Source organism: Kribbella endophytica (assembly GCF_054781295.1).
Map to the genome: position 1 here is coordinate 55,780 of NZ_BAAGUR010000004.1, position 458,013 is coordinate 513,792.

The 458,013-nt window shown below is 69.2% G+C and carries 411 protein-coding genes and 1 riboswitch (2 of these 412 cut by a window edge); of the genes, 187 read left to right on the forward strand and 224 right to left on the reverse strand.

What is annotated here, in order from left to right; genetic code table 11:
- The 3 genes in view from ACYVIO_RS32125 to ACYVIO_RS32135 are tightly spaced (at most 1 nt apart) and all read left to right on the forward strand, a layout consistent with a single transcriptional unit that may run on beyond the window.
- Window positions 1-280, forward strand: the 3' portion of a protein-coding gene (locus ACYVIO_RS32125) for a hypothetical protein (protein WP_460654685.1). Its footprint begins 167 nt before the window's first position; 280 of the gene's 447 nt are visible here — the last part of the coding sequence; its start codon lies beyond the left edge, outside the window; the stop codon is at window positions 278-280.
- The gene (locus ACYVIO_RS32130; protein ID WP_460654686.1) at window positions 277-1,146 is read left to right on the forward strand and encodes a tetratricopeptide repeat protein; all 870 of its coding nucleotides are present in this window, start codon (window positions 277-279) and stop codon (window positions 1,144-1,146) included. The genes ACYVIO_RS32125 and ACYVIO_RS32130 overlap by 4 nt, the downstream gene beginning before the upstream one ends.
- Before the next feature lies 1 nt (window position 1,147).
- The gene (locus tag ACYVIO_RS32135; protein WP_460654687.1) at window positions 1,148-2,395 is read left to right on the forward strand and encodes a tetratricopeptide repeat protein; all 1,248 of its coding nucleotides are present in this window, start codon (window positions 1,148-1,150) and stop codon (window positions 2,393-2,395) included.
- Here ACYVIO_RS32135 and ACYVIO_RS32140 read toward each other — a convergent pair.
- Both ACYVIO_RS32140 and ACYVIO_RS32145 read right to left on the reverse strand, forming a co-directional pair.
- Window positions 2,392-4,512, reverse strand: coding sequence for an elongation factor G-like protein EF-G2 (locus ACYVIO_RS32140; protein ID WP_460654688.1), 2,121 nt, complete (start codon window positions 4,510-4,512; stop codon window positions 2,392-2,394). The genes ACYVIO_RS32135 and ACYVIO_RS32140 overlap by 4 nt on opposite strands.
- Window positions 4,513-4,577: 65 nt before the next feature.
- Window positions 4,578-5,474, reverse strand: a complete 897-nt coding sequence (locus ACYVIO_RS32145) for a DMT family transporter (protein ID WP_460654689.1) — start codon at window positions 5,472-5,474, stop codon at window positions 4,578-4,580.
- Between ACYVIO_RS32145 and ACYVIO_RS32150 the strand changes: the two genes are divergently transcribed.
- Window positions 5,473-6,921 carry an aminotransferase-like domain-containing protein gene (locus ACYVIO_RS32150; protein WP_460654690.1) on the forward strand — a complete coding sequence of 483 codons (1,449 nt, stop codon included), beginning with the start codon at window positions 5,473-5,475 and terminating at the stop codon, window positions 6,919-6,921. The two genes, ACYVIO_RS32145 and ACYVIO_RS32150, sit on opposite strands and share 2 nt — an antisense overlap.
- 137 nt (window positions 6,922-7,058) lie before the next feature.
- Here ACYVIO_RS32150 and ACYVIO_RS32155 read toward each other — a convergent pair whose 3' ends face one another.
- Complete coding sequence (locus ACYVIO_RS32155) at window positions 7,059-8,099, reverse strand: aldo/keto reductase (protein WP_460654691.1); 1,041 nt, start codon at window positions 8,097-8,099, stop codon at window positions 7,059-7,061.
- Between the two features lie 102 nt (window positions 8,100-8,201).
- Between ACYVIO_RS32155 and ACYVIO_RS32160 the strand changes: the two genes are divergently transcribed.
- Window positions 8,202-8,852 carry a TetR/AcrR family transcriptional regulator gene (locus ACYVIO_RS32160; protein WP_460654692.1) on the forward strand — a complete coding sequence of 217 codons (651 nt, stop codon included), beginning with the start codon at window positions 8,202-8,204 and terminating at the stop codon, window positions 8,850-8,852.
- Between the two features lie 100 nt (window positions 8,853-8,952).
- Here ACYVIO_RS32160 and ACYVIO_RS32165 read toward each other — a convergent pair whose 3' ends face one another.
- Window positions 8,953-10,029 (reverse strand): hypothetical protein, encoded by a 1,077-nt coding sequence (locus ACYVIO_RS32165; protein ID WP_460654693.1) that lies wholly within the window; start codon window positions 10,027-10,029, stop codon window positions 8,953-8,955.
- Window positions 10,030-10,188: 159 nt separating this feature from the next.
- On the opposite strand from ACYVIO_RS32165, the gene ACYVIO_RS32170 reads away from it, so the two are divergent.
- Both ACYVIO_RS32170 and ACYVIO_RS32175 read left to right on the forward strand, forming a co-directional pair.
- Window positions 10,189-11,472 carry a tyrosine-type recombinase/integrase gene (locus ACYVIO_RS32170; RefSeq protein WP_460654694.1) on the forward strand — a complete coding sequence of 428 codons (1,284 nt, stop codon included), beginning with the start codon at window positions 10,189-10,191 and terminating at the stop codon, window positions 11,470-11,472.
- 20 nt (window positions 11,473-11,492) lie between these two features.
- On the forward strand, window positions 11,493-13,385 hold the full coding sequence (locus ACYVIO_RS32175) for a DUF2207 domain-containing protein (RefSeq protein WP_460654695.1): 1,893 nt from the start codon (window positions 11,493-11,495) through the stop codon (window positions 13,383-13,385).
- Window positions 13,386-13,489: 104 nt separating this feature from the next.
- Here ACYVIO_RS32175 and ACYVIO_RS32180 read toward each other — a convergent pair whose 3' ends face one another.
- From ACYVIO_RS32180 to ACYVIO_RS32195, 4 genes are all read right to left on the reverse strand, one after another.
- On the reverse strand, window positions 13,490-14,017 hold the full coding sequence (locus tag ACYVIO_RS32180) for a ferritin (RefSeq protein ID WP_460654696.1): 528 nt from the start codon (window positions 14,015-14,017) through the stop codon (window positions 13,490-13,492).
- Window positions 14,018-14,080: 63 nt separating this feature from the next.
- Window positions 14,081-14,494 carry a hypothetical protein gene (locus ACYVIO_RS32185; RefSeq protein ID WP_460654697.1) on the reverse strand — a complete coding sequence of 138 codons (414 nt, stop codon included), beginning with the start codon at window positions 14,492-14,494 and terminating at the stop codon, window positions 14,081-14,083.
- Window positions 14,495-14,511: 17 nt separating this feature from the next.
- Window positions 14,512-16,515, reverse strand: a complete 2,004-nt coding sequence (locus tag ACYVIO_RS32190; protein WP_460654698.1) for a DUF2264 domain-containing protein — start codon at window positions 16,513-16,515, stop codon at window positions 14,512-14,514.
- Window positions 16,512-17,597: a hydroxyacid dehydrogenase gene (locus ACYVIO_RS32195; protein WP_460654699.1), complete on the reverse strand. Its 1,086-nt coding sequence runs from the start codon at window positions 17,595-17,597 to the stop codon at window positions 16,512-16,514. The genes ACYVIO_RS32190 and ACYVIO_RS32195 overlap by 4 nt, the downstream gene beginning before the upstream one ends.
- 172 nt (window positions 17,598-17,769) lie before the next feature.
- Here ACYVIO_RS32195 and ACYVIO_RS32200 point away from each other — a divergent pair, with 172 nt between their 5' ends.
- Window positions 17,770-18,687: a proteasome assembly chaperone family protein gene (locus tag ACYVIO_RS32200; RefSeq protein WP_460654700.1), complete on the forward strand. Its 918-nt coding sequence runs from the start codon at window positions 17,770-17,772 to the stop codon at window positions 18,685-18,687.
- Between the two features lie 55 nt (window positions 18,688-18,742).
- Here the strand turns inward: ACYVIO_RS32200 and ACYVIO_RS32205 are convergent, their stop codons facing one another.
- Window positions 18,743-19,195, reverse strand: a complete 453-nt coding sequence (locus ACYVIO_RS32205) for a DoxX family protein (RefSeq protein WP_460654701.1) — start codon at window positions 19,193-19,195, stop codon at window positions 18,743-18,745.
- Window positions 19,196-19,338: 143 nt separating this feature from the next.
- Here ACYVIO_RS32205 and ACYVIO_RS32210 point away from each other — a divergent pair, with 143 nt between their 5' ends.
- The 5 genes from ACYVIO_RS32210 (at window position 19,339) to ACYVIO_RS32230 (ending at window position 25,991) form a co-directional block, all read left to right on the forward strand.
- On the forward strand, window positions 19,339-20,181 hold the full coding sequence (locus ACYVIO_RS32210) for an acyl-CoA thioesterase (protein WP_460654702.1): 843 nt from the start codon (window positions 19,339-19,341) through the stop codon (window positions 20,179-20,181).
- Between the two features lie 176 nt (window positions 20,182-20,357).
- Window positions 20,358-21,596: a threonine--tRNA ligase gene (gene thrS / locus ACYVIO_RS32215; protein WP_460654703.1), complete on the forward strand. Its 1,239-nt coding sequence runs from the start codon at window positions 20,358-20,360 to the stop codon at window positions 21,594-21,596.
- 56 nt (window positions 21,597-21,652) lie between these two features.
- The gene (locus ACYVIO_RS32220) at window positions 21,653-22,438 is read left to right on the forward strand and encodes an SGNH/GDSL hydrolase family protein (RefSeq protein ID WP_460654704.1); all 786 of its coding nucleotides are present in this window, start codon (window positions 21,653-21,655) and stop codon (window positions 22,436-22,438) included.
- Between the two features lie 415 nt (window positions 22,439-22,853).
- On the forward strand, window positions 22,854-25,163 hold the full coding sequence (locus ACYVIO_RS32225; protein WP_460654705.1) for a M4 family metallopeptidase: 2,310 nt from the start codon (window positions 22,854-22,856) through the stop codon (window positions 25,161-25,163).
- A gap of 84 nt (window positions 25,164-25,247) precedes the next feature.
- The gene (locus ACYVIO_RS32230) at window positions 25,248-25,991 is read left to right on the forward strand and encodes an SRPBCC family protein (protein WP_460654706.1); all 744 of its coding nucleotides are present in this window, start codon (window positions 25,248-25,250) and stop codon (window positions 25,989-25,991) included.
- Here the strand turns inward: ACYVIO_RS32230 and ACYVIO_RS32235 are convergent.
- Together ACYVIO_RS32235 and ACYVIO_RS32240 are read right to left on the reverse strand one after the other, a co-directional pair.
- Complete coding sequence (locus ACYVIO_RS32235; RefSeq protein WP_460654707.1) at window positions 25,978-27,231, reverse strand: MFS transporter; 1,254 nt, start codon at window positions 27,229-27,231, stop codon at window positions 25,978-25,980. The genes ACYVIO_RS32230 and ACYVIO_RS32235 overlap by 14 nt on opposite strands.
- The gene (locus ACYVIO_RS32240; protein WP_460654708.1) at window positions 27,228-28,454 is read right to left on the reverse strand and encodes an aminotransferase class V-fold PLP-dependent enzyme; all 1,227 of its coding nucleotides are present in this window, start codon (window positions 28,452-28,454) and stop codon (window positions 27,228-27,230) included. The genes ACYVIO_RS32235 and ACYVIO_RS32240 overlap by 4 nt, the downstream gene beginning before the upstream one ends.
- Here ACYVIO_RS32240 and ACYVIO_RS32245 point away from each other — a divergent pair.
- Complete coding sequence (locus tag ACYVIO_RS32245) at window positions 28,453-29,835, forward strand: aminotransferase-like domain-containing protein (protein WP_460654709.1); 1,383 nt, start codon at window positions 28,453-28,455, stop codon at window positions 29,833-29,835. The genes ACYVIO_RS32240 and ACYVIO_RS32245 overlap by 2 nt on opposite strands.
- On the opposite strand, the gene ACYVIO_RS32250 is transcribed toward ACYVIO_RS32245, so the two are convergent.
- Together ACYVIO_RS32250 and ACYVIO_RS32255 are read right to left on the reverse strand one after the other, a co-directional pair.
- On the reverse strand, window positions 29,832-32,090 hold the full coding sequence (locus ACYVIO_RS32250) for an ATP-binding cassette domain-containing protein (protein WP_460654710.1): 2,259 nt from the start codon (window positions 32,088-32,090) through the stop codon (window positions 29,832-29,834). The genes ACYVIO_RS32245 and ACYVIO_RS32250 overlap by 4 nt on opposite strands.
- Window positions 32,091-32,138: 48 nt before the next feature.
- Complete coding sequence (locus tag ACYVIO_RS32255; RefSeq protein WP_460654711.1) at window positions 32,139-32,705, reverse strand: MarR family winged helix-turn-helix transcriptional regulator; 567 nt, start codon at window positions 32,703-32,705, stop codon at window positions 32,139-32,141.
- 55 nt (window positions 32,706-32,760) lie between these two features.
- Here ACYVIO_RS32255 and ACYVIO_RS32260 point away from each other — a divergent pair, with 55 nt between their 5' ends.
- The 5 genes from ACYVIO_RS32260 (at window position 32,761) to ACYVIO_RS32280 (ending at window position 37,790) form a co-directional block, all read left to right on the forward strand.
- Window positions 32,761-33,459, forward strand: coding sequence for an SDR family NAD(P)-dependent oxidoreductase (locus tag ACYVIO_RS32260; RefSeq protein ID WP_460654712.1), 699 nt, complete (start codon window positions 32,761-32,763; stop codon window positions 33,457-33,459).
- A 25-nt stretch (window positions 33,460-33,484) separates the two neighbouring features.
- Entirely contained in the window at window positions 33,485-34,531 is a 1,047-nt protein-coding gene (locus ACYVIO_RS32265) for a LacI family DNA-binding transcriptional regulator (RefSeq protein ID WP_460654713.1), read from the forward strand.
- A 94-nt stretch (window positions 34,532-34,625) separates the two neighbouring features.
- The gene (locus ACYVIO_RS32270; protein WP_460654714.1) at window positions 34,626-35,927 is read left to right on the forward strand and encodes an extracellular solute-binding protein; all 1,302 of its coding nucleotides are present in this window, start codon (window positions 34,626-34,628) and stop codon (window positions 35,925-35,927) included.
- Between the two features lie 19 nt (window positions 35,928-35,946).
- Window positions 35,947-36,891, forward strand: coding sequence for a carbohydrate ABC transporter permease (locus tag ACYVIO_RS32275; RefSeq protein WP_460654715.1), 945 nt, complete (start codon window positions 35,947-35,949; stop codon window positions 36,889-36,891).
- Window positions 36,888-37,790 carry a carbohydrate ABC transporter permease gene (locus ACYVIO_RS32280; protein WP_460654716.1) on the forward strand — a complete coding sequence of 301 codons (903 nt, stop codon included), beginning with the start codon at window positions 36,888-36,890 and terminating at the stop codon, window positions 37,788-37,790. Before ACYVIO_RS32275 ends, ACYVIO_RS32280 begins: the two co-directional genes overlap by 4 nt.
- Window positions 37,791-38,309: 519 nt before the next feature.
- Here the strand turns inward: ACYVIO_RS32280 and ACYVIO_RS32285 are convergent.
- The 7 genes from ACYVIO_RS32285 to ACYVIO_RS32315 form a co-directional block, all read right to left on the reverse strand.
- Window positions 38,310-38,651 carry a YciI family protein gene (locus tag ACYVIO_RS32285; protein ID WP_460655463.1) on the reverse strand — a complete coding sequence of 114 codons (342 nt, stop codon included), beginning with the start codon at window positions 38,649-38,651 and terminating at the stop codon, window positions 38,310-38,312.
- 85 nt (window positions 38,652-38,736) lie between these two features.
- Window positions 38,737-39,519, reverse strand: coding sequence for a sugar phosphate isomerase/epimerase family protein (locus ACYVIO_RS32290; protein WP_460654717.1), 783 nt, complete (start codon window positions 39,517-39,519; stop codon window positions 38,737-38,739).
- A 4-nt stretch (window positions 39,520-39,523) separates the two neighbouring features.
- Window positions 39,524-40,378, reverse strand: a complete 855-nt coding sequence (locus ACYVIO_RS32295; protein WP_460654718.1) for a carbohydrate ABC transporter permease — start codon at window positions 40,376-40,378, stop codon at window positions 39,524-39,526.
- Window positions 40,368-41,306: a carbohydrate ABC transporter permease gene (locus ACYVIO_RS32300; RefSeq protein ID WP_460654719.1), complete on the reverse strand. Its 939-nt coding sequence runs from the start codon at window positions 41,304-41,306 to the stop codon at window positions 40,368-40,370. Before ACYVIO_RS32300 ends, ACYVIO_RS32295 begins: the two co-directional genes overlap by 11 nt.
- A 5-nt stretch (window positions 41,307-41,311) precedes the next feature.
- Complete coding sequence (locus ACYVIO_RS32305) at window positions 41,312-42,619, reverse strand: extracellular solute-binding protein (RefSeq protein ID WP_460654720.1); 1,308 nt, start codon at window positions 42,617-42,619, stop codon at window positions 41,312-41,314.
- Between the two features lie 11 nt (window positions 42,620-42,630).
- On the reverse strand, window positions 42,631-43,773 hold the full coding sequence (locus ACYVIO_RS32310) for a mandelate racemase/muconate lactonizing enzyme family protein (protein WP_460654721.1): 1,143 nt from the start codon (window positions 43,771-43,773) through the stop codon (window positions 42,631-42,633).
- A gap of 16 nt (window positions 43,774-43,789) precedes the next feature.
- Complete coding sequence (locus tag ACYVIO_RS32315) at window positions 43,790-44,773, reverse strand: hydroxyacid dehydrogenase (RefSeq protein ID WP_460654722.1); 984 nt, start codon at window positions 44,771-44,773, stop codon at window positions 43,790-43,792.
- A 93-nt stretch (window positions 44,774-44,866) separates the two neighbouring features.
- On the opposite strand from ACYVIO_RS32315, the gene ACYVIO_RS32320 reads away from it, so the two are divergent.
- The gene (locus tag ACYVIO_RS32320) at window positions 44,867-45,757 is read left to right on the forward strand and encodes a LysR family transcriptional regulator (RefSeq protein ID WP_460654723.1); all 891 of its coding nucleotides are present in this window, start codon (window positions 44,867-44,869) and stop codon (window positions 45,755-45,757) included.
- Between the two features lie 4 nt (window positions 45,758-45,761).
- Window positions 45,762-46,625: a putative protein N(5)-glutamine methyltransferase gene (locus ACYVIO_RS32325; RefSeq protein ID WP_460654724.1), complete on the forward strand. Its 864-nt coding sequence runs from the start codon at window positions 45,762-45,764 to the stop codon at window positions 46,623-46,625.
- Here ACYVIO_RS32325 and ACYVIO_RS32330 read toward each other — a convergent pair.
- Both ACYVIO_RS32330 and ACYVIO_RS32335 read right to left on the reverse strand, forming a co-directional pair.
- Window positions 46,618-47,499 carry an RNA polymerase sigma-70 factor gene (locus tag ACYVIO_RS32330; RefSeq protein WP_460654725.1) on the reverse strand — a complete coding sequence of 294 codons (882 nt, stop codon included), beginning with the start codon at window positions 47,497-47,499 and terminating at the stop codon, window positions 46,618-46,620. The two genes, ACYVIO_RS32325 and ACYVIO_RS32330, sit on opposite strands and share 8 nt — an antisense overlap.
- Window positions 47,496-48,092: a carboxymuconolactone decarboxylase family protein gene (locus ACYVIO_RS32335; RefSeq protein WP_460654726.1), complete on the reverse strand. Its 597-nt coding sequence runs from the start codon at window positions 48,090-48,092 to the stop codon at window positions 47,496-47,498. The genes ACYVIO_RS32330 and ACYVIO_RS32335 overlap by 4 nt, the downstream gene beginning before the upstream one ends.
- 112 nt (window positions 48,093-48,204) lie before the next feature.
- Here ACYVIO_RS32335 and ACYVIO_RS32340 point away from each other — a divergent pair, with 112 nt between their 5' ends.
- Both ACYVIO_RS32340 and ACYVIO_RS32345 read left to right on the forward strand, forming a co-directional pair.
- Entirely contained in the window at window positions 48,205-48,672 is a 468-nt protein-coding gene (locus ACYVIO_RS32340) for a GNAT family N-acetyltransferase (RefSeq protein ID WP_460654727.1), read from the forward strand.
- A gap of 91 nt (window positions 48,673-48,763) precedes the next feature.
- A complete protein-coding gene (locus ACYVIO_RS32345) occupies window positions 48,764-49,168 on the forward strand; it encodes a VOC family protein (protein WP_460654728.1) in 405 nt (134 codons plus the stop codon).
- On the opposite strand, the gene ACYVIO_RS32350 is transcribed toward ACYVIO_RS32345, so the two are convergent.
- The gene (locus ACYVIO_RS32350; RefSeq protein ID WP_460654729.1) at window positions 49,169-50,203 is read right to left on the reverse strand and encodes a helix-turn-helix domain-containing protein; all 1,035 of its coding nucleotides are present in this window, start codon (window positions 50,201-50,203) and stop codon (window positions 49,169-49,171) included. It abuts the gene before it with no gap.
- Between the two features lie 97 nt (window positions 50,204-50,300).
- Between ACYVIO_RS32350 and ACYVIO_RS32355 the strand changes: the two genes are divergently transcribed.
- Window positions 50,301-51,209, forward strand: coding sequence for an alpha/beta hydrolase (locus ACYVIO_RS32355; protein WP_460654730.1), 909 nt, complete (start codon window positions 50,301-50,303; stop codon window positions 51,207-51,209).
- 24 nt (window positions 51,210-51,233) lie between these two features.
- Here the strand turns inward: ACYVIO_RS32355 and ACYVIO_RS32360 are convergent, their stop codons facing one another.
- A complete protein-coding gene (locus tag ACYVIO_RS32360) occupies window positions 51,234-53,234 on the reverse strand; it encodes a GTP-binding protein (RefSeq protein WP_460654731.1) in 2,001 nt (666 codons plus the stop codon).
- A 167-nt stretch (window positions 53,235-53,401) separates the two neighbouring features.
- Between ACYVIO_RS32360 and ACYVIO_RS32365 the strand changes: the two genes are divergently transcribed.
- From ACYVIO_RS32365 to ACYVIO_RS32375, 3 genes are all read left to right on the forward strand, one after another.
- Window positions 53,402-54,100, forward strand: coding sequence for a class I SAM-dependent methyltransferase (locus ACYVIO_RS32365; RefSeq protein ID WP_460654732.1), 699 nt, complete (start codon window positions 53,402-53,404; stop codon window positions 54,098-54,100).
- Window positions 54,093-54,893 (forward strand): phosphotransferase family protein, encoded by an 801-nt coding sequence (locus ACYVIO_RS32370; RefSeq protein ID WP_460654733.1) that lies wholly within the window; start codon window positions 54,093-54,095, stop codon window positions 54,891-54,893. The genes ACYVIO_RS32365 and ACYVIO_RS32370 overlap by 8 nt, the downstream gene beginning before the upstream one ends.
- Before the next feature lie 63 nt (window positions 54,894-54,956).
- Window positions 54,957-55,184, forward strand: coding sequence for a hypothetical protein (locus ACYVIO_RS32375; RefSeq protein ID WP_460654734.1), 228 nt, complete (start codon window positions 54,957-54,959; stop codon window positions 55,182-55,184).
- 16 nt (window positions 55,185-55,200) lie between these two features.
- Here the strand turns inward: ACYVIO_RS32375 and ACYVIO_RS32380 are convergent, their stop codons facing one another.
- The 4 genes from ACYVIO_RS32380 to ACYVIO_RS32395 are packed head-to-tail and all read right to left on the reverse strand — an operon-like array spanning window position 55,201 to window position 57,360.
- A complete protein-coding gene (locus ACYVIO_RS32380) occupies window positions 55,201-55,365 on the reverse strand; it encodes a hypothetical protein (RefSeq protein WP_460654735.1) in 165 nt (54 codons plus the stop codon).
- Window positions 55,362-55,511: a hypothetical protein gene (locus tag ACYVIO_RS32385; protein WP_460654736.1), complete on the reverse strand. Its 150-nt coding sequence runs from the start codon at window positions 55,509-55,511 to the stop codon at window positions 55,362-55,364. The genes ACYVIO_RS32380 and ACYVIO_RS32385 overlap by 4 nt, the downstream gene beginning before the upstream one ends.
- A gap of 50 nt (window positions 55,512-55,561) precedes the next feature.
- Window positions 55,562-56,518, reverse strand: coding sequence for a tyrosine-type recombinase/integrase (locus ACYVIO_RS32390; protein ID WP_460654737.1), 957 nt, complete (start codon window positions 56,516-56,518; stop codon window positions 55,562-55,564).
- 59 nt (window positions 56,519-56,577) lie between these two features.
- Complete coding sequence (locus ACYVIO_RS32395; RefSeq protein ID WP_460654738.1) at window positions 56,578-57,360, reverse strand: maleylpyruvate isomerase family mycothiol-dependent enzyme; 783 nt, start codon at window positions 57,358-57,360, stop codon at window positions 56,578-56,580.
- A gap of 479 nt (window positions 57,361-57,839) precedes the next feature.
- Between ACYVIO_RS32395 and ACYVIO_RS32400 the strand changes: the two genes are divergently transcribed.
- Complete coding sequence (locus tag ACYVIO_RS32400; RefSeq protein ID WP_460654739.1) at window positions 57,840-58,667, forward strand: hypothetical protein; 828 nt, start codon at window positions 57,840-57,842, stop codon at window positions 58,665-58,667.
- Between the two features lie 37 nt (window positions 58,668-58,704).
- On the forward strand, window positions 58,705-59,622 hold the full coding sequence (locus tag ACYVIO_RS32405; RefSeq protein ID WP_460654740.1) for a phosphotransferase family protein: 918 nt from the start codon (window positions 58,705-58,707) through the stop codon (window positions 59,620-59,622).
- Here ACYVIO_RS32405 and ACYVIO_RS32410 read toward each other — a convergent pair.
- Window positions 59,615-60,322, reverse strand: coding sequence for a class I SAM-dependent methyltransferase (locus tag ACYVIO_RS32410; protein ID WP_460654741.1), 708 nt, complete (start codon window positions 60,320-60,322; stop codon window positions 59,615-59,617). The two genes, ACYVIO_RS32405 and ACYVIO_RS32410, sit on opposite strands and share 8 nt — an antisense overlap.
- A 98-nt stretch (window positions 60,323-60,420) precedes the next feature.
- Between ACYVIO_RS32410 and ACYVIO_RS32415 the strand changes: the two genes are divergently transcribed.
- From ACYVIO_RS32415 to ACYVIO_RS32440, 6 genes are read left to right on the forward strand one after another with little or no spacing between them, the layout of a single operon-like run.
- Entirely contained in the window at window positions 60,421-60,969 is a 549-nt protein-coding gene (locus ACYVIO_RS32415) for a GNAT family N-acetyltransferase (protein ID WP_460654742.1), read from the forward strand.
- Window positions 60,970-61,013: 44 nt separating this feature from the next.
- On the forward strand, window positions 61,014-61,697 hold the full coding sequence (locus tag ACYVIO_RS32420) for a Type 1 glutamine amidotransferase-like domain-containing protein (protein WP_460654743.1): 684 nt from the start codon (window positions 61,014-61,016) through the stop codon (window positions 61,695-61,697).
- Window positions 61,698-61,699: 2 nt separating this feature from the next.
- Entirely contained in the window at window positions 61,700-62,863 is a 1,164-nt protein-coding gene (locus tag ACYVIO_RS32425; protein ID WP_460654744.1) for a glycosyltransferase, read from the forward strand.
- Between the two features lie 34 nt (window positions 62,864-62,897).
- On the forward strand, window positions 62,898-63,032 hold the full coding sequence (locus ACYVIO_RS32430; RefSeq protein WP_460654745.1) for a hypothetical protein: 135 nt from the start codon (window positions 62,898-62,900) through the stop codon (window positions 63,030-63,032).
- Between the two features lie 41 nt (window positions 63,033-63,073).
- A complete protein-coding gene (locus tag ACYVIO_RS32435; RefSeq protein WP_460654746.1) occupies window positions 63,074-63,784 on the forward strand; it encodes a VOC family protein in 711 nt (236 codons plus the stop codon).
- Window positions 63,735-65,858, forward strand: a complete 2,124-nt coding sequence (locus tag ACYVIO_RS32440) for a GMC family oxidoreductase (RefSeq protein ID WP_460654747.1) — start codon at window positions 63,735-63,737, stop codon at window positions 65,856-65,858. Before ACYVIO_RS32435 ends, ACYVIO_RS32440 begins: the two co-directional genes overlap by 50 nt.
- 14 nt (window positions 65,859-65,872) lie before the next feature.
- Here the strand turns inward: ACYVIO_RS32440 and ACYVIO_RS32445 are convergent, their stop codons facing one another.
- Genes ACYVIO_RS32445 through ACYVIO_RS32460 form a run of 4 tightly spaced genes read right to left on the reverse strand, consistent with a single transcriptional unit; the run spans window position 65,873 to window position 68,490 of the window.
- A complete protein-coding gene (locus tag ACYVIO_RS32445) occupies window positions 65,873-66,703 on the reverse strand; it encodes a phosphotransferase (protein ID WP_460654748.1) in 831 nt (276 codons plus the stop codon).
- Window positions 66,700-67,242, reverse strand: a complete 543-nt coding sequence (locus tag ACYVIO_RS32450; RefSeq protein ID WP_460654749.1) for a maleylpyruvate isomerase N-terminal domain-containing protein — start codon at window positions 67,240-67,242, stop codon at window positions 66,700-66,702. Before ACYVIO_RS32450 ends, ACYVIO_RS32445 begins: the two co-directional genes overlap by 4 nt.
- Window positions 67,233-68,006, reverse strand: a complete 774-nt coding sequence (locus tag ACYVIO_RS32455) for a MerR family transcriptional regulator (RefSeq protein ID WP_460654750.1) — start codon at window positions 68,004-68,006, stop codon at window positions 67,233-67,235. The genes ACYVIO_RS32450 and ACYVIO_RS32455 overlap by 10 nt, the downstream gene beginning before the upstream one ends.
- Window positions 68,007-68,010: 4 nt before the next feature.
- Window positions 68,011-68,490, reverse strand: a complete 480-nt coding sequence (locus tag ACYVIO_RS32460; RefSeq protein WP_460654751.1) for a VOC family protein — start codon at window positions 68,488-68,490, stop codon at window positions 68,011-68,013.
- 131 nt (window positions 68,491-68,621) lie between these two features.
- Here ACYVIO_RS32460 and ACYVIO_RS32465 point away from each other — a divergent pair, with 131 nt between their 5' ends.
- From ACYVIO_RS32465 to ACYVIO_RS32475, 3 genes are all read left to right on the forward strand, one after another.
- Window positions 68,622-69,692 carry a winged helix DNA-binding domain-containing protein gene (locus ACYVIO_RS32465; RefSeq protein ID WP_460654752.1) on the forward strand — a complete coding sequence of 357 codons (1,071 nt, stop codon included), beginning with the start codon at window positions 68,622-68,624 and terminating at the stop codon, window positions 69,690-69,692.
- A 43-nt stretch (window positions 69,693-69,735) separates the two neighbouring features.
- A complete protein-coding gene (locus ACYVIO_RS32470) occupies window positions 69,736-70,683 on the forward strand; it encodes a helix-turn-helix transcriptional regulator (RefSeq protein WP_460654753.1) in 948 nt (315 codons plus the stop codon).
- A 151-nt stretch (window positions 70,684-70,834) separates the two neighbouring features.
- Window positions 70,835-71,764 carry an LppU/SCO3897 family protein gene (locus ACYVIO_RS32475; protein ID WP_460654754.1) on the forward strand — a complete coding sequence of 310 codons (930 nt, stop codon included), beginning with the start codon at window positions 70,835-70,837 and terminating at the stop codon, window positions 71,762-71,764.
- Between the two features lie 53 nt (window positions 71,765-71,817).
- Here ACYVIO_RS32475 and ACYVIO_RS32480 read toward each other — a convergent pair whose 3' ends face one another.
- Both ACYVIO_RS32480 and ACYVIO_RS32485 read right to left on the reverse strand, forming a co-directional pair.
- A complete protein-coding gene (locus tag ACYVIO_RS32480; protein ID WP_460654755.1) occupies window positions 71,818-72,240 on the reverse strand; it encodes a nucleoside deaminase in 423 nt (140 codons plus the stop codon).
- The gene (locus ACYVIO_RS32485; protein WP_460654756.1) at window positions 72,237-73,079 is read right to left on the reverse strand and encodes an LLM class flavin-dependent oxidoreductase; all 843 of its coding nucleotides are present in this window, start codon (window positions 73,077-73,079) and stop codon (window positions 72,237-72,239) included. The genes ACYVIO_RS32480 and ACYVIO_RS32485 overlap by 4 nt, the downstream gene beginning before the upstream one ends.
- A gap of 94 nt (window positions 73,080-73,173) precedes the next feature.
- On the opposite strand from ACYVIO_RS32485, the gene ACYVIO_RS32490 reads away from it, so the two are divergent.
- The 3 genes from ACYVIO_RS32490 (at window position 73,174) to ACYVIO_RS32500 (ending at window position 74,869) form a co-directional block, all read left to right on the forward strand.
- Window positions 73,174-73,632, forward strand: a complete 459-nt coding sequence (locus ACYVIO_RS32490; protein WP_460654757.1) for an Lrp/AsnC family transcriptional regulator — start codon at window positions 73,174-73,176, stop codon at window positions 73,630-73,632.
- Window positions 73,629-74,480, forward strand: a complete 852-nt coding sequence (locus ACYVIO_RS32495; protein WP_460654758.1) for a hypothetical protein — start codon at window positions 73,629-73,631, stop codon at window positions 74,478-74,480. Before ACYVIO_RS32490 ends, ACYVIO_RS32495 begins: the two co-directional genes overlap by 4 nt.
- Before the next feature lie 77 nt (window positions 74,481-74,557).
- The gene (locus tag ACYVIO_RS32500; RefSeq protein WP_460654759.1) at window positions 74,558-74,869 is read left to right on the forward strand and encodes a MazG nucleotide pyrophosphohydrolase domain-containing protein; all 312 of its coding nucleotides are present in this window, start codon (window positions 74,558-74,560) and stop codon (window positions 74,867-74,869) included.
- On the opposite strand, the gene ACYVIO_RS32505 is transcribed toward ACYVIO_RS32500, so the two are convergent.
- Complete coding sequence (locus ACYVIO_RS32505) at window positions 74,829-75,314, reverse strand: OsmC family protein (RefSeq protein ID WP_460654760.1); 486 nt, start codon at window positions 75,312-75,314, stop codon at window positions 74,829-74,831. The two genes, ACYVIO_RS32500 and ACYVIO_RS32505, sit on opposite strands and share 41 nt — an antisense overlap.
- A gap of 74 nt (window positions 75,315-75,388) precedes the next feature.
- Window positions 75,389-76,039: an SDR family oxidoreductase gene (locus tag ACYVIO_RS32510; RefSeq protein WP_460654761.1), complete on the reverse strand. Its 651-nt coding sequence runs from the start codon at window positions 76,037-76,039 to the stop codon at window positions 75,389-75,391.
- 43 nt (window positions 76,040-76,082) lie between these two features.
- Here ACYVIO_RS32510 and ACYVIO_RS32515 point away from each other — a divergent pair, with 43 nt between their 5' ends.
- A complete protein-coding gene (locus ACYVIO_RS32515; RefSeq protein ID WP_460654762.1) occupies window positions 76,083-76,865 on the forward strand; it encodes an alpha/beta fold hydrolase in 783 nt (260 codons plus the stop codon).
- Here the strand turns inward: ACYVIO_RS32515 and ACYVIO_RS32520 are convergent.
- On the reverse strand, window positions 76,862-77,977 hold the full coding sequence (locus tag ACYVIO_RS32520; protein WP_460654763.1) for a MerR family transcriptional regulator: 1,116 nt from the start codon (window positions 77,975-77,977) through the stop codon (window positions 76,862-76,864). The two genes, ACYVIO_RS32515 and ACYVIO_RS32520, sit on opposite strands and share 4 nt — an antisense overlap.
- A gap of 33 nt (window positions 77,978-78,010) precedes the next feature.
- Window positions 78,011-78,367 carry a MerR family transcriptional regulator gene (locus tag ACYVIO_RS32525; RefSeq protein ID WP_460654764.1) on the reverse strand — a complete coding sequence of 119 codons (357 nt, stop codon included), beginning with the start codon at window positions 78,365-78,367 and terminating at the stop codon, window positions 78,011-78,013.
- 52 nt (window positions 78,368-78,419) lie between these two features.
- Here ACYVIO_RS32525 and ACYVIO_RS32530 point away from each other — a divergent pair, with 52 nt between their 5' ends.
- Window positions 78,420-79,262 (forward strand): aminotransferase class IV family protein, encoded by an 843-nt coding sequence (locus tag ACYVIO_RS32530; RefSeq protein WP_460654765.1) that lies wholly within the window; start codon window positions 78,420-78,422, stop codon window positions 79,260-79,262.
- Here the strand turns inward: ACYVIO_RS32530 and ACYVIO_RS32535 are convergent.
- Window positions 79,249-81,129, reverse strand: a complete 1,881-nt coding sequence (locus ACYVIO_RS32535; RefSeq protein WP_460654766.1) for a propionyl-CoA synthetase — start codon at window positions 81,127-81,129, stop codon at window positions 79,249-79,251. The genes ACYVIO_RS32530 and ACYVIO_RS32535 overlap by 14 nt on opposite strands.
- A gap of 83 nt (window positions 81,130-81,212) precedes the next feature.
- Between ACYVIO_RS32535 and ACYVIO_RS32540 the strand changes: the two genes are divergently transcribed.
- Complete coding sequence (locus tag ACYVIO_RS32540; RefSeq protein ID WP_460654767.1) at window positions 81,213-82,133, forward strand: threonine/serine dehydratase; 921 nt, start codon at window positions 81,213-81,215, stop codon at window positions 82,131-82,133.
- Here ACYVIO_RS32540 and ACYVIO_RS32545 read toward each other — a convergent pair.
- Window positions 82,126-82,731, reverse strand: a complete 606-nt coding sequence (locus tag ACYVIO_RS32545) for a rhomboid family intramembrane serine protease (RefSeq protein WP_460654768.1) — start codon at window positions 82,729-82,731, stop codon at window positions 82,126-82,128. The genes ACYVIO_RS32540 and ACYVIO_RS32545 overlap by 8 nt on opposite strands.
- Window positions 82,732-83,025: 294 nt before the next feature.
- On the opposite strand from ACYVIO_RS32545, the gene ACYVIO_RS32550 reads away from it, so the two are divergent.
- Entirely contained in the window at window positions 83,026-84,219 is a 1,194-nt protein-coding gene (locus tag ACYVIO_RS32550) for a Cmx/CmrA family chloramphenicol efflux MFS transporter (protein ID WP_460654769.1), read from the forward strand.
- Between the two features lie 101 nt (window positions 84,220-84,320).
- On the opposite strand, the gene ACYVIO_RS32555 is transcribed toward ACYVIO_RS32550, so the two are convergent.
- The gene (locus tag ACYVIO_RS32555; protein WP_460654770.1) at window positions 84,321-85,739 is read right to left on the reverse strand and encodes an APC family permease; all 1,419 of its coding nucleotides are present in this window, start codon (window positions 85,737-85,739) and stop codon (window positions 84,321-84,323) included.
- Window positions 85,740-85,851: 112 nt separating this feature from the next.
- On the opposite strand from ACYVIO_RS32555, the gene ACYVIO_RS32560 reads away from it, so the two are divergent.
- Entirely contained in the window at window positions 85,852-86,793 is a 942-nt protein-coding gene (locus tag ACYVIO_RS32560) for a DUF389 domain-containing protein (protein WP_460654771.1), read from the forward strand.
- Window positions 86,794-86,856: 63 nt separating this feature from the next.
- Here ACYVIO_RS32560 and ACYVIO_RS32565 read toward each other — a convergent pair whose 3' ends face one another.
- Window positions 86,857-90,069: a S8 family serine peptidase gene (locus ACYVIO_RS32565; RefSeq protein WP_460654772.1), complete on the reverse strand. Its 3,213-nt coding sequence runs from the start codon at window positions 90,067-90,069 to the stop codon at window positions 86,857-86,859.
- 87 nt (window positions 90,070-90,156) lie between these two features.
- Here ACYVIO_RS32565 and ACYVIO_RS32570 point away from each other — a divergent pair, with 87 nt between their 5' ends.
- Entirely contained in the window at window positions 90,157-91,104 is a 948-nt protein-coding gene (locus tag ACYVIO_RS32570; protein WP_460654773.1) for a transcriptional regulator TrmB, read from the forward strand.
- On the opposite strand, the gene ACYVIO_RS32575 is transcribed toward ACYVIO_RS32570, so the two are convergent.
- From ACYVIO_RS32575 to ACYVIO_RS32585, 3 genes are all read right to left on the reverse strand, one after another.
- Window positions 91,101-91,721: an HNH endonuclease family protein gene (locus tag ACYVIO_RS32575; RefSeq protein ID WP_460654774.1), complete on the reverse strand. Its 621-nt coding sequence runs from the start codon at window positions 91,719-91,721 to the stop codon at window positions 91,101-91,103. The two genes, ACYVIO_RS32570 and ACYVIO_RS32575, sit on opposite strands and share 4 nt — an antisense overlap.
- A 105-nt stretch (window positions 91,722-91,826) precedes the next feature.
- On the reverse strand, window positions 91,827-92,594 hold the full coding sequence (locus tag ACYVIO_RS32580; protein ID WP_460654775.1) for a YaaA family protein: 768 nt from the start codon (window positions 92,592-92,594) through the stop codon (window positions 91,827-91,829).
- The gene (locus ACYVIO_RS32585; RefSeq protein WP_460654776.1) at window positions 92,591-93,535 is read right to left on the reverse strand and encodes an aldo/keto reductase; all 945 of its coding nucleotides are present in this window, start codon (window positions 93,533-93,535) and stop codon (window positions 92,591-92,593) included. Before ACYVIO_RS32585 ends, ACYVIO_RS32580 begins: the two co-directional genes overlap by 4 nt.
- A gap of 66 nt (window positions 93,536-93,601) precedes the next feature.
- Here ACYVIO_RS32585 and pepN point away from each other — a divergent pair, with 66 nt between their 5' ends.
- The 3 genes from pepN (at window position 93,602) to ACYVIO_RS32600 (ending at window position 99,003) form a co-directional block, all read left to right on the forward strand.
- Entirely contained in the window at window positions 93,602-96,067 is a 2,466-nt protein-coding gene (pepN, locus tag ACYVIO_RS32590; protein ID WP_460654777.1) for an aminopeptidase N, read from the forward strand.
- Between the two features lie 174 nt (window positions 96,068-96,241).
- The gene (sepH, locus tag ACYVIO_RS32595; RefSeq protein WP_460654778.1) at window positions 96,242-98,329 is read left to right on the forward strand and encodes a septation protein SepH; all 2,088 of its coding nucleotides are present in this window, start codon (window positions 96,242-96,244) and stop codon (window positions 98,327-98,329) included.
- Window positions 98,330-98,589: 260 nt separating this feature from the next.
- Window positions 98,590-99,003, forward strand: coding sequence for a hypothetical protein (locus tag ACYVIO_RS32600; protein WP_460654779.1), 414 nt, complete (start codon window positions 98,590-98,592; stop codon window positions 99,001-99,003).
- On the opposite strand, the gene ACYVIO_RS32605 is transcribed toward ACYVIO_RS32600, so the two are convergent.
- Complete coding sequence (locus ACYVIO_RS32605; protein ID WP_460654780.1) at window positions 99,000-100,229, reverse strand: erythromycin esterase family protein; 1,230 nt, start codon at window positions 100,227-100,229, stop codon at window positions 99,000-99,002. The genes ACYVIO_RS32600 and ACYVIO_RS32605 overlap by 4 nt on opposite strands.
- Window positions 100,230-100,347: 118 nt before the next feature.
- Here ACYVIO_RS32605 and ACYVIO_RS32610 point away from each other — a divergent pair, with 118 nt between their 5' ends.
- Window positions 100,348-104,214: a discoidin domain-containing protein gene (locus ACYVIO_RS32610; RefSeq protein ID WP_460654781.1), complete on the forward strand. Its 3,867-nt coding sequence runs from the start codon at window positions 100,348-100,350 to the stop codon at window positions 104,212-104,214.
- Between the two features lie 14 nt (window positions 104,215-104,228).
- Window positions 104,229-105,353 carry a Gfo/Idh/MocA family protein gene (locus ACYVIO_RS32615; protein ID WP_460654782.1) on the forward strand — a complete coding sequence of 375 codons (1,125 nt, stop codon included), beginning with the start codon at window positions 104,229-104,231 and terminating at the stop codon, window positions 105,351-105,353.
- 84 nt (window positions 105,354-105,437) lie between these two features.
- Here ACYVIO_RS32615 and ACYVIO_RS32620 read toward each other — a convergent pair whose 3' ends face one another.
- The 10 genes from ACYVIO_RS32620 to ACYVIO_RS32665 form a co-directional block, all read right to left on the reverse strand.
- Window positions 105,438-106,004 (reverse strand): GNAT family N-acetyltransferase, encoded by a 567-nt coding sequence (locus ACYVIO_RS32620; RefSeq protein WP_460654783.1) that lies wholly within the window; start codon window positions 106,002-106,004, stop codon window positions 105,438-105,440.
- Between the two features lie 26 nt (window positions 106,005-106,030).
- A complete protein-coding gene (locus ACYVIO_RS32625) occupies window positions 106,031-107,305 on the reverse strand; it encodes an ROK family transcriptional regulator (RefSeq protein ID WP_460654784.1) in 1,275 nt (424 codons plus the stop codon).
- A 65-nt stretch (window positions 107,306-107,370) separates the two neighbouring features.
- Window positions 107,371-108,231 (reverse strand): sugar phosphate isomerase/epimerase family protein, encoded by an 861-nt coding sequence (locus ACYVIO_RS32630; protein ID WP_460654785.1) that lies wholly within the window; start codon window positions 108,229-108,231, stop codon window positions 107,371-107,373.
- Window positions 108,228-109,493 carry an enolase C-terminal domain-like protein gene (locus ACYVIO_RS32635; RefSeq protein ID WP_460654786.1) on the reverse strand — a complete coding sequence of 422 codons (1,266 nt, stop codon included), beginning with the start codon at window positions 109,491-109,493 and terminating at the stop codon, window positions 108,228-108,230. Before ACYVIO_RS32635 ends, ACYVIO_RS32630 begins: the two co-directional genes overlap by 4 nt.
- A complete protein-coding gene (locus ACYVIO_RS32640) occupies window positions 109,494-110,372 on the reverse strand; it encodes an NAD-dependent epimerase/dehydratase family protein (RefSeq protein ID WP_460654787.1) in 879 nt (292 codons plus the stop codon).
- On the reverse strand, window positions 110,369-111,334 hold the full coding sequence (locus ACYVIO_RS32645; RefSeq protein ID WP_460654788.1) for a carbohydrate ABC transporter permease: 966 nt from the start codon (window positions 111,332-111,334) through the stop codon (window positions 110,369-110,371). The genes ACYVIO_RS32640 and ACYVIO_RS32645 overlap by 4 nt, the downstream gene beginning before the upstream one ends.
- Window positions 111,331-112,152 (reverse strand): carbohydrate ABC transporter permease, encoded by an 822-nt coding sequence (locus tag ACYVIO_RS32650; RefSeq protein WP_460654789.1) that lies wholly within the window; start codon window positions 112,150-112,152, stop codon window positions 111,331-111,333. The genes ACYVIO_RS32645 and ACYVIO_RS32650 overlap by 4 nt, the downstream gene beginning before the upstream one ends.
- Window positions 112,153-112,257: 105 nt before the next feature.
- Window positions 112,258-113,637 carry an ABC transporter substrate-binding protein gene (locus tag ACYVIO_RS32655; RefSeq protein WP_460654790.1) on the reverse strand — a complete coding sequence of 460 codons (1,380 nt, stop codon included), beginning with the start codon at window positions 113,635-113,637 and terminating at the stop codon, window positions 112,258-112,260.
- Between the two features lie 115 nt (window positions 113,638-113,752).
- Window positions 113,753-114,535, reverse strand: a complete 783-nt coding sequence (locus ACYVIO_RS32660; RefSeq protein WP_460654791.1) for an alpha/beta fold hydrolase — start codon at window positions 114,533-114,535, stop codon at window positions 113,753-113,755.
- Between the two features lie 12 nt (window positions 114,536-114,547).
- On the reverse strand, window positions 114,548-115,402 hold the full coding sequence (locus ACYVIO_RS32665; protein ID WP_460654792.1) for a dihydrodipicolinate synthase family protein: 855 nt from the start codon (window positions 115,400-115,402) through the stop codon (window positions 114,548-114,550).
- A gap of 71 nt (window positions 115,403-115,473) precedes the next feature.
- Between ACYVIO_RS32665 and ACYVIO_RS32670 the strand changes: the two genes are divergently transcribed.
- Both ACYVIO_RS32670 and ACYVIO_RS32675 read left to right on the forward strand, forming a co-directional pair.
- Window positions 115,474-116,397 (forward strand): LysR substrate-binding domain-containing protein, encoded by a 924-nt coding sequence (locus ACYVIO_RS32670; protein WP_460654793.1) that lies wholly within the window; start codon window positions 115,474-115,476, stop codon window positions 116,395-116,397.
- 106 nt (window positions 116,398-116,503) lie between these two features.
- On the forward strand, window positions 116,504-117,334 hold the full coding sequence (locus tag ACYVIO_RS32675; RefSeq protein ID WP_460654794.1) for a phytanoyl-CoA dioxygenase family protein: 831 nt from the start codon (window positions 116,504-116,506) through the stop codon (window positions 117,332-117,334).
- A gap of 59 nt (window positions 117,335-117,393) precedes the next feature.
- Here ACYVIO_RS32675 and ACYVIO_RS32680 read toward each other — a convergent pair whose 3' ends face one another.
- The 3 genes from ACYVIO_RS32680 to ACYVIO_RS32690 form a co-directional block, all read right to left on the reverse strand.
- Complete coding sequence (locus ACYVIO_RS32680) at window positions 117,394-118,446, reverse strand: DUF4185 domain-containing protein (RefSeq protein ID WP_460654795.1); 1,053 nt, start codon at window positions 118,444-118,446, stop codon at window positions 117,394-117,396.
- Between the two features lie 125 nt (window positions 118,447-118,571).
- On the reverse strand, window positions 118,572-119,444 hold the full coding sequence (locus tag ACYVIO_RS32685; protein WP_460654796.1) for a sulfurtransferase: 873 nt from the start codon (window positions 119,442-119,444) through the stop codon (window positions 118,572-118,574).
- Window positions 119,441-120,094, reverse strand: coding sequence for a thymidine kinase (locus tag ACYVIO_RS32690; protein WP_460654797.1), 654 nt, complete (start codon window positions 120,092-120,094; stop codon window positions 119,441-119,443). The genes ACYVIO_RS32685 and ACYVIO_RS32690 overlap by 4 nt, the downstream gene beginning before the upstream one ends.
- A 90-nt stretch (window positions 120,095-120,184) precedes the next feature.
- Between ACYVIO_RS32690 and ACYVIO_RS32695 the strand changes: the two genes are divergently transcribed.
- Window positions 120,185-121,834 carry a S8 family peptidase gene (locus tag ACYVIO_RS32695; RefSeq protein ID WP_460654798.1) on the forward strand — a complete coding sequence of 550 codons (1,650 nt, stop codon included), beginning with the start codon at window positions 120,185-120,187 and terminating at the stop codon, window positions 121,832-121,834.
- 55 nt (window positions 121,835-121,889) lie between these two features.
- Here the strand turns inward: ACYVIO_RS32695 and ACYVIO_RS32700 are convergent, their stop codons facing one another.
- The 4 genes from ACYVIO_RS32700 to ACYVIO_RS32715 form a co-directional block, all read right to left on the reverse strand.
- Window positions 121,890-123,011: an alkaline phosphatase family protein gene (locus tag ACYVIO_RS32700; RefSeq protein ID WP_460654799.1), complete on the reverse strand. Its 1,122-nt coding sequence runs from the start codon at window positions 123,009-123,011 to the stop codon at window positions 121,890-121,892.
- A gap of 5 nt (window positions 123,012-123,016) precedes the next feature.
- Complete coding sequence (locus ACYVIO_RS32705) at window positions 123,017-123,631, reverse strand: DUF5998 family protein (RefSeq protein WP_460654800.1); 615 nt, start codon at window positions 123,629-123,631, stop codon at window positions 123,017-123,019.
- A gap of 103 nt (window positions 123,632-123,734) precedes the next feature.
- Entirely contained in the window at window positions 123,735-125,642 is a 1,908-nt protein-coding gene (locus ACYVIO_RS32710) for an FtsX-like permease family protein (RefSeq protein ID WP_460654801.1), read from the reverse strand.
- Window positions 125,639-126,349, reverse strand: coding sequence for an ABC transporter ATP-binding protein (locus ACYVIO_RS32715; RefSeq protein WP_460654802.1), 711 nt, complete (start codon window positions 126,347-126,349; stop codon window positions 125,639-125,641). Before ACYVIO_RS32715 ends, ACYVIO_RS32710 begins: the two co-directional genes overlap by 4 nt.
- Before the next feature lie 143 nt (window positions 126,350-126,492).
- Between ACYVIO_RS32715 and ACYVIO_RS32720 the strand changes: the two genes are divergently transcribed.
- The 3 genes from ACYVIO_RS32720 to ACYVIO_RS32730 all read left to right on the forward strand — a co-directional run bounded on the left by ACYVIO_RS32720 (window position 126,493) and on the right by ACYVIO_RS32730 (window position 128,075).
- A complete protein-coding gene (locus ACYVIO_RS32720) occupies window positions 126,493-127,161 on the forward strand; it encodes a hypothetical protein (RefSeq protein ID WP_460654803.1) in 669 nt (222 codons plus the stop codon).
- Between the two features lie 70 nt (window positions 127,162-127,231).
- Window positions 127,232-127,618 (forward strand): hypothetical protein, encoded by a 387-nt coding sequence (locus tag ACYVIO_RS32725; RefSeq protein WP_460654804.1) that lies wholly within the window; start codon window positions 127,232-127,234, stop codon window positions 127,616-127,618.
- Window positions 127,619-127,796: 178 nt separating this feature from the next.
- The gene (locus ACYVIO_RS32730) at window positions 127,797-128,075 is read left to right on the forward strand and encodes a hypothetical protein (RefSeq protein WP_460654805.1); all 279 of its coding nucleotides are present in this window, start codon (window positions 127,797-127,799) and stop codon (window positions 128,073-128,075) included.
- Window position 128,076: 1 nt separating this feature from the next.
- On the opposite strand, the gene ACYVIO_RS32735 is transcribed toward ACYVIO_RS32730, so the two are convergent.
- Together ACYVIO_RS32735 and ACYVIO_RS32740 are read right to left on the reverse strand one after the other, a co-directional pair.
- Window positions 128,077-129,108, reverse strand: coding sequence for a P1 family peptidase (locus ACYVIO_RS32735; RefSeq protein ID WP_460654806.1), 1,032 nt, complete (start codon window positions 129,106-129,108; stop codon window positions 128,077-128,079).
- 52 nt (window positions 129,109-129,160) lie between these two features.
- Window positions 129,161-129,709, reverse strand: a complete 549-nt coding sequence (locus ACYVIO_RS32740; protein WP_460654807.1) for a TetR/AcrR family transcriptional regulator — start codon at window positions 129,707-129,709, stop codon at window positions 129,161-129,163.
- Window positions 129,710-129,842: 133 nt separating this feature from the next.
- Here ACYVIO_RS32740 and ACYVIO_RS32745 point away from each other — a divergent pair, with 133 nt between their 5' ends.
- Both ACYVIO_RS32745 and ACYVIO_RS32750 read left to right on the forward strand, forming a co-directional pair.
- Window positions 129,843-130,862, forward strand: a complete 1,020-nt coding sequence (locus ACYVIO_RS32745; RefSeq protein ID WP_460654808.1) for an aldo/keto reductase — start codon at window positions 129,843-129,845, stop codon at window positions 130,860-130,862.
- Window positions 130,863-130,900: 38 nt separating this feature from the next.
- On the forward strand, window positions 130,901-131,413 hold the full coding sequence (locus ACYVIO_RS32750; RefSeq protein WP_460654809.1) for a DUF2087 domain-containing protein: 513 nt from the start codon (window positions 130,901-130,903) through the stop codon (window positions 131,411-131,413).
- Here the strand turns inward: ACYVIO_RS32750 and ACYVIO_RS32755 are convergent.
- Window positions 131,395-132,291 carry a phosphotransferase enzyme family protein gene (locus tag ACYVIO_RS32755; protein ID WP_460654810.1) on the reverse strand — a complete coding sequence of 299 codons (897 nt, stop codon included), beginning with the start codon at window positions 132,289-132,291 and terminating at the stop codon, window positions 131,395-131,397. The genes ACYVIO_RS32750 and ACYVIO_RS32755 overlap by 19 nt on opposite strands.
- The gene (locus tag ACYVIO_RS32760; RefSeq protein ID WP_460654811.1) at window positions 132,288-135,038 is read right to left on the reverse strand and encodes a bifunctional acetate--CoA ligase family protein/GNAT family N-acetyltransferase; all 2,751 of its coding nucleotides are present in this window, start codon (window positions 135,036-135,038) and stop codon (window positions 132,288-132,290) included. Before ACYVIO_RS32760 ends, ACYVIO_RS32755 begins: the two co-directional genes overlap by 4 nt.
- A 78-nt stretch (window positions 135,039-135,116) precedes the next feature.
- On the opposite strand from ACYVIO_RS32760, the gene ACYVIO_RS32765 reads away from it, so the two are divergent.
- Entirely contained in the window at window positions 135,117-136,262 is a 1,146-nt protein-coding gene (locus ACYVIO_RS32765; RefSeq protein ID WP_460654812.1) for an ArsB/NhaD family transporter, read from the forward strand.
- On the opposite strand, the gene ACYVIO_RS32770 is transcribed toward ACYVIO_RS32765, so the two are convergent.
- Window positions 136,259-136,843 carry a CGNR zinc finger domain-containing protein gene (locus tag ACYVIO_RS32770; protein WP_460654813.1) on the reverse strand — a complete coding sequence of 195 codons (585 nt, stop codon included), beginning with the start codon at window positions 136,841-136,843 and terminating at the stop codon, window positions 136,259-136,261. The genes ACYVIO_RS32765 and ACYVIO_RS32770 overlap by 4 nt on opposite strands.
- Window positions 136,844-136,929: 86 nt before the next feature.
- Here ACYVIO_RS32770 and ACYVIO_RS32775 point away from each other — a divergent pair, with 86 nt between their 5' ends.
- Genes ACYVIO_RS32775 through ACYVIO_RS32795 form a run of 5 tightly spaced genes read left to right on the forward strand, consistent with a single transcriptional unit; the run spans window position 136,930 to window position 141,719 of the window.
- Window positions 136,930-137,730 (forward strand): MBL fold metallo-hydrolase, encoded by an 801-nt coding sequence (locus tag ACYVIO_RS32775; RefSeq protein ID WP_460654814.1) that lies wholly within the window; start codon window positions 136,930-136,932, stop codon window positions 137,728-137,730.
- A complete protein-coding gene (locus ACYVIO_RS32780; protein WP_460654815.1) occupies window positions 137,727-138,971 on the forward strand; it encodes an MFS transporter in 1,245 nt (414 codons plus the stop codon). Before ACYVIO_RS32775 ends, ACYVIO_RS32780 begins: the two co-directional genes overlap by 4 nt.
- Window positions 138,968-140,677, forward strand: coding sequence for an AMP-binding protein (locus ACYVIO_RS32785; protein WP_460654816.1), 1,710 nt, complete (start codon window positions 138,968-138,970; stop codon window positions 140,675-140,677). Before ACYVIO_RS32780 ends, ACYVIO_RS32785 begins: the two co-directional genes overlap by 4 nt.
- A 29-nt stretch (window positions 140,678-140,706) precedes the next feature.
- Window positions 140,707-141,474, forward strand: coding sequence for an ABC transporter permease (locus tag ACYVIO_RS32790; RefSeq protein ID WP_460654817.1), 768 nt, complete (start codon window positions 140,707-140,709; stop codon window positions 141,472-141,474).
- Entirely contained in the window at window positions 141,471-141,719 is a 249-nt protein-coding gene (locus ACYVIO_RS32795) for a DUF2630 family protein (protein WP_460654818.1), read from the forward strand. Before ACYVIO_RS32790 ends, ACYVIO_RS32795 begins: the two co-directional genes overlap by 4 nt.
- Before the next feature lie 190 nt (window positions 141,720-141,909).
- Here the strand turns inward: ACYVIO_RS32795 and ACYVIO_RS32800 are convergent, their stop codons facing one another.
- The 4 genes from ACYVIO_RS32800 to ACYVIO_RS32815 are packed head-to-tail and all read right to left on the reverse strand — an operon-like array spanning window position 141,910 to window position 144,722.
- The gene (locus ACYVIO_RS32800; protein ID WP_460654819.1) at window positions 141,910-142,332 is read right to left on the reverse strand and encodes a TIGR03667 family PPOX class F420-dependent oxidoreductase; all 423 of its coding nucleotides are present in this window, start codon (window positions 142,330-142,332) and stop codon (window positions 141,910-141,912) included.
- 30 nt (window positions 142,333-142,362) lie between these two features.
- Window positions 142,363-142,779 carry a CoA-binding protein gene (locus ACYVIO_RS32805; RefSeq protein ID WP_460654820.1) on the reverse strand — a complete coding sequence of 139 codons (417 nt, stop codon included), beginning with the start codon at window positions 142,777-142,779 and terminating at the stop codon, window positions 142,363-142,365.
- Window positions 142,780-142,806: 27 nt separating this feature from the next.
- Window positions 142,807-143,466: a response regulator transcription factor gene (locus ACYVIO_RS32810; protein ID WP_344171882.1), complete on the reverse strand. Its 660-nt coding sequence runs from the start codon at window positions 143,464-143,466 to the stop codon at window positions 142,807-142,809.
- Window positions 143,448-144,722, reverse strand: a complete 1,275-nt coding sequence (locus tag ACYVIO_RS32815) for a sensor histidine kinase (protein WP_460654821.1) — start codon at window positions 144,720-144,722, stop codon at window positions 143,448-143,450. Before ACYVIO_RS32815 ends, ACYVIO_RS32810 begins: the two co-directional genes overlap by 19 nt.
- 108 nt (window positions 144,723-144,830) lie before the next feature.
- Here ACYVIO_RS32815 and ACYVIO_RS32820 point away from each other — a divergent pair, with 108 nt between their 5' ends.
- The 8 genes from ACYVIO_RS32820 to ACYVIO_RS32855 all read left to right on the forward strand — a co-directional run bounded on the left by ACYVIO_RS32820 (window position 144,831) and on the right by ACYVIO_RS32855 (window position 154,451).
- On the forward strand, window positions 144,831-145,601 hold the full coding sequence (locus ACYVIO_RS32820; protein ID WP_460654822.1) for an ABC transporter ATP-binding protein: 771 nt from the start codon (window positions 144,831-144,833) through the stop codon (window positions 145,599-145,601).
- Window positions 145,601-147,568 (forward strand): FtsX-like permease family protein, encoded by a 1,968-nt coding sequence (locus ACYVIO_RS32825; protein ID WP_460654823.1) that lies wholly within the window; start codon window positions 145,601-145,603, stop codon window positions 147,566-147,568. Before ACYVIO_RS32820 ends, ACYVIO_RS32825 begins: the two co-directional genes overlap by 1 nt.
- Window positions 147,569-147,712: 144 nt before the next feature.
- On the forward strand, window positions 147,713-147,901 hold the full coding sequence (locus tag ACYVIO_RS32830) for a hypothetical protein (protein WP_460654824.1): 189 nt from the start codon (window positions 147,713-147,715) through the stop codon (window positions 147,899-147,901).
- 232 nt (window positions 147,902-148,133) lie between these two features.
- Complete coding sequence (locus tag ACYVIO_RS32835) at window positions 148,134-150,584, forward strand: DNA gyrase/topoisomerase IV subunit A (protein WP_460654825.1); 2,451 nt, start codon at window positions 148,134-148,136, stop codon at window positions 150,582-150,584.
- Window positions 150,585-150,588: 4 nt separating this feature from the next.
- Complete coding sequence (locus tag ACYVIO_RS32840) at window positions 150,589-151,293, forward strand: LppX_LprAFG lipoprotein (RefSeq protein WP_460654826.1); 705 nt, start codon at window positions 150,589-150,591, stop codon at window positions 151,291-151,293.
- A 14-nt stretch (window positions 151,294-151,307) separates the two neighbouring features.
- Entirely contained in the window at window positions 151,308-152,960 is a 1,653-nt protein-coding gene (locus tag ACYVIO_RS32845) for an MFS transporter (protein WP_460654827.1), read from the forward strand.
- 46 nt (window positions 152,961-153,006) lie between these two features.
- Window positions 153,007-153,942: a sucrase ferredoxin gene (locus ACYVIO_RS32850; RefSeq protein WP_460654828.1), complete on the forward strand. Its 936-nt coding sequence runs from the start codon at window positions 153,007-153,009 to the stop codon at window positions 153,940-153,942.
- Window positions 153,939-154,451, forward strand: coding sequence for a beta-class carbonic anhydrase (locus ACYVIO_RS32855; RefSeq protein ID WP_460654829.1), 513 nt, complete (start codon window positions 153,939-153,941; stop codon window positions 154,449-154,451). Before ACYVIO_RS32850 ends, ACYVIO_RS32855 begins: the two co-directional genes overlap by 4 nt.
- Here the strand turns inward: ACYVIO_RS32855 and ACYVIO_RS32860 are convergent.
- On the reverse strand, window positions 154,448-155,221 hold the full coding sequence (locus ACYVIO_RS32860; protein WP_460654830.1) for a carbonic anhydrase: 774 nt from the start codon (window positions 155,219-155,221) through the stop codon (window positions 154,448-154,450). The genes ACYVIO_RS32855 and ACYVIO_RS32860 overlap by 4 nt on opposite strands.
- A 131-nt stretch (window positions 155,222-155,352) precedes the next feature.
- Here ACYVIO_RS32860 and ACYVIO_RS32865 point away from each other — a divergent pair, with 131 nt between their 5' ends.
- Entirely contained in the window at window positions 155,353-156,672 is a 1,320-nt protein-coding gene (locus tag ACYVIO_RS32865) for a pyroglutamyl-peptidase I (protein ID WP_460654831.1), read from the forward strand.
- 56 nt (window positions 156,673-156,728) lie between these two features.
- Here the strand turns inward: ACYVIO_RS32865 and ACYVIO_RS32870 are convergent, their stop codons facing one another.
- The 3 genes from ACYVIO_RS32870 to ACYVIO_RS32880 all read right to left on the reverse strand — a co-directional run bounded on the left by ACYVIO_RS32870 (window position 156,729) and on the right by ACYVIO_RS32880 (window position 160,998).
- Window positions 156,729-157,196 carry a VOC family protein gene (locus tag ACYVIO_RS32870; protein ID WP_460654832.1) on the reverse strand — a complete coding sequence of 156 codons (468 nt, stop codon included), beginning with the start codon at window positions 157,194-157,196 and terminating at the stop codon, window positions 156,729-156,731.
- A gap of 31 nt (window positions 157,197-157,227) precedes the next feature.
- Complete coding sequence (locus tag ACYVIO_RS32875; RefSeq protein WP_460654833.1) at window positions 157,228-158,424, reverse strand: GNAT family N-acetyltransferase; 1,197 nt, start codon at window positions 158,422-158,424, stop codon at window positions 157,228-157,230.
- A gap of 489 nt (window positions 158,425-158,913) precedes the next feature.
- Window positions 158,914-160,998, reverse strand: a complete 2,085-nt coding sequence (locus ACYVIO_RS32880; RefSeq protein WP_460654834.1) for a DNA gyrase/topoisomerase IV subunit B — start codon at window positions 160,996-160,998, stop codon at window positions 158,914-158,916.
- 469 nt (window positions 160,999-161,467) lie between these two features.
- On the opposite strand from ACYVIO_RS32880, the gene ACYVIO_RS32885 reads away from it, so the two are divergent.
- Entirely contained in the window at window positions 161,468-161,713 is a 246-nt protein-coding gene (locus tag ACYVIO_RS32885) for a DUF7455 domain-containing protein (protein ID WP_425830815.1), read from the forward strand.
- Between the two features lie 139 nt (window positions 161,714-161,852).
- Here the strand turns inward: ACYVIO_RS32885 and ACYVIO_RS32890 are convergent, their stop codons facing one another.
- Window positions 161,853-163,328: an aminotransferase-like domain-containing protein gene (locus ACYVIO_RS32890; RefSeq protein WP_460654835.1), complete on the reverse strand. Its 1,476-nt coding sequence runs from the start codon at window positions 163,326-163,328 to the stop codon at window positions 161,853-161,855.
- A gap of 84 nt (window positions 163,329-163,412) precedes the next feature.
- Between ACYVIO_RS32890 and ACYVIO_RS32895 the strand changes: the two genes are divergently transcribed.
- Complete coding sequence (locus ACYVIO_RS32895; protein WP_460654836.1) at window positions 163,413-164,045, forward strand: LysE family translocator; 633 nt, start codon at window positions 163,413-163,415, stop codon at window positions 164,043-164,045.
- Here ACYVIO_RS32895 and ACYVIO_RS32900 read toward each other — a convergent pair.
- Window positions 164,042-166,057 (reverse strand): amylo-alpha-1,6-glucosidase, encoded by a 2,016-nt coding sequence (locus ACYVIO_RS32900; protein ID WP_460654837.1) that lies wholly within the window; start codon window positions 166,055-166,057, stop codon window positions 164,042-164,044. The genes ACYVIO_RS32895 and ACYVIO_RS32900 overlap by 4 nt on opposite strands.
- A 42-nt stretch (window positions 166,058-166,099) precedes the next feature.
- Here ACYVIO_RS32900 and ACYVIO_RS32905 point away from each other — a divergent pair, with 42 nt between their 5' ends.
- The 4 genes from ACYVIO_RS32905 (at window position 166,100) to ACYVIO_RS32920 (ending at window position 169,661) form a co-directional block, all read left to right on the forward strand.
- A complete protein-coding gene (locus ACYVIO_RS32905) occupies window positions 166,100-166,585 on the forward strand; it encodes a DUF456 domain-containing protein (protein WP_460654838.1) in 486 nt (161 codons plus the stop codon).
- A gap of 111 nt (window positions 166,586-166,696) precedes the next feature.
- The gene (locus ACYVIO_RS32910; protein ID WP_460654839.1) at window positions 166,697-167,251 is read left to right on the forward strand and encodes a hypothetical protein; all 555 of its coding nucleotides are present in this window, start codon (window positions 166,697-166,699) and stop codon (window positions 167,249-167,251) included.
- 68 nt (window positions 167,252-167,319) lie between these two features.
- Window positions 167,320-168,021 carry a response regulator transcription factor gene (locus tag ACYVIO_RS32915; protein WP_460654840.1) on the forward strand — a complete coding sequence of 234 codons (702 nt, stop codon included), beginning with the start codon at window positions 167,320-167,322 and terminating at the stop codon, window positions 168,019-168,021.
- Complete coding sequence (locus ACYVIO_RS32920; protein ID WP_460654841.1) at window positions 168,021-169,661, forward strand: sensor histidine kinase; 1,641 nt, start codon at window positions 168,021-168,023, stop codon at window positions 169,659-169,661. Before ACYVIO_RS32915 ends, ACYVIO_RS32920 begins: the two co-directional genes overlap by 1 nt.
- 33 nt (window positions 169,662-169,694) lie before the next feature.
- Here ACYVIO_RS32920 and ppk2 read toward each other — a convergent pair whose 3' ends face one another.
- The 5 genes from ppk2 to ACYVIO_RS32945 form a co-directional block, all read right to left on the reverse strand.
- Window positions 169,695-170,603, reverse strand: a complete 909-nt coding sequence (ppk2, locus tag ACYVIO_RS32925) for a polyphosphate kinase 2 (protein ID WP_460654842.1) — start codon at window positions 170,601-170,603, stop codon at window positions 169,695-169,697.
- 55 nt (window positions 170,604-170,658) lie between these two features.
- On the reverse strand, window positions 170,659-171,375 hold the full coding sequence (locus tag ACYVIO_RS32930) for an SAM-dependent methyltransferase (protein ID WP_460654843.1): 717 nt from the start codon (window positions 171,373-171,375) through the stop codon (window positions 170,659-170,661).
- A 102-nt stretch (window positions 171,376-171,477) separates the two neighbouring features.
- Window positions 171,478-172,812, reverse strand: a complete 1,335-nt coding sequence (locus tag ACYVIO_RS32935) for an MFS transporter (protein WP_460654844.1) — start codon at window positions 172,810-172,812, stop codon at window positions 171,478-171,480.
- 102 nt (window positions 172,813-172,914) lie between these two features.
- Entirely contained in the window at window positions 172,915-174,996 is a 2,082-nt protein-coding gene (locus ACYVIO_RS32940) for a S9 family peptidase (RefSeq protein ID WP_460654845.1), read from the reverse strand.
- Window positions 174,997-175,022: 26 nt separating this feature from the next.
- Window positions 175,023-176,513, reverse strand: a complete 1,491-nt coding sequence (locus tag ACYVIO_RS32945) for an MFS transporter (protein ID WP_460654846.1) — start codon at window positions 176,511-176,513, stop codon at window positions 175,023-175,025.
- Window positions 176,514-176,652: 139 nt separating this feature from the next.
- On the opposite strand from ACYVIO_RS32945, the gene ACYVIO_RS32950 reads away from it, so the two are divergent.
- Complete coding sequence (locus ACYVIO_RS32950) at window positions 176,653-177,384, forward strand: TetR/AcrR family transcriptional regulator (protein WP_460654847.1); 732 nt, start codon at window positions 176,653-176,655, stop codon at window positions 177,382-177,384.
- 22 nt (window positions 177,385-177,406) lie between these two features.
- Complete coding sequence (locus tag ACYVIO_RS32955) at window positions 177,407-177,949, forward strand: hypothetical protein (RefSeq protein ID WP_460654848.1); 543 nt, start codon at window positions 177,407-177,409, stop codon at window positions 177,947-177,949.
- A gap of 42 nt (window positions 177,950-177,991) precedes the next feature.
- Here ACYVIO_RS32955 and ACYVIO_RS32960 read toward each other — a convergent pair whose 3' ends face one another.
- The 7 genes from ACYVIO_RS32960 to ACYVIO_RS32990 form a co-directional block, all read right to left on the reverse strand.
- On the reverse strand, window positions 177,992-178,669 hold the full coding sequence (locus ACYVIO_RS32960; protein ID WP_460654849.1) for a YidC/Oxa1 family membrane protein insertase: 678 nt from the start codon (window positions 178,667-178,669) through the stop codon (window positions 177,992-177,994).
- A 52-nt stretch (window positions 178,670-178,721) separates the two neighbouring features.
- Window positions 178,722-178,976 carry a DUF6412 domain-containing protein gene (locus tag ACYVIO_RS32965; protein WP_460654850.1) on the reverse strand — a complete coding sequence of 85 codons (255 nt, stop codon included), beginning with the start codon at window positions 178,974-178,976 and terminating at the stop codon, window positions 178,722-178,724.
- Window positions 178,976-180,301: an RNA polymerase sigma factor gene (locus ACYVIO_RS32970; protein WP_460654851.1), complete on the reverse strand. Its 1,326-nt coding sequence runs from the start codon at window positions 180,299-180,301 to the stop codon at window positions 178,976-178,978. The genes ACYVIO_RS32965 and ACYVIO_RS32970 overlap by 1 nt, the downstream gene beginning before the upstream one ends.
- 270 nt (window positions 180,302-180,571) lie before the next feature.
- Window positions 180,572-181,192, reverse strand: a complete 621-nt coding sequence (locus ACYVIO_RS32975; protein WP_460654852.1) for an HhH-GPD-type base excision DNA repair protein — start codon at window positions 181,190-181,192, stop codon at window positions 180,572-180,574.
- Window position 181,193: 1 nt separating this feature from the next.
- A complete protein-coding gene (locus ACYVIO_RS32980) occupies window positions 181,194-181,607 on the reverse strand; it encodes a universal stress protein (protein WP_077016259.1) in 414 nt (137 codons plus the stop codon).
- Between the two features lie 341 nt (window positions 181,608-181,948).
- Window positions 181,949-183,427: a glutamate--cysteine ligase gene (locus tag ACYVIO_RS32985; RefSeq protein WP_460654853.1), complete on the reverse strand. Its 1,479-nt coding sequence runs from the start codon at window positions 183,425-183,427 to the stop codon at window positions 181,949-181,951.
- A gap of 130 nt (window positions 183,428-183,557) precedes the next feature.
- Complete coding sequence (locus ACYVIO_RS32990) at window positions 183,558-184,328, reverse strand: MBL fold metallo-hydrolase (RefSeq protein WP_460654854.1); 771 nt, start codon at window positions 184,326-184,328, stop codon at window positions 183,558-183,560.
- Window positions 184,329-184,448: 120 nt separating this feature from the next.
- Between ACYVIO_RS32990 and ACYVIO_RS32995 the strand changes: the two genes are divergently transcribed.
- The gene (locus ACYVIO_RS32995; RefSeq protein WP_460654855.1) at window positions 184,449-185,795 is read left to right on the forward strand and encodes a DNA polymerase IV; all 1,347 of its coding nucleotides are present in this window, start codon (window positions 184,449-184,451) and stop codon (window positions 185,793-185,795) included.
- Here the strand turns inward: ACYVIO_RS32995 and ddaH are convergent.
- Window positions 185,775-186,542, reverse strand: a complete 768-nt coding sequence (gene ddaH, locus ACYVIO_RS33000) for a dimethylargininase (RefSeq protein WP_460654856.1) — start codon at window positions 186,540-186,542, stop codon at window positions 185,775-185,777. The two genes, ACYVIO_RS32995 and ddaH, sit on opposite strands and share 21 nt — an antisense overlap.
- A 102-nt stretch (window positions 186,543-186,644) precedes the next feature.
- On the opposite strand from ddaH, the gene ACYVIO_RS33005 reads away from it, so the two are divergent.
- Complete coding sequence (locus ACYVIO_RS33005; protein ID WP_460654857.1) at window positions 186,645-187,175, forward strand: hemerythrin domain-containing protein; 531 nt, start codon at window positions 186,645-186,647, stop codon at window positions 187,173-187,175.
- Window positions 187,176-187,359: 184 nt separating this feature from the next.
- On the forward strand, window positions 187,360-188,601 hold the full coding sequence (locus ACYVIO_RS33010; RefSeq protein ID WP_460654858.1) for an MFS transporter: 1,242 nt from the start codon (window positions 187,360-187,362) through the stop codon (window positions 188,599-188,601).
- On the opposite strand, the gene ACYVIO_RS33015 is transcribed toward ACYVIO_RS33010, so the two are convergent.
- From ACYVIO_RS33015 to ACYVIO_RS33035, 5 genes are read right to left on the reverse strand one after another with little or no spacing between them, the layout of a single operon-like run.
- Window positions 188,598-189,329: an MBL fold metallo-hydrolase gene (locus tag ACYVIO_RS33015; protein WP_460654859.1), complete on the reverse strand. Its 732-nt coding sequence runs from the start codon at window positions 189,327-189,329 to the stop codon at window positions 188,598-188,600. The genes ACYVIO_RS33010 and ACYVIO_RS33015 overlap by 4 nt on opposite strands.
- A complete protein-coding gene (locus ACYVIO_RS33020) occupies window positions 189,326-189,718 on the reverse strand; it encodes a YccF domain-containing protein (protein ID WP_460654860.1) in 393 nt (130 codons plus the stop codon). Before ACYVIO_RS33020 ends, ACYVIO_RS33015 begins: the two co-directional genes overlap by 4 nt.
- Window positions 189,715-190,578: an alpha/beta fold hydrolase gene (locus ACYVIO_RS33025; RefSeq protein ID WP_460654861.1), complete on the reverse strand. Its 864-nt coding sequence runs from the start codon at window positions 190,576-190,578 to the stop codon at window positions 189,715-189,717. The genes ACYVIO_RS33020 and ACYVIO_RS33025 overlap by 4 nt, the downstream gene beginning before the upstream one ends.
- A 2-nt stretch (window positions 190,579-190,580) precedes the next feature.
- The gene (locus ACYVIO_RS33030) at window positions 190,581-191,741 is read right to left on the reverse strand and encodes a saccharopine dehydrogenase family protein (protein ID WP_460654862.1); all 1,161 of its coding nucleotides are present in this window, start codon (window positions 191,739-191,741) and stop codon (window positions 190,581-190,583) included.
- Window positions 191,738-192,628 carry an SDR family oxidoreductase gene (locus ACYVIO_RS33035; RefSeq protein WP_460654863.1) on the reverse strand — a complete coding sequence of 297 codons (891 nt, stop codon included), beginning with the start codon at window positions 192,626-192,628 and terminating at the stop codon, window positions 191,738-191,740. Before ACYVIO_RS33035 ends, ACYVIO_RS33030 begins: the two co-directional genes overlap by 4 nt.
- 73 nt (window positions 192,629-192,701) lie before the next feature.
- Between ACYVIO_RS33035 and ACYVIO_RS33040 the strand changes: the two genes are divergently transcribed.
- The 4 genes from ACYVIO_RS33040 to ACYVIO_RS33055 all read left to right on the forward strand — a co-directional run bounded on the left by ACYVIO_RS33040 (window position 192,702) and on the right by ACYVIO_RS33055 (window position 197,477).
- Entirely contained in the window at window positions 192,702-193,295 is a 594-nt protein-coding gene (locus ACYVIO_RS33040) for a TetR/AcrR family transcriptional regulator (protein WP_460654864.1), read from the forward strand.
- A 48-nt stretch (window positions 193,296-193,343) separates the two neighbouring features.
- On the forward strand, window positions 193,344-194,147 hold the full coding sequence (xth, locus tag ACYVIO_RS33045; protein WP_460654865.1) for an exodeoxyribonuclease III: 804 nt from the start codon (window positions 193,344-193,346) through the stop codon (window positions 194,145-194,147).
- 24 nt (window positions 194,148-194,171) lie between these two features.
- Window positions 194,172-196,247: a S9 family peptidase gene (locus ACYVIO_RS33050; protein WP_460654866.1), complete on the forward strand. Its 2,076-nt coding sequence runs from the start codon at window positions 194,172-194,174 to the stop codon at window positions 196,245-196,247.
- Window positions 196,248-196,517: 270 nt separating this feature from the next.
- Window positions 196,518-197,477: a sigma-70 family RNA polymerase sigma factor gene (locus ACYVIO_RS33055; RefSeq protein ID WP_460654867.1), complete on the forward strand. Its 960-nt coding sequence runs from the start codon at window positions 196,518-196,520 to the stop codon at window positions 197,475-197,477.
- A 79-nt stretch (window positions 197,478-197,556) separates the two neighbouring features.
- Here the strand turns inward: ACYVIO_RS33055 and ACYVIO_RS33060 are convergent, their stop codons facing one another.
- The gene (locus ACYVIO_RS33060) at window positions 197,557-198,258 is read right to left on the reverse strand and encodes an HAD family hydrolase (protein ID WP_460654868.1); all 702 of its coding nucleotides are present in this window, start codon (window positions 198,256-198,258) and stop codon (window positions 197,557-197,559) included.
- A 43-nt stretch (window positions 198,259-198,301) separates the two neighbouring features.
- Window positions 198,302-199,555 carry a lysostaphin resistance A-like protein gene (locus ACYVIO_RS33065; RefSeq protein ID WP_460654869.1) on the reverse strand — a complete coding sequence of 418 codons (1,254 nt, stop codon included), beginning with the start codon at window positions 199,553-199,555 and terminating at the stop codon, window positions 198,302-198,304.
- A gap of 85 nt (window positions 199,556-199,640) precedes the next feature.
- Between ACYVIO_RS33065 and ACYVIO_RS33070 the strand changes: the two genes are divergently transcribed.
- The 7 genes from ACYVIO_RS33070 to ACYVIO_RS33100 all read left to right on the forward strand — a co-directional run bounded on the left by ACYVIO_RS33070 (window position 199,641) and on the right by ACYVIO_RS33100 (window position 208,899).
- On the forward strand, window positions 199,641-200,963 hold the full coding sequence (locus ACYVIO_RS33070; RefSeq protein WP_460654870.1) for an MFS transporter: 1,323 nt from the start codon (window positions 199,641-199,643) through the stop codon (window positions 200,961-200,963).
- A complete protein-coding gene (locus tag ACYVIO_RS33075; RefSeq protein ID WP_460654871.1) occupies window positions 200,960-202,372 on the forward strand; it encodes a pyridoxal phosphate-dependent decarboxylase family protein in 1,413 nt (470 codons plus the stop codon). The genes ACYVIO_RS33070 and ACYVIO_RS33075 overlap by 4 nt, the downstream gene beginning before the upstream one ends.
- Window positions 202,373-203,248: 876 nt before the next feature.
- Window positions 203,249-204,217 (forward strand): Dyp-type peroxidase, encoded by a 969-nt coding sequence (locus tag ACYVIO_RS33080; protein WP_460654872.1) that lies wholly within the window; start codon window positions 203,249-203,251, stop codon window positions 204,215-204,217.
- A gap of 49 nt (window positions 204,218-204,266) precedes the next feature.
- Complete coding sequence (locus ACYVIO_RS33085) at window positions 204,267-205,802, forward strand: ATP-dependent DNA ligase (RefSeq protein ID WP_460654873.1); 1,536 nt, start codon at window positions 204,267-204,269, stop codon at window positions 205,800-205,802.
- A complete protein-coding gene (locus ACYVIO_RS33090; protein WP_460654874.1) occupies window positions 205,799-206,638 on the forward strand; it encodes a class I SAM-dependent methyltransferase in 840 nt (279 codons plus the stop codon). Before ACYVIO_RS33085 ends, ACYVIO_RS33090 begins: the two co-directional genes overlap by 4 nt.
- Window positions 206,639-207,443: 805 nt before the next feature.
- A complete protein-coding gene (locus ACYVIO_RS33095; RefSeq protein WP_460654875.1) occupies window positions 207,444-207,944 on the forward strand; it encodes a GNAT family N-acetyltransferase in 501 nt (166 codons plus the stop codon).
- Window positions 207,945-208,017: 73 nt separating this feature from the next.
- The gene (locus ACYVIO_RS33100) at window positions 208,018-208,899 is read left to right on the forward strand and encodes a helix-turn-helix domain-containing protein (protein WP_460654876.1); all 882 of its coding nucleotides are present in this window, start codon (window positions 208,018-208,020) and stop codon (window positions 208,897-208,899) included.
- A 104-nt stretch (window positions 208,900-209,003) separates the two neighbouring features.
- Here ACYVIO_RS33100 and ACYVIO_RS33105 read toward each other — a convergent pair whose 3' ends face one another.
- Complete coding sequence (locus ACYVIO_RS33105; protein WP_460654877.1) at window positions 209,004-209,561, reverse strand: TetR/AcrR family transcriptional regulator; 558 nt, start codon at window positions 209,559-209,561, stop codon at window positions 209,004-209,006.
- A gap of 88 nt (window positions 209,562-209,649) precedes the next feature.
- On the opposite strand from ACYVIO_RS33105, the gene ACYVIO_RS33110 reads away from it, so the two are divergent.
- Complete coding sequence (locus ACYVIO_RS33110; protein WP_460654878.1) at window positions 209,650-210,552, forward strand: SDR family oxidoreductase; 903 nt, start codon at window positions 209,650-209,652, stop codon at window positions 210,550-210,552.
- Here ACYVIO_RS33110 and ACYVIO_RS33115 read toward each other — a convergent pair.
- The 3 genes from ACYVIO_RS33115 to ACYVIO_RS33125 all read right to left on the reverse strand — a co-directional run bounded on the left by ACYVIO_RS33115 (window position 210,549) and on the right by ACYVIO_RS33125 (window position 213,026).
- On the reverse strand, window positions 210,549-211,544 hold the full coding sequence (locus ACYVIO_RS33115; protein ID WP_460654879.1) for a Gfo/Idh/MocA family protein: 996 nt from the start codon (window positions 211,542-211,544) through the stop codon (window positions 210,549-210,551). The two genes, ACYVIO_RS33110 and ACYVIO_RS33115, sit on opposite strands and share 4 nt — an antisense overlap.
- Window position 211,545: 1 nt before the next feature.
- A complete protein-coding gene (locus ACYVIO_RS33120; protein WP_460654880.1) occupies window positions 211,546-212,559 on the reverse strand; it encodes a Gfo/Idh/MocA family protein in 1,014 nt (337 codons plus the stop codon).
- A gap of 137 nt (window positions 212,560-212,696) precedes the next feature.
- Complete coding sequence (locus ACYVIO_RS33125) at window positions 212,697-213,026, reverse strand: YciI family protein (protein WP_460654881.1); 330 nt, start codon at window positions 213,024-213,026, stop codon at window positions 212,697-212,699.
- A 218-nt stretch (window positions 213,027-213,244) separates the two neighbouring features.
- On the opposite strand from ACYVIO_RS33125, the gene ACYVIO_RS33130 reads away from it, so the two are divergent.
- The 7 genes from ACYVIO_RS33130 to ACYVIO_RS33160 all read left to right on the forward strand — a co-directional run bounded on the left by ACYVIO_RS33130 (window position 213,245) and on the right by ACYVIO_RS33160 (window position 225,146).
- The gene (locus ACYVIO_RS33130; RefSeq protein ID WP_460654882.1) at window positions 213,245-213,796 is read left to right on the forward strand and encodes a hypothetical protein; all 552 of its coding nucleotides are present in this window, start codon (window positions 213,245-213,247) and stop codon (window positions 213,794-213,796) included.
- 483 nt (window positions 213,797-214,279) lie between these two features.
- Window positions 214,280-216,679, forward strand: coding sequence for a DEAD/DEAH box helicase (locus ACYVIO_RS33135; protein WP_460654883.1), 2,400 nt, complete (start codon window positions 214,280-214,282; stop codon window positions 216,677-216,679).
- Between the two features lie 529 nt (window positions 216,680-217,208).
- The gene (locus tag ACYVIO_RS33140; protein ID WP_460654884.1) at window positions 217,209-218,510 is read left to right on the forward strand and encodes a globin domain-containing protein; all 1,302 of its coding nucleotides are present in this window, start codon (window positions 217,209-217,211) and stop codon (window positions 218,508-218,510) included.
- Window positions 218,458-218,973, forward strand: a complete 516-nt coding sequence (locus ACYVIO_RS33145) for a DivIVA domain-containing protein (protein ID WP_460654885.1) — start codon at window positions 218,458-218,460, stop codon at window positions 218,971-218,973. The genes ACYVIO_RS33140 and ACYVIO_RS33145 overlap by 53 nt, the downstream gene beginning before the upstream one ends.
- Before the next feature lie 36 nt (window positions 218,974-219,009).
- Window positions 219,010-220,542, forward strand: coding sequence for a nitric oxide synthase oxygenase (locus ACYVIO_RS33150; protein WP_460655464.1), 1,533 nt, complete (start codon window positions 219,010-219,012; stop codon window positions 220,540-220,542).
- Window positions 220,543-221,595: 1,053 nt separating this feature from the next.
- Window positions 221,596-223,788, forward strand: a complete 2,193-nt coding sequence (locus ACYVIO_RS33155; RefSeq protein WP_460654886.1) for an ATP-binding protein — start codon at window positions 221,596-221,598, stop codon at window positions 223,786-223,788.
- Window positions 223,785-225,146: an ATP-binding protein gene (locus ACYVIO_RS33160; RefSeq protein WP_460654887.1), complete on the forward strand. Its 1,362-nt coding sequence runs from the start codon at window positions 223,785-223,787 to the stop codon at window positions 225,144-225,146. Before ACYVIO_RS33155 ends, ACYVIO_RS33160 begins: the two co-directional genes overlap by 4 nt.
- Window positions 225,147-225,381: 235 nt before the next feature.
- On the opposite strand, the gene ACYVIO_RS33165 is transcribed toward ACYVIO_RS33160, so the two are convergent.
- Window positions 225,382-226,713: an acyl-CoA dehydrogenase family protein gene (locus tag ACYVIO_RS33165; RefSeq protein WP_460654888.1), complete on the reverse strand. Its 1,332-nt coding sequence runs from the start codon at window positions 226,711-226,713 to the stop codon at window positions 225,382-225,384.
- Window positions 226,714-226,880: 167 nt separating this feature from the next.
- Here ACYVIO_RS33165 and ACYVIO_RS33170 point away from each other — a divergent pair, with 167 nt between their 5' ends.
- From ACYVIO_RS33170 to ACYVIO_RS33185, 4 genes are read left to right on the forward strand one after another with little or no spacing between them, the layout of a single operon-like run.
- On the forward strand, window positions 226,881-227,828 hold the full coding sequence (locus ACYVIO_RS33170) for a TetR/AcrR family transcriptional regulator (RefSeq protein ID WP_460654889.1): 948 nt from the start codon (window positions 226,881-226,883) through the stop codon (window positions 227,826-227,828).
- Window positions 227,825-229,102: an acetyl-CoA C-acetyltransferase gene (locus tag ACYVIO_RS33175; RefSeq protein WP_460654890.1), complete on the forward strand. Its 1,278-nt coding sequence runs from the start codon at window positions 227,825-227,827 to the stop codon at window positions 229,100-229,102. Before ACYVIO_RS33170 ends, ACYVIO_RS33175 begins: the two co-directional genes overlap by 4 nt.
- 12 nt (window positions 229,103-229,114) lie before the next feature.
- The gene (locus tag ACYVIO_RS33180) at window positions 229,115-230,461 is read left to right on the forward strand and encodes a 3-oxoacyl-ACP reductase (RefSeq protein WP_460654891.1); all 1,347 of its coding nucleotides are present in this window, start codon (window positions 229,115-229,117) and stop codon (window positions 230,459-230,461) included.
- A gap of 1 nt (window position 230,462) precedes the next feature.
- Window positions 230,463-231,320, forward strand: coding sequence for a MaoC/PaaZ C-terminal domain-containing protein (locus tag ACYVIO_RS33185; RefSeq protein WP_460654892.1), 858 nt, complete (start codon window positions 230,463-230,465; stop codon window positions 231,318-231,320).
- Window position 231,321: 1 nt separating this feature from the next.
- Here ACYVIO_RS33185 and ACYVIO_RS33190 read toward each other — a convergent pair whose 3' ends face one another.
- Genes ACYVIO_RS33190 through ACYVIO_RS33205 form a run of 4 tightly spaced genes read right to left on the reverse strand, consistent with a single transcriptional unit; the run spans window position 231,322 to window position 235,301 of the window.
- On the reverse strand, window positions 231,322-232,092 hold the full coding sequence (locus ACYVIO_RS33190) for an energy-coupling factor ABC transporter ATP-binding protein (protein ID WP_460654893.1): 771 nt from the start codon (window positions 232,090-232,092) through the stop codon (window positions 231,322-231,324).
- Window positions 232,089-232,847, reverse strand: a complete 759-nt coding sequence (gene cbiQ, locus ACYVIO_RS33195) for a cobalt ECF transporter T component CbiQ (protein WP_460654894.1) — start codon at window positions 232,845-232,847, stop codon at window positions 232,089-232,091. Before cbiQ ends, ACYVIO_RS33190 begins: the two co-directional genes overlap by 4 nt.
- Before the next feature lie 7 nt (window positions 232,848-232,854).
- Window positions 232,855-233,889 carry an energy-coupling factor ABC transporter permease gene (locus ACYVIO_RS33200; RefSeq protein ID WP_460654895.1) on the reverse strand — a complete coding sequence of 345 codons (1,035 nt, stop codon included), beginning with the start codon at window positions 233,887-233,889 and terminating at the stop codon, window positions 232,855-232,857.
- 56 nt (window positions 233,890-233,945) lie between these two features.
- Window positions 233,946-235,301: a dihydrolipoyl dehydrogenase family protein gene (locus tag ACYVIO_RS33205; protein WP_460654896.1), complete on the reverse strand. Its 1,356-nt coding sequence runs from the start codon at window positions 235,299-235,301 to the stop codon at window positions 233,946-233,948.
- Window positions 235,302-235,434: 133 nt separating this feature from the next.
- Here ACYVIO_RS33205 and ACYVIO_RS33210 point away from each other — a divergent pair, with 133 nt between their 5' ends.
- Genes ACYVIO_RS33210 through tsaA form a run of 3 tightly spaced genes read left to right on the forward strand, consistent with a single transcriptional unit; the run spans window position 235,435 to window position 238,200 of the window.
- Window positions 235,435-236,940: a PstS family phosphate ABC transporter substrate-binding protein gene (locus tag ACYVIO_RS33210; RefSeq protein ID WP_460654897.1), complete on the forward strand. Its 1,506-nt coding sequence runs from the start codon at window positions 235,435-235,437 to the stop codon at window positions 236,938-236,940.
- Between the two features lie 58 nt (window positions 236,941-236,998).
- Window positions 236,999-237,799 (forward strand): metallophosphoesterase, encoded by an 801-nt coding sequence (locus tag ACYVIO_RS33215; protein ID WP_460654898.1) that lies wholly within the window; start codon window positions 236,999-237,001, stop codon window positions 237,797-237,799.
- Window positions 237,796-238,200 (forward strand): tRNA (N6-threonylcarbamoyladenosine(37)-N6)-methyltransferase TrmO, encoded by a 405-nt coding sequence (gene tsaA / locus ACYVIO_RS33220; RefSeq protein WP_460654899.1) that lies wholly within the window; start codon window positions 237,796-237,798, stop codon window positions 238,198-238,200. Before ACYVIO_RS33215 ends, tsaA begins: the two co-directional genes overlap by 4 nt.
- A 13-nt stretch (window positions 238,201-238,213) precedes the next feature.
- Here the strand turns inward: tsaA and ACYVIO_RS33225 are convergent, their stop codons facing one another.
- Complete coding sequence (locus tag ACYVIO_RS33225; RefSeq protein ID WP_460654900.1) at window positions 238,214-238,816, reverse strand: hypothetical protein; 603 nt, start codon at window positions 238,814-238,816, stop codon at window positions 238,214-238,216.
- Window positions 238,817-238,918: 102 nt separating this feature from the next.
- Between ACYVIO_RS33225 and ACYVIO_RS33230 the strand changes: the two genes are divergently transcribed.
- A complete protein-coding gene (locus ACYVIO_RS33230; RefSeq protein WP_460654901.1) occupies window positions 238,919-239,194 on the forward strand; it encodes a YggT family protein in 276 nt (91 codons plus the stop codon).
- Here ACYVIO_RS33230 and ACYVIO_RS33235 read toward each other — a convergent pair.
- The 3 genes from ACYVIO_RS33235 to lpdA form a co-directional block, all read right to left on the reverse strand.
- Window positions 239,184-239,636, reverse strand: a complete 453-nt coding sequence (locus ACYVIO_RS33235) for a group II truncated hemoglobin (protein ID WP_460654902.1) — start codon at window positions 239,634-239,636, stop codon at window positions 239,184-239,186. The genes ACYVIO_RS33230 and ACYVIO_RS33235 overlap by 11 nt on opposite strands.
- 28 nt (window positions 239,637-239,664) lie before the next feature.
- The gene (locus ACYVIO_RS33240; RefSeq protein WP_460654903.1) at window positions 239,665-240,198 is read right to left on the reverse strand and encodes an AAA family ATPase; all 534 of its coding nucleotides are present in this window, start codon (window positions 240,196-240,198) and stop codon (window positions 239,665-239,667) included.
- A gap of 62 nt (window positions 240,199-240,260) precedes the next feature.
- Complete coding sequence (gene lpdA / locus ACYVIO_RS33245) at window positions 240,261-241,658, reverse strand: dihydrolipoyl dehydrogenase (RefSeq protein WP_460654904.1); 1,398 nt, start codon at window positions 241,656-241,658, stop codon at window positions 240,261-240,263.
- Between the two features lie 173 nt (window positions 241,659-241,831).
- Between lpdA and ACYVIO_RS33250 the strand changes: the two genes are divergently transcribed.
- The gene (locus tag ACYVIO_RS33250; protein WP_460654905.1) at window positions 241,832-243,958 is read left to right on the forward strand and encodes a peptidoglycan DD-metalloendopeptidase family protein; all 2,127 of its coding nucleotides are present in this window, start codon (window positions 241,832-241,834) and stop codon (window positions 243,956-243,958) included.
- Window positions 243,959-244,100: 142 nt separating this feature from the next.
- Complete coding sequence (locus ACYVIO_RS33255; protein ID WP_460654906.1) at window positions 244,101-244,559, forward strand: PGPGW domain-containing protein; 459 nt, start codon at window positions 244,101-244,103, stop codon at window positions 244,557-244,559.
- A gap of 1 nt (window position 244,560) precedes the next feature.
- Here ACYVIO_RS33255 and ACYVIO_RS33260 read toward each other — a convergent pair whose 3' ends face one another.
- On the reverse strand, window positions 244,561-245,118 hold the full coding sequence (locus tag ACYVIO_RS33260) for a TetR/AcrR family transcriptional regulator (RefSeq protein ID WP_460654907.1): 558 nt from the start codon (window positions 245,116-245,118) through the stop codon (window positions 244,561-244,563).
- Window positions 245,119-245,214: 96 nt separating this feature from the next.
- On the opposite strand from ACYVIO_RS33260, the gene ACYVIO_RS33265 reads away from it, so the two are divergent.
- A complete protein-coding gene (locus ACYVIO_RS33265; protein ID WP_460654908.1) occupies window positions 245,215-245,838 on the forward strand; it encodes a DUF2867 domain-containing protein in 624 nt (207 codons plus the stop codon).
- Here the strand turns inward: ACYVIO_RS33265 and ACYVIO_RS33270 are convergent.
- Window positions 245,757-246,692 (reverse strand): helix-turn-helix transcriptional regulator, encoded by a 936-nt coding sequence (locus ACYVIO_RS33270; protein ID WP_460654909.1) that lies wholly within the window; start codon window positions 246,690-246,692, stop codon window positions 245,757-245,759. The genes ACYVIO_RS33265 and ACYVIO_RS33270 overlap by 82 nt on opposite strands.
- 124 nt (window positions 246,693-246,816) lie before the next feature.
- Here ACYVIO_RS33270 and ACYVIO_RS33275 point away from each other — a divergent pair, with 124 nt between their 5' ends.
- From ACYVIO_RS33275 to ACYVIO_RS33290, 4 genes are read left to right on the forward strand one after another with little or no spacing between them, the layout of a single operon-like run.
- A complete protein-coding gene (locus ACYVIO_RS33275) occupies window positions 246,817-249,606 on the forward strand; it encodes a family 78 glycoside hydrolase catalytic domain (protein ID WP_460654910.1) in 2,790 nt (929 codons plus the stop codon).
- 23 nt (window positions 249,607-249,629) lie between these two features.
- Window positions 249,630-250,955: an ABC transporter substrate-binding protein gene (locus tag ACYVIO_RS33280; RefSeq protein WP_460654911.1), complete on the forward strand. Its 1,326-nt coding sequence runs from the start codon at window positions 249,630-249,632 to the stop codon at window positions 250,953-250,955.
- 6 nt (window positions 250,956-250,961) lie between these two features.
- Window positions 250,962-251,888 (forward strand): carbohydrate ABC transporter permease, encoded by a 927-nt coding sequence (locus ACYVIO_RS33285; protein ID WP_460654912.1) that lies wholly within the window; start codon window positions 250,962-250,964, stop codon window positions 251,886-251,888.
- Complete coding sequence (locus ACYVIO_RS33290; RefSeq protein ID WP_460654913.1) at window positions 251,885-252,736, forward strand: carbohydrate ABC transporter permease; 852 nt, start codon at window positions 251,885-251,887, stop codon at window positions 252,734-252,736. Before ACYVIO_RS33285 ends, ACYVIO_RS33290 begins: the two co-directional genes overlap by 4 nt.
- On the opposite strand, the gene ACYVIO_RS33295 is transcribed toward ACYVIO_RS33290, so the two are convergent.
- Genes ACYVIO_RS33295 through ACYVIO_RS33335 form a run of 9 tightly spaced genes read right to left on the reverse strand, consistent with a single transcriptional unit; the run spans window position 252,733 to window position 261,217 of the window.
- Entirely contained in the window at window positions 252,733-253,371 is a 639-nt protein-coding gene (locus ACYVIO_RS33295) for a class I SAM-dependent methyltransferase (protein ID WP_460654914.1), read from the reverse strand. The genes ACYVIO_RS33290 and ACYVIO_RS33295 overlap by 4 nt on opposite strands.
- 34 nt (window positions 253,372-253,405) lie before the next feature.
- Entirely contained in the window at window positions 253,406-254,143 is a 738-nt protein-coding gene (locus ACYVIO_RS33300; RefSeq protein ID WP_460654915.1) for an RraA family protein, read from the reverse strand.
- Window positions 254,144-254,159: 16 nt separating this feature from the next.
- Window positions 254,160-255,284: an amidohydrolase family protein gene (locus ACYVIO_RS33305; protein WP_460654916.1), complete on the reverse strand. Its 1,125-nt coding sequence runs from the start codon at window positions 255,282-255,284 to the stop codon at window positions 254,160-254,162.
- Window positions 255,281-256,054 (reverse strand): enoyl-CoA hydratase, encoded by a 774-nt coding sequence (locus ACYVIO_RS33310; RefSeq protein ID WP_460654917.1) that lies wholly within the window; start codon window positions 256,052-256,054, stop codon window positions 255,281-255,283. Before ACYVIO_RS33310 ends, ACYVIO_RS33305 begins: the two co-directional genes overlap by 4 nt.
- Window positions 256,051-257,226, reverse strand: a complete 1,176-nt coding sequence (locus ACYVIO_RS33315; RefSeq protein WP_460654918.1) for a CaiB/BaiF CoA transferase family protein — start codon at window positions 257,224-257,226, stop codon at window positions 256,051-256,053. Before ACYVIO_RS33315 ends, ACYVIO_RS33310 begins: the two co-directional genes overlap by 4 nt.
- Window positions 257,226-258,563 (reverse strand): ABC transporter substrate-binding protein, encoded by a 1,338-nt coding sequence (locus ACYVIO_RS33320; RefSeq protein WP_460654919.1) that lies wholly within the window; start codon window positions 258,561-258,563, stop codon window positions 257,226-257,228. Before ACYVIO_RS33320 ends, ACYVIO_RS33315 begins: the two co-directional genes overlap by 1 nt.
- Window positions 258,564-258,576: 13 nt before the next feature.
- A complete protein-coding gene (locus ACYVIO_RS33325; protein WP_460654920.1) occupies window positions 258,577-259,458 on the reverse strand; it encodes a carbohydrate ABC transporter permease in 882 nt (293 codons plus the stop codon).
- A complete protein-coding gene (locus tag ACYVIO_RS33330; RefSeq protein WP_460654921.1) occupies window positions 259,455-260,351 on the reverse strand; it encodes a carbohydrate ABC transporter permease in 897 nt (298 codons plus the stop codon). The genes ACYVIO_RS33325 and ACYVIO_RS33330 overlap by 4 nt, the downstream gene beginning before the upstream one ends.
- Window positions 260,348-261,217, reverse strand: coding sequence for an NAD(P)-dependent oxidoreductase (locus ACYVIO_RS33335; RefSeq protein ID WP_460654922.1), 870 nt, complete (start codon window positions 261,215-261,217; stop codon window positions 260,348-260,350). Before ACYVIO_RS33335 ends, ACYVIO_RS33330 begins: the two co-directional genes overlap by 4 nt.
- A gap of 72 nt (window positions 261,218-261,289) precedes the next feature.
- On the opposite strand from ACYVIO_RS33335, the gene ACYVIO_RS33340 reads away from it, so the two are divergent.
- On the forward strand, window positions 261,290-261,976 hold the full coding sequence (locus ACYVIO_RS33340; protein ID WP_460654923.1) for a GntR family transcriptional regulator: 687 nt from the start codon (window positions 261,290-261,292) through the stop codon (window positions 261,974-261,976).
- Here the strand turns inward: ACYVIO_RS33340 and ACYVIO_RS33345 are convergent.
- Window positions 261,937-263,067, reverse strand: coding sequence for an aminotransferase class V-fold PLP-dependent enzyme (locus ACYVIO_RS33345; RefSeq protein WP_460655465.1), 1,131 nt, complete (start codon window positions 263,065-263,067; stop codon window positions 261,937-261,939). The two genes, ACYVIO_RS33340 and ACYVIO_RS33345, sit on opposite strands and share 40 nt — an antisense overlap.
- A gap of 29 nt (window positions 263,068-263,096) precedes the next feature.
- Here ACYVIO_RS33345 and ACYVIO_RS33350 point away from each other — a divergent pair, with 29 nt between their 5' ends.
- Both ACYVIO_RS33350 and ACYVIO_RS33355 read left to right on the forward strand, forming a co-directional pair.
- Entirely contained in the window at window positions 263,097-263,849 is a 753-nt protein-coding gene (locus ACYVIO_RS33350) for a glycerophosphodiester phosphodiesterase (RefSeq protein ID WP_460654924.1), read from the forward strand.
- A 64-nt stretch (window positions 263,850-263,913) separates the two neighbouring features.
- On the forward strand, window positions 263,914-265,287 hold the full coding sequence (locus ACYVIO_RS33355) for an MFS transporter (protein ID WP_460654925.1): 1,374 nt from the start codon (window positions 263,914-263,916) through the stop codon (window positions 265,285-265,287).
- Window positions 265,288-265,328: 41 nt separating this feature from the next.
- On the opposite strand, the gene ACYVIO_RS33360 is transcribed toward ACYVIO_RS33355, so the two are convergent.
- The 11 genes from ACYVIO_RS33360 to ACYVIO_RS33410 all read right to left on the reverse strand — a co-directional run bounded on the left by ACYVIO_RS33360 (window position 265,329) and on the right by ACYVIO_RS33410 (window position 277,353).
- The gene (locus ACYVIO_RS33360) at window positions 265,329-266,732 is read right to left on the reverse strand and encodes a polysaccharide lyase 6 family protein (protein WP_460654926.1); all 1,404 of its coding nucleotides are present in this window, start codon (window positions 266,730-266,732) and stop codon (window positions 265,329-265,331) included.
- A 10-nt stretch (window positions 266,733-266,742) separates the two neighbouring features.
- Window positions 266,743-267,633, reverse strand: a complete 891-nt coding sequence (locus tag ACYVIO_RS33365; RefSeq protein ID WP_460654927.1) for an AraC family transcriptional regulator — start codon at window positions 267,631-267,633, stop codon at window positions 266,743-266,745.
- On the reverse strand, window positions 267,630-268,934 hold the full coding sequence (locus ACYVIO_RS33370; RefSeq protein WP_460654928.1) for a polysaccharide lyase 6 family protein: 1,305 nt from the start codon (window positions 268,932-268,934) through the stop codon (window positions 267,630-267,632). The genes ACYVIO_RS33365 and ACYVIO_RS33370 overlap by 4 nt, the downstream gene beginning before the upstream one ends.
- Window positions 268,935-269,048: 114 nt before the next feature.
- On the reverse strand, window positions 269,049-270,275 hold the full coding sequence (locus tag ACYVIO_RS33375; protein ID WP_460654929.1) for an alpha-L-fucosidase: 1,227 nt from the start codon (window positions 270,273-270,275) through the stop codon (window positions 269,049-269,051).
- Between the two features lie 5 nt (window positions 270,276-270,280).
- On the reverse strand, window positions 270,281-271,147 hold the full coding sequence (locus ACYVIO_RS33380) for a carbohydrate ABC transporter permease (protein WP_460654930.1): 867 nt from the start codon (window positions 271,145-271,147) through the stop codon (window positions 270,281-270,283).
- Window positions 271,144-271,929: a carbohydrate ABC transporter permease gene (locus ACYVIO_RS33385; protein WP_460654931.1), complete on the reverse strand. Its 786-nt coding sequence runs from the start codon at window positions 271,927-271,929 to the stop codon at window positions 271,144-271,146. The genes ACYVIO_RS33380 and ACYVIO_RS33385 overlap by 4 nt, the downstream gene beginning before the upstream one ends.
- 134 nt (window positions 271,930-272,063) lie before the next feature.
- A complete protein-coding gene (locus ACYVIO_RS33390; RefSeq protein ID WP_460654932.1) occupies window positions 272,064-273,389 on the reverse strand; it encodes a sugar ABC transporter substrate-binding protein in 1,326 nt (441 codons plus the stop codon).
- Between the two features lie 162 nt (window positions 273,390-273,551).
- The gene (locus tag ACYVIO_RS33395; protein ID WP_460654933.1) at window positions 273,552-274,097 is read right to left on the reverse strand and encodes a hypothetical protein; all 546 of its coding nucleotides are present in this window, start codon (window positions 274,095-274,097) and stop codon (window positions 273,552-273,554) included.
- Between the two features lie 13 nt (window positions 274,098-274,110).
- Window positions 274,111-275,340, reverse strand: a complete 1,230-nt coding sequence (locus ACYVIO_RS33400) for an ABC transporter permease (RefSeq protein ID WP_460654934.1) — start codon at window positions 275,338-275,340, stop codon at window positions 274,111-274,113.
- A complete protein-coding gene (locus tag ACYVIO_RS33405) occupies window positions 275,340-276,032 on the reverse strand; it encodes an ABC transporter ATP-binding protein (RefSeq protein WP_460654935.1) in 693 nt (230 codons plus the stop codon). Before ACYVIO_RS33405 ends, ACYVIO_RS33400 begins: the two co-directional genes overlap by 1 nt.
- A complete protein-coding gene (locus tag ACYVIO_RS33410; RefSeq protein ID WP_460654936.1) occupies window positions 276,022-277,353 on the reverse strand; it encodes an efflux RND transporter periplasmic adaptor subunit in 1,332 nt (443 codons plus the stop codon). The genes ACYVIO_RS33405 and ACYVIO_RS33410 overlap by 11 nt, the downstream gene beginning before the upstream one ends.
- A gap of 238 nt (window positions 277,354-277,591) precedes the next feature.
- On the opposite strand from ACYVIO_RS33410, the gene ACYVIO_RS33415 reads away from it, so the two are divergent.
- Window positions 277,592-277,978: an RNA polymerase-binding protein RbpA gene (locus tag ACYVIO_RS33415; RefSeq protein ID WP_344172121.1), complete on the forward strand. Its 387-nt coding sequence runs from the start codon at window positions 277,592-277,594 to the stop codon at window positions 277,976-277,978.
- An 88-nt stretch (window positions 277,979-278,066) separates the two neighbouring features.
- Here the strand turns inward: ACYVIO_RS33415 and ACYVIO_RS33420 are convergent, their stop codons facing one another.
- From ACYVIO_RS33420 to kdd, 7 genes are all read right to left on the reverse strand, one after another.
- Complete coding sequence (locus ACYVIO_RS33420; protein WP_460654937.1) at window positions 278,067-278,621, reverse strand: FxsA family protein; 555 nt, start codon at window positions 278,619-278,621, stop codon at window positions 278,067-278,069.
- A gap of 31 nt (window positions 278,622-278,652) precedes the next feature.
- Entirely contained in the window at window positions 278,653-280,218 is a 1,566-nt protein-coding gene (lnt, locus tag ACYVIO_RS33425; protein WP_460654938.1) for an apolipoprotein N-acyltransferase, read from the reverse strand.
- Between the two features lie 572 nt (window positions 280,219-280,790).
- Entirely contained in the window at window positions 280,791-281,180 is a 390-nt protein-coding gene (kal, locus tag ACYVIO_RS33430; RefSeq protein WP_460654939.1) for a 3-aminobutyryl-CoA ammonia lyase, read from the reverse strand.
- Window positions 281,177-281,935 carry a lysine 5,6-aminomutase subunit beta gene (kamE, locus tag ACYVIO_RS33435; RefSeq protein WP_460654940.1) on the reverse strand — a complete coding sequence of 253 codons (759 nt, stop codon included), beginning with the start codon at window positions 281,933-281,935 and terminating at the stop codon, window positions 281,177-281,179. The genes kal and kamE overlap by 4 nt, the downstream gene beginning before the upstream one ends.
- On the reverse strand, window positions 281,932-283,500 hold the full coding sequence (kamD, locus tag ACYVIO_RS33440) for a lysine 5,6-aminomutase subunit alpha (RefSeq protein WP_460654941.1): 1,569 nt from the start codon (window positions 283,498-283,500) through the stop codon (window positions 281,932-281,934). Before kamD ends, kamE begins: the two co-directional genes overlap by 4 nt.
- Complete coding sequence (locus ACYVIO_RS33445) at window positions 283,497-285,098, reverse strand: amidohydrolase (RefSeq protein WP_460654942.1); 1,602 nt, start codon at window positions 285,096-285,098, stop codon at window positions 283,497-283,499. Before ACYVIO_RS33445 ends, kamD begins: the two co-directional genes overlap by 4 nt.
- Before the next feature lie 4 nt (window positions 285,099-285,102).
- A complete protein-coding gene (gene kdd, locus ACYVIO_RS33450; RefSeq protein ID WP_460654943.1) occupies window positions 285,103-286,155 on the reverse strand; it encodes an L-erythro-3,5-diaminohexanoate dehydrogenase in 1,053 nt (350 codons plus the stop codon).
- Between the two features lie 159 nt (window positions 286,156-286,314).
- On the opposite strand from kdd, the gene ACYVIO_RS33455 reads away from it, so the two are divergent.
- From ACYVIO_RS33455 to ACYVIO_RS33465, 3 genes are all read left to right on the forward strand, one after another.
- Window positions 286,315-287,769: a KamA family radical SAM protein gene (locus ACYVIO_RS33455; RefSeq protein WP_460654944.1), complete on the forward strand. Its 1,455-nt coding sequence runs from the start codon at window positions 286,315-286,317 to the stop codon at window positions 287,767-287,769.
- Window positions 287,770-287,957: 188 nt separating this feature from the next.
- Window positions 287,958-289,640, forward strand: a complete 1,683-nt coding sequence (locus tag ACYVIO_RS33460) for a hypothetical protein (protein ID WP_460654945.1) — start codon at window positions 287,958-287,960, stop codon at window positions 289,638-289,640.
- 30 nt (window positions 289,641-289,670) lie between these two features.
- Window positions 289,671-290,357: a class I SAM-dependent methyltransferase gene (locus ACYVIO_RS33465; protein WP_460654946.1), complete on the forward strand. Its 687-nt coding sequence runs from the start codon at window positions 289,671-289,673 to the stop codon at window positions 290,355-290,357.
- Here ACYVIO_RS33465 and ACYVIO_RS33470 read toward each other — a convergent pair.
- Window positions 290,354-290,773: a winged helix-turn-helix transcriptional regulator gene (locus tag ACYVIO_RS33470; protein ID WP_460654947.1), complete on the reverse strand. Its 420-nt coding sequence runs from the start codon at window positions 290,771-290,773 to the stop codon at window positions 290,354-290,356. The two genes, ACYVIO_RS33465 and ACYVIO_RS33470, sit on opposite strands and share 4 nt — an antisense overlap.
- Window positions 290,774-290,871: 98 nt before the next feature.
- Between ACYVIO_RS33470 and ACYVIO_RS33475 the strand changes: the two genes are divergently transcribed.
- Together ACYVIO_RS33475 and ACYVIO_RS33480 are read left to right on the forward strand one after the other, a co-directional pair.
- Window positions 290,872-291,561, forward strand: coding sequence for a DsbA family oxidoreductase (locus ACYVIO_RS33475; RefSeq protein ID WP_460654948.1), 690 nt, complete (start codon window positions 290,872-290,874; stop codon window positions 291,559-291,561).
- A gap of 27 nt (window positions 291,562-291,588) precedes the next feature.
- Window positions 291,589-292,248 (forward strand): FMN-dependent NADH-azoreductase, encoded by a 660-nt coding sequence (locus tag ACYVIO_RS33480; protein WP_460654949.1) that lies wholly within the window; start codon window positions 291,589-291,591, stop codon window positions 292,246-292,248.
- Here the strand turns inward: ACYVIO_RS33480 and ACYVIO_RS33485 are convergent.
- Entirely contained in the window at window positions 292,211-292,651 is a 441-nt protein-coding gene (locus tag ACYVIO_RS33485) for an Lrp/AsnC family transcriptional regulator (protein ID WP_460654950.1), read from the reverse strand. The two genes, ACYVIO_RS33480 and ACYVIO_RS33485, sit on opposite strands and share 38 nt — an antisense overlap.
- Window positions 292,652-292,722: 71 nt before the next feature.
- Between ACYVIO_RS33485 and ACYVIO_RS33490 the strand changes: the two genes are divergently transcribed.
- From ACYVIO_RS33490 to ACYVIO_RS33500, 3 genes are read left to right on the forward strand one after another with little or no spacing between them, the layout of a single operon-like run.
- Window positions 292,723-293,649, forward strand: a complete 927-nt coding sequence (locus ACYVIO_RS33490; protein ID WP_460655466.1) for a 5'-3' exonuclease — start codon at window positions 292,723-292,725, stop codon at window positions 293,647-293,649.
- The gene (locus ACYVIO_RS33495) at window positions 293,646-294,035 is read left to right on the forward strand and encodes an ankyrin repeat domain-containing protein (protein WP_460654951.1); all 390 of its coding nucleotides are present in this window, start codon (window positions 293,646-293,648) and stop codon (window positions 294,033-294,035) included. The genes ACYVIO_RS33490 and ACYVIO_RS33495 overlap by 4 nt, the downstream gene beginning before the upstream one ends.
- Complete coding sequence (locus ACYVIO_RS33500; protein ID WP_460654952.1) at window positions 294,032-295,240, forward strand: M20 metallopeptidase family protein; 1,209 nt, start codon at window positions 294,032-294,034, stop codon at window positions 295,238-295,240. Before ACYVIO_RS33495 ends, ACYVIO_RS33500 begins: the two co-directional genes overlap by 4 nt.
- Here the strand turns inward: ACYVIO_RS33500 and ACYVIO_RS33505 are convergent.
- On the reverse strand, window positions 295,237-295,566 hold the full coding sequence (locus ACYVIO_RS33505; protein ID WP_460654953.1) for an ArsR/SmtB family transcription factor: 330 nt from the start codon (window positions 295,564-295,566) through the stop codon (window positions 295,237-295,239). The two genes, ACYVIO_RS33500 and ACYVIO_RS33505, sit on opposite strands and share 4 nt — an antisense overlap.
- A gap of 64 nt (window positions 295,567-295,630) precedes the next feature.
- On the opposite strand from ACYVIO_RS33505, the gene ACYVIO_RS33510 reads away from it, so the two are divergent.
- Entirely contained in the window at window positions 295,631-296,641 is a 1,011-nt protein-coding gene (locus tag ACYVIO_RS33510; protein ID WP_460654954.1) for a zinc-dependent alcohol dehydrogenase family protein, read from the forward strand.
- A gap of 48 nt (window positions 296,642-296,689) precedes the next feature.
- Here the strand turns inward: ACYVIO_RS33510 and ACYVIO_RS33515 are convergent, their stop codons facing one another.
- From ACYVIO_RS33515 to ACYVIO_RS33540, 6 genes are all read right to left on the reverse strand, one after another.
- Complete coding sequence (locus ACYVIO_RS33515) at window positions 296,690-297,679, reverse strand: nucleoside hydrolase (RefSeq protein WP_460654955.1); 990 nt, start codon at window positions 297,677-297,679, stop codon at window positions 296,690-296,692.
- A complete protein-coding gene (locus ACYVIO_RS33520; protein ID WP_460654956.1) occupies window positions 297,606-298,934 on the reverse strand; it encodes a hypothetical protein in 1,329 nt (442 codons plus the stop codon). Before ACYVIO_RS33520 ends, ACYVIO_RS33515 begins: the two co-directional genes overlap by 74 nt.
- Window positions 298,935-299,029: 95 nt before the next feature.
- On the reverse strand, window positions 299,030-301,120 hold the full coding sequence (locus tag ACYVIO_RS33525) for an ABC transporter ATP-binding protein (RefSeq protein ID WP_460654957.1): 2,091 nt from the start codon (window positions 301,118-301,120) through the stop codon (window positions 299,030-299,032).
- The gene (locus ACYVIO_RS33530; RefSeq protein WP_460654958.1) at window positions 301,117-302,850 is read right to left on the reverse strand and encodes an ABC transporter ATP-binding protein; all 1,734 of its coding nucleotides are present in this window, start codon (window positions 302,848-302,850) and stop codon (window positions 301,117-301,119) included. Before ACYVIO_RS33530 ends, ACYVIO_RS33525 begins: the two co-directional genes overlap by 4 nt.
- Window positions 302,850-303,452: a TetR/AcrR family transcriptional regulator gene (locus ACYVIO_RS33535; protein ID WP_460654959.1), complete on the reverse strand. Its 603-nt coding sequence runs from the start codon at window positions 303,450-303,452 to the stop codon at window positions 302,850-302,852. Before ACYVIO_RS33535 ends, ACYVIO_RS33530 begins: the two co-directional genes overlap by 1 nt.
- Window positions 303,453-303,482: 30 nt before the next feature.
- Window positions 303,483-304,244 (reverse strand): TetR/AcrR family transcriptional regulator, encoded by a 762-nt coding sequence (locus ACYVIO_RS33540; protein ID WP_460654960.1) that lies wholly within the window; start codon window positions 304,242-304,244, stop codon window positions 303,483-303,485.
- Window positions 304,245-304,428: 184 nt separating this feature from the next.
- Here ACYVIO_RS33540 and ACYVIO_RS33545 point away from each other — a divergent pair, with 184 nt between their 5' ends.
- The 10 genes from ACYVIO_RS33545 to ACYVIO_RS33590 all read left to right on the forward strand — a co-directional run bounded on the left by ACYVIO_RS33545 (window position 304,429) and on the right by ACYVIO_RS33590 (window position 318,701).
- Window positions 304,429-306,315: an ABC transporter ATP-binding protein gene (locus tag ACYVIO_RS33545; RefSeq protein ID WP_460655467.1), complete on the forward strand. Its 1,887-nt coding sequence runs from the start codon at window positions 304,429-304,431 to the stop codon at window positions 306,313-306,315.
- Window positions 306,316-306,588: 273 nt separating this feature from the next.
- Window positions 306,589-309,225 carry a DEAD/DEAH box helicase gene (locus ACYVIO_RS33550; RefSeq protein WP_460654961.1) on the forward strand — a complete coding sequence of 879 codons (2,637 nt, stop codon included), beginning with the start codon at window positions 306,589-306,591 and terminating at the stop codon, window positions 309,223-309,225.
- 91 nt (window positions 309,226-309,316) lie between these two features.
- Window positions 309,317-310,546, forward strand: a complete 1,230-nt coding sequence (locus ACYVIO_RS33555) for an SWIM zinc finger family protein (protein ID WP_460654962.1) — start codon at window positions 309,317-309,319, stop codon at window positions 310,544-310,546.
- 94 nt (window positions 310,547-310,640) lie between these two features.
- Window positions 310,641-311,144 (forward strand): GNAT family N-acetyltransferase, encoded by a 504-nt coding sequence (locus ACYVIO_RS33560; protein WP_460654963.1) that lies wholly within the window; start codon window positions 310,641-310,643, stop codon window positions 311,142-311,144.
- A gap of 172 nt (window positions 311,145-311,316) precedes the next feature.
- Window positions 311,317-312,990 carry an ABC transporter substrate-binding protein gene (locus tag ACYVIO_RS33565; protein WP_460654964.1) on the forward strand — a complete coding sequence of 558 codons (1,674 nt, stop codon included), beginning with the start codon at window positions 311,317-311,319 and terminating at the stop codon, window positions 312,988-312,990.
- Between the two features lie 9 nt (window positions 312,991-312,999).
- Window positions 313,000-313,953 (forward strand): ABC transporter permease, encoded by a 954-nt coding sequence (locus ACYVIO_RS33570; protein WP_460654965.1) that lies wholly within the window; start codon window positions 313,000-313,002, stop codon window positions 313,951-313,953.
- On the forward strand, window positions 313,953-314,837 hold the full coding sequence (locus ACYVIO_RS33575) for an ABC transporter permease (RefSeq protein ID WP_460654966.1): 885 nt from the start codon (window positions 313,953-313,955) through the stop codon (window positions 314,835-314,837). The genes ACYVIO_RS33570 and ACYVIO_RS33575 overlap by 1 nt, the downstream gene beginning before the upstream one ends.
- 8 nt (window positions 314,838-314,845) lie before the next feature.
- Complete coding sequence (locus ACYVIO_RS33580) at window positions 314,846-315,931, forward strand: ABC transporter ATP-binding protein (protein ID WP_460654967.1); 1,086 nt, start codon at window positions 314,846-314,848, stop codon at window positions 315,929-315,931.
- Window positions 315,928-316,932 carry an ABC transporter ATP-binding protein gene (locus tag ACYVIO_RS33585; protein ID WP_460654968.1) on the forward strand — a complete coding sequence of 335 codons (1,005 nt, stop codon included), beginning with the start codon at window positions 315,928-315,930 and terminating at the stop codon, window positions 316,930-316,932. The genes ACYVIO_RS33580 and ACYVIO_RS33585 overlap by 4 nt, the downstream gene beginning before the upstream one ends.
- Entirely contained in the window at window positions 316,929-318,701 is a 1,773-nt protein-coding gene (locus tag ACYVIO_RS33590) for a gamma-glutamyltransferase family protein (protein WP_460654969.1), read from the forward strand. The genes ACYVIO_RS33585 and ACYVIO_RS33590 overlap by 4 nt, the downstream gene beginning before the upstream one ends.
- Here ACYVIO_RS33590 and ACYVIO_RS33595 read toward each other — a convergent pair.
- Window positions 318,698-319,363 (reverse strand): GntR family transcriptional regulator, encoded by a 666-nt coding sequence (locus tag ACYVIO_RS33595; protein WP_460654970.1) that lies wholly within the window; start codon window positions 319,361-319,363, stop codon window positions 318,698-318,700. The two genes, ACYVIO_RS33590 and ACYVIO_RS33595, sit on opposite strands and share 4 nt — an antisense overlap.
- Window positions 319,364-319,482: 119 nt before the next feature.
- Between ACYVIO_RS33595 and ACYVIO_RS33600 the strand changes: the two genes are divergently transcribed.
- Window positions 319,483-320,340, forward strand: coding sequence for a GNAT family N-acetyltransferase (locus ACYVIO_RS33600; RefSeq protein ID WP_460654971.1), 858 nt, complete (start codon window positions 319,483-319,485; stop codon window positions 320,338-320,340).
- Between the two features lie 32 nt (window positions 320,341-320,372).
- Here the strand turns inward: ACYVIO_RS33600 and ACYVIO_RS33605 are convergent, their stop codons facing one another.
- From ACYVIO_RS33605 to ACYVIO_RS33615, 3 genes are read right to left on the reverse strand one after another with little or no spacing between them, the layout of a single operon-like run.
- The gene (locus tag ACYVIO_RS33605) at window positions 320,373-321,026 is read right to left on the reverse strand and encodes a response regulator (RefSeq protein ID WP_460654972.1); all 654 of its coding nucleotides are present in this window, start codon (window positions 321,024-321,026) and stop codon (window positions 320,373-320,375) included.
- Between the two features lie 39 nt (window positions 321,027-321,065).
- Window positions 321,066-322,283, reverse strand: a complete 1,218-nt coding sequence (locus ACYVIO_RS33610; RefSeq protein WP_460654973.1) for a sensor histidine kinase — start codon at window positions 322,281-322,283, stop codon at window positions 321,066-321,068.
- 10 nt (window positions 322,284-322,293) lie between these two features.
- The gene (locus ACYVIO_RS33615) at window positions 322,294-324,072 is read right to left on the reverse strand and encodes a M1 family metallopeptidase (RefSeq protein WP_460654974.1); all 1,779 of its coding nucleotides are present in this window, start codon (window positions 324,070-324,072) and stop codon (window positions 322,294-322,296) included.
- A gap of 242 nt (window positions 324,073-324,314) precedes the next feature.
- Here ACYVIO_RS33615 and ACYVIO_RS33620 point away from each other — a divergent pair, with 242 nt between their 5' ends.
- Complete coding sequence (locus ACYVIO_RS33620) at window positions 324,315-325,883, forward strand: adenylate/guanylate cyclase domain-containing protein (RefSeq protein WP_460654975.1); 1,569 nt, start codon at window positions 324,315-324,317, stop codon at window positions 325,881-325,883.
- A 56-nt stretch (window positions 325,884-325,939) separates the two neighbouring features.
- Here the strand turns inward: ACYVIO_RS33620 and ACYVIO_RS33625 are convergent, their stop codons facing one another.
- From ACYVIO_RS33625 to ACYVIO_RS33635, 3 genes are all read right to left on the reverse strand, one after another.
- The gene (locus ACYVIO_RS33625) at window positions 325,940-326,683 is read right to left on the reverse strand and encodes an SDR family oxidoreductase (RefSeq protein WP_460654976.1); all 744 of its coding nucleotides are present in this window, start codon (window positions 326,681-326,683) and stop codon (window positions 325,940-325,942) included.
- A 30-nt stretch (window positions 326,684-326,713) separates the two neighbouring features.
- Window positions 326,714-327,502: a GNAT family N-acetyltransferase gene (locus ACYVIO_RS33630; protein WP_460654977.1), complete on the reverse strand. Its 789-nt coding sequence runs from the start codon at window positions 327,500-327,502 to the stop codon at window positions 326,714-326,716.
- 741 nt (window positions 327,503-328,243) lie between these two features.
- A complete protein-coding gene (locus ACYVIO_RS33635; RefSeq protein WP_460654978.1) occupies window positions 328,244-329,728 on the reverse strand; it encodes an SDR family oxidoreductase in 1,485 nt (494 codons plus the stop codon).
- A 134-nt stretch (window positions 329,729-329,862) separates the two neighbouring features.
- Between ACYVIO_RS33635 and ACYVIO_RS33640 the strand changes: the two genes are divergently transcribed.
- Window positions 329,863-330,648: an ArsR/SmtB family transcription factor gene (locus ACYVIO_RS33640; protein WP_460654979.1), complete on the forward strand. Its 786-nt coding sequence runs from the start codon at window positions 329,863-329,865 to the stop codon at window positions 330,646-330,648.
- A 114-nt stretch (window positions 330,649-330,762) separates the two neighbouring features.
- Window positions 330,763-331,770: a hypothetical protein gene (locus tag ACYVIO_RS33645; RefSeq protein ID WP_460654980.1), complete on the forward strand. Its 1,008-nt coding sequence runs from the start codon at window positions 330,763-330,765 to the stop codon at window positions 331,768-331,770.
- 39 nt (window positions 331,771-331,809) lie between these two features.
- Here the strand turns inward: ACYVIO_RS33645 and ACYVIO_RS33650 are convergent, their stop codons facing one another.
- From ACYVIO_RS33650 to ACYVIO_RS33685, 8 genes are all read right to left on the reverse strand, one after another.
- Complete coding sequence (locus ACYVIO_RS33650) at window positions 331,810-333,030, reverse strand: serine hydrolase domain-containing protein (RefSeq protein WP_460654981.1); 1,221 nt, start codon at window positions 333,028-333,030, stop codon at window positions 331,810-331,812.
- A gap of 32 nt (window positions 333,031-333,062) precedes the next feature.
- A complete protein-coding gene (locus ACYVIO_RS33655) occupies window positions 333,063-333,587 on the reverse strand; it encodes a hypothetical protein (protein ID WP_460654982.1) in 525 nt (174 codons plus the stop codon).
- A gap of 117 nt (window positions 333,588-333,704) precedes the next feature.
- Entirely contained in the window at window positions 333,705-336,020 is a 2,316-nt protein-coding gene (locus ACYVIO_RS33660) for a helix-turn-helix domain-containing protein (RefSeq protein WP_460654983.1), read from the reverse strand.
- 22 nt (window positions 336,021-336,042) lie between these two features.
- Window positions 336,043-336,366 (reverse strand): DUF1048 domain-containing protein, encoded by a 324-nt coding sequence (locus ACYVIO_RS33665; RefSeq protein WP_460654984.1) that lies wholly within the window; start codon window positions 336,364-336,366, stop codon window positions 336,043-336,045.
- Window position 336,367: 1 nt separating this feature from the next.
- Complete coding sequence (locus tag ACYVIO_RS33670) at window positions 336,368-336,724, reverse strand: DUF1048 domain-containing protein (protein WP_460654985.1); 357 nt, start codon at window positions 336,722-336,724, stop codon at window positions 336,368-336,370.
- Window positions 336,721-337,047, reverse strand: a complete 327-nt coding sequence (locus tag ACYVIO_RS33675) for a PadR family transcriptional regulator (RefSeq protein WP_460654986.1) — start codon at window positions 337,045-337,047, stop codon at window positions 336,721-336,723. The genes ACYVIO_RS33670 and ACYVIO_RS33675 overlap by 4 nt, the downstream gene beginning before the upstream one ends.
- Window positions 337,048-337,703: 656 nt before the next feature.
- Window positions 337,704-339,821 carry a RecQ family ATP-dependent DNA helicase gene (locus ACYVIO_RS33680; protein WP_460654987.1) on the reverse strand — a complete coding sequence of 706 codons (2,118 nt, stop codon included), beginning with the start codon at window positions 339,819-339,821 and terminating at the stop codon, window positions 337,704-337,706.
- A 207-nt stretch (window positions 339,822-340,028) separates the two neighbouring features.
- Window positions 340,029-341,273, reverse strand: a complete 1,245-nt coding sequence (locus tag ACYVIO_RS33685; protein ID WP_460654988.1) for a DUF6986 family protein — start codon at window positions 341,271-341,273, stop codon at window positions 340,029-340,031.
- A 129-nt stretch (window positions 341,274-341,402) separates the two neighbouring features.
- On the opposite strand from ACYVIO_RS33685, the gene ACYVIO_RS33690 reads away from it, so the two are divergent.
- The gene (locus ACYVIO_RS33690; RefSeq protein WP_460654989.1) at window positions 341,403-342,164 is read left to right on the forward strand and encodes an IclR family transcriptional regulator; all 762 of its coding nucleotides are present in this window, start codon (window positions 341,403-341,405) and stop codon (window positions 342,162-342,164) included.
- Window positions 342,165-342,270: 106 nt separating this feature from the next.
- On the opposite strand, the gene ACYVIO_RS33695 is transcribed toward ACYVIO_RS33690, so the two are convergent.
- Window positions 342,271-343,236: an NmrA/HSCARG family protein gene (locus ACYVIO_RS33695; RefSeq protein WP_460654990.1), complete on the reverse strand. Its 966-nt coding sequence runs from the start codon at window positions 343,234-343,236 to the stop codon at window positions 342,271-342,273.
- A gap of 124 nt (window positions 343,237-343,360) precedes the next feature.
- Here ACYVIO_RS33695 and ACYVIO_RS33700 point away from each other — a divergent pair, with 124 nt between their 5' ends.
- The gene (locus ACYVIO_RS33700; RefSeq protein WP_460654991.1) at window positions 343,361-343,825 is read left to right on the forward strand and encodes a MarR family winged helix-turn-helix transcriptional regulator; all 465 of its coding nucleotides are present in this window, start codon (window positions 343,361-343,363) and stop codon (window positions 343,823-343,825) included.
- A 7-nt stretch (window positions 343,826-343,832) separates the two neighbouring features.
- Here ACYVIO_RS33700 and ACYVIO_RS33705 read toward each other — a convergent pair whose 3' ends face one another.
- Entirely contained in the window at window positions 343,833-345,752 is a 1,920-nt protein-coding gene (locus tag ACYVIO_RS33705) for a potassium transporter Kup (RefSeq protein WP_460654992.1), read from the reverse strand.
- An 87-nt stretch (window positions 345,753-345,839) separates the two neighbouring features.
- Window positions 345,840-346,056, forward strand: a riboswitch (cobalamin riboswitch).
- A 118-nt stretch (window positions 346,057-346,174) separates the two neighbouring features.
- Between ACYVIO_RS33705 and metE the strand changes: the two genes are divergently transcribed.
- A complete protein-coding gene (gene metE, locus ACYVIO_RS33710; protein WP_460654993.1) occupies window positions 346,175-348,478 on the forward strand; it encodes a 5-methyltetrahydropteroyltriglutamate--homocysteine S-methyltransferase in 2,304 nt (767 codons plus the stop codon).
- Between the two features lie 73 nt (window positions 348,479-348,551).
- A complete protein-coding gene (gene rocD, locus ACYVIO_RS33715) occupies window positions 348,552-349,754 on the forward strand; it encodes an ornithine--oxo-acid transaminase (RefSeq protein WP_460654994.1) in 1,203 nt (400 codons plus the stop codon).
- Here the strand turns inward: rocD and ACYVIO_RS33720 are convergent.
- The gene (locus ACYVIO_RS33720) at window positions 349,751-350,107 is read right to left on the reverse strand and encodes a VOC family protein (RefSeq protein WP_460654995.1); all 357 of its coding nucleotides are present in this window, start codon (window positions 350,105-350,107) and stop codon (window positions 349,751-349,753) included. The two genes, rocD and ACYVIO_RS33720, sit on opposite strands and share 4 nt — an antisense overlap.
- 106 nt (window positions 350,108-350,213) lie before the next feature.
- On the opposite strand from ACYVIO_RS33720, the gene ACYVIO_RS33725 reads away from it, so the two are divergent.
- Window positions 350,214-351,038 (forward strand): oxidoreductase, encoded by an 825-nt coding sequence (locus ACYVIO_RS33725; RefSeq protein ID WP_460654996.1) that lies wholly within the window; start codon window positions 350,214-350,216, stop codon window positions 351,036-351,038.
- Here the strand turns inward: ACYVIO_RS33725 and ACYVIO_RS33730 are convergent.
- Entirely contained in the window at window positions 351,035-352,417 is a 1,383-nt protein-coding gene (locus tag ACYVIO_RS33730; RefSeq protein ID WP_460654997.1) for a dihydrolipoyl dehydrogenase family protein, read from the reverse strand. The genes ACYVIO_RS33725 and ACYVIO_RS33730 overlap by 4 nt on opposite strands.
- A gap of 170 nt (window positions 352,418-352,587) precedes the next feature.
- On the opposite strand from ACYVIO_RS33730, the gene ACYVIO_RS33735 reads away from it, so the two are divergent.
- Window positions 352,588-354,081: an MFS transporter gene (locus ACYVIO_RS33735; RefSeq protein ID WP_460654998.1), complete on the forward strand. Its 1,494-nt coding sequence runs from the start codon at window positions 352,588-352,590 to the stop codon at window positions 354,079-354,081.
- 38 nt (window positions 354,082-354,119) lie between these two features.
- Window positions 354,120-354,872: an SDR family oxidoreductase gene (locus ACYVIO_RS33740; protein ID WP_460654999.1), complete on the forward strand. Its 753-nt coding sequence runs from the start codon at window positions 354,120-354,122 to the stop codon at window positions 354,870-354,872.
- A 56-nt stretch (window positions 354,873-354,928) separates the two neighbouring features.
- On the opposite strand, the gene ACYVIO_RS33745 is transcribed toward ACYVIO_RS33740, so the two are convergent.
- Window positions 354,929-357,691, reverse strand: a complete 2,763-nt coding sequence (locus ACYVIO_RS33745) for an ATP-binding protein (protein ID WP_460655000.1) — start codon at window positions 357,689-357,691, stop codon at window positions 354,929-354,931.
- 165 nt (window positions 357,692-357,856) lie between these two features.
- Between ACYVIO_RS33745 and ACYVIO_RS33750 the strand changes: the two genes are divergently transcribed.
- Entirely contained in the window at window positions 357,857-358,996 is a 1,140-nt protein-coding gene (locus ACYVIO_RS33750; RefSeq protein ID WP_460655001.1) for an alkaline phosphatase PhoX, read from the forward strand.
- A 35-nt stretch (window positions 358,997-359,031) separates the two neighbouring features.
- On the opposite strand, the gene ACYVIO_RS33755 is transcribed toward ACYVIO_RS33750, so the two are convergent.
- Genes ACYVIO_RS33755 through ACYVIO_RS33775 form a run of 5 tightly spaced genes read right to left on the reverse strand, consistent with a single transcriptional unit; the run spans window position 359,032 to window position 363,415 of the window.
- Complete coding sequence (locus ACYVIO_RS33755; protein ID WP_460655002.1) at window positions 359,032-359,745, reverse strand: HNH endonuclease family protein; 714 nt, start codon at window positions 359,743-359,745, stop codon at window positions 359,032-359,034.
- 51 nt (window positions 359,746-359,796) lie between these two features.
- On the reverse strand, window positions 359,797-360,303 hold the full coding sequence (locus ACYVIO_RS33760) for a histidine phosphatase family protein (protein ID WP_460655003.1): 507 nt from the start codon (window positions 360,301-360,303) through the stop codon (window positions 359,797-359,799).
- 9 nt (window positions 360,304-360,312) lie between these two features.
- Window positions 360,313-361,500, reverse strand: a complete 1,188-nt coding sequence (locus ACYVIO_RS33765) for a mannosyltransferase family protein (RefSeq protein WP_460655004.1) — start codon at window positions 361,498-361,500, stop codon at window positions 360,313-360,315.
- A gap of 42 nt (window positions 361,501-361,542) precedes the next feature.
- On the reverse strand, window positions 361,543-363,138 hold the full coding sequence (locus tag ACYVIO_RS33770) for a RecQ family ATP-dependent DNA helicase (protein ID WP_460655005.1): 1,596 nt from the start codon (window positions 363,136-363,138) through the stop codon (window positions 361,543-361,545).
- A 4-nt stretch (window positions 363,139-363,142) separates the two neighbouring features.
- A complete protein-coding gene (locus ACYVIO_RS33775) occupies window positions 363,143-363,415 on the reverse strand; it encodes a hypothetical protein (protein ID WP_460655006.1) in 273 nt (90 codons plus the stop codon).
- A gap of 54 nt (window positions 363,416-363,469) precedes the next feature.
- Here ACYVIO_RS33775 and ACYVIO_RS33780 point away from each other — a divergent pair, with 54 nt between their 5' ends.
- Entirely contained in the window at window positions 363,470-363,694 is a 225-nt protein-coding gene (locus ACYVIO_RS33780; RefSeq protein WP_460655007.1) for a hypothetical protein, read from the forward strand.
- Here the strand turns inward: ACYVIO_RS33780 and ACYVIO_RS33785 are convergent.
- The 3 genes from ACYVIO_RS33785 to ACYVIO_RS33795 all read right to left on the reverse strand — a co-directional run bounded on the left by ACYVIO_RS33785 (window position 363,687) and on the right by ACYVIO_RS33795 (window position 367,187).
- Entirely contained in the window at window positions 363,687-363,881 is a 195-nt protein-coding gene (locus ACYVIO_RS33785; protein ID WP_460655008.1) for a hypothetical protein, read from the reverse strand. The genes ACYVIO_RS33780 and ACYVIO_RS33785 overlap by 8 nt on opposite strands.
- The gene (locus ACYVIO_RS33790) at window positions 363,878-364,555 is read right to left on the reverse strand and encodes a hypothetical protein (protein WP_460655009.1); all 678 of its coding nucleotides are present in this window, start codon (window positions 364,553-364,555) and stop codon (window positions 363,878-363,880) included. The genes ACYVIO_RS33785 and ACYVIO_RS33790 overlap by 4 nt, the downstream gene beginning before the upstream one ends.
- Before the next feature lie 97 nt (window positions 364,556-364,652).
- Complete coding sequence (locus ACYVIO_RS33795; protein WP_460655010.1) at window positions 364,653-367,187, reverse strand: LuxR C-terminal-related transcriptional regulator; 2,535 nt, start codon at window positions 367,185-367,187, stop codon at window positions 364,653-364,655.
- A gap of 132 nt (window positions 367,188-367,319) precedes the next feature.
- Here ACYVIO_RS33795 and ACYVIO_RS33800 point away from each other — a divergent pair, with 132 nt between their 5' ends.
- The 5 genes from ACYVIO_RS33800 to ACYVIO_RS33820 all read left to right on the forward strand — a co-directional run bounded on the left by ACYVIO_RS33800 (window position 367,320) and on the right by ACYVIO_RS33820 (window position 371,251).
- The gene (locus tag ACYVIO_RS33800) at window positions 367,320-367,943 is read left to right on the forward strand and encodes a hypothetical protein (RefSeq protein ID WP_460655011.1); all 624 of its coding nucleotides are present in this window, start codon (window positions 367,320-367,322) and stop codon (window positions 367,941-367,943) included.
- A complete protein-coding gene (locus tag ACYVIO_RS33805) occupies window positions 367,940-369,103 on the forward strand; it encodes a PrsW family intramembrane metalloprotease (RefSeq protein WP_460655012.1) in 1,164 nt (387 codons plus the stop codon). Before ACYVIO_RS33800 ends, ACYVIO_RS33805 begins: the two co-directional genes overlap by 4 nt.
- A 125-nt stretch (window positions 369,104-369,228) precedes the next feature.
- A complete protein-coding gene (locus ACYVIO_RS33810; RefSeq protein ID WP_460655013.1) occupies window positions 369,229-369,867 on the forward strand; it encodes a class E sortase in 639 nt (212 codons plus the stop codon).
- An 82-nt stretch (window positions 369,868-369,949) separates the two neighbouring features.
- Window positions 369,950-370,609, forward strand: coding sequence for a ferritin-like domain-containing protein (locus tag ACYVIO_RS33815; protein WP_460655014.1), 660 nt, complete (start codon window positions 369,950-369,952; stop codon window positions 370,607-370,609).
- 12 nt (window positions 370,610-370,621) lie between these two features.
- On the forward strand, window positions 370,622-371,251 hold the full coding sequence (locus ACYVIO_RS33820; protein ID WP_460655015.1) for a ferritin-like domain-containing protein: 630 nt from the start codon (window positions 370,622-370,624) through the stop codon (window positions 371,249-371,251).
- A 49-nt stretch (window positions 371,252-371,300) separates the two neighbouring features.
- Here the strand turns inward: ACYVIO_RS33820 and ACYVIO_RS33825 are convergent, their stop codons facing one another.
- Window positions 371,301-371,876, reverse strand: coding sequence for a TetR/AcrR family transcriptional regulator (locus ACYVIO_RS33825; protein WP_460655016.1), 576 nt, complete (start codon window positions 371,874-371,876; stop codon window positions 371,301-371,303).
- 52 nt (window positions 371,877-371,928) lie between these two features.
- On the opposite strand from ACYVIO_RS33825, the gene ACYVIO_RS33830 reads away from it, so the two are divergent.
- From ACYVIO_RS33830 to ACYVIO_RS33840, 3 genes are all read left to right on the forward strand, one after another.
- Window positions 371,929-372,768 (forward strand): SDR family NAD(P)-dependent oxidoreductase, encoded by an 840-nt coding sequence (locus ACYVIO_RS33830; RefSeq protein WP_460655017.1) that lies wholly within the window; start codon window positions 371,929-371,931, stop codon window positions 372,766-372,768.
- A 75-nt stretch (window positions 372,769-372,843) separates the two neighbouring features.
- A complete protein-coding gene (locus ACYVIO_RS33835; protein WP_460655018.1) occupies window positions 372,844-374,559 on the forward strand; it encodes a cation:proton antiporter in 1,716 nt (571 codons plus the stop codon).
- Window positions 374,560-374,602: 43 nt separating this feature from the next.
- Window positions 374,603-375,685, forward strand: a complete 1,083-nt coding sequence (locus ACYVIO_RS33840; RefSeq protein ID WP_460655019.1) for a zeta toxin family protein — start codon at window positions 374,603-374,605, stop codon at window positions 375,683-375,685.
- 5 nt (window positions 375,686-375,690) lie between these two features.
- Here the strand turns inward: ACYVIO_RS33840 and ACYVIO_RS33845 are convergent, their stop codons facing one another.
- Window positions 375,691-376,179 (reverse strand): hypothetical protein, encoded by a 489-nt coding sequence (locus tag ACYVIO_RS33845; RefSeq protein WP_460655020.1) that lies wholly within the window; start codon window positions 376,177-376,179, stop codon window positions 375,691-375,693.
- Window positions 376,180-376,333: 154 nt separating this feature from the next.
- Here ACYVIO_RS33845 and ACYVIO_RS33850 point away from each other — a divergent pair, with 154 nt between their 5' ends.
- Window positions 376,334-377,218 (forward strand): LysR family transcriptional regulator, encoded by an 885-nt coding sequence (locus tag ACYVIO_RS33850; RefSeq protein WP_460655021.1) that lies wholly within the window; start codon window positions 376,334-376,336, stop codon window positions 377,216-377,218.
- On the opposite strand, the gene ACYVIO_RS33855 is transcribed toward ACYVIO_RS33850, so the two are convergent.
- Together ACYVIO_RS33855 and ACYVIO_RS33860 are read right to left on the reverse strand one after the other, a co-directional pair.
- A complete protein-coding gene (locus tag ACYVIO_RS33855) occupies window positions 377,215-377,400 on the reverse strand; it encodes a hypothetical protein (protein ID WP_460655022.1) in 186 nt (61 codons plus the stop codon). The genes ACYVIO_RS33850 and ACYVIO_RS33855 overlap by 4 nt on opposite strands.
- 34 nt (window positions 377,401-377,434) lie before the next feature.
- A complete protein-coding gene (locus tag ACYVIO_RS33860; protein ID WP_460655023.1) occupies window positions 377,435-378,088 on the reverse strand; it encodes an HD domain-containing protein in 654 nt (217 codons plus the stop codon).
- A 146-nt stretch (window positions 378,089-378,234) separates the two neighbouring features.
- Between ACYVIO_RS33860 and ACYVIO_RS33865 the strand changes: the two genes are divergently transcribed.
- Window positions 378,235-379,143, forward strand: coding sequence for an NADP-dependent oxidoreductase (locus tag ACYVIO_RS33865; RefSeq protein WP_460655024.1), 909 nt, complete (start codon window positions 378,235-378,237; stop codon window positions 379,141-379,143).
- A 3-nt stretch (window positions 379,144-379,146) separates the two neighbouring features.
- Here the strand turns inward: ACYVIO_RS33865 and ACYVIO_RS33870 are convergent, their stop codons facing one another.
- Window positions 379,147-379,512 carry a DoxX family protein gene (locus ACYVIO_RS33870; protein WP_460655025.1) on the reverse strand — a complete coding sequence of 122 codons (366 nt, stop codon included), beginning with the start codon at window positions 379,510-379,512 and terminating at the stop codon, window positions 379,147-379,149.
- Between the two features lie 122 nt (window positions 379,513-379,634).
- Between ACYVIO_RS33870 and ACYVIO_RS33875 the strand changes: the two genes are divergently transcribed.
- Window positions 379,635-380,501 carry a sigma-70 family RNA polymerase sigma factor gene (locus ACYVIO_RS33875; RefSeq protein WP_460655026.1) on the forward strand — a complete coding sequence of 289 codons (867 nt, stop codon included), beginning with the start codon at window positions 379,635-379,637 and terminating at the stop codon, window positions 380,499-380,501.
- Between the two features lie 16 nt (window positions 380,502-380,517).
- On the opposite strand, the gene recD is transcribed toward ACYVIO_RS33875, so the two are convergent.
- From recD to ACYVIO_RS33940, 13 genes are all read right to left on the reverse strand, one after another.
- Entirely contained in the window at window positions 380,518-382,281 is a 1,764-nt protein-coding gene (gene recD, locus ACYVIO_RS33880) for an exodeoxyribonuclease V subunit alpha (protein WP_460655027.1), read from the reverse strand.
- Window positions 382,281-385,556 (reverse strand): UvrD-helicase domain-containing protein, encoded by a 3,276-nt coding sequence (locus ACYVIO_RS33885; protein ID WP_460655028.1) that lies wholly within the window; start codon window positions 385,554-385,556, stop codon window positions 382,281-382,283. The genes recD and ACYVIO_RS33885 overlap by 1 nt, the downstream gene beginning before the upstream one ends.
- Window positions 385,556-388,867 carry an exodeoxyribonuclease V subunit gamma gene (recC, locus tag ACYVIO_RS33890; protein ID WP_460655029.1) on the reverse strand — a complete coding sequence of 1,104 codons (3,312 nt, stop codon included), beginning with the start codon at window positions 388,865-388,867 and terminating at the stop codon, window positions 385,556-385,558. The genes ACYVIO_RS33885 and recC overlap by 1 nt, the downstream gene beginning before the upstream one ends.
- Window positions 388,868-388,915: 48 nt before the next feature.
- Complete coding sequence (gene manD / locus ACYVIO_RS33895; RefSeq protein WP_460655030.1) at window positions 388,916-390,142, reverse strand: D-mannonate dehydratase ManD; 1,227 nt, start codon at window positions 390,140-390,142, stop codon at window positions 388,916-388,918.
- On the reverse strand, window positions 390,139-390,990 hold the full coding sequence (locus ACYVIO_RS33900; RefSeq protein WP_460655031.1) for an ABC transporter permease: 852 nt from the start codon (window positions 390,988-390,990) through the stop codon (window positions 390,139-390,141). The genes manD and ACYVIO_RS33900 overlap by 4 nt, the downstream gene beginning before the upstream one ends.
- Window positions 390,990-391,874, reverse strand: coding sequence for an ABC transporter permease (locus ACYVIO_RS33905; RefSeq protein WP_460655032.1), 885 nt, complete (start codon window positions 391,872-391,874; stop codon window positions 390,990-390,992). The genes ACYVIO_RS33900 and ACYVIO_RS33905 overlap by 1 nt, the downstream gene beginning before the upstream one ends.
- Window positions 391,871-392,941: an ABC transporter ATP-binding protein gene (locus ACYVIO_RS33910; RefSeq protein WP_460655033.1), complete on the reverse strand. Its 1,071-nt coding sequence runs from the start codon at window positions 392,939-392,941 to the stop codon at window positions 391,871-391,873. The genes ACYVIO_RS33905 and ACYVIO_RS33910 overlap by 4 nt, the downstream gene beginning before the upstream one ends.
- Window positions 392,938-394,155, reverse strand: coding sequence for an extracellular solute-binding protein (locus ACYVIO_RS33915; protein WP_460655034.1), 1,218 nt, complete (start codon window positions 394,153-394,155; stop codon window positions 392,938-392,940). The genes ACYVIO_RS33910 and ACYVIO_RS33915 overlap by 4 nt, the downstream gene beginning before the upstream one ends.
- A gap of 17 nt (window positions 394,156-394,172) precedes the next feature.
- Window positions 394,173-395,183: a LacI family DNA-binding transcriptional regulator gene (locus ACYVIO_RS33920; protein WP_460655035.1), complete on the reverse strand. Its 1,011-nt coding sequence runs from the start codon at window positions 395,181-395,183 to the stop codon at window positions 394,173-394,175.
- Between the two features lie 194 nt (window positions 395,184-395,377).
- A complete protein-coding gene (locus tag ACYVIO_RS33925; protein WP_460655036.1) occupies window positions 395,378-396,478 on the reverse strand; it encodes an L-idonate 5-dehydrogenase in 1,101 nt (366 codons plus the stop codon).
- A 28-nt stretch (window positions 396,479-396,506) separates the two neighbouring features.
- Window positions 396,507-397,691: an acetate/propionate family kinase gene (locus ACYVIO_RS33930; RefSeq protein WP_460655037.1), complete on the reverse strand. Its 1,185-nt coding sequence runs from the start codon at window positions 397,689-397,691 to the stop codon at window positions 396,507-396,509.
- Window positions 397,688-399,769 (reverse strand): phosphate acetyltransferase, encoded by a 2,082-nt coding sequence (gene pta, locus ACYVIO_RS33935; protein WP_460655038.1) that lies wholly within the window; start codon window positions 399,767-399,769, stop codon window positions 397,688-397,690. The genes ACYVIO_RS33930 and pta overlap by 4 nt, the downstream gene beginning before the upstream one ends.
- A 9-nt stretch (window positions 399,770-399,778) precedes the next feature.
- On the reverse strand, window positions 399,779-400,717 hold the full coding sequence (locus ACYVIO_RS33940; protein ID WP_460655039.1) for an SDR family NAD(P)-dependent oxidoreductase: 939 nt from the start codon (window positions 400,715-400,717) through the stop codon (window positions 399,779-399,781).
- Window positions 400,718-400,762: 45 nt separating this feature from the next.
- Between ACYVIO_RS33940 and ACYVIO_RS33945 the strand changes: the two genes are divergently transcribed.
- On the forward strand, window positions 400,763-401,302 hold the full coding sequence (locus ACYVIO_RS33945; RefSeq protein WP_460655040.1) for a TetR/AcrR family transcriptional regulator: 540 nt from the start codon (window positions 400,763-400,765) through the stop codon (window positions 401,300-401,302).
- Here ACYVIO_RS33945 and ACYVIO_RS33950 read toward each other — a convergent pair.
- On the reverse strand, window positions 401,286-402,128 hold the full coding sequence (locus ACYVIO_RS33950) for a helix-turn-helix transcriptional regulator (RefSeq protein WP_460655041.1): 843 nt from the start codon (window positions 402,126-402,128) through the stop codon (window positions 401,286-401,288). The two genes, ACYVIO_RS33945 and ACYVIO_RS33950, sit on opposite strands and share 17 nt — an antisense overlap.
- Window positions 402,129-402,214: 86 nt before the next feature.
- Here ACYVIO_RS33950 and ACYVIO_RS33955 point away from each other — a divergent pair, with 86 nt between their 5' ends.
- Window positions 402,215-402,997: an SDR family NAD(P)-dependent oxidoreductase gene (locus ACYVIO_RS33955; RefSeq protein WP_460655042.1), complete on the forward strand. Its 783-nt coding sequence runs from the start codon at window positions 402,215-402,217 to the stop codon at window positions 402,995-402,997.
- A gap of 1 nt (window position 402,998) precedes the next feature.
- Here ACYVIO_RS33955 and ACYVIO_RS33960 read toward each other — a convergent pair whose 3' ends face one another.
- Together ACYVIO_RS33960 and ACYVIO_RS33965 are read right to left on the reverse strand one after the other, a co-directional pair.
- Window positions 402,999-403,829, reverse strand: coding sequence for a hypothetical protein (locus ACYVIO_RS33960; protein ID WP_460655043.1), 831 nt, complete (start codon window positions 403,827-403,829; stop codon window positions 402,999-403,001).
- Window positions 403,830-403,870: 41 nt separating this feature from the next.
- Window positions 403,871-404,392, reverse strand: a complete 522-nt coding sequence (locus tag ACYVIO_RS33965; RefSeq protein ID WP_460655044.1) for a hypothetical protein — start codon at window positions 404,390-404,392, stop codon at window positions 403,871-403,873.
- Window positions 404,393-404,559: 167 nt separating this feature from the next.
- On the opposite strand from ACYVIO_RS33965, the gene ACYVIO_RS33970 reads away from it, so the two are divergent.
- The 3 genes from ACYVIO_RS33970 to ACYVIO_RS33980 all read left to right on the forward strand — a co-directional run bounded on the left by ACYVIO_RS33970 (window position 404,560) and on the right by ACYVIO_RS33980 (window position 411,708).
- Window positions 404,560-408,258, forward strand: a complete 3,699-nt coding sequence (locus tag ACYVIO_RS33970; protein ID WP_460655045.1) for a BTAD domain-containing putative transcriptional regulator — start codon at window positions 404,560-404,562, stop codon at window positions 408,256-408,258.
- Between the two features lie 67 nt (window positions 408,259-408,325).
- Complete coding sequence (ligA, locus tag ACYVIO_RS33975; protein WP_460655046.1) at window positions 408,326-410,320, forward strand: NAD-dependent DNA ligase LigA; 1,995 nt, start codon at window positions 408,326-408,328, stop codon at window positions 410,318-410,320.
- A 122-nt stretch (window positions 410,321-410,442) separates the two neighbouring features.
- Window positions 410,443-411,708 (forward strand): chymotrypsin family serine protease, encoded by a 1,266-nt coding sequence (locus ACYVIO_RS33980; RefSeq protein ID WP_460655047.1) that lies wholly within the window; start codon window positions 410,443-410,445, stop codon window positions 411,706-411,708.
- A 111-nt stretch (window positions 411,709-411,819) separates the two neighbouring features.
- Here the strand turns inward: ACYVIO_RS33980 and ACYVIO_RS33985 are convergent, their stop codons facing one another.
- Entirely contained in the window at window positions 411,820-412,020 is a 201-nt protein-coding gene (locus ACYVIO_RS33985; RefSeq protein ID WP_460655048.1) for a three-helix bundle dimerization domain-containing protein, read from the reverse strand.
- 172 nt (window positions 412,021-412,192) lie between these two features.
- Here ACYVIO_RS33985 and ACYVIO_RS33990 point away from each other — a divergent pair, with 172 nt between their 5' ends.
- On the forward strand, window positions 412,193-414,304 hold the full coding sequence (locus tag ACYVIO_RS33990; RefSeq protein WP_460655049.1) for a hypothetical protein: 2,112 nt from the start codon (window positions 412,193-412,195) through the stop codon (window positions 414,302-414,304).
- Between the two features lie 81 nt (window positions 414,305-414,385).
- On the opposite strand, the gene ACYVIO_RS33995 is transcribed toward ACYVIO_RS33990, so the two are convergent.
- A complete protein-coding gene (locus ACYVIO_RS33995) occupies window positions 414,386-415,000 on the reverse strand; it encodes a TetR/AcrR family transcriptional regulator (RefSeq protein ID WP_460655050.1) in 615 nt (204 codons plus the stop codon).
- Window positions 415,001-415,076: 76 nt separating this feature from the next.
- On the opposite strand from ACYVIO_RS33995, the gene ACYVIO_RS34000 reads away from it, so the two are divergent.
- From ACYVIO_RS34000 to ACYVIO_RS34020, 5 genes are all read left to right on the forward strand, one after another.
- Window positions 415,077-415,877 (forward strand): SDR family NAD(P)-dependent oxidoreductase, encoded by an 801-nt coding sequence (locus tag ACYVIO_RS34000; RefSeq protein ID WP_460655051.1) that lies wholly within the window; start codon window positions 415,077-415,079, stop codon window positions 415,875-415,877.
- A gap of 846 nt (window positions 415,878-416,723) precedes the next feature.
- Complete coding sequence (locus tag ACYVIO_RS34005) at window positions 416,724-417,014, forward strand: hypothetical protein (protein ID WP_460655052.1); 291 nt, start codon at window positions 416,724-416,726, stop codon at window positions 417,012-417,014.
- A 397-nt stretch (window positions 417,015-417,411) separates the two neighbouring features.
- Window positions 417,412-417,978, forward strand: coding sequence for a GAF and ANTAR domain-containing protein (locus ACYVIO_RS34010; RefSeq protein WP_460655053.1), 567 nt, complete (start codon window positions 417,412-417,414; stop codon window positions 417,976-417,978).
- Window positions 417,975-418,673, forward strand: coding sequence for a GAF domain-containing protein (locus ACYVIO_RS34015; protein WP_460655054.1), 699 nt, complete (start codon window positions 417,975-417,977; stop codon window positions 418,671-418,673). Before ACYVIO_RS34010 ends, ACYVIO_RS34015 begins: the two co-directional genes overlap by 4 nt.
- A 99-nt stretch (window positions 418,674-418,772) precedes the next feature.
- The gene (locus ACYVIO_RS34020; protein ID WP_460655055.1) at window positions 418,773-420,062 is read left to right on the forward strand and encodes a cytochrome P450; all 1,290 of its coding nucleotides are present in this window, start codon (window positions 418,773-418,775) and stop codon (window positions 420,060-420,062) included.
- Between the two features lie 4 nt (window positions 420,063-420,066).
- On the opposite strand, the gene ACYVIO_RS34025 is transcribed toward ACYVIO_RS34020, so the two are convergent.
- From ACYVIO_RS34025 to ACYVIO_RS34035, 3 genes are read right to left on the reverse strand one after another with little or no spacing between them, the layout of a single operon-like run.
- On the reverse strand, window positions 420,067-420,450 hold the full coding sequence (locus ACYVIO_RS34025) for a VOC family protein (RefSeq protein WP_460655056.1): 384 nt from the start codon (window positions 420,448-420,450) through the stop codon (window positions 420,067-420,069).
- 58 nt (window positions 420,451-420,508) lie between these two features.
- The gene (locus ACYVIO_RS34030) at window positions 420,509-421,378 is read right to left on the reverse strand and encodes an alpha/beta fold hydrolase (RefSeq protein WP_460655057.1); all 870 of its coding nucleotides are present in this window, start codon (window positions 421,376-421,378) and stop codon (window positions 420,509-420,511) included.
- A gap of 17 nt (window positions 421,379-421,395) precedes the next feature.
- Window positions 421,396-421,548 (reverse strand): hypothetical protein, encoded by a 153-nt coding sequence (locus tag ACYVIO_RS34035; protein WP_460655058.1) that lies wholly within the window; start codon window positions 421,546-421,548, stop codon window positions 421,396-421,398.
- 133 nt (window positions 421,549-421,681) lie between these two features.
- Here ACYVIO_RS34035 and ACYVIO_RS34040 point away from each other — a divergent pair, with 133 nt between their 5' ends.
- From ACYVIO_RS34040 to ACYVIO_RS34070, 7 genes are all read left to right on the forward strand, one after another.
- Window positions 421,682-422,404: a GbsR/MarR family transcriptional regulator gene (locus ACYVIO_RS34040; RefSeq protein ID WP_460655059.1), complete on the forward strand. Its 723-nt coding sequence runs from the start codon at window positions 421,682-421,684 to the stop codon at window positions 422,402-422,404.
- Between the two features lie 168 nt (window positions 422,405-422,572).
- Window positions 422,573-423,532, forward strand: coding sequence for a hydroxyacid dehydrogenase (locus ACYVIO_RS34045; RefSeq protein WP_460655060.1), 960 nt, complete (start codon window positions 422,573-422,575; stop codon window positions 423,530-423,532).
- Between the two features lie 117 nt (window positions 423,533-423,649).
- Complete coding sequence (locus tag ACYVIO_RS34050; RefSeq protein ID WP_460655061.1) at window positions 423,650-424,939, forward strand: extracellular solute-binding protein; 1,290 nt, start codon at window positions 423,650-423,652, stop codon at window positions 424,937-424,939.
- Complete coding sequence (locus tag ACYVIO_RS34055) at window positions 424,936-425,877, forward strand: carbohydrate ABC transporter permease (protein WP_460655062.1); 942 nt, start codon at window positions 424,936-424,938, stop codon at window positions 425,875-425,877. The genes ACYVIO_RS34050 and ACYVIO_RS34055 overlap by 4 nt, the downstream gene beginning before the upstream one ends.
- Complete coding sequence (locus tag ACYVIO_RS34060; RefSeq protein WP_460655063.1) at window positions 425,874-426,791, forward strand: carbohydrate ABC transporter permease; 918 nt, start codon at window positions 425,874-425,876, stop codon at window positions 426,789-426,791. The genes ACYVIO_RS34055 and ACYVIO_RS34060 overlap by 4 nt, the downstream gene beginning before the upstream one ends.
- The gene (locus ACYVIO_RS34065) at window positions 426,788-428,764 is read left to right on the forward strand and encodes a DUF2264 domain-containing protein (RefSeq protein WP_460655064.1); all 1,977 of its coding nucleotides are present in this window, start codon (window positions 426,788-426,790) and stop codon (window positions 428,762-428,764) included. The genes ACYVIO_RS34060 and ACYVIO_RS34065 overlap by 4 nt, the downstream gene beginning before the upstream one ends.
- A 9-nt stretch (window positions 428,765-428,773) precedes the next feature.
- Window positions 428,774-429,841 (forward strand): LacI family DNA-binding transcriptional regulator, encoded by a 1,068-nt coding sequence (locus tag ACYVIO_RS34070; RefSeq protein ID WP_460655065.1) that lies wholly within the window; start codon window positions 428,774-428,776, stop codon window positions 429,839-429,841.
- A gap of 33 nt (window positions 429,842-429,874) precedes the next feature.
- On the opposite strand, the gene zwf is transcribed toward ACYVIO_RS34070, so the two are convergent.
- Window positions 429,875-431,302 carry a glucose-6-phosphate dehydrogenase gene (gene zwf / locus ACYVIO_RS34075; RefSeq protein WP_460655066.1) on the reverse strand — a complete coding sequence of 476 codons (1,428 nt, stop codon included), beginning with the start codon at window positions 431,300-431,302 and terminating at the stop codon, window positions 429,875-429,877.
- A gap of 115 nt (window positions 431,303-431,417) precedes the next feature.
- Entirely contained in the window at window positions 431,418-433,652 is a 2,235-nt protein-coding gene (locus tag ACYVIO_RS34080; RefSeq protein WP_460655067.1) for an Hsp70 family protein, read from the reverse strand.
- A gap of 102 nt (window positions 433,653-433,754) precedes the next feature.
- Here ACYVIO_RS34080 and ACYVIO_RS34085 point away from each other — a divergent pair, with 102 nt between their 5' ends.
- Together ACYVIO_RS34085 and ACYVIO_RS34090 are read left to right on the forward strand one after the other, a co-directional pair.
- Window positions 433,755-435,770 carry an NlpC/P60 family protein gene (locus ACYVIO_RS34085; protein ID WP_460655068.1) on the forward strand — a complete coding sequence of 672 codons (2,016 nt, stop codon included), beginning with the start codon at window positions 433,755-433,757 and terminating at the stop codon, window positions 435,768-435,770.
- A gap of 48 nt (window positions 435,771-435,818) precedes the next feature.
- Window positions 435,819-438,668: an AAA family ATPase gene (locus ACYVIO_RS34090; protein ID WP_460655069.1), complete on the forward strand. Its 2,850-nt coding sequence runs from the start codon at window positions 435,819-435,821 to the stop codon at window positions 438,666-438,668.
- On the opposite strand, the gene ACYVIO_RS34095 is transcribed toward ACYVIO_RS34090, so the two are convergent.
- From ACYVIO_RS34095 to ACYVIO_RS34175, 17 genes are all read right to left on the reverse strand, one after another.
- On the reverse strand, window positions 438,634-439,176 hold the full coding sequence (locus tag ACYVIO_RS34095; protein ID WP_460655070.1) for a phage tail protein: 543 nt from the start codon (window positions 439,174-439,176) through the stop codon (window positions 438,634-438,636). The two genes, ACYVIO_RS34090 and ACYVIO_RS34095, sit on opposite strands and share 35 nt — an antisense overlap.
- A complete protein-coding gene (locus tag ACYVIO_RS34100; RefSeq protein ID WP_460655071.1) occupies window positions 439,176-441,122 on the reverse strand; it encodes a putative baseplate assembly protein in 1,947 nt (648 codons plus the stop codon). The genes ACYVIO_RS34095 and ACYVIO_RS34100 overlap by 1 nt, the downstream gene beginning before the upstream one ends.
- Window position 441,123: 1 nt before the next feature.
- Complete coding sequence (locus ACYVIO_RS34105) at window positions 441,124-441,558, reverse strand: GPW/gp25 family protein (RefSeq protein WP_460655072.1); 435 nt, start codon at window positions 441,556-441,558, stop codon at window positions 441,124-441,126.
- Between the two features lies 1 nt (window position 441,559).
- On the reverse strand, window positions 441,560-441,841 hold the full coding sequence (locus ACYVIO_RS34110; RefSeq protein WP_460655073.1) for a PAAR domain-containing protein: 282 nt from the start codon (window positions 441,839-441,841) through the stop codon (window positions 441,560-441,562).
- Window positions 441,842-441,856: 15 nt separating this feature from the next.
- Entirely contained in the window at window positions 441,857-443,608 is a 1,752-nt protein-coding gene (locus ACYVIO_RS34115) for a VgrG-related protein (RefSeq protein ID WP_460655074.1), read from the reverse strand.
- Window positions 443,608-444,351, reverse strand: a complete 744-nt coding sequence (locus ACYVIO_RS34120; RefSeq protein ID WP_460655075.1) for a CIS tube protein — start codon at window positions 444,349-444,351, stop codon at window positions 443,608-443,610. The genes ACYVIO_RS34115 and ACYVIO_RS34120 overlap by 1 nt, the downstream gene beginning before the upstream one ends.
- Window positions 444,351-444,791 carry a phage tail protein gene (locus ACYVIO_RS34125; protein ID WP_460655076.1) on the reverse strand — a complete coding sequence of 147 codons (441 nt, stop codon included), beginning with the start codon at window positions 444,789-444,791 and terminating at the stop codon, window positions 444,351-444,353. Before ACYVIO_RS34125 ends, ACYVIO_RS34120 begins: the two co-directional genes overlap by 1 nt.
- 13 nt (window positions 444,792-444,804) lie before the next feature.
- On the reverse strand, window positions 444,805-447,315 hold the full coding sequence (locus ACYVIO_RS34130; protein WP_460655077.1) for a hypothetical protein: 2,511 nt from the start codon (window positions 447,313-447,315) through the stop codon (window positions 444,805-444,807).
- A 5-nt stretch (window positions 447,316-447,320) separates the two neighbouring features.
- A complete protein-coding gene (locus ACYVIO_RS34135) occupies window positions 447,321-447,479 on the reverse strand; it encodes a DUF6760 family protein (protein ID WP_460655078.1) in 159 nt (52 codons plus the stop codon).
- Window positions 447,476-447,928, reverse strand: coding sequence for a hypothetical protein (locus ACYVIO_RS34140; RefSeq protein WP_460655079.1), 453 nt, complete (start codon window positions 447,926-447,928; stop codon window positions 447,476-447,478). The genes ACYVIO_RS34135 and ACYVIO_RS34140 overlap by 4 nt, the downstream gene beginning before the upstream one ends.
- Window positions 447,928-448,371, reverse strand: a complete 444-nt coding sequence (locus ACYVIO_RS34145) for a phage tail protein (RefSeq protein ID WP_460655080.1) — start codon at window positions 448,369-448,371, stop codon at window positions 447,928-447,930. Before ACYVIO_RS34145 ends, ACYVIO_RS34140 begins: the two co-directional genes overlap by 1 nt.
- Window positions 448,372-448,400: 29 nt before the next feature.
- Complete coding sequence (locus tag ACYVIO_RS34150) at window positions 448,401-449,954, reverse strand: phage tail sheath family protein (RefSeq protein WP_460655081.1); 1,554 nt, start codon at window positions 449,952-449,954, stop codon at window positions 448,401-448,403.
- A 153-nt stretch (window positions 449,955-450,107) separates the two neighbouring features.
- Window positions 450,108-450,722, reverse strand: a complete 615-nt coding sequence (locus ACYVIO_RS34155) for a hypothetical protein (protein WP_460655082.1) — start codon at window positions 450,720-450,722, stop codon at window positions 450,108-450,110.
- Between the two features lie 43 nt (window positions 450,723-450,765).
- Entirely contained in the window at window positions 450,766-451,539 is a 774-nt protein-coding gene (locus ACYVIO_RS34160; RefSeq protein ID WP_460655083.1) for an eCIS core domain-containing protein, read from the reverse strand.
- Between the two features lie 27 nt (window positions 451,540-451,566).
- Complete coding sequence (locus ACYVIO_RS34165) at window positions 451,567-455,448, reverse strand: phage tail protein (protein WP_460655084.1); 3,882 nt, start codon at window positions 455,446-455,448, stop codon at window positions 451,567-451,569.
- The gene (locus tag ACYVIO_RS34170; RefSeq protein WP_460655468.1) at window positions 455,445-457,520 is read right to left on the reverse strand and encodes an ATP-binding protein; all 2,076 of its coding nucleotides are present in this window, start codon (window positions 457,518-457,520) and stop codon (window positions 455,445-455,447) included. The genes ACYVIO_RS34165 and ACYVIO_RS34170 overlap by 4 nt, the downstream gene beginning before the upstream one ends.
- A gap of 2 nt (window positions 457,521-457,522) precedes the next feature.
- Window positions 457,523-458,013 carry the 3' portion of a Pvc16 family protein gene (locus tag ACYVIO_RS34175; protein ID WP_460655085.1) on the reverse strand. It continues 445 nt past the right edge of the window, so only the last 491 of its 936 coding nucleotides appear in the window; its start codon lies off the right edge, out of view; its stop codon occupies window positions 457,523-457,525.

The window sequence follows — 458,013 nt, forward strand, 5'->3', positions numbered from 1 at the left end:
GCGGCAGATCCTCGCGGTCGGTGTGGTCGCGCTGGTGGTGTCGGCGGCTGTTGTCGTGTTCCTGACCGACGACGACGCGAGCAGCGGTCTGCGGATCGCCACCCGAGTCGTCGCTGTGGTCTGCTGCCTCGTGCAGCTCCGGATCCAGCGGCCGATGGATCGCGCGTTCCAGCTCCGCGGCACCGACTACAAGTCGCTGTGGGGACCGGGGATCGCCGCGGTGATCGGACTCGGGCTGGTGGAGCTCCTGCTGCTCGCCGTACTGGCGGTGACGTTGTGAGCGAACCGACCGAGGCCCGCCTGCAGATGGCCGGCCACTGGCTCCAGATCGGCCACCCGGAACGCGCTCTCGACGAGCTCCAAGGACTCTGGGGCGATTCCGCGATCGACTACCGCGCGTACCTCTTCCGCGGCGCTGCCCTGCACGCGCTCGACCGCAACAGCGAGGCGATCGACGTACTGCGGGACGGCCTCAGCCACCACGGCCCGTTCCTTCCGCTGCTGCAGATCCTCGCCGGGGCGCTCCGCGCGGAAGGCCGTCTCCCCGAGGCCGAGGCCGCGCTCCTCCAGGGACTCAGCCTCGACCCGAACGACCCCGACCTCCTGCTCGGCTACGCGATGGTCTGTCTGTCGGCCGGTCAGGCGGAGAAGGCCAGCGCCCTGGTCGAGCGTGCCGCCGCGCGGGCTCCGGAGAGCCCGCAGATCTCGGCCGCCCGCGCCCAGGTGGCGTTTGCCCTGGGCAAGGATCGCGACATGCACCGGCACTCGCAGAAAGCGCTCTCGCACGATCCCGACGACCCCGGCGCCCGCGCGCTGCACGGCACGTCCGCGATGCTGACCGGCGACGCGAGCACGGGATACCGCTCTCTCGCGTCCGCGGCTGCCTCCGATCCCGGCGACGCCGACCTGCGCGCTGCCGCTCGCGAGGCCCGCCTCGCGAACCACCCGCTGATGCGTCCGCTCCGCCCGTTCCAGCGGTTCAACCCGCTCGTCGTCTGGATCGCGGCCGTCGCGGTCATCTACGGTCTCCGCCTGGCCGGCCTCCGGCCGCTCGCGGCCGTCGCGGCGATCGCGTGGTTCGGCTTCTGCGTCTACTCGTGGGTGGCGCCGCCGTTGCTGCGCCGCTGGCTCAACCGGAACTGGTGACATGACGAACGACCGGATCTCCGCCCTGCGCAAGGCGGTCGAGGCCAACCCCGACGACGTCCTGCTGCGGCTCGTCCTGGCCGAGACCCTGGTCGCCGCCGAGGAGACCGAGGCCGCGCTCGACCAGTACGTCGTACTGATGGAGCAGGGAGGTCTCCCGGAGGACCAACTGGTCGCGGTCGGCGAGCTCGCGGCCGCGAACGGCCGGCTCGCGCTGCTGCGCAACTGCCTCGAAGCCGCGCGCCAGGCGGGCGTCGTCGAGGGCACCGGCCGGCTGCAGCAGCTCGTCGACGAGATGATCGCGACCCGGACCGGCGTGAAGGTGAAGGTCGGCCCGGAGGAGACCGGCGACGACTTCGTCAGCGACACCGCGAAGGAAACGACGACCTTCGACCAGGTCGGCGGCATGGACGAGATCAAGCGGGTGATCCACCGGATGGTGATCCTTCCGCTGAGCCGCCCTGAGCTGTACGAGAAGTACGGCCGGCGCTCCGGTGGCGGCGTGATGCTCTACGGCCCGCCCGGCTGCGGCAAGACGCTGCTCGCGCGGGCGACGGCGGGGGAGTGCGGGCTGCCGTTCGTCAACGTCCGGATCGAGGACGTGATGGACCCCTACCTCGGCGTCTCCGAGCGCAATCTGCACGCGGCCTTCGAGCGCGCCCGGGCGAACTCGCCGTGTGTGCTGTTCCTGGACGAGCTCGACGCGCTGGCGTTCGCGCGGCACAAGCACGGTGGGTCCGAGGCGCGCCGGCTGGTCGACGTACTGCTGCAGGAGCTGGACGCGATCGGTTCGGACAACAGCGGGCTGCTGGTGATGGCGGCGACGAACGCGCCGTGGGACGTCGACGAGGCGATGCTGCGGCCGGGGCGGTTCGATCGGGTGATCTTCGTTCCGCCGCCGGACGAGCCGGCTCGGGGCGACATCCTGTCCGTCGTACTGAAGGACGTGCCGTCGGCGGGGCTGGATCTGAAGTCGCTGGCTGCTCGGACGCCGATGTTCAGCGGCGCGGATCTGCGGGCGCTGGTCGAGCGCGGAGTGGACGCGGTGATCGACGAGGCGCTGGCGACGGGTGGTGAGCCGCCGTTGGCGATGCAGCACCTGGAGAAGGCGCTGCCTGCGGTGAAGCCGTCGACGCTCGATTGGCTGCACCGGGTGCGTTCGTACATCGAGTTCGCGAACCAGTCCGAGCGGTACGACGACGCGGCGGCGTACCTGAAGTCCAAGGACGTCCGGCGCCGGCTCTCCTAGACCTTCACCTTCGAGGCCGCTGAGTCCGGCATTGCTTCGTAGCGAGCGAAGGATCGGGTGAACGACGCCGCGCCGTGCGACAGCGAGCGCAGATCGATCGCGTACCGGGTGATCTCCACCTGCGGGACGTCGGCCTTCACCAGGGTGCGGTCGTCGCCGACCTTGTCGGTTCCGAGCAGCTTGCCGCGCCGGCCGGACAGATCGCTCATCACCGCACCGACCAGCTCGTCCGGCACCAGCACCGACACCAGGTCGACCGGTTCGAGCAGGTTCACCTTCGTCGCGTTCGCTGCCTCGCGCAGCGCCAGCCCGCCGGCCATCTGGAACGCCATGTCGGACGAGTCGACGCTGTGCGCCTTCCCGTCGAGCAGCGTCACGCGGATCCCGACCATCGGGTAGCCGGCGCCGACGCCCTTCTCCATCTGCGCCCGGATCCCCTTCTCCACGCTCGGGATGAACTGCCGCGGTACCGATCCGCCGACGACCTTGTCGATGAACTCGAACTCGGTGCCCTCGGGATGCGGCTCGACCTCGATGTCGCAGACGGCGTACTGGCCGTGCCCGCCGGACTGCTTGACGTGCCGCCCGTGCCCCTTCGCCTTGCCGCCGAACGTCTCCCGCAGCGGGACCCTCAGCTCGACGGTGTCCACCGAAACGCCGTACCGGTTGGCGAGAGCATCGAGTACGACGTCCGAGTGCGCCTCGCCCATGCACCACAGCACGATCTGGTGCGTCTCCGGGTTCTGCTCGATCCGCAGCGTTGGATCCTCGGCCGCGAGCCGTTGCAGCCCGCCCGAGAGCTTGTCCTCGTCGGTCTTCGCGCGGGCCTGTACGGCGATCGGCAGCAGCGGCTCGGGCATGGTCCAGGGCTTCAGCACCAGCGGGTCGCCCTTGTCGGAGAGTGTGTCCCCGGTCTCTGCGCGAGTCAGCCGCCCGATCGCGCACAGGTCACCGGCGACGACGGCCGAGGCCGGGCGCTGCTGCTTGCCGAGCGGGAACGACAGCGTGCCGATCCGCTCGTCCTCGTCGTGGTCGGCGTGACTGTTGGCCTCACCGAAGAAGGACGTGAAATGGCCCGACACGTGAACCGTCGTGTCGGGCCTGATGGTGCCGGAGAACACCCGCACCAGGCTGACCCTGCCGACGTACGGGTCCGAGGTCGTCTTCACCACCTCGGCCAGCAGCGGACCGGCGGGATCGCAGGTCAGTTTGCCCTTCGCGACGCCGTGCGGGGAGAACACCTCAGGCAGCTGGTGCTCCGGCGGCGACGGGAACCCGCTGGTCGCGATCTCCAGCAGCTCGCGCGTGCCGACACCGGTGCCGCTGCAGACCGGGATCGCGGGAAAGAACGAACCCCGGGCGACCGCGCGTTCCAGATCGTCGACCAGCACGTCCTGACCGATCTCCTCGCCGCCGAGGTAGCGCTCCATCAGCGACTCGTCCTCGGACTCCTCGATGATCCCCTCGATCAGCGTGCCGCGGAGCTCCTCGATCAGCTCCTCGTACGACGCCTCCGGCGGATGCGTCGTGCGCTTGCCGTCGGCGTACTCGTAGTGCGTCTTCGACAGCAGTCCGATCACGCCGCGGCCGGCCGGGAGGTAGAGCGGCAGCACCTTGTCGCCGAACGCGCTCTGCGCGGCGGAGAGCGCGTTCTCGTAGTTCGCCCGGGCATGGTCGAGCTTGGTGATCACGACCGCGCGCGGCATGCCGACCTGGTCGCACTCCTGCCACAGCGCCTTGGTCGGTTCGTCGACGCCCTCGTTCGCCGCGATCACGAACAGAGCGCAGTCCGCCGCTCGCAGCCCGGCGCGGAGCTCGCCCACGAAGTCGGCGTACCCGGGGGTGTCGATCAGGTTCAGCTTGATGCCCTCGTGCATCAGCGGCGCGAGGGCCAGTCCGACCGAACGCTGCTGGCGGATCTCGGCGTCGTCGCAGTCGCACACCGTCGTCCCGTCGAGGACGTTGCCGGCTCTGGGCAGTACGCCGGAGGCGACCAGCAACGCCTCGACCAGCGTGGTCTTGCCCGCGCCGGACGGACCGACGAGCACGACGTTGCGAATGGCGGCAGGGGTGTCCGCACCCGGCGCGCCCTGGGAAGTGTTCGCCTTGTCTGCCATGACGTTTCCTCCTGTTCGCCCACCATTCCCCCTAGCCCCCGGTCTGCACAAGACCTCCCCGGCCGTCAGGTCCGGGTGCGTTGGGTGACGGCGATACAGGCCAGTACGACGACCGCCGCGACCGGGGCCAGGACCGGCAGGTGCTCGCCCATCAGCAGGACGGACCAGACCAACGTGATCAGGGGTTGCGCGAGCTGCAGCTGACTGGCTTTCGGTACGCCGATCGCGGCCATCCCGCGGTACCAGACGACGAACGCGCCGAACTGGGAGATCGCCGCGAGGTAGCTCATGCCGACGACCGCTTTGGTCGTCAGGTGGATCGGCTCGTGCGGTATCGCCAGCGCGGTGACGACGGCGGACACCGGGAGGGCGGCGACGACGCCCCAGGCGATGACCTGCCAGCCGGGCATCGCCGAAGCGAGTCGGCCGCCTTGGGCGTAGCCGGCGCCGCAGACGATCAGCGCGCCGAAGAGGTAGAGGTCGGCGAGGGTGGGACGGCCGTGGCTCTGCTGGAGGGTGAACGCGACGACCGTCGCTGCGCCCAGAGTTGCTGCCGTCCAGAACGTTGGCGACGGGCGGCGGCCCGTGAGGACCGACGAGATCACCACGGTCGCCAACGGGAGGATGCCGATGACGACGGCCGAGTGCGCGGTCGTCGAGGTCTGCAACGCGAGGGTGGTGAGCAACGGGAAGCCGATGACGCAGCCGCCTGCGACGGTGAGCAGTCCGGCCCAGTGACGACGGTCGGGCAGTGGCACGCGGGCGGCGTACAGACAGACAGCGGCAAGCACTCCGGCGAGCAGTGCGCGGACGCCGGTCGCTGTCCACGGGCCGAAGCCGTCAAGGGCCCACACGGTGGCCGGGAAGCTGAAGGAGAAAGCCACCACCGCCGCGGCGGCCAGGAAAGTACCGGTGCGAACTGATATCGCGGGGGAGTGGGTAGCGCTATCTTGTGCTGTCATGAACGACGGTAGCAGTGGTGCCCGGCTCGTACTGCGGCTGCGCGCTGAGCTCGATCGCTACTCCGACGGGCAGAGATTGCCGTCGAGCCGGGCGCTGGTGACTGCCTACCAGGTGAGTCCGGTGACGCTGTCCCGGGCGATCTCCACGCTGGTCGCCGAGGGGCTGGTCGTTGCTCGTCCGGGGGCCGGTGTGTTCAAGGCGGCGCAGCGGGCGGCCGTCGTACCGGGGGATGTGTCGTGGCAGGAGGTCGCGCTGAGCGCGGCTCCGCCGGCGGCGACGGTCGACGTCGGTCCACGGGCTGCGGATGCGGCCGGGTTGCTGGCGACGCTGGTACCGCCTCCGGCGGAGGTGATCGATCTCAACGGCGGCTATCTGCACCCGACGCTTCAGCCCGAGCGGGCGTTGGCCGCTGCTCTGGCGAGGGCCGGCCGTCGTCCCGGGACCTGGGCGCGGCCGCCGGTCGAGGGGCTGACCGATTTGCGGGAGTGGTTCGCGCGGGACATCGGTGGGCCGGGCGGATCGCTGGACGCGTCGGACGTGCTGATCACGGCGGGCGGTCAGAGCGCGCTCTCCACAGCCCTGCGGGGACTGGCTGCACCTGGTTCGCCGGTGCTCGTGGAGTCGCCGACGTATCCGGGGATGCTGGCGGTGGCACGGGCTGCCGGGCTGCGTCCTGTTCCGGTGCCGGTCGATGCGGACGGCGTACGGACCGATCTGCTGGCCGATGCGTTCGAGGCGACGCGGGCCCGGCTCTTCGTCTGCCAGCCGCTGTTCCACAACCCGACCGGGAGCTGCCTGAGCGCTGAGCGTCGTACGGCGGTGGTCGAGATCGCGCGGGCCGCGGGGGCCTTTGTCGTCGAGGACGACTTCCCGCGGCGGCTCGTCCATGCCGACTCCTTGGTATTGCCTCCGGCGATGGCTGCCGACGATCCCGATGGCGTGATCGTGCATGTCCGGTCGCTGACCAAGCCCGCGTCGCCGAGCCTGCGCATCGCCGGTCTGACCGCCCGCGGTCCCGCGTTCGAGCGGCTGCGGGCGATCAACGCCGTCGACACCATGTTCGTCCCGCGGCCGCTGCAGGAGACCGCGCTCGAGCTGGTCGGTTCGCCTGCTTGGTCCCGGCACCTGCGCACGCTCGCCGCGGCACTTCGCGACCGCCGTACGACGCTGTTGTCCGCGCTGGCAACGTCCGTGCCCGCGCTTGTCCCGATCAGCCCGCGGCCTGGCGGCTACCACTTGTGGCTCGGTCTTCCCGAGGGAACCGACGAGCGCGCTCTCTCGACTGCCGCTCTGCGTTGTGGGGTCGCGGTCGCGGCCGGCGCCGCGTACTTCACGGCCGAAGCGCCGGCCCCGCACCTTCGGCTCAGCTACGTCGCGGCTTCCGGCCTGGCCCAGCTGGAGGAAGGCGTGCACCGGCTCGGTGCCGCCTTCGACCAGGCTGTCTGATCCCCGCGGGTCGGTGCCGGCCTCGCTGCCTGGTCGGCCGGTGACCTGGGTGCCACTGGCCGCCGCTCGGTGTCGGCCGTCGCCCGGGTCGCGACCTCGAAGGATCTGGCCGAGCCCGGCGTTCGGCCGGCGGAACGTCAGGCCTGGTTGCTCGCCGGGACGCGCACCGGGTTGAACTGGTCCTGGATCCACTTCGGGTACGCCGGAGCCGGGCGGCTCACGTCGTCGAGCTCGGCCAGGTCCTTCTCGGTGAGGGTCAGGTCAGCGGCCTGGATGTTGTCGGTGAGCTGGTCCAGCTTGCGGGCGCCGACGATCACGCTCGTCACCGCGGGCTGGGCGAGCAGCCAGGCCAGCGCGACCCGGGCCGGGCTCACGCCGTGCCGGTCGGCGACGTTCCGCAGGACGTCGACCACGTCGTACCCGTGCTCCTCGTCGAACGGGACGAAGTCGGCACCGGTCTGGGCCCGGCGGGCCTGCGTCTCGGTGGTCGTGCCGCCGCGCTCGTACTTGCCGGTGAGGAAGCCGCCCATCAGGCCCTGCCAGACGGTCAGGCTGACGCCTTCCTCGAGCGCCATCGGCACCAGGTCGCCCTCGGCCTGCCGGGACAGCAGCGAGTAGTTGATCTGGTTGGCGACGAACTTGGACTGGTGGTTCAGCGCCGACAGCCCGAGCGCCTTGCTGATCTGCCAGGCCGCGAGGTTGGACGCGCCGAGGTAGCGGACCTTGCCCTGCCGTACGGCGTCGTCGAGCGCGGCGAGAGTCTCCTCGAGCGGCGTGACGTGGTCCCAGTTGTGGATCTGATACAGGTCGATGTGGTCGGTGCCGAGCCGGCGCAGACTGTCCTCGAGCGACCGCATGATGTGCAGCCGGGTCAGGCCCTGGTCGTTCGGTCCCGGTCCGACCGGCGCCAGCAACTTGGTGCCGAGAATGACGTCGCGGCGGCGCTTGCCCAGCGCGCGGCCGAGCAGCTCCTCGCTCTCGCCGTCGGCGTACACGTCGGCGGTGTCGATGAAGTTGACCCCGGCGTCGAGCGCCGTACCGACCAGACGGTCGGTGTCGGCCTGGCCGAGTCCGCCGATCGCGCTGAAGACCGGGTGGTCCGCGCCACCGAACGACATCGCGCCGAGACCGATCTCCGAGACCCAGACACCGGTCCGGCCGAGCTGACGGTATTTCATCACTTCTCCTTTAATGGACACTCTGTCTAAAAAAAGGCTACAGGCCCGCCCAAGGCGGGTAGGGTGCGGGGGAGCCAGCAACCTCCCGGAGACCCCGTACCAATGCCTTCGAACTCAGCCTCAGCACCCGCCGGACGACCGTCGAGCTCCGCTCCCGCTCCTGTCGGGCGTCCCGCCTCGGCCGAGGCGGACCTGTTCGCCGCGACCGGGCGGCTGCTGGCCGACGGGGCGAAGTTCACCGAGCTCAACGCGCAGCAGATCGCCGCCGAGGCTGGCGTCGCGCGGTCGAGCTTCTACGTTCATTTTCGCGACAAGGTCGACCTGCTGATCCGCCTGGCCGCGCAGCTGACGGCTCCGAACTTCGACACCGCGTCCGCGTGGCGACCGGAAGACGGCGTCGAGGGCCTGACCGAGACGTTCGTGAGAGTAGTGGCGACGTTCCGCGAGAACGCCGCCGTCCGACGAGCGGTGTCGGAGGCAGCGGCGTACGACGACACCGTGCGGGAGTACTGGGTCCGCGAGCTGGACCAGTTCAGCGAGTTCACCGACCGCCTGCTGCGCGTCGAGCAGGACGCCGGCCGCACAGCCACCGACGTCGACGTCCCGAGCGCCACGCAGATCATCGTCCTCGGCGGCGAACGAGCCATCGTCGAACACGTCAACACCCGCGACGCCACCACCGACGCAACCTTCGCCGCCGAACTAGCCCGAATCTGGTGGCACGGCGCCTACCGCCGCCCCCCAGAGCAGTAAGTCAACCCGCTTGACCGCCTCGACCAGGGTCGCGGCGTCGAGCCGGACCCGGGGGCTCTGGGCGGTCATGCCCCCTCCCCCTCTCCGGGGGAGGCTGCCGCTAGGACTTGAGGGCCGCTAGCAGGGTTTGCAGGTCTTCGGGGTGGAGGCGGGTGGTGGTGAGTTGGGCTCTGACTGTCTCCAGCTCGGTGGTTGCTTGGGTGGCCTGTAGTTGGAGTTGCTCTGTGCGGGTGCGGAGGGACTCGAGGTCGGCGCGGGTTTGGTCGTGGGTGCTGGTGAGTTGCTGGAAGGCCTCGGCTTGAGCTGAGTGGGCTGCTTCGGCTTGCTGGGTCTTCTGCTGCTGCTCGGAGAGCGCGTTCTGGAGGGTCTGTAGGTCGGCTCTTGCTGCTTCCACGTCCGTACGGCGTGCTGCTTCGGCCTCGCGGGCGGTGTCCCGTTCTGTGCGGAGGAGCTCGCGGTCGGCGTGGAGAGCGTCGCGAGCAGCGTGGGCGGCGTCGCGTTCGCGGTGGGCTGCGTCGCGTTCGGCGAGCAGGCGTTCGGCGGCGACGGCGATCTCGCGGAGTTGACGGTCGGTGCCGGCGGCGCGTTCTGCTTCCTTGGCGGCTTGGGCCTCGGCGGCTCGCCGGGCGTTGACGGCTTCCTCGGCCTGCTGGCGGGCAGCGCCCAGCGCCTCCGTCGCGTCGAGTGCCTGGCGGGCGGCAGCTGAAGCGCGCTCGACGGCTTCGGTGCGTTCCTTCGCGGCGCGCTCGGCAGCGGCCTGGCTCTGGCGGGTCTTGTTCTCGGCCTGCTCCCGGCCCTGCTCGGCGGTTAACCGGGCCTGCTCAGCCTCGGCAACCTGCGCATTCGCCGTTTCCACGGCAGCAACAGCTGCTGCCTCAACTACATCCAACCGGTCGGTTACCGACTCCAGCGCGGCAGTGAGTGCTTCCACCGGTCCTCGTACGGCGTCGAGCTGGTCGCGCAGGCGTTCGGCGTCCAGTCGGAAGGTGCTGCTGCCGGCGTCCAGGCCGAGTGCGCCGAGGGCCTCCTTCTCCGCGCGGGCCATCTGGGCGCAGGTTCGGCCGCCTTCCCAGCGGGTCTCCCGGCAGAACGTTCTCGGGCGTCCGCCCTGGAGTCCTGGAGCGGGCAGCTCTTCCCGGCACTTGCTGTAGCCGCATCTTCCGGCGTCCACGATCATGCTCCAGACCCTAGATGTTCGAGGTTAGAAAACCTGGAAACTGGTTCGGCGTTTCGAAAACCGAACCTAACCACCACGAAACCAGTGTTTTGTGAGTGTGTTCGTCAGACTGCGGAGTGGGAAGCCGGAGCGGACTGTGCTGGGCGCGAAGATGGCGGCATGGACGGATTACTGGTCGTACTGGAAGCCGCTCAGCGCGCCAGAGAAGAGGCCCGGGAGAACGACCAGATCGTCGCCGCGGAAGGAACCTGGCCCGGGGTCGAGGACCCGGAGACTCTGAGGGAACAGGTCGCCGACTGGCTGAGCCAGTACGCGAACGCGGGGACGAGAAGGACGTACGGCTATGCGCTGGGACTCCCGATCGCCTGGGTGGACCTGGTCGTGGGGGAAGACTTGGGAGGTGAGCGGGCGAAGACCTCGGCGAGCGGAGGGCTGGGCGGCGCCGGGGGGTCGCGGCGGGAAGGGCCGTTGCACGACTTGGCCTGGTTTCGGTGGTGTGCGGGGCGGGGGATGGATCCTCGGGTGGCTACTGGGCGCGAGGTGAAGGCTTGGCTGCATCTGCTGGATGCGGCGGGGGCGGAGAAGCGGACTCGGCAGCGGATGCTGAGTACCTTGTCGGCGTTCTACGGGCATCTGACCGAGACCGGCGTCGTGCCGGCGAACCCGGCGGCACTGAATCGGGCGCGGCTCGGGCTCAACCGGAGCTCGCGGGACGCCTCGCCGACGATCCGGCTGACCGCGGCGCAGCTGCACGCGTTGCTCGACGCGGCGGGGAAGCTGCCGAACAGGACGCGATTCAAGGACCTGTACGCCGCTCGTGCGGTGGCGGTGGTCGCGCTGCTGACGCTGGGGTTGCGGGTGTCGGAGTTGGTCGGGCTCGATCGTCAGCACCTGGTGGTGTCCGGCGGGGAGCCGATGCTGCGGGTGCTGGGGAAGGGCGGCGTGCACCGCGAGGTCTATCTGACGACGCTCGCGGCGGAGGCGCTGGAGAAGTACCTGCGAGAGCGCGACCTCCTGCAAGAGATCAGTACGCCGGCTCTGCGCGGACGGACGAACGGCAAGGCAACGAGCCCGTTGATCGCCACGCGCGACGGCGCCCGGTGTTCGCGGTTCGACGTGAACGCCTTGCTGCGGCGGGTCGCCGTACAGGCTGGTCCGGCGCTGGAGGATGTCGCGGACAAGGTGCATCCGCACGCGCTGCGGCACGCGTACGTGACGATCGCGCTGGAGCAGGACGCGCGGATCCAGCACGTCCAGGCCGACGTCGGTCACGCGAGCATCGCGACGACGCAGTACTACGACAGAGGACGACGGACGCGGGACACCACCGCCGCGGATCTGGTCGAGGCCGCAATCCGCGCGGCGGGGGAGAAGCCTGCGCCGCCAGAGACCGAGGCCCGCGTTCCAGCCGACGTGGCGGCGGGGGAGCGGCCGGTGGACTGAGATCTCGGTACTGTCGCGGCATGCGAAGGGGACTCTGGACCGCCGTGGTCACGCTGCTTGCCGGGTTCGTTCTCACCGGGTGGGCCTTGCCGGCCAACGCGCAACCCAGCGATATCGGTGACGTCGTCAACCGGATGCAGATCGACTACACCGTCAACCAGGACGGCGTGCTCCACGTCAAGGAGACGATCGACTATGGCTTCGGCAGTTCGGGGCGGCACGGGATCTACCGGAACCTGATCACCCGTGAGCCCTGGAAGGACGACGACTCGAAGGACCAGGAGTACCAGGTCTCCGACATCGAGGTCGACAGTCCGACCGGTGCGCCGGACGAGTTCGAGACGACGACCACCAAGAGCAAGACCCAGCGCGACCAGTCGATCCAGATCAAGATCGGCTCGGCCGACAAGACGATCTCCGGCCGCCAGGCGACCTACGTCATCGAGTACGACGTACGCGGCGCTCTGCGGCACTTCGAGGACCACAGCGAGCTCTACTGGGACACGACCGGCACCGGCTGGGACGCCACCTTCCGGCAGATCGCCGTCAACGTCACCGTGCCGCAGGACGTGCAGCAGGTCGACTGTTTCGTCGGCGCCCAGGGCAGCCAGCAGTCGTGCGACAGCAAGACCGTGGCCGGCGGCAAGGGAGTCTTCACCGCTTCCGGTCTGGACCGCGGCGAAGGCTTGACGATCGTGGCCGGCATCAAGCCCGGCGTCGTCGCCAACGATGCCCCGATCGTCGTCGACCCGCCCGCCTGGCTCGAGCGCAACGGCATCAACGTCCCCGGCCTCGTCACTGCCGGCCTCGTCACGCTCGCCGGCCTGGGAGCAGCCGTTCTCTACGGCAAGCGCGGAAACCGCGACCTCCGGTACGCCGGAATGCCGCCCGGCACCTTCCCGCCGAACGGCTCGACCGTTGCCGCGGTCAAGGACACGCTGACCACCGACCAGATCCCGGTCGCGTTCTCCCCGCCGCCGATCCCGGTCGGCGAAGGCGGGCTGCTGATCGACGCGAAGGCGAACACGACCGAGACCGCCGCGACCCTGATCGACCTCGCGGTCCGCGGCGCCCTACGGATCGACAACACCGGCGAGGAGCAGAAGGCCGTCCTGCTCAACCCCGCGCTGGCGACCGCGCCGCACGAGCAGGTCCTGCTGCAGGGCCTCTTCCCGGGCTTGGCGCCTGGCACTACCGTCAAACTGGAGCGCCGCCCGACCGGCGACAACTCGATGCGGCTCGCGCACGACGCGATGATCGACGCGCTGCGCCAGCAGGTGAAGGCGCGCGACTGGTACACGCGGATGCCGTGGGCCGCGCGTGGCAAGCAGCTGTCCGGCGTTTTCCCGTGCGCGTGCATCGCGATGATCGGGATCTGGGTCTTCGGCGCCGGAGTGATCGGTACGGCGATCGGCGCGGCCACCGGCGGTCTGGGCCGCGCGGTCGTGATCGGCCTGCCGGTGCTCGCGGTGATCGTTGCCATCGGCACCGTTGTCTCCCAGCGGGCGAAGGGACAACGCAACGCGGCCGGTCGCGCGGTGACCGACCACCTGATCGGCTTCCGGCTGTACCTGTCCACGGCCGAGGCGGACCAGCTGCGGTTCGAGGAGGGCGAGGACATCTTCAGCAAGTACCTGCCCTGGGCGATCGCGTTCGACCTGGCCGACCGGTGGCAGCGCGTGTGCTCGCAGCTGGTCGCGGCGGGACGGATCCCGGCCGACCCGTTCTGGTACACCGGGCCGTCGTACTACAGCTCAGGATTCGCGGCCGGCAGCATCAGCCAGACCGTGGCGCACACCTTCGATCCGCCGCCGGCACCCGCGGGAAGTGGCGGTGGGGGCGGTAGCTCCTCCGGCTTCAGCGGAGGTTCCTCCGGTGGCGGCGGAGGCGGTGGGGGCGGCGGTTCCTGGTAACGGCCGCGCAGGAGTCAGGCACACAGAGGCCTGACCGGGGAACCGGGCCGCCGTACCAGGTACGGCGGCCCCGAAACTCCCGGGCGGAACAGTACTCCGGTCGGTCAGACCTTGCCGCCGGCCACGGCCGGAGCGGTCGGGTCGGCGCCGGCGTCACCGACGGTCTCGCGGGCCAGGTAGTCCTCGAGGTGGAACAGGTTGTCGCCGGCGCGCTTCGCGACGTTGACCAGCGTCGTCATCGCGGCGACCTCCTCGACCTGCTCCTTGAGGAACCACTGCATGAACTGCTCGCCGAGGTAGTCACCGTCGTCGCGCGCGGTCCGGGCCAGCGTCTCGATCTGCTTGGTGACCGTGATCTCCTGCTGCAGCGCGAGCTCCAGCGGGTCGAGCGCGGTCTTGAAGTCGTTGACGACCTCGCCCACGCCCGGGATCTGCGGCCGGATGTCGAGGTCGAGCAGGTACTTGACCATCATCATCGCGTGGTTGCGCTCTTCCAGGGACTGCTTGTAGAAGTGCGCGGCCAGCTGCGGGAGGTCCTGGTCGTCGTACCAGACAGCCACTGCCGTGTACTGCTGTGACGCCGTGAATTCGTTGCGGATCTGTTCTTGGAGGAGTTTCGCGTACGTGCTCATGTTGACCAAGGTAGTGGGGTTCGTGCGAATTCTCACCGTTGGCGAGGCTCGCCTAACGGCGTGTCAGATCGTGCCGGTGACGTGCGACCGGATCGCGGGAAGGTTGCCCAGCGGGGCGAAGTAGCCGCTGATCCCGTGGTCGAAGGTGATCGCCGCGATGCCCTGCTGCAGCCAGACCGCTGCCTGCGCGACGGCGTCCGCGGGGGTGAGGGCGAGGACCTCGACCTCTGCGTCGGCCGAGGCCAGGCCGTTGGCGACCGCGAAGCCCCGGGCGCGTTCGGCGGTGGTGAAGGCCATCAGGAACGGCTGGTCGTTGTTGACGCCGACGAAGGGCTGCGGGTTGTCCGGCTCGCCACGCTGGACGAACCACCACCGCTCGAGGGAGAAAGTTGCTGACCACAACTTCTCCTGGTTGGTGGTGCTCGGGTCGGCGCCGACGGCTTCGGCGAGGACGTCGGTGGGGGATGGCTCGTGCATCCCCCGACCGTACGTCGTCAGCGGTTCCCGAGCACGACGATTTCGGTGCCGCCGCCGGGGAGTGTGATGGTGATCTCGCGGTCGTCCACCTGGACGTCGATGCCCTCGGCAAGCGCTTGCGGAGCCAGCTCGTCACGGGTCAGCAACACAGCGTGAACCAGCACCGCCGGCTCGCCGGTGTGTTGTGCTGTGAGGTAGGGCGTGGCCGAGTGCGGCCCGAAGGCGTTCACTCCCAGACCTCGGTGAACGCCGGCTGAGGTGTAGCCGTGGAGACCGACGACCGATGACTGAAGGCCCTCCGCTGTCCTGGTGGAAGCCCATACGGCGGGGGCTGAGGAGGCCGACATGCCGGCGGGCACGTCGCCTGTGGCTGAGGTGGCGGCGCCGGCAGAAGTGCTGGCAGGGCCCGAGTTCTCACTCGCTGCGGCGGAGCCAGCGGTTGCTGTGGGCAACGTGTTGGCTGCCACCGCGTAGCCGCCGCTGCGGACCAGGGAATCGGCGGGGCCTTCGACCAGGGAGACTCGGATTTCGAGGCTGCCGTGGACGATGGACGTCGTTTCGATGGGCCAGGGGCCTTCGGAGCCGAGCCAGGCCTTGTGCCACGAGGACGCCGTACGGGCTCCTATGCCCAAGCGGCGGATGCGGCCTCGGGTGCTGGAGCGGCCTTCCTGGTCGACCAGGGCGGTCAGGTTGTCGATGCGCGGCGCGTTGTCGGCGAGCTCGGGGCCGGCGTGGTTGGAGTAGGCGAGGCGGTCGTAGTGCGAGTCGACCGCCGGCTCGACGCCTTCGGGCTCGGCGGGCGGCGCGTGGTCGGCGCCGTGGTTGATCAGGCGGACGAGCTGGTCGTGGCGACTGTTGTGGACGATCCAGCCGGGCGCCGGCATCGAGCGGATCTGGTCCTCGTCGTCCAGCGGGATCGACTCTTCCGGCGCAGACCACACCGGGTGCTCCGGCGGCAGCAGCAACCCGACGAAGCCCTTCGAGGCCCAGTACGGCGAACCAGGACCGGAGTACTGCTGCGTCGTCGGCAGGAACGTGTCGTACCACCCCAGCGTCAGCAGCCCGCGCTCGTCCGGCACCCCGTGCTGGACGAAGTGCCGCGCGATCCCCGAGCACAGCCGCCGCGTCTGACCGGGCGACAGCGGGGTCGAGTCCATCAACGCGCCCATCCAGTACGGCGCAGCGGCGGCCATCCGGTACGTCAGCGACCGTCCCTGGTACACCGGCGCCCCGTCGTTCCCGACGAGATGGACCGCGTCCTCGAGGAACAGCCCGAGCCGCTCGCGGTAGACCTTCAGCCGGTCGTCGTACACGGCACCCGGCGTCGCCGCGGCCATCCGCGTCCACAGCGCCGGGTACAGGTGCATCGCCCAGCCGATGTAGTTGTCGAAGTTCTGCCCGTCGCCGTCGGAGTACCAGCCGTCGCCGACGTACCAGTCCTCGATCCGGTCGAGCCCGCCGTCGATGTCGTCCTGCGAGTACGGCGCACCGACCGACGCGAGGAACTGCTCGCTGACCACCTGGAACAGCCGCCAGTTGTTGTCGTGCGTCGTCGACCCGATGAACCCGCCGAGCCACTCCGCGACGTGCTCCTGCGCCCGTGTGTCGAGCCGGTCCCAGATCCACTCGCGCGACTCGTGCAGCGCGACGGCGATCGCGGCCGCCTCGACCATCTGCTGCGAGCGCGGAGTCAGCCGCAGCCAGGACTCCGGGTGGTCCGGGTTCGCGCCGTTGGCCACACCTCGCGCGTAGCGCTCGATCAGCTGCTCACACCCCTCGCCGCGAACGCCCCCGATCCGGAACGCGGCGAGCATGAACGACCGGGCGAAACCTTCCAGCGCGTCGGACGCCGTACCGGATCTGCTCGGGCGACCCGGCAGCTCGACCAGCGCGGAGCCGGGGGAGAAGTACGGGTCGAGCGAGTCGAGCAGATGGTCGGCCAGCGCCTCCCAGTGACCGCGGACCCACCCGGTCTGACGAGACAGGACACGATCGGTGGCGGGCAATACCAGGCGGCTCATGCGATCCTTCCGAGTTCGGCGGGGCTGATGGCGTGCTGCAGCGGGAGGCCGGCGGCCAGGCGTTCGACTTCGCCGACCGCGAGCTCGCCCAGGCGGGCGACCTCGTTGCCGACGGCGCCGGCCAGGTGCGGCGTCAGGAAGACGTTGGGCAGGTCGAGGAGCCGCGAGTCCGGCAGCAGCGGCTCAGGATCGGTGACATCCAGTACGGCGTCCAGCCGGCCGGCGACGCACTCGGCTTCGAGCGCCGCGGCGTCGACGATCCTGCCGCGGGCGGTGTTGATCAGGACCGAACCGTCGCGCAGCAACCCGAGCAGCCGCGCGTCGACCAGGCCGACCGTCTCGGGCAGCAGCGGCGCGTGCACGCTCAGGACGTCGCTGCGCCGGAACAGGTCGTCGAGCTCGACCAGTTCGGCACCAAGCTCAGCAGCCTCAGCCGCCGACAAGTAGGGGTCGCTGATCAGCACCTCCAGGTCGAAAGCTCGAAGGCGTTCCGCGACCATCCGACCGATCCGCGAGGCGCCGAGCAGGCCGACGGTCGTCCCGTAGTTGCCCGGGATGTTGCTCGGGTCGGGCCGGTGCTTGCTCCGCTTGTACTCCTCGCCGAGCCGGAACGCCCGCTTGCCGCTGAGCACGATCGTCGCGACGGTGAACTCCGCGACCGGCAGCGCGTTGGCGACCACGGCGGAGGTGACCTGGATCCCGCGGTCGAAGGCGACCGGCGTGACGAAGTGCTTCACCGAACCGGCCGCGTGCACGATCGCGCGCAGCCGGGGCGCGGCGTCGAGCACCTCCGGGGTGATCTGCGGGCAGCCCCAGCCGGTCAGCAGGATGTCGACGTCGGCCAGCGCGGCGCGGATCGACGGCTCGTCCAGGAAGGTCCCGTCGGCGCGGATCCGCAGCACGTCGGCGACCTGATCGAGCCGCTCCCGCACGGCAGGGATCAGCACTCGGTCCCGGCTGGACTCGTTCATCGCCAGCAGGACGGTCGGCCGGGTCCGCGGTGAAGCGGCGGACGACGGTTCGGTCGGCGGCTGGACGGCAGCGGACACGGCGGGCGGGGACGGCTCGGATTCGGTGCGCACAGGAGCACGCTAGCAAGCGCTTTCCAAATCCGCAGGTCCGATCCGCGCCGTCCGCGGTGAAAAACTTCTCAACTGCTGGAATTCCTGCCCGGTGAGCGGGCGTTGTGACCAGAGAAGGCAGGATAGAGGGGCCTACCCGCCCTGTTGGCCCGCGATGAAGGAGACGAGTTACATGCTGCGACCGGACGACCTCTACGAGATCGTCGACGAGTCGGTGGCGACCGGCCCGGCGGCGACGCCCAAGGTGCTGGTGCATTCGCTCGACGGATTCATGGACGCGGGCCAGGCCGGCCGGGTGACCGCCGACCACCTCCTCGACGTACTGGACAGCCGCCTGCTGGCGCGCTTCGACGTCGACCTGCTGCACGACTACCGGGCGCGTCGCCCTGAGGTGACGTTCGCGGAGGACCGCTTCATCGACTACACGCCCCCGCAGCTGAACCTGCACCTGCTGACCGACGACGCGGGTGTCGAGTTCCTGCTGCTCGAGGGTGTCGAGCCGGACAACCACTGGAACCGGTTCGCCGGTGCGGTCCGTCAGCTGATCGAGAAGTACAACGTGACGCTCACGGTCGGCGTGCACGGCATCCCGATGGGCGTGCCGCACACCCGCCCGCTCGGCCTGACCGCTCACGCGACGCGGCCCGAGCTGGTCACCCGGTCGAACATCTGGGACGGCGAGATGCGGCTGCCCGCGAGCGCCGGCACGATGCTCCAGGTCCGCCTCGGTGAGGCCGGCAAGGACGCGATGGGCTTCGCGGTCCACGTCCCGCACTACCTGGCCGAGAACCGTTTCCCGGGTGCCGCCCTGGCCCTGGTCCACGCGATCTCCGCCGCGACCGGTCTGCTGCTGCCGAGCAAGGCGCTGCTGGACGAGGCCGCGATCACCGGCCGGATGGTCGACGAGCAGGTCGAGCAGTCCGACGACGCGTCGGCCGTGGTCAACGCGCTGGAGACCCAGTACGACGCGGCCGCCGGCTCGATCAGCCGCGGCAGCCTGCTGGCCGGTTCGACACCGTCGGCCGACGAGCTGGGCGCCGAGGTCGAGCAGTTCCTCGCCGAGCTGAACCGCGACGACGACACCAACTGATCCACCGACGAAAGGGCCCCGGGGAGTTCCCCGGGGCCCTTTCGTTTGCCGTGGTTCAGACCGACAGCGTCGCCCGGTCCGCGGTCGAGCGGGTCAGGATCCGGTCCACGCTGTAGCGACCGGGCCCGACCGCCGCGAGCGTCAGCGCGGCCAGTCCCAGGACGACGACCAGCTCCCAGCCGCCCTCGGCGACGAACACGCCGTTCGACAGGTGCACGAACAGGAACGCGCCGGCCATGTCGAGCGCGAGCAGCACCCCGGCGACCGAGGTCAGCAGTCCGAGGATCAATGCGGCGCCCGCGATCAGTTCGGCACCGGCGGCGTAGTACGCCGAGAGCGTCGGCGCCGGGACGCCCATCTGCTCGAAGCCGTTCGCGGTCGCGGTCAGGCCGTTGGTGCGGAACTTCTGCCAGCCGTGGGCGACGAACACGACGCCGACGCCGACGCGGGCGATCAGCAGGACGAGGTCACGGGCGTGGGTGGTGGCGCCGGAGGGGAGGCGGCTCACGAGGATCTCCTTCGGTCGAAACGAGTGTTTGGTTGCGCGTTCAACATCAGCCTACGGAAGGCGACCGAAAGCTCACCGAAAACGACCGCGTGAGGGCAACCACAGATCCCCGGTCCGGGCCCGCGAACCTGTCAGGATGGGGCATGCCCGAGTCCCTGGAGGATCTGGTCGACCTGCTCGACCTGGAGAAGATCGACGACGACCTGTTCCGCGGCCGCCAGCCGCAGACCGCCGCGCAGCGGGTGTTCGGCGGGCAGGTGCTCGGCCAGGCGCTGGGTGCGGCGACCCGCACGGTCGAGCCGGAACGGATCGTGCACTCGCTGCACGGCTACTTCCTGCGTCCGGGCGACACCGCCGTACCGATCGTGTACCGGGCCGAGACGACTCGCGACGGCAAGACCTTCAGCAGCCGCCGGGTGGTCGCGTCGCAGAACGGCAAGCCGATCTTCTACATGTCGGCGTCGTTCCAGCGCCCCGAGCCCGGGCTCGACCACGGCGACCCGATGCCGGACGACGTCGTACCGCCGGAGGAGGCGCCGACCCTCGCGTCGGTGCTGGAGGCGGCGACCGGTCGCAAGGCCGAGGACTGGAACAAGGAGTGGGCCGCGCTCGACATGCGGCTGGCCGGCGTGAGTGGCCGCCAGTTCTGGATCCGGGCCGCGGGCAAGCTGCCCGACGATCCCGCACTGCACGCGGGCGTCCTCGCGTATGCCAGCGACCTGACGTTGCTCGGGGCAAGCTTGTTGCCGCACGGCCTGGTGATCGGCGACCGCCGGATCCAGCCGGCCTCGATCGACCACGCGTTGTGGTTCCACCGGCCGTTCCGCGCCGACGAGTGGCTGCTCTACGACCAGTCCTCGCCGTCCGCCTCCGGCGCGCGCGGGTTCGCGACCGGTCGGCTCTTCACCCAGGACGGCCGGCTGGCCGCGTCGGTCGCGCAGGAAGGCCTGATCCGCCCGGTCGGTCTGGACCTCGACGAGCAATAACGGTTGACCAACCTGCTACTTTGAAGACGTGAACCAGTACGCCGTACAGACGACGACGCCGGACCCTGTCCCGGCGCGCTGACTCACGCAGTCTTCGAAAGCCCCGGGGCGAGTGCCCCGGGGCTTTCGCATGTCACGGGACACCCGCTCCGCCACCAAGAGCGAAGGAAACCGTCATGTTCGACCACCGCAAGCTCGGCCGCGAACTCGGCCTGTTCGACTCCGACCCGCTGATCGGCGCGGGTCTGCCCTACCTGCTCCCGGCCGGTGCCGCGATCCGGCACGCGCTGGAGAGCTACGTCGCCGAGCTGGAACGCCGCGCCGGCTACCAGCAGGTGTACTCACCCGTGCTCGGCAAGCGCGAGCTCTACGAGATCTCCGGGCACTGGTCGCACTACAGCGACGACATGTACCCACCGATGAAGGTGGGGGAGGAGGAGGTGGTGCTGCGCCCGAGCCTGTGCCCGCACCACGCGCTGATCTACCGATCGCGTTCCCACAGCTATCGCGAGCTCCCGCTGCGGTACGCCGAGCTCGGCGGCATGTACCGCTCCGAGCTGTCCGGCGTACTGGGTGGGCTGACCAGGGTCCGCGCGATCCAGCTGAACGACGGGCACATCTTCTGCACCCTCGACCAGGTCGCCGACGAGGCCCGTGCCTCGCTCGACCTGATCCTGCGCGCGTACGACGACCTCGGGCTGCACCCGTCGCGCTTCCTGCTGTCGCTGCCTGCGAAGGACGCACGGATCGGCGAGGCCGGGAGCAAGTACGTCGGCGAGCAGGAGAGCTGGGACCGGTCGGCCGCGCTGCTCAAGGCCGTGCTGGACGACGCCGGGGTGGCCTACGAGGAGGCGCCGGGGGAGGCCGCGTTCTACGGACCGAAGATCGACATCCAGCTCGAGGACGCCGCGGGGCGCGAGTACACCCTGTCCACCATCCAGGTCGACTTCCACCAGCCGGCCCGGTTCGAGCTCGAGTACATCGGTGCCGATGGCAACAAACATCGGCCGGTGATGGTGCACCGGGCGATCATCGGCAGCCTGGAACGGGTGATCGCGCAACTGATCGAGCAGCACGGTGGCGCGTTCCCGGCCTGGCTCGCGCCGGTGCAGGTCGTCGTCCTGCCGTTGTCGGACTCGGAGGAGAAGTACGCCGCCGAGATCGCCCGCCGGGCGATGGATCGCGGGCTGCGGGCCGAGGTCGCGCACGCCGACGAGGGCACCCTCGGTGCACGGATCCGGGAGAACCGGCACGCGCCGTACCAGCTGGTGATCGGCAAGCGGGAGGTTGCCTCCGGCCACCTGGCGGTCCGTCATCGCGACGGGCACCAGGACGACCCGGCCGGGGCCGCCGATGTTCTCGAGTATTTATCTTTCCATTGCCGTGCAAAGTCTTGCCAGTCACTGCCGGATTGAGAGATGGTGACGGTCAGTCATGCACTCCCTACCCAGTGCAAAGGCGGTCCGCCCCCATGAAACGCCTCACCGGAATCCTCGGCAGCGCGGTGCTCGGTACCGCGCTGCTGGTCAGTCCCACCATCGCGCACGCGGCTCCCTCATACGTCGCACTCGGCGACTCCTACGCCTCGGGCGTCGGCACGCGCTCCTACATCCCTGACAGTGGCGCGTGCCAGCGCTCCACGAAGTCCTACCCGTACGTCGACGCGGCCCGGATCGGCGCGACCCTGACCTCGGTCGCCTGCTCCGGCGCCCGCGTCGCCGACGTCACCGCCAACCAGCTCGGCCCGCTCAACGCGGCCGTCAACTTCGTCACCCTCCAGGTCGGCGGCAACGACGCGGGCTTCTCCTCGGTGATCACCGAGTGCGCGAAGCCGGCCTGGCTGGGCAACTGCGACGGCGCGATCAACACCGCCCAGGCGACGATCAACAACACGATCCCGGGCCGCCTGACCACCTTGTACGCGACGGTGCGCAGCCGCGCGACGACCGCGAAGGTGATCATCGTCGGCTACCCGCGCCTGTTCAACGGTACCGACTGCAATGCCGGGACGTTCTTCAGCGCCGCCGAGATGACCCGGCTGAACCAGACCGCCGATCTGCTGAACAGCAAGATCTCCGCGGCCGCCGGTGCGGCCGGCTACACGTTCGTGAACCCGACGAGCGCGTTCGTCGGGCACTCGGTCTGCGGCAGCCCGGAGTGGATCAACGGGCTGTCCAACCCGATCAGCGAGTCGTACCACCCGAACGTCACCGGGCAGGCGAGTTTCGCGAATCTGGTCCAACCACACCTCAGCTGACACTCACAGGGCTGCGCGGCGCCTCTGATCGTGGTGTGATGAGGGGTGCCGCACCGGTGTGCGAGGCCGGCCCCGGAGGGGTGGCCGGTGTCGTCGCCGGGCCGGTAAGGCGCCGAGCTTCCGAAGTCGCGAATCCCCTTCTGTTGTTGGCCTTCTGGTGCCGCAGACGCAACCGTGCCAGCACTCTCGGTAGTGCCCCCTGAGCGTGAGTCCAGCCGCTCGGAATCACGATGCGTGAGGTCGCCTTTCCGTTGGTGTGAGATGGGTCACGTGCGGTCGCGTTCCGGATTCACCGGATGACAAGGTGCAGCCGTCACCCGCTGACGGCGAAGAAATACGCGCCGTAGCGGCGATTACCGGCCGAGAGCGAGCTTGGGGGCTTCGGGTTCTCGGCAACACGCATTACTGGGAGGAAATGCCTGTGAAAGCTCGCACCTGGCTGGCCGGCCTCGCCGCCGGCGCAGTATCACTCACCCTCGTGGCACCGGGAATCGCCAGCAGCGCCCCGGTCCAGGAGCAGGCGACCGCCAAGAGTCCCGAGGTCCGCACGATCGAGACCCCGAAGGCCGGCGGCGCCGGCCTGGTGACCAAGCGCGACGCGACCGGTCGCGCCCACTCGGTCCGTCCGGCCACCCCGCTGAAGGCCCCGGCCTCGGTCAGCGCGAAGGCCGGCAAGTCCGCGACCAGCAAGCCCGACGCCGCCGCGGTGGCCAAGGCCCAGGTGGCCGCGGTCGCGCCGTACTTCGGAGCGCGCCCGTCCGACCTGGTGGCGCAGACGAGCACCCTGTCCGAGTACGGCTCGCAGACCCGCTTCCAGCAGGTCATCGACGGTGTCCAGGTGTACGGCGGCGAGATCGTCACCAGCCTCGACAAGTCCGGTGCGCTGGAGGCCGCCAACGGCGAGGTCGCGCTGGCGACGTACGGGACTTTCCCGGCTGCCGACAAGGCCGACGCCGCGAAGACGACCGCGCAGAACGCCGCCGTCCAGGCTGTCGCCACCCGCGGCAAGCTCGATGCCGGCAAGCTGACCGCCAAGCTGCAGGGACCCCGCTGGTTCGACCTCGGCCTGGTCACCCGCCAGCCGGGTTCGGTCGCGATCCCGGTCTACCTGTACGACGTGACCGGCGCCGGCGACGTCCGCTGGCAGGCCATCGTGCATGCCTCCGGCCAGACCCTGCTCGCGTGGGACATGTCCGAGCACCTGAACCGCGTGATCTGCGACGCCGACCACGCGATCATCCAGACCGGTAACGAGGACGTCCGCTGCGGCACGGTCTTCCCGTCGACCCGCGCCGAGGGCGAGGCCCCTTCCGCGGTGCAGGACGTCAACCAGGTCTACGAGTACTTCGGTGACACCTCCGACACCTACGCCTCGCTGGGCACCGACCTGACCGAGCTGATCGGCGTCGACTACGGCGACGGCAAGGGCAAGGCGCTGCGCGGCACGGTCCGGATCTGCGTCGACGGCGGCTGCCCGTTCGCCAACGCGTTCTGGAACGGCGAGCAGATGGCCTTCGGTGAAGGCGTCAGCACCGACGACGTGACCGGCCACGAGCTGACCCACGGCGTCACCCAGCACACCTCCGGCCTGGCCTACCTGTGGGAGGCCGGCGCGATCAACGAGTCGTTCTCCGACATCCTCGGCGAGTTCGTCGACCTGACCAACGGCTCCGCGGACGACACCGCGGCCAACCGCTGGCAGATCGGTGAGGGCTCCAGCCTCGGCGTGATCCGCAGCATGTCCGACCCGACCCAGTTCGGCGACCCGGACCGGATGCGCAGCGCGAACTGGTTCGACGACGAGTTCTTCCAGGACAACGGCGGCGTGCACCTCAACTCCGGCGTCGGCAACAAGACGGCGTACCTGATCGCCGACGGCGGTGCCTTCAACGGCCAGAAGATGCTCGGCATCGGTCTGGCCCGCTCCGAGGTGCTGTGGCACGAGACCCAGAAGGTGCTCACCTCGGGTGCCGGCTACGGCGACCTGGCCGAGGGTCTGCGCTCGACCTGCGCCAAGCTGGCCAAGAAGAAGAAGTCGGGGATGACCAAGGCCGACTGCGCCCAGGTCGAGCTGGCGATCAAGGCCACCGAGCTGGACTTCGAGCCGGCTCTCGGCAAGCCGGCGCAGGCGCCGGTCTGTGACACCACCGGCGCGAAGGCCAAGAACCTGTTCAAGACCAGCTTCGCGGAGTACCCGGACGGCAAGGTCGTCCGCGGTGAGGGCTGGGTGCTCGGCAAGGGCGAGGGCCTCGAGGGCTCGCTCGTCGACACGTCGTACTCGCAGGACGGTGACGACTCGATGCTCGGCGTCGTGACGGACCCGGAGGGTTCGATCAGCCTGCAGACCGCGAACGGCACGAAGATCAAGAACGCCAAGACGTACCTGCGCTTCACGCACGCGTACAACTTCTACAACGTGTTCATCATCTTCGGCGTCCGGACCGGTGCGGCCACGATGGAGTACTCCGACAACGGTGGCGCGACCTGGAAGGACACCGCCGGCCTGACCTGGAAGAACGGCCCGACGGTGGACCCGAACTTCGACGACGAGCCGGCCGCCTGGCACGGCAACTCCGGTGGCTGGGAGACCAGCCGGCTGGACCTGTCGGAGTTCACCGGCAAGCAGCTGAAGTTCCGCTGGACCGGGCACGGCAAGGACTTCGCCGACCTGATCCCGGGCAACTGGTGGCTCGACAACGCCACCATCTACAACTGCTCGAAGTAGTGGACTGAGGCGAGGCCCGGCGGACAGCACGTCGCCGGGCCTCGTTCTTGCCCTTTATATGCCTGGAAAGGTATATATGGAGTCATGAGCGAATCACTGACCAGTGTCGACGGCCGGACCGTGCTGCGGATGGAGCGCGAGCTCACCCACCCGCCGGAGAAGGTCTGGCGGGCGCTGACCGACCCGGCCGAGCTCGCGCACTGGTACCCGGCGCTGGTCGAGGCCGACCTGCGCCTCGACGGCACGATCAGCTTCCGCTTCGAGGACGCGGACAGCATCGGGCAGGACCTCGACAACACCGGCGTGATCCGCGCGTACGAGCCGCCGCGGCTGCTGGAGTTCACGTGGGGGAGCGAGGTGCAGCGCTGGGAGGTCGAGCCGACCGCGACCGGGTGCGTGCTCAGGCTGACGTCGACGTACGACGACCGCCCGGGCTCGGCGAGCTACACCAGCGGCTGGATCCTCTGCCTGGACGCCCTCGACCAGTCCCTCGGCGGCAACAGCATCCCGCGCGAGAGCTACCAGGTCCTGCACGAACACTTCGTGAAGGTCTACGGACTCGACACCGGCGAGAAGCAGGCCGACGGATCGATCCGCTTCGAGCGGCAACTGACCGCACCGAAGGAGAAGGTCTGGCCCCGGCTCGCCGAGAAGCTGCAGGTCGCCCCGCCCGACGGCAACGAACTGCGGGTGAACGGCGCGACGCTGACCCTGCGCGACGGCAACGGCGGAGCCCGCCTGGTCCTCACCCAGACGAACCCCGCCGACGCCGAGACCTGGCAGGACCTGATCGAGTCGGTCGCAGCCGAGGCCGTCACCGCCGACTGACAATCTCCACCGGCTCCGGAAACGTCCGGAGCCGGACGACCGGCGACAGCGCAAGAGCCGGTACGACGAGCGCCGACCCGATCGCGGCGACGGTCAGCGCACCGCGCGCACCCAGCGCCGCCGACAACAATCCGGCGCTCAGCCCACCGAGCGCACCGCCGCCGAACAGCAGCGTCCGGAACACCGCCGTCATCCGGCCCATCAACTCCCGCGGGGTCATCGTCTGGCGCAGGCTCACGATGATCACTCCGGCGACGCCGAGGCCCAGGTAGGTCAGGAAGAACGACGCGACCACCGTCGCGAGCAGCACGGTCGGCGGCCCTGCAGCGAGCGGGATCAGAATCGGTCCCAGGAGCAGCACCGACTGCGCGATCAGGTAGACGCGACCGACCGGGAACCGCGCGATGACGCGCCGCGCGACACCCGCGCCGAGCAGCCCGCCGACCGACGCCGCGGCGAACACGAACCCGAGGGTCCGCGCCCCCAGTCCGAGGTCCTGGCTGCCGTAGAGCAGGAACATCGTCCACACGGTCACCATGGAGAAGTTGCAGCAGAACCCGATCAGTGCGAGCGCCCGCAGTACCGGCCGGCCGAACACCCACCGCAGACCGTCGCGCAGTTCGCGTCCCGCGTGCCGTTCGCTCTTGGGTGGGACCGGCTCGGGTGTCCGGATCAGCAGCAGCGTGACCACCGACACGGCGTACGAGCAGGCGTCCACGATCAGCGCCACGGGCGCCGTCAGCCAGCCGACCAGCAGCCCGGCCAGTCCCGGGCCGGCGACGTCGGTCGCCGACGAGGTCATGCTCAGTTTCGCGCCGGCCTCGACGTACTGCTTCGGGTCCTGGACCAGAGCCGGGACGTAGGCCATCCAGCTCACGTCGAACAGCACCGACGCGACGCCGATTGCGGTTGCCATCAGCAACAATCCGGGCAGCGTCAGCAGGTCCAGCCAGTGCAGGACCGGGATCGCCCCGATCAGTACCAGCCGGGCGGCGTTCGCGCCGAGCATCACGTGGCGGCGCCGGGCGCGGTCGACCAGGACGCCGAACACGAGCGCGAGTCCGACGTACGGGAGGAGTTGCAGGAAGCGCAGCAGGCCGACCTCCTGGTCCGAGGCGCCGAAGACCTGTAGTGCCGCCAACGGCAGCGCGAGCGTCGTCACCTGGTTGCCCAGCAGCGACAAGGTCTCGCCGAACCAGAACCTGTTGAAGTCCCGGTTCGCGCGCAGGGTCGTGCTCACCGGGCGGTCAGTTCTTCGACGGCTGCGACCACCTGCTCGACCTCGGCGTCGGTGTTGTAGTAGTGCGGGGACAGGCGCAGGCACCAGTCGACGTTCTTGTCGGTGAAGTCGTACTGGGCGAACTCCAGGAAGCTGAGCGCCGAGTTGATCCGGCGCTCGTCCAGCGCGGCCTTGAACGGCGCCGCTTCCCAGCCGTCGACAGCGATCGTGACGAGCGCGCCGAGGGTCTCACCGCGATCAAGAGCCCGTACGCCGGGCAGCGCGTCCAGCTGATCACGCAGTCGACCAGCCAGAGCGGGGGTGCGGGACCCGATCACGTCCAGCCCGATCCGCTGCGCGTAGCGGATCGCCTCCGCGCTGCCGATCACCGCGGCGTACGGGAACTCCCACTCCTCGAACCGCTGGGCCGTCCTGCTCGGGGCGTACTGCTCCGGCCCGGTCCAGCTCGCGCCGCGCATGTCGATGAACAACGGCTCGAGACCCGCCGCGAGCACGCGGTCGGAGACGAACAGGAACCCGGTCGCGCGCGGGCCACGGAGGAACTTGCGGCAGGTCCCGGTGAGGAAGTCGCAACCGATCCGCTCGACGTCGACCGGCCGCTGGCCGACCGACTGGCACGCGTCGACCAGGTACAGCAGGTCGAGCTCACGGCAGTACCGGCCGATCTCCTCGACCGGCTGCACCAGTCCGGAGTTGGTCGGAATGTGAGTCGCCGCCACCAGTCGGGGCCGGTGGGTCCGCATCAGTGCGGCCATCGCCTCGACGTCGACGCCGCCGGTGGGCAGGTCGGGCGCGTGGACGATCTCGACGCCGAGCCGGCGACGCAGCGAGAGGAACGCGAGCTGGTTGGAGATGAAGTCGTTGCGGGTGGTCAGGATGACGTCGCCGCGCTCGAAAGGAATCGACGACAACGCGGTCGCGTAGGCGTGGGTCGCGCTGCCGGCGAAGGCGAGGTTGCCCGGTCCGCAGTTCAGCAGGCCGCCCAGTTCGGTGTAGAACGCCTGTACCTGCTCAGCTTTCAGTGCGGCCGCCTCGTAACCACCGATCTGCGCCTCCAGCTCGAGGTACTCCAGTACGGCGGTCAGCACCGGAGTCGCGAGCAGACCGCAGCCGGCGTTGTTGAAGTGGACGACGTTCGCGGTCCCCGGGGTCTCGGCCCGCAGGGCCGTCAGGTCCAGTAGTGATTCCGGCGCCGACGCAGTAGCGCTACCATGTGCTTTCATGAACGAGCGTAGCACTACCGACAGCCTCGGAACCGCGCTGCGGGCGCTCGTCACGGACTCGGCGCCGGGGGACAAGCTGCCGAGCAGCCGGGAGTTGGTCGACCGGTACCGGGTAGGTCCTGGCACGGTCGCGAAGGTCATCGCTCAGCTCGCCGCCGAGGGAGTCGTCGAGACCCGGCCGGGCAGTGGGACCTTCGTCGCGTCACCCGGCCGGATCGACACGGTGCGACCGGACTACGGCTGGCAGACCGTCGCGCTGGCCGACCGTTCCGTGGATCCCGGTCGTCCAGTCGACGCGGTTTGGCCGCCGGGAACCATCCGGCTGGACGGCGGCTACCTGCACACCTCGTTGCAGCCGGTCAGCGCACTGAGCGGCGCACTCGCCCGAGCAGCGCGCCGCCCGGGTGCCTGGGACCGCGCACCGGCGAACGGTTTGCAGTCCCTTCGCGCCGTCGTCGCCGCGTGGTGCGGACCGACGGTCGCCGCTGACGACGTACTGATCACCGGTGGCGGCCAGAGTGCGCTGTCGGTTGCGTTCCGCGCGATCGCAGCGCCTGGGAGCCCGGTCCTGGTGGAGTCTCCGACGTACCCGGGTGCGCTGGCCGCCGCCAGGGCCGCGTGTCTCAGCCCGGTGCCGGTCCCGATCGACGCCGACGGGCTGCGGCCTGAGCTCCTGGCCGAAGCGTTCGCGCGCTCCGGAGCCCGGCTGCTCTACTGCCAACCGACGTACCAGAACCCGACCGGGGCAGTGCTGACCGCCGAACGCCGGCAGCAGGTGATCGAGGTCGCGCGAGCTGCCGGCGCGTTCGTGATCGAGGACGACTTCGCCCGGTTCCTCGGCCACGGCGGGCCTACCGGCCGGCACCGACCGCTGATCGCCGACGACCGCGACGGGACTGTCGTGTTCGTGACCTCGCTGACCAAGCCGGCGGCGCCCAGCCTGCGGATCGGCGCGCTGATCGCGCGCGGACCCGTGCTCGAACGGTTGCGCGCGGTCCGCCAGGTCGATGACTTCTTCGTACCGCGGCCGCTGCAGGAAGCGGCCGTCGAACTGATCACCTCGCCGGCCTGGGACCGGCACCTCAACTCGCTCGCCACCGCGCTCCGGCGGCGATGCCACACCCTGGCCACCGCTCTAACAGCAGAGCGACCGGACTGGAGCATCGACCACGTCCCCGCCGGCGGCCTGCACCTGTGGGTGCGGACCGACGGCGACGACCTGGCCGCAGCCGCGGCCGCGCGCGACCTGGGCGTCGCCGTCAGTGCCGGGACCCGCTACTTCGCCACCGAGCGTCCCGGTTCCTGGCTCCGGTTCAACTTCGCCGCCACGGCCACCGAGGACGACCTCACCGACGCGGCCCGCCGGCTCGCGACGCTCTAGAGCCCCGCGGGAGCGGTCGCGCCGACGTACTGACGCAGATGCTCGGCGGTGAGCGAAGCACTCGACTCGACGAGATCTGCGGGCGTGCCTTCGAACACGATCTGGCCGCCGTCGTGACCGGCGCCGGGGCCGAGGTCGATCAGCCAGTCGGCGTGGGCCATCACCGCCTGGTGGTGCTCGATGACGATCACCGTGTTGCCGTCGTCAACGAGCTCGTCGAGCATCTTCAGCAGTTGGTCGACGTCGGCCAGGTGCAGCCCGGTGGTCGGTTCGTCGAGGATGTAGATCGAGCCGCGCTTGCTCATGTTGATCGCCAGCTTCATCCGCTGCCGCTCACCACCGGACAGCGTGGTCAGTGGTTGCCCGAGGCTCAGATACCCGAGGCCGACCGAGCTCAGTCGGTCCAGGATCGTCCGCGACGGTCCCTTGCCGAAGAAGTCCCGCGCCTCGGTCATGGTCATCCGCAGGACCTCGCTGATGTTCTTCCCGCGCAGCTGCAGCGCCAGCACCTCGGGCGTGAAGCGCGCGCCGTTGCACTGCTCGCACACCGACGACACCTCGGCCATCATCCCCAGGTCGGTGTAGACCAGCCCGATGCCCTTGCAGGTCTGGCAGGCGCCGACCGAGTTCGCGCTGAACAGCCCCGGCTTCACCTTGTTCGCCTTCGCGAACTCGGCCCGGATCGGATCCAGCAGACCCGTGTACGTCGCTGGGTTGCTGCGCCGCGACCCGCGGATCGGGTCCTGTCCGGCGACGATCACACCCTCGCGATTCGCCAACGATCCGTGGATCAGCGAACTCTTGCCCGACCCCGCGACGCCGGTCACCACGGTCAGTACGCCGAGCGGAACGTCGACGCTCACGTCCTGCAGGTTGTGCAGGCTCGCACCCTCGATCCGCAGACTGCCGGTCGGCGTACGGACGTCGTCACGCAGACCGACCTTGTGGTCCAGGTACCGCCCGGTCAGCGTGCCGGACTTCAGCAGACCCTTCACATCGCCCGCGTAGCAGAGCTGGCCGCCGGACAGACCCGCGCCGGGGCCGAGGTCGACGACGTGGTCGGCGATCCGGATCGTCTCCGGCTTGTGCTCGACGACGAGCACGGTGTTGCCCTTCGCCTTCAGCTGCAGCAGCAGCTCGTTCATGCGCTGGATGTCGTGCGGGTGCAGGCCGACGGTCGGTTCGTCGAAGACATAGGTGACGTCGGTCAGCGCGGATCCGAGGTGCCGGACCAGCTTCACCCGCTGGGCCTCACCGCCGGACAGCGTCCCGGACTCGCGGTTCAGGCTGAGGTAGCCCAGCCCGATGTCGACCATCGAGTCCAGCGTGTCGCGCAGCCCTTCGAGCATCGGCCCGACCGACGGATCGGCGATTCCGCGGACGAACTGGGCCAGGTCGCTGATCTGCATGGCCGAACACTCGGTGATCCCGACACCATCGATCCGTACGGCGCGAGCAGCCTCGTTCAGCCGCGCGCCGCCGCACTCCTGGCACGGCCCGAGCTTCAGCGCGCGATCGGCGAAGGTCCGCGCCGCGTTCTGCATCGTGTCGCGGTCCTTGCCGAGGTACTGCTTCTTCACCTTCGACACCAGGCCCTCGAACGTCAGGTTGCTCTTGCCCACCTTCACCTTGGTGGCGGGGGAGTAGAGGAACCTCTCCCAGTCCTCAGCTGAGTAGTCGCGCAGCGGCAGGTCCGCGTCGAAGACCTGCGCGAACAGCTGCCAGTACCAGGTGTCGACGCCGTACCCGGGCGCCTTGATCGGGTCCTGGTTCAGCGACCGGTCGCGGTCGACCAGCTCGTCGAGGTCGATCTCGGTGGACTTGCCGAGCCCCTCGCAGACCAGGCACATGCCCTCGGCCCGGTTGAAGCTGAACGCCGACGGCGGTCCGGCGTACGGCGAACCGATCCGGCTGAACAGGATCCGCAGCATGGTGTGGGCGTCGGTCGCGGTGCCGACCGTCGAGCGGGCGTTGGAGCCGATCCGTTCCTGGTCGACGACGATCGCGGCGCTCAGGTTGCGCAGCGAGTCGACGTCGGGGCGGGACAAGCTGGGCATGAAGTTCTGCACGAAAGCGGTGTAGGTCTCGTTGATCAGCCGCTGCGACTCCGCGGCGATCGTCCCGAACACCAGGGAGGACTTCCCGGACCCGGAGACTCCGGTGAAGACGGTCAGGCAGCGTTTGGGGACGTCCAGCGAGACGCCTTTCAGGTTGTTCTCGCGAGCTCCACGAACCTCGATCAGGTCAAAAGACATACATTCAATTCTTACATTGAAGCGCTCGTAAAGACTTTCGCGCTCAGCTCAGGCCGTGGTCTCCGCAGAACCTTCAACTGGGGAGTGAAGCTTGAGGTTCACCGCGTCCAGCAGGTGCTGCAGCTGCCCACCGAGCTGCGCGCGCTCCTCGGTTCCGAGCGACGACACCAGCTCCGCCTCCCGCGTCAGCACCCGGTCCACCGTCGCCTCGATCAGCTCGTGCCCACCAGGGGTCAGCGACACGACCACCCGCCGAGCATCCTCCGTACGACGAGTGACCAGCCCTGACTCCTCGGCCCGCCGAACCCGCTGCGAGATCGCGCCGGCCGTCACCAGCGTCCGAGCGGTCAGCTCCCGAGTACTCAACTCGTACGGCGGCCCGCTGCGCCGCAGCACACTCAGCAGATCGAGCGTCGCGGGATCGACGCCGAGTTCGGCGAGCAACCGCCGACGGTCGTCGGCGAACAACTTCGCCAGCCGCCACAGGGGAGTGACGATCCCGATCGACTCGGTCGGCACTCCGGGCCGCTCCCGCTGCCAGGCGCGCGCGATCTCAGCGGCTGGGTAGGGGCTGGGGGCGTCCAGCGGGTAGGAGTCAGCGAAGTCGTCAGGCACGAGAGCCATGCTACGTTTAGGTCTAAACGTTTAGACCTAAACGAGAGGGGACGGCGTGTCCAGAACGATCGTGGTGACCGGGGGAGCGACCGGGATCGGCCGAGCAGCGGCCGAACTGTTCCGCGCCGACGGCGACCGGGTGGTGATCACCGGCCGTCGGGCCGACCTACTGAAGCAGACTGCCGACGAGTTGGGTGCCGAGGCGGTGGTGTGTGATGCGACCGACCCTGCGCAGGTGGCCGAGTTGGCCTCGGCACTGCCGGAGCGGGTCGACGTACTGGTCAACAACGCCGGCGGCAACACGGAGCTGAACGATGACGGTGACCTTGCCGCGCGGTGGATCGCCAACTACACGACGAACGTGGTGTCGGCAGTCCTCACCACCACGGCGCTGGCACCGAAGCTCACGACGGCCGTGATCAGTCTCGGCTCGATCGCCGGCACCCGCGGAGGCGGCTCGTACGGCGCAGCGAAGGCAGCACTCGCGACCTGGAGCCTGGACCTGGCAGCTGAGCTCGGGCCGCGCGGGATCACCTCCAACGTGGTGGCCCCGGGCTACACCGCGGAGACCGAGTTCTTCCAGGACCGGATGACCGACGAGCGGCGCGAGCGCCTGGTGGGGTCCACGATGACCGGCCGCGCAGGTACGCCGTACGACGTCGCCGCGCTGATCCACTTCCTCGCCTCGCCCGGCGCGCGGCACCTGACCGGGCAGGTCCTGCACGTGAACGGCGGCGCGCTCACCACCAGGTGACGCGGGCGTCGGTGACAATGGCCGCATGCGTGCCACCGTCAAGGACGTCGCCAAGCTGGCCGGGGTGTCGCCGAAGACGGTGTCGAACGTGATCAACGGCGTCGTCTTCGTGCGGCCCGAGACGCGAGCGAAGGTCGAGCAGGCGCTCAGCGAGCTCGACTACGTGCCCAACCTGAGCGCGCGGGGACTGCGCAACGGCCGGTCCGGGATGATCGGCCTCGCGCTGCCCGACCTGCTGCGGCCGTACTCGGCCGAGATCACCCACCTGGTCGTCGAGCTCGCGCACGAGCGCGGCTGGGGAGTGCAGATCGAGCAGACCGCCGCCGAGCCCGACCGCGAGTACGACCTGCTCTCCAAGGCCCGCTCGCACCAGATCGACGGCCTGATCCTGAACCCGGTCAACCTCGACGACAGCGCGGTCATGTCGGCCGGCCCGCTGCCACCCGTCGTACTGATCGGTGACGTCGACCAGGACGTCGTCAGCCAGGTCTGCATCGACAACGTCGGTGCCGCCCGCGACATGACGCAGCACCTGGTCGACCAGGGCTACCGCCGGATCGCCGCGGTCGGCACTCCGGAGATCCCCGGCGGCACGAGCGGTACCGGCCGAATCGGCGGCCGCACGGACTCGGCCGGTACGGCGGCCGCCCGCCTCCGCCTGACCGGCTACCGCGAGGTGCTGACCGCGGCCGGCCTGCACGACCCGAAACTCGAGATCGCCCTCGACCGCTGGAGCCCCGAAGGCGCCGCGACCGTCGTCGGCCGCTACCTCGAGGACCACGAGCCGCCGGACGCGATCTTCTGCTTCACCGACACGATCGCGAGCGGCACCCTGTCGGCGCTCTGGTCGGCCGGCATCTCGGTGCCGGGGGACTGCGCGGTCGCGGGCTTCGACAACATCCTCGAGAGCCGCTACACCGTCCCGCCGCTGAGCACCGTCGACTTCGACCGCCGCAGCTTCGTCCAGGCGGCCCTGGACCTGCTCGGGGAGCGGATGGCCGACCGGGCCGCGACACCGCGCCGGATCGTCGTACCGCACCGCGTGATAGCACGCGCCAGCACCGAACGCTAGTCAACACGTTCCGACAAAAACCATGACGGCTAGGGCTTGTCAGCGCATTGCAACGATGTAATGATCGGTGCCGCCTGCGAAGGAGACAGCCCCCATGACTTCGTTCGATCGTCAGTTCTCGCGGCGCCGCCTGCTCTCCGGAGCGGCCGCGCTGGCCGGTGGAAGCCTGCTGCTCGGCTGTGCGCCGGGCAGCAGCAACGCCGGCACCGAGCTCAACTACTGGCACCTGATGACCGGTGGTGACGGCATCGTGATGGCCGGCTTGGTCGATGCCGTGAACGGCCTGAACGCCGGGTTCCACGCCAAGCAGACCGTGCTCGCGTGGGGTCCGCCGTACTACACGAAGCTGGCGATGGCCTCGGCCGGCGGCCGCGCGCCCGATCTCGCGATCATGCACGCGTCCCGGATCGCGGGCTACGCGCCCGGCGATCTGCTGGAGCCGTGGGACCTCGACCTGCTCGCCGAGTTCGGCGTCAAGGAGAGCGACTTCCCGCCGCTGGTCTGGCAGAAGGGCCTGTACGACGGGAAGCTCTACTCGATCGCGCTCGACACCCACCCGTTCGTGCTCTACTACAACACCGAGCACGCCCAGAAGGCCGGCGTCACCGACGCGATCGCCTCGATGGACAGCCCCGAGGCGTTCACCGAGGTCGCGACCAAGCTGCAGAAGGTCACCGGCAAGCACGGCCTGTCGTACGGGTACCTCGGCGATCCCTCGCAGATGTGGCGGCTGTTCTACACCTTCTACCGCCAGACCGGCGCGGAGATGAAGCTCGTCCCCGGTACCAAGGCCGAGGTCGACGAGGCCGCCGCGGTGAAGTCGCTGGAGTTCGTCCAGTCGCTGCTGAACGACACGATCGCCACCCGCAGCGGTGACGGCGGGACGGCGGTCAGCGAGTTCCTGCACGGTGAGAGCGGCCTGCTCTTCGGCGGCGTCTGGGAGCTGCCGGTGCTGAAGGACTCCAAGATGGCGTTCGACGCGACGCCGATCCCGACCCTGTTCGGGCAGCAGGCGGCGTACGCCGACTCACACACGTTCGTGCTGCCGCGGCAGTCCAAGACCGACCCCGACCGGCGCCGGTACACGTACCAGCTGGTCGCGGAGATCCTGAAGCGCTCGGTGAAGTGGGCCGGGGCCGGCCACATCCCGGCGTACCAGCCGGTGGTGAAGAGCCCGGAGTACCTGGAGCTGAAGCCGCAGTCGAACTACGTCGGCATCCCGGAGTACGTGAACTACGACCCGGACGTCTGGTTCAGCGGCGCCGGCAGCGACTTCACCAGCTACTTCGCGGAGAACGTGCAGAACGTCTACCTCGGCAGCGGGGACCCGGCGGCCGGCTTCGACGGTTTCGTGCAGCGGCTGAACAAGCTGCTCGACCGCCCGCAACCGGTCTGATCGACGAAGGGAGACCGAAATGCCGACAGCAGTCGACAGCCCCGCCGCCGACGTGGTGGTTGCGCAGGGCAACAACAGTACGGGCCTCGCGCGCGCCAAGCGTGGCGAGTCGCTGACCGGGTGGGCCTTCGCGGCGCCGTTCGCGGTGCTCTTCGGGCTGTTCCTGGTGGTCCCGGCCGTCTACGGCCTGTACCTGAGCTTCACCGGTGAGACGCTGACCGGCGCGAACAGCGACCTGATCGGCTTCGCCAACTTCGGCGAGGCGCTCAGCGACCCGGACATGTGGAAGTCGTTCGGCAACACGTTGTGGTTCACGCTGCTCAGCACGATCCCGCTGGTGGTGCTGTCGCTGGCGTTCGCGCTGCTGGTGAACCTCGGGCTGCCCGGCCGCTGGCTGTGGCGGTTGTCGTTCTTCCTGCCGTACCTGCTCGCCTCGACCGTGGTCGTGCTGTTCTGGACCTGGATGTACAACCCGAAGCTCGGGCTGATCAACGGCGTGCTGGCCGAGTTCGGGATCGCGCCGGTGGCCTGGCTGCAGGACCCGAACGTGGCGATGATCTCGGTGGTGATCACCACGCTGTGGTGGACGATCGGGTTCAACTTCCTGCTCTACCTGGCCGCGCTGCAGAACATCCCCGAGCAGCAGTTCGAGGCCGCGGCGATCGACGGCGCCGGCAAGTGGCGGCAGCTGTTCTCGATCGTCATCCCGCAGCTCGCGCCGACCACCGCGCTGATCCTGACGCTGCAGGTGCTGGCCTCGCTGAAGGTGTTCGACCAGATCTACATGCTCACCAACGGCGGCCCGGCCGGCTCCACCCGCTCGATCGTGCAGTACATCTACGAGGCCGGCTTCACCGGCTACCGGTTCGGCTATTCGTCCGCGATCTCGTACCTCTTCTTCGCGATCATCGTGCTGATCTCGATCGCGCAGTACAAGCTGATCAACCGCAGGAGCGCCTCATGAGCAGCTACACGTTGTCCCGGGGCATCCAGCGCAACAAGTCGGCGTACAAGCAAGGGCACAAGCCGGGGGAGAACCCCTGGAGCGTCTCGCGGATGGTCGCGCTGCTGATCCTGGCGTTCCTGGCCGCGACCTGGCTGGTCCCGTTCGCGTGGGCGATCCTGACGTCACTGAAGAGCGAGGCCGACGCGGCCGCGTCGACGGTGAGCCTCTCGCCGGCCGACGGGTTCAGCTTCGACGCCTACCGCAAGGTGCTGTCGGCCGGAGACATCCCGCTGTGGGCCTGGAACAGTCTGTTCACCTCGGTGCTGATCACGTTCGTGACGGTGGCCACCTCGGCACTGGCCGGTTATGCGTTCTCCCGGATCAGTTTCCGCGGCCGACGCGGTCTGTACGCCGCGATCATCGCGGCCATCATCATTCCGCCGCAGTTGCTGATCGTTCCGCTGTTTCGCCAGATGCTGGCCTTCGACCTGGTCGACACCTATTGGGGAATCATTCTCCCGCAAGCGTTTGCGCCCGCGATGGTGCTGATCCTGAAGCGATTCTTCGACCAGATTCCGGTCGAGCTGGAGGACGCCGCCCGGGTCGACGGCGCGAACCGGCTGCGGGTGTTCTGGTCGATCGTGCTGCCGTTGTCGCGGCCAATTCTCGCCGCGGTCGCGATCTTCGTGTTCATCGGTGCGTGGAACAACTTCCTGTGGCCGTTCATCGTCACCACCGACGCCGACCTGATGACACTGCCGGTCGGCCTGCAGACGGTGAAGAGCGCGTACGGCCTGCAGTACGCGCAGAACATGGCCTCGGCGATCCTGGCCGCATTGCCACTGGTGCTGGTGTTCCTTTTCTTCCAGCGCCAGATCATCAAGGGAATCGCGACCACCGGCTTCGGCGGCCAGTAATCCTCACATCCCCTTGAAAACCTCCTCACAGTCAGCAAGGCTGCTGCGATGGCTCTGTCACTGTGAGGAGTGACGGGAGCTGTTGTACAACCCAACTAGTCCCTCGGGGGACCTAATGAGGAGGGGGATCTGTGTCAGCCATGAGGCGGCTCGCCGAGCAGCGCCGTGATGTGAGGAGTCACGGCACGACAACGCTCGGCAGGGCTTCGATCCAACCAGCGGTTTGCACCGGCATCCACGAGGTGAGCTCGTCGATCCACACCGGGCGGCCGCGACGTGTGGCGGTACTGACCTTGAGCAACGGTCTGACCACCACACTGCGTCTCGACGACGGTGCGCACGCACCGGAACCGGGCGCGACGGTGTTCGTCCGGGGTGGCCGCGGGATGGGTGATCAACCCGCCACAGGTGGGGTCACTCTCGCACCGGCGTATCCCAGCTAGAACACCCGGCTGCATCAGTGACTCGCCGGTCTCAGGTCAACGCCGAGCTGAGCCCGGCAAGTCGCTGGAACAGACTTCACTCCTCGAACGGCTGGGTGAGTGCTCGCACCTCAATTGGCGAGTACTTCGCCTCGACCAGCCGTCCGGCCAGCTCTGTCGCCCGTTCGAGATCACACTCGAACAGGTAGTACCCGGCCAGGACTTCCTTGGCCTCGGTGAACGGCCCGTCGGTCACCGCCGGGGCGTTGTCACGGATCTGTACGACGCGCGCCTGCGCGGTCGCGAGTCCGTCGCACGCGAGCAGCTCGCCGCTGGCGCGGGTCTCGGCCATCACGGCCCGGTGGACGTCGAAGACCGACTCCATCCCCTCGGCCTCCAGGGCCTTCCAGGTCTCGTCGTTGCCGTAGATCAGCAGCATGTACTTCACGTGGCCTCCTCGATGGGGTTTCGAGGGTACGTCGGAGCCGGTGCCGACAGCTCGACACCGGCTCCTCGAGACGTAGCTACCGCGCGGCGGTCTGAGCTGCCTTCAAGTCGATCTGCAGGCGGTCGCCGACCGGGACCGACGGGTCGGAGTACTGACCGGTCAGGCAGATCGGGCCGTTCCAGCCCAGGGCCTCCAGCGTCGCGAACGCGCTCGACCAGTTCGCCAGGCCGTCGGCGCCCTGGACGAACCACGGCTTCCACGCGCCGCCGACGTCGGCGGTCGCTTCCGTGGTGATGTAGGTGACGTTCTTCAGGTTCACGATCCCGAGCCGATCCTTGGCCAGCTCGAGCGTGATCTTCGGATCGTCACCGGCCAGTACGTCGTGCGCCGCGTCCCACACGACCTTGAACTGCTCCGGCAGGCCGTCCAGCAGCTGCACGACCCCCAGCGTGGAGGCGACGAACTTGCCGTGATGCGGCTGCACCCCGACCTGTACGCCGTACTGCGCCGCAAAGCCGGCCGCCGCTTCGAGCTGCTCGCGGTTGCGCCGTACAGAAGCCGCGTAGCCGTCCGGACCGAGTTCGGCCATGATCCGGATCATCGGTACGCCGGCCGCGGCCGCCGCCGCGAAGGTGGACTCGTCGAGCCCGCTCGCGATGCTGATCGGCTCGACGCCCGCGTCCCGCAGCTGCTCGGTGAACGCGGGGAGTGCCTTCCCGGCGTTCGCCGGCGTCACGTACGCCGTGTCCCGGACGGGGATCTCCGCGCCGGTGAACCCGAGCCCCGCGACGAGCTTGCCCAGCTCGTCGCCGGGCAGCTCGGCCCACGGTTTGGTGAAGACGGACCAGATGTAGTTCATGAGTTCAGCGGCCTCCGAGTCCACTCATGGTGATGCCCTTGACGAACCAGCGTTGGGTGAGGAAGAACAGCACGATCAGCGGCACGGTCGTGATGGTCGCTGCCATCAGCAACAGGTTCCACTGGGTGCCGTTGGTGTCCTGGAACACCTGCAGACCGACGGCCGCCGTACGGGTCGCGTCGCTGTTGGAGATGACGAGCGGCCAGAGCAGGTTGTTCCACTGGCCGATGAACTTGAACACCGCCAGCGTCGCGATCGCCGGCACCGCCAGCGGCACGATCACCCGGATGAACGCCTGCCACCGGTTGGCGCCGTCCAGCCGCGCGGCCTCCTCGTAGTCGCGCGGGATACCGAGGAAGAACTGCCGCAGCAGGAACACGCCGAGCGCGGTGAACGCGTGCGGCAGGATCATCCCCGGCCAGGTGTCGATGCCGTGCAGCTTCGCGACCAGCACGAACTGCGGGATCAGCGTCACCTGCGACGGGATCATCAGCGTCGCCAGGTAGATGCCGAACAGCCAGGTCCGGCCGGGGAACTGCAACCGGGCGAACGCGTACGCCGCGAGTGCCGCGGTGACGGTCTCCAGCAACGTCGTACCGGCGGCGAAGATGACCGTGTTGACCAGGTACCGACCCAACGGGACGAGGTCGAAGGCACGGGTGAGGTTCTCCGGGTGCCAGCTGCTCGGCCAGAACGACGGCCGTGCGGCCATCGACTCGGCGTCGGACTGGAACGCCACCAGCACCATCATCACGACCGGGACCAGCGTCACGGCGGTGACGACGAAGCAGGCGAAGACAACGAGCTTGCGGGTGGCAACGGGGTTCTTCTGCAGGGGTGCGAGCACGTTAGTTGTCATAGTGGACGAGCCTCCGCTGGAGCAGGAACTGGGCCGCGGTGATCACCACGATGAAGCCGAACAGGACCAGCGACTGCGCCGCGGCGTACCCCTGGTCGTAGTTCTCGAAGCCGGTCCGGTAGATGTACATGACCAGCGTGGTCGTTCTCGATCCCGGACCGCCGTTCGTCATGATCAGCGCCTGGTCGAAGACCTGGAACGACCCGATGATCGACGTCACCACGACGAAGAACAGCGCCGGCGACAGCATCGGCAGCGTCACACTGCGGAACGTCTGCCACGCGTTGCTGCCGTCCACCTTCGCGGCCTCGTACAGCTGCTGCGGGATCGCCTGCAGACCGGCCAGGAAGACGACCATGCCGAACCCGAAGCTCTTCCACACGCTCATCGCGATCAGCGCCGGCATCGCCCAGTTGTCCGAGATCAGCCACTTCGGCCCGTCGATCCCGACCAGTCCGAGCACGGCGTTCACCAGGCCGTCGTGCGGGATGTAGAGCCAGATCCAGACGAACGCGACCGCCACCGTGATCGTTGCGTACGGCAAGAGCAGCAGCGAGCGGAAGACCGCGATCCGGCGGACGCCCTCGTTCAGCAGCAGCGCCAGCGCCAGGCTGACCAGGATCGTGACCGGAACGCTGACGAAGGTGAAGTACGCCGTGTTGCCGAGCGCGGACCAGAACGTCGGGTCCGGGCCGAGCCTGGCGAAGTTCTTCAGGCCTGCCCAGGTCGGCGAGCTGAACAGGTTCCAGTTCAGCAGGCTGATTACCCCAGCCGCGACGACCGGTCCGGCGGTGAAGATCAGGAACCCGATCAGGCTGGGCAGGATGAACAGCCAGGCGGTCAAGGCCTCTTTGTTGCGCGGCTTCTTGGCGGCCCGTTGGTGTTGCCGGGGCGTTGTTGCTGTGGCGGGGAGTGTGTCGACGGCCATGCCGGTCACCCCTTCCTGGCCGAGGCCTGGCGGATGTTGTCCTGGTGCTGCTCCATCAGGACGTCGAGCCGCGGCGTGAGCCCGTCGATCGCTTCCTGGACCGAGACCTGCCCGAGGAACGTCCGCGGCAGATCCTGGCCGAGCAGCTGCTTGACCTGGTTCCAGTTCGTGGTCACGTCGAACGGGTGCCCGCCCGCGACCTTGCCGGCCAGGATGTCCTGCACGATGCCGAGGTTGTCCGGCGGCGGCTTGAACGCGCTGCCCGCCGACAGCCGGGCCGGGTTGTTGCGGCCGGCCTTGGCGTAGATGTCGAGGGCACCGGTGCTGGTCAGCGTCTTCAGCAGTCGCCACGCCAGATCCAGGTCGTCGCCCTTGACCTTGGACGGGATCGCGAAGCTCGAGCCCGAGACGCGCGGCGTACTGCCGGCCGCGCCGGCCGGGAACGGGATGATGTCCCAGTCGAACTTCGCCTTGCGCACGTTGACCACCTGCCACGGCCCGTTCTGCATGAAGGCGACGTTGCCCTCCATGAAGTTCGACAGCGAGCTCTCGGTCACCAGGTTCGCGATCGGCGGCGTGACCTGGTCCTTCACGAACAGGTCGACGACGTACTGGATCGCCTCCATGGCCTCCGGCGCGTTCAGCGCACTCTTCGTCGCGTCCTTGGTCATCACGTTCCCGCCCGCGCAGTAGATCCACGACACCAGGTCGTCGATCGACGGCGCGCAGCTGAACCCGAACTGCTCCGGCGGCTTGGTCAGTTCCTTGGCCAGCTCGCGGAACGTTGCCCAGGACATCGGCTCGGTCGGCGACGGGTTGGCGATGCCTTGCTTGTGCAGCAGCGACTTGTTCACGTACAGGACCGTCGGCGCGACGTCGAAACCGATCGCGTAGGTCTGGTCGTTGAACGTGCTGATGCTCTGGATCGGCTTGTAGAAGTCGTCCAGGTCGAAGTCCGGGTCCTGGGCGATCAGGTCGTCGAGCGGCCGGTGCGCACCACGGGCGGCGTACGTCGGGATCAGGGTGCCGTTCAGCGCGGTCACCAGGCCGGCCGTGCCGCTGACCAGTTGCAGGTCGAGCTTGGTCGGGTAACCGCTGGACGGGGTGAGGGTGGGGACGGACTCGACCTTCAGCTCGCGTTCGACGTACGCGCTGAAGTCGTCCCACACCTTGCGTTCGGCCGGACTGCTGGACCACATGGCCCAGGCCGCGGCGCCACTCGGTGGACCGGAGGAGCAGCCGGCGGCGGCGACTCCCAGTCCGGCCAGGCCGGTCAGCTTGAGCAAGCTGCGGCGGGACAGCTGTGTCTGCATCAGGGGAATCCTCAGGTGAAGAGCAGGTCGATCGACTCGGCGCGGATCCGCTCCTCGTCGACCTCGACGCCCAGGCCAGGGGCGGTGGGGACCGTCGCGACGGCCTTGGTGATCGTCAAGCCCTCGACGTACAGGTCGGACAGCAGCTCCGGCCCGTTCAGCTCGGCGGGCAGTGCCAGTTCCAGCTGGCTGAACACGTGCAGCGCGGCCGCGAAGCCGATCCCGCAGTCGGTCAGGCCGCTGGACAGGATCTCGAGACCGCCGGAGAGCGCGACCTGCGCGGTCTTCAGCGCCTGACGGAGTCCACCGGACTTGCAGATCTTCACCACGACCAGGTCGGCGGCGTCGAGCTGGATCGCCCGGGCCAGGTCCTGCGCGGTGAAGCTGCCCTCGTCGATCGCGACCGGCAGGTCGATCAGGCCGCGCAGTCGGCGCATCGCCAGGAGATCAGTGCTCGGAACGGGCTGCTCGACGCAGTGGATCGTCCGGATGTGCCGGGTGCGGTCGAGCAGCTGCTTGAGCGCGCTCGGGCGGTAGGACTGGTTCGCGTCGAGCCACAGCGGCTTGGTGCCCGCGACCTCGGCGACCGCCTCGATGATCGCGGCGTCCTGGTCGGGATCGCCCCCGATCTTCACCTTGTACGCCGCATAGTCCGACGACTGCTGGGCGTGCTCGCGCACGGTCTCCGGAGCGCCGACGCCGATCGCCGAGCAGAGCGGGATCTCGTCGTGCACCTTGCCGCCGAGCAGCGCGTGCACCGGTACGCCGGCCAGCTTGCCCGCCGCGTCGTGCATCGCGAGATCGACGGCGGCCCGCGCGAACGGGAACCCGTTCGACACCGCCGGACTCAGCCGCTTGGCCGCCTGCTGGTGGAACAGCTCGACGTCGAACGGCGTCAGCTCCAGCAGGATCGGCGTCAGGTGCCGGTTGATCACCACCGCGATCGTCTCGGCCGTCTCGTAGCTCCAAGTGGGCAGCGCTCGCTGCTCGCCCCACCCGACCACGCCGTCCTCGGTGGTCAGCTTCACGAACACGACCGCGCCGGCCTGGTCGGGCCGCTGCTCCGGGCTCCCGACCGCGCCGCTGCCGATCACGAACTGCCGGGCGAACGGCACGGCGACGGCGAAGACCTCCACCGATCTGATCCGCGACATCGGGTCTCTCCTTCCGTCAGGCCTGGATCGACCAGGACGCCGGGTCGACGTAGCTCGGGCCGCGGGTGCCGTGGTCGAGGTACTGCAGGACGTCGGCGATCACGAAACCGGCCAGCGCGAGGTGCCCCTCTTCGGTGTCGCCGGCAACGTGCGGCGTGAGCAGCAGGTTCGGTGCTTCGAGCACCTTCGGCTCCAGCGTCGGCGGCTCCGGGTCGTACACGTCGAGCGCGGCGTAGATCCGCCCGTCGAGGGCGTGCTCCAGGAGTGCCTGCTGATCGATCGCGGGACCACGCGACGAGTTCACGACGACCGCACCGTCGGGCAGCTGCTCGATCAGCTTCCGCGTCACCAGGCCCTTCGTCTCCGGTACGTCGGGCACGTGCAGGCTGACGAAGCGCGACTGCAGCGTCTCCTCGAGCTCTGCCCGCCGTACGCCGAGGTCGGCCGCGCGCTCGTCACTCAGGTACGGGTCGTAGACCACGACGTCGCAACCGAACGGCTTGAGCAACGTGATCAGCGCCCGCGCTGTCGAGCTCGCGCCGAGGATGCCGACCTTCGCGCCGGCCAGCTCGTGCCCGCGGTACGCCGTCTGCTTCCAGCCGCCGCTCCTGATCGCGCTGTCGAAGCGGGGGAGTCGGCGCGCGAGCGTGAGCATCGAGGCGAGGCAGTACTCGCCGACCGACCACGCGATCCGGCTGCCGGCGGTGAAGACCGCGACGCCCTGGTCGAAGATCACCGGGTCGACGAGCTTCTTCACCGAACCGGCCGCGTGCGCGACCGCCTTCGGGCCGGCGCCGTCCGCCCAGATCGACTTGTCCAGGTGCGGCGTACCCCAGCTGGTCAGTACGGCGTCGGCGTCACGGGCCAGCGCGATCACCGTCTCCGGGCTCGTGTCCGGTGCCCACGTCACCTCGAACCGCTGCTCGATCAGCTCCCGGGTCTGCGGGTCGATCACGTCCTCGGCACGTTCCGGCGTCATCACCACGGCCAGCTTGGTCACTTCGGCTCCTCACCTGTCGACTTGATCCGAAGGTAAGGGCTTTCCGTTATGCTCGTCCAAGCCCGATTCCGCATCGATCGATACCGAGGGTGCATGGATCTGTCACTGCAGCAACTCCGCGGCTTCGTCGCGGTCGCCGAGGAGCAGCACTTCGGCCGCGCCGCGCAGAAGCTGAACATGACCCAGCCGCCACTGACCCGGCAGATCCAGGCCCTGGAGCGCTCTCTGGGCGTGAACCTGTTCGACCGGACCGGCAGGGGAGTGCGGCTCACCGCGGCCGGCGGTGTGTTTCTCGAGCACAGCCACCGGGTGCTGGCGCTGCTGGAGGTCGCGCCCGAGGCGACTCGGCGGGCGGCCGAGGGGCAGACCGGGACGCTGCGGCTCGCGTTCACGGCGATCGGCGCGTACGCCGTGCTGGCTGACTTCCTGGCGATGGTGAACCGGCGGATCCCGGCCGTGAGCGTCGAGCTGACGGAGCTGGTGAGCCCGGACCAGTACGAGGCGCTGGCGAACCTGGAGATCGACATCGGCCTGGTCCGGCCGCCGATCCCGGACGGGTTCGAGTCGCTGCTCGTGCACACCGAGGACCTCGTGCTCGCCGTACCGGCCGATCACAAGCTCGCAAGCGGGTCGTCGGCCGTGTCGCTGGCGGACGTCACCGACGAGTACATCGGCTACAGCCCCGAGGGATCGCGCTACCTGCACGACATCTGCGCGGCGATGATCGGGATGAACCGGTACGCCGTCAGCCAGCTCGCGTCCCAGGTGCCGACGATGCTCGCGCTCGTCCGCGCCGGGCTGGGGTGTGCGCTGGTCCCACGTTCGATCATGGCGATGGGCGTCGAAGGCGTCCGCTACCGCGAACTCGACGCGGCCGACGCCCACTCGGTCACCCTGCACGCCTGCTGGAGCCCAGACAGCCCGAACCCGGCCTTGCAACGTCTGGCAGAGTCACTCCGACGCCACCCACAACTGGAGGAGTAGCCCGTTGCCCACCCCGCAAGTCCCGTCCACCCCGCAAGTCCCGTCCACCCCGCAAGTCCCGGCCACCCCGCAAGTCCCGGCCACCGGCGCGACCTCCCAAGTACCCGCCACCGACGCGAGTCCGGTGATTGCAGCGCTCCGTGCTGGCGGCTGCGTGTTCGCCGAGGAGGAAGCCGACCTCATCCTCTCCACCGCAACTGATCCTGCCGAGGTCGAGCGCATGGTCGCCGAGCGTGTCTCCGGCCTGCCGCTCGAACAGGTCGTCGGCTGGGCGTCCTTCCGCGGTGTGCGCGTGCTGATCGACCCCGACGTCTTCGTCCCACGCCGCCGTACCGAGCACCTCGTCGACGAGGCGATCGCGCGATGCAAAGCGGACGCCGTCGTGGTCGACCTGTGCTGCGGATCCGGCGCTCTCGGCCTCGCTGTTCTAGCCGCCAAACCAAGCGTGAGCCTGTACGCCGCCGACCTCCACCCCGCCGCCGTACAGAACGCCCGCCGCAACCTCCCCACAGCCCAAGTGTTCGAAGGCGACCTCTACAACGCCCTCCCCACCGACCTCCGCGGACGCGTCGACATCCTCCTCGCCAACGTCCCCTACGTACCGACCAACGACGTGCAGTTCCTCCCCACCGAGGCCCGCGAGCACGAACCCCGCCTAACCCTCGACGGCGGCCCCGACGGCCTCAGCCTCCTCCGCCGAGTCGCCGCCGAAGCCTCAGAATGGCTCGCCCCCGGCGGCTACCTCTTCACCGAAGCCAGCGCCGACCAAGCTCCCCTCGCGGCAGAAATCCTCGCCGACGCCGGCCTCAAGACCACGATCAGCACCGACGAAGACGACTTCGGCACCACCGTCATCGGCACTACCTGACCAACTCAGCCGCCTCGTCCAGACGAGTGAGCTTGTGCGGATTGGCGATCGCGAAGATCTGGGTGATCCTCCCGTCCACCACCTCGACACTCACCACCGCACTGCGCCGATCCCCGGTCTCGATCCGGAACGCTGGAGCACCGTTCAGCGACAGCGGCGCCGTCGAGATCGCGCTCACCTCGGACACCCGCGCCAGCAACTTCGCCACCACCTCCGCGCCGTGGATCGGCACCCGCGCGGCCGGTACGACGCCGCCGCCGTCGGTGACGAGAACGACGTCCGGCGCCATCACCTCCATCAGCTTCAGCAGTTCGCCGGTCCGCAGCGCCCGCTGAAACCGCTCCACGACGGTCTGCTGCTCGTCCCGGCTCACCGGCACCCGAGGCCGCTTCGCCGCGACGTGCTCGCGCGCCCGCTTCGCGATCTGCCGTACGGCGGGCGCCGACTTCCCGGTCGCCTCCGCGATCTCGCCGTACGAGAGATCGAAGACCTCCCGCAGGACGAAGACCGCCCGCTCGGTCGGCCCAAGCGTCTCCAGCACGGTCAGCATCGCGATCGACACGCTCTCGGCAAGCTCGAGATCGTCGGCGACGTCGGGGCTGGTCAGGAGCGGTTCAGGCAGCCACTCGCCGATGTAGTCCTCGCGGCGGCGAGAGAGTGTCCGCAGTCGGTTGAGCGCTTGCCGGCTGACCGTGCGGACGAGGTAGGCCCGCGGTTCGCTGACCTGTGACTGGTCGACCTCGGACCACCGCAGCCACGACTCCTGCAGCACGTCCTCGGCATCGGCTGCCGAGCCCAGCAGCTCGTACGCCACGGTGAACAGGAGGTTCCGGTGAACGACGAACGGATCGTCCTCAGCCGGAGTCTCGGTCATGCGGCCGATCCCGCCGACACGACGGCACTGTCAGCCGCCGCCGCGGGGCGCGCGGCCAGTGGGATCTCGCAAGCTTCTGAGTAGCCCTGGGAGGTGATGCCCAGGGCGGTGTTGCCGCGGCTCGACAGGTTGGCGAAGCCGATCACGCTGGTGAGCTCGACCAGCGCGGCGGGACCGAGCTCGGCGAGCAGCCGTGCGACCAACTCGTCGGTGACGGTCGGCGGTGTCATCGTCATCGCCTCGGCGTACTCCAGCACGTCCCGTTCCAGCGGCGTGAACACGTCCGACTCCCGCCAGCGCGGCACCTGACTTGCCTTCGCCAGATCGAGTTCCTGGTTGAGCGCCTGGAAGTAGCTGACGTCGAGGCACCAGCTGCAGCCGATCAGCGACGCCACTGCCATGTGCGCGAACGACTTCAGACTCTCGTCAGCGATCGACCAGCCGGCCACCATCTGCCCCCACCCGAACGTGTCCTCCGCGACCTGCGGATTGTGCGACATCACCTCCAGCGGCTCGGGCAGCGTGCCGAACTGCTCCGTCATGGTCTCGACCACCTCGGCCGGAAGCTCGGCCTTGGAAACGCGCAGTGCCATGGTGTTCTCCTCGTACGATTGCGTTGTCGGCATCAAGACACCGACCGGCCCGAAGGCGTGACACCCCGTACGCCGTACGCTCGCCTCCTCACCGTCCGAGGAGGCCGCACCGATGAGCGAAGTGACTGTCCGGACAGCGATCGCGGGGGACCTCGACGGCGTCGTCGCGTCCTGCAGCGCGCTGTTCGCCGAGGACGCGGGAACGCGCGATCCACTCCGGAACAAGAACTGGCCCGCGACGTACGGCGAAGAGTGGGCGAGCGGCCTGCTCGCCGACCCCGAGTCTTTGGTGCTCGTGGCAACAACCGACAGCGTGGTCGGCCATCTGATCGGCAAGTTCATGCCCGCCTCAGAGATGTGGACCGCACCGCGCGCCGAGCTGGTCAGCATGTACGTCCGCCCCGAAGCGCGCGGCGGGGGACTGGCCGGAAAGCTGATCGACGCCTTCGTCGCCTGGGCAGGCGAGCGGGGCGCCGCCCGGCTCGAGGTCAGCGCGTACGCCGCCAACGAAACCGCGGTCCACGTCTACGAGAAGCACGGCTTCCAGCAACACTCGGTGCTACTGACCCGCTCCGAGTAGGCCGCGCCGGATTCTGTCCAGCGGTTCTCGCCGACGCCCACCGATTGAGAGTCGGCGGGAACTGTCCGTCGGCGTTGGTAGCGTCAGGGCAATGGACGGACTGACTCTTCAGGTCACCTCGGTGACCATCATGGCGCCCGACCCGCGGGCGCTGGCGGAGTTCTACGCGCGGCTGCTCGGGCGACCGGTGACGACCAGCGAGGGACCGCGCGAAGGACACCCGGCGGCCGACGGCTGGGCGCAGATCCGCGCGGCCGAAGGCACCGGCGAGGTGACACTGAACTTCGAGTACGAGGAGCAGTGGCGACGCCCCCGCTGGCCGGCCGAGGCCGGCGCGCAGAACGCCAGCCAGCATCTCGACATCGCGGTCGACGACCTGGACAAGGCCACGCAGCATGCCGTTGCCCAGGGCGCCGTTGTCGCGCAGTTCCAGCCGCAGGACTCGGTCCGCGTCCTGCTCGACCCGGCCGGCCACCCGTTCTGCCTGTTCGTCTGATCACTCGTCGAGCAGCCGCCAGGTGGTGAGCGCGAGCTTCGCGCGTGTCAGCCCGTTCGGCTCGGTCAGTTCGATCCCGAGCGTCCTGCCGATCTGTTCGAGGCGGCGCGCGACGCTGCTGTGGTGCAGATGCAGGAGGTCGGCGGCCCGGCGCAGGGAGCCGGTGTCGCAGTAGGCGTCGAGGGTCTTCAGATCCTCACGCGTGCGAGCCACCCGAGCGATCGCGGCGACATCGACGTTGTCCAGGGCAACGGCCTTCGGTACCTCGGCGAGCAGCGCCAGGGCGCCCAGGTCGGCGTAGTGGACGACCGGCTGGTGCGCGGTGGTGAACCTCAACGCCGTACGGGCCTCCTGCCATGAGCGTGCCGGGCTCTCCGCGGCACCGAGGCCCGCACGGACACCGGCCGGGAACAGCGCCGGATCGAGTGTCGTGGCCAAGATGACGCCCGCGTCGGCGAGCTGCGCGGCCTTCACCAACCGGCCCGGGCAGACCAGGCCGCCGACCTGGTCCAGCGGAACCGGCGCCCGTACGGCGGCCACGCGCAGCGGCAGCTCCGGGACGAACCCCAGCAGCCGCAACGCCCGGGCCCGGGCCCCGTCGTCGCTGTCGGAGCTGATCACCAGCTCGACCAGCGCGGGGTCGGCCATCGTCGTACTGGCCGGGCCGTAGCGCTCGACGACCGCCGCGGCCGAGATCGCGAAGCGGTCCAGCAGCACCTCGTCGAGCGGGGTCGGAGCCTCGGCACGCTCCAGCCAGACGGTGCCGATCTCCTCCTCGTCGAGCGTGATCAGCGTCTCGGTCGACCGCACCTGCGCCGGATCGGGCGCCGGCCTGCCGTCGGGTGCCATCCGGACCGCTCGGCCGGTGCCGCGCAACCGGAACCCGGCGACGCACTCGGCCAGACCGGCGGAGGCTCGGGCCAGCGCCGGCAGATCCACCCGGCGCCGGATCAACGTGTCGTAGAACATCACGACGCGCAGCGCACCCTCGACCTCGGTGTCCAGGTGCGACAACCGCTGGATCAATGCCTCCATCTCAGCAGGATAGACGCGCCGAGTGGCGCGGAACCGGCCTCAACCGCGCGACAGCTGTCGGGTGATCCGGGCGGCGGGATCGCCCAGGATGGTCCGCATGGACCCTGAACTCGAAGCGTTCCTCACCCTCTTCCCACCGAACGACCTGGCCGAGCCGGTGGTCGCCCGCGAGAACCTGGCCAGGCTGTCGGCCTCGGTGCCGTCGGCCGACACGTCGGAGATGACAGTCGAGGACCGCCTGGTCCCCGCCGCCTCGCCCGCCGATCCGGATGTGCCGGTGCGGATCTACTCGCCGCGTGGCGCGCGGGGTGCCGTCATCTGGCTGCACGGCGGCGGCTGGGTGATGGGCACCGTCGACACCGAGGACCCGTGGGCCTCCCGGATGGCCGCCGGCTCCGGTGCCGTGGTGATCTCGGTGGGCTACCGCCTCGCACCAGAGAACCCGTTCCCGGCCGCGTTCGACGACGCGTACGCCGTACTGAACTGGACGGCCGAGCACGCCGCCGAGCTGGGCATCGACCCAGGACGGATCGCCGTCGGCGGCCACAGCGCCGGCGCCGGGATCGCGGCCGGGGTCGCGCTCCGGGCCCGCGACGAGCAGGGGCCGGCGATCCGGTTCCAGCTGCTCAACCAGCCGAGCCTCGACGACCGGCAGGAGACCTGGTCGGCCCGGAACTTCACCGACACCCCGTGGTTCAACCGCGCCAGGTGCACCTCGGCCTGGGGCCACTACCTGGGCGGCGCCACCGCGACGCCGTACGCCGCACCTGCGCGAGCCACCGAGCTGTCCGGCCTGCCACCGGCGTACATCGCCTCGGCCGAGTTCTGCCCGAACCGCGACGAGGACCTCACCTACGCAGTGCGCCTGCTGCAGTCGGGGGTCTCCGTCGAGGTTCACCAGTGGCCCGGGACGTTCCACGGATCGCACGCGATCCTTTCCGCCGAGGTGTCGCAGCGGCAGATCGCCGAGCTCGGCGACGTCGTCCGCCGCGCACTGGGCGGCTGAGCTCGATGACCGCCGTGCCCCGGACTAGACGCGTCGGAGTACGTGGAGCAGGTACTCCCTTCGATTCAGCGGGTCGTGATCGGTGCGCTCCCTGCGCGGGACCGCACCGGTCACCGGCTGGTACCTCTCGAACGCCGACTCCAGCACTCCTTCGCCGCGGGTGAGCGCGGGAAGCTGCTGCTCCAACTGGTAGACCGCGGCCGCCGGGATCTCGCCCTCCAGCACCGACGTACCGGTGTCGAGCGCCGGAACCCGTGGGATCGCGCGCAGCTTGGCGAGCACGCCCAGCACCCCACGGACGGTGTCGGTCGGGATCTCCAGCTGGAACCGATGCATCGGCTCGTGCACCGTCGTACCGGCTTGGCGTAGTGCGGTCGTCAGGACGAGCGGCGTCAGTAACCGGAAGTCCCCGGCCGTGCTCGACATGCTCTTGTCGAACACGGCGTGCGCGTGGCTCTGCCGCGCCGAGTAGCCCGAGTGCGTCATCACGACCCGCGCGTCCGGGATCTCCCAGCCGCACAGTCCCTGCTGCAGCGTCTCGCGGACCGTCTCCTCCACGGCCTTGATGAACGCGTACGGCATCGACCCGAGCTCGACCTCCAGCGCGAACGAGACGCCCGCACCGGTTGGCGCCGGCTCGACGCGCAGACCGATGGTCGCCAGGAACGGGTTCGGGTCGACCTTGTTGAACTCGACCGCTGCACCCGGGCCGTCGATCCGCTCGATGTGGATCGTGGTGGTCTCGCGGAAGCTGACGTCCAGGCCGTACTCCGTGGCGAGAGTGGTCTGGATGACCTCCTTCTGCACCTCGCCGTACAGCGACACACTCGTTTCTTGGCGTACGTCGTCCTGCCGGAGGTTGATCAAGGGATCCTGCTCGGCGAGCTGGGAGAGCGCGCTCTGCAGGTTCCCGCGATCGGAGGTTTTGGCCGGCAGCACGACGGTCTCCAGCGTCGGGGGAGCGAAGAACGCGCTCTCCCGACGCTTCTCGCAACCATCCAGAGGGCTGGTGGTGATCTCGTCGCCGATGCGGACCTCGCTGAGACCCCAGAGCTTGCCGATCTGCCCGGCCGCGACGCTCGCGCGGGTGGCCGTCGTACCGGCGTCGAAGACGCTGATCGCCGTCACCTTCGCCTCCTGATCACCGCGGAACCGCAGCCGGTCCCGCGTGCGCAGCTCACCGCTGAACATCCGCACGTACGCGACCTTCTCGCCCGCCGGACCGCGCTCGACCTTGAACACTGACCCCGTCACCGGCGCTTCCTTGTCGCCGACCGGTGCCGGCAGCAGCTCCCGGATCCCCGCGATCAACGGCTCGGTCCCGGCGCCCGTGATCGCCGACCCGAAGTACACCGGATGCACCAGAGCACGCCGAGTCTGCTCGGCCAGGCCGGCACGAAGCGCCTCGTCGGAGAGCGCGTTCTCGTCCTCGACGTACGTCGCCAGCAAGCGATCGTCGTGCTCGGCGAGCAGATCCACCAGGCTCAACGCGAACCCCGCATTGCCCGGCCCGTACGGCGTGAAGCCCGCACGCGCCGTACCGAGTTCATCGGTCGTGCCCATCGCGACGACGTCCGGCGAGAGCTTCGCCGCCAGATCCTCCAGCAGCGAGTCGTACCGCGCACCCGCCCGGTCGATCTTGTTGACGAAGATCAGCGTCGGGATCCGCAGCCGCTGCAGCGTCCGCATCAGGATCCGCGTCTGCGCCTGCACGCCCTCGACCGCCGACACCACCAGCACGGCGCCGTCGAGCACGCCGAGCACCCGTTCCACCTCGGCGATGAAGTCCGGGTGACCGGGAGTGTCGATCAGGTTCACGGTCACGTCGCCGAGCGCGAACGAGACCACGGCCGACTTGATCGTGATCCCGCGCTGCCGCTCGAGCGCGAGCGAGTCGGTCTGGGTACTGCCGTCGTCGACGCTACCGACCGCGTCGATGACCCCGGCGGCGTACAGCAGCCGCTCGGTCAGGCTGGTCTTACCGGCGTCTACATGCGCCAGAATTCCCAAGTTCAGTGTTTTCACGCAGCTTCATGTCCCTTGTGCAGGTGGGGAGGCAGAACGAGGTGGACATGAAACGAGGTCGCATCTCTCGGCGCTCCTTCTCTGCGGGACAGGTCGTCCTGAGTACAGCAAACCTGTGCTCGGGCGGGCAACAGGTTTTGTCGGCGCTCGCCGCTACGGTTCCCGCCATGGACGCCAAGACCGACGAGCTGAGATCCGCCCACGACGCACTGGCCGACTGGTACGCCGAAACACTCGACGGCGCGCTCGAGCGGATGCCGATCGAGCGATCGGTGCTGGACCTCTTCAGTGAGCTGACCGTGTCTTCGGGAATCCGCTCGAAGAGACCCGGCTCGGACCACGCTCGCGGCGGTGATCCGACCGCCGTGGTCGGGGACATCGGCTGCGGGACCGGCCGCCTTGCGCCGTACCTGGCTTCACGTGGACTGACACCCCACGGCGTCGACCTGTCGCCGCGCATGATCGAGCTCGCCCGGCGCGACTACCCGGACTTCACCTTCGAGGTCGGCGACCTCCGGAAACTCCCGTTCGAGGACGCGTCGCTGGCGGGCGTCGTCTGCTGGTTCTCGCTGATCTTCCTCGCGCCGGCCGACCGGGACCCCGCCTTCGCCGAGCTCGCGCGCGTGGTCCGACCGGGCGGATATTTCGTGACAGGTTTCAAGCCCGGCGACGGTAAAGTCCGCCGCGGCGGCCGCGCCGCCGGCCTCGGTGTCGAGTACGACGGCTACTGGCTCCCCGCCGACGAGATGGAAGCGCGGGTCACCGCCGCCGGCTTCACCACGGTCTACCGCGGCGTACGGCCGGCAGACGAGGACGACCCGCACACGTACGTCTACCTACTCGCCCGGAGGCGCCCACTTGATTGACCTGCAACCACACGTCGGAGCCGTCGAGTCCCTCGAGCCCGTCCAGGGCTTCTTCGGCAACGAGACCTTCCGGGTCCGCACGGTCGCGGGGGAGACGTACTACTACAAGTCCGGCCCAGGCATGCCCGCCGAGGCGAAAGCCTGCGCCCTCGCCACCACCGCCGGCGTCCCCGCCCCACAAGTAGTTGCCAGCACCCCGCAGTACTTGATCCAGCGCGCAGTCCCCGGCGCACCCATCGAGCCCTCCAACACCGCCGTGCTCACGAGCCTCGGCCACGCCCTCGCCAAACTCCACCAGGTCCAAGGCAACGGCTTCGGCCTCCTCAGCGCCCCGCTTCTCCCGACCTGGAAAGCCTGGTTGACCAACCAGGTCACTTCCCTGCAAACCCTCGTCGACGCCGGCCTGCTCCCCGAGACCCACCGCGCCCGTCTGGCAGACCTGGTCGCCAACATCGTCCTGGAGCCCAAGCACCCCGCCCTCCTCCACGGCGACCTCCACCCCCGCCACGTCTACGCCGCCAACGACACCCTCACCGCCATCATCGACTGGGGCGACGCCTTGTACGGCGACCCCCTCTTCGACCTCGCCCGCTTCTCCATCGCCGGCCCCGCTCCGACAACCGCCGTACTAACCGCCTACGGCGTTGCTCTGACCCCCGACGTCGACCGAACCTTCGCCCTCTACCGAGCCCTCTGGTCAGCCATCGTCTGCCAAGCAGAACTAGAAGCCGGCGGCGACTGGTTCCAGGCCCACCTCGACCGCATCACCGACGACCTCCACCGCCTCAGCTGAAGGGCAGTCGCTCCGCGGCGTGCTGGAACGACAGGGAGACCTCCGCCGTTCTCACCTCAGGAGGTGGTCGCGATCAACGGAATCTGGATGCTGTTCGCTGCCCTGGCGATCGTTGGCGCGTTCCTCGCACTGCTCGCGTGGGCAGCCGCACGAGCGCGCCGGCACGGGATCAGCGGCTCGATGATGGGCCCCTTCGACGAGATGTGGCGCCCGACCGCGGCCGAGTCCCACCTCGAGATCCAGGTCCAGAACGAGCGCAAGAAGCCACTCCCGTCACCCGAGGACCTCTGACCACCGCCAGGACGGTTCAGCTGACCAACGTCCCGACCCGCTCCCCACGACAGATCGCCGTCGCAGCCCCCGGCGCGTCGATGTCGAACACGTGCAGCGGCAACCGATGATCCCGCGCCAGGATGAACGCCGACTGATCCATCACCCGCAACTCCCGATCGATCACCTCCTGGTAGCTCAACCGACCACCACAGCAACCTGTACGCCGGTCGCATGCGCCGCCAGCACCTCGGTTGCCAGATACGTCAACCGGTCGCTGCTGAACCCGAACTCGGCCTCTCCGGCGATGGCCGCTCCGGACAGCTTGATCAGCAGGCGGTTGTACACGTCGTCTCCCTCGTTCGCGGTCCGTGGTCGCCCTGCATTCTGCCTGCTGTTTACGGGTCGAGGACCTTGTCGAGGGTTTGGTAGGTGCGGTTGCTGGCGGTGGCGGCTCGGCGTTCTCGGCCGGTGGCTTCGATGTAGTTCTGGCTGGTGGCCAGGCTGGCGTGGCCCAGGAGGGCCATGATTTCGGAGGCGGTGGCGCCGTCTTCGGCCAGGCGGGTGGCGAAGGTGTGGCGGAGGGCGTGGAGGTTGGCGCCTACGGGGACTCGGTCGTGGAGGCCGGCCCAGCGGTAGCAGGACTTGACCAGGTACTCCAGGCCGCCCCGACCGATGGGGTCGCCGGTGCGGTCGAGCAGGAGCTTGGTGTTGCGGGTGATGCGGCGGCTCGGGAAGCGGCGTTCGCAGGAGCCGGCGTACGCCTCGATGATGCGTTCCATGATCGGCTCGACCGGGATCGAACGGTCGCGGCTGCCCTTGCCGTGGACGTGCAGGCGCATCTCACCCGGTCGGCCGGCGAGCGAGTCCGTCGTCAGCGTGCGCATCTCGGCCGAGCGGAGTCCGGCGACCAGGCCGAGAGCGATCACCAGCAGGTCGCGCTCCGGCCACGGGTCCCGCGCTCGGCGGTCGCCGTCGGCGGCGGACTTCAGCAGCCTATCGGGAGTGTCCTCACCGCGCAGCGGCTTGGGGGACAGGGGAGGGGTCTTCGGTCGCGCCACCGCGCCCATCGGATTGCCCGCGAGCAGGCCGTCGGACACGCAGAAGGTGAGGAACTGGTTCCACGTCGACCACGCGCGCAGCACCGAGCTCTTCGCGTGGTCGTCGGCGAACGCTCCGAACGCCGTACGCAGTGCAGGTGCCGTCAGCTCGTCGACCTCGAGGTTTTCAGGGTCGTCGGTCAGCAGCGCTGTGATGCCGGCCAGGTCGCGACGGTACGCGTCGGTCGTGTGGGGCGAGTCCTTGCGCGGCCGCCGCGCGGCGAAGAACGCGGCCTGAGCTTCGAGCACCTTCATGGCACCCATTCCTACCGGGCACCACCGACAGTTCTTCCAGCCGTTGCCCAGAGCAACTATTACTCGATCTCGGTGGTCCAGTTCATCTGCTCGATCCAGTGCTCGAACAGCGCCCGATCGCCGTGGATCTCCAGCGTGGGAGTCTCCTCCAGCGGACGCCGCCGGCTCAGCACGAGCATCAGGTCGGTCGCCGGGCCGCGGACGGCGACATCGGCCTTCTCGTGGCCGTGTTCCAGCACGACCTTGTCCGGCTCAAGCCGCGCGACCCACTCGCCAGGCGCGTCGGTCGCGTGGAGGTGCAGCGTCTGACCGGTCCCACTCATCGCCTTGGCATAGCGCGACTTGCTGGCCCAGTACGTCGGGGAGGTCATCGTGGCCAGCCAGTCCTCGATCGCCTCCACCGCATGCTCCGGCGGCAGTTCGTACGACGCGCCGACCGTCGCGGCCGCATCCGCCCGGTGCACGCAGGCTTCACCGAACAATCGACGCGCCCAGTACGGACCACCCGCGACACCGCCGTTCGGATCCCACACGGGGACGTCGTCGCCGGCCGCGTCGTACGCCCGCTTGGCCTCGGCCGCCGTGCCGTTCAGCCACGCACCCCACTGACTCGAGTCGGACGGCGCCGGCACGTAGGCGGCGAACGCCGCGCTCGGGTCGGTCAGCTGTTCGGCGACGAGCATCGTCACCATCCGGTGCGTCCCGCCGACGTGGTCGACGAGGTCGGCCAGCGTCCACTCCGGACAGGTCGGCACGGGCGTTGTCGCGTCCTTGCCGTCCACCCAGTCGGCGAACGTGCCCGTCTGGGCGACGACGGCGTTCAGGTATGCGGACGTGTCCATCGCGGTTCCTCCGAATGCTGCGGCGATTTCTGCTCAACGTACTTCATGCGGGCGGCCAGGCCGTGGGAATCAGGGTAGGGGAGGAGGGCCTTGACAAAGGGCGCCAACGCTCTCGCACGTCGACCAGCAAAGGCGTAGGTCGCGCGGGCGAAGAACCACGGACTCCGCGAGAACGAAGGGCGCCGGTGCAGCCGACGAAGATCTCGGCAGCAGAACTCGCACGCATTCACACAGTTGCTTCCAGCAACTACATTTGCTGCATAATGGTGATTATGCATGACAGAACGCGGTCGGAAGGGGTGGGTTCCACCCCCTGGGGGACCGTCTGAAAATACGAGGCGCTCTCCGGTCCAGCTGTGACAGGATCGCTCGTATGTACAGTTTCTTCCGACTGGGCTAGCTCTCCGCCGGCCAGTTCGAGGCATGCCGCCCGCGGCTAGCGAGGCGGGATTCGGTCATTCGACGCCAAAGAATCCATCGTGAGCGAACCACCAAAACTCGCCGACGACCTGTTTCTGATCGGCGCCAGCGTCAACGATCCAGGGCACACAAAGGCCGCCCTGAATGCGCTGACCAAACAACTCCGGAGGCAGCTCATCGTCCCGTTGCCGCACTGCGAACCGTTCGCCGTCAGCGCGTCGTACGTCGGGAAACGCACCTACAACCGGTACGACGTCGAAGACCTCGTAGGCGCTGTCATCGCCGGACAAACCGGTTCGCGTTATCACTCACGCCGTACGAGCACGCCACCAGAACGCCGGATCGACTGGCGGGTCGTCCTCGACGGCGATTCGGTCCACGTCGGCGTCCGGCCTTTCCCAGCGCCGCTCCACAGACGCCGCTGGCGACAGCACACCGTCCCAGGCAGCCTGCATCCACCAGTCGCCGCTGCTATGGCCCACATGGCCGGCATCGAACCGGGCCAAGTTGTCCTGGATCCATTCTGCGGCGCCGGGACGATTCTCATCGAAGCGCAGCAGCTCGAACCGAGCGCTCAGTACGTCGGTATCGACCATGCCGAGGCTTCTCAGAGAAACGCCCAGAGCATCCAGTGGCAACTCGGCGATGCCCAGTGCCCGCAGATCGCCGCTGACAGAATCCTCACGAATCCGCCGTGGGACGTCCGGCTGACCATCGGCGACCTGACGCCATACCTGAACAACTGGCAGGACGCCGACTCGGTCGTCGCCATCGTCAACCAGCATCAGGTCGCAACACTCACGAACCATCCGGCCTGGAACACCCGAACAGTGCACAATCTGAGCCTGGCAGGCCTCCATCCGAGCATCGTCGTATTGCGCCGATAATGGACATTATGTCAACTAGTAGACTGGAGCAGGCGCTGTGACCCTCTCCCACCTCGGCACCCCGACCGGTCCGATGGTCCGCGTGCACGGCGGCTACGCCAACCGGATGTACCGGCTCGACACCGACCTGGGCTCGTTCGCGGTCAAAGAACTGAATCTCGCCGACCGTCGCTGGACTTACCACGTCGAAAGCGTGTTCGAGTTCGAGCAAGCCGCCTTCGCCGCCGGGATCCCGATGCCCGAGCCGATCTCGTACGACGACCACACGCTCGTCCACCGCTGGGTCGACGCAGACAACGTGCCCGAAGAGCCGGTGTCGCCGGCGTACGCGTTCGAGGTCGGCGAGATCCTCGCGCGCCTCCACGCGCTCGATGTCGCCTGGCCCCACGGATCCACCGACGAGCCGCCGGCACAGGACTGGCCCGAGCTCGCCAAGAAGTCGGCCGGACAACCGTGGGCCGAGGAACTCGCCTCGAACGCCAAGACGTTCCTCGAGATCGCCCACTTCGTCGACACCTGCGAACGCCCCGGTCCCGTCGTACTGACCCACAAAGACATCCAGCCGTGGAACCTGCTCGCTCGCAACGGCCGGCCGGTCGTGCTCGACTGGGAACTGTCGGGGCTGCTCGACCTGTCCGGTGAGCTTGGTTCGACCGCGCTGAGTCTGGCAAAGGGATCTGGCTTCGACCACGTCGAGCCCGCGATCTTCCACCAGGTTCTCGACGGGTACGTCGCCGGCGGCGGAACGCTTCCGCCGCCGGGTCCCAGCTGGTTCGTCTACCTGATCGGCGGCTGGCTGGGCCACACGCGGTGGAACATCCTCCGCTGCCTCGCCGACACCGAGTCGAGCACCGGCCCCGAGCTCGAGCTGTCGCACGAGGCGGTGCGCAACGGCGTACGAGGTCTCCCCGAGCTGTTCGCTCGGCTTCCGGACCTCGAAACGCTGCTCAGCTGACCGGCTTCGCCTCCAGCACGAAGAAGAGGAAGCACAGGAACGACGTCCGCTCCCCCAGGTCCGGCGGCAAAAGCTCGCGCGGTACGTCGGGCGAGAACGGCGGCTCGCTGATCGTCGAGATCGCGAAGCCGGCTTGGCTGAACGCGTCGGACATCGCGTGCAGCGGCCGGTGGTAGAAGGTCAGCGACGCGGCGTGGCCGTCGAAGGTGTACTCCTCCGTGTACGGCGAAGTCACGAAGTAGTCGTCCTGCGGGTAGACCACTTCGCGGATGATCGGGTGGTTCACCGAGAGGATCAGCCGGCCACCCGGCTTCAGCACCCGGTGCAGCTCGGCCAGCGGTCCCGACCAGTCCTCGAGGTAGTGCAGCACCAGCGAGGCCACGACGTCGTCGAACTCCCCCGTGCCGAACGGCAACGGCTCGGCGAGGTCGGCCTGCACCACCTTGGTGTCCGGGCCGAGCCGCTCCTGCGCCAGGGCGACCATCCCCTGGCTCGAGTCGAAGGCGGTGATCCGTGCGCCTCGTTCGCGCAGCGCGGCCGACAGCGCACCGGCGGCACACCCGGCGTCCAGAATGTTGCGTCCGGCAACGTCCCCGGCGAGTTGGACCATCGCGGGTCGGTCGTAGTACGCGTTGAACAGACTGGTCTCGTTCTCCCGCGCGTAGCTCTCGGCGAACGTGTCGTAGTGGTCAGCTTTCACGGCGATCCCCCAGCGTCAGAGTTTGCCGTGCACCTTAGAACACCCAGAGGTCGCGAAAGCCCGTTGCGGCTGGTCCGGTCAGGTGTTTGGGTTGGCCCATGGCACTCCCCTCCCCCACGCTGCACACCGATCGGCTTCGCCTGCGTCCCTTCGACGACAACGACGCGGACGATCTCTTCGCGCTGCACAGCGATGCCTCGGTCCTGCAGTACTGGGACTCACCGCCGTGGGCCGAACCCGCGCGCGCCGAGCGGTTCATCGCCGCGTGCCGGCAGTTGGAGGTCGACGGCACCGGGGCGCGGCTGGCGGTCGAGCGGCTCTCCGACGGCGCGTTCATCGGCTGGTGCAAGGTGAGCGAGTTCAATCCGGACCTCCGCAGCGCGTCGATGGGGTACGTCTACACCGAGGAGTCCTGGGGACACGGGTACGCGACGGAGGCCGGCGGCGCCTTGCTCGGGTGGGCGTTCGACAACCTGGACCTGAACCGCGTCCAGGCGGAGGCCGACACCCGCAACCGCGGGTCCGGCCGGGTGCTGGAGAAGCTCGGGTTCGTGCTCGAGGGGACGCTGCGCGAGGACTGCATCGTGAACGGCGTCGTCTCCGACTCGTGGGTGTACGGGCTGCTCCGACGCGAGTGGAAGGGCTGACCGTGAGAGGCTGCGAACTCGACCAGTCAGTCTGAGGAGCCGGCATGAAACTTCTTCTCACGTCGTCGGGGATCACCAACCCGAGCATCTCCGACGCACTCGTCGAGCTGCTCGGCAAGCCGATCGCGGAGTCGAGCGCGCTGTTCGTACCGACCGGGGTCTATCCGTTCGCAGGCGGCGCCGGGAGCGCGTGGAACGCGATGACCGGGAGCAGGGCCAACCGCGTGGTCGACCTCGGGTGGAAGTCGATGGGCGTCCTGGAACTCACCGCCCTGCCGACCATCCGGGAGGAGAACTGGGTGCCGATGGTCCGCGAGGCCGATGCCCTGCTCGTCTGGGGCGGCGACGTGCTCTACCTGACGTACTGGCTGCGTCAGTCGGGGCTGGCCGATCTCCTGCCGTCGCTGGATTGTGTGTACGTCGGGGTGAGTGCGGGCGCGATCGCGCTGACGCCGTACAACTGTGATGCGGAGTTCGACCTGCAGTTCGTGCCGGACGGGCACGAGATGGCGCTGGCGGCCGAGAAGTCGCTGGGGCTGGTGGACTTCACGCTGTACCCGCACCTGAACCACCCGGACATGGAGGACACCACCTTGGCGAACATCGAGAAGTGGGCGTCCGGGATCCCCGCGCCGACGTACGCGATCGACGACGACACGGCGATCAAGGTGGTCGATGGTGTGGTCGAGGTCGTGTCCGAAGGTCAGTGGAAGCTGTTCAACGGCTGACGATGCGCGCACTCTTCTCCTTCACGGGCGGCAACGGTCACGCCCTTCCGCTCCTGCCGATCGCTCGGGCGCTCGCCGTCCGCGGGCACGAGGTGCTGTTCACGTGTCAGCCGGCGATGCTGGACACGGTTCGTGCAGCTGGATTCGCCGCGGTCGACAGTGGCGGTACGACGCTGAGTTCGGCGTCGTACCGCGGTCCGTTGGTCGCGACGGATCGTGGCGCCGAGAGCAGGGTGATTCGAGACGGTTTTGCGGGGCGGGTCGCTCGGGAGCGGGCGCCGAGGATCGTGAGCGTCGGTGCTGAGTTCGGGCCCGACGTCGTGGTGCATGACGAGGTCGACTTCGGCGCTGGTGTGGCCGCGCAGCGGCTGGGTGTCCCGCATGCGTCGGTGACTGTGCTGGCCGCGGGCGGGATGATCGCGCCGGGGCTGGTGGACGAACCGCTCGACGCGCTGCGCGCTGAGCTCGGTCTGGCGCCGGGGGCCGATGACCTGCTCACCATTGCGCCGGTGATGCCGTCGTTCCGTGGGGTGCCGTTGCCGGCGGGGGCGCTCTGCATCCGGCCCGACGTACTCGAAGACCGCGAACTGCCGGACGAGCCTGCTCTCGACGCGTGGCTCGCTGATCGCGCTGGGCGGCCGCTGGTCTACTTCACGCTGGGCACGGTGTTCCATCAGGAGTCGGGCGATCTGTTCACTCGGGTGCTGGCGGGTCTGGAGAGCCTGGACGCGAACGTGGTCGTGACAGTCGGCCGCGAGGTCGATCCGGCCGAGCTGGGTGAGCGAGCCGACAACGTGCTGGTCGAGCGGTTCGTGCCGCAGCGTGCGCTGCTCCCCCGGGCCGCCGCGGTGGTGTCGCACGCTGGTTCGGGGACGGTGGTGTCCGCGCTCGCTTGCGGCGTTCCGCTCGTGCTGCTGCCGATGGGCGCCGACCAGCCGTGGAACGCGGATCGTTGTGAGGCGCTCGGCGTCGGCCGGGCGCTGGATCCGCTGACGGTCTCCCCCGCCGAAGCTGCCGCAGCAGTCGACGACGTGCTGACGGTGCCGTCCTATCGGTCAGCGGCGCAGGCGTTGCAAGCCGAAGCCGAGTCCCTGCCGCCGGCCGACGCCGCCGCAGACGCACTCGAGCAGCTCACCAAACTGGGACTGAGGGGCGGCTCGAGCTGATGCGGGCGGCCGGGTCGGTTCCTGTAGTCGGGTGATGGGAAAAACGATCATGTACGCCGCGGTGTCGGCTCACGGTTATGTCGGGCTGCCGGACGGTGGGAGCGGGCCGTCGCTGGTCGCTCAAGGCTCCGGGGTGACGCACCTGCTGTACGACGTACCGCGGAACTAATCGCGTTGCGGGTGGGTTCGTGGGCGGCCTAGCGTGGCGGGATGACGACTCGGCTGCGGGCGCTGTGCATCGACGCGAACGATCCTGAGCTGCTCGCGCGATTCTGGGCTGGGGTGCTGCGGCTGGAGGTCGCCGACGATCCGAGTGGCGGCAAGGTGCTGCTGCCGTCGGACGAACTGGGGTTCCCGCTGCGCTTCCTCCCGGTCCCCAACGAGAAGTGGGGACCGAACCAGATGCACTTCGACCTGACCAGCGCGACGGAAGCGGAGCAGCAGGCGACGGTGGCTCGCGCGCTCGAGCTCGGCGCGACGTACCACGATGTCGGCCCGGAGTTCGACGAGCCGCACGTTGTGCTCGACGATCCCGAGGGCAACGAGTTCTGCGTGATCGAGGCGACCAACAACTTCCTGGCGAACACGGCGGCCATCGGCGCGCTGTCGAGCGACGGGTCGCAGGCGGTCGGCTACTTCTGGAGCAAGGCGCTGGACTGGCCGCTGGTCTGGGACCAGGACGAGGAGACCGCGATCCAGTCGCCGCAGGGCGGCTCGAAGATCTCGTGGGGTGGTCCTCCGGTCAACGAGAAGCTCGGCCGGAACCGGCTGCACCTGGACCTCGCTCCCCCGGCCGGCCTGAGCTTCGTCGACGCGGCCGCTCAGCTGATCGCCCTCGGAGCCACTCCGCGCGGCGACGTGGAGGGCGGATATGCGCTCACCGATCCCGACGGCAACGAGTTCCGGGTCGTGGCCGGCTGACGCTCCGATGAACCCCGTCCTGCTGGAAGCAGCGGTCGACACGATCATCCCCGCCGACGACTTCCCTTCCGGGGTCGCCGCGGGTGGCCTGCGGTACCTCGATCGGCTGCTGGCCGAGCGACCTGACTGGGCTTCGCCTGTGCAGGCTGCGCTGGACGCGATCGAGGCCGCCGCGCTCGCGCTCTTTCAGGCGCCGTTCGAGCAGCTCTCCGGTGCGCAGCGGGTCGAGGTGCTCGACACCCTGGCCGGCGACGCGTCGTACGAGTGGTTCGCCAAGGTCGTCAACGCGGGCTTCTACGCGGATCCGGGCAACGGCGGCAACGACGCCGCGGTGTCGTGGTCGATGATCGGCTGGCGGCCGTGGGCGGGTGAGCGGCCTGAGGTCGAGCAGCCGGTCGCGCGCAACGTCGTCGACCCCGGGACGGTGGCCATCCGGTACGACGCGATCGTCGTCGGCTCGGGAGCCGGTGGTGGTGTCGCCGCCGCCGGGCTCGCCGCCGCGGATCGCAACGTGCTGGTGATCGAGGCGGGCGGTTGGCCGGACACGGATGCACTCGCGACGGATCACCTGCGCAGTGCTCGCGCTCCGATCGATCTCGACCCGGTGACCGGTCCGCCCGCGGGTTCGCCGCGGGTTGTGGAGCTCGGCGGGCAGCGGTCGGTTCAGCGGCCGGGTGATCCCGCGTGGAACGGCAACGCGACGACGGCCGGAGGCGGGACGCGCGTGTACGGCGCGCAGGCGTGGCGGTTCGCGCCGGACGACTTCCGGATGGCGAGCAGATACGGCGTACCGGACGGCAGTGCGCTGGCCGATTGGCCGTTCGGGTACGACGAGTTGGAGCCGTACTACGCACGGGCCGAGTGGGAGATCGGCGTCAGCGGTGACGACCACGACGGCAGCTTCGCCGGGCCTCGGTCGCGTCCGTACCCGATGAAGCCGTTGCCGGCCGGGATCGCTGCCGACCGGCTCGCAAATGGCGCTCGCCGGATGGGCATGTCGACGCTGGCCGTGCCGTTGCTGGTGAACTCCACGGCGTACCAAGGTCGGCCGGCGTGTACGCAGTGCGCGATGTGCATCGCGTTCGCGTGCCAGGTGGACGCCAAGAACGGCAGCCACAACACCGTGCTGCAGCGGGCCTTCGCGACCGGTCGCTGCTCGATCATGCTGCACGCGACGGTGGAGCGGTTGCTGGTCGACTCGACCGGCCGCGTCACCGGCGTCGCGGTGGTCGGCGAGCGTGACGGGGTCGTGTGGCGCTGTGAGATCGCCGCTTCCGAGGTGGTCCTGGCGGCGGGGGCGATCGAGACGGCGCGGTTGCTGCTGAACAGCACGTCTTCGCGGGAGCCGGACGGGATCGGCAACAACGCGGATCAGGTCGGCCGGCATCTGCAGGGACATCGGTACGGCGGAGCGCTCGGGATCTTCGGGGACGTGGTCGAGGAGCTGATCGGTCCGGGCGCTTCGATCGCGACCGCGGACTACCGGTTCGGCAACGAGGGGGTGGTGGGTGGCGGGATCATCGCGAACGAGTTCGTGCCGACGCCGTCCAACACGTACGGCTATCTGACCGCGGCTGGGTTGATCCCGCTGCACGGCGCCGCGGCGAAGGCCGGGATGCGCGACCTGCCGGGGCGGATGGTGCGACTGGCGGGTCCGATCCAGGAGATGACGAGCCGCGAGTCACGGGTGACTGTCGATCGGACGATGCGGGATCGGTTCGGCGTACCGGTGGTGAAGCTCGCGGGTGGGGCGCACGCGGAGGACCTGCGAGCCTGGGACTTCCTGACCGCACGAGCGGCCGACTGGCTACGGGCGGCCGGCGCGGAGATCGTCGTACCGGGAGCGCGGGGTGATCGTCATGGGCCGAGCGGTGGACAGCATCAGGCGGGCACCTGCCGCATCGGCGACGATCCGGCGACCTCGGTCACCGATCCGTGGGGGCGGGTGTGGGGCCACGACAACCTGCGCATCTGCGACGCGTCCCTCCACGTGACCAACGGGGGCGTGAATCCAGTCCTCACGGTGTACGCGAACGCCTACCGCATCACCGACCACCTGACGAGCGGCAACTGACCGAGCCCGGCAGGTCAGTCGGTGGTGAGGACCTCCGCGATCATGCGGTGGCCTTGTAATTCGTAGTCTTCGCTGCGAACTCGGTAGGCCCAGCAGGTGGTGCCGATGGCTTCGCGGATGCGGTTGCGGCGCCAGGTGGCGGGGTCGCGGGGGTCGGTGCCGTAGCCGTTGAGGAAGGCTGCTTCGAGCGCGGGGTCTTGGCGGAACTGCTGGGCGGCTAGGCGGCCGAAGTCGCCCCAGGCGGGTCTGAGCTCGGCGCGGCCGAAGTCGATCACGCTGACTGTGCCCTCGTGGATGAGCCAGTTGCGGGGCTGCCAGTCGCCGTGGGTGGGGACCAGGGTGCTGGGCGGCGTTGGCCAGGCGGTGATTTCGTTGCGGAGCCGGGTCACCACGTCCGGCGCGATCCGGTGGGGGCCTGCCAGCCAGGCGAGTGACTTCTGGTTCTCGGTCGCCTCGAAGTCGTTGTCTTCGACGGTGAACTGCTCGTGGAGTTGGGCCAGCAGTACGCCGGCTTGGTGGTAGGTCTCGGGGCTGCGCTCGCGGGGTGTGCCTTCCACCAGGTCGCCCGGGAGGTAGTGCGTGACCAGGAGCTTCGCGTCGGCGTCCGCGAACGCGAGTTGGGGTGCCAGGCCGCGGGACGTCCAGGGGGTGAGCCACTCGCGGTGGGCGCGGAGTTCGCGGGCGATGTTGGTGTCGGCGTCGTCGCCGGCCTTGGCGATGTAGCGGGTGGTGTTGTGCTGCAGGAGGAGGACGGTGGTGCCGACGAGGCCCCAGCTGAGGTCCTTGACGAGTTCGGCTCCCGGGAGCCACTCCCCCAGCAACTCCTGCTGGCGGGTGGTGGTCATGCGCGGCCGTAGGCGTCTAGGAGACGGGCTTCGATCGTCGTGGGGGTGCCAACAGCACCTGCGCCGTACGTGCCCATCTCTCGCATCTCGTCCACGTGGGGTTCGACCAGTGTCCAGAGGCCTTCGGTCAGGGAGGGGTCGAGGGCGCGGCCTTGGTCGGCGCCGACGGTGAGGTCCCAGCCGTGGATGACCAGTTCGCCGAGGCGGAAGCGGACGAAGGTCGGGTAGCCGATGTCGCGGCTCGGGTGGTGCAGCAGACGGGACCGGTCGGCGCCGGCAAAGGCCTCCAGTTGCGAGGCGCACGTCGTACGGACGGCTTCGAGGAGATCGGCCGGTGGGGTGTCGAGGTCGGCGGTCGCTTCCGCGGCGGAGGCTCCGGCCAGGAGGCGGGTGGCGAAGATGTTGCCTGCGACAACGTGATCCAGGACCTCTTCGACGGGGATGCCGCAGGGCGTGTCGTTGGTCCAGGCGGGCAGGGGGACGGCCTCGGCGCGGGTGATGAAGTCGGCGGTGGCTCGGGTGAGCAGGGTCATTTCCATCGGGCGGTCTCCGGGTTGATGCCGTGGGCGGCAGCGTTGGCGTTGACGACGGCTTGGAGGTAGGCGGTCAGGCCCGGGGCGAGGTGGTCGTAGTACTCGGGGGTGAAGGTTCGGGCCATGCAGACCTGCATGGCGTGGGTGCAGTCGAAGTGCTCGGCGATGCTCGCTCGGTGGCGTTCGGCCAGGGTGTTCGCGTCGGGCGAGCCGGGCTCGGTGCCGGCGCGGAAGGCCGTGGCCAGGTCGGTGTTGAACGCTTCGACCTCGGCGGTGAGGTCGCGCCAGTCGGCAGGCGTGCGGGTGGCCGCGCGTTCGGCGTACTGGCTCCACTGTGGCGTGCCCGACCAGCGTTGCTCGGCTTCGTCGACCCACTCGGTGCGCCAGGAGGCGCCGAAGATCTCGGACTGCTGCTCGGGGGTGAGCTGGATTCCCTTGCCACCGGCATCGAGCAGGCGGTCGACCGCCTTCAGCATCCCCTGAAGGCGGTCGAGCTGCTCGGTCAGTTCGGCGCGCTGGCGGCGCAGGTGCTCCTGCGGATCGACCGAGGGGTCGTCGAGGACAGCAGCGATGTCGGAGAGCGCGATCCCGAGTTCCCGGTACACGAGCACGCGGTGGATGCGGGCGACGTCGGCGTCGGAGTAGACGCGGTACCCCGCCGTCGTCCGCCCGCTCGGCACGACCAGGCCGATCGCGTCCCAGTGGTGCAGCGTGCGCACGCTGATCCCGACCAGCGACGCCGCTCCCCCGATGGTGAGGCTGTCCGTCATGGGGTCAGTCTGGTACGCCGATGCCCATCGCGCGCAGATTTTCCAGGCTCTGCTCGTCGTGCGGCCGGGCGGCCGTCATCACGACGCGCGAGTTCTCGGGCGTGATCACGGTCAGCTCGAGCGAGTTCCACAGCTTGATCTCCGGCCCGATCGTGCACCCCGGCACCAGTTCCTCGCAGCGCCCGGCGATCTCGTCGATCTGGCTCAGGACGCACGAGAAGCTCGTCGCGATACCGGGCGCTTCCGCCGGTGCCTCGCCGTGCACGAGCAGCACATCCTGGAACGCCCATCGGCGTAGGTGCGTGACCTGACCGGGCATGCTGAACAAGTCGATGAACCCGAGCCCGCGGATCCAGAAGTCCTTCGAGGCCTCCAGGTCCTCGGTCGGCACGATGGTGAACATCGGCATCGGGTAGATGGTGCGGTAGATCTCCGGCGCGACGGCGTCGGGGCCGGGCATGGGGACTGGGCTGATGTAGTTCATGCCGACCACGGTTCAGCCTGACGTCGCGTCAGGGTCAAGCCGCGACACTCCTCACGGCCCGGCGCTCGTGGTGGAATCTGCGGATGAGGATGACGGCGCGGGCGTTGAACAGGGCGTCCATGGTGCGGCAGATGCTGGTGGAGCGGGAGCCGATCGCGGTGGCCGACGCCGTACGGCGGATGGTGGCGGTCCAGGCGCAGCACCCGGCGTCGCCGTACGTCGGCCTGTTCAACCGCGTCGTCGGCTTCGACCCGCACGAGCTGGACGCGGCGTTCGCGGCCGGGATCGTGGTGAAGGCGACGCTGATGCGCGGCACGCTGCACGCCGTGCACACCGACGAGCACCTCGACTTCCGGGCCGCGATCATGCCGATGATGGCCGGGACCCGGTTCGAGGCGGCGTTCAAGGCCGGCGGGCTGACCAGCGCCGAGGCGCACGCGCTCGCGGTCGAGCTGGCGGAGTACGCGTCGGAGCCTCGCAGCGGCCAGGACTTCGAGGCGTGGCTGGACAAGCGGCTCGGCATGGGCGCGACGGAGTTGTGGTGGGCGATGCGGGCGGTCGCGCCGCTGCTGCACGCGCCGACCGGTGGGCCGTGGTCGTTCGGGCATCGGCCGGCGTTCATCGCGGCGCCCGGCGTACCGGTTGATCCGGAGCGTGGGCTCGAGGTGTTCACCCGGCGGTACCTGGAGGGCTTCGGGCCGGCGTCGATGCCCGACATCGCGCAGTTCGTCAAGATCTCGCGCGGCCGGGTGAAGGCGGCCGTCGCGGCACTCGACCTGGAGGAGCTCGAAGGGCCGGACGGCCAGGTCTTGTACGACGTACCGGGTGGAGCGCGGCCCGACGAGGACCTGCCGGTGCCGCCGCGGCTGATGGCGATGTGGGACAGCGTGCTGCTCGCGTACGACGACCGCGCGCGGGTCGTGCCGGCGGAGTACAAGCAGGTGATCACGCGGACCAACGGCGACCTGCTGCCGACGCTGCTCGTCGACGGGTACGTCGCCGGGGTGTGGCGGCCGGTCGAGGACGGGATCGAGGCGACGGCGTTCCGGAAGCTGCCGGCGGGAGTGTGGAAGGCGCTGAAGGGTGAGGCGCGGGACATGTTCGCGATGGTGGGAGAGCGCGATCCGCGGGTCTACCGGCGCTACGACCACTGGTGGAAGCATCTGCCGGCGGTCGACGTCCGGGTGCTGCCTGCCAAATGAAAGTGCTCACCCGTTGAGCACTTAGCCTGCGACACTGGCAGGTATGCGCGCTGATCGACTGGTGGCGACCCTGTTGCTGATGCAGGCCCGGGGCCGGGTGACGGCTGCCGAGCTGGCTTCGGAGCTGGAGATCTCCGTGGCGACCGCACGCCGCGATCTGGAAGCGCTCTCGACCGCGGGGATCCCGGTCTACCCGGAGCGCGGCCGCAACGGCGGCTGGTCGCTGCTGGGCGGATCGCGCACGGACCTGAGTGGGCTGACCGCGACCGAGGCGCAGGCGTTGTTCCTGCTGGTCGGGCCGGCGGCCGCGATCGCGCCCGATGCGAAGGCCGCGCTGCGGAAGCTGGTGCGCGCTCTCCCGGAGACCTTCCGCGGCGACGCGGAGGCAGCCGCCGAGGCGGTGGTGATCGATCCGGCCGGGTGGGGCGAGAACGACAAGGCCCGGCCGGTGCTGGTCAACGATCTGCAGCATGCCGTCGTACGGCGGCTGAAGGTGCGACTCGTGTACGGCGGACGCAGGGGTGCTGCGCCGTCGGAGCGGCTGGTGTCGCCGCTGGGGCTGATCGACAAGGACGACGTCTGGTACCTGATCGCCGGGACGGACAAGGGGCAGCGGACGTTCCGCGTCGATCGGGTGCTGGAGGCAACGGTCACCGAGGAGCCCGCGGAGCGGCCGGACGACTTCGACCTGTCGGCGGCGTGGGCGAAGGTGGTCGAGGAGATGGAGCTCAACCGGTCGCTGCTCGCGGCGACCGTACTGGTCCAGGAGCGGCACCTGTGGGTGATGCAGGACCGGCTCGGGCGGCACTGCGAGGTGCTCGGCGCCCCTGAGGACGGGTGGGTGCGGACGCGAATCACCGCGCCGACGCCGTTGATGATCGCGCAGCACCTGGCCGGCTGGGGTGGATCGATCGAGGTGCTGGAGCCTGAGTCGGTGCAGGCGGAGCTGGCGCGGCTGGGCGCGGAGCTGGTGAGTCGGTACGACGGCTGAGCGGACACGGTTCGGAGCTGGGCGGTGACCGGTGGTGGAGCTGGGGAAAAGGTTTCGTAACTGATGGAACCGCGGGGGCGGTGTTGACCGTCAGTGGTGAGTAAGGTCCATCTGTCCCAGAACTGTCCCGAGCGAGCAACAGGATGTATTCGTGACCACGACTCCCCCGCAACCGCCCCAGAACCCGTACGCCGGTCAGCCCGGTGGCTACGGTCCCCCGCCGCAGGAGCAGTTCCCGAACTACGCCGGTCAGCCGGGCCAGCCCCAGCCGGGCACGGTCCCGCCGGGCCAGCCGATGCCGGGTCAGTTCACCGGGCAGCCGCACGAGTACCAGGGCCCGCCGCCGCACCAGGCGCCGTACGGGCAGCCGCCGCAGGGCCAGCACTTCGACCAGGGCCAGCAGTTCGACCAGGGGCAGCAGTTCGACCAGGGGCAGCCGCAGTTCCAGCCGAACATGCCGCCGGTGGGTGGGCTGCAGTGCCGCTTCTGCGGATCGGTCCCGGCCGTGCAGGCGACCGTGCGGGGGCACATGGGGCTCATCATCCTGATGCGCTTCCTCAAGCTCGAAGGCCCGTTCTGCAAGACCTGCGGCACCGCGAGCGTGCGCGACATGACCGCGAAGAGCATGTGGCAGGGCTGGTGGGGCATCGGGTCGGCGATCATCAACCCGTTCACGATGCTGTCGAACATCGGCCCGTCGAAGAAGTTCCAGGCGCTGCCCGAGCCGATGCCGGGCGCTCCGGGCCGGCCGATGAACCCGGGCAAGCCGCTGTTCAAGCGGCCGGAGATCCTCGGGCTGCTGCTGCCGATCCTGGTGATCGCCGCGATCGTGATCGGCAACCTGACCACCACGACGTCGTCCGAGGCGAAGGTCGGCGACTGCGTGCAGAACGCGGGCACGGCCAGCGACCCGGACGTGAAGGTCGTCGACTGCAGCTCGGCCGAGGCCGAGTACGAGGTGCTCGGCCGGGTCAGCTCGTCGGTCTCCAGCACCTGCGACCTGTACCAGGACGCGACGGTGACCTACACCGAGAAGCGCGGCTCGAACGGCTACACGCTCTGCCTCGGGCCCACCAAGTGATCTGAGGGACCTTTGGTGGGGCTCAGCTTCGTGCTGGGCCCCACCTTCCGCGTTCAGCTCTTGTAGTACGCCGCCGCAACCGCGCTCGCCTCGTCCGGCAGCGCCGGACCCTCGGCCGGCACCGGCAGGAACCCGCCGCCCGGCTTCAGCGCGTTCACCTGCGCGCCGGTCATCGCGTAGACGACGCGACCGAGCCCGGAGCGTTCGAGCGCGCCGCCGCACATCCCGCACGGCTGGCAGCTCGTGTACATCGTCGTGCTCGCCGCGGCCTCCGGCGTCAGGTTCCGCGACGCCCAGAGCGCGAGCTTCAGCTCGGGGTGGGCGGTGATGTCGTTGTCGGTGACCGAGGTGTTGTGGTCCTCGGCCAGGACGTTGCCGTCAGCATCGGCCAGCAACGATCCGAACGGCGGGTTGCCGCTCTCGATCGCGGCCGCAGAGAGCGCGATCGCGCGCCGGAGCAGTTCGTCGGGGGTCACTGTTTCTCCATTCCTGCCTGCACGGTCGCCAGGGCCTGCCAGGCGATCTCGGGGTGTTCGGTCTCGGCAGGATCGCCGACGAAAGGGTCCAGTACGACGGTGTGCGCGCCGAGCAGCCGCAGCTCGTCGAGATCGCCGAGGATCTGGTCGATCGAGCCCTCACCGGCCAGCCGCGTCTCGTCGGGCCGCGGGGTGCCGGTCAGGTTCAGCACGATCCGCGGCGCGAAGCCGGGGTCGGGCTTGCCGAGCTCGTCGGCCGTCGTACGCAATCTGGCAGCGCCGTCGCGGTACCAGCCCATCGTCTGGCGCAGCGGGTGCCACGAGGCGCCGTACCGGATCGAGCGGCGCAGGCCGGCGTCCGTCGTACCGCCGACCCAGACCGGGATGTCGTTGCTGCCGTAGTCGTCGGTGTCCTGCCAAGCGGTGGTGAGCGCGTCGAGCAGCTCGTCGGTCTCCCGCCCGCGGCGGCGGTAGTCGAGGCCGAGGGCCTCGAACTCCTGGGCCGCCCAGCCGACGCCGACGCCGAGCACGAACCGGCCGCCGCTGAGCTGGTGCAGGTTTGCGGCCATCCGCGCGACCAGGAGCGGATGCCGGTACGGCGCGATCAGCACGGTGGTGCCGAGCTTGATCGAGCCGGTCTGGCCTGCGAGCCAAGACAGCAGGGTGAACGGCTCGTAGAACGGCGCCGGGTACTGCTCGGCGACGTCCGAGGTGATCGCGACGTGGTCGGACGTCAGGAGCAGGTCGTAGCCGAGCCCTTCGACGGTCCGGGCCCAGGCGAGCAGCCGGTCCGGGGTCGCGCCGGGGCCGAAGTTGGGGACGTTCACACCGAGTTGCATGCCCACCAGGCTATCCAGGGCAAGGGGTGCTTCTGAACGGATTCCTCCCGGAAAACCGGCTGCCCGGCCGTGGATCCCCCGGTATGTTGGCGCGATGACCGTGGATCTCGATGCGACCGACTGGGCCATCCTCGGAGAGCTGCAGCGGGACGGCAGGATGCCGCTGACCGAGCTGGGCCGGCGGGTGAATCTCAGTGCCTCGGCGACGACCGAGCGGGTGAAGCGGCTCGAGACGACCGGTGTGATCAGCGGGTACGGCGCGAGGATCGATCTGCCGAAGACCGGGTACGCCGTACTGGCGGTGATCCGGCTGAAGTACCCCGGCAACAAGCACGCGCCGCTGCACCAGCTGCTGAAGGAGCGGAGCGAGATCCTGGAGTGCCTGCGGACCACGGGTGACGACTGCTACCTGCTGAAGGTCACGGCCGGGTCGATGGCGCATCTGGAGCAGCTGGTGAACGAGCTCACCGAGTTCGGGTCGACGACGACGAACCTGGTCTACACCGAGACCCAGCCGTACCGCGGGCCGATGAGTCCGCCGGAGCTGTCGTGACCGACGTCGCCGGGATCGCGCTCTCCGACGAGCTGCTCCAGCGCTGGGTGGACTGGCTGGCGCCGGAGCGTCAGCCGTTCTACGTGACGGCGCGGCAGGCCGCCGAGTGGGAGCTGCCACTGTCGGACGAGGAGCCGGATCGGCAGTTGCGCGACACGTACCTTTCGTACGCCGTGGACGGGCGGCTGCGGTGCTCGTGGTTGTCGGAGAGCGCGTTCTCGGCGTACCCGAAGAAGGTGCGGGCGGGGTTGGTCCGGGCACAGGTTGTGCACGAGCGCGGGGCTGTGCCGACGGTACGGGCGTGGCGTGGAGTGCTCGGGGACGAGATCCGGGAGCAGGCGGACGGCCATCGGTTCGTGTGGTGGAAGTCGTTGCTGCGTCATCCGGTCGACGTGCTGCCGCGGTTGGTGAGCGAGGACATCGGGGTCAGCCGGCATCGCGAGGTGCCGGTGGGCGTGTGGCGTGGGGCCGAGGCGCTGCTCCCCCGGGCTCGCGAGTTGGCGGGGACGTTCCCGGAGGGCAGCGGGCCGAACTGCTTCGGCACGGTGATGGCCGCGGCCGGGATCGAGGGCGCCGAGTCGGAGTGGATGCAGCGCGAGCCGTTCGATCACTGGCTGGATGAGTCCACTACGCACGGCGGGCGGGACGGCGTACCGGGGACCCTGCTGGTGTGGCGAGGAGCCGATCGCGCAGTGCAACACGCCGCGGTGACACTCGGATCAGGCTGGGCGCTCCACAAGCCGTCGCAGTCGTGGATGACGCCACGCAAGGTCCGAACAGTCGCAGAGGTCCTTCGAGCTACTCGCACGGCGGGCTGGCACTTGCAACGCCACACGATGCACCGCTGACCGGGAACGCCTCCTCGCGTAGCGGCGGCCATCGGCGGGCAGGCTCCGCAGGCACTCCTCGGCGGTAGCGTCCGTGGATGGAGTTCTCGGAGCTGGTGACGCGCGCCCGTGAGGTGCGGACCAAGTACGCCGCGATGGAGACCGCGCGCTACGGGCGGGAGTGGACCCGGGAGGAGCTGATGCTCGGGTTCCTCGGCGACGTCGGGGATCTCGCGAAGCTCGTCCAGGGCAAGGAGGGGGTGCGCCCTCGCGACGACCTGGACGAGGCGTTCGCGCACGAACTGGCCGACTGCCTGTGGTCGGTGCTCGTGCTGGCCGACGCGTACGACGTGGATCTGGAGAGTGCGTTCAGTCGGACGATGGATCAGCTGGACGAGCATCTGGGGTGATCGTCAGTTCTCCGTTGTTCAGGTCGACGGCGATCGGGGTGCCTAGCTCGACTGTGCGGCTGACTGTGCAGAGGCGGTCGTGGGACATCTTGACCGCGCGTGGGAGTGCGACGCGGGCCTTGTCGCCGTCTTCGCCGTCGGGGAAGGTGATGGTGAACTCGACCTTGAGGTTCTCGAGGCGGTTGCCCTCCTCGGGGTCGCGGATCTTGTCGCCGCTGACCACCGCGCGGAACTCGCTCGGCTCGGCGCGCCGGCCGGTGACGTAGTCGACGTCGGACGCCGAGCAGGCGCCGATTGCGGCGAGGAGCAGCTCGACCGGGGAGAAGTCGGTGTCGTCCGGGCCGCTCGAGCCGACCGCCAGCGTACCGCCGCGCTGGTTGTGCACGAGGTACTTGCCGGTGGCGGTCCGCTCGAAGTGGATCTGCCGGAGGGTGTCGTCGCCCATCGGGACAGTCGCAATCTGTTGCCAACGGCAACGTCAGAGGTGCGCCGGCGGCGGGGGTACCGCCGGCGACGGGTTCAGAGCTGGTGCAGCGCGTCGGCGACGGAGGTCTCGCCGGCGATCAGCTCGAGGGTCCGGCCGATCGAGGCCGGGGTCTCGCAGAGGCCGGCCAGTACGGCGGCCACGTCGTCGCGGGTGACCTCGCCGTACCCGGTGTGGTCCGCGAGCTGCACGCGATCCGTCCCGGGGTCGTCGGTGAGGTGACCGGGACGCAGGACGGTCCAGTCGAGATCGCGCGCCCGCAGGTCGTCCTCGGCGGCTGCCTTGGCCTTCAGGTAGATCGTGAAACCTTCGTCGGGGTCCATCTCGGCGAACTTGTCCGCGCCCATCGAGCTGACCTGCACGTGCCGCCGTACGCCGGCCCGCTCGGAGGCCTCGGCGAACAGCGCGGCCGCACCGCGGTCGACGGTGTCCTTGCGCGCGTTCCCGCTGCCCGCTCCGGCGCCGGCCGCGAAGATCGCGACGTCCGCGCCGCTCAGCACCTTCGCGACGGCGTCCACGTCGGCCTGCTCGAGATCCAGCAGCGCGATCTCACCGCCGGCCGCGGCGACGTCCGCCTCGTGCGCCGGGTTGCGGACCAGGCCGACGACCTGGTGCCCGCCACCGGCGAGGAGCTTGGTCAAGCGCAACGCGATCTGTCCGTGTCCACCCGCTATGACGACTCGCATACCTCGAGCCTAACCCTTCACCCCAGCGAGGCAGACTGTTGCCATGTTCGCGGAAGCTGTCGACGGGTGCCGGATCGCGTACCAGGTGCAGGAAGGCGCCTCGGGCAACGGACCGGCGCTGCTGCTGCTCGCCGGGCAGTCCAACAACCATCACTGGTGGGACCCGGTCCGCGCCGACTTCGCCCGTACGACGATCACGCTCGACTACCGCGGTACGGGCGAGAGCGACAAGCCGGACGCGGTCTACAGCACGCCGGGTTTCGCGGAGGACACTGTCGCCGTACTGGACGCTCTCGGACTGGATCAGGTCGACGTGTACGGGACGTCGATGGGCGGGCGGGTCGCGCAGTGGCTCGCGATCATGCACCCGGACCGGGTGCATGGGCTGGTTCTGGGCTGTACGTCGCCAGGGCGGTCCCACGGGTTCGAGCGGAGCCAGGAGATCCGGAGAGCGCTCTCGGTCCGGGATCAGGCGGAGCGGGACGCGGTGCTGATCGACCTGATGTACACCCCGGAGTGGGTCGCCCAGAACCCAGGGCCGTACCCGGTCCTCGGTGACCCGACCATGCCGGCGTACGCCAAAGGCCGGCACCTGGTCGCCAGCAACAACCACGACGCCTGGGACGGCCTCGACACGATCCAGGCGCCGACACTGATCCTGCACGGGACCGACGACATCTTCAGTCCCGCGGCCAACGCGCAGGTCCTCGCCGACCGCATCCCGAACGCCCGAGCGGAGCTGCTCCCGGGGGCGAGGCACGCGTACTTCCACGAGTTCCGCCGTACGGCGAGCCCGCTGGTCACCGACTTCCTCGCCTCGCTCTAGGCCACGAGCAGCCGCAGCCCGAGCTCCGCTGCGTCGAGGGCGACCAGTTCGCTGTTGCGCTCAGCCCACCGGCCCGACGACAGGTCAGCACGCAGGCTGCTGACCGTCCGCTGCTCGGCATCCGGTCCGACGCGCGTCCAGACCGACACCGCCCGGCGTACCCGCTCGTCCAAGTAGGCCTCGGGCCGACGCCAGTACGCCTCGAAGAAGCCGTCGGCGCAGTCCCACGGGATCAGCACCGGCTCCATCCGCGCGCCGATCGCGCTCGTCAGCTGATCCACCGAGGGCCGCCCGGCGGTCAGAGCCGCGATCTCCGGCAGGTAGTCGCGCGTGAGCCAGAACCGATGCCGCCACCCGGGGTCACTCGCGTCGTGCGTGAACACCACCACCCGCCGAGCCACCCGCCGCATCTCCCGCAACCCGGCGATCGGGTCGTGCCAGTGATGCAGCGTGCTGACAGCCATCGCGGCGTCGAACGACTGGTCCTCGAACGGCAGCCTCTCTGCACTCGCATCCACGCAGGGCGCCGCACCCGCAGGCCGCTGCGCCCGCATGACCGCGGAAGGCTCGACCGCGGTCACGTCCCGGTCCGTCGGCTCGTACGAGCCCGAGCCGGCCCCGACGTTCAGCACCGTCCGAGCGTCTCCGAGCGCGTCCCAGATCGTCGCGGCGATCCGAGGATCAGTACGCCGGGTCGCCGGGTACGCGGACCCGATCGCCTCGTACAGCTGCGCCCCGAAGACCTTGAGCTGCGCCTCCGGTGTCGCCTTGATCCCCATCGCCCGCTCCTTCAGCTCGGTGTCGATCGCCGTCACCAGCGCCGCCGCCCGGTCCCGCTGCTCCAGCAGCAGGCCGTGCAGCCGCTCGAGGTGAGCGACCGTGTCCATGGCCGGGTCGTTCACCAGGTCCGCGATCTCGCGCAGCCCGATGCCCAGCCGCCGGTAGACGAGCACCTCGCGCAGCCGCTCGACGTCGCTCGCCGAGTAGGCCCGGTAGCCGGCCGCGGTCCGCGCGGACGGCCGGACGAGGCCGATCTCGTCGTAATGGTGCAGCGTGCGGACACTCACGCCCGCCAGCTCGGCCACGCGTCCCACCGTGAGGTGTTCGTCCATGCAGCGACTATGCGGCCTCACGTCACGTGAGGGTCAAGAGGACTGGCCCAGATAGGCGGCCAGGGTGTCGCGGGTGCGCTGCATGCTGTCGAGCCGGCCGTCGAGAGTGGCGAGCTCGTGGTCGAGGAGATCGCGCAGGCTCTGACACCAGTCGAAGACGGTCTCGTTGTCGCGGATCTCGCGGGCGCAGGGCAGGACGTGCTTGATCACCTCGGTGGTCAGGCCGGCGTCGAGCAAGATGCGGATCTTGCGGACGGTCAGTTCGGAGTCGTCGGCGTACCGGCGATAGCCGTTGCCGCCGCGCTCCGCGGTGAGCAGGCCCTGCGCCTCGTAGTACCGGAGCAGGCGCGGGTTCACACCGGTGCGTTGCGCGAGCTCGCCGATCAGCACCTGGCGTTCCTCCCTTGACCTTGCAACCAGTGTCAACGTTTAGCGTCGCGGTATGACTTCGTACGTCGTCCACCGTAACGGCCGACCGGCCGACGATCTCGCGCCGCTCGCCTTCGCCGGGTACGCCCACTTCACCGCCATGCAGGTCCGCGGCCGACGGGCCCGCGGCCTCGACCTCCACCTCGACCGGCTCCGCACAGCGTCGCTGGAGCTGTACGGGAACGCGCTCCCTGACGATCTCGTCCGCGATCAGCTGCGTACGGCGGTTGCGGCCGGGCCGGAGGACGCGTCGCTGATGGCCACGGTCTTCTCCCCCAAAGGTGAGTTCACCGCGGCGAGCGCGAAGCTGGAACTGCTTGTCCGTACCGGTCCGCCGTCATCGGGTCCCGATGGTCCGTTGGCGTTGACGACGTTCGAGCACGAGCGCTTCCTGCCGCGGCTGAAGCACGTCGGCGAGCCTGCGAAGACGTATGCGCTGCGGCAGGCGATCGCGGCGGGGTACGACGACGCCGCCTTCGTCGATCGGCAAGGTCACCTGACCGAGGGCACGATCTGGAACCTCGCGTTCTGGGACGGCACCCACGTCGTGTGGCCTCAGGCCGAGATCCTGACGGGGACGACGATGGCGATCGTCCGCCGGCACTTGGAGGTGCCGCAGCGGACCGCGGAGCTCACCCTCGACACCCTTCGGGGCAAAGCGCCGGGACGCGGCGTCGACAGCGCACCGTCGGCCACCGGGGTGGGCTCGCCTCCGTTCACCGGTGCCGTGGTCATGAACTCCTGGTCCCCGGGGATCTCGGTCAGCAGGATCGGTTCGGTCGAGTTCTCCGAGGCGTCGGAGTTCCTCGACCTGCTGCGTCAGGCGTACAAGGCCGAGCCGCTCACGGCGTTCTGAGAATCGGGCGCAGCGCCTCGATCACCGTGGCGTCCTCGATCGTCGACGGGATCGCGTCCGGTCGCCCGTCGGCGATGTTGCGCATCGTCTTGCGCAGGATCTTGCCCGAGCGGGTCTTCGGCAGCGCCTCGACGATCGACACGTCACGGAAGGCCGCCACCGGACCGATCTCACGCCGTACGGCGGCCACGAGCTCCTCGCGCAGCACCTCCTCGGTGATCTCCGCACCGGACTTGAGCACGACCAACCCGCGCGGGAGCTGACCCTTCACCGCGTCGTACACCCCGATGACCGCGCACTCGGCGACCGCCGGATGCGCAGCGAGGACGGCCTCCATGCTGCCCGTCGACAGGCGATGACCGGCGACGTTGATGACGTCGTCGGTCCGGCCCATCACGAACACGTACCCGTCGGCGTCGATGTAGCCCGAATCGCCGGTGAGGTAGAACCCGTCGAACGTGCTCAGGTAGTTGTCGATGTAGCGATCGTCGTCGCCCCACAGCGTCGGCAACGCACCCGGCGGCAGCGGCAGCTTGATCGCGATCGAGCCCTCCTCACCGGCCGGCAGCCGCGAGCCGTCGGCGTCGAGGATCCGCACGTCCCACCCCGGCAGCGGCACGGTCGCCGAGCCCGGCTTGGCCGGCATCGCTTCGAGGCCGCGCGGGTTCGCGACGATCGGCCAGCCCGTCTCGGTCTGCCACCAGTGGTCGACGACCGGTACGCCGAGCTGGTCGTGCGCCCAGTGGTAGGTCTCCGGATCGAGCCGCTCGCCGGCCAGATAGAGCGCGCGGAAGCTGCCGCGAAGGTCGTACCGGGTCAGCTCCTCGCCGTTCGGGTCGACCTTCTTGATCGCCCGGAGCGCGGTCGGTGCCGTGAAGAGAGCCTTCGCGTGGTGCTGTGAGATGACCCGCCAGAACGCGCCGGCGTCCGGCGTACCGACCGGCTTGCCCTCGTACAGGATCGTGGTCGCGCCGACCAGCAGCGGCGCGTAGACGATGAACGAGTGGCCGACCACCCAGCCGACGTCCGAGGCGGTCCACCAGACGTCGCCCGGCCCGATGTCGTACACGGCGCTCATCGACCAGGCCAGCGCGACCGCGTGCCCGCCGTTGTCCCGGACGACGCCCTTGGGCTTGCCCGTCGTACCGGAGGTGTAGAGCACGTAGAGCGGATCGGTCGCGGCGACCGGCACTGGATCGGCCGGCTCGGCGTCCGCGACCAGCACGTTCCAGTCGAGATCGCGCTCTCCGAGTTTCCCGGGCGCGATCTCGCGCTGGACGACGACTGTCCGCTCCGGCTGATGGGCCGACAGCGCGAGCGCCTCGGAGATGATCGGCAGGTACTCGACGACCCGGTTCGGTTCGATCCCGCAGGACGCGGCGACGATCACCTTCGGCGTCGCGTCGTCGATCCGGGCCGCCAGCTCGCGCGGCGCGAAACCGCCGAACACGACCGAGTGGACCGCGCCGAGCCGCGCGCAGGCGAGCATCGTGATGACAGCCTCGGGGATCATCGGCAGGTACACGATCACCCGGTCGCCCTTGCCGACCCCGAGCGACCGCAGCGCGCCGGCGAAGGTCGCGACCTCGTCGCGCAGTTCGGCGTACGTGTAGGTGCGTTTCGAGTCGGTGACCGGGGAGTCGTAGACCAGCGCGGTGCGTTCACCGTGACCGGCTTCGACGTGCCGGTCGAGAGCGTTGTACGCCGTGTTGAGCTCCCCGTCGGGGAACCAGCGGTAGATCGGTGCGGCCGAGTCGTCGAGCGCGCGGGTCGGCGGTCGGGTCCAGCTGATCGCCTCGGCCGCCTCCAGCCAGAACCCTTCCGGATCCGTCAGGCTGCGGCGGTAGCTCTCGTCGTACGCACCCATCGTGCCTCCTTGCAGTCATCCGCAGTCTTACCCATCGGTGCGGGCGGCAACAGCCCTGTCGGCGTGCGTGGTTAGGTGGAGGCGTGACAGTGACGCGTGAGCAGGTCGAGCAGGCAGCGGTCCGGATCGACGGTCGAGTACGGCGTACGCCGGTGCTGCGGGTGTCGGAGACGGTGACGTTCAAGCTGGAGTTGCTGCAACACGTCGGGTCGTTCAAGCCGCGCGGCATGTTCAACCGGCTGCTCGCGGCGAAGGAGGACGGGTCGCTGACCGGCGTCGGCGCGGTCACGGCCTCGGGCGGCAACGCCGGGCTCGCGGTCGCTTACGCCGCGCGGGAGTTGGGTGTGCCGGCGCGGATCTTCGTGCCGGAGAGCGCTCCCGCCGCAAAGGTTGCACGGCTGAAGACGCTCGACGCGGACGTCGTGCACGTCGGATCGGAGTACGCCGAGGCCTACGCGGCGGCCGTTGTCGCCGCCGAGGAGTCGGGGGCGTTGTTCGCGCACGCCTACGACCAGCCGGAGGTGGTCGCCGGGCAGGGGACGCTCGGGCTGGAGCTGCTCGAGCAGATCGACGGGTTCGACACGGTGTTCGTGGCCGTGGGTGGCGGCGGGCTGATCGCGGGGATCGCGACGGCAATCGGTGATCGGGCGCAGGTCGTCGCGGTCGAGCCGGAGCTGGCGCCGACGCTCTCGCGGGCCCTCGATGCGGGCGGGCCGGTCGACGTACAGGTCGGTGGAGTCGCCGCGGACTCGCTCGGTGCCCGACGCATCGGTGAGATCGCCTACGAGGTCGCGACGCAGCAGAACATCGAGTCGGTCCTCGTCGATGAGTCCGCGATCATCGCGGCAAGGCAGGAGCTCTGGCGCGAGTACCGCCTGGCGACCGAGCACGGCGCGGCGACGGCGTACGCAGCGCTGACCTCAGGCGCCTACAAGCCTGCAGCCGACGAACGCGTTGTCGTTGTCGTCTGTGGCGCCAACACCGACCTCGGGACGCTCAGCTGACCTGACGCCGGTCGTCGGTGAGGAACCAGGCCGCCAGTACGCCGGCCACAGCGCCGAACAGGTGACCCTGCCACGAGATGCCGTCCTGCGGCAGCAGGCCACCCAGCAGCGCACTCCCCCACACGAGTACGACGACCACGCCGATCAGCACCTGACCGATCCGCCGGTTGAAGATGCCCCGGGCGATCAGGTACGCGGCGTACCCGAAGACCACGCCGCTCGCGCCGATCGTCACCGTGTTCGGCGGCGAGATCAGCCACGTCCCGATCCCGCCGATCACCGTCACGATCGCGGTGACCGACAGCAGCCGGATCGCGCCGGAGATCGCGATCAGCGCGCCCAAGGTGATCAGCGGCAGCGTGTTCGAGATCAGGTGGCCGAAACCGAGATGCAGGAACGGCGCCGTCACGATGCCGATCAGACCCTCGGGGTCGCGGGCGACGATGCCGTAGCGGTCCAGTGCGCCGTTCAGCGCGGTGTCGACGATCTCGCTGACCCACATCAGGCCGACGAGCGCGATGAGCAGCTTGATCCCGCCGCCGATCCGGGTGGCGTCCACCGCCGGCTTCGGCCGGCGCGCTGGGCTCGGGTAACTCATGCACCAACCATGCCCGATCCGGCCAAACCCCACCTGCCGGAACCGCGTTTCTGCCGGGGCACCGGACAAGAACTGTCCATGCCGGACGAGAGGATCCCAAACACGACGTAAGCGTTACGTTCGCCACATCGCGGACTGCAGGGCGCGACGGAAGCCGATTCTGTGTAACTATGTGCAACTCGTAGGTCGCTGTGTGCGATTGGGTGGGGGCCTGAAGTCAACCGCACCGCTGTGTGCTGTCCCCCGACCGTTCGCCGGGCCCGTCCGCCCGAACGTCCAGGAGGAGGACTTGCTGTGCCGTTGGCCGTCTACATCATCGGGTTGGCGATCTTCGCCCAGGGCACGTCGGAGCTGATGCTCGCGGGCCTGCTGCCCGAGATGGCCACCGACCTCGAGGTCTCGATCCCCCAGGCCGGCCTGCTGATCTCGGCCTTCGCCGTCGGCATGCTCGTCGGCGCCCCGGTGCTCGCCGTGGTCACCCTGCGCTGGCCACGCCGTACGACGCTGCTGGTCTTCCTCGCGATCTTCGCGCTCGCCCACGTCGCCGGCGCCCTCACCCCGAACTACGGCGTCCTGCTCGCGACCCGCATCGTCGGAGCGTTCGTGTACGCCGGGTTCTGGGCGGTCGCCGCCGTCGCCGCGGTCGGCCTGGTGCCGTCCGGCAGCCGCGCGAAAGCGATGAGCGTGGTCACCGGCGGACTCACCATCGCGACCATCATCGGTCTCCCGGCCGGCACGGTGATCGGTCAGCACCTCGGCTGGCGCGCGGCGTTCTGGGCCGTCGCACTGATGTCGTCGCTGGCCATGATCGGCGTTGTACGGACCATTCCTGCCGGGCGCCCCGAGCCGGACAGCACGCCGCGCCTCGACACCGAGTTCCGCGCGATGGCCAACCCGCGGCTGTGGCTGTCGTACGCGACGACCGCGCTGGTCACGGCCGCGATCCTGGTCGTGTTCAGCTACCTCGCTCCCCTGCTCACCGACGACACCGGGCTGCCAGCCGGGGCGATTCCCGGCGTCCTTGCCCTGTACGGCGTGGGCTCGCTGATCGGGATCACGCTCGGCGGCCGGACCGCTGACGCGACGCCGTTCCGGACGCTGCTGGTCGGGATCACCGGCGTGGTGGCGATGTCGGCGGTGCTCGCGCTGCGGGCCGATCAGCCGGTGGTGGCGATCGTTGCGGTGTTCCTGCTGGGTGGATTCGGGTTCGCGGTGAATCCGGCGCTCAATGCTCGGGTGTTCAGCCTGGCGGAGAAGGCGCCGACGCTGGCGACGGCGGTGAACTTCTCGGCGTTCAACGTGGGGATCACTGTCGGGCCGTGGCTGGGTGGACGGGCGATCGACGCGGGGGCCGGGTATCCGTCGCTGGGGTGGATCGCGGTGGGGCTCGGGGTTGTTGCTCTGGGCACCGTTCTGCTGGCTGCTCTGGTGCCGTTGCGGTCGATGCGGGCCGAGGCCCGGGTGCGGGCTACGCATCTGCCGAACTGAACTCACTGACCTCAGACCGAAGCCCCGCCTCTGGAGAAGAGGACGGGGCTTCGGTGGGGACTACTTGAAAGACTTGGCATGCCTGGTGGTCTGGGGGTGGGTCAGTTGACGGGGCCGCTGGGGTCGATGTGGCTGGGGTCGAAGTCCGCCTTGCGGTGGAAGACGTACTTGTTCAGCAGCCAGGTCAGCGCCCACAGGCCGACACCGACGACCATCAGCCAGCCGGCGATCTTGTAGTCGCCGCTGGCCCGGCCCGACAGCGGGCTGGCCAGGTAGAGGCACAGGACCACACCGAGGATCGGCAGCGCGGTCGGCGCCTTGAAGTGCTTGTGCTCCACCGGGTCCCGCCGCAGCACGAGCACGGCGACGTTGACGACCGCGAACACGCACAGCAGCAGGAGCGCCGTCGTCCCGCCGAGGGCGGTCAGGTCGGCGTACCCGATCAGGAAGAACGCGAGCAGCGAGGTGAACAGGATCGCCACCCACGGCGTACGGCGCTTGTGCAGCACGCGGCCGAGCGGTCCGGGCAGGACCTTCTCGTGCGACATCCCGTACAGCAGGCGGCTGGCCATCAGCATGTTGATCAGCGCCGAGTTGGCGACCGCGAACATCGTGATCCAGGCGAACAGCTGCAACGGGAAGTTCGGCGCGCCGGCCTCGATCACCTTCAGCAGCGGGGTCGAGCCCTTGTTCAGGTCCTCCGGCGAGACCAGCGTGACCGCGGAGATCGCGACCAGAATGTAGATCACGCCGGTCACCGACAGGCCGATCAGCATGATCTTGGGGAAGATCTTGACCGGGTCCTTGGTCTCCTCGGCCATGTTCACCGAGTCCTCGAAGCCGACCATCGCGAAGAACGCCAGCGCGGTCGCCGCCGTCACCGCGCCGAACGCGTTGTCGCCCTCGGGAGTGTGGAACTCGGTCAGCCGCGACGTGTCGCCGTCACCACCGGCGATCGCCCACACGCCGACGCCGATCACGATCAGCAGACCGGTCAGCTCGATCAAGGTCAGTACGACGTTCGCCTTGACGCTCTCGCCGACGCCGCGAAGGTTGACCAGGGCAATCAACGCCATGAACGCCAGCGCGGTGATCATCAGCAGCGACCCACGGTCCGGGTCGAGCTTGACCGCGGAGAAGAAGTTCGCCGCGAACGCCTTCGACGCGCTCGACGCCGAGGTCAGACCCGAGCACATCACCGCGAAGGTGAGCAGGAAGGTGAGGAAGTGGATGCCGAACGCCTTGTGCGTGTAGACCGCCGCACCACCGGCCTTCGGGTACTTGGTCACCAGCTCGAGGTAACTCGTTGCCGTCAGCATCGCGACGATGAACGCGCACAGGAACGGCAGCCAGACCGCGCCACCCACCTCGCCCGCGACCTTGCCGGTCAGCGCGTACACACCGGTGCCGAGGATGTCGCCGACCACGAACAGCAGCAGCAGTCCGGGCCCCATCACCCGCTTCAGTTCCGGACGGTCCGGCGCGGCCTCGGTCGTTGCCGCGCTGGTGCTCTCGCTCATCCTGCCTCCCTGGATCGCTGGACTGCAGTCGACCACAGCCGTGGTGCACCGCGACAGACCTTCGACCTGTCCTGAAGAGGTCAAACCCCGAACAGGCCATGATGGTCCGGTGATGCATCTTCGTCTCATCGTCCCACCGGATCGCACCACGCGCGTCCTGGACACGCTCGTCGCGGATCCGCGCGTGACCAGCATCGTGACGCTGCCCGGCGCCGCGAAGCGGCCGGCCGGTGACGTGGTCGAGTGCGACGTGACGCGGGAGGCGACCTCGGACGTCCTGACCTGGTTGAAGAAGCAAGGACTGTACGACGACGGCTCGGTCGCCGTCACCGAGGTCGGGGCGACACCGTCGCACAACGCGCGCGACACCGAGAAGGCGGCACCGGGTGCGCCGGACGACGCGGTGATCTGGGACGCGGTCGTCGACCAGGCCTACAACGAGGCGTCGGGCTCGTGGGCGTACTACGCGTTCCTCACGCTGGCCACGATGATCGCGGCCGTTGCCGTCGTCACCGATTCCTCCATCCTGGTCGTCGGCGCGATGGTGGTCGGACCCGAGTTCGGAGTCGTCGCCGCCTTGGCGGTCGGGCTCGCGCTGGGCCGCGGCAACCTCGCGCTCGGCTCGCTGCGGATGCTGGCGCAGGGGTTCGTGCTCGCGATCGTGCTGACGATGCTGATGGCGTTGCTCGCCCGCGCGGCCGGATGGATCGACGCCGCCGACGTCGAAGCGGCGCGACCGCTGACCGGGTTCATCTGGCGGCCGGACCGCTGGTCGGCGGTTGTCGCCGTACTGGCTGGATGTGCCGGGGTGCTGTCGCAGACCGCTGGTCGGTCGAACGCGTTGGTCGGGGTGTTCATCTCGGTGACAACTGTTCCGGCCGCCGGCGATCTAGCGTTGTCGACGGCTTTGTGGGCGCCGGGGCAGATCGGTGGCGCCGCGGCGCAGCTCGGGATCAACCTGGCGGGGATGACGGCGGCCGGGGTCGTGACGCTCGTGCTGCAGCGGACGATCTGGCGCCAGTACCTGCGGCGTAAGGCTCTACCTGCCAGGTAAGGAGCCGGGCGCGGGGTTGAGGCTTGACCGGGCGTCCCCTGCCCGGTCCCCCGCGCCCGGCAGTCAGGTGACCGGGATCGCGTTCAGCACGGTCTGGTCGATGCTGCCACCGGCCGCGTCGGTCGCAACAGCTCGAAGCGACAACGTTTTCCCGGGCAGGACGGCCCACGGCGGGACGAGTGCCGTGTACTTCCCGGCGACCGGTACGACGAGCGCCTGCGTCCAGCGCCGGCCGTTGTCGGTCGAGTACCAGAGCTTCGCGCCGGTGACCCGGGAGGCTGTCGAGCCGGTGAGGTGGCCGACGAGCAGGTCGATCGTGAGCGGCCTCCACGCCGGAGCTCGACCGAAGCCGTCGACGCTCGCGTCGTACCCGATCTCCAGAAGAGCGGGCGGTACGCCGGTCGCCTTGGTCGGATCGGGAGCCGCGGAGATGTAGTTCCAGATCGTCGACGCCTGGCCCGCGGTCGGGTAGATCGTGGGGTCGAGGGTCCAGCTCTGCTCGAGGCGGAAGCGGGCCGACTCGCGCGGCACGGGGAAGTACGCCGATCCGGCGGCGGCCTCGCCGACCGGGGTGTCGTTGCGCGAGAGCGCGATCCGGCGTTCCTTGTACGCCGACGCGGGCGGCTTGCTGCGGTGGAAGGCGTCGCCCAGGCCGACGTCGACGAACATCGACGTCTGGGAGTGCGAGGCGACGAACATCGTCGGGTGCAGGGTCAGGCCGAAGCTTCGGTCGACTCGCGCGCTGCTCGGGAACGCGAGGTTCTCGCGGTCGCAGAGGTCGGTGCCGGTGGCTGCGGTCAGGCACTGGTTCCAGAGGGCGCCGGGGTCGGCGGTGAGGAGTTCGACCTGGTGTGAGGGGACTTGGACCGTACGGCGGTTGACCCAGCCGACGCGGGACTCCTTGGTCGCCCAGGCTCTGGTGACGACTTGCTGGCCGACGCCGTTGATCGTGCCGAAGGTGTTGTCGACGCGGGCCATGCGGGCGACGTCCTGACGGGACAGCTTCGAGGCGAGGGGGAAGTGGTCGTTGACCAGGAGCAGTTCGTACGCCGCTGGGTCGGTCGGGCGGGGCTTGGTGGTGGGTTCGAGGCGCCAGCGGTTGGAGGCTTCGAAGGAGCCGCTGCCGGTGAGCTTCGTCGTCGGCTGGATGAAGATGGTGCCGGCGGCGATCTGCTCGGGGGTGAAGAACCAGAAGTCGCTGACGCCACGACTGTCGGAGTGCCGGGAGACGCTGATGGCCGACTCGGCCAGGCGTGTGGCTTGTCCTTCGATGGTTGGTGCGCGGTGGACTTGAGCTTTTCGAGCGTCGATGACGTAGGAGGTGTCAGCGGTGATGGCCAGCTCGGAGGTACCTGCTAGAGAGAAGGTATTGCCCGTGGTGACCGCCGACAGGAGGCTCCAGCGGCCGGGGGCGAGGCGGGCTTTGGCTGTGCCCTGGGCGTCGAGGGTGAGGTTGTTGGAGTTGCCGGTGGCGTAGTCGAAGGCGGTGACCTTGCCGCCGGCGTACGGGGTGCCGGTGCGGTCGAGGACCTTGACGGTGAGGTCGTAGCGGGGCGGTTCGTCGTACAGGCCGATCGCGAGGCGGAGGTCGCCGAGGGAGACGGTGCCTTCCCAGCGGTCGTCGGGGAGCAGGGCCGGGTCGACGGTGATGCGGGTCGAGGCGGTGCCGCCGGCGGGAACGGTCAGCGTCGACGGCTCGGCGGTGACGGCGTCAGCCGGTGCGGTGACCCCGGTCGGCGTGCGCTCGACGTCGCCGATCGGGAGGGTGACGGGCGTCGTACCGGCGTTGGTGACGGTGACGACCTGGCTGCGCAGTTGCTTGTCCGGGTGGCGCAGGTAGGCGAAGTCCAGTGACGCGAGATCCGTGGAGAGCGAGGACTGGTGGGCGAGGTCGAGCTGCCCGTTGCCGAGCGTCCAGCCGACACCGGCGGGAGCGGTCGAGGCGACGACGGCGGTCTTGAGCTGCTGCCAGGTCTTCGACGGGTTCTCCTGCAGCAGCAGCGCGGCCGCGCCGGTGACGAGCGGCGTCGCCTGGGAGGTCCCCGACATCGCGACGTACAGGTCGCCGTCGCGAGCGCCGGCCTTCGCGCCGGGGACGTCGACGCCGGGTGCGGCCAGGTCGGGCTTGAGCCGGTACGTGCCCTTGGTCGGGCCCTCGCTGGAGAAGTTCGCCTGCCGACCGGCCGCGTCGACGGCACCCACGGTCAGCGCCGAGGCGGCGATGCCGGGACTGCCGATCGTGTACGGCGTGGCGCCGAAGTTGCCGCGGTTGCCCGCGGCCGCGACGAACAACGTGCCGTACGACGCGGTCAGCCGATCGAGCGCCGTCGAGACCAGGTCGTCGCCGTCACCAGGGGTCGAGCTGAGGCTGAGGTTGACCAGATCGGCGCCTTGAGCCGCGGCCCATTCCATGCCCGCGATCACCCACGACTCCTGGCCGAAACCGTCGGCGCTGAGCACCTTGCCGGAGATCAGCTCGGCGGCCGGGGCGATGCCCTGGCGAGCGCCGTCGGAGCCTGCGCCGTTGCCGACGACGAGTGAGGCGACGTGCGTGCCGTGGCCGTTGTCGTCCTCCGTGCTCGCGCTCGCGGTGAAGTCCTGCGCGGCGGCGACCTTGCCGGTGAGCGCGGGGTGACCGGAGTCGACGCCGGTGTCGAGGACGGCGACCTTCACGCCACGGCCGTCGAGGCCGCGAGCCCAGGCGGCCGGTGCTTGGACTTGCTCGAGGTACGGATCCGGGGCTGAAGTTGAGGTAGAGGGTGAGGCCACCGAGGTCGCCGCGACCTTGCGGTCGAGCCAGATCTTGCCGGCCCCACGACGAAGAGTTGGTGCGCTGTCCTTGGCGACAGTTCCTGCCACTGCACCGATGCTGGTCAACTGATGGGCCGACCTCAGACCGATGCCCGCGCCCTGCGTGATCACCGGGAGATCGGCGCGGTGCGCGTCGTCGTACTGCATCTCGACCAGGCCGGTGACGTCGAACAACGCCGGGTCGAGCACCGACGGGACCAGGTCGGTCACCGTCGACGGGATCACCGTGACGTGGCCGGCGTCACGGCGTACGGAGAACGCCGTGCCCTGAACTTTCGGTTCGATCCGGACGTCGGACCCATCGACCACCACTGTGTCGCCGGTGATCAGCGTGACCGTCGAGGAAGGTTCCGCCACGGCCGGCGGGACGGCGCCGGCCGGGGGAACAGTCGCCGCACCCGCGGTCCAGGGGAGACCAGTTGCGAGCACAGCGACGACCAGGGAAACGGAGCGGAGACGTGGCACTCCCCTGTGGTATCGAATCCAGAGTGGTCCATGCCACGAGATAGCGTGTCGGATGCCGGACATGTCCACTACTGGTCAGGAGGTCACATGCTCGAGTCCGTCGGAGTTTCCGCCGAGGACGAAGCCGCCTACCGGGCGATCCTGGCCCTGCCCGGCTGCTGCCTGAGCGACCTTGCCCACCGCGTCGGCCGCTCCCCCGACGACCTGCGCGCCACCGTGGACCGGCTCGAGGAGCTGGGCCTGCTCACGCGGACGTCCGACGAGCCGCCGCGGCTGCTGCCGACCCGGCCGGACGTCGCGGTCGACGCGCTGGTCGCCGTACGGCGTGCTGAGCTGGACCGCGTCCGGGCCGAGGCGCGCGAGCTGTTGTCGGAGCTGCGCGCGCAGGAGCAGCACCGGCCGGACAACCTGGTCGAGGTGATCGTCGGGCAGGAAGCGATCGCGGCGCGGTTCGCGCAGCTGCTGAAGCAGACCAAGGACCAGCTGCTCGTGCTCGACCGGCCGCCGTACGCGTCGGGCGTCGAGCAGTCCGACAACACGGTCCGCGGGCTGCTGAGTGCGGGTGTGAGCGTGCGGGGCATCTACTCCCCCGACTCGCTGGAGATCGGCGGGGTCGACGAGGCGTACAGCGCGGCGGACGCCGGGGAGAGCTCTCGGGTGCACCCGCAGGTGCCGATGAAGCTGGCGATCTTCGACTCCACCGCCGCGCTGCTGCCGTTGTCGGTGGACTCACTGGTCGACAGCGCGCTCGTCGTCCACCCGTGTGCGCTGCTCGACGCGCTGATCGAGATGTTCAGGCTCCTGTGGGACCAGGCCGCCCCGATGGCTCCCGCCATCCGCGACCCGCTCGACGCACGCCTGATGACGCTGCTCGCCGCCGGCTTCAAGGACGACGCGATCGCCCGTCAACTCGCGCTGAGCAGCCGCACGGTCGGCCGCCGCGTCGCCGAACTGATGGAGACGCTGGGCGCCCGGACCCGCTTCCAGGCCGGGATCCACGCCCAACGCCGCCAACTACTCGACCCGGACTCCTAGCAGGCGGCGAGCATGCCCTGGAGGGCGGTCTTCTCGGCCGACTGCAGGGACAGGCCGTACGTGTACTTCACCCAGATCCACTCGCGGGCGTAGATGCAGTGGACGGAGGCGTTGGTCGGCTTCCACTCCGACGGGTCCCGGTCGCCCTTCGAGCGGTTGCTCGACGCCGAGACCGCGATCAGTTGCGCGATGCTCCGGTCGTTGGCGAACTGCTGGCGCTTGGCCGTCGTCCAGCCGTTCGCGCCCGACTTCCACGCCTCGGCGAGCGGGACGATGTGGTCGATGTCGATCGCGGAGTCGTCCTCGACGTACGTCGCGTCGTACACGCTGTACCAGCGGCCGGCGGTCGGTTCGCACTGGGCGTCGACGGTCACTCCGGTGCCGTCGCGCTTGAGGACCTCGTCGCGGGTGTCGCAGGTGCCGGAGACGGTGATCCAGTGCGGGAACAGATCCCGGCTGTAACCCGAGGTCGAGCCTTCGGTCTTCACGGTCAGCGAGTTGAGCTGCGTCTGCGCCGTACTGGCCGGCGGCGGGTCGGGCGGGTAGGCCAGGGCGGTTCCGGCCCCGACGATCCAGGTGGTGGCTACCGCGGTGGCGAAGATGGTCTTACGTCGCATCGGTCAGGTCCTCCGAGGGTTGGGCGGATCCCCCCTGACGAGCTGCCTCAAGCCTTCCCCGGGTCCTGCGCGCGGGAAACCACCTGTCGGTGAAGCGTCGGTGAATCAGTCGTGCTCGACGACCGTCAGCGTCCAGCCGGAACCGGTCCGGTCCAGTTCCGCGTTCCACTGCTCACCGATCAGCTTCTGCAGCGCCTTCGGCGTACCAGGATCCTTGCCGGACTCCAGCAGGTACCGCGCGACCAGGCCGCGGGTGTGCTTCGCCATGTGCGACACGACCGAGCGGACGCCGGCCCGCTCGCGCACCACCGACACCGCGACCCACTTGGCCGCCAGCTCGTCGGCCGGGCGCCAGGCAGCGGCGTACGTCGACGAGCGGCAGTCCACGATCACGCTCTTGCCGACGGCCGCGTCGAGACTCGCGCGCAGCGGATCACGCCAGACCGAGGCGAGCGGGCCGAGCCCGGGCAGCGTCGTACTCATCGACAGCCGGTACGGCGGAACGCGGTCGCTCATCCGCAGCGCGCCCCACGCGCCCGAGACGACGAGGAGCCGGCTGTTCGCCCGGCGCTTCGACCCTGGCGACAACGTCGCGTAGCCGAGTGCGTCGTACAGGACGCCGGAGTACAGCTCCGACGCCGGCACCGCGGGCTCGGACCGCCAGTGGATGTTCCGCTCGACCTCGTGCGCGAGCGACGGACCGACACCCAGTACGCCGAACGCGTCGCTGCTCGCCGACACCTTCGCCAACGTGTCGAGCACGGCCTCCCGCGTCGGGTTGAGCTCGGGGAACGACAGCGACTCGAGATCGACCGACCGGCCGCGAGCGCGACCGGTCTTACCCTCCGAGGGCGGGAGGAGAATCAGGGTCACGTCAGCTCGTCCAGGACAGCCAGGTCGTCGAGGGTCGGCTCCCACAGGCCGGCCGCGACGTTCTGCGCGATCTGCTCCGGCCGGGTCGCGCCGGCGATCACCGAGGCGACGGCTGGCTGCGCGGCCAGGCCGCCGATCGCGACGTCGAGCAGCGTCAGGTCACGCTCGGCCGCGAAGGTCTCCAGCGCCTCGATCTTGTCGAAGTCGGCGCGGGCCAGCCGCTCGGGCATCTTGGCCAGGCGGGTGCCGTCGGGGGCGTCGGCGCCGCGCTTGTACTTGCCGGTGAGCAGCCCGGACTCGAGCGGGAAGTACGGCAGGATCCCGATCCCGAGGTGCTCGCAGGCGGGAACCAGCTCGTCCTCGACGTCGCGGTCGAGCAGCGAGTACTTGTTCTGGGCGCTGATGAAGTGCTCGGTGCCGCCGGTCCGCGCGGCCCAGTCGGCGTCGACCACCTGCCAGCCCGCGAACTGCGAGCTGCCGATGTAGCGAACCTTGCCCTCGGCAACCAGTTCGGTGAGCGCGGACAGCGTCTCCTCGATCGGCGTGACCAGGTCCGGCACGTGCAGCTGGTACAGGTCGATCCAGTCCGTGCCGAGCCGGCGCAGGCTCGCCTCGACCGCCTTGCGGATGTAGCGGCGCGAACCGCGCACGCCCCAGTCGGGCCCGTTCTCGCCCTTCATGTCACCGCCGAACTTCGTGGCGATCACCACCTCGTCGCGGCGCGACCCGAGCGCGGCGCCGAGGATCTGCTCGCTGAACCCGAGCTCGCCGCGGTACACGTCGGCGGTGTCGAACAGCGTGATCCCGGCGTCGACCGCCGCGTTCACCACCGTCTCGGCCTGGTCGGCGGCGATCCGTCCGCCGAAGTTGTTGCAGCCCAGTCCGACCACACTCACGGTCAGGCCGGAGTCACCCAGCTGGCGGTACTCCATGTCGGTCATAGCCAAAACTTTGTCATGGCCAAACCCTCTCGATGCCGCTGGGGTCGTCGGCATAGAGTGCCGACCATGCCGAGTCTCACAGTCGACGGCGCCCTCACCCGGGCCGCCGCACTCACCGTTCACAGCTACGACGTCGATCTCGACCTGACCCGCGGCGACCGCGTGTTCGGGTCCGTCACGCGGATCGCCTTCAGCGCGACCGACGAGCAGACCTGGCTGGACGTCCGGCCCGACGAGCTCGTCTCGGTGACCTTGAACGGTACGGCGGTCGACGTCGCGGGGCTGAACGACGGACGGCTCGAGCTGACCGGCCTGACCGCGGACAACGAGCTGGTCGTGGACGCGACGATGCTCTACTCCAACGACGGCGAGGGGCTGCACCGCAGCGTCGACGCGGCCGACGGCCTGGTCTACCTGTACGCGATGTCGTTCCTCGAGGCCGCGCCGCGGATCTTCGCCTGCTTCGACCAGCCCGACCTCAAGGCGCCGTACCGGCTGAAGGTGACCGCTCCGACCGAGTGGATCGTCCTCGGCAACGGTGCCGCCAAGCAGGTCTCCCCCGGTCGCTGGGAGCTCGCCGAGACCAAGCCGCTGTCGACGTACTTCGTCACGCTGGTCGCCGGCCCGTACCACCAGCTCCTCGACGACCACGATGGCATTCCGCTCGGCGTCGTCGCGCGCCAGTCGCTGAAGGACGCGCTCGACCGTGAGGCCGCCGACATCTTCGAGGTGACCAAGCAGGCCTTCGACGAGTTCCACAACCTGTTCGGGTACCGCTACCCGTTCGGCGAGTACCACCAGGCGTTCGTGCCGGAGTTCAACGCCGGCGCGATGGAGAACCCGGGCTGCGTGACCTTCCGCGACTCGATGGTGTTCCGCTCCGCCGCGACCGACTCCGAGCGGTCCAACCGGGCCCGGACGATCGTGCACGAGATGGCCCACCAGTGGTTCGGTGACACCGTCACGATGAAGTGGTGGAACGACCTGTGGCTGAACGAGTCGTTCGCCGAGTACATGGCGCACCGGGTCTCGACCAAGGCCACCAAGTACGCCGACAACTGGATCGACTTCGCGTTCATCCGCCGCTGGTGGGGACTGCAGGCCGACCAGCGCACGTCGACCCACCCGGTCGCGTCCGACCCGGGCAAGGACGCCGCCGCGTCGCTCGACGACTTCGACGGCATCTCGTACGCCAAGGGCGCCGCGGTCCTGAAGCAGCTGGCCGCCTACCTCGGTGACGACGTGTTCCTGGCCGGGGTCAACGCGCACATCGAGGCGAACGAGTTCGGCAACGCGACCTTCGCCGACCTGGTCGCGAAGTGGACCGAGGCCGGCGCGGTCGGGCTCGAGGCGTGGGCGCAGGCCTGGCTGCGGACGCCGGGGCTCGACACGATCAGCGCCGAGCGCACCGCCACCGGCGTACTGCTGCGACGGACCGCTCCCGCGCAGTACCCGGCCGACCGGCCGCACAAGCTCACGATCGGCGCGTACGACGCCAACGGGCAGCTCGTCGCGTCCGCACCGGTGCTGCTGGACGCCGACGAGGTGTCGGTCGAGCTGGATCTCGCCGACGCGGTCGTGATTGTCCCGGACTGCGCCGACGACACCTGGGCGAAGGTCCGGCTCGACGCGGACACGCTCGCGCGGCTGACCGACGTACTGCCGAAGATCGAGGACGGCGTGACCCGGGCGGTCGTGCTGAACAGCCTGCGCGACGCGACCAACGACGGCGAGCTGGACCCGCGGATCGGGTTCGCCGCCGTGCTGGCCGCGCTGCCGACCGAGACGAGCGACATCGCGGTCGGCTCGATGGTCGCGTGGGTGCAGACGCACCTGATCGGCGTCGTGCTGCCGTACGAGGAGTACCGGGCGCAGCTGTCCGCCGTACTGACTGAGCGGGTGTCGACGGTCGAGGTCGGGAGCAGCGTGCAACTGATGGTCGTGCGCGCGGCGATCCGTACGACGGCCGACGCGGACCTGCTGCGCGGCTGGCTGGCCGGGACCGACGTACCGGACGGGATCACCGTCGACGCGGACCTGCGCTGGCTGATCACGCTGCAGCTCGCCCGCCTCGGCGCCATCGACGACGCCGGCATCGACGCCGAGCTGGCCCGCGACACCTCCTCGGAGGGTGTCGTGCACGCGACCCGCTGCCGCGCCGCGCTGCCGACGGCCGAGGCCAAGGAACGCGCCTGGGCGCAGCTCATCACCGACGCCGACCTGTCGAACTACGAGCTGTACGCCGCCGGCGAGGGGTTCTGGCACCCGGCGCAGACCGAGCTGACGGCGCCGTACGTCGAACGGTTCTTCGCCGAGATCGCCGGCACCGAGAAGCTGCGCTCGGGCTGGGTCGTGGCCCGCTCGGCGATGCTCGCGTTCCCGGTCTACGCCGTCGACGCGACGACCGCGCGGCTGGCCGCCGACCTGGTCGCCGACGAGGCCGTTTCGGCCGGGATCCGGCGCTCGGTCGGGGACCGCGCGGACGATCTGAACCGGTCGCTCGCGGTGCGGACGGCGTACCCGGTCGGCTGATCACTACGCGTTGTGACTAATGTGACTGGTGTGACCAGAAGGACCCGGCTGACCAGGCAAGATGTGATTTCGTGACGTAACCTCCACAATGACCGCCCGGCACGGCGCGCCGGTCTTGGTCAGGCAGCACGTCACGGGAGAGACTGTCGAGAACCGCACAGGAGAACATAGGCAATGCGCGAGGCGAGGCTCGTCGGTCTGAGCCAGGACGGCACCAAGCTGGTCCTGGCCGTGGCCGAAACGGGTGAGGAGTTCGCCGTCCCGGTCGACGACCGGTTGCGTGCGGCCCTGCGCGGCGACCGTGCCCGACTCGGCCAGCTGGAGATTCAAATGGAGAGCGCGCTGCGCCCACGAGACATCCAGGCTCGTATCCGCGCGGGCGAAAGTGTTGAAGCGGTCGCGGCGGTCGCCCAGATGCCGATGGAACGGGTGATGGCCTTCGCCGGCCCGGTCCTGGCCGAGCGCGACCACGTGGCCAACCTCGCGCAGCGGGCCTCGGTCCGCCGCCGCGGTGGCGGCGACGCTCCGACGCGCAACCTCGGCGCCTGGGTGACCGAGCGGCTGCGGATCCGCGGAGTCGACCCCGGCGCCGCCGAGTGGGACGCCTGGCGGCGCGAGGACGGCCGCTGGGCGGTTCGCGTGTCGTACCCGGTGGCCGAGGACGACGAGAAGGTCGCCATGTTCGCGTACGACGCTCCGGGACGGTACGCCGTACCGGACGACGACGAAGCACGCTGGCTGGTCGGCGAGCAGGCGCAGGTGCTGCCGCCGCAGCAGCCGGAACGGCGACTGACCGCGGTCGCCGACATCGATCTGTCGCTGGCGCCCGACCACGGGGCGGACAGCTACGAGGCCGCCGGGTTCGAGGACACGGTCAACCTGCAGCGGGCTCGTCAGCAGTACGCGCGGGACAACAATCCCCGCGACTTCGGTCAGGACATCGACCGCGACTTCGGGCGCGACCCGCAGCCGCCGGTGCGCGAGACCAATCATTCGTACCCGCGCGAGGCCCCGGGTCGTGAGGCACCGGCGCGCGAGGCCGGCGGACGCGACTACTCAACCCGCGAGGCGAGCGGGCGGGACTTCTCACGGGACAGTGGACGCGACGTCTCCCGCGACAGTGGACGGGAAGCACCTGGACGCGAGGCGTCGGCGAGCGGGCGGGACGGCTCCCGGGAGAGCGGACGGGACTTCTCGCGGGACTCGGTGCGGGAGAGCTTCACCGGGCGCGACCCCGAGCGCGGTCCGCGCCGGGTGCACTCGGTGCCTAGCCCCGACGAAGAGCCGACCCTCATCAACGTTCCGCTCGAGCCGCCGCCCGCCCTGCGGCCGAGCGTCCGCGCGGTCGAGCGCCCGACGCCTCCCCCGGTGGAACCGACCCCGCCGGAAGAGCGCGCCGCCGCCCCCGAGAACCGCTTCACCGAACGCCGCACGTCCCCGGCTGAGCTTCGCCAGCCCGAGCAGGACCAGCCGGAATCCCGCGAGACCGACCGTCGCGACTCCGATCACCGCCAGCCGGAAGGCCGCGAGCGCGAGCCTCGCGAGTCGGACCAGCGCCAGTCGGAACGCCACCCCGAGCCCCGCCCGGCGGAAGCACGCCAGTCCGAGCGTTCGGCCGAGGCTCGTCAGACGGAGGCATGGCAGCCTGAGCGTTCGGCTGAGGCACGTCAGGCGGAGGCGCGTCAGCCCGAGCGCCAGGCGGAAGCACGCGAGTCCGAGCGTCAGTCCGACCTCGCCCGGAACGAGCAGGCACGTCAGACCGAGCTGGCACCGCACGAGCGGGCCGGCCAGTCCGAGCGTCAGAGCGAGCTGGCTCCGCACGAGCAGGTGCGGCCGACAATCGAAGCGCGTCAGCCCGAGCGACTGAGCGAGATGGCCCTCCAGCGTCAGGCGGAGGAAGCCCGGCGCACCGAGCCGGCTCCGGCGGACCCGCGTCACCCGGAGCTCGAAGCCGAGCCCAAGGCCGCCGACCCCCGGCACCCGGAGCTCCAGCAGCCCGCGCGTCCGACGATCCCCAAGCCCTTCGACCCCCGTCGCGGCAACCAGGAGAGCCGGGTAAACCAGCCCACTCTCCCGACCGCCCCGGCAGCCCAGCCGAAGCCGCCGGCCACGGACGCTCCCAAGCCCGAGGCCCCCGCAGCCAGCGCCGAGACACCGGCCGAGCCCACCCCCGAGCCGAAGAAGAAGCCGGCCCGCCGAGGCTCCAAGCGCGCCAGCGTCCCCAGCTGGGACGAGATCATGTTCGGCAAGAAAGCCGACTGAGCACCAGACACCGGAACGCCCTGCAACCTGAAACAAGGTTGCAGGGCGTTCTGCTGTTCAGCCCTCAGGGACAGTTGTCTCAGATTGCGGGCGGTGTTTGGAGGAGGCGGGAAGCTCTGCCATGATCTTCCGCATGCGTATCTCGCTGTGTTGTTGCTGTTGTTGTCGCTGACGCGCGCCGTCTGAGGCGCGCGAGGCCCTGTCCATCTCCAGGCCCGCCCGCCGACACCAGCACTCACAGGATTCCGGATACCTTCCCGATGAACCTCAGCGCTTTCGCCGACCTGCTCGCGTCCCGTGGACTGCGGCTGCTGCCGGGCTCGCACGCCGTCCCGGTCGACCTGCTCGTTCAGTTGCCTGACGCAACGATCGTCCGGTTCACCGCCCGCGGCCGCACGCTGCGCCTGCGGCAGTACGCCGCCGACGCGCTCACCACGATCGCGATCCCCACCGAGTGCGGCTGCGGCGACCACCACCCGCAGACCGGCCCGAACCGCGTGACACTCAGCGCGTACGCCGTACCGCTCGCCGAGCGCCTCATCGACGGCGAGCTCGTCTTCGGCTGGACCGCCCACGAAGCCGGCCTGCTCCGCCTCGCCGACGCCGCGCCGTACTTCTTCGACCTCCTCGCCGCGCTCCCCCAGGAGCAGCGGACCCTGGTCGGCGTCGCCTAGAGCGGTCGCGACGGGCTGGTCGACACGACGTACGCCAGCCCGTCGAACTCCTCCGCCAGCATCGTCGGCGCGAACTGCAGCTTGTACGTCCACCGCGCGACGAACGCCCCGAAGCTACGGAACATCTGCGGCTCCTCCAGCCAGTTCTGGATCTCGGCCGGCGCCTCCGCCACGGTCCGCAGATCGAGGAAGTGGTCGTGCGGATTCGCCGCCTCGAGCAACCCTTCCAGCGAGCTGAACCCACCACGCTCCAGCTTGTTCACCTCGACCGGCCCACTCCGCGAACCAGCCCAAGGCCCGGGCCACGTCCGCCGAGCGCGGAACGCTCCCGACCCACCCAGCACCGCGATCGCGTAGTACGCCGACCCGTACCGCTCCCGCAGCTCCCGACCCATCGGCCGTACGGCGGCACTCGGCCGGCTCGCCGCGAGATGCCCGTTGTGCGCCCACACCGCGCCCTTGAGGTCGTCGCCGAGCGCAGAATCCACCGCCTCGGCCATCAGCCGATCCCGTACGGCGAACACCGTCCGCGCCGCTTCCTTGTGCTCCTTCACCGCACACACCACGTCGGCGGCCCGGACCAGCTGCTTCCCAGCAACGAGGACCTCGGACGGCGCCGAGTGCTTCTCCAAGAACCCGACCAGCGCCTCGGTTTCCCGGACCAGCGCCCGCTTCGGATCCGGCCTCGCTCCCGGACCGGCGTCGACCTCCGTGGCGATCCCCTCGTCGAACAGCTCGAGCCGCTCCGGCGCGTCCGACTCCAAATAATCCCGGATGACCCGCAAGGCCGCCGAGCACTTCTGCGGATCGATCCCCACGAACCCGACCTGCTCCTCCGCGGGCCGATCCGCGTTGTACTTCCGCATCCACTGGACCATCGCGACGACCTCTTCGGTCGCCCACACCCAGAAGCCCAGGTCACTCACAACGGTCGGCGCATCGCCCGGCCCGCCGCGGACGTACGCGTCGACGGCTACCGCGGCCGACTCGCTCGCCTCCATCAGCAGCACCCGGCACCCGAGCTCGCCGACCAGGAACTCCAGCAGCCGGTGCTTGAGCTGGAAGAACTCCCGCGTCCCGTGCGTGGACTCGCCGAGTCCGACCACCCGCACGTCGGCGAGCACCTTCTTCAGCGGTTCCAGGTCGTCGTACGGCGCTCCGGCCTCGACGCCCGACAGCGCCCACGCCGTCTGCTTCAACCACTGCGGCACCCCAGGCTCGGTCACCCGACGACCCTATCCATCGAGGCCCAGAAACCGCTGGAAGCACCACCTCTTGAATTAGTAACACGCATGGTTTAACTTTCAGGCCTCGCTTCCGGCCCGCCACCTGGAGGACTCCCCCATGTCCGTACGAACACGCCTGCTCGCGGGTCTGTTGCCCGCGACGCTGCTGGCCGGAGTGCTGACCACAGCACCGGCCGCGGCGGCCACGATGTACCCGAGCGGCGTCGGCGCCGACCTCGGCGCCACCCCGACCACGCTCGGCGTCGCACCCGCCGCCGGTGCCGATCCCGCCGGCCTGCAGACCGGGACCGAGCAGGGCCGCACGTACTGGCGCACCAACCAGGCCGCCGGTACCGACTGGTTCTCCTTCGACGTCGACCGCGACTACGTCGACGAGCTGACCACCGACGACGTCGTCGTCACCGTCACCTACCTCGACTCCGGCACCGGGACCCTGCAGCTGAAGTACGACGCAGCGGCCGGTCCGGAGACCAGGGCCGACGACGTCACGCTGAAGAACACGGGCCAGTGGCAGACCGGCACGTTCGCGCTCGCCGACATCGAGTTCGCCGACCGCCTCGGAGGCGCCGACCTGCGGCTGTCCGGCAGCGCCGACATCACCGTCGCAGGACTGCGGATCAGTACGGCGGGAGCCACGGTCTCGCTCGGCGCGTCCCCGCTGGAGAGCGGCATCTCGCCGCGCGCCGGTGACCGGCCGGAGAACCTGAAGACCGGCGTACAGGACGGCCGTCCGTACTGGCAGACCGACCGGACCGCACCCGCGCCGGGCACGAACTTCTTCTACATGAACGTGTCCGACACCTACCTGTACGACAACCGGGGCCTGGTGCTCGTGAGCCTCGACTACTTCGACGAGGGCAACGGTCAGTTCGGCCTGCACTACGACTCCCCTGGTGAGACGATCCCGGAGCGCTTCAAGAACTCCGAGGTCGTCACCTACGGCGACACCAAGACCTGGAAGACCCACACGTTCGCGCTGCCGGACGCCGTGATGACGAACCGCTCGAACGGCGGCGACTTCCGGATCCACATCGGCGACGGCGCGGTCGACCTCAAGCTCGCGGCCGTCCGCGTCGCGAAGGTCGCTGGTGCTCTCGACGTGACCGAGGGTCTGAACGACCTGATCGACGAAGCCGCCCGTGCACATAAGGCCGCCCGGGAAGGCAGCCGCGACGGCCAGTACCCGACCGGCAGCCGCGCGACGCTGCTCGCCGCGATCGACGACGCCCGCGAGGTCGCGGCGACGCCGGACGTCACCGACGTCCAGGTGAAGGCCGCGCTCGTGAACCTGCAGACCAAGCTCGACGCGTTCACCGCGTCCGTGGTCGACACGAACTTCGCCAAGGCCGGTACGGCGTCCGCCAGCGGCGGCACCGGAGCCGCCAACGTCAACGACGGCAACCACGCCACCTCGTGGACCGTCGAGGGCGACGCCTGGCTGCAGCTCGACCTGCGCACGCCGCGCAACGTCAACGACGTCCGCGTCGAGTGGGCGCAGGCGTACTCCCCCGACTACACCGTCCAGGTCTCGAACGACGGCCGGAAGTTCACCACCGTCGGCCGCACCGGCTCGCCCGGCGCGAACCAGTTCAGCAAGACCCGCTTCGCGACGACGAAGGCTCGCTACGTCCGCGTGGTGATGACCGGCTCCCCGACGTACGTGGTGGAGGAGCTGCAGCTGCGCGAGTCGCCGGTCGTGGTCCCGCAGCCGAAGCTCGTGCAGACGGTGAACCCGACCGAGGACGGTGTGGTCGCCGACTTCGACGCCACCCGGTACGGCGCCGACCGCAGCGGTCGGTTCGACTCGACGAAGAGCATCCAGAAAGCGCTCTACGCGTGTCAGGACGCCGGCGGCGGCACGGTCTGGCTGCCGAGCGGGAAGTACCTGGTCAAGGACACCCTCGAGGTGCACTCGTTCTGCACGCTGCGCGGCGACCGCCGCAACCCCGATCAGGGGAAGAACGTCGACTACGGCACTGTCGTCATCGCCGACCTCGCGTCGGGTGACGACGGGCCGAGTCTGTTCCGGGTCGGCGGTTCGGCCGGTGTGATCGGCGTGACCACCTGGTACCCGCGGCAGAGCGCGACCCAGCCGGTTCCGTACAACTACACCTTCGAGATTCCCGGCGGCGCCTGGATCGGCAACGAGAACTACATGATGGCGACCGTCCAGGACGTCACCATGCTGAACTCCTACCGCGGCATCGGCATCAGCACGATGCCCAACGACCGCGGCAACGCGCCGAGCTCCGGCCAGGTGCACGAGTCCAGCACGATCCGGAACATCCGCGGCACCGCGCTCTTCGAAGGCGCCCGCGCCTACAACGGCGCCGACGTTGGCACCTGGGAGAACGTGACCTTCAGCAACACGTACTGGTCGCAGGCCCCGGCCGCCTTCAAGCCGCCGAGCCGGGCCGCGCTCGACACCTGGACCCGCGCCAACGGGACCGGGCTCGTGCTCGGCGACCTCGAGTGGGACCAGTTCCACAAGATCACGCTGTCGGACTACAAGGTCGGCATCCACGTCGTCGCCGGTCAGCGGGCGCAGTTCACCGGGAGCTTCCTGGAGCCGGACATCCGCCGTACCGGCACCGGCGTCCTGGTCGACGTGATCGACGACCGCTGGGGCCTGACGCTGGCCGGCGGTCGCGTCGAAGGCACGCAAGCGATCCAGAACAACGCTCGCGGCTACGTGAAGATCACCGGCACGCAGCTGCAAGGCACGCAGGCCGGCATCATCCACCAGATGGCGGGCGCCGCTCCGACGTACACCCAGAAGCCGCTGCCCGCACCGGCGCGCAAGAGCCTCACGGTCGTCGACGCGCCCCACGGCGTCGGCTACCTTCCGACGGCCGACGCAACCAAGAGCGTCCAGAAGGCGCTCGACAAGGCCGGTCGGTCCGGCGGCGGCATCGTGTACCTGCCCGCGGGCTGGTACCGGATCAGCACCCACCTGACCGTCCCGACCAACGTCGAACTGCGCGGCGCTTCCGCCGTACCGAACCGCGACCAGGGCGGCGCGAGCGGCGGCACGGTCCTGCACGCCTTCGAGGGCCGCGGCACCACCGCACCCGACACGACCACCGCGCTCGTCACGCTCAACGGCACCAAGTCCGGTGTCCGCGGTCTGCGCGTCTTCTACCCCGAGCAGAACCCGGGCGTGACCGAGGGCATCGTCGCCTACCCGTACGCCGTACGCGGCAAGGGCAGCCACACGTACGTGATCAACGCCGGCTTCCCGAACGCCTGGAACGGCATCGACTTCACCACCTACCGCAACGACCAGTTCGTCGTCCGCAAGGTCGCCGGAGCGTTCTTCGACCACGCGATCGCGGTCGGCCGCAGTACCGGCGGCCGGATCGAGGGCGTGCTGTCCAACGGCAACGCGGTCACCCGGATCGGCTACCAGCAGCCGTACTGGATGAACGAGGGCAGCATCTTCGAGCTGGTGATCGACAAGTACATGCGCAAGCAGGCCAAGATCGTCACCGTCGACGGCGCGACCGGGCTGACGCTGTTCAACGTCTTCGCGTACGGGTTCCACGACGGGCTGGTCGTGAACGACGGGCAGGTCGACGCCTACAACCTGGGCACCGACAACCTCGGCGCCGACGGCTACACGGTCAAGGTGGTCAAGGGCGACGTCGAGGCGACCAACCTGGCCCGCTACAACGGCGCCACCAGCACCGGGCCGGTCACTTTGCACAACGTGATGGTGATCAACGTCGTCCAGCGCGCGGTCTCGGTGCAGGCCGACGGCAACGGCACGGTGAAGGTCCTCGGCAACGAGTCCGAACCGGGCTCGTACGAAGTTGGCGCGCAGGTGACCGTGACGGCAGCGGCTGCATCGGATAACGTTTTCCAGAACTGGACCGTGAACGGCGAGGTGGTCTCGACCGACGCGTCGTACACCTTCACCGTGACCGCGGACCAGGTACTGACCGCGCACTTCACCACCGAATAGCAGCAAGGAGCGAGATGGCTGACTCGACGACGCCGCACCAGGTCGCGATCGTGGGCTGCGGCATCATCGGACGCACCCACGCCGACACCGTCAGCGCCCGGCCCGACGCCACGGTCACCGCCCTGGTGGACGTGGACCCGGCCGCGGCGCAGGCGCTGGCGGCCCGGCTGACCGAGGCCGGGCACCCGGAGCCGAAGGTGTACGGCGACCTGGACGCGGCGATCGCCGGGTCGGACGTCTCGCTGGTCGCGGTGTGCGTGCCGAGCGGTACGCACGCCGCGATCGCGGAACAGGCACTGGAACACAAGTTGCACGTTGTGATCGAGAAGCCGCTCGACGTCGACGTCGCGAAGGGCCGGCGCCTCGCGGCGGCGGCCTCCCGCGCGGCGAGCCACGGAGTGGTCTGCTCGGTGATCAGCCAGCACCGGTTCGACCCGGGCAGCATCGTCGTCGCGGAGGCCATCCGCGCCGGGCGTTTCGGGACGCTCACGTCGGCAACCGCCTCTGTGGCCTGGTGGCGCAGTGACGAGTACTACGCCTCCGCAGGCTGGCGTGGGACCTGGGCGCAGGACGGCGGTGGCGCGCTGATGAACCAGGGCGTGCACACCCTCGATCTGCTGCTGTGGTTCATGGGCCGGCCGGTCACCATCCAGGCCCAGGCGATCCGGGCCGCGCACCACGCGATCGAGGTGGAGGACACGCTGGTCGCGACGTTCACCTTCGAGAACGGCGCGGTCGGCACGCTGCACGCGACCACCGCCGCGTTCCCCGGCGGCCGGACCCGGATCTCGGTCCACGGCACCGAGGGTGGCGCCGAGGTCGAGGACGACGTACTGCGCCGGTTCAACGCCGACGGCAACAAGGAGGACCTGCCGATCGAGGAGCAGGCGTCCAAGGAAGCCGGCAGCCAGCAACTGTCGACGAACGGCCACAGCCGCCAGTACGCCGACATCCTGGATGCCGTGAGCAACGGTAAGCAGCCGGGGATCAGCGTGCAGGACGGTATCGAAGCCCTGGCGGCGGTCCGGTCCGTCTACATCGCGTCGACCCTGCAGCGCCCGATCAAGTTCGAAGACGTTCTGGAAGGCAAGTACGACGATGTAGAGGTCTCCCGCGGCGTCGGCCTCCCGCCCGCCTGAGCCGAAGGCGAAAGGCCGGGGGCGGCGCGCGCCTCCTCCCACCGCCCCCGCTCTCCCCGCCCCGCAGGGGCGGGGAGAGCGGGTTCAGGAGAACGGCTGGCCAGGCTCGCGGTCGTTCAGGATGCGGTGGTACAGGTTGCTGTTCTGCCAAGCCCCGTTGATGTGCAAGTAGTTCGCGGCGTACCCGTACTGCTCAAATCCGCACTTTTCCAGCACCCGCTGCGACCGATGATTGTCGTGCGCCGTGCTCGCCGCGACCCGGTGCAACAGCAGCACCTCATCAGCCAGCCGGCACACAGCATCCAGCGCCGCCGTCGCGAGCCCTCTGCCGACCTGCGCCACATCGACCCAGTAGCCGATGTCCCCGTTCCGCCACGCCCCGTGCACGATGTTCGACAGCGTCACCGTACCGATCACCTGGTCATCCTCGACCAGCACCCACGGCACAAGGTTGTCCTTCGTCAGCAACTCCGCGAACCGTCCCGCATGGAGGTCCGCGTCGTACCAGGACTCAGCCCGCCGAGGCTCCCACGGCCCGAGCTGCTCGCGGCTCCGCTGCTGGGCCTCGACGAACGACACGGCATCCTCCGGCCGCACCACCCGGAGCTGAACGGTGTCGGTCAAGGACGCGGTGAGGGCAGAGGGATTCACGACCGCATCCTAGATCGGCCGCCGGTCTACTTCGGCAGCCGCCGGGCCTGGCTCGACCCGCCGACCCGCGGGGTGAACGCGTCGTGGAAGATCGTCGACGCGGCACCGACCGCGGCCGCGTCGGTCTGCAGCATCGACTCCTCCACCGCGACCGTCCGGGTGCCTTTCGCGATCGGGAACGAATTCACCGCGCGGTCGATTTCGGAAATCAGCGTCGCCGCGATTTCCTTTTCGTACGCCGGGCCGCCGAGAACGATCAGGTCGATATCCAGCAGGTCGACCATCCCGACCGCACCCTGCGCAATCACCCGGGCCACCTGGGTGACCGCTTTGCGGGCCGCTTCGTCGCCCTCGGCGGCGGCTTTGCAGACCGCTTTGTAGCGTTTCGCCTCGTCGGTCGCGCTCGCGTCGGTCTCGACATATCCGAACCCGGCCGCGATCACCGGCAGCGAGGCTGTCGGGTTGCACTCGGCCATCATCCGCGGGCCGCCCTCGCCGTCCCACTCCCCCATCCGCAGCGCGGCCAGCTGCCCGAACTCGCCGGCGTTCGCGGTCAGGCCGCGGTAGATCGAGCCGTTCAGGATCAGCCCGGAACCGACCCCGGTGCCGAGGTACAGGTAGGCGAAGTCGCGCGCCCGCGCGGAGCGGCCGATCCAGCGCTCGCCGATCGCGGCCGCCGAACCGTCCTTCTCGACCAGGACCGGATGGTTCAACTTCTGCTGCAGCAACTGCCGGATCTCGAGGCCGCGCCAGGCCGGCTGCAGCGGGAGGTCGAGCAGCGTGCCGTCGGCGTTGATCGGACCCGGTACGGCGACGCCCACGCCCAGCAGCGACGCGGTGTCGACCTGGCTGATGCTGATCGCGGCGGTCACCGTGGCGGCGACCAGGTCGACCAGCCGGTGCGCGTCCAGATCCGCGGCCAGGTCCACGGTCTCGCGCCGTACGATCGTGCCGTCGAGATCGACGACCGCGACCGTCAGCAGTTCGGGGTCGATGTGGATGCCGACCGCGTGGGCGGCGTTCGATCGCAGCCGGACCGGGGTCCGCGGTTTGCCGAGTCGTTCGGCGCGTTCCTGCGCCTCCTCGACCAGCAGTCCCTGCTGCAGCAGCACCCGCAGGATCCGCGACACCGACTGCTGGGTCAGGCCGGTCCGCCGGGAGATCTCGGTCCGGCTGATGATGCCGGCCACCCGGATCGTCTCGATGATCACGGCCTCGTTGAAGGAGCCCAGGTCGTACTGGTTCGCCCCTGATCGGGTCGGTTCGTCCAGTACCGCCGAGTCACTGTCTGGCGTGACCATCGCCCACCTCCCTTGTCACATTCTTCCCCGCTGATGTCGATTTCTTTCCACACCCGCCGAAACGATCAGCGCAGATCGTACCCCGCCGCCCGCGCGACGCCGGTGAGGTAATCGAGATTGTTCCGCGTCCTTTCCGGCAAAGGCAGGACGGTGGAGAAATCCTCGACCGCGACCCACCCGTCGTAACCGACCGCGGCCAGCTGAGCGAACAATTCCGGCAGCGACGCCCGGCCTTCACGCAGCGGAACCCATTTCGGCTCCCAGCGCAGCGTCCCGTCGCTTTCCACCGCCGCCAGGTGCCACGCGCAGTTCTTCACGTGCACGTGGGCCAGGTACTCGCCCAGCAGGTCCAGGCCGTGCTCCTCCCAGCCCTCGATCACCAGGTTCCCGATGTCGTGGATGACGCCGACGTACGCCGGGTCGAGCCCTTCGAGCAGCCGCCGGGCCGCCGACGCGCTCGGCGTCAGCGTCTCGTGGTGCAGTTCGACCAGCGCCTGTACGCCGTACTGCCGCGCCTTCTCCTCGACCCACTCCCAGTGCTCCCGGCAGGCCGCGAACGCCTCCCGGTAGGTCTGGCCCGGCTCGACCTTCAGCCCGGCGATCCGGACCCGGCCGGCGCCGAGCGCGGCCGTTGCCGCGAGCATCCGCTCGGCGTCGGCCCGGCGCGTCGGCGGCACGTAGCCGCCGAGCGCCGAGAACTCCAGCCCCGCGCCGGTCGTTATCGCCGCGATCTCGTCCAGGCTGTCCTCGAGCCCGGTGAGCGGCCAGGTCGCCCGGTTCCCCGACCAGAAGCCGGCGTTGCCCGAAGGCTCAGCCTGGTCGGTGATCCGCCACTCGATCCCGTCCCAGCCCTGCTCGGCCAGGATCTTGGCCGCCTCGGCCGGGGTCCAGTCGGGCGTCGACGCGGTGAACACGGAGAACTTCACGGAGCCTCCAGGGCCCCGTCGATCCGCCGTACGCCGGCCGCCCACTCGTCGTGCCCGGACAACTGCGCCGGGTACCGCGCGGCCGCGGCCTCGTCGATCTCGATGCCCCAGCCGGGCGCCTCGTTCGGGGTCAGCCAGCCGTCCTTGATCCGCAGGGTGCCGGGGAAGACCTCGTACGTCGCGTCGTTGTAGATGTGTCCCTCTTGGATGCCGAAGGCCACCGAACTGACGTCGAGGGCAACGTTCGCCGCGGCACCGATCGGCGAGGTGTCCCCCGGCCCGTGCCACGCCGTCTTCACGCCGCACAGCTCGGCCAGGTCGGCCAGCTTCCGCGCCGGAGTCAGGCCGCCGATGTCGGAGACGTGCGACCGGATGAAGTCGACGCCGCCGTCACGGACCAGCCGTACGGCGTCGCCCATCGACGTGGTCAGCTCGCCGACGGCCAGCGGCACCGGCGACGCCGCCCGGACCTCGGGCAGCCGATCCCAGTGCTCCGGCGCCAGCACGTCCTCGAGGAAGAACAGCCGGTACGGCTCCAGCGCGCGAGCCAGCAGCACGGCCTCCTTCGGCGTGAGCCGCGAGTGGGTGTCGTGCAGCAGTTCGATGTTGTCCGGCAGCGACTGCCGGGCCGCCGCGAACAGGTCCGGCGTGGTCCGCAGGTAGTCCCGGGCCGACCAGCCGTTGTGGTACGGCGAGTCCGGGTACAGCGTGGCCAGCCGCGGCGCGCCGTACCCGCCGCCACCGGGCGTGGAGACCTGGAGCCGGATGTGCCGCCAACCCTGCGCGACGAGTTCCTTGGCGTGTTCCAGGCACTGGTCGATATTGATGCCGCTGGCATGAATGTAGGTGTCGGCCGCGGCGCGGACCTTGCCGCCGAGTAGCTCGTACACCGGCATCCCGGCGCGCTTGCCGGCGATGTCCCACAGCGCCTGGTCGATCCCGGAGATCGCGTTGTTGGTCACCGGGCCACCGCGCCAGTAGCCGGAGAAACCGGCCAACCGGGTCAGATCGCCGATGTCCCCGGGATAGCGCCCGACGAGCAGCCGGGCCAGGTGCTCGTCGACGAACGTCTGCACCGCCTTCCAGCGCTGGGTGAACGTCGCGCAGCCCAGCCCGTACAGGCCGGGCTCGGTGGTGTCGATCCGCACCACCACGAGCGGGATGCCTTGCGGTGCCGTCACGATCGCCTTGACGGCACGGATCCGGATGTCGTCGCGGACCGGCCAGGGCTGGGCGAAGGTGGCGGGCGTCTCCTGCGGCATTCAGGTCTCCAGTCGGTCGATCGGCAGGTCCAGCTCGTGCTGGGCCTGGAAGCCGAGCACGGTCCGGGCGGCGGTCAGGTCCATCGGTACCTCGCGGCCGGTGAACCGGCGCAGCCGGGGCACGCGCGGCGCGAACGCGTCGAGCAGGTCCTCGGTCGCGAACGGCGCGTTCGTCGTACCGGCCGCGACGAACAGCGTGTGCTGCCCGGACAGCGACGCGGTCAGGCCGAGCTCGATCGCGTACGCCGCGTCGCGGGTGTCCAGGTAGCTCCAGCCCTCCCGGACGCCGGCGACCGGGTTCGTCCGGAACCCGTCGGACTGCCGGCGCAGCACGTCCGGGGTGTTGACGTGTGGGAACCGGAGCGAAACGACGTCGATCCCCCAGTGCCGCCACGCCATCCGCGCGGTGTTCTCGTCGTTCTGCTTGGACAGCGAGTACCAGTCGTCCACGTCCGACGGGATCTTCTCGTCCAGCGGGTAGTACGCCGGCAGCACGTCGTGGTGATTCATCGGTACGCCGTACGCGTTGATGCTGCTGGCAACGACGGCCCGCTTGATCCCGAGCGCGCCCGCCTGGGCGAGCACGTTGAAGGTCGAGACCACGTTGCCGGTGTAGACGTCGTACGGCGTACCGGAGTCACGGTGGGCCAGCGCGGCCAGGTGCACGACCAGGTCCACGCCCTCCAGCGCCGTCGCGACGTCGTCCTCCGACCGGGTGTCACCGATGACCACCCGGTCGGCCTTCAGCGCTGGATCCTCGACGATGGTGAGCGCCGTGACCAGCGCGCCCAGCCCGGTCAGGTGCTCGGTGGTGACCGACCCGATCCGGCCGGCCGCACCGGTCACCAGCACCCGTCGTCCACTCAAAGACGAACTCACTCCTTGATCCCTCCCGACATTCCGACTCCTCTGAGGAACTGTTTCTGGAACACCAAGAACAGCACCACCGGGACCAGGACCGCCAGGAACAACGCGCTCATCTGCAACGAGATCTCCGTGGTCTGCGCCACGCGGGGCAGTGCGACCGAGATCGGCTGCAGCTTCGGGTCCGGAAGCACCAGCAGCGGCCAGAGGTAGTCCTTCCACGACCCGATCACCGTGAGCAGCGCGACCACGCCGAGGATCGGCTTGGACAGCGGCAGGATCAGCGACGTGAACAGCCGGACGTTGCCCGCGCCGTCGATCCGCGCGGCCTCGATCAGCTCCCGCGGGATCGCGTCGAAGTAGCGCTTCATCACCAGGATGTTGAACGCGCCCGCCGCCTGCGGCAGCCAGACCGCCCAGAAGGTGTTCTGCAGGTTCACCCCGAGTACCGGCATCTTCAGGATGGTCAGGTAGAGCGGGACCAGCGAGATGACACCGGGCAGGAACAGCGTGGCCAGCACCGCGCCGGTGATGATCGGGCCCCACTTCGGCCGCAGCACGCTGAGCACGAAGGCGCCCGTCGTACAGACGAACAGAGTGGACAGCAACGAGCCGATCGCGATGATCGCCGTGTTGCCGAGGTACGAGCCGATCTGGACCTTCGTCCAGGCGTTCGGCAGGTTCGCCCACTGGATCCCGTTCGGCCACAGCTCCATCGGCCCCTGCAGGATGTCCTGGCTGGTCGACAGCCCGGACTTGAGCAGCCAGAGCAGCGGTCCGACGCCGGCGACCAGTACACCGATGAACAGCAGCACCTGGACGGTCGGCAGGCCGTACCGGATCAGCGGCCGCCGCCGGTCCGCGGTGGAGATGATGCCGCGTTCCTGCGCTTCCGCCGTACGGCGGCTGCTGCGTTTGGCCGGGGCCGCGTCGTCCGGTGCGGTCGCGACCTGCTCGGTGATCGGGAGACTGGTCATGTCGTGCTCCAACGCCGGGTGAGGAAGTGGTACACGACCGACAGCACGCACAGCACCCCGGCCAGCAGCACGCTGAGCGCGGTGGCGGCGCCGAAGTCGCCGTTGATGAACGCGTAGCGGTAGATCAGCAGCAGGATCGTGGTGGTCGCGTTGTCCGGACCGCCACCGGTGAACAGGAACGGCTCGGTGAAGACCTGGAACGTCCCGATCAGCTGCAGCAGCATCATGATCAGGATGATTCCGCGGATCTGCGGCAGCGTGACGTGCCAGACCCGTGACCAGATCCCCGCGCCGTCCAGCTCGGCCGCCTCGTACAGCTCGGTCCGGACGCCGGTCAGCGCGGCCAGGTAGATGATCGCGGTCGCGCCCGCGCCGGCCCAGGTCGCCTCGAGCACGATCGCCGGCATCGCCAGGTTCGGCGAGTTCAGCCACGACAGTGGATCGATGCCGAACCAGCCGAGGATCGTGTTGAAGACGCCGGTCCCGCTCGGGTCGTAGAAGAACTTCCAGAGCAGGATCGCGGCCACCGGCGGAACCACCGCCGGCAGGTAGGACAGCACGTTGTAGAGCCAGCCGGTCGTGCGGAGCTCGCTGATGAAGACCGCGAGGAACAGCGGGACCGGGAAACCGAAGATCAGCGCCAGGACCGCGAAGTACAGGGTGTTCAGCGTGGCCTGCGGCAGCTGCGGATCGGTCAGCACGTAAGTGAAGTTGGACCACCCGACCCACTCGGGGGTGGTGACCAGGTTGTTCTTCTGGAAGCTGAGCACCAGCCCGCGCACGATCGGGCCCCAGGAGAAGTACAGAAAGATCAGCACCAGGGGCAGTGCGAAGAAGATGGCGCTCAGCCCGCCGGAGCGGTACCAGGTGAGCAAACCCCGGCGGGACTGGGCATCGGAACGGAGCGACAGGGCCATGGTGGGTTACCGGGCCAGGCGCGCGTCGATCTTCGAGGCGGCATCGGTGAGCAGTTTGTCGATGTCCGCGTCCTTCTTGGTCAGCACCTGCTGCACGACCGGGTCGAGCAGGGCGTAGACCTCCTGGCCCTTGTTGGACGGCTCGGGCAGGAGCTTCAGCGACTTGGTCGACTCGATGTAGCCGGCGAACTGCGCGACCGGCACGTTGTTGTACGGCTCACGCCACTTGTTGTACTGGTCGTAGGTCTCCTGGCTCAGCGGCGTCACGCCCGGCCGGCCGACGAAGCCCTTGTCCGCGATCGCCGTCTTGGCGTCGTCGACGGCGAGCTGCTCGTTGGTGTACTTGTCGAACTCGGTCGCCTTGATCCACTTCAGCGCGGCCACGATCTCGTTCTTGGACGCCTTCGGGTTGATCATCTTGATCGAGCCACCGGTCAGCGTGCCGTGCGGGCCGCCGTCCTGCGGCAACGCGCCGTGGCCGTAGTCGGCCGGCTTCATGCCGAAGTTCTTCACCGCCATGTCGTAGGCGTCCGAGGCCTGCATGACCATGCCGATCTTGCCGGCCGCGAAGTCCTGCCGGATCTCCTCCTGGTTGTACAGGAAGTTGCTGCCCATCGTGTTGTCGGTCCAGCGCATGTCCTTCAGCAGCTGCAGCGCCTTCTTGGTCGGCGCGTCGTTGAAGGTGCTCTTCTTGCCGTCGTCGGACTGGACCGTGCCGCCCATGCTGTAGGTCATCGTGGTCAGCATCCAGCCGCCGGTGTTGTCCTTGGTCAGCTGCCCGTAGCCGGCCTTGCCGGTCTTCTCGTGGATCTGCTTGGCGTACTGACGAACCTCGTCCCAGGTCGTCGGCGGCTTGTCCGGGTCGAGCCCGGCCTGCTTGAACAGCGCGCGGTTGTAGGCCAGCCCGACCGAGAACGCCTCGAACGGAACACCATAGATCCGGCCCGCGTCGTCCTGCACCAGTTTCAGGGTCTGCGGATTGAGGTCCTTGGTCAGGTCGACCAGCTTCAGCTCGTCGGTGATGTCCGGCAGCTGCTTGTTCGGGATCATGTTCAGCGGCTCGGTGAAGCTGATGCTCATCACGGTCGGGAGCGAGCCACCTGCCACCTGAGCCTGGAAGGTCTGCGCGTCCCACTCGGTCTCGGTGGCCTTGATCGTGATGTTCGGGTTCTTGTCGGTGAACGCCTTGATCTTGCGCTCGAACGACGCGACGTCGGCCGGCTTGTCGGGTTTCGGCTTGTTCCCGACCGTGATCGTCACCGGTGCGCTCTGGTCGATCGCGCCACCAGTGTCCGCGGCGGGCGTCGTCCCGTCCGCACATGCTGCCGCGGTCAGCAGCAGGGCCGCGGACGTCAGCGTCGCGACACACCTAGCCGTTCTCGTCATCGGAACTCCTCAGGGGGTGTGGGCTGGGCCACAGTAGGTCCAAGTTTGAGTAAGTTAAACCATGCGTGTTACTTTATCAACGCCTGGCTCGGTCACGGTTCGGCACAGCGGTGGATCAGGTGTCGAGCGCACCCATCGGCATGAACTTGCGCGCCTGCTCATCGGCCAGGAAGTCGATCAGCAGCTGGTTGACGAGACCGGCCTTCTCCAGCGGCAGCCCGTGCGAGGTCCCTGGTACGACGGCCAGCTGCGCGTCGGGCAGCGCCTTCGCGATCTCCACGCTGTGCTCGATCCGTACGCCGTCGTCGTCGCCCTGCATCACCAGGACCGGCATGGTCAGCCGCTCGCCCAGCTCGCCCAGATCCAGGTCGGGCATCGTGCGCCACATCTCGGCCCACTTCGCGAACACCACGTCGAAGTGCCCCGGCCCGTCCGGTGCGAGCATCTCGTACTGCGCGCGGAACGCCGTCGCGAGTTGCTCGAGGCCCTCGTCGGTCAGCAGTTGCTCGGCCGCGGCCGTCTGACCGGCTCTCGTGAGTTCGGCGCCGATCAGCACGAGCTTGCGGACCAGGTCCGGCCGGGCGAGCGCGAGCCAGGCGCCGAGCTTGCCGCCGTCGCTCCAGCCGATCACGCGCGCTGGCCCGATCTCGAGCCGCTCGACGAACGCGACGAGATCGGCGGTCATCAGGTCCATCGTGACCGGGCCGTCCACGTCCGGCGTACGGCCGTGACCGCGGCGTTCGGGGACGATCACGGTGTAGTGCCGCGCCAGCGCGTCGATCTGGGCGACCCAGGTCTCGCCGTTCACCCCACCGCCGTGCAGGAGGATCACGGGCTCGCCTTCGCCCTCGACCTCGAAGTAGGTCAGCACTCCCCCGGCCTCGACATACTGGCCCACCGCAACCACCTCTCAGCTCACCGGCACGACCTCATCATCTTCGACCAGAGCGGGGAGCAGCCGCACGGCGGCCTCGGTCGTCGAACGGGCGGCCGGCAGCAGCGGCAACCTGACGTCCGGCGTCGGGATCTCCCCTCGGGCGTGCAGTACGGCCTTGATCACCGTCGGGTTCGGCTCGGCGAACAAGGCCCTCGACAGGCTGCCGAGCTCATGTCCCAGCCGGCGACCGGTCGCGAGGTCACCGACCCGCCAGGCCGCGACGAACTCGACGAACTTCGGGGTCTCCAGGTGTGCCGAGGCGAGGATCCCGCCGTGCGCACCCAGCGCGAGCATCGGCGCGATGAACGGATCGTCGCCGCCGAGTACGGCGAAGTCGTCGGGCAGGTCCCCGCTCAGGAACAGCATCGTCTCGTCGTCGATCCCGCCGGCGGCGTACTTGATCCCGGCAATGTTCGGCAGCTCGGCGAGCTTCTGCAAGGTCCCGGCGCTCAAGGCCTGACCGGTCCGGTACGGCACGTGGTAGATCACCAGCGGGACCGGACTCTTCAGCTGCCGGAAGTACTCCAGCACGCCCGCCTCTCCCGGCCGCACGAACGGCGGCACCAGGCTCAGGCGGGCATCACCACCGTTGCCTCCGACAATCAAAGTCGCGCCGTACTCGCGGCACACCCGCGTCGCGACCTCGACCACCGCCTGCTTTTCCGCTGCGGTCAAACTCCCCGGTTCGCCGGTCGTTCCCAACGCGACGAGTCCACTCGCCCCATCCCTCAGCATCCGCTCCGCGAGTGCTTCGAGCGCATCGAGGGCAACTGCGCCTTCCTCGTCGAACGGAGTGATCAGCGGGACGAAGACACCAGTGAGGTTCATGGAAACCAGCCTCACGGCGGTCGACCCTAAGGTCCAGTTCGCATTTCTCGTCTCGTGCTTAAGCTGTCCTTATGCTCGACGTCCGCCGTCTACGGCTCCTCCGCGATCTCGCCCAGCTCGGCACGATCACCGCGGTCGCCGACGCGCACACCTACACGCCGTCCGCGGTCTCCCAGCAACTCACCGTCCTGGAGCGCGAAGCCGGCACCCGCCTGCTCGAACGCACCGGCCGCCGCGTCACGCTCACCCCCGCCGGCGAACGCCTCGTCCAGCACGCCGAGAAGATCCTCACCGCACTCGAGGAAGCCCAGGCCGATCTGGCCACCACCGAACTCATCGGCCCGCTCCGCATCGGCGCGTTCCCCACCGCCGTACGGACGCTGCTGCCGTCGACCCTCGTCCGGCTCGCCCGCGATCACCCCCGTCTCGATCTCACCGTCACCGAGCTCGACCCGGCCGACGCACCCCGCGAGCTCCGCGAACGCCGCCTGGATGTTGCCTTGGTCAACGATTACGACGTGATGCCGGCACCTCGCCTCGACGCGATCGACATCCGCCCGCTCGTCGACGAAACGGTCTACCTGGCGACGCCCTCGACCGGGAAGAACACCAGCGCGCCCGCGCACACGTCGACCCCGTCCGCAGATGGCGCGCCGGTGGGTTCGGTTGCCGATGCCGAAGGAGTCGCCTGGATCGCCGGGACTCCCGGCACGGCCTGTCACGCTGTCACGGTCCACGCCTGTCAGGCCGCCGGGTACACCCCACGCATCCGCCACACCGCCGACGACTTCGACGCCGTCCTCGCCCTGGTCGCCGCCGGCCAGGGCGTCTCCCTCGTCCCACACCTCGCCGCCGGCTCACCACCCAACGGCGTCACCCTCGTCCCCCTCGCGATCCGCCGCCGAACCAGCATCGCCTACCGCAACGGCGCCGCCCGCCACCCGGCGATCGCGGCCTTCGTCGACGCCGTACGAGCTGCCGCTACGCCGTACTGAACGCGCCGATCGCCGTCTTTCCGTAAGTTCGCAACCTTTTGGGCCTCGTCGGCAACGTACTGGGTAGACCGGGCGATCGGTGCCCGGCGGACTTGAAGGGTGGGACATGTCAGCGGTGAACGACGTCGACGTGAACGGATTCTGGGAGAACGGCTGGACGATCGTGCGTGGGGTGTACTCCCCCGACGACGTCAAGCGGCTCCGCGAGGCGGCGCACTGGTCCCGGAAGAGCTTCGGGGGCGACCTGCTCGCCAACCCGCGGCTGCGCGAGGTGCTGACCGACGGCAACTTCGTGAAGATCGCCCGGCAGATTCTCGGTGAGGACAAGATCGTCTACACCGGCGACAGCGCGTTCACGGTCAACGGGGTGCAGCGGGGCTTCCACAAGGACAACGCCGACCGGGTCGACCCGAACGCGCCCGACTGGAACGGCCGGTACACGATCCTGCGGTTCGGCATCTACCTGCAGGACCACTACCGCCACACCGGCGGCCTGAACCTGCGCCACCAGTCGCACAACACCCCCGACCTGAACGTCGGGAACAACGTGTACGTCCGCACCCGCGTCGGCGACGTCGCGGTCTGGAGCCTGCGCACCACCCACAGCGGCAACGGCACGCTGCTGCGCTTCCCGAAGTCGAAGGCGCCGCTCCCGCACGAGCACGACAAGTACCCGAAGTGGCGCGTCGCGAGCAAGGACGGCGACCGCATCGCGCTGTTCGCCGCACTGGGCCTCGACGACGCCCACATGGCCCGGTACGTCGACTACCTGAAGACCCGCAAGTACATGGTCGACATCTGGGGCAAGACCCGCTACGACCAGGCCGCGCTCACCGCCGCCAACGAGGCCGGCCTGATCGTCCGCGACGTCCCCCGCGAGGTCGCCGGCGACGCGACAGCAGGGCAGAACGCCGACTACGTCGCCCTGCCGTACTGATCCGCCGGGAGGCCTGAGCAGGTTGGTGGACCCACTCAGGCCTCCACGGCAACTGCCGACTACCCGAAGCCGCGGACGCGGAACTGCATGACGCGGTACGGCCAGCCGGCGTCGGTCTTCCACTGGCTGACCGCCAGGTGCAGGTCGCTCAAGGTCGAGCCGGGGATGATGTAGCCGCCGTACAGCTGGGCGACGTGGTTGCCGTCCTCCTGACCCCACGCGCCGCCGTAGACGAGGGTCTGACGGTTGGCGGTGTAGAGGTTCGACGTCGGCGTGTCCATGATGATGCCGTCGATCCGGTAGTCGCCGGCGTTGAACCAGGTCAGGATCCACTTCCCGCCCAGCGGCCGCAGGCAGAGCTCACCGAAGCTGCCGTTCAGGATCGGTGTGGCCGGGTTGCCCCAGGCCCACACGCCGTCGCGGAAACCCCAGGGCTCGTACGCCGCAGGGTTGGCGATCTGGTTGCTACGAACGCGCTTGAGGATGATCGGCTTGTTGCGCTGGAACCCGGTCGAGTACACGTAGACGTAGCCGTCGCTGCCCTCACCCCACGTCAGGCACTGGAACAGCCCGCCGTCGAGGTTCGCGTCGAACTTCGCACCGGTGTGGTACCAGCTCGCGCCCGAGTTGTCGCTGCGCCAGATCTCGGTCCACACCACGTTGCCGAGGCCCTTGTTGACCATCGCGTGCAGGTACATCGACCCGCCGATCGTGATCACGTCCGACGGCAGCACGGTCGAGAACGTCGGGTTGTCGTGCGGGTAGTCCCACAGTTGCTGGGCCGCCGCGCCACCGACGGCGCCCGACCACTTCACGCCGCTGTTCAGGTCGGTCGTCGTCGACCACAGCGCGACCGGCGATCGCCACCACCCACCGCCGACGCGGGCCTCCTCGAAGGTGTCGCCGAACATGAACAGCATCCGCCCGTCCGGCGTGCGGACCGGGATCCCGAGGTCGGTCGCCGCCATCCGGAACCGGTCGGTCAACCCGGGGCCGGTGAGGTCGGCGACCTTGTTCGTGGTCACGGCTTGGATCGACGCGTTGGCAACACCCGGTACGGCGGCGAGGGCGCCGGCACCGGCGGCGGCTTTCAGAAAGGTCCTGCGGTCCATGGCGACTCCTCCAGGGGCGGGTGGGAAATCGATTTCTCCCGAGCCTGATGCCACGGAACCGCCAAGTCAAGGACTCAGCCAGGCGTTACCACTGCGGTCGAAAGGTCCGCCGCGGTGCGCCCGCCTCAGTCGCGACCGGTGGCGATCGGGCGGTCCGGGTCGGTGATCCACTCCGACCACGAGCCGACGTACACCGGCGCGTCCACCCCGGCGATCTCCAGCGCGAGCGCCTCGTGCGCCGCGGTCACGCCGGACCCGCAGTACGCGCCCACGGCCTGCGAGCCATCCGCACCGAGCTCCGCAAACCGCTCGCGCAGCTCTTCGGCCGGCAGGAAGTGCCCGTCGGCCGAGACGTTGCCGGTCGTCGGCGCGTTCACAGCACCCGGGATGTGACCGGCGACCTTGTCCATCGGCTCGACCTCACCGGCAAACCGCTCCGGAGCCCGGGCATCCAGCAGTACGCCGGACGCGGCAATCTCCGCCGCACCCTCCGCGTCGAGTACCGGAATGTTTCCGGGGGTGGGGGTGAAGGCGGCGGCGTCCCCGACGGCAGGCTCCGCCGCCGAAACCCCCGCCGCGTCGGCCGTCGAGCTTGCATCCGCCGGCACCACCGTAATGACCTCTCCCCCGGCGGCCTGCCAAGCGGCGAATCCTCCGTCGAGGACTCGCACGTCCGCCACCCCGAAGTACCGCAGGACGAACCGCGCCCGCGCGGCCGCCATCGAGTTGGCTGCGTCGTACACGACGACCGTCGAATCCGCGTCGATCCCGGTACGCCGCAACAGCGCCTCGACAACACTTGCGGAAGGCAACGGATGCCGCCCGCCCTCACCAGGCGGACCGGCCAGCTCGGTGTCCAGGTCGACGAAGTACGCCCCCGGCACGTGCCCAGCGTCGTACGCCTGACGCCCGGGCGGACCCATCAGGTTCCAGGTCGCGTCCAGCACGACCACATTGGAGGCAGCGCGCAGCTCGGCCGCAGTGATCAACGGGCTCATGATGCAGAACCTCCGAACGGGAGAACCTCGGGAGACAGCGTGGCGCGCGCCCGGGCCGTGGTCAGCCGGCGCCGGTGGTGCCGACGGCAGAGTACTTCGTACGCGACCTCGTGGGCGTCCTGCTCGATGTCACCGACGACCAGCTGGTCGCCTTCGGTCACCATCTCGCCGCCGACCGTCCGCGCGTTGTGCGTCGCGCGCTCGCCGCACCAGCACAGCGCCTCGACCTGCAGCAGCTCCATCCGGTCGGCCAGCTCGACCAGCCGCGCCGAGCCGGGGAACATCCGCGCCCGGAAGTCGGTCAGGATGCCGAAGCAGAACACGTCGACCTGCAGCTCGTCGACGAGTCGCGCCAGCTGCTCGACCTGCTCGGGCTGGTAGAACTGCGCCTCGTCGCAGACCGCGTAGTCGATCCGGCCGCCGTGGGTCAGCTCCCCGACGACGTAGTCCCAGAAGTCGAAGTCCGGGCGCACCTCGATCGCCTCGGCCGCCAGACCGAGCCGCGACGACAGCACGTTGTCGCCCGCGCGGTCGTGGCTGGTGAAGATTCGTCCCAGCCGTCCGCGGGCCCGATGGTTGTGATCCATCTGCAGCGCGAGGGTGGACTTGCCACAGTCCATGGTCCCGGTGAAGTAGAGGAGCTCAGCCACGGGCGCCCATCCTGCCAAAGTCGCTTGCGGGTCAGTAACGCCGGGGGGCGTCGGCTTTTGTTCTGGACCCTCGTCAGGTTCTACTGGGTCGTGCGCAAAGCTCTGCTGTCCGCCCTTTCCTTCGCCCTCTTCCTGACGACGACCACCCTGGCCGGGCCGGCCGTCGCCGTACCGGTTCGGGCCGAGGCGGGGCTGCGTGCGTACTTCGTGCTGACCGCCCCGAAGCAGACCGCCGCGGTGACCTCGGCGATCACCGGCAACGGCGGCACCGTCTACGCGGCGTACGACGCGATCGGCGTCCTGGTCGTGCACTCGGCGACAGCGGACTTCGCGGCGAAGCTCCGTGGGGTCAACGGCGTACAGAAGGTCGGAGCGACCCGTACGTCGGACGTCCCGGCCGCGGCCGCGAACCCGCCGATCCCGCCGGCGCCGGTCGAGAACCCGGACGAGTCGCCGGAGATCCCGCGGCCGGACATGCAGCAGATCGGCGCGGACCAGGCCTGGGCGGTCAACCCCGGTTCGAAGTCGATCACCGTCGGCGTGCTGGACACCGGTGTCGACGACCAGCACCCGGACCTGAAGGCGAACTTCGACGCGAGCCGCTCGGCGTCCTGCGCCTACGGCAAGGCCGACACCCGGCCCGGCGCCTGGCGACCGATCGCCGACCACGGCACGCACGTGGCCGGATCGATCGCTGCGGCCAAGGACGGCAAGGGCATGGTCGGCGTCGCACCCGGTGTCCGGGTCTCGTCGATCCGCGTCGCCGAGCCGGACGAGTCGCTGTTCTTCCCGGAGAACACGGTCTGCGCGTTCGTCTTCGCCGCCGACAAGGGCGTCTCGGTCACCAACAACAGCTACTACACCGACCCGTGGCTCTTCACCTGCCCGAGCGACCCGGACCAGGACGCGATCGCCGAGGCCGTACGACGGTCCGTCGCGTACGCCGACAGCAAGGGCGTCGTCAACGTCGCCGCGGCCGGCAACGAGAAGTACAACCTCGCCGCCAAGTCCAGCGACGACACCAGCCCGAACGACTCGGCGCCGGGCCAGCGGACCATCACCGACGAGTGCATCAGCCTGCCGACCGAGCTGCCGAACATGGTCGTGGTCGCCTCCGTCGACGGCGGCAGCACGAAGTCGAGCTTCTCCAACTTCGGCACCGGCAAGATCACCGTCGCCGCGCCCGGCGAGGACGTCTACTCGACCGTCCCGGGCGGCGGCTACCAGGCCATGGACGGTACGTCGATGGCGTCGCCGCACGTCGCCGGGGTCGTGGCGCTGCTGCGCAGCGTGAACCCGAAGCTCAACCCCGAGCAGGTCCGCGAACGCCTCACGGCCCAGGCCAACGACCTCACCTGCCCGGCCGCGTCCGGCGGCGAGTGCACCGGCTCGGAGGCGAACAACTCGTACTACGGCGAAGGGCTGGTCGACGCGGCCGAGGCGGTCGGCGCGTCGACGAAGACGCCGACGTCCGGCGTGACGATCACGAAGCCGAGCGAGCAGCTCGGGATCGGCGGGCTGCCCGCCGTACCGCTGCTGATCAAGGGCCTCAGCAGCAAGGGCGACATCGGCTACACCGCGACCGGCCTGCCGCCGGGCCTGAAGATCGACCCGGAACGCGGCTGGATCACCGGCGTGCTGACCCCGGGCGCGGGACGCTACAAGGTCACCGTCCGAGCGCAGGACGGCGGCGGCCGCGACGCAACGTCGACCTTCTTCTGGAACGTCTGGAGTTTCTGAGCCAGTCCGGCTGATCGGCGCACACCTACCAAGTACCAGCGCGCGCCAAGGTCTCCTACCCCGCGTCGATCAGCAGGGGAATCGCCATCTCGTCCTCGGTCAACGACCCGTGCATGCCGATCAGCCCGGCCTCCTGCGGGAACCGGGTCCCCGCGACCAGCGCGACCTCACCGAGCGACGCGACGACGATGTCGCCGATCCGCGGCGCCACCCGCTCCTCGACCGGCCCGAACCAACCCCGCTCCGACGCCTCCGACCGGGACAGCACCAGCGCCCGATCACCCAGCAGCTCGCGATAGCGCTCGGCGACGTACGGCTCGGCGCCCGGGATGCAGTACAGGTGCCGGAACCGCGACTCCCCACCGATCAACCGCAGTCCCTCGGTCAACGTCGGGTCGGCGTCGAGATCGATCCGGTCCTCCGGTGCGACGTCGACCATCCCGTGGTCGGCCACGACAACCAGTACGGCGTCCCGCGGCAGCGAAGCCCTGACCCGCTGCGCGAACGAGTCCGCCGCGGCCAGCTCCTTGCGCCACTGCCAGGACTCACAGCCTTGCATGTGACCGGTGTAGTCGAGCTGGGAGTCGTACACGTACACCAGCGACGAGCTCCCCTCCCGACTCGCGAACCTCGTCGCGTCCAGCCGGTCCTCGATCGTGTCCGCCCCGCGGTGGGCGCTCCCCCGGAACGCCGCCGCGGTCAGCCCGGACTTGTCGAACCGCGCCTTGCTCACGTTCCGCGTCGCGACGCCCGCGGCCGCGATCCGCTCGAAGACCGTCGGATGCGGCTGCCACCGCCGCGGATCCACGGGAGCGTCCCAGGCCAGGGCGTTCAGCAGAGCGCCGGTCTCCGGCACGATCGACGAGTACCCGACAATCCCGTGCGCACCCGGCGGAAGCCCGGTGCCGAGGCTGGTCAGGCTCGCGGCAGTCGTCGACGGTACGCCGGCTGTCAGCGCGCGAGCGGTCAGCGAACTCAGGTACGGCGCCTGCTCGGGATGGCGGCGCAGCAGGTTCCAGCCGAGGCCGTCGAGCAGCAGTACGGCGTACCGGCTGGCCTCGGGCAGGCCGAGGTGGTTCTGCTCGCCCGGAACCGACAGAGCGCCGGCGACCGAGGGCAGGACGTCGGCGAGCGAGCCGCCGCCGTACGCGGGCAGGATCGGCGTCGGGTCGGGCACGGCAACTACCGCGTCGTCGCGAAGGACAGCGCCGCGGCGAAGTCGAGCACCTGCTGGATCCCTGCCGGGCCGTCGGCGGCCGCGCTGATCCGCAGCGAGATGTCGTCAGCGGCAACGGAACCGGTGTAGCCGTGGTCGGCCTCGCAGTTCGGATCGGCGCAGACGGCCGGCTCGAGGTCGATCCGGTTCACCATGCCCCAGCCGATCGTCAGCACGACCTCACCGCCGGCCGCCGCCGGATCGGCCTTGGTCGAGGCGTAGGCCGACGGGTTCGGGACGACGCGGTTCACCACGACGGCGTTCACCCGGTTGAGCGGGATCGCCTCGGTCGAGGTGGACGCGTACGGCGCCCGGATCAGGTCGTCGGCGGCGTGCTCGTCGGTGTGCCCGACGATCAGCCGGGTCGGGGTGAGCGCCAGGATCGTGATGTGGCGGCGAACCTCGTCGCGGTCGAAGGTCGGTTCGTGCTGGAGGACGAAAGCGCGGATCGGTTCGTTCGCGATGGCGATCGCGAGAGAGTCCGTCACCACGTCGGGGTAGTAGCCGCACCGGTCGATCGCCTCGCGCAGAGCGGCAGAGGCGTCCGTGAGCTCCGGGACCGGCGCATTCAGGTCACGCATGCCCTCATCCTTGCATGCGCCGGATCAGGGTTCTGTCCCAGTCCTCGGGACGACGCCTGCCCACCCGCGTGTTGCGCACGCGGGCGGGCACTGCGGTCCGGGTCTAGCCGACGCTCGCCTTGCGCAGCACCGGCGCTCCGGCCGCTCCGGCGACCGCGACCAGAATCAGTCCGACCGCGACCTGACCGAACAGCAGCAGGACTCCCCAGTTGCCCTCGGTGATCACCTGGCCGCCGCTCAGCAGCAGACCGCAGCACGCCCCGAAACCGACCACCGGCAGGCCGACGCCGATCACCGGTACGACGGCCGCGAGCCGCGACGATCGCTCGATCACCTGGAGGGGCACGCCCGATCGGCGCAGCGCCTTGGCGGGGCCGGCCTGGTCGAGCGCCGTACCGACTGCGCCGGCGGCGGTCGAGGCTGCTCCGGTGACGAAGACCAGTCCGAGCAGCAGGGCGACGCCGAGGCGCATGTCGAGGTACAGGCCTGCTTCGTGCTGGTCGTTCTCGGCGTCGGTGAGCGGGACCTTGCCAGGGACGAGGTCGTAGAGCACGGTCCGGACGCCTTCGCGGTCGTTGCTCGCGACGACGATGTCGACCACCTGGTCGCCGGTGGTGACCTCGCCCTTGAGGCCGGCGCTCGCGAGTCTGCTCTTGGCGTCCTGGGCGACGCTTTGGGTGGTTGCCGGCGTCGTGTAGTACTCGAAGGAGGCGTCCTTGCCGTCGCCGCCGATGCCGTACGGCATGAAGAGCGCGAGGAATCCGGTGACGAAGCCGCTGAGCACCAGCGCTGCGACTGGACGGAACGCTGCCTTCGGATCGTCGACGAGACGCCGGCCGGCAAGCAGCGCGACCGGGCCTTTCGCCGTACTGGCCAGGATCCTGCCGATGATCTGCACCGCGAACGGACCGACGACGCGGACCGCGAGCGCCCCGAAGCCGACGCCGATCACGAGCGGCAGGATCGCGCCACCGCTGCCGATCACGCCGAGGATGATCGGCCCGACGACGAGCAGCGCGAGGCGGAACGGCGTGATGCCCTTGCGGGTCTGGCCGCGGACGACGCCGAGCGGCGTGATGCTGACGCGGCCGAGGCCGATCAGCGCGCTCAGGACCGACAGCAGCGGTACGACGACGAGGACGAGCAGGACGAGCCACCAACTGACGGTGAGGTCCTGGACGTACCAGCGGCCGCCTCCGATCGGGATCCGCGCGATGAGCGGGCTGAGCACGGTGTAGCCGATCAGGCCGGCGACGGCGCCGAAGAAGCCGAGGACGGCTTGCTCGACCGCGCTGAGCAGGAGGACCTGACTGCGTGTCGCACCCGCGAGTCTGAGTGCGGCGAGTCGGTGCTCGCGGCGCTTGGCGGCGACCCCGGCGGCTTGGCCGACGAGGCTGAGCACGGGGAAGAGGACCAGAGCGATGCCGAAGGCAACTAGTGCGAGCAGGGTCGCGATGCGTTCGTCGGTCGACGTACCGTGCCAGGTGTCGAGATAGTTCGGGTGGTTGGTTGCTTGGAGCCCGGGTGCGTTGGGCTGCAGGCCGCGGATCGCGACCAGCTCGTCAGGGGACGACAGCCCGGCGCTGGAGATCGTGCCCGTCGGTTGGGCCGTCTTGTAGCGCTTGGCGAGGTCGGGACCCCACAGCTTGGCGAGTGCGGGCGAGACGAACACCTCGCCCGGCTTCGGTGCGTGGTCGAGGCCCGGTGGTGGTGGCAGTTCGGCGCTGCGCTGGTCGTTGACGACGGCAACGTCGAGGCGCTGGAACGGCTTGCCGTCGACCATGTCGTCGACGTTCTTGGTGACGCCGACCGCCGTACGCGCATCGCCTTCGTCGCTGACCCGCCAGCCGATCCGGTCGTTGCGCTCGGTCAGCCCGAGTGTGCCGGCGATCAGGAACGTGATCAGCAGCGCGACGATCGCGGTCGCGCCGAACGCCGCGAGGTTGGCAGCCCGCCCGCCAGGTCCCGGTCTGCGCACGAAGCGCAGCCCGAGCGAGGTCATCGGATTCATCGGTCGCTCACCCGGCCGTCGACAATCCGTACGACGCGGTGGCAGCGCGCGGCGACCGCGTCGTCATGCGTCACCACAACCACCGCCGCACCCCGGTGCGTCGCCGCGCCCACCAGCAGATCGATCACCTGAGCGCCGGTCGTCGCGTCCAGCGCGCCCGTCGGTTCATCCGCGAACACCGCCTGCGGATCCCCCACCAACGCCCGAGCAATCGCCACCCGCTGAGCCTGTCCGCCAGACAGCTCCCCCGGCCTCCGCGTCGCCTCGTTGGCGAGCCCGACCTGAGCCAACATCGCCCGCGCCCGGGTGACCGCTTCTCGCCTCGACACCCCGTCCACCATCAACGGCAACGCCACATTCTCATCCGCCGGCAACTCCGCCAGCAGCTGATTGTCCTGAAACACGAAGCCCAACCGCCGGCGCCGCAGTACGGTCCGCTGAGCATCACTCAACTGATCCACCCGCTCGCCGCCCAGCCACACCTCCCCCTGATCCGGCGTCAAGATCCCCGCCAGCACGTGCAGCAGCGTCGTCTTCCCATTCCCGCTAGGCCCCATCACCGCCAGCGCCTCCCCCGGCCTGACCGCGACATCCACCCCGGCGAGGCCCACCACCTCTCCGTAGTACTTCACCAACCCCCACCCAGCCAAGGCCGGCTGCTGATTCGAAGGGGGCACCTGCATCATCTGAGGACCGGGTTGCGTCATACCCCAAACCCTGTCGCTCCTCGGCCCCGCTTACGTCGGCCCCAAGACCGGTCTCCCCGTCGCCTTTAGGTCGCTTCCGGACCGTCGCTCGTAGTCCCCAGGTAGTACGCCGCAGTAGCCGTTCGACCGCCTAGCCCGATCCCGTGACGATCGAGGGCACCTACGGCACGAGGGCTGACCACCTCCCCCGCGCGATGGTCACGCTCACCCGCCCCAGGGTGTGGTCGGGCCGCGCCGGAGTCGAACTCGTACCGCTCCTCGAGCACCTCCAGTACGAGAGCCAAAGCCTCGCGCGCTTCCCCCGCAACCGCGACGCGACGATCAACTGGACCGAGGTCCCACCCGGCCAGGTGCTCCGCACGACCGACTCCGGAACCGCCGACCTGCCCCGAGATCTACCGAACGCGACCGAACTGATCATCCTGTGGAGCAGCCTCGCCCTGCCGACGGTGAGACTCTCCCCGGCAGCCGCCGCCACCCACCTTCCGGCCATCGTCGAGACCGATCCCGAGTTCTGGATCTACTCCCCCACCGACCGCCGGCTGATCGAGACCACGTTCGCCGGCCGACTAACCGTGGCAAGCCTCCCTCCGGACACCGAACTGATGGATCTACTCCGGCGCCTGGACGACGCCGAGCGGGTCGAGTCTCCAGCGGGGTTCGACCGCAAGGAGGCCTCAGCGTCGTTCGGCCTGCTGACCGAGCAACTCGACGCGCGCTTCGCGACCTGTCCTTCACCACCACCAGTCCGACGTGGTGGGAACGCTACTTCGCCTACTTCTGACGAGCTGGTCGTACGCCCCTTACCCTGACCTCCGTGACCATCGAGTGCCTTCACCACGCGATGCTGGACCAGTTCCTGCCTCGAGCGAGGCATGCGCGATGAAGGTGGAACTCCTTCAGGTCGAGCCCTCCGGGCACGTGCGCTTCACCTGTGAGATCGGCACCGCCATCGGCCGCTGGATGGGCCCGAACGCAGCGACGGCGGGACAGTTCCACGTCGAGTTCGAGATCCCCGAGGACGTCACCGACTGGGTGCCCGCTTCCCCAGGGCCCGCTGCCCTGGCAGAGGTCCCCGGAGAGGGCCACGCCGCGCTGATCACCGCCGAGGTGCTCGGGCTCACCAAAGGTGACGACGCGGTGGTCGAGCTCCGGTTAGGCTCCGACGTCCTCCTGATCGAGGTACCCCACCGAAGATCGGAGCTGTCCGTGGAGGATCTGATCTCCTTCCGCGTCCCCGAGATCCAGCTCTACCCGTACGAGCTCTGACGCCAACAGAACGAGTCACCATGCCCGTGAACCTGACCGCCTTGCCGCAGATCCGCGAGTGGGCGGCCGGTACGGCGGACTTCAACCCCGCCGCGTTCGTCATGTCCACCATGAGCGTCGCCGAGGCTGCTGTCCTCTCGACGTTGCTGTGGCCCGACTTCGTCGAGTACGAGGCTGCGTGTTGCTCGCCTTCAAGTTCGACGAAACCGGCGTCAACAACTGGCTCGACCACCTCAAGGGCGACCGCCAAGCAGTCGAGGCAGCGGTGAACCACGTTCACCTCTGGGACGTCCTCGCACCGCAGGCACCCGAGGAGTACACGGCCCTCTCCGCGCTGGCCGAACGCATCGCCGCCATGTGGCGAGCAGCCGCGCGGGCCACCTTCCCCGACCGAGAGTTCGACATCTCCGTCACCGATGACTACGGCCCCACCATCACATTCAATTCAGCTAGCTGAATCAGCTTTCGAAGGCTGACGGGTAGGTGTCTCGGTAGCTGGGGTGGTGGCCGGCTGGGGAGGTGACTGACTCTGCGGCTAGTACGCCGTGGACGATGGCTCGGGTGAGGCAGCGGGCTCCGGCGGCGAAGACTGTTTCCAGTTGGAGTAGCGCGGTGGGGTCGGTGACGCTGAGGCGTTGGGCGTCTTTGGGGGCGGTGGAGACGCCGAAGATGGAGTCGCCGTCTACGAGGGTGTGGACCGGGTCGATGGCTCGGGCCAGGCCGTCGTGGGCGATCATCGCCAGGCGTTTGGCGGCTGCTTTGTCGAGGGGGGCGTCGGTGGCGATGACGGCGATGACGGTGTTCATGCCGGGGATGGGACCGGTTGCGGTGGGCTGAGGCTCGGTGGGGGTTTTCAGTACGCCGTACTCGTCGGCCAAGGCGGCGGTCTCGCCGTGCAGGCGGCCTGTGGGGCTGGTGGCTGAGCCTGCTGCGTTGACGATGGCCAGGGCGGCGACGGTGGTGCCGTCGTCCAGGCGGACGCTGGCGGTGCCGGTGCCGCCCTTCAGTCCCCCGACGCGAGCTCCCGCGCCGGCTCCGTGGTTGCCTTGGGCAACTGGATCGCTCGTGGCGGCGGTGATGGCGTCTCGGCCCCACTCGGCGGTGGGGCGGGCGGTGAAGCCGCCGCCTCGGCCGAGGTCGAAGATGACGGCGGTGGGGACGATCGGGACGACGTCGCGCTCACCGGCGCCTACTCGGACGCCTTCGCCGTGTTCCTCGAGCCACGCCATCACACCGGCGGCGGTGTCGAGGCCGTAGGCGCTGCCGCCGGAGAGGACGATCGCATTGACGCCGGGGTTGGCGTTCACCGGGTCGAGTAGGTCCGTCTCCCGCGTGCCGGGCGCGCCGCCGCGGACGTCGACGCCTGCTATCGCCGTACCGGGGAAGTAGACGACCGTCGTACCGGTCAGGTACGGCGGGTCGGTGCGTTCGACCTGGCCGACCAGTACGCCGGGGACGTCGGTGATCGCGTTGTGAGGACCTGGCTGCATGCCACTGTCTTAGCACCCGCCGGCAACGCTCGCCCCAACGACGGCCGCAGGCTCAGTCCCGGCGCGGGCTCAGCAGGCCGTCGAGGGCCGTCTGCAGGATCGGGTCGACGTAGTCGGCGGGGGCGTGGATGGTGGCGAGAGCCACGACCATGTCGAAGATCTGCTCCAGGGTGAGGTCGTCGCGGACCTCGCCGGACTTCTGAGCCGCCTCCAACAGCAGGCGGCCAGCGGCCAGGCCCGCCGCCCGGCCTTCGCCGAAGACGGATTCGTCGGTTCCGAGCTGGGTGAGCAACTCGGTGGCGACGTCGCGCTTGGCGGTGATGAAGGCGGCGAAGTGCAGCAGCCATGTGCGGAGCGCAGCGCCGGGGGTCTCACCTGCGGCGGCCTCAGCGGCGGAGCACAGGGCGGCGACCTCGTCGGCGTACACGGCCTCGAGCAGTTCGCGGCGGCCGGGGAAGTTGCGGTAGAGCGTCGCCATCCCGACACCGGCCCGGCGGGAGACGGCCGCCATGGACGCGTCGCCTCCCTCGCTGAAGGCAGCGCGGGCCGCCGCGAGGATCTTGTCGCGGTTGCGCTGGGCGTCCGCGCGCTTCGCGGGCACGGGCTCGCGCGGCGAGGCAGCCTCCGACGCAGACTCTCCTTGTAAGTGGATAGCCTGTCCGTTACTGTCTAAGTGGATAGCCTCTCCGGTCATGCTTCGGAGACTACCTCAACCCCACGCAAAGGACTTTCAGATGGACTACCGCCCGCTCGGACGCACCGGCATCACCGTCAGCGAGCTCTGCCTCGGCGCGATGATGTTCGGCGGCGCCGGCAATCCCGACCACGACGCCTCGATCCGGATCATCCACCGCGCGCTCGACGCCGGGATCAACTTCGTCGACACCGCCGACGTGTACTCGGCCGGTGAGTCGGAGGAGATCGTCGGCAAGGCCCTCGCAGGTCGCCGCGACGACGTCGTACTGGCGACCAAGGTTGGACTGCCGTTCGACGACGATCCCAACCATCGCGGCGCGTCCCGGCGCTGGATCGTCGAGTCGGTCGAGCGGTCGCTGCGGCGGCTCGGGACCGACTGGATCGACCTCTACCAGATCCACCGGCTCGACCCGGCCGTCGACATCGACGAGACGCTCGGCGCCCTGTCGGACCTGATGGCGCAGGGCAAGATCCGCGCGTTCGGCGCCTCGACCGTGCCCGCGTCGGAGATCGTCGAGGCGCAGTGGACCGCGGAGCGACGTGGCAGAGAGCGCTTCCGGACCGAGCAACCGCCGTACTCCGTGCTCGCCCGTGCGATCGAGTACGACGTACTGCCGACCTGCCTGCGCCACGGGATGGGTGTGCTGACGTACAGCCCGCTCGCGATGGGCTGGCTGTCCGGTCGCTACCGGATCGACGAGGAGGCGCCGGCCTCGGGACGCGCTGGGCGCTTCCCCGCGCGGTTCGATCTCGGCCTGGAGGTCAACCAGCGCAAGCTCGCGGCCGCCGACGCGCTCGCCAAGCTCGCCGAAGACGCCGGGATGACGCTGATCGAGCTGGCGATCGCGTTCGTGACCCGCCACCCCGCGGTCACCTCCGCGATCATCGGGCCGCGCACGATGGAACATCTCGAGTCGCAACTGCCGGCCGCGGAGATCGCGCTCTCCCCCGAGATCCTCGACCGGATCGACGAGATCGTCCCCCCGGGCGTCACCATCAACCAGCTCGATGACATGTCGTTCACCCCGGCGCTGAGCGCGGCGGTGCGCCGCCGCTGACCAGAAATCCGGTTGCCAGCATCCTTAGCGTGGAACGTATGAACGCCGATCAACTGTGTGGATTGCTGGCCGAACCGTCGCGCCTGCGGGTGTACTCCGCGGTGGTGCTCGGGGCGGGGAGTCCTGAGCAGGTCGCGGAGCGGACCGGGCTGGGCCTCGGGGTCGTCGCCAAGGCGCTGCAGCGACTCGGCAAGAGCGAGCTGGTAGTTGCGGAAGGCAACGGACTGCGGGCCGACGAGGGCGCGTTCAAGGACGCCGTGCGGTCGAGCCGGCCGGAGCGGGAGCCGCTGTCGGCCGATCCGGACCGCGACAACGTGCTGCGCGCGTTCGTCCGCGACGGGAAGCTGACGCACTTCCCGACCGTCCCGGCCAAGTTCAAGGTCGTGCTGGAGTATCTGGTCGACTCCTTCGAGCCGAGCAGGCAGTACGCCGAGCGCGAGGTCAACGAGATCCTGCAGCGCTGGCACGACGACTACGCCACGCTGCGACGGCACCTGGTCGACTACGGGCACCTGAACCGGGCAGACGGGATCTACACCCGCGCGAACTGAGCCGCACGTTCCAGTACGCCGGGTGCCGGCACCGACTGGATCAGGCCGGCGAGCTGACTGGCGGCAAACGCCCGGTGCTCGTCGGCGAGGTCGGTATCGAGTGCAGCGCTCGTCTGCCCGTGCAGGAAGTTCAGCATGATCGCCAGCCCGGTCGCGAAGCTGTCCGGGCCGGTGATCTCACCGGGTCCACCGGCGGCACGGTAGGCCGACACCAGGCGCCGTACGGCGTGCTCGTCGGTGAGGTCGTTGATCAGCAGGACACCGAGCTCCCGGGCCGGTGGCAACGGTCCGACGTTGTCCCAGTCCACGAGGTACGGGCCGTCGGCACCGATCAGCACGTTGGACGGCGTCAGGTCACGGTGACACAGGACCAGGTCGTCGAGGCTCGTCGAGTTCACCAAGTCGGTGAGCTCGATGAGCCGCGGGACGGACGCGGTCAGCTCGGGCGCACGCTCCGCCAGAGCCGGCCAGTCGACGTCGACGCGGCGGTACCAGACGTTCGTCTCCATCGGCCCGTCGTTCCACCCTGCCAGGTGGATCGTGGCCATCTGCTCAGCCAGCCAGGCCATCACGTCGAGGTCGTCACGGGGCGGCACGACGCCGTCGATCCACTCGTAGATGCGCCAGCCGTCGGCCACGTACAGACCGGAAGGCGTCGTCAACGGCTCAGGACTGCGAACCCCACAGGCCGCCCGGAAGGCGACCTCCAGCCGGACGTGCTCCTCTTCGGGCGCACGCCAGAAGGCCTCCTTGGCGGCGTACACGCCAGTGCTGGTCTCGAGGCGCCAGACCGCACCCATCGCACCCCGAGCAATCCGCGTGAACGCGACGGCCTCGCCGAGCCCGAACGCACCGGCCAGCAACTCGGCGGCCGTCACGTCAGGCGGCGGGCCGGCATGTCCTGCCGGGGCTTCTCGTTCGGCGCGATCCGGATCGACGTGTCCAGGACCGTCGCGCCGGTTGCGGCAACCAGCACCGACCGAAGGTCCAGCCGGACAACCTCCTCCAGCTCCAGCGTCAACCGCGAGACCCGGTGCAGCAGGTTCTCGATCGCCGCAATGTCCACCGGGTCCGACCCCCGATACCCGTAGAGCAACGGCGCCGCCCGAACCTCACGCACCATCTCAGCCGCGTCGGCCGTCGTCAGCGGCGGCATCCGGTACGACCGGTCCCCCAGCAGATCAGTCGCGACCCCCGACAGACCGAACGACACCACCGGCCCGAAGGCAACATCCTCCTGCGCCGAGATCACCACCGGCACGCCCGGCGGCGCCATCTTCTGTACGACGAACTGCGCCCGCGCCGGGTCCGACGCGACTCCGAAGGTGCTCGTCATCTCCGCCCACGCCTCACGCATGTCGTCCTCGTCGTGGATGTGGCGCCAGATGTCGGCGAGGTCCGGCCGCATCCGCCACTGCTCGGCGGTCGCCTTCAGAATCACCTCGAACCCGAGATCAGCCGCCCGAGCAACAGCCTCGTCGGCCGACAGCACCGGGAACGCCGGCAGCACGCTGATGTCGTAGAAGCTCAGCAACCGCTGCCGGTCCACATCGTCCAGATCCGCACCGGACGGATGCCGCTGCAGGAACTCCGCGACGAAGTCCTCCGCACCCGCCGAGTCCACGTCCGGCAGCGAAGGGATCTGGTCGTCCGCGCGCCGGCGCCACTCGGCGTACTGGGTGGCCTTCGCGAGCGCGCCCACGGCGTACTGCGGTGACAGGAACGACGGGATCGAGCCGCGCGCCGCGCCACCGTGCTCGTCGGCGACACGCAACTGCTCCGGCACGCTGCGCGAAGCGAGGAACGTCGACAGCACCGGCTTGTCCGAGCCCGCGGCCGCGGCGGCGAGCACCTGCGCGACCTCGTCGACGTTCGACTGGACCGGCGGCGTGAAGATCACCACGACCGAGTGCACCTCGTCGTCGGCGATCACGCCCGTGAGCGCATCACAGAAGTCGTCCGCCGAAGCATCCGCGCTCAACGTGTGCGGCTCCCCCGCCACCTCCAGCCCACATCCCGCCATCGTGTCCAGCGCCAGCAACGTCAACGCGTCCGAGTTGCTCACGATCGCGACCCGCCGCCCCTTCGGCAGCGGCTGGTGCGCGACCAGCTGAGCCACGTCGAACAGCTCACCGGTCGTGTCGACGCCGATCAGCCCACTCTGCCGGAACAGCGAATCAACCGTTGCCGCCGGCAAATGACTGCGCCGTACGGTGTGCCCCAACGGAACACCCTGCGTAGCCCGCCCGGACTTCAGCGCGATGACCGGCTTGCGGCGCGCCAGCCGCCGTGCGACCCGGCTGAACTTCCGCGGATTGCCCAGCGACTCCAGGTAGAGCAGTACGACCTCGGTGGACTCGTCGGAGTACCAGTACTGCATCAGGTCATTGCCCGAGACATCGGCCCGGTTCCCCGCCGACACGAAGCTCGACAGGCCCAGCCCGCGACCCACCATGTCGGCAAGGATCGAGACGCCCAGAGCACCGGATTGGCAGAAGAACGCGACCCGCCCACGGCTCGGCATCAGCGGCGACAGCGTCGCGTTGAGCGACACCCCCGCGGCCGTGTTGATCACGCCGAGCGCGTTCGGCCCGATCACGCGCATCCCGTACGAGCGTGCCAGCCCGACCAGCCGCCGCTGCCGGCGACGCCCCTCGGCGCCCACTTCGGCGAACCCACTGGAGACCACAACGAGCCCGCGCACGCCCTTCGCGGCGCAGTCCAGCACCACGTCGACCACAGCCTCGGCCGGAACCGCGACCACGGCCAGATCGACCGTGTCGTCGACGTCCCGGATCGTCCCGTACGCCGCGACGCCGTCGATCTCCTCGGCCTTGGTGTCGGTGTTCACGGCGTACAACCGCCCCGGGAAGCCGCCGTCGCGCAGGTTACGCAGCAGCGCGTTCCCGATCGTGCCCTCGCGCCGCGACGCGCCGATCACCGCGACACTCGTTGGCGTCAGCAGCCGCGCGATCGACAGTGCCTCGGAGCGCTGCTCGCGGGCCTGCATCACCCCGAACGACGTGTCGGTCGGCGCGATGTCGAACTCGACCATGATCACGCCGTCCTCGAACTCCCGCGCGACCGTGTAGCCGGCCTCGGTGAAGACGGTGATCATCTTGCGGTTGTCCGGCAGCACCTCGGCGACGAACCGCGTGATCCCGTTCTCCCGGGCCGCCTGCGCCAGGTGCTCCAGGAACAGTTGCCCCAGCCCACGACCCTGGTGCGCGTCCTCGATCAGGAACGCGACCTCGGCGGTCCGGCGACCGGTCCGCTCGTAGCGGCCGACCCCGATCATCGCGTCGGCGACGGTGACGATCAGCGCCAGCCGGTCGTGGTAGTCGACCTGGGTGAACCTGGCAACGTCTCGGTCCGACAGTTGCGGGTACGGCGCGAAGAACCGGTAGTACTTCGACTGCTCCGAGACCCGCGCGTAGAACTCGACCAGCAGGTCAGCGTCGTCCGGAGTGATCGGCCGCAGGTGCGCGGTGGCGCCGTCCCGCAGTACGACGTCCGCCTCCAGTTCGGCCGGGTACCCGTCGGGGCGCCCGGACAACGGCCGTCCCGCCAGGGGCAGACCAGCCAGGGTCTGCCCGGCGGTTTCAGGCTCCTCCGGCGGCGTCACCCGATCAGCCTACTCACCGGACCGGTGTGCGGACGACGCCATTCCGATCCACGGAAGGGCGCCGCATAGGGTGCGGCTATGTGGTGGCTGAGCGCGCTCGGCGGACTGAGCGTGCTGGTCTCAGGCCTGCTCGGGCTGGACGACGCGGTAGGGGTGCTGGAGCGCATAGCCCCCGTTCTGGTGTTTCTGGTCGCTGTGACGGTCATCGCAGGCCTGGCGGATTCCGCGAAGGTGTTCGACGTCGCAGCGCGGGAGGCGGCTCACCTTGCCCGCGGCAAGGTCTGGCGGCTGTGGCTGCTGGTCGTCGTACTGGCCACTGCGCTGACCATCGTGCTGTCGCTCGACACCTGCGCGGTCCTGCTGACCCCGGTCGTGCTGGCGATGGCCCGGCAGCTCGACATCCCGCCGAAGCTGTTTGCCTTCACCACTGTCTGGCTGGCCGGTACGGCGTCGCTGCTGCTGCCGGTGTCCAATCTCACCAATCTGCTGGCCCTGCACAGGCTCGACCAGCTCGGTCTGGGCCTGTCCGACTACCTCGGACTCAGCTGGCGGCCCGCCGTGGCGGCTGTGCTCATCACGGTGGCAGTGCTGGCCGCCTTGTTCTACCGCGACCTCAGCCGCGAGTACGCCGTACCGGCGACTCCCGCTGTCGACGACAAGGTCCTCTTCTGGAGCTCGGCCGGCGTCTGCCTCGCGCTGGGGCCGGCGTTCGTGTCCGGGGTCGAGGTGGCGATCCCGGCGAGCATCGGTGCGGTCGTCCTGGCCGTGCTGTTCGCCGTACGACGCCGAGCCGCGCTCAGGTGGTCACTGGTCCCCTGGCGACTGGTCGTGACGGTGGTCGGGCTGTTCCTGGTCGTCGGAGCGCTCACGGCGCACGGGCTCGAGCAGCTGCTGGGTGACATCGCCGGCACGGTCTCCAGCGGCGTGGCCTCCGACCTGAGGCTCACCGGTACGGCGGCCGCCGGGGCGAACCTGTTCGACAACCTCCCGGCGTACGTAGCGATGGAGCCGGTCGCGGCCGCAGAGGGCCACCGGATGATGCTCCTGCTGATCGGCGTGAACTGCGGCTGCCTGCTGACCCTGTGGGGCTCGCTGGCCACCCTGCTCTGGCGCGACCGCTGCGTGGCAGCCGGCGTTCACATCTCCTGGTGGTCGTTCCTCTGGCGCGGGCTGGTGCTAACTCCGCTGGTCCTCGCCGGGACAGTCCTCGCGCTGCAGCTCTAGGCGGTACGCCGGGCGTAGGCCCGCGCCGCGCGCACCCGATCGCCGCAGCGAGTTGAGCACCACTGACGACGCCCGTGGCGCAGCAGGTAGCGATTGCAAGGTGGTGAGTCGCAGGCGGCGAGATTCTCCGCGGCCGGCCCGGCGAGCAGGTCGGCCGCATCAGCCGCGATCGTCGCCAGCGCGCGGTCGAGGAGCTCGTTGGGGGGACACGCGGTCTCGCGGTACGGCCCAGACTTCTCGTCCCACAGCAGCAAGGGGGCCGTGGGCACCCGTCGCAGCGCGTCGTTGACGGCGTTCAGCGCCGAGGGCAGTACCGGGATTCCCTCGACGCGGGCCGCGACCAACGCTCTGACGTTCTCGCGCAGCGAGCGCAGCTGCGTCGCGCACATCTCCCGGAGGTTCGCGCCGTCGGGCGCCAAGCCGTGGTCGGTCAGCCAGCGATTCGTCGCGTCGGGCGTGCCGAGCAGGTCCACGAAGTTCCCGTTCGCCAGGGCGTAGCCGCTGTTCACGAAGTCGAGCGCGAGGTACCGCTCGGCGCCGGGCGCGGGCGACAGGACGGACTCGGCAGCGTTCGAACTCATGACTCTCATGCTACATCTTGCCAATATCCGTGAGAACCCTCTACGGTTCTCACGGACAACACATCACTGAACCGTGAGGAAGAGTCATGAGCAACGAGAACTTCGACGTCCGCGTCCTGGGTGGCCCGACCGCCGTCTTCGAGTACGGCGGGCTGCGGTTCCTCACCGACCCCACCTTCGACGAGCCGGGCGAGTACGGCCGCGGCGGGCAGCGCAGCCTGCGCAAAACCGCGCCCGCCGCCGGCCGGCCAGACGAGCTCGGCCGCATCGACGTCGTACTGCTCTCGCACGACGAGCACCCCGACAACCTCGACACCTCCGGGCGCGCCCTGCTCGCCGACGTACCGCTGACGCTCACCACTCCCAGCGGAGCCGAGCGGCTGGGCGGCAAGGCGAAAGGACTGGCCGACTGGGAGTCGGTCCAGCTGGACCGAGGCCGGGACTCAGCCGCTGGGCCAGATGCCGGCGGCGCGATCACGGTGACAGCGGTGCCCGCCATCCACGGTCCCGGCGAGCGCGAGCAGGTCGAGCCGATCTCCGGCCAGGTCGTCGGGTTCGTGCTGACCGGCGAGGGTCTGCCGACCGTGTACGTCAGCGGCGACAACGCCTCCCTCGACGCAGTGCAGGAGGTCGCCGACAAGTTCGCGCCGATCGACACAGCCATCCTGTTCGCCGGTGCTCCGCGCATCCCCATCCTGTTCGACGGCGAGCCGCTCGTCCTCGACAGCGCCCAGGCCGCCGAAGCGGCCCGTCTGCTCGACGCCGCCCGGGTAGTGGCCGTCCACTACAACAGCTGGGCCCACTTCACCGAAGGCCGCGACGAGCTGGTGGCCGCGTTCACCGCCGCCGGACTGGCCGACCGCCTGGACCTCGGCCGCACGCAGTGACGGTTGGGACCCTGCCCACGTCGGCCCAGCGCCGTACGCTCGTCGTCCTGGTCGCCGCACAGGTCCTCAGCGGCGCAGGACTCGCGGCCGGCGTGACCGTAGGGTCCCTGCTCGCGCAGCAGCTGCTCAGCTCCACCAGCCTGGCCGGACTGCCCAGCGCACTCGGCACAGCCGGCTCAGTGCTGGCGGCGGCGGTCGTGGCGCGCATCTCGCAGTCCTACGGCCGCCGCCCCGGCCTGGCCACCGGCTACCTGCTCGGCGCGATCGGCAGCGCCGGCGTGATCGCAGGTGCGGTCGCCAGCAGCCCGGCGCTGTTCTTCGCCGGACTGTTCGTCTACGGCGCCGGTACGTCGACCAACCTGCAAGCCCGGTACGCCGGAGCCGACCTGGCGTCCCCCGCGCACCGCGCCCGGGCAGTCTCCACCGTGCTCGTTGCCACGACTGTGGGCGGCGTGGCCGGCCCCCTCCTGGCCGCGCCCACGGGAGACCTCTCAGCCGGTCTCGGTATCCCCTACCTCGCTGGACCGTTCCTGCTCTCCGGAGCCGCCTACGCGATCGCCGCACTCGTCTTGGCCGTCTGGCTGCGGCCGGACCCGTTGCTGCTGGCCCGCACTCTCGACGACACCACACCTGACGCGCCAAGCGCCCAGCCCGAGCAGCGCCGTACAGGTGTGACCGTCGGCACGCTGATCATGGTCATCACCCAGCTGGTGATGGTCGCGATCATGACGATGACGCCCGTCCACCTGCAGCACCACGGACACGGCACAGCAGCCTCGGGCGTGGTCATCGCGATCCACCTCGCTGCGATGTACCTGCCCTCCCCGCTGACCGGCTGGCTCGTCGACCGCTACAACCCCGTCGCGATCGCCGTCGCCTCCGGCCTGACCCTGCTGGCCGCCGGTCTCGTTGCGGCCACCAGCTACTCCGTTGCCGCACTGGCTGTCGCACTCGCCCTGCTGGGGCTGGGCTGGAACCTTGGCCTGGTCAGCGGCACAGCGATGGTCGCCGGCGCCACAAGAGCCGCCACACGTGCGAGGACGCAGGGACTCGCCGACGTCTGCGTCGCGATCGCCGGTGCCTTCGGCGGCCTGGCCTCCGGCGTGGTCGTCGCCGAAGCCGGGTACCCCCTGCTGGCTGTTGGCGGCGGCGTCCTGGCGCTGGCCGTCGTACCGGTGGTGACGCTCGCCGCGCGGGCAGATTGCCGTCAGCACCGACGTCGGGAAGAGTGCGGTGCATGAGCGAGGAACAGAGCACCTCGGACAACACCCGGGCCTTCCGTGACGCGCGCGACTTCCTGATCGCGCACCGGGAGGACTACGACACGGCGTACCGGGACTTCAGCTGGCCCAGCTTCGACCGGTTCAACTGGGCGCGGGACTGGTTCGACGCGCTGGCGGTCGAGCAACCCGAGGTGGCCGCGCTGACCATCGTCGAGGAGGACGGCGAGGTCAACTCGCTGACGTACGCCGAGATGGCCGCGCGGTCGCGGCAGGTGGCGGGCTGGCTCACGGAGCACGGGCTGCAGCCGGGCGACCGGGTGCTGATCGTGCTCGGCAACACCGTGCCGCTGTGGGAGGTCATGCTCGGCTGCATCCGCGCCGGCGCGGTGATGATCCCGGCCACGACCCTGCTCACCGACGCCGACCTGGCCGACCGGATCACGCGCGGCGGCGTACGGGCTGTGGTGACCGCCAGTGCCGACGCGACCCGGTACGACGGGGTCGCGGACCACTGCCTGCGCGTTGCCATCGGCGAGCCTGCCGACGGCTGGCTCGATTACGAGGAGACCCGGCAGTACGACGGCCCGGTGCCCGAGGTCGACACTGCGGCCGACGACTCGCTGCTGCTCTACTTCACCTCCGGTACGACGAGTGAGCCGAAGCTGGTCGAGCACACCCAGGTCAGCTACCCGGTCGGTCATCTGTCGACGATGTACTGGATCGGTCTGCAGCCTGGCGACGTACATCTCAACGTGTCGTCGCCCGGCTGGGCCAAGCACTCGTGGAGCAACGTGTTCGCGCCGTGGAACGCGGGTGCGACGGTGTTCCTCTACAACTACGTGCGCTTCGACGCCGAGAAGATGCTGCAGGTGCTGCAGACGTACGGCGTGACGACGTTCTGCGCGCCGCCGACGGTCTGGCGGATGCTGATCCAGGCCGACCTGTCCGCGGTCGAGGTCGCGGTCCGGGAGTGCATCTCGGCCGGCGAACCGCTGAACCCAGAGGTGATCGAGCAGGTCCGCCACGCCTGGGACATCACCATCCGCGACGGGTATGGCCAGACCGAGACGACCGCGCAGATCGGGAACCCGCCGGGCCAGCCGGTCAAGCTCGGCTCGATGGGCCGGCCGCTGCCCGGGTACTCGATCGCGCTGGTCGACGCGGCCACGGACGCGATCGGCGACGACGGCGAGATCTGTATCGAGCTCGCTCCCCCGCCGGTTCCGCTGATGCGTGGCTACCGCGACGCCAAGGCGCTCACCGACGAGGTGATGCGCGGCGGTTTCTACCACACCGGCGACGTCGCGAGCCGCGACGAGGACGGCTACATCACGTACGTCGGGCGCTCGGACGACGTGTTCAAGGCCAGCGACTACCGGATCTCGCCGTTCGAGCTCGAGTCGGTCCTGATCGAGCACCCGGCCGTCGCCGAGGCCGCGGTCGTGCCGTCGCCTGATCCCGTGCGGCTGTCGGTGCCGAAGGCGTACGTCGTACTGGCCGCCGGGCGGGAGCCGTCGCGCGAGCTGGCGGCGGAGATCCTCCAGTTCTGCCGCGAGCACCTCGCGCCGTACAAGCGCATCCGCCGCCTGGAGTTCGCCGACCTCCCGAAGACGATCTCCGGCAAGATCCGCCGCGTCGAGCTCCGCACCGACGAAGCCGAAAAGGTCGCCGCAGGCAACACTCCCGAACACGCCTACGACGAGGCCGACTTCAAAGAAGGCTGAGTCAGAGCAGAAAGTGGTGAAATGGCCGGATGTCGACCGACACCGGCCTGGGAGTTGCTGCCTTCGTAGTCCTGCCCCTGCTGGTGGCGATCGCCGTACTGGCCTCGCGGTTCGCGCAGTTGCGGCACGACAAGGGGATCGTCACCGCGGCGATCCGCGCCGTCCTGCAGCTCGCGCTGGTCGGCGCGGTGGTCGGATTCGCGCTGCAGACGATCTGGGGTGCCCTCATCTTCGTCGGCGTCATGCTGACCGTCGCGACGATCACCAGCACCCGACGGCTGCAGTCGACGGCGAAGGTCCCCGGTCAGCTCGCGTTCTGCGCGCTCGCGATCGGCGGCAGCGCGTGCGTCGTACTGCTCCTGCTCATCCTCCCCGGCGTCGTCCCGCGCAACCCCGAGACGATCCTCCCGATGGGCGGCATCATCATCGGCGGCACGATGAACGCGACCACGCTCGCCGGGCGGCGCCTCTTGCACGAGTACGGCGCGCGCTTCGGCGAGTACGAGGCCGGGCTGTCCATCGGGCTGATGTCGCCCGACGCGTTCAAGCTCGTCGCCGGCCCCACCGCGGGCGACGCGCTGCTCCCCGCGCTCGACCAGACCCGCACGGTCGGCCTGGTCACGCTGCCCGGCGCCTTCGTCGGCATGGTGCTCGGCGGAGCGTCACCGACCGCGGCGGCGGCGCTCCAGCTCGTGGTCCTGCTCGGCCTGATCGCGGCCGAGGCGCTCGCCATCCTGGTCACCACGGAGCTCCTTGCCCGCGCCGCGCTGCCCGACGGGCGTACCGTTTCCTCATGACCGACGACAACAGCATCCTCCACCGCATCAACGGCCTGGTGGCCGAGGAGCACGACCTGCGCACCAAGCACGCCGCCGGCCAGGTCGACGACACCGACGAGAAGGCCCGCCTGCGCGCCCTCGAGGTCGAGCTCGACCAGTGCTGGGACCTCCTCCGCCAGCGCCGCGCCAAGCGCGAGTACGGCGACAACCCCGACGAGGCCGCCCCCCGCTCCGCCGACACCGTCGAGGGCTACCTCAACTAGCAGGCCAGCACCTTTCAAGTACCGACCACCGATCGGGGGCTGGTACTTGAGGCACCTCGCCAACACCTCTTTCAAGTACCAACCACCAATCGGCTGGCTGGCACTTGAGGCACCTCGCCAACACCTCTTTCAAGTACCAACCACCAATCAGGTGGTTGGTACTTGAAAGATGCTGGTGTGGTACTTGCGCTCAGAAACCCCGCAGCTTGTCCGGGGTAATCCGGATCAGCACCGAGTAGTCAGCGTGAAAGTCCTCCGGCGTCATGCTCAAGCTCGCCAGCCCCTCGGCGTACTTCGCGTCGTACACCGCCTTCTCCTCCGCCGTCGGACCCGAAGGATCAACGACAGCCGAGCCAGACAGAACCCCGACATCCCCACCCGTGAACGTCGCGTTGAAGTGCAGAGCGACCCGCGGCTGGGCCTCGACATTGTGCACCTTCGCCTTGGCGGGCTGCGAGAACACCAGCACCTCCCGGCCGTTCCAGTGGAACCACACCGGATTCGGCGCCGGCGTCCCCGACTTACCGACGGTGGTCAGCCAGACCACCTGCTCCCCCGCCAGCTGCTTCTCGATCCGCGCGCCGAACTCCGTGGACGTGTCGATCGTGAACATGTGAACCCCTCAAAAAACAGAACGGACCGGTCAGTTCGGGCCCAGGCGTCCCCACTCGATCGCCGGGCAGCGGTTCATCACCATCGTCAGTCCCGCGGCCGTCGTCCGGGTGTAGGCGTCCGGGTCCTCCACATCCAGCTGGAACCAGACCGCCCGCGCGTTGATTCCCACCGCCTCGTCCGCCACCGCGCCGGCCAGGTCCGACCGCACGAACACATCCACACAGTCCACCGCGAACGGCACATCCGCGAGCGTCGCGTACCCCTGCTCACCGTGCACCGTCTCAGCGGACGGATGCACCGGCACGATCCGCTTCCCGTGCTGCTGCAGGAACCGCGCCACGCCGTACGCCGCCCGGCTGGTGTTGTTCGACAGTCCCACCACGGCCCACGTCTGGCAGTCGGCCAGGATCTTCCGGATATCGCTCTCGTCAGCCCAGTTCGCCATGCGGCAATCCTCCCTCGGCCGACAACCTCACGCCTGCCGACGCAGATACGTCAGTACGGCGGACACCCGCCGATCCAGCCCGTCCTCGAGCTGCAGCTTCGCGAAGATGTTCCCCACATGCTTCCGCACCGCCGCCTCACTCACCACCAGTTCAGCGGCGATCGAAGCGTTGACCCGCCCTTCGGCCATCAGCGCGAGCACCTCCAGCTCGCGCGGCGTCAGCGCCGCCAGCGGCCCGTCGTCCCGCCGCCGAGCCAGCAGCTGACGCACCACCTCGGGATCAACAACGGTCCCACCCTCAGCCACCCGATCGAGCGACGCCAAGAACTCCGTCACATGCCCGACCCGGTCCTTCAGCAGATACCCGATCCCGCCAGTCGTTGTCTCCAGCAACGACGACAGGTACGCGTCGGCGACGTACTGCGACAGCACCAGAATCCCGATCGACGGCAGCTCGGCCCGGATCGCCGCGGCCGCGCGCAGCCCCTCGTCGCTGTGCCCAGGCGGCATCCGCACGTCCGTGATCACGACATCCGGCGGCGACTTCCGTACGACGGCCAGCAGCGCGTCCCCGTCCCCCACGGCGTCGCGGACCTCGTGCCCAGCCCGGTCGAGGATGCTGGCCAGCCCCTCGCGCAGCAGCATCGAGTCCTCGGCGAGCACGATGCTCAGTCGTCGAGCCGGCACGGGCACTCCATCCGTAGTCGCGTAGGCCCACCCGGCGGGCTGGACAGGTCGAGTGTGCCGCCCAGAGCGTCGAGCCGTGTCACCAGTCCGGTTAGCCCGGTCCCCTGCGCCGGGTCGGCACCGCCCTGGCCGTCGTCGGTCACCGTCACGACGAGGCGGTCGCGGTTGACCCACGCCTGCACGTGGCAGTTCGTCGCCTCGGCGTGCTTGGCCACGTTGCCCAGCGTCTCGCTGACGAAGAAGTACGCCGCAGCCTCGATCGGCGCGGGCAGCCGGTCTGGCAGTGACACCTGCACGGCCACCGGCAGCGGCATCCGGTCAGCCACCTCCCGTACGGCGGCCTCCAGCCCCAGGTCGACGAGCACCCGCGGGTGGATACCGCGCACTGCCTCCCGCAGGTCAGCCAGCGCAGCCTCGGCCTCACTGTGCGCCTTGACGACCAGCCGCTTGCTCTCACCCTCCGGCAGGTCCAGCTCAGCCAGGCCGAGCGTCATGGTGAGTCCGACCAGGCGCTGCTGCACACCGTCGTGCAGGTGCCGCTCGATCCGGGCCCGCTCGGTCTCGAACGCGTCGACCAGGTCCAGCCGGGACCTGCGCAGCTCAGAGAGGTTGCGACGCAGCTCGTCCTCCCGCGGACCCAGCAACGCCTTGGCCAGGGAGGCCTCGGCCGCAGCCAGTACGCCGAGCAGGTACGACGACACGACGTAGAAGCACGGCCCGAAGGTGAAGAGGAACAGCCAGCCCTCACCGGCCGTGTCCAGCACCCAGGGGCCCATCCCCATGGTTTCGCGGCTCGCGATCAGCGGGGCCGCCAAGGTCAGCACAACAGTGACCGCGCTCAGCCCGCCAATGACCGCGCTGAGCAGCCAGACGAACGTGCCGAGCAGTACGCCGTACCCGAGCGCCCGCAGCGAGGCCTGCTCGCGCCGGCGGAACTTGAGCCGCTCACGCCGACTGATCCCCGCCGGCATCGCCGCGTGCGGGCTGCTGATCCCGTCCGGCAGCACCAGCCGGGCCCGCCACCGCTCGACGACGCCGATGCCGACACCGATCAGCGGGAACCGCGTGAGCAGCAGCACGCCGATCACCACCGGGCTGAGCAACGCACCGAGGCCCACCCCGGCGAACAGCAGTCCGATGGTCACCAGCCCGACAGGCACCGAGCTGAGCAGGTAGGCATAGCTCCGCCAAGGCCACGACGACACGAGATACCGCCGCATCGTCAACGCCGCCCAAGCCGACCCCGGTTCCTGCACACCGCAACCCTAGGTCCCCGCAAGGCCGCCGCACGGTAGCTCAGGCGCTACCTCCGGAGTCCCTCAGAAGCCAGAGTGAAAACAGGTGTACGACGGTTGTCTGGGAACATGACGACGACCGCGCCCCACCATCAGCTGCTTCAGAACCCCACGAATCCTCCCGCACTCCTGCTGGACGGGATCACCAAGACCTACAAGTCCAAGGCCGGCGCGGTCGACGCTCTCCGCGGCGTGACCTACCACTTCCAGCGCGGCTCCTACACCGCCGTCATGGGCCCGTCCGGCTCCGGCAAGTCCACTCTGCTCCAGTGCGCCGCAGGCCTCGACAAGCCCACCACCGGCGCAGTCGTCCTCAACGGCGTCCCGCTGCACGGGCTCAACGAGGTAGCGCTCACCAAGCTGCGCCGCGAGCAGATGGGCTTCGTCTTCCAGGCCTACAACCTGCTCCCCTCGCTGACCGTCTTCGACAACGTCGCCCTCCCGCTCCGCCTCACCGGCAAGCGCCCCCGGCGTACCGACGTACTCAACGTCCTCCAGCAGGTCGGCCTGGAGGACAAGGCCAAGCGCCGCCCCGCCGAGCTCTCCGGCGGCCAGCAGCAGCGCGTCGCGATCGCCCGCGCGCTGATCACCCAGCCGGCTGTCTTCTTCGCCGACGAACCGACCGGCGCCCTCGACAGCAGCACCAGCCGCCAGGTCCTCGACCTGTTGCGCACAGCAACCGATCGCAGCGGCCAGACCGTCGTCATGGTCACCCACGACCCGGTCGCCGCCGCGTACGCCGACCGCGTGCTGTTCCTGTCCGACGGCGTCGTCGCGGGGTCTCTGGATCGCGGTACGCCGCAGCAGATCGCCGCCGCGATGAGCGACCTGGAGCGCTGATGTTCTTCCTCAGCCGCCAGACCGTCAGCCGGCACCGCTCCCTGTACGCCGGTTCGTTCGTCGCGCTCGCCGTCGGCGTCTTTCTGCTCGGCCTCGCCGCGACGGCGACCGCCGCCACCATCGCGTACGACGCACCGCCCGGCAGCACGATCGCCGTCCACCTCCCCGGCGGTGACGGCACCGCCCCGCAGACCGTGCACCTCAACCCGACCGGCGAGGACGTGTCCGGCCTGCAGGTCGTCCTCAGCATGGTCGGCACGATCAGCGGGTTCATCACGATCTTCGTCATCGCCAGCACGTTCGCGTTCGCCGTCGCGTCCCGCCGCCGCGAGATCGGGCTGCTCCGCCTGGTCGGTGCGACGCCGAAGCAGATCCGCCGGATGATCCTCGGCGAGGCGCTGGTCGTCGCACTCGCGGCGTCCATCACCGGCGCCGTACTGGCTCAGCTCGCGACGCCGCTCCTGCTCGCGAAGGCGTCGTACACGGAACCCGCGCCGGTGAAGCTCGAGCCGGCCAGCCCCTGGATCGCGCTGGCAATCGCGATGGCAATCGGGCTCGTCGTCGCGATGCTCGGCGCCCGGTCGGCCGCGCGACGGGCCGGTCGGATCGGCGCGGTCGACGCGCTGCGCGAGGCCGCGCTGGAGCCGCCGCGGATCGGTCCGGTACGCGTGGTGTTCGGCGTACTGGTCCTGGCCGGTTCGATCGTGCTGCTGGCGCTGATCCGGCCGGGAACGGGTGAAGGCGTGGTGCCGCTGGCGATGTTCACGCCGATGCTGCTGGTGGTCGCGCTCACGCTGCTCGCGCCGCTGGTCGTCCCGACGGTCGGTCGCCTGCTCGCCATCCCGCTTGTTGCCTGGACGAACGTGTCCGGCCGGCTCGCCAAGAGCAACGTCGTCGCGGCACCTCGCCGTACGGCGTCGCTCGCGGCCCCGATCCTCGCGATCTCCGCGATCGCCGGCTCGATGGTCCTCACCCTGAGCTTCGCCGCCGACGCGTCCACCGCGAGCATCCGGGACACCCTGATCGCTCCGATCGTCGTCACCAGCCAGGACAACCCCACAGAGCGCATTCTCGACACCTCCGGCGTTTCCGCGGTCGACGCCGCGATCCCTCTCACGCTGATCCGCACGGACGCCGACTCCGCCGACATGGAGAGCGCCGAGGGCATCGACACCACGATCGCCCCTCGGGCTCGCCAACTGGAAGCGCTCTCCGGCGATCTCGCGGGCCTCAGCGGGACCAATACTGTTGCCATCAGCAAGGAACTGGCCGGCTTCGAGGGCTACAAGGTCGGCTCCGACGTCCCCGTCACCTTCCTCGACGGCGCCTCCACCCAGTTGAAGGTCGTCGCGATCATCCGTACGGCGCTCGAGGTGAACGCCTCGATGCTCGTCTCGCAGGAGTTCGCCCACACGCACGCCCCGAAGGCCCAGCCGACCCGCTGGTTCGTGGTGCCCGAGCCCGGCGTCGACACCAACCAGCTGATCGACGCGCTCAACACCATTCCGGGAGCGCACGCCGTACCGGCCACCACCTGGGAAGCCGAACAGGGCCAAGGCGTCCGCGACGGCAACCAACTCGGCCTCGTACTGCTGCTCGGCCCCGCCGCCCTCTACAGCGCGATCGCGATCGTCAACACGCTCCTGATGGGCAGCCTCCAACGCGGCCGGGAGTTCGTCACGTCCCGCCTAATCGGCGCGACGCCCGCGCAGATCCGCCGGATGGTCCTGTGGGAGTCCACGCTCGTCGGCGCCGTCGCTCTCACCCTGGGCACGGTCATCACCGTCACCGTCGGCGCACTCATCCGCCACGCGATGAGCGAAGGCCTCACCGACGTCCCGACGACGGTCCCCTGGGGCACCCTCCTGGGCATCGGCGCGATCTGCCTGGTCCTCACCGCCGGCTCGGCGCTGGCGCCGACCGCTTTCATCCTCCGCAACTCCCACCCGTCGGCCGCCACCGAATAACACCCGGCGACCGCTCGGACAAACTCTTCGAACCTCACGACAACCACCCGGCACCGGCCCCCGGCGTACCGACCATCGAGAGACCGGTCCGGTCCGGTGGATCCCCCACCCGACCTGCAGACCGGCCGAACAGGAAGGACCACCATGCGCACCCGCATCATCGCCGGCGCCCTGCTGACCGCGGGACTGCTCGCCACCCCGGCCACCGCCCTGGCCGACTCCGTCCGGATCACCAGCGACGCCCCGGACTCCGTCCGCATCACGGACGACTCGGTCCGGATCACCGACGACTCGGTCCGGATCACCTCCACCCCGGACGACAAGATCTGGTGATCACCTGATCGCTGGTTCACCACTGGCGCGCCGTACGGCGTCAGTGGTGAACACGGCGTCACCCGACGCAACGGCGGGCGGGCGGCGCGGGTTGTCCGTGGGGCGTCGTAGGGTAAGCGCGATTGGGCCGGGTCGCTGCCGTGGATCACGGGGGTGACCGGGGACAATGGCGCTGCCGCCCGACCGCCGCGGCGCGTAACAGCCGGCACCACCGAGGAGTACACAGACCCGCATGGCACGCCGTACCAGCACGACCGCCGAACCCGAGGACTTCGAGGAGCGCATCCTCGACGTCGACGTCTCCGACGAGATGCGCACCAGCTTCCTGGAGTACGCCTACTCGGTGATCTACTCCCGGGCGCTGCCGGACGCCCGGGACGGCCTCAAGCCGGTGCAGCGGCGGATCCTGTTCTCGATGGCGGAGAACAACATCCGCCCCGACCGCGGCCACGTGAAGAGCGCCCGCGTCGTCGGTGAAGTGATGGGTAAGTACCACCCGCACGGCGACGGCGCGATCTACGACGCCCTGGTCCGTACGGCGCAGCCCTGGTCCATGCGCGTCCCGCTGATCGACGGCCACGGGAACTTCGGCTCCCTCGACGACGGCCCCGCCGCCATGCGGTACACCGAGTGCCGGATGGCGCCGCCCTCGCTGGCGATGACCGACGGCCTGGACGAGAACGTCGTCGACTTCAAGCCGAACTACGACGGCCGCGAGGAAGAGCCGTCGGTGCTGCCGGCCGCCTTCCCGAACCTGCTGGTCAACGGCGCCACCGGCATCGCGGTCGGTATGGCCACCAACATGGCCCCGCACAACCTGATCGAGGTCGTGCAGGCCCTGCGGCACCTGATCAAGACCCCGACCGCCGACCTCGACGACCTGATGCGCTTCATCCCCGGCCCGGACCTGCCGACCGGCGGCAAGATCGTCGGGCTGGAAGGCATCAAGGACGCCTACGCGGCCGGCCGCGGCAGCTTCAAGATGCGGGCCACCGCCCGGATCGAGAACGTCACTCCGCGCCGCAAGGGCATCGTGGTCACCGAGCTGCCGTACACGGTCGGTCCGGAGAAGGTGATCGAGAAGATCAAGACGCTGGTCCAGGCCAAGAAGCTGCAGGGCATCGCCGACGTCAAGGACCTGACCGACCGCAGCCACGGCACCCAGCTGGTGATCGAGGTCAAGAACGGTTTCGTCCCCGAGGCCGTGCTGGAGCAGCTGTACAAGCTCACGCCGCTCGAGGACTCCTTCTCCATCAACGCGGTCTGCCTGGTCGACGGCCAGCCGCGCACCCTCGGCCTGAAGGAACTGCTCGAGGTCTACCTCGAGCACCGCTCCGAGGTGACCCGGCGGCGCAGCGAGTACCGCAAGAAGAAGGCGGAGGACCGCCTGCACATCGTCGACGGTCTGCTGGTCGCGATCCTCGACATCGACGAGGTCATCCAGATCATCCGGACCAGCGACGACGCGGCCGCCGCGCGGACCCGGTTGATGGACATCTACGACCTGTCCGAGGTGCAGACCAACTACATCCTGGACATGCCGCTGCGCCGGCTGACCAAGTTCTCCAAGCTCGAGCTGGACACCGAGAAGGCCGAGCTCGAGGCGACGATCGAGAAGCTGGCCGCGATCCTCGAGAACGAGCCGCTGCTGAAGAAGATCGTCGGCGACGAGCTCGCCGACATCGCGAAGACCTACGGCACCCCACGCCGTACGGTGCTGCTGGAGTCGTCCGGCGCGGCCAAGACCGCCGCCGTACCGCTCGAGGTCACCGACGACCCGTGCTGGGTGCTGATGAGCTCGACCGGCCTGCTGGCGCGAACCAACGGTGTCGAGCCGTTCGGCGAGGGCGACGGCCGGGCCAAGCACGACGCGATCGTGTCCGCGATCAAGAGCACCGCCCGCGGCCAGTACGGCCTGGTCACCAGCACCGGCCGACTGATCCGGATGGAGTCGCTCGACCTCCCGGCCGTCCCGACCACGGCCAGCGCGCCCAACCTGCAAGGCGGCGCGCCGATCCCCGAGTTCGTCGAGCTCGAGCCCGGCGAGCGCGCTCTCGCCCTGACCACGATGGACCCCGAATCCGTCGGCCTGGCCGTCGGTACGGCGACCGGCGTGGTCAAGCGGATCGTGCCCGACCACCTGAGCAACCGCGACTCGTGGGAGGTCATCCGGCTCGCCGACGGCGACGAGGTCGTCGGCGCGGTCGAGCTCACCACTGGTGAAGAGGAGCTCTGCTTCATCGCCAGCGACGCGCAGCTGCTGCACTTCAGCGCCTCGGCGGTCCGCCCGCAAGGCCGTACGGCGGGAGGCATGGCGGGCATCCGCCTGTCGGCCGGCGCCAAGGTCGTCTACTTCGGCGCGGTCGACACCGCCCGCGAGGCGCACGTCGTCACGATCGCCGGCACCTCGTCGGCCCTGCCCGGGACCGAGGTCGGCGCCGTCAAGGTGACGCCGTTCAGCGAGTACCCGGCCAAGGGCCGCGCGACCGGCGGTGTCCGGTGCCAGCGCCTGCTCAAGGGTGAGGACGGACTGCTGTTCGGCTTCATCGGTACGGCGCCGATCAAGGCCAGCGCGACCAGCGGCGCACCGGTGGACCTGCCGCCGATCGACCCGCGGCGCGACGGTTCCGGCGTACCGGTGGCTCAGCCGATCGCCGCCTGCGCCCCGGACCTGGCAGGCTGACCCCATGAAGAGACTGGTCGCGGTCGGTGCGGTGCTTGTGCTCGCACTGACCGGCTGCAGTGACAAGAAGGACGGGGGCGGCGACGGCAAGTCCGGCGACGACCCGGTGGCGCTGCTGACCGACGTCAAGAAGACGATCGACGAAGCGACCAGCGTGCACGTCGTACTGACCGGGCGGGACCTGCCGGACACGGCGCAGACACTGGCCAACGGCGACGGCGTCGCGACCCACGCGCCGGCGTTCAAGGGCAAGCTGACCGTGCGCGCGGCCGGCTCACCGATCGACGCCGAGGTGGTCGCGGTCGGTGGCAAGGTCTACGCCAAGCTGCCGTTCACGCCGAAGTTCATCGAACTGCCGCCGTCGCAGCTGGCCGGGCTCGGTGCGCCCGACCCGGCCATCCTGCTCGACCCGACCAAGGGCGTCACCGCGGTGCTGCCGACGCTGAAGAACCCGGTGATCAAGGGTGAGACGCGGGACGGCGCGAAGGTGCTGACCGAGATCACCGGTGCCGTCCAGGGCAAGACGCTGCAGGGCATCTTCCCGAAGGCGCCCGCGGACCAGGACTTCCCGAGCAGCTTCAAGATCGACAAGGACACCAAGCAGTTGGTGTCGGCAACGATCACCGGCCCGTTCTACGACGGCGCCACCAGCAGCTACGACCTCACCCTCGACCGGTACGGCGAACAGGTGGAGATCACCAAGCCGTGACAGAGGTCGCCGCGGTGGGCAATGCACGAACCAGGCTGACTCTTGCATCCATAGCCGTTGCCTTCGCAGCAGCTGACACCTATGTGGTCGTCCTCGCACTGCCGGACATGATGTCCGGCGTCGGCCTGTCGGCTGATCAACTGCAGCGGGCAGCGCCGATCATCTCCGGCTTCCTGCTCGGCTACATCGCGGTCCTGCCGCTGATCGGCCGGATCACCGACGTGGTCGGCCGGACGCCGGTCCTGGTCGGTGCGCTCCTGCTGTTCGCCGTCGGCTCGCTGATCACCGCCGCGGCGTACGACCTCTCGCTCGTCGTCACCGGCCGCTTCCTGCAAGGCATCGGCGGAGGCGGCCTGGTCCCCGCGACCCTCGCGCTCGTCGCCGACCTCTGGCCACCCGCCAAACGCGGGCTCCCGCTCGGTGTCGTCGGAGCGGTCCAGGAGCTCGGCTCGGTCCTCGGCCCGCTGCTCGGCGCCGCCGTCCTGGCCATCGCCGACTGGCGCTACATCTTCTGGCTCAACCTCGTCGTCGCCGTCGTACTCGCTGTCCTCCTCCGCGGCCGCCAACGCCCACCGATCTCGGCCGCCGTCGGTCTCCTCGCCTGCATCGCACTCGGCCTGACCCTGACCGCGCCCGAACGGCTGGCCACTGGCATCACCCTCGGCCTCCCGTTCGTCCCCTTCAGCGGCGACTCCCGGCTCCTGACCCCGATCGGCGTCGTCACCGCGGTCCTCCTGATCGCCTGGCTCGCGCTGCTCCTCCGCAAGACCGACCTGCGCGCCCTGTCCCAGATCGACCTCGTCGGCGCCCTGCTCCTCGCGCTCGCCCTGGCCGGCGTCGTACTGGCCTTCGCCACCGCAGACCCCGAACGCGAAGTCCTCTCCCCCGCCGGCCCCTGGCTGCTCGTCGCGGCCGCCGTCTTCGCGATCGCCTTCGCCGCCTGGCAACGCCGTACGCCGCGCGCGATCATCCCCGCCGGACTCCTGCGCGACAAAGCAGCCTGGGGATCGCTCCTGGTCAGCTTCCTCGTCGGCGCCGCCCTGATCGCGGCCCTGGTCGACATCCCCGTCTTCGCCCGTACGACGCAAGGCGGCGGCCAACTCGCCGCCGCACTCGTCCTCGTCCGCTTCCTGATCGCCCTCCCGCTCGGCGCCGTCGTCGGCGGCTGGCTCACCCGGCGGTACGGCCTCGGCCTGATCACCGCCGCCGGGCTCGCGCTCGCCGGACTCATGTTGGTGCTGATGGCGTTCTGGGGTCGCGACGCGCTCGACACCGTTCCGGCGACGCTCGTCCTGCTCGGTTGCGGATTCGGCTTCGGTCTCGCGCTGTCGCCCGTCAACACGGCGATGCTCGGCGCGACGCCGTCGGACAGCCACGGCCTGGTCAGCGCGCTGGTCGTCGTCGCCCGCATGGTCGGCATGCTCGTCGGCGTCTCCGCCTTGACCGCGATCGGACTGCGCCGGTACTACGCGCTGGCCGACGACATCCCCTCACCGAACGAGCTCTGCCCGGCCAGTCCCAGCATCTGCCGGCCGTTCGTCGACGCGCTCCGCGAGGCGGCGATCGCCCAGGTGCACACCATCTTCGCCGGAGCCGCGGTCTGCGCGTTCGCGGCCGCCGTACTGGCTGTCGTCCTGCTCGGGCGGCGCCGCGTTGTCCACGGGTGACGACCGTCATGGGGAACCTGCCGCGGCTCGCGTAACGTTGGGGGTTGTGAGTGGACCCTTACTCGGCAGACCCGGGCTCTGCTCGACGATCTGCCGGGACCTGAACGAGCCGATGCCCGGCACGGCCGTCGAGGCCGCCGGGTGGGTCGTCGTCGAACAGCCCGGCCCGTGGGGTGCCAAGGTCGCCACGCAGAGTCATCTCGACGCCGAGTTCGGGGCGCGGATCGACGCGAAGTGCAAGAAGGCCGACCTGCGGTTCGGCACGATCCGGCGTCCGGGCAAGCATGCCGACGGCGCACCGCGTCCGCACCAGGTCTACGTCGCCAGCAGCGCCCCGGGTCGCTGCTGGTTGCTGGGTGGCCGCGTCGACGACCCCACGACGCTCGACGCGCTCGACCTCGACGCGATCGGCCGCGGCGACCTCGACGCCGTACGGGCCTCGCTGCCGGCGTTGTCGCCGCTTGATCAGCCGGTGCTGCTGGTCTGCACCAACGGGAAGCGGGACGAGTGCTGCGCGATCCTCGGCCGGCCGGTCGTGGCCGGGGCGGCCGCGCTGGTACCGGGCCGGGTGTGGGAGTCGTCGCACCTGAGTGGACACCGATTTTCCCCGACGGCGGCCGTGCTGCCGGCGGGGACGTTGCACGGCCAGTTGACCGTGGAGTCCGCGGTCGCCGTGCTCGATGCCGCGGACCGCGGTGAAACAGTTGTGGAAACGCTGCGTGGACGGTCCGCCTGGACCAAGCGCGGCCAAGTCGCCGAGATCGCCGTCCGCAACCTCACTGGCGAGGTTGTCCTGGACGCGCTCAGCGTCGTCGCGGAAGAGCTGGACACCGTCACCGTCGCCCACACCGACGGCCGGACCTGGCAGGTCCAGGTGACCAGCAACCCCGCCGACCCTCCCCGCCCGGAATCCTGTGGAAAGGAGCCTTTCGCCATGTCGATCCTGCGTGCCGGCACCGTAGTTCCGGGTGGTACCCGATGAGCGCCGAGGGGCCGGTCCCCGGCTTCGAGGACCTGCTCGCGGCCAACGCCGACTATGCCAAGCACTTCTCGTACGGCGGCTTCGACGGCATCGCGCATGCCGGCGTCGGCGTCGTCACCTGCATGGACTCCCGCATCCCGCCGCTGGAGCTGCTCGGCCTCAAGCCCGGCGACGCCAAGGTCCTCCGCAGCGCCGGCGGCCGCGTCACCGAACTCACGATGACCGGCCTCGTCCTGGGCGTCCACCTCCTCGGCGTCCGCCGCATCATGGTCATCCCCCACACCCGCTGCGCCATGGCGTCGATGACCGAAGACCAGATGCGCGAAAAGGTCGAGAAGGCCTCGGGCCTCCCCGCGGCGTACCTGACCCTCAACGTCATCCCCGACCAACTGGAAGCCCTCCGCCACGACGTAGCCGCCGTCCGCGAACACCCGTTGATCGGCGAAGACGTCCTGGTAGGCGGCTTCATGTACGACGTAGACACCGGCCACCTCACCCAGGTGGTCTAAAGAACGACGACCTTGCCGGTGTCCAGTTCGTAGTAGGCGCCGACCAGTTTGACCTTGCCGGACTTTTCCATCGGTCCCAGAACCGGCGACTTCCTGAGTTCGGTGAGGACGTGCTGGACGTTGGCTTGTACGGCGTTCTCCAACCTGTCCCCCGGCTCTCCGGCGACCTGCCGGACGGCCGGGGACAGCGTGTCGACCAGGTAGCCGATCTCGCCCGCGTGGTCGCCGGTGCGATGACTGTCCATCGCCTTGATCGTCGCGTCGATCGCCCCGCACCGCTGATGCCCGAGCACCATCAGCAACGGTGTCTTCAACTCCGCCACCCCGAACTCCAGGCTCCCCGTCACCGAGTGGTCCAGCGCCTCTCCAGCACTCCGTACGACGACCAGATCACCGAGCCCCCGATCGAAGACCAACTCGATCGGCACCCGCGAGTCCACGCACCCGATCACCGTCGCGAACGGCTGCTGACCCTTGCTCACGGCAACTCTTCGGTCCAGCCCCTCGTCGATCGCTTCGGTGCGGTTGGCAACAAACCGCGCATTGCCCTCCAGCAACCGCTCCAGCGCCTGATCCCCTGTGGTGACGGGCGATTCGACCACCGGCGCAGCAGTGTTCGGCTGACTCGACGGACCGCTCGACCCAGAGGCCGACGGCGTACCAGTGTCCTGACATGAGCTCAGCACCACCACCCCCAGGCTGGCGCCAAGAGTGGCACCCAACGCATTGGAGAGGAAGCGGCGACGAGACGGCGGAGGCGGAAGGCTCACAGGGTTCTCCTCACGGGCGGCGGAGTTGGGCGACCCCGCCTCCCGAAAGTAGCGCATTGCATACTGTCTGCAATACCCGCGACAGCCCACGAACTCCGGCCGGAGCCGCCAGAACCTGATAGGAACTCCTTATGAGACTCCGCCCAAGCTCTCTTTCCCGATCCCTGATGGTCGGCGCCCTGGCCCTCAGCACCGTCCTGACCGCGACTCCCGCACCCACCGCGATCGCGGTCAGCCGCCCCAGCCAGCCGCTCGACCAGCACGCGTCCTGCTTCGACACCGCCATCACCGGCACCGTCGAGGAGCAGCGCCTCGACAACGGCGTACAGGGCGGCCCGTCGGTCCCCGCCCAGATCCTCGCGCGCTCCGGTTTCGACAAGCAGGTGAAGCTCTTCAGCCACCTGCTCTGCGCCGCCCCGAATAAGCTGGCCGCCAGACTCGTCGTACGCGCTCAAGCCGAAGCACTCTGGCGTACGGCGACCCACCGCGCCCAGCACGCGCAGACCGCACCAGCCCTCCCGGCCACCGACGACCGCGGCCTGTACTGGGCCCGCATCTCGATGGCCCTCGCGCTGCGCCAGTGGAAGCCATCGTTCGGACTCAGTACGGCGGACCGCGCCGAGCTGATCCGCAGCCTGGAGTACTCGTCCCGCGGGATCACCAGCACGCGGTTCTCCCCCGGCGTTCGCAAGATCCTCGTGACCGGGTTCGACCCGTTCACGCTCGACGCGGACATCCGGATCGGCAACCCGTCCGGCGCGAACGCGCTCTCCCTGGACGGTCAGCGCTGGCGGGTGGGCGGTACGACGTACGAGATCCAGACCGTCGTGTTCCCGGTCCGGTACACCGACTTCGACGAGAACATGGTCGAGGACGCGCTCGCCCCGCACTACCGCCGCGGCCCGCAGCACGCGGACCTGGTGATGACCGCGAGCCAGGGCCGGGTCGGCATCTTCGACCTCGAGGTCTTCAACGGCCGCCGCCGTTCGGTCAGCTCGATCGGCGACAACAACAACCTCCTGAGCGGCGGCACGATCAACGCACCGATCGTCTCCCCGAGCATGCCCACCGGCCCCGAGTGGCTCACCACCAGCCTCCCGACCGCCCGGATGGCGCAGGCCGACGTCACCCCGTTCCGAACCCGCGTCAACACGTCGGTCCTGGAGATCCCCGCCGGCCAGACGCTCCCCGTCCGCCAGCCCCTAGGCCCGACCCCCGGCTCGATCGCATCCGAAGGCGCCGGCGGCGGCTACCTCTCCAACGAGGTCGCCTACCGCAACACCCTCCAACGCGACCTCCTCGACCCCCTGATGCCGGCCGGCCACCTCCACGTCCCGGTCCTCCAGTTCGACCTGGCGAACAAGACCGAGATCACCGACCCGACGTACGAAGCCAACCGAGCCGCCATCGTCCAAGGCGCCCACGCCGTACTACGGAAAGCTCTGAGCTGATCGCCCGGTTGGGTGCGCCCCGGGTGCACCCAACCGCATCGCTCACGCCGGCGTCGTCAGTCGCCCGCGAAGTCGGCTCGAGCCGCCTGGAGCTCCTCGTCGCTGACCTGCCGGAGCTGCGTCGCCAGCATCCAGCGCACGCCGAACGGGTCGACGAGCGTGGCCGACCGCGCACCGTGGAACGCGTCCGCCGGGGCGCTCACGACCACAGCTCCGGCCCGCTCGGCCGCGGCAGCTGTGGCGTCGACATCGGGTAGGTAGAGGTTCATCGCGTACGTCGGCAGGCGATCCTTCGCCGGTGCCTCGACACCCGCGTCCGGGTAGGCGTCGGACAGCATGAACACGGCCCCGTCGATCTCCAGCTCGGCATGCCCGACCCGGCCGTCCTCGCCGAGGAACGGATCCCCGGTCAGTCGCGCGCCGAACACCTCGCCGTACCACTCGATCGCCTGCGCGGCGTCCCGGCAGCACAGGTACGGCGTGAGCACCCGGTCTGTCGGTGGGACGTACGACTTGTCGGCCATCTGGCCATCATGACCCTCGGCCCCGGCTAAGTCAGCCGGCGAGGATCACCCGGAACGCTTCCAGCACCGAGTCCAGGTGGTGGTCGGCCTTCGGGCCTTCGTGGTGGTGGCCGATCTGGATCGTGCGCATCCCGGCGTTGATGCCGCCGAGGATGTCGTACGCCGGGTGGTCGCCGACCATCCAGCCGCCTTCGAGGCGCGCGCCGGTCTGCTCGGCGGCGAGCGCGAAGATGCGGCGGTCGGGCTTGCGTACGCCGGCGCTCTCGGAGATGCAGACGTAGTCGACGGCTGCGCCGATGCCGGTGTGGTCGAGCTTCAACTGTTGCTGGACGACGGTCCCGTTGGTGATGACAGCAACCCGCCAGCCGGCTTCGCGCAACCGAGCGATCCCGTCCAGCACCTCCGGCTCCACCGCGGTGAACAGCGGGTGCTCCCGGTCGTACTCGTCGACCAACTCCCCCACCGACCGCTCAACCCCGAAGGCCTTCACACCAGCGAAGAGCTCCTCACGCGGCTTGAACCCACCCTCGTCCTCAGCCAGCAACCACGCGAGCGCGTCGGGCCCCAGTCCTTCCTTTTCAACCCACCACTCAGCCCACACCCGAAACGCGCCGTCCCGATCGATCAACGTGTTGTCGAGATCAAACGCCACCAACCGCGGACGCTTGACCGGCATGAGGTCAAGCCAGTCCGCCGACCTCATCTCGTACTCGACCTCGCCGTACTCCGCCCCCGGCTCGTCGTGCGACGACGGAAAAGCCCGCGCGAAGGTGAACCCCAGCGACGCCATCGTCGCGCGTGACCCCACGTTCACCGTCAGCGTCTGCGCGAAGATCCGCTCCAGCCCCACCTCACCAAACCCGTACCGCAGCAGCTCCCGCGAGCCCTCGCTCGCATACCCCCGCCCCCACCGCTCCCGCAGCAGCCGATACCCGAGCTCAGCCTCCCCCTCGACCTTCGGCTGATCAGGCCCGTACGGCGGCCGCAAGATCCACCACCCCACAAACCCGTCGTCATCGAACCCGACCCAGAACCCCAGCCCAGGATTCCTCCGCGCATCCTCGAGCCGCCTCCGATGCGCCGCCTCAACCTCTCCCCGAGGCCGAGCCCGCCCACCCAGATACCGCATCACCTCCGGATCGGAGTCCAGCAGAACCTCCAACTCCAGATGCTCATCCCCCAACGGCACCAACTCCAGCCGCCCCGTACGCAAGCCCGGTTGCTCCATCCCCCGATCCTTTCACCCACCCCACACCAACCTCAGCCCATTTACCCGCAGCCCCACCAACCACCACTCGGGGGCTGGCACATGCACGGCGAACATCACCCCGAAGCACCCGCCGCGCCTCCCGCCCGACCTGGCTCCACCCCCGGCGCTGGACGCCTCCACCAAGCCGCAGCCCGCTGGCCAATCAAGTACCAACCACCAGTCGAGGGCCGGTACTTGTACGGAGGGTCTCGCCGCGGAGCACCCTTCTCGCTCGACCTGACCTCCACGCTGCGCGGGACGCCCCACCGAGCCGCAGCCTGCCCACCCAATCAAGTACCAGCCACCACTCGGGAGTCGGTACTTGATTGGTGAGCATCGCGATGCTCACGTTGCACCGGCCGCCGGAGAGGCCGCACGTCCTGCGGCGGTTCCGCCGTCTTCGCTCCTCGCCCGGAACAGCAGCGACCCCCGCGTCCTCTTCGGTTCGCGGGGGTCGGGGTGCTTGCCTCAGGCGTCGATGCGGGTCTCGTCCAACTCGTACGCGCCCTGGACGATGAACTCCTTGCGCGGCGCCACGTCGTTGCCCATCAGCAGGTCGAAGACGTTGGCCGCGGCTTCGCCGTCGTCGACCGTGATGCGGCGGAGCGTTCGGTGGCGGGGGTCCATGGTGGTTTCGGCCAGCTGGTCCGCGTCCATTTCACCGAGGCCCTTGTAGCGCTGCGGGGGCTCTTTCCAGCGGACGCCCTTCTTCATCAGCTCGGCCGACTTCCGCTGGTACTCGGCGTCGCTGTAGGTGTACAGGTACTTGTCCTGACCCTTCTTCGGGTTCGTCAGCTCGAAGCGGTGCAGCGGCGGTACGGCGGTGTAGACACGGCCCGCGTCGACCAGCGGCCGCATGTACCGGAAGAAGAGCGTGGCGAGCAGGCAGCGGATGTGGGCGCCGTCGGAGTCGGCGTCGGCCATGAAGATGATCTTGCCGTAGCGCGCCTGCTCCAGGTCGAACGTGCGGCCGGAGCCGGCGCCGACGACCTGGATGATCGACGCGCACTCGGCGTTCTTCAGCATGTCGCCGACCGACGCCTTCTGCACGTTCAGGATCTTGCCCCGGATCGGCAGCAGCGCCTGGAACTCCGAGCTGCGTGCGAGCTTCGCCGTACCGAGCGCCGAATCACCCTCGACGATGAACAGCTCGGAGCGGTCCACGTCGTTGCTGCGGCAGTCGGCCAGCTTCGCCGGCAGGGCCGACGACTCCAGCGCGGTCTTGCGGCGCTGCAGCTCGCGGTGCTGACGGGCCGCGACGCGCGTGCGTGACGCGGCAACGACCTTCTCCAGTACGGCGCGCGCCTGCGCCTTCGCCGCACCCTTGGTCGAGGTGAGGAACGTCTCCAGCTCGGTCTGGACCACCTTCGCGACGATCCGCGACGCGGCCGGAGTGCCGAGCACCTCCTTGGTCTGGCCGTCGAACTGCGGCTCGGCCAGCCGGACGGTCACGACCGAGGTGAGTCCCTCGAGCACGTCGTCCTTGATGATCTCCTCGCCGCTCTTCAGCAGCCGCGTCCCGGTCAGTACGCCGGTGAACGCCTTCGACAGCGCCCGCTCGAAGCCCGCGACGTGCGTGCCGCCCTTGGGCGTGGAGACGATGTTCACGAACGACCGGACCTCGGTCTCGTACCCGTCGCCCCAGCGGACCGCGATGTCGACCTCGAGGTCGCGCTCGACGTCGGTCGGGGTCATGTGCCCGGCGTCGTCGAGCATCGGCACGGTCTCGGTGAAGTGACCGGTCCCGGTCAGCCGGACGACCTCGGTGACCGGCTGGTCGGTGGCCAGGAACTCGCAGAACTCCGAGATCCCGCCCTCGTGCTTGAACGACTCCTCGGTCGCCTCGTCACCGCGCTCGTCGCGGATCACCAGCTCCAGGCCGGGGACCAGGAACGACGTCTGCCGCGCCCGGGTGACCAGCTCGTCGTAGTTGAACGCGGCGTCCTTGGTGAAGACCTGACGGTCGGCCCAGTACCGGATCCGGGTCCCGGTGACGCCCTTCTTGGCTCGCCCGGCCTTGCGCAGACCGACCGCCGCGGTGAAGGACGCCGAAGCGCCGTCGCCGTCGAACTCGCCGGCCACCCCACGCCGGAACGACGTGGTCCAGACCGCGCCACCGCGGTCCACCTCGACGTCGAGGCGCGCGGACAGCGCGTTCACGACCGAGGCGCCGACGCCGTGCAGACCGCCGGAGGCGTTGTACGAGCCGCCGCCGAACTTGCCGCCGGCGTGCAGCTTGGTGAAGACCACCTCGACGCCGCTCAGCTTGGTCTTCGGCTCGATGTCGACCGGGATGCCGCGGGCCTTGTCGCGCACCTCGACCGAGCCGTCCTTGTGCAGGACGACGTCGATCCGGTCGCCGTGACCGGCCAGGGCCTCGTCGACGGCGTTGTCGATGATCTCCCACAGGCAGTGCATCAGGCCGCGGCTGTCGGTCGAGCCGATGTACATCCCCGGGCGCTTCCGGACCGCCTCCAGCCCCTCGAGCACCAGGAGGTTGCGGGCGTTGTACGTCGGGTCGAGCTCGGTACTGCGAGGCGTCGGGGCGGCCACAGGGCTCCTTCACTGGTTCACAAGCAGACATCCGTACGACGACTCTGCCGCCGTACGAGTGACAGCCTACGAGGCCCCACCCCCAAAACCTGGCAGGAGGTCGATGTGGCTGATTTGGGGTTGGTCGGCATCATGGCGGGGTACCGATCCAGCACGACGTCAGTAACAACAGCATCGACAGGGATCCCCGGCCAGACAGTTGTTTCGGAAGATATCGATCCGGACTCGATCACTGAGAATTGCGACACTCCGGATGTGAACGCGCAGTGAGCATCCCGTGGCGCACAGTGAAAGAGGACACGCCCGACACCCGCCGGAAACAACAGATCGCCCGAATCCGAAACGATTCCCCGTCAATATGCGTCATAAGGGAACAGGTGGTTCGTCTCACATTCGGACACGCTGCACCTACCGGGAAGCGATCCGCATGTCAGGATGTTGCTATCTGGTGAGTACGGAACTAGATGAGATGAGGCCTCAAGTGACTACAGCACTCGCCCCGAGTTCGACCCTGTCGGCTGCGGACCGTTGTGACCGCTGCGGTGCGCAGGCCTACGTCCGTGTCACCCTGACCAGCGGTGGGGAGCTTCTGTTCTGCGCCCACCACGGCCGGGAGCACTCGGAGAAGCTGCGCGACATCGCTATCACCATCCACGACGAGACCGGTCGGCTCGAAGCCGTCAGCCCGGTCCCGGCCGCGGACGAGGAGCGGTAACCCCAGGCCTCGTAGGCGCCAACGGCGGCGCAGACCCCACACACACTTAGCGATGGCGGTCACCCTGGACAGGGTGGCCGCCATCAGTCCTGTCCGGCCCGAAAGCTGTCCGGTACCGGCCAATCCTTTGTCGGGTATCTCACACGATCGGTACGCCGGGCTCCGGCCCGTGCCGCCGGAACTCCTGCCACGCACCAGCAAGCCGGTTCACTGCGTCGGCAAGTACCTCCGGCGCATAGGCGAACGGCAGCCGCAGATAGTTGTCATGGTCACCGGTCGGATCCATGGCGTGCCCGGCAACGACCTCGACGCCGTGCCGCAGCGCGATCTGCGCGAACACCCGCGCGTCCGTGTCCGGCAAACGCACCCACAACGCCGATCCGCCGGCCGGTTCCTCCCACGACCACTCGGGCAGCCGATCGCGCAGCAGCTCGCCGATGTGTCCGCGGCGTCCGGTGGCCAGCCGGGCACGTTCGGCGGTCACGTCGGCCAGTCGCGGCAACAGTCGCGCGGTGAGCGCCTGGTCGATCACCGGGCTGCCGAGATCGGCCAGTGCTTTGTGTCGCGCGAGCCGGTCGGCCAATGGTCGCGGCGCGCGGATCCAGCCGATCCGCAAACCGCCCCAGACCGCTTTCGACACCGAGCCGATCGTCAGCACCTCCGCATTTCCCGGCGCGAACGCGGCCAGTGGCGGCGGAATTTCCGGTCCGGCCGGATCTCCGGCGGAATAGGCGTTGTCCTCGACCACCACCACGCCGTACCGCCCGGCGATTTCGGCGACCTGCCGACGGCGTGCCGGTGACATCAGTCGTCCGGTCGGATTGTGGAACGTCGGCATCACGAACAGGAACGCGGGCTGGTGCTCCTTGAGCGCGGCCGTCAGCAGGTCGGGACGGATCCCGGCGTCGTCCAGCGGTACGCCGACCACGCGGCCGCCCGCGGCGCCGAACAGGTCGAAGCAGCCCGGCCAGCTCGGCTGCTCGATCACGACGGCGGCTCCGGTCCGCAGGTACATCTGAGTGACCAGCGCGATCGCCTGGTGCGCGCCGCTGGTGACGACGATCTCGTCCGGGCTCGTCGGCAGGCCGGACTGCTCGAAGTGCTCCGCGATCCGCTGGCGCAGCGGCTCGATGCCGCGCGGGTGGTAGCCGACGTCCTGGAGCAGCGTGGGCAGGTCGGTGCGGGCCAGGTCCTCCACCTCGGCGGAGAGGTCGGGGATGCCGGGATCGACGGCGTACGTCATCGAGATCACGTCGCCCGGGCCGACCGTGATCCGGTGGAACAGCGATTCGCCGTACCCGATCGGCATCCGCTTGTCGGCGGTCGAGCGCCCGCGGCTCGCGGAGCGGGCAACCGTCGTACCGCTGCCGCGTCGGCTCTCGACGAGTCCGCGGGCGCGTAGTTCGTCGTACGCCGCGACGACCGTGCTGCGGCTGACGGCGAGCGCCTCGGCGAGCCGTCGCTCGGCCGGGAGCTTCGCGCCGACCGGCAGCTCGGTCGAGCCCATCAGCGCGGCGAGCGCGTCAGCCAGGCGGCGGTACAGGCCGCCGGTGCGACCGGTCAGCCGGCGCCCGATCAGGTCGGCCAGGACAGCGGGATCTCCGGAACGGTCCACTTCTCCTCGGATTGGCTCGGGTGGACTGGACAGCGAGCCGACAGGCTAGTCGCGGAAGCAGTCCAGTTGAAGAGTGAGGGTGATATGGGGATCGGGCAGCTGCTCGGGTTCGTCGGGGCGACCGTGGTTCTGGTCGGGATGCCGGGGCCGAACAACATCTACATCTCGCTGCGCAGCCTGACCCAGGGCCGGCGCGCGGGAGTGGTGTCGGCGTTCGCGATCGAGACCGGGTCGGTGGTCTACATCCTGGTCACCGCGCTCGGGCTGGTCGCCGTACTGGAGGCTTCGCCGGAGCTGTTCACGGTGATCTCGCTGGCGGGTGCGGCGTACCTGGCGTACCTCGGGGTGAAGACGCTGCGGTCCTCGGGGAGCTCGTCCGGACTCGGGACGCTGCGTGCAGAGCCGCTTGGGCGGGTGTTCCGCGCGGGAGTCCTGGTCAATCTGCTCAACCCGAAGGCCGCGTTGTTCTTCCTTGCCTTCCTCCCCCAGTTCACGACGCGTGACGCGGGGTCGGGGCAGGTGCGGACGGAGATGCTGCTGCTCGGTCTGGCCGTGCTCGTGATCGGGCTGGCGCTCGACCTCTGCTACGCCGTCGGCGCGGCTGCGATCGGCCGGCGCTTCCGCTCGCCACGCAGCGCTCAGATCCAGCGCTACCTGGCGGGCGGAAGCTACCTCGCCGTCGCTCTTGTCGCGGCCCTCACCGTGGTGAACCTCTAGCTCAAGGTAAGACTTCCGTCTGTGTACTCGACGGTCAGAGTTCGCTCACCAACACGCACACCCTCAAGGCGCAGCGACCTCCAGGGGAAGTCGCTCGCGGGCGTGATGTCGAGGGTGCCGGCCGGGCCATTGGGTTCGATGCCCAGCGCCGCCACGATCACCGCAACTGCCGAAGCGGCTGCCCAAGCCTGAGGCCGGCAGGACAGCGGGTACGGCGTGGGGGTGCCTTCTTCCGCCGCCCCCGCTCCCCCGTACAACTCAGGTAGCCGGTAGCCGAACGACTCCGCAGCTTCCAGCAGACCGCGCGTGTACGTCGTCGCGACACTGGATCGGGCGGCGGCGTACAGGCCTTGGACGGTCATCGCGGTGTCGTGCGGCCAGACGCTGCCCGTGTGATAGCCGAGCGGGTTGAAGCCGGTCATCTCGGTCGTCAACGTGCGAAGGCCGAAGCCGGAGTCGAGCTGCTGGTCGCCGAGCAGCGCGGCGACGGTCGCTTCCTCGTCAGCGTCGAGCAAGCCGGTGCCGAGCAGGTGGCCCATGTTGGACGCCGGCCCCGCGACCGGCCGCTTGGCGCCGTCGAGCGCGATCGCCGGATACCCGTCGACCCAGAACTTCTCCCGGAACCTGGTCTTGAGCTCCGCCGCCCAGGCCCGCCACTCGTCACCACCGTCCTCGCCGAACGCATCCAACAGCTCGGCGCCGGCCAATGCGGCTGCGTACGCATAGCCCTGGACCTCGCACAGAGCGATGGGTGCGGTCGCGATCGTGCCATCGGGCCACTGGACGGAATCGCTCGAGTCCTTCCAGCCCTGGTTGGCCAGGCCGTGGCCGGACTCGTCGATGTACTCGAAGAAGCCGTCGCCGTCAGGATCGGCGTACTCGCGCATCCAGGCGAGCGCTCGCTGCAGGTTGGGCAGCAGTGCGCGGACCTCGTCGGCGGGCATGCCCCAGCGCCACGCCTTGTGGAGGGTCGTGATCCAGAGCTGGGTCGCGTCGTGCGTTCCGTAGTACGCCGCCGGCAGCACGAGCCCGTTGCCGTGATCGGCGACCTCGGCGCGCAGTTCGTGCGGGATCTTGCCCGGCTGCTCGGCCGCGTCGGGATCCACCTTGCTGCCCTGCCACGCCGCCAGCGCGCGCAAGGTGCCCGCGGCAAGGGCTGGATCGACCGGGATCAGCATCCCCGAGGAGATCAGGGAGTCGCGCCCGAAGAGCGTCAGATACCAAGGCGGCCCGGCGCCGAGGTAGCGGTCGCTGTCAGCACCCAACTGCAGGGCGGCGAGGTCGTCCAGTGAGCGGCGGAGCCAGCGTTCGACCCTGGTGTCCGAGCAGGAGAGCGCGATCTCGTCGTACGTCGGACGCTCGTCCGGCGGCTTGATCTCGAAGCCGGTCGCCGCGGGGAACTCCGCGGTCACCCGGAGCGCGATCGTCGACTCCTCACCGGGCTTGAGCTGCAGCTGCCACTGCATTCCCCCGTCGCCGAGCACCGGCTCGAGATCGGCGAGAGCGCTCACTCGCGTTCCCGCCTTCTCCCAGGACAGCCCATCGCCCTCCACCACAGGAGTCAGCGCGGGAAGATCCGCAGCCGCCTCACTCCGGACCTCCGCGGTGCCGGCAAGATCGGTGCCGAGAGCAACGTTCAAGGTGCAGTCGACGGTCAGGTGCGAGTTGTTGACCAGCGTCAGCCGCTCGGTCAGCCCCTCGCCGTCGACCGTCCGGGTCCGCCGAAGGCGAACCGTCGGGTCGTGCCCGCCGTCGCCCAGTCCCTCTACTACGGCCCCGAACACAGTCACCCCACCACGGGAGCCCTCGGCGGTGGGGCGGGCGCTCACCGACTCGTCCACATGCACCGCGAGCGGCTCCCGACCGTCGACGGTCACCACCATCCGGGAAAGGATTCGGCGGTCCCGGGCGTAGACGCCTTCGGCGCCGACGCCGGTGAGTTGGCCCGAGCGCGGGGACAGCACCACCCAGGGCGCGGCGAGTGTGGTGACCAGTTCGTGGAGAGCAGCCATGCGTCCACACTAAGCGGAGCGTTTTACGGCACAGTGGTGGGCGTGAACTCCGTTGCGACGTTCCTGGTCGGCGTGGCGATCTTCGTCGGCATCATCGGCATCGTGGTCCCGGTGCTGCCCGGGGCGCTGCTGAGCCTCGCCGCGATCCTGATCTGGGCGCTGGAGGAACAGAGCCCGACCGGCTGGGTCGTACTCGCCGCGGCCGTGGTCCTCATCGGTGCGAGCCAGGTGGTCAAGTACATCGTGCCGGAGCGCCGACTCCGGGAGTCCGGCGTACCACGGCGATCGATGTTCATCGGCGTGCTGCTCGGGATCGTCGGGTTCTTCGTGATCCCGGTGGTCGGCATGTTCGTCGGCTTCCCGCTCGGCGTGTACCTGTCGGAGCGGCAGCGCCTCGGCACGCACCCCGACGCCTGGACGTCGACCAAGCACGCACTGCGAGCGACCGGGCTGTCGATCCTGATCGAGTTCGTCGGTACGGCGCTCGCGGCCGCCGTCTGGCTGATCGCGGTGCTGTTCCTGGTCTGACTGCCAGGGTTTTGCCAGGCAGGCGGGAGGCTCGTCTCAGGTCGGCGTCGCAGGGTGGGACGACCAGTACCAGGTGACGGCCTGGTACGTCGTACCGGGAGGCAGTTGCAGATGGCGTCGTTCGAGAAACTCTCCGACAAACCGTGGCGGATCGTCGGCACCGTCGCGGCGGTGGTCGTGACCACGGCGGCCGGCGGGGTCGCCTGGGCCACCACCAACGCCGACCCGTCCCCCTCACCGTCTCCGTCGGCCAATCCGTCGGCGTCGCCCTCGGCACCCGCCGACCCGGCCAAGCCGGGCGGTCCCGGTGGACCGGGCCGGCACGGCGAGCTCGGGCTCGGGATGGGCGCGTTGCACGGCGAGTTCGTGGTCGAGAAGGAAGGCGGCGGCTACCAGACCGTCTCCACGCAGCGCGGCGAGGTCACCGCGGTCAGCAAGGACAAGCTCACGGTGAAGAGCGCGGACGGCTACAGCCGCGAGTACACGCTGACCGAGGACACCCTGGTGAACGCGGCCCGCGACGGAATCGACGACGTGAAGACCGGCAACCAGGTCACCGTGTCGGCGGTCGTCGCGAACAACGTCGCCACCGCGACCACCGTCAACGACGGGACCACCCGCGACGCGGCCCGCGAGAAGTGGGGCTTCAAGCGCGGTCCGCGCTGACAACACTCACAGGCAACTGCCAGGAAGGTGCCAGGGTTCGCACGGCTCACCGGTGCAGACTGGTGGGCATGAGCCCGCACCTCCTGGTCGTCGACGACGAACCGAACATCGTCGAGCTGCTGTCCGCGAGCCTGCGCTTCGCCGGGTACGACGTGACCACGGCGACGCACGGCGCCGAGGCGCTGAAGAAGGCCCGCGAGGTCGAGCCCGATCTCGTCGTGCTCGACGTGATGATGCCCGGGCTCGACGGTTTCGAGGTGGTCCGGCGGTTGCGGGGAGAGGACCGGCACGTCCCGGTGCTCTTCCTCACCGCGCGGGACGCCGTCGAGGACAAGGTGCTCGGCCTGCACACGGGTGGCGACGACTACGTGACCAAGCCGTTCAGCCTGGACGAGCTGGTCGCGCGGGTGCGCGCTCTCCTGCGCAGGTCCGGGCACCGCGAGCAGGCCGCCACCGAGCCGGCGATCCTCAGGTACGCCGACCTCGAGCTCAACGAGGACAGCTACGAGGTGTTCAAGGCCGGTGATGCGGTGCAGCTGTCGCTGACCGAGTTCAAGCTGCTGCGGTGCCTGCTGGAGAACGCCGAGCGCGTGATGTCGAAGGGCCAGATCCTCTCCGCGGTCTGGAACTACGACTTCGCCGGAGACGCCGGCGTCGTCGAGTCGTACATGTCGTACCTGCGCCGCAAGGTCGACACAGGCGACCAGAAGCTGCTGCACACCGTGCGCGGCGTCGGCTACGTCCTCCGTACGCCGAGAGGCCCCAACTGATGGCCTCGCTGACCAGTTGGCGCGGCCACCGACGCCTGACCGAGCGCTACCCGCTCCGCGTCACGATCGTCCTGGTCCTGCTCACCCTGGTCACCGCCGCCCTGCTGGCGTCCGGCCTGGTCGCGACCACGATCATGCGCGGCTACCTGATCGACCGCGTCGACACCCAACTCACCGACGCCTCCAAGCAGCTGGTGAACCGGCCGCCCGGCAGTCGCCCACGCATCGGCCGCAACGAGCCGCCGCCCCCGCGTCTGCCGAGTGTCTTCGTGGTTCAGCAGTATCTGCCCGACGGCACCGAGATCGAGAACGGCAGGCTGAGCGAGCCGCTGGGGCAATCCGTGACCCAGCCCGTCCTGCCGTCCCTGAACCTGACCCAAGTCGTTGCCAAGGGCAATCAGCCTTTCAACACCAGCTCGACTTCGGGCGGCGAGACCTGGCGGGTGGTTGCGGTCCCGCTGCCCAACGGCGCCGGGTACCTGATGATCGGCCAGAGTCTCAGCGACATGGACCACACCATCGATCAGCTCGTGGGCGTGCAGATCGCCGCCGGGATCATCTTGCTGGTCCTGCTCGCTGGCGTCGGCACGTACGTCGTACGGCGAAGTCTGCGCGGCCTCGAGGACGTCGAGCACACCGCGGTCGCGATCGCCGGCGGCGACCTCAGCCGGCGCGTCCCCCAACGGGACCCGCGCACCGAGGTCGGCCGGTTGTCGCTCGCCCTGAACCAGATGCTCGGCCAGATCGAGACCGCCTTCGCCCAGCGCACCGCCAGCGAGTCAGCGGCCCGCCGCTCCGAGGAGTCTGCGCGCCGCTCCGCCGAGCTCGCCCGCCAGTCCGAAGAAGTCGCACGTCAATCCGAAGAGGTCGCCCGGCAGTCCGAGGAAGCGGCGAAGCAGTCGGAGGAAGTCGCGCGACAGTCCGAGGAGGACGCGCGCAGATCCGAGGAGCACGCGCGCCAGTCCGAGGACCGGATGCGGCGGTTCGTCGCGGACGCGAGTCATGAACTGCGAACGCCCCTGACCTCGATCCGCGGGTTCGCCGAGCTCACTCGGCAGCGCGGCGGCGCGATGGAGCCGGCGACGATGAAGCGGATCGAGGACGAGGCGAAACGGATGGGCCTGCTCGTCGACGACCTGCTGCTGCTCGCCCGGCTCGACCAGCAGCGGCCGTTGCAGTACCAGCCCGTCGACCTGCTCACGCTCGCCGGCGACGCCGTCCACGACGTCGAAGCCGTGCAGCCGGAACGCAAGGTCAGCCTGCGCATCCTCCCGAACTCCGGCGCACCGGTCGTCGAAGGCGACGAAGCGCGCCTGCGGCAGGTTCTCGGCAACCTGGTGAGCAACGCGTTGCACCACACGCCGATCGAGGCGCCGGTCACGGTGTCGGTCGGGACGCGCGACGGGCACGCCGTACTGGAGGTCGCCGACACCGGCGCCGGGTTGAGCGACGAGCAGAAGGCCCGCGTGTTCGAGCGTTTCTACCGAGCAGACTCCGCTCGAACGAGAGTCACCGGCGGCTCCGGCCTCGGACTCTCGATCGTCGCCGCCCTGGTCGCCGCGCACCGAGGAAACGTCACGGTCACTGACACCCCCGAAGGCGGCGCCACCTTCACCGTCACCCTCCCCCTGATGCCCTGACCCGGTGCACACAGTGGAGAAAGAAGAGACGGACTAGAGCGCCGGGAAGCTCCGGTTCGCCGACTCGCCGTGCTCGAGGACCTCGGCGGCCGGCCCGAGGATCTTCGAGTCGACGACGCCGACCAACTCGTGGTCCTTGTCGGAGTAGTCGAACAGCGAGAGCACGTGCCGCATCGCTTCCAGGCGGGCGCGTTTCTTGTCGTTGCTCTTCACCACCGTCCACGGCGCGTACGGCGTGTCGGTGTAGTGGAACATCGCCTCCTTGGCCTCCGTGTAGCCGGCCCACTTGTCGAGCGAGGCGAGGTCGGTCGGCGACAGCTTCCACTGCCGGACCGGATCGATCTGGCGGATCGTGAACCGGGTCTGCTGCTCGGCCTGCGACACCGAGAACCACAGCTTCACCAGCAGGATGTCGGACCGGACCAGCATCCGCTCGAACTCCGGCGCCTGCCGCATGAACTCCAGGTACTCGTCCTCGCCGCAGTACCCCATCACCCGCTCGACGCACGCGCGGTTGTACCAGGAGCGGTCGAACAGCACCAGCTCGCCGGCGGCCGGCAGGTGCTCGACGTACCGCTGGAAGTACCACTGCGTCTGCTCGCGCTCGGTCGGCTTCTCCAGCGCGACGATCCGGGCGCCCCGCGGGTTGAGGTGCTCCATGAACCGCTTGATCGTGCCGCCCTTGCCGGCCGCGTCGCGGCCCTCGAACACGATCACGAGCTTCTTCTTCGAGCGCTTCACCCAGTACTGCAGCTTGAGCAGCTCGATCTGCAGCAGCCGCTTGTCGCGGTCGTAGACCTCGCGGCTCAGGCGTTCGCCGTACGGGTACCCCTCGCGCCAGGTGTCGACCGGCGTCCCGTCGGCACGCAGCAGCACGGGGTCGTCGTCCTCCTCGTCGAGGACGCGGAAGCCGAGCTCTTGCACGAGGTCAGGGGTGGTCATGAGCCCTAGGTTCACCGCGAGCGATGAACCCGGGGGATCCTCATGATGAACACTGTCAGCGGCGACGGACCTTCACCGTGCTGTCGCGGCGGTTGATCGCTACGCCGTCGCGCATCACCTGCGCGCGGTCGTGCACCTCGCTGACCAGAACGTCCCACTCGCCGTCGACCAGCGCCAGGCTGGCGAGCACCTCGTCGGGCGTCGGGAAGTGGACGTCGGGATGCGGGTTGTCCGCCTCGTGCTCGCCTTCCTTGTGTTCGCCGTGCTGGTGTTCGCCGTGCTGGTGTTCGCCCGAAGGGCTGTGCTCACTCGACGGGCTGTGTTCGCTGGAGGGGAAGCCCATGTGCCCCTCGATCAGCAGCACTCCCCCAGGCGCGACGGCGCCGGCGGCGCTGCGCAGGATCGCGTCGCGGTCGAGCTCGGTCTTGGAGTGCAGGAACTGCGCCGACACCAGGTCGAACTCGCCGTCCGGGAACGACTTGCCGAGCTCGTGCTGCTGCCACTCGATCCGGTCGGCGACGCCGGCATCCTTGGCGTGCTCGGCCGCTCGGCCCAGCGCGACCGATGAGATGTCGACGGCCGTGACCGCCCAGCCCTGCTCGGCCAGCCAGATCGCGTCGGCACCCTCACCGCAGCCGAGGTCGAGCGCCCGGCCGGGCTTCAGATCGGAGACTTCTGCAACCAGTACGGCGTTCGGCTTGCCGCTCCAGATCTGGTCGCGCTCGGCGTAGAAGGTGTTCCACCACTCGTCGGGGAGTTGTTCAGTCGTCATGGAACCGATGGTCCACACACTTCGCCACTTGGGCAAACATTCTTGCCGGAACGGCAAAGAAGGGCCGCGCCGCCGGGATCGGGGGCCCGGCGGCGCGGCGGTTCAGACGTCCTGCCGGCGGCGCGGAGCGAGGACCGGGAGCGGTTCGGCCTTGCCGACGACGAAGGCGTAGGTGAGCGCGCCGACCACGGCGACGCCGGCGGCGACCGCGAAGGAGGGCCCGTACGAGCCGTCGTTCAGGTCGAGCAGCAGGCCGAACAGGAACGGGCTGATGATGCCGGCGATGTTCGAGGCGAAGTTCTGGATGCCGCCGATCGAGGCGACGTGCCGCGAGCTCGGCGCGACGTCGCCGGGCAGCGACCAGATCCCGGTCGCCGCGATCGCCAGGCTCGCGTACGAGATCGCCAGGAACAGCAGCGCGACGTACACCGACGACGCCGGTGCCGCGAACACGATCGCCGCGCCGCCGAGCAGCCCGCCGACCATCACCGTCTTGCGGACCCGGGTGACGTCGGCGCCGCGTCGGATCACGCGATCCGCGACCAGACCGGCGATCCAGGCGCCGACGATTGCGGTGATCCCGGGCAGCGTCCCGAGCGTTCCCAGTTCGGCCAGGTCGAGTCCGCGCGCGTCCTTCAGGTACGACGGGAACCAGGTCAGGAAGAAGTAGATGACGAAGTTCAGGCAGAAGAAGCCGAGCATCATGCCGCGCACGGTCCGGTAGCGGAACAGGTCCCGCCAGCGCACCTCGACGGCGTCCTTGTCGTCGTTCTCCTCCAGCCGCGCGCCGTGGGCGGCGATGTACTCGCGCTCCTCGGCGTTCGCGTGCTTGTGCTCCATCGGGTCGCGGTAGTACCAGTACCAGGCGCAGGCCCAGATCAGCCCGACCACCCCCAGTACGACGAACGAGAAGTGCCAGCTCACCAACGCGATCAGCGCAGTCACCACCGGCAGGGCGATGACCGTGCCGACCCGCGATCCGGAGTCGATGACCGCGGTCGAGAACGCTCTCTCGTGCTTCGGGAACCAGCGCGACGACGCTTTGGTCGCGCTCGGGTACGCCGGGGCCTCGCCCGCGCCAAGCGCGAACCGGAACAGGAACAACGACCAGAAGCCGCGGGCCAGCGGCGTGAGCGCGGTGATCACCGACCACCAGACCGCGGCGAACGTGAAGGCCTTGCGGGAGCCGACCTTGTCGGCGAACCAGCCCGCCGCGAGCATCATCCCGTCGTATGCCCAGAAGAAGGCGCCGAGGATCAGGCCCTTCTCGGCGTTGCTCAGGTCGAGGTGCAGGTCATCCTCGATGAACGGCAGCGCGACGCTGAGATTGGCCCGGTCGAGATAGTTCAGCGAGAGCCCGACGAACGCGAGCGCGAGGATCAGGTAGCGGGTGCGGCTGGCTCCGGGTGGTGCCTTCACCACTGGGGCGGTGGTCACTTTCTGCCTCCGATCGATGGCGGATCGTCGGCACGGTACCCACTCGCCCGGATTTGTCACGACATGCGTGCCACGGACCGGAACGGTCCGTGGCACGCATGGTCAGCCCAGCATCTTGGAGATCACCTCGAGGTCGATCGGCGTCACCCTCAGCCGGTAGTCGGGCGGAGTGATCCCGGCCACGTGCTGCAGCAGGTGGTTCCAGCGCCGCCGTACGACGTGGTGCTCGTAGCCCAGCATCACGTGCTCACCCCGCGGCACGATCAGCAGGTCGAAGTCCTTGTCCGCGGCAATCAAACGCTCGACGAACCGCAGCGTGTGGTGCGGCTGCACGTTGTCGTCCAGCCCGCCGTGCACGAGCAGCAGCCGGCCCTCGATCCGCTCGGCCAGGTCGAGCTCCGAGACCTCCGCGTAGTCCTGCTCGCCGGCGGGACCGGCGTACGTCTCACCCCACTGCTGCAGGTACACCCGGTTGTCGAGGTTGCCCGACTCGGCGACGCCGGCCTTGAAGAACTCCGGGAACTCCCCCATCGCGCGGACCGTCGCGAACGCACCACCCGACATGCCGTAGACGCCGACCCGGTCGAGATCCATCCACGGCCTCGACTCGGCCAGTTGCTTGATCGCCGCGACGTGGTCGACGATGCCGGCGGTCTGCAGATTCCGGTACGACGCGTCGTGGAACTGCTTGCTCCGGCCCGGCGTACCGCGGCCTTCGACGGCCACGACGACGAACCCGAGCGCGGCGAACGCCTCAGCGTCCGGACCGAAATGGCCGGGATCGAATCCCGGCGTCGTCCGGTTGACGTGCGGGCCAGGGTAGGGACTGTTGAGAACCGGGTAACTCGCGGCCGGGTCGAAGTCGTGCGGCTTGTGGATCAGCCCGAAGATCTCGGTGACACCGTCGGCCGCGAGCACGCGGAACTCCTCGGGCGGCTGCCATCCCGTCGCGAGCAGCCGAGTGATATCGGCCTGCTCCAGCTCGAGCAGAACCTCACCCGTCCAGGAGCGGACCGTGCTGACCGGCGGCTGGGCGACGGTCGAGGCGGTGTCGACGAAGTACTGGCCGTTAGGTGCGGCGGAGACGTCGTGGTGCAGGCCGTCGTCGGTGACCCGGGTGAAGCCGGTGCCGTCGAGATTCACCCGGCAGACGGTCTGGCGATAGGGGCTATCAGCAACCATCCCGACGGCGAGGAAGTAGACGACACGCTCGGTCTCGTCGACGTGCAGGATCCGCCGTACGCCCCACTCCCCCGACGTCACCTGGTTCAGCAGCTCGCCGGTCCGCAGGTCGTACCGGTAGAGGTGCGGCCAGCCGTCACGCTGCGAGTACCAGAGCAGTTCGTTGCCGACGGCCCAGGTGATCGCGGCCTCCTGCCCGTACTGGTTCGGCTCGAGCCGGGTGTCGCCGGTCTCGGTCAGCACCTCCTCCACCGCGCCGCTCGTCGGATCCAACCGCTTGAGCGTCAGACTGCGCTGGTCACGAGGCTGCTCGAGGAAGTAGACGGCGTCGTCGGACCACCAGGCCCACTTGATCGTGAGTGGCGACAGTACGCCGACCAACTGCGGGTCGCCCTGGGCGCGGACGGGAGAACCGCCGGCGACATCCAGTACGACGTACCGCTGCTCCGGCAGGTGCTCGTCGTCAGGGAACGAGTAGCGCTGCGTCAGCAGCTCCGGCGCACCGTCACCGTCGGGCAGCACGTCGATCAGGTGGGTCTCGCGGACCTTGCGGCGATCGAGCTGGTGGGTCAGGACGCGGGTCGAGTCCGGGGACCACACCACGGCCGGCGGAAGGTGTGGGATGCCGATCTTGCCGAGCAGGACGTCGACCGAGAACGAGTTCGTGCCGTAGTCGTTGTCGGTCTCACCGTCCGTGGTCAGCGGACGTTCGGTGCCGTCGGCCACAGTCCGCAGCCACAGGTCCGGGCCGCGGCGGATCACCTCGTGCTTGCCGTCGGGTGACACGACCGCGAGGAAGTCGCCGGTGCCAGGCTGACTAGGAAGAGCATCGACCTCGGTGCGGGTGCGGGCGATCGGGTCGACGGCGTACAGCTTGTCCTCGCCGGCGCGGGTGACCTGGTAGGCGAAGCCGTCGTCGGTCCACAGCGGGGTGAGCTTGTCGGCGTCGATCAGCTTCGGGCGGTTGTTGCGCAGGAGAGCTTCGGCGGACTGCAGGTTCATGGTGGCGAGCCTTTCGGGCGAGTTGGTCAGTGGGCGAGTTCGACGGTCTGTTGGGTTTCGGTGGCCGGCTTCTTGTCTCGCAGCAGGAAGAAGGCGATGACGGCGGATCCGAGGACTGCGGCAGCACCGGCGACGAAGGTGCTCGACATCGCGTTGGCGAAGGTTGTCTTCGCGACCTCGGCGAGAGCGCTGTCCCCAGTAGCGGCACTGACGCCGAGCGCCTCGCCGATCGAGCCACGCGCCGCTTCCGGCGTACCGGTCGGCATGCCGGCGGTGAACCGGTCGGCCATCGCGCTGCCGAGGATCGCGACGCCCAGCGCGGCACCGGCCTGCTGCATCGTGTCGTTGAGCGCGGAGCCGACCCCGGCGTGCTCGTGCGGTACGGCGCCCATCAGCGCGGCCGTCGCCGCCGGCTGGGCGAACCCGCCGCCCGCCCCGCAGACCAGCAGGGCCAGCATCACCTTGGCGAAGCTGTCGTCCGCGTCGAGCATCGCCATCAGCGCGAAGCCGCCGGACAGCACGACCAGGCCGACGACCGTCATCGGCCGATTGCCGACCTTCTGGCCGAGCGTCGCGCCGAGGCCGTTCACGACGATCACTCCGACCGCCATCGGCACCATCGCCAGGCCCGCCTTGGTGGCGGAGAAACCCAGCACGAACTGCAGGTACTGCATCAGGGCGAGGATCAGACCGCCGTTGCCGACCTGCACGAGCACCAGAGAGAGCGATCCCCCGCTGAAGTTGCGGTCGCGGAACAGCTGCAGCGGGACCATCGGTTCCGGCGTACGGAGCTCCCAGGCGACGAACGCGACCAGGCCGACGACGGCCACGGCGAGTGCGGGCCACGAGATCCCGTGCTCGGGGAGCTCGATGATGAACCACACCAGCGCGACCAGACCGGCCGTCGACAGTACGGCGCCGAGCGGATCGGGCTTGCGCGCCGGACCCTTCGACTCCGGCATCCAGATCACCGCGGCGGCGATGGCCAGGGCCACGACCGGGACGTTGATCAAGAACACCGAGCCCCACCAGAAGTGCGCGATCAGCGCGCCACCGAGCACCGGGCCGCCGATCAGGCCGACCATCAGCACCGAGCTCCAGATCGACATCGCCTTGCGGCGTTCGGAGTCGTCGAAGACCGTGATCATGATCGAGAGCGTGCTCGGCATCACCAGCGCTCCCCCGATGCCCATCAGCACCCGGCCGGCGATCAGCGTCTCCGGGCTTCCGGCGTACGTCGCGACCAGCGAGGCGAGTCCGAAGATCGCCAGGCCGACGATCATCACGCGGCGGCGGCCGTACCGGTCGGACAGGCTGCCGGCGGTCAGCAGCAGGCCGGCGAAGACCAGGATGTAGCTGGCGACGATCCACTGGATGTCCTGCGCGGTCGCGCCGAGATCCTGCGTGAGCGCCGGGATCGCGACGTTCAGCACGCCGTTGTCCAGGACGAGAACGAACGTGCTGAGGCACAGCACGACCAGGATGAGCCAGCGGCGCGGGTGACGCTCGGCAGTCATCGGGACCCCCTCGGGTGGGTTGAATTGAACGGTGTTCAGCTTGCCTGAACAGTGTGCAATTGGAATTGCACAGCGGTCAAGTCCTGCACGGTGTTCAATTCTTGGCGTACGATGGCAGGACCTACAGCGGAGGTGGAACGTGGCGGAGGAGTTCGATTCGGTCTGGACGCGGCCGAAGCGCGGGCGGCGGCGCGAGCAGCCGGCGCTCAGCCAGGAGCAGATCGTCAGTGCCGCGATCAAGCTGCTGGACGCCGACGGGCTGGACGCGCTCAGCATGCGCAAGCTCGGCGCCGAGCTCGGTGCGGTCGCCACCGCCGTCTACTGGCACGTCGCCAACAAGGAAGAGCTGCTCGAGCTCGTCGTCGACCAGGTGTACGGCGAGCTGGAGGTCCCCGACGTCGCCGACGCCTCCGAGTGGCGCCAGGGCGCGATCGCGACCGCGGTCAGCCTGCGCGGCATCCTCCAGCGGCACCCGTGGCTGGCGGCGACGCTGGCCGACGTCGGTGTCACCTACGTCGGCCCGAATCTGATGGCCGTCTCCGACCGGATGCTGGCCGTGTACGAGACCGCCGGCTTCTCGCTGATCGAGGCCGACCAGGCGTCGAAGACCCTGCTCGGCTTCGTCCTCGGCCTGGCCGGCAACGAGGCCGCCACCCAGACCAAGCTGACCCGCACCGGTCAGACCACCGAGGAGTGGCTCGCGAAGGCGTGGCCCGCCGCCGAGCTCGCCGCCCAGAACCACCCACGGATGAAGGCCCTGTACGCCGCCTACACCGCCCGCGACATGGACGTCGAGACCGAGGACGTCTTCACCTACGGTCTGGATCGAATCCTCGACGGTCTCGAGCTGCGCCTCGCCCAGCTGACCTGACGCAGGGGCTATCGTCACGCGCGTGGCAGAACCTGGCGACCGCACCCCGGAGCAGGACGACGCCGCGCGCATCGCGGACACCCGCCGCGCGATGGAACTGGGCATGCCACCTGCTCGGGGCACGACCGCCCCCGGGCACGGACGCGCCGCTGACGACGGTCGGACCGCCGACGGCGTCCGCAATCTCGACGATCAGCGAAGCCTCCGCGGCGAGCAGCCGTTGGAGCACCGCGCCAACGCGGGCCACGACGAGGACCGGTCGTCCGGCGCCGGCGGCGGGGCTGCGGGCGGAGGCGCCGCCGGTGGTGGGGCAGCCGCCGGAGGAGCATCTGCGGGTGCGGCGGCCGCTGGGCCGCCGATCGGAAAGGCGGTCGAGAAGGCCCAAGAGGCTGTCGAGGCAGCTCAGGCTACGAACGACGCCCACACCGCCGAGGAGATCTGGAAAGCCTCGGAGCCGTCCTCCCAAGGAGCCGCGCCCGAGCATCGACGCCGGCCCGGCCAAGGGCGGCCGCCCAACCAGCAGAGCGACCGCTCCGGCCCAGGCAATCGCGGCCCGAGCCGCTGAGCACCGCCGGGCCCGACGTTCGCGGCCCGGCGGCTTCCCGAGTCAGCGCAGCAGGATCGCGCGCTCGACGACCGTCCAGGTTGTCGTCGTGAGCAGGTACAGCCCCGCGGCGAGCGGGATGAACGCCGCGGTGACCAACGTGCCGAACGGCAGCAGCCGCGCCAGGTTCCTGCTCATCGGCGTCGCCGTCTCGTCCAGGCGCGCCAGCTGACGGCGGGCCGAGAAGAACGCGACGACAGCGAGCAGCACCGCCAGTCCGACGTACGCCGGTGTGGTCGCGAAGACCGGCCAGTGCACGCCAATCGGTGCACCGAACAACGTCCCGGCGAGCAGCTCGTTCGACTCACCGCCGACGACCGCGCGCGAGAACAGGCTGTAGAGCACCCAGAAGAACGGCAGCTGCGCGAACATCGGCAGGCACCCGGCGAGCAACGTCGTCCCCGAGTCCGCCTGCAGCTTCGCGATCTCCTGCTGGGCGCGCTCGGGGTTCTTCGAGTGTTTCTTGGTGATTTCCTGGATCTGCGGCATCAGTACGGCGCGGGACTTCTCACCGCGGACCGCCCGCAGGCTGAGCGGCAGCAACAACATCCGGACCGCCAGGGTGCAGACGACGATCGCCAGCGCCGCGGCGTACGGACCGCCGATCGGTTCGAGCAGATCGGCGATCCAGGAGACGAGCTGGTACGCGCCGTTGATCGGCGCATCGAGAAACGAAGACATGACTGAGCTCCACGAGAACAAAGGGATTCGGACCGGTCGCGAGGAAGTGCGACTACAGTCCGGGAGCTCTGGGACGTGGACGTCCCGCGGTGTCAGGATCGCGCAGCGGGACGTACGACGTCCGCGCCGACTGCTCGCGCAGCGTCAGCGCGATCAGCGGCGTCACCACCGGCGTACGGCGGGACGTGCGGTCGGCCAGCAGCAGCGTGAACAGCAAGGCCGCCGCCGTGAACACGGCGGCGGCCAGAGTTGCCGCGTCGAGCGCAGGGATCACCAGCGACAGCGCGCCGGCGATCACCTGGTGCATCAGTCGAGGTAGTCGCGCAGGACCTGGGACCGCGACGGGTGCCGCAGCTTCGACATCGTCTTGGACTCGATCTGGCGGATCCGCTCGCGGGTGACGCCGTAGACCTTGCCGATCTCGTCCAGCGTCTTCGGCTGGCCGTCGGTCAGACCGAAGCGCATCGAGACCACACCGGCCTCGCGCTCGGACAGCGTGTCGAGCACCGCGTGCAGCTGCTCCTGCAGGAGCGTGAACGAGACCGCCTCGGCCGGGACGATGGCCTCGGAGTCCTCGATCAGGTCGCCGAACTCGGAGTCGCCGTCCTCACCGAGCGGGGTGTGCAGGGAGATCGGCTCGCGGCCGTACTTCTGCACCTCGATGACCTTCTCCGGGGTCATGTCGAGCTCCTTGGCGAGCTCTTCCGGAGTGGGTTCGCGACCGAGGTCCTGCAGCATCTGCCGCTGGACCCGGGCCAGCTTGTTGATGACCTCGACCATGTGCACCGGAATCCGGATGGTGCGGGCCTGGTCGGCCATCGCGCGGGTGATCGCCTGCCGGATCCACCAGGTCGCGTACGTCGAGAACTTGTAGCCCTTGGTGTAGTCGAACTTCTCGACCGCGCGGATCAGACCGAGGTTGCCCTCCTGGATCAGGTCCAGGAACAGCATGCCGCGGCCGGTGTAGCGCTTGGCCAGCGAGACGACGAGTCGCAGGTTGGCCTCGAGGAGGTGGTTCTTGGCGCGCCGGCCGTCCTCCGAGATCCACTCGTACTCGTCCTTGACCTTCTCCTTGAGCTTGGTCTCGGCGTCGCCGATCTGCTCCTCGGCGAACAGGCCGGCCTCGATCCGCTTCGCGAGCTCGACCTCCTGCTCGGCGTTCAGCAGGGGGACCTTGCCGATCTGCTTCAGGTAGTCCTTGACCGGGTCGGCGGTCGCACCGGCGACCATGACCTGCTGCTCGGGCTCGTCGGTCTCGTCGGCCTCGGAGACGATGAAGCCCTGGTCCTCGGTGAGCTCCTTCTCCAGCGGCTTCACCGCGTCGGCGGAGAAGTCGGACTCGTCGACCTCGTCCAGCGCGCGCGGCTTCCCGGTCTTCGGGTCGATCGCCAGACCTGCCTCGGACACGGCCTTCTTCGCCGGCGCCTTCTTCGCGGCGGCCTTCTTCGCGGGGATACCGTCCTCCTTGGATGCAGCAGCCTTCTTGGCCGCGGGCACGGCCTTCTTCACGGGGGCCTTCTTGGCAGCAGGGTCAGGCACTCTGGCGCTGGTCCTCGGGGCCGTGCTCCGGGCAGTGGCGGCCACAGCCCGGGCTGACTCGGCGGGGAGATTCTCGGACGAGCTGGACGACACGAATTACCTCTCGTCTGACGCAGGGTTTTCTGTACGGCGGTACTGGTGGAACTGGTGGTACACGAATTCTGCGCTGCGCACCGGCTTCTGTGCTCGTCTGCGATCGTGTTCGCTGGTCAGCAGTTAATCACCGGGGTGCCCGTCAGGCGGCAGCAACACTACATTGTAATCCGCCGAGCAACCCGAACCCACGCGCGGCCCCCGTCCCGGCGTGGCACGCCCGGTGCCCGCACGCCCCCGCGGGCCGGCACCGGTCCTGTCGTCCAGCGCTCAACTGTTCCTGGTCTGCCGCAACGGACGGGCCACGACGCGTTGCTGGGTGACCTGCTGGGCCGCCTTGAACTGGCGGACCTTCACCAGCGACGCCACGTCGATCACGTCCGCGACCGACTTGTACGCACCGTCCTCGCCGTACGGCTCGGACGCCTCGCGCCAGCCGCGCGGGCGGACCTTGAGCTGCTTGCCGAGCAGCGCGACGAAGATCTTCGCCTTCTGCGCGCCGAAGCCGGGCAGCGCCGACAACCTGGCCAGCAGGTCGTCGCCGGACTTCACATCGGCCCACACGCCGGAGGCGTTACCGCCGTACTCCTCGTCCAGGTGCTTGGCCAGCGTCTGGATCCGGGCGGCCATCGCGGTCGGGAACCGGTGCACCGCGGGCGGTCCGGTCACCACCTCGACGAAACCGTCCGGGTCGTAGGCGGCGACCGTGCACGGATCGAACGAACCTTCCATCCGCTTGGCGATCAGGACCGGGCCGGCGAAGGCACGTTCCATCGGGATCTGCTGGTCGAGCAGCATGCCGACCATCAGCGCGAAAGGGTCCCTGCTCAGCATCTCGTCGGCGTCGGGCTGCTGCGCCAGGCACAGTTTCTTGCTGCGTGTCGAAGTCACCTCAGTCCTCCCCTTCCTCGGCCTTGACGGCCAGCACCGGACACGGAGCGTCGAGCAGCACCCGCTGGGCGTTGCTGCCGAGGATGAGCTTGCCGACCGGTGACCGGCGCCTCAGGCCGATCACGATGAACTCCGCGTGGACCTGCTCGGCGACGGCCACCAGGTCCTCCGCCGGGTCGAGTCCACGCACCAGCTGCCGTACCTCGTACGGCACACCGGTCGAGTCGAGCTGCTCCCGTACCTCCGTCAACGCGGCCTCACTGGCCGCCGCCTCGTCGCTGTCGAAGCTGCGTCCGCCACGGTGGGAGTTCACCACCACCAGCTTGGCGTCGCGGAGCGTCGCCTCCTCCGCCGCCCTTCGAAGAGCTGCACGCCCTTCGGCCTTCGGCACATAACCCACGACGATGGTCGTCATCGACTTGCCTCACCTCCGGGTGTCTGTCGACCCGTTCCGAACGATACTGCCCTGAACCGCTACCGGCATCTGTGGAAAAGCACCATCTGTGTCGCGACCGTGACCGTTAGGCAGTTGTGTCCGCAACGAGACCGTGTCCGTCCCGGGCAGGCAGTTCGGTTGGAACCTGCATACCCGCCGTCGTGGCTTCTAACCCTCCCCCACCTCACCTTGGCGGACACCCTTGCAGGGTCCGGGGCCGACGCGCCAGTCCGATGCCGTTGCCCTCGGCAAGCGGCTCGGCCTGGTGTCCTACGTTGTCTACGGCCCGGGCTCTTTTTTCACGCCGTGGGCTAACCGGTTCAGTCGACCGGCCACTCGTGCACGGGGGTGTTGTCGTGCATGTGGTCGCGGTAGCGGCGCAGCATTCCTCGCAGAGCGTCACGGCGGTCGTGCGAGCCCTTGGTGTACAGGCGGTGGAACTCGTCGGCCTGCCAGGACGCACCGTTGCGGTGGGTGAGGCACCGCTGCTCGATGATGCCCAGCAGACGGTCCCGTACGGCGGGCGCAACGCCCCACGCGTCCAGGCCCTGCGATGCCAACGGCAACAGCCGCCGCAGGACGAGCTCGGTCGCCCGGACCGTCCCGACGCCCGGCCAGAACACCTCCGCGTCGATGCCCTGCCGGGCCGCCTCGTGGAAGTTCTCCTCCGCCGCGCTGAACGACATCTGCGACCAGATCGGCCGTTCGTCGTCGGCCAGCGCGCGGACCAGCCCGAAGTAGAAGGCCCCGTTGGCCATCGTGTCGACGACGGTCGGGCCGGCCGGGAGCACCCGGTTCTCCACCCGCAGGTGCGGCTTGTCCCGGACAACGTCGTACACGGGACGGTTCCAGCGGTAGATCGTCCCGTTGTGCAGGCGAAGCTCCGAAAGAGCTGGGGCGTCTCCGCGGTCCAGCACCGCGATCGGATCCTCGTTCGAGGTCACCGGAAGCAGGGCCGGGTAGTAGCGCGAGTTCTCCTCGAACAGGTCGAAGATCGAGGTGATCCATCGTTCACCGAACCAAACCCGCGGCCGGACGCCCTGCGTCTTCAGTTCGTGGGTGCGGGTGTCGGCGGCCTGCTCGAACAAGGCGATCCGCGTCTCGCGCATCAACTCCTTGCCGAACAGGAACGGCGAGTTCGCCCCGACCGCGAGCTGTACGCCGGAGATCGCCTGGGCCGCGTTCCAGTACTTCGGGAACGCCTCGGGCGTCACCTGCAGGTGGAACTGCGTCGACGTACAGGCCGCTTCGGGCACGATGCTGTCGGCGGTGACCGAGAGCCGTTCGACGCCGTCGATCGAGATCTGCACGTCCTCGCCGCGGGCCTGGAAGATCTGGTCGTTCAGCAACGCGTACCGCGGGTTGGTGCTGAGTGCCTCGCGGTGGATGTGCTCGGTCAGCAGCGTCGGCAGGATGCCGACGACGACCATCGACGACCCGGTCCGCTGCGCCTTCTCCTCGGCCGCGTTCAGGCTGGCCCGGATCGAGGCCTCCATCGTGTCCAGCCCGTGGCCGTCGATCTGGCCGGGCGGCACGTTGATCTCGATGTTGAACTGGCCGAGCTCGGTCTGGAACGCGTCGTCCTCGATCGCGCTCAGCACCTCGCCGTTCTTGAACGCCGGGTCGCACTTGTCGTCGACCAGGTTCAGCTCGATCTCGATCCCGGTCATCGGCCGTTCGGCGTCGAACCGTGCCTCCCGCAGCATCCGTGCGAAGGCGTCCAGGTTGCGATGGACCTGGTTGCGGAACGCCGTGCGGTCCGCCCGGGTGAACTCGACCCGGTCGACTTCCTCGCCCATGTGGCCTCCCCTGTCCCGGTACTGCCGTGGGTACGGCGTACTTCTCAGTACCTGGCGACAGTCTGCCTGAACCGCGCCCCAGATGTGACCTGGATCGCGTCGCCGATCATCAGGTGGTCCTCGCCGGTCCTCAGTGCGGGAACACGATGAAGTGGTCGTGGACCAGCCGGCGGGGCTCCGGGCCTGCCGCGGTCAGTGCTTCGTCCAGCTCGGTCAGCGTCTCCGGGGCGAGCTGCAACGGGTGCTCGTCGGGATGCACAGCCGCTCCCATTGGGTAGTCCTCCCCCGGCCGATCGGTCAGCTCGATGTGCGCGCCGAGCACCCACTCCACCGGATTGCCCGCGGCAACGAACCCGGCCAGCCGGCGGATGCTGGTCCGGTACGACGGCCAGTCGGGCACGTACAACCGGCCCGGGTACAACGAGTCGCCGGTCAGCAGCAGGCGCGTCTCCCGGTCGTAGACCGCGAGGTCGCTCCCCTGGTGCCCCGGGATCGGGATCACGTCGAGCACGCGCTCCCCGAGATCGAAGGTGACGATCTCGTCGGGCCAGGACGTGATCCCGAAGAACGCGGCAGTCTCGTCCGCAGACTTGCCGACCACGCTGTCGAACTGGTCGTCGCCGCCGACGTGATCGCCGTGCCCGTGGGTGTGGGCGACCACGAGCTCGAGGTCCCGCCCGGCCAGCAACTCGTCGACCACCGCGCGCAGGTTCGCGTGCCCGGTCCCGGTGTCCAGCAGCAGAGCCCGCTCCGACCCGAGCAACAGATAGAGGAACGGCCCCTCGAAGGTCGTCCGCAGCGCCTGCCGGACGATCACCGTCCGCTCGTCGTACCAGTGGATCTGATGATCGGGTCCGTCGCTCGTCGTACCGTCGTCCCACTGCTCAGGAAAGCTCGCCATGCCCGGAAGAGTAGGCGCACCCGGCAAAGATCGGCCGCGCGGACCCGGCGTTGGCCGGATCCTGTCAGCCGTCCCTCCCCCTACCCGGGAACTGTCGGTGGGGGCAGGGAGACTGTGGGAGTGCGTGCCGATCCGTCGATCCTGCATGTCGACCTGGACGCGTTCTTCGCGGCGGTCGAGCAGCGGGACAAGCCCTCCCTCCGCGGCAAACCTGTCGTCGTCGGCGGGATCGGCCTGCGCGGGGTCGTGTCGACGGCGTCGTACGAGGCCCGCAAGTACGGCGTCCGCTCGGCGATGTCGACAGCGGAAGCGCGGTCGCGCTGCCCGCACGCGGCGTACCTGTGGCCGCGGTTCGAGGTGTACCGGGCGACCAGCCAAACCGTGATGGCGCAGATGCGCGCGTTGTCACCGCTGGTCGAGCCGCTGTCGCTGGACGAGGCGTTCGTCGACCTGTCGGCGGCAGGGCTGCACGACCTCACCGTCGACGACGTCCAAGCAATCGCCGACGACCTCAAGGACGCGATCAGGGAAGCCAGCGGCGGACTGACCGCCTCGGTCGGTGCCGGTACGTCGAAGCTGATCGCGAAGATCGCCAGCGATCTCGACAAGCCGAACGGCGTGGTCGTCGTACCGCCCGGGACGGAGGCCGAGTTCCTCGCGCCGATGCAGGTGACCGTGATCCCCGGCGTCGGTCCGGCGACCGCGCAACGACTCAGCATGGCCGGCGTCCGGACGGTCGCGGATCTGCAACTGCTCGACGAGGACGAGCTGATCCGCCAGGTCGGTTCCGCCCACGGCACGAGCCTGCACCGACTCGCCGTCGCCGCTGACGACCGGCCGGTGGTGAGCGACCGCGAAACGAAGTCGGTCAGTATCGAGGACACCTTCGAGACCGACATCATCGACCGCTCGCTGCTGACCGCGATCAGCGAACGGATGGCCCACCGCGTCGCCGAACGTCTCCGCAAGGCCCAGCTCTCCGGCCGCACCGTGACGGTGAAGACGCGGATGCACGACTTCACCACCCACACCCGCTCGTCCACCCTGGCCGGCCCGACCGACGACCCGCGCGTCGTCGCCCGCGTCGCCCGCCGCCTGCTCGACGACAGCGACATCTCCGGCGGCATCCGCCTGCTCGGCGTCGGCGTCTCCTCCCTGGCCGACTGGATCCAGGACGACCTGTTCACCGAGTCCGAGGCCGACGAAGCCGCCGAGGCCGCGATCGACCTCCCCGAGGTCCCCGTCCGCCCCCGCGAACGCCAGACGGGTTACCAGCCCGGCCAGGACGTCACCCACCCGACGTACGGCGCCGGCTGGGTCTGGGGCGCCGGCCGAGGCCGAGTCACCGTCCGCTTCGAAACCCCCGAAACCCGAGGCCCCATCCGCACCTTCGCCATCGAAGACCCGGAGCTGACCCGCATCGAGCACCGGCCACCCGAGGACGAGTCAGCCGCGGAGGCGGACTGACAAGCAGGTGACGCAGCCTTCCAGTTTTTCGAACTCGGTGATGTCGACGGGGATCGGGGTGTAGCCGAGGTCGGAGAACAATTCGGCCGTGCGGGGTGCCGAGGCGGCCATCAGGAGGTGATGGTCGTCGAGGAGTACGACGTGGGAGCCGGGCTCCTCGGGGACCGCGCGGAAGGTGGGGAAGGCGGTCGGGTCGTCGACGAGGGGTTCGTAGCCGATGACCGTTCCGTCGGGGAGGGCCGTGACGGCGGACTTCAAATGCAGGACCTTGCGGACCGGTACGGCGATGACCTGGGCGCCGAGGGGTTCGAGGTGGGCGCGGAGCTGGTCGAAGCCGGACTGGTTGGTGCGGCCGCCTTGGCCGACGTACACGGTGATGCCGACCTTGAGGATGTCGCCGCCGTCGAAGGTGCCGGGGGCATCGATGTGGGCCAGGCGGTAGCCCTGCGCCTCGACAGCTTCAGCGGCGGCCGCGGCTTCGGGGCGTCGCTCGGTCGCGCCGGCGCGGGCGATCACCGCGAGGTCGCCGTACACGACCATCGTGTCCTCGACGAACACACCGTCCGGGCAGTCGTCGACCGGCGGGACCTCGACGGTCGTCCAGCCGGCGGCGGTCAGCGCGTCGACGTACTGCTCCCACTGCCGTACGGCGAGGTCTGCGTCGACCGGGACCCGCTCGAGGTGCGTGAGCAGTCCCTCGGCGAGACGCGGGCTGGGGCGGCGGACGAGCGCGCGAGTGGTGGCCATGCCCGGAGAGTAACCGGTGGTGTCGTATGCATGCCGTCGCCCGGGGCGGGTACCGGCAGGGCGATCCCGGTGTGGTTGCCGGGCAGTGACTTGGAGGGTTCGATGCCGAAGATTCTGCAGCACACCGGTGGTGACGTGGTCGAGGTGATCCTGGCCGATCACCGCTGGTTCGAGGAGGCGCTGCGCGAACTGCGGGACGTCGAGAGCGACCGGGCCGCCGTACTGGCCGACCTCGCGACGGTTCTGATCGCGCACGCGGAGGCCGAGGAGTCGAAGGTCTACCCCCAGCTGCGGAAGAAGGACGCGATCGACGCCGAGGAGGTCGAGCACTCCGAGCACGAGCACGACGAGGGCAACGAGGCCCTGCTCGAGCTGATGGAGGTCGAGGACACCGCGTCGGAGGAGTTCAGCGACAAGACGCACGAGCTGTCCGAGGCGCTGTCCCACCACCTCGACGAGGAAGAACGCGACGTGCTCAACCCGGCGCGGACCGACGTGTCGCAGGAGGTGCGTGACGACCTCGGTGAGAAGTTCGCGGCCGAGCGGGCCCGGCTGATCGAGTCCGGCACGGGATCGATCGAGAACGTCCGCAAGCTCGTCGAGGCCGCCAAGAAGAAGGAGAAGTCCTCCTGACCCGCCGCACCGTCCCCGCGACCGAGAGCACGGGTCAGTCGCCAGAATCGGCGTGAGCGCGACTGGCCCGTGCCCCAGGTCCCGGGGACGGCCTGCTGCCCGGCGGACGTGCGGCGCACTCCGTACCCACCCGATCGTTGCCCCGGCAACGTTCCCCACGCGGCGCGCTGGATAGGGTCCGGGCATGAATCGCCGGTGGCCGTTGCTCGGGTACCCGGCGTTCGTCCGGTTCTGGGCCGCCGACGCGGTCTCGATGGCCGGTACGTCGATCACCACCGTGGCGCTGCCGGCGATCGCGATCTTCACTCTCGGCGCGTCCGACAGCGAGGTCGGCGTCATCAACGCCGCGCGCTGGTTCCCGTACCTGCTGCTCGGGCTGCTGGCCGGCGTCTTCGTCGACCGGCACCGCCGCAAGCCGATCCTGGTCACCGCCGACCTGGCCCGCGGTTTCGTTCTCGCGCTGATCCCGCTCTTCGCCGCGCTCGACGTGCTCTCGATGCCGCTGCTGATCGCGGTCGTGCTCGTCTTCGGCGCGCTGTCGCTCGGGTACGACGCCGCACACCAGTCCTACCCGCCCGTCCTCGTTCCGACCGCGTTGCTCACCCCGGCCTGGGCGCGCCTGGAACAGACCAGCGCCGTCGCCACCACCGGCGGACCGGCCGTGGCCGGTTTCCTGGTCCAGCTGATCAGCGCACCGCTGGCGATCCTCCTGGACGCGCTGTCCTACCTGATCTCCGGCCTGCTCCTGCTCACCGTCCGGCCGCTCGTCCCGGAAGTTGCCCCCGGCAAGGACATCCCGCGGGACCTGCGCCAGGAGATCCGTGACGGCCTCGCGTGGGTCTACCGCAACCCGACCACCACTCCGCTCGCGGTGACCGGCCACGTCTGGTTCGTCTTCCAGGGCATCATCGTGACGGCGTACACCGTGTTCGCCTACCGGACCCTCGACCTCAGCGTCGCCGCGGTCGGCGTGACCCTTGCGATCGGCGGCGTCGGCTCCGTGATCGGCGCGACGTCCTCGGGATGGTTCGGACGGCGGATGGGCGTCGGGCCGGCGATCATCCTGTGCCGCTGGATCAGCCCGGCCGGCTACCTGCTGATCCCGCTGGCCGGTGACAACACCCTCGGGTTCGTCATGCTGTGCGTGAGCCAGTTCGCCTTCGGGCTCTCGATCGGCATCGACAGCCCGATCGAGATGGGCTACCGCCAGTCCGTCACCCCGACCCGTCTGCTCGGCCGGATGCACGCCACGCTGCGCTCGGTCAACCGGGCTTCCCTCACCGTCGGGCTGGTGCTCGGCGGCGTCCTCGCCGACCATCTCGGCCATCGCGAAGCCCTCTGGATCGGCGTCGCCGGCATGGTCCTGCAGGCCGTCCTGCTGCACCGCTCGGCCTTCCGCCACGCCAGGCTCAGCGACGCCGACTAACTCAGATCAACAACAAGCCCTTCCTCCGCGGCGATCACGTCACCCGCGAAGTTCTCCCGCGCCTGAGCCACCGAGAGAGCGCGATCCGACCCCGGCCAGAAGTGCGTCAGCAGCAATCTCCGAGCGCCTGCGGCCGCAGTCCCGGCCTCCCGAGCCGTCATCAGGAACCGCGGCCCCTCAGCCGGCGGCTCCTGATGCGTCGCGTCGCAGATGAACAGATCCGCACCCTCAGCCAGCAAAGCCAGGTCAGGCGACGGCCCACTGTCCCCCGTGTAGGAAACCGTCAGCCCCGGCGCACTGAGCCGCAGGCCGAGGTTGGTCTTGTAGTGCGGCAAGAGAACGCTCTCCAGCCGGAACGGCCCGATCTCCCGCGCCGTATCCAGCGCGTGCACGTCGAACACCGTCGCCGGATCAGGACGCGGCTCCAGCGCCCGCAGTACGTCCAGCACCCCCGGCGGGCAGTACAGCGGAATCGGCGCAGCCTCAGGCGCCTGGTAGTGCCGCACCCGCGCAAGCGCACTCACGTCGACGCAGTGATCAGGATGCTCGTGCGTCACCACCACAGCATCGACGTCGCCGTCCGGGCAGTGCTCGAGCAACCGCGGCAGCGTCGCGTACCCGAGATCCAGCACGACCTTGAACCCGTCGTACTCGAGCAGGAACCCGGCGCATGCCCGACCAGCCTCAGGCCAGGCACCGCACGACCCGAGCACGGTCAGCGTTCTCATCGGGCGCCGAAGGCCTCGTCGGTGGAGACGATGTCCTTGCCCAGCGGCAGCAGCGAGATCGGGATCAGCTTGAAGTTGGCCAGGCCGAGCGGGATCCCGATGATGCTGATGCACAGCGCGATGCCGGTCACCAGGTGCCCGAGCGCCAGCCACCAGCCGGCCAGGACCACCCAGATGATGTTGCCGAGCACCGAACCGGCGCCCGCACCGCGGCGGTCGACGATGGTCCGGCCGAACGGCCAGAGCGCGTACCCGGCGATCCGGAACGACGCGATGCCGAACGGGATGGTGACGATCAGGATGCAGCAGATCAGACCGGCGATCGCGTAGCCGACCGCCAGCCAGAATCCGGCCAGCACCAGCCAGATCAGGTTCAGGAGCGTTCTCATACCTGCCAGCCTGCCACCCGCCGGGTGTGCTCGAGGGTCAACCGCGCGACAAGTCCGGGATCGTTCCGGGGCAACCAGTGCCCTCCCCTGACCACTTGGACGCTGAGATTGGGGGCCCAGCGCGCGACGTCGGTCTGCAGCGGCGTCGTGACGAACGCGTCGCCGTCCGGAGACACCGCGAGCACCGGTACGTCGGTACGCCGCGGGCGCGGCCGGAGCAGTCGCGGCAGCACGTTCGCGCGGTAGAGCTGCAGACCGTTCACATAGTCCGGGAGAGCGCGTTCTCCCTCCGGCGCGGCTCGCCCTCCAGCACTCAGCTCCATCTTGGCCGTGGCGCGCTGTCCCCACCCGGTGCGCCACCCGAGCTCAGGCACCCAGGGCAGCTGGAAGTAGAAGATGTACCAGGAGTGAGCCAGCTGCGAGAGCTTCTCCCGCCGCGGCCGACGACCACGGAAGAAGTAGCCCGCGTGATCCAGCGAGGGTCCCGAGATCGACACGAACGACGCGATCCGCCCACGCAACCGCTCGCTGGTGACGAAGTGCCAGGACTGGATCGAGCCCCAGTCGTGCGCGAGCAGCTGCACCGGCTGGTCACCGGCGACCGCGTCGAGGACCGCGGTGAAGTCCTCTTCGAGCCGGTCGAGCTCGTACGCCGAACGCCCGCGCGGGTGGTCGGAGCTGCCCGCGCCGCGCACGTCGTACGTGATGACGTGGAAGTGCTCCGCGAGACGCTGCGCGACGGGCTCCCACAGACGGGCGTTGTCCGGGTACCCGTGCACGCAGACGAGCGGCGGCGCGGACGGTTCGCCGTACTCGTAGAGCGCGATCTCCGTCCCGTCGGCCGATCTCACCCGGCGCACGCTCAGTACTCCTCGGTGGAGATCACCCGGAAACTGATGCCCGCGGCAACCAATCGCTCGCGCAGTGCCGGGCCCATCGCCGAGGCGGTCGTCACCTGACCCGACGTCGTCGGCAGCTCGTCGAGCGCCAGCGAGAGCGCGCACTCGCCTAGCATCTTCGCCGTCTCGTCGTACCCGGGATCACCACCGGCGACCTCGGTCACGACGCGCTTGCCACCGCCCGACCCGACGAAGCGCGCCTTGAACCACGACTTCGCCCGCCGCTCCGGCGACGGTCCGTCCCCGGCCTTGATCCGGTCGATCAGCGCCCTGCGCGCGGGCGGGACCTGCGCGGCGGCGACCAGCAAGCCCATTCCGACGATGCCCCCGGCAACCATCGGCAACCGTTTGACGGCCGCGTAGTGCGAGTAGGTGAAGTCCGGCCCGTACGCGTCGAGCAGCAGCGCCGACCGGCGGACGATCTGCGGGTCGACGGTCGGCAGCGGGACCGCCCAGAACCCCTGCAAGCGGCGGATGCGGGCCGGCGACACCTTCACCGAGCGGTCGGTCAGTCGCTCCTCGACGCGACGACGGGCTCGGTGGGCGTCGAGGTTCTGCTTGCCGCGGGAGAACGCGGTGATCGCGGTCTCCCACGTTCCACCCGACGGCTTGCCGCCGGCGCGGATCATGCCGTCGACCTTGATCGGTACGCGCTGCGGCAGCTGCTCGACGGTGAACTGCACGCCCAGGTCGTACGGGATCGAGTCGAAGCCGCAGCAATGAATCAGCCGCGCTCCGGTCTCCACGGCCTTGGCGTGGTACGCGACGTACATCTTGTCGACGAACTCCGACTCACCGGTCAGGTCGAGGTAGTCGGTCCCCGCGGCGGCGCAGGCCGCGACCAGCGGTTCGCCGTACTTGATGTAGGGGCCGACGGTGGTGACGACGATGCGGGTCGCCTCGGCCACCGCTCTCAGCGACTCCGGATCCTCGACGTCCGCGTGCAGGAGGTCGAGGTCGGGAGCCTTCAGATCGGCGCGGAGCTTCTCCAGCTTCGACTTGTTCCGCCCGGCGAGCGCGAGCTTCAGGCCGGATGGCGCGTTCTTCACCAGGTACGCCGCGGTGAGCGCTCCCGTGAAGCCGGTCGCGCCGAGCAGCACGACGTCGTACGGGCGTTCGCTCATCCGCGAGTGCCCTTCGCCTTGGCCGTGTCGGCAAGGCCACCGGCGCCGGACGCGCGGGACGAGACGTCGGCGCCTCGGGCCTCGATGTCGGCCAGGGCGGCGCGGTCGGCCTTGGCGACCGACCCCCGGCTGCCGAGCTCGACGATGTGCGGGATCAGCGCGCGGAAGATCTTCATCGGACCGATCCAACCAGGAACGTGCACGACGCGGGAGCGCTTCCTGATGCCCGCGGTGAACTTCTCGACGGCCAGCTCCAACGGGTAGACCCGGCTCGCGAACGGGATGCCGGTCCGGACCTTGCCGAACACCGGGTGGTCGTCGACGCCGCGCACCATGTCGGTGTCGACGAAGGTCATGTGCGCGACGCCGACCCGGACGCCGAGGTGCCGCAGCTCGGCGCGCAGGCTGTTGCCCATCGCTTCGACCCCGGCCTTGGCCGTGTTGTACGACGCGAGCCCGGGGATGTGGACGACGGCCGCCAGCGACGAGACCAGCAGCAGGTAGCCCTTGCTCTCGATCAGGTGCGGCAGCGTCAGGTGAACGGTCCGCCAGACGCCGTACAGGTCGACATCGAGAACGCGCTCCCAGACCGCAGGGTCCATGCTCCGGGTGAAGCCCGGCGCTGCGATCCCGGCGTTCGCGACGACGACGTCGATCCGGCCGTATCGCTCGTGGACGGCCTCGACCGCGGCCCGCAGCGACTCCAGGTCGGTGACGTCGGCCTCCCACCAGCCGGCGTCGGGACCGCAGTCCTCGGCGACCTTCTTCAGCTCGTCGGGTTCGAGCCCGACCAGCGCCAGGGTGTCGCCCTCGCTCGCCAGCCGGCGCGCCACCGCCGCACCGATCCCCCGGGACGCGCCTGTGATGAGTACGACCTTGCCGGCCATCGCGGACCTCCGTCTGTTGAGTCGATACTCAACAGTAAGTGCTTATTGAGCTGATACTCAATAGACTGTCCGTATGACCCAAGCCTCAGAGCACCGCGCACCCCGGTTGCGGCCGGACGAACGGCGGGCGCAGATCCTCGACGCCGCGCGCCGGGTGCTCGAGGCCGACCCGCACGGCGACCTGAGCGTCGAGCGCGTCGCGGCCGAGGCCCACGTCTCCCCCGCCCTGCTCTTCCACTACTTCGGCTCGAAGAAGAAGTTCCAGTACGCCGTGATTGAGGAAGCCGCTTCGGAGCTGATGCTCCGGACCGCCCCCGACCTCTCCTTGCCGCCCGACCAGCAGCTCAGCTCCGGCATCCGCGCCTTCGTCCGTGCTGTCCTCGAAGCCCCGCAGCTCTACCGCGCGACCCTGCTGATGTCCGCGGCCGGCGACCCCGCCGTACGGGCTCTGCACTCCGAGCTGCGTCAGGTCTTCAGCCGCTGGGTGATCGACGCCCTGGCCAAGCAGGGCGTCGAGACGACGCCGAAGGTCGAGCTGGTCTGCCTGGGCTGGCAGGGGTACGTCGAGCAGATCCTGCTGACCTGGATCGACAACCCGACCGTGGTAGCGGAAGAGGTCGAAGACCTGTGCGAGCGATCGCTGGCTGCCGTTCTCACCACACTCTGACGGTGAGGCGGTACGGCGTACCGCTCGATCGCGGTTAGGGTTGCGGGCGTGCTCAAGGTTGCCACGGTGAATGTGAACGGGGTTCGGGCGGCGTACCGGCGGGGCATGGCTCCGTGGCTGGAGCAGACCGACCCGGATCTCCTGCTGATGCAGGAAGTCCGCGCGACCGACGAGGTCCTGCGCGACCACCTCGGCGGCGACTGGCACCTCGCACACGCCGAACCCGCGATCGAAGGCAGCAAGGGCCGCGCGGGCGTCGCCGTCGCGAGCCGCCGGCCGATCAAGCTGGAGCGGACCGACATCGGCCCGGAGCGGTTCGACGGGGCCGGTCGGTGGGTCGAGGCCGACGTCGTACTGGACGACGGGTCGACGCTGACGGCAGTCAGCACCTACGTGTTCACCGGCGAGTTCGAGACGCCGCCGCGGCAGGAGGAGAAGTACGCGTTCCTCGACGCCATCACCGCCCGGCTGACCGAGCTGCGCGCCGACGGGCGGCACGTGCTGATGTGCGGTGACCTGAACATCGCGCACCGCGAGGAAGACCTGAAGGCCTGGAAGGCGAACCGCAAGAAGAGCGGCTTCCTGCCCGAGGAACGCGCCTGGATGGATCGTTTGTTCGAGGCCGGCTGGGTCGATCTCGGTCGTCGTTTCGGCGGCGACGGACCCGGCCCGTACTCGTGGTGGTCGTGGCGCGGCAAGGCGTTCGACAACGACGCCGGCTGGCGGATCGACTACCAGATCGCCTCGCCGGCCCTGGCCGACGCGGCCACCGGTTGCGAGATCCACCGCGCCCCGACGTACGCGGAACGCTGGAGCGACCACGCGCCCGTCGTGGCGACGTACAGCCTCTGACACGGGCGCGGGTAGTCTCCCCACATGCCTGAGTTGACTCCCCCTGTCGCCGCGAAGAAGCCGATCGAACGTACCCACCACGGCGACGTGTTCGTCGACGACTACGAGTGGTTGCGGGACAAGTCGAACGACGAGGTGCTGGACCACCTGCGCGCCGAGAACAGCTACACCGAGGCCCGCACCGCGCACCTGGATTCGTTGCGTGAGGCAATCTTCGGCGAGATCTCCGAACGCACCCTGCAGACCGACCTGAGCGTGCCCGCGCGGCTCGGCGGCTACTGGTACTACACCCGCACGGTCGAGGGGCAGCAGTACGCGATCAGCTGCCGGGTGCTCGCCGACGGCGACCAGCCCCCGGCCACCGACGGCGACATCCCCGGCGAGGAGGTCATGCTCGACGGCAACGTGCTGGCCGGCGACTCGGAGTTCTTCTCGCTCGGCACCGTCGACGTCTCCCCCGACGGCAACCTGCTGGCGTACTCGATCGACCTCAAGGGCGACGAGCGGTTCACGCTGCGGATCAAGGACCTGCGCACCGGCGAGCTGCTGCCCGACGAGCTGCCCGAGGTGCACTACGGCTCGGCCTGGTCGGCCGACGGCTCGACGATCTTCTACACGAAGGTCGACGACGCCTGGCGTCCGTTCCAGGTCTGGCGGCACGCGCTCGGCGGCTCCGGTGACGACGTACTGGTCAAGGAAGAGGCCGACGAGCGGTACTGGATCGGCGTCGACCTGACCCGCAACGAGCAGGCCATCCAGATCGCGCTCGGCAGCAAGCTGACCAGCGAGGTCTGGCTGCTCGACGCGCAGGACCCGACCGGCGAGCCTGTTGTCGTCCGGCCGCGCGTCGAGGGCGTCGAGTACGACGTCGAGCACGCGGGCGACCAGCTGCTGATCACGCACAACGCCGACGCTGAGAACTTCTCGCTGGCCACCGCCCCGCTGGACAAGCCGGGCGACTGGACCACGCTGCTCGAGGGCGACGAGTCGAGCCGGCTGCTCGGCGTCGACGCGTTCGCCCAGCACGTCATCCTGTACCGGCGCCGGGACGCGCTGACCGAGCTGGCCGTCATGCGCCGCGACGGCGACGGCTTCGCCGCTCCGGACGTGCTCACCTTCGACGAGCCGATCTACACCGTCGCTCCGGGCCGCAACGACGAGTGGGACGACACCCGGTACCGGTTCGGCTACACGTCCCTGGTCACGCCCGGTTCGACGTACGACGTGGACGTCGCGACCGGCGAGCGGCGGCTGCTCAAGCAGCAGCCCGTGCTCGGTGGTGTGGACCTGAGCGCCTACACGCAGTACCGGGAGTGGGCGACAGCCGAGGACGGGACGCAGGTGCCGGTCTCGATCGTCGCCCGCAAGGACGTCGCCAAGGACGGCAACGCGCCGGTCGTGCTCTACGGCTACGGCTCGTACGAGTCCTCGATGGACCCGTGGTTCTCGATCCCGCGGCTGTCGCTGCTGGACCGCGGCGTCGTGTTCGCGATCGCGCACGTGCGCGGCGGCGGCGAGCTCGGGCGGCACTGGTACGACAACGGCAAGATGCTGACCAAGCGGAACACGTTCACCGACTTCGTCGCGGTCGCCGAGCACCTGGCCAAGGACGGCTGGAGCCGGCCGGAGCGGATCGTTGCGCAGGGCGGCAGCGCCGGCGGGCTGCTGATGGGCGCTATCGCGAACCTGGCGCCGCAGGCGTTCGGCGGGATCGTCGCGGAGGTGCCGTTCGTCGACGCGCTGACGACGATCCTCGACCCGTCGCTGCCGCTGACCGTGATCGAGTGGGAGGAGTGGGGCAACCCGCTCGAGGACCCCGAGGTCTACGAGTACATGAAGTCCTACTCGCCGTACGAGAACGTGACGGCGCAGCAGTACCCGCGGATCCTCGCGATCACGAGCCTCAACGACACCCGGGTGTTCTTCGTCGAGCCGGCCAAGTGGGTCGCGAAACTGCGCGAAACGGCCACCGGCGACGTCGACGTCCTGCTGAAGACCGAGATGGAGGCCGGCCACGGCGGCCGCAGCGGCCGGTACGACGCGTGGCGCGAAGTCGCCTTCACGTTGGCCTGGGAGCTCGACACCCTGGGTTTGGCCTAACCCCTTAAGACGCTCGCGCCCGGCCCCCGGTTGTCCCGTTTCCACGGGAATCCGGCGGGTACCGGGCGCGTTGCCATGGACAGCAACGAATGACGATGTGTGGTGTGACACATTCAGTAATCATTTTCAGCAGTTCCCCGCTGTTCGGCGGTTCCTGAAGGCGTGAGTGCCGGGAACTCTCAGGGAACGTTCAGGCTGTTTACACACTCGTCGTGGAATCTTGAACCTCACTCGAGCGTTGCTCTCCATGTAACGACGAAGGGAGTTTCGGTGGCTCGCATGGCTCGTGTCCGGTCAATGGACGAAGGTATCGACGGCAAGGACAGCGTCGGTCTCTACCTGGAGGAGATCGCGCGCACTCCGCTGCTGACGGCGGAGGAGGAAGTCGAGCTCGCTGAGACGGTCGAGGCAGGACTCCTGGCGGAGCAACTGCTGGCCGAGGGGCGGGTTGGACGTAAGAAGGGCGGCGCGCCGAAGTACGCGACGCAGGATGAGCTGGAGTGGCTGGCCGCGGAAGGCCAGAAGGCCCAGCAGCGGTTCGTCACCGCCAACCTGCGGCTCGTGGTCTCGATCGCCCGCCGGTACGGACGTTCCCAGATGCCGCTGCTGGACCTGGTCCAGGAGGGCAACACGGGACTGATCCGCGCGGTGGAGAAGTTCGACTACCGCAAGGGCTTCAAGTTCTCGACGTACGCGACCTGGTGGGTTCGCCAGGCGATCACCCGCGGGATCGCGCAGCAGGCCCGGGTGGTCCGGCTGCCGGTGCACGTGGTCGAGCAGCTGAACCAGATCGGATCGGCCCGGCGGACGCTGGAGCGCAAGCTCGGACGTGAGCCGGAGATCGACGAGATCGCCGGCGAGCTGGACCTGGACCCGGAACGTGTCACGGAGCTGATCCGGATCGGCCGGGACCACATCAGCCTGGACAACCCGATCGACGACGAGGGCGAGACCTCGCTGGGCGACCTGATCGCGGCCGAGACCGCGCCGGGCCCCGACCAGCTGGTCGCGGACGCCTCCGACCGGTCCGGACTGTTCAGCCTGGTCGACCAGCTCGACCCGCGGTCGGCCGACGTGATCCGTCGCCGCTACGGGCTGCACGACGGTCGCCAGGCCAAGCTGGCCGACATCGGCGCGGTGCACGGCATCTCGGCGGAGCGGGTCCGGCAGATCGAGCGCGAGGCACTGGGGCGCCTGCGCCTGATGGCCGACCCGACGCTGGCCGCCTAGGTCTGAGCCACCCAGGCAGCCGTAGCCAACCAAAACCCCACCCAGGACCCCCGGGCCTTTCGAGGCCCGGGGGTCCTGTCTATCTCCAACCGTCCAGTATGCCGGGGAGCTCGGACAGCCGCTGGATGGTGGCGTCCGGTGCACCCTCGGTGTGGCCGACCTGGTTCGTCGGGATGTTGCTGTGCGGGATGTGCACGGCCCGCATGCCGACGTTCTGGGCGCCCCAGACGTCGTCGAACAGCCGGTCGCCGACGAACACGCAACTCTTCGGGTCGCTCGCGCCCGCTGCCCGCATCGCGGCCAGGAACGTCTCCGGGTGCGGCTTCGTCCACGGCACCTCGCTGGTGTAGACCGCGCCGTCGATCAGCTCCAGTACGGCGTCGCGGGCGAAGATGTCCTCGTGCCGCTGCCGCGACCAGATCGTGTTCGACAGGACGCCGATCCGGTAACCGCCATCACGCAGCTCCTTCAGCATGCCGATCGCGTCGGGGTCGAGCTCGGTGTGCGGGTGCCACTGACGCTCGTACTCCGCCAGCGCGGCCGGCGTCATCACCACGTCGGCGGCCAGGCAGACGGCCTCGAGCGTCGTACTGACGTGCTCGTCGCGGGACCGCAGCCAGGCGGCGTCCTCGGCCGCGACCAGCTTCGCCGCGAGCTCGTCGGCTCGGGCCTCGTCGATCAGTACGGCGACCGAGCGCCACACGGCGTACAGGTCGATGTCGTGCCAGGTGGCCAGGGTGCCGCCCCAGTCGAACAGGACGGTGTCGATGTTGTTCGTCACGGCCGACAGGCTGCCAGATCGCACCGACAATCTCTGCTGATTTTCACTGGCTGACGGTGGCGACCTTCTGGCGTTTGGCGAGCCAGACGACGCTCACCGCGTACAGGGCCAGTGACGGGATGTCGGTCAGCAGCAGCGTCCACGGAGCACCGCCCTGGTCGGCCCAGCTGTCCAGCTGACCAGTTGCCGCAGGCAACATGAACGCGAACAGGTTGTTCAGCGCGTGCAGCCCGATCGCGGCCTCGATCCCGCCGGTCCGGACACTCAGCCAGCCGACCGTCATCGCGAACAGGAAGATGTCGGCCATCGCCCAGCCCGTGTAGCCGTGCGCGGAGACGAAGAGCGCGCTGCTGATGACGAGCGCGGGCCACGGCGTACGGAGTGCTCGCCAGATCACCCGGGTGACGGCGTTGCGGGCGTCGCTGCTCGGTGCGTAGGCGCCGATGGCCTGGACCAGCCAGCCGCGAAACACGAACTCCTCGGCTCCGGACTGGAACGGTACGAGGAACAGGATCAGCAGTGCCGGGCCGATGAACGCGGCGAACCCGACCCAGGTGCCGTCGTCGGCGGGAGCCGGGTCGGCGTTCGGGAAGAGGCTGTCGGCGACCGTGCTGAGGGCGTAGGACACGGCGATGTAGCCCAGCGCCGGGAGGCAGGCGAGGAAGAGCCACTTCCAGCGGATCTTGTTCAGGACCGAGGCGACGCTCCACGGTGGGCGGCGCTGGATCGCCCACGCGGTGAAGACGACCGCCGGAGTGAGGATCGCGAGCATCACGAGGGTGCTGGCGAGGTTCTCCAGGTCGTTCGGGAAGAGGTTGTCGCCCTCGGTCTCGGGGAAGTCGCCGGCGATCGCGCTGTGCACGACCATCCAGACCAGGACGACGGCGATCGTGGCGAAGAAGGCGAACGCGGCGAGCGCCAGGGTGCCGACGAGTGGGCGCCACCACTTGTAGCGGGCGTTGCGCGCGAGCTGGTGGAAGGGCGTGCCGGGCGGCGCCGGGATTTGGCGCTGCTCGGGTGGGCGCATGTTGGAGGGCATGGAGCCGTAGGGCTGCTGTCCGTACGGGGGTTGCCCGTACGGCGGTTGGCCGTAGGGCGGTTGCTGCTGGGGTGGGTATTGCTGCTGCGGCTGGCCTGTCCACGGCGGCGGTTGCTGAGGAGACCAGAAGCCCGGACCGTCGCCCGGGAGCGGCTGTCCGCTCGGCACCGGCGGCGTACCGTGCCCCGGCTGCCGCGGCTGATCCTGGACAGGCTCGTGCGGCGGTTGGTTCTGCGGTGGTCCTCCCTGCGACGCCATGCCGTGACTCTATGAGATCAGCTCAAGTCCCGTCCCTGTGGACGAAGCTCGACACGCATCGACGTTCTTTTGGCATGCTTCCGCCATGTCAGTCGAGCAGCAGCGCCGGGTACGGGTCGGCTATGCCCTCGGCTCGGTCGCGACCGGTTCGTTCGGCACGGTGCCGGGTCTGCTCCTGCTCCCCTACCTGACCGACACCCTCGGCATCGCCGCCGGTGCGGCCGGCGCGATCGTGCTGCTGCCGAAGGCGCTCGACGTCGTACTCAATCCTGTGGCCGGTCGGATCAGCGACCATCACCAGTCGCCGCTCGGTCCGCGACGCCCGTTCCTGCTACGCGGCGGCCTCGCGCTGGCGATCTGTTTCGCGCTGCTCTTCGCTGCTCCGGATCTCGGCTCGAAAACGCTGAACGCGACCTGGGTGCTGCTCGCGTTCGTCGCCTGCGCGACGTCGTACGCGTTCTTCCAGGTGCCGTACGTCGCGATGCCGGCCGAGATCACCGACGACTACGCCGAACGCACCCGCCTGATGTCGTGGCGGGTCGCGTTCCTGACGCTCGCGATCCTGGTCAGCGGCGGCGCTTCGCCCGCGATCCGCGACGCCATCGGCGGCCGCGACGGCTATCGCGTGATGGGCCTGACGGTTGCCGTCCTGCTCGCGCTCGGCACGATCGGCGCGTACGTCGGCACGCGGCGCGCCCCGATCGGCCGTCCGCAGGAGACCACCGGCACGCTGCGCGACCAGCTCCGGCTCGTCGCGCGGGTCGCCGACTTCCGCTGGCTGCTGATCACGCTGATGCTGCAGGCGCTGGCGATCGGGTCGATGCTCGCCGGGATCGACTACCTCGCGCGGTACGTGCTGCGCGATCCCGGCGCGGCGACGATCGGGTTCGTCTGCGTGGTCGGTCCGGCGTTGCTGGTCAGTCCGTTGTGGCTGGCCTTCGGTCAACGCTACGGGAAGCGGACCGGGTTCCTGGCCGCGTCCGGCGTACTCGGGCTGGGTGCTCTGGCGTTGACGACCGCGCAGCACGTGCCGACGTGGTGCGTGTACGTCGCGATCGGCATCGTCGGGATCGGGTTCACGGGTGCGCAGGTGTTCCCGCTCGCGATGCTGCCCGATGTGGCCGCGGTCGATTCCGTGCGCAGCGGCGTACGGCGGGCCGGTGTGTTCACGGGTGTCTGGACGGCCGGCGAGACGCTCGGGCTGGCTCTTGGTCCTGGGCTCTACGCGCTGGTGCTCGCGTTGGGTGGGTACGTGTCGTCGACCGACCGGTCCGCCGTGCAGCCGGGGTCTGCCCTGACTGCGATCGTCGTCGGACTGTCGCTGGTGCCCGCCGTACTGATCGCCCTGAGTTTCTTCTCGTTGACCCGCTACCGGCTGACCGCCGACGAAGTCCTGGAGGCCCGATGACCGACGTCCTCGCCCGGCTGCGCGCGTTGCAGGAAGGCGACCTGCCGACCCACGGCGGGAGCACGCTCGCGTACGTCTACGACTCCGGCCTGGCCGAAGCCGACGAGATCGGCCGCGCGGCGCTGGCTCAGTACGGCGCGACGAACGGGCTCGATCCGACGGTCTTCCCGAGTCTCCGTACCCTCGAGAACGACCTCGTCGGCTGGGCAGCCCGGCTCCTGAACGGCGAGACCGCCGTCGGCACAGTCACCTCAGGCGGCACCGAGTCCGTACTGCTGGCAGTCCAGGCAGCCCGCGACGCTGCTCGGTCGCCTTCACCCAACATGGTCATCCCCGCCACAGCGCATGCCGCGTTCCACAAGGCCGCGCACTACTTCGGCGTCCGAGCGATCGTGGTCGACATCGATCCGACCACCTTCACGCCAGATCCCGAGGACCTGGCCGCAGCCGTCGACGACAACACCGTCCTCGTCGTCGCCAGCGCCCCGTCGTACGCCCACGGCGTCGTCGACCCCGTCCGGGAGATCGCCGCACTGGCCGCCGCCCGCGGCATCCGCTGCCACGTCGACGCCTGCATCGGCGGCTGGATCCTCCCCTACCTACGCCTCGACGGGATCGCCGTACCGGACTTCGACTTCGCGGTCCCCGGCGTCACCAGCATCTCGGTAGACCTCCACAAGTACGCATACACCCCCAAGGGCGCCTCGATCCTCCTGCACCGGGACCCCGCCCTGCGCCGCCCACAGTTCTTCGCCAGCGCTGCCTGGCCCGGATACACCATGCTCAACTCGACAATGCAGTCCACCAAGTCCGGCGCGCCGCTCGCCGCCGCGTGGGCCGTCATCAACCACATCGGCAACAAGGGCTACCAGCAACTAGCCCGCGTCGCCTACGACGCAACCCAGGACCTGGCCACGCGCGCATCCGACATCGATGGCCTAACCCTCCTCGCCGCCCCAGCCACCACCCTCATAGCCCTCCGCACCGACCCCCGCTCCGACGTCTTCACCCTCGCCGACGAAATGGCCACCCGAGGCTGGTTCGTCCAACCCCAACTCAGCTTCCGCGACCAGCCCCCATCCCTCCACCTCACCGTCAGCGCAGCCACCGCCCACCGCCTGGACGAACTCGTAGACGCCCTAACCACAGCAACCCATTCCGCCCAAACCTCCGGCCCTGTCCACATCTCCCCCGACCTGGCCGCCGCAGCCACCGCCCTGGACCCGTCCACCCTCGACGACGCAGCCTTCGACGGCCTCCTCTCCATCGCCGGCCTAGCCACCACAGCCGCCACCGGCACCCTCCCCACCCAAATGGCCCCCATCAACGCCCTCCTCGACGTAGCACCCCCGGCTCTCCGAGAAACCCTCCTCATCGCCTTCCTGGACCGCCTGATGCGCCCGGCGTGACCCACCCCCGCAGCACCCCCACTTCACGCCCCCTGCCCTCGCCGCATCCCCCACGTCGCAACAGCCACCCCCGGTGCGGCCGGACGTCACAACACCCGCCCCGCTGCACGCCCTCCGGCTGCCCCACCCCGCAGTGCCAGCCCCGTTGCAGCCCGACGTCGTCTCCACCCGCCACCCGCCAAACCACTACTTCTCCTTCTTCGGCCGCAGCGGCCTAACCCCCGGCAACCTCCCCGGCCGCATCCCCGCCGACCTGCACCCAACGCCGTGGGGCATCGCCCAGCCACACCACAGGCCGCCGCCCCGCGCCAGGTTCCACTGGCCCGGGCACCCCACACTCGCAACAGGCCCACTCGCCACGACCTCACAAACCGCTGCAGACCCGATTCGTCCCCACCGACAGAACACCTCCACCTGCTATTCCTCGGCCGCAGCGGCCTCAACCGCCGGCAACCTCCCCGGCCGCATCCCCGCCGACCTGCACCCAAGCGTCATCTCCGCGGACCAGCACACCGCGTGCCTGGGGCCGGCTCCCAGGCACGCGCCAGCGGATTCCCACGGACACCCGGTAGGCAACGTCAGCCCACAATCCTGGCCGACGCCCACCACTGATCAACGACCCGTGACCGTCAAGTTCCAGCCTCGGCTGAGCCTGAAGATCACCAGAGGGCGCCAGTTGACCAGTGGTGGGCGTCGGCCAGGAGTACAGACCTGCGGCCAGGCAGCTCAAGCTCGCGCGACAGCAGGTCCACAAGCGCCCCCTTCCGGCCGACCGGCAGCCTTCTGCCAAGGCTCGCAGGGACCCCGATGCGTCTCCTCCGCCCACCTTTCCTGCATGCTGACGCCTGTACGTCGTACGAACTGAAGGAGCCCCGAATGGTCACCGACCCGACGCCCGGCCCGACCGCCTCGACGCGCGCCCTGCCGCAGTCGGTGCTGATGCCGTTGACCGGTTCGGCGATCTTCCTCGTGGTCCGCATCGAGCCAGGCGGCGAGGAGACGGCGCGCGACCTGCTGGAGCGGGTCGCCGGCCTGATCCGCTCAGTCGGCTTCCGCGTACCAGCAGGCAACCTGTCCTGCGTGACGAGCATCGGCTCCGACGCCTGGGACCGCCTCTTCAGCGGCCCGAAGCCCCGCGGCCTGCACCCCTTCATCGAGCTGGACGGCGGCAAGCACAAGGCTGTCTCGACACCAGGCGACCTGCTCTTCCACATCCGCGCCGCGCACCTCGACCAGTGCTTCGAGCTGGCCCAGCAGATCATGAAGGTCCTCGACGGCGCCGCCACGGTCGTCGACGAGGTGCACGGCTTCAAGTACTTCGAGATGCGCGACCTGCTCGGCTTCGTCGACGGTACCGAGAACCCGAGCGGCCGCGACGCCGAGGACGCCGTCGTCGTCGGCCCCGAGGACCCGGACTTCGCGGGCGGCAGCTACGTGATCGTCCAGAAGTACCTGCACGACTTGAAGGCCTGGAACGCACTCACGGTCGAGCAGCAGCAACTCGTCATCGGCCGCACCAAGCTCGAGGACATCGAGCTCGACGACGACGCCAAGCCGTCGAACTCCCACATCGCCCTCAACGTCATCGAGGACGAGGACGGCAACGAGCTCAAGATCCTCCGCGACAACATGCCCTTCGGCTCCATCGGCGAGGAGGAGTTCGGCACGTACTTCATCGGCTACGCCAAAGACCCCGCCGTCACCGAACTAATGCTCCGCCGCATGTTCCTAGGCGAACCAGCAGGAAACTACGACCGAATCCTCGACTTCTCCACCGCCTCCACCGGCACCCTCTTCTTCACCCCGTCAGCAGACTTCCTCGACAACCTCCCCAAGCTCCCCTGACGCCTCAGAACTCCCAGAATATGTCGGTGCCATGGGTGAGACTGGGTGCATGTTGCTTGCCGACGTGGTTGCTACCTCCAGCGCTCTCAGCGGGACCCGGTCGCGCCTGGCGAAGGCCGGCTTCATCGCCGAACTGCTGGCGGCCGTGACCAATCCGGTGGAGACCGAGGTCGTCGTCACCTACCTCTCCGGCGAGCTCCGCCAGCGGCGTACAGGCGTCGGCTGGCGCACCCTCACCGACGTCCCCGCACCAGCAACACACCCATCTCTGACGGTCGAAGAGGTCGACCAAGCCTTCGCCGACCTCTCCGAGATCTCCGGCACCGGCTCCCAAGCCCGCAAGCGAGCAGCCGTAGACGCGCTATTCGCAAGAGCCACCGAAGCCGAGCAACAGTTCCTCCGGCTCCTGGTCGCCGGCGAACTACGACAAGGCGCCCTGGACGGCGTAATGGCCGATGCAGTAGCCAAGGCCACCGGCATCCCCCTGGACAAAATCCGAGCGGCGACAATGCTGCGAGGCGCAGCAGCCCCGGTAGCAGTCGCCGTACTGACCGAAGGCGAAGCCGGCCTCGCCCAGTTCGGTCTGGAAGTCGGCCGCGGCGTCCAACCCATGCTCGCCCAATCAGCAACCACCGTCGCCGAAGCAATGACGAAAACCGGCTCCCCAGCAGCACTCGAGTGGAAGCTCGACGGCATCCGCATCCAGGTCCACCGCAACGGCCCGGACGTCGTCGTCTACACCCGCACTCTCGACGACATCACCACCCGCGTCCCCGAAGTCGTCGCCGCAACCCTCGAACTCAAAGCCGACCAGGTAGTCCTCGACGGCGAACTCATCGCCCTCCGCCCAGACGGCCGCCCCGAGGCATTCCAGGTCACAGGCTCCCGTACGGCGACGCGCGCGGCGACCGGCCCCGAGACCGTGCCGCTCACGCCGTACTTCTTCGACATCCTGCACCTCGACGGCCAGGACCTCCTCGGCCTCGGCGGCGCCGAGCGGCACGAGTGGCTGAGCAAACTCGTCCCCGAGCACCGGCGCATCCCCCGCCTCGTCACCGACGACGCCGAAGCCGGCCAGGCGTTCTTCGCCGACGCGGTAAAGCGCGGCCACGAAGGCGTGATGGTGAAGTCGCTCTCGGTTCCGTACGAGGCCGGCCGCCGCGGTTCGGGCTGGGTGAAGGTGAAGCAGACCCACACTCTCGACCTGGTCGTCCTGGCCGCCGAGTGGGGCCACGGCCGGCGCACCGGCTGGCTGTCGAACCTCCACCTCGGCGCGCGCGACGAGAAGACCGGCGAGTTCGTGATGATGGGCAAGACGTTCAAGGGCCTGACCGACGAACTGCTGCGCTGGCAGACCGAACGCTTCCAGGAGATCGAAGCCAGCCGCGACAACTACACGGTGTACCTCCGCCCCGAGATCGTGGTCGAGATCGCCTTCGACGGCGTACAGACCTCCCCGCGCTACCCGGCCGGCATGGCACTGCGCTTCGCCCGCGTCCTGCGCTACCGCGACGACAAGACCCCCGCCGAGGCCGACACTGTGCAGACCCTCCAAGCCATCCACCAACCAGACGAGGCTCCATGACAGACCAGTACGCCGCTCAGGACTCCCCCAACCCCGGGGCGGCGAACCAGGCTCCTGACGTCAACGGCGCGGAGGATCACACTCGCGGCGTGGCCCCTGCGGCGAACTTGGATCCTGACGTCGACGGCACAGCAAAACCGGACGCCGACGTTGTCGGTCCGGCTAGCCAGGACCCTGACGTTGCCTCGCGGCGTTTGGCGCACAAGTCGTTGGAGGCCGACGACCCGACCGGCTGGTTCGAGGAGCTGTACTCCGCTGCCGCGGATGGCAAGGCGGTCGTGCCGTGGGATCGCGGCATGGCGCACCCCCTCCTCGCCGACTGGATCTCGACCGCCCAGCCCGACGGCGCAGGCAAGAGCGCACTGATCGTCGGCGCAGGCACCGGCTGGGACGCGGAGTTCATCGCGGACCTCGGGTACGACACGATCGCCTTCGACATCTCCCCCACCGCAGTCGCGGCCGCCCAACAAGCCCACCCCGATTCCAAGGCCCACTACCAGGTCGCCGACCTCCTCAACCCACCCGCCGACTGGCACCGAGCGTTCGACCTGGTCATCGAGATCTTCACCGTCCAGGCCCTCCCCATCCCGATCCAGCCGGCCGCCACCCACCAGGTAGGCGAACAGGTCCGCGCCGGCGGCACCCTGATCGTCATCGCCGCCGCCCGCGAAGACGACGTCCCCGACGAAACCGTCGAAGGCCCACCCTGGCCCCTCACCCGAGCCTCCATCGACGCCTTTGCCGCAGATGACCTCCGCCTAATCCAACTGGACCGAGCCCCCAGCCCCAGCAACCCAACCAGCTACCGCTGGCGAGCCGAGTACCTCCGCGACTAGCCGGTACGCCGAGGTCGCGCCAGCCAAGCGCAAGCCGAGCCGCAGCAGCACCCACACACCAACCGCGACAGACGCCACCGGCCAAACACCGCCGCATGGATCCAGCTCGCCATTCTGCCCGGTCACCCACCGGAGGTGGGCATGACCGTCCGGAACGTGCACGCGGACGCCGGACGCGGCCTGATCCCACCGCCCCGGCTACCACCCGTCAGCGTCGCAAACTGCCGCCGCACCCGCTCAAGTCGCAGGACGACCCCGGGGCACCGACTCGCCTCGGGCATCCCACCCCCAGCCACCACCGAACCTGCGGCCGCCGGACAACGCCCTCGCGCCCGGCTGCTGCCGGGGGCGCAGGCGCTGGTCGCGGAATCCAGCTCGAGGATCCGGTCGACGTGCTGTTCGGGACGCAGCTCGGTGGAGGCAAGGACATCAATCGGGCGCTCGCGTACTGCGAAAAGCTCGTCGCGCGGCCGGCCGAGACCGTGCTGGTGCAGCCGCCGGCCACACGCCGAGTCGCGGACACGGCTGTAGCTCGGTGGCCGAGCGGTCGCCGCTCGGCGGATCGCCTCGAACACGTCCACCCGCTCGGACGAATGGCCGAACGCACCCCCGTCGCAGGCGGAACCTCTCGGCTTGAAGCACCGGCAGTGCCTTGAGCGCGGTCAGCCAGAGGTTCTGCTCCCCAGCAACTCGGCATCCCGCCCCGCGAACACCTGTCGCAAGCTCGCTCCCGCACCTAAATCGTGCGACTCCCCTCGGCTCCCCGACGTACGCTCGCGGGGTCGCCGAGCTGCTGGGGAGCACCATGACATTCACGATCCGCCCGTTGACCAACTCGGACCCGGCGGAGATCTTTGCGGCGTTCAACGCGGCTGGCTGGGCGAAGCCACTCAGCACGTTCGCGACGTACCTCGAGGACGAGCAGGCCGGACGTCGGAGCACCCTCGTCGCCACGCAGGACGAGCAGATCGCCGGGTACGTGACCGTCAACTGGCGCTCGCCGTACGAGCCCTTCGACGGCATACCGGAGATTCAGGACTTCAATGTCCTCCCGGCCTACCGGCGCCGAGGCATCGGCAGCGGCCTGATGAACGCCGCCGAGGCACTGGTCGCCCAGCGATCCGACGTGGTCGGCCTGGGCGTCGGGCTCTACGCGGACTACGGCACAGCGCAGCGCATGTACGTACGCCGCGGCTACCTGCCGGACGGCCGCGGACTCATCTACGACCACCATCAGGTCCCGCCCGGCGAGCTGGTGCGGCTCGACGACGACGCCGTTCTCATGTTCACGAAATCACTCCTCTGACCTCATTCGTCCCACACGTCACAGATTACCAGGCGATTCGAACATCTGTTCGATCTTCCTGTAAACTGCAGACATGGCCGGGCGGAACGAGCCGGGGCCGACGGCCCTGCGCATCATGCTGGGCGCGCACCTGCGACGACTGCGGGAGCGCGCCGGAGTCAGTCGTGCCGACGCGGGCTGGGCGATCCGCGGTTCGGAGTCGAAGATCAGCCGGCTCGAGCTCGGCCGGGTCGGCTTCAAGGAACGCGACGTCCTCGACCTGCTCAGCTTGTACGACGTACGCGACGAGCCCGAGCGCGACCGGCTCGTCCAGCTGGCCCGCGACGCCAATAACCCGGGCTGGTGGCATCAGTACGGCGACGTGACGCCGGACTGGTTCGACGCCTATCTCGGACTGGAAGCTGCGGCGGAGTTGATCCGTACGTATGAGATCCAGTTCATCCCCGGACTACTGCAGACGCCGGACTACACGCGAGCCGTCGCGCAGCTGACCGCGACCGCCGACCGGTCTGACGAGGAGATCGAGCAACTGGTCGCGCTTCGGCGGACCCGGCAGGTGATGTTCGACCGTGAGCCGCCGCTCAAGTTCTGGGCGATCGTCGAGGAGTCCGCGCTGGTGCGGCCGATCGGCGGACCCGATGTTCTCCGCGCACAGCTCGCCGCGCTGCTCGAAGCGGTCAAGCGCCCGAACATCACGCTCCAGATCGTCCCGACGTCCAGCACTGGTCACGCTGCATCGGGCGGAGCTTTCAGCGTGCTGCGGTTCCCTAAGCCTGATCTGCCCGACGTCGTTTACCTGGAGCACCTCACGAGTGCGCTGTACCTGGACAAGCGCGACGATGTCGACGCTTACACGAAGATTCTCGACACTCTCGCCGCGAGCATTCCGCCGCCGCAGGAGACGCCGACGCTGCTCAAAGCCCTTCTCCGCAAGGTCCGCCGACAGATCAAGTAGCTGATCAGATCGTTGGGCTTGAGGTGGTTGGTGGGTCGCGAAAGGACAGCAGGATCCGGGGAAGACTTGAGAGGCGACGGGCGTCAACCAAAAACCAAGCCCACCTACATCGTCAGTTCGGTCAGTTCCGCCAGCGTCTCGCGAATCACCGTGACCGGATCCTCCTCATCCCCCTCGACCCACCGCTCGAAAGCCACCCGAAACACAGTGATCCCAGTCTCCGCCGCCAGCAACGCGCGCGCCGGCGCAACCCCACGCTCCTGCAACGCCGCACTGAAAGCCGACACCAGCGAAGCCATCTTGATGAACTCCCGCTCCCGCAGCTCCGGCGTCGCCGAGACCACCTGATACCGCTGCCGCGAGAAGTCCCGCCGACCGACAAACGCCGATCCCGCCGCCAGCACCCCCGCGGCGACAGCCGACATCGGCCCAGCCGACGCAGGCGCCGAAACCAGCGCCTCCACCATCACCTGCTCCAACGATTCAGACCCCGCGAACAGCACCTCCCGCTTGTCCGCGAAGTGCCGGAAGAACGTTCGCGCCGTCACCCCCGCCCGGTCGGCGATCTGCGCGACCGTCGTCCCGTCATACCCCTGCTCGGCGTACAGCGCCATCGCCGCTTCGCGCAGCCGCTCCGCCGCACCCGGCTCCCAACGCACCATGGACCCGATCCTATGCGATGTCATCGTGTGACATCAAAGGTGTAGCCTGGGTGATGTCACACGATGACATCACCGAAAGGAACCACCGATGCGCGTCTTCATCACCGGAGCGACCGGCCACCTCGGCTCAGCCCTGGTCCCCGAACTCCTGCAGCACGACCACCAGGTCGTAGGCTTGGCCCGCTCCGACGACTCCGCCGACCGCCTGATCAAGTGGGGCGCCGACGTCGTCCGGGGTGACCTCGACGACCTCGACACGATCAAATCCACCGCCGAAGCAGCAGACGGCGTCGTCCACCTGGCCTTTCGCCACGACGCCATGCAGGTCGGCGACATGACCGGCGCCGCCGACTCCGACCTCGCCGCCATCACAGCGATCGCCGAAGTCCTCAAGGACACCGGCAAACCACTGGTCGGTACGTCGGGCACAGGCCTCCTCGCGTCCGCCGGCCTTGACCGCTCCGGCACCGAGGACGACACCCTCCCCAGCGGCTACCGCATCGACGCCGAGAACTTCGTCGTCGACCTGGCCGGCCAGGGCATCCGCTCGTCGGTCGTCCGGCTGCCGATCGTCCACGGCCCGCTCGACACCGGCTTCCTCACCTCGCTGGTCGAGTTCGCCCGTCGCAACGGCTTCTCGGCGTACATCGGCGACGGCACAAACCGCTGGTCCTCGGTCCACACCGACGACGCGGCCCGCCTCTACCGCCTCGCCCTGGAGAACGCCCCGGCCGGTTCCCGCCTGCACGCCGTCCACGACGGCGGCGTCGAGTTCCGCCAGATCGCCGAGGCGATCGGCCGCGGCCTCGACCTGCCGGCCCGTTCGATCACGGCGGACCAGGCACCCGAGTACGTCGGATACCTGGCCCACTTCGCCGCCATCGACAACCCAACGACCGCGACCCGCACTCGCGAACTGCTCGACTGGCAGCCCACGGAGATCGGTCTCCTGGAAGACCTTGCCCTAGGCCACTACTTCCAGCAGGCCTAACTCAGTACGGGGGCGATCGTCTTCGTACGAGCGCCCTCGTACGCCGCCAGCAGGATCCCGAGGACCGCGATCCCTTCCTCCTCCGTGTGCAGCGGCCGTGTCTTCCCGAGCAGCGAGTCGGCAAAGTGCCCGATCTCCGCAACGAACCCGTCGACCGGCTCGAGCTCGATCGTCTCGACCTCACCCGACCGCGGGCGGATCGTCAGCGAGTTCCCGTCGCTGTGCAGCGCACCCTCCGACCCGACGACCGAGAACCGCTCGGTCACCGCAGCCGGCTGATACGCCCAACTCGTCACCAGCTGCCCGACAACACCGTTGTCGAACCGCACGAGCACCTGCGCCGAGTCCTCGCCCTCCATGAACTTCAGCCGGTGCGTCGACAGCATCGCCGTCGCCTCGACCGGCTTGCCACCCGCCAGATGCAGCAGCAGGTACGTCGGGTGGTAGCCGGTGTCGATCAGCTCACCACCACCACTCGTCGCGGCGCTCGCCCGCCAACCCATCGTCGACGGATCGAAGTCGTTGTAGAAGCTGTCCGTCGTCCGCACCTCGTACACGGTCCCGATCGTGCCGGCGTCCAGCAGTTCCTTGGCCTTGGCAACGGCCGGCAGGAACAACTGGTTGTGCGCACACATCAACGTCACGCCGGCTGCCGACACCGCCGCCCGAACATCGGCGGCCTCGGCAGCCGTCAGGCACAACGGCTTCTCGCACAGGATGTGCTTGCCCGCCTCGGCGGCGGCGACGATCGCGTCCCGGTGCAGATGATGCGGCAGGCAGATGTCGACAGCGTCGAGCTCCTCGACCTCGAGCATCTGCCGATAGTCCGCGTACGGCGTAGCGCCCAGCTCCTCGGCCCGCGCGGCCACGGCCGCCTCGACGACGTCGGCCACCGCGGTGACGCCGATCCGCGCGGCGTGCTCGCGATAGCCCCGGATGTGCGCGCCCGCGATCCCACCGGCGCCGATCAGTCCGACCTTGATCTCCGGCATGTCAGCTCCTCGGTCCGGCGTACTGGACAACCTTGCCCTGCTCCGCGGCTTCGTTGGCCGCGACCACCATCCGGGTCAGCTCGACCGCGCGCGCGATGTTGTCGTCGGCCCGCGTCCCGTTGGTGATGTGATCGACCCACTGACCGAACGGATCGAGACTGTGCTCGGGCACCGGTAGTTGCCGACCGCCACCGAACGCCGGGCCGAAGACCCTCAGCACGTTGCCGTCATCGGTGTACGTCAGGCTGCCCGTCGTACCGAAGAGCTCGATCGTGAAGGGGTTGCCGCTCGCGAACCCGGCCTCGATCACGCCGATCTTCTGGTCGGCGTACCCGACCGTCACCACCGCGTTGTCCTCCAGCCCGAGCCCCGCGACCGACCGGTAGACGGCGCTGACGGTCTCCGGCGTGGACCCGAGGAAGAGTTGCGTCAGGTAGACCGGGTGGCAGCCGAGGTCGGTGAGCGCTCCCCCGATCGCGGTCTTCGGGTCGAAGAAGCGCTCGGGCAACCAACCACCCTTGCCGCCGTCCGACACCGCGCCGTCGTGCGACAGCCGCACCCGGCCGTACGTGATCGTGCCCAGGTCGCCGCTGTCGATCACCTCACGGATCGCGTTGGTGTACCCGTGCGCGAGCCGGGGTAACGACACGACGAGCTTCACACCGTTCGCGTCGGCCGCGGCGACGATCTCCTCCGCCTCCGCGACGGTCGGCGCGAGCACCTTCTCGGTGAAGATGTGCTTCCCGGCGTTCGCGACCTTCACCATCAGATCGCGGTGCACGTCGGTCGACGTCGTCACGGTGACACCGTCGAGGTCGTCCCGGGCCAGCAGCGCATCCAGGTCGTCGGTGTACGGCACGCCGAACTTCTCGGCCCCGGCCTGACCGAGCGCCGGGTCGTCGTCCCACACCGCGACCAGCTCGGTTCCCGGATGCTCTTGAGCTTGCCTCGAGTAGTCCCCGGCATGCACGTGCCAGAATCCCAGGGCCGCGATCTTGAGCGGTTTCGACACCATCTTCTCCTCGCACCAGGTCGATCAGTGGAAAACGATCTCCGACCTACCTAACCAAGGCCCGGACCCCCGCGCGGGCCCTACCGGCGGTTCGTCTCACCATCCGACCCAGAATTTTGGAAACGATTCCGTCCGCCCGCCTAGTACTCGACGATCGGCCGGACCTCGACCGCGCCGTACCGGGCGGTCGGGATCATCGCCGCCCAGACCTCGGCCGCCTCGGCGTCCGCGACGTCGACGAGGTAGTAGCCCGCGAGCACCGGCGTACCGGTCGCTCCGCCCTGCTCGCTCGACGTCTTCCCGTCGCGCACCCGCACGGTCCGGGCCCGCGAGACCGCGTGGAAACCGGCCTCGTGCACGAACACGCCGGCCTTCCGGACGGCGCCGTCGAAGGCCAGCCAGTCGAGCAGTTCCTCCTTCGTCGGACCGGCGACGGCGGGGTCGTAGTAGTACAGCAAAGCGAACTGCATGAGGGTCCTTCCGGCTGCGGCGACTGGCAGCCACCAGTCAACCGGACAACGCTTGCTCGACCACAACCCCTTGACAGCTCGTGGTCACTTGACAACCATGTGTCACGTCACCGCCCATGACAAGGTTGTCAGAGCCGCCTGCCAGGCCGACGACCCGCTCCGCCCCCGGTGTGCTCATGGGCGAATTCCGTGTAAGTGAGGACCGGAAGGAAAGACCCATGAGAAATCTCCAGCGTGTAGCGGTGCTGTTCGCGGCAGTGGCGGCCACCGTTCTCGGCTCAGTGCCGGCGGCTTCGGCGTACGACCTGCCCGAGGCCGCACCGACCACCCAGACCATGACGACCGCGGCCGAGGACGGCCACGGCACCGAGGCTCACGGCGTACAGCTGGTGCCGGGCAAGGCCGCCCCGATGCCGGCCAAGATCCTCGGCTGGGACGTCCCGAGCGCCCGCTCGTACACGATCACCGCCTCCTGCTCGCAGTACGCCGGCGCGATCCGTCAGGGCGCGGCGGCCTGGAACGGCCTGACCGAAGGCGGCGGCACCCCCGTCTCCTGCCAGGACGGCTACATCACCGACTGCGGCGCGGGCACGGTCATCGGCTGCAACTACGGCGCCGGCCAGCGCATCACCCTGGTCGCCAGCGCTGTCGGCGACGTCGCACTGCTCGCGGCCCACGAGTTCGGTCACGACTGGTACGGCCACTCCGGCTCCGGCTGCGCCAACTGGAACAGCCCGGCCGACGTCATGAAGACCAGTATCTGCGGCTGACCGCCCCGAAATCCTGCGGCATCCGTCGGGCGCAGGGTCCCGACGGATGCCGCAGCCGGATGCCCGGATGACGCCGATGTTTCAGCCACTGCCCGTTCCCCGTTACAGGTTGTCCACAACCATCCACAGATTGTGCATCGAGCCTCCCGGTGCCTGTGGACAGAGCCCCGAACCGGCCGTCGCTGACCGGCTCGGCAGATAACCTCTCTATACCGGTGACACACACCGGGGGCGGGGAACTACTATTGAGCGCGTGGGCTTGACGCCCCCGCACCGCTGATCCCGCCGCGACCACTTCGCCCGGGGCTGGAACTCACGGCCGTCTACCCGTCGTCCCGCACGACAGCCAGTTCCGCCGGAGGGTCCTCGGCCGCTCGACGAGTCGATGAACCGTGCTCGCACGCCGGTTCGACGAGTCGTCGACGGCGTACGGCGGTGCTGTTGTGCCGCGGCACCGTGCCGTGGTGGCTCTGAGGAGGATTCTTGGCCAACCGAGGTCGTCGCCAGACCGGAACCGACGCGCAACGCGGCGGTTCGTCCGGTGCTTCGCGTGGTGGTTCGACGAGCGGTGGGTCCCGTGGGGGCTCGGCCGCCGCAGCGCGCGAGGGAGCCGGCAGTTCGGCCGGTGCCCAGCGCGGCAGCTCGAACAGCGGCTCCCGTAGCGGGTCCGGTGCGCGAGGGGGATCTGGCGGCAACTCGCGCGGTGGATCCACCGGCGGATCGCGGGGCAACTCCGCCCGCGGCGGGTCCGCCGGTGCGGGACGCGGCGGATCGAGCGGTGCGTCCGGCGGTACGCCGAGAGGCGGCTCGCGCCGCAAGCGTCGTACCGACGACGCCGACGGGCTGATCCCGGTCCTCGCGCGCGCCGTACGGGAGGTGGAAGCGGCCGTCGAGCGTGGCGCGATCGCGCCCTCGATCCGGACGAAGTTCCAGGTCATCGGCCTGCTGGTCCGCCAGGAGCGGACGCAGGTCAACGCCGACGCCACGGCCACCGACGCCTACCGCGCCGAGCAGCTGCGGCGGCTCGACGGGGTCGCGACGATTCTGGCCAAGACCGCGGCCCGTGAGCCCTCGCTGCTCGCGCTGCTCGCCGAGGACGCGGTGATGTCCGAGGCAGCCGTCGCCCTGCAGCGGGACATGCTGCTCGCCGCGGGTCTCGAAGCGCCTGTGGAAAAGCCCAAGCCGGTCGAGCAGCCCACCGAGGCCGCCCCGCCGCCGCGCCAGGTCGTCCCGCAGTCCGTCGTCTCACGCCAGCTGGCGAACCCGTTCCTCGCTCCGGACTTCTCGGCCGCGCCGCAGAAGGAGGCCAAGCCGCGTCGCCTGGCCGGCTGGGAGCTGATCGGGCCGCTGCTGCGGTCCTTCGAGCAGGCCGGCGCCTCGGCCAGCATGTCGCTGCCCGAGCCGGCGTCGCTGAATGCGGCCGGCGGCCGGGAGCTGATGCTGCACCAGGCGGAGCTGATCGCCTCTGCCGCGGACGGGCACCGGACGTTCCTGCTCGCCGACGAGCCCGGTCTGGGCAAGACGGCGCAGGCGTTGCTCGCGGCCCAAGCGGCGCAGGCCTATCCGCTGCTCGTCGTCGTACCGAACGTCGTGAAGACGAACTGGGCCCGCGAGGCCGACCTGTGGACACCGAAGCGCAAGGCGACCGTGATCCAGGGCGACGGCGACACGATCGACGGCTTCGCCGACATCGTCGTGGTGAACTACGAGGTCCTCGACCGGCACGTCGGCTGGCTGGTCGACTTCGGCTTCCGCGGCATGGTGGTCGACGAGGCGCACTTCATCAAGAACAAGAAGTCGCACCGCTCGCGCAACGTGCTGCACCTGTCCGAGCGGATCCGCTCGCGGACGCCGCGCCCGTTGCTGATGGCCTTGACCGGTACGCCGCTGATCAACGACATCGAGGACTTCACCGCGATCTGGCAGTACCTGGGCTGGATCGAGGAGCGCTCTCCTGGCGCCGTACTGATGGAGAAGCTCGAGGAGACCGACCTGACGCCGGCCGACCCCGCCTTCTACCCGGCGGCCCGGTCGAGCGTGATCGACATGGGCATCGTCCGTCGTCGCAAGGTCGACGTCGCGGCCGACATCCCGGCCCGCCGGATCGCCAACCTGCCGGTCGAGCTCGACGGTTCGGTCGGCCGCTCGATCCGCGAGGCCGAGCGCGAGCTGGCCGAGCGCCTGGTCTCCCGCTACCGGACCGCCCTCGAGATGCGCACCTCCGGTGTCACCGTGGACGGCATCGACCACACCCTGGTCCGTCAGGTCGCCGAGTGGGAACGCACCGAGATGGCATCGGCGAAGACCGGCGAGAACGTCTTCACGCTCGTACGACGGATCGGCAAGGCCAAGGCCGGCCTGGCCGCCGACTACGCGGCCCAGCTGGCGCACAACGTCGGCAAGGTCGTGTACTTCGCCCGCCACATCGAGGCGATGGACACCGCCGAGGAGCTGTTCGCGGATCGCGGGATCAAGTACGCCTCGATCCGGGGCGACCAGTCCCCCACCGCCCGGCAGAAGAACATCGACGCGTTCGTCAACGACCCGGACGTCTCGATCGTCGTCTGCTCGCTGCTGACCGCCGGCGTCGGCCTGAACCTCCAGGTCGCGTCGAACGTCGTACTGGCCGAGCTGTCCTGGACCAACGCCGAGCAGACCCAGGCGATCGACCGGGTCCACCGGATCGGCCAGCAGGAGCCCGTCACGGCCTGGCGCGTCATCGCCGCCCAGACCATCGACACCCGCATCGCTGACCTGATCGACTCGAAGGCCGGACTGGCGGCCGTCGCCCTGGACGGCGCGGACGCCGACGAGCTCGCGACGACCGACATCCAGGTCGAAGCGCTGGCCACCCTGCTCACGAACGCGCTCGAAGCCCGCTGACCTGGCTGACTCCGGGTGACCGGGCCATTACCAAGGCCCGCTCACCCGAGTCAATGGCCGAGGTCACCACTCGCTAATCGAACTTTTTATCGCCGCCGTCCCATCATGTGGAGCAATTCCGGGACAGACCGGTAATTCCCGGCCGGTGTAGACCAATTCTCACCGGAACGTCCATGTCCCCGCCAATCGGCGCCTGACCTGCACAGACACAGATTGTTGCCTATGGCACCTTTCTGCCCTGCCACCACTCCGCCCAGGTCGGCAGCAAACCGCCCAAAAATCAAGGACTTGCGCGGATCCAGAATTTCGAGACTATTGAGTCCTTTCAACGGTTTAGCCCGCCGGACCGCGGGTAGATCGGGAAGGTCGAAGGACGAGACAGACTCGGGGAACTGGAATTGGGAGGGCACCCTTGTCAACGCAACACCTGCCGGCATGCGCCGCCGGCATACGGGAACACGTGCGTCCCAGGAACGAAAAGTTCGCTTTTCTCGAAGTACTGCCGAATCGAGACAGATAGCGATTTCCGATGGATGCACAGGCTCTGCAACGCAGTTGGGACCAGGTCACCGAGCACGGCGAGCAGGTCCCGTTGTACTTCTACTCGCACCTGTTCGTGTCGTACCCCGAGGTGCGGTCGATGTTCCCGCTGTCGATGGCGAACCAGCGCGACAAGTTCGTCGGCGCCCTCGGCCGGATCGTCAGCCACGCCGACCAGATCGAGCACGACGAGGCCTTCCTGCAGCACCTGGGCCGCGACCATCGCAAGTACGCCGTCCTCGCGGAGCACTACAACGCGGTCGGCGCCTCGCTGTGCGCCACCCTGATGCACTTCCTGGGGCCTGACTGGGACGAGGAGCTCGCCGCGCACTGGACGGCGGCGTACCAGGTGGTCGCACGGATCATGGTCGAGGCGGCGGAGTCGGCGTCGGAGTCCACCCCGGACTGGTGGGACGCCGACGTGATCTCGGCCGAGCGACGGACGATGGACCTCACCCTGCTCACGGTCCGGCCTCGGCGTAAGTTCTTGTTCCGCCCCGGCCAGTCGATCTCGATGGAGGTCCCGCAACGCCCCCGGCAGTGGCGGTACTTCAGCCCGGCCAACGCTCCGCGTGCGGACGGCTCGATCGATCTGCACGTCCAGCAGATCGACGGCGGGCAGGTGAGTCCGACCGTCGTACGGTCACTGAAGGCCGGCGACACCGTGAAGCTGGGTGCGCCGGTCGGTGAGCGGCTGACCCTTCGCGACACCGGCGCGCGGGAGTTGCTGCTGGTCGCGGGCGGGACCGGGCTCGCTCCCCTGCTGGCCGTCCTCGAGCAGATCGACGGCGAGTGGCATCGCTCGGGCAACGGGCCGCTGGTCCACCTGCTGCACGGCGTACGGATGCCCTGGCATCTGTACGACCGCCCCCGGCTGCGGCAGCTCGCCGAGACCCGGTCGTGGTTCGAGTACACCGAAGTCGTTTCCGACGACCCGTCGTACCCGGGAACGCGCGGCAAGGTCGGAACAGTCGCAGCCCGGCAGCTCCTGCACGGGCGGACCGCCATGGTGTGCGGCGGCCCGCAGATGGTCGCGCACACCCTCGAGCGCCTCGCCGCCGCCGGCATGCAGCCCGAGCACATCAAGTACGAGCACTTCTACTACGCGGCCGCGGACGACCACACCGTCGGGCCACCGCAACCACGGCAGGAGATCCCCAGTGAGGACCAGCAAACACCGTCACGGCTCCCCACATCAGACGCCTCGGTCGATCCGGGACGAGACCTTCCCGAAGCGGATGCGTGGCCTCGACGCGGGCGAGGTCTACGGGTACCTCGATCGACTCGCTGACCAGATGAACGCCCTGGACCGGGCGCTCACCGAGAGCCGGTCCCAGAACGAGCGGCTCCAGGCCGAGTTGCAGCGTGTCCAGGCAGAGCTCGACCAGTACGAGGAGGCCGGCGACCGCGTCAACGAGCAGGTCGTCCAGATGTTCAGCCAGGCCCAGCTCGTCGTCGAGGAGATGGTCAACGACGTCAGCCGCGACGCGCGCGAGCGCATCGGCCAGGCCCGCGAGCACGAGCGCCGGATCGTCGCTGAGGCGATGGACACGGCCGGCGAGCAGGTGCGGACGTACGCCCAGACGGCGCAGGCGCAGATGCAGTCGATCGTGAGCTCGTTCGCCACCGAGGTCGAGCACCTCGGCGCGGCCGGCACGCCGCCGCCGGTCGAGCCGTCGCCCGGTTCGTTCTTCGACGACACGGACTCGCACACCCGTTTTCGCAACGGGCGCGGTCCGGGCACTCCAGGCTAGGAGCCGACCGTGAGACCCGCACAGCACCGCCCCTTTGTGGTTCTCCTGCTGACAGTTGCCGGCCTCGCCGCCGCTTTTGATTGGACTGGCATCTCTACGACCGTCGTACTCAGCTTTGTCCTGCTTTTCCTCGTCGTACGGACGTACGCGCCGCAGCTCGTCGGTGGTGAGCAGCTCCTCCAGATCGGCGACCGACCATGGCACAAGGCCCCGCGGGGTGGCCGCCGGGCGTCACCCGGTCCCGGCAGGGTTCAGTCCAGGCCCGGTCATCCGGTACGTCGGCCGGATGGCGAACTGCCTCCGCCTCCCGCTCCTGCTTCGGGTGCTGGTCCTGGTGCACCCGCTGGTCATTGCCCGGCCCATGGTTCGCTTAATGGCTCGGCTCCTGGCTCCTCGGCTCATGCTGAAGCCCCGGTCGCCGCGCCGGCTCGGCGTACCTTCGATGCCGACGACGTACGCGCCGCAGCCGAGGAGTTCCTCGAACTCTTCGCCGCCGAGAACCCCCGAGCCGACCGCATCGGCCCGCGGATCGCCGCGGCGATGCGCGAGATCGACCTCACCGGCACCTACTGGCACACCCCCGACGAGCTGGCGTTCGGCGCCCGGGTCGCCTGGCGCAACAACGCCCGCTGCATCGGCCGCCTCTACTGGCGCAGCCTGCAGGTCCGCGACCTACGAACCGTCGGCGACGCAGCCTCAGTCGCCGGCCACTGCTTCGACCACCTCCGCGCCGCCCACAACGGCGGCAAGATCCGCCCGATGATCACCATCTTCGCCCCCGAGTCCCCGGGAAAGCCCGCCCCCCGGATCTGGAACGAACAACTCATCCGCTACGCCGGCTACGACCAACCCGACGGCCGCGTCCTGGGCGACCCCCGCTACCGCCCCTTCACGGCCGAACTAGTACGCCGAGGCTGGCAGCCGCCCGCTGTCCCCGGAGCCTTCGACATCCTCCCCCTGGTCGTAGAAACCGTTGACGAAGGCCCCCAAATGTTCCACCTCCCCTCGCACTCGATCCACGAGGTCCCCCTGGAACACCCCGAACTCCCCTGGTTCGCCGACCTGGGCCTCCGCTGGCACGCCGTACCGGTCATCAGCAACAACCGCCTGGACATCGGCGGCATCTCGTACCCCGCCGCCCCCTTCAACGGCTGGTACATGGGCACAGAAATCGGAGCCCGCAACCTAGGCGACGAAGACCGCTACGCGCTAGTCCCCGAGGTAGCCCAACGCCTAGGCCTGGACACCTCAAACGAGTCCACCCTCTGGCGAGACCGAGCCCTAGTGGAACTGAACCGCGCAGTCCTCCACTCCTTCAAATCCAACGGCATCAGCATCACCGACCACCACACAGAATCCCGCCGCTTCCTCGTCCACCTGGAACGAGAAGAACGAGCCGGCCGCCGCTGCCCCACCGACTGGACCTGGATTGTCCCGCCCATGTCCGGCTCCCAAACCCCCGTCTTCCACCGCCACTACGACGCCACAGCCCAAGTCCCCAACTTCTTCACCGACCCCGAAACAACGTCCCGAGGCCTGCACGGCACGCCCCCGGCCTTCCGCCTCTAACCTCGGACCCATCAGCCGGCGGCGACACTCTCCCCAAATGCCCGAGCGGGTCTCGAAGCGCGCAAGTAGCCCGCCTACGCCGCACCGCCGTACGAGCGTAGCCACTACCCAATCGACGACCCACACCTGACCTTCATCACCCACGGCGAAGACACCACGTTCCGCGTCGACTCCCCCGAAACGGCCGCTACCTGCTCCGACTCCACAGCCCCAACCACCCACAGCCCCACCGTCGACTCCCAGCAAGCAGCCGCCTCAGAACTTGCTTCGGCCTGATCCACGCCGACCTGCGCCTAGAAACACCCCTCTTCCAAGGGCCCGAAGTCTGCCTGATCGTCTTCGACGACTCCGGCCACGCCCACTGGCTCTACGACCTCGCAGGCCCCTCTCGGGATACCGAGACCACGCCAACTACGCGGCCTCCACACAGCCTTCCTAGACGGCTACGCACCCACCTAACCCACCTCAACAACTCCATCTCCACAGGAGACCTGACCTTCGGCCTCTGGTACGCCAGCATGTCCCAGGTAAACCCAGCCTTCGCAGCCAACCTCGACAAGACGATGCACTGGATCCACCAATCCTTCAGCTGCGTGCTGTGACCGCGATCTGCCTAAGTACTTGAGATGAACTTGTCGGCAGTCGTCCGCTTGAACCTGCCAAGCAGCCTTTTAGTACTCCTCGGCAGAGGAACCGCCAAGACGCGCTGGCTGAACACCACGAAGTCGACGCGGTCTAGACCCACCTCTTGACGGCGCGAAACACCGGATTGCAGCAGTGGGTCGTGCCCACTCGACAGTTCTCATGCAAGACCGGCCGTCCTCCGACTTTCGCGAACTCCTCAACCCGCACGGTGCTTGAGCTGTTGTGCTGACCTCGGGGTTGACCAGACTGCACGCCAAGTGCCGATGGAACCGTCAGCGTCATCTGCCGCGCCCATTCGTTCACGCCTATCCCTGACCGAATGTGCAACGAACTCTTCTCGTCGGCGATGTCAACCGTGTACTGTCCGCCAGTATCGGCGTCCGGGGGGATGCTAGAGGTGGGGGAATCGTGGACGCGGCTGAGGTCAGGGTCGTGGAAGTAGGCGACCGGGTTCGCCTACTTCTGCAGGGAGCCAGCGGAAAGTACTCAGTCGAGGCGATCGTGGAGAGCGCCGATTCTGCCGGTGTTACTGTCCGGATGGCAAACAGTAGGACGCTCGCGCTGCCCGCGTCAGTGGTCGCGAGTATCGAAACTTTGAACACATCGACGGCAGGCGACACTTGGTCGTCCGCAACCCTGCCGCGCGATCTTCAATCCGTTCTAGCGCCACTGCGCGAACTGGAGTTCGATACCGAAAACAGGACCGGCGTGTCGCTCGCCGACCAACTGGAGTCCGCTGACAGCGCAATCAGGGCCGCGATCGTCTCCCTGAGTTACCCGGCACACCGATCCATGTTCGCGGAAATGCTAGATATTCTGCAGATGATCGTAAAGCGACTACGTTCCGGCGAGTACCCAGACGCCGACAGGTATCGCAAAGAGTATCTAATCCAAATTGCGGCACTGCAGCGGTCAAATACGCGAGCAACTGCCCGCTCAATGCCCTATCAGATCGCAGCCGAGCTCCTCGACAAGGTGATCACGGCAGAGGATTCAGAGTGGAAAGGTTATCTACGTCGACTCGATCCAAGGCCTAGAATCGTAACCGCTGGGATCGTTACCATTAACGTCGACGCATCCGGCGAATTCCTGGTCCCGGTAAGAGTTACATTGGATGATACGTACCTGGCGGCCGAGCAGATCACTGTAGTTATCGACCGGCATCGTGGGCTTGAAAAAGTGGGCCATCCACAAGTGCTGGCGAGACTTGATCCCGGTACGACTAGCATGCTCCAGGTTAGGATGAGGGATCGTCGGCGGCAGGGAGCTCGCGGCGACCTGAAGATCGAGGCGCATCTCGCATATGCGGGGCTCCAGAACGAATCACGCTCGACCGGCCGGCAAAGTATCGCCATTCGACTGAGATCCGCCGCTTCCTTTGAGTCGATCGATAATCCGTATCGCGACTATGCCGGCGGAATCCCGGTCGACGATCCTGGCATGTTCTTTGGTCGCGACGGCTTGGTGGATGAAATATCGAGCTACCTGATGAATGCTCGATCCGGGCGATGCTACGCGCTGTACGGCCAGAAACGGACCGGAAAGTCGAGCGTCTTGCAGCGGGTTCAAGAGAAGCTCATCGGGGATGGCGTCCTGGTGGCTTCAGTCTCCATGGGGACGGTGGATCGGCATGCCATCACTGCCGGATTCGTCGGACAGGTGGTTGATGCCTACCGCAACCAGGTTGGGGTCCAACTCGGACCCAAAGTCGCGGAGCGTCTGCTCCGCAGATTTCCGGATCAGAACGAGGTCGACAAACAGCCACTTCGCAGCCTCCAGAAGACGGTTTCTGCCTCACGTGCGCTATTGAGAGCCGAAGGATTATCTGAGCCCCGATTCGCAGTTGTGGTGGATGAATTTACCTATCTCTTTGAGATACTACGACGACAGCACGTGCCGCCAGCACAGTCAGACGAACTTCGCGACTTTATGCGCCAATGGAAAGGATTCCTGGAAGCAAAACTTTTCTCAGCCCTAGTGGTTGGACAGGATTCCATGCCCAACTTTCTGCGAGCCTTTCCGAACGAATTCAGTATCATGCACACACGGCGTCTTGATTATCTTTCTATGGAGGAGACAGAGCGCCTGGCCGATGAACCGATCCGCAACGCGGACGGAAGTTCCAGATTTGTCGGGTACGCTTTGAATGTCGTCCCCATGTACACGTCTGGACATCCATTCTTTACTCAGATCGTATGCGATCGAATTGTCTCGATCGTCAACGAGGGAAAACGCCACGAAGTGGCCGAGTCGGATGTCGAGGCGGCTATTGAATCATTGGTAGATGGGCATCGCCAGATCGACTTTCACCGCTTTGACTGCATGCTGTCTGCTGACAACACTGGCACGCTATTGGACGGCATGACTGAGGGCGAGGATGCCTTCGAAGCAGACCGGGCGGCGGAACAGATCTTGCACCGCATAGCCTGCCTGGCCGGTCCACAGAATTCACCGGTTGATATCGGGTCATTGGAGTTGAGTTCGGCCGAAGGTCAAGTGTTTCGTGACCTAGTGATGCGTGAAGTGATCCGAGAACGCGACGGATTAGTCGGTATTCGAGTGCTTCTGTTCGCAGAATATCTTCGAAGGATGGCGTTGTGAGTCAAAGGCAAATCTTAGTGCACAGGATCACAGAACTACTCTCGGACACCTGCAATGTCGCGATTCACGCGGCACCCGGAGCAGGCAAAACCTGGGTTGCTGATCAGGTGATCGTAGGCCTCAAGCAAGCAGAGGTGAAATTTGTTAGGATTGACCTAAGTACTCGAGCGAGCGGCGCTTCAATACTTCGCGATCTGGTGAATCTGGTGGGTTTAACAGAGAACCATAAATCCAAGCATTCGGCAGCCGAAGGCGATACCTACGAGGCCTGGGGAACTCTAACCGCCGCTCTCCTGGCGAGGACCGAGAGCGTCGTTCTGGTACTTGAGCAGTTCGACGCGGTTCTCGACTATCCCGATGGCCTTGACTTCCTCAAACTTATTCGCGAACTTATCCACCGACCGAAGACGACGCACTGCAACGCATTAATCGCATCGCGTCGGTCTTTGGATGCCATCGAGGCGAAGGTTCGCGGAATCTCCACGCTGGCGAGCGTCTGCTATTCGGAGTACCTCGGCGCGGTGACCGAGGAGGACCTCCTAGCGGTCTGGGATCGCGGCGACGATCTCAACGAAAGCGAGCGAGCCGCCTGCCTAGGCTGGTCTGCCGGCCATCCGCAGCTGGTGAAGTACTGGCTGAGCGCAAGGCCGGATCTTTGGCCGTCCGAGTCCAGCGAGATGCAGCAGCTGGAGACCATGCAACGGCTCGTCGCGTATTTCGATCATCTTGGCCTGCTGTCTGCTGCGGCACAATTAGTACTGGGCCCCGTTGTCGATGACTGGCTGCGGGAGAAGCGGCAACTGTCCTCCCTAGGTGTGATTTCCGCCGTAGCTGGCGAGCATATAGGACTCGGTAGCCACGTGGCTTTTCGTGATGTTCTGAGGAGGTCAACTCTCGATCTAAATCCCTGGGGAGTACTTGGGATTGTCGAGGTCCGCCTCCGCGGGTTGGTTGAGACGATGCTGCTGGCGGAGCACGGTGACGCGTGGACGGATGCTCTGATCGCCCGGAGCAAGCCGCTCAAGAAGATGCACCAGGAAGCGAGTGGAAAACTCGACCGCGATATTCGCCAATTCGGGCACCCGGGGTCCTGGCTCGCTTACACTTATCCGAGCGACATTTGGCTTATCATCAACGATTCCTGGGATCTATTCAGGCCGGTCTTCTATATCGGCGACAGGCATTTCTGGCACTCCAGATTCGAGGCCCTCGCCCGCTATCGAAATCCGATGGCACACAATCGGGTCGACGTCCTCACCGCCGACCAGCGCCTGCAATGCCGCATTTACGCAGAAGAAATTCTCAATCGAATCGATCTCTACGAGTCCGCCGCAGCACCCCTAGTGGCCGCTGAGTAGCCCAAGTTTGGAGATCTTATCTTCGCTCAACCAACTCGAAAGGAAATAGCTCGACGGATGAGTTAGCAGTACGGTCAGCGCACCGAAGATCGTGAAACCCACGAGCCTGGCCGCAGAAACGCGCTCACAGCAACCAGGCAACTGCTAATCTATATTGTCTTTTCTATCTTTAGGTTTCTTAGTTTCTATGTTTTGACACTCAGTGTCTTTTGCCTGTCATTCTTCGACGTCTACCTTATCTGATCCGCATGCCCGAGATGGCCCGCGAAATGACCAGACGCTGGATTTCTGAGGTGCCTTCGAAGATGGTGTAGATCTTGGCGTCTCGGTGCATTCTTTCTACTGGGTACTCGCGGGTGTAGCCGTTGCCGCCTAGGATTTGGATGGCTTCTTCGGTGACCTTGACGGCTACTTCGCCGGCTTTGAGTTTGGCCATGGAGCCTTCGCCGTGGGTGTAGTTGGGGGTTTCGCCTCGCATGAGGGCGGACGACATGTTGGCTGCCCGCCAGACGAGCAGGCGGGCAGCGTCGATTTCGAGGGCCATGTCGGCGAGTTTGAAGGCGATGCCCTGGTTGTCGATGATGGGGCGGCCGAACTGTTCGCGGCCCTTGGCGTAGTCGAGGGCGAACTCGTAGGCGGCGCGGGCGATGCCGATGGCTTGGGCGCCGACGATGTGGCGGGTCATTTCGAAGGTGGCCATGGAGGCGTTGCGGGCCTGGGCCGCGGCGGGGTCGCGGGGTTCGCGGGCCTTGGCTAGGCGGGCATCCAGCTTTTCCTTGCCGCCTAGGACGTTGGCTCCGGGGATGCGGACGTTGTCGAAGAAGACGTCTGCGGTGTGAGAGGCGCGGAGGCCGTGTTTTTTGAGTTTGGTGCCTTGGGCGAGGCTGACCACTTCGGATTTGGGGACCACGAAAGCCGCTTGGCCTTTGGTGCCCAGGGCGGGGTCGACGGTGGCTACGACGACGTGGATGTCGGCGATGCCGCCGTTGGTGGCCCAGGCTTTCTGGCCGTTGATGACCCACTCGTCGGTTTTCTCGTCGTACGTCGCGCGGGTGCGGATCGCGGAGACGTCCGAGCCGGCGCCGGGCTCGGAGGAGCAGAAGGCGGCGACCTGTACGTCGTCCGGGGTGCCGTAGCAGCGTGGGAGCCACTGGCTCCACTGCTCGGGGGTGCCGTTGGAGAAGATCGCGGACGACGCGAGGCCGGTGCCCATCAGCGACATGCCGATGCCGGCGTCACCCCAGAACAGTTCTTCCTGGACCAGCGGCATCAGCAGGCCGGACGGGTCGATGAAGAGGTTGATGCTCGCCTCGAGTCCGTACAGGCCGATCTTCGCGGCCTCCTGGATCACCGGCCACGGCGTCTCCTCGCGCTCGTCCCACTCGGACGCGGCGGGGCGGATCACGTCCGCGGCGAAGGTGTGCGCCCAGTCGCGCAGCTCGCGCTGGTCGTCGTTGATCGCCAGCGAGAAGCTGCTCCAGCCCGGCTTGGCCCGCTCGGCGCCGAGCTCACCGGCCAGGGACATGACGTCCGCGGAGACAGTCGGCTTGGGGTCGGTCATGGTCATCGAGTCCTCCGAGGAGCGCGCAGGGGAAGCGCGAAACAGGGGTCCAGCACCGGCAACAACTACACAGCAGTACGACGAACGGACGGCAAACGCCATCCAGAGCGATGTTACCCACGAGTGTAACCGTCGTTTGCACCAGGGGGCACCCCTGCGACTAAGATCGGTGCATGAGCTCCGCGTTGCTCGCGATCGGACGCCGCCGGACCACGGCGGAGCGTCGTCGCGACCGGGAGCGGGACATCATCCGCTGCACCCGGGAGCTGTTCGACGAACGCGGCTCGATCGACGCCCAGATCGACGAGGTCGCCAAGCGGGTCGGCATCAACAAGGCGCTGATCTATCGCCACTTCGCCGGCAAGGAAGAGCTGTTCGCGCTCACCCTGATCGACTACCTCACCGAGCTCGACGCTCGGCTCGAAGCCGTCGACAGCTCCCGCCGTACGCCGATGAACCGGCTCAAGGCGCTCAGCGAGGTCTTCGTCGACTTCTGCCTGGAGTACCCGGCGTTCGCGGACTGCGCGATGAGCCTGCTGCGGCGGACCGGCGACGAGCTGTTCGGGGAGATCACCGAGCCGGTGATGGTGAAGCTCGGTACGGCGATGGGCAGCGCCCTGCAGCGGATCTCCACCATCCTGAAAGCCGGCCAGCGGACCGGGGTGTTCGACGAGGTCGACACCGACTACCTGGCCAACCACCTGTACACCCAGACCCTTGGGTCGCTGCACATGGCGCGGATGGGGCTGATCGTGTCCGCCGCGCAGCCGGGGCACCCGGTGGTGCACCAGGCCGACATCGCGACCGTCCGCGAGACGGCGATCACCGCGACGCTCGCCACGGCCGTCGGACGCCAGGCCCTCGGCGCTCGGACCCCCTCCACCCGGCGAGCCGCCGACGCAGGCGGCAGCGGCAGCAGCAGCAGCAAGGTGCCCAAGGCAACAACCAAGGCAACGGCCGGGGCGCCCAAGGCAACGACCAAGGCATCCGAGGCGAGGGCCAAGGCATCCGAGGCCAGCGCCGAGGCCAGAGCCAGCACCGAGCCAGCCGGCCCAGCCCCCAAAACTTCCGCCAAGTCCACCAGGCGCATCACCCCACGCACAGCAGGAGAGACACCGTGACCGAACCCCGCAAGGTGGCCGTTGTCGCCGGCAACCGCATCCCGTTCGCCCGCCAGGACAAGAACTACCGCCACGCGTCGAACTCGGACATGCTCACCGCCGCGCTGAACGGGCTGGTCGACCGGACCGGCCTCGGCGGTCAGGAGCTCGGTGAGGTGGTCGCCGGTGCCGTTCTCAAGCACGCCCGCGACTGGAACATGGTCCGCGAGGTCGTGCTCGGGTCGAAGCTGGCCGCCACCACCCCGGCGTACGACCTCCAGCAGGCCTGCGGGACCGGGCTCGAGGCGGCGATCCTGGTCGGCAACAAGATCGCCCTCGGCCAGATCGAGGCCGGCGTCGCGGGCGGTGTGGACACCGCGTCGGACGCGCCGATCGCGGTCAACGACAAGCTCCGCCAGATCCTGCTCGACCTCAACCGGGCCAAGACAACACCGGACAGGCTCAAGGTCCTCGCCAGGGTTCGCCCGAAGGACATCGTCCCCGAGATCCCGCGCAACGCCGAGCCGCGGACCCGCAAGTCGATGGGCGAGCACGCCGCGCTGACCGCGCTCGAGTGGGGTGTCACCCGCGAGGCGCAGGACGAGCTCGCGTACCGCTCCCACATCAACCTGGCGGCGTCGTACGACCGTGGTTTCCACGACGACCTGCTCACGCCGTACCTGGGCCTGGACAAGGACCAGAACCTGCGGCCCGATACGACGCTCGAGAAGCTGGCCAAGCTCAAGACCGTGTACGGCAAGGGCGAGACCGCGACGATGACCGCTGGCAACTCGACGCCGCTCACCGACGGCGCGTCGGCGGTGCTGCTGTCGACCGACGAGTGGGCGGCCGAGCACGGCCTGCGCCCGCTGGCCTACCTCACCCACGCGCAGACAGCGGCGGTCGACTACGTGAAGGGCGCCGAGGGGCTGCTGATGGCTCCGGCGTACGCCGTACCGAAGATGCTCGCGCGGGCCGGTCTGACACTGCAGGACTTCGACTACTACGAGATCCACGAGGCGTTCGCGTCGCAGGTGCTGGCGACGCTGAAGGCCTGGGAGGACCCGATCTTCTGCAAGGAACGGCTCGGCCTGGACGCACCGCTCGGCGAGATCGACCGCGCCAAGCTGAACGTGAACGGCAGCTCGCTGGCCGCCGGTCACCCGTTCGCCGCGACCGGTGGGCGGATCGTGGCCGCGCTGGCCAAGCAGCTGGACGAGAACGGCGGCGGTCGCGGCCTGATCTCGATCTGCGCCGCCGGTGGCCAGGGTGTCGTCGCCATCCTCGAGAAGTAGGAGCCTGAAGAGATGACGGATCGCTACCAGACCTTCACGCGGACGCCGCTCGGCCAGGCCCTGGTCAAGAACCTCGGCCTACCCGACCCGACCCCGCTCCCCCGTTGGCGCGACGGCGCGCGGGTGATCGACGGGCCGGTCGTCTTCGGCTCGATCGGCGAGACCGACACCGGCAAGGCCATCCAGGCCCTGCTGCGCGACATCGGCGCCAACTTCAGTACGGCGGCCGAAGGCGTCGCGTCGAGCGAGCTGCGCCCGAAGGCGCTCGTCTTCGACGCGACCGGCGCAGCCAGTACGGCGGAGCTCAGCTCGCTGCAGCGCTTCTTCTCCCCCGTGATCCGCCAGCTGGGCGCGGCCGGCCGCGTGATCGTCGTCGGCCGTACGCCGGAGCTCGCCGCGTCGCCCGAGCAGCAGATCGCGCAGCGCGCGCTCGAGGGCTTCACGCGTTCGCTCGGCAAGGAGGTCAAGCGCGGCGCCACCGTCAATCTCGTGTACGTCGCGCCCGACGCGCACGACCAGCTCGAGTCGACGCTGCGGTTCTTCCTGTCGCCGAAGTCGGCGTACGTCGACGGCCAGGTCGCCCGGATCGGCACCGGGCCGCTGGTGGCGACCGACCCGACGCAGCCGCTCGCGGGCAAGGTCGCGCTCGTGACGGGCGCCGCGCGAGGGATCGGTGCCGCGATTGCTGACACGCTGGCCCGCGACGGCGCGACCGTGATCGGCGTCGACGTACCGCAGAACGCGAACGACCTGCGCAAGGTGATCTCGAAGGTCGGCGGCAGCGAGCTGCTGCTCGACGTCACCGCGATCGACGCACCGCAACGGATCGCGGCCCACGCCGAGGAGCACCACGGCGGGCTCGACATCGTCGTGCACAACGCCGGCATCACCCGCGACAAGCGGCTCGCGAACATGCGGACCGACACGTGGGAGGCCGTGCTCGACGTCAACCTGCGCGCGCCGGAGCGGATCACGGCGCACCTGCTCGAGTCCGGCGCACTGCGCGACGGCGGCTCGGTGATCGGCGTGTCCTCGATCGCCGGCATCGCGGGCAACAACGGGCAGACCAACTACGCGACCTCCAAGGCCGGCGTGATCGGGCTCGTGCAGGCGTACGCGCCGAAGCTGGCCGAGCGGCAGATCCGGATCAACGCGGTCGCGCCGGGCTTCATCGAGACCGAGATGACCGCGCGGGTGCCGTTCGCGATCCGCGAGGTCGGGCGGCGAATCAACTCGCTGCAGCAGGGCGGGCAGCCGGTGGACGTCGCGGAGACGATCGCCTGGTTCGCTGATCCGGCGTCGGCCGGGGTGACCGGGAACGTCGTTCGGGTGTGCGGTCAGAGCATGCTGGGGGCCTGAGATGCCGACGCGGCGGTACGACGATTCGCCCGGTCTGGGGTCGTTGTACGCCCGGACCGTGAAGGCGACGCTGCGGAAGGCCGAGTACGAGCCTGATGTGGACGGGCTCACGCTCGAGTTGCCGGAGGTGGTGGTCGATCAGGACCACCTGGCGTCGTACCGGGAAGTGACGGGATTCGCGGCTGGGCCGGTTTTGCCGGTGACTTATCCGCACGTGCTGGCGTTTCCGCTGCATTTGGATCTGATGTCGGACCCGTCGTTTCCGTACAAGCCGATGGGGATCGTCCATCTGTCGAACACGATCACGCAGTATCGGCCTATTCCTTTGCATGCTGATCTGGCGATCACCGTGCACAGTGGGCCGGAGCGGGCGCATCCGAAGGGGACTGTCTTCGATGTGCTGAGCGAGGTGCGGGTCTTCGGTGAGCTGGTGTGGACGGACTCTACGACGCTGCTGAGTCGGTCTGCGGGTGATGCTTCGGCGCACGCTTCGTTGCTGGCGGATCCTGCGCTGGATGGTTTGGCCTGGTGGGACTTGCGAGGGAATCTCGGGCGCCGGTACGCCGCGGCGTCCGGGGATCGGAACCCGATTCATCTGTTCAAGCTGTCGGCGCAGGCGTTCGGTTTTCCGCGGCAGATCGCGCATGGGATGTGGGCCAAGGCGGCTGCTTTGGCGTCGATCGAGCGGGCTGTTGGATTGCCGGATGCGTTCGAGGTCCGAGTGGATTTCCGGAAGCCTTTGCTGCTGCCTTCGCGAGTTCAGTTCGGGTACTCGTCCAGTGATTCCGTGACCGATTTCGCCTTGTACGACGAGAAGCACGAACTGACGCACCTGGTGGGGCAACTCACCGAACGCTGAGTCAGCTTTCAGGGCCGGGAACCGACAGCGGGTCGAAGCCGTACGGGAGTTCCAGGCGATGGGCTGACATGAGGTCGGGGTCAGCCAGGAGGTCTCGGGTTTTGCCGTCGGCGGCTATGCGGCCGTGGTCCATCAGGAGGCTGCGTTCGCAGAGCTGGAGGGCGTACGGCAGGTCGTGGGTGATCATCAGCAGCGTGACGTCCAGCGCCGACAGGATGTCGGCGAGCTCGCGGCGGCTGGCTGGGTCCAGGTTGCTGGAGGGTTCGTCCAGGACGAGCACCTCGGGGCGCATGGCGAGGACTGTGGCGACGGCGACTCGGCGGCGTTGGCCGTACGACAGGTGGTGGGGGGCGAAATCGGCGTGGTCCTGCATGCCGACCTGGACGAGGGCTTCCTGGACGCGTTCGTCGAGCTCGGCGCCGCGGAGACCGAGGTTGGCGGGGCCGAAGGCCACGTCGTCGCGGACGGTCGGCATGAAGAGCTGGTCGTCGGGGTCCTGGAAGACGAGCCCGACCTTCCGGCGTACCTCGGGCAAATGCTCCCGGTGCAGGTCGCTGCCACCGATCTGGATGCGGCCGCTGCCGGTGCCGCCGGCGACCGAGCCGAGGATGCCGTTGAGGTGCAGCACGAGCGTTGTCTTCCCGGCGCCGTTCGGCCCGAGCAGGGCGACGCGTTCGCCGCGTTCGATGGTGAAGTCGACGCCGAACAGCGCCTGCCGACCGTCGGGGTACGCGAACACCAGACGCTCGACGTGGATCGAAGGGCTGCTCACAAGCCGACCAGCCTAGCCGTCACCGCGACGGCGATCGCCGCCAGGGACACCGTCAGCCCGGTCAACCACTGCGAGCGATCAGCACCGCCGACCGACAGCAGCGGCAGCCGCCCGGTGTACCCGCGCGACTGCATCGCCAGGTGAACCCGCTCTCCGCGTTCGAAGCTCCGGACGAACAGCGCGCCCACTCCCCCGGCAACTGCGCGAAGATGCCCGACGCGTCCCCCGGCGTACCCCCGAGACTCCCGAGCGATCCGCATCCGGTGCAGGTCGTCCGACACCACGCTCAGATACCGGACCATGAACGACAAGATCGCCACCAACGTCGACGGCAGCCGCAACCGCTCGAGCCCGGCCAGCAGATCGCGCGGCCCGGTTGACGCCGACAGCACGATCGCGGCAATCACGCCGAGCGTCCCCTTCGCCAGCACGTTCCACGCACCCAGCACCCCGGACGACGACAGCGACACACCCAGTACGTCGACCCGCGGCCCGGTCGCCACGAACGGCAGCAGCAGCGCGAACACGATGAACGGCGTCTCCACCGCCAGCCGCCGCAACACCGTTGCAGCAGGCAACTGAGCCAGCACGACACAACCAACAATCAGTACGGCGTACAGCCCGAAAGCCCAGAAGATCGCCGCCGGCGTCGACACCACGGCGAGCACGAACAGCAACAGCGCCACGATCTTCACCTGCGCCGGCAACCGGTGCACGAGGCTCCCGGTCGGCACCAGCAGGCCGTCCCCACTCACGAGCGCGTCAGACCGTCGTGTCGGCGTTGGCCCGCGCCGAGCGCAGGGACGCGACCTTCGCGATCAGCAACCCGACGGCGATCGTCACCAGTACGCCGATGATCCCGGCCAGCGCCCCGGAGACGTGACTGTTCCCGATCCCACTCACCCCGTAATCGGCCAGCGGGCTCCCAGCAACCGCCGAATCCCGCGCCGCACTCTCGAACCCGAGCTTCGCCCCCACGAACTCCAGCCCGTCCGGATGCGCACTCGCGAACAGACTCACCACCCCGGCCACCAGCAGCGTCACCGCAACCCCGACACCCAGCGAACGCCCAGCCGGCCGAGCCGCGATCGGACGATCCGGCGAGACCGTCGACGAGTTGCCGTCCGCATCCACCAGCACGAGATCCGCCTGCAGGTGCCGAGCGGCGTAGACCAGATCCGGCCGCGTCGCGACGACCGCGCTCAGCACGGCCGCGGTAATCACCGCCTCACCGAGCCCGACGAGAACATGCCACCCGACCATCGCCGTCGCGAGCTTGCCGAGCGGGATGTCGACCGCGCCGCCCACGGCGTACAGGCCGGTGAAGCAGAGTGCGGCCACCGGCACCGACACCAGAGCACCGACGGTCGTCGCCGGTACGACGCTGCCGACGCGCCGAGGCAGCACCTGGAGCAGCGCCCGGGTGACGAAGTACCCGACCAGGACCGTGATCAGCCCCATCAGCGTGATGTTGGTCCCGAGCGCGGTCAGCCCGCCGTCGGCGAACAGCAGCCCCTGCACCAGCAGGACCGTCGACATCACCAGCACCCCGGTCCACGGCCCGACCAGCGCGGCGGCGAGCGCGCCGCCGAGCAGGTGACCGCTGGTCCCGGCGCCGACCGGGAAGTTCACCATCTGGACGGCGAATACGAAGGCCGCGGTCAGCCCGGCCAGCGCCGGCCCGGTCTCCTTGATCTCCCGGTTGGCGCGCCGGAGGCTGATGCCGACGGCACCGGCCGCGATCAGTCCGGTAGCGATCGAGGTCGGTGCGTCGAAGAATCCGTCAGGGACATGCATGCTCCCATTCTTGATCCAGTTGCGACCGGATCGCAACAAGGAGCGTCCACCGTTCGTCAGAGGTTCTTCAGAGCCTCGCCGTACGCACGGTGGAAGGTCGGGTACGCGAAGATCATCTGCTGCAGTTCCTTGACCGGTACGGCGGCGTGCACGGCGACCGCGAGCCCGCTCAGCACCTCGCCCCCGACCGGCCCGGCGCTGGTCGCCCCGACCAGCACACCACGCGACACGTCCATCACGACCTTGATGAACCCCTCGTTGCCGGCCTTGTGGATCCAGCCGCGGGTCGAGTACGGGATCTGGGTGATCTCGGTCCGGACGTCGAGCCCCTGGTCGCGGGCCTGCTGCTCGGTCAGCCCGACCGCACCGATCTCCGGATCGGTGAAGGTGACCCGTGGCATCGCGTGATAGCGCGCCTGCGGAGCGTCGTCGGCGCCGAGGATGTCGAGCACCGCCACGTTCGCCTGGTACATCGCGTTGTGCGTGAACACGCCGACCCCGGTCACGTCGCCGACCGCCCAGACGTTGCTCGCAGCCCGCAGATGCTCGTCCACGGCAACGAACCGTGCCGACGGATCGAGGCCGAGGGCATCCAGTCCGAGCCCACGGATGTCGGTCCGGCGGCCCGTTGCCACCAGCAACTTCTCGCCCGTGACCTCGGAGCCGTCGCCCAGGCGGACCGTGAAGCCGTCGTCGTACGACACCGCTTCAGCCCGTACGCCGACCCGGAAGGTGATCCCGTCCCGCTCGAGCATCTCCTGGGCCAGCGCGCTCGACTCCGGCTCCTCCAGCGCCAGCACCCGATCGGTCGCCTCGACCACGGTCACCGCGACGCCGAACCGCGCGAACACCTGCGCGAGCTCCAGCCCGATCGCGCCACCGCCCAGTACGACGATCGTCGCCGGCAGCGTGTCGGCCTCGATCGCCTCGTGGTTGGTCCAGAACGGCGTACCGGCCAGCCCTTCGATCGGCGGCACCACCGGCACCGTCCCGGTCGCGATCACGATGCCCTTCGACGCCTCGAAGGTCCGGTCGCCGGCCTGCACCGTGCCCGGAGCGGTGACCGTAGCGCGCTCACGCAGGAACGTGACGCCCTTGCCCACCAGCCGGTCGACGGCGACCTGGTCGTTCCAGTTGTCGGTGGCCTCCTCGCGGATCCGCCGTGCGACCGGCGCCCAGTCCGGCTCGACCGTGGCCTTCCCGGCCATCCCGTCGACCCGCCGCGTCTCGGCGATCAGGTTGCCGGCCCGGATCATCATCTTGCTCGGGATGCAGCCCCAGTACGGGCACTCACCGCCGACCAGCCTCGGGTCGATCCCGACCACGTTCAGGCCGGCCTGGGCCAGTCGCCCGGCCGTCTCCTCGCCACCCACGCCGAGCCCGATCACGACGACGTCCACCTGTTCAGCCATGCGGCCAAATGTCGCAGAACCACCCGTCCCGGCCAAGCGTCCGGGCCGGTCGGAGACCGAAACCGCCAACGGTCACCGCAGCGTCAGCAACCGTTCACCCGCGCTCCGTAACCTCTGCGTCCTGGAGGGGGCAATGAGTTTGGCAGTGGATTTCTCCGGTCTCGGGGACATCAACCTCGAGACCGTGATCGCCGCGATCGCGTTGATCAGTACGGCGATCGCCTGGACGGTGGACCGGTACTTCCTGCGCCGCAAACGACTCGTCTACCGGGTCCAGGTGGACGCCCCGATCGGGGTGTTCCCGAGCTCGCACATGGTGGACGTCGAGGTCCGGCACCAGGGCGACGTGGTCGAGGAACCGAGCGTCGTCCTGCTCCGCGTCGACAACGCCGGCGGGATGGACATCGAGCCGCACCACATGCACGAGAAGGTGTCGTTCGCGTTCCCGGACCGGACCATCGTCGGGCTGGAGGTGACCGAGGCCAAGCCCGAGGCGCTCGGCGAGATGCTGCAGCGCCAGCTCGACTCGGAGAAGTTCGTCGACACCAGCCGGCTGGTGATCCCGCGCATGGCGATCAACCGCGGCGACAGCTTCAAGTTCCTGCTCGTACTGAGCGGCCGCGGCGACGGCGTCACCCATTCGGGCTACCTCGCAGGCGGGTCGGCGGGAGGCGGCGTCTACCACGAGCCGCGGCCGCGTGGTCCGGGCCGGCGGACGCTGATCTTCGGCGCGCTGTCGCTCGTGCTCGTGGGCGCGCTCGTCGCGTTGTTCCTGGTCGACGTACTGCAGCCGCCGGACAACTGCGCGGCCGGGCAACTGCGCATCGTCGGATCGACGGCGGTGGAGCCGACGGTCAAGGAAGTGCGCAGCGCGTACGTCGCCGAGTGCACGCAGGCTGACATCACGATCGCGGCGAGCGGGAGTCGCAGCGGGACGCGGTTGCTGGCCGACACCGGTAAGAAGGATCCGGCCGCGGCGGAGAAGCTGATCGCGCTCTCCGACGGTCCCGCCGAGGAGGCCGGCGAGCTGCAGAGCCGGCCGATCGCGGTCGTCGTGTTCGCCGTCGTCGTGAACCGTTCCTCCGACGTGAGCGCGCTCAGCACGAACCAGTTGCGTGACATCTACGCGGGCCGGCTGACCAACTGGAAACAGGTCGGCGGGCGCGATCTGCCGATCCGCATGGTGAGCCGGGTCGGGCCGGACTCCGGGTCGCGGCGGACGTTCCGCGAGAAGGTGCTGGCCGGGGACCAGGAGCTCGGCATCACGTCGGACGACTGCCGGACCAAGGACGACGCGATCGCCAAGCAGCAGCGGTGCGAGGTCGGTACGACGGAGGAGCTGCTCAGCCGCGTCGCCGACATCGACGGGGCGATCGGGTACGCCGAGCTCGGCGGATCCCGCAAGTACCCGACGCTGACGCCGGTCGCGATCGACGGCGTCGTCCCCGCGACGGAGAAGGTGGCCGACCGGACGTACCGGTTCTGGGAGGTCGAGCACGCCTACACCGCCGCGCCGCCCAAGCCGGACTCGCTGCAGGACGCCTTCCTCGACTACCTGACGTCGGACCCGGCCAAGCCGATCCTGGCGCGTGACGGCCTGGTCCCCTGCACCGACCTGCCAGGCGGCTTCTGTGGATAACCGCGGGCTGCTCGGTGGCTGGCAGGGATAACCTGCTGACCTACCCGAGGAGGCCGCCGTGACCGTGATCGCCCACCTGAGTGATCCCCACCTGGACGGGACGACCGAGGCTCGCGACCGGCTGCGCCGCGTCACGTCGTACCTGCTGGCCTTCACCAAGCCGGTCGACGTCGTCCTGGTCACCGGCGATCTCGCCGACCACGGCACCGAGTACGCCGAGGTCGCCGCCGAGCTGTCGGCCTTCGGCGACCTCCCCGTCCTCGTCCTGCCCGGCAACCACGACGCCCGCCCGAACTTCCGCACCGGCCTGAACGCGTACGTCGAGCCGGCGCTGACCGACGCGGGCTCGGCCGGCGCGCCGACCTCCGGGCAACTGAGCGCCGAGGATCCCGTCCATCAGGTCCGGGACGTCGCCGGCGCGCGCTTCGTGCTGCTCGACACCACCGTCCCCGGCGAGGACCACGGCCTGCTCAGCGCCGACTCCCTCGACTGGCTCGACGCCGCCCTCGCCGAGCCGTACGACGGCCCGGTCTTCATCGCCTTCCACCACCCGCCGGTCGGCCTGCAGCACCCGACGATGGACCAGTGGCTCCTGCGCGAACCAGGCCAGTTCGCCGCCGTCCTCCGCCGCCACCCGGTCACCGCGCTGCTCGCCGGTCACCTGCACAACGGCATCAGTACGACGTACGCCGGCCTCCCGCTGTTACTTGCCCCCGGCATCAGATCCACCGTCCCGCTCACTCTCGAGCCGCCGTCGCCGAGCGGCAGCCTGGTCGACCTGACCGCGCCGCCCGGGCTCGCGCTCCACGTCCACCGCGCAGGCATTCCCCTGCTCACCAAGTTCGTCCACCTCTCATGAGCGAGCTCCGACCGATCGGCCGGGTGGAGTCGCCGCTGACCGATCCCGCCGACGCACCCCGCCAAGGCGACGAAGGCGCTCCCGACGCCTGGATCGCCCTCGACCCGGCGTACACCGAAGCAGCCCGCGACCTCAAAGTCGGCGAGGAGATCCTCCTCATCACCTGGCTCGACCGTGCCGACCGCAACGCACTCCAGGTCCATCCGCGCGGCGACCTGACCCGCCCACCTACGGGCGTCTTCAGCACCCGCTCCCCCGACCGCCCGAACCCGATCGGCCTCCACCGGGTCACGATCCTCGCCATCGAGCCCCTGCGCCTCCAGGTCAGCAACCTCGAAGCCCTCGACGGCACTCCCCTGCTCGACATCAAGCCGGTCCTCGGCGACGTCACCGACCGCTGACAGAGACGCTGCGTCAGAGCGGCAGCGGACCGCCGTGCACCAGCAGCACCACCGCGTTGACCAGATGCACGACCGCAAAGCCCAGGAACAGCGGGTCAGGCCAGGCAAAGCGATACCGCGCAGCAGCCTCAACAGCATCCACGCGCTGCGCGTCAGCGGCCGCCCGGTTGATCAGTCCCGCGAGATCATCCTGGGTGCCGTACGCAACGCTCGAACTCTGCACATTCGCCGCCTCAACACCCGCGGCCACGAAATCCCGCTGCGCCGTCCTGATCCGCAGATTGCTACCAGGAACCGCCGTCACGATCTGCGTCAGCGGGATCTCCACCCGCCGGAACGGATTGCTGACGATCACCTCGGTCCGATTCACGACCACCGACGACGCGACGTACAGATAGAGCCCACCGAGCATCACCAGGAACAGCAGATGCCAGAACCAGTCACCGCGGACCAGGTCGTCCTCGCCGTCGGGGAAGTACATGAGCGAGCTCCCGAGCACCGACGACCCGACCAGGAACGCGCCCGCGACCGCACGCAGGAACGGCCGGTGGTAGCGGACGGGCACGTCCGGGTACGACGCCACGGCGCGCGCTGTGGTCGGTCGCAGCCTGCTCACGAGCTGATCATGCCTGAAAGTCCGCTAAGAAGACTGTGGCGGGGACATCATCGGCGCGGTTCGTCCGTTGATACTGGCAACACGTTCTAACGGAGGAACCTCATGAGCCTGATCGGAACCCTGTTGGGGTACGCCCTGACCCTGTTCATCCTGGTGCTGATCGTGCGCATGGTGCTCGACTGGACCGGCCAGCTGGCCACCGGTCCGTCGCGGGGCGCCAAGGCCCGCCAGCTGACGCACGCCTGGACCGAGCCGGTGATCGCGCCCGTACGACGGAAGCTCCCGCCGCTGCGCGCCGGCGGCATCGGCATCGACCTGGCGTTCACCCTGGTCTTCGTCGCCGCGCTGATCCTGCGGTCGGTCGCCTTCAGCTTGTGACGAGTCCGTCCCAGGACCAGCGAGGAATCGAGAGCCCGGCCGGTACGTCGCCGGCCGAGCCCGTGTACTGGGTCATCGACACGGTCGTGGCCCAGGCGAAGTAGTCGTACAGGACCTGCCTGACCGGGTCGTCCCCGGTCAGGCCGATGTCCGTCAGCGCCTGGTCGAAGCAGGCGATCGCACGGCGGTCCATCTCCTCGTGCGGCCCGTTGCCACTGTGCATCCGGACGACGAGGCTCTCGGTACCAAAGGCGCCGGTGTAGGCGGCCGGACCGCCGAGCGCCTCGGCCCAGTAGGCCGCGAGCCGTTCGGTGTGCTCAGGATGAAACCCGTGGCTGAAGGCGTGGCTGACCACCTCGTCCGCCAGCACTCGTTCGTGCCAGGCGTGCGCCAGTCGTCGAACCCCTTCGTCGCCGCCCACTGCGTCGTACACACTCTGCATCTTCTGAGCGTGCCACAACTTGTGGGCCTCACCGATAGGACGGCCAGCGCTTCGACGCCCACTCCGACCACGTAGTGAACCCGGCCGGGACGGGCGGGATCTCCGCGCCCCGCAGTTCCACCTCGTCCGGCTCCTCGAACAGCGCCCGCCAGTCGACGAGTTCCTCGTCGCTCATCCGGAACGTCTCACCAGGCGTTGACTCGAAGCGATCGGTGACCCGCCGACGCTGCTCCTCGTGGTCGATCGGCAGGTAGACGACCTCGCTCCGCGCGCCGATCGTCCCCGCGATCCAGCGCAACGCCGACCGCTCGTCCCGCCCCCAGAACCCGAAGTCGAAGACCACGTTGACCCCCAACGCGGCGGCCCGCATGCCGACCTGCACCAGCATGCCTTCGACCAGATCGCGCTTGTCCGGCGGATTCGCGTCGCCGAACAGCGCGATCTGCCACTCGTCCGGCGTCAGCCGCAGCGCGGACTCAGCGAGCTCCAGCTCCTTCGCGCGCGTGGTCTTGCCCGCGCCGGGCAGCCCGACGATCAGGTAGACGACAGGGGGTTCGGACATGCGGCTCCCAACAGAAAGGCCCCGGGCGCGAAGCCCAGGGCCCTTCGGCGTTCAAGCAAGGATCAGAAGTTGATCATGTGGCCTTCGAGACCGTGGAAGGCCTCCTGCAGCGCCTCGCTCAGCGTCGGGTGCGCGTGCACGTTGCGGGCCAGTTCCTTGGTGGTCAGGTCCCACTTCTGGGCCAGGGTCAGCTCGGGCAGCAGCTCGGTGACCTCGGGGCCGATCAGGTGGGCGCCCAGCAGCTCGCCGTACTTGGCGTCGCTGATCACCTTGACGAAACCGGTCGGGTCGGCCAGGCCGTGCGCCTTGCCGTTGGCGGTGAAGGGGAACTTCGCGACCTTGACGTCGAAGCCCTCGAGGCGGGCCTGCTCCTCGGTCCAGCCGAAGCTGGCGATCTGCGGCTGGCAGAACGTCGCCCGCGGGATCATCACGTGGTCGAGCTCCATCGTCTCGTGCCCGGCGATGGTCTCGGCCGCGATCACGCCCTGCGCCTCGGCCGCGTGGGCCAGCATCAGCTTGGCGTTCACGTCACCGATGGCGAAGATGTTCGGCACGTTGGTGCGCAGGACGCCGTCGGCCTTGATCGCTCCGCGCTCGGTGAGCTCGACACCGATCTTGTCCAGGCCGTAGCCGTCGACGCGCGGCTGGAAGCCGATCGCCTGCATCACCTTGTCGGCCTCCAGCACCTGCTGGTTGCCGTCCTTGCCGGTGACGGTGACCTTCACCTTGTCGCCGGAGTCGTCGATCGAGTCGACCCGGGTGCCGGTGAGTACGTCGACACCGAGCTTCTTGTACGCCTTGGCGAGCTCCTTGGAGACGTCGATGTCCTCCAGCGGGACCATCCGGTCGAGGAACTCGACGATGGTCACCTTCACGCCGTAGTTGGCCAGCACGTAGGCGAACTCGACACCGATCGCGCCGGCACCGGCGATCACGATGCTGCCCGGCAGCTCCTCGGTGAGGATCTGCTCCTCGTACGTCACGACGCGGTCGCTCAGCTGGGTGCCCGGCAGCAGCTTGGTGGTCGCGCCGGTGGCGATGATGCAGTTGTCGAAGGTGACGGTCTCGGAGCTGCCGTCGTTCAGCGAGACGTCGAGCGTGTTCGCGTCGACGAACGAGCCCCAGCCGTCGAACTCCTTGATGTCGTTCTTCTTCATCAGGAAGTGCACGCCCTTGACGCGGCCGTCGGCCACCTTGCGGCTGCGCTGGACCGCGGTCGGGAAGTCGAAGGTCACCTCACCGCTGATGCCGAAGGTCTTCGCCTCCTTGGTGAAGATGTGCGCCAGCTCGGCGTTGCGCAGCAGCGCCTTGGACGGGATGCAGCCCACGTTCAGGCAGACACCGCCCCAGTACTTCTTCTCGATGATTGCGGTCTTGAGCCCGAGCTGGGCGGCGCGGATCGCCGCGACGTACCCACCCGGGCCGGCGCCGAGGACAACAACGTCAAAGTGCGAGGCCATACCCTCAACTTTAGTGCCTCGCACCAGTAGATCCCGCCGTGGGCCCCGTGGCCGTGGTCACGATCGGTGAGGCGGGGTATCGCCTGGGCGAGAGTGCGCCTAGGCTGAGGGGCGCACGGGGGGCCGTCGTCAGCTCTCGTGCGCGCGTGAGGCGGACGGCCGATGGGGGCTTGATGGACAAGAAGCGTGGGCTGCGGTTCGCCGCGCTCGGAACGCTGCTGGCCGTCTTCGCCGTACCCGCCTGGTCCGCGTACGCCGACGATCCGACTCCCCCGCCGCCGGCCTCGGTGACCGACGTCAACCGGTCCCTGGAGCAGCTCCGGGCCGAGGCGGCCGCCGTCCAGGCCGAGGTCGCCAAGGCGACGATCGCCTACACGAACGCGTTGAAGGCCGCCCAGAGCACCGAGACCGCCGCGAAGCGCGCCGAGGCGTACGCCGCGACCAAGCGGTCCAGCTCCGAGGTCGAGCGCCGCAAGCTCGGCCTGCTCACCGCCCAGGCGTACCAGCTCGGCATCCCGACCGTGATCGGCACCGAGTCGATGCTGTGGTCGCTGGCTCCGATCGCGGAGAACCTGCAGGAGATCGCCGACCGGCAGGCCGCGATCAAGCAGCTCGGCAGCACCCAGGTCGCCCAGTACAACGCGGCCAGCGCCGCCGAGAACGCGGCCGGTACGGCGGACAACGACGCCAAGAACAAGCGCAAGGCCGCCGACGAGGCCTCCGCCAAGGCCCGGCAGCTCAGCCAGGAGCTGCAGCAGAAGGCCGCGAACGCCTCCATGACCATGGAAGGTCAGCTCGCCGACCTGGCCGGCGCGACCCAGCTGGCCGACCAGCTGCAGGTCAGCCGGAACCAGCAGGCCAAGTCGCGCTGGCAGACCTACCTGGCCGAGCTGACCGCTGCCGGCGTGAAGCCGCCCGCGGCGACCACCCTGAAGAACCCGGCCAAGCTCCCGGCCGGGATGAAGCCGCTGACCGCCGCCGGGAAGGCTGTCGCAGGCGCCGCGTCGTTCACCGCCGCTGGTCGTACGGTCAAGGTCCTGCCCGCCGAGACGATCCGGGCGGTCAACCAGGCGTTCGGACTGCTCGGCAAGCCGTACGGTGCGTCCGGCACCGGTCCGGCCAAGTACGGCTGCCTCGGCGCCGCGCGCGCCAGCTGGGCGCCGTACGCAAGCCTGCCGAGCCCGATCGGCAACGTCTACCGCGACTATCAGACCGTCCCGGCCGCCTCGACGCAGCCGGGCGACGTGCTGGTGATGGGGAGCCGCTCGGTCGGGCTCTACCACATCGGCATCGCGCTCGGTGATGGCGAAATGATCGCCGCGGACGAGGCCAAGGGGGCGGTGGTCGTCACGACCGTTCCGGAGAGCCTGTTCTCCGCGCTCCGGCCGACGCTCGGCAGGCCGGCCAAGGCGCAGACCGCGCCGGCGACCACGTCGCAGGCCGGCGGCTTCCGCTGCGGGACCACGCCAACGTCGTACGACGTCGGCACCGGCGCCTGGACCTGGCCGCTGGCGGACGGCACCTACGAGATCGGTACGCCGTTCGGCCAGTCGGGTTCGCTGTGGGCCAGCGGGATCCACACCGGCCAGGACTTCCCCGCCGCGATCGGTACGCCGGTCCGCGCGGCGACCGCGGGCACGGTCCGGGTAGAGCACCCGGCCTGGGCCGGGAACCTGGTCCGCATCGACCACGGGAACGGGCTCGAGACGCTCTACGCGCATCTGAGCTCGATCGACGTCCCGGACGGCACGCAGGTGCAGGCCGGTCAGCGGATCGGTGCCGTGGGCACCGAAGGCAACTCGACGGGAGCGCACCTGCACTTCGAGGTCCGCCTCGGCGGCGACGCCGTCAACCCGATGCCGTTCCTGGCCACCGGCGGGACCAGCGTCGGCTGGGGCGGCTACAGCAACGGCATGATCCCGGCGAGCAAGCTGTGCAACATCACCAGCGCCCACTCGCTGCGCTGCGACGCCGCCACGGCGTACTTGGGCCTGGCGTCGGCGTACCAGAAGCGCTTCGGGAAGACGCTCTGCATCACCGACTCCTACCGCTCGTACAGCTCCCAGGTCTCCCTGTACGGCCGCAAGCCGTCCCTCGCAGCCCTCCCCGGTACGTCGAACCACGGCTGGGGCCTCGCCGTCGACCTCTGCGGCGGCATCGACCGCTTCGGCACCACCCAGCACCAATGGATGCTGCAGAACGCTCCCCGCTTCGGCTGGATCCACCCGGACTGGGCCAAGCAGGGCGGCAACCGCCAGGAGCCCTGGCACTGGGAGTACGGCAACTCCCCCCAGGCCTAGGCCTGTGGATAACCGTCGGCCGGACGGCGCCGGACTTGTACCCTCAACTCGGAAAGGGCAGGGGGGCGGCGGCGGCGATTTCAGGGACGGATCAGGGGCGAAAAGCAAAGGAACGGGCCTGCGCAGCACGTACATTGGTGGTGTGGCCGAGCAGACCAGTCCGGACCGCACGGACGACAACATCACGCTGGACGCCCAGGACGATCGGTGGGAGTGGCGGCGGAAGATCCGTGCGAACCCGCGCAAGCACCTGATCTACCGGATCGGCGTGGGCGTCGTCGGTGGCATCCTGATCATCGCCGCGCCGTTGACCGGCTGGTTGCCGGGACCGGGCGGGATCCCCTTGTTCATCGCGGGTCTGGCCGTGCTGGCCAGCGAGTTCGAGTGGGCCCAGCGCCTGCTCTACCGGGTCAAGGAGTGGGTCAAGGAGCTCACCGCCTGGACCGGCAAGCAGCCGGCCTGGCTGAAGGCCCTCGGTACGGCGGTGCTCTTCGTCTGCGTACTCGTTGCCATCTGGCTCTACATGGCCGTCCTCGGCGTACCGGGCTGGCTGCCGGACTCGTGGGAGTCCTTCCTGCACACGCTTCCGCTGCTGAAGTAGGTCAGCGCAGGAGCCACTGCCTGGTGAGCTCCAGCACGTCCTTGCGGCTGCGCCCGGGATGGTCGGCGGCGATCAGCGGGCTGCCGATCCGCAGCGAGAAGACCAGCAGGCTGCGCACCTCGACGTCCTGCTCGTCGGCGCAGAACTCGCCGAACAGCGCCCGCAGGTAGACCATCCGCCGGTTGTCCACCCGCTTGAGCTGTACGGCGACCTGCTCGTCGCGCCGGGCCCACTCGCGGATCGCGAGGTCGGCCGCGGCACCGGTCATCAGACCGTCGCCGGAGGCAACGAGTGTGAACAGCCGGTCCAGCTTGGTCCGGCCGTCGCCGCCGGCGGTCTCGACCTGGTCGATCAGCGCCTCGGTGGTCTCTCGTTCCCAGGTGTCCAGGATCTCCGTGAGCAGCACGTCCCGGTTCTTGAAGTACCCGTAGAACCCGCCCTTGGTCACGCCGAGCACCTGCGCCAACGGCTCGATCCGGACCGCCTCCGGCCCACCGGCCGACAGCATCCGGAGCCCTTCCTCGATCCACCTGCTGCGCGGCGTACGGGTCACTCCCATCCTGTGGCTCCTCTCACGCCCACCCGATCTATACGCCACCGTACACATCGGTCTACCTTGCTCGTATACGGCAGCGTATAGAAGGGAACCAAAGCCATGCGACTTCCCGCCACCGCCCACACCGACCTCCCCTGGCGCATCCACGAGATCGCGCCCGACTTCCAGCTCGAGGACGTCTGGGCTCTTCCGACGCCCGGCGGCCCCGACGACTTCGGTCGCCTGATGAGCCGCTTCACCACCGCCGACCCCGACGCCCCGGCCCTGATGTCCTCGAAGATCGGCCAGTTCCTGATGGCACTCCGCTGGAAACTCGGCGCCCTGCTCGGCTGGGACCGCGACAAGACCGGTCTCGGCAGCCGGGTCCACACCCTCCGCGACCGCCTCCCGGCCGACCTGCTCGAAGGGCCGCAAGGACCGACGCTCGGAGGCGTCCCGTTCAAATCGGTGTTCCTCACCGACAACGAGTGGGCCGCCGAGATCGCCAACAGCACCGTCCACGCGGTACTGCACCTCGGCTGGGTCGCCGACAGCGCAGTGGACGGTGGCTACCGCGGCCAGATGGCCGTCCTGGTCAAACCGAACGGCACACTCGGTACGGCGTACATGGCGCTGATCAAGCCGTTCCGGTACCTCTGGGTCTACCCGGACTTGCTCCGCACCATCGAGCGCGGCTGGGTCGACGGTCGCGGGAACGCCGCGTGGGTGAAGCGCTCGCGGTAGCCCGAGGCCGTCAGGCCGTAGTGCAGCTTGAAGCGGCGGGCGAAGTAGTTCTGGTCCGGCCAGCCCACCGACTCCGCGATCCGGCTGATCGAATGGTCGGTGTGCAGCAATAGATCCGCGGCCAGCTCGACGCGATGCCGGGACAGGTAGGCCATCGGGGGTAGGCCGGTCGACGACTTGAAGAGTCGGACCAGATACCCCGGCACCAGATGCAGCTCGTCGGCCAGTTCGGTCAGCGTCCACTGATGCGCCGGCGCGGCCTCCAGCATCCGCATGGCCGTCAGTACGGCGGGATGGATCTGCGTCTCCCGCCCGACCACCCCCGTCGCCGCGACCGCACGCGCCAAACAGCTCAGGAACAGCGACAGCCGCCCGACGATGTCGCCGCGGTGCAGGTGAACCGATTCATGCCGCAGCTCGCCGAGGCCGCGCAGATGCCCGATCGCTTCGGCCAGGGTGACCCCGTCCAGATGCATCGTCAGGATGCCGCGCCGCTGCGCCGAGAACGGCCCCGTCCACAGCAGGAACCCGAGCAGCGGATCCTCGCGCATCCAGGCCAGCTCCCGCTGGATCAGGTCGGCCGAGAAGCAGCAGTTCCAGAGCTCCAGGTCCGCGCAGCCGTCGTACGCGTGCCAGACGCCGGGCCGGAGCAGGATCACGTCGCCCACTTCGAGTTCCTGCCGTCCGGCCAGGCTCTCGTGGTAGCCCGTACCGCCGGTGATCACGGCGACCTCGAAGAAGCTGTGGGTGTGGACCGGGTGCCCGGTCGCGTGCACGTACGGGCCGGCGTACGCGACGGCGCCGTCGACGAAGTGCAGCAGGGTTCGGTTGTTGCCGACCGGTGGATCCTCCATGCCTCAACCTAGGCGGCAAAGTGCGTTTTGTGCTAGGTCCGGTGCACTCCGTTCTATCGCCGACGCGGCGACGGCCCCAAGATCGGACCTACCCAATGAATCGTTTCATCCCGCAAGGAGTGCCATGTCGCGATCCGCCGCACCGACACACCTCCGCTTCGACCACCACAGCACCACCGGTCCGGTCCTGGGCATCGGGACCGCCGCGCCCCGCCTGTCCTGGCAGACCCCTTCCGCCGACGCCGACTGGGCGCAGACGGCGTACGAGCTGGAGATCGTCCGGGGTGACGCGGCTCCGCGGACCCATGTCGTCGAGTCGGCCGATCAGGTCCTGGTCGCGTGGCCCGACGATCCGCTCGCATCGCGCGAGCAGGCGACGGTCCGGGTCCGCGTGCGCGGTGCCGAGTGGAGTGAGTGGAGCGAGCCGGCGACCGTCGAGGTCGGCCTGCTCAGCACCGACGACTGGTCCGCGCGCTTCGTCACCCCGCGCGACATCGGCAGCCAGGACTCCCCCGCTCCCCTGGTCGCGGGCGAGTTCGATCTGCCCGACGGCATCGTCAAGGCCCGGCTCTACGCCACGGCGCACGGCACCTACGTGCCGACGCTGAACGGCGAGCGCGTCGGCGACCTGGAGCTCGCGCCCGGCTGGACGGCGTACCAGTTCCGCCTGCGCTACCAGACCTACGACGTCACCGATCTCGTCCGGTCGGGATCGAATCAGCTCGAGTTCCTGCTCGGCAACGGCTGGTACCGCGGTCGGCTCGGCTTCAAGGACCAGCGCGCCCTGTACGGCGACCGCCTGGCCGTCCTCGCTCAGCTCGAGGTGACGACCGGCGCCGGTGAGGTCGTCGTGATCGGCTCCGACGGCTCGTGGACCGCGCGGGAGAGCGCGATCACCGCCGACGACCTGTACGACGGTCAGTCCACCGACCTCCGGCTCACATCCGAGGCCAAGACTCCCGTCGACGTGCTCGACGCCGATCTCGGGCTCCTGGTGGCGCCCGACGGTCCGCCGGTCCGGATCACCGACGTCCTGCCGGCCAAGGAGGTGACGACCTCTCCCGAGGGCAAGACCCTGGTGGACTTCGGGCAGAACGTCGTCGGCCGGGTCCGGCTTCGCGTCCGCGGCGGCGCGGCCGGTGACGAGATCGTGCTCAGGCACGCCGAGGTGCTGGAGCACGGCGAGCTCGGCGTCCGCCCGCTGCGGACGGCGAAGGCGACCGACACGTACGTACTGGCCGGCCCCGACGAGGTGACGCTCGAGTCGGAGCTGACCTTCCACGGCTTCCGGTACGCCGAGGTGACCGGCGTCGACAATTTGGTTGCCGGGGACATCGAAGCCGTGGTCATCGGCTCCGACCTGACGCGCACCGGCTGGTTCGAGTCGTCGAACGAGACGCTCGACCGGTTCCACGAGAACGTGGTCTGGGGCATGCGCGGCAACTTCCTCGACGTCCCGACCGACTGCCCGCAGCGCGACGAGCGGCTCGGCTGGACCGGCGACATCCAGGTGTTCTCGCCGTCGGCGAGCTTCCTGTTCGACAGCGCCGGCTTCCTCACCAACTGGCTGGCCGACCTGGCCGCCGAGCAGCACAAGGACGGTTCGGTGCCGTACGTCATTCCCGACGTACTGCGTGATCCCGGTCCGTCCACCGCGGCCTGGGGTGACGCGGCAACGATCGTCCCGTGGGTCGTGTACGAGCGGACCGGCGACAGCGCGCTGCTCGCCCGCCAGCTGCCGAGCATGAAGGCGTGGGTCGACCGGATGGTCGACCTGTCCGGCGACAACCTGCTGTGGACCGGCGGGTTCCAGTTCGGCGACTGGCTCGACCCGACCGCGCCGCCGGACAACGCGTTCGCGGCCAAGGCCGACCCGGACGTGATCGCGACCGCCCACCTCGCGCGGTCGGCCGAGGTCGTCGCCAGGGCAGCCGAGGTCGTCGGCGACGCCGACCTGGCGCGCGAGTACGGCGAGCTGGCGGCCCGCGTACGGCGTGCCTTCGCCGCGGAGTACACGACCGAGGGCGGCCGGGTGCTGAGCGACGCGACGACGACGTACGCGCTCGCGCTGCAGTGGGCCCTCCTGCCGACCGGCGAGCAGCGTCAGGGCGCGGCGGCTCGGCTCGCGGACCTGGTCCGTACGTCGGGCTTCCGGATCAGTACCGGCTTCGTCGGGACCCCGCTGATCGCCGACGCGCTGGCCGATACCGGACATCCTGACCTCGCGTACCGGCTCCTGCTGCAGACAGGGTGCCCGTCCTGGCTGTACGCAGTGACCATGGGCGCGACGACGGTGTGGGAACGCTGGGACAGCATGCTGCCCGACGGGAGCATCAACCCGGGCCAGATGACCTCGTTCAACCACTACGCGCTCGGCGCGGTCGCCGACTGGATGCACCGCCGGGTGGCCGGGCTCGCGCCGGGCGACGCGGGGTACCGCACGATCGTCGTCGACCCGTTGCCGACGGCCCGTCTCACCAAGGCCTCGGCACGGCACATCACGCCGTACGGCGAAGCGGCGGTCGCGTGGAGTCGCGCCGACGGTCAGCTGAAGCTCAGCGTCACCGTGCCCGTGGGGTCGACGGCAACCGTTCACGTGCCGGGGGCAACCGATGCGGTGAGCGTCGGCCACGGCACGCACGAGTGGACCGCCGACGACCCGTACGCCGACGAGGCGCCGCTGCCGGCGGACGCCAGCATCCGCCAACTGATGGATCACGAGCCCTCCTGGGACTCGCTCGTGGCCGTCGCCATCGAGAAGGAGGTCGTCACCGACGACGCCGCCTTCGCCACCCGCCTCACCCGCTACCTCGACCAGCCCGCCGCCCAGCTCGTCGACGCCGTCAGCCCGCGGGGGTTCTCCTCCTCGGCCGAGGCGCTGCAGGCCGAGCTCGACCGTCTGCTCAACCGCTGATGCACATCCCCTGGAGGTCAAAGATGACGTTCCGCCGACGCACCTCAGGACTGGCCGTGGTCGCGGCCTGCTCTCTCGCCCTGACCGCCTGCAGTGCGGGCAGTCTCGGCTCCAGCGACGACACGGGCGGCAAGAGCTCGGTCTCCATCACCTACCTGGCGGGCAACCAGGAGCAGGACGTCAAGGAAGCCCAGCAGCTGATCAAGGACTTCAACGCGAAGAACCCGGACGTCACGGTCAAGCTGGAGAGCCGGCCGGGCGGCACCGAGGGCGACAACATCGTCAAGACCCGGCTGTCCACCGGCGACATGAGCGACGTGTTCAGCTACAACACGGGTTCGCTGTTCCAGGCGATCGCCCCGCAGAAGAACCTCGTCTCGATCAGCGACCAGCCGTACGTCGGTGACGTCGACGAGAACTTCAAGAAGACCGTGACGGCCGACGGTCAGGTCTACGGCGCACCGGCCGGCGGGTTCATGGCCGGAGCGGTGCTCTACAACATCCCGATCTACACCAAGCTCGGGCTGAAGGTGCCGACCACGTGGGCCGAGTTCATGGCCAACAACGCCAAGATCAAGGCCGCCGGGATCGCGCCGGTGATCCAGACCTACGGTGAGACCTGGACCTCGCAGCTGTTCGTGCTCGGCGACTTCCACAACGTCGCGGCCGCCCAGAGCGACTTCGCCGACAAGTACACGCAGAACCAGGCCAAGTACGCGAGCTCCGCGCCGGCCAAGAAGGGGTTCGAGCACACCCAGCAGGTGCACGACGCCGGGTACCAGAACACCGACTTCGCCTCCGCCAAGCTGCCCGACGGGCTCCGGATGCTGGCCCAGGGCAAGGGCGCGCACTACCCGATCCTGACCGGCGTGGTGAACGACATGGTCGACCTCTACCCGGCCGCGGCCAAGGACGTCGGACTGTTCGCGTTGCCTGGTGACGACGCGAGCACCAACGGCCTGACCGTGTGGACCCCGAACGGCGTCTACATCCCGAACACCACCACCGGCGAGAAGCTGGACGCGGCGAAGAAGTTCCTCGCGTTCGTCGCCAGCCCGGACGGGTGCGCGTCGCTGGCCAAGGCCGGCGTACCGACCGGTCCGTACGCGATCAAGGGGTGCACGCTGCCGGCCGACGTACCGCAGTCGATCAAGGACATGCAGCCGTACCTGGACAAGCAGGGCGGATCGAGCCTGGCGCTGGAGTTCCTGTCGCCGGTCAAGGGCCCGTCGCTGGAGCAGATCACCGTCGAGGTCGGCTCGGGCATCCGCAAGGCGCAGGACGGTGCCGCCCGGTACGACGAGGACGTCAAGAAGCAGGCCCAGCAGCTCGGCCTGGCCGGCTGGTGATTGCCCGTGGCAACCACTTCGGTCAAACCGCGCTCGCGTAGCGCCGCGACCCCGGCCGCCTCGGCGGCGGGGGGAAAGGTCTACTCGCCGTACTCGAACTGGTTCTACCTGCCGGCCGCCGTGATCTACGGCGTGCTGTTCGTGATCCCGACCTTCGCGTCGCTGTACTTCAGCCTGACCCGGTGGAGTCTGTTCGAGTCGAAGTTCATCGGGCTGGAGAACTTCCAGCTGTTCTTCCAGGAGCCGCAGCTGATCAAGGGCTTCACCAACACGCTGATCTTCGCCGTCGTGACGTCGGGGTCGAAGGTGGTGCTCGGGCTGCTGCTCGCCGTCCTGCTGACGTCCCGGATCATCGGGCGCGGCTACCTGCGGTCGGTGGTGTTCTTCCCTGTGCTGGTCAGCACGATCGGTGTCGGGCTCACCTTCACCGTGCTGATGAACCCCGAGCGCGGCCTGATCAACGGCGCACTCGAGGTGATCGGCATCAACGGCCCCGGCTGGCTGACCGATCCGAAGTGGGCGCTGCTGTCGGTCGCGCTGGTCGACGTCTGGAAGGGCGTCGGGCTCGCGACGCTGATCTACATCGCGGGCATCGTCTCGATCCCGCGGGAGTACATGGAGGCCGCGCGGGTCGACGGAGCCAGCGCGTTCGAGACGTTCCGGCGGATCGTGCTGCCGCTGTCGCGGCCGGCGACGGTGACCGTCATCATCTTGTCGCTGATCGGCGGGCTGCGGTCGTTCGACCTGATCTGGGCGATGACCCGTGGCGGGCCGGGCTTCACCTCGGACGTGATCGCGTCGGTGATCTACAAGCAGTACCAGGCCGGCTTCTACGGGCTGTCGACCGCGGGCAACGTCGTGCTGTTCGTCGTGGTCACCGCGGTGGTCCTGCCGCTGTTCTGGTTCCTCAACCGCAAGGAGGTGGAGATGTGAGCACCGCCGAGCTGGTCAACCACAAGCCGGGCCGCAACTACCTGCTCAGCGCGGTCGCGATCGTCGCGTCGTTCGTGGTGTTCGTGATCCCGTTCGTCTTCATCATCCTGACCGCGGTCAAGGACCGGCAGCAGGCCTCGCTGCTGGACTTCTCCTGGCCGCACCAGTTCCAGTTCGTCGCGAACTTCGTCGCGGTGATCGAGGCACGCGACTACATGCTGGTGATCGCGTTCATCAACTCGACCGTGCTGACCGTGGTCAGCGTCACCGGGATGGTGGTGCTGGCCGCGATGGTCGGGTTCGTGCTGCAGCGGCGGCGGTCGCGGTGGAACCCGTTCATCAACTTCATCGTGCTGTCGGGCCTGATCATCCCGCCGGCCGTCGTACCGACGATCTGGGTGCTGCAGGGGCTGCAGCTGTTCCGCACGATGACCGGGCTGATCCTGATCGAGATCGCGTTCGGGCTGTCGTTCTGCATCCTGCTGTTCCGGGCGTTCGTCGCGACCATCCCGCGCGAGCTGGACGAGGCGGCGGTGATCGACGGGGCCGGTCCGCTGCGGCTGTTCTTCCGGGTGATCTTCCCGCTGCTGCGGTCGGTGATCGTGACGGTGGTCGTCGTGCAGTCGGTGAACGTGTTCAACGACTTCGTGAACCCGCTCTACTTCCTGCCCGGCGACCAGAACGCCACGGTCCAGCTGACCCTGTTCAACTTCCAGAGTCAGTTCAACACCCAGTACAACCTGCTGTTCATGAACATCCTGCTGATCACGGTGCCGCCGCTGGTGATGTTCCTGTTCTTCAACCGCCAGATCGTCGCCGGGATGACGTCGGGGGCGGTGAAGGGCTAGGCGGCCTTGCGGTAGACGAGGAAGGCCTGGTCGGTCTTCTCCGGGGCGATCGCCGGGCGGGTCAGCCGGGTCACCTCGACGAAGCCGGCCGCGACCAGCAGTTCATGGATCGCGGCCGGCTCGTAGGCGTACACGTTGAGCTCGATCGGGTGGCCGTAGCCCTCGGTCAGGTGGTAGGTGCCGGTGCCCGCCTTGAAGCCGTAGAGGAACAGTCCGCCCGGCGCGAGTACGCGGTGGATCTCGGCGAACGCCGTCGGCAGGTCCTCGGCCGGGGTGTGCACGAGCGAGTAGTACGCGAGCGCGCCGGCGAGCGCGTTGTCCGCGAGCGGGAGGTCGAGCAGGGAGCCGACGTCGAACTTGAGGTCGGGGTACTCGGCCTTGGCGAACTCGATCATGCCCGGTGACAGGTCCATCCCGAAGGCGTCCATGCCGAGCTCTGCGAGGTACGCCGTGACGTGGCCCGGGCCGCAGCCCAGGTCGCCGACCGGCCCGGCGTCACCCTCGGCCAGCAGGTCGCCGTACAGGCCGAGGATCGCGCGGTGGTACGGGTCGTCGAAGCGGGGGGCGACGAGCGCGTGGTAGTCGGCGGCGACGGTGGTGTAGGAGTTCCGGGTGCTCTCCAGGTACGAAGTCATGGCCCGGGACCCTAACCGTCGCCGCCGACAGTTTTCACACTCCGTCGTAGTACTGCTCGATGGCCTCGTAGTCGACTGAGCTGTCAGGCTTCATGCCGAGCGCCTCGTACTTCTTCCGCCGCGCCCGCATGTCGGCGAGCAGGATCGCGCGAGCGTGCACGGCGACCTCCTCGGCGACATCAGCCGGTACGACGATGATGCCGTCGTCGTCGCAGCCGATCATGTCGCCGGGACTGACCTGCGTCCCACCGCACGCGATCGTCGCCTGGGTCTCGACCACCTTGATCCGCCCCGGGATGATCGTCCGCCCGCGAGCCCGCGAACAGATCGGCGTGCGCTGCGCGACGATCTCCGCGGTGTCGCGGCAGTACCCGTCGGTGACGATCCCGGCCGCGCCGTTCTGCACCGCGCCCATCCCGTTCTCCGACCCCCAGAAGCCGACCTCCTTGCCGCCGCCGGCGTCCATCACCACCACGTGCCCCGGCGCGAGATCCCCCGGCAGCTTCACGTTGCCGGTCTCCTCGAACCAGATCCGGTGCGCCTCGACGATGTCCTGGGTGCTGTCGAGCTTCCACATCGGCCGGTTCGACGGCACCGCGCGGATCGTCGCCGCCGGCCCCCAGAACTTCATCCCCAGCCAGAGCGGGCGCACGTCCGGCGACATCAGCCCGATGTCGAAGTACCCGATCCCGTCGAGCGCGTCGGCGACGTCCACCACCCGCAGGTGCTTGTACAAGCTGCTCAGATCGTTGGCGTTGGCTGTCTCGGTCACAGTCACTGGAAGCCTCTCAGTTGATCCGGTAGTAGTCGGCGGCCGTACCTCCGAGCACGGCCGCGAGTCCGTCCTGGTCCTGCACCACTTCCTCGAGCGCGGCCCGCACGTTGGTCCACGCTTGTTCGTACGACGCCCGCAGCAGCACCACAGGCCAGTTGCTCGCCACCATCAGCCGCTCAGCGCCGAAGCACTCCACCACCCACGCGAGATACCTCCGAAGATCCGGCCACTCCCGCAGCTCGGTCAGCAGATCAATCCCCAAAGAAACCTTCATCCCCACCCGAGGACACCCGGCCAACTCCCGAACCAGCCCCGCCCACGGCTCCCATCCCCCGCTGTCAATCGGAGGCCGCCCCAGGTGATCCACCACAACCCGAAGCTCCGGCACGGCGTCAGCAAGCCCCAACACAGCCTTGGTCTGCGCAGCAGTAACCGGCACGACATCCCAGGCGATCCCGGCGTCGGCCAACTCGCGGAACAACTCGACGGTCGCCGGCTTGGCGAGCCACTCGAGCGGATCGCGCCCGACGAGACACCGCACACCGCTGAAGGCATCCGCAAACCACCCGAGCCCGCCGGCCCCGCCTGCGGCGGGGCCGGCGGGTGGTGGGGGTGAAGGGGCCTCGCCCCCGGCGACGCTTCGCTCGCCGGAGATCCCCGGGCCGCCGCCCCGGACCCCGCGCTCGCCGGAGATCCCCGGGCCGCCGCCCCGGACCCCGCGCTCGCCGGAGATCCCCGGGCCGCCGCCCCGGACCCCGCGCTCGCCGGAGATCTTCGGGCCGCCGCCCCGGACCCCGCGCTCGCCGGAGATCTCCGGGCCACCGCCAAGGACCCCGCGCTCGCCGGAGGTCTTCGCCACGCGGGCGATCTCGCGGCGTGCCGCCGTGGCGTCCGACAGCGGGAGCCAGCCGACTACTGCGCCGACGTACGGGGCTTCGGCGTACTGCAGCAGGCGGTTGTTCTCGGCTGGTTCGTCTACGGACTGGATGAGGACTGTGCGGTCTACGCCTGTGCGGGCCAGCTCGGCGGCCAGGTCGTCTGGGGTGTAGTCGCGGGCAATGGCGCCGTGGCGGCCGTCTCGCCACGGCTGGTCCTGGGCGGCGACCTGCCAGAAGTGGTGGTGGGCGTCGACGATCATCGGCCCTCCCACTCGATGTCCTCGTGGGCGAGGAACGCCTTGACGCCGGCCTGGAAGTCTCGGCTGGCGTAGACCTCAGCCAGCACGTCCTCACCGTCCACGAAGGCGCCGTCGCGGAGGATGCGGCGGTCGAACTCCTTCATCGACGCCAGCGTCAGGGGTGCGTTCGCGCAGATCACCGCGAGGAGCTTCTCGACGCGCTCGTCCAGGTCTTCGCGCTCGGTGACCTCCGTGACGAAGCCCGCGATCGCGGCCTCGGACGACGGCATCAGGCCGGCCGTCAGGAGGAGCGCCATCGTGCGCCCGGCGCCCAAGCGTTGCTGCAGGCGGGCGATGACCAGCGGCGGGAGCGTGTTGCCCAGGGTGCGCGCGACCGGTGCGCCGAAGACAGCGTCCGGTGTCGCAACTACCAAGTCACAGCAAGCCGCCAACGCAAGCCCGGCACCAACAGCCGGCCCCTGGACCACCCCCACCACCGGCACACGCACCCGCAACAAGCTCGTCAGCACCGCAGCGATCCGCCGCTCGTACTCGACGCCCTGCTCCCCCGTCGTGAAGTCCGCGAACTGCCGGATGTCTGTCCCTGCCGCAAACGCCTTCCCACCAGCGCCCCGCAGTACGACGACCCGAATCCCCCGGTCCTCAGCCACCAGCGACTCAACAGAAGACAGCCCGTCGTACATAGGCCAAGTGATCGCATTACGCCGTTCAGGGTTCGACAGCGTGAGCCGAAGAATCGCGCCGTCCCGGTCGATCTCGAGCCCGCTCATTCGCCCAGCACCTCCGCCGTGTGCTCGCCGAGCAGCGGTGGATGCCGTCGAATCCGCGCCGGCGTCCCACTCAACCGAACCGGCGACCCCAGCACGCGCACCTTCCCCTCCACCGGATGGTCGATCTCCTGCACCATCCCCCGCGCCCGCACGTGCGGGTCCTCGTCCAGCACGTACGCGTAGTCCCGGATCGGCCCAGCAGGCACCCCGGCCTCCAGCAGCAACGCGACCCATTCATCAGTCGTCGCCGTGGCCAGCCGTTCCTCCAGTACGCCGGCCAGCTCGTCGCGGTGAGCCATCCGGTCGGTGTTCGTCAGGAATCGTGAGTCGGTGAGCAAGTCGGTGACCTCCAGAGCGGTACAGAGTCGTTGCCAAAGGCGCTCGTTGTTCGCCCCCAGCGTGAGGTGACCGTCCTTCGTCCGCAACGCCTGGTACGGCGCCGACATCCGGTTCGCCGACCCGAGCGGCTGCGGGACCTGCCCGGTCGCCCAGTACTCGGTCGACTCCCACACCGACATCGCGAGCGCCGCCTCGAACAGCGACGTCTCGACGTACTGCCCGACGCCCGTCCGCTCCCGAGCGTGCACGGCGGACACGATCCCGAAGGCGCAGAACAGCCCGGCGCCGAGATCCCCGACGGGCAGCCCCGACTTCATCGGTTCACCGCCCGGCGCTCCGGTGATGCTCATCACGCCCGACATCGCCTGCGCGATCAGGTCGTACCCCGGCCGGTCGGCGTACGGGCCGGTCTGGCCGAATCCGGAGACGCTGGCGTAGATCAGTCGCGGGTTGAGCTCGGCCAGCGTCGCGTAGTCGACCCCGAGCCGCGCGGTCACCCCCGGCCGGAAGTTCTCCACCACGATGTCGGCGGTCTCGACGAGCCGCCGGAACGACGCCAGGCCGTCCGCCGACTTCAGATCCAGTACGACGCTGCGCTTGTTCCGGTTCAGCGCGAGGAACGCCCGGCTGTCCTCGCCGTGCACCGCGTAGCCCCACGACCGCCGGGTCTGGTCGCCGGCCGCCGGGTTCTCGATCTTGATCACGTCGGCGCCGAGATCGGCCAGCAGCATCGTGCAGAACGGTCCCGCCATCACCTGCGTCAGATCGAGCACCCGCAACCCGTCGAGCGCACCCGCGGGACCGAGATCAGCAGCTCCCGTCGCGCCCGTCATCAGCCGCCCAGTCCGGCGTTCGCCTCGGTGAAGAACGAGTCGGCCGCCTGCTGCACGGTCTTCTTGCCGAAGGCAATCTCCTCGTACGCCCGCGTGTACGCCGACTCGAATGTCGCCTGGTACCCCGGCGGGTACAGGATCGTCGGCGGCTTCTTCTCCACGATCTTCGCGTACAGCTCCAGCTCGTGCTTCTTCAGCGCAGGCAGCGCCGGGTCGTCGATCTGCGCCTGCAGCACCTTCTTGTTGGTCGCCGCGCCGTTGTCGGACTTGAACGACTTCCCGGCCTCCAGGTCGTTGGTGAAGAAGTCGATGAACGCCGCCGCGGTCGGTACGTTGTCGCAGTTCGTCGGGATCGCGAAGCCCGACGTGAAGATCGCGTTGCCCGACCCGCTCGGCCCGGACGGCATCGGCAGCGTCGTCAGCTTCTGCCCGCCGGCCTTCCCGGCGAGCGTCGCCGAGGCCGGCGTCAGCGCGTTGCCCGGCATGCTGTCGGTCATCACCCGGCCCTGCGCGATGAAGTTCTGCTCGGCGCCCTCGGGCTCGTCGGCCTGCGCGTCGGCACCCATCGTGACGCCGTCCTTGCGCAGCTTCTCCCACAGGTTCCAGTACTCGACGAGCGACTCCTTGGTGAAGCCGAGCTTGCCGTCGTCGGTGAACAACTGCTTGCCGTTGGCAAGCTGGTACGCGATGAAGTAGTTCGGTACGCCGCCGCGCGACCCGGACGCGAAGACCGTGTCGGGCAGCTTGCCCTTGGCCGACGCGATCCAGTCGGTGTACTTCTTCCAGTCGTAGCCCTCCGGCGGCAGCCCGATCCCGGCCTGCTGGGCGAGCGTCTCGTTCACGCCGACCGCGTCGTACGCCGCGCCGTACGGCAGAAAGTAGAGCTTGCCGTCCGGTCCGCGCCCGGTGTCGACGACCTCCTTCGGGATGTCGTCGACCTTGATCGCGCCGGACTCGATCATCGGGTCGAGCGGGAGCAGGACCTTGCGCTTGGTGTAGTCGTTCAGCTGGCGGCCCTGCAGCTGCATCACGCAGGGCAGGGTCTTGCTGGACGCCTGGATGTTCAGCTTGTTGAAGTAGTTGCCGAAGTCCGCGTTCTGCCGGTCGATCGTCACGCCCGAGTGGGCCTTGATGAACATGTCGGCGACCGCGTTGGTCTTGGCGGCCCGGTTCGCGCCGCCCCAGAAGGTCAGCTGCAGGCTGCCGGTGATGTCGCCCTTGCCGTCCTGCGCGCCCGCGTCGCCGCCGGCGGTGTCGCCGACCGACGTGCCGTTGCATCCGGCAACCACCATCAGTGCGGCCGTCGCGAGCGCCGCCGTACGAGTGCGTCGTTTCATCGAAGTTCTCCAGTCACTTGAGGCCGGTAGTGGCGACGCCCTCGATCAGCAGCTTCTGCGCCCCCAGGAAGAAGCCGACGATCGGGGCCAGGGCGAGCGTGGACATCGCGAACAGCGATCCGTACGCCGATTCGCCGGTGACGTCCAGGAACGAGTTGAGGCCGAGCGAGACCGTCCAGAGCTCGGGCCGGTTCAGGTAGAGCAGCGGGCCGAGGAAGTCGTTCCAGCTCGCGATGAACGTGAACAGCGCGGTGGTGCCGAGCGCCGGCAGGGCCAGCGGCATGATGATCCGGCTGAAGGTGCGCCAATGCCCGCAGCCGTCGATCCGGGCCGCGTCGTCCAGCTCGCGCGGCAGGGTGCGGATGAACTGGACCATCAGGAAGATGAAGAACGCCTCGACGCCGAGCCACTTCGGGACGACCAGCGGCAGGTAGGTGTTCATCCAGGCCAGCTCGTTGAACAAGATGTACTGCGGCACCAAAGTGACGTGGTACGGCAACAACATCGTTGCCAGCAGCACCCCGAACAGGATCCGCTTGAACGGGAACTCCAGCCGCGCGAACGCGTACGCCGTCAGCGAGCACGAGACCAGGTTGCCGACGATCGACAGCGCGGTGATCGCGATCGAGTTCAGGAAGTAGCGGGAGAAGTTGAGCTGCCCCGCGCTCCAGCCGTGCTTGTAGTTGTCCAGCGTGTAGTTCTTCGAGAACAGCCCGAGGCTGTTCATCACCTCGGCCGACGGCCGGAACGACGCCGCGACCATCCACACCACCGGGTACAGCATCACGATCAGTACGCCGATCAGCAGCGCGTGCCGCAGCAGACCGATCACCAGCGGGTTCCGCGTCGCACGCCGGCCGAAGAACGGGCGGGCGCCGACCGTCACGGCGGTCACCGCTCGTCCCCGTAGTACACCCACCGCTTGGCGGTCAGGAACAGGAACCCGGTGAACAGTCCCAGGACGACGACCAGCGCCCAGGCCATCGCCGACGCGTAGCCCATCTTCAGCTCGGCGAATCCCTGCTGGTACAGGTACAACGTGTAGAACAGCGTCGAGTCGGCCGGCCCACCCGATCCCCGGCTCACCACGAACGCTCCGGTGAACGCCTGGAACGCGTGGATCGTGTCGAGCAGCAGGTTGAAGAAGATCAGCGGCGTCATCAGCGGCAACGTGACGCTGAAGAACCGGCGGATCGGGCCGGCGCCGTCGACCGCGGCCGCCTCGTGCAGCTCCGCCGGCACCTGCCGCAACCCGGCGAGGAAGATGATCATCGTCGCGCCGAACGCCCAGAGGTTCAGCGTCACGATCGTCCACAACGCCGTACCAGGACTGCCGACCCAGCTGCCGTGGGTGATACCGAAGAGGGCGAGCACCTGGTTCACGAGCCCGGTGCTGCCGAAGATCTGCCGCCAGAGCACCGCGATCGCGACGCTCGCGCCCATCAGCGACGGCAGGTAGAACAGCGCGCGGTAGCCGGAGAGGAACTTGATCCCCTTGTTCAGCAGCAGCGCCAGGATCATCGAGACGACCAGCAGCAGCGGGACCGACACCCCGACGTACAGGAGCGTCACCTTCACCGACGACAGGTAGCGCGGGTCAGCGGTGAACATCCGGCGGAAGTTGTCGAGCCCGATCCACTGCGGCGCGCTGAGCAGGTCGTAGCTGGTGAACGCGAGGTATGCCGAGTAGAGCATCGGCCCGATCGTCAGCAGCACGATGCCGAGCAGCCACGGGCTCAGGAAGAGATAGGCCGTCAGTCCTTCACGGCCGGTGCGCGTGTTCTTCATGAGTCGCTCTTCCGAGCGTGCGCTTCCACCTGGTCCGCCAGGTGCTGGGCCAGCAGACCGGCCAACGGAACCTGGACGTCCGACTCCCGCGCGGCCGCCACGACGTCCCAGAGATCCTTGCTCCACGGGCGGTTCCGCACCGGAGTCCCGGCGTCGTCGTACGCCGAAGCGACCCGGTCGAAGAATCCCCAGTTGCGCGTGATCCACGATTCACCGGTGCTCGTGGAGACAGCGTCGAGCACCGTCTGCTCCGGTACGCCGTACGCCCCGGCCAGCTCGAGCCCTTCCTGTACGCCGGCGAGCGCCGCGAACATCATCAGCTGGTTCGCCAGCTTCACCGCCGCACCGGCACCCGCCGGCCCCACGTGAAGCACGCTCTCGGCAACCGAGTCGAGCACCGGCCACACCTGCTCCAGCACCTCGGCCCGCCCGCCGGCCATCACCGTGAGAGAACCGGACAGCGCTCTCTCCGCTCCCCCACTGACCGGTACGTCGAGCAGCCCGATCTCGCGGACCTCCGCCTGCAGGGCCAGCCGCCGAGCAGTCGCCGGGAGGATCGTGCTGTGGATCAGGACGACCGATCCCGCCGCCAGGAGCGGGACCAGCTCGTCGAGGATCTCGGTGACGCTCTCGTCGTCCGGCACGGCCAGGGCGATCACGCCGCAGTCCGCCAGAGCACTCGGTCCGTCCACGACCTCCACGTTCAGTCCTTCGGACCGCTGCGGAGCTTCGTCGTACACCTTCAGGGACCAGCCGTCACGGTGCAGGGTCTCGGCCATCGGCCGGCCCAGATTGCCCAGCCCGATGAAGCCGATCGTCGTCGTTGTCGTGATGTCTTGGGCCACGAACGCCTCCAGTTCGTACACCAGGGCCGTCTATGAACTATTGTCTACAATAGATAGTCGACGCCCACAAGATCTCAGGGAAGAATGACCGCCATGACAGAGCACCAGCTGCAGTCGCCCAGCCTCGTGCAGCTCGCCGCCAACGCGATCCGCCGGATGATCCTGGCCGGGGAGCTGGCCGAGGGCGAGCGGCTGATCGAGGAGCGGCTCACCGAGCAGCTCGGGATCAGCCGCCCTCCCCTGCGGGAGGCGCTACGGGTGCTCGAGCAGGAAGGGCTGATCGTCACCCGGCCGCGGCGCGGCTCGATGGTCGCCACGCTCACCGATCAGGACGTCTTCGAGATCCTCACGCTGCGGTCAGCGCTGGAACGCCTGGCCGTCGAGCTGGGCGTCCCGGTCCAGGTGCCCGCGCGGCTCGAGGTCGCTCAGGAGGCCTTGCTGGAGATGGAACGCTGCGCGACCGCCGAGGACCGTGGCAGCCTGGTCCAGGCCGGGTACAAGTTCCACTCGTCGCTGGTCGCGCTCGCCGGTCATCGCCGGCTCGAAGAGGCCTACGCGTCGGTGCAGCAGCAGCTCCTGCTCTGCATGGCCCGCAACCTGTACGCCCGCGAGCACTTCTACGAGGACTTGCACGAGCACGTCGCCCGGCACCGCAAGCTGCTCGACCTGGTCGAGGCCGGCGACCCGGCCGCCGTACTGGCCGAGCTCGCGGTGCACGGGGAGCGCTCGTTCAACGAGATTCAGAGCAACGTCGGCAGCCGCGAGGCCAGCAGCTCGTAGTCGCGCAGGCTGTTGTAGGCGTGGGCCGACAGCCGGACGAAGATCCGCTCGTCGAACCCGGTGAGCGTGATCTCGGCCTTCAGCTCCCGCGACACCCGGATCTTGAACGCCTCGCCGGCGTCCGGCGACCGGGTCGCGTCGAACGGGATCTCGACCAGCCGCATCGTCGCGGCCGGGTGCGCGACGTCGGGCAGGTCGGTGCCGAGCGCCTTGGCCAGGACCTGCGCGCCGTTCTCGACCAGCGCGGTCAGCTGCGGACGACGCGCGGGCCAGTCCAGGTCCGCGAGCACGCGCAGCGACTCCGGCGCCGCGATCCAGGTCGCGTAGTCGTAGGTGCCCTGCATGTCGAAGCGTTCGGGCAGGCGTTCGTCGTACTCGGACCAGGACACGATCAGCGGGAGCGTCGCGTCCCGCCACTTCTCGGCGACGACCAGTCCGGCGGTGGCCCGCGGCGTGGCCGGCCACTTGTGGAAGTTGCCGGTCCAGAAGTCGGCGCCGTCCTCGGCCGGCGAGTCCAGCAGCGCCGGCGCGTGGGCGCCGTCGACGATCAGCGGGATGTCGCCACAGGCCTCGGCCAGCCGCCGGATCGGGAACACCATCGCCGTGCCCGAGCTGATCTGGTCGACGATCAACGCCGCCGTCCGCTCGTCCAGCGCGGCACTGATCGCCGCGACCACCGTGTCGTCGTCGGACTCGAGCGGAACGTCGACGATGACCACCTCGGCCTGCCGTGCGCGGGCGATCCGCTCCGCGGCGTACCTGACCGCGCCGTAGATGTGGTTGGTCAGCACGATCCGGCTGCCGGGCCGGATCGGGATCGCGCCGAGCGCGGCGGTCACGCCGGCGCTCGCGTTCGGCACCAGCGCGAAGCCGGCCGGGTCGGTGCCGAGGAACCGGGCCAGTTCCAGGCGGCTCGTGGTCAGGCGGTCCGCGACCGAGCGGAACCAGAGCATCGGATTGGCCTCGGTCTCGGTCCGCAGCGTGGCCAGCAGCTCCTGCGTACGGCGCGGAACTGCGCCGTACGAGCCGTGGTTCAGGTGCAGGACGTCGGGGTCGAGGGACCACAGGTCGGGGCGGGGGCTGAGATCCATCACCGTTACCACGGTACATAATCTGGCCTGTGTACCCCTACCTCGACCACGAGGGGCCGATCGCGATGGCCCACCGCGGCGGCGCGTTGCACCCGGACAACCTCGGCTACGAGAACTCGCTGCGCGCCTTCGCGCACGCGGTGAAACTCGGTTACCGGTACGTCGAGACCGACCTGCACGCGACCAGCGACGGCGTCGTCGTCGCCTTCCACGACCACCGGCTGGACCGGGTCACCGACCGGACCGGCGTGATCGCCGAGCTGCCCTGGTCGGAGGTCAGCAAGGCGCGGATCAACGGGCACGAGCCGATCCCGCTGCTCACCGACGTGCTGGAGGAGTTCCCCGACGTCCGGCTCAACCTGGACATCAAGGCGGACAACGGCGTCGGTCCGGCGGCCGCCGTACTGCGGGAGGCCGGCGCGATCGACCGGGTCTGCGTGTCGTCGTTCTCGCAGGCGCGGGTGCAGCGGATCCGGCGGGAGCTCGGGCCGCGGCTGGCGACCGGGTTCGGGCAGAACGAGATCGCGCGGCTGCGGTTCGCGCCGTTCCGGCTGTCGTCGCCGGGGGCGTGCCTGCAGATCCCCGAGGTGTACGGGCGTCTGCGGGTGCTCACCCCTGGGCTGCTGCGGCGGGCGCATGCCCTGGGCAAGCAGGTGCACGTCTGGACGATCGACGACCCGGCCGCGATGCGCCGGCTGCTCGACGCGGGCGTCGACGGGATCATCACCGACCGGACCGACCTGCTGCGCGACGTACTGATCGAGCGCGGGCAGTGGAACTAATCGGGTTCTGAAGTGTTACCGATTGGTCCTCCCAAGTACCTGTTGACCTGACACACTCCTGCGCATGGGATTTCTGTCGGCCCCGGCGGCCGTCGACAAGCGTGAGTACTGGGGCTTCAGCCTGTACGACTGGGCCAACTCCGGCTACGTGACGACCACCGGCACCGTGCTGTTCGCGCCGTACCTGACGTCGGTCGCGGAGCAGGCGGCCTGCGGCCGGGTCGGGACCACCGAGAACCCGTGCCACACCAACCTCGAGGTCCTCGGCCTCGGCATCTCGCCGGGGTCGCTGGCCTTCTACGTCGTCACGGTCGCGACGCTGTTCTCGGCGCTGTTCCTGCCGATCGTCGGCGCGATCGCCGACCGGTCGCCGCGCAAGAAGCTGCTGATGTGCGGCTTCGCCTGGGCCGGCGCGATCGCGGCCAGCTCGATGGTCTTCGTGACCGGCGGGAACTGGGCGCTCGGCGCGTTGCTGCTGTTCGTCGGGAACCTGTGCCTGGGCTCGTCGATGGTCGTCTACGACTCGATCCTGATCGACATCGCTCCTCCCGACGCCCGCGACGACGTGTCCTCGCGGGCCTGGGCCTTCGGCTACCTCGGCGGGTTCATCCTGCTCGCGATCAACCTCGGCGTGGTCACGGCGCACGACGCGCTCGGGATGAGCCAGGGCACCGCCGTCCGGCTGAGTCTGCTCAGCGCGGGGCTGTGGTGGGGACTGTTCACGTTCATCCCGTTCGTCAAGCTGCGGAACCGGCCGCCGACGGCCGTGGTCCAGGTGCGCAGCGGGTCGATGGTCCGGCAGAGCTTCGGTCAGCTCGGCGCAACGCTCAAGCACCTGCGGGCGTACCCGATGACCCTGCTGTTCCTGGTCGCCTACCTGTTCTTCAACGACGGGATCCAGACCGTCATCGCGGTCTCCTCGACGTACGGCGAGAAGCAGCTCGGGTTCGAGACCCAGGTGCTGATCATGACGATCCTGCTGGTCCAGTTCGTCGCGTTCTTCGGCGCGATCGGCTTCGGCCGGTTCGCCCGGCGCTACGGATCGCACCGCACGATCATGGGCGGGCTGGTCGTGTGGATGGTGATCGTGATCGCCGGCTTCACGCTGCCGGAGAAGCAGATCGTGCCGTTCCTGGCGATGGGCGTCGCGATCGGCATCGTGCTCGGCGGCACGCAGGCGCTGTCCCGGTCGGCGTTCAGCCAGCTGATCCCGAAGGGCCGCGAGGCCGAGTACTTCAGCCTGTACCAGGCCGGAGAACGGGGTACGTCGTGGCTCGGCACCCTCGTCTTCGGCCTGGTCCACCAGCTCACCGGCTCCTACCGCCCGGCGATCGTCGCCCTCGGCCTGTTCTTCCTGATCGGGCTCGTCCTGCTGTCGCGCGTCGACATGCGCCGAGGCATCACCGAAGCGGGCAACACCCAACCCACGCTGGTCTGAGGGACGGGCTGCCGCGCCCACCCGGCGGCAGCCCCCGCCGACTAGGCCGCGCCGGGGCCGACGTCGGCGGCCGTCAGCGGCTTGCGGACGGGTTGTGCACTCGAGTACTCATCGGCGCCCACGTCGTACGGCGCCGTCCGTGCCTGCCCGTCCAGGTCGTCATTCACCCGACTCGACTCACTGGCCGCATTGATCGCCGCACTCCCCGCTCCAAGCCGGTAGACCCCGTCAGCTCCAGCGACCAGCTTGGGGTCGGCCCGCGTGAAGCCCGACAGGTTCCCGTTCGCCGCCGCCCCCCAGACGATGTTGCCTGCCCAAGTGATCCCCTGCTGGTACGGCATGTCCACCAGCGGGTCCCCGTCGCCGACCAGCAAGTTGTCGGCGATCCGGCAGCCCAGCGGCGGCAACGTCCGCTGGCTCTCCCCCACGATCGCCTGGCCGTTGTTCCGCAGCGTGTTCAGCACGATCGTCACCCGGTCGGGCGCATCGTTGCCCGTCCTGGAGTCCGACGGCTCCCCCTCGTAGTGATCTCGCACCGACCCACTCCCGAGCACGATCCCCGCGCTGCTCACTCCGCCCACGTAGTTGTTGACGATCAGGTGGTCGTTGCCGTAGATCCGGATCCCGTTGCTCCCGGCCAGCAAGTAGTTGCCCTCGACCCGGTTGTCGTTGCCGTGCCGCAGCACGATCCCGCCCAGGCTGCTCCGGATCGTGTTGTACCTGATGGTGTTCCCCGACGACTTGACCGAGATCGCCTCGGGATCCCCGTTCACCCGCTCGAACAGGTTGTACTCGACCGTCGCGCCGGCATCACCCAGCGCCCGGCTGCTCACCCCGAGCCGGATCGGCTCGCCGCCGTTCGATCCGCTGAAGCTGTGATCGCGGAAGTGGTTGCGCAGGATGTGCGTCCGCTGCGCCATCGCGGTCCCGGACGGCCCGTCGATCACCAGGTAGCAGCCGACGGTGGACTTGTCGTGCCAGACGTTCCGGTCGACCTTCACGTCGTCACTGCGGACGACCACCCAGTGCCCGACCGACGACGCCAGCGCGAAGTCGTTCCGCGTCAGCCGGATCCGCGGCGAGTTCGCCGGGATGTCCAGCGTCGAGCTCTGCTTGAAGACGAACCCGCTGATCACGAGGTCCGACGAGTTCGCGAAGACGAAACTGTGCGGGCCGGTGAGCGTCACCCCTCCGCGACTCTCCGCCGTGATGGTGATCGGCGCCGCGCTGGTGCCGTGCCGGCCGCTGATCGTGATCGGCGATCCGGACGGCACGGCGTACGAGCCGTTGGCCAGAACGATCCGGGTGCCGGCGGTGGCGCTGTTGATCGCCTGCTGGAGCTGAGCGAGTGAGGTGACGGTCGCCGTCGTGCCTGCGGACGCGTCGGTGGAGCGGGACAGGACGACGGCGGCAAGGCCGCCGGCCAAGAAGGTACGTCGGTGCATGATGGGGCTCCTAGCTGTGGGGGCGGTACAGCTTTCGGTATTCGCTCGGGGTGACCGAGCTGACCTGGCGGAAGACCTTGGAGAAGTACGACTGGTCCATGCCGACGGCCGCGGCGATCTCCTCCATCGGGCGCGCGGTCGAGGCGAGCTCGCGCTGGGCCCACTCGATCCGGGCCCGCTTGAGGTACTGCTTGGGCGACAGACCGAACTCCGCCCGGAAGTACCGGATGAACGTCGGCTGGTCCTGCCCGAACTGAGCGGCCAGTCCCTCGACGGTCAGCTGCCTGCCGAGATTGGCCTGGATGTACTCGACGACGTCCGACTCGCTCGTCTGCTGCGGCGAGAGCTGCACGGTCCCAGCGGGCGCGCTGTCCAGGTAGTGCGCGAACAACGCGGTCAGCGCCGACCGCAGCCGGAGCGGCGTCGCGAGGCCGGGCGGATCCCGGTCGGCCGCACCGACCTGCTCGAACAGGGCTCCGGCTTCCTCGGGCGATTTGCTGCGTACGACGTACGGAAGGCTCAGCACCTCGCCGATGTCCTTGTCGCCGATCAGCGCGGAGAAGTGCAGCCAGTGCTTGCGGTAGGTGTTGTCGCTGATCGCCTCGTACGACACCGGCACCTCGGCCGGCAGGTAGCAGAGGTCACCGGGCTTCGGGTCGAGCACCTGGTCGCCGACCACGAGCCGGCCCTCGCCCTCGAGGATCAGGTAGAGCCGCGAGAACGGATCGGGTTGCAGGGGACGCGCCCACTCGCGGTGGACCTTGGTGATCCGCGCAGCGACGACGAGGTCGAGCCGCAGCCGGTCCAGGTGCGTGCGAATCAGCTCGTCCTGCCGGGTAGTTGGCCGGATCGGCTCGGTGGCGCGGGCCTGCTGGGCCTCGGGCGGGCGTGGTGCGTTCATGAGCTCTGCGGCCCGACCTCGGCCGCGGTGAGCGGGCCCCAGGCGGGGCGATGCTTCGAGTACTCGTCGGCACCAATGTCTGCGCGTCCGTGCCGTTTGTCCCCGTCGAGGTCGGTCTCGACACCGGGGTACCAACGGGTGGCCGCGTCTCTCGCCGGGCTGTGCTCGGTCAGACGCCGTACGCCGTCAGCACCCGCGGCCAAGCGAGGATCCTTGCGCGTCGCCGGGACGTTGCCGTCGGCGGCAGCGCCCCAGGTGAGGTTGCCCGAGAACTCGATCCCGTCCGGGAACGGCATGTCGATCAGCTGTCCTGTGTCGCCCATCAGGAGATTGTCCGTGATCGCGCACTCCAGCGGCGGGAGGGTCCGGTGACTTTCCCCGACGATCGCCGAGCTGCAGTCCAGGACCGTGTTGAGACCGATGCGAACCCGGTCGGGGGCGTCGTTGCCGCGCCGCGACTCCGCGGACTCCCCGGCGAAGTGATCCCGCACCGAGCCGCTCCCGAGCACGATCCCCGCACCTCCGATCCGCTCCAGGTAGTTGTTGACGACCAGATGATCGTTGCCGTAGATCCGGATCCCGTTGCTCCCGGCCAGCAAGTAGTTGCCCTCGACCCGGTTGTCGTTGCCGTGCCGCAGGACGATCCCCCCGAGGCTGTCGCGGATCGTGTTCCGCCGGATCACGTTGCCCGACGACTTCACCGAGATCGCCTCCGGATCGCCGTTGGCCCGCTCGAACAGGTTCAGCTCGATCACCGCTCCCGCGTGCGACAGCGCCCGCGGACTGACCCCGAGCCGAATCGGCTCACCCCCGTTGTCGCCGGCGAACGTGTGGTCGCGGAAGTGGTTGCGAGCGACGTACACACCCTGCGCCATCGAGCTCGTGCCGGCGCCCTCGATCCCCAAGTAGATCCCGAGCGTCGACTTCCCGTGCCACACGTTGCGGACGATCGTCGAATGATCCGCCCGGACCATCACCCAGTGCAGCCCCTCGAGATCGGCCAACTGGAAGTCGTTGTGACTCAACCGGATCCGCCGGCAGTCCGGCGGCAGCTCGAGCGTCGTCCGCTGCCTGAAGACGAAACCGCTGATGGTCAGGTCCGAGGACCCGGTCAGCACAAAGCTCTGCTCACCCGTCAGCACGACCCCACCACACGACTCCGCCCGCACGGTGATCGGCCGCCGCCGACTCCCCCGCTTCCCGGTGATCGTGATCGGCGAGGCCACGTCATAGGTGCCATCAGCAAGTACGACGGTACTGCCGGGAACCGCGCGATCGATCGCCTGCTGAAGTTCGTCCACCGAACGAACGAGTGTCTTGGGAGTTGCAGCAAGAGCCTCAGAAGGCACTGCAAGACCAGCCGCGGTCACACCGGTGGCTGTGAGGAACGTTCTTCTCTTCACGGGCCCTCCTCTTCAAAGGAACAGTTCGATGACGGGAACCGCGACCTCGGGGCGGCGGACGGGGAGCTCGAGCGTGAGCGTGCCGGGCGGCTGAGCACCGGGGCGGGTGTTCTCGGCCGTGCGGGTCGGGTCGGGCTCGACGAGCTGGATCTCCGAGCCGTCCGACAGCAGCTGCGCGTACCGGACCTTCCCGGCCAGCCCCGGCAGGTGCACGTGCTTGAACGGCCAGCTGAAGAGATGCAGGTAGAGCCGATCACCGTTCTGCGTGAAGCGGCAATCGGTCGGAGCGTCGTACGACGAAGCACCGCACCCGCGGATCGACCGCTCGTGCAGCCGCATCCACTCACCGATCGCCGCCAGCCGCGTCTCGGCCTCGGGATCGATCAGCCCGCGCCCGGTCGGGCCGACGTTGAGCAGCAGGTTGCCGTCCTTGGAGACCCCGTCGACGAGCATCCGGACCAGCAGCTCGGGCGACTTGTAGTCGACGTTGTCCCGGTCGTAGCCCCAGCTCCCGTTCAGCGTCTGGCACGCCTCCCACGCGACCCCCATCGGCCCGGACGGCTGGTACTGCTCCGGCGTCACGAAGTCGCCCGGCAAGCCGGTCCGGTCGTTCACCAGGATGTCCGGCTGCAGCTCCCGGACCATGGCCAGCAACTCCTCGGCGCCCCAATCCTCGGCCCCCTTCCCACCCCACGTGTTCGGGCGCCCGGCGTACGAGAAGTCGAAGAACAGGTAGTCGATCGTCCCGAAGCCGGTCAGCAGCTCCCGCACCTGTCCGTGCAGGTACTCCCGGTAGACGGCGATGTCCCGCGGCCGCGGATCAGGCTCGTCGCGCTGCGGATGCAACCCGTCGATCGGGAACTCGGGATGGTGCCAGTCGATCAGCGAGTGGTAGAACCCGACCTTCAGGCCCTCCGCGCGGCAGGCCGCGACGAACGGCTCGACCAGGTCCCGCCCGTACGGCGTGTTGGTCACCTTGTAGTCGGTCAGCGCGCTGTCCCACAGGCAGAACCCGTCGTGGTGCTTCGTCGTCAGTACGACGTACCGCATGCCGGCCGCCCGCGCGGAGCGCGCCCACTCCCGCGGGTCGTACAGATCCGGGTCGAACCGGTCGAAGTACCGCTGGTACCGCTCGTCGGTCATCCGTTCCCGGTTCTTCACCCACTCGTGCCGGGCGGCCAGCGAGTACAGCCCCCAGTGCACGAACATCCCGAACCGGTCGTGGCGGAACCACTCCATGCCAGTCACCCTTTCAGCGCGCCCGAGGTGAGCCCTCGCGCGAAGGACCGTTGGAAGAACAGGAACACCAGCACCGACGGCAGCAGCGCGAGCAGCGACGCGGCCAGGACGACGCCGGGGGTGACGACAGGATCGATCCGCAACGTTCTGAGGGCCAAGGGCAACGTGTACGCCGAGGAGTCCGTTGCCACCAGCAACGGCAGCAGGTACTGGTCCCAGATCATCGTGAAGCCGAACACGCCGATCACGCCCAGCGCCGGCTTGCACAGCGGCAGGATGATCTGGGCGAAGATCCGCAGCTCGCCGGCGCCGTCGATCCGGGCCGCCTCCTCGAGCTCCCGCGGTACGTCCTTCATGAACTCGGTCATCACCAGGATCGAGAACGCCCACGCACCGAGCGGCACGATCATGCCCGCGAGCGTGCCCATCAGGTTCAGGTGCAGCAGCGGGAGGTCGCCGAGCACGAGGGTCAGCGGCAGCGCGAGGATCTCCTCGGGCAGCATCATCGTCGCCAGGATCGCGACCATCACCAGCGTCATCAGCGGGAACACCTTGCGGGCCAGTGCGTACCCGGCGAGCACGGAGACCGCGACCTGGAGCAGGAGACCGAAGCCGACGACGAAGAACGAGTTCAGCAGGTACCGCAGTACGCCGTGGTCGAACGCGATCCGGAAGTTGTCCAGCGTCGGGCTGCGCGGGATCACGCTCAGCTGGGTCGGGTCGGACACGTGGTTGAACGAGCTGACCAGGAGTGCGAGCAACGGACCGGCGAACACGACGAACAGGCCGGTGTAGACGACGGCCTTGATCAGCTTGGCGCCGAGGCCGGTGCGTTCGGTGAGACCGAGGGCGGTCTCTGTGGCGGCGCTCATGCGGCTCTCCTTCGACGCAGCAACTGGACGCAGACGGTCAGGACGAGCGTCGCGGCGAACAGCAGGACCGCGCCCGCCGAACCGACGCCGAGGCGGTTCTGCTCGAGGCCGAGCTTGTAGATCAGCGTCATCACGACCTCGGTGGAGCCGTTCGGGCCGCCGTTGGTGAGCAGGAAGACCTCGGTGAAGCTCCGGAACCCGCGCACGGCGGCGAGCACGAACAGGATCGCGAACACCGGCCGGAGCCCGGGCAGCGTGACGTGCAGGATCCGCTGCCGCGTGGACGCGCCGTCGACGGTCGCCGCCTCGTACAGCCCGCGGTCGATCCCGGCCAGTCCGGCGAGGAAGATCATCATGTCGTACGGCGCCCCGCGCCAGATCCCGGTCACGACGATCGACGCGAGCGAGCTGTCCGGGTGGTTGATGAACCCCGAGGGCCCGAGCCCGACCAGCCCGATCACCTGGTTCATCAGCCCGTCGGCCGTCGGGTGGTACATGATCCGCCACAACTCGGCGACCACCGCCAACGGCACCACCACCGGCAGGAACGCCGCCGACCGGATGAAGCTCAGCTTCCGGGTCTGCCCCTCCACCAGCAGCGCAAGCCCGAACCCCAGCACCATCGACCCGAACGTCTGCCCCACCGCCAGCACCACGGTGTTCCACGCCGCCGCCCGAAACCCCTCCGATCCCAACACCTCGGAGTAGTTGGCCGCCCCCACCCAGGTGTTCCCCAGATAAGGCTTCACGTCCTGCACGGACATGACCACGGCCTGAGCCATCGGAATGAACTTGAAGTACAGAAAGAGGACAAGAGCAGGCGCAAGAAACGCCCAGGGCACCCACCACTGCCCGCCCCGCCGTGTCCGCACCCTTTCGCGGACGACAACGCCAACTCGGGTCACTACTTGAGCTGTCATGACGCGGCGATGCCTTGCTGGTTGAGAGCCTCACCGAGCTTCCCGTCCAACTTCTTCAGTTCCTCACCGACGTTCAGGCTGCAGTCGGCGATCAGTGCGTTGATCGTGTCCGCAGAGGCTTGGCGTACGGCGGTCCAGTTGGGGATCGACGGGGCGTAGCGACCGTGCGCCGCGTAGGCGTCGGCGTACACCTTCCACCGCGGGTCGGGACGGACCGTTGTGATGTCGACCGACTTGTTCACCGGGAGCTGGACGATGAAGGCCTTCTCCCCCGCCATGCCCAGCTTCTGTCCCTCAGGAGAGATCGCGAACGCGGCGAAGGCGTCCTGGCCCGCGCGGTTCGCCGAGCCGGCCATCAAGTACACGCTGCCGCCCTCCGCGAGCACCGTCGCGTCCTTCGGACCGGCCGGCATCGGCACGACCTCGTACTTGTCCTTGCCCAGCGCCGAGTCGAACCGCGGCAGCAAGTAGGGCCCGACGACGTACATCCCCGCCCGACCAGCCTCGAACGTCTCATTCGTCGGCGGCGTGTCCATCGTCGCGGCGCCCGGCTGCACGACCTTCGCCGTACAGGCCAGCTCGCGGAACCACGTCGTCGCCGCGACCGACTCCGGCGTACTCATCGCCGGCTTGAACTTCCCGTCCGGCTGCACTGCGATGAAGTCACCACCACCCGCCCACAGGAAGTTCGAGAAGTACCACGACGCGTACCCACGCTTCGTCGACCCCGGCACCGCCAGCCCCGCCGTGTCGGCCTTCCCGTTCCCGTCCGGGTCCTGCGTCGTGAACGCCTTGGCCAGCTCAGCCAGAGCCGACCACGAAGCCGGCACCGGCAGCCCGACCTTGGCCCGCCAGTCCTTCCGGATCAGCAGCGCACTCGCCTGAGCCGAGTACGGCACGCCGTACGTCTTCCCGTCCCCCGCGCGTCCGGCAGCCAGCGCCGCCTCGAGCAGCTGATCGCTCCCCTTGACCGCGCCCAGGTCGACCTCACGCACGATCCCCTGGCTGACCATCGTCCCGAGCTGCGACGAGTCGTTCAGCACGAGATCCGGCAGATCCTTCTGCGCCGCCCGCTGCGACAGCTTCGTCTCGAAGTCGTCGAAGATCGCGGTCACCTCGACCTTCTGCCCACTCACCGACGAGAACGCCGCGGCGAGCTTCTTCATCCCCTTCTCGCCGTCCCCGCCGGGCGTGGTCCGAACCCACAGCTCCAGCGGAGCCGACGGGTCCTGAGCCACCTCACCAGCGCCGGACGTCCCGCAAGAGGCCACCACCAGAGCAGCCGTCACCCCCGCGGCGACGAGTCTCCATGAGCTGCGCATGCCGTCTTCTCCTGTCGACGAAGAGGCGAATTTGTACTTTCTGCGCCTCATTTCGTCGCAAGATAGCGCTTTCCAAAGAACCCCGTCAACGCCCCGGCACCAAACCGGCTCCGCACCAGGCTGGCGCGGAGCCGATTCGACCAGGCTCGGAGGAGGCTGTTTTCAGCGCGGCGACGCGGAGGAATTCGGGTTCCGCCCGAACCCGCCGGCTGGTACGTCGCCCTGGCGGACGGTGCGTGCGGTGAGTGTGCCGTCGGCTGTCTCGCCGCTGACGACGACCTGCTCCCCCGCCTTCAGATCCGTGGCCGCGCCCTTGCTGCTGATCTCGTACGACGTGTCGCCGGTGAGCTTCACGGTGACGTCGCCGTTCTGGGTCTTCACGACGAGCTTGCCGTCCGCCGCCGACACGACTGTGCCCACCGCCGCGTTCCCGGCGCCAGCGCCGAAGCCCTGACCGCCCTGTCCCCCGCCTTGGCCGCGGAAGCCGCCGTACCCACCCGCACCTCGCCCGGCCTGCGGCGTCGGGCTGTCGGACGCGAAGGCCGCGTGCAAGCCCGCTCCGCCCGCCAGCCCGATCGCGAGGACGACGACGCCGCTCAGCACGGCCGTTGCCACCGGCAACTTGAGCGTCTTCTTCGGCTTCAGCGCCTCCTCGACCTCCTGGTCGGACCCGATCTGGGCGAAGTCGTCGGGAGTCTGGTTGCTCATGGACAAACCTTTCTTACTCGTGCCGCAAGGCATCGATGGGACGGAGACCGGCCGCGCGGTGCGCCGGCATGCTGCCGAAGAAGAGCCCGACGGCCGCGGACACGCCGAACGCGAGCGCGATCGACGACGGCACCAGCACCGGCCGTACGCCGGCCAGCTCGAACCGGCTGACCACCAGCGCCACGGCCACGCCGACCGCGCCGCCGATCAGGCTGAGCAGCGTCGCCTCGATCAGGAACTGACCGAGGATCGCCCGCCGCCGCGCGCCGAGCGCCTTGCGGATCCCGATCTCCCGGGTCCGCTCGGTGACGGTGACGAGCATGATGTTGGTGACGCCGATCCCGCCGACCACCAGGCTGATCGCCGCCACCGTCGCGAGCAGCGCGGTGAACGTCGCGGCGGTGTCCTGGCTCGTCTGCAGGATCTGCGCCGAGTTCGTGATCCGGAACGGCGAGGTCTGTGTCGCCGGGACCTGGTGCCTGGCCGCGAGCAACTGGGTCACCTCGGCCTGCGCGACGTCGACCCGGTCCTTGCTCGACGCCTGGACGACGATCTGGTTCAGCGCGCCGTACCCGGCCTGCGTCGATCGCAACGTGCTGATCGGTACGACGACCGCCGCGTTCGGGTCGGCGAACCCGGTGCTGTCCTTGCTCGCCAGCACACCCAGTACGACGAAGTCGACCGCGCCCAGCTTGACCGTCTGCCCGACCGCGGCCGCCGGCCGGGTGAACAGTTCGCTCGCCGCGGTCTGGCCGAGCAGGATCACCCGCGCCGAGGAGTCCACGTCCTGCTGAGTGAAAGCGCGGCCGGTCCCAACCGGAGTGTTTGTCGCGGGCAGGTACTCGGGCGTCGTACCGATCACCTGGTTGACGGTGTAGCTGGTGTCGCCGTTGGTCGCCGTACCGGTGCTGGTCATCACGGGCGCTACCGCGGCGATGTCTGGCGCGAGGCGGTCGTCGGCCAGCGCCGAAGCGTCGTCCGTCGTCAGCGCGTACTGCTGGGCTGACGGACCGGCCTGACCGCGGGCGAAGCCGCCGCCTCCACCGGATGACGAGACGGTCAGCAGATTGGTGCCCATGGCCTCCAACCGGTCCTGCACGGCCCGGCCCGAGCCGTTGCCGACCGCAACGAGCACGATGACGGCGCCGACCCCGATCGAGACGCCGAGCACGGTGAGCAGCGAACGCAGCTTGTTGGCGCCGAGACCGCGCAGCGCGGCCCCGAACAGGTCGCGGGGTGACATCAGCGCGTCACCTCGTCGGCGACGATCCGGCCGTCGGAGACCTGGATCAGCCGCCGGGCGCGCCGGGCCACCTCGTCCTCGTGCGTGATCACCACGACCGTCCGGCCCTCGGCGTTCAGCGCGTCGAACATGCCGAGCACCTCGTCGGTCGAGTGCGCGTCCAGGTTGCCGGTGGGTTCGTCGGCGAGCAGGATCCGCGGACCGGTCGCGAGGGCACGGGCGATCGCGACGCGTTGCTGCTGGCCGCCGGAGAGCTGGTTCGGGCGGTGGTCCTCGCGGTCGGCGAGTCCGACGAGCTCCAGCGCCCGGCGCGCTCGTGCGCGGCGCTCTGTACGACGCAGATGCGCGTAGGTGAGCGGCAGTTCGACGTTCGCCAAGGCACTGGTCCGCGGGATCAGGTTGAACGACTGGAAGACGAAGCCGATCTTGCGGCCGCGGACGAGGGCCTGCTGGTCCTCGGACAGCCGCGCGACGTTCGTCCCGTCCAGCCAGTACTCGCCACGGCTCGGGACGTCGAGGCAGCCGAGGATGTTCATCAACGTCGACTTGCCCGAGCCGGACGAGCCCATCACCGCCACGTAGTCGCCGGCGTGCACCTGCAGGGAGACTCCACGCAGCGCGTGCACGGCGGTCTCGCCCGCGCCGTACGTCTTCGAGACGTCCCGGATCTCGATCAGGGCGTCAGCGGCCACGGTTCGCTCCCGCACCCTGTCCGCCTTGACCGCCGCCGAAGCCACCGGGCAGCTGACCGCCCTGACCGGCCGGGAACTGCCCGGTCCTCCCCTGCCCGGCACCGGTCGCTCCGACGGCACCCTGCAGCAGCTCGACCTGTTCGCCCTCGTCCAGCCCGGACTTGATCTCGGTGAAGCTCCCGCCCTGTACGCCGACCTGCACCTCGCGACTGGTCCCGTCGGCCAGCGTCACCGTGTGCGTCGTACCGGACGTCACGACCGCCGTACTGGGCACGTAGAGCGCGTTCGCCGCCTTCGCGGTCTGTACGGCGACGTTCGCCGTCTGCCCGATCCGCGCGCCGGCCGGAAGCTTCGCCAGGCTGAACGTCGCGGAGTACGAGACGACGCCGTTGGTGGTGGTCGGAGTCGGCGAGACCGACACCAGCGTCGCCGTCAGCGTGGTCCCGGGATCGGCGTTGAGCGTGACGGTCGCGGACTGCTTGGCCTTGATCTTGATCGCGTCCGCCTCGGGGAACGCGGCAACTACTTGCAGTGCCTTCAGGTCGGCAAGGTCGACGAAGCCTGAGGTAGAGGTTGAGGTCGTCGTCGCGCCCGTGCCGGCGCCGGCCCCTGAACCTCCGGTCGAGTTCGAGCTCCCACTCCCCGCGACGGACCCGACCGAACCGCTCACCGCGGTGATCGTGCCGGCGATCGGCGCCCGCAGCGTCGTCGCGGCGACCGCCGCTTGGGCAGCTTCCAGGTTCTGGTCGGCCTGCTCCTTGTCGGCCTTCGCCCGGGCCAAGCTCGCCTTCGCATTGGTCGCCGCGATGGCCGGGTCCTGGGTCTGGCCGGCGCCGGAGGTCTGGCCCTGGCCGGACGCCTGACTGGTGCTCGTCGTCGGCGTCGCTGTTGCCTCTTCCGCGTCCTCGGCCGCCTGCTCGGCGTCGTCGAGCGACTCCGAGGCGGCGTCCACCGAGTTGGCGGCGGCGATCTGGTTCTGTTCGGCGATGCGCACCTGGCGCTCGGCCGGCGCCGGGTCGATCTTGGCCAGCGCCGCGTTCTTCGCGACCACCTGGCCGACCTTCACGTACACCGCGGTGACCGTGCCCGACGTCGCGAACTGCGGTGCCGCCGACTGCGAGCTCTGCAGGGTGCCGCTGGAACTGACGCTCGCGACCACCTCTCCGCGGGCGACGGCGACGCTCGGGCGCGTCGTACCGGCCGCCTCGGACTCGTCCCGGAAGAACAGCAGGTAGGCGGCGACGGCAACGGCCACCACCACCGCCACCAGGGCCACGTTGAGCAGGCTGAGGCCACGGAGTTTGTGGCGTGGGAGGACCATGGACGCAGACGCTAGGGAGACATGCTGAGGAATGGATCTGGGAAAGCTGGCAACTGGCTGTGAATGCGGTTGCGCGTTTCAGAGTGTGGTACGGGACACACAGTCAACTGTGAACACACGATGACACCGGGTCACGACGGGCTTGTCAGGTGCGTACCTTGGCCTCGGGCATGCCAAAATGGGAATGATCCGCACTGGCCGACCGTTGGTACGGATGACGAAATCTCGGAGGTTTGACATGTCTAATCGCGTTCTGCGTGGTTCGGGGCTGGGTGGGGTCAGCTTCGAGGACGACCGTGGTGTGGAGTTCGCGCCGCGCCAGATGATCACTTACGACTGCCCGCGCGGTCACGTGGTCGAGGTGACGATGGCGCACGACGCCGAGGTCCCCGCGATCTGGGAGTGCCCCCACTGCGGCAGCGAAGCCGCCCGTTCGACCGGAGAGAAGCCGGAGCCGAAGCAGGAGAAGCCCGCTCGTACGCACTGGGACATGCTGCGTGAGCGTCGGAGCATCTCCGAGCTCGAGGAGCTGCTCGCCGAGCGCGTCCAGCTGCTCCGCAACGGTGAGATCGGTCCGGCGCACCTGCACCGGGCCCGCAACACCACGGGCAAGCGCACCGCCTGACCCACAGCAAGCTCGAACGGGCCGTTCCGCAATGTCGCGGAACGGCCCGTTCGCTGTGTTCAGACCCGGTACGACGAAGTGATGTCCGTCACTTGTCCTGAGGATGATCCGGGTCGATGACCTCGCCCTGGACGACGTTGTCGTCGTTGCGCTGCCGCTGTCCCTCGGCCTGGTCGGCCGTCGGCGGGCGGTAGGTGCCGGGCATGAAGCCGGTGATCGGGTTGCCGCCGAGCTGGGCGACGATGCGGCGGCCGAGGAACGCCGACAGCACCCGACGCGCGAGCGGCCGGGTGAACGGCAGCACGAAGAAGAACCCGAAGATGTCGGTGACGAACCCCGGCGTCAGCAGCAGCGTGCCGCCGACCAGCAGCAGCGCCGCGTCGGCCAGCTCCTTGCCGGGCATTCGCCCGGTGTCCAGCGCGGTCTTCAGCGCGGCGAACGCCCGCCGGCCCTCGCGCTTGATCAGCCACGCGCCGAGCGCACTCTCGACCAGCAGCAGTCCGACCGTGGGCCAGCCGCCGATCACCTGGCCGACCTGGATGATCACGTAGATCTCGACGATCGGGACCACCAGCAACGCCGCCGCGACGAACCAGGGCAGGCCTCGGGTCTTGCGCACTGGTTTACCGGACACGTTGCTCATCGTGCACCTCTCCTACCGCCTCACCGATCGTTCAGACCGGTACCTTCTCAGTGCTGGGGGTCGCCGCCGGAGGGGTTCCCGGATCGACCGGACGGCCCCGACGTCGCGCGGCCAGCGCCAGTACTGCTCCCATGATCCCCAGGCCGGTCAAGAGCCACTGCGGCCAGCCGCCGAGCCGGGTCGCCAGGGTCTGCCCGTCGCGCACCGGAACGGACGCGACGTACACGTCCGGCACGAACTGTCCCGACTTGTGCTCGACCTTCCCGTCCGGCCCGACGACGCCCGAGATGCCCGACGTCGACGCGATCAGCACGGTCCGCCCGGTCTCGATCGCGCGCATCCGGGTGATCGCGAACTGCTGCTCCGGCTGCCCGGTCCCGCCGTACGTCGCGTTGTTGGTCTGCACGATCAGAACCTGCGCGCCGCCCTTGGCCAGGTCGGAGACCACGTTGTCGTAAGCGAGCTCGAAGCAGATCAGGTCGCCGTACGTCACCCCGTTGATCGGCATCAGGCCGGGACCCACGCCGGGCGCGGTCTGCCTGCCGATCATCTCCAGCCGCTTGATGTACGGCAGCAGCTGGTCGCGGAACGGGATGTACTCACCGAACGGCACCGGGTGCCGCTTCGCGTAGCGCTGCCCCGGGCCGCTCGCCGGGTCCCACACGATGCCGGTGGTCTGTCGTTCGTTCGGGCCCGGGCCTTCGGTCACCGCGCCGACCAGGATCGGCACGTTGACGGCCTTCACGGCCGCCTCGATGTCCGCCCGGGTCTCGGCGTCCTTGTACGGGTCGATGTCGGTCGAGTTCTCCGGCCAGATCACCAGGTCGGGCTTGACCTGCGTACCGGCCTCGACCTGGCGCTGCAGGTCCAGCGTCGCGTTCATGTGGTTCTTGGTGACGGTCCGGGCCCGGCCGAGGAACTCCAGGCCCTTGCCCGGCACGTTGCCCTGCACCATCGCCGCGGTGATCGTCTTGCCGTTGCCGCCGGTCGACAGCGTCATCAGCGAACTGCCACCGACGATCGCGACACCGGCCACCAGCGCGACGACGCGCAGACCCAGGGCACTCTTGCGACGCAGTACGGCGTACGCGAAGACGCCGAGCAGCGCGACCACGAAGCTCAGCCCCGCGATGCCGACCAGCGACGCGAGCTTGCCGAGCGGCGAATCCGAGAACGCCCACGCGAGCCGGCCCCACGGGAACCCACCGAACGGCACCGACGCGGTCGCGAACTCGGTGCCGACCCACAGGCACGGGATCCACAGCATCCACAGCTTGTGCTTGAGCACCTGGCTGGCGAGCGCGCCGAAGACGGCGTAGAAGAGGCCTTCGAGGATCGCCAGCGCGATCGCGGCGTCGCCGCCGATGACGCTGAGCCAGGGCACCAGGACGGCGTAGTACGTGATGCCGAAGCCGGCGCCGACCAGGATGCCGCCCTTGACCGAGACGCCGTTCAGCGCCGCCAGGAACAGCGGTACGGCGACCACAGCAAGCCATGGGTGGTCGTGCGGTTCGAAGGCCAGACCCAGCAGGGCGCCCGCGCCGACCGCCACCACGATCCTCGGCACCAGCCGTGCCAGAGCCTTCAACCGGTCCACTCGGGTCCCCTTCGCCTCACCGCCCGGCACCTGCCGGTGCGCACGACGGTACAACGTAGGAGCACCCGGAAGAGATCCGGTCGGTGACGCAGAGGTGTCGTGATGGTGTTACGGCACCGACGCGGCTCGAAAGGCCACTGTCAGGCAAGAGAGAGGCTGCGCTCGTTTGAGAGAGGAAAGAGGCTCGGCCGCCCTTCGGACCAACCGGCGGACCCGCTGGATGCGAGCCGCCCGGCTGTTGTCTACTGGGCGCCGAACCTCTTCCACCTCTGCCCCGCGGGGGGCTGTCCACCGGCGATCTCAGCCCCCGTCGACTCAGGCCTGGCACTGGCCTGGTCAGCGTCGCGGGATCATCCGGTGGCCGAACTTTGTGTGTCCGTTGGAAAAACGAACGTTGACGACTCCCAAAACGATGCTCGCTCGCAGCGGTGGTGTCAACCTCTGCGCCGCCTCCTTCAAGGCGTTGTAACACTTTCGGCTGTCCTCAAGGGAATAACGGCCCTGGGAAACCGAAGTCACGTTACAGAGCCGTCTCGGCACGCAAGGTCATCGTTACCCTGGGCAACTAAATGTCACGCGACCGGGACAACGACCGTTCCGGTCGCCCGGGTGATCAGCAGCGGCTCGGGCAGCACCTCGGCCGCCGACTCGGACTTGTCCGGCCGGCCGCGGCACACGACGTACGCGGCGAAGTCGAGCTCGCGGCTGCGGGTGCCGACGCGGGAGATCGTTGCCGTCACCTCGACCATGTCGCCGGCTCGCAAGGGCTGCAAGAACTGGACATCGGAGTACGAAGCGAACAATCCTTCATCTCCGTCGGCGACGATGCAGACCTCGGTCGCGACGTCGCCGAACAGGCCGAGCACGTACGCGCCGTCGACCAGATGGCCGGCGTAGTGCGCGTGGCTGTACGGCACGTACCGGCGGTGGGTGACCGACAGACCGACCTCGGCGTTGCTCATGCGCTTCTCCTGTTCGGGGTGCGGACCCGCTTCGTCACCAGTACGTCGACCAGGTAGCTGGCCACCTCACCCGGCGTCGTACCGCGACCGAAGACCCGGTCGACCCCGAGGTCGCCGGCCATCTGCTCGGTGAAACGGGGGCCACCGGCAACCAACACCGGCCGCGTCTCCTCCGGATAGGCCTCGCGGAACGCGGCCGACATCTCCTTGGTGTTCAGCACGTGCGCCTCGCGCTGGGTGACCACCTGCGAGACCAGGATCGCGTCCGCCTTCTCGGCCTTGGCCCGCCGAACCAGCTCCGGTACGGCGACCTGCGCACCGAGATTGACCACCTTCAGCTCCCGGTAGTACTCCAGGCCCTTCTCCCCCGCGAACCCCTTGATGTTCATGATCGCGTCGATGCCGACGGTGTGCGCGTCGGTCCCGATGCAGGCACCGACCACGGTCAGCCGGCGGCGCAGTCCCTTGCGGATGGCAAGGTTCGCGTCCTTCGGCGCGAGCAGCGGGTAGTCGCGCTCGATCACCTCGACCTTGCTGGTGTCGACCAGGTGGTTCACCGGCCCGTACACGACGAAGAAGGTGAAGTCCGGACCCATCGGCTTCGCGTGCACGACGAGCGCGGGGTCCATCCCCATCTTGTTGGCCAGCTGCACCGCGGCGCCCTCGGCCCGCTTGTCGTGCGGGACCGGCAGCGTGAACGACATCTGCACCATCCCGTCGCCGGTGGTGTCGCCGTACGGCCTGATGATGCTCACTGCGCCTCCTCGAGCAGCTCGATCGCCGGGTTGTAGTACGCCGCCGACCGGCGGGCCACGCCCTCCAGGCCGCGGCCCGCGTCCTGCGGGCGCTTCATCAGCCCGAAGGTGCCGTCACCGATCGCGTTCAGCAGGCCCTCGTCGACGATCCGGTCCAGCAGGTCGATCGACTCGGCCAGCACCTGCCGCGCCCGGTTCGCGATGAAGCCGTCCGGCGCGGGATGGAAGTCCTCGTGAAGCTTGCCCGCGGCACCCAACACGTACCGGACGTTCTGCAGCGCCAGGTCGCGGTCGGAGATCCACGGCGTGACCACGGCCTCGGTCATCATCCCGACCAGCAGGATGCCCTGCCCGGTCATCGCGCCGACCAGGTTGAAGAACCCATCGAGCAGGTAGCCGCGGAACACGTCACCGGTCATGTGCCGGGTCGGCGGCATCCACTTCAGCGGCGCGTCCGGGAACAGCTGCCGGGCCAGCATCGCGTGCGCGAGCTCCATCCGGAACGAGTCCGGGATCTCCGGGGTGATCTCGAACGCGTGCCCGAGCCCGAGCTGCCAGTCCTCGAGCCCGGCCTCCTTGGCGAAGTACTCGTTCAGCAGCTGCGACACCGTCACCGTGTGCGCGGCCTCGACGGCGTCCGCGGTGGTCAGGTAGTTGTCCTCGCCGGTGTTGATGATGATCCCGGCACGGGCGTGGATCTGGCGACTGAACCGCTGGTCGACGAAGGTCCGGATCGGGTTGATGTCGCGGAACAGGATCCCGTACATCGAGTCGTTCAACATCATGTCGAGCCGCTGCAGCCCGGCCAGCGTCGCGATCTCCGGCATGCACAACCCGGACGCGTAGTTGGTCAGCCGGATGTACCGGCCGAGCTCGCGCGACGACTCGTCCAGCGCCGCGCGCATCAGGCGGAAGTTCTCCTGCGTCGCGTACGTCCCGGCGAAACCCTCGCGGGTCGCGCCCTCAGGCACGTAGTCGAGCAGCGACTGCCCGGTCGACCGGATCACCGCGATGATGTCCGCGCCGGCCCGCGCGGCCGCCTGGGCCTGCGGGATGTCCTCGTAGATGTCGCCGGTGGCAACGATCAGGTAGATCCACGGCCGCTGCTCGGGGTCGCCGTGCTTGGCGATCAGCCGGTCCCGCTCACGGCGCCGCCCGTCGACCTTCTTCATCCCGCCGGCCGCGGCCTTCCGCGCCGCGGCACGAGCCCGTACGGCGTCCCGCCCTTCCGGCAGCCGGAACGTGACCGAGCCCGACGCCGCCTTCTGCGCCAGCACCGACAGGTCCTCGGCCTCGCCGCGGACCAGTGCGTCCCACACCGGCAGCGCCAGCCCGTGCTCCAGGCCGACGTCGGCCCGGACGGTGTCGGCCAGCCGGTTCACCCACGGGATGCCCTCGGAGTCCGCACCGGCCAGGCCCGCCAGCCGCAGCACGGCCCGCTCGACCGAGACCGTCGTGTGCTGCTTGGCGATGTTCACGATCGGCTTGCCGGCCTTGCGCGCCAGACTGCGCGCCTTCCGGACGGTGACCGGATCGAGGTCGAGCTTCTTCACAGCACGGGTCACTGGGACCATCCTTCGGATTCGTACACCAGCCGACCACCGACGGCGGTCCGCAAGCAGCTCGGGACAACAGCTTCGTCACTCAGATCAGGCAGTACCGGTACGCCGGCGCCCGGGTCAGTCGACCAGGCCGCGACCCGCGGGTCCGGCGTCTGGACGACGAGGTCGGCGTCGATCTCCCACACCGCGTACGTCGCCGCCGTACCGGGCGCGAGCACGCCCGCGTCGTCGATCCCGGCCGCCCGCCAGCCGCCACGGGTGTGAGCCTGGAACGCGGCCCGCACGGTGATCCGCTCCGACTCGGTCCGGTGGAACGCGGCCGCACGAACGGCTTCCCAACCGCCGAGCGAGGTCACCGGCGAGTCCGACCCGAAGGCCAGGACGACGCCCGCGCGCTGCAGCGTGCCGAACGGGTTCATGCCCTCCCAGCGGTCGCCCACGCGCTCGGCGTACATGCCGTCCGGACCACCCCAGTGCCCGTCGAACATCGGCTGCACGCTGGCCACGACGCCACACTTCGCGAGCGTCGCGACGACCGCCGCGTCCGGCATCTCGACGTGCTCCAGCCGGTGCCGCGCAGCGAGCAGGGCCGGTACTCCGACCTTCTCGGCGGCCAGCTCGAAGCCGCGGGAAATGTTGTCGAGGGCAAGGTCTCCGATGCAGTGGAAGCCTGCCTGGACGCCCTTCTCGGTGCAGGCGATCACGTGCTCGGCGATCTGCTCGGCCGTCAGGTAGGCGTGCCCGCGGTGATCCTCGCGGTCGGCGTACGGCGCTCGCAGCGCGGCCGTCCGCGAACCCAGCGCGCCGTCGGCGTTCAGGTCACCGGCCAGCCCGGCGAGGCCGTACTGCGTCAGGTTGTCGAAGACGCCGAGCTCACCCCAGTACAAGGTTGCCGAGAGCCCCAATTCGTCCGCGGCCTGGCGGACCAGCGGCAGCTCCCAGACCGGACCGATGTGCGGCGCCGCCATCTCGTGGAACGCGCCGATCCCCCGCTCGGCCATCGCCTTCACGGCCGCCCGCGCGTCGGAGAGCCGCTGGTCGGGTCCGACCAGCTCGCTCAACGCGTCCCGTACGGCGTGGTGCGCGTCGCGCTCGACCCGCCCGCTCGCGTCGTACCCGGCCTGACCTTCCAGTCCCTCGATAGCCTTGGCCAGGGAGGACGAGATGACACCGGAGTGGCCGTCGACGCGGGACAGGTAGACCCGGCGGTCGCCACCGGCGCGGTCCAGTTCCTCGGACGTCGGCGGCCTACCCTCGGGCCACTTCGTCTCGTCCCAGCCGGCGCCGTCGATCACGGCGTCCGTCGGCAGGGTGCCTGCGAATGCGGCAAGGCGGTCGAGAGCCTCGGTCAGGCTGGTCGTGCCGACCAGGTCGAGGCCGGTCAGCAGGGCGCCGGTCTGCGCGGTGTGGACGTGGGCGTCGACGAACGCGGGCGTGACGAGCTTGCCCTGGAGGTCGATCACCTCGTCCGCGCCGTTCGCGTACGACGAGGCGCTGCTGTCGTCGCCGAGCCAGGTGACCACGCCGTCGTCGAACGCGATCGCAGTCGCGTGGGGGTCGGCGGGTGAGTAGACGGAACCGTTCGTCAGAAGTGTGCGCACAGGGCTAATCCTGCCCCTCCGCCTTCAGCCGGCCTTCGAAGAGTCGCCGGACACCCGGCTCGGAGCGCAGCAGCTCGAGCGCGTAGTCGGCGTGACCGGGCACGTAGCCGTTGCCGACGAGCATCGTCACGTCGGCCGCGAGCCCCTCGGCGCCGAGCGCGGCGGCCGAGAACGAGGTCGCCATCGAGAAGAAGATCACAGTGCCGCCGGACGCCGTCGCGAGCACCGCACCGTGCTCGCAGCCCGGTACGTCGACGCAGACCACGGTGATGTCCGCCGGTCCCCCGGACTCCTCGACCGCGGTCGCGAGAGCCACCGGGTCGCGGGCGTCGGCCAGCGCGACGACGTCGGCCAGATCCGCATTGACGAGCCGCTCCCGCTCGACCTCGACCGGCACGATCCCGATCGTGCGCGCCGCGCCGGAACGGCGGGCCGCGGCCAGCGCGAGCGAGCCGGATTTCCCTGCGCCGCCAATTACTGACACGACAGGCTTTATGCCTTTGTCGACATACTCGCGCACCACGCGCGCGGTCAGCGCGGGCGCGCCGCAGACGTCCATCACGGCCAGCGACAGCTCCGGGGCCAGGTCGTCGGGCAGCTTCGCGACGATCGACCGGGCGAACAGGATCGCGTGCCCCTCGGCCGGAACCTGCTCGCTGCGACCGTCCCACCGGCGCAGCCCGTCGGTGATCTGCAGCGGGGTGAGCGTCAGCGAGACCAGCGTCGCGACCCGGTCCCCCGGCTTCACGCCGAGCGGCGACTCCGGCCCGACCTCGTCGACGACGCCGACCAGCATGCCGCCCGACCCGGTGACCGGGTTCTGCATCTTGCCGCGGGCCGCCACGATCTCCAGCACCGCCCGCCGTACGGCCTCGCCGTCGTGGCCGTGCGCCTCGTCCAACTGCCGGTACGACGCGGCGTCCAGGTTCAGCCGCTCGACGGCGATCCGGATCTCATCCGGCCACAACTCGGGATGCGCGTCCAGCCGGGCCGCCGCCTGCGGCAGCACACCGGCCGGCTCGATCACGCGGTGCAGTCCGACGGGGCTCGACGACACGCTGCCTCCAGGGTTCGCGGCTCGGGGATGAGCCGGGCAAAATACTACTGATTCCGGGTCTGCAAAGGAATTCTTGCGGCGTACTGTTGGATCTGAGGGAAGTTCTATCGCTATCCTCACATGAGACCGCATCGCCCGTGGAGCCCCCGGAGGACTTCTGTGACCGATCTGATCAGCCCGGAGCTGACCGTCCCCGACGGCCAGCCGTACGCCTACGCCCGGACGGAGCTCGTCGAGCCCGACTGGACCCGGATGCCGGGCTTCAAGGACGTCACCGCCGAGGAGTGGCGCTCGGTGCAGTGGCAGCGCTCGCACTGCGTGAAGAACGTCAAGCAGCTGCGCGACGTCATGGGCGACCTGCTCGAGGAGCGCGTCTACGAGGACCTGTCCCGCGACCAGGCCGAGCGCGCGACGATGTCGATGCTGCTCCCGCCGCAGATGCTGAACACGATCGTCCCTCAGGGTGCCGCGGACTACACCGAGGCCTTCTACGCGGATCCCGTACGGCGCTACATGCTGCCGATGTTCACGGACCGCCGGACGGACTGGGCGTCGCACCCGCACGCGACGCGCGACTCGCTGCACGAGCACGAGATGTGGGCCACGGAGGGGTTGACCCACCGCTACCCGACGAAGGTCCTGGCCGAGGTGCTGCCCACCTGCCCGCAGTACTGCGGGCACTGCACCCGGATGGACCTGGTCGGCAACTCGACGCCGGTGATCGACAAGCTGAAGTTCACGATCAAGCCGCAGCAGCGCCTCGACGACATGCTCGACTACCTGCGCCGCAACCCCGGCGTACGGGACGTCGTGGTGTCCGGCGGCGACGTGGCGAACATGCCTTGGCCGCGGCTGGAGGCGTTCCTGACCAGCCTGCTGGAGATCGAGAACATCCGCGACATCCGGCTGGCCACCAAGGCGCTGATGGGCATGCCGCAGCACTGGCTGTCCGACGACGTCCGTACCGGCGTCGAGCGGGTCGCCACCATCGCCCGGCAGCGTGGCGTGATGGTTGCCATGCACACCCACGTGAACGCGGCCCAGTCGGTCACGCCGCTGGTGGCCGAGGCGACCAAGGCGATGTTCGAGGCCGGGCTGCGCGACGTGCGCAACCAGGGCGTGCTGATGCGCGGCGTCAACGACTCGGTGCCGCAGCTGCTCGACCTGTGCTTCGCGCTGCTCGACGGCGCCACCATCACGCCGTACTACTTCTACATGTGCGACATGATCCCGTTCTCCGAGCACTGGCGGGTCTCGGTCAAGGACGCGCAGCACCTGCAGCACGGCATCCTCGGCTACCTGCCCGGCTTCGCGACGCCGCGGATCGTCTGCGACGTCCCGTACGTCGGCAAGCGCTGGGTGCACCAGCTGTCCGAGTACGACGAGGTGCGCGGCATCTCGTACTGGAAGAAGAACTACCGGACCGGGATCGAGCAGCAGGACCCGGAGGCGCTGAACCGCACCTACGAGTACTACGACCCGATCGACACCCTGCCCGCCGAAGGTCAGGACTGGTGGCGTACCCACGCCGGCGACTCGATCGCCGCCGCCACCGAGCAGGCCGCGGCCTCCCGCGCCGCCGCTGAAGCCCAGAAGCTGCTGCCCATCGTCTGATCGCGCAGCACCTGATCGGCTTCCGCCGGTGCCGCCGCACAGGGGTCAGCGGCACTGGCGGAAGACTTACAGTTCTGCAACTTCCTGCAACGAACGACCCGCGACAAGGTCGGTGCTCCCGGCAACCGCTAGCGTCGGCGGACGAATCAGCCGGCTCGGGGCCGGCTGCTCGTTCCCGGGAGTTCGCTGTGCGCTTTGTCAGGTTCCTGCTCGGCCTCTTGCTCGCGCTGCTCGGCCTGGCCGTCGCCGTGGTCGGCGCGTTCACGGCCTTCTGGCTCGTCGGTCCCGACGACACGGTGTACGCCGGGGAGCAAACCCTGACCAGCAAGGGACTCGCGATCGCGAGCACCCCCGACCTGCTCGACCGGCACGGGCCGACGCTGCACGTGAAGGCGCACTCGGCGGACGGTTCGCCGGTGTTCGTCGGAGTGGCCCGCGACCTGGACGTCGCGAGCTACCTGAAGAACAAGGCGTACACGTCGCTGGCGCAGGTCGAGTACCCGATCGCCCTGACGACGCAGGAGCGCAAGGGCACCACCGATCCGCTGACCGCACCGAACTCCTTGGACTGGTGGTCGGCGAAGGCGAACGGTCCCGGGACGCAGTCGATCGCGTGGCCGATCGAGGACGGGCCGTACGACGTCGTCATCCTGCGGGCCGACGGCAAGCAGGCGCTGGATGTCCGAGCCGACTTCGGGATCGAGCTCAACGGGGCTTTCCTGGCCGGGCTGGGGATTCTGGTCGTCGGGCTGCTGCTGCTTGCTGGTGGGGTCCTGCTGATGGTCCGGCGCGGTGGCAGCTCGAAGCCGCAGAGCGTGCCGACGGCAACCACGACGGCGACTCCCGACCAGCCGGTCGGCGCCGGGCAGTTCGGCAGCGGGCCGGGAAGCGGCGGGCAGGTCCGGCGGGTGCTGGCCGTGCCGCTCGTGCTGGCGTTGGCGACCGGCTGCTCGGCGATTCCTGCGACGGACACCGTCGACAGCCTGACCCGGCCGGCGATCACCGCGGACAGCGCGACGGCGGTGATCAAGCACTACAACGACGTGAACAACGCCGCCAACAAGGCCCGCAACGACAAGCTGATCGCGACCATCGAGTCCGGGCCGCTGCTGCGCGCCAGCCAGGCCGGCTACACGATCGGCCGGGCCACCGACAAGGCCGGCAAGAAGGTCGACGGGCCGTTCAGCTACACCGCGCCGAAGATCGGCGCGCCGTCGTACGGCGGATACCCGATGTCGTTCGTCACCTTCTCCGGGCTCTCCAGCTCCAAGGACCACACGCACCTGGGGATGTGGGAGCGCGAGTCCGCGGGCAGCCCGTGGATCCAGACCTTCTCGGCGGCGCCCAGGACGACCACGAAGATCCCGGACCTCACTGGACTTCGCGTAGCGACCAAAGCGGACTCGTCCAAGCTCGTCGCGGCTCCGGAGGCCGCGGCGAAGGCGTTCGCGCAGTACCTGACCGCGGGCGCGAAGGCCCCCCAGGCGGCACAGTTCGCGCCGTCGCCGGACGTCAACGCGGTGCTGGCAGATGTGGCCAAGAGCAAGCAACCGGCCTCGAACAACGCGAAGGCGATCCGCAAGGTCTCCGCGACCGTCACCCTCCCCAATCCGCCGGCCACCTTCGTCGCGGCCTCGGGCGAGGCACTGGTCTTCGCGACCCTGAGCAACGCCTACGTGCTGGAGACTCAGCCCGGCTTCTCGTTCTCGTGGGGGACGTCGCTGCAGTCGGCGTTCAGTACGACGCAGTACGACAACGCGCTCACCAGCACGACCCAGTACCAGGTCGCGCTCGCCGTACCGGCCAAGGGCGGCGGCAAGATCCGGGTGCTCGGCGTGGACACCCAGCTCGTCGACGCGGGCGGGTACTGAGCCGCTACGGGGAGCGACTAATCTGTCGCGGTGACTGAACACCTTGCCGCCACGAGGTCGTCGTACGACAACGTCGCGGACGCGTACCACGAGCTGGTGAAGGACCGGATGGCCGGGAACCCGATCGAGCGGGCGATGCTGACGGCGTTCGCGGAACTGACCGGCGACCCGATCGTGGACCTCGGCTGCGGCGCCGGGCGGACCACGGGCTTCCTGAAGGCCGTCGGCTGCGACATCTCCGGGATCGACCTGTCGCCGAAGATGGTCGAGCTGGCGCGCAAGAACTACCCGGGCGTGACGTTCGAGGTCGGGTCGATGACCGAGCTGCCGTTCAAGGACGGCGAGCTCGGCGGCGTACTGGCGTGGTACTCGACGTTCCACATCCCGCGCGAGGAGCTGCCCGGGCTGTTCACCGAGTTCGCGCGGGTGCTGCGGCCGGGTGGGCGGGTGCTGATCGGGACGCACTCCGGGCAGGACGAGACGCTGCAGCCGGAGAAGGCGTACGGCGTTGCGGTGAGCTACACGGCGTACTTGTACCGGCCCGAGGTGATCACCGAGTTGCTGGCGGCGGCCGGGCTGACCGTCACGTCGTTGCTGACCGAGCCGGGGAGTACGCCGGGGCGGGGGTACGCGGCGTTCATGGCGCAGAAGACGGCGAGCGAGGAGCCGGTCGTTCCTGAGGACCCGGAGGCCTCTGAGGAGCCGGCTGCCGGCTAGGCCTCGGTCTGGTCGAACGTCGCCTGGCGGCGGCGAATCTCCTGGTGGTGGTCGGCCGACCAGGCGGCCATCGCGAGCACGGTCGAGAGCAGTGACGTGCCGATGTCGGTCAGCGCGTACTCGACGCGGGGCGGCACTTCGGCGTACGCCGTCCTGCTGACGATTCCGCTGCGCTGCAGCTGCTTGAGGGTCAGCGTCAGCATGCGCTGGGAGATGCCGGGGATCGCGTGCCCGAGGTCGGAGTAGCGGATCGGGCCGTCGGCGAGCGTGCCGATGATCAGCACGCTCCACTTGTCGCCGACCAGGTCGAGGATCTCGCGGATGAAGTCGGCGTCCCGGTCACCCCAGTGCTCGCACGGGCCGGGCGCCCGGCGCACGGCCGCCCGGACGTTCGTCCGGGCCTTTCTGCCTTCCACGGCAACCTCCCACGCACATGAATGTGCCTTTTGTAAGCCCTCTGATTCTAATGCACAGTGGGGTTACGAACAGAATGTAAGTATCAGGAGGAACCCCTATGAAGATCGAGTTCTGGTCCGACGTCGTCTGCCCGTACTGCGGCCTGATGGACAACCGGCTGCACCTCGCGATGGAGCGCTTCGAGCACGCCGACGAGGTCGAGATCGTGCACCGGTCGATCCAGCTCCACCCCGACCTGCCGCGCGAAGGCGTCACCCAGCGCGAACTGCTGCGGATGCACAACATGCCGGCGTCGACCGAGACCACCGTCTTCGGCCCGATCGAGGCCGCCGCCCACGCCGAAGGCCTGGCGTCGTACCACGCCCTCGACCGAACGCTCGGCCCCACGGACTACGCGCACGAACTCCTCGCTTTTGCGACCGCCCAAGGCCGCGGCAACGAGGTCTGGACCGCCATCTTCCACGCCCACTTCGGCGAGGCCCGCAAGTTCTGGACGCTGGAGGAGGTCCTCGCCTTCGCCGCCGAACTCGGCCTGGACGGCGCCGAGGAAGCCCTCACCACCCGCCGCTACCGCGACGCGGTCGCCGCCGACCAGCTCGAGGCCGAACGCCTCGGCGCCCACGGCGCCCCCTTCATCGTCATCGACCACAAGTACGCCATCCCCGGCGCCGTAGGCCTCGACCAACTACTGACCGCGATGAACCAGGCCTGGACCGACACCCACCCCGTCCTCCAGGTCGTCGGCGGCAGCGAGGGCGCCTGCGGCCCCGACAGCTGCGGAATCTGACCACCTTCCATCGAAAGGCACCGCCTCGTGTCCTACCTGCTCCGCATCGACGCCTCGGCCTCCGGTGAGGACTCCCTGTCCAACCAGGTCGCCGACACCTTCACCGAGGCCTGGTCCGGCGACGTCGTCCGCCGCGACCTGGCCGCCCAGCCGCTCGGGCATCTCGATGCCGACGGCATCAGCTCCCGGGTCGTCCCACCGGACTCCCACACCCTCGCGCAGAAGCTTGCGGCCGTCGTACAGGACGACCTGGTCGAGGAGTTCCTCGGCGCCGACGCCTACCTCTTCGCCGTGCCGCTGTACAACTACACGATGCCGTCGGTCTTCAAGGCCTGGCTCGACCACGTGATGATCGTCGGCCGGACCATCGGCCTCCAGCCGTCGCCCACCAAGGGCCGCCCCGCCGTACTCGTCTCGGCTCGCGGCGGCGGCTACGGCCCCGGCGCCCCGATGCACGGCAAGGACTTCCTGGTCCCGACCCTGGAAACCATCCTGGGTGACCCGGTCCTGATGGCGCTCGACGTCCGCACGATCACGCCCGAACTCACCTACGCCCGCACGATGGATCCGCTGCGTCACCTGCTCCCCCAGCACGAGACGTCGCTGCAGGAGTCCCACCGGCAGGCCTCGGCGTACGCCGAGGAGCTGGCTAGAGAGCTGGTGGGCGGCGTTCGTACGGGGTGCTGAGGACGATCGTCGTCGTCGTGGAGACGTTGGCCCGGGCGCGGATGGTGGCCAGGAGGTCCTCGAGCGCGCCCGGGGACGCGACGCGGACGATGAGGACGTAGCTGGAGTCGCCGGCGACGGAGTAGCAGGACTCGATCTCGCGGACGTCGCGGAGGCGCTCGGGTGAGTCGTCGGGCTGCGAGGGGTCGATCGGGCGGATCGAGATCAGCGCGGTCAGCGGGAGGTCGAGCGCGGAGTGGTCGATCGTTGCCGCGTACCCCAGGATGATGCCGCGCTGCTCCAGCCGCTTGACCCGCTGGTGCACGGCCGACGTGGACAGGCCCGTCGCCTTGCCGAGGTCGGTGAAGCTCATCCGGCCGTCCGACGCCAGCAGCGCGACAATTTTGCGATCCAGGTCCTCCACGCAGGTGACCCTACTGCCCCGGGCCGCTGGCATGAAAGCATCACCCCATGGCTGAGACACCCCAGCGGCTGATGCTGCTCGACACCGCGTCGCTCTACTTCCGGGCCTTTTTCGGCGTCCCGGACACCATGAAGGCGGCTGACGGTACGCCGACGAACGCGATCCGCGGGCTGCTCGACTTCATCGCGCGGCTGGTCGACAACCACCACCCGACGCACCTGGTCGCGTGCTGGGACGACAACTGGCGGCCGTCGTGGCGGGTCGAGCTGATCCCGTCGTACAAGGCCCAGCGGGTCGAGTACGTCGCCGCCGGTGGTGAGCAGGTCGAGGAGGTGCCGGACCGGCTGGAGGTGCAGGTGCCGTTCATCCGCGCCTGCCTGGACTCGCTCGGCATCGCCATCGCCGGCGCGGCCGACCACGAGGCCGACGACGTGATCGGCACGCTGTCGCACCGGTCGACGATGCCGGTCGACGTCGTCACCGGCGACCGGGACCTGTTCCAGCTGATCGACGACTCGCGCGGCATCCGCGTCATCTACACCGCGGCCAAGGGTGTCGGCCGGGCCGAGGTGTACGACGAGAAGGCGCTGCTCGCCAAGTACGACATCCCCGCCCACCGGTACGCCGACTTCGCCACGCTCCGCGGCGACGCCTCCGACGGCCTGCCCGGCGTGAAGGGCGTCGGCGAGAAGACCGCCGCATCGCTCGTCACGGCGTACGGCGGCCTCGCGGAGATCCGCGCCGCGGCGGCCGACCCGTCGACCCCGATGTCCCCGTCGGTCAAGCGCAAGATCGTCGACGCGAGCGACTACCTCGACGTAGCCCCCAAGGTCGTCGCCGTCGCGACGGACGCCCCGGTCAACCTCCACCACCCGGAGATGCCCACCGAGGTCGCCGACCCGCAACGCTGGCTCGACCTGGTAGAACTCCTCGAACTCGGCAGCAGCGCCCAGCGGGTGATGCAGGCACTGAAGGTCGGCCCCAAGGACGGCCTGTGACCGACGCCGAGAAGCTCGCAGAAATAGCGCACTTCGTCTTCGATCTCGCTCGGAACGGCGAGGACGAGCGGTTGGCTGCCTATCTCGACGGTGGTGTGCCCGTCGACCTGACCGATGCCTCCGGCAACACTCTCGTGATGCTTGCCGCGTACAACGGTCGTCCCTCGACCGTGACGCTGCTGACCGACCGCGGCGCCGACGTGAACCGGCTGAACGACCGCGGCCAGTCCCCCATCGCCGGGGCGGTCTTCAAGGCCGAGCCGGACATCGTCCGCACCCTGCTCGCCGCCGGCGCCGACCCCACTGCCGGATCCCCCAACGCGCTCGACACCGCGAAGATGTTCGAGCAGACCGACCTGATCGCACTCCTGGAGGGCACCGAGTGACCAGCACGACCCGCGACCTCGCCGAGCAGTTCCGTCCCGAGATCGTCGCGCTGCGCCGCGCGCTGCACCAGGTCCCGGAGTACGACCTCGACCTGCCGAAGTCGCAGGCGCTCGTTCTCGAAGCGCTCGTCGGCCTCGACCTCGAGATCACGCTCGGCAAGGAACTCTCCTCCGTCACCGCCGTACTGCGCGGCACCGCACCCAGCGAAGGCGTCCGCCCGGTCGTCCTGCTCCGCGGCGACATGGACGCCCTCCCGGTCACCGAGCGGACCGACGTACCGTTCAAGTCCACGCATCCCGGCATGATGCATGCCTGCGGCCACGACCTGCACGTCGCCGGCCTGTTCGGCGCGGTGAAGATCCTGCACGCGATGCGTGACCAGCTCGCGGGCGACGTGGTGTTCATGTTCCAGCCCGGCGAGGAGACCTCGGGCGGCGCGCCGATCATGATCCGTGAGGGCGTGCTCGACGCCGCCGGTCGCCGCGCGGACTACGCGTACGGCCTGCACGTCGGATCCGCCGGCCAGCCGTTCGGCATGTGGAGCAGCAAGCCCGGTTCGTTCATGGCCGCGGCCGACCAGCTGCACGTCCGCGTCGTCGGCGCGGGCACGCACGGCTCCACGCCGCACCGCGGTAAGGACCCGATCCCGGTCGCCTGCGAACTGGTGACCGCGCTGCAGATGATGATCACCCGGCAGTTCGACGTGTTCGACCCGGTCGTGCTCACCGTCGGGCGGATCGCCGGCGGCACGAAGGAGAACATCATCCCGGACGACGCGTTCTTCGACGCGACGATCCGCACGTTCTCCGAGGAGACCCGCGCGAAGGTGCAGCGGACCTCGACCCAGCTGGTCGAGTCGCTCGCGGCCGCGCACGGCCTGACCGCCGAGGTCGACTACCTGATCGGCTACCCGGTGACCGTCAACAACCCGGAGCAGTACGAGTTCGCCCGCGACACGATCGTCGACCTCTTCGGCCCCGACCGCTTCCGCGAACGCGTCAACCCGCGCTGCGGCGCCGAGGACATGTCGTATGTCCTCAACGAGGTCCCCGGCGTCTACCTCAACCTCAGCGCCTGCGCGATCTCCGACCCGGACGCCGCCGCCGACAACCACTCCCCCTTGGCCAACTTCGACGACGCGGTCGTCCCCGACGGCTCCGCCCTGCTCGCCGAACTCGCCGTACGCCGCCTGACGCGCGGCTAGTTCACCCGAACACTGGACTCGGCAGCGACGATCGAGTCCAGCAGACCCGGGAACACCCGGTCCACCTCGTCGCGCCGCAACGTGTTCAACCGCGACGTCCCCAAGTAGTACTGGCGAATCAGCCCGGCCTCCCGCAACACCTTGAAGTGATGCGTGGCCGTCGACGTACTCACACTGAGGTCGAACCCACCGCACTTGATGTCGTCCGTCGACCGCGCCAACTGCGTGACGATGCTCCGTCGTACGGGGTCGACGATCGCCTCCAACACTTGCTGCAGCGCGATGTCCCCGAGCTCCGGGTGCGGTGGGATCCGTGCGTCGTTCACACCCTCATAGTACGACACTCATCATAGTTTGACAGCCATCAAACTTCGCGCTTCACTGATCCGGGTGACGAGCGAGCAGGCAACAGTCGTGCGATTCCACGAACTCGGCGGCCCGGAAGTGCTGCAAGTGCAGCAGCATCCGATCGCCGAACCCGGCCCAGGCGAGGTGCGGATCCGCGTGCAGGCGATCGGCGTCAACCGCGCCGAGGCCCTCTTCCGCAGCGGCCACTACATCGAGCCCGTCCGGCGTTTCCCCGCCGGGCTCGGCTCCGAGGCCGCCGGCGAGATCGAGCTCGTCGGCCCCGGCGTCACCGATCTCAGTCCAGGCGACGCGGTCAGCGTCGTACCGGCGTTCTCCCAGAACGACTACCCCGTGTACGCCGACCGCGCCGTCGTCCCCGCCGCGGCAGTCGTCCGCCGCCCCGACACCGTCGACGCGATCACCGGAGCGGCCACCTGGATGGCCTTCCTCACGGCGTACGGCGCACTTGTCGAGGTCGGCGACATCCGCCCCGGCGACACCGTCCTCCTCAACGCCGCCTCGAGCAGCGTCGGCCTGGCGATCATCCAGGTCGCCAACCACCTCGGCGTCCGCACGATCGCACTCACCCGTACGGCGGCCAAGGCCTCCGCCCTCGTCGACCACGGCGCGACCCACGTGATCGTCACCAACACGGAAGACATCGCCGAACGAGTCCTCGAACTGACCGCCAACCAAGGCGTCCGCATGGTCCTCGACGCCGTAGCCGGCCCCGGCATCACCGACCTCGCCCGCCTGGTCGCCCCCGAAGGCACCCTCCTCCTGTACGGCGCCCTCAGCGGCCAACCCACCCCGTACCCCGGCGTCGACCTGGGCCTCCCCGCCCTCAACCTCCGCTCGTACACCATGCACGAGACCAGCCGCGACCCGCTCCGCCTCGCCCGAGCCGAAGCCTTCATCACCGCCGGCCTCACCACCGGCGCATTCGCCCCGGTGATCGCCGCAACGTTTCCGCTCTCGCAGGTCGCCGACGCCCACCTGCAACTCGACAAGGGCGCCCACCTCGGCAAACTCGTCCTCACCGTGCCGAACTGACGACCCGTCAGGCGGCGCGCGCTTCCACCACCGCTCGGTGAAGGCCTGTCAGGTCACCCGAGCTTCCAGCCACTCCATGAAGGCCTCGTAGTCGGCGCTGATCGACATCGCGATCTCGATGCCCTCGGCATCGAGTCTCATCCGGGCCAGCGGATCCAGCGCGACCCGTTGCCGAACGAATCGGACCCCCGGCCAGAGCACGGCGGCGGCCAGGGTCAACGCGTCGTGCTGCATCGATCCGGGGTACCGCTCCATCCACCGGTCGCAGTGCTCCCGCAGCACCGAGGCCCACGGCGGACTCCCGGCCGCGGTCCACTTCTGGTAGATCGGCGACCCGGGCAGGATCTCCATCGCCGGGTTGAACGTCACGTCCGACACCACGAAGGTCGGCACGGACAGCTCCAGCACCGGCAGCATCCGGATCACCGCCGCCGGATCCATCCGGAAGTTGTGCTCGGCCCGGGACGGATCCCGGTAGTTGACCGCGCCACCCATCTGCGTGACCACCATCTTCGCGACCAACTCGGGGCGCTTGTCCTGCAACTCGGCGAGGTTCGACAGCGGCCCCATCCCGACCCAGCGCACCGGCCCCGGCGTGGACGCGCACACCGCTTCCACCGCGCCCACCAGATCCTCGCTCTGCTTGGGCACGTCCTGCGGAAACAGCCCGTCCACGAAGTACAACGGTTCGTCCTGCAGATCCGCCCCGGCCACCACCGGCACCTCCGGCCGCCCGGCCAGATTCAGCAGATGCCGAACGAACCGCGCCCGCTCCCCGCCGTACTCGTCGCTGGTCACCACCAACGCCAGTTCAGGCACACTCCGAGCCGCAGCGACAATCGCCACCGAGTCGTCCGGATCCCCACCCGCATCCGTGTCGACGATCATCGGCGCGAACGCGACAGCAGGCGGCCCGACCGCAGGCGGAGGCCCACCCGGTGCATCGCCGATGTCCCCGAACTCCTCAAAGCTCTCGCTCGTCTCCACGATCGCGAGCCACTCCTCGATCGGGTCCCCGTCGCCCCGGCTGCCGCCCATGCACATCTCCGCCCGTCTGTACTGAGTTGAGGACATTCTGTACGAACACCTGCTTGTCTTCGTCACCGCAACGGTCGTACGCCGCCCAGATCGCCTCGGCCCGAGGCTCCGGCAGCCGAGCCTTCTGCAAGGTCCGCTCGAGCAACTCCGCGTGCTGCTTGTCGCCCCGGTGCACGAACGAGTCGAGGAACTCCATGAGCCTCGGATCAACCTCGCCGCCACCGATCCACGCCCGAATCTCGCGGCGGTACCGCGTGACACCGGTCTCCAGCCCGGTCCGGTAGTCCCGGCCCGCGTCCCGCAACGCGGCCGTGTGATTGGCCCGGTCCGCGATCGCATACAGATTCACCACCTTGACGCCCTCACGCACCCGCAGCGATCGAAGCCTCGGTGAGATCCGGCCGCGGCTCAGGCCCAGGAACAGCTCCGGCTGATGGCGCTGCCCCGTCTGCACAGGCCGGCCAGCGGCGATCCTTACTGCCGTCGCCATCGGCCCGTCCAGCAACTCCTCCACGGCGTTGATGGCCAGCTGGTGCGCGAAGGTCTTCGACTCGTCCGCCGGTAGCTCGTAGAACGGCTTGCCCTGCCGCGTCTCGGCAGCACGCAGGTGGACCTCGTACCCCTTCTTGCTGCCCGGATGGGGATCATGCGGCGATTCGCCGAAGATCGCGTACCGCCCGGTGAAGGTCGTGTTCGGGTACACGGCCCCGAGCAGTTCCTGCACCGTGCCCTTGAAGCTGGTGTCGAACACCGTCACCCGGCTTCGGGATCTGCCGACCGGGACGCCACCCGCGTGCAGGTACTCACTCAGCACCCGAAAGCCACCGACCGTGTCCGCCGGATCCACCCTCGGCGCCACCCGTCGATAGCCGTCCACCTGCGCGAACCGCTGCTTCGTGTGGCGCTCGAGATCCTGCAACGCGTTCTCGACCAGAGCGCGCGAAACGACCAGGTTCGACACGTGCCGCTGGTAGAAGGCCGGCTCGAGCCGGCGCATCGCGATCGCCAGACTGTGTCCATCGCGCCCGAGGGCCAGGACCCGATCGGTCCGCCGCGACCCGACATCGTCGCGCAGGTCAGCCAGCATGTCGTCGGCGATCCTGACGACGAACGGCGCGGCGAAGTCGTAGGTGACCGTGTAGGCGTCGTACAACGTGGTGAAGTCGCGGTCCTCGGTGAGCCCGAGCTTGGTGCCGAAGTGCCGGGCCACGGCGAGGCCCCGGTGGCGGGCCGGTTCCGGGCGTTCAGTGGGCATGCACCAAGTACCCCACATCGGGTGACAACGCGTCGGAAGTTATCCACAGGAAACCCGCAGGCGCCGCCCTGGGCGGGCGGCGCCTGCGGTGAGGGCTACGGCGTGAGGGCTGACTCGTCCTCGTCGTCGGCCAGGAGTTGGGCTGTGGTCGGGACCGGCGGGACCGGCGTGGGAGCCGGTTGTTCGCCGTCGTGGTCGACCACGGCCGCGGTGAACTGGGCGTTGTAGAGGCGGGCGTAGGCGCCGTCGACGGCCAGGAGCTCCGTGTGGGTGCCCTGCTCGACGATGGACCCGTTCTCCATCACCAGGATGAGGTTGGCGTCGCGGATGGTGGACAGGCGGTGGGCGATCACGAAGCTGGTGCGATCGGACCGCAGGGCTGCCATCGCGCGCTGGACCAGGACCTCGGTCCGGGTGTCGACCGAGCTGGTGGCCTCGTCGAGGATCAGCAGCTGCGGGTCGGCCAGGAACGCGCGCGCGATGGTGAGCAGCTGCTTCTCACCGGCGCTGACGTTGCTGCCTTCCTCGTCGATCACCGTGTCGTAGCCGTCGGGGAGGCTGTGGACGAAGCGGTCGACGTACGTCGCCTTGGCCGCGGCCAGCATGTCCTCCTCGGTGGCGTTCAGGTTGCCGTAAAGGATGTTGTCGCGGATCGTCCCGCCGAACAGCCAGGTGTCCTGCAGCACCATCCCGATCCGGGACCGCAGGTCGTGCCGGGTCAGGTCGGTGATGTCGACACCGTCGAGCGTGATCCGGCCGCCGTTCAGCTCGTAGAACCGCATCACCAGGTTGACCAGCGTGGTCTTGCCGGCCCCGGTCGGGCCGACGATCGCGACCGTCATGCCCGGTTCGGCGACCAGCGACAGGTCGCTGATCAGCGGCTCGTCGGGCTTGTACGAGAACGACACGTGCTCGAACTCGACCCGTCCGTGCGCCTCGGTGACCTTCTCCGGCGTCTCGTCCTCCGGCACCTGCTCCTCGGCGTCGAGCACCTCGAAGACCCGCTCGGCCGAGGCGACCCCGGACTGCAGCAGGTTCGCCATCGAGGCGACCTGCGTGAGCGGCTGGGTGAACTGCCGCGAGTACTGGATGAACGCCTGTACGTCGCCCAGCGACATCGTGCCCGAGGCCACCCGCAGGCCACCGATCACGGCGATCACCACGTAGTTCACGTTCCCGATGAACATCATCGACGGCATGATCAGCCCGGAGATGAACTGCGCCCCGAACGAGGCCTGGTACAGCTCCTCGTTCTTGGTCGCGAAGCTCGCCTCGATCTCCTTCTGCCGGCCGAACACCTTGACCAGCTCGTGGCCGGTGAAGGCTTCCTCGATCTGCGCGTTCAGCGCACCGGTGTGCCGCCACTGGGCGACGAACCGGGCCTGCGAGCGCTTCGCGATCAGCGCGGTCAGGATCATCGAGATCGGGATCGTCACCAGCGCGATCAGCGCCAGCAGCGGCGAGACCACGAACATCAGCGTGATCACGCCGATCACGGTCAGCAGCGACGTGAGCAGCTGGCTCAGGGTCTGCTGCAGGCTGGTCGACACGTTGTCGATGTCGTTGGTGACCCGGCTGAGCAGCTCACCGCGCGGCGCGCCGTCGAAGTAGCTGAGCGGCAGCCGGTTGAGCTTGTCCTCGAGCTCGGACCGCAGTTCGAAGACGGTCCGCTGGACCACGCCGTTCAGGATGTAGCCCTGCATCCAGGACAGGAAGAACGCCCCGACGTACAGGCCGAGCACCAGGAGCAGGACGTTGCGCAGGGCATCGAAATCGATGCCGACGCCCGGGACCAGATCGATCCCGCCGAGCAGGTCGGCGACGCGGTTGTTGCCCTGGGCCCGCAGGCCCTCGATCACCTGCTCCTTGCTCAGGTCCTTCGGCAGCGGTTTGCCGATCGCGCCGGCGAAGATGATGTCGGTCGCCCGCCCGAGCAGCTTCGGCCCGAGCACGGACAGCCCGACACTGGCGATCGCCAGCAGGATCACGCCGCCCACCTGCATCCGGTGCGGCCGCAGCCTGCGCAGCAGGCGCTTGGCCGACGGACCGAAGTTCATCGACTTGTCCCCCGGGATGCCTCCCGGAGGCCCGAACCCGCGGCCGGTCGTCGGTCGCTCGGTCGCCTTCACCGTCACGGCGCCACCCTCGGTGGGCTCGTCGGCGGCCGCGGTTGTCGTGTCGCTCATGCTGCCTCCTCCGCCGCGCGCTGGGACTCGACGATCTCGACGTACGTCGGACAGCTATCGAGCAACTCGTCGTGAGTACCTCGGCCCACCACCGCTCCGTCCTCGAGCACGATGATCTGGTCGGCGTCGATGATCGTGGACACCCGCTGGGCGACGATCACCACGCAGGCGTCGGCGGTGACCGGTGCCAGCGCCGCGCGCAGCCGCGCGTCGGTGGCCAGGTCGAGCGCCGAGAACGAGTCGTCGAACAGGTAGATCTCGGGCTGGCGAACCAGCGCCCGCGCGATTGCCAGTCGTTGTCGCTGGCCACCCGAGACGTTGGTGCCGCCCTGCGCGATCGGCGCGTTCAGCCGCTCCGGCATCGCCTCGACGAAGTCCTTGCCCTGGGCAATCTCCAGCGCGTGCCAGAGCTCCTCGTCGGTCGCTTCCGGGTTGCCGTACCGCAGGTTGCTCGCGACCGTTCCGGAGAACAGGTACGGCCGCTGCGGGACGAGGCCAATCCGCCTCCAGAGCTGCTCGGGCTCGATCTCCCGTACGTCGACGCCGTCGACCAGCACGCGGCCGGTCGTCGCGTCGAACAGGCGCGGCACCAGCGACAGCAGCGTCGTCTTGCCCGCGCCCGTACTGCCGATGATCGCCGTCGTCTGCCCAGGCGCTGCCGAGAAGCTCAGATCCTGCAGAACCGGCTCAGCCGCACCTGGGTACTGGAAGCCGGCGTTCTCGAAAACCAGTTCGCCCTGGCCGGTGAACGCGCCGATCGGAGTGACCGGCGGCCGGACCGAGGACTCGGTGTTCAGCACCTCGGTGATCCGGTCGGCGCAGACCGAGGCCCGCGGCACCATGATCATCACGAAGGTCGCCATCATCACCGAGAACAGGATCTGGATCAGGTAGCTGATGAAGGCGGTCAGCTGACCGACCTGCATCGCGCCGCTCTCCACCCGGGACGCGCCGAACCAGAGCACGGCCACGCTGGACGCGTTCAGGATCAGCATCACGACCGGGAAGACCAGGGCCATCAACCGGCCCGCGCGGATCGCGGTGTCGGTCACGTTGGCGTTGGCCTCGCCGAACCGCTCGGTCTCGTGCGGCTCGCGGACGAAGGCGCGGACCACGCGGATGCCGGTGATCTGCTCGCGCAGGACCCGGTTCACGCCGTCGATGTTCACCTGCATCTTGCGGAACTGAGGCACCATCCGGCTGGCGATCAGGCCGATCGAGGCGGCCAGCAGCGGTACGGCGACAGCGACCAGCCAGGACAGCCCGACGTCCTCGCGGACCGCGGCAACGATTCCACCGACCATGGTGATCGGCGCGGCCACCAGCATCGTGGTCGACATGACCACGAGCATCTGGACCTGGGTGACGTCGTTGGTGCTGCGCGAGATCAGCGTCGGCGCACCGAACTGGTTCACCTCGCGCGCGGAGAAGCTGCCGACCTGGTGGAACACGGCGGCCCGGACGTCGCGGCCGAACAGCGCCGCGGTCTTGGCACCGAAGTACACGGCGAAGATCGTGCAGACGATCTGCACCAGGCTGACCCCGAGCATCCAGCCACCGGTGCGGACGATGTAGCCGGTGTCTCCGGTGGCCACGCCGTTGTCGATGATGTCGGCGTTCAGGCTGGGCAGGTAGAGGGAGGCGATCGTCCCGATGAACTGCAGGACGACCACCAGGGACAGGTTGCCGACGTACGGACGCAGGTGCGTGCGCAACAGGCGAAGTAGCATCAGAGATCCCCAAGGTGGTGAAGGCGGACACCGTCGAGCGCGAAGTCGACGATCTCCTCGGCGGTCATCGGCCGACCGTCCGAAATCATTGGGTGGGTCGCGGAGAAGGTGATCATCCGGATCCGGTGCGCGACGTCCTCGGGCGAGAACCGCAGCGCTTCGGCGTCGGGCCGGATCAGGTCGACGAACACGGCACTGGCCCGCTCCGCCTCGGCCTTGCGACGCAACTCTTCGTCAGGATCGCTCTTCCAGTCCGGCGGCCGGTGCATCCGCATCGTCAGCAGCAGCCGGAAGACACTGCGCAGCCGGGACTGGCTCACCTCGACGGAGGCGATCAGCCGCTCCCGCAGCGGCAGTGACGTGTCGATCTGCGCGAGCGCCTCGATCAGCGGCCCGGACTCGAAGGCCGAGCCGATCGCGGCGTCGATCAGCGCGTCCTTGCTGCCGAAGGCGCGAAAGATCGTGCCTTCGGCGACACCGGCCGCCTCGGCGATCTGCCGGGTGCTGACATCGGTGCCGTACTCCTCCAGCAGGGGCAGCACAGCGGCGACGATCGCGGCACGGCGCTCGTCGGGCGGCATCGGGGTCGCTCGTGGACTCACCCGGCCGAGACTAACTGAGTGAGTACTCACTCACAACTGTTTATCCCTCAGCAGAGCGGCGATGCCGTCCAGCACCCTGTTCAGTCCGAAAGTGAACAAGTAGTCGGAGTCGTAGGCGGCGTCGAACTCCTGCCCGACCGCCGTGCCGACGCGGCTGGCGAGCGGGAACTTCTGCGCGTCGCCGATCTTCTCGAGCAACGGCTCGTGCGCCAGCCACCAGTCCTTGTCGGTGATACCAGACGACTGGATCACCTGCTTGGCGTCGACAGCACTTCGTACGGCGCCGTGCACGTACCCGTTCACCAGCGCGATCGCGGCGTCCATCTCGACGTCGGTCAGCCCGATCCCCTCGACCGCTTCCAGCTCGTACTCGTACTTCGCCATCAGGCCCGGGCCCAGAGGCGGCCGGCTGCTCGCGACGTACAGGAGCCACGAGTGCCGCAGGTACAGCTCGCGGTTCTCCAGCGCGACCTCCTGCAGCTTGGCCCGCCAGTCGCCGTCGACCGGGCGGCGCGGGAACTCGCCGTACGCGCTGTCCAGCATCACGTCGAGCAGTTCGGCCTTGCCCGGCACGTACCGGTACAGCGTCATCGCGCCGACGCCGAGCTCGTCGGCGACCCGGCGCATCGACAGCGCGGTCAGGCCTTCCGCGTCCGCGATCCGTACGGCGGCCGCGCAGACCTGGTCGACGGTGAGCGCGGGTTTCGGCCCGCGGGTCGGCTTGGACTGCAGTCCCCAGAGCAGCTCCAGGCTCTTCGCGGGATCGCCGGCACCGCTGTACTCGGAATTCATGTGCGTGATTCTCTCCGACTGGCTACACTCCACGACTACCCCGTACAGCGTACCCAGTAAGACGGCGTCTTGACCTCTAGTTAGGTCGAGGTTCTAGCGTCGTCGGAAAGTGTCGGTGGTCCGCGAGACCATCGGCACACCCTGGCCGACCGAGCGACTCCGGAGTATCGCCGTGAGCATGGAAATGACCGCGTGGAACTCGCTGTACCACGCGATGAACGCGCAAGAAGAGAAACGTCCCTTCTCCAAGGCGACGCTGAAGCGGATCCTCGCCTTCGCGCGTCCACACCGCCGGCTGCTGATCGCGTTCCTCGTGTTCAGCACGGTGGCCGCCGTCCTGGCCGTCGCGACCCCGGTCCTGGCCGGTGAGGTCGTCGAGGCGATCGTCGACGGCAAGGCGGTCAGCACGGTGGTGTGGCTGGCCGGGCTGATCGCGGTGATCGCGGTCGCCGAGGCGGGCATCAGCCTGTTCACGCGCTGGCTGTCGGCGCGGATCGGGGAGGGCCTGATCCTCGACCTGCGGACCGCGGTCTTCGACCACATCCAGAAGATGCCGATCGCGTTCTTCACCCGGACACGCACCGGCGCGCTGGTCTCCCGGCTGAACAACGACGTGATCGGCGCCCAGCGCGCCTTCAGCGACACCCTGTCCGGCGTCGTCAGCAACCTGGTGATGCTCGTCCTCACCCTCGTGGTGATGCTCAGCCGGTCGTGGCAGATCACCGTGCTCGCGCTCATCCTGCTGCCGGTCTTCGTGATCCCGGCCCGGCGGATGGGCACCAAGCTGGCGTCGCTCGAGCGGGAAGCGGCCAACTACAACGCGACCATGAGCACCCAGATGACCGAGCGGTTCTCGGCGCCGGGCGCGACCTTGGTGAAGCTGTTCGGCCGGCCGGTGCGGGAGTCGAAGGAGTTCGCCGACCGTGCGAGCCGGGTGCGCGACATCGGCGTCCGGACCGCGATGGTGCAGTGGGTCTTCGTGACCGCGCTGACGCTGGTCTCGGCGCTCGCGCTGGCCGTCGTCTACGGGCTCGGCGGGTTCTACGCGCTGCGCGACCAGCTCGACGCGGGAACGGTGGTGGCGATGGCGCTGCTGCTGACCCGGCTGTACGCGCCGCTCACCGCGCTCGCGAGTGCGCGGCTCGAGGTGATGACCGCGCTCGTCAGCTTCGAGCGGGTCTTCGAGGTGCTCGACCTGAAGCCGCTGATCCAGGACAAGCCCGACGCCGGGCTCGTGCCGGAGGGGCCGGTCGCGGTCGAGTTCGACGACGTACGGTTCGCCTACCCGTCGGCCGACAAGGTGTCGCTGGCCTCGCTCGAAGAGGTCGCCAAGCTCGACACCCGCGGCGGCGAAGAGGTGCTGCACGGGATCACCTTCCGCGCCGAGCCGGGGCAGATGGTCGCCCTGGTCGGTACGTCGGGAGCCGGCAAGTCGACGATCGCGCAACTGATTCCGCGGCTGTACGACGTGGACTCCGGCGCGGTTCGGCTGGCAGGCACCGACGTACGGGACGTGACGGCGCAGTCGTTGCGGGACACGCTCGGGATGGTGACCCAGGACGGGCACCTGTTCCACGACTCGATCCGGGAGAACCTGCTGCTCGCGCGGCCCGAGGCGTCCGAAGAGGATCTGTGGGACGCGTTGACGCGGGCGCGGCTCAAGGACCTGATCCACTCGATGCCGGACCAGCTGGACACCGTGGTCGGCGAGCGCGGATACCGGCTGTCGGGTGGTGAGCGGCAGCGGCTGACGATCGCCCGGTTGCTGCTCGCGCAGCCGCGAGTGGTCATCCTCGACGAGGCGACCGCCGCGCTGGACTCGACGTCCGAGGCTGCTGTCCAGGCGGCGCTGGCCGAAGCACTGGCCGGGCGGACCGCGGTGGTGATCGCGCACCGGCTGTCGACGATCCGGGCGGCCGACCTGATTCTGGTGATCGAAGCCGGGGTCGTGGTCGAGCGCGGGACCCACACGGAACTCCTGGCGCTCGGTGGTCGTTACGAGGAGCTGTACCGGACCCAGTTCGACCAGCCGCCGGCCGAGGACGAGGTGGTGGTGGTCGGCGCGTCGTAGGGCAGCTGGGGTTCGGCCGGGATGTAGCTCGAGGAAGGTACGGGGTTGGTAGTAGCGGTTGGCGTTTCGGCTGAGATTGCTCGTCTGGTGGCGGTGTTCCGGCCGGCCGATCCACCACGTCTGGGGACTGTTGCCTTCTGGTCCCCAGACGCGGAGCCGTTGCCCCTCGGCATCGGCGAGCACGTCGACCTCCAGGTGGTCGCACCGATCAACGGTGAGCAGCAATCATCAACTGCAGCTTCCGTACGTCTACAACCACAAGTAGTTCGCGCGATGGAGCTACCGGTCGGCGAGGCCGTTGCCCTGTTGGGAAGAGCCCGCAAGAGTCCCGATGCCCATGCGTCGGTCGGCTTCTGGGGTGCGGTCTCGTTGGTCGCGCTCCAGCTGGTTGCCCGCGGACGGTTGCTTCCTGGGGTCTCCCCCGCCGGCCACGACGCCTGGCGGGTCGGCCCGTACGACCAGCCCGACGTGGAGCGCGTCCTGCAGCTCGCCGAGGCGATGCCGCCGGAAGCCAGGTCCGTCCCGCTCCCCCCGCACACCGGCGCCGAGGCGGGCGGGCTGAGCGGCGACTTGCGCTTGCCGGTGGCTGAGGATCTTGTTCGAGCCTTTCTGGATGCGGTGGCCGACGGGATGCCTCGGTCGGCTGCGGCGGCGAAGGCTCATGGGACAGATCTGTTCACCGCGAAGGCACCTCAGCGGGCCGAGCGGTTGCGGTCGTGGGCGGACGAGGTGTCCGCCGGACTCGACACAGGCGTACGGATCTCGTTGCGGATCGACCTGATCGAGGGCGACGAACTCGGGTTCCGCGCCAATGTGCAGCTGCACAGCCTGCAGGATCCGACGCTCGTCCGCGACGCAGCCGAGGTGTGGGCGGGCGACGTACCAGGCTTCGGCCCACGCGCCAGGATCGACGCGACGCTTGCGATCCGCCGCGCTGCCCGCGTCTGGAATCCCCTGCAGCAACTGCTCGACGCCGCCGTACCGGATCAGATGGAGCTGACCGACGAGGAGATCGCCGGTCTCCTCGCGACCGGCGCCCAGCGACTCGCCGCGGCCGGGATCGACCTGCACTGGCCGCGCAGCCTCGGCCGCGCGCTCATGGCCCGCGCCGCGATCACGACCACCCCCGACACTCCCCCGTCGGACCTGCCCAGCTTCTTCGGCGGCGACAGCACCCTCGACTTCAGCTGGCAGGTTGCTCTCGGCAACGACCCGCTCAGCACCGAGGAGATGGACCGACTCGCCGAGGCGACCCGGCCGGTGGTCCGGTTGCGCGACCAGTGGATGCTGGTCGACCCAGAAGTCGCCCGCAAGGCGCGCGAGCGGATCCTCAAGCCGGTCACGCCGATCGATGCGCTCAGCGCCGCGCTCACCGGCACCGCCGAGATCGACGGCAAGCACGTCGCGGTCACGCCGACGAAGTGGCTCGACGACCTGCGCGCCCGGATCGCCGATCCCGACCGCTCCGACGATCCGCACGAAGCCCCCGCCGCCCTTCAGGCGACCCTGCGCGACTACCAACTGCGCGGCCTGCAATGGCTGGCCCGGATGACGTCGCTCGGCCTCGGCGGTTGCCTCGCCGACGACATGGGTCTGGGCAAGACGATCACGCTCATCTCGCTGCACCTGCACCGCCAGGAGTCCGAGGCCACCGCCGGCCCGACGCTCGTCGTCTGCCCGGCGTCCCTGCTCGGGAACTGGGAGCGCGAGGTCAACAAGTTCGCTCCCGGTACGCCGGTCCGCCGCTTCCACGGGACGAGCCGGTCGCTCGACGAGGCCGACACCGGATTCGTGCTGACGACGTACGGGACCTTGCGCCGGGACGCGAAGAAGCTCGGCGGGCATCGCTGGGGACTGCTCGTCGCCGACGAAGCGCAGCACGTGAAGAATCCGTCGTCCGGTACGGCGAAGGCGCTGCGCACGGTCCCCGCGATGGCACGCGTCGCGCTCACCGGTACGCCGGTCGAGAACAACCTGTCCGAACTCTGGGCGATCCTCGACTGGACGACGCCCGGGCTGCTCGGTCGGCTCGCGACGTTCCGCAGCCGCTGGGCGACGCCGATCGAGGCGGACAAGGACCAGGAGATCGCCGACCGCCTGGCGACGCTCGTCCGGCCGTTCCTGCTGCGGCGGAAGAAGTCCGACCCGGGCATCGCGCCCGAGCTGCCGCCGAAGACCGAGACCGACCAGACCGTGTCGCTCACTCGCGAGCAGGCGGTGTTGTACGAGGCAACTGTTCGCGAGCTGATGGACGAGGTCCGGTCGAGCAGCGCGATGGCGCGGCGCGGGCTGATCGTGAAGCTGCTGACCGGGCTGAAGCAGATCTGCAACCACCCGGTCCAGTACTTGAAGGAACCCACTGGCGCGAAGCTCGCCGGGCGCTCGGGCAAGCTCGAGCTGCTGGACGAACTGCTCAGCACGATCCTGGCCGAGGACGGCGCCGTACTGATCTTCACGCAGTACGTCGCGATGGCGCGCCTGCTGGAGCAGCACCTCGCGGACCGCGGCGTCGGGACCCAGTTGCTGCACGGCGGGACGCCGGTGCGGAAGCGGGAGGAGATGGTCGAGCGCTTCCAGGCCGGTGAGGTGCCGGTGTTCCTGCTGTCACTGAAGGCCGCCGGGACCGGGCTGAACCTGACGCGGGCGGATCATGTCGTGCACTTCGACCGGTGGTGGAATCCGGCGGTCGAGGACCAGGCGACCGACCGGGCGTACCGGATCGGCCAGACGAGGCCGGTGCAGGTCCACCGATTGATTGCCGAGGGCACCATCGAGGACCGGATCGCGGCCATGCTGACGAGCAAGCGAGCGCTGGCGGACGCCGTACTGACCGCAGGCGAGGCGGCGTTGACCGAGCTGTCCGATGCCGAGCTCGCCGACCTGGTGGAGCTGCGAGGTGGTGCACGATGAGCGCCGAACTGCTGGTCGGCCTGGTGAGCACGGCCGAGGCTGGAGCGCAGTTGCTGCCGGCGACCGTCGAGCGAGTGCGGGGTGGGGTGCGATGAGTGCGGCGAAGGGGTTTGCGCCGTTTCCGGCTCAGCGGGGGCGGAGTACGCGCGGGCGGTCGTGGTGGGCGCGGGCGTGGGTGCAGGCGATGGAGGACACGTCGCTCGACAACGGCCAGTTGAAGAAGGGCCGCCGGTTCGCGAACTCGGGGCAGGTGGGCACGATCTCCGTCAGCCCCGGCCGGATCGCGGCGATCGTCGAGGCGCCGGAGGATCGGTACGAGTCGGCGGTGACGGTCGAGCAGTTGTCCGACGACGACTGGAACCGGTTCCTCGACGAGGTGGGCTCGCGGGCCGGTCACATCGCGGCGCTGCTCGACGGTGACATGCCGCACGATCTCGTGAGCGCAGCCGAGGACGCCGGCGTACAACTGCTCCCGGGCATCGGGGACCTCGACCCGTCGTGCACGTGCGACGCCTGGGAGCTGCCCTGCCAGCACGCCGCCGGGTTGTCGTACCAGATGGCCTGGCTGCTGGACGACGACCCGTTCGTCCTGCTGCTCCTCCGCGGGCGCTCACGCGAAGACCTGCTCGACGAGCTCCAACGCCGAGCAACCACAGGCGCCACCCCGGCCCAGTCCGGCGCCACCCCGACCCAGCAAGTAGTGGCCGAAGAGCCCGGTGTGAACGCAGCTACGGTTTTCGGTGTCGAGATAGGCCCATTGCCGCCCACCCCGGACCTGCCGGCCAAGGTGTCGATCGAGGACCTGCCGATCACCGGCACAACTCCTTTGGATTCCGTGCTGCTGCCTTTGCTGGTCCTGGACGCGTCGAGGCGCGCCCGCGGACTCCTGAATGCCTTGCTGGCTGGAGCTTCCGAGCCCTGGGTGCTGGACGAGTGGCAGGACTCGGTCCGCCTGGTAGCCGAGTACCCGGAACTACGCGAACGCCTGGAGGACACCGAGCGGCTCGCGGTCGGCGTACAGGCTTGGGAGTACGGCGGTGCGCCCGGCCTCGACGTGCTCACCGACACCTGGTCGCCCGAGAGCGGCGAGCTCGTACGGGCGCGGACCGAGTTGCAGGCAGCAGCCGACGAGCCAGTCGACCTGGAGATCTCGGGCAACTGGCTCAGCGCCCAAACCGTGCAGCTGCGGCTCGACCGGGTCGGGCGCTGGCATCCGTACAAGCTGGTCGGCGACGACTGGCAGCCGGCCGGGCCGGCGGACCGGGATCCGGCAGCGGCGTTCGCGGTAAATCAGACGACGGAAGGGGCGCACCCGCAGTAACGTGACGAGCCACGACCAGGGAGAGAGGAGTTGATGGTGATGACCGCGCCGAGCTGGTCCCTGCCCAACTCCTTCTGGTCGAAAGGCTTTTCCGTTGCTCATCACCTGGACCACCCGCGCCGAAACCGGCGCTGACACCGCGGCGATCGACGCCGTCAACTTCCACGCGTTCGGCCGTCGCTACGAGCCCGACATCGTCATCCGCCTGCGGGCCGACGAGAGCGCGTGGATCCCCGCGCTCTCGTACGTCGCAACCCGCGACGACGAGGTCGTTGCCCACGCTCTGCTGAGTCGTTGCCACATCGACGAAACCCCGGCGCTCGTGCTCGGACCGGTCGCCGTGCTCCCGGTGTACCAGCGCACCGGCGCGGGTAGCGCGACGATCCGCGCCGCCCTCGAAGCGGCCCGGGACGCCGGCGAGTACGCGGTCGTCCTCCTGGGTCATCCCGAGTACTACCCGCGCTTCGGTTTCCGGCAGGCGACCGAGTTCGGCATCCACGGCGAGCACGACGGCCCGGCCCAAATGGCCCTCGGACTCGATCCGAACCGGCCGCTCCCCCGCGGGACGATCCACTTCCCGGCGGCCTGGGACGCCTGATCCGTGGTCGCGCCTGTTCCCCTCCGGGAACAGGCGCGACGACGCAGGAAATCCTTCACCCAGTAGCGGCACCGAAACGGTAAAAGGTTGCAGCAAACTCGCCGAACCCCTTGCGCGCCTGCCTTGTATACATGAAACAGTCGACGGAACCGCTCATCCCCTGGAGGACGAAATGTTCCGTCGAACTCCGTCGCCGCTGAATCGTTCCACTTGGCGGCAGACCGCTCCCCCGGCCGCCCTGCTCGCCCTCGTCCTCGCGGCCACCGCCTGCTCACCGGTCCAGTCCAGCGACGAACCGGCCGGCGGCGACCAGACCAGCGCGAGCCAGGACGTCTTCGGTGACGCCGCGGACGCCGCCCAGGTCAAGGCCGGTGGAACGCTCACGGTCGCGCTCTCCGCCGATCCCGACAAGCTCGACCCGACCCTGTCGCGCAGCCTGTACTCGCGTTACGTCTTCCACACCATGTGCGAGAAGCTGTACGACCTCGGCCCGGACGCCAAGATCGTGCCGCAGCTGGCCACCGCGTTGCCGACCGTCGCTGCCGACGGGCTGAGCCTGACGATCCCGTTGCGCGAGGGCGTGAAGTTCGCCGACGGCGGCACGATGGACTCGGCGGCCGTGAAGGGCACGATCGAGCGCGGCCTGACGCTGGCCGGTTCCGGCCGCAAGAGTGAGCTCGGCCCGATCAGCGGCATCGAGACGCCGGACCCGAAGACCGTCGTGATCAAGCTGTCGAAGCCTTTCGCGCCGCTCACCGCCGCGCTGGCCGACCGCGCCGGGATGGTGCTGAGCCCGGCCGCGGTGTCCAAGCTGGGTGCGAACTTCTCCACCGCGCCGGCCTGCGTCGGCCCGTTCAAGTTCGCCAGCCGGGTCGCGCAGAACTCGATCAAGGTCGTCAAGGACCCGCTGTACTACGACGCGGCCAAGGTGCACCTGGACGCGATCGAGTACCGGATCATCACCGACTCCAGCATCCGCTCGGCCAACCTGCGCTCGGGTGACGCGCAGATCGCCGACTCGCTGTCGACGCAGGACGCGCCCGAGCTGCAGAAGGACGACACGATGTCGGTCCTGCAGTCGCAGTCGCTGGGTTACCAGGGCCTGACCATCAACATCGGCAACGCCGAGGGCATCGGCAAGCCGGTCAAGCAGCTGGACACGCCGATCGCCAAGGATCCGCGGGTGCGGCAGGCGCTGGAGGCGTCGATCGACCGCGAGGCGCTCGTGAAGACGATCTTCAACGGGCTGAACACCGTGGCCTGCTCGCCGATCTCGCCGAAGAGCGAGTTCACCAGCGAGGCGGCGCAGGTCTGCCCGGCGCACGACCCGAACAAGGCGAAGGAGCTGCTCAGCCAGGCCGGCGTCACCACGCCGTACAAGGTCGAGATGATCACGTCGAACAACCCGGACTCCCTGCGGCTGGCCCAGGCGCTGCAGGCGATGGTCAAGGAGGGGGGGTTCGAGCTGGTGATCAAGCCGGTCGAGTACGCGTCGTTGCTGGACCAGCAGGACCGTGGTGACTTCGAGCTGCTGCAGCTCGGTTGGTCGGGCCGGGTCGACCCGGACGCGAACATCTTCAACTTCGTCGGCACCGGCGGCAGCCAGAACGTTGCCGGGTACAACAGCCCCGACGTCGACAAGCTGCTCACCGACGCCCGGCAGGCCAAGGACCAGGCCGAGCGGATCAAGCTGTACGGCGACGTGGTGGCCAAGCTGCAGCAGGACGACCCGCTGATCTACATGTACCGCCAGCGCAACCTGACCGGTGTCAGCAAGAAGGTGCTCGGCGTCCAGACCTACCCGGACGGGGTGATCCGGACCGCCTTCGCCGGCTTCGCGAAGTAGGCGGGAGCGATGCGTCGCTACCTGCTCGGCCGGCTCTGGCAGTCGGCCGTGACGTTGCTGCTGGCAACGATCGTGGTGTTCCTCGGGGTCCGGGCGCTGCCCGGCGACCCGGCGCTCGCGCTGGCCGGGGAGGACCGCGATCCGGAGTCCCTGCGGGCGATCCGCGAGCAGTACGGCCTGGACGACTCGCTGCTGGTGCAGTTCTGGCAGTTCGTCAGCCACGCCGTACGGGGTGATCTCGGGACCTCGATCAGGACCGGGGAGAGCGTGACCGGGATGCTCAAGAGCGCTCTCCCGGTCACTCTCGAGCTGTCGTTCCTGGCGATCGTGATCGCCGGCGTGATCGGCATCGGCGCCGGAGTCGTCGCGGCCGTGCAGCGCGGGCGGCCGGCCGAGTGGGCGGCGAACGCGCTCGCCCTGCTCGGTCTGTCGGTGCCGAACTTCTGGCTGGGCCTGATGGCGATCCTCTACCTGTCGGTGGCGATGGGCTTGTTCCCGGCGTCGGGCTTCGTGCCCTTCTTCAGCAACCCCGTCGCCAACCTGCACCACCTGGTACTGCCGGCCTTCATCCTCGGCACCGGGCTGGCGGCGGTCATCATGCGCCAGACCCGGTCGTCGATGCTGGACGCGTTGTCGGCCGACTACATCCGGACCGCGGAGGCCAAGGGCCTGCGGCCCAGCGCGGTGATCGGCCGGCACGCGCTGCGCAACAGCCTGATCGTGGTCATCACGATCGTCGGGCTGCAGCTCGGCGCGCTGATCTCCGGCGCGGTCGTCACCGAGCGGATCTTCGCGCTGCCCGGGTTCGGCAAGCTGACCGTCGACTCGGTCTTCCAGCGCGACTACCCGGTGATCCAGGCCGTCGTGCTGGTCACCGCCACGGCGTACATCGTGATCAACCTGCTGGTCGACCTGCTCTACTCGGTGATCGATCCGCGGATCCGTGTGAGGGGTGAAGCGTGATGGCCGTCGCTGATGTCACCGTCACGGCTGGTCCGCCGTTGGCGTCGCGCCGCCGCAAGGTGGTCAAGCGGATGCTGCGCAACCCGCTCGCGATTGCCGGGCTGGTCGTCCTGCTGATCGCGGTCGTCGTCGCGGTGTTCGCGCCGTGGCTCGCGCCGCACGAGCCGACCGACACGCACCTGAGCGAGGCCTTCGGCCCACCCGGTACGCCGGGGTACCTGCTCGGCACCGACGACCTGGGCCGTGACGTGCTGGCCCGGATCATGTTCGGGCTGCGGGCGTCGCTGCACGTCGGGCTGCTCGCGGTCGCCACTTCGTTGGTGATCGGCGTACCGCTCGGGTTGATGGCCGGGTACTTCCGGGCTGTCGACGCGCTGATCTCGCGGTTCACCGATCTGGTGCTGGCGTTCCCGTTCCTGATCCTCGCGGTCGGCCTGGCCGCGATCCGCGGTGCGAGCCTCGGCAACGCCGCGATCGCGATCGGGATCGCGCAGATCCCCGGCGTGATCCGGATCGTCCGGTCGGAGACGCTGCGGCTGAAGTCGCTCGACTTCGTCGCGGCCGCGATCGTCGAGGGCGCGGGCGATCTGTGGGTGCTCGGCCGCCACATCCTGCCGAACGCCGCGTCGGTGGTGATCGTGCAGGCCACCGTCGCGATCCCGGCCGCGATCCTCGGCGAGGCGGTGCTGTCGTTCCTCGGGCTCGGTATCCAGCCGCCCGCGCCGAGCCTCGGCACGATGCTGTCCGACGCGCAGCAGTTCGCGACCCGGGCGCCGTGGGCCGCGGTGATGCCGGGGCTGGCGATCATGCTGCTGGTGCTCGCGTTCAACATCGTCGGCGACAGCCTGCGCGACGCCCTCGACCCGAAAGCGAGCCGCCGATGAACGCGTCGATGCCTGAGGCAAGCAAACCCGGCCCGGCGGACGCACGAGCCGCCGGGCGGGCGGGCGGACGGACCGCCGCGGCCCCGGCTGTCCCGGCGGGCGGGCCCGCCGCGTCCTCGCCGGTGCTCAGGGTGCGCGAGCTGTCGGTCAGCTTCCGGACCGAGGACGGCCGGATCTCGGCGGTCGACAAGGTCGACTTCGAGGTCGCCGACGGCGAGGTGCTGGCGGTCGTCGGCGAGTCCGGCTGCGGCAAGAGCGTGACCGCGATGAGCCTGGCGGGTCTGCTCCCCCGCTCGGCGACCGTCGACGGCTCGGTCCAGCTCGACGGCCTCGAACTGATCGGCGCCGACAAGCGCACGCTGCGGTCGATCCGCGGCCGCGAGATCGCGTACATCTTCCAGGAGCCGATGACGTCGCTGAACCCGGTCTTCACCGTCGGCCGCCAGATCGGCGAGGTGCTCGGCGTCCACAACGGACTGTCCCGATCGGCCGCGCGCAAGCGAGCCATCGAGCTGCTCAAGCTGGTCGGCATCCCGTCGGCCGACCGACGCGTTGACGACTACCCGCACCAACTGTCCGGAGGGATGCGGCAGCGCGTGATGATCGCGATGGCCGTCGCGTGCGACCCGAAGGTGCTGATCGCCGACGAGCCGACCACCGCGCTCGACGTCACGATCCAGGCCGGCATCCTCGACGTACTGCGTGGTCTGCGCGAGCGGCTCGGTACGAGCATCGTGCTGATCACGCACGACCTCGGCGTCGTCGCGGACCTCGCCGACCGGGTTGCCGTCATGTACGCCGGCCGCGTGGTCGAGACCGCCGAGGTCCACGATCTGTTCGCCCACCCCACTCACCCCTACACCGCCGGGCTGCTCGGAGCATCGCCGTCGGCCGGACGTCACGCGGGCAGTGACCGCCTCAACGAGATCCCCGGCCTGGTGCCGGTCCTCGCCGAGCAGCCCGACGCCTGCACGTTCGCCGACCGCTGCCCCCGAGCACTGGACACCTGTACGACGGAGCAGCCGCTCCTGACCGCGGGTGCTCACCAGGTGGCGTGCTGGAACCCGGTCCGTGAGCCGGTGGAGGCCCGATGAACGCACCACAGCACGCACTCGAGATCGAAGACCTGGTCATGCACTTCGGCCCGGTCAGAGCCGTCGACGGGGTCTCACTGCAGATCCGCAAGGGCACGGTGGTCGCCCTGGTCGGCGAGAGCGGCTCCGGCAAGTCCACCGTCGGCCGCTGCATCGTCCGGCTGCTCGAACCGACCGGCGGGACAGTCCGCCTCGCCGACGCCGACATCACTCACCTCAACCGCCGCCAGCTGCGCAAGCACCGCCGGGACGTGTCCATCGTGTTCCAGGACCCGGCCGGCTCGCTGGACCCGCGGCTGTCGGTCGGCGACATCGTCAGCGAACCACTCCGGCTCATGCGGCAGCGCGACACCGCTGGACAGGTCGCTGACTCGCTCCGCCGGGTCGGACTCCGTCCGGAGGTCGCGCACCGCTCACCGCACGAGCTGTCCGGCGGTCAGCGCCAGCGGGTCAGCATCGCTCGCGCCCTGATCTCCAAGCCGAGCCTGCTGGTCGCCGACGAGCCCACCAGCGCGCTGGACGTTTCTGTCCAGGCGTCGGTGCTCAACCTGCTGGCGGACCTGCAGCGGGACCTCGGGTTCGCCTGCCTGTTCATCACCCACGACCTGTCTGCCGTCGAGTACCTGGCTGACGAGGTCGCGGTGATGTACCTGGGTCAGCTGGTCGAGCAGGGCCCGCGGGAGCGCATCTTCGGCGTACCGGCTCATCCGTACACGCAGGCGCTGCTGTCGGCCGCTCCGGTGCCCGACCCGACGACCCAGCGGGCCCGAGTGCCCGTGCTGCTCGGCGACGACCTGCCCTCACCGATCGACCCGCCGGACGGCTGCCGGTTCCACACCCGCTGCCCGGTGGCGGTGGACAGATGCCGGACAGTCGTCCCGGAGTCCCGGGTGATCGGCGAAGGTGGACACCGGGTCGCGTGCCACCTGGTCAACGACGACGGCACCGGACCCGACGTACGGCGTACACAGGACACAACCGACACAGGAGCTGCCCGATGACCTTCACCACCCGGCCCACGCTGCGCGGCACGTTCGGGATGGTCTCGTCCACGCACTGGCTGGCGTCGCAGTCGGCGATGCGGATCCTGGAGCTCGGCGGCAACGCGTTCGACGCGGCCGCCTGCGCCGGGTTCGTGCTGCACGTGGTCGAGCCGCACCTCAACGGCCCGGGTGGCGAGGTCCCGGCGATCGTCGCGACCGCTAGCGACCCCACGCCAAGGGTGCTCGCTGGCCAGGGCGTGGCACCGGCCGGAGCGACCATCGAGCACTACCGCTCGCTGGGACTCAACCTGGTGCCCGGCTCGGGCCCGCTGGCGGCGACAGTCCCCGGTGCCGTCGACGCCTGGCTGCTGCTGCTCCGGGACCACGGCACACTACCGCTGCGCACTGTGCTCGAGCCGGCGATCGAGTACGCCCGCAACGGACACCCGGTCGTCGCACGGGTCGGTGCCACCGTCGAGACCGTGCGGGAGCTGTTCACCGAGCACTGGCCGACCTCGGCCGCGGTTTGGCTGCAGAACGGCCGTCCGCCGGCGCCGAACGAGTTGATCAAGAACCCGGTGTACGCCGACACGCTCGAGCGGCTGGTCGTCGCAGGTGAGCAGGCCGGGTCCGACCTGGTCGCGCAGATCGAGGGCGCTCGGCTGGCCTGGCGTGAAGGCTTCGTCGCTGAGGCCGTCGACGCCTTCTCCAAGCTGCCGCACCGCGACTCCAGCGGCGAGGACCACGCCGGGCTGATCACCGGTGCCGACATGGCTGCCTTCACCGCTACCTGGGAGGACGCGGCGACGCTGGATTGGCACGGGCACACCGTGGCCAAGACCGGCCCGTGGGGCCAGGGCCCTGCGCTGCTGCAGTCGCTCGCCGTACTGGCTGAGCTTGGTGATCCCAGTGACCTCGACCTGACCAGTGCGGACGCCGTGCACACGACGGTCGAGGTGATGAAGCTGTCGTACGCCGACCGCGAGGCCTGGTACGGCGACGGTGCCGACGTACCGCTGAAGACGCTGCTCTCCCCCGCGTACGCCGCCGCACGGGCGGCGCTGGTCGGTCCGGAGGCGTCGCTGGAGCTGCGCCCCGGTCAGCCCGACGGACGGAAGCCGCGACTGCCTTCGGTGACGACGAGCGGTGCGGCTGTCGACGCGACAGTCGGTGAGCCGACGGTGGCGCCCGACGGCGGGACGCGCGGCGACACCTGTCACGTCGACGTGGCCGACAAGTGGGGCAACGTCATCTCCGCCACGCCCAGTGGTGGTTGGCTGCAGTCGTCGCCGGTCATCCCGTCGCTCGGGTTCCCGCTGGGGAGCCGGGCGCAGATGTTCTGGCTGGAGGAAGGCCTGGCGTCGTCGCTGGCGCCGGGCAAGCGGCCGCGGACCACGCTGACGCCGACGCTCGTGCTGCGGGACGGCGTACCGGTGCTGGCTTGTGGGTCGCCTGGTGGAGACCAGCAGGACCAGTGGCAGCTGCTGTTCCTGCTGCGGACCCTGGCTGGTGGCCAGGACCTGCAGGAGGCCATCGACGCACCGGCCTGGCACACCACCGGCTTCCCGTCCTCGTTCTACCCGCGCGCGACCGAGCCCGGTGGGCTGGCGATCGAGACCCGCTTGGGCACGGCAGTCCGCGACGAGCTGGTACGCCGGGGGCACGTCGTCACCGAGTCGGACGCGTGGAGCCTTGGCCGGCTGTGTGCGGTCGGGCGCGAGCCTGGTGGCGTCCTGTCGGCAGGTGCGAACCCCCGCGGGATGCAGGGGTACGCAGTCGGGCGTTAGCTGAGGGCTGCGGTGGCTGCTGCGTCGATGTGAGCGCTGGCAGCGGCCACTGCGGCTTCGGCGTCGCCTGCCGCGATGGCGTCGACCAGGCGGATGTGCTCCTCCCACGAGTGCGGCGCGCGCTGTGCTGCGCCGACCCGGAACACCCAGTGCACGTGGTGATACATGGCCGACGACAGCGAGGCCAGCCAGCGGTTGCCGCTGATGTCGATCACCGCGACGTGCAGCTCACTGTTGAGCTCGGCGACCCGGGCGAAGTCCTCCGCGTCGGTCGCGGCGTTGGCCTCCGCCAGCAGTGCGCGCAGCCTGATGACGTCGTCCTCGGTGGCCCGCTCGGCAGCGAGCCCGGCGGCCAACGTCTCCAGCTGCTTCCGTACGGCGAACAGATCGCGGATCGCCGTGTCGTCCAGCGTCGCCACCACCGCGCCGCGGCGCGGGAGGATCTCGACGAACCCCTCGCTCTCCACGACGCGCAGCGCCTCGCGGACCGGGTTGCGCGAGACCCCGAAGTCGTCGGCCAGGCGGTTCTCGGTCAGTCGCTCGCCCTGGGCGTAGTCGCCGTCGACGATCCGGCGTCGCAGCTCGCTCAGGACCTGTTCCCTGAGCGCGATGTGGTCCGCACCGATCGTGCGTACCTGCTCGCCCCCGTACTGCTGGTCCACCCCGGACTCCCCTCTCAGCCGGCCGTACCGATACGCGGCACGATCCGCCAGCACCGTACCGGACCGCGGGGCGCAGAACCCGTTTGCCGCCTGGCGGTGCGGCTGGATACGTTGACGGCTTGTCCATCACGATCACGTCCTTGACCGACCCCGACTACCGGCCGTTCAGCCGCCGGCTGGTCTGGCTGGCGTCCGGCGACCACCCTGTCGGTTCGGCGTACCTGCGGCTGAACAGCAAGCCCACCCAGGAACACCTGGCCGAGCTGGAGCTCACTGTGCACCCGGCGGACCGCCGCCAGGGTGTCGGGTCGCGGCTTCTCGAGGCAGCGCTGCAGGGCGCCTTCGAGAACGACGCGACCACTGTGCTGGCCGATGCGACCGTCGGATCCGCCAGTGATGCGTTCCTCGCCGCGCGGGGCTTCACGGTCGGCCTGCGGCTCGTCTACACCCGTCTGGAGCTGGCAGACGCCAGGCCGTCCGCCGCACCGGTCGCCGGCTACCGCCTGACCTCCTGGGCCGGCGTACCGCCGGACGGGCTGATCGAATCCTTCACACTGGCGAGGGCTGCGATGAGCGACGCCCCCGTCGGCGACATCTCGTACGGCGAGGAGGTGTGGGACGTCGAACGCAGCCGGCAGGTCGCTGAGGTCGTGGCCCAGCGGGGCGACTTCCTGGAGACGGTCGCAGCCCTGGACGAGTCCGGCGAGGTCGTCGCGTACACCGAGCTCGTCGTACCAGGCGACGGCCAGGGCGACGCCCAGCATTACGGCACAGTCGTCGTCCCCACCCACCGAGGCCACGGCCTCTCCCGCTGGCTCAAAGCCGAGCAGATCCGCCAAACCACCGCACGCCACCCCAAGCTCGCAGGCCTCCTCACCGACACCGCCGCCACCAACGAAGCCATGCGCCGCACCAACGATTCCCTCGGCTACAAAGAACTTCACCAGGTCCACCGCTACTACGTGCTGCTCAAGTAGCCCACTGCGCGGCAGGCGCTCACCTACGCCAGCTAGGCGAGATCGGCGTCGTGGGCCAGGAGGGCTATCTGGACCCGGTTGTTGAGGTCGAGCTTGGTGAGGATGCGGGTGAGGTGGGTCTTCACCGTGGCGACGCCGAGGTCGAGGGCGGTCGCGATCTCCGCGTTGCTCTTGCCTTCGGCAACTGCTGCGGCGACGTCGCGCTCGCGGTCGGTGAGTTTGGCCAGCGCCGCGACGGCCTGGTCGCGGCGGGGGCCGCCGTCGTCACCGGCGACGTAGTCCATCAGGTGCCGGGTGACGCCACCGGACAGGATCGGCTCACCCTCGGCGACGCGGACGACCGCGTCGACGATCTCGCGCGGCGCCGAGTCCTTCAGCAGGAACCCGGCCGCGCCGGCCCGCAGCGCCTGCAGGAGGTGCTTCTCGGAGCCGAACGTCGTCAGGATCACCACCTCCGGCGCGTCCGGCAACCGCCGTACGGCCTCGGTCGCGGTCAGGCCGTCCATCACCGGCATCGTGATGTCCATCAGTACGACGTCCGGCCGCAGCTCACCGACCGTGGCGATCGCCGCCCGCCCGTCGGCCGCGTCGCCGATGATCTCCAGCTCCGCCGCACCACCGAGCATGCTCTTCAGCCCGGCACGCACCAACGGATCGTCGTCGACCAGCACCACCCGAACAGCCATGCCGCACAGCCTAAGCGGTCCGCCCGGGCAACCACCTGATCAGCTCGGCCAGGGCAGCCAAGCAGTCAGCCGGAACTCACCTGCCCGTACGTCGTGCTCAAGCCGTCCTCCAGCCAGCGTGGCCCGCTCAGCCAGCCCCACCAGCCCGACCTGCGACCCAGGCGACGCCCCTCCAGGAACCAGCCTGTTCCGCACCTCGATCGTCAGCCCGTCGCCAGGCCCACCACTCAGCTCCACCCACACCAGCGACCCCGGCGCATGCTTGCGCGCGTTGGTCAGCCCCTCCTGCACGATCCGGTACCCGTGCCGCCCAGTAGACGCCGGCAGCCCGTCCGCCTCACCTGCCAGCGGCTCGAACCTCACCTGCATGCCCGCAGCGACCGACTCCTCCACCAGCTCGGCGATCTCCCCGATCCCCGGCTGCGGCCGCTGCCCGCCCGGATCGCTCAGCCCAGGCCCACGCAGTACGCCGACGATCTCCCGCAGGTCGTCCATGGACTCCCGCGCGGTCGCCCGGATCACACCGGCCGTCACGGCCAGCTCCTCGGGTGGCATGTCCGGCCGGAACTCCAGCGCCCCGGCGTGCACGCTCAGCAGCGACAGTCGATGCCCGAGCGCGTCGTGCATCTCCCGGGCGATCCGCTCCCGCTCGCGCCGCCGTCCCTGCTCGACCCGCAGCTCCTGCTCCGACTCGGCCCGACGCGCCCGCTCCTCCAGGGACAGCATCAGCTGACGTCTGGTCCGTACGACGATGCCCCACGCGACCATCGCCGCGCAGCTCAGGCTGACGAAGCCCACGATGAACAGATACCCGTACGGGATGTCGATCGGGATCGGGTACAGCCAGAACTGCAGCGCCGCCGACACGATCGACAGTCCCAGCATCGACACGCTCACCGCCGGGCGCCGGTGCACGGCCACGCTGAACAGGGCGAACCCGGTCGCTCCACCCACCGCTGGGACGAACACCGACAGGACCGTCAGCACGACGACGAGCTCGACAGGCCAGCGTCTGCGCACCAGCAGCGAGACCGCGGCCAGCAGCCCCAGACAGAAGTTCACGGTGTCCGGGACGACCGGCAGCAACGCCTTGTCCGTGGGATCGGCCACCAGCAGACTGCCCACGGCCGCCAGCAGCACGAACAGCGTGTCGACCACCCAGTCCCGCGGCGTACGGCGACCCTGCCCGGGCGCAGCGCGCGAACCAGGCCTGAACAGCGCCGCCAGCACTCCCGGGCGGTCGAACTCGGTCGACATACCCCAGACGTTAGCTGGCCGCGGCGAGGATCTTCTGCACCGCTGCGGTGGTGATCGGGTGGTAGCCGGGCTGGGCGGTGGCGAACACCCGCGCCGCGAACTCCCGGCCGGCCTCCGACCCGCTCAGCGCCTTGTAGACCGGCAGCACCAGCTTCATCCGGCCGACGCGGGTCAGGAACGTCGCCAGCTCGTCGTACGCCGGGGTGTAGGCGCTGGCGGCAACGATCGAGTACCAGCGGCGGGCGATCTCGCCGTTCGCCGTACCGGTCAGGTCGAACTCGCGGTCGAGCTCCCGCAGCTGCTCGGCGCCCACCACGTCCGGCGCGGCGTCCAGGAAGCGCAGCCACTCCTGCGTCGTCCAGGTCTTGCCGCCCGCCGGCAGCTCACCGGTGCGCAGCCAGTTGTCCCGCAGCCGGTCCACGACCTCGAACCGGTCCGACTCGGCCCGCGCAGCGAACCGCGGGATGCCCGGCTCGTCCAGCCAGGCCGCTACCTCGTCCAGCGTCACCACACCGGGCCGCGGCGTCAGCAGGTGCTCCTGCAGGTGCGCCACGAAGTCCTCGGAGTTGATGCTGCGGAACGCGAACCGGTCGAAGTAGCCGCGCAGGAACGGGTCGAACACCTCGCGCCCGAACCGCTCCTCCAGCCAGGACAGGAACCAGGAGCCCTTCAGCGGGCCCAGCGACGTCGTGCCGTGGTACTCCGTGCCGTGGTTCAGCCCGGGCAGCTCCACCGCCAGCTGGGCCGGGCTCAGCGGATCCAGCTTGAGCACGGTCGAGTGCTGCTTGATCGCGGTCTCCATGACGGCCAGCTCGGTCCCGTAGACCGCCTCGACGATCCGGTTCTCGACGTACGACGTGAAGCCCTCATTGAGCCAGATGTCGTCCCAGCTGTCCTGCGTCACCAGGTTGCCCGACCAGCTGTGCGCGAGCTCGTGGGCGATCACGCTGACCAGCGACTTGTCGCCGATCACCACGGTCGGCGTCGCGAACGTCATCCGCGGGTTCTCCATCCCGCCGTACGGGAAGGAGGGCGGCAGCACCAGCACGTCGTACCGGCCCCAGCGGTACGGGCCGAACAGGGCCTCGGTGACCCGCATCATCTCCTCGGTGTCGCCGAACTCGGTGGCGGCCCGCTTGGCCATCTCCGGCTCGGCCCAGACGCCGGCCCGCTCACCGATCGGCTCGAACACCAGGTCACCGGCCGCGATCGCCAGCAGGTACGACGGAATCGGCTCCGGCATCACCACGTCGTACGAGCCGGTACGGCGGGACTGAGTGCCGTTGTCGGCACTCATCAGCACCATCAGCTCGGGCGGAGCGGTCACGTGGGCGGCGTAGCTGAAGCGGACGCCCGGGGTGTCCTGCACCGGGACCCAGCTGCGCGCGTGGATCGCCTGCGACTGGCTGAACATGAACGGCAGTACGCCGCCCGCCGTCATCTCCGGCTCCAGCCACTGCAGCCCGGTCGCCGTCGGCGCGGTTCTGTAGCTCACGCGGACCTGCTCGTGCCCGGCGGTGCGGATGGTGAGTGCGGAGCCCAGCTCGTCGTCCGGGAAGGCCAGGTTGTGCTCGAGCGGCTTCCAGCCGTCAGCTGTCGAGCCCTCGACCTCCAGGACGGTCAGGTCGCGACTGTCCAGGATGAGGCGGTCGCCGGGCCCACTCCAGGCCAGCGTGTGCGTGGCGGTCCCGACCAGCACCTTGGCATTGAAGTCGAGGTCCAGCTCCAGGTCCAGGTGGGTGGTGCGCACCAGAGCCGGTTCGGCGTAGGAGTGGCGGTCGTGGGTCACAGGGGGGCTCCCGAGGCCTTCAGGGGGTCATTCGCCGCAGTCGTTCGCAGACGTGGTCCGCAGGACATTACCCAGCCGACAGGTCGATGACGCGGCCGATTAGAGCCAGGGGCAGCACCGTGCCAAGTTGCTCAGCATGGGTTGCAGGTTCCTGCAGGTGTAGTCCGGGGAGTCATGTCCCAACCGCTCATCTGACCGGGGTGGTGCGCCGGTACGACACCATGAGCTTGCAGACTGTAGGCATGATGGCGGAGAGCAGCAGCCCCGAGGTGGTGCTGCAGCGCAGGCCGTTCGGGTCGTGGCTGCTGGGGCCGGTCGACCAGAACCCCCGGGTCCTGCGGATCCGGGTGCAGCTGCTGCTGACCTTCTTCTCCATCGGCACCAACGTGATCGGCGCCGCGGTCGTCTTCGTACTCGCCGTCTGGGTGCTGCCGGGCCCGGCAGTCGGCGACGAGCTGAGCCTCGTCCGGTGGATCGCGTTCCCGGCGTACTTCCTGTTCGCGCTGCTGGTCGGCGCGATCTGGAGTACCCGGCTCGCGCTTCGCGTGACCAGCTGGGTGCTGGAAGATCGCCCGGCGACTCGCAAGGAGCAGATCGCCACCCTCCAGCTTCCGTTGCGGCTGACGATGATCGAGGTCTTTCTCTGGCTGCTCGGGACCGTCTTCTTCACGCTGCTGACGCTCGCGCTCCAGCCGGAGAGCGTGCTCCGCGTGATGGTCACGACCTTCGACGGCGGGATCGTCACCTGCGCGGCGTCGTACCTGCTGACCGAGTTCGCTCTGCGCCCGATCGCCGCCCGCGCGCTGGCCGACGGTGCGCCGCCGCGTCGCCTGCTGGCGGCCGGGTTGAAGGCGCGCACGGTGTTCTTCTGGGCGGCGGGCTCCGCCGTACCGGTGCTCGGGCTGATGCTCACGGCCGTGATCGCCCTGATCGAGAAGGACGTCTCGGCGACGCGGTTGTCGGTGATCATCCTCGTACTCGGCACGATCGTCCTGGTCTGCGGCTGGCTGCTGACGTTGCTCTCGGCAAAGTCCGTGGTCGCGCCGGTGCGATCGGTGCGGAACGCGCTCTCGGTGATCGGCGACGGTGAGCTGAACGTCCGGATCCCCGTCTTCGACGGCACCGAGCTCGGCTCGCTCCAGTCAGGCTTCAACCAGATGGCCGCCGGGTTGCGTGAGCGCGAGCGGATCCGCGACCTGTTCGGCCGGTACGTCGGACCGGACGTCGTCCGGGAAGCGTTGACGAGCGACTCGTTGGGCGGGGAGGAGCGGTTCGCCGCCGTACTGTTCGTGGACCTGGTCGGCTCGACCGAACTCGCCGCCGGGCGTCCGCCGGCCGAGGTGGTGCAGCTGCTCAACCGGTTCTTCGCGATCGTGGTCGACGAGGTGGATCGGAACGACGGATTCGTCAACAAGTTCGCGGGTGATGCGGTGCTGGCCGTCTTCGGTGCGCCGACCGAGCTGCCGGATGCGGCGGGGAGCGCTCTCCGGGCTGGGCGTGCTTTGGCCCGGCGGCTCGGCGAGGAGTTGCCTGAGGCAACGGCTGGGATCGGGATCACGGCCGGGACTGTCGTCGCCGGGACGGTTGGTGATGTACGGCGGTACGAGTACACGGTGATCGGCGATCCGGTGAACGAGGCGGCGCGTCTGAGCGATCTGGCGAAACAGACCGACCACCACGTGCTGGCGTCGATGTCGGCGGTCGAGGAGGCGGCGCCGTCTGAATCCGCGTTCTGGCATCCCGGCGATGAAGTCACTGTGCGGGGACGCCCGACGTCGACCCGCTTGGCGCATCCCAAGCCATCGGCCTGACGCCCGACGTCGACTCCTCTGTTCCAGCCCGAACCGCCAGCCCGACGGCGCGCCGGCTAGCGACCGCCTGCGACGTCGACCATCGAGCCCGTCATGTATGACGCACGATCCGATGCCAGGAACACGATCAGCTCAGCGACCTCCTCGACCTTGCCCGGCCGACCCAGCGGCGGCGTCGAACCGATCCGCTCCAGCCGCCCCTCCTCGTGGATCTCGGTCTCGATCAGCCCCGGCCGAATCCCGAGCACCCGGATCCCTTCCTTGGCGACCTCGTTCGCGAGCCCCACGGTGAGTGTGTCCACCGCCGCCTTGCTCGCCGCGTAGTCGACGTACTCGCCCGCCGATCCCAGGACAGCACCACGCGACGACACGTTCACGATCACCCCGCCGGCACCACGCTTCGCCGTCGACATCCGCCGTACGGCGCTACCAGCAACCAGGAACGCACCGATCGCATTGATCCGGAACACCTGCTCCAGCCGCGCCACGTCGTACTCGTCGACCCGCCCCGCGGGCGACACGATCCCCGCGTTGTTGACGACGGCCCCGATCGGCCCGAGCTCGCGCGTCACCTCGTCGAAGAGCCGCTCGATCTCCGCGCCCTCGGCCACGTCGGCCCGCACCGCGACAGCCCGCCGCCCGACCGCCTCACACGCGGCGACCACCTGAGCGGCCTCGTCCTCGCGCGTCCGGTAGCTGATCCCGACGTCCCATCCGTCGCCCGCCAGCGCGATCGCCGCCGCGGCGCCGATCCCGCGACTTCCACCCGTCACCAGCGCGACTCCGCGCACACTCGTCATACGGCCCAGCCTTTCACGCCGTACCGATCACTACGGCGCGGGCTTCGTCAGCTGCACCTGCGTTTCGGTCCCGTCGAACCCGAGCGCCCGGTAGATCCGGATCGCCAGGTACTCCGGGTCGGCGACCATCACCAGCGTCTCCGCCTTCAGTTCCGTGAACCCGTACGTCGAAGCGGTGTGCACCAACGTCGAGGCGATCCCCTGCCCGCGATCGTCCGGATGCGTCTGCACGTCCTGGAACCGGGCCACCCCGGACCCGTCCGTCAGCAGCCCGAGCGAAGCCTGCAGCCGATCCCCGTCGAACGCCCCGAACCACTGGCCATGCCCTGCCTCGACCACGGCTCGATGCGCCGCCTCGCGCCGCCGTACGAAGTCCTCGTACCCGTCCATCTCCATCGGATTGGCCGCCAGGGTCAACCCGACCAACTGCTCCCAGTCGTCATCGCTGCTCAAGAACCGGTACGCCGAAGCCGAGTTGGGCCGAGCCGGCGGCACCACACTCCGCGCCGTCATCACCGTGCTCCGCTCCACCCGGAACCCGGCCGCCGCCAACTCCCCCTCGTCCCCCGCCACCCCGTCCACCGAATCAATGCCCAAGGCAACATGCTTGGCGTCCGGAAAAGTCCCCGCGAAAACCTCCAGCCACCCACCAAGCTGCCCCGCCCCAACAGCCCCCGGCAGCAGCAAGAAGTTCCCCCACCAGAACGTCGGATTCGCAGGCGTCCGCACCACCACATGGCCGCCCCCATCCGTCACCTCACTCCCACCCAGAGCAAGCAGCAACAGATCCGTCCGATAACCCAAACTCAAGATCTCCACGCCTCTATGGTCAGCCGCGCGTCAACACGATTACCACCAAGCCCAACACCCCACGCGGACCTGGTACGCCGCAGACCCGAACACGGCGCGGACCCGAGCACGGCGCGGACCCGAGCACGGCGCGGACCCGAGCACGGCGCAGACCCGAGCACGGCGCGGACCCGAGCACGGCGCGGACCCGAGCACGGCGCGGACCCGAGCACGGCGCGCCGTCGCCGGAGGCGACAGGCGCTTCCGGGCAGCCGGCCCTCTGCCCCCACCCCCCTTTCCCGACCGGTTCACCAGCCAGCGCAGTTGCCTGGGCAGTGCGGGCGAGCGCGACGCGGGCGAGCAACAGCGCGATGGGTCCGGCGCGGGCGCAGGCTGGGTGCGGCGCGAGCACGGCGCGACGCGGATGCGGCGCGATCGCAGGCGAGATGCGGCGCGAGCACGGCGCGCCGTCGCCGGAGGCGGCAGGCGCTTCCGGGCAACCGGCTCTGCCCCCACTCCCTTCCTGACCGGTTCACCAGCCAGCGCAGTGCAGGCGAGCGCGACACGGGCGGGCACAGCGCGATGGGTCCGGCGCGGGCGCAGGCTGGGTGCAGCGCGAGCACAGCGCGACGCGGATGCGGCGTGGGCGCAGGCGAGATGCGGCGCGAGCACAGCGCGACGCAAGGCTCAGACGCAGACGAGACGCGCGCGCGGGCGCAGCGCGCCGTCGCCGGAGGTTACTGGCGCTTCCTGGGCGGCCGGCTCCCGCCCCTACCTCCGTTCGGTTGCGTCGGCCGCGCGGGCGATGTTGCGTTGCATGCCGCCGAAGACGATGCCGTGGAAGGGTTTGATGGCCCACCAGTAGAGCTGGCCCGGGAGGCCGCGGGGGTGGAAGAGGGCTCGTTGGCGGAAGATCGTTCGGCCCTCAGTGTCCTGGTCGACGATGAGTTCCAGCCAGGCCAGGCCGGGGAGACGCATCTCGGCGCGTAGGCGTAGCAGCTTCGGTTCGTCCAGGTCTTCGACGCGCCACCAGTCGAGCGGGTCGCCGACGGCGAGGTCCTTCGGGTTGCGGCGGCCGCGGCGCAGGCCGGGTCCGCCGAAGACGCGATCGAGCAGGCCGCGGGCCCACCAACCGAGGCGCCACGAGTACCAGCCGTTGCCGCCGCCGATGCCTTCGATCACCGACCAGAGCTGCTCCGGAGACGCGGAGATCGCGCTCTGCCGCTCGTCGACGTACAGGGAACCACCGGCCCAGTCCGGATCGCTCGGCAACGGATCACTCGGTACGCCGGGCGTCGCAGCAGAAGCCCAACTCGTGGTGACGTCGAGATCCTGGATCCGCTGCAGCGCAAGCTCGACAGCCCGATCGAAGCCGATCAACCCAGGCGCCGGATCCGGCACATACGCGGCGATGTCGTGCTCCTTGCGCACCACCTCATGGATCAGACTGTCGACCAACGGCCGCGCGATGCTGTTCGGCACCGGCGTGACCAGCCCGACCCAGTGGCTCGACAGCGACGGCGTGAGCAGCGGCAGCGTGACGATCCGCCGGCGCTTGAGGTGCGCCGCATCGGCGTACCGCTGCATCATGTCCCGGTACGTCAGCACGTCCGGCCCACCGATGTCGAAGCCCCGATTCACCTCAGCCGGCATCGACGCACTCCCAACGAGGTAGTGCAGAACATCCCGTACGGCGATCGGCTGGATCCTCGTCCCGAGCCACCGCGGCGTCACCATCACCGGCAACCGGTCCGTCAGGTACCTCAGCATCTCGAACGACGCCGACCCCGACCCGAGAATCACGGCAGCCCGCAGCACGGTCGTCGGTACGCCGGACGCCAGCAGGATCTCACCCACCTCACGCCGCGACCCGAGGTGCGGCGACAGCTCCTCGCCTTCCGGATACAGCCCACCGAGATAGACGATCCGCCCGACCCCGGCCTCCCGCGCAGCCGCCCCGAAGGTCCGCGCGGTGTGCCGATCGCGAGCCTCGAACTTCTTCCCCGTCCCGAGCGCGTGAATCAGGTAGTAGGCAACATCGACCCCCTCGAGCGCAGCCGATACCTGGTGCTCGTCCCCCGCATCAGCCTCGACGACCTCCACGTCGTCGTACCAGTCGCGCCCCTCCAGCCGCCGCGGATTTCGCGCCATCGCGCGAACGCGATAACCGGCCTTCAACAGCTCGGGCACCAGCCGCCCGCCGATGTAGCCGGTCACACCGGTGACGAGAACAAGCTTCTGACCATCGGACTCCACTGAACTCACACCCTTCCGAGTGCCCTGTCACCACCGAGGTTATGCCGAACTTGTGCACCGTTGACAGGCAGCCATCCGGCTGCCTATTGTCAAAAGGCAGCCACATGACTGCCTGTTAGGAGTGAATCAGCGTGATGGACGACGCGTTCCGCGCCCTCGCGGACCCGAGCCGGCGCCGCCTGCTCGACGAGCTGAACCAGCGCAACGGCCAGACCCTGCGCGAGCTCTGCGCCGTCCTCGCGATGGCGCGGCAGTCGGTCAGCAAGCACCTCGCCGTACTGGAGGACGCCAACCTCGTCACCACCGTCCGCCGCGGACGGGAGAAGTTGCACTACCTGAACGCCGAGCCGATCAACGCCATCGCGGACCGCTGGATCACCCGGTACGACCGTCGGCGCGTGCACCTGTTCGCCGATCTCAAGACCGCATTGGAGCAGCAGACCATGAGCGACAACGACTTCGTCTACACCACCTACATCCGGACCACGCCCGAACGCCTGTGGCGGGCGTTGACCGAGCCGGAGTTCACCCGCGAGTACTGGGGCCTGCACCACGAGACCGACTGGCAGCCCGGCTCGCCGATGGAGTGGAAGATGGGCGACGTGACGATGGCCGGCGCCGGCCAGAAGGTCGTCGAGCACGAGCCGTACCGGCGACTCGCCTACACCTGGCACGTCATCACGCCGGAGTTCGCCGAGGCCGCCGGCCTGTCCGCCGAGGACCTGGCCGCCACCAAGGACGAGCCGCTGTCGACCGTCACCTTCACCCTCGAGCCCGAGGACGACCAGGTGAAGCTCACCGTCGTCCACACCGGCTTCGAGCCCGGCAGCCGCATCCGCGAGATGGTCGGCGAGGGCTGGATCCGGCTGATCGCCGACCTGAAGTCCTTCACCGAAACCAGCAAGGCACTGCAAAGCTGACCACTCTGTTCGCTGCGTGTTCAACTGGTGGCTGTCAGTGCATCCGAAGCTTTCCCCCGGGGCGCGGCAACCCGCCGTACTCCGGTTGCTTCGTGAGGAAAGGACCACCAGCAGATGGTGCGAACACGTTGGCGCGGCAAGGCGGCCGCCGCAGTTCTGGTTCTCGGTCTGACCGCCGCTTCACCAGCCGTTGCCGCAGCTCCGCAGTCAGCCTGGCCGGGCGACTCCAAGGTCACCATCGCCGATGGCTCGAAGGTGTTCGGCGAGAACTTGAGCGGCGTCTCCTTCGGCTCGCCGACTGTGCTGTGGGCGGTGAAGAACGGACCGAGCAAGCTCTACCGCCTGGTCCCCAACGGCACGACCTGGCGGCCGGACACGACGAGCGGCTGGTCGTCCGGCAAGACGCTCAACTACACCAACGGCAGCGGTGACCCGGACGCCGAGGGCGTCGTCTCCACTCCCGAGGGCCTGTACGTCGCCACAGAGCGCGACAACGACAAGGACGGCACGAGCCTCCCGAAGGTCGCCCGGTACGACGTCTCGTCCTCGGGCAGCTCGCTCAACGCGACGACCGAGTGGAACCTGAAGACCGACCTGCCGTCCGTCGCCGCGAACAGCGGCCCCGAGGGCATCTCCTGGATCCCCGACAGCTTCCTCACCGCCCACGGCTTCCGCGACGAGCACACCGGTACGGCGTACAGCCCGAGCACCTATCCCGGCCACGGCACCGGTCTCTTCTTCGTCGGCCTCGAAGCCAACGGGACGATCTACGCCTACGCGCTGAACCAGACCGGCGGCGGCTACACCCGCGTCGCCACGATTCCCACCGGCTTCAGCGCCGTCATGGATCTCGAGTTCGAGCCGGAGACCGGCCACCTCTGGGCGGCCTGCGACGACACCTGCAAGGGCCGCACCGCGACCCTCGCGATCGATGCCCAGGGCAAGTTCTCCGCCACCGCGGTCTACGACCGCCCGAGCGGGATGTCCAACTACAACAACGAGGGCTTCGCCATCGCGCCGCAGTCCACCTGCAGCGCGGGCCGCAAGCCGGTCATCTGGTCCGACGACAGCAACGACGACAACCACGCGCTCCGCGCCGGCACCGTGCCCTGTACGCCGTAAGCGAGCCGGGGGCGGGCACGGCGCCCGCCCCCGGGTTGCTCAGTCGATCGCCTGGTACAGGGTGGTCCAGAAGTCGTGCAGCAGCCGCGTCGAGTCCGGCGTGGACGCCCCGACCTGCGTGAGCAGCAGCCCGACGAGCTGGTTCTTCGGATCGGCGTACGACGAAGTGCCGCTCCCGCCGTCCCAGCCGAACTGTCCGACCGGCGCGTAGTCACCGCGGTAGGTGCGCACCGCCATCCCGAATCCCCAGCCGCCGTGCTGGCCCTGGCCGTGCGAGATGTGCACGTTGTCGCGACCCATCGCCTCGCGGGCCACCAACTGCTCGGCCGTCAGCCGGTTCGCCGTCATCAGCTCGACGGCGGGCCGGGACAGGATCCGGTCGGTGCCGTGCAGGCCGCCGTTCAGCAGCATCCGGAAGTACGAGTGGTAGTCGTCGACGGTCGAGTTCAGTCCGCCGCCACCGCCCTGGAACGCCGGCGGCTTGCTGTGCCGGCCGCCCTCGGCCTCGTCCCAGACGTGGAACTCACCGGTCCCCGGGTCCGGTGCGTACAGCGGAGGCAGTCGGTGCAGCTCCTCGCTCGGGACGTAGAAGCCGGTGTCCTTCATGCCGAGCGGGCCGAAGACGCGCTCGCGCAGGAAGTCCTCGTACGACTGGCCCGAAACCCTGGAGACCAGTACGCCGAGCAGGTCGCTGCTGATCTGGTACTGCCACTGCTCCCCCGGCTGGTGCATCAGCGGCAGCGTGCCGAGCCGGCGCATCCACTCGTCCTGCTCGGGCATCGGCTCCGGGAGGTTCGGCGTGATGCCCTGCTCGAAGACCGCGCCCATGATCGGCGTACCGAGGACCGTCATGTCCATGCCGAGCCCGAAGGTCGACGTCAGCACGTCCCGGACGGTGATCGGCCGCTTGGCCGGTACGACGTCGTCGATCGGGCCGCCGAGCTCCTTCAGCACCTTGCGGTCGGCGAGCTCGGGGAGCCACTGGTCCACCGGGTCGTCCAGCCGCAGCCGGCACTCGTCGAGCAGCACCATCGCCGCCGAGACCGCGACCGGCTTCGAGGTCGAGGCCATCCGGAAGATCGTGTCCCGCTGCATCGCGCCGCCGCCGTCGTGGCGCATCGTCCCGAGCGTTTCGACGTGGGTCTGGTCTCCGCGGCTGACCAGGGCGACCAGCCCGGGGATCTTGCCGGACTCGACGTGGCGGGTGAGGACGTCGCGCAGTCTGCGCAGTCCTGTTTCGGTGAAGCCGGTGGTGGACATCGTGGTGCTCCTTGCTGTGAAGGGGATGGTGGTCAGCAGCCGAGCCGGTCGGCGATGACTTCGAGCACCTGACGCAGGTCGCGCGCCATGCGGGCCTGCAGACCGAGCTCGGCGATACCGTCCGCAAAACCCGGGTGGTCGGGCAGGACCCTATGGACCCGATGGGTCACGTGAGCCCCCTCGGGGCCGGCCGTGACGGTGTGTGTTCCGGCGTACCAACTCTGTACGGCGAGCGTCGCCGCATCGACCTGGATTTCGACCGGCTCGAGGGGGCCGGCGAGCTCGATCCGGTAGCCGGTTTCGTCAGCCACCACGGTCATCGCGCCCTGCCGCGCGGCCGAAGCTCCGGCCAGGACGAGCAGGTTGTCGCCGCCGACCCGGCCCGCTGTCACCGCGAGCAGGAGCTCGGCAACCGCCTCCGCCGGAGCGGCGACCGTTCCTTGCACTTCCCACCGTGCGGGGAGTGCAGCGAGTTCGGTGAGCAGGGTCGTGTGCATGGCAGAAGCTTCGGCGGGACGTCCGTCCGCCACAATCCACGCGCCGTCGGTGCGGGACACGGGACAGTGCGCTGACCTGGGCGTTTGCCTGGCGGGCGGCTGCCGAACTGCTGTCCCGGGACGGGACGGGACAGCCGGAGCAGGGCGCCGGCCCGAGCTCGGTCGCGACGTTCTGGCTCAGGCCCGGGACAGGCCGGAACGTGACGGCTCGAGGAGGTAGTCGATGCCGTGAGCCGTGGACAGGTCGAGCACCGCCGTGAACTCGCGTGCCGCCGTGTCCTTGTCGCCGGTGGCCAGACAGGCCTCGGCGTACGGGAGGCTGATGCGGGCCAGTCGATGCGGTTCGCCGGCCCGGTCGAGGATTCGCGCGGCCTCGGCGTACCGGGCCTCCGCCTCTTCGACCCGGCCGAGGTGTCGCAGGGCGATGGCGACGTCGGTGAGGCTGACCGCTTCGAAGATCGGTTGGCGGGTTGCCTGGTTGAGCGCGACGGCTTGCTCGGCCAGGTCGAGTGCTGCCTGGGCGTCGCCTTCGCCGAGTGCTGCTCGGCCGAGGACCTCGACGCAGACGCGCTCCGACTGCTGGCCAAGTCCTTGGGCGCCTTCGCGGATTTCGGCGATCACCGCGCGCGCTTCGTCGTACCGGCCGAGCTGGACCAGCGCCTGGCCGAGACCGGCGACCACCTGGACGCGCGTGGCAGCCTCGCGCGGTGGCAGCAGTTCTTGTGCCTGGCGCAGAAGTTCGACGGCGCTTGTGGGGTCGGCGGTGTACATCCGGAGATCCGCCAACTGCAGGAGCGCTAGCGCCTCACCGATGACGTCTTCCTCCGCGGCCATCAGCTGTCGAGCGGTCTCGAGCTCCGGCACTGCTTCTTCGAGCCAGCCAACACGGAGCAGTACGGCGCCCAGCAGGTACCGGTGCGAGGCGAGCACACGCCGCCGACCGAGTCGTTCGGCTGCGGGCATGCTGGCCTTGAGCGCGCGGCCCAGTCGCGCCACGCCGCCGCGCCGCGACTGGGTGATCGTCGCGAGCTGCGCGAGTCCGACCACCGACGTGTCGATGCGCAGGTCCAGCGCGAACCAGTACGTCGCCGCCAGGTTGGCCCATTCGGCGTCCATCCAGTCGACGGCCTGGTGGAAGGCCGACAGATCCGGCAGCGCGGGAGGCGGCTGGGCCACGATGACCGGCAGCGGAATCAGGATCCCGGCGAGGTCTTTCACGGCCACCATGCCGCTCAGGTAGTAGTCGGCGAGGCGAGCGATCGCCGGCACCGGGTCTGCATCGGCGTCGTCGGCGCGGGCTGTCTGCCGCAGCAGGTCGTGCATCCGGTACCGGCCGGCGGCCGGCTCCTGGATGAGGTGGGCGTCGACCAGGTCTTCCAGCAGCGAGCGGGCGTTGGCCAGCGGGATCCCGGCCAGCGCGGCTGCGCCGTACGCATCGATGTCCTCGCCCGGAACCTGGCCGAGCAGCCGGAACATCCGTCGTTGCGCCGAATCGAGCTGCCGGAGCGACATGTCGAACACGTCGGACACGGCCAACTCGCCGTCGCGCAGTCGTTCCACCAGGGTGTCGACGGTCCACGCGGGCCGGTGTCGCAGCCGGGCGGCGGCGACTCGGATGGCGAGCGGGAGGTTGCCGCAGCGACGCAGTACTTCGTCGACATCGCCCGCGCGGCTGCCGCCGACGGACTCGACGAACAGCTGCGCCGCGTCGTGGGCAGGCAGGACGTCCAGGGAGATCGGCTGTACGCCGTCCAGCTCGACCATGCGTCGGCGGCTCGTGATGATGACGAAGCTCTGGCCGGCTCCGGGCAGCAACTCGCGCACCTGATCGGCGTCTGCCGCGTTGTCCAGCAGGACGATCGCGCGTCGCGTCGCCAGCTCGGACCGCCACAGGGCAGCGCGCTCGACACTGCTGTCGGGGATCCTGCCTGGCTGTACGCCGAGCGCTCCCAGCAGGACGCGCAGCGCTTCCGCGGGCTCGACTCGCTCGCGGCCGGGCGTGAACCCGTGCAGGTCGAGGTAGAGCTGCCCGTCGGGAAAGTCGGCGGTCAGCAGGTGCGCGGCGTGCACTGCCACGGCGGACTTGCCGACGCCGCCCATGCCGTCGATGGCCACCACCGTGGTCGCCGTTCGGGTGGCTCTTGTCCCGCTTGGCGCCGTACTCGACGCTGCGGAGAGCAGCGCCTCGATCTCTACCTTGCGGCCGGTGAAGGCGGTGATGTCGTGCGGCAGGTCGTTGCGTACCGGCATGGCGACGGGCGGCGGATCCGCCGGTCCGTCCTTGGCGTGCTCCCACAGTTCACGCAGTGGCCTCGGGTCACGCCCGGCGGCCTTGCAGAGCGCCACCACGGTCGGCCAGGGCGGCACTGCCTGGCCGGAGAAGTAGCGCGACAACGACGAACTGCTCGCGTCGATGTCGCGCGCGAGATCGCGAAGACTCCGCCCGGTCAGGTCACGCAACTGCCGCAACGACTCCGCCAACTCCTCGCGCACGCGACCCAACCTCTCTGACGGCTCAGCCGCTGATTCTAGGCTCCTTGGCAACAGACTCCTGGTACAGCTCGGCGTACGTCCTGGAGTCCTTGATCAGGTCGTCGCAGAAGGCCGCCACGTCGGTGCCGATCAGTTCGATAACGCCCTTGCCAGCAGCGACGCCCTCGTCGAAGAAGTCGACGATCCCGGGGAGCAGGTTCCCATCGGTGAGGTCGACCGGACCGACCTTGAAGAAGTACTTCTGCATCTCCCGGTAGACGATCTGGTAGTCCTGCGGGAGCCCCTTGACCCGTGCCACGTGCGCCCGCCACTGCTTCTTGCCCTCGATGATGTCGTGGATCCCCATGTCAGCCTCCCAACCGTGCCAGCTTCTTCGCGACGTTCCTGTTCAACTGCTCGCGCCACCGGTCGCGGTAGGTCCGGCTGCCCTCTCCCCCGGCCAGCGCCGCGCAGAAGCCCGCGATGTCGTCCCCCAGCACCTCGTCGACGCTCTGCCCTTGCGCCGCTGTCTCCTCGAGCAACCCCAGCGCGCCATCGAGAATCGGCAACAGGTTCCGGCCGGTGAAGTCGCCGTACGGCGAGAGGTGCGCGTTGAGCTGCTCCCACGCCGCCCGGTATTCGGTCGGCAGGGTCTGCGCCCGCACCTCGAACGCCTTGTACTCCCTGGTGAGATCGCTACCGGTGATGGTCTCCCAGATGTTCATCTGCCGCCCTCCTTGAGCTTCTCGATCCGCTCGGTCACGTACTCCCACTTCCCCCAGAACCGCGCGAGCTCTTTCCGCCCCGCGGCGTTCAACGCGTAGAACTTCCGAGGCGGGCCCTGTTCCGACGGCCGCTTCGTCACCCGAACCAGCTTGTTCCGTTCCAGCCGCAGGAGAATCGTGTAGACCGTCCCCTCGACGACGTCCCCGAACCCGAGCTCGTTCAACTGCCGAGTGATGGCGTACCCGTAGGTCTCCTCAGCCCCGACGATCTCGAGCACACAGCCTTCGAGCGTCCCTTTCAACATTTCTGTCAGGTCGTCCATCGCCGGTTCCCTTCCCCGCGCTGGTATTCAGTAGCACCAAGTACCAGCTATACAGTACCACCGAGTACCGCCCGGGGACCACGAGCGGATGCGTGGGCGTGGGCGCCTCGCCATCCCCTACTGACCGACGCAGAGCAGGAGACCCTCGTCGCGCGCTGGTACTTGGTAGGCGCGCGGGGCGCCTGTACTTGGTGGGTGTCGGCAGGGGATGCCTGGCCATCCCCTGCCGCTCGACGCAGGGCAGAAGCCCCTCGGCGCGCGCTGGTACTTGGTGGGCACGCGCGGCGCCGGCACCTGGCGGGCACGCGCGGCGCCGGTATCTGGTGGGCGCGCGCCGGCGCCGGTACTTGGTGGGTGTGGGTGTGATGCCCGGCCATCCCCTGCTGATCGACGCAGGGCAGGAGCCCCTCGTCGCGCGCCGGTACTTGGTAGGTGCGCGGGGCGCCGGTGGCTGGCGGGCACGCGCCGCGCCGGTACCCGATGGGTGCGCGCGAGCGCCGGTGCCTGGTGGGCGCGCGCTGGCGCCGGTACTTGGTGGGTGTGGGTGTGATGCCTGGCCATCCCCTGCTGATCGACGCAGGGCAGGAGACCCGCGGCGCGCGCCGGTACTTGGTAGGTGCGTGGCGCTGTGCTTGTCGATCAGCCCGGTGGGGTTGTCAGGGGCGGCGGTGGATTAGGAGAGGCAGCACCGCGGCGGCGCCGGATTCTCGGAGTTTGGCGGTGGCTACGGTGATGGGCCACTGGGAGGACGAGGCGTCGACTACCAGGAGGACCGAGCGGGCGGTGATGGATTGGGCGGTGGTGGGGTCGACCTCGATGGCGTCTCGCCAGACTCGGGCTTCTTCGGCTGAGGAGAGGCCTTCGTCCAGGGAGTACGGGTTGAGGGTGAGTTCGGCGCGGTCGAGGCGGCCGATGTCGGCGAGGTGGTCGGCGACCGCGGTGGTCAGGCCTCGGTAGCCGGCGGCTGGGAGGGGGATGACGATCTCGGGGCGGCGGGACCAGGCGTCGCGCCAGCGGGACAACGCCGCGACGCACCCGGCCTTCAGAGCCTCCACGTGCGCGGGGTCCGGGGAGTCGCCGAAGACCGAGCGCAGGACCTCCCGCCATTCGGGGGCGTCGGCGTAGACGATCGTCCGGCCAGGATCGGCAAGCAGCGCAGGTGGGATCTTGCCCTTGGCGCCGAACGCTCCCCCGGGCCACATCTTGCGCGGTTCGAGCACGTGGGTCTCGCCGCGGAGCTGGCGGGTGATCGTCTCGACGGTCTCCGGGTCGGGCGCTGCGGTCAGCGGATCCGGGAGCAGGCCGAGACAGACCGAGCACCGACCACACGGCTCGGCGGTCGGGTCGTCCAGCGACTCCTGAAGCAGTTGCATCAGGCAACGTTCACCGCGGGTGTAGGCGCGCATGATGTCAGCCTCGCGGCGTCGTACGGCGACGATGCCGTCATAGTGCGCGGCGTCGAACGTCCACTCGGCGTCCGTCCGCAGCCAGCCCTTCTCGACCCGCTCGACCGCGCCGTCGACGGCGAGCTGCTTCAGCATCAGCTCGACGCGGCCACGTCGGAGCCCGGTCTCGGCTTCCAGCGACGGCACGGTCGCCGGCTGATCAGGCCCGTACGCCGAAAGGCCGGCCAGCAAGCGGTTCACGTTCTCGGGCACTGGGATCGTCGCGGTCGCGAAGTAGTCCCACACGCCGGCGTCGGCGTCCGACGGGAGCAGCGCAACGACGGCGTGGTCGATGCCGCGGCCGGCACGTCCGACCTGCTGGTAGTACGACACCGGCGACGGCGGCGACCCGACGTGCACGACGAACCCGAGGTCAGGCTTGTCGTACCCCATCCCCAGCGCGGACGTCGCGACGAGCGCCTTCAGACGATTCTCGCGGAGTGCGTCCTCGAGGAACTCCCGCTCCCCCGACTCCAGCCCGCCGGTGTACGCAGCGACCGGCACGGCGGCGCCGTGCACCTCCTGGACCGCGGCCGCCAGGCGCTGCGCGTCGGCGACGGTCAACGTGTAGACGATGCCCGAGCCGGGGAGCTTCGGCAGGTGGTCGACCACCCACGCGAACCGATCGAGCGGCGAGAGCGCGTTGACCACAGCCAACTGCAGGCTCGATCGCGCCAACGGACCACGCAGTACGAGGGTCGAGGCGCCAAGTTGATGCGCAACGTCCTCGGTGACGCGCGTGTTGGCGGTCGCGGTCGTCGCGAGCACGGGGGTCTGAGGGTTGAGCTTCTGCAGTACGTCGGACACGCGCCGATAGTCGGGGCGGAAGTCGTGTCCCCAGTCGGAGACCGCGTGCGCCTCGTCGATCACCAGCAGGCCGATCTGGCCCGCGAGCCCGTCGAGCACGCGGCGACCGAAGCCTGGGTTGGCCAGCCGCTCTGGCGAGACGAGCAGGACGTCGATCGCGCCGGAACGCAGGTCGCTCTCGATCTCGGACCAGGCGTCGAAGTTGGACGAGTTGAGCGTCGCCGCGCGCAGTCCGGCGCGGCCGGCGGCGGCGACCTGGTCGCGCATCAACGACAGCAACGGCGAGACGACCAGCGTCGGCCCGGCGCCTTCGGAGCGACGGATCGCCGTCGCCGCCCAGTACACCGCCGACTTGCCCCACCCGGTCGCTTGCACGACCAGCACCCGCGCATTGGGCTCACACAGCGCCGCGACCGCGGTCTCCTGGTCCTCCCGCAACCGCGCGGCATCCCCCGCGATCGCGGAGATCACCCCCGCAGCAGTCGCCGCACGAGCCTCGGACAGCTTCAACGCATCACCCATGCCAACGACCCTAGACGCCCCCACCCCCATCCCGTGGGCCCCCGACCCCCATCTGTGGAAAACCTGGAGGAAGCAGGCTGCTTCGTCGAACTGGAGACCGGTTGTAGGCAGAAGACTTGCGGGGCCGTCGGCCGATTGGCAGCGACTACTTGAAGGGATTCGCCGAGGGGTGAGGTTCGGCGGCGAGGAGCGGGCCGGCCGTGCGCGTCAGCCCCGCACGGGACGTTTGGCGAGCTTCGCCAGGGTGACCTCGTCCAGACCGGTCAGCTTTTCGATCTCTTCCTGATCGGCGGCGCCGCAGTCGATGGCTCTGAGGACGTAGGCGGCCAGGGCGGTGGCCGTGGCGGGTTCGTCCAGGTAGCCGGAGTCTCCTTGGCCGGTGTAGGCGCGGAGACGGGTGGCCGCAACCTCCAGACCCTCACGGTAGAACGTGTAAGTGGCGGCGTAGCGGGTGGGGAGTTGGGCGGGGTGCATGTCCCAGCCCTGGTAGATGCCTCGCTCCAGGGAGCGGCGGACCAGGCGGGCGTGGAGCCGCCACGCGGCATGGACTGCCTCCCGATCGCCGACCGGAAGGACGTTGGTGGAGCCGTCGGAGATGAGGACACCAGTACCTGCCGCAGCGAGCTGCATGATGTCTTTGGCGTGATCAGCAGCCGGGTGCTCCATGCTTTGGTACGCCGCGGCGATGCCCAGGGACGCCGAGTAGTCGTAGGTCCCGTAGTGCAGGCCGGTGACGCGCCCGGCTCCGGCGGTGATCATCCGTGGGATGAGGGCCGTGCCGTCAGGGCCGAGGATCGACTGAGGCGTTTCGATCTGGATCTCGAAGCCGAGCTTCGGGATCGAGCGGGCGCGTTCGATCGCATCCAGTACGACGACCATGGCCTCGATCTGTTCGACCGAGGTGACCTTGGCGAGGGTGATGACGAAGCCGGGTGTCAGGGCGTCGGCAGCGGCGAGTTCACCGACGAAGAGATCGAGAGTGCGGACCCCGCGTCGACGGGTCGGCGCCTCGAGGGATTTGATGCGCAGACCGTGGTACGGCGGTGCGGTCCCAGCCTTGACAGCCGATACCAGAGCACGTGCCGCGGCAACAGCCGCAGCGTCTTCCTCCTCGTCAGAACGCGCGCCGTACCCGTCCTCGAAGTCGATCCGCAGATCCTCGATCGGCTCGGCGTCCAGCTTGGCGCGGACGCGGTCATAGACCTCGGCCGACAGCCCAATCCCCAGCGCCGAGGCCAGCTCCTCAGCCGTCCCACCGTGAGCATCCAGCGCGGCCCGAGCCTCACCACCCCAAGCACCAACAGTCCCCACCGAGTACTGATCACCCGGCACATACACCGTATGAACAGGCTGCCGCACTCCCCGATCCCCCGGGTACCGCGTGGTCAGTACGGCGTCGGCCTCGGCCAGCCGTCGGTCCAGGTCGCCGACGAGAGCGTCGAGGTCTGTCATACCCACCACCTTAATCTCCGCGAATTCCGTATGGCGGAGACTAATATCCACACAACGAAAGCCGCAAGAGCTGACGCTTCCGGGATCTGGCGCTAGACTTCCGCCATTCGGAAACCGAAGGAGACCTCAGTGGCGGAAACCACCGGCACCGCCCGCTCGGGCAGCGTGCAGTCGATCGAGCGCGCGTTCGGCCTGCTCGAACTCATGGCCGACGCCGGCGGCATGCTCGGCCTGTCCCAGCTGGCCACCGCCTCCGGGCTCCCCCTGCCGACGATCCACCGCCTGGTCCGCACGCTCGTCGACCTCGGCTACGTCCGCCAGGAGCCGTCCCGTCAGTACGTGCTCGGCCCGAAGCTGATCCGCCTCGGTGAGACCTCGTCGCACATGCTCAGCGTCTGGGCCCGGCCACACCTGGCCCGCCTGGTCGACGAGCTCGGCGAGTCCGCCAACATGGCGATGCTCGACGGCGACCAGATCGTCTACCTCGCGCAGGTCCAGTCGCGGCACTCGATGCGCATGTTCACCGAGGTCGGCCGCCGGGTCCTCCCCCACTGCACGGCGGTCGGCAAGGCGATCATGTCCCAGCTGCGCGACGCCGAGGTCCGCGAACTGCTGCAGCGCACCGGCATGCCGAAGCACACCGAGACGACGATCACGGACGTCGAGGAGTTCGCCGCGCAGCTTCGCAAGGCGCAACAGGACGGGTACGCCACCGACGAGGGCGAGCAGGAGCTCGGCGTTCGCTGCATCGCCGTACCGGTGCCCGACGTTCCGTCCCGCCTCGCGATGTCGATCTCGGGCCCCGCCGGCCGGATGACCGAGACCCTCGTGGACCGGGCGATCCCCCTGCTCACACAGGCCGCCCAGTCCCTGTCGGACGACCTGCGCTAGGCCACCCGAAGGATCAACCCCCACCCCTCTCAAGTACCAACCACCAACCGAGGGCCGGTACTTGAAAGGCGCACCGGCGACGAGGCTGTGGCCCCCGCGACCGCACTTATCGCGCGAGCTCGGTGTGGTGCTCGGCGAACCACTCGCGGAAGGTCTGCAGCCGCGGGTTCAGCTCACGCGCCAGGTCGAGGTCGCGGTCGTTGGTGAACTCCTCGTGGTTCTCCGCGTAGTACTGGAACATGTTGCCGAACTCGACGGCGCCCGGGAACCCGAAGGACCGGAAGTCGTCCCAGCCGTGCGGCGCGTACGTGACGGGCTCACCGAGGACGTCGCTCATCGTCGCCGCCAGCTCGGCACCGGTCAGCGCCTGCCCGGCGATCGCGACCGTCTTGTCGATGAACTCCGGCCCGCGGCGGAAGATGCCGAGCGCGGTCCGGCCGATGTCCTCGACGGCGATCGCGTTGATCGGGCTGTCGCCCATCGGCAGCGTGAGCACGAAGTTGCCGTCGGCATCGCGGGCCGGGCCCAGCGAGTCGACGAGGTTCTCGTAGTAGAAGGTGGTCCGCAGGAACGTCGTCGGTACGCCGGCTTCGCGGAACAGGTCGTCGGCCTCGCTCTTGGCGTCGAAGTGCGGCACCTTGTACCGGCCGTCGTCCAGGGTCGGAACGCGGTCGGTGTCACCGAAGTGCGGGCGGGTGTCCTCGAGCGTCGACCAGATCACATGCTGTACGCCGGCATCACGCGCCGCGCGGGCCGCATTGCCGGCCTGCTCCAGTTCCATGTCGGCCGCAGACCGCGCAGCGACCTCCGCTTCGCTGCGCTGGGCGAAGTAGTTGGTGACGACGTACGCGCCGTACACGCCGTCGAACGCCTTGCGGAGGCTGTCCTCGTCATCCAGATCGGCCTCGACCACCTCGGCGCCGGCCGCGGCCAGCTTCTGCGCCGCCGCGCCGTTCGCGTTCCGGGTGATCGCCCGGACGGTGAACTGCTTCGCCGGGTCGGCCAGGATCGCCCGCACCAGGCCCCCGCCCTGGATACCGGTCGCGCCGACGACAGCGATGATCTCCGTCATGTCAAACTCCTTGATTGTCATGAATCTTGACTACTTCTCAGAGCGTAGACACCACCGGATGCTTAGTCAAATATCGTGACTATCACGTAGGATGACCACCAAAGGACGGCGGAAGGAGAGTCGGTTGGTCACCCGATCGGAGCGCAGGGCAGCGGATCCCGACCTGGGCGTGCTGTCCGGACGACTGCTGTTCGCGGTCCAGCGGGAGATGTTCGCGACGCTGGCGACGCAGGGGTTCGACGACCTCAAGTACCGCCACGGCGCCGTACTGGCCTATCTCGCCCCCGAAGGCGTCCGGGCGACCGAGCTGTCCCGGCTGTCCGGTCAGCACAAGCAGATCATCGGCACGCTGGTCGACGAGCTCGAAGCCCTCGGCTACCTGGAACGCCATCCCGACCCGAGCGACCGGCGCGCCAAGCTCGTCTGTCCGACCGAGCGCGGGCTGGCCCAGATGCGGGCCGCCGACGCGATCGTGGACGATATCGAGGCCCGGCACGCCGAGCGGCTGGGCGCGAAGAACTACCGGCAGTTCAAGCAGATGTTCCACGACATCACCGACCACCAGCGCGGCCGCAGCCCCGAGGAATAAGGCAGGCCTAGACGTCGATCCGCGATCCCATGATGACCACCCGGTCGCGAGGCAGCCCGAAGTACTCGGCGGCGTCGGCGCTGATGTGCGACGTGGCCACGAACAGCCGGCTCCGCCAGCGCGCCATGTCCGGGTGCTCACCGAGCCGCAGTTCGATCGTCGACAGGAAGTACGACGTGTCGCTCAGATCCAGCGACGCCACCTCGGAGCTCTGCTCGGCCGCCAGCCGCAGAACGGCGGCCACGTCCGGCGTCTGGACATAACCGAAGCGGGCCGTCACGTGGACGATCCGGTCGTCGTCGAACCCGAGGTCGTCGATCGTGATCCGCTCCGCGTCCTCGACCGTCGGCACCGGCTCGGTCTCGATCGACAGGATCACGACGTTCTCGTGCAGGATGTGGTTGTGCTCGACGTTCGCGCGCATCGCCAGCGGCACAGTGTCCTTGCCACGGTTGAGGAAGACCGCCGTACCGGGCACCCGGCGTAGCGGCGGCTGCGCCTCGTGCAGCTCGTTGATGAACGTCGTCAGCGAGCCTTCCTGACGCTCGCGGCGGGCAGTGACCAGCGAACGCCCGCGCTGCCAGGTGGTGAGCACGGTGAAGACCGTGATGCCGATCAGCAGCGGCAGCCAGGCGCCGTGGACGAGCTTGGTCAGGTTCGCCGCGAGGAACAGCAGCTCGATCGACAGGAAGACTGCTCCTCCGCCGATCACCACCCACATCGGCTTACCCCACTGCTTGCGGACGATGTAGAAGAACAGCACGGTGTTGATCGTGACCGTGGCCGTGACCGCCATGCCGAAGGCGAACGCGAGCGCGGCGGAGGTCTGGAACGCGAAGACCAGCGTCAGCACCGAGATCATCAGCGCCCAGTTGATCCACGGCACGTAGATCTGCCCGATCGTCTTGCTCGACGTGTGCAGGATCCGCAGCCGCGGCAGGTAGCCGAGCTGCACCGCCTGGCGGGCGACCGAGAACGCACCGGTGATGACCGCTTGAGACGCGATGACAGTCGCCGCAGTGGCGAGCAGAACCAGTGGGATCCGTCCCCACTCGGGCACGAGCAGGAAGAACGGGCTGCTGACCGACGACTCGTCCTTCAGCACCAGCGCGCCCTGGCCGAGGTAGCTCAGGATGCACGCCGGGAACACGAGGATCAGCCAGGCCCGGGTGATCGGCGCGCGGCCGAAGTGCCCGAGGTCGGCGTACAGGGCCTCGGCGCCGGTGATCGCGAGCACGACCGCGGCCAGCGCGAAGAACGCGTGGCCGAAGTGGTTGGTCAGGAAGCCGATCGCGTACGTCGGCGACAGCGCCTTCAGGATCTCCGGGTGCCGCGTGATCCCGCCGATGCCGGCGGCACCGATGGTGACGAACCACAGCACCATCACCAGACCGAACGACCGGCCGATCCGGCCGGTGCCGAGGCGTTGCAGCGTGAACAGCACCACGATGATCGTCGCGGTGATCGGTACGACGTACGCGTCGAGCCCCGGCTGGACGACCTTCAGACCCTCGACCGCGGACAGCACCGAGATGGCCGGCGTGATCATCGAGTCGCCGAAGAACAGCGACGCGCCGAAGATGCCGAGCCCGGCCAGGATCACCTTGGTCCGCCGGCTGCCGTTGGTCCCGTGGCTGCGGATCAGCGTGATCAGCGCGAGGATGCCGCCCTCGCCCTGGTTGTCCGCGCGCAGCACCAGCAGCACGTACTTGATCGTCACGATGATCGTGACCGCCCAGAAGATCAGCGACACGATCCCGAACACGCTGTCGGCCGAGACCGGCACCGGGTGCGGGTCGCCGGGGTTGAACACGGTCTGGATCGTGTAGATCGGGCTGGTCCCGATATCCCCGAACACGACGCCGAGCGCGCCGATGGTCAGCAGGGTCCGGGACTGCACGCGGCCGTCCGCTTCATCGGCGGTCATCGCGTCAGCCTGTTCACGCGCGCATTGAACCACCCCCAGTTGGCTGGCAGACCGATCACACTCGCCTGGTGCTGTGAGAATTCTGTGAGAAAGTGGTGACGCAGTGGTTCGGCCCGATCGCCAGTCGGGTCGTCGTAAGAGGGAACCCGGTGGAACTCCGGGACTGCCCCGCAGCGGTGAGTGGGAACGACCGCCGTCATCAGCACTGGACCGGAGGACCGGTCTGGGAAGCGACGGCCAGTAGGTGTCCGGAACGACGGACGCGCCCACGAGTCCGAAGACCTGCCCCTGCCCGCCGTACGTCGTCGTACGGCGGTGACCGCGTGACCTCGTGGGAAGGTCGGCCGTGCGCGACCTGTCGCGCCTGCCTGCTGTTCTCCGGGGTACGGGGTCTTCGAGACTGCCTCGCCAAGGAGAGACACTTGAACACCCAGTCAGCCGCACGATCCACCGTGTACGGCTACCCGCGCCAAGGCCCGAACCGCGAGCTGAAGAAGGCCATCGAGGGCTACTGGAAGGGCACCGTCAACGCGGACGCCCTCCGGCAGACCGCCGCCGAACTGCGCAAGGCCAACTGGCAGCAACTCGCTGCCGACGGCATCGACGAGGTCCCCACCGGTGACTTCTCGTACTACGACCACGTGCTCGACACGTCGGTCCTGCTCGGCGCGATCCCCGAGCGGCACCGGGCGGCCGTGGCCGCGGACCCGCTGGACGGGTACTTCGCGATGGCTCGCGGCACCCAGGAGGTCGCGCCGCTCGAGATGACCAAGTGGTTCGACACCAACTACCACTACCTCGTCCCCGAGCTCGGCCCCGACACCACCTTCACCGCCGACACCAGCAAGCAGGTCGCCGAGCTTCGCGAAGCACTCGATCTCGGCCTGACCGCCAGGCCGGTCGTCGTCGGCCCGATCACCTACCTGCTGCTGGCCAAGCCCGCGCCGGGCGTCGACGAGCACTTCGAGCCACTGTCGCTGCTCGACAAGATCCTGCCCGTGTACGCCGAAGTGCTCGCCGACCTGCGCGCCGCCGGCGCCGGCTGGGTGCAGCTGGACGAGCCCGCCCTGGTCCAGGACCGCTCGCCCGACGAGCTCGACCTGACCGCCCGCGCGTACGCCGTACTGGGCGGTCTGACCGATCGCCCGCGCCTGCTCGTCGCGTCGTACTTCGACCGGCTCGGCAAGGCGCTGCCTGTGCTCGCCAAGTCGCCGGTCGAGGGCCTGGCGATCGACTTCACCGGTCCCGCGGAGGGCAACCTCGACGATCTGGTCGCGTCCTCCGAGGTCCGCTCCAAGCGGCTCGTCGCGGGCGTCGTCAACGGCCGCAACATCTGGATCAACGACCTGACCAAGTCGCTGGCCACGCTGACCCGGCTGCGCTCGCTGGCCGGTCAGGTCGACGTCAGCGCGTCGTGCCCGCTCCTGCACGTCCCGTACGACGTCGCAGCCGAGGACGGCATCGACCCCGAGGTCGCGCGCTGGCTGGCGTTCGCCCGGCAGAAGTCCGCCGAGATCGCCACGCTGACCCATGGCTTCACCGAAGGCGCCGAAGCGATCGCCGACCAGCTGAACGCGAACCGGGCAGCCCTGGACTCCCGGAGCGGCTCGGCGCTGACCAACAACCCGGACGTCCGGGCGCGGGTCGCCGCCGTCACCGCGGCGGACAGCCGCCGCTCCACGCCGTACGCCGAACGCAGCGCCGCCCAGCAGGCGCGGCTCGGTCTGCCGTTGCTCCCGACCACCACTGTCGGCTCGTTCCCCCAGACCGGCGAGCTGCGCAAGGCGCGCGCCGACCTGCGCGCCGGGCGGATCGACGCGACGCAGTACGACGAGCGCATCGAGGCCGAGATCCAGGAGGTGCTCGCGTTCCAGGAGAAGGCCGGGCTCGACGTTCTCGTGCACGGTGAGCCCGAGCGCAACGACATGGTCCAGTACTTCGCCGAGCAGCTCGACGGGTACCTGGCGACGCAGCACGGCTGGGTCCAGTCGTACGGCACCCGGTACGTCCGGCCGCCGGTGCTGGTCGGCGACATCTCCCGCCCGGAGCCGATGACGGTTCGCTGGTGGGCGTACTCGCAGCTGCAGACCGAGCGTCCGGTCAAGGGCATGCTGACCGGACCGGTGACGATGCTCGCCTGGTCGTTCGTCCGTGACGACCAGCCGCGCAGCGACACCGCACGTCAGGTCGCGCTGGCGCTGCGGGACGAGGTGAACGACCTGGAAGCGGCCGGCGCCGCGGTGATCCAGGTCGACGAGCCGGCCCTGCGCGAGACCCTGCCGCTGCGGCAGGCCGACCGTGCGGCGTACTTGAACTGGGGCACCGAGGTGTTCCGGCTGACGACCAGCGGCGTGCGTGCGGACACTCAGATCCACACGCACATGTGTTATGTCGAGTTCGGCGACATCCTCAACGCGCTGGACGAGATGGAGGCCGACGTCGCGAGCCTCGAAGCGGCCCGTTCGCACATGCAGGTCGCCCACGAGCTCGGCGACGCCGGCTACCCGCGTGGCGTCGGGCCGGGCGTCTACGACATCCACTCCCCGCGCGTGCCCGGTACGCCGGAGGTCGTCTCGCTGCTGGAGAAGGGCCTGGCCGCGATCCCGGCCGAGCGCCTGTGGGTCAATCCCGACTGCGGCCTGAAGACCCGCGGCTGGCCCGAGGTCCGCGACTCGCTCGACAACTTGGTCGGCGCGGCCCGGACTGTCCGCGAACAGCTCAGCTGATTCCGTAGCAGGTGGTACAGAGTTATGCTTCGCTGTACCACCTGTTACCCCTGAGCCTCGAGAGGACGGCCCCGTGATCGATCCGGTGACGCTGGAAGAGCAGTACGGCGCGCACAACTACCACCCGCTCCCGGTCACCATCGCGCACGGCGAGGGGGCCTGGGTCACCGACACCAACGGGCAGCGCTACCTCGACTGCCTGGCCGGCTACTCCGCGCTCAACTTCGGTCACCGGCACCCGGCGCTGATCGCCGCCGCGACCGAGCAGCTCGGCCGGGTCACGCTGACCAGCCGGGCCTTCCACCACGACCAGCTCGGCCCGTTCTGCGCGGAGCTGGCCGCGCTGGCCGGCAAGGACGCGGTCCTGCCGATGAACTCCGGCGCCGAAGCCGTCGAGACCGCGCTCAAGCTGGCGCGCCGCTGGGGCTACCTGGTCAAGGGCGTACCGGACGGCAACGCCACCATCATCGTTGCTGACGGCAACTTCCATGGCCGGACCATCAGCATCATCAGCTTCTCCGGCGACGCGGTCGCGCACGACAACTACGGGCCGTACACGCCGGGCTTCCGCTCCGTCCCGTACGGCGACGCCGCCGCACTGGAGGCCGCGATCGACGAGACCACGGTCGCGGTGCTGCTCGAGCCGGTGCAGGGCGAGGCCGGCGTGATCGTCCCGCCCGAGGGCTACCTTGCGGCCGTTCGCGCGGCCTGTACGGCGAACAACGTGCTGATGATCGCCGACGAGATCCAGTCGGGTCTCGGCCGCGCCGGCGCGACCTTCGCGAGCGAGCGGGCGGGCGTCGTACCGGATGTGTACATCCTCGGGAAGGCACTCGGCGGCGGCATCGTCGCGCTGTCGGCCGTGGTCACGGACCGGGCGATCATGGACGTCATCACGCCGGGCACCCACGGCAGCACCTTCGGCGGCAACCCGCTCGCCGCCGCGGTCGGGCGCGCGGTGGTGAAGCTGCTCGAACCGGGTGATCTCCAGCTGCACGCACGCGACCTGGAGACCGCGCTCCGCGAGCGACTCGAACCGCTCAGCGCGCACGGTCTGGTCGGACTGCGCGTCCACGGTCTCTGGGCCGGGCTCGATCTCGACCCCGCGCTCGGCACCGGTCGCGATCTCTGCGAGAAGCTTGCGGAGCACGGCGTACTGGCCAAGGACACCCACGGTTCGACGATCCGGCTCTCGCCGCCGCTGACCATCACGAGCACCACGCTCGACTGGCTCACCGAACGCTTCACGCTGGCACTGAAGTCCTTGGCCGCCTAGGCCGCGCCCCAGACGAGGCAGAACTCGTTGCCGTCGGGGTCGCGGAAGGTCGCCCACTCGTCCCCGTCGTAGATATCCAGTGCCCTGGTCGCGCCGAGCCCCAGGACGCGCTCGATCGCGGCGTCCCGGCGCTCCGCCGGGACCCGCAGGTCGAGGTGCACCGGGTTCTTCCGCTTCGCCGGCAGGTCGGGCACCACGCAGAAGTCGATCCGGACCGTTGCCCCGTGCAACTCGACGACCTCGTCACCGTTGGCCCGCAGCTCACCGCCGAGGAACCGCTGCCAGAACCGTCCGAGCGCCCAGGGATCGAGGCAGTCGACAGCGATCGCGGCCAGCTCCGGTACGTCGTCCATACGGCCATTCTGAGGGGTTCTGCTGGTACCTGGCACGCCAGGGACTCCCACCCGCGGCCCGGAGTGCTGTTCGATGGACGAACAAGCCGTTCACGGAAGGAACTCCATGTCCACCTGGTTCATCACCGGTTGCTCGACCGGGCTCGGCCGCGCCTTCGCCGAGGCTCTGCTCACGCGCGGGGACAACGTGGTCGTCACTGCCCGGGATGTCGCGAAGGTCCAGGACCTGGCCGACGCGTACCCGGAGACCGCGCTCGCTCTCCCGCTCGACGTCACCGACGACGCACAGGTCACCGACGCCGTCGCCGCGGCCGAGAAGCACTTCGGCGCGATCGACGTGCTCGTGAACAACGCCGGCTACGGCTACCGCGCCGCCGTCGAGGAAGGCGCCGACGCCGACGTCCGGCAGCTCTTCGAGACGCACGTGTTCGGCACGGTCCGGACCATCAAGGCCGTCCTGCCCGCCATGCGCGAGCGTCGCGGCGGCACGATCGTGAACCTCTCCTCGATCGGCGCGCGGATCAGCCCGGAGGGGTCGGGCTACTACTCCGCCGTCAAGGCCGCGGTCGAGGCGCTCACCCTCTCGCTGCGCAAGGAGGTCGCGCCGCTCGGCATCACCGCGATCGTCGTCGAGCCCGGCGGCTTCCGGACCGACTTCGCCGGCCGTTCGCTGCTGCAGTCCGCCGAGGCGATCGCCGACTACGCCGGTACGGCGGGCAAGCGCCGCAAGGAGAACGACACCGTGCACGGTACCCAGCCGGGCGACCCGGCCAAGGCCGCCGCCGCGCTGATCGAGGCCGTCGAGTCCGACTCCCCGCCGTACATGCTGATCCTCGGGAACGACGCCTCCACCGCCTTTCGCGCTGCCCTCGACAACCTGCGCACCGAGGCCGACCAGTGGGAGCTGGTCAGCCGGGCGACCGACTTCTAGGAGTGGGCGAGCTGCACGCCCGGCTTCGGCCGGGTGAGCTGCTCGTCGAGGTCGCGCAGCACGTGCATGAACGCCTCCGAGAACGTCGGGAACGGCTGGATCACGTCGAGCAGCACGCTCACCGGCACCCGCGCGCGGATCGCCAACGTTGCCTGCTGCAACCATTCCCCGGCCTCCGGACCGACCGCGTGCGCGCCGATGAGCACCTCGCCGTCCGACACGATGGTCAGGAACCCGGGCTGGCTGTCGTAGGCCCGCGTGTACGTCGCCGTCCGGGCCACGCCTGACAGCTGCACGGTGCTCACGAACGGCCCTTCGGCGACGCCGACCGACGCGGCCTGCGGGTAGCAGAACACCACCCGCGGTACGGCGTCGTAGTCGGCGGTCCGCGGCCGACCCAGGATGTTGCTCGCGACGACCCGTCCCTGGTACTCGCCGACGTGCGTGAGCTGCCACAACCCGGTGATGTCGCCGATCGCCCACAGCCCGGGGCCGACGGAGAGCCGGTCGTCGACCGGAACACCCCGCGGGTCCGGCGTGATGCCGACCGTCTCCAGCCCGATGCCCTCGACCCGCGGCCGACGGCCGGTCGCCGCCAGAAGCTTGTCGCCACGCAACTCGGTCCCATCTGCCAGTACGACGACGTACTCGCCGTCCTCCAACAGAGCTCGCACGAGGTCTTGACCGAGCCGGACGTCGACTCCGTCCGCCGCGAGCGCCGTCGCCACCGCGACGCCGACAGCCCGCGGCTCGCGCCCGAGCAAGTGCTCACCCCGCTCGATCAGTACGACGGCCGACCCCATCCGCGCCAGCGCCTGACTCATCTCGACGCCAGTCGCGCCACCGCCGAGCACGAGCATCCGCGCCGGTATCTCGGTCATCCCCGTGACCTCGCGGTTCGTCCACACGCCCGGCACGTCCCGCAGTACCGGCGGTAGCACCGGATCGGCCCCGGCCGCGATGACGATGTCGTCGGCCGTGTAGCGCTCGTCGCCGACCATCACGGCACCCGGCCCGTCCAGGCGCCCACTCCCCCGCAGTACGTCGACGCCGGCTCCGGCAGCCCACGCCACCTGCCCGGCGTCGTCGTACGAGGAGACCATGAAGTCCCGCCAGCCCAGGGCCGCCGGTACGTCGAGCGCACCGGTCACGGCCTCCCGCGCGCCCGGCACCTCGCGGACCTCGGACAACGCTTCGCCCGGCCGCAGCAAGGTCTTCGACGGAATGCACGCCCAGTACGAACACTCGCCACCGAGCAGTTCACGCTCGACAACGGCGACTCGTACGCCGCCTTTAGCCAGGGCCGCGGCGCAGTGCTCTCCCGGCGCCCCGCCGCCGAGCACGATGACGTCGTAGTGCTGCCCGAGCTTCGTGTCCATGGCCTGTGCTCCTCGCACTCGCCGGAAAGCCAACACGCCGAGCGTCGTCCAGGTGCGGCCGCCGTCGAGCCAGGGAGTCTCCCTGGGCGCCACGGACCAGGGACATCCACGGGTGCGAGCCGGGCGCCATCGAGCGGATCGTCGGCACCCCAGGCGAAAGGATCCGCGACATGACCGACGACGGCGGCGGCGCGAGTCCAGCCGGAACCCGACCGGACGAGCCGCTCGCGGCGTTGCGCAGCAGCACCGGTACGGCGTTGCTCGCCGCGACCGTGCTCGCGTCGATGGTCGGCTTCCTCGACGCGTACATGGTCAACGTCGCCATCCCGTCGATCGGCACGGCGCTGAATGCCGGAGTCACCCAGCTGCAGTGGGTCGTCACCGGCTACCTGCTCGCGGTCGCGTCCCTGCTGCTGCTCGCCGGCGCGCTGGCCGACCACTTCGGCCGCCGCCGGATCCTCGTCGTCGGCCTCGGCATCATGTTCTTCGCGTCGCTGGCCTGCGCCGCCGCGCCGACCGTCGAGCTGCTGATCGCGGCCCGGGCGATCCAAGGGATCGGCGGCGCGCTCGTCGTACCGAGCAGTCTGGCGCTCCTCAACGGCACCCTCCGACCGGCCGACCGCACCAAGGGCATCGGCGTCTGGGCCGGGATCTCCACACTCGGCACGACGCTCGGCCCGTACGGCGGCGGCTGGCTGATCGACCACGGCTCCTGGCGCTACGTCTTCCTGCTCAACATCCCGTTGATCGCAGCGGCGTACTGGGTTCTCCGCCACGTCCCCGAGGTCCAGCGCTTCCGGCGTCCGCTGTCGCTCGATCTCCTCGGCGGCCTGCTCACCGTGCTCGGCCTCGGCGGCGTCATCTACGCGCTCACCGCCGGACCGTCCTCCGGCTGGGGAAGCGCCTCGGTCGTGGTGACGGCCGTCGTCGGCGTCGGCTGTCTCATCGTCCTGGTTCCCCTCGAGCAACGCCGAGCGGCACCGATGGTCCGTACGGCGTTGTTCCGGATCCGGCAGTTCGTCGCCATCAACGCCACGACAGTGCTCTTCTACGGCGCACTCAGCGCCGCTGCCTACCTGGTCGTCCTGCAGTGCCAGCTGCAACTCGGGTACAGCGCGACCGCGGCCGGAGCCGCGCTCGTGCCGGAGTCGGTCGTGTTCCTGCTCGTGTCGCCGTTCGTCGGCAGCCTGGTGACGCGAGTCGGCACTCGGATACCGATGAGCGTCGGCATCCTGATCGTGGCCGCCGGCTTCGCCTGGTTGTCAGCGGCCGAACCGGGTGACGGCTACGTGGCCTCGGTCCTGCCGGGCGCGATCCTGTGGGGTCTCGGACTCGGGCTGGCGGTGGCACCGCTGACGGCCGCCGTACTGGCTGCTGTCGACGACTCGGATCTCGGTGAAGCCTCGGCGATCAACGATGCCGCGTCCCGCGTCGGCGGAGTCGTCCTGGTCGCGCTCGTCCCGGCGCTGATCGGGGCCGGCGGAGCGAGCAATCTCGCGGAGCCGCTCGCCGACGGCTACCGGACGGCGATGCTCGTGCTGGCCGGCGTGAGCGTCGCCGGCGCCATCATCACCGTGCTGTTCGTCGCGTCCGGGCGGCCGACGGTCGCGCAGCTGCCGCACGCCCAACCCCGTCTCCACGGCTGCGCCGTACCGACTTCGTGACACTCGTGACACTCGTGACACTCGTGACAGGAGAAGTGATGACCGAGACCCTCACCACCGTGCAGTCCGAAGGGAAACTGGCCGGCCAGGCCGTCGTCGTGATCGGCGGCACCTCCGGCATCGGGCTGGAGACCGCCCGGCAGGCCCGGGCGGCCGGGGCGCGGCTGTTCATCACCGGGCGGAACCGCGAACGGCTGGCCCAGGCCGCGACCGAGGTCGGCGCGGAGAGCACCGCGACGCTCGACGTGAACGACTCGGCCCGGCTGGAACGGGTCTTCTCCGGATTGCCGAGGCAGATCGACCACGTGCTGATCAGCGGCGGCGGTCCGACGTACGCGCCGATCGCGGAGATGGACTTCGACGAGGCGCTGCGCGGGTTCGAGGAACGGTTGATCGGTGCGCTGCGGATCGCGCAGCTGTGCATCGGGCGTATCCCGGCGGGCGGTTCGATCACGTTGATCGGCGGGACGCACGCGCGGCGTCCCGGGCTCGGGCTGGTCCTGGCCGCGATCGGTACGGCAGCGCTGCCCGCGATCGCCGCCAACGCCGCGATCGAGCTGGCGCCGATCCGGGTGAACACGATCGCGGCCGGTTTCGTCGATACTCCGCTGTCGGCACGGCTGCTCGGTGCGCAGCTCGACGAGCGGCGGGACGAGCTGCGGGCGACTCTGCCGATCCACCGCGTGGTCGGTCCGGAGGACGTGGCCGCGCTCGCCGTCCACCTGATGACGAACACCGCACTGACGGGTGCGACGTACGACGTGGACGGCGGTCAGCAGCTGATCCCTTAGGCGAACAGGTTCTCCAGAGCCGCTCGCCGGAGAGCATCTCCAAGGGCTGTTGATCCTTAGCCGGAGAGTTTCTCCAGGTCGGTGCGGGGCAGTGCTTCGCGGAGCTGCCGGCGGGAGCTGATGCCGAGCTTGTCGAAGATCTTCCGCAGGTGCCACTCGACCGTGCGCGGGCTGAGGAACAGGCGCGCGCCGACCTCCGGGTTCGACAGGCCGTCGCGCACGAGCAACGCGATCTGCTGCTCCTGCGGTGTCAGCTCCGCGCCGGCCAAGGGCGACCCGATCCGCTTGCGGACCGTTTCGCCGGTCGCCAGTAGTTCGCGGCGGGCTCGCTCGGCAAACGCCTCCATGCCGATCGAGCCGAAGGACTCGTGCGCGAGCCGGAGCTGTGCGCGGGCATCGACCCGGCGGCTCTGGCGACGCAGCCATTCGCCGTACAGGAGACGCGCTCGCGCGAGGTCGGGTCGCAGGCGGGTGCCTTCCAGTTGCTCGATTGCTTCGACGTACGCGGCCTCGGCTCCGGTCACCAGACCACGAGCACGTGCAGCCAGGCCCAGACCCCACGGTTGGCCGGTGCTCTGGGCGCGCTCCTCCAGTCGCTCCAGTGCATCGGCCGCCGACTTGGGATCGCCGCTGCGTACGGCGGCTTCGACCCACTCGCTGAGCGACCAACTGGAGACGAACAGCTCAGGGGTGTCGTTGGCCGCCATTCGGGCGGCCAGGAGGGCCTCGTCGTGTCGGCTGACGGAGTTCAGCAGAACCGAGCGGGACCAGTGCGCGTACTGCACCGCCGTGCCCTGACCCTCGGCCGACGCGCTGCGGATCGTTGCCTCGATCAACGGATACGCCTCGTTCTCGCGGCCGCGGAGCGAGGCCAGCACCAGGCCGCCGTACGGCGCGATCTTGGTGCCGGTCGCCTCGCGGACCGCGGCGGCCTCGGCCTCCAGGGACGCGGCCTCGCTGAAGTCGCCCTCCAGGGCCACGACCTGACCGAGCACATTGACCCCGACCGCGAGAACGGCGAGGGCGCCGGTACTCCGAGCCACCTCGACCTGGCGAGTCGCCGCACCGATGCAGGCCTCGAAGTCCCACGACACCGCCGCGGCCGCCGTCGCAACCCAGCCCCACCGCAGCACCTCTTCGGTGGTGACGTCACCACTCGCGAACGCCTTGGCCGCCTCCCGCAACAACGGCAGCGCCGCGGCCCGCTCGTCGGTCAGCAACAACGCAAACCCATCAAGCAACAGATCAGCACCACGCACCTCGGACGAGCCCACCTCGGACTCCTCTCCGAGACCGGACCTTGGCGCCGTGCGGGCTGCGCTCGACACCTTCCTCAGGTCCGCGGAGGTCGCCAAGCGGCCGGCGAACAGGGCCGCGCTCCACGCGTCGAGATAGGTGTCCCTCGCAAGCCGTACGTCCAGCGGCTGCAGCGTCTGCGCCGCGCGCAGCAGCAGGCCCGGCGCCTCACCTCCCCGCTGCACCGCGAACGCGGCCTCGGCGCGGAGCATGTCGACCCGCGCCCGGCCGAGCTCGTCCAACTGCCCCGCCTCGGCGGTCGCGAGCAGGCCCTGAGCCGTGTCGAAGGCTCCCGCCTGCAGACCGGCCTGGGCCGCGGCCAACGCGCGATCGCTGCGCGGCCCCGGATCGGCAGTTAGCGCGACGGCACGCTGCAAGAACGCCGCCGCGGCAGCGAATCCCCCACGGGACTGCGCTCGGAGCGCCGACCGCTCCAGCTCCAACGCGACGGCTTCGTCCGGACCAGACGCGGCCGCGGCGAGATGCCAGGCCCGCCGGTCGGGATCGAGCTCCGGGTCGGTGACGCGTGCGAGTGCCAGGTGTACGGCGCGGAGCTCCTGCGCCGTCGCCGACCCGTACAACGCCGACCGCACCAGCGGATGGCGAAACGTCACCCGTTCGCCGACTGTCAACAATCCGTCGATCTCAGCGAACGCCGCGGCGATGCCGAGCTCGTCGGCCGCCTTCCACACCAGCACCGGGTCGCCGACCGGTTCGGCGGCCGCGACGAGCAGCAGGAGCCGCGTCGACGACGGCAGCAGATCCGCCTGGCGCAGGAAGCTCTCCTCGATCCGGCCCGGCAGCATCTGCGCGCCGAGCAGCCCGAATCCGCCGGCGAGCTGGGTCTGCGTCAGTCCGCGCGGCAGCTCGATCAGCGCGAGCGGATTGCCGCCGGTCTCCGCGACGATCCGGTCGCGAACCGGCTCGTCGAGCACGAAGCCGACGACCGACCCGAGCAGCGCGCGGGCGTCGGCGTCCGGCAGGCCGCCCACAGTCAGCTCGTCCAGCGGCCGCAACTCGTCGCGGACCTCACGCGCTCCGAAGAGCAGCCCGAGCGCCTCCGCATGCAGGCGCCGGGCGACGAACCCGAGCGTCTGCGCGGTCGCCGTGTCGAGCCATTGTGCATCGTCGACAATGCACAGCAGCGGCTGTTTGTCGGCCGACTCGGCCAGCAGGCTGAGCACCGCCAGGCCGACCATGAACCGGTCCGGCGGAGGCCCCGGCTGCAGCCCGAACACGGTCGCGAGGGCCGCGCGCTGCGGAGAGGGAAGGTTCGAGACCCGGTCGAGCAGCGGAGAGCAGAGCTGGTGCAGCGCGGCGAAGGCCAGTTCCTGCTCGGACTCGACGCCCACCGCCCGGAGAACCCGCAGCTCGGGCGCCGCCTGTACGGCGTACTCGAGCAGGGCGGTCTTGCCGACGCCAGCTCCGCCACGAACCACCAGCACGCGACTCTTGCCCGCGCGGATCTCCGCGACCAGGTCGTCGAGCGCCCCACACTCCGACCGACGTCCGAAAAGCTTCATGCCCAGCCCCTCCGCCGCGAAGCAGCCGGCCCGCGGCAGCGTTGCCGACCCCGGCCCACAGTAACAATCCTCGGCCGTCGGCGGACCGATCATCTGGATCTCAGATCCCGTTCATGTCCCTCCGCTTCACTGAGCGTCCCGCCCCGTCACCGTCAGGAGTCAGTCGTGGATCGTCGCAGTTTCCTCCGCGCCGCAGTCGTCGGTTCGTCCGCCTCGGTCGCCTTCGGGTTCAGTGTTGCCCCGCAGGCGTTGGCCTTTCCGGCCCAGACCGGCCCCAGCCCGTACGGCGGGCTGCGCGCCGCCGACGCGAACGGGATCATGCTCCCGCAAGGCTTCACCAGCCGCGTGCTCGCCCGCTCGACCCGCGCCGTCAGCGGCTACACCTGGCACAGCGCGCCCGACGGCGGTGCGTGCTTCGCCGACGGCACCGGCTGGATCTACGTGTCCAACTCCGAGGTCGGCAGCGGCACCGGTGGTGCGAGCGCGCTTCGCTTCAACAGCAGCGGGACCATCACCAGCGCGTACCGCATCCTGTCCGGTACGACGCAGAACTGCTCCGGCGGCGCGACCCCGTGGGGCACCTGGCTGTCCTGCGAGGAGACCGACCTCGGCTACGTCTGGGAGACCGACCCGTACGGCGCCAAGGCCGCCGTACGCCGTCCGGCCCTCGGTCGCTTCGCCCACGAAGCCGCCGCGGCCGACCCCGACCGCCGCGTCGTCTACCTGACCGAGGACACCCCCGACGGCGGCTTCTACCGCTTCGTCCCGACCACCTGGGGCGACCTGTCGGCCGGCACCCTCCAGGTCCTGCGCGAGTCCGGCAGCACCCTGTCCTGGGTTACCGTCCCGGATCCCGACGGCACCCCGACGCGGACCCGCAAGCAGGTCTCGGGGATGAAGAAGTTCAACGGCGGCGAAGGCTGCTACTACCGCAACGGCACCTGCTTCTTCACCACCAAGGGCGACAACCGCGTCTGGGCCTACAACGCGGCCGACAACACCATCGCGATCGCGTACGACGACGGCCTCACCCCGAACCCGCCGCTGACCGGTGTCGACAACATCACCGGCACCTCGTCCGGCGACCTGTTCGTCGCCGAGGACGGCGGCAACCTGGAGATCTGCATCATCACGCCCAACGACGTCGTCGCGCCGTTCCTCCGCGTCACCGGCCAGTCCGGCTCGGAACTGTGCGGCGTCGCCTTCAACCCGGCCGGCAACCGGCTGTACTTCTCGTCCCAGCGCGGTACCAGCGGCTCCAGCAGCGGCGGCATCACGTACGAGGTCACCGGTTCGTTCCGCTGACTTGCTCCGGCCTGCCGCTGTGCCCCTTCCCGAGGTCAGCGGCAGGTCGGCATGATCGTCTTGGCGGTGTCGCGGTCGGCGGCGGTGATGGGCAGCGTGTACTTGCGGGCGACCTGGAGGTAACGCAGGACGTAGACGCAGCGGTACGCACGGTTGAGCGGCATCCACTCCCCCGGCCCCGAGTCGTTCTTCGACGCGTTGGCGGGACCGTCGACGGCGAGCAGGTTGGCGGACTGGTCGTTCGCGAAGTCGATCCGGCGCTGCGCCGGCCAGCGCGCCGCTCCCATGTCCCACGCTCTCGACAGCGGGTAGATGTGGTCGATCTGCACCTTGGACGCGGAGGCCTTGCGGAACTCGACGCGACGCCCGGTGTACGGCTCGGTGGTCAGGGTGCCCTCGACGACGACACAGCTCTTCGCCGTACGGTTGTGTACGGCGGTCAACTGCGCGGCCAGTACGTCGTTGCGGGTGTCGCAGCCGTTGTGGCCACCCGGGCCGTTGTGGTTGTCGGTCCAGCTCTGCCCGAACTGGTCGCGCTTGTACCCGGCCACCTCGGGCCGCGTGGCGATGACGCGAGCGCCGCGAAGCTCCGCATCGATCGCCTTCGCGGTCGCGCCTTGGGGTTTGGCGACCGACGGTTTGGCGACCGACGGCGCCGGGGAACCGGGCCGCTCGCTGGGTCGCGGCCCAGCTCCAGCGACCGTACATCCGGAAACGAACAGGACAGCAACAAGAAGGAGGCGGATCACCGACGGAAAGTTACCGGCGGAACCCCGTCATGGCCCGCCGCACGCGCCGAACTACGGCAACCGGTTCACCGTCTTCTCCGCGAGATCCACCACCAGCGCATCCGGGAACTTCAAACCCTCCCAGAACGCCCCCGGATCTGACAGCCCGATAGTTGCCGTCAGCCACAAAGTCATCGCCATCCCGTGCGACGCGATCACCACCGGACCATCCGCGGCGTACTCGGCAACCCCGGCTCCGAACCGCCGCACCACCTCATCCCGAGGCTCCCAGTCGACCAGGTCCAGCCCCTCGACGTACGCCCGCCGCCCCGCCCGGAAGTCCCCGCCGTAGGCCTCGACCCGGGCGATCTCGTCGAAGCGCGCATCGGTGATCACCGACCCCAGCGGCTCAACCGTCCCGATCGCCTTCGCCTCGGTACTGGCCACCACCCGAGCCCCCACCGGAAGCCGCGCGCACAACTGTTCCGCGGCCGCCCGTCCCTCCGCACTCAGCACCCAGTCCCGCGCAGGCGTCTCCGGCCCGTGAACAGGCATGGCATGGCGGACCAGTACGAGCATCCGCCCAAACTACCCCGCCCACCGACCGGTGAAGAAGGTGAGCGCGACGACGGTCGACAGCGGCGCCACCACGCACAGGTAGGCGGTCCTGACCCAGGGACGGCGCAGGCTCCAGACGCCCAGGCCGACCCACAGCGGCCACCAGAGAAGCGTTGCCCTAGGCATCGACATGAACCAGTACGACGTACCGAGGGCGAACAGGCTCAGCCCGAGGTACGTCGCCTCGGCCCAGCGTCGCAGCCGCACGAGCAGCGCGAGCAGGACCAGCCCGATCACCGTGGCCACCAGCTCGGCCTGGAACATCACGGCGTACCCGGTGGTCTGGACGTGGTCGAAGGCAGCGGTCCACGTGGTGGTCCAGGTGTGCCACGGCGCGGTGAAGTCGCGGTACCAACCCCGTTCCTGCGCGTGCTTCCACGCCATCAGGTCGCCGGTGTGCGAGTAGAGGTAGAGGAAGTAGGCGGCGACCGGGAGCGCAGGGACGGCCAACCACGGGAAGGCGGACCACCGCCGGTGCGCGCGGGCCGTGACGACGAAATGCACGGCGATCGCCGCGGCCAGGAACAGCCCGGTGATGCGCACCGAAGTCGCCAGCATCGTGAGTAACGCCGCCAGAGCCCACTGGTGACGCCGGGCAGCGAGCCAGGCCGGCAGCGCGAGCGCCAGGAAGAGCGCTTCGGAGTACCCCACGGCCAGGAACACCGCGCACGGCGACAGCAGGAAGAACAGCACGGCGTCCCGGTCGACGCTCGTCCCAGGTCGCTCCAGCCGTGCGATCCGGGCCAGCGCGAGCACGGCGACGGCTCCGCTGACGAACGAGATCAGGACGCCGGCGAGCGTCCAGTGCGGCAGTACGACGTGGACCGCCCGCAGGACGATCGGGAAGCCGGGGAAGAACGCCTCCCGGTTGTCCCAGCCTTCCGTCCACGGCCCGGTGCCGGCCGGGAAGTACCCGTCACGGGCGATGTCGAGGAAGTGGAACCAGTCCCACTGCTGGAACGCCCTACCGATCCTGCCCGGGTCGTGGGTCTCCGCGTCGCCGGGGAACAGCCAGCGGGCGCAGTACGCCGTCATCCACACGGCGACGCGGGTCAGGGCGTACAGGTACAGAACCCTGCGATCGACCGGGCTGAGCCAGTCTCTGCGCGAGTACGCCGGGGCGAGGGCGGATCGTTCCGCCGTACTGGTGTGCGTCATCACCCAGTACTTGCCCGAAGCCCCCAATCCCCTTCTCGGCGATCACCCTTCGGGTTCGAGCAGGTGGTTGTACGTCATCAACGCGGTCCGCAGTTCCTTGTAGCCGACGCGGTCGAACAGGACCGTCATCGTCGTCCCGTCGTACCGCTCGACCAGTCCGGAGCCGAACGTGCGGTGCTTGACCCGGCTGCCGACCGGGAACGGCTGATCGGCGACGGGCGCCGTGGTCCGGCCGGAGAGGTCGTTGTCGCAGTTGCCGCACGGGCCGTCGTACTGCTCGCCGAAGTAGCTGAGCAGGAACTCGCGCCGGCAGCCGCTGTGCTCGGCGTACGCCGCGACCATCTCCACCCGGGAGCGCGCGACCTCGCGCCGGTCGTGCTCGACCGCCGAGGCCTTCGCGACGGCCTTGTCGACGTCGGTGCGCGCGGCGAGCTTGAACCGGTGTGTGACGGTGACCGCTCGCGCGTCCGTCAATCGGCCGAGGGCACGCTCGACTCTCGCCGGGCTGAGCCGACTGGTGGCGGCGAGCTCGGCGATGTCCGCCGGATGGTGCTCGTCGATCGCGGCGGCGACGGCGTACAGGTCCTCGTCGCGGACGCCGCCCGAGGCGAAGAACCGGTTGATCCCGAGGTTGGCGTGGCGGTAGAACAGCTCGATGTCGGCCGGTGCGCCGTCGCGGCCCGCGCGGCCGATTTCCTGGTAGTACGCGTCGACCGAGCCCGGCGCCTCGGCGTGACTGACCCAGCGGATGCCGGGCTTGTCGATCCCCATGCCGAAGGCAACGGTCGCGACGACGACCCGGTACCGGTCGGCGAGGAAGCCGTCCTGGACGTCGCGGCGTTCTTTCGCCGCCAGGCCCGCGTGGTAGGCCTGCGCGGACACCCCGGCGAGGCCGAGTTCCGTGGCCAGCTCCTCGGCGTGACGATGCGTCGCGACGTACACGACACCCGGTCCGCGGGACGACCGGACGTGGCTCAGCAGGCGACGGTTCTTGGTCTCCTCGTCGGCGAACGTGTGCACCGCGAGGTTGAGGTTCGGCCGGTCGAACCCGCCGACGACCACGGCCGGCGAGCGCATCTCGAGACGGTGGACGATCTCGTCGCGAACCGGCGGCGCGGCGGTCGCCGTCAGCGCGAGCACCGGCGGCCGTCCCATCGTGCGGATCGCGGCGGCCAGCCGGAGGTAGTCGGGGCGGAAGTCCTGTCCCCACTCGCTGACCAGGTGAGCCTCGTCGACGGCCACCAGGTGCGGCCGGGATTTCGCGAGCAGGTCGAGCACGTCCTCATGGGTGAGCTGCTCCGGCGACATCAGCACGAAGCCCGTACGGCGTTCCGCCAGCATCGCGCGCGCCTGGTGCTGCCCAGCGTGATCGCCGGAGTTCAGCTCCGCGACCTCCACCCCGCCCGTCGACAACGCGCGCAACTGGTCTCGCTGCAGTGCGACCAACGGGCTGACCACGATCGTCAGTCCGCCCAACGCCAGCCCGGCGAGCTGGTAGATCGCGGTCTTGCCGGTCCCGGTGGCCAGCACCGCGAGCGTGTCCTGCCCGTCGAGCACCGCCCCGACCGCCTCGGCCTGCCCAGGCCGCAACACGTCGTACCCCAACCGCTCCCGCGCCAGCGCGGCGACGTCCTGCATCGGGTCAGCTTCCCTCTCCCCGCCCGTTCGCCGCAACCAGCAGCGGCACGAGTTGCTCCGCGTCACTCAGCGAGCCGTGATGACCGACGAACCGGCTCAGCCGCGACTCAGCCTTCGACCGGATCACCACCGACGATCCCTGCGCGGCCACCACCAACAGACACACCTTGCGCACAGCCGGCAGCCCCAACAGGTCCGTGCTCCCAGAAACCCCCAGCCCCGCCAGCAAGGCCGGCCCCACATCAGCCAGTGTGCGCACGCGAAGTCCCTTCTCCACACTCACCAGTCTGAAGCACACTGATCCCAAACCACCCGACCCGGACGGTGTCCCTTGACCAGCACGACCGCTCACATCTACCTGATCTTCCACCTCAACCGCCCGGACGTTCTCGCCTCCGGCGACCTGGAGATCCGCCGTGCGGTCGAGCGCGAGTACGCCCTTCCCACCATTCCTCGCCCGGCCGACGTCGAGCGCATCGCCGAACCGTGGCGCCCCTACCGAACCCTTGCCTGCCTCTACCTCTGGCACTGGTGGGAGAATCTGGCCGTCAGGTAGCGCGTAGCTCCAGGAGGACGGCGCTGATGTCGCGGAGGGTGGTCAGTACGCCGTACAGCTGGGTCTGATCGGCGAGGGTGGCGGTGATGGTGGTGGTGCCGTCGGGGTTGTGGGTGAGGGTGCCGAGCCGGGCCGACCAGTGGTCGTCGAGATGACCGTCGACCCGGAGCTCGTACGTCGTGCTCATCGGCCCACTGCGACGGGCAGCTCGGTCGCCGGAGTCTCGACGGCCTGGCGGCGCTGGTCGCGGTACAGCGAGATCCCGAGCCCGATCAGCGCAACACCAGTCGGTACGGCGAACGGCCGGCTGAACGACTCGGGCAGCACGGCCAGCGCGAGCGCGGAGAAGGTGCCGTAGGCAAGCAACACCGACGCCCAGCGCGCCAGGATGCCGGCCCGGAACAACGCGATCCCGAACAGCAGCCCGCCCACGGCGTACCCGATCCCGGCGGTGAGGAACAGTTCCGACGCTCGGCCGATGTCGCCCGCCGGATTGAGACCGACCGCCCCGTCGATGAAGTCCTGAACGTACGCCGGGCTGGTGCGCGCCACCGTCGGCAGGACGAAGGAAACGATGCACTGGGTGGCGAAGATCGCGAGGTACCCGATGCTCAGCAACAGGTAGCCGGCGAGCCCGAGCACCCCGAACTTACGGCGGTTGCGCAGGAACATCCCGGTGATGCCGGCCAGGGCCAGCGCCGCCATCACCGTCTTCGCGCCCTCACGGATCGCGACGTCGGTGGTGACGACGTGCGCCACGTCGTTCGGCGGGTGGTTGATCTGGACGCCGATGAAGATGGCGCCCGCGGCGACGGCGCAGAGACCGGCGGCAGCGGTGAGACGGTTCGCGGTGAGGTTCATGGTGGACTCCTCGGTCCTCGGCGCCGGACGGGAGATCCGGCGATGTCCCAGACAGTAGGAATCGACGTGGTGAGTCCACATCACCAGACGATGTGACCTAGCTGGTGATCAGCCCGAGCTCCGCAGCACGCCGTACGGCGGCCCGGCGGGTGTTCACGTCGAGCTTGGTGAAGATGTGCTTGGTGTGGGTGCGCAGCGTGTTCACCGAGACGAACAGCTGCCGCGCGATCTCCGGCCCGCTCAGCTCGGTCGCCAGCAGCCGCAGCACCTCGACCTCGCGCTCGCTGAGCCCGTCCTCCGCGACGATTGGAGGCTGTCTCTCCAGCAGGGCGTACGGCCCACCGATCTGCCCGAGCAAGTCCATCACCGGCTCGTCGAGGAATAGCCGGCGATACCCCGCAGGTACGCCCTCAGCGAGAGCAACAGAGAGATCCGCCACCGCCGCCTCGGCATCACCACCAGCCTGGTGAGCGAGCGCCCGCACCAGCCGCCCCTCGATCAGACTCCCGCCCACCGCCGTCTCCAGCACGCGATCAATGAGCCCGAACGCATCCCGACCCTCCGCGATCAGCAGGCGAGCGAGCGTCAGCTGGTCGTACTCCGCCAGATAGACCGGAGGATCGTCCGGTGTCACCCCACGCGCCCGCGCCCAAGCCCGCGCGTCGTCGAGCCGTCCCTGCGTGATCCACACCCGAGCCCGCGTCGCCGCGATCGGCCGCACGTCAGGAAAGTAGCCCGGCAGGTACAGCGGTTCAGCCTGATCGAGCACGCTGACGGCGCCGTCGAGATCGCCCCGGGCCCGCAGCAGCGCCGCCTTCGCCGTGTACCAACGATGCCGGTTCTCCAGCAACGACGCCCGATCACCGAGCCCGCGAGCAATCTCGAGATGTTCCGCCGCCGCCTCCAGCTCGCCCTGCTCCCGCAGTACGTCGGCCAGCCCTACGTGCAGGTCTCCTGTGACCGACAGCCCCGGACGCTTCTCCGCCGCGGCGACCGCGCCCTCGTACAGCCGGCGCGCCTCGACGGGCCGCCCGCGCGCCAGCCACAGGTCTGCCAGGACGACCGTCGCGCCCAGCGCGTCCGTCGCCATCCCGGCCGCTCGAAGGCTGGTGACTGCCTCGGAGAACGTGTCGACCGCCGTCCCGAGATCTCCAGCCGCCCAGGCCGCCAACCCGATGAACCCAGCGGCCGCACCCCGCGGAAAATGATCCGAAGGCCCGGCCAGCGCGAGCGCCTGGCGAGCGTGTGACACCGTCCCGTCGACATCACCACGCGCCTGCGCGACCGATGCCCGATAGACCGCGATCATCGCCGGCAGCTCGCCCTCGCGGACCTTCAGTCCCGCGTCGGCCGCGTCGAGCCACTGCTCGACGCCCGCGAAGTCGCCCTCCGACAGCCGGCTCCACCCGACCTGGATCGCGAGCGCCGGCCGACGGCGTACGACGTCCTCGGGCAGCACGGTCAGCCACTCGCGCAGGACGCGATCCTGCCGAGCCCGGCGCATCGGTTCCTCGGCCAGCTCGATGAGATCGGCCGTCCACTCGTGGTCCCCGCTCGCGATCGCATGCCGTACGGCGTCGACCAGCAGCCCGTTCTCGGCCAGCCAGCGACTCGCCGCCGCATGCAACTCACTACCGCCATCGCTTCGCCGGGCACGCAACGCGTCGGCGAACAGATGGTGATAGCGATACCACCGCCGCTCGTCATCGAGCGGTACGACGAACAGGTTCTCCCGTTCGAGCGTCTCCAGCATCGCCTGCCCGTCGGACCGGCCGGTGAGCGCATCGCACAGCCCGCCGCTCAACTGATCGAGCACGCACGTGTCGAGCAGAAACGCCCGTACGTCGTCCGGCTGCCGGTCCAGCACCTCCTCGACCAGGTAGTCGAGCACGAACCGATGGCTCCCGGAGAACTCCTCGACGAACCCCGCCACATCCGCTCGAGTCCGCGCCGACAACGCGGCCAGCTGCAGCCCCGCCGCCCACCCTTCGGTCCGCTCCTCGAGCGCGGACACCAATGCAGGCTCCAGCCGCAGCCCCATCACGTCGTTCAGAAAAGCCTCGGCCTCGTCGGCCGTGAACCGGAGATCCGCCGCGCGCACCTCGACCAGCTCACCCCGCGCCCGCAACCGAGCCAACGCAAGCGGCGGATCCGCCCGCGTCGTCATCGCCACGGTCACCTGCGGCGGCAGGTTCTCCAGCAAGAACCCCACCGCTTCGTGGACAGCCGTCGAGTCGATGACGTGGTAGTCGTCGAGCGCGATCACCGTCGGACCAACCAAGACCTCGAGGTCGTTGATCAGGCTGACCAGTACAGCGTCAGTCGTCTCACCGCCGTCCAGCAAAGACAGCGCCTCGCCACCAACCTCGGGCTCAGCCGTCCGAACCGCCGCGACCAGATGCGTCAGGAATCGCCCTACCTCAGCATCACCCGAGTCCAGCGCCAGCCAAGCCGCCCGCCCCTGGGACGCCAGCCACTGCACCAGCAAGGTCGTCTTCCCGAACCCGGCCGGCGCCGCCACCAGCACCAACCGCGGCGCTCCGTCAGCACGCAGCACCTCGACGAGCCGCGCACGCTCCACCAGCCGCCGACGCGACAACGGCAGATGCAGCTTGGTGCCCGGGACCGGCATGCGCTCAGAGTAGGCCCGCCCACCTCCCCACGCCGCCCGATCGCGGACGGGGAGCTCGCCATGCGACCGGCGGACGGCAGCTGAACAACTTTCGATGGCTCGCCGAGATCTTGCGCACCTACAGTGGTCGGCATGGCTGTGAGTACGCAGGGGTGGGTGCCGGTCGAGCACCGGTGGTTCGGGCTGGATCGCCGGACGTTCAAGCCAGCACTGATCGTGCTGGTGATCGCGCTGGTGCTGATCTACGGGCTCCCCGCGCTCAACTCGGCGATCCCGTGGCACAACGAGATCAAGGCCGGGCAGGTGCTCGAACTGGGCAACGGCGCCACGGCCGTGCCGCCGGTCGGCTGGCAGCTCGAGAGCGGGACGCTGACCGGCGGGAGCGCGACGAGCCTGCAGGTCACTCTGGCCAGCGGCGGCGCGACGATCCAGCTGAACGGTTCGTCGTACGACGGAAGTGCGGACGCGTTCCTCGACCAGGTCGAGCGCGCCGACGGCGACCGGCCGGGGATGAGCGGCGATCGCGGGACACTGACCACCGGGGCGGGACTCGTCGGAGTCGTCGAGACCAGGACGACAGCCAGCGGCGACGACGAGGTGGATGCCGCGTTCAAGATGGCGACCGGCAGCGCCGAAGCGGTCGCGGCGGCGCCGGCTCTGCTCGTGCGGATCCGTACGGCGGCCGGCCAGTTCGAGCACTACCAGGACGAGGTCGCGGCTCTGCTGCGCAGCATCACGCCGGGAGCGGCCCGATGAGCGACACGACGGTCTCCGACGCACGGACCGAGCAGCTCGCGGCGATCGAGGAATCGGGCTGGGGGCAACCGTTCCGCTTCCTGCAGCCGCACAACCTGGCGTTCTGGGTCTACCTCCTGGGCATCGGCGGCGGCGCGCTGACGATGCTCAAGTACTTCGGTTCCGGCGGCTCCTTCTACTCGCGCGCGCTGGCCGGCGGCGTACTGCTGTTCGGCCTCTACCTGATCCCGTGGCTGCTGCTGCTCCGCCACCACAACCGCTTCACCTCACAGCCCGCCGGGCTCCTCGCGACCGGGTTCGTCTGGGGCGGGATCGCCGCGACGTTCTGGATCGCCCTTCCGGCGAACGGCGCGCTGCTGGAGATCTGGACCAAGGTCGGTGGACCGGAGTTCGCCGCGAACTGGGCCGCCGGCCTCACCGCCCCGATCAACGAGGAGTGGGGCAAGGCGCTCGGCCTCGTCCTGCTGATCGGCCTCGCGCCGCGACTCGTGCGCAGCGCGTACGACGGGTTCATCATCGGCGCGTTCATCGGACTGGGCTTCCAGGTGTTCGAGGACGTGCTGTACGTGTACAACGGCGCCGCCCAGCAGTACGGCGTCGACCAGTTCGGGACGTCGCTGCAGGTGTTCCTGATCCGCGGCGCCGCCGGGATCGTCTCGCACGCGTTGTTCAGCGCGATCTTCTGTGCCGGCCTGATGTGGGTCCTCGGCCGCGCCCGCGGCGAACGTAACGTGCTCCGCGGCGTCCTGACGATGCTCACCGCAATGGTCTTCCACTTCGCGTGGGACGACGTCGCCGGTCTCAGCAACGGCGTCGGGTTCCTGGCCGCCGTCCTGCCGTTCGCCATCGCGATCGTCGAACTGATCACGCTCTTCTACGTACTCCGGCACGCCGCTCGGACGGAACGTGTCTGGACGCGAGCCCTGCTCACACCCGAACTCGGCACCGGCGCGATCGACCCGCCGCTGCTCGACGCCGTCAGCGGACTGCGTAAGGACCGCAAGGCGTACCGAAAGCACGTGCACAGCCGCAAGACCGCCCGGCACCTGCAGGAAGCCGCCGCCGACCTGTCCCGCGAACTGGCCTCCGCGGGCGGCAACGACTCCGCCGCCGTCACCCACGCGCGCAACGAACTGCTCCGCCTACGCGAAAACAATTGACGTAGCACCTATCCACCTCAGCGAGGTCTCCGAAGGCCTTGCTGAGGAGGTGGTCGCTGGTGCGACACCTGACAGCTGGCAACCTGTGGCGCTGGGTTGCCGCGAGCACAATTCTTGTACTCGCTGTGACCATCGGTGTGATCGTCTTCGGCCACGACGACGCCCCGAAAGCAGCACCCGGTACGACGACGACAACCACCGGTTCGCCCCCGTCCTCAGCACCCGCTGAGGACGACGAGGCCCTGGTCAACCGGATGCTCGACCAGCTCCGCGCGGGCCAACCGGTCGAGTCCCAGTTCGCGGCCGGGGACAACCCGGCGGCCGGCGTACCGATCGAAGCGATCAAGGCCAGGCCCGGTGAGCAGCTGCGGCTCGGCCGCCTGCAGATCCCCAAGCTGAACGTCGACCAGGTGCTGAACAACGGCGTCGACGAGCCTGCCCTGGTGAAGGGTGTCGGGCACTGGCCCGGTACGCCGCTACCCGGTGCCGCAGGCAACAGTGTGATCAGCGGCCACCGCAGTACGAACGGCAAACCCTTCCTGTACCTGGACCGGCTGCGCCCGGGTGACCCGATCAAGGTCACCGTCGGGGCGAAGAGCACGACGTACAAGGTCGTCAAGACCACCATCGTGCCGCAGGAGACGTACGTGGCCTTCATCCTGCGCAAGCCGGCCACCGCGAGCGACAAGGTGCTCACCCTGTTCGCCTGCAACCCGATCACCGCCCACTACCAGCGCATCGTCGTACAGGCCCGCGCCGCCTGAGGAGGCGATAGTCCCCCGCAGTCCGAAGGCACGACCCGTGGACGGGAGACGTCCGCGGTCGATCACAGCTCGAGGAGAAACCATGGGTATCAAGCAACTCTTCGGGGGCCGTCCGGTCCTCGAGTTCGCTGACGAGCACAACCGCCGCAGCTTCCTGCGCAACGCGGCCCTGATCGGCGTCGGCGTCACGTACGTCGCCACCCGCCCGGGTGACCCGGTGGCGTTCGGCAAGGCCGACCGTGGGTTCGGTGCCGAGGTCGACAAGTCCGATCTCGACATCCTGAACTACGCGCTGACACTGGAGTACCTGGAGTCCGCGTTCTACACCGCCGGGCTGAAGGCCAATCTGCTGAAGGGCCGAGAGCAGGACCTGATCGACCCGATCCAGCAGCACGAGGCCGACCACGTCGCGACCGTGCGGACGACGATCACCGATCTCGGCGGCAGGCCGGTCGCGCAGCCGAAGGTCAAGTTCCCCGACGGCACGTTCGCCAGCCGGGCGTCGTTCCTGAAGACCGCCGGCATCTTCGAGGAGCTCGGCGTGAAGGCGTACCACGGTCAGGTCACGCTGGTGAAGAACCCGGACCTGCTCGCGGCGGCCGCCTCCATCGCCGGTGTCGAGTCGCGGCACGCCGCGATCATCGCCCAGATCAGCGGCGGGAACCCGTTCCCGGCACCGATCGAGGCCAACCTGGCGATGGGCCCGGTCCTCAAGGCCGCCATGCCGTTCATCGCAAAGTGAGAGGAGCAGCAGATGACTGACACCACCGCAGACCTGATCCACGGCAACGCCTCCGCGGTCCCGGCCGGGGTCGCGATCGGGGCCCTCAACAACGGCTTCAACCTGGCCAGTGCCAAGGACTTCAAGAACGACCTCGAGGTGCTGAACTACGCGCTCGCGCTGGAGTACCTGGAGGCCGAGTTCTACCGTCAGGGCAACGAGGCGAACCTTGTCTCCGGCAAGGAGAAGCAGTACCTGATGCAGATCGGCGCCGACGAGGCCTCGCACGTCGCGACGCTCACCGCGACCATCCAGAAGCTCGGCGGTACGCCGATCGGTGCTCCCGCCGTCGACTTCGGCGGTGCCTTCAAGTCGCGCAAGAGCTACCTCACCACCGCGCACATCTTCGAGAACAAGGGCGTCGGCGCGTACCTCGGTGCGGCCGGGTTCGTGAAGGACAAGATGATCCTCCAGGCCGCCGCCGGCATCTTCGGCGTCGAAGCCCGCCACGCCGCGGTCGTCGGCAACCTGCTCGGCCTGAAGGCCGAGGGCGGCGTCTACAACGGCTCCTTCGAGAAGGGCGCCTCGAAGTCCAACGTCCTGACCGCGGTCGCCCCGTTCCTGGTCGACCCCGCCAAGGTCGTTGCCGCCATCACCTACTGACCTGGGGGCGGTTCCGGCGCCGGGTGAGGTGGCGCCGGGACCGGCTTTCTCACGGCCTGAGGGCCTGGACGGCGAGGTCGGTCAGCGCGTCGGCGTACGGCTCGTCGAAGGGGTGGGTGCGGAGGATCCAGCGGTGGTAGATCGGGCCGAAGATCAGCTCGACCGCCACGTCGAGGTCGATGCCTTCGGCAACTTGCCCGGACTGCTGGGCTGATTCGAGGCGGCGCTTGGTGGCCGCCAGTTGAGGGCCGAGCATCCGGCGGTGGACCTGGTCGCTGAGAGCCGGGTCCTGTTGCATGTCGATCATCAGGGCGCGCAACGTCGCCGACGTGCTCTCGTCGGCGAACTCGGCGACCGTCGCTCGCAGGACGAGGCGAAGGTCCGCGGTCAGGTCGCCGGTGTCGGGCCATTCGACGTCGGCCTGCTCGACGGCCAGGGCGTCGAGGACGACCGCGCCCTTGGAGGGCCACCAGCGGTAGATCGTCTGCTTGCCGACGCCGGCCCGGGTGGCGATGCCCTCGATCGACGTCTTCGCGTACCCGAGCTCGGCGACGGACTCGGCGGCCGCGGTCAGGATCGCGGTCCGGGCCCGGTCGCTGCGGCGCCGCTCGTCTGGACTTTTCATAGACGAGACGATACGGTCCGTCTCGTTGGAATTCAAGCGAGAGGAACCACCGATGAGGCTGTGGATGATCACCGGAGCCGGCCGGGGTCTCGGTCGCGCGTTCACCGAGGCCGCGCTGGAGCACGGCGACCGGGTCGTCGCGACGATCCGCCAGGACGGCGTCCTCGACGACCTGGTCAAGCAGTACGGCGACCGCCTGGTCCCCCGCCACCTCGACGTGACGTCGCACGCCGAGGTGCAGACCGCCGTCGCCGACGTGGTGGCGACGATCGGTACGCCGGACGTCGTGGTGAACAACGCCGGCTACGGCCTGGTCGGCGCCGTCGAGGAACTGACCGAGGACGAGCTCCGCGCCCAGTTCGACGTCAACCTGTACGGCGCGGTCTGGGTCACCCAGGCGGTCCTGCCACACTTGCGCGCCCGCGGCTCCGGCACGATCGTGCAGGTCTCGACCGTCGGCGCGGTCGGCCACCTGCCGCTGTTCGGCGCCTACAACGCGTCGAAGTGGGCGCTCGAAGGACTCAGCTCCGCCCTCGCCGCGGAGGTCGCGCCGTTCGGCATCGGCGTACATCTCCTGCAGCTGGGCGGGTTCGCCACCGACTGGTTCGGTTCGAGCATGAGCTTCACCACCGCGAACCCGGCGTACGACGGAACGCGCGAAGGCATTCTCGGCATGCCGGGCTACCCGACGGCGGCGATGCTCAGCGAGGCGGAGCCGTCGGCCGAGGAGTCCCCCGCGGTCGCGGCCCAGGCTCTGCTCGAGCTGCTCGACGATCCGGAACCGCCACTGCGGAAAATCGTCGGGACCGGCGCTCACGACATGGTGAAGATGGCGCTGGAGTGGCGCCGCGACGACTACGCACGCGACCCAGCATTCACCTGGCCCAGCTGACCGCCGTACCGGCCGCCACACCACGATCGCGCGATACCCCGTGTGGCGGCCGGTGCCGTCCTAGACTGCCGTCGCGTGGATCATCAGTTCCTGCTTGTGGCCGGCGCCGGGCTCGCGATCATGATCGCGGCGTCCGTGTTCGCGCGGCGCACAGGTGTCGCGGCACCGCTCCTGCTGGTCGGACTCGGGATCGCCGCCAGCTACCTGCCCAGCACCCCGACCATCCACGTCGAGCCGGAGCTCATCCTGGCGGGCGTCCTCCCACCGTTGCTCTACGCATCGGCCGTCCAGCTGCCGGTTCTCGACGTACGCCGGAACTTCGCGCTGATCGCCTGGCAGTCCGTTGTCATGGTCATCGTTTCCGCGCTCGCCATCGGCGCCGTCGTGCACGCGGTCTTCCCGGGCATCTCCTTCGCCCTGGCCGCAGCACTCGGCGCCGTAGTAGCCCCGACCGACGCCGTCGCCGCAACCGCGATCGGGCACCGCGTCGGCCTGCCACCACGATTGATGACGGTCCTCGAAGGCGAGAGCCTCGTCAATGACGCCTCCGCCCTCGTCGTTCTCCGTACGGCGGTCGCAGCCATCGCGGCGACCTCGGGCTTCAACTTCGGCGAGACGGCCCTCGAGTTCGGCTGGGCGGTCATCGGCGCCGTGCTGATCGGTGGGGTCGTCGGCTGGGCGACCGCGCTGCTGCGCCAGCGCCTCGACGATCCGGTGCTCAACACCACGATCTCCTTCGCGGTCCCGTTCCTCGCCTACTTCCCGGCCGAGGAGGCGTCCGCGTCCGGCGTACTGGCGGTCGTCATGGCCGGCCTGCTGACCGGTGCCGTCGGCAGCAAACGCTTCAGCGCCCGCGATCGGCAGACCCAGGCAACGACCTGGACGACGATCAGCTTCCTCCTCGAGAGCGCCGTCTTCCTTGCCATGGGCTACCAACTCCCGGAGCTCGTCGACGCCGCTCGGACCGAGACCACCACCGGCGAGATCACCGGACTCGTACTCCTGGTCGTGGCCCTCCTGGTCGCCCTCAGGTTCGTCGGACTGGCCGGGCCCGCACTGCGCGAGCGATTCGGACGGCCCAGCCGCAACGAGCAGACGCGCGCCAAGCTCGGCCAGTTCGAGGAGCACCTGGACGCGATGACGCCCGCGGACCAGCGGGAGGAGAACCGGATCGCCTGGGCGCGCCGCCGGCTCGCCCGCGGCCAGGCCGACGTCGAGTTCGAGGAGCGCGAACCGATCACCGGCCGCGGGTACGCCGTCATCGGCTGGGCCGGCATGCGCGGCGTCGTCACGGTCGCCGCGGTCCAGACCATCCCGGCCGGTACGCCGCACGTCGACACCGTCGTGCTCGCCGCCTTCCTGGTCGCGCTGATCACGCTGGTGCTGTTCGGGCTGACCCTGCCGATGGTGATCGCGCAGATGAACTTCCGCTCCGAGAGCGCGGAGGACAAGCGCGACTCCGTCCAAGCGCTGCTCCGCCGGGTCGGCGAGTCCGCGATCGACACCCTCGGCCCGCTGGAGGAACAGACCGTCGACGGCGAACCGCTCGACCCGGACCTGGTCAGCACGATGAAGGAACGCATCGTGCCGCGACTCGTCGCCGGGACCCGCGAACTGCGCGAGGCCAAGCCGGATACTCACGAGCAGATGATGATCGTGCAGCGCCGCTACCTGGACGCGATGCGCGACGCCCTGGGCAGTGAGCGCAGCATCGGCGCCTACAGTTCCGAGGCCTACCGCCAGGTCGAGTCCCTGCTCGACTCGTTGGAGCAACGCTTCAAGGCAAGCTGAACCCGCTGGCGTTCTGTCGAGGCGGTCGCTATCGTTCCCGACCGTGGTGAGCGTGCTGACCGGGTTGCAACCGGCGAACTGGTCGATCGAGGAAGTCGTCCGGTACGAGAACGCGCTGGAAGGCGCCGCGCAGGTGATCGGCTTCTGCGCCGCGGCCGATGCGCGGGCGCGCGGCAGTTGGCACCGGCTGCAAGCGACCTGGGCCGTCCGCCGACGCGAGCTCACGCCGTACGCCGTGGAAGAGATCGCCGCGATCCACTCCGAGGGCGAGGACCTGCTGGCCGAGCCGCTGCCTCCCGAGCAGGCGGAGCAGGCGTTCGACAGCGACCACATCTTCCAGGAGCGAATCGTCCCGAACGAGCTCGCCGGTACGCCGCAACGCCACCCGGTCGTCGTGATCGTCGCCGGCCAGCCCGGCGATGCGACGGTCACCGCACTCGTCCGTGAACTCCTCGGCCAGCGCCGGCCGGTGGTGATCAGCACGGATCGCTACGAGCCCTACCATCCCGACTTCTGGCACCCGATCAGCGACGAGGAGCCCGAGCCGCCGCCCGACTGCCGCCAGTGGACCGACGACGCCATCGAGTACGCCCGCGCCCAGCGTTTCGATGTCGTCCTGGAGTGGTCCGAAGGGCTGTCGGCCCACGACTTCAAGACCGCCGGGTACCGCGTCGAGGTGGCGATCGTCGCCGCTCCCCAAGGGGCCCTGCTCCTCGGCGTACTCGATCGGCACGTCCGGGCTCTGGAGACCTACGGCTGCGGCCGCCTCGCCGATCCGGTCGCCGGCGACCCGATCGACCTCGAGCAGTACGCCGACCTGTTGGGCGTCGTACGCCCGAACGGCGAACTCCTGTACGGCAACCAACGCGCCGCCGACGGCCGCTGGCAACGCCAACCCGCCGCGGCCGAGGCGATCACCGCCGAGCACAACCGCCGATGGTCGATCCCGGAGTCCCGCCGCTTCCTCGACGCGGTGACAGCGTACGAGCGCCGCGCCCTGTCGGCGCCCGTTGCCTGGGTACGCCAGGAAGCCAACGAGGGCGCCAGGGCAGCCATCACCCTGGCGGAACCAGTCCTTCACCCCGACGCGGTCACCTACCACAAGGCAATCGCCGATGTCGGGTGAGCCAATCAGCTAATACCGTGCTCGGCCGCTTGGACCAGGAGAGCCTCCACCAGGGCGGGCTGCAGCCCTGGGGCGAGGAAGGCCAGCGGCGGTGCGTCACGTCGTACGATCTCGACCCGCTGAAAGGCCATGAAGACCGTCTGCGCGCTGAGCCGTTTCAGCCCGGTCGTCTCGCTCCACGCCACGGTGTGCATCACCCCGCCGAACAGGTCGGTGACGACCAGCCCATCGGCGTGGAGGTAGCACCGGCGGAGCCCGAATCTGGCGGACACCCGCTGCCATACCGCCCGTAGCCCGAGCAGGCCGACGGCCACGGCGATCGTCACCACGATCTTGAGCACCGTCGACGAGGGCCTGATCGCGATCAGGCAGACGACGAGGGCGGCGCACCCTCCCACGACGAAGCGCCTGAACACCTGCAGAACCGCACCCGCCACTCCCGCGATCGGGTAGCTCCCAAGCCGTTGGCCGAGCCGGTCGATGTCCTGCCGCACGATTCGCCTCCCTCGAGCAAGCCCGCGCTCGCTGCGTGATCGACGGTACGGCGAGACGCGGCATGCGGCCAGCGACTGAATTGCATGGAACCCATGTCGTGGCGGAATGTCTTGGGGCAGGATGGTGAGCTCCAGACGAGGAGGCGGGAGGACCGTGTTCGAGATCGACACACTGCGACTGCTGATGACCGTGGCCGAGACTGGATCGTTCACCCGAGCGGCGGTCCGGCTGAACTACACGCAGTCCGCGGTGTCCCGGCGAATCGCTGCGCTGGAACGGCAGGCGGGCGGGCCGCTGTTCGAACGGCTCCCCCGCGGCGTACGACTCAATCCCGCCGGCCGGACCTTGCACCGGCACGCCACGGAAGTACTCGACCGGCTGGCGCGCGCGGAACGGGAACTGGCTGTGCTCCAGGCGGGACAGGGCGGTCTGCTGCACTTGGGCGCGTTCGCCACGGCCAACATCTCGCTCGTACCCACCGCCCTGCGGGCCCTTCAGGACGACCGGCCGGAGGTCGAGATCGTCGCGGTCGAGGGCACGACCGAGCAGCTGATGGAGCGCCTCGCGGACGGCGCGCTCGACCTCGCCGTCGTCAGCGACTACCCGTCCGGTCTGCCGTCGGCCGACGGCGTCACGACGACGGTGTTGTGCGAGGACGAACTGCTCGTGGCTCTCCCCCGTGAGCATCGCCTGGCCGGAGCCGGGACGGTCGACCTTGGTGAACTGCGCGACGAAGCCTGGCTGCACAGCGCGTACGGCGACCGTCCCACCCTGCTCGCCGACGCCTGCGCACGGGCGGGTTTCACTCCTCGCAAGATCATCCGGATCGCCGAGTGGGCCGGGAAGTTCGGCTACGTAGCCGCTGGACTGGGAGTGGCGCTGGTTCCTTCGCTGGCTGCCCGGGCGGTGCCCGACGAACTCGTCGTACGCCGCCTCACCGATCCCGCTCTGCGCCGGACCGTTCACGTAGCACTGCCCGCTGCCCCGCTACCGGCGGCACTGAAACTGCGGGACCTGTTGCAGGACGCAGCCGGCTAGACGCCGTGCTCGTTGCCTTCCCGGAGCCGGCGGCCGGCCAGGTCCTTGATCACCTTGCCGCGGGGATCGACCACCTTGTCACCCTTGATCCCTCCGCCGCTCCCCGGCGCCTTCTTGGCCTTCCGGCCGGACTGCGATCCACCCTGGGCGGGATCCTGCGGTGCGCGCTTACTACCCCACATGGCCTTGTCCCCTCAGCTGTAGCGACGCCGGATGCTATTGCCGCGGAACCGAAGCGGACAAGGCCTCGTGCGACGAGTTCTCCAACAGTTCGTCGTCGAGCGGATTGCCGACGATCCGCGTGCTCAGGCCCGACTCGATCGCTCGGGCGGCCGAGCTGCTGGACTTGCGATCGGCCTGGGCCTGGAAGCAGGCGAGGAACTCTTCCGCGAGGCCGAGCCGCGGGTGTTCGCGCAGGACCTCGGCGCGGAACTCGGGGCTGAGCTCGTCGACGTTCCGGCCGACGATGTCCAGCGCCGCGGCACGCGAGATCAGGTGCCCTTCGGGGTCGTCGTTCACGTCGACGTCGGGCCACATGTGCCGCACGATGACCTCGGCGAGGCGGTCCTGACGATCACGCGACCAGCCGGCTCCGGCGGCGAAGACGCGGGCGACATGACCGGCGGCCTCCTCGAAGGAAACCGTGTGGCTGTCGAACTCGGGCATCAGGCCGATGTCGTGGAACATGGCCGCCACGAACAGCAGCTCGTCGTCGTACTGGATGCCCTCCTGGCCGGCCAAGGCCGCGGCCCAAACGTAGACGCGTCGCGAGTGGCTCAGCAGCGTCGGCGAGTGGTACGCCGTGGCCACTTCGAGCGCCGCTGTCGAAGCGGAGGTCGCCGGGATCACCAGGTCGTTGAAAATGATCATACTTTGACGGTACGCCGCCGAAGGCCCGCGGCGTTGGTCCATTCTCGTGGCACTGCCGTGGGCCACTCGAGCCGGCCAAGCGGCCCACCAACACCATCCCGAAATGGCCCAGCGACGGCGTACGGCGAGTGCCTACAGTCGAGAACATGCATGCCATCACTGTCCAGGACCGCGAGGCCGGCGTCGACGGGCTGTCCCTCACCGAGCTTCCCTACCCCCACGCCGCCGAGAACGACGTCATCGTGCAGGTCCACGCCGCCGGCTTCACCCGCGGCGAACTCGAGTGGCCGGGCACGTGGACCGACCGCGCCGGCAACGACCGCACTCCCAGCGTCCCCGGCCACGAGGTGTCGGGCGTCGTCGTCGACCTCGGCTACGGCACCACCGGCCTGACCGTCGGCCAGCGGGTCTTCGGGCTGACCGACTGGCTCCGCAACGGCACGCTCGCCGAGTACGTCGCGGTGGAGGCCCGCAACCTGGCGCCCCTCCCCGCGAGCGTCGACCACGTCACCGCGGCCGCCTTCCCGGTCTCCGGCCTGACCGCGTGGCAGGCGTTGTTCGACCACGCCAACCTGCAGCCGGGCCAGACCGTCCTCATCCACGGGATCGCCGGCGCGGTCGGCTCCGTCGCCGCCCAACTGGCCCACGAAATCGGCGCGCACATCATCGGCACCGGCCGTGCCGCTGACCAGGCCCGCGCCACCGAGCTCGGCGCCCACAGCTTCGTCGACCTGGCCGGCTCGGACCTCGAGAAGGCCGGCCCGGTCGACGTCGTGTTCGACGTCATCGGCGGCGAGATCCTCGACCGCTCCGCCGCTTTGCTCCGGCCCGGCGGCACCTTGGTCACCATCGCCGAACCTCCGACCGCTCAGCCCGCGAACGCCCGAGCCGTCTTCTTCGTCGTCGAACCCAACCGCGACCAGTTGACCAAGCTCGCCACCCGCCTCCGCGACGCCCGGCTCACCCCGCTCGTCACGACCACGGTGCCGTTGACCGAAGCCGTCACCGCATTCCAGCCCGCGCGCGGCCGGACCATCATCAAGGTCACCGCGTAGTCGCTAGGCAACCACGGCGAAGTAGGCCACCGCGCTCAGAGCCAACGTCAGGAAGAACAGCGGGAACGCGATGTTGTGGAAGACCGACGCCCGAACGTGTGCTCCGACCGCGAGCAGGTAGAACAGGACCAACCCCACCGCTGCGGCGAGCCCGAGGGGTCTGATGCCCGCGAGCCCGGCCACCAGGCCGACTGCGCCGGCTCCCTTCAGGACGGCGAGAGGGGGTACGGCCTCGGGCCGCAACCCGACCTCGGCCGAGTTCGCGAGCACGAACTTGGCTCGGGCCAGGTCCGCGGCAACGATGAAGGCGTTGGCGACGACGCACGCGACCGTCACGGTCAGCAGAACCGTCGAGCCACCGTCGCTCACGCGGTGCACTCACGGAACTGGACGATCTGTACGCTCATGAGGGACTCCTCCGTGCTGGGTCTGTCGTTGTCAGGTTGGTCGCCCGTCATGACGCTCGGCACGACCGAAAGGTGACCGCCCCCGTGGAACTGATCGACGAGTTCGAGGCCGCACGCCCTCGGCTGCTCTCCCTGGCCCACCGGATCCTTGGTTCGATCGAGGACGCCGAGGACGCCGTGCAGTCCGCTTGGCTGCGGGCGCATGCCACGGACCGGGCTCAGATCGACAACCCGGCCGGATGGTTCACGACCGTGACCGCACGCCTGTGCCTCGACCAGCTGCGGTCACGCGAACGACGTGGGGAGTTGCCCCTCCTCGTGGACGCGATCCCTGGTCATGTGCTCGCCGCCGATGAGGAGTTCCTACGGCGCGAAGACGTCTCTCGCGCACTCCTCGTACTGCTTAACCAACTCACGCCGACTCAGCGGGTGGCCTACGTCCTGCACGACCTCTTCCGCGTCCCGTTCGGCGAGGTCGCCGTCGTACTGGACACCACCCCGGCGAATGCGAAGAAGTCGGCCAGCCGTGCACGGCGACGCCTCGAAGGGGTGGATCCGGCATCCGCCGAAGAGGTCGCGCAGACCTCGGGCCACTGGCCCCTCGTCGACGCGTTCCTCGCCGCCGCTCGCGGCGGCCGCATCGACACGCTGATCACGCTGATGGCCCCCGACGTCGTCCGGCTCGCCGACCGAACTCTGCTACCCGAGGGCGGAGCCGTCGAAGTCGTCGGGAGTCGCAACGTCGCCGAAGAGACCCGGTACTTCATCGACCGCATTCACGCCAGCATCCCGATGCTCGTCAACGGCACTCCCGCCGCGGTCATCGCCCCGGGCGGGCACCCCCTGGCGGTCATCACCTTCGACTTCGAGGGCGCGACCATCACCCGGATCACGATCGCTCCCCTCAACCCGACCGACCAGGTGGAGTCGAGGCCCACCACCAACCTCTGACCGCAATGGAAGCGGCTCAGCTTCCCAGTCGTTGCCGGAGGCCCGTGGCTCGTAGGGCGCGGCGACCGAGCGCCAACCGCACGGAGTCCTCGCCGCCGACCACTCGCACGCGATCGACCGCCCGCGTGATCGCCGTGTAGAAGAGCTCCCGGGTCAGCAGCCGGGACTCTTCGTTCGGGAGTAGGACGGTGACCTCGGCGGCCTGGCTGCCCTGCGACTTGTGGATGGTCATGGCGTGCAGGGTCTCGATGTTGCCGAGCCGGCTGGGCGCGAAGTCGCGGCGTCCGCGAGCACCCGCGATGCACACCCGCAGCGAGCCGTCCGGACGGCGGATCGTCACGCCGACGTCACCGTTGTAGATGCCGAGCGCGTAGTCGTTCGCCGTCACCAGCACCGGGCGCCCGACGTACCAGGTGTCCCAGAGCGGGTCCTCGGTCTCCTCGGTGATCCAGCGTTCGACGGTCCGGTTCCACTGCTGCACACCCCACGGACCTTCCCGGTGCGCGCACAGCAACCGATGCCGGTCGACCGCGGCCAGCGCGGCGTCGGCGTCGCCCGCCTCCGCAGCCGCGCGGATCGCCAGTACGTCGGGCAGCATCGCCGCCCGCAACGTCTCCCGCGGATCGTCCTCCTCGACGAACACCACCCGCTCGTCGCCGCCTCGCAACACACTCAGTACGTCGTCCGCACGATCCTCCCGTACGGCGAGCGCCAACTCCCCGATCTCACTGCCGAACCGGTGCGACGTCCGCAGCTCCGCCGCCTCGATGTGGCCTCCGGCAACCAATCCGTCGACCAGGTCGGCGAGCACCGCACCGGCCTCGATCGAGGCGAGCTGATCGGGATCCCCGACCAGGATCAGCCGCGCGCCGGGCCGCACCGCTTCGAGCAGCCGCGCCATCATCGTCAGCGAGACCATCGACGTCTCGTCGACCACGATGATGTCGTGCGGCAGCCGGTTCGTCCGGTCGTGCCGGAACCGGCTCGACGAATCGGGCCGACGCCCGAGCAGCATGTGCAACGTCCGAGCGTGGAAGTCACCCAGCCGTGCGGTGTCCTCCGGGGAGAGCCGGTCGGACATCTCCCGCCGTACGGCCTCCTCCAGACGCGCCGCCGCCTTGCCCGTCGGTGCGGTCAACGCGATCCACGGGCGTCGCTCCCCCGCGATCTCCGCCTGCTCGGCCAGCACCGCCAACAGTCCAGCGACCGTCGTCGTCTTACCAGTACCCGGCCCACCCGTAAGCACCGTCGTCCATTGCCGAGCCGCGGTCTCCGCGGCGGCGCGCTGTTCGACGTACGAGTCACCAGGGAACAAGCGATCGAGGCCTGCGCGCAGTACGGTCTCATTGGCGATCGCCGGCGCCAGCCGCGCGGTCCGACTGCGGAGGTCCTGCTCAACCTGCGACTCCTCGCGCCAGTAGCGGTCGAAGTACAACAGCGTCCCGTCGAGCCGCAACGGAAAAGGAGCCCCGAGCAACGGACTCGCCGCCAGCGCCGCCCGCCAGGCGTCCAGCTCAGGCCAGTCCAACGAAGCGCCTTCCTCGCCGACCTCCTCGCGCACCTCGGTCAGATCCAGACAGATCGACCCGGCCCGTACGGCGCGCGCCACCAACGCACACGCCAGCGCGACCGTCTCGTCGGTCTCGCCCAGCATCGACGTCAACCGCGACGCGACGTGCACGTCCGCGGCCAGGATCACGCCGGCCTGGTTGAACTCCCGCAGCCGCCCGGTCGCGCCGAGCGCCAGCGACGAGTCGAACTCGTCCACAGTCGTCGTCATCAAGCCCTCCCATCCAGCAGTTCGGACAGCGCGACGACCAGTGCCGAAGGCAACGGCCAGCTGAACACTCCGGTCGGATGCCCGTCCACCACGGGCGTCTCCGCACCACACATCCCACGCACATACAGGTAAACCACCCCGCCGAGATGCTTCGAAGGCTCGTACCCAGGCTGCCTCCACCGCAGATACCTGTGCAGCACAACGGAGTAGAGCATCGCCTGCAGCGGATAGTCCGAGTGCAGCATCGCCGCGCCCAGCTGGTCCTGCGTGTAGTCAGCGGAGGTCGACGGCACCTCCTGGTCCCCAAGGCGGTTCGTCTTGTAGTCGACCACCACGAACCGATCACCAGGCGCCCGCAGTACGACGTCGATCGACCCCGTCAGGTACCCGCGCAGACTCTGCCCACCGAGCAACGGCTGCTCCAGCCTTTCGGCGTACGGAAGCAACGGATCGTCCGCCGGCAGATGCGCGCGCAGCAGCGGCGCCAGTTCCTCCAGCCGTACGTCGACGCCCGCGTCGTCGCCACCGGCCAACGGGATCTCGAAGTCCAGCTCGCGCAGCCGATCCTTACGTCCGAGCTCACCAAGCGTCAGCCCAGGAACGAGCGGACCGAGCGGCGTTGTGTGCATCGGCAACATCGCCGTCGCCAGCACGTCCGGCGCCACGTCCACTCGCCACAACGGCAGCTGCTCCCGGATCCGCTCGGTCAGCTCCGCGTGCAGATCGGCCGCGAGAGGATCGGCGTCCTCCAGCACCCCGTGCACCAGCGACCCGAACTCGGCGCCGACCGGCAGCCCGTCCATCGGCGACGGCAGCGCCTCAACGTCGGAGGAAACGGTCGGCACCACATCCAGCGCCTCGTCCTCGAGCTGACTCTCCTCCGGTTCACTCGTGACGCCGGACTGCTGCTCGGCCGCCCGGATCAATCCCGAGTACGACGTACGCCGCCACGCCAGATCGACCTCACGTGAGAACGTCGCAATCCCCAGCCCACCAGGCAACTGCGCATCCAGCGGCTCGACCTGTTCGCCGATCACCGACTCCTCGATCACCGGACCACCGGCCTGCTGCCAGCGCCGCAACCAGATCAGCACCTCGTCGTCCGACGACGCCCGATCCAGCTGGTCGGGCACCACCGGCTCGCCCTGCTTGCGTCCGCGCAGCAGTCGCGACACTCCCCCGTTGATCTCGTCCCACGACGGCGCCCACCAGGCCACCACCTGCGACTGCGCACGGGTCAGCGCGACGTACGTGAGCCGGATGTCGTCACCGGCAACCTCGGCCCGCCAGAGCTTCTCGTTCGCCGCGTACCCGGGACGGTTCGGCCCACCGATGTCGAGACTCCGTACGCCGTCCTGGTGGAACAGCAGCAGGTCCTCGTCGTCGAAGATGTGCCGGTTGAACCCGAACGGCAGGTAGACGATCGGGTACTGCAGCCCCTTGCTCACCCACACCGTCATGATCTGGACCGCCGCCGCATCGCTGTCGAGCCGGCGCGTTCGCTCCGCCGTACGGCCCTTGCCGGTCGACTCCTGACGCAGCCAGTCGAGCAGCGCGGGCAGGCCGAACCGCTCCCGGTGCGCGGTCTCGTGCAGCAGCTCCGCCAGGTGCGCGAGGTCGGTCATGTCCCGCTCGCCACCACGCCAGCCGAGAACGCGATCCGCCATCCCCCGCAGCTGAGCGGCCTCGAACACCGCGGCCACGCCACGAGTCCGCAGGAGATCGGCCCACGCACGCAGCGTCAGGCCGATCCGGTCAGTCAGGTCCTCGCCACCGGCGTACAGGCTGGCGGCGGTCTCGCCGAAGAACATCGTGGTCGCGGCGGCCCGGACCAGCCCGGATCGATGCGGCTGGTCGAAGGCCTCCAGCAGGCAGAGCCAGTCCTGCGCAGCCTGCGACGAGAAGATGTCGAGGTCACCGGAGTACACCGCGGGAATCCCCGCCTTGGCCAGCGCCTCCCGGCAGGCCCGCGCGTCCTTGTGCGCCTCGACGATCACCGCGATGTCGCCCGCCCGCACCGGTTGTCCGTCGTACGTCGCACCGGCGGCGAGCAGCTGGCCGATGTCGGCCGCGAGATCCCGGGTGATGTGGTCGCGGAGCTCGTCCATCGGCACGCTCTTGCGGCGTGGCGAGCCGAACAGCTCGCGCTGCGCGACCCGCAGCCGGAACGGCGCGTCGGAAGGCGCTCCGGCCAGTCGCGAGCCCTGGTGATGCGCCTCGACGGCGTGCACAACGATGTCCTCGTGCCCGAGCCGGGCTCCGCCGAGGACAACCTGCAGGCAGTCCACGAGCGGCTGGTCGCTGCGCCAGTTGGTCCCAAGAGTCCGGCGCTGACCGGCGGTCTCCGCCGCCGTCAGGTACGTCGCGATGTCGCCGCCGCGGAACGCGTAGATGGCCTGCTTCGGATCGCCGATCAGGACCAGCGTGCTGTACCCGTTGAAGGCCCGGTCGATCACCTTCCACTGCACCGGGTCGGTGTCCTGGAACTCGTCGACCATCACCACCGACCACCGCCGCTGCATCCGCTGCCGCGCCGGTGCCGCCGGCTCCTCCAGCGCGGTCGCGAGCCGGGTCAGCAGGTCGTCGTACCCGAGGATGCCGAGCCGGCGCTTGCGTCGCTCGACCTCGGCCAGTACGGCGTGCGCGAACGCGACCCGGACGCCCGCGGGCGACGACTCGTCGGCCTGCTCGGGCACCAGCCGGGTGTGCGGATTGTTGACCACCTTGAGCGCGAGCTCCAACGCGACCGCCCGGGTGATCGGCGGCTTGTCGGCCGAGCGCGCGAACAGCGCGAGGTACAGGTCGTCGACGACCTCGGTGACCAGGTCGGTCAGGTCCTCGACCAAGGTCACCCCGGCGTCGGTGTCACCGGCGACACCGAGCGACCGCAGTACGAGCTGGCAGAACTGGTGGGTCGTCGCGATCGTGGCCGCGTCGAAGTTCGCCAACGCGTCGCGCAGCCGGCTGTGGCGGACGGCGACCTCGTCCTCGCTGCCGCGGGCGAGATGACCCAGCAGCCCCGGATCGTCCTGCCACGCCTTGGGTTCGGCGAGCGCCTGCTCGGCGTCCGAGATCTGCGAACGCACCCGTTCGCGCAGTTCCTGGCTGGCCGCGCGGCCGAAGGTGATCAGCAGCATCTCGTCGAGCCGCGCCGCGCCTTCCGCGACGTACCGGGTGACGAGCCCGGCGAGAGCGTAGGTCTTGCCGGTGCCCGCGCTGGCTTCGAGCACGGTGGTTCCACTCGGCAGCGGGCCGAGGAGGTCGAAGGAGTCCATCAGCGGGCTCCCTGCTCGAAGCGGAGCATCGGTTCCCAGACGCGGGCGGCGTAGGCACCGAGCCGGGTCGGTTCGCCGTGCCGCTCTTCGCCGGGTCGCGTCGGTTCGAGCAGGACCTTGAGCGGCATGTTCGGGCCCCAGACGCGGACGTGGGCGGGGTCGGCGTTCTCGCCGTCGTAGTTCGTCGGCTTCCAGCGCCGCCCGGCCGCGACCATCGGATCGTCGTCGGTACGACGGGCTTGGCACCAGGCGAACGACGTCTTCAACGGCAACGGCAGCGGCGCTTGGCGACCGGCGTCGTACACGGCGACCAGGTCGTTCAGGAACGTGCGCGCCTGCGCGTCGACCGGGCCGAAGCCCCGAGTCCCCGACCCGGTCATGCGGCTGTTGCTGGGCCGCCCGATCGCCAGTCCCGTCCAATTGTGGTCCTCGTCGTTGGCCGACAGCGCCAGCAACTGGATCCAGGAGGTCAGCAACTGCTTGGCGTCGAGCCGCGAGTAGCTCACCGAGACCAGGCGGTGCCCGTAGACACTCGGCACCGTCCCGGTCAGCCTCCGACCACCGAGGTCGATGTCCACGTCGAACGCCTTCGCCTCACCTTGGCGATGCGGATGGGCAGCGACCGCCAGGCTGCGGGCGATGTCGCGGATCTCGGCCGCGGTCCGCCAGCCGAGGCGTCCCGGCGGCAGCGTCCCGCGGCGCCACTCGGCCTGCAGCGCGGAGTCCGGGTGGATCCCGTCCAGCATGTCGCGCAGCATCCGGTCGCCGACGCCCCACTTCTCCAGGTTGTCGATCTCGACCGGCATCGCGTCCGAGACGCCGTCGACCTCCCACGGCAGCGTCACGTCGAGCGCCCGGAAGAAGCCCTTCACCGGATCCTTGAAGAACGCGATCAGCTCCGCGAGCCCGACATCCTCACCGCGGGCCAGCGTCAGCGGCTCGGAGACGAACGCCGGCCGCGGCGCCCGCGATCCACCGCCGACGCGCGCCGCGACGAGCGCGGTCGGGTCGAACGTGAACGGACCCGGCGCACCGAGCCGACCGGGTTCGAGGTTCTTCCGGTCGAACGGCTGCAGCGGATGCTTCACGACGACGGTGTCCCGTACGGGCGACTCCGTCGTACGGTCGAGGGCATCGACCAGCTCACCCAGCGGTACGGCGGGCGGCCGCGGCTGACCCGAGTACTCGTTGGCGCCCGTGTAGGTGATCACCAGCGACTCGGTCGCCGCCAGGATCGCGTCGAGCATCAGTTGCCGGTCCTCGCTGCGGACATCGCGCTCGCCGGTGACCGGGCGCCGAGCCAGTACGTCGTCCCCGTCGGACAAGCCGAACCGCGGGAACACCCCGTCGTCCAGACCGAGCAGGCAGATCACCCGGTGCGGCACCGACCGCATCGGCACCATCGTGCAAACGGTCAACGTGCCGCTGCGGAAGTTCGCACGGGTCGGCCGCCCGGCCAGGTGCGCCGACAGCAACGACCGTACGTCGGCCAGCCGCAACGCCATCCCCGTGAGCTCCCCCGCGCCGGCGGCGACCTGGGCGAACTCACGCTGGACCTGACCGATCTGCCAACCGTCGTCGTGGCTGACCGAGGTCAGCCGGTCGATCCCGCCGCGCAACGCGTCGAGCCAGGCCGTCAGTGGCTGGGTGCCGTCGAGCAGATCCGTTGCCGCACGCAACCGATCGACATACTCGGCGAACCGTCCGGCCAGCTCGATCCGGGTGCTGCCGACGTCGTCGAGCGGCAGCGTGGTGTCGATCCAGGCGTGCGCGTCGGCCGACATCGTGACTCCGGCGAGCACCCGGTCGAGACCGAACTGCCAGGTGTTCTGCGGGAAGTCGGCCAAGCCGTAGCGGTCGCGATCCTCGCGGCCGAACGCCCACCGGACGCCGGACTCGCGCACCCACGCCGTCACGGTGTCGAGGTCGTCGTCGGTGAAGCGGAAGCGCCGTCGTACGGGCTCTGACTGGGCCAGGTCGAGCACCTGACTGGCCGTCGCTCGACTGCCTGCGAGATCAAGCAACTGGGAGGCAACGGCCAGCAGCGGATTCGTCTGGGTCAGCGACCGATCGGCCAGTTGCACGCGCAGCTTGTGCGCCGGGTGGCCGTTCCGGTCGAGGTCGGCCAGACCGAAACGGGCGCTGATCAGCGGCGCGTAGGTCTCGATGTCCGGGCACATGACGAGGATGTCCCGCGGCTCCAGCGTCGGGTCGGCCTGGAGCATCCCGAGCAGGACCTCCCGCAGTACGTCGACCTGCCGGGCGGTGCCGTGACAGGCGTGCACCTGCACGCTGCGGTCGTGCGGAGCGAGCCGGCGTCCCTCAGCGGCGACAGTGTTGCCGCGCAGATCCTGCTGCAGCCACCCAAGCAGCGTGTCCGGCGCGGCCGGCGATCCGACATGGCTGTCGACCGTCGGAACAGCCGCGAGGGCCAGCTCCAGTTCACGGCTGTCGCGCCCGAGCGTGGCCAGCAACGGGTGATCGGCCTGCTGGTGGCTCGTGTCCTCGGCGCGGACGCCTGCGGTCGCACCCTGCAACCGCTCCCAGAGCGCGCCGCTCGGGTTGGGCAGCCAGACATGGACGTCGCGGTTCTCGGCCACCGCGGCGATCAGCTCGATCTCGGTCGACGGCAGGCGGGTGTGCCCGAACAGCGACAGGCGACTCGGCAGCTCGAAGGCTGACGGCTCCGCGCGGAGTTTCGCGACGGTCTCCGCGTGGCGAGCCGCGGGCGGCGGCGCGTCGATGCGCGTGACCAGCCGGCGCCAGAGCTCGGGCTGCCAGGACAGGTCACTGTCGATCGTCGTACCGAGACCATCGGTGTCACGCCCGTCGCTCCAGTCCGCGAGCAGCGTCGGGCGTTGGACGGCGTACGCCGCGAACAAGCGCGCGAGCCGCGACGCGACGGCGTACCGGCGTCCACGCCGCAGCTCGCCCTCCGCGCCGGTGTCGAAATGACCGAGATGCCTCGCGACCGGCTCGCACCAGGGCTGGTCGAGCGAGTCATCCAGTACGGCGAGCAGCGGCCACGTCATCGCGTCCGCGGCCCACGGGTCGTCGTCGCTGATCCCCAGCACCGTCGACACCAGCGAGCGCGGCGACGTGAACCGGACACCAGCACACACCCCGTCCCGACCGGTCGGACCAGCACCCAACCGGTGGGACAGCCGCTGCGAAAGCCAGCGCTCGACCCCCTTCGCCGGTACGACGACGAGCTCCTCGGCGAACGGGTCACCGAGCGGTACGGCGAGCAGGTCGCCGAGACCGTCGGCGAGCACGTCGGTCCGCTCGGCGCGGTGCAGGTACAGGGTCACCGTGGAAAGCATGCCACGCGACGCGGCGCGCTTTGGCGAAGGTGTGGACTACCAGTCGTGAACCGTTCCGTCCTTCAGCCGGTTGTACGGAAGATAGGCCGGCTGGTACGGGTACTTGGCCGCCGCTTCCTCGTCCAACTCGACGCCGAGGCCGGGCTCGTTGCCGGGGTGCAGGTAGCCGTTGGTGAACGTGAAGGTCTGCCGGAACACCTCGTTCGTCGCCGCGCCGTGCTGCATGTACTCCTGGATGCCGAAGTTGTGGATCGCCAGGTCCAGGTGCAGCCCGGCCGCCATCCCGACGGGTGAGATGTCGGTCGGGCCGTGGATGCCGGACTTGATCTGGTACTGCGCGGCGTAGTCGAGCAGCTTGCGCATCGCGGTGATCCCGCCGGTGTGGGTGACCGCCGACCGCACGTAGTCGATCAGCTGGTCCTTGATCAGCGTCTGGTAGTCCCAGATCGTGTTGAAGACCTCGCCGATCGCCAGCGGCGTCGTGGTGTGCTGCCGGACCAGCCGTAGGGCGTCCTGGTTCTCGGCCGGCGTGCAGTCCTCCATCCAGAACAGGTCGTACGGCTCCAGGTCCTTGCCCAGCCGCGCGGCCTGGATCGGCGTCAGCCGGTGATGGACGTCGTGGAGCAGTGGTAGCTCGGGCCCGAACTCGTTCCGGACCGCCTCGAAGACCGTCGGGATGTGCCGCAGGTACGCGCGGGTGTCCCAGTCCTCCTCCATCGGCCGCGCGATCCGCTGGGCCGGCTCGTAGTGCTGCTCGGGCTCCTCGCCGACCGGCGCTCGTACGCCGTACACGGCGTCGATGCCCGGGATCGACGTCTGCACCCGGATCGAGCGGAAGCCCTGGTCGAGGCGCTGCCGGATCGAGTCGAACAGCTCCTCCTGATCGCGCCCGGACGCGTGGCCGTACGCCATCAGCCCGTTCCGCGAGGCGCCGCCGAGCAGCTGGTACAGCGGCATCCCGGCCGCCTTGGCCTTGAGGTCCCACAGCGCGACGTCGACCGCCGCGATCGCGGCCATCGTGACCGGACCGCGCCGCCAGTACGCCGACCGGTACAGGAACTGCCAGGTGTCCTCGATCCGGTGGGCGTCGCGGCCGACCAGCAGCGGGACGACGTGGTCGGTCAGGTACGACGCCACCGACAGCTCGCGGCCGTTCAAGGTGGCGTCACCCCAGCCGACCAGTCCGTCGTCGGTGGTCAGTTTGAGCGTGACGAAGTTCCGGTCCGGGCTCGTCACGATCACGTCGGCGGTGGCGATGTTCACGCTTCGGGTTCCTCCTTGACCTGGGCAACCAGTTGGGTCGGGTTGACGAACCGCAAGGCGATCACGAGCAGCACCATCATCACCGTCATGTAGATCACAGCCATCGCGTCCACCGACTGCTGCGCCCTGATCCCGGCCGCGTTCATCGAGTTGAACAATGCCACGACCAGCGTGCTCGAGTCCGGCCCGGCCGTCAGGAAGGTCAGCTCGAACATGCCCACGGTGCGGACCAGCACCAGGATCGACGAGGCCAGGATGCCCGGCACGAGCAGCGGCGCGAGGATCCGGGTGAAGACCGCCAGGGTCCGGGCGCCGGACATCCGGGCGGCCCGCTCGATCGCCGGGTCGATCTGCTCGATGAACGGCGTCATGGTGAGGATGACGAACGGCACGCACGGGACGAGGTTCGCCAGGATCACGCCGGACAGGTGGCCGGCCAGACCGAACTTGTAGAGCACGGTCGCCAGCGGGATGCCGTACGTGATCGGCGGCATCATGATCGGCAGCAGGAACGCCAGGAACACGATCCGCTTCCCGGGGAAGGTCCGCCGGGCCAGCACGTACGACGCAGGTACGCCGACCAGAACCGACAGCACGACCACGGCGGCGGCGACCTCGAGGGTGACCACGACGACCTGGAACAGACCGAAGTCCTGCCAGGCCTCGCTGTACCACTGGGTGGTGTAGCCCTGCGGGAGCCAACTGCCGAACCAGCGGGTGCCGAACGAGTTCACCAGCACCGACCCGACGATCCCGAGCAGGAACACGCCGAACAGCGCCACCGCGCCCCAGACGAGCCAGCCGGCCGGGCTCGCGACGATGCGTCTCTTCGTGGAAGTCGTGGTCATCAGCCTTTACCTCCGGTCGAGCCCACGTAGAACCGGCTGCGCCACCACAGCACGACGGCGATGACCAGCAACTCGACCACGCCCATGATCACCGCGATCGCCGAGGCGAACGGGTAGTCGTACTGCTCGTAGGCCGCCTGGTACGCCGCGATCGAGATCACCCGCGTCGAGCCGGTCGGATCGCCGACCAGGATCGCCGACGGGAACACGCTGAACGCCAGCACGAAGGTCAGGCAGAACGTCGTCGCCAGCCCGGGCGCCAGCAGCGGCAGCGTGATCCGCCGGAAGCGCGCTCGCCAGTCCGCACCGAGCGTGGCGGCAGCGCGCTCCAGGCTCGGGTCGATCCCGGACAGGTAGGACAGGATCAGCAGGAACGCGAACGGGAAACCGGTGATCACCAGCGAGAAGAAGACACCCCAGTAGTTGTTGATCAGCCCCAACGGCTGGTCGATCAGACCGATGCCCTGCAGCGCGCGGTTGAGCCAGCCGGCCGGGCCGGCGAAGTTCAGCAGGCCCTCCGCGGTGAGCACCGTCCCCAGAGTGATCGGTACGACGAGCAGCGTCGTGATCAGCCGCTTGCCGCGGAACCGCCCACGCATCCGGTACGCGATCGGCACCGAGGCGAGCACGTTGAACAGCGCCGCCGGGACGGCAAGCCGCAACGTCTTCCAGATCGTGTCGCGCTGGAACGCGTCGGAGAAGAACCGCTGGTAGTCCCCGAACGCGCCGCCGCCCTTCGTCGGCTGGAACGACAGTCCAAGCCCGTACAGGAAGGGGTAGATGAACAACGCGATGACGAAGACCAGCGCCGGCAGGAGCAGCAGCAACCCGCTGTCCACTCCCCTCTCGGCCAACCGGTGCCGAACGCTCAGCGAGGTGCTCATGGGAACACCAGAACCTTCTCCGGATCCACCGAGATGACGATCCGGTCCTCGGGCGCCAGCCGCTCCGCGGTCAGCAGGTGCAGCCGCTGCCCCTGGTCGGTCCGCGCCTCGACGGCCACTTCGCGACCCTGGTACTCGACGACCTCCACGACCGCCTGCAGACCCGTGCCCGCCGATCCGTCCGGCGGCTGCACGACCAGATCCTGAGGCCGTACGCCGACCACCACGTCGTCGCCCGCCGAGACCTCGCCCATCGCAGTACCGACCAGTCGCATTCCCTTGCCCTCGACAACCACCTTCGAGGCGTCGACCTGAGTGGCCGCCAGCTGGAAGAGGTTCCGGAAGCCCATGAAGTCGGCGACGTGCCAGTTCACCGGCCGGGTGTGCAGCTCCTCCGGCGTACCGACCTGCTGGACCTCGCCGCTGCGCAGCACCACCAGGCGGTCGGCCATCGACAGCGCCTCCTCCTGGTCGTGCGTCACGTACACCGTGGTGAGCCCGAGCGACTGGTGCAGGCGACGGATCTCGGTCCGCATCTCCAGCCGCAGCTTCGCGTCCAGGTTGCTCAGCGGTTCGTCCATCAGTACGACGGAAGGCTCGAGTACGACGGCTCGCGCGATCGCGACGCGTTGCTGCTGACCACCCGACAGCTGACCGGGCAGCTTCCCGGCGTGCTCCTCCAGCTGCACCAACTTGATCGCCGCCTCGGTCCGGCTCGCGATCTCCGGCTTCGGCAGGCGCCGCATCTGCAACCCGAACGCGATGTTGCCGCGCACGGTCATGTGCGGGAAGAGCGCGTAGTTCTGGAACACCATGCCGAAGCCGCGACGCTCGGGCGGCAGCGTGTCGATCCGCCGGTCGTCCTGCCAGATGCTTCCGGCCGTCAGCGGGAGCAGCCCGGCCAGGCAGTTCAGCGCGGTCGACTTGCCGCATCCGGACGGTCCAAGCAGCGCGATGAACTCACCCGCCCGCACGGTCAGGTCGAGGCCTTTCAGGGCCGCGTGGCCGCCGAAGCTCCGGCCGACGCCCTCCAGGCGCAGCTCGGAGAATCCCTTGTCCTGGGTCATTTCTGGACCTTCGCCCCACCGATCTCACGATCCCACTTGTCGAACGCCGCGACCATCGCCTTGTTCTCCAGCGGGACCTCCTTCGGCGTGCTCTCGATCAGCGCGGCGTACTCCGGCCGGCCGAACTTCGCGATCGCGTCCTGGCTCTTCTGCGGTGCCATCGAGATGTCGACGCCCTCGACCGCCGGGCCGGGGTAGAAGTAGCCGTCGTCGTACGCCTTGGCCTGCTGCTCCTTGGTCAGCATGAACTGCACCAATTGCAGTACGGCGGCCTGCTGGTCGGCCGACGCGCCCTTCGGGACCACGGCGTAGTGCGCGTCGGTGACCCAGTGGAACCCCTTCAGCGTGGTGATCTTCGCGTCTTCGGGGACCGAGCCGAGAACGCGCGGGTTGATGTCCCAGCCGGTCGTGGAAGCGACGATGTTCGCCGTACCGTTGGCCAGGTCCTTCATCGTCTGGGTGGTGCCGGTCGGGTAGTTCTTGACGTACTTGTTCAGCTCGGCCAGGTAGGCCCAGGTCTTGGCCCAGCCGTTGATCGGATCCTTCGGGTCGCTGTCACCGAGGACGTACGGCAGGCCCATCAGGAACGTCCGGCCCGGGCCGGAGTTGGCAGGCCGCGCGTACTCGACCTTGCCCGGGTTCGCCTTGGCGTAGGCGAGCAGCTCGTCGGCCGATTTCGGCGGCGTGGGCACCTTGCTCGGCAGGTACTCCAGCAGCGGCCCGGACGGGTAGTACGTGACGGTGATCCCGGAGTTGCCGGCCAACGCCTGCATCTTGGCCGCAGGCTCCTGGTACGTGCTCATGTTGCTGAGCCGGTCCTTGTACTTCGGCAACAGGTCCTGCCACAAACCCTGCTCCGCGCCGGCCGACAGCCCGTCGGTCCCGGTGAGCACCAGGCCGATGTCGACCCGGCCAGCGCCTTGCTGGGCCTTGATCTTGCCGACCAGATCCGGCGCGGTGGCCTTCTGGTAGGTCACTTTCGAGATGACGTCCGGGTTCTTCTCGACGAACTCGTCGATCATGCCCTGGGTGAGCTGCAGGTTGCCGGCCACGTCGAGGATGTTCAGCACGACGGCCTTCGACGGCTTGTCGGGCGCGTCTCCCCCGCTGTCACCCGACTGACCGGACGGTGCGCTCGGAGCGCCGCAGCCGAACAGCAGGCCGGCGAGCGCGGCACCCGAGGCGAGAAGCGTGGTGCGCCTGGTGAGAGGCATGGGCGGGGGTCCCTTCGTCAGTGCCGTGGAGTACGGCGGCGACCGGTCGAACCGGTCGCGGGGGCGGTGGAGTTGCGGACGATCAGTTCCGAGGACAGTTCGCGGATCGGGCCGGTCCCGGCACCGTCCGCGGTGAGCAGGTGGACGAGGAGATCCACGGCTGCGCGACCTGCGGCGTCCTTGGGCAGGTCGAGGGTGGTGAGTGCGGGGTCGACCATCGACGACATCGCGATGTTGTCGATGCCGACCACACTGACGTCCGCCGGTACGGCGACGCCGCGGTCGCGCAGCCCGCCGACCACGCCGGTCGCGACCAGGTCGTTGTAGCCGACGGCCGCAGTGACACCGGAGATGACCACGCCTTCGGCGGCGTCGGTCCCGCCGTCGAACGTCGGGTCGAAGTTGCCGAGCAGCACCAGCTCGAGCCCTGCGTTGTCACACTCGGACCGCAGCGCCTTGAGCCGGCCCCGATTGCTCCAGCTGGTCCGCGGGCCGGCGACGTACCCGATCCTTCGATGGCCGAGGTCGACCAGGTGCCGGACGATCTGGCCCATGCCGTCGGCGTTGTCGACGGCGACGGCCGGGATCGGACCCTCTCGACGATTGACCAGTACGACGGGAACCAGGCGTGCGGCCTCGCGCAGCTCGGCGGGTTTCATCCTGGGTGAGCACAGGACGACGCCGTCGACCTGTTCAGCCAGGTTGCGGACCAGGCCGAGCTCGGCGGACGCGTCCTCGTCGGTGTCGACGACGAAGACCTGGTAGTCGGCGCGGTGGGCGGCCTGCTGGATGCCCTTGACGATCGAGGGGAAGAACGGGTTCGCCAGGTCGGGCAGCAGCAGGCCGAAGTTCCCGGTCCTTCCCGTGGTGAGCCCGCGGGCCGCACGGTTGGGTCGGTAGCCGAGGTGCTCGGCCACCTTCATCACGCGGTCGCGCGTCGCCGCCTCGACGACCTCGGGCATCGACAACGCCCGCGAGACGGTCGACACCGAGACGCCGGCCGCCTTCGCGACATCGCGAAGCGTCACCCCGTCCCGTGGTCTCCTCGCCTGCGGCCGGTGCATGGGGACAGAGTTTGCAATCGTTTGCAGGCGATGTCAACAGTCAAAGCTTGGAGACCGTCTAACCGCTGGAATCGTCGCCGAATCCCCTGTCCACACAGGCGAATTCCCGAAACCTTTCGATGGCAGTGGCCCGGGAAGGCTTCATGCAACCCTTTGCACTACCCGTCGAAGGCCAGCAGTACCTTGCTCGAGAGAGCCGGATCAGCAGCCTGCTGGAAAGCAGCCTCGGCGTCGGCGAAGGGGAAGACCGCGGTGACGACGGACGCGAAGAGCAGAGGATGCGCGGCCATGATCGCGAGCGCCTCGGGCAGCTCGGAGGAGAAGCGACTCGAGCCGGCGATGGTCAGCTCCCTGGTCACCGCAAGGTGCAGCGGCGCACTGACCCCTTGGGACGGAAGATGACCGATCTGCACGATCGCCCCACCGGGGCGCAGCGCTTCGAGCGCCATCGCGACGGCCGATGGTGCACCGGACGACTCGACCGCGACATCGACGTCCGGCACCTGCTCGGCGATCGAAGTCGACGCGGCCACCGGGTCGGCGCCGATCGGCCGGCGCGTCGGGACCGCGGACGTCCGGTCGGCGCGGATGGTGCGGGTCGCGCCGATGCTCCTCGCGACTTCGAGTGGCTGGTCGTGGAGGTCGGTCACCGTCACGGACCGCGCGCCGGCGGCGTACGTCAGTGCGACCGCGAGCAGGCCGATCGGCCCGGCGCCGGTGACCAGGACATCGCGACCCTCGACAGGATGTCCCAGTCGTTCGAGCCGTCGCAGGCCGTGCAGCACCACCGAGGCAGGCTCGGCCAGCGCGGCAGTCCGGAAGTCGAGCCCCTCCGGAATCGCGACCAACCGCGCCGCCGGCACCACCAAGCGCTCGACGAACCCACCGTCGATGTGCGGATCACGCGCTGCACTCCCGAAGTACCGCAGCTCCGGACACAGGTGCTGGTCACCGCGCCCACACGGCTCACACTCCCCGCACACCTGAGCCGGATGCACGGCGACCCTGATCCCGACCGCAGGTCCTGACCCGTCGTCGGCCGCACGTTCGACAACGCCGACGATCTCGTGCCCCAGCACCATCGGAGCCCGCAGCACCGACTCGCCGACCCGCCCCGACCGCCAGTAGTGCAGATCAGACCCGCAGATCCCGCCGTACACGACCCGCACGACGGCCTGATCCGGCTCAGCCTTCGGCACTTGCCGGTCGTCGACAATCAGCACGCCGGGCCGCGCCACGACCACAGCCTTCGTCCGCACTCAGATCACCGCCGTCTCGTGCACCACGTCAGGAGCGCACGAGGTCCACGGCCTGGCGGGCGATCTCCCACTCCTCGTTGGTCGGGATCACCAGCACGGCGACCTCGCCGGTCGAGACCACACCGTCATCACCCGGATCGGCGTTCAGAACCGGGTCCAGCTCGATCCCGAGCCGCTCCAGCCCTCGCAGCGAAGCAGCCCGTACGTCGGCCGAGTGCTGCCCGACGCCTGCAGTGAAGACGATCGCGTCGACCGTGCCGAGCACGGCGTAGTACGCGCCGACGTACTTCTTGATCCGGTGGCAGTACACGTCGAAGGCCAACTGCGCCTTCTCGTCACCCGAGTCCCTCAACCGGGACAGCGCGCGGAAGTCGTTCTCGCCGGCCAGGCCCTTGAGCCCCGACTTGGAGTTCAGGACCTTGTCGATCTCGTCGATCGACCAGCCGAGCTCGCGGACCAGGTGGCCGTGGATCGCCGGGTCGAGATCGCCCGATCGCGTGCCCATCACCAGGCCTTCGAGCGGCGTCATGCCCATCGACGTCTCCACCGACCGGCCGCCCTGAATCGCCGACGCGGAGCACCCGTTGCCGAGGTGCAGCACGATCAGGTTCACGTCGGCGAGGTCGCGCCCGAGTCGCTGCGCCGCCTGCTCGGCGACGAACGAGTACGACGTCCCGTGGAACCCGTACCGGCGGATGCCGTGCTCCTCCAGCCACTCCGACGGTACGGCGTACGTGTAGGCATGCGGCGGGAGCGTCTGGTGGAACGCCGTGTCGAACACCGCCACCTGCGGCAGGTCCGGGAAGAGCCGGCGCGCGACCTTGATGCCCTCCAGGTTCGCCGGGTTGTGCAGCGGCGCCAGCGGCACCAACTCGGTGACCTCGGCAACCAGTGCGTCGTCGATCAGAATCGGCTTGGAGAACTTCGACCCGCCGTGGACGACGCGATGGCCGACCGCCGCGAGCTCGATGTCGTCGAGCGATGGCCCGTGAGCCTCGAACGCGTCGAGCGCCGCACGCAGCGCGTCCTCGTGCGACGCGATCGAGTCGGAACTCTCGGTCTCGCCGTCCGGGCCGCGGTGCTTCTGGTGACCCTCGGACTCGCCGATGCGCTCGATCAGGCCGTCGGCGGCCGCCTCGCCGGACTCGGCGTGGATCAGGCTGTACTTGAGCGAGGACGACCCCGCGTTGATCACCAGGACGTAGTCGTTCATCGGCTGCCGCCCTGCTGTGCCTGCAGCGCGGTGATCGCCACCGTGTTGATGATGTCTCGCACCGTAGCTCCTCGGGACAGGTCGTTCACCGGTTTGCGCAGGCCCTGCAGGACCGGTCCGACCGCCACCGCGTTCGCCGACCGCTGGACCGCCTTGTACGTGTTGTTGCCGGTGTTGAGGTCGGGAAAGATGAAGACCGTCGCGCGCCCGGCCACCGGTGAGTCGGGGAGCTTGGTCCGGGCGACGGCCGCGTCGATCGCGGCGTCGTACTGGATCGGACCTTCGACCAGCAGCTCGGGCGCGCGCTCGCGGACGATGGCCGTTGCCTTCGACACCTTCTCCACGTCGGTGCCGGTCCCGGACGAGCCGGTCGAGTACGAAAGCATCGCGATCCGCGGCTCGATGCCGAAGGCAACGGCGGTCGCAGCCGAGGAGATGCTGATGTCGGCCAGCTGCTCGGCGGTCGGGTCGGGATTGACCGCGCAGTCGCCGTACACGAGCACTTGATGCTGCAGGCACATGAAGAAGACCGAGGACACGACAGAGACGCCGGGCACGGTCTTGACGACCTCCAATGCCGGCCGGATCGTGTGCGCGGTGGTGTGGACCGCGCCCGACACCATCCCGTCGGCGAGGCCGAGCTGGACCATCATTGTGCCGAAGTACGAGACATCCTTGACCAGCTCGCGGGCCCGATCGAGGTCGACTCCCCGGTGCTGCCGCAGCCGATGCAGCTCCGCGGCGAACTGCTCGGCCAGCGGATCGTTCTCGGGATCGACCACGTGCGCCGCGGACAGGTCGAGGCCGAGCCCGGCGGTCTTCGCGCTGATCACGACCGGGTCACCGAGCAGAGTCAGCTCGGCCACACCACGTCGCAGCAGAACGTCGGCCGCCCGAAGGATCCGTTCCTCCTCGCCCTCGGGCAGCACGATGTGCTTGCGGTCGGCAACGGCCGCGTCGATCAGCTGGTGCTCGAACATCAACGGCGTCACCGCGTTGCTGCGGGCAACCGCCAGCTGGTCGAGCAACGCCTGGCTGTCGACGTGCTGCTCGAACAACGCGAGCGCCAGGTCGATCTTGCGCGGCGAGTCCTTGGTCAGCCGACCCCGTACGGCGGTCAGCGCCGCCGACGCCGCCTGCGTGTCGAGGTCGGTCTCCAGGATCGGCAGTGTCACCTCGAGACTCTCGATCAGCCGCTGGACCTGAGGCGGCATCCTGAACCCGCCGTTGAGCACGATCGTGGAGATCTGCGGGAAGGTCCGGGAGGCGTGGGCCATCAGCACCCCGAGCACGACCTCCGGGCGGTCCGCCGCCGTGATCACCGCGGCGCCGTCGAACAGCCGGTCGAGCACGTTCGGCATCGTCATCCCGGCAACCACCAGGCCGGTGACCTCCCGGGTCAGCAGCTCGGGATCACCACTCACCATCCGGCCACCGATCGGCGCCAGCAGGTCCGCCGGAGTCGGCTGGCTCAGCACCGGCTCCTCCGGCAGCGCGTACGCCGGTACGCCGACCACGGCCAGCGCCTCGGCGAACTGGTCGAGGTCCTTCGGGTCGGCCCGGTTCACGACGACGGCGGCGAGCGCGCCGTGGTTGGCCGTCAGCTCGGCGACCGACAACTCCGCGATCACCTGCAGGTCGTCGAGCGTCCGGCGGAACCCGTTGAGCACGAGCAGCACCGGCGTGCCGAGGTTGGCTGCGATCTTCGCGTTGTAGGAGAACTCGGTCGGCGTACCGACATCGGTGTAGTCGCTGCCGACCACCAGGACGGCGTCGGCCTGCTCGGCCACCGCGTGGTACCGGCGGACGATCACGTCCAGCGCGGCGTCCGGGTCGTCGTGCACCTCGTCGTACGTGACCCCGATGCAGTCCTCGTAGGCCAGGTCGACCGCGTCGTGCGAGATCAGCAGGTCGAGCACGTAGTCCCGCCCACCGTGCCGATCGGTGTCCGGCCGAACGATCGGCCGGAACACGGCGACCCGCCCGACCCGCCGCGACAACTGCTGCAACACCCCGAGCGCCACCGTCGACTTCCCGGTCGACCCTTCGACGGACGCGACGTACACGCTGCTCCCCATGGGGGAACCCTATCCAGTCCGCCGAGCAGAGGCCTCCGTCAGCTCGGCGGAGACGGTCCAGAGGCGCTCGGCCAGGCTCGGGTCGAGCGCCCACTCCTTGACGCCGTGCGGGTGGTCGGCCAGCTCGGCGTCGTTTCCCACGGTGTACGCCTCCTGGGCATCGTCGAGGTAGTGACCACCGGTGCGGGCGAACTGCGGAGCGACCGCGGCGACGATGCTCGTCGCGGCGCCCTGCGCGACAGTCTTGTACGAGAAGACGCCGGCCGCCTCGGCCGCGGCCAGCGACTCCCGCTGCGCCGTGGTGAAGTTGCGCTGCAGCCCGGTCGCCACGCCGCCGGGGTTCACGGCGTTCGCGAAGATGCCGTCGCTCCCCCACCGGCGGGTCGCCTCGACGGCGAACAGGGCGTTGGCCGTCTTCGACTGGGCGTACGCGAGCTGAGGGTCGTAGGTACGGCGTACGAAGTGCAGGTCGTCGAAGTCGACCCCCGAGCGCATGTGGGCCGTGGAACTGAGCACGACGATCCGCGCCTCACCACGCTCCGCCGCCCCGCGGGCCAGCGCGTCGTGCAGGCCGGTGGTGAGCGCGAAGTGCCCGAGATGGTTCGTCGCGAACTGTAGCTCCCAGCCCTCCGCGGTCCGCTCGAGGCCGCCGGTGACGAGACCCGCGCTGTTGACCAGCAGGTGCAGCGGGCCGTCCCAGGTATCGACGAACCGCCGGACCGACGCGCGATCGGCGAGATCGAGGCGCGCGCCCCCGCCTGTGGGGTTCCTGACGGCGAGGGTCACCTCGGCGCCCGCCGCCGCCAGCGCGCGGGCCGTCTCGGCACCGATCCCCGAGGACGCTCCGGTCACGATCGCGCGAACTCCCCGGAGATCGACCCCTTCCAGTACGTCGTCCGCCGTGCTGGACGCAGTGAACGGTGTGGTGATCAACTCTCGCTCGGCCATGCTTCTCACTATACAAACTAGGCTCTACTTGTATAGTTCGTTCACATGGAGAACCCCGAGGCCGGACGGCGTGACGCCGTGCTCGAGTCGGCGTTGGAGACGTTCGCGCGGTTCGGCTATCGCAAGACCTCGATGGAGGAGGTCGCGCGGCAGGCCCGGATCTCGCGGCCGGGCCTGTACTTCCTGTTCGCGTCGAAGGAAGCCCTGTTCCGCGAGGCCGTCACGCGGGCGCTGGAGCTGGATCTCGCCGCGGCCGAGAGGATCCTGGCCGCGACCGACCGGTCACTGCAGCGGCGGCTGGTCGACGCGTTCGACCAGTGGACCGGGCGCTACCTCGGCGCTGCGAAGCTGGACCTCGCCAGCGTTGTGGAGGAACAGCCGGAGCTGCTCGGGGCGATCGTCGAGACCGCGCCGAAGCGGTTCGAGAAACTGGTCACGGACGCGATCGGCTCGGGCTCCGGTTCACGCCAGGTGGCGCAGACGCTGATCAGCGTGTCGGTCGGACTGAAGTACCAAGTCCGGACGCGACCGGCGTACCGGAAGCGGCTTGCCGTGGCGGTCGACCTGCTCACCGGCTCTCTTTGACGCCCTGGGCTCCCAAGACGTTCAGCAGCGCCAAGGCCTCGGCGTCGCGCGAGCCCGCGGGCGCGCTGTAGAGGACGACGTTCTGGTCGCGGTCGGTCAGCGCGAGCGAGTCGCAGTCGACGGTGATGTCGCCGACCGCTCGATGGTGGAAGGTCTTCGTGAGCATGTGGGGAGCCTGTACGTCGTGCCGCTCCCACAGGCGGGCGAAGTCGGGGCTGCCGTCACGCAGCTCGTCGACCAGGCCCGTGACCGCGGGGTCCGACGGGTACCGGGCGAGGGTTGAGCGCAGGTGCGCCACCGCGTGGAGGCGGAACTCGGCGGCGTCGGACACGCCGTACAGCGTCGTACCGGGGTGGAGGAACGCTCGGCGGGCGAGGTTGCGGTCCTTCGGGGTGAGCTCGGCGAAGTCCTCCATCAGCGCCGCCGCGAGGTCGTTCCAGGCGAGCACTTCGAGCGTTGCCGAGGTGACGAAGGCGGCCGTCTGCGGGAGCCGTTCAATCATCGCGAGGATGCTCGGGCGGACGTCGCGGCGGTGCAGGCCGCTGCGGCTGGGCGCCGTACCGGCGAGGACGTGGAGGTGGTCGGACTCGGCGTCGGTGAGCCGCAGCGCGGTCGCGATGCCGGCGAGGACCTCGGCGGACGGCCTCGGCGCGCGGCCTTGCTCCAGGCGGACGTAGTACTCGGTGGAGATATGCGCGAGGACCGCGACCTCTTCGCGGCGAAGGCCGGGTGTCCGGCGGCGCGAACCCGACGGGAGGCCGACGTCCTCCGGCCGGAGGCGTTCGCGTCGGGTGCGGAGGAAGGCCCCGAGCTCCTGCTTGTCCATGTCCCCAGTCTGCCCGGCGTACGGCGATGGAGCCTGGTACAGGCTGTGCCTGTCTGGGGTCCGCCGGCCGGATGACAGTGGTTGGCATGACGACAAACACCAGCAATCCGATCGGCCTGCTCACCGGCAAGGTCGTGTTCATCACCGGGGCCAGCCGCGGGATCGGGGCGGCCGCTGCCCGGTTGTTCGCCGCCGAGGGCGCCGCCGTCGTGCTCGCTTCCCGTGGGATCGAGCCGCTGGAGAAGCTCGTCGCGGAGATCCGCGCCGACGGCGGCGTGGCGGACGCCGTACAGCTCGATCTCGCGGACCGCGCGAGCGTCCGGGCGGCGGTCGACCGGGTCGAGGAGCTGCACGGCCGCCTCGACGGCGCGTTCAACAACGGCGCGGCGATCCAGACGGCGCCCGGCCCGCTCGACACGACCAGCGACGAGGACATCGACGAGCAGTTCGCGGTGAACTTCCGCGCACACTGGACCGCGATGAACGCCGAGGCCGCGCTGATGCGGCGGGGCACGGGCGGCTCGATCGTCAACACGTCGAGCATCGGCAGCCGGCGGGCCAACCCGGCACTTCCGGCGTACGGCGCGATGAAGCGCGCACTGAACAGCCTCACCGAAACCGCCGCCGTCACCTGGGCACCCCACGGTGTCCGCGTCAACGGCATCACGCCCGGCGGCACGGCGACCGAGATGATCGACACGTGGGAGGCGGCGACGCCTGGCATCGTCGCGCGGATCATGTCATCGACCCCACTCGGCCGGATGGCCGAACCCCGCGAGATCGCCGAGCTCGCCGCCTGGCTGCTCAGCGACCGCGCCTCGATCGTGACCGGAGCCATCATTCCCGCCGACGGCGGCGCCGGCGCCTGAGTCAGTAGGTCTTCGCGGTCCAGCCGAGAGGGCCGAGGGCGTCGCCCTCGGGCGCGGCGTGGCTGGTCGCAAAGTCGACGGACGCGGTGCCGGTGGCAGTGATCCCGAGCAGCAGTCGGCTGTTCGGGTAGTCGCAGACGCCGATGCCGAGACCGGTGACAGCTTCCCAACCGGTCTCGCTCAGGACCGTCGACGTGATCGCCGCGGGAGTGACGTGGTCGACCCGCCACTCGCGCAGCTGCCCGCTCGACGTCGTACCGATCAGAACGTCGCGACGTCCCTCCGTGCGCTGGTGTTTCAAGGTGTTGACCGCGCCCCAGTCGCCGCTGAGCTTCACCGGCGCGGAGATCGTGTGCCGCCCGCCGGCGAGCGCGAGCTGGTATCGGTAGAGCGTGCGGCCGGCGACCCGGTACACGTGCGAGTCCGCCGCCGTCAGCAGCCGGGTCCCGGCGAAGCCCGGCCCGACGCGGGTGACGGTCTGCTCGGTGACCTTCCGGACACCGCCGACCCTCCGGCCGACGCGGCTGATCAGGTGAAGGTGCCCGTCGGTCGGGTGGGTGGCCAGGCTCTGGCTCGTGAACGCTTCGTCATCGCCGGATCCGGCGATGGTCACCAGCCCGGTCGGCACCCATCCGAGGTTGTCCCCGGCCACAATCCGCGTGGTCGCCCGGTTGACGCCGTACTGGTAGGTCAGGCGCTGGCCGTCGGCGCGGTAGGCCTCGACGGAGACAGTGCAGTCCGCTGGTACGCCGGAGGACTCGACCGTGCTCCGGCTCCTCACGAGACCGGCGACGACGGCGAGTCCGATCGCGGCGAGGGACACGGCTGCCACGGCCACAACGGTGGATCTACGCACGAGAAGGCTCCGGGGCGTCAGCGGTTCGCGGCGGCTTCGGCTGCCCAGAGGTGGTCGGTGGCAGCGATGTCCAGGCTTGCCCGGCGCATCGAACCGGGTGGTGACCCCGAACCGCCGCCGCTCAACGCGGCGAGCCACGACATGACGATGACGGACGGCAGCAGCCCGACCCGCACCAGCATCGCCCACGGGGCGCGGAGGCCCGGACGGCCGCCGTCCTTCAGCTGCACGAGCCGGGTGCCGGTCAGCAGCCCGCCCAGCGCCCGGCCGCTGCCGTAGAACACGCCGTACAGCAAGGGGACCGCGAACAGCACGGCGATCACCCCCAGCCCGACCGTCCCGTCGTCGAGGGTCGGCGCCGTGGCGAGGGCCACGGTCCCGGCCAGCACGCCGGCGACGACCACCAACCAGTCCACCAGCCAGGACACGAACATCGGCCAGGATCCCGCGCGGACGTACCGACGCCCGTTCCCGAGTGGTTCGACCCGCTTGGCGACGTCCGGTCCGAGAACGTCGACCGGATCCACGTACCTGTTCATGACGCGAGACCGTACCGTTTCGCGAGTACGGGAGGAGTACGGGCAGCGTGACGACGACGCGGCCGTCTAGGGTTCCGCCCGGACCGCCCGGGGACTGTTGCCCACCGCAAGCAACCGGCCGGTGATTCAGCCGTCCGGTGACCTGTCGGGGCCGATAGGATCCGACCGTGTCCGGACGGCCGCCTCACGATCTCACCGGTGAAGCGCCTGCCCACGGGCCGCCCGACCGGTTCGGCGAGCTGCTGCGATCCTTACGGCGACAGGCTCACCTCACCCAACGCGAGCTGGCCGACCGGGCCGGACTCAGCACGGCGGCGATCCGCGACCTGGAGCAAGGCCGGACCAGAAGCCCCAGGCCGGACTCGATCGACGCCATCGCCGCCGTACTGGCGCTGAGCAGTCACGACACCGGAGTGCTGCACGGAGCCGCCAAGACCCGCCGCTCCCCCGCGACCACACCCGCCACCGGCGCATTGCGGATCAACATCCTCGGCTCCCTGGACGTCCGGTACGGCGACGTCCCGCTCCACCTCAACTCGGACGCGCAGCGCGCTCTGCTTGTCCGCCTCGCCCTCGCCGCCGGTACGACGGTGAGCCAGGACGAACTCGTCGACCTCCTGTGGCCGCGCGGCGTACCGGCCAATGCCGGGAATCTGTTGCAGACCCGGATCGCCCGGTTGCGCCGCCTGCTGGCGGCCGACGAGCTGTCGATTGTCGGCAGTCGCGCCGGCTACCGGCTGGAAGCGAGCACCGAGACTCTCGACCTCCTGGCGTTCCGCGACCTGGTGGCGAAAGCAGCCGGTGCCGCGCCACGCACCGGCGCTGCCCCCGAGGCCGCGGCCGACGGTCGCGCGGCGGCCGAGGCTACGGTCGACAATCGCGCGGCGACGGACACTGCGCTCGACGGTCTCGCGGCGGCCCTGGCGCTGTGGCGCGGCGAGCCGGACACGGAGGCCTTCCACCCGCTGTACCAGGCGATCGCGAACGAGCACACCGAGGCTGTTCACGCGTTCGCCGCGCTGGCCCGCGAGGTCGGCGTACCGGAGCGGGCCCTGAAAACCCTGCGGGACTTGACGTCTCGGCGCGAGCTCGACGAGCCGCTGCACGCGGAGCTGATCCAGACCCTGGCCGCGGCCGGGCGGCAGGCCGAGGCGTTGTCGGCGTACGAACGAATCCGTACGGCGCTCGCCGACCAGCTCGGCATCGACCCCGGCGAGCAGCTCCGCGCTGTGCAACTCGCCGTACTCCGCCAGCAGAGCGGCGCCGAGCAATCGGCAATCGTCCAGCAGGCGATCGTCCAGCAAGTGCCGTCGGCACCGCCGGACTTCGTCGGCCGCGCCGAAGAGCTGGCAACCATCAGTACGGCGCTCAGACGACCAGGCGCCGTCTCATCACGGGCCGTGCTCGTCAATGGCATCGCCGGGGTCGGCAAGACGGCCCTGGCCCTGACCGCGGCCCACCACCTCCGTAAGGACTACCCGGACGGACAGCTGTACGCCGACCTGCGCGGCGCGGAGGCCCCGGTGCCCAAGCGCGGTGGTCGAGCCGGGTCCGCGCTCCCGGTGCCCGAGCCGGGTGATCGAGGCGGGTCCGCGCTCCCGGAGCCCGAGCCGGGTAGTCGAGGCGGATCTGCCGTCCCACTGCCCGAGCCCGGTAGTCGAGGCGGGTCCGCCGTCCCACTGCCCGAGCCCGGTAGTCGAGGCGAGTCCGCGCCCTCGGTGCCCGAGCGCGGTGGTCGGTCCGGCTCTGCGGTCCCGCTGCAGGTGCTCGGCAGGTTCCTCCGGGCCCTCGGAGTGCCGAGCCGGCGCATCGGCACCTCGGAGGCCGAGGCGGCCGCGCTGTTCCGCAGCGAGCTCGCCGGGCGGCGCATCCTGGTCCTGCTCGACAACGCCCAGGACGCGGCGCAGATCCGGCCGCTGCTGCCCGGCGCCGGCCGCAGCGACGTGATCGTGACCAGCCGCAGGCGGCTCCCTGAGCTCGACGCGGCCGAGGTCGTCGATCTCGAACCTCTCCCCCACGACGACGCGGCCAGGCTGATCATCTCCACCGCCAGGACGCTCGACGCCCGCGCCGAGGACGTCTCGGCCCTCGCCGAGGCCTGCGCCCGGCTTCCCCTCGCACTGCGCATCGCCGGTGGGCGTCTCGCAACCCGCCGCGAGTGGACCGTCGCCGACCTGGCCCGCCGACTCGAGGACGACAACCGCCGGCTCTCGGAGCTCAGCCTCGGCGAGTCCAGCGTCCTCAACAGCTTCCAGCTCAGCTACGCCGACCTGACTCCCGGTGCCCAGCGCGCGTTCCGGTTGTGCAGCCTGCACCCAGGCGACGACTTCAGCGCCGACAGCAGCGGGATCCTGCTCGGCCTGCCGACCGCCGAGGCCGAGCGCGTCCTCGAGGAACTGCTCGAAGCGAACATGCTGCTGCAACACACGAAGTACCGCTACCGCTTCCACGACCTCCTGGGCCTGTACGCCGGCCGCCTACTCGCGGATGACCCCGAGGCGAGTGCCGCCCGCAGCCACCTCTACTCCTGGTACGCCGAAGCGGTCACCGCCGCAATCGACCGGGTCTACCCGCAAGTCGTCCGGCTCGACACCCACGGCAATCCGGACAGCTTCTTCGCGTCAGAGACCGCCGCCCTCACCTGGCTCAGCGACGAACTGCGCGCCCTGGTCGCCGTCGTGACCGACAGCGCATCCGGCGTACTAGAGACCGCGTCCGTCGTGACCGACAGCGCACCCGGCGCACGCGAGACCGCGTCCGGCGTAACCGACAGCGCGTCCGGCGCACGCGAGACCGCGGCCGGCGTAACCGACAGCGCGTCCGGCGACCGGCGGGTGACCTGGCAGATCGCCGACCAGCTCCGCGGCTACTTCCTGATGCGCCGTGACGCCGACGGCTGGCTGCAGGTGGCCCAGGCGGGGACGACTGCCGCGAAGGAGGCCGGCGACCACCGCGCGTACGTCGCCATGCTGATCAATCGTGCTCAGGCGTTGTCGGCGGCCGGCCTGGACGACGACTCGCTGGCGGACGGCCTGGCCGGTCATGTCCTCGCGGTCGCCGTCGGCTGGGCCGCGGCGGCCGGCTACACGGCCCACCAGATCGGCTGGCACCACCTCGAGCGAGGCAACCTCCGCGAGGCCGCCCACTGGATGAGCCGTGCGCTGGAGTGGGCCGAGCCCGCCGGCCATCTCAGGGCGGTCGTGCTCAACGGCCTCGGGATGACCCGCCTCTACCAGGGCGAGCTGCGCGATGCCGCCGAGCTGTTCGCCGACGCCCTCCGGGGCAACGCGATCGGCCGCCCGGAGGCCGCACTCATCATCAGGGGCAACCTGGGCGGCGCACTGCGTCAGCTGGGAGAGGTAGACCGGGCCGCTGACCTGCTGTGCGACGTACTGGACGCCTATCGGCAGCAGTCGTACCCGCGCGGCGAGCTGTCGACCCTGGACGAACTGGCTCGCCTGCACCTCCAGCGCGACGACGCACCCGCTGCTCTGGACCTGGCGCTGCGCGCCCACGACCTCGCGATCACCGGCCGCGACCGCAAGGCCCAGGCGCAGACCACGGCGACCGTCGCCCAGGTGTACCTCGCACTCGACGACCTGGAAGCGGCGATCAAGTACGGCGAGGACTGCCGCACGATCGCCCACGGAACCTACCCGTACCTCGAGGCGGAGGCCCTCCTCACCCTCGCCGAAGCCCACCACCGAACCGCCGCGACCACCGCCGCGGTCAAGCTCGCCACCCACGCCCGAACAATCGCCACCACCTGCGGCTTCGGCCTGCTCGAGCACGAGGCCACCACCCTCCTGCACCACCTCGAAAGTCCCAGCGAGGTCCGGGAACGCTTCGGCATCGCTCCCGGCTGAGACTCGCGCCCTTCCGTCCAGCCGCAACAGAGGGCATTTGTCGGCGCGCTTGGGTAGCGTCCTCGTCGTGGACGTTGGGGAACGCATTCAGGAGCTCGCTGACCAGATCGTGTCGCTGCGCGACGCCTACTACCGGGGTTCGCCGTCGGTGGCGGACGCGGAGTACGACGCGATCGAGGACGAGCTGCGCACGCTGATCGAGGCCAATCCGTCGCTGGCACCGGATCCGAATCCGCTCGACCAGGTCGGTGCGCCGACGGTGCTGCACGCCCCCGTCCGGCACTCGCGGCCGATGCTGTCGCTGGAGAAGGCGACGCGGCCGGAGCAGGTCGAGGCGTTCTTCAACCGGTTCCCGGGGCGGTCAGTGGTCGTGATGCCGAAGCTCGACGGGCTGTCACTGGCTCTGGTGTACGAGGACGGCCGGCTGCTCCGCGCGATCACCCGCGGCGACGGGACGACCGGTGACGACGTGACGCCGCTCGTCCGAGCGCTCGCTGACGGCGTACCGACTTCTGTTGATGCGCCTGGTCGCGTCGAGGTCCGGGGTGAGGCCGTGATGCTGCGCTCGACCTTCGCGGCGTACAACGCGAACCACCTGGACAAGCCGCTGATCAACCCGCGCAACGCCGCCGCCGGCACATTGCGCGCGAAGGACCCGGCGACGGTCTCCGAGCGGCGGTTGCAGTTCCTCGCCTTCGACCTGCTGACCGATGCCGACAGCACCGATTCCGACCTGGATCGCGCGCTGCGGACGCTCGGTTTCACCGTGGCCGACATGCGGCACTGCGACGACGCGGCGGCGGCGCAGGCGGTGATCACGACGATCGAGCAGCAGCGCAACGAGCTGGACTACGACCTCGACGGCGCCGTACTGCGGTTGGCCGACCGGGACGCGTTCGCCGCGGCCGGGACCCGGTCGAGCTCGCCGCGCGGTGCGCTCGCGTTCAAGTTCGCCGCCGAGGAGAAGACCACGCTGCTGCTCGAGGTCCGCTGGGACGTCGGCAAGACCGGCAAGATCGCGCCGGTCGCCTGGCTCGAACCGGTCTTCGTCGGCGGTACGACGGTCACCCGCGCGACGCTGGCCAACCAGGAGGTGATCCGGGCCCGCGGCATCAAGATCGGCGACACGGTCCTGGTCCGCCGGGCCGGTGACGTGATCCCGTTCGTGGCCGGCGTACTGGATGCTTCGAAGCGCACCGGCGCCGAGCAGGACATCGTGCCGCCGACCGTGTGCCCGTCGTGCGAGCAGCCGCTGACCGAGCAGGGCAACAGCCGCGAGCTGTTCTGCACGAACGTCGCCTGCCCGGCCCAGACCGTACGACGGCTGATCCACTGGGCGTCGCGCGCCGCCGCGGACATCGACGCGATCGGCGGAGTGTGGATCGAGCGCCTGGCCGAGGCCGGGATCCTCGAACACCCGTCGGACTTCTACAAGCTGACCAAGGAGGGGCTGCTCGAGTTCGACCGCATCGGCGAGGTCTCGGCCGCGCGGATGATCGAGTCGATCGACATCAGCCGCCAGGTCGGCCTCCGCCGCGCGATGATCGGGCTCGCGATCCCGATGGCCTCCGAGGGCACGGCGGCCCGCATGTGCCGCGCGGGCTTCGGCTCGCTGGAGGAGGTCCTCGAAGCGGGCGAGGAAGGCCTCGTCGCCGTCGACGACATCGGCCCCAAGGTCGCCGCGTCCCTCATCGAGCACCTGACCCGCCTGCAACCCGAGCTGCAGCGACTGCGCGCGGCCGGCGTCTCCCTCGACGTACTGGACGAGGACCTGCCGCCCGTCGTCGCCGCGGGCGCTCCCCTGGCCGGCAAGACCGTCGTCGTCACAGGCTCGATCAGCGACCCCCGCTCCGGCGAAAAGGTCCCCCGCCCCGCCTTCCAACGCCTCTGCGAAACAGCAGGCGCCACCATCGCCTCATCAGTCTCGGCCACCACAGACCTCTTGATCACCGGCGCCGACGTAGGCGCCTCAAAACTCACCAAGGCCGAAAAGCTCGGCGTACAAGTCGCCGACCAGTCCGAAATCTGGCCCCAACTCTTCGCCGCGGGCATCACTTTGTGAGCTGATCAGCGGCCAGACCATCCCTTTGTCACTTCGTGCAACTTCGCCACGGAGGTCCCCACCAGCTTCATTCTGCGACCACAGTTGGTGATGCTTCAGTCATCTTCAGTGAGGACCTCGCCATGCGAAAAAGTCGCTTTGCCCTGCCCATCGCCGGAGCATCGGCCCTGCTGGTGCTCGGTGCGGTGGGTGTACCAGCCTCCGCTCAGCCCGCAGCCGATGCGCCGCAGGCGCCCAAGGCGCTTGCGAAGAACCTGACCCCTGTCGACGAGATCCCGGTTCAGCAGGCCGCCGACGAGGCGGTGCAGGTCACGGCCAAGTACGCGAACTCGTTCGGCGGCGCCCATTGGGACGCGGCCGCCAAGGTGCTGTACATCAGTCTCGCGCAACCGAAGGCGAAGCAAGCTGACCACCGTGCGGAACTGCAGGCCTCCATCACGAAGCGCCTCAGCGGCGCCAAGCTCGGCGTCACGACCAAGTTCCGAACCGTTCCGCTGTCGATCGATCAGCAGAACGCGCTGGTGTCCAGGTTCATGGACGAGCGCGCGGCCTGGGGTGGCCAAGCCGCAGTCGACAACATCGTCGGCAGCTCTGTCGACGAGGTGACCGGTCGGATCTCCGCCGGCGCGCTGGCCGATGCCGCGACCCTTCAAGCAGCCGCCAGGAAGCGCTTCGGCGACGTGGTCGACATCGGTCTCACCGCCCGGCCGCAACTTCAGGGGCGGTACAACGACACCTCGCCGTACGCCACCGGTGACGCGTTGTGGATCAGCCAGTTCGCGGACCGCAGTGTCGGCCGGGCCTACTGCACCGCCGGGTTCAACTGGCTGCGCCACTCGGACGGGCTGCGCTACATGAGCATGGCCGGTCACTGCGCGAACCCCGGCACGAGCGTCTACCACCAGAGCACGACGCAGCGGATCGGATTCGTTGGCACCAGGTATCGCAACAACAACGAGTACATCGATTTCGAGTTCATCAAGATGACGGTCGGCGCGGTGTCCGGCACGGTTTGGCTCGGCAGCCCGACGACCAACGACCTGCGGGTCGTCACCACCTCGGACTCCGGCGTGCTGACCGGCGTCACTGCCTGCTCGAGCGGCGCGAACGGCGGTCTGGTCTGTGGGCTGGTCAGGAACCGAACCGCTCAGGTCACGTTCGACGGAATCACCACCAAGCAACTCACCTGCGTCTCCAACACGACTCTCACCAGGGGTGGCGACTCGGGCGGACCGTGGCTGACGACCGCCACCGACGGGAGCGTGAAAGCCTGGGGACAACACATCGGCACCTGGAACTGCGCCGGCGACCAAGCAGTCGACATGGTGTTCGCCACGGTGAAGAACATCGCCACGCGCACCGGCGCGTCCCTGATCACGGGACCGTGATTCGCACCCGTCCAACTGTCTGAACATCAGCCGGACCGCGGTCGGTCGGGGCCTGTCGCCCCGACCGTCCCGGTCGCTCCTGTGAGTGAGCCCGGCGTCGAGGCCGCCGGGCTAGCTGGTTGTCTGGCGGAGGCGTTGTTTCGCGCCGCGTTCGACGAACAGGGGCACGAAGTCTCTGATCGGTGCCTCGTCGAACTCCGGCTTGACCTGGTGGACGACCTCGGCGACGTTCTCGCTCGGGACGCCGGGGAACTGCTTCGCCAGCCGGTCGACAACTTCGTCAATGGCCCGGGTTTCCTCTGACCTGTCCATGTTTCAACGATCCCCCACGCCACCGCCCGACACAACGGGATCATCCCCGCGGACGAACATGTTCACCTGCTGTCCACCTGCGGCCAACGCTGTCCGATTCCGGACGCCAGCCTGGTCTCAGCCGACCCGACCGGAGAGGGTTGACCGGAAGGCAACAGAACGGGAGCGGCGGATGACGGACAGCAAGGACCGCGAGGCCACCGGGTTTCAGGAGCAGGCGCCGTACGACGAAACGATCGACCTGCGCACCGACTTCGTGATGGTCTACGGCCTCAACGACTCCACCGCGCAGCGGATCGCGCGGTGGCGCGAGGCCGGCTATCGCGTGCACCTGATGACCGGGATCTCCTGGGGCAACTACCAGGACTACCTCGACGGCCGGTGGGACGGCTCCGACCACTGGGCCGACGCACAGACCGCGGGCGACGGCTCGCCGATCCTGCACGGCCACAGCACCGACATCCCGTACATGGTCCCGACGTTCGCTTTCACGGAGTACCTCGTGCAAAAGCTCCGCCCGGTCATCGAGCTAGGTGTCGAAGGCATCCACCTCGAGGAGCCGGAGTTCTGGGCCCGCGCCGGGTACTCGGAGTCCTTCAAACGCGAGTGGCAGGCCTTCTTCGGCGAACCGTGGCAGCCGCCGCACAGCACCGCCGAGGCGCACTTCCGCTCCGGCCAACTCAAGCAGCACCTGCTCTCCCGCAGCCTCGATCGCGTCACTTCCGTACTACGCGACGAAGCTCTCCAGCAGGGTCGCGAGGTCCGCTTCTATGTCCCGACCCACAGCCTCCTGAACTACACCCAGTGGCAGATCGTCAGCCCCGAGTCCCGCCTGCGCACGCTGCCCTCGATCGACGGCGCCATCGCGCAGGTGTGGACCGGCACCTCGCGCACGCCCAACGTGTACGCCGGCAAGGTCGCCGAGCGCACCTTCGAAACGGCGTACCTGGAGTACGGCATCGCCCAGGACCTCACGCGCGGAACCGACCGCCGGATGTGGTTCCTGCACGACCCGATCGAGGACCACCCGGACCGCACCTGGGAGGACTACCTCGCCAACTATCAGCGCACGCTCATCGCGTCGCTGCTGCACCCAGGCGTCTCCCGCTACGAGGTCGCACCGTGGCCGAACCGGATCTTCAACCGCCCGTACCTGCGCGAGGGTTCGACCGAACGGCAGCCCATCCCGCCGGAAACGGCGACCAGCTACCTCATCGCGATGAACAGCCTCCGCGACCTCGACCAGCCCGACGTCCGCCGGACTTCGGACGGTCCGCGGATCGGGATCGCACTCTCGGACACCGCCATGTTCCAGCGCTGGTCGCCCGGCGGTGAGAGCGGCCACTACGACGGCCTCCAAGACGCCCTCGCGCTGGAGGGCCGTGAGCAGCTGCACTTCTCCGACTTCTACGGCCTCGCCCTGCCTCCGCTGTACGACGGCCAACAGGTCGTTCCGGTCCAGCTGGAGAACGTGATCGACACCCCCGACGCACTGGACGACATCGACGTCCTCGTCCTCAGCTACGAGTTCCAGAAACCCGTTGCCCCCAGCATCCACTACGCCCTGGCCGGCTGGGTCAACCGCGGCGGCACCCTCCTGTACGTAGGCAACGACACCGACCCGTACCACCAAATCCGCTCCTGGTGGACGGGCCACTACGAAACCTGCGCCGACCACCTGGCCGAATCCTTAGGCGCCAACCGACGCGACAAGGGCGTCCAACCAGTTGGCCAGGGCCATGCCTCCTTCCTGCCGAACCGTCCAGCCGACTTCACCGAGTCCCCCGACCGCGCCGCCGAACTCGTAGCAGCCATCCGCGACCTGGCCGAAGCCGCCGGCCACCCCTGGAAACCCACCAACTGGCTAGCAGTCCACCGCGGCCCATACCTCATCGGCGCCGTCCTCACCGAGTCCACCGCCACACACGTTGTCGAAGGCAACTACCTCGACCTCCTCGACCCCCACCTCGGCATCGTCCACCACCGCGAACTCACCCCCGGCAACCTCACCTGGCTCCGAGACCTGACCCACGACAACGAAACTCTCCTAGCCTCCGCCGGCCGAATCACCAACTGGCACCAGGACGCCACCACCCTCAACTTCACCTGCGAAGCCCCCCACGGAGTCGAAGTAATCACCGCCCTACGCCTCCCCACCACCCCCACAACCATCCAGTCCAACGGCACTCCTCTCACCACCACCCGCCACGACCCCAAGCCCGGCATCCTCTGGCTCCACCACCCCGGCGAACCAACCGGCACCCACCTGTCGATCACCCTCTGACTGGCAGGCGGCAGACGACCTACGGGCATCGACCGGCCGGGGGTCCGAGTCCACCGGATGGTCGCTGGCGGGTCGGTCGGTTCACGGGTCGACGACGACCGCGAGCATGCTCGTCAGCTGTTCGACGAGCAGTGCTGAGTCGGCCTCCCGGAGGGCTGGGGTGCCGATCACGGTGCGCAGGAGCCAGACGCCGGCGAGGAGGGCGAGGCCGAGTTCGGCGCGCTCGTGGGCGTCGGGGCCTTCGAGGGCGTCGGCGAAGCGGGCGCCGACATGGCGCTCGATGCCCGCGCGAAGGATCTCGGCCGCCCGAGGATTGGCCGCCGAACGCAGCATCAGCTCGAAGGGCCCGAGGTGTTCGGCGCCAGGAGCTGTCCGCGCAGCCAACGCCTCAGCCGTCGAGCGCGCAAGCTCCCCCGGCGCAGCCGCAGTCCGCGATTCGCCCGAGCTGTCCGACTCATCTGGCGCGCCGGCCGCGTCCGGGACCATCGTTGGTGGGGCGAGGACTGTGTCTACGACCTCCGTGAAGAGTTCTTCCTTGGAGCCGAAGTAGCGGTTGACCAGCATCGCCGTGACCCCTGCGTCGGCGGCGATCTCGCGGACGCCTGCGCCGTCGTACCCGCGCTTGGTGAATGCCGTCACGGCCGACTCCAGGATGGCCTGCCGGGTGGCTGCCGCGTTGCGGGATCGCTTCTCCATGCGGCTAAGTCTACGTGTGTATACTCGGAAATGAAGTCTACGAGTGTAGACACGAGCGAACGGAAGAAGTGAAGTCATGGATCTGCAGTTGCACGAGCGTCGCGCCCTGGTCACCGGTTCGACGTCGGGGCTCGGCGAGGCGACCGTCCGGATGCTTGCCGCGGAGGGCGCGGCTGTGGTCGTACACGGCCGCAACGCGGTCCGCGCCCGCGCGATCGCCGACGACATCGTCGCCGCCGGCGGGCGCGCGTCGGTGGCGACCGGCGACCTGACCACCGATGCGGGAGCCGACGCGGTGGCCGAGGCCGCTCTCGCCGGCGGGCCGATCGACATCCTGGTCAACAACGCCGGCGCGTACGAGCACCTGAACTGGAACGAAGCGACCCCGCAGGCCTGGGGCGAGACCTACGACCAGAACGTGATCTCCGGCGTACGGATGATCCAGCGGCTGGTTCCCGCGATGCGCGAGCGGGGCTGGGGCCGGGTGATCACCATCGGCGGCGGCCTCGGCGGTCAGCCGATGAACACCCATCCGCAGTACAACGCGACCCTCGCCGCCCGGCACAACCTCGCGGTCTCGCTCGCGCGCGACCTCAAGGGCACCGGCGTCACGTCGAACGTCGTCGCTCCCGGCGCGATCCTGGTCCCTGCCGTCCAGGAGTTCCTCACCGGCATCGCCGGCGACCGCGGCTGGGGCGACACCTGGGCCGACATCGAGCTCAACTCGGTCCGCGAACTGGTCCCGAACGACGCTGATCGCTTCGGCCGCCCCGACGAGATCGCCGGTGCCGTCACCTACCTCTGCGGCCCGCTCGCCGACTACATCACCGGCGCCTCGATCCGCGTCGACGGCGGCACCCTTCGCAGCGTCCAGTAGCGCCGCCTCCGATCGAGTACTCCGGAGTCCTTGCTCCCGGCAACATCTTCGCGCAAGCACGCGCCAGCCGCCGTACGGCGCTGGCGCTGTACGGCGCACGCGTCGCACGCGTTGATCGCGGGCGACGCGTGCGAGCAAAGGCCTGTCCACAACGACTGCGTTGACGTGCGACGCAGCGAAGCCCACGACAACGGAGAGCGACGAGGTGCTGCCATCGCGCGCCAGCATCTGCTTCACCGGCCTGCCGCTGAACAGATGCTGGTCGAGATCGGCGCAGGTGAGCGAAAGCACGCCCGCAGCAACCGCGTCGCCGTACGCCGCAGCGAAGCTCGCGTCCATCCGCAGCCAAGCTCGCGTCCATCCGCGAGCGAGGCGCGTGAGCGAACGCGCGTCCACAACTTTCGCTGCGCGGTACGGCGCAGCGAATCCCAGTGCAGCCGGCCGCCAAGGTGACCGTCCTGCTGCCGAACGAGAGTCCCGGCTGCTGAACCGGGCAGCTTTCTACACCGCGTCGATCGGGAGCGACGCGGGCGAGCGAGGCCGAAAGCGCCATGCAGGACCGCCTAGGAGCGTCCCCAGCAACTGGCCGTGGTGCTTCGCGCTGGGCGCCGTGCTCGCCAGGCCGAGACCCGGCTTTCGAGCGTGGCTGCACTCGGACTGGCCGAAGGCGTGCCCAGCGCGAAGCCGCTCACCCCAGTGGGCGCCGTTCCGCTACCGGCGTCAAGGGCCGGACCTCGTTTGGCGATCGGCCGACCGGAAACCGGCCGGGTAGGAGCAGGTCGACGTCGATGGGTAAGTACGGCGCCGCCGGCCTGTCGATCGAGCGAGGCGTCGGAGGAGAACGAGATGAGCAAGCTGTGGCAGGTCAGGCTGATGCGGTCGGCGGTGGCGACGCTGTTCGTCACGCTGACGCTGTGCACCGGCGTACTGTCCGCTGTCGCTGCAGACTCCCCCAGCCCGTCTGTCGGCGCCGGTACGCCGAGCCCTCCGCCGCACGGCGACACCGACGAGGATCCCAGCGACTGGACCGGAACCCCGTGGGTCGTTGCCGCCAGCGTCGTGTTCGTAGTGGCCGTCGGCGGCGTCTCCTACCTCGGCTACCGCCGCTTGAGCGACCGCGACCAGGCACCCTTGTAACCACTCGGACCACAACAGAATTCATCGGCCACTCGTGCGTTCACGCTTCGGCGGCCCGCGGTGCGGTGGTACGACGCTCAGCCGCGCCGCTGCCGGCACCACGGGCGGATCGGTGAGGGGTCGGCGACCGGCCTGCGAATCGCCCCGCGCAAGGGGCGGGTCGGTGACAGCGGCGACACCTCCGGCTGGTGGAATGGATCGGCCGGGTTGGTGCGAAGCTCGTGCTGGTGGTGGACTGGGGGCGAGGTGATCGGCAGATGAGCGACCTGGATCCGGCGACGCTGCTGACGCGCCTGGCGCGGTTGATCGCTGACGGCGGGTCGGAGCTTCCGTTGGAGACACACGCCTGGCGCGTGGCTATCTCACGCTGCTCGGCGGCGACGGTGCCGCGATCACGTTGTCGTACACCCACACCGATCGGGTCACGCTGACTGCGACGGACGACATCGCGGCTCGGCTCGAGGATCTGCAGGACGTGCTTGGCGAGGGTCCCGGGCCGACCGCGTACCGGACCGGCGAGATCACCATCGCCGATCTGAGCAGCGGGTCGAGTCAGTGGCCGTTGTTCATCGAGGCCGCGGGCAACATTCCTGGCGTTCTGTACGCCGTACCGATGCGCCCCGGCGGCACCGTTCTCGGCGTGCTGAGTGTTCACTATCCGTCAGCGACCGACCTGCCGAGCGCCGTACAGGCTCAGTTCCTCGCCGACGCCATCGGTGCCGCGCTGCTCAAGGACTCCCCCAGCAACGAGTCGGACTGGCGCGGCAGCACCTGGGCCAGCCGCTCCGAGATCCACCAGGCCACCGGGATGGTCGTCGCCCAGCTCCGGATCAGCCCGGAGGACGCGCTGGCGCTGCTCCGGGCTCACGCGTTCAGCCACAACCTGACCCTGCCCGAGATCGCCGAACAGATCCTGCACCGGCGCCTGCGCTTCTCCGACGACCCCGAAAGCGAGACCCCATGAGCGCCGTCACCGCTGCCCAAGCGTTCGCCGAGGCCGCGGCGGCCATGGTCAACCAGCACGACACCACCGACACCCTCGCGCACCTGCTCTCCAGCTACGCCGACCTCACCGGAGCGGCCGCGGCGGGCATGCTCGTCAAGGACGACCAGGGTCAGCTCGAACTCCTCAGCGCGACCTCGCACCAGGCCACCGAGCTCGAGCTCTACCAGCTCCAGCACGACACCGGCCCTTGTGTGGAAGCGTTCCAGACCGCGACAGCCGTCATCGCCGCGTCCGGCGACGAGCTGGCCGAACGCTGGGGCGAGGTCGGTACGGCGATCAGCACCGCCGGCTACCACGCGGTCGTCGCCGTACCGCTGCGCTGGCACGGGCAGGTCCTCGGCGCGATGAACGCCTTCCACCGCACCCCCGAGACCATCGACGAGGAAGCCCGGCTGCTGAGCCAGGCCTTCGCCGACGTCGCCACCATGGTCATCGTCCAGATCGAGCTCAGCACCGCGCAGGTCGAGGAGCGGATTCGTACCGTCCTCGGCGGCCGCACCGTCGTCGAACTGGCCAAGGGCGTCCTCGCCCACACCACCGGCCTCGACATGGCCGCCGCCTACCGGCTGCTGGTCGAACGCGCCCTCGACAACGGCACCACGCTCACCGAAACCGCCGACGAGGTCATCCGCCAAGCCCAGCACCGCACCTGATCCAGTGCGCGGAGCGCGGCACCGCTCCTGACCTAGTCCGCCAAGCCCAGCACCGCAGCTGACCGTTTGCCCGGCACCATCCCGGGCACCGGCGCGACCATGGCTCGCCTTCCCACCGCCTCGGTCGCCGACACCGCGCTCATCGTCAACGACATCCTGCTCCCGCTGGTCGCGCAGGGTGCCATCGTCCGGCGCCCAGCGATCTCCCGGCTGGCCGATCGACTCTCCGCCGACGACAAAGCAATCCACCGAGTACGACGCCTGCGCACGACGTACGGCGAAGGCCCTCTCCTCGTCGGACTCGCCCACCGCACGATCGCCCTCGTCCTCGACCCGGACGACGTCCACCGCCTGCTCGACAACACCCCGGTACCGTTCTCGGCGGCGACCAAGGAGAAGGCCGCGGCCCTGCGCCACTTCCAGCCGCACGCCGTACTCGTCACCGATCCCCCGCTGCGCGCACCCCGGCGAGCGATCAACGAGCAGGCACTCGACACCCACCAGCCCGTCCACCGCCACGCGGACGCGATGCTGGCGGCGATCGCCGAGGAGTTCGGCACGCTGCACGGCACGCTCGGCTGGGACGACTTCCGCGATCGCTGGTCGCGGCTCGTACGGCGGATCGTGCTCGGCACCGCCGCCCGCGACGACACCGAGGTGACGCGGTTGCTCGACGGGCTGCGCGCGGACGCCAACTGGGCCGAGTTCCATCGCCGGGACACTCGCAGCCGGCGACGGTTCCAACAGCTGCTCGACCAGTACGTCGACAGGGCCGAGCCCGGCAGCCTCGTCGGCGATCTACCGCACGCGGACGATCTGGACCCGGCCGGTCAGGTCCCCCACTGGCTGTTCGCCTTCGACGCGGCCGGGATCGCGCTGTGGCGGTTGTTCGCCGTATTGGCGACGCGTCCGGAGGAGACCGCGCGCATCGCGGACGAGGACGCTCACCATTCTCCGTTGCTCGCGTACGCCGGCGCCGCCGTCCAGGAATCGCTGCGCCTCTGGCCTACCACGCTCGTCGTACTCCGCGAAGCGCAGCAGCCCACCGACTGGCGAGGCCGTACGGCGCCAGCCGGCACCGAGTTCGCCGTCGTCAGCTCGATCTTCCACCGCGACGACGAGGCCCTCGACTTCGCCAACGACTTCGTCCCGGACATCTGGCTCGACGGCCGCTCGGACACTCGCTGGCCCCTGATCCCGTTCAGCGCCGGCCCAGCCGTCTGCCCCGGCCGCAACGTCGTACTCCTCACCACCAGCGCGGTCACCAGTCAGATCGTTGCCCACCACAACCTTGATGTGGACCCCACCACCCGGGCCAAACTCACCGGCAACAAGCTCCCGACCACCTTCGACCACACCGCCATCCGCCTGGGCTTCTGGCCGACCTGACCCGCTACCAGCCGGGCAGGAACAAACAGAAGATGTGCCCAGCCGGATCGGCCATGATGCGGACGCCCTCCTTCTGCGGCTGCCAATCCATCAGCGTCGCACCCGCGTCGAGTGCCTTCTGTTGAGCCGCCTCGAGATCCGGCACCTTGAAGTCCAGGTGAATCTGCATCTGCTGCCCGTCCGCCTCACTCGGCCACGCCGGCGGCCGGTGCTTGGGCTCCCGCTGAAACGACAACCTGCTCGACCCGTCCGGCCCGCGCAACTGCACCCAGTGGTCGTCGCACTCGACCATCTCCCACCCGAGCAGCCGCCGGTAGAACTTCCCCAGCACCTTCGGATCAGCCGCATCCAGTACGACGCCCGCCATCGGAACCATCTCGTCAGCCACCGAGCCTCCCTCACGAAGTTGAACCCCCGATTCCCCACCCACCGCCGACTCATGCGTCCTACAGGAACGCCCGCAAACTCCTCACCAGCTCAGCGGGTGCGTTCTCAGCGACGTGATGCGTCGAGTCGATCCCGTGCCCGCTGACCTGGTCGCACCACGGCTTCCACACCGCGACCGGATCGCCGTACAGATCTTCCAGGTCATCGCGAGTCGACCAGAGCGCAAGCACCGGGCAACTGATCTTCCGGCCGATCTCGCGGTCAGCCTCGTCGGCCTGGCGGTCGGGGCCGAGCCCGGCGCGGTAGTCCTCGAGCATCGCGTGGACGGTCGCAGGATTCCGTACGGCGGCCAGGAAGTCGGCGTGGTTCTCCGGCCCGAGGTGCTCCGGCGAGTTGTCGGTCCAGACCTTGTACCAGGTGTCCGGATCGGCACAGATCACCCGCTCGGCCGGTTGCTCGGACTGGGCGAAGAACCACCAGTGCCACCACGCCGCGGCGAACTTGTCCCGGCAGCGCTCGAGCGCCTCGACCGCCGGCACGCTGTCCATGACCACCAGCTTGCTGACCCGGTCGGGATGGTCCAGTGCCGTCCGGTAGGCGACGTACGACCCGCGGTCGTGGCCCACGGCGGCGAAACGCTCATGTCCCAGCGCGCCCATCAAGGCGACGATGTCGTTGGCCTTCACCCGCGCCGAGTACGGCGTGTGCTCCGCGTCCGTGAGCGGCTTGCTGGACTGGCCATAGCCGCGCAGGTCCGGGCAGACGACGGTGAAGCCGGCATCCGCCAGGGCCGGTGCGACGGCGTACCAGGTGGTGTGGGTCCGTGGATGTCCGTGCAGCAGGACGATCGGCGGGCCTGAGCCGCCGTGCCGCACACGCAGTACGGCGTCGCCTACGTCGACCTGGTCCAGCGTGAAGCCCTCGAACATGCCGGCCCGGTACCCAGTTAGCCGGGGACGACCTCGATGCCGGTGATGGCGACGGCGAAGCCGAGGACGATCAGGAGGGTGCCGGCGACCAGGCGGTAGCGGAGGGTCGCGACCAGGCCGAGCAGGACGGCGATCAGGCCGACGACCCAGACCAGGTTCCCGAGGAGCATCCGGGAACCCTACCGAGCGAAACGCCGCGGATCCCGGGTCCTCACAGTTCTCTAACAGCGCCTGCATGGCGTGACGTTTCTTCAGCAGGAAACGCTACGCTGACGGCAGTACGACGGGATGAGGGGAGCAGCGATGTCCGGTGGCAGGCTCAGTCAGAAGGAGCGCCAGCAGATCGCGCTGGGGCTCACGGACGGACTTCCGTACGCCGAGATCGCGCGCCGCATCGACCGGCCGACCTCGACGATCACGCGTGAGGTGATGCGCAACGGCGGGCCGACCGACTACAAGGCCGACGCGGCCCACCGCGCGACCGAGCGCCGGGCGCACCGACCCAAGCAGGCCACGCCGCGTGCCAAGGGGGCACGATCGCTCGGCCACCAGGGCGACCCCGAGGCCGTGCGCCAGTACGAAGACACGTTCACCACACTGCTCACGTCCCAGGGCCTGCCCAAGATGGCGGCGCGAGTGCTGACCTGTCTGCTCATCGCCGAGGCCGGCAGCCTCACGGCGTCCGAGCTCGTCCAGCACCTGCAGGTCAGCCCCGCGTCGGTCTCCAAGGCGATCACGTTCCTCGACGAGCAGGGCCTGATCCGCCGGGAACGCGACGAGCGCCGCCGCGAGCGGTACTTCGCCGACAACGACGTCTGGTACCAGTCGACGATCGCCAGCGCCCGCGGCATCGGCCGGCTCGCCGAGACCGCCCGGCAGGGCGTGCCCGTGCTCGGCCCCGGCAGCCTCGCCGCGACGCGACTGGAGAACATCGCCCGCTTCAGCGACTTCATCAGCGAAACCATCCTCCGCGCCGCCGAACAGGTCCGCGACGTCCTCCACACCCAGCCTCCGGCCGACAAGTAGCTCAGCCGGCCCGTCGCCGAGCTGCCCGAGCACGTACGCGACGAAGACACCTCCAGCGCGAACCAACTCACCGGCAAGCGTTTGCAGCGGCCGACGACGTCTGCTTACTCTGGGCAGTAACACATCTAGAAACAATCTAGTTGTTACTGCCCAGCGAAAGGCCGTTCCATGGTCGCCCTGCACGTCGATCTGCCGTCCGAGCTGGAAGGGGAACTGTTCGGCCCGGAGGAGCTGACGCGGCTCGAGGGGTTCGGTCAGGTGAGCCGGAGCGGCGAACGACTGGACGCCGACATCCTCGTCACCGGATGGGGTTCTCAACCACTGCCGGCCGACCCAGGTCCCCGACTGAAGCTGGTCGTCCACAGCGCCGGCACGATCCGCCACCTGATCCCCCCGCAACTGCTCGACCAAGTCCGGGTCAGCCAGGCCTCCGCCGGGATGGCGCAATCGGTCGCCGAACTGGCCCTCTTCATGACCATCTCCCGCCTGCGCGATCTCGACCAGATCGACCGGGTGATGACCACGAACCTGCGCGACCACGCCTGGCACAACGCCGACTTCGGTCTCGGCCGAACGCTCGCCGGTACGACGGTCGGCGTGATCGGCGCAAGCCGGGTCGGCCGCGCATATCTCAAGCTGGTGGTCGCTTCCGGTGCCCAGGCCCTGCTCTACGACCCCTACCTCGACGAGCGCGAGGCCAAGGAGCTCGGCGCCCGGCTGGTCCCGCTCGAGCTCCTCCTGAGCACGTCGGCCGTCGTCGCTCTGCATGCCCCGGTGACCGACGAGACGCGCCTGATGCTCGACGCGAAGAACCTCGCACTGATCCCCGACCGCGGCGTCCTGATCAACACCGCCCGGTCCGCCCTGGTGGACACCGAAGCACTTCTCCAAGAGCTGCGCAGCGGCCGGATCAGCGCCGCTCTCGACGTCTTCGACCACGAGCCGCTACCGGCCGACTCCGAGTGGTGGCGCCTGCCCAACGTGCTGCTCACACCGCACCTCGGCGCCCAGACCTGGCACTCGCGCCGGACCCAGGGCGCGATCGTCGTCGACGAGATCCGCCGCTACCTGGCCGGCCTGGAGTTGCGCCACGAGGTCCGCGCGGACACGTACGACCTGATGGCCTGAGCGCCAAAGTTTCAGAGAGATCACTGGGTATTGCGAAACGATACTAGAAATGCCTACTGTGGCGGGAAGCGTTTACCGGCCCGATCGAGCGGCCGCTGACAGGAAGTGGTGAAGGACATGCAGCGAGGACTCAAGGCCGCGGCCGCGCTGGCCGTCGCGCTGACGACAGTGCTGGCCGGTTGCTCCTCCGGAGGCGACGACCAGGCCGAGGGCCAGGACCCGGCGACCGCGACCGGCACCCTACGCGTGGTGGTGCCGAACTTCTCGGCCGACAACGAGGGCCAGGCGGTCTTCCAGAGCATCGTCGACATCTTCCACAAGACCTACCCGCAGATGAAGGTCGAGCCCGACTTCGTCCCGTACGACAACCTGAACCAGAAGATCTCCACCGCACTCTCGGCCGGCAGCAACTACGACGTGGTCAGCGCGGGCATCGGCTGGGTCCAGCCGCTGGCCGACCTGGGTGCGATCCAGTCGCTGACCAAGCTCGGCGTCAGCACCGAGGACCTGGAGAAGACGGTCTACCCGGCCTTCGTCCCGCCGATGAAGTTCGACAACGACCTGTACGCCGTACCGGTGGTCGCCAACCCGCGGTTGCTTGCCTACAGCAAGAGCGCGTTCACCGAGGCCGGGCTCGACCCGGCCAAGCCGCCGCAGTCGCTGACCGAGCTGCGTGAAGACGCCAAGAAGCTGACCAAGCGCGACGCGAAGGGCCAGATCACCCGGACCGGTTTCGACTTCTGGGCGCCGGCCAGCAACTACCGCCAACAGTTCGTCGCGTTCATGGGCGCCAAGGGCGGTCAGATGTTCGCCGAGGACGGTCAGCCGAGCTTCGACAGCCCGGCCGGGACCGAGGCGCTGCAGCTGATTCACGACATGGTCGGCGTCGACAAGTCCTCGACGTACGGCTACCAGAACAGCGCCAAGACCGCGCTGGTCACCACCGGCGAGGCCGCGATGGGCTTCGCCAGCCCGTACGTCGACTGCGGCAAGGGCGGCGAGGGCATCGGCGACAAGTGCAAGGACCTCGTCTACTTCAACCTGAAGGACAGCAAGGAGGTCATGTACGTCGGTGGCCGCGTCGCCGCTGTCGGCGAGGGCACGAAGTACCCGCAGGCCGCGCTCGCGTTCGTCAAGGCGATGCAGGACCAGAAGTCGCAGGAGGCGATCTCCAAGCTCGACGTCGGCGTCCCGATCAGCAGCTCCGCCGGTGACAGCGCCTTCGTGAAGGCCAACCCGGCCGGCTCGTTCGCCTGGAAGAACCTCGACAAGGCCGTCTTCGAGTACGGCGGCGCGACCTTCCTCGACTTCCGCAGCAAGTTCGGCCCGTCGCTCGACGAGGTCATCCTCGGTCGCAAGTCGCCGCAGGACGTGCTCAAGGAGCTGGACGGTGTGGCCCGCAAATGAGCACCCAGACCATCGACCGCCCGGTCGTCGCCGCTGAGCGGCGACCGGTCCGGCGCCGCCGCAACGGGGTCGAGCGGGCCAAGGCGCGGGCCGGCTGGCTGCTGCTCGCGCCGTCGCTGGTGCACTCGATCATCTTCATCGCGCTGCCCGGCGTGATGGCGGTCTACCTCAGCTTCACCAACGCGCGGGTGGCCGGTCAGGGCGAGTGGATCGGGATCAAGAACTACCTCGATCTGTTCCAGGACGCGGACTTCCTCCGGGCGCTGAAGAACACCCTGCTCTACACGGTCGCCGTGGTCCCGGTCGCGATGGGCGTCTCGCTCGCCGTCGCGATCGGGCTGAACCAGAAGATCCCCGGGCGGGCGTTGTTCCGCACCCTGTTCTACATCCCGGTGGTCACCTCGACGGTCGCCGTCGCGGCGGTCTGGCTGTGGATCTACAACCCGGCGGCCGGGCTCGGCAACCAGGTACTGGCGTTCTTCGGCGTCGCCCGCTCCGGTTGGCTGACCGATCCGGACGTCGCGCTGCCGGCGCTGATGCTGGTCGGGATCTGGCAGGGCCTGGGCGCGAAGATGATCATCTACCTGGCCGCCCTGCAGAGCATCTCCCCCGACCTGCTCGAGGCCGCCAAGCTCGACGGCGCCTCGAAGTGGCAGACCTTCTGGAACGTCACCTGGCCGGGACTCGCGCCGGTGCACTTCTTCGTCCTGGTCACCTCGATCGCCAGCTCGTTCCAGGTGTTCGACCTGATCTACGTGACCACCGGCGGCGGCCCGGCCAACGCCACCAACGTGCTCACCTTCGACATCTTCAGCAACGCCTTCGAGCGGCTGCACATCGGGTACGCCTCCGCCGAGACCGTGGTGATGCTGGTCTTCGTCGGCATCCTGATCAGCCTCGGCCGCCTCAGCCTGCGCAGCAACCGGGAGGACCTGTGAGCTCCGCCGCTCTCACCCAACCAACCCGTACGCCGGCCCGCCGCGACCGTGAGGACCGGCTGACCACGGGCCGCATCGTCTTGATGGTCGTGCTCGCGATCGGCGGCTTCCTGATGGTCGTGCCGTTCCTGTGGATGATCCTCACCTCGTTCAAGACGCTGAACGAGGTGAACGGTTTCGCCTGGCTGCCCGACCACGTCGAGTGGATGAACTACGTCAACGCGCTCAAGGCCGCGCCGTTCGCGACGTACTTCCGCAACAGCGTGATCGTGGTCGTCGGCCAGACCGTCCCGGTCCTGCTGTTCTGTACGGCGGCCGGCTACGCGCTCGCGCAGCTGCCGATCCGCGGCCGCAAGGGCATCCTGAACTACTTCATCCTGCTGCTGATCGTGCCGTTCCAGGTCTTGATCGTGCCGCTGTTCCTCGTCGTACGGCGAATTCCGTTTGCCGGAGGCAACGACATTCTCGGCAACGGCGGCACCGGCTGGCTGAACACCTGGGCGGCGCTGATCGTGCCGTTCGTCTCGGCGCCGCTGTTCACCTTCCTGGCCCGGCAGTTCTTCGTCTCGCTGCCGGCCGAGCTGGCCGACGCTGCGCGCGTTGACGGCGTCTCCGAGATCGGCATCTTCTTCCGGATCATGGCGCCGCTGGCCGCGCCGGCGTTCGTCACGATCGCGCTGTTCAACGTGGAGTCGGCGTGGAACGGGTTCATCTGGCCGCTCGTGGCGACCAGCTCGGAGAACCTGCGGCCGCTGCAGTTCGGCCTGGCCACCTTCGCGCAGGGACAAGGCAGTGTGCAATGGCCGTTCCTGATGGCGATGTCCGCGCTCGCTACGCTGCCGATGATCCTGCTCTTCGTCTTCGGCCAGCGCTACTTCATCGCCGGCATGGCAACGTCAGGGATCAAGGGATGACAGAGAGGCACTCGATGAAGCTCGCTCCGCTGGACGTCACCGGCCCGCTGGCCGCACTCCTCCCGCCGGAGGACCGGACGCTGAGCCCGTACACCGGAGTCACCCGGGAGCACTGGATTGCGGTCGCCGACCACCTGCTGACGTCGGCCGACGCGTACCGGTCGCCGGAAGGTGCCCGGATCAACTTCCCCGGTCGCCCGTCCCAGCAGGGCCCGGCGACCGACGGGCTGGAGGGTTTCGCCCGGACGTTCCTGCTGGCCGCGTTCCTGCACGCCGGGGGCGCCGACCGGAACAACCACCTGCAGAAGTACCTCGACGGCCTGGTCGCCGGGACCCGCACGGTCGGTGCCGATGACAACGAGTCCTGGCCCGAGGTCGGTCACGTCGGCCGGACCGGGCAGCCGCACGTCGAGGCGGCCGGGATCGCACTCAGCCTGCACCTGACCAAGGACGACAGCTGGGGCCGGCTCAAGCCGGACGAGCAGGACCGGCTGGCCGCCTGGTTCCGGGCGACCATCGAGAAGGAGCCGTCGCCGAACAACTGGTACCTGTTCCCCGCGACGATCGCGAGCTTCCTCGAAGGCGTCGGCCGGGCCGACGACCAGACCCGGTACGTGCTCGATCGCGCACTCGGGCTGATCGAGGTCTGGTACCGCGGCGAGGGCTGGTACTCCGACGGCGCCGGCGAGGCGTACGACCACTACGTCGGCTGGGCGATGCATCTCTACCCGGTACTGCACGCACGCCTTCGCGGCCTGACGTCGTTGGAGGAGAAGCTCGGTCCGCGGCTCGACGAGTTCCTGGACAGCTTCGGCCGCACCTTCGACCGCGACGGCTCTCCCCTGTACTACGGCCGCAGCATGACGTACCGGACCGCGACCCTCGCGGCGGTCGCCCTCGGCGAAGCGGTGGGTCGGACCCCGCTGACCCCGGGTCAGTCGCGGCGGATCCTCTCGGCCGGTCTGCGCTACTTCGTCGAGCGCGGCTCGATCACCGACCACGGCGTACTGTCGCTCGGCTGGCACGGCGAGCACCTGCCGAGCATCCAGCGCTACTCCGGCCCCGGTTCGCCGTACTGGGCATCGAAGGGGTTCCTTGCGCTGATGCTTCCGGCCGATCACCCGGTCTGGACGGCGACCGAGGAGGCACTGCCCGCTGACACCGAGGACCACGTCCGGTCGCTCGGCGTGGGGCTGCTGATCCAGAACACGGCCGCGGACGGACTGGTCCGGGTGCACAACCACGGCAACGACCATCTGAAGCCGGACGCCGCCGACGCGGGTGCGCCGGATCCGCTGTACTCGCGGTTCGGCTACTCGACCCGGACCGGACCGACGTCGCTGCACGATCCGTCCGACAACGACCTGCAGGTGCGGATCCGGCGGGTGTGGAGTGCGCGCCGACGGATCCATCGCGTCGAGACCGGTGAGAACTGGGCGGCGTCCTGGCACGCGCCGCGGTTCCCGCAGTTCTCGCCATGGGAGGGAAGCGACTCCGCCGAAGGTGGGCCGGTGTTGCCGTCGGCACGGATCGAGAGCGTCACCGCCGTACGGGGTGCGCTCGAGGTGCGGATCCATCGGCTGATCTGGGTGCCGCCGTCGCTGCCGCTGCGGCTCGGCGGATGGGCCGTGGCGAGTGGACACCCGCGCGACTTCGAGATCGCGGTCGCAGGAACGACGGTCGGCGTCGAGGCCGGTGGGCTCAGGTCCCAGGTCGTCGGTCTGCACGGCTGGGACTCGGCCGGTACGACGCCGGCGCCGTACGGGACCGCGTACGGCGAGTGGGCCGTCGTACCGGAACTGCTCGGGACGACGTCGGCGGAGAACACCGTGTACGTCGCAGCGGCCTCGCTCAGTGGAGTGCCCGTCGAGGAGACGGTCGAGGCCTCGGTCGAGGGCGCGGTGGTCACGGTTCGCTGGCCGGATCGGGAACAGGCCTTCGACCTCGACGCAATTTTTGCCGGGATCAGGTAAGAAGTACGGATGGCGGAGATCGAGGGGGCGCGGCGGAGCGGACCGACGCTGCGCGATGTCGCCCGGCACGCGCAGGTCTCGGTCGCGACGGCGTCCCGGGCGCTGACCAGCGACTACCCGGTCGCCGAACCGACCCGGCTGAAGGTGCTGCGGGCGGTCGAGGAGCTCAATTACGTCGTCACCACGCGGGCGCCGAAGCGCAACCCGGCGACCTCGCTGATCGCGATGGTCGTCTCGGACGTCGTGTCGCCGCTGCGCAGTCTGGTGGCGACGGGCATGGCCGAGGCGGCCGGTGACTACGGGCGGCTCAGCTCGGTCTACATCACCGGCGGGGACACGCGCCGCGAGGACCAGGTGTTCTCACGGCTCGAGGAGCAGGACGACGTCGAGGCCGTGATCGTCGTCGGTGGGGTCGAGGTCACCCGCGAGTACGAGGAGCGGATGGCGGCTCATGCTCGCGCGCTGCATGCTCGGGGGTCGCAGTTGGTGCTCTGCGGCCGACCGCCGCTGCCGGCCGGCGTACCGGCTCTCGTGGTTGAGTACGACAACCGTGGTGGTGCGTACGCCGCGACGAGCCATCTGTTGTCGATGGGGCATCGGCGGATCCTCACGCTGACCGGGCCGGAGCGTTTGACGACGACGCTCGGGCGGGTCGAGGGCTATCGGCAGGCGCATGCGGACTTCGGGGTCGAGGTCGATCCCGCGCTGGTGATCCCGAGCTCGGCCGATCGCAGTGGCGCTTACCAGAGCTGTCAGCGGGCGCTCGGGGACGAGCTGAAGTTCACCGCGATCTTCGCCCACAACGACGTGATGGCGTCGGGGGCGCTGGCCGCGCTGAAGGAGCACGGCCTGAGCGTCCCCGACGACATCTCTCTCGTCGGCTACGACAACATCCCGGTCGCCCAGGAGCTCTCGCCTCCACTGACCACCGTCTACATGCCGCACGAGGAGATGGGCAAGGCAGCAGTACGTCTGGCTGTCGAACGCCCAGCCCCGGGCTCCGGCCGGGAACGGCAGCTCCTCGGCACCCACATCGTCATCCGCACCTCGGTCCGCCCGCTCACCGCCGGCCGCTGACTGCAGTCCACCGCGGCCGGCGTCAAACAGCTGTCAGACGGCTTCGCTGACCTCCACCAGCTCACGCTCACCGGCGGTCGCGCCGATGTCGTGCCACCGGGTGACGAGCTCTCCGCCGACCTCAGGGCCCCACGTTCCCGGCCCGTACGGCGCCGGCTTGACCGCCGCGTCCAGGATCGGTGCGACGATGCGCCACTCCTGCTCGATCACCTCGGTGCTGGCGAAGCGCTGCTGGTCACCGTCCAGTACGTCGTCGATCAGTCGCTCGTACGCGTCCTGCCGATGCCCGAGCGCTCCGTCGAAGTCGACCGCGAGATCGACCGGACGACTGGTCGAACGACGCCCCGGCTCCTTGGCCTGGATCGAGATGGTCAGGCCGTCCGCCTTGCCGAGGCGGAAGCGGATCAGGTTCGGAGCGGACTGCGGCTGCTGCCGGCGGAACTCGACGACGACCTCGACCGCGTCCACGGGCAGCTGCTTACCGGTCCGCAGGCGGAACGGGACACCGCGCCACCGGTCCGAGTCGATCTCCAGCTCCGTCGCCACGAAGGTCTCCGTGGTCGAGCCGGCCGGCACCCCGCGTTCGTCCCGGTAGCCCGAGTACTGCCCGAGCACCGTGCGCCCCAACGACATCGGCCGCGCCTGCCGGAGCAGCTCGACCTGCGCCGTCCGCAACGCGTCCAGCCCGTCCTCGGCCGGCCGCTCCATCGCGAGGTAGGCGACGATCTGCAGCACGTGGTTCTGCAGGACGTCCCGGACGGCGCCGACGCCGTCGTAGAACCCTGCGCGCCCGTCGGTCCCGAAGCTCTCCGAGAGCGTCACCTCGACCGCGGCGATGTGCTCGCGGCTCCACAGCGGCTCGAACAACTGGTTGTCGAACCGGAGGGTCCGAATGCCCTCCACCGACTCCTTGCCCAGGTAGTGGTCGATCCGGAAGACCCGATCCGTCCCGAAGACCTGGGTGAGCACCGCGTCGAGCTGCTTGGCCGACTCGATGTCGTTGCCGAACGGCTTCTCGACGACCGCCCGCCCACGGGCGGCCAGGCCGGCGTTCTCGAGCCCCCGGACGACGTCGGTGAAGACCACCGGCGGCGTGGCGAGGTAGAGAACCGGAGTCTGCGAGTCCTCGAGCGCCTCACCGAGCCGCTCGTACGTCGCAGCCTCGGCATAGTCGCCCGAGACCATCGTCAACCGGTGAGCCAGCTCACCGAAAGCCTCTTCGTCGATCAGTCCCCTGGCCTTGAGCACCGACTGCCGGGCCGCGACCACCAGGTCCTCGTCGGTCCACGGAGTCCTTCCGACGCCGATGACGGGGCCGGTGAGTCTCCCTCGCCGCGCGAGCTCGTACAGCGCGGGGAAGATCTTCTTCGCCACCAGGTCACCCGTCACACCGAACACGACCACCCCGTCCGCGCGCAGCGCCTCGATCACCGAGGACTCAGGGGCTCCAACTGTTTCCATTTTCCGTTCCTTCGACCACACGTCGCACGATCCACTCAGGGACTTGACGCCATGGGTAACCGTTTCCCGACCGAATACCTTCCCGGTACGGCGAGTTGATGCCGACCGCTCAGCGTCAGCGGGTGGTCCAGGCGGGGGCCAGTTGGTTGCCTGGGGTGGTGGGCCAGATCGGGCGGGGAGCCGCGCTTCCGTCGAGGGGCGCGACGTAGATCTGGGCCGCGTCGAGTGGGCCGCGTCGATAGGCGAGCCGGGTGCCGTCCACGGACCACGTCGGGTCCTGCTCGTAGGTGCCGCCGGCGGTGAACTGGCAGAGTTTTCCTCCGCCGAGCGGGTTGGTCACGAGCGGACGGCGGCAGGCCACGTTGGTGCGGTCGACGTTGGTCAGGAAGATCGCCCACGAGCTCGCCGTCAGGTAGTGCCGGTACGCGATCACGCCCGGCGCTGTCGGCGACCAGACCGGGTCCGCGTCAGCGCCGGTCGTCACCTGGCTGAGCTTCTTGCTGCCGTCCATCGGCACCAGGAAGATGCCCTGCTTGCCCTGGAACGCGACCCGGGTGCCGTCGGGCGAGATCGTCAGATCGCTCGGCACCATGGTGGTCCTGGTCGTCGTGTAGAGAGGGCGAATCACCTTGCCGTCGGTGTCGACCAGGTAGAGGCCGATGTTCTGGCCCGCGAGACAGGCGACCACCAGCTGGCCGGCGACCTTCTGGTTCCAGGCCGGCCGGTCCATCCCGTCCACGCACTGCGCCGGCACCTTTGCGAACAGCGGACGTGCGCCGCTTCCGTCCACACCGGACACCCACACGGCAGGCTTGGCCGTTGCCGTCGTACGGGCGAAGACCATCGACCGTCGATCCGGCGACACGACAGGTCCCGAGTCGACGCCCTGCTGCGTCCCGGCAGCGAACTTGCTGAGCTTGGTCGACGTACCGGGTTGGTTGACGTCGGCCAGGTGCAAGCTCTGAGTCGTCCCGTTGCGCACCGGGATGATCAGCTGGGAATCACTGAGCCCAGGTGATGCGGCCGGGAGAACTTTCGGGCCTGTTGGTGTCACCGTTGGCGGCACAGAGCTACTGGTGACCGTGGTCGGACCAGGCCCAGGACCGGCCACAGGGTCAGGCGATTCACCGGTCGCCAACTTGATCGCGACCGCGACGATGACCGCCAGCAGCACCACTCCCCCGGCGCCCAGAGCAAGCAGCCGACGAGTGCCACTCGACAAAGGCTTCCTGACCGGTTTCGGCAGTGCTGTGGGTGCAGAAGTACCAACGGCGGCCATCGTTGCGGTCGGGGCTTCTGCCTTGAACTGCACGGCCCCCAACGCGATGTCGTGCTTCGGGTGCGTGTCCAGCGCCGTCGGCGTCGAGAACCGCGACTGCAGCAGATGACTCACCAGCGGAATCCGCGAGCTGCCGCCGACCAGCACGATCGCCTTCAGCTGTTCGCTCGTCGTACCGGCCGTACGCAAAGCCCGACCGGTCGCCTCGACGGTCTGCTCGAGTGCCGGCGCGATCAGCGTCTCCAGCTCCGCCCGCGTCAACCGCACCGACGTACTGCGGCCAGGAAGCGTCACCGGGACTGTCGTGTCGACGTCGGTCGACAGCGCTTCCTTCGCCTCGACACAGTCGCGCCGCAGCCTCGTCAGCGCCGTACGCCCTTCCGGGCTGTCCAGATCGAGATCCTCCATCGCCGGACCGAGCGCCCGTACGACGTGCTGGAACACAGCCTCGTCGAAGTCGACCCCGCCCAACTGCTCGATCCCCTCGGGGTTGCCGAGGATCGTGAATCCGTCGCCGGTCTTCTCCAGCACACACACGTCGAACGTCCCGCCACCGAGGTCGTACACCGCGACCCGATCGCCCGCCCGGAGCTGCGCCTGCGCGGCGTACTGGATGGCGGCAGCCTGCGGCTCCGGACACGTGATGGCCGGACCGACATCAGCCAGCGAGATCACCTGGTCGACGAGCTCGCGCTTGTACGCACCCCAGTTCGCCGGGTAGGTCAGCACGATCTCGTCCGGCGCCGCCCCACGGCGCTCGGTCGCGGTCGCCACGACCGACGACAGCAACCGCGCGGACAAGGCCTGCGCGGAGAACGGCGTACCGGCAACCATCAGCGGAATCGGGTCACCGATCCGCCGCTTGAACTCCCGCACCACCCGGGCCGGATCGGTCGCACCACGCCGTTCGGCGGCCTCGCCGACCAGGAACTCGCCGTCCTCCTGCAGGTAGAGCACGGACGGGATCTGCAGCGCGCGGTTGCCGAGGCCGAGCATGCTCGGTGGACCGCCGTTCCGCATCGCGGCAGCGGTGAAAGTCGTGCCCAGGTCCACGCCCAGCCGATACCCCATGCCCCCACCTCGGATTGCCCGACGGTTCCCCCATGACGTCTCCTTCATGATGGTAGGGCACCACGCTTACTCTGGTGAGAGAGTCGGAACAGGGGGTTGCCGATGCCGAAGCTGTCGATCGACGAGATCTACCAGGCCGCGCTGTCCGCGGGATTCACGCCGCACCAGGCGACCACTTGGACCGCTATCGCCATGGCCGAGTCGGGTGGCCGGACCGGCGCGCTCAACGACCAGGGCGAGCACTCGATGGGCCTGTGGCAGATCAACGTCGCCGCGGACGGCAGCCGGGGCACCAGGTACGGCGACCTCAACGACCCGGTCGCGAACGCGAAGGCGGCGTACGCGATCTCCCACCAGGGCACGGACATGCGGCCGTGGACCACCACCCACTCGTCGAACAAGGGCACCGCCGCCGACTACCGGACCTACCTGGACAAGGTGGAAGCCGTGACGGGCGTGCAGGGCGACGGCCGCGGGGTCGGCGGGTATCGGTCGCAGTTGCTGCAGCCGTTGCCCGGTGCCAACGACGCGGCGCCGCAGCAGCCGCTCCAGCCGGCGGTCTCGTACGACAAGATCGACGCCGGGCAGACCGTCGGCATGCAGCAAGACACCGACCACGACGGGCTGACGGACGCGTTCGAGCGGGCGGCCGGCACCGGGCTGAAGCTGGCCGACACCGATCAGGACGGGCTCGGCGACGGGTACGAGATCGCCGTCAGCCACTCCAACCCGAAGCTCGCCGACGGCGATCAGGACGGGCTGTCGGACAGTGCGGAGGCGACGCTCGGCAGCGATCCGCTGAAGTGGGACAGCGACAGCGACGGGTTGTCGGACCAGATCGAGATCACCTACGGCTCCGACCCGACGCACGCCGACAGCGGTGACGGGGTGATCCCTCCGCCGCCGGTGCCTGTCGCGCCACAGCCCGTGGTGCAGCAGCCGATGGTGCAGCAGCCGGTGATGACGCGGCAGGCCGTCGTACCGGCGCAGACGATGCAGTCACCGGCGGACTCCACCAAGGTCGGGCGCTTCGTCGAGGTCGCGCAGGCGCAGGAGGGCGACCAGTACGTGTTCGGCATCCGGGCCAAGCTGAGCGATCCGGACCCGGAGAAGTTCGACTGCTCCGAGCTGACCAAGTGGGCCGCGCACCAGGCCGGGGTCGAGATCCCGGACGGCGCGATGTACCAGTACCTGGATCTCAAGCAGAAGGACGCGTTGATCCCGGTCGACCAGGCCCTGCACACCAAGGGCGCGCTGCTGTTCTACTTCTCGAACGAGCCCACGCCTGGCGGCGGCCGGCCCTCGCGCGCGCACGTTGCGATCAGCCTCGGCGACGGCCGCACGATCGAGGCCAAGGGCACCAAGTACGGCGTGGGCGAGTTCACCGCGCACAACCGGTTCAACTACGCGGGCGTGATCCCGGGGCTGGACTCCTCGGCAGCGCCGGCGGCCACGACTCCGGCGCCGGAAGTCGTCCCGGTCGCCGCCCCCACCAACGGCTACGACCAGATCGACCTCGGTACGCCGATGGCCGCTCCCCCGGACACCGATCACGACGGCCTCACCGACGCGTTCGAGAAGCTCGCGGGAACGAGTCCTTCCTCGGCCGACACCGACAAGGACGGCCTGCCCGACGCGTTCGAGGCGATCAAGTCGCACACCGACCCGCTGACCGCGGACACCGACCGCGACGGGGTGTCGGACCCGTTCGAGATCTCTGCCGGCACCGACCCCGGCAGAATTCCGGGCGTCGCCGGTGTGGGTGGACAAGGCCAGTTCGCCGAGGTGATCCGCAACGGGGTCGTCGACAGCGACAAGGACGGTCTGACCGACACGTACGAAACCAAGGCCGGTCTCAATCCGCGCAGCATGGACACCGACGCCGACGGTCTGTCGGACAGCAGCGAGGTGTCGTTGGGGACGAATCCGACGCTGCTCGACTCCGACAACGACGGCATCAGCGACTCGCTCGAAGCGCAGTTCGGATCGGATCCGTTGAAGAGCGGACTGGGCGGCGACCTCGGAGCCGGAGCCGGCCCGGAAGGGCAGGATCTGGGGATCGGCGGAATTGACGGGCCTGATGGGCTGGGCGGGACCCCCGACGTTGCCCCACACTGAAACTCGGTGTCGTGCCAGCACGCCGGGGGGCTTGCAGTGGGATCTGTCGTGTTCAGGGAGAAAGTGCGTCGGCCGGAGCCATCCGGTCTGTCCCGCGACCGCTTGGAACGCCCGCTGCTCGACGAATCAGGGCCTAGCGTCGGTCTCCTGCTCGCGCCGGCCGGTTCCGGCAAGACCACGTTGCTCGCGCAGGTTGCCGCGACTCCACTGCGGCCGACGGCCTGGTACCGGGCCAGACCAGAAGACCGGACCGAGGACGCACTCGTCCAGCACGTGACCGAGGCGTTGTCCGTCGTACTGCCGAATGCACTGCCGGCTTCGACGACTGTCGACCAACTGATCCTCGCCACGGAAAGCGGAGTCCCGCAGTCGGTTCAGCTGATCGTGGACGACGTGCACGAGCTGGCCGGGAGTCCTGCTGAGGCGGCGTTGGAGCGGTTTCTGGAGTTCCGGCCACGGCATCTACGGTTGCTGTTCGGGTCGCGTCGGCCGCTGGCGTTGAACACGTCGCGGCTGCAGGTGTCTGGGGACTTGATGGAGCTCGACAGCGATGATCTGCGGTTCCGGTCGTGGGAGGTCGAGGAACTGTTCCGCTCGGTCTACCGGCAGCCTTTGTCGCCTGAAGCCGCGGCCGCGCTGACTCGTCGTACGGGTGGATGGGCTGCTGGGTTGCAGTTGTTCCACCTGGCCACGCTCGGGAAGTCCAGTACTGAACGGATCCGGGCCGCGACCGAGCTCGGTGGTCGATCGCGGTTGGTGCGGGCGTACCTGACGCGCAACGTGCTCGCCGGGCTGGCGCCGGAACGACGGAAGTTCCTGCTCATCACCAGCGCGCTCGGACGGCTGACCGGGCCGCTCTGCGACGAGTTACTGGAGCAGACCGGTAGTGCCGCCGTACTCGAAGAGCTGGAGGCGTTGCAGTTCTTCACGACGTCGACCGACGACGGGACGACGTACAGGTATCACCAGGTACTTCAAACGCACTTGAAGGGCTTGCTGATCGACGAGCTGGGGGCGGCCGCGTCGCGGGAGCTCCACTCGCGTAGCGGGCAGTTGCTGGAGAAGGCCGGGTGTCCGCGCGATGCGATGCGGGCGCACGCGTTGGCCGACGACTGGGCGTCGGTGGCGCGACTGCTGCAGCAGGGGAACACGGCCGGGCACGACTGGGTTGCTCGGTCGGGGTTGCCGGACGACGATCCTTGGCTGGCGTTGGCGCGGGCGCGGCGGTTGTTCCGGTCTGGATCGGTCGAGTCCGCAGTGCGCGCGTACAAGGATGCGGAGGCGTTGCTCGACGACCCGGAGTTCCAGGCGCGGTGTGCGGACGAGCGCACGCAGGCGGAGGTGTGGCTGCCGCAGCCGCCGTCGCAGGCAGCGCCTGTACGGCGTACTGGGCAGACCGTACGGCGTACCGGACACGCGATCCGGCAGGCGACTCGGCGCATCCCGGCATCCAGTGCCGAGGTGAGGACCGGATCGCCGGCTGCCGGCGGCGCCCACCCGCTCGCACCCGGTGCGGACGACCCGCTGGCCTCCGGGTCGATCGCCTTGCTGGCCGGGCGGTTGGACGAGGCCCGCGAGCTGCTCCTGCCGGTCGCGGCGGATTCGTCGTTCCGGTCGGCCGGGCGGTTGTGGGCCGCGATCGCTGTCGTCGTGACGGATCTTGCGCGCGGCAACTGGTCGGATGCGGAGGTCCCACTGGAGGAGATCGCGCTGTCGGCCGAGCTCGAGGAGCTGCCGTGGCTGGCCCGGTTGGCGCGCGGACTGCAGGCCGCCGTGCTGCTGGCTACGCGCGCGGAAGACTGGCGAGCCGACGGTTGCGCGGCCCTGGTCGACGAGTGCGTCCGCGACGGCGACCGGTGGGGCTCGTTGCTGATGGCAACGTCCATCGGCGCGGCCCAGCTGCAGACCGGGAACGACCAGGCCGCGGTCGATTGGCTCCGCCGAGCCGCGACGGAGGCCGCCGCTCTGGACGCGCGGGCGCCGCAGGCCTGGGCGCTGGCGCTCGGCGCGGTCGCGATGGCCAGGCTTCGACATCCCGGCACGGCTGTGCACCTGATCGAGGCCGAACGCCTGATCCGCGCAGCAGCCGTCCCCGGCGCCCACCGTCTCCTCGACCACGCCCGCCAGCTGGTCGAGGAGCCCGCCGAGCACCGGCTCTCCAGCTCCGCCGCCGCATCAACTCGCGGCAGCGCGGCGCCCGCACGCTTGCACACCCTCGGTGGATTCCGCCTGGAACTCGACGGTCAAGCCGTCCAATGGCCTCCGTTGCGGCCGCGGGCTCGGGCCTTGTTGTTGCTCCTGGCAATCCACCCCGGCAAAGACCTTCATCGTGAACGGTTGATCGACGCGTTGTGGCCGGACGCGCCTGCCGAAGCGGGGCCTCACCGCCTGCAGGTAGCAGCGTCGAACGTCCGGCAATGCCTGGCAGCCGTGGGCCTGGGCGACCAAGCCGTCCAGCGCAACGGCGACGCCTACCGGCTGGTGTTCCCCGGCACCTGGACCGACCTCACCGAGTTCGAGACCCGCCTACGCCAAGCCCGCCGGTCCCGCACGCTCACCGATTGGTCCGCCGTACTAGACCTGTACGTCGGCGAACTGCTCCCCGAGGTTGGCGCCGCGGAATGGGTCCTGGCCGAACGCGACCGCTACCGGCTCGCCGCAGCCGAGGCCGCACTCCAGGTCGCCGGCCTCGCGACCGGCGTACAGGCGCTGCACGCGGCTCAACGCGCCGTCGAGCTCGACGCGTTGCGCGACTCGTCCTGGCTCCTCCTCGCCGATCTGCAGGAAGAGCAAGGCGATCCGACCGCCGCAGCCGCGACTCGCCGCGAGCACGCCAGGATCTCCGCCGAGCTGGAGGCGCCCGTCAGTCTGCGGGAACGACCTGCACGCGATGGATGACGTGCGCCGGCTTGAGCGCCGCCACCACATCCTCCAACCGCTGCTCGTCGATCTCCTGCCCAGCCACCGGAAACACCCGTACGACGACCGCCGGCACCGACTCCCCCGGCAACGGATCGTTCGGATCGACCGACCAACTGGCTCCACCTGACTCGACCACTTCGGTCCGCACTCCCAGTACGGCGCTGATCGCCAACTCGATCCCCAGCCGCGTCCCCTGCCGACCGTGCAGGTCACTCGTCGACCGCAACAACTCCCGCTGCCGCACCGGGTCGTCTCCACGATCGACCGCCAGCCCGATCCAGTGCGCCAACCAGGGCAGCATGTCCTCAGGCGCCGTCCCGAGATCCAAGTAGGCCGGCAGGTTGTCCAGCGCACTGATCACCGGCGCGAGCACCTCGTCGAAGCTCGCGCACAACTGCTGCGTGAACTGGTCGGTCCGGTAGATCGACGGCAGCGACTCCCCCAGCGGATGCGGACTAGGCAACTGCCCGAGCGCCCCGCGCATCAGCGCACCCGCACTTGGTGCTCGTACGAGAAGACCAGCGCCGTCGTCAGCAGATCCAGCCGCTGCACGGGCGCCGACCGCCTGCCGGTGACCGGGTCAGCCGGGAACAGCGCGACGCTGATCTCCTGCGCCATGTCGACGCCCGGAATCCGCGCCAGCGCGGCATGCACCTCGTGCGACTGCACCGACCGCCCGAACGGCCAGCCCGTCCCGTCCGGCCCGCCCGTCAACGGATGCAGCAAGCTGTACAGCGCTTCGAGCACGCCTTCCTTGACCTCGTCCGGATCGAACCTGGACCGCGCACTCACATCGACGACCGCCGTCAACCCGACGTACTCCGGAGGCGCGACCAGCAACCGTGTCCCGACCAGACGCCGCTCATCGAGGGTCTGCGTGATCCGTTCGAGCGTTCCCTGCGGCGGGATCAGATCGTCGCGGCGAACCCGTCCGACGGCATCGCCGGACACATGCGGTACGACGAGCACGCGGATCCCGCCCGCGTCCGCGGCCTCGGTCGCCGGGACGCAGTGCACCCGCGCCGCGTCCGGCGCGACCTCGCGCGCGAGCTCCTCGAAGTCCTCCACGGTGACCGCGCGGCCGCGAGACCTGAGCAGCATCGGCCCGCGGACCTTGGCCTCGTCCAGTGTCTCCGCGTCGGCGCCGCCGATCGCCGGTGCGCGGTTCTCCACTCGGGCGACGTACGGGACGCTCGACTTGAGCACCCGGACCTGGCCGCGTGCGACGTTTCCGCGCCGGCCGCCGCCGGTCCGGTACGACGAGATGGCGACACTCGTCCCCGAGCGGGGCGCTGCGCCGTACGAGTGAAGGCGCCCATCGGCTGCCCGGACCGCGGGCCCGAACTGGACCCAGCCGGCGAACGCATCGATCCGGAAGTGCCGATCGTCCTCGGCCGAGTCGGCGAAGCTGCTCACCGGTTCCCAGGTCTCGACGCCGTCGTCGTCGGTGACCTCGACCGTGCACGGCTCCTCGGACGGCACGACCGGGCTGCGCTTCAACGCGAACCGCTGGCCGGGCGTCCCGTCGGAGCGGCCGAGCAGCTCGTGCCGGATCACCTCGGCGTGCATCATCGGGACGGTCCCGCCGATGGTGAACGCCGACACGGACAGGATCCGCGGCGACTTCGTGTACGTCGGCCGGCCCTCGTCGACCGCGAGCAACCGGCACCGGATCCACCCGGCGCGCTGGCGCGCGATGATCGACGTCTCGTGTTGCGGCGGGACGTGCACGACGACGTCGCCGGCCTTGTTCAGGCCGCCGGTCTCGTCCTTGTCGAGGTCGCACTCGGTCCAACCGGTTCCCGTCCACGCCTCCCAGACCAGCGGCGGATGCCGCGGATCGACCCCGCTGCCGGAGACGCTGCAGGTCATCCGGACCGTCACCGCGCAGGACGGGACCGCTTCGCTGAGGCCGATCAGCAGCGCATCGCCAGGGACCGGGCGCTCCGAGAAGCAGGGGAAGCCATCGCGGCCGGACAACGCGGTGGTCAGGTCCACCGGCGGTCCGTCGGTCGGCATCGCCCCGGCGTGGCCGAACGAGCACGGGATGACTTCGAGATCCTGCGTCGTCGTGAAGACGATCGGCTCGTGGATGTCCGTGCGCGGGGTCGCGACCTCAGTCCCGGCGCGGACCAGGACCGGCTGCGGCTGGGGTGACGACAACCAGAACGTCACGCCACCGCGGGCTGCGGCCGGCGGCCTGAGTTCGACGCCGATCAGCTCGAGGAACTTGACGTAGTTGAGGTCGGGGACGCGGTTGAGCCGGTAGATCAGCTGGTCGACCATCTGCGCGAACGCCTCGATCAGCGTGACGCCCGGGTCGGAGACGTTGTGGTCGGTCCACTCGGGGCAGCGGCGCTGGACCAGGCGCTTGGCCTCGTCCACCAGTCCCTGGAAGGTCCGGTCGTCCAGGTTGGGCGCGGGAAGCATGTCAGACCCCCAGCTCGGCCGGCTGCGTCGTACCGGCGACTTGTTCGTCGGGGATGACGTAGAACGGGAAGACGAGGTTGCGCGGGTCGTTGCTGCCGAGGATCAGGTAGCCGACGTCGACCACCACGCGGCCCTGCTCGATCCGGTCGTAGCCGACGCCGACATCCTCGACCGAGATCCGCGGCTCCCAGCGTTCGAGGGCCTCGCGGACGTCGTACGCGATCTGTCCTGCGGTGGCCGCGTTCGCGGGGCCGAAGACGTGGTCGTGGATCCGGCAGCCGAACTCGGGCCGCATCGGCCGCTCACCGCGCGCGGTGCCGAGGATCAGACGGATCGCCTGCTCGATCTCGCGTTCGCGGGTGACCAGCGCGACCGCGCCGGTGGCGTCCGTGGTGACCGGGAAGGCCCACCCGGCGCCGATGAAGTCGGTGCTCATCTCATCCTCCGATCAGTACCGTCGGGGCGCCCAGGACGATCGGCGCGCCGCAGGCCGCGAGGTCGCCCATCCGCGCGGCGGGCATGCCGCCGATCAGCACGGTCGGGCAACCTGGTGGCGCGATCACGGTCGGCGGGTGCACGGCCGGTGGCGGGAACGAGCAGATGTGCGGCGTACCGACTGTTGCCGCGGGCAACCCGGCGATCAGTACGGTCGGTACGCCGGGAGGTGCGATCACTCCCGGATGTCCGGTCGGGTCGCCGACCCTGGCTGCTGCGGGCATGGCCGTCTCCTTGACTCAGTTGATCTTGACCAGGGCGGCCGACACCGAGCACAGGGCGCCGCCCTTGACCTCGGTGTTCGCGCTGCCTTCGAGGGTCGTGTTGGCGCCCTTGAGCTGCAGGTTGCCGGTGGCGGTGACCGAGACCTCGCCACCCTTGAGCTCGAGCTTGGCCGCGGCGGCGTCGATCACGACGCCCTTGCTGCCCTCGATCTTCACGGTCCCGTCGGCGTGCACGGTGATCGTCGTACTGGTCGCGTCGACCGAGACGCTGAGCTTGCCGTCACCGGTCTCCAGCGTGATGCCTTCCTTGCGGCCGTCCTGGTCGAGCAGGTCGATCCGGTGGCCGTTCCGCGACACGATCGACCGGCGGTTCACCGCGCCCGACCCGGAGTCGATCGGGTCGATGCCCTTGGCATCCGGTACGTCGACGCCGTTGTAGAGCCCGCCGAGCACGTACGGCCGGCGCAGGTCGCCCTGCTCGAACACGACCAGCACCTCGTCACCGACCTCGGGGATGATCAACGCGCCACGATCCTTCCCCGCGCCCGCGTGCACGGTTCGGGCCCAGGCGCTCACATAGTCGTCCGACAGCCACGGCAGCGTCACCTTCACGCGGCCGAGCTTCTCGGGGTCGTTGTTGTCGCTGACCTGACCGATCACGACCCCCGTCTGCGCCCGCTGCGCTGCCGCCGAGCCGGTCAGTCCGAGCAGGCTGCGGTCGTGCGCGCCGGTGACGGCGAACGACGTCGTGTAGCCCGTCGTCGGATCGATCCGATGCCTGGTCGTGGTCACCGTGTACTTGCCGTCGAACGGCGTACCGAGACCGTCGACAGTGATCGCCGCTCCGGCCTTCAGCGCCGGGTTGCCCTGGGCAACACCGGTGAACTCGGCGAACGCGCCGGCCAGCTCCTCAGCGATCGCGGCCGCGGCGGCGTCGACCTCCGACTGCGTGCGATGCGGTACGTCGGTCGCGACGTACACCTTGTCGCCGAAGGCGTGCGCGAAGTCGGCCGGACTCGCCTGCGGCAGCTCGGCGCTCCTGGTCTTGGACGGGCGCCTGGTCGTGAGCGCCTGCTTAGTCGACGTGTCCCAGCCGCGGACCTCGACCTCCTTCACCTGACCCGCCGAGGTGAGAACCGCGCGGAACCTGAGCAGGTCCGTGCCGAGCTTGAGCACGAGCGGGTTCTGTTCGTTGCTCGGCGCACCGGCTGCCGTCGCGGGCGGACCGAAGTTGAACTTGCCGTCGCGGACCGAGACCTCGTACCCGGCCTCGGCCGCCAGTGCGTCCAGCAGCTCCCAGTCGCTCGTCCCGGCCTGCGACACGTGCTCGTACACGGTCGTCGTCGACGCGATCGTGCCGTTGCTGAACCCGGCCCGCTGCGAGACCTTCTGCGCGATGTCCGACGCCGTCATCTGCAGGTAGCTGCCGGTCCCGCGTCCCCGGAACAATCGATGCGCGGGGTCGTAGCCTCGGATCACCGTGAACGATCCACCGGTGTCGAACTCGGCCTCCAGCGCGGTGATCTCGCCGGCCATCAGCAGCGCGGCGGTCTGGCTCGTACTGGTCAGCACCGAGATCCGCACCGGGGCACCGATCTTCGCGCCGGTCTTCGCCAGTACGACGTGGTCGCCGTCGCGGAACCTGATCTCGAACAGGTCCGGCAGGCGCTGGCTGTCGTCGACGTACACGGTGCTCAGCAGGTTGACGATGTCGGCCGGCAGCGGCGACCCGTTGATCTCGATCAGGCAGCTGTTGGTGATCGACATCAGACCAGCTCCTCGGCCGCGGGGAACACGACCACCGAGCCGCTCGGCAGGCGCATCGGGTCGTCGATCCCGTTGTAGCGGGCGATCGTGCGCCACATGCCGGGGTCGCCGTACTCGGTGTAGGCCAGGGACGCGAGGCTGTCACCGTCGATCATGCGGTGCGAACGGCGTACGGACTGACCGCCGGAGGTCGGGTTCTGCCGCCACGGCTCGTTCGGCATCTCCTCCATCGCGACGCTGCAGACCGCGCGGATCGGGACGCCGTCGGCACTGAACAGCGTGTACTTGACGCTGACCGACGTGACGAACGCCGGGAAGCTGGCGATCTTGCCCCACTGCAGCATCACCAGCGGCGGCGTCGGCTTGTCCTTGCCGCGGCTCTCCTCGGTCGGCACGCAGCAGCTGAACAGCTTCTCGACGGCGGTGACGACGCTGTTGTCCTGGTTGCCGGAGGCATCGAAAAACATCTCCACGGTCAGCTTGCACGGCTCCGCGCCGCTGAACTCCGGCGGACCGGCCGACTTCGCCTTCTTCGCGGGCTTGCGCTCCCACTTGGCCGACTTCTGGATCGTCACCTCCTTCGGGTTGAACTGGAACGGGATCTCGCCGCGGTCCTGGCCCTGCGAGCCTTCCTTAGTCGGGTCGAACAGCTTCAGCTTCGCCTTCTGCAGCGACTTCTTCTCCTCGGCCGGCGCCGCACCGCCACCACCGCCGGACGCCTTCAGCGCGATCGGGTCGGTCATCAGCCCACCTTCTCCGCGGTGAACCCGTGATGGGCGATCTCGAGGGTCTCCATCGCGACCTTCGGCGAGTCGAGGTTGAGCCCCGGGCCGGACCACTTGACCGGGATCACCCCGGCCAGCCGCCACATGGCGACCTTCTGCAGTCCCGCCGTCATCGCCGTGATGCTCCCGGTCGCGGGCTTTACGCCGGAGGTCATGCTCGCGAGCCAGGCCATCACCTCGGTGGTGTCCTGGCACAGCGGGCGGGTCAGCTTGATGTTGCTGTACTTGATCCGCGTCGGCAGCTGCCAGACGAACCCGTTCTGCCCGCCCTCCTCACGCTGCTCCAGCACGACCTCGAGCCCCAGCCCCTCACAACTGTTGAACGCGCCGAGCCGCTTGTCGTCGATCGTCACCCCGAAGCACACGGTCACGGCCGGTTCCGGATACTGCGGATTCATCCCGCCACTCCCCCTACCATCGGTCGGACACCCGTCCCGCACGCTCGCGATCCAGCCACAGCTCAGCCTTGAGCTTCGCGGTCAACGGCTCGTACAGCCGCTTCGCCAGTTCCTCGATCTCGGCCGCACTCACGGTCGCCTTCTTGGCTTCACCCGGAGCCGCCGCCGCTGCCGGTGGTGCTGCTGCCGCCGCGGGTGTTTCCTCAGCCGTCTGCACAACTTCCTCACTGAACATCCGCTGCAACGGCACGGACCGCACAGCCTCAGCCGGCTGAAAGCTGTCCTCCAAGGTCCAGGACAACGCCTCCCCCTCAGCACGAGCCTGTACGGCGCCCGCAGGCGACGCCTCCCGAGCGGGCTGCGGCATCACCGGCGCTCCCAGCGCCGGATGCCCATGCACCACCCGCTGAACCGCCGGCGTCGGTTCGCTCTCCTCGCTAGTTGCCCGCTGCACCAACTCCACCGCCCCCGAAAGCGGCGCACTCTGCCGCTGAACGCCCACCGGCGGCGGCCACAACAACCCAGCCCGCTGAACCTCCACAGGCCGGCCCGCAACCTGATGCTCAACAACGCGCCCCACCACCGGCCCAGCCTCAACCATCCGCTGAACAGCAGGTCCCGCCTCCAACCCACCCAGCGCAGCCACAAACGGCGAACGCCCAATCGGCTCCGAGTACCCCACCAACGGCACGTCCTGCTGCCCATGCCCATCCAAGGTGTGCTCACGCCCCACCTGCACCGAACGAGACACCACAGGCAGAGCCGCCGCCGACGACCGCGAGGCAAACCCCTGCGGCATCACAACCTCCGCACCTGCCAGGCCAACGCCCTCCACCTCCCGCTGTACGTGCGCTGCGCCCTCCATCCCCCACTGCGCGTGCGCTCCACCCTCCACCTCCCGCTGCACGTGTGCGCCCTGCCCGCGCCCCGCCGACTGCACCTGCGGGCCAGCCGGCACCTCCGACACAGCAGGCAGCCGCATCAACGTCGGAACCTGCGGCACGGACGGCACGGACGGCACGGACGGCACCTGCAGTACACGCGACACCGTGGGCACCTGCGGCGCGGACGGCACCTGCGGTCCACGCGACCCCATGTGCACCTGCGGCGCAGTCGGCACACCCGGCGACACCCTGGGCGCGCTCACCACCCGCGACACGACAGGCACCTGCGGTGCGGGCGACGAACTGGGCGCCTCCGGCATGCCCGTCGCCGGGGCCACCGTCCGCGACACCACGGACCCCTCCGACGCGACCTCACCCGACACGAGCGGCACCTGTGGTGCGGGCGCCCCGGTGTGCACCTCAGGCACTCGCTGCACCATCGACACATCCATCGCCCCCACCACCGGCGACACAGTGGGCACTCCCGAGCCACTCACCACGCGCGACACCGTGGCCACCTCCGAGCCGCTCACCACCCGCGACACCGTGGGCACCTCAGCCATGCTCGCCCCACCCGACACGAGCGGCACATGTAGTGCGCGCGACCCGGTAGCCATCTCCGGCACTTGCCGCACCGACACCTCCGACGCACTCACCGGCGACTCCGGGAGCCCCTCCGACCCGCTCACCACCCGCGACACGGTCGGCACCTCCGAGTCACTCACCACCCGCGACACGGTCGGCACCTCCGTCCCGCTCACCACCCGCGACACCGAGGGCACCTCCGCCGCGGTCGCCCCACCCGGCACGAGCGGTACATGTGGTGCGCGGGACCCGGTGGCCATCTCCGACACTTGCTGCACCGAAACCTCCGGCACATCCACCACCCGCGAAACCGTCGGCACCTCCGCCCCACTCCCCACACCCGACACCAGCGGCACATGTGGTGCGAGCGACCCGGTAGCCATATCCGACACCTGCCGCACCGACACCTCCGGCGCCTCCACCAACGTCTGCACCACCACCCCCGCACTCACCGGCACCGGCCGCACCTCCACCGCCGGCAACTCCGCAGCACCCAAACCACTTGCCACCGGCAACGAGTACGTCCGCTCAACCGGCGGCACCTTCTGCCCCACCGACTCCCCTTCGACAGCACGCTGCACCGCCGCACCCGAGAACCCCGACGGAAAACTCACCTTCTCACCGGAGACCGGCGTCGCATACCCACCGATCTCTCCCCCAGGCGCCTCCACATCCAGCGCATGCCCGAGCGGCGCCAGGAACCGCGGATCCTGATGCGCCGCCAACGACTCCCGGAACGAACTCACCGGCGCGACAGGCTGGATATCACCCACCGACCGCTGCAACGGCGGCAGATCAGCCCACGCCGCCCACGAACCACCACCATCACCGCCAACCGCCGACCCACCGGCAACCGCGGAAGCACCACCCGCCGACGCACCCGCCGACGCACCCGCCTCACCGCCGACACCACCCGCCGCCGTATCAACCTCCCCGCCGACACCAGCCGCCATACCAGCGTTGCCGCCGGCACCAGCCGCCGACGTCCCCGCCTCCCCGCCAGCACCAGACGCCGACGAAGAACCACCACCAGACCACCGGAAAGGCCACCGCATACCGTTCACCTCCCCGGCTGGACGCGCGTGTTCAGCTGCCCGATCTCCTCGACGAACCGCCGCCGCTCGGGGTGCTCGAGATCTAGAATCTCGTCCCGCGACCAGTGGAAGTGGTAGGCGACGTACGCGACCTCGGAGTACAGCTGATCAGGCGCGTACGTCACGATTCCCCCAGGCGCCCACCCGCCAGATCAACGGCGAACGCGTGCCCGCACTCCGGGCAGTCCACCCCGGCCCGAGTGTGCCCTTCCTGATTCACCCGCCGGTAGAGATCCTGCAGAAACGCCAAGTCAGCAGCGAACAGATCCTCAATAACTCCGGCATGAATCCCGGTCACACTCCCGAGCCGCGTGACAACGCGCCCAAGCAGCACCACCGTCAAGTACGCCGGGTTCTCACGCACCCGGTCGTCCCGCAGCGGCACCAGCTCGTCCCGAGCAGTCGCCAGCCGCATCACCCCGTCGCGATGCACAACCCCCGACCCGTCGACGTACCCCCGCGGCAGCACGAACGGAAACTCCGTCCGCAACGTCTCCTGCACCGGCGCCACAACAGCTTCAGCCGCAGAACCAACCACGGGAGCGTCGAGCGCCGCGGACGCCGTACGGCGCATCACTCCACCTCGAGCCGTTCACAGGTGACGACCAGCTTCTCGGTCATCACCGAGGTGTCGCCGGCCTTCATGGTGCCGATCTCGAGGCTCTTCGGCCACGCGTTGGTCAGCTTGTACCGCTTCAGCGGTGCGCCTTCGTAGTCGTACACGATGATCGCCCCGCCCTTGCGGACCGCGCCCATCTTGCCGAACTGCGAGTCCTTGATCCACTTGTCGAAACTGGTGTCGCCCGACAGCCCGCGGGTCAGCGTGATCTCCGGCGCCTTCCAGCGACCGGGCAGCTTCTTGATCACGTACTTGCCGTCGGCACCGTTCTCCTTGAGCTCGATCACGTCCTGCTCCATCTTCAGGCCGCTGATCTCGGTGATGCTCTTGATCTGGATGCCGTCGAACTCCAGCCCGAAGGAGTGACCGACACCGGAGTCCATGTCCGGAAGCGCCATGACTGGTTACCTTTCTCGCGTAATGAGGGTCACTCGCTGACCAGGCTGGTACCGCCGGAGAACTGCGACAGCCGGAAGACCACGAACTCGGCCGGCTTGACCGGCGCGACCCCGATCTCGCAGACCACCTGGCCGGCGTCGATGCCTTCGGACGGGTTGGTCTCGGCGTCGCACTTGACGAAGAACGCGTCGTCCGGCGTCTGGCCGAACAGGGCGCCGTTGCGCCACTCGTTCACCAGGAAGGCGGAGATCGTACGCCGTACGCGCGCCCACAGCGCTTCGTCGTTCGGCTCGAAGACGACCCAGTTCGTCCCGCTGAGGATCGACTCCTCCAGGTAGTTGAACAGCCGCCGCACGTTGAGGTACCGCCAGGCCGGATCGGACGACAGCGTCCGCGCGCCCCACACCCGGTTACCACGGCCCGGGAAGGTCCGCAGGACGTTGATGCCGACCGGGTTGAGCAGGTCGTGCTCGGCCTTGGTGATCTGGACCTCGAGGCTGACCGCGCCCCGGATGACCTCGTTCGCGGGCGCCTTGTGCACGCCGCGGGTGTCGTCGTTGCGGCCCCAGATCCCGGCCATGTGCCCACACGGCGGCATGAAGCCGAGCTGCCCGGTGCCCGGGTCGGCGGTCTTGATCCACGGGTAGTAGAGCGCGCCGAACGCCGAGTCGTAGCCGGCCTTGTCGACCAGCCACTCCTTCACCTGCTGGGCGTTGAGCCCGGGCGGCGCGTCGAGGATCGCGATCCGGTCGCCCATCAGCTCGCAGTGCCCGAGCATCGCGAGCTGGACCGCCTGGACGGTCTCCAGGTCGATCGCGCCCTGCTGGTACGCGCTCATCAGGTCCGGCACGCAGAGCATCGTGATCTCGTCGACCGCCTCCAGCCCACCCAGCCCGGTCCGGTCGGAGACGTCACCGACGTAGTCCTCGGCACTCAACCGAGGCGACGGTACGGCGGGCGCCGGCGGCGGCGCGTTCAGCGCGACCTCGCCGAGCGCCGGCTTGTCCAGCGCGGCGCCGGTGATCTCCTCGACCTTGACCAGCTTCGAGTTCGCGTTCACCACGGTGGCGACGTTCGTCTTGCCGCGCGACACGGTCAGCCGGTCGAACTCCTCGACCTGGGTGCCGTTCTGCTTCACGACGATCCGGAACATGTCCTCGGACGGATTGTCCCCGCCGGCCTCGGTGATCTCGACACTCACCTCGCCCGGCGCCTGCGCCGCGTCGAGCGCGACCACCCGGAACCGGCCGAGCATCGCCTGCGGCCCGGCGGGCAGCTCCTTGCGGCCACGCGCCGTCTTGCCGTCGCTGGCGTCGGCACCTCCACCGATTCGTACGACGTAGCAGTTGCCGCCGCCGTTCAGGAAGTACCCGTAGACGGACTGCGCCAGGTACGACCCGGGGACGAATCCCCCGAAGGTGTCCGTGAACGCGGTCCAGTTGCTGATCAACGTCGCGGTGTTGAAGGGGCCGTCCTCGGCGAGCCCGACGAACGCGGCCACCGCCGTACCGACGCCTTCGAGCGGGCGGGCGCCCGATTCGACTTCCTCCACGTACACACCTGGTGACAGGTACGTCGGCATGCTGCCCCTCCTCGATCAGGATTTGCTCCAGCCTGCGGCCGGGGCGCGGCGACCCGGGCGACCATGTGGACGCAGACCAGGGCACTCTCGAGTGCCCGAACGGGAAGCCGGCCGAGCCGGCAGGGCAGGACGCCGTACGACGTCAGCCCGGTGTCAGCAGTCGAGGTCGATCGGCCGCACGAAGGGATCGATCGAGGCCGAGTCGGCGTCCGCGGCGTCGGCGCGCGCGGTCGCCTCGGTGTCGTGCATCTCCTGCAGCTTGCTCGACATCTCGCTCTCCAGGCCGGCCTTCCCACAGCCCGTGATCGAGTACGGCCGCCGCGTCGTCCCGTTGTACGTGCGCAACCGCCGCGCGTGATCCTGCTCGTGCGGCCCGAGCACGTCCCGCAGGAATACCCGCACCCGCCGTTGCTGGCACGCACTCAACCCGTCGGGCATGCCAGGCATCCGGATGTCCACGTCCACGTGGTACGTCACCGCGAGCGTCCCGGTCGCCTTCAGACAAGGCTCCTCGTCCGAGCAGTCACAGTCCTTCGCCCGCACGACCTTCGGTTTCCCCACGACGCTCTTGCCGCCGTCGTAGTTCCCCTTGGTCTCCCCGTGCAGGCTCACACTCACCGGCCCACCCAGCAGCGCGACGGACACTGCCCGGTTGCCAGCCGTCTGCTGCAAAGCCAGCACCTGCTCGTACGGCGTACCAACAGCCGCACGCACAGCAGCCCCCGGCGGCACCTTCCGCCCGACGGCCTTCCGAACCCGAGCCTGCACACCCCCAGTGCACCCGCTCGCGACGCTGCTGTCTATCCCAACCTCAGCTCTCCTCCTCCTGAGCCTCTTCCTCCTCCCGCTGCACGAACGCTCCCTGCACCTCTTCCTCCTTCTCCTCCTCCTCCCGCTGAACCTCCGCGTCCCCGACCTCAGCCCGCTGAACCCCAGCCTCGTCCTCCTCATGCCGCTGCACGTCCGCATCCCCCGCAGCCACCCGCTGCACTCCCGGCGCAACAACCGCCGGCGCTGGCCCAGCCATCACCCTCTCGGCATTAGCCGAAGCCTCCCGCTCAAACCGATCCGACGGATCACTCACCTTGATCCCACCCGGCGCCGAAGTCCCCTCCACCGGCCCACTCCGCTGCTGCACCACATGCGTCAGCTCGTGCGCCAGCATCGTCTTCCCCGCATCCGACCCCGGGTCGTACTTGTCCCGCTGGAACACCACGTTGCTCCCCACGGTGTACGCATGCGCGTTCACCGCCTTCGCCGAGTCATGGGCGGCGGAGTCGTCATGCACCCGAACATCCGAGAAGTCATGCCCAAGACGCCCCTCCATCTCGCCGCGAACCTCAGGCTCCAATGCCCGCCCACCCGACGAGATCACCCCATGCACCGGCGACTTCTCCTCCTCCACCATCGCCGTCACCCCGCTGTTCCCCACAGCCCGCTGCAACCCGAGCATCCCCGCCCCACCCAGTACGTCGGTCCGCCCCTCAGCCCCAGCCTTCCCCACCTGATCACTCACCTGCTCCTCAACCCGCCCACCCTTGGGCCGCAGCGCGGCCTCCTCAGCATCAAACCCGTGCTCCCGCATGACGTTCTCCTTCCACCTCGGTGACTGCTACCTCCGGCCGGCCGCTCGCCGGGCGGTGATCTGGACGTGGACGTCGGTGTCGATGATCTCCAGGTCGAGATCGACCGGCTCCTCGTGCCCGCCGGTCGACCGGACGGTGTCGCCCAGTTCCATCTCGATCTGCTGCTCGGCGTAGAGCCGCGCGATCTGGCGAGCTTCGGCGGCGTTGCGAGCTCGCTCGACGATCTGCCGCTCGACGGATCCCGCCGCGCCACCGTCTCGGACGGCGTTGGCGATCCGGGCGAACCGCCGCGAGATCGACGTCCGCGGGTACAGGTCGCGGTTCTGACCAACCTCGTCGAGGTGCTCGACGTCGAGCGAGAACACGTCGCGGCCGCCGTACAGGGTCTGAATCGCCGACGCGGCTTCCCTCAGCCGGCGGTACAACGTCACTTCCTCCCGGGTCGCGACGGCCGCGTCGACCAACCGGTGGAACCGCTCTCCAGCGGTCCGCCGTTGAACAGCGGTCACCCCTGGCGCGGCCGCGATCCACCGATCACCCGACGACCGGATCCGCCGGACCGAGATCTCGCTCAGCCGGATCGGCACCGCGCGAGTCTGACCGACTGCCTCACCGCGGCGCGGCTGACGCCAGTTCTGGAAGCCTGCCATCGCGTCCTGACTGGTCTGTTCGGACACTTCTTCCCACAGCGTGGCGGCGTGCTCGGCATCAGCAGATTCCTCCAGCGGCACGGTGGGAGTGTCGGCATCCTCGCGCTGAACGTGGATGTGGAACGTTCCGGGTGTTCCCCCCGGCACGACGTCGGCCGACCGCAACCCGTGCCGCTGCCGCAGACCGGCCAGGCCGCTCCGCACGGACGCGACGGTCGCCTTCGGTGCCTTCAGTAACCCTGTGGCGTCCTTCACCGCTGTCTTGACGTCACCGCCCGTGATCCGATCCTTGGCCGCGGTCACCTTGCCCTTGGCCCATTCCTTGCCTTTCTCGACCTTGCCCTTGACCCAGGCCTTGCCTGCGGCGATCTTCGCCTTGGCCTTGCCGCCGATGGACTTGAGGCCCCGGATCACCGGCCCCGCCAGCTTCAGGCCGGTCTTGATGACGAAGTCCAAAGCCTTGTTTACCGGCTTCTGGAGTTTCTCGACGATCTCCCGGATCTTCTGCCCGATACCGCCGAGGCCGATCACGCTGGCCAGGAAGCCGATGATGATCGGGACCATCTGGCCCAGGACGTCGTTGATCTTGTTGACCACGCCGCCGACGTTGCCCTTGACGATGTCGGCGACCGAGTCGATCACGGTGTTGACGAACTTCAGGATCCGGCTGCCGTTGTTGACGAAGAACATCACCACGTCGTAGATCAGCTTGCAGGCCTTGATGAACGCGGCAGCGGGATTGAGCAGCCCGATCAGCCACGTGATGCCGGCAGTGATGATCTTGGTGATGACGAAGTCCTTGACCTGCTCGAGGATCATCTCCTTGATGTCGCCGAGCTTCTCCATCAGCATCTGCCACAGCCCCGCGATCCCTTCGCTGCGGAGCTTCTGGAAGATCTCGACGCCCTTCTCCATCGCCGTCATCGCCGGTTCGCCGACCTGCTTGACCAGCCGGTTGCGGATGTTCGCCCACGTCAGCCCGAACAGCGACAGCAGCAGCTGCAGAATCCCCCGTACGTCGAACTTGTCCGGCAACTGCACCCCGCCCTCGGCCAGGGCCCCGAACAGCCAGCTCATCAACCCCTTGCGCAGGTGGTCGACGATGTTGTCCTTGAACTTGAGGATGCCACCCTTGACCCCGTCGATCAGGTTCGACAGGAATCCGACCGGGTTCTTCACGATGTCGCCGACCACGCCCGCGACCCTGGCGAGCACGTTCTTCAGCATCCCGACCAGCTCGCGGATCGTGTTGATGACCGCCTTGATCGCGCCGATCGCCTTGTCGACCAGCCCCTTGTTCTCGGCCTGCAGCTCCTCGATCCGTTCGTCGAGGCCCTTGCGCGCCTCGGTGTACTTGCTCGCGAGCGACTCGACCAGCGCGTCCTGCTTGGAGTCGACGTCGCTCTCCAGCTGCTCGAACTTGTCGCCGATCTCGCTCGAGGCCTCCGACCCGATCTTCTGCAGGTCCTTCGGCAGGCTCTTCACGTACGCCGCGATGTCGCTGCGCCCCTTGGCGATCCGCGCCTTGGCCGCGGTCAGGTCCCCGCCGACGATGTCGGCCACCCGCGAGATCACACCGTCCATCTGCTTGAGGTACATCTCGCGGCCGGCGTCGTAGAACTCGTTGACCTTGTCCGGCATCCCGACCAGCTTGTCCTTGGCCCAGCGGAAGCCGCCCAGCCACCCGCCGTACCGGTCCTTCTTGAACGCCGACATCTTGGCGGCGACGTACCCCTCGAACGCGTTCCGCGCCTTCAGCTCGCCCTGCTCGAACTCGGCGTCGACCTTCGGGTCGATCCCGTCCAGGATCACCTTCACGTCGGCCTCGGCCGCGGTGAAGAGGTTCTGGATCGTCGTGGTGACCTCGGCGCGTTTCAGCTCGTCCTTCGACTTCGCCTTGCCCTTGTCGGCCACGAGCTTCGCCAGGGCCGCCGCCTTCGAGCCCTGCAGCCCGGCGACCCCGGTCTTGGTCTCCGCGCCGGCCTCGGTCTTGTTCTGCTCGATGACCTGCTGCTCCTGCGCCCGGAACGCGGCCGGTGCGGTGTCGGCGTGCGCCGCGGCGGTCTGCTTGTCGGCGAGCGCGCCCTGGAACTGCGGCTCGTTCGACTGCGCCAACTGCTGATCGGTGACCTCGGCCTCGGCCATCTCGCTGCTGGCCTCGTGCTTGCCCGCCTCCAGGTTGGTCTGCTCGGGCGGCGCGACCTTCGGAGCGGCACCACCCGCCGGGATCGCGGCCGCCTGACCGGGTTCCTCGGTCTCCAGCGGCGTGACCGGTTTCGCGACGCCCTTCGACGTGTCCGGCGGCGCGGCCGTCGCGGTCTCGATGTCCTTGGCCTGGCCCTCCTTGCCCTGGCCGACCATGCCCTTCAGCTCGCCCTTGACCTCGCCCGCCTTGCCCGACTCCTTGTACTCGTCGGCCTCCTCGAGCGTCTTCGGCGACTTCGCCTCGATCGCGGTCTTCACCGACGCGATGAACGCCTTCTTGTCGAACGTCCCGGCCTGCTGGGCGTCCATCGTGTCGGCCTTCGCCGCCTTGGCCTGACCGCTGAGATCGTCGGTCGGCGCCAGCGCGGCGTCCTGCGCCTCCTTGGCCTTCGACGCCGCCGGCGGGTGCGCCCGCTTGGCCTTGGCGAAGCCCTTCACGTTCCCGGTCACGCCGGTGAACGCCGGATCCTGCTCAGCTCGTACGCCGGTAGGCGGCGCCGGTGGCTCCAGCAGTTGCGCGCCCGACAACGGCGCCATCGCCGGCGCAGCGCCGCCACCACCCCCGCCGCCCGCAGGCGCGCCGCCGCTCGATCCCTTGCCCTTCCCACTCGCCTTGGCCGGTTTCGCCGCAGCCTTCCCCAACGGACTCACCGCCGGTACGGGCTTCGTCGGCGGCACTGGCTTCTTCGGCGCGACCGCCCCCGGCCCGAACCCGGTCTTCGTCACTGCCAGCGCCGACGCCGGCGGCCTGACGCCTTCGAGATCCACCGGTATGCCGGCCGCCTTGGCCGCCTTCAGCCCCTTCTCGACCGTGTCAACCGCGGGTTCGTCGTTCCGGATCTCCACCAGCGCCGCGTCGATGTCACCGGCCGCATCACCGCCCGGCGAGGTCAGCTTCGCCGCCATCAACGCGCTCACCGCCGCGTTACCCGCCTTCCGCTGCAACGCCAGCAGCCCCGGCGGGACTGCATCGCCGGACGGGCGGTCAGGCGTCGTACGCCGCTTGCCCTCGACCAGGGCTTCGGAGACCTTCGCCGCGGGACGGTCGCTCACGGCGTCGGCCCGTCCAGCATCGCGTAGTACCGGCCGAACTCGCGTTCCAGCACGAGCCGGCCGAGCTTGCGGTACTCCTGCCCGACCGCCGTGATCAGGTCGACCATCCGCACTGGCTGCCCTGACTCAGCGGCCAGGTAGGCCGCGCTCACCGAGGCCGACCGAATGTTGCCCCCGGCAAGCTCGAACGACTCCGCGCAGAACTCCAGCTCGAGGTCGTCCCCGAGCGGCAACGGCGGCGCCAGGCACTGCTGCCAGAGCCGCAGCCGCAGGTCGGGCGTCGGCGCGGGGAAATCGATGATCGCGTCCAGCCGGCGCGTGAACGCGTCGTCGATGTTGGACCGCAGGTTGGTCGCCAGGATCGCGAGCCCGTCGAAGCTCTCCAGCCGCTGCAGCAGGTAGGCGCTCTCGATGTTGGCGTACCGGTCGTGCGCGTCGCGGACGTCGCTGCGCTTGCCGAAGATCGCGTCGGCCTCGTCGAAGAACAGCACGGCGTTCACCCCGCCGGCCTCGCTGAAGATCCGCTCCAGGTTCTTCTCGGTCTCCCCGACGTACTTGTCCACGACCGTCGCCAGGTTGACCGTGTACAGGTCGAGCCCGAGCTCCGTCGCGATCACCTCGGCCGACATCGTCTTGCCGGTCCCTGAGTCGCCGGCGAACAAGGCCGTGACCCCACGGCCGCGTCCACCGCCGCGCCGCATTCGCCAGTCCGTCAGCACCGTGTCGCGGTGCCGAGCCCGAGCCGCGAGGCCTTGGAGTGCACGCCGTACGGCGGGAGCAAGAACCAGGTCGTCCCAGCCGACCTCCGGCTCGATCCTTCGCGCTAGCCGCTCGAGTCCGGCCGCGTTCTGAGCCCGTACGCCGCGACGCAGGTCGTCGGCGGTGATCGTCGTACCCGCCAGGAGTGCTGACGCGGCCGCGGTCTTGAAGACGTTCCGCACCTGTCCCGGCCCGAGCGCGAGATGCGACGCGAGGATCTCGGGGTCGAGCTCCGATTCGCGCAGGTGTTCGCGCCAGAGCTCGATCCGGTCGTGCGCGCCGAGCACGGGCGCGTCTACCGTCAACGGCGTCTCCGGACTCCACCGCGGGTCCCACGTCGTCGTACCGACGAAGAGCACCGGCAGCTCCCACCGGCTCAGCCGGTGCAATGACTCCAGCGACGCCTCGGCCAATGCCTCTACTGGCCCCACGACGAGTCCCGCGTCCTGCAGCAAGGCCTCGCGCCCAGCGATCACCGCGAGGCCGAGCGGGTCCGGGTCGCGTGCCATCAAGGTCAGGTCGATCGCGACCACGCCCCGACCCGCCGCCGCCAACGCCGCCGCGGCGATCGACTGCCCGGTCCCCACCTCGTGCTCCCGCAGATGAACCAGCCGTACGCCGGCCGCCAGGCTCCGGCCGAGATCCGCACTCACGTCCGTCTTGTACGCCGTCAGCTCCGCGAGCATCGGCATCAGCCGGTGATCGGGCAGATCGTCCCCGAGCAGGTGCGCGGCGACCCGGTCCGGCACCCGGATCGCGCGAGTCAGGAACGGCCGCTCCGGATCCTCGACGATCAGCAGTCCGCGATCGACCAGCGGCCCACCCGGCAGCAAGCGGCCGCGAGCGAGCGAGGACATCGAGGAGGCCCCAACAAGCTCCAACGCAAGCCCCACGCTCGGCCGCCGCCGGGTCACGTCGTCGTTGAGATACCCGTAGAGCCGTTCAAACCGGCTGTCCAGATCAGGCAGCAACGCGATCACCAGCAGCTCGGTGTCCAGCTCGGACAACCCCGCAGTCGATGCCAACCGCCGCAACCGAATCACGTTGCCCTCAGCAACATATTCGTCCGCCGACCGTTCCAGCGCGGACGCCGCCCCGGCCTGATCCGCAGCCAGTGCCCGACCAGCCGGAAGCGCGGCAATCGCCGCACCCGCCTCGCTGCTGAGCAGCCGGTCAACCAACTCGTCGTTCACGTACAAACCGCGGAACGGATCATCCATCGACGGATCGTCCGCCCGGCGCGCAGCAACAAGCGCCCGGATCCGGTCCTCGACCAGCCCCAGCCGCGCCAAGAGATAGTCCAACCCGTGCACCGTCACCCAGACCTCTTCCGCGGCCGCCGCGGATTGGAGCGCGATGCGCCGCCGGCATCGCGCAACACACCGCCTGCTTCCTTCCGCCGTACCCCGCCGGCCTGCTCACGCGCCGCACCACCGGCATCCCCACGCTCCGCACCACCGACTCCCGCACGCGCCGCACCGCCGGCCTCCTCGCGCGCCGCACCTCCAACTCCCGCACGCACCGCACCATCGGGATCCTCACCCGCCGCACCACCGACTCCCCCGCGCACCGCACCACCCGCGTCGTCGCGGGGCGTACCACCGGCGTTCTCGCTAGGCGTACCGTCAGCCTCTACGCGCGCCGCAGCGCCTGGTTCCTCCGGCGGCGTACGGCGTGCTGGCACGCGCGCTGTACCGCCGGTCACCTCGGCCGCGGTGCCGACTGCTTCCCTGCCCGCCTCACCGCGGCCGCCCTCACACGCAGCATCGGCTGCTTCCCCGCCCGCCGCACCGCCGGTCACCTCCC

Excerpts from the sequence above, each read along its gene's own strand:
- ACYVIO_RS33520 (WP_460654956.1), bottom strand. The coding sequence starts at position 298,934 with ATGCCCACTGAACGCCCGGAACCGGCCCGCCACCGGGGCCTCGCCGTG.
- ACYVIO_RS32290 (WP_460654717.1), bottom strand. The coding sequence starts at position 39,519 with ATGAACTACATCTGGTCCGTCTTCACCAAACCGTGGGCCGAGCTGCCC.
- ACYVIO_RS32395 (WP_460654738.1), bottom strand. The coding sequence starts at position 57,360 with ATGGACACGTCCGCATACCTGAACGCCGTCGTCGCCCAGACGGGCACG.
- ACYVIO_RS32990 (WP_460654854.1), bottom strand. The coding sequence starts at position 184,328 with ATGGCGAGCTTTCCTGAGCAGTGGGACGACGGTACGACGAGCGACGGA.
- ACYVIO_RS32355 (WP_460654730.1), top strand. The coding sequence starts at position 50,301 with ATGGACCCTGAACTCGAAGCGTTCCTCACCCTCTTCCCACCGAACGAC.
- ACYVIO_RS33650 (WP_460654981.1), bottom strand. The coding sequence starts at position 333,030 with ATGTCCACCACCGGCTTCACCGAAACAGGACTGCGCAGACTGCGCGAC.
- ACYVIO_RS33550 (WP_460654961.1), top strand. The coding sequence starts at position 306,589 with ATGGAGCTACCGGTCGGCGAGGCCGTTGCCCTGTTGGGAAGAGCCCGC.
- ACYVIO_RS33950 (WP_460655041.1), bottom strand. The coding sequence starts at position 402,128 with ATGGACAAGCAGGAGCTCGGGGCCTTCCTCCGCACCCGACGCGAACGC.
- ACYVIO_RS34040 (WP_460655059.1), top strand. The coding sequence starts at position 421,682 with ATGTCCGGTGGCAGGCTCAGTCAGAAGGAGCGCCAGCAGATCGCGCTG.
- ACYVIO_RS32460 (WP_460654751.1), bottom strand. The coding sequence starts at position 68,490 with ATGAACTACATCAGCCCAGTCCCCATGCCCGGCCCCGACGCCGTCGCG.
- ACYVIO_RS33365 (WP_460654927.1), bottom strand. The coding sequence starts at position 267,633 with ATGAACGCACCACGCCCGCCCGAGGCCCAGCAGGCCCGCGCCACCGAG.
- ACYVIO_RS33345 (WP_460655465.1), bottom strand. The coding sequence starts at position 263,067 with ATGGATCTCAGCCCCCGCCCCGACCTGTGGTCCCTCGACCCCGACGTC.
- ACYVIO_RS32870 (WP_460654832.1), bottom strand. The coding sequence starts at position 157,196 with ATGGCCGACAAGTCGTACGTCCCACCGACAGACCGGGTGCTCACGCCG.
- ACYVIO_RS33795 (WP_460655010.1), bottom strand. The coding sequence starts at position 367,187 with ATGCCGGTCCCGGGCACCAAGCTGCATCTGCCGTTGTCGCGTCGGCGG.
- ACYVIO_RS32615 (WP_460654782.1), top strand. The coding sequence starts at position 104,229 with ATGGCTGACTCGACGACGCCGCACCAGGTCGCGATCGTGGGCTGCGGC.
- ACYVIO_RS32805 (WP_460654820.1), bottom strand. The coding sequence starts at position 142,779 with ATGGCGAACTGGGCTGACGAGAGCGATATCCGGAAGATCCTGGCCGAC.
- tsaA (WP_460654899.1), top strand. The coding sequence starts at position 237,796 with ATGAGCGAGCTCCGACCGATCGGCCGGGTGGAGTCGCCGCTGACCGAT.
- ACYVIO_RS33050 (WP_460654866.1), top strand. The coding sequence starts at position 194,172 with ATGCCTGAGTTGACTCCCCCTGTCGCCGCGAAGAAGCCGATCGAACGT.
- sepH (WP_460654778.1), top strand. The coding sequence starts at position 96,242 with ATGCGCGAGGCGAGGCTCGTCGGTCTGAGCCAGGACGGCACCAAGCTG.
- ACYVIO_RS32840 (WP_460654826.1), top strand. The coding sequence starts at position 150,589 with ATGAAGAGACTGGTCGCGGTCGGTGCGGTGCTTGTGCTCGCACTGACC.
- ACYVIO_RS33620 (WP_460654975.1), top strand. The coding sequence starts at position 324,315 with ATGATGGCGGAGAGCAGCAGCCCCGAGGTGGTGCTGCAGCGCAGGCCG.
- ACYVIO_RS34145 (WP_460655080.1), bottom strand. The coding sequence starts at position 448,371 with ATGGCGCTTCCGGACATGGACTCCGGTGTCGGTCACTCCTTCGGGCTG.
- ddaH (WP_460654856.1), bottom strand. The coding sequence starts at position 186,542 with ATGGCCACCACTCGCGCGCTCGTCCGCCGCCCCAGCCCGCGTCTCGCC.
- ACYVIO_RS34100 (WP_460655071.1), bottom strand. The coding sequence starts at position 441,122 with ATGCTTCCCGCGCCCAACCTGGACGACCGGACCTTCCAGGGACTGGTG.
- ACYVIO_RS32510 (WP_460654761.1), bottom strand. The coding sequence starts at position 76,039 with ATGCGAGTCGTCATAGCGGGTGGACACGGACAGATCGCGTTGCGCTTG.
- ACYVIO_RS33530 (WP_460654958.1), bottom strand. The coding sequence starts at position 302,850 with ATGCTACTTCGCCTGTTGCGCACGCACCTGCGTCCGTACGTCGGCAAC.
- ACYVIO_RS32670 (WP_460654793.1), top strand. The coding sequence starts at position 115,474 with ATGCTCGACGTCCGCCGTCTACGGCTCCTCCGCGATCTCGCCCAGCTC.
- ACYVIO_RS33765 (WP_460655004.1), bottom strand. The coding sequence starts at position 361,500 with ATGACGCACACCAGTACGGCGGAACGATCCGCCCTCGCCCCGGCGTAC.
- ACYVIO_RS32585 (WP_460654776.1), bottom strand. The coding sequence starts at position 93,535 with ATGACCGACATGGAGTACCGCCAGCTGGGTGACTCCGGCCTGACCGTG.
- ACYVIO_RS33625 (WP_460654976.1), bottom strand. The coding sequence starts at position 326,683 with ATGACGAGTGTGCGCGGAGTCGCGCTGGTGACGGGTGGAAGTCGCGGG.
- ACYVIO_RS33265 (WP_460654908.1), top strand. The coding sequence starts at position 245,215 with ATGCGACTTCCCGCCACCGCCCACACCGACCTCCCCTGGCGCATCCAC.
- ACYVIO_RS33540 (WP_460654960.1), bottom strand. The coding sequence starts at position 304,244 with ATGAATTCCGAGTACAGCGGTGCCGGCGATCCCGCGAAGAGCCTGGAG.
- ACYVIO_RS33130 (WP_460654882.1), top strand. The coding sequence starts at position 213,245 with ATGAGAAATCTCCAGCGTGTAGCGGTGCTGTTCGCGGCAGTGGCGGCC.
- ACYVIO_RS33670 (WP_460654985.1), bottom strand. The coding sequence starts at position 336,724 with ATGAACATCTGGGAGACCATCACCGGTAGCGATCTCACCAGGGAGTAC.
- ACYVIO_RS32300 (WP_460654719.1), bottom strand. The coding sequence starts at position 41,306 with ATGGCCGTCGACACACTCCCCGCCACAGCAACAACGCCCCGGCAACAC.
- ACYVIO_RS33380 (WP_460654930.1), bottom strand. The coding sequence starts at position 271,147 with ATGAGCGCCGCCACAGAGACCGCCCTCGGTCTCACCGAACGCACCGGC.
- ACYVIO_RS33730 (WP_460654997.1), bottom strand. The coding sequence starts at position 352,417 with ATGGACACGAAGCTCGGGCAGCACTACGACGTCATCGTGCTCGGCGGC.
- ACYVIO_RS33085 (WP_460654873.1), top strand. The coding sequence starts at position 204,267 with ATGTTGCTTGCCGACGTGGTTGCTACCTCCAGCGCTCTCAGCGGGACC.
- ACYVIO_RS32440 (WP_460654747.1), top strand. The coding sequence starts at position 63,735 with ATGCGCTCACCGATCCCGACGGCAACGAGTTCCGGGTCGTGGCCGGCT.
- ACYVIO_RS32635 (WP_460654786.1), bottom strand. The coding sequence starts at position 109,493 with ATGCCGCAGGAGACGCCCGCCACCTTCGCCCAGCCCTGGCCGGTCCGC.
- ACYVIO_RS32320 (WP_460654723.1), top strand. The coding sequence starts at position 44,867 with ATGGATCTGTCACTGCAGCAACTCCGCGGCTTCGTCGCGGTCGCCGAG.
- ACYVIO_RS32910 (WP_460654839.1), top strand. The coding sequence starts at position 166,697 with ATGGCGTCGTTCGAGAAACTCTCCGACAAACCGTGGCGGATCGTCGGC.
- ACYVIO_RS33900 (WP_460655031.1), bottom strand. The coding sequence starts at position 390,990 with ATGACCACGACTTCCACGAAGAGACGCATCGTCGCGAGCCCGGCCGGC.
- ACYVIO_RS33735 (WP_460654998.1), top strand. The coding sequence starts at position 352,588 with ATGACCGACGACGGCGGCGGCGCGAGTCCAGCCGGAACCCGACCGGAC.
- ACYVIO_RS33815 (WP_460655014.1), top strand. The coding sequence starts at position 369,950 with ATGGGTATCAAGCAACTCTTCGGGGGCCGTCCGGTCCTCGAGTTCGCT.
- ACYVIO_RS32465 (WP_460654752.1), top strand. The coding sequence starts at position 68,622 with ATGCTGGTGGAGCGGGAGCCGATCGCGGTGGCCGACGCCGTACGGCGG.
- ACYVIO_RS32340 (WP_460654727.1), top strand. The coding sequence starts at position 48,205 with ATGAGCGAAGTGACTGTCCGGACAGCGATCGCGGGGGACCTCGACGGC.
- ACYVIO_RS32210 (WP_460654702.1), top strand. The coding sequence starts at position 19,339 with ATGCCCGAGTCCCTGGAGGATCTGGTCGACCTGCTCGACCTGGAGAAG.
- ACYVIO_RS32330 (WP_460654725.1), bottom strand. The coding sequence starts at position 47,499 with ATGACCGAGACTCCGGCTGAGGACGATCCGTTCGTCGTTCACCGGAAC.
- ACYVIO_RS33035 (WP_460654863.1), bottom strand. The coding sequence starts at position 192,628 with ATGGCCGGCAAGGTCGTACTCATCACAGGCGCGTCCCGGGGGATCGGT.
- ACYVIO_RS34035 (WP_460655058.1), bottom strand. The coding sequence starts at position 421,548 with ATGCTCCTCGGGAACCTGGTCTGGGTCGTCGGCCTGATCGCCGTCCTG.
- ACYVIO_RS33240 (WP_460654903.1), bottom strand. The coding sequence starts at position 240,198 with ATGTCCGAACCCCCTGTCGTCTACCTGATCGTCGGGCTGCCCGGCGCG.
- ACYVIO_RS34160 (WP_460655083.1), bottom strand. The coding sequence starts at position 451,539 with ATGCGGGAGCACGGGTTTGATGCTGAGGAGGCCGCGCTGCGGCCCAAG.
- ACYVIO_RS33745 (WP_460655000.1), bottom strand. The coding sequence starts at position 357,691 with ATGAAGCTTTTCGGACGTCGGTCGGAGTGTGGGGCGCTCGACGACCTG.
- ACYVIO_RS32750 (WP_460654809.1), top strand. The coding sequence starts at position 130,901 with ATGAACGCCGATCAACTGTGTGGATTGCTGGCCGAACCGTCGCGCCTG.
- ACYVIO_RS33985 (WP_460655048.1), bottom strand. The coding sequence starts at position 412,020 with ATGGACAGGTCAGAGGAAACCCGGGCCATTGACGAAGTTGTCGACCGG.
- ACYVIO_RS33415 (WP_344172121.1), top strand. The coding sequence starts at position 277,592 with ATGTCTAATCGCGTTCTGCGTGGTTCGGGGCTGGGTGGGGTCAGCTTC.
- ACYVIO_RS32915 (WP_460654840.1), top strand. The coding sequence starts at position 167,320 with ATGAGCCCGCACCTCCTGGTCGTCGACGACGAACCGAACATCGTCGAG.
- ACYVIO_RS32675 (WP_460654794.1), top strand. The coding sequence starts at position 116,504 with ATGTCAGCGGTGAACGACGTCGACGTGAACGGATTCTGGGAGAACGGC.
- ACYVIO_RS33860 (WP_460655023.1), bottom strand. The coding sequence starts at position 378,088 with ATGATCATTTTCAACGACCTGGTGATCCCGGCGACCTCCGCTTCGACA.
- ACYVIO_RS32530 (WP_460654765.1), top strand. The coding sequence starts at position 78,420 with ATGACTTCGTACGTCGTCCACCGTAACGGCCGACCGGCCGACGATCTC.
- ACYVIO_RS32455 (WP_460654750.1), bottom strand. The coding sequence starts at position 68,006 with ATGACGGACAGCCTCACCATCGGGGGAGCGGCGTCGCTGGTCGGGATC.
- pta (WP_460655038.1), bottom strand. The coding sequence starts at position 399,769 with ATGGGGAGCAGCGTGTACGTCGCGTCCGTCGAAGGGTCGACCGGGAAG.
- ACYVIO_RS33140 (WP_460654884.1), top strand. The coding sequence starts at position 217,209 with ATGGATGCACAGGCTCTGCAACGCAGTTGGGACCAGGTCACCGAGCAC.
- ACYVIO_RS33005 (WP_460654857.1), top strand. The coding sequence starts at position 186,645 with ATGCCGAAGATTCTGCAGCACACCGGTGGTGACGTGGTCGAGGTGATC.
- ACYVIO_RS32945 (WP_460654846.1), bottom strand. The coding sequence starts at position 176,513 with ATGACTGCCGAGCGTCACCCGCGCCGCTGGCTCATCCTGGTCGTGCTG.
- ACYVIO_RS33580 (WP_460654967.1), top strand. The coding sequence starts at position 314,846 with ATGCCTGAGGCAAGCAAACCCGGCCCGGCGGACGCACGAGCCGCCGGG.
- ACYVIO_RS33395 (WP_460654933.1), bottom strand. The coding sequence starts at position 274,097 with ATGAGCAACCAGACTCCCGACGACTTCGCCCAGATCGGGTCCGACCAG.
- ACYVIO_RS32705 (WP_460654800.1), bottom strand. The coding sequence starts at position 123,631 with ATGCGTGACCTGAATGCGCCGGTCCCGGAGCTCACGGACGCCTCTGCC.
- ACYVIO_RS33270 (WP_460654909.1), bottom strand. The coding sequence starts at position 246,692 with ATGGAGGATCCACCGGTCGGCAACAACCGAACCCTGCTGCACTTCGTC.
- ACYVIO_RS32555 (WP_460654770.1), bottom strand. The coding sequence starts at position 85,739 with ATGAGCGAGAGCACCAGCGCGGCAACGACCGAGGCCGCGCCGGACCGT.
- ACYVIO_RS32430 (WP_460654745.1), top strand. The coding sequence starts at position 62,898 with ATGGGAAAAACGATCATGTACGCCGCGGTGTCGGCTCACGGTTATGTC.
- zwf (WP_460655066.1), bottom strand. The coding sequence starts at position 431,302 with ATGGAAACAGTTGGAGCCCCTGAGTCCTCGGTGATCGAGGCGCTGCGC.
- ACYVIO_RS32770 (WP_460654813.1), bottom strand. The coding sequence starts at position 136,843 with ATGAGTTCGAACGCTGCCGAGTCCGTCCTGTCGCCCGCGCCCGGCGCC.
- ACYVIO_RS32485 (WP_460654756.1), bottom strand. The coding sequence starts at position 73,079 with ATGCAACTCGGTGTGAACGTCCCCAACTTCGGCCCCGGCGCGACCCCG.
- ACYVIO_RS32930 (WP_460654843.1), bottom strand. The coding sequence starts at position 171,375 with ATGACGACTGAACAACTCCCCGACGAGTGGTGGAACACCTTCTACGCC.
- ACYVIO_RS32775 (WP_460654814.1), top strand. The coding sequence starts at position 136,930 with ATGAGCAACGAGAACTTCGACGTCCGCGTCCTGGGTGGCCCGACCGCC.
- ACYVIO_RS32185 (WP_460654697.1), bottom strand. The coding sequence starts at position 14,494 with ATGCACGAGCCATCCCCCACCGACGTCCTCGCCGAAGCCGTCGGCGCC.
- ACYVIO_RS32895 (WP_460654836.1), top strand. The coding sequence starts at position 163,413 with ATGGGGATCGGGCAGCTGCTCGGGTTCGTCGGGGCGACCGTGGTTCTG.
- ACYVIO_RS32335 (WP_460654726.1), bottom strand. The coding sequence starts at position 48,092 with ATGGCACTGCGCGTTTCCAAGGCCGAGCTTCCGGCCGAGGTGGTCGAG.
- ACYVIO_RS33080 (WP_460654872.1), top strand. The coding sequence starts at position 203,249 with ATGGTCACCGACCCGACGCCCGGCCCGACCGCCTCGACGCGCGCCCTG.
- ACYVIO_RS32190 (WP_460654698.1), bottom strand. The coding sequence starts at position 16,515 with ATGAGCCGCCTGGTATTGCCCGCCACCGATCGTGTCCTGTCTCGTCAG.
- pepN (WP_460654777.1), top strand. The coding sequence starts at position 93,602 with ATGCCGAGTCTCACAGTCGACGGCGCCCTCACCCGGGCCGCCGCACTC.
- ACYVIO_RS33235 (WP_460654902.1), bottom strand. The coding sequence starts at position 239,636 with ATGCAGAGTGTGTACGACGCAGTGGGCGGCGACGAAGGGGTTCGACGA.
- ACYVIO_RS32535 (WP_460654766.1), bottom strand. The coding sequence starts at position 81,129 with ATGGGTGCGTACGACGAGAGCTACCGCCGCAGCCTGACGGATCCGGAA.
- ACYVIO_RS34130 (WP_460655077.1), bottom strand. The coding sequence starts at position 447,315 with ATGCGGTGGCCTTTCCGGTGGTCTGGTGGTGGTTCTTCGTCGGCGTCT.
- ACYVIO_RS32825 (WP_460654823.1), top strand. The coding sequence starts at position 145,601 with ATGTTCTTCCTCAGCCGCCAGACCGTCAGCCGGCACCGCTCCCTGTAC.
- ACYVIO_RS33340 (WP_460654923.1), top strand. The coding sequence starts at position 261,290 with ATGACAGAGCACCAGCTGCAGTCGCCCAGCCTCGTGCAGCTCGCCGCC.
- ACYVIO_RS33305 (WP_460654916.1), bottom strand. The coding sequence starts at position 255,284 with ATGATCGTCGACGCCCACCACCACTTCTGGCAGGTCGCCGCCCAGGAC.
- ACYVIO_RS34140 (WP_460655079.1), bottom strand. The coding sequence starts at position 447,928 with ATGCGCCGTACGGCGTCCGCGGCGCTCGACGCTCCCGTGGTTGGTTCT.
- ACYVIO_RS33180 (WP_460654891.1), top strand. The coding sequence starts at position 229,115 with ATGACGGATCGCTACCAGACCTTCACGCGGACGCCGCTCGGCCAGGCC.
- ACYVIO_RS32490 (WP_460654757.1), top strand. The coding sequence starts at position 73,174 with ATGACCGTGGATCTCGATGCGACCGACTGGGCCATCCTCGGAGAGCTG.
- ACYVIO_RS32175 (WP_460654695.1), top strand. The coding sequence starts at position 11,493 with ATGCGAAGGGGACTCTGGACCGCCGTGGTCACGCTGCTTGCCGGGTTC.
- ACYVIO_RS32145 (WP_460654689.1), bottom strand. The coding sequence starts at position 5,474 with ATGACAGCACAAGATAGCGCTACCCACTCCCCCGCGATATCAGTTCGC.
- ACYVIO_RS32445 (WP_460654748.1), bottom strand. The coding sequence starts at position 66,703 with ATGACCACCACCCGCCAGCAGGAGTTGCTGGGGGAGTGGCTCCCGGGA.
- ACYVIO_RS34115 (WP_460655074.1), bottom strand. The coding sequence starts at position 443,608 with ATGTCGATCACCAACAGCTGCCTGATCGAGATCAACGGGTCGCCGCTG.
- ACYVIO_RS33475 (WP_460654948.1), top strand. The coding sequence starts at position 290,872 with ATGAAGATCGAGTTCTGGTCCGACGTCGTCTGCCCGTACTGCGGCCTG.
- ACYVIO_RS33125 (WP_460654881.1), bottom strand. The coding sequence starts at position 213,026 with ATGCAGTTCGCTTTGCTGTACTACTACGACCCCGCCGTCGCCGGTCCG.
- ACYVIO_RS32275 (WP_460654715.1), top strand. The coding sequence starts at position 35,947 with ATGCCGACAGCAGTCGACAGCCCCGCCGCCGACGTGGTGGTTGCGCAG.
- ACYVIO_RS33930 (WP_460655037.1), bottom strand. The coding sequence starts at position 397,691 with ATGAACGACTACGTCCTGGTGATCAACGCGGGGTCGTCCTCGCTCAAG.
- ACYVIO_RS32230 (WP_460654706.1), top strand. The coding sequence starts at position 25,248 with ATGAGCGAATCACTGACCAGTGTCGACGGCCGGACCGTGCTGCGGATG.
- ACYVIO_RS33110 (WP_460654878.1), top strand. The coding sequence starts at position 209,650 with ATGCGCGTCTTCATCACCGGAGCGACCGGCCACCTCGGCTCAGCCCTG.
- ACYVIO_RS34050 (WP_460655061.1), top strand. The coding sequence starts at position 423,650 with ATGCAGCGAGGACTCAAGGCCGCGGCCGCGCTGGCCGTCGCGCTGACG.
- ppk2 (WP_460654842.1), bottom strand. The coding sequence starts at position 170,603 with ATGACCACCCCTGACCTCGTGCAAGAGCTCGGCTTCCGCGTCCTCGAC.
- ACYVIO_RS33565 (WP_460654964.1), top strand. The coding sequence starts at position 311,317 with ATGTTCCGTCGAACTCCGTCGCCGCTGAATCGTTCCACTTGGCGGCAG.
- ACYVIO_RS32450 (WP_460654749.1), bottom strand. The coding sequence starts at position 67,242 with ATGGAAATGACCCTGCTCACCCGAGCCACCGCCGACTTCATCACCCGC.
- ACYVIO_RS33945 (WP_460655040.1), top strand. The coding sequence starts at position 400,763 with ATGGAGAACCCCGAGGCCGGACGGCGTGACGCCGTGCTCGAGTCGGCG.
- ACYVIO_RS33210 (WP_460654897.1), top strand. The coding sequence starts at position 235,435 with ATGAGTTTGGCAGTGGATTTCTCCGGTCTCGGGGACATCAACCTCGAG.
- ACYVIO_RS32435 (WP_460654746.1), top strand. The coding sequence starts at position 63,074 with ATGACGACTCGGCTGCGGGCGCTGTGCATCGACGCGAACGATCCTGAG.
- ACYVIO_RS32305 (WP_460654720.1), bottom strand. The coding sequence starts at position 42,619 with ATGCAGACACAGCTGTCCCGCCGCAGCTTGCTCAAGCTGACCGGCCTG.
- ACYVIO_RS33665 (WP_460654984.1), bottom strand. The coding sequence starts at position 336,366 with ATGGGGATCCACGACATCATCGAGGGCAAGAAGCAGTGGCGGGCGCAC.
- ACYVIO_RS32985 (WP_460654853.1), bottom strand. The coding sequence starts at position 183,427 with ATGGGCGAGGAAGTCGACCGGGTCGAGTTCACCCGGGCGGACCGCACG.
- ACYVIO_RS33590 (WP_460654969.1), top strand. The coding sequence starts at position 316,929 with ATGACCTTCACCACCCGGCCCACGCTGCGCGGCACGTTCGGGATGGTC.
- ACYVIO_RS32610 (WP_460654781.1), top strand. The coding sequence starts at position 100,348 with ATGTCCGTACGAACACGCCTGCTCGCGGGTCTGTTGCCCGCGACGCTG.
- kal (WP_460654939.1), bottom strand. The coding sequence starts at position 281,180 with ATGAGCAACGCCGAGGTCGGTCTGTCGGTCACCCACCGCCGGTACGTG.
- ACYVIO_RS33070 (WP_460654870.1), top strand. The coding sequence starts at position 199,641 with ATGTCAGTCGAGCAGCAGCGCCGGGTACGGGTCGGCTATGCCCTCGGC.
- ACYVIO_RS34125 (WP_460655076.1), bottom strand. The coding sequence starts at position 444,791 with ATGAATCCGCAGTATCCGGAACCGGCCGTGACCGTGTGCTTCGGGGTG.
- ACYVIO_RS33885 (WP_460655028.1), bottom strand. The coding sequence starts at position 385,556 with ATGGACTCCTTCGACCTCCTCGGCCCGCTGCCGAGTGGAACCACCGTG.
- ACYVIO_RS33400 (WP_460654934.1), bottom strand. The coding sequence starts at position 275,340 with ATGTCACCCCGCGACCTGTTCGGGGCCGCGCTGCGCGGTCTCGGCGCC.
- ACYVIO_RS32855 (WP_460654829.1), top strand. The coding sequence starts at position 153,939 with ATGAGCGCCGAGGGGCCGGTCCCCGGCTTCGAGGACCTGCTCGCGGCC.
- ACYVIO_RS33910 (WP_460655033.1), bottom strand. The coding sequence starts at position 392,941 with ATGACCCAGGACAAGGGATTCTCCGAGCTGCGCCTGGAGGGCGTCGGC.
- ACYVIO_RS33030 (WP_460654862.1), bottom strand. The coding sequence starts at position 191,741 with ATGAGCGAACGCCCGTACGACGTCGTGCTGCTCGGCGCGACCGGCTTC.
- ACYVIO_RS32170 (WP_460654694.1), top strand. The coding sequence starts at position 10,189 with ATGGACGGATTACTGGTCGTACTGGAAGCCGCTCAGCGCGCCAGAGAA.
- ACYVIO_RS32965 (WP_460654850.1), bottom strand. The coding sequence starts at position 178,976 with ATGCACCAGGTGATCGCCGGCGCGCTGTCGCTGGTGATCCCTGCGCTC.
- thrS (WP_460654703.1), top strand. The coding sequence starts at position 20,358 with ATGTTCGACCACCGCAAGCTCGGCCGCGAACTCGGCCTGTTCGACTCC.
- ACYVIO_RS34045 (WP_460655060.1), top strand. The coding sequence starts at position 422,573 with ATGGTCGCCCTGCACGTCGATCTGCCGTCCGAGCTGGAAGGGGAACTG.
- ACYVIO_RS32715 (WP_460654802.1), bottom strand. The coding sequence starts at position 126,349 with ATGACGCAACCCGGTCCTCAGATGATGCAGGTGCCCCCTTCGAATCAG.
- ACYVIO_RS34120 (WP_460655075.1), bottom strand. The coding sequence starts at position 444,351 with ATGACCGACCCGATCGCGCTGAAGGCGTCCGGCGGTGGTGGCGGTGCG.
- ACYVIO_RS33185 (WP_460654892.1), top strand. The coding sequence starts at position 230,463 with ATGCCGACGCGGCGGTACGACGATTCGCCCGGTCTGGGGTCGTTGTAC.
- ACYVIO_RS33120 (WP_460654880.1), bottom strand. The coding sequence starts at position 212,559 with ATGGTGTCGAAACCGCTCAAGATCGCGGCCCTGGGATTCTGGCACGTG.
- ACYVIO_RS33605 (WP_460654972.1), bottom strand. The coding sequence starts at position 321,026 with ATGGCTGTTCGGGTGGTGCTGGTCGACGACGATCCGTTGGTGCGTGCC.
- ACYVIO_RS32785 (WP_460654816.1), top strand. The coding sequence starts at position 138,968 with ATGAGCGAGGAACAGAGCACCTCGGACAACACCCGGGCCTTCCGTGAC.
- ACYVIO_RS32285 (WP_460655463.1), bottom strand. The coding sequence starts at position 38,651 with ATGCTGCTGATCTACGGCAACGACGAGACCTGGAAGGCCCTGGAGGCC.
- ACYVIO_RS33790 (WP_460655009.1), bottom strand. The coding sequence starts at position 364,555 with ATGAACCTCACCGCGAACCGTCTCACCGCTGCCGCCGGTCTCTGCGCC.
- ACYVIO_RS33770 (WP_460655005.1), bottom strand. The coding sequence starts at position 363,138 with ATGCAGGACGTCGCCGCGCTGGCGCGGGAGCGGTTGGGGTACGACGTG.
- ACYVIO_RS32575 (WP_460654774.1), bottom strand. The coding sequence starts at position 91,721 with ATGCGACGTAAGACCATCTTCGCCACCGCGGTAGCCACCACCTGGATC.
- ACYVIO_RS32745 (WP_460654808.1), top strand. The coding sequence starts at position 129,843 with ATGGACTACCGCCCGCTCGGACGCACCGGCATCACCGTCAGCGAGCTC.
- ACYVIO_RS32625 (WP_460654784.1), bottom strand. The coding sequence starts at position 107,305 with ATGGTCACGCCAGACAGTGACTCGGCGGTACTGGACGAACCGACCCGA.
- ACYVIO_RS33720 (WP_460654995.1), bottom strand. The coding sequence starts at position 350,107 with ATGGACGACGTACCGGAGCTGGCCGCGATCGCTGTCGACTGCCTCGAT.
- ACYVIO_RS33230 (WP_460654901.1), top strand. The coding sequence starts at position 238,919 with ATGAGCCTGATCGGAACCCTGTTGGGGTACGCCCTGACCCTGTTCATC.
- ACYVIO_RS32865 (WP_460654831.1), top strand. The coding sequence starts at position 155,353 with ATGAGACTCCGCCCAAGCTCTCTTTCCCGATCCCTGATGGTCGGCGCC.
- lpdA (WP_460654904.1), bottom strand. The coding sequence starts at position 241,658 with ATGGCCTCGCACTTTGACGTTGTTGTCCTCGGCGCCGGCCCGGGTGGG.
- ACYVIO_RS32265 (WP_460654713.1), top strand. The coding sequence starts at position 33,485 with ATGCGTGCCACCGTCAAGGACGTCGCCAAGCTGGCCGGGGTGTCGCCG.
- ACYVIO_RS32280 (WP_460654716.1), top strand. The coding sequence starts at position 36,888 with ATGAGCAGCTACACGTTGTCCCGGGGCATCCAGCGCAACAAGTCGGCG.
- ACYVIO_RS33980 (WP_460655047.1), top strand. The coding sequence starts at position 410,443 with ATGCGAAAAAGTCGCTTTGCCCTGCCCATCGCCGGAGCATCGGCCCTG.
- ACYVIO_RS34000 (WP_460655051.1), top strand. The coding sequence starts at position 415,077 with ATGGATCTGCAGTTGCACGAGCGTCGCGCCCTGGTCACCGGTTCGACG.
- ACYVIO_RS32165 (WP_460654693.1), bottom strand. The coding sequence starts at position 10,029 with ATGATCGTGGACGCCGGAAGATGCGGCTACAGCAAGTGCCGGGAAGAG.
- ACYVIO_RS33940 (WP_460655039.1), bottom strand. The coding sequence starts at position 400,717 with ATGGCCGAGCGAGAGTTGATCACCACACCGTTCACTGCGTCCAGCACG.
- ACYVIO_RS33360 (WP_460654926.1), bottom strand. The coding sequence starts at position 266,732 with ATGCACCGACGTACCTTCTTGGCCGGCGGCCTTGCCGCCGTCGTCCTG.
- ACYVIO_RS33545 (WP_460655467.1), top strand. The coding sequence starts at position 304,429 with ATGACCGCGTGGAACTCGCTGTACCACGCGATGAACGCGCAAGAAGAG.
- ACYVIO_RS33705 (WP_460654992.1), bottom strand. The coding sequence starts at position 345,752 with ATGACCGCCGATGAAGCGGACGGCCGCGTGCAGTCCCGGACCCTGCTG.
- ACYVIO_RS33105 (WP_460654877.1), bottom strand. The coding sequence starts at position 209,561 with ATGGTGCGTTGGGAGCCGGGTGCGGCGGAGCGGCTGCGCGAAGCGGCG.
- ACYVIO_RS33280 (WP_460654911.1), top strand. The coding sequence starts at position 249,630 with ATGACGTTCCGCCGACGCACCTCAGGACTGGCCGTGGTCGCGGCCTGC.
- ACYVIO_RS34110 (WP_460655073.1), bottom strand. The coding sequence starts at position 441,841 with ATGCCCGCAGCAGCCAGGGTCGGCGACCCGACCGGACATCCGGGAGTG.
- ACYVIO_RS32365 (WP_460654732.1), top strand. The coding sequence starts at position 53,402 with ATGGACGCCAAGACCGACGAGCTGAGATCCGCCCACGACGCACTGGCC.
- ACYVIO_RS32520 (WP_460654763.1), bottom strand. The coding sequence starts at position 77,977 with ATGGACGAACACCTCACGGTGGGACGCGTGGCCGAGCTGGCGGGCGTG.
- ACYVIO_RS32560 (WP_460654771.1), top strand. The coding sequence starts at position 85,852 with ATGCATCTTCGTCTCATCGTCCCACCGGATCGCACCACGCGCGTCCTG.
- ACYVIO_RS33010 (WP_460654858.1), top strand. The coding sequence starts at position 187,360 with ATGAATCGCCGGTGGCCGTTGCTCGGGTACCCGGCGTTCGTCCGGTTC.
- ACYVIO_RS34150 (WP_460655081.1), bottom strand. The coding sequence starts at position 449,954 with ATGCCGACGTACCTGTCACCAGGTGTGTACGTGGAGGAAGTCGAATCG.
- ACYVIO_RS32505 (WP_460654760.1), bottom strand. The coding sequence starts at position 75,314 with ATGGGCGACGACACCCTCCGGCAGATCCACTTCGAGCGGACCGCCACC.
- ACYVIO_RS33410 (WP_460654936.1), bottom strand. The coding sequence starts at position 277,353 with ATGGTCCTCCCACGCCACAAACTCCGTGGCCTCAGCCTGCTCAACGTG.
- ACYVIO_RS33040 (WP_460654864.1), top strand. The coding sequence starts at position 192,702 with ATGACCCAAGCCTCAGAGCACCGCGCACCCCGGTTGCGGCCGGACGAA.
- ACYVIO_RS32180 (WP_460654696.1), bottom strand. The coding sequence starts at position 14,017 with ATGAGCACGTACGCGAAACTCCTCCAAGAACAGATCCGCAACGAATTC.
- ACYVIO_RS32250 (WP_460654710.1), bottom strand. The coding sequence starts at position 32,090 with ATGTCTTTTGACCTGATCGAGGTTCGTGGAGCTCGCGAGAACAACCTG.
- ACYVIO_RS33905 (WP_460655032.1), bottom strand. The coding sequence starts at position 391,874 with ATGAGCACCTCGCTGAGCGTTCGGCACCGGTTGGCCGAGAGGGGAGTG.
- ACYVIO_RS32875 (WP_460654833.1), bottom strand. The coding sequence starts at position 158,424 with ATGGAGCAACCGGGCTTGCGTACGGGGCGGCTGGAGTTGGTGCCGTTG.
- ACYVIO_RS33965 (WP_460655044.1), bottom strand. The coding sequence starts at position 404,392 with ATGAACAGGTACGTGGATCCGGTCGACGTTCTCGGACCGGACGTCGCC.
- ACYVIO_RS34005 (WP_460655052.1), top strand. The coding sequence starts at position 416,724 with ATGAGCAAGCTGTGGCAGGTCAGGCTGATGCGGTCGGCGGTGGCGACG.
- ACYVIO_RS33260 (WP_460654907.1), bottom strand. The coding sequence starts at position 245,118 with ATGGGAGTGACCCGTACGCCGCGCAGCAGGTGGATCGAGGAAGGGCTC.
- ACYVIO_RS32500 (WP_460654759.1), top strand. The coding sequence starts at position 74,558 with ATGGAGTTCTCGGAGCTGGTGACGCGCGCCCGTGAGGTGCGGACCAAG.
- ACYVIO_RS32725 (WP_460654804.1), top strand. The coding sequence starts at position 127,232 with ATGAAGGTGGAACTCCTTCAGGTCGAGCCCTCCGGGCACGTGCGCTTC.
- ACYVIO_RS33680 (WP_460654987.1), bottom strand. The coding sequence starts at position 339,821 with ATGGGTGATGCGTTGAAGCTGTCCGAGGCTCGTGCGGCGACTGCTGCG.
- ACYVIO_RS33990 (WP_460655049.1), top strand. The coding sequence starts at position 412,193 with ATGACGGACAGCAAGGACCGCGAGGCCACCGGGTTTCAGGAGCAGGCG.
- ACYVIO_RS32270 (WP_460654714.1), top strand. The coding sequence starts at position 34,626 with ATGACTTCGTTCGATCGTCAGTTCTCGCGGCGCCGCCTGCTCTCCGGA.
- ACYVIO_RS34055 (WP_460655062.1), top strand. The coding sequence starts at position 424,936 with ATGAGCACCCAGACCATCGACCGCCCGGTCGTCGCCGCTGAGCGGCGA.
- ACYVIO_RS33200 (WP_460654895.1), bottom strand. The coding sequence starts at position 233,889 with ATGCATGTCCCTGACGGATTCTTCGACGCACCGACCTCGATCGCTACC.
- ACYVIO_RS32960 (WP_460654849.1), bottom strand. The coding sequence starts at position 178,669 with ATGTCTTCGTTTCTCGATGCGCCGATCAACGGCGCGTACCAGCTCGTC.
- ACYVIO_RS32800 (WP_460654819.1), bottom strand. The coding sequence starts at position 142,332 with ATGTTCACGATCGACACGTCCACGGAGTTCGGCGCGCGGATCGAGAAG.
- ACYVIO_RS32900 (WP_460654837.1), bottom strand. The coding sequence starts at position 166,057 with ATGGCTGCTCTCCACGAACTGGTCACCACACTCGCCGCGCCCTGGGTG.
- ACYVIO_RS33165 (WP_460654888.1), bottom strand. The coding sequence starts at position 226,713 with ATGACCATGACCGACCCCAAGCCGACTGTCTCCGCGGACGTCATGTCC.
- ACYVIO_RS33855 (WP_460655022.1), bottom strand. The coding sequence starts at position 377,400 with ATGTGGGGTAGTAAGCGCGCACCGCAGGATCCCGCCCAGGGTGGATCG.
- ACYVIO_RS34105 (WP_460655072.1), bottom strand. The coding sequence starts at position 441,558 with ATGAGCACCGACTTCATCGGCGCCGGGTGGGCCTTCCCGGTCACCACG.
- ACYVIO_RS32295 (WP_460654718.1), bottom strand. The coding sequence starts at position 40,378 with ATGACAACTAACGTGCTCGCACCCCTGCAGAAGAACCCCGTTGCCACC.
- ACYVIO_RS32835 (WP_460654825.1), top strand. The coding sequence starts at position 148,134 with ATGGCACGCCGTACCAGCACGACCGCCGAACCCGAGGACTTCGAGGAG.
- ACYVIO_RS33515 (WP_460654955.1), bottom strand. The coding sequence starts at position 297,679 with ATGGGCGGCAGCCGGGGCGACGGGGACCCGATCGAGGAGTGGCTCGCG.
- ACYVIO_RS32570 (WP_460654773.1), top strand. The coding sequence starts at position 90,157 with ATGCTCGAGTCCGTCGGAGTTTCCGCCGAGGACGAAGCCGCCTACCGG.
- ACYVIO_RS33760 (WP_460655003.1), bottom strand. The coding sequence starts at position 360,303 with ATGCTCGTACTGGTCCGCCATGCCATGCCTGTTCACGGGCCGGAGACG.
- ACYVIO_RS32885 (WP_425830815.1), top strand. The coding sequence starts at position 161,468 with ATGAGGCCTCAAGTGACTACAGCACTCGCCCCGAGTTCGACCCTGTCG.
- recD (WP_460655027.1), bottom strand. The coding sequence starts at position 382,281 with ATGACGACGACTGTGGACGAGTTCGACTCGTCGCTGGCGCTCGGCGCG.
- ACYVIO_RS33100 (WP_460654876.1), top strand. The coding sequence starts at position 208,018 with ATGGCCGGGCGGAACGAGCCGGGGCCGACGGCCCTGCGCATCATGCTG.
- ACYVIO_RS34080 (WP_460655067.1), bottom strand. The coding sequence starts at position 433,652 with ATGGGGTATCGGCTGGGCGTGGACCTGGGCACGACTTTCACCGCTGCC.
- ACYVIO_RS32200 (WP_460654700.1), top strand. The coding sequence starts at position 17,770 with ATGCTGCGACCGGACGACCTCTACGAGATCGTCGACGAGTCGGTGGCG.
- ACYVIO_RS33640 (WP_460654979.1), top strand. The coding sequence starts at position 329,863 with ATGGACGACGCGTTCCGCGCCCTCGCGGACCCGAGCCGGCGCCGCCTG.
- ACYVIO_RS33820 (WP_460655015.1), top strand. The coding sequence starts at position 370,622 with ATGACTGACACCACCGCAGACCTGATCCACGGCAACGCCTCCGCGGTC.
- ACYVIO_RS33145 (WP_460654885.1), top strand. The coding sequence starts at position 218,458 with ATGCGTGGCCTCGACGCGGGCGAGGTCTACGGGTACCTCGATCGACTC.
- ACYVIO_RS33355 (WP_460654925.1), top strand. The coding sequence starts at position 263,914 with ATGGGATTTCTGTCGGCCCCGGCGGCCGTCGACAAGCGTGAGTACTGG.
- ACYVIO_RS32225 (WP_460654705.1), top strand. The coding sequence starts at position 22,854 with ATGCCTGTGAAAGCTCGCACCTGGCTGGCCGGCCTCGCCGCCGGCGCA.
- ACYVIO_RS33955 (WP_460655042.1), top strand. The coding sequence starts at position 402,215 with ATGACGACAAACACCAGCAATCCGATCGGCCTGCTCACCGGCAAGGTC.
- ACYVIO_RS32390 (WP_460654737.1), bottom strand. The coding sequence starts at position 56,518 with ATGAAGGTGCTCGAAGCTCAGGCCGCGTTCTTCGCCGCGCGGCGGCCG.
- ACYVIO_RS33065 (WP_460654869.1), bottom strand. The coding sequence starts at position 199,555 with ATGGCGTCGCAGGGAGGACCACCGCAGAACCAACCGCCGCACGAGCCT.
- ACYVIO_RS32345 (WP_460654728.1), top strand. The coding sequence starts at position 48,764 with ATGGACGGACTGACTCTTCAGGTCACCTCGGTGACCATCATGGCGCCC.
- ACYVIO_RS32135 (WP_460654687.1), top strand. The coding sequence starts at position 1,148 with ATGACGAACGACCGGATCTCCGCCCTGCGCAAGGCGGTCGAGGCCAAC.
- ACYVIO_RS32655 (WP_460654790.1), bottom strand. The coding sequence starts at position 113,637 with ATGACGAGAACGGCTAGGTGTGTCGCGACGCTGACGTCCGCGGCCCTG.
- ACYVIO_RS32795 (WP_460654818.1), top strand. The coding sequence starts at position 141,471 with ATGACCGACGACAACAGCATCCTCCACCGCATCAACGGCCTGGTGGCC.
- ACYVIO_RS33310 (WP_460654917.1), bottom strand. The coding sequence starts at position 256,054 with ATGAGCGGGCTCGAGATCGACCGGGACGGCGCGATTCTTCGGCTCACG.
- ACYVIO_RS32600 (WP_460654779.1), top strand. The coding sequence starts at position 98,590 with ATGAACCTCAGCGCTTTCGCCGACCTGCTCGCGTCCCGTGGACTGCGG.
- ACYVIO_RS34030 (WP_460655057.1), bottom strand. The coding sequence starts at position 421,378 with ATGTTCGAGGGCTTCACGCTGGACCAGGTCGACGTAGGCGACGCCGTA.
- ACYVIO_RS33320 (WP_460654919.1), bottom strand. The coding sequence starts at position 258,563 with ATGAAACGACGCACTCGTACGGCGGCGCTCGCGACGGCCGCACTGATG.
- ACYVIO_RS33785 (WP_460655008.1), bottom strand. The coding sequence starts at position 363,881 with ATGAGCACGACGTACGAGCTCCGGGTCGACGGTCATCTCGACGACCAC.
- ACYVIO_RS34095 (WP_460655070.1), bottom strand. The coding sequence starts at position 439,176 with ATGCGCGGGGCGCTCGGGCAGTTGCCTAGTCCGCATCCGCTGGGGGAG.
- ACYVIO_RS33610 (WP_460654973.1), bottom strand. The coding sequence starts at position 322,283 with ATGTCGACCGAGTTCGACCGCCCGGGAGTGCTGGCGGCGCTGTTCAGG.
- ACYVIO_RS33995 (WP_460655050.1), bottom strand. The coding sequence starts at position 415,000 with ATGGAGAAGCGATCCCGCAACGCGGCAGCCACCCGGCAGGCCATCCTG.
- ACYVIO_RS32940 (WP_460654845.1), bottom strand. The coding sequence starts at position 174,996 with ATGAACCTGCAGTCCGCCGAAGCTCTCCTGCGCAACAACCGCCCGAAG.
- ACYVIO_RS33015 (WP_460654859.1), bottom strand. The coding sequence starts at position 189,329 with ATGAGAACGCTGACCGTGCTCGGGTCGTGCGGTGCCTGGCCTGAGGCT.
- ACYVIO_RS33390 (WP_460654932.1), bottom strand. The coding sequence starts at position 273,389 with ATGCGCAGCTCATGGAGACTCGTCGCCGCGGGGGTGACGGCTGCTCTG.
- ACYVIO_RS32820 (WP_460654822.1), top strand. The coding sequence starts at position 144,831 with ATGACGACGACCGCGCCCCACCATCAGCTGCTTCAGAACCCCACGAAT.
- ACYVIO_RS32790 (WP_460654817.1), top strand. The coding sequence starts at position 140,707 with ATGTCGACCGACACCGGCCTGGGAGTTGCTGCCTTCGTAGTCCTGCCC.
- ACYVIO_RS34070 (WP_460655065.1), top strand. The coding sequence starts at position 428,774 with ATGGCGGAGATCGAGGGGGCGCGGCGGAGCGGACCGACGCTGCGCGAT.
- ACYVIO_RS34020 (WP_460655055.1), top strand. The coding sequence starts at position 418,773 with ATGGCTCGCCTTCCCACCGCCTCGGTCGCCGACACCGCGCTCATCGTC.
- ACYVIO_RS33555 (WP_460654962.1), top strand. The coding sequence starts at position 309,317 with ATGAGTGCGGCGAAGGGGTTTGCGCCGTTTCCGGCTCAGCGGGGGCGG.
- ACYVIO_RS32160 (WP_460654692.1), top strand. The coding sequence starts at position 8,202 with ATGCCTTCGAACTCAGCCTCAGCACCCGCCGGACGACCGTCGAGCTCC.
- ACYVIO_RS33585 (WP_460654968.1), top strand. The coding sequence starts at position 315,928 with ATGAACGCACCACAGCACGCACTCGAGATCGAAGACCTGGTCATGCAC.
- ACYVIO_RS33205 (WP_460654896.1), bottom strand. The coding sequence starts at position 235,301 with ATGGCTGAACAGGTGGACGTCGTCGTGATCGGGCTCGGCGTGGGTGGC.
- ACYVIO_RS33090 (WP_460654874.1), top strand. The coding sequence starts at position 205,799 with ATGACAGACCAGTACGCCGCTCAGGACTCCCCCAACCCCGGGGCGGCG.
- ACYVIO_RS33825 (WP_460655016.1), bottom strand. The coding sequence starts at position 371,876 with ATGAAAAGTCCAGACGAGCGGCGCCGCAGCGACCGGGCCCGGACCGCG.
- ACYVIO_RS32980 (WP_077016259.1), bottom strand. The coding sequence starts at position 181,607 with ATGACGACCATCGTCGTGGGTTATGTGCCGAAGGCCGAAGGGCGTGCA.
- ACYVIO_RS33915 (WP_460655034.1), bottom strand. The coding sequence starts at position 394,155 with ATGCCTCTCACCAGGCGCACCACGCTTCTCGCCTCGGGTGCCGCGCTC.
- ACYVIO_RS33420 (WP_460654937.1), bottom strand. The coding sequence starts at position 278,621 with ATGAGCAACGTGTCCGGTAAACCAGTGCGCAAGACCCGAGGCCTGCCC.
- ACYVIO_RS32665 (WP_460654792.1), bottom strand. The coding sequence starts at position 115,402 with ATGAACCTCACTGGTGTCTTCGTCCCGCTGATCACTCCGTTCGACGAG.
- ACYVIO_RS32680 (WP_460654795.1), bottom strand. The coding sequence starts at position 118,446 with ATGGACCGCAGGACCTTTCTGAAAGCCGCCGCCGGTGCCGGCGCCCTC.
- ACYVIO_RS32350 (WP_460654729.1), bottom strand. The coding sequence starts at position 50,203 with ATGGAGGCATTGATCCAGCGGTTGTCGCACCTGGACACCGAGGTCGAG.
- ACYVIO_RS33115 (WP_460654879.1), bottom strand. The coding sequence starts at position 211,544 with ATGCCGGAGATCAAGGTCGGACTGATCGGCGCCGGTGGGATCGCGGGC.
- ACYVIO_RS33575 (WP_460654966.1), top strand. The coding sequence starts at position 313,953 with ATGGCCGTCGCTGATGTCACCGTCACGGCTGGTCCGCCGTTGGCGTCG.
- ACYVIO_RS32710 (WP_460654801.1), bottom strand. The coding sequence starts at position 125,642 with ATGAATCCGATGACCTCGCTCGGGCTGCGCTTCGTGCGCAGACCGGGA.
- ACYVIO_RS32735 (WP_460654806.1), bottom strand. The coding sequence starts at position 129,108 with ATGCAGCCAGGTCCTCACAACGCGATCACCGACGTCCCCGGCGTACTG.
- ACYVIO_RS33740 (WP_460654999.1), top strand. The coding sequence starts at position 354,120 with ATGACCGAGACCCTCACCACCGTGCAGTCCGAAGGGAAACTGGCCGGC.
- ACYVIO_RS33695 (WP_460654990.1), bottom strand. The coding sequence starts at position 343,236 with ATGACGGAGATCATCGCTGTCGTCGGCGCGACCGGTATCCAGGGCGGG.
- ACYVIO_RS32645 (WP_460654788.1), bottom strand. The coding sequence starts at position 111,334 with ATGACCAGTCTCCCGATCACCGAGCAGGTCGCGACCGCACCGGACGAC.
- ACYVIO_RS32415 (WP_460654742.1), top strand. The coding sequence starts at position 60,421 with ATGGCACTCCCCTCCCCCACGCTGCACACCGATCGGCTTCGCCTGCGT.
- ACYVIO_RS33645 (WP_460654980.1), top strand. The coding sequence starts at position 330,763 with ATGGTGCGAACACGTTGGCGCGGCAAGGCGGCCGCCGCAGTTCTGGTT.
- ACYVIO_RS33830 (WP_460655017.1), top strand. The coding sequence starts at position 371,929 with ATGAGGCTGTGGATGATCACCGGAGCCGGCCGGGGTCTCGGTCGCGCG.
- ACYVIO_RS33675 (WP_460654986.1), bottom strand. The coding sequence starts at position 337,047 with ATGGACGACCTGACAGAAATGTTGAAAGGGACGCTCGAAGGCTGTGTG.
- ACYVIO_RS32140 (WP_460654688.1), bottom strand. The coding sequence starts at position 4,512 with ATGGCAGACAAGGCGAACACTTCCCAGGGCGCGCCGGGTGCGGACACC.
- ACYVIO_RS32240 (WP_460654708.1), bottom strand. The coding sequence starts at position 28,454 with ATGAAAGCACATGGTAGCGCTACTGCGTCGGCGCCGGAATCACTACTG.
- ACYVIO_RS32830 (WP_460654824.1), top strand. The coding sequence starts at position 147,713 with ATGCGCACCCGCATCATCGCCGGCGCCCTGCTGACCGCGGGACTGCTC.
- ACYVIO_RS33725 (WP_460654996.1), top strand. The coding sequence starts at position 350,214 with ATGTCCACCTGGTTCATCACCGGTTGCTCGACCGGGCTCGGCCGCGCC.
- ACYVIO_RS32245 (WP_460654709.1), top strand. The coding sequence starts at position 28,453 with ATGAACGAGCGTAGCACTACCGACAGCCTCGGAACCGCGCTGCGGGCG.
- ACYVIO_RS33095 (WP_460654875.1), top strand. The coding sequence starts at position 207,444 with ATGACATTCACGATCCGCCCGTTGACCAACTCGGACCCGGCGGAGATC.
- ACYVIO_RS33170 (WP_460654889.1), top strand. The coding sequence starts at position 226,881 with ATGAGCTCCGCGTTGCTCGCGATCGGACGCCGCCGGACCACGGCGGAG.
- ACYVIO_RS33295 (WP_460654914.1), bottom strand. The coding sequence starts at position 253,371 with ATGACTTCGTACCTGGAGAGCACCCGGAACTCCTACACCACCGTCGCC.
- ACYVIO_RS32150 (WP_460654690.1), top strand. The coding sequence starts at position 5,473 with ATGAACGACGGTAGCAGTGGTGCCCGGCTCGTACTGCGGCTGCGCGCT.
- ACYVIO_RS33805 (WP_460655012.1), top strand. The coding sequence starts at position 367,940 with ATGAGCGACACGACGGTCTCCGACGCACGGACCGAGCAGCTCGCGGCG.
- ACYVIO_RS33525 (WP_460654957.1), bottom strand. The coding sequence starts at position 301,120 with ATGAGCGACACGACAACCGCGGCCGCCGACGAGCCCACCGAGGGTGGC.
- ACYVIO_RS32220 (WP_460654704.1), top strand. The coding sequence starts at position 21,653 with ATGAAACGCCTCACCGGAATCCTCGGCAGCGCGGTGCTCGGTACCGCG.
- ACYVIO_RS33800 (WP_460655011.1), top strand. The coding sequence starts at position 367,320 with ATGGCTGTGAGTACGCAGGGGTGGGTGCCGGTCGAGCACCGGTGGTTC.
- ACYVIO_RS32310 (WP_460654721.1), bottom strand. The coding sequence starts at position 43,773 with ATGTCGCGGATCAGATCGGTGGAGGTCTTCGCCGTCGCCGTGCCGTTC.
- ACYVIO_RS32420 (WP_460654743.1), top strand. The coding sequence starts at position 61,014 with ATGAAACTTCTTCTCACGTCGTCGGGGATCACCAACCCGAGCATCTCC.
- ACYVIO_RS32765 (WP_460654812.1), top strand. The coding sequence starts at position 135,117 with ATGTGGTGGCTGAGCGCGCTCGGCGGACTGAGCGTGCTGGTCTCAGGC.
- ACYVIO_RS33275 (WP_460654910.1), top strand. The coding sequence starts at position 246,817 with ATGTCGCGATCCGCCGCACCGACACACCTCCGCTTCGACCACCACAGC.
- ACYVIO_RS34065 (WP_460655064.1), top strand. The coding sequence starts at position 426,788 with ATGACAGAGAGGCACTCGATGAAGCTCGCTCCGCTGGACGTCACCGGC.
- ACYVIO_RS32470 (WP_460654753.1), top strand. The coding sequence starts at position 69,736 with ATGCGCGCTGATCGACTGGTGGCGACCCTGTTGCTGATGCAGGCCCGG.
- ACYVIO_RS33330 (WP_460654921.1), bottom strand. The coding sequence starts at position 260,351 with ATGAAGAACACGCGCACCGGCCGTGAAGGACTGACGGCCTATCTCTTC.
- ACYVIO_RS33865 (WP_460655024.1), top strand. The coding sequence starts at position 378,235 with ATGCATGCCATCACTGTCCAGGACCGCGAGGCCGGCGTCGACGGGCTG.
- ACYVIO_RS33315 (WP_460654918.1), bottom strand. The coding sequence starts at position 257,226 with ATGACGGGCGCGACGGGAGCTGCTGATCTCGGTCCCGCGGGTGCGCTC.
- ACYVIO_RS34085 (WP_460655068.1), top strand. The coding sequence starts at position 433,755 with ATGCCGAAGCTGTCGATCGACGAGATCTACCAGGCCGCGCTGTCCGCG.
- ACYVIO_RS33385 (WP_460654931.1), bottom strand. The coding sequence starts at position 271,929 with ATGGCTCAGGCCGTGGTCATGTCCGTGCAGGACGTGAAGCCTTATCTG.
- ACYVIO_RS33490 (WP_460655466.1), top strand. The coding sequence starts at position 292,723 with ATGCTGCTCGACACCGCGTCGCTCTACTTCCGGGCCTTTTTCGGCGTC.
- ACYVIO_RS33020 (WP_460654860.1), bottom strand. The coding sequence starts at position 189,718 with ATGAGAACGCTCCTGAACCTGATCTGGCTGGTGCTGGCCGGATTCTGG.
- ACYVIO_RS33075 (WP_460654871.1), top strand. The coding sequence starts at position 200,960 with ATGACCGACGTCCTCGCCCGGCTGCGCGCGTTGCAGGAAGGCGACCTG.
- ACYVIO_RS32425 (WP_460654744.1), top strand. The coding sequence starts at position 61,700 with ATGCGCGCACTCTTCTCCTTCACGGGCGGCAACGGTCACGCCCTTCCG.
- ACYVIO_RS33375 (WP_460654929.1), bottom strand. The coding sequence starts at position 270,275 with ATGGAGTGGTTCCGCCACGACCGGTTCGGGATGTTCGTGCACTGGGGG.
- ACYVIO_RS34015 (WP_460655054.1), top strand. The coding sequence starts at position 417,975 with ATGAGCGCCGTCACCGCTGCCCAAGCGTTCGCCGAGGCCGCGGCGGCC.
- ACYVIO_RS33250 (WP_460654905.1), top strand. The coding sequence starts at position 241,832 with ATGGACAAGAAGCGTGGGCTGCGGTTCGCCGCGCTCGGAACGCTGCTG.
- ACYVIO_RS32545 (WP_460654768.1), bottom strand. The coding sequence starts at position 82,731 with ATGAGTTACCCGAGCCCAGCGCGCCGGCCGAAGCCGGCGGTGGACGCC.
- ACYVIO_RS33685 (WP_460654988.1), bottom strand. The coding sequence starts at position 341,273 with ATGACAGACCTCGACGCTCTCGTCGGCGACCTGGACCGACGGCTGGCC.
- ACYVIO_RS32920 (WP_460654841.1), top strand. The coding sequence starts at position 168,021 with ATGGCCTCGCTGACCAGTTGGCGCGGCCACCGACGCCTGACCGAGCGC.
- ACYVIO_RS33570 (WP_460654965.1), top strand. The coding sequence starts at position 313,000 with ATGCGTCGCTACCTGCTCGGCCGGCTCTGGCAGTCGGCCGTGACGTTG.
- ACYVIO_RS32155 (WP_460654691.1), bottom strand. The coding sequence starts at position 8,099 with ATGAAATACCGTCAGCTCGGCCGGACCGGTGTCTGGGTCTCGGAGATC.
- ACYVIO_RS32685 (WP_460654796.1), bottom strand. The coding sequence starts at position 119,444 with ATGAGCCCGTTGATCACTGCGGCCGAGCTGCGCGCTGCCTCCAATGTG.
- ACYVIO_RS32515 (WP_460654762.1), top strand. The coding sequence starts at position 76,083 with ATGTTCGCGGAAGCTGTCGACGGGTGCCGGATCGCGTACCAGGTGCAG.